Annotated in this window: 399 protein-coding genes, 8 tRNA genes, 3 rRNA genes, 7 pseudogenes and 1 riboswitch (2 of these 418 running past the window's edge); of the genes and pseudogenes, 135 read left to right on the top strand and 282 right to left on the bottom strand. The window is 73.3% G+C overall.

The window, feature by feature from the left end:
* Positions 1-255 (bottom strand): 16S ribosomal RNA (locus ABD954_RS28985); it reaches 1271 nt to the left of the window's first position.
* A gap of 654 nt (positions 256-909) precedes the next feature.
* On the opposite strand from ABD954_RS28985, the gene ABD954_RS28980 reads away from it, so the two are divergent.
* Both ABD954_RS28980 and ptsP read left to right on the top strand, forming a co-directional pair.
* Entirely contained in the window at positions 910-1359 is a 450-nt protein-coding gene (locus ABD954_RS28980; protein ID WP_345490403.1) for a PTS sugar transporter subunit IIA, read from the top strand.
* A 99-nt stretch (positions 1360-1458) separates the two neighbouring features.
* On the top strand, positions 1459-3129 hold the full coding sequence (gene ptsP, locus ABD954_RS28975; protein WP_345490401.1) for a phosphoenolpyruvate--protein phosphotransferase: 1671 nt from the start codon (positions 1459-1461) through the stop codon (positions 3127-3129).
* A gap of 91 nt (positions 3130-3220) precedes the next feature.
* Here ptsP and ABD954_RS28970 read toward each other — a convergent pair whose 3' ends face one another.
* Together ABD954_RS28970 and ABD954_RS28965 are read right to left on the bottom strand one after the other, a co-directional pair.
* A complete protein-coding gene (locus tag ABD954_RS28970; protein WP_345490399.1) occupies positions 3221-4114 on the bottom strand; it encodes a hypothetical protein in 894 nt (297 codons plus the stop codon).
* Between the two features lie 22 nt (positions 4115-4136).
* Complete coding sequence (locus tag ABD954_RS28965; RefSeq protein WP_345490397.1) at positions 4137-5420, bottom strand: MFS transporter; 1284 nt, start codon at positions 5418-5420, stop codon at positions 4137-4139.
* Between the two features lie 47 nt (positions 5421-5467).
* Here ABD954_RS28965 and ABD954_RS28960 point away from each other — a divergent pair, with 47 nt between their 5' ends.
* Complete coding sequence (locus tag ABD954_RS28960) at positions 5468-6787, top strand: aminotransferase class I/II-fold pyridoxal phosphate-dependent enzyme (protein ID WP_345490395.1); 1320 nt, start codon at positions 5468-5470, stop codon at positions 6785-6787.
* 82 nt (positions 6788-6869) lie between these two features.
* Here ABD954_RS28960 and ABD954_RS28955 read toward each other — a convergent pair whose 3' ends face one another.
* Positions 6870-8837, bottom strand: coding sequence for an acetoacetate--CoA ligase (locus ABD954_RS28955; protein ID WP_345490393.1), 1968 nt, complete (start codon positions 8835-8837; stop codon positions 6870-6872).
* Positions 8838-9052: 215 nt separating this feature from the next.
* Between ABD954_RS28955 and ABD954_RS28950 the strand changes: the two genes are divergently transcribed.
* Positions 9053-11533, top strand: coding sequence for a glycoside hydrolase family 31 protein (locus ABD954_RS28950; protein WP_345490391.1), 2481 nt, complete (start codon positions 9053-9055; stop codon positions 11531-11533).
* Positions 11534-11683: 150 nt separating this feature from the next.
* Here ABD954_RS28950 and ABD954_RS28945 read toward each other — a convergent pair whose 3' ends face one another.
* A complete protein-coding gene (locus ABD954_RS28945; protein ID WP_345490389.1) occupies positions 11684-12262 on the bottom strand; it encodes an NUDIX domain-containing protein in 579 nt (192 codons plus the stop codon).
* Here ABD954_RS28945 and ABD954_RS28940 point away from each other — a divergent pair.
* The 3 genes and pseudogenes from ABD954_RS28940 (at position 12261) to ABD954_RS28930 (ending at position 14953) form a co-directional block, all read left to right on the top strand.
* A complete protein-coding gene (locus ABD954_RS28940; RefSeq protein WP_382745594.1) occupies positions 12261-13094 on the top strand; it encodes a M15 family metallopeptidase in 834 nt (277 codons plus the stop codon). The genes ABD954_RS28945 and ABD954_RS28940 overlap by 2 nt on opposite strands.
* A gap of 69 nt (positions 13095-13163) precedes the next feature.
* Positions 13164-13613 (top strand): annotated as a pseudogene (locus tag ABD954_RS28935) (Zn-ribbon domain-containing OB-fold protein); the annotation flags it as partial.
* 152 nt (positions 13614-13765) lie between these two features.
* Positions 13766-14953 carry a lipid-transfer protein gene (locus ABD954_RS28930; RefSeq protein ID WP_345490387.1) on the top strand — a complete coding sequence of 396 codons (1188 nt, stop codon included), beginning with the start codon at positions 13766-13768 and terminating at the stop codon, positions 14951-14953.
* A 336-nt stretch (positions 14954-15289) separates the two neighbouring features.
* Here the strand turns inward: ABD954_RS28930 and ABD954_RS28925 are convergent, their stop codons facing one another.
* The 4 genes from ABD954_RS28925 to ABD954_RS28910 are packed head-to-tail and all read right to left on the bottom strand — an operon-like array spanning position 15290 to position 19524.
* Positions 15290-15895, bottom strand: coding sequence for a GTP-binding protein (locus ABD954_RS28925; RefSeq protein WP_345490385.1), 606 nt, complete (start codon positions 15893-15895; stop codon positions 15290-15292).
* Positions 15876-16304: a DUF742 domain-containing protein gene (locus ABD954_RS28920; RefSeq protein WP_345490383.1), complete on the bottom strand. Its 429-nt coding sequence runs from the start codon at positions 16302-16304 to the stop codon at positions 15876-15878. The genes ABD954_RS28925 and ABD954_RS28920 overlap by 20 nt, the downstream gene beginning before the upstream one ends.
* 20 nt (positions 16305-16324) lie before the next feature.
* Complete coding sequence (locus tag ABD954_RS28915; RefSeq protein WP_345490381.1) at positions 16325-16759, bottom strand: roadblock/LC7 domain-containing protein; 435 nt, start codon at positions 16757-16759, stop codon at positions 16325-16327.
* The gene (locus ABD954_RS28910) at positions 16756-19524 is read right to left on the bottom strand and encodes a sensor histidine kinase (RefSeq protein WP_345490379.1); all 2769 of its coding nucleotides are present in this window, start codon (positions 19522-19524) and stop codon (positions 16756-16758) included. Before ABD954_RS28910 ends, ABD954_RS28915 begins: the two co-directional genes overlap by 4 nt.
* A 457-nt stretch (positions 19525-19981) precedes the next feature.
* On the opposite strand from ABD954_RS28910, the gene ABD954_RS28905 reads away from it, so the two are divergent.
* Positions 19982-20341 (top strand): hypothetical protein, encoded by a 360-nt coding sequence (locus tag ABD954_RS28905; protein WP_382745592.1) that lies wholly within the window; start codon positions 19982-19984, stop codon positions 20339-20341.
* Positions 20342-20443: 102 nt separating this feature from the next.
* Here ABD954_RS28905 and ABD954_RS28900 read toward each other — a convergent pair whose 3' ends face one another.
* The 5 genes from ABD954_RS28900 to ABD954_RS28880 form a co-directional block, all read right to left on the bottom strand.
* Positions 20444-25306, bottom strand: coding sequence for a hypothetical protein (locus tag ABD954_RS28900; RefSeq protein WP_345490377.1), 4863 nt, complete (start codon positions 25304-25306; stop codon positions 20444-20446).
* A 30-nt stretch (positions 25307-25336) separates the two neighbouring features.
* Positions 25337-26233, bottom strand: coding sequence for a hypothetical protein (locus tag ABD954_RS28895; RefSeq protein WP_345490375.1), 897 nt, complete (start codon positions 26231-26233; stop codon positions 25337-25339).
* The gene (locus tag ABD954_RS28890; RefSeq protein WP_345490373.1) at positions 26230-26910 is read right to left on the bottom strand and encodes a hypothetical protein; all 681 of its coding nucleotides are present in this window, start codon (positions 26908-26910) and stop codon (positions 26230-26232) included. The genes ABD954_RS28895 and ABD954_RS28890 overlap by 4 nt, the downstream gene beginning before the upstream one ends.
* Positions 26907-28433: a hypothetical protein gene (locus tag ABD954_RS28885; RefSeq protein WP_345490371.1), complete on the bottom strand. Its 1527-nt coding sequence runs from the start codon at positions 28431-28433 to the stop codon at positions 26907-26909. The genes ABD954_RS28890 and ABD954_RS28885 overlap by 4 nt, the downstream gene beginning before the upstream one ends.
* A 210-nt stretch (positions 28434-28643) precedes the next feature.
* Entirely contained in the window at positions 28644-29339 is a 696-nt protein-coding gene (locus tag ABD954_RS28880; protein ID WP_345490369.1) for a GntR family transcriptional regulator, read from the bottom strand.
* 156 nt (positions 29340-29495) lie between these two features.
* Between ABD954_RS28880 and ABD954_RS28875 the strand changes: the two genes are divergently transcribed.
* Genes ABD954_RS28875 through ABD954_RS28855 form a run of 5 tightly spaced genes read left to right on the top strand, consistent with a single transcriptional unit; the run spans position 29496 to position 33354 of the window.
* Positions 29496-30776, top strand: coding sequence for an MFS transporter (locus tag ABD954_RS28875; RefSeq protein ID WP_345490367.1), 1281 nt, complete (start codon positions 29496-29498; stop codon positions 30774-30776).
* Entirely contained in the window at positions 30773-30949 is a 177-nt protein-coding gene (locus tag ABD954_RS28870; protein WP_345490365.1) for a hypothetical protein, read from the top strand. Before ABD954_RS28875 ends, ABD954_RS28870 begins: the two co-directional genes overlap by 4 nt.
* 37 nt (positions 30950-30986) lie before the next feature.
* Positions 30987-31871, top strand: coding sequence for a LamB/YcsF family protein (locus tag ABD954_RS28865; protein WP_345490363.1), 885 nt, complete (start codon positions 30987-30989; stop codon positions 31869-31871).
* Positions 31868-32494: a 5-oxoprolinase subunit B family protein gene (locus ABD954_RS28860; protein ID WP_345490361.1), complete on the top strand. Its 627-nt coding sequence runs from the start codon at positions 31868-31870 to the stop codon at positions 32492-32494. Before ABD954_RS28865 ends, ABD954_RS28860 begins: the two co-directional genes overlap by 4 nt.
* A complete protein-coding gene (locus ABD954_RS28855; RefSeq protein WP_345490359.1) occupies positions 32491-33354 on the top strand; it encodes a 5-oxoprolinase subunit C family protein in 864 nt (287 codons plus the stop codon). Before ABD954_RS28860 ends, ABD954_RS28855 begins: the two co-directional genes overlap by 4 nt.
* Positions 33355-33692: 338 nt before the next feature.
* Here ABD954_RS28855 and ABD954_RS28850 read toward each other — a convergent pair whose 3' ends face one another.
* Both ABD954_RS28850 and ABD954_RS28845 read right to left on the bottom strand, forming a co-directional pair.
* On the bottom strand, positions 33693-35114 hold the full coding sequence (locus tag ABD954_RS28850; protein ID WP_345490357.1) for a HEAT repeat domain-containing protein: 1422 nt from the start codon (positions 35112-35114) through the stop codon (positions 33693-33695).
* 244 nt (positions 35115-35358) lie between these two features.
* On the bottom strand, positions 35359-35757 hold the full coding sequence (locus ABD954_RS28845; RefSeq protein ID WP_345490355.1) for an ankyrin repeat domain-containing protein: 399 nt from the start codon (positions 35755-35757) through the stop codon (positions 35359-35361).
* A 302-nt stretch (positions 35758-36059) separates the two neighbouring features.
* On the opposite strand from ABD954_RS28845, the gene ABD954_RS28840 reads away from it, so the two are divergent.
* Positions 36060-36254: a hypothetical protein gene (locus ABD954_RS28840; RefSeq protein ID WP_128976945.1), complete on the top strand. Its 195-nt coding sequence runs from the start codon at positions 36060-36062 to the stop codon at positions 36252-36254.
* Between the two features lie 37 nt (positions 36255-36291).
* Positions 36292-37953 carry a hypothetical protein gene (locus ABD954_RS28835; RefSeq protein ID WP_345490352.1) on the top strand — a complete coding sequence of 554 codons (1662 nt, stop codon included), beginning with the start codon at positions 36292-36294 and terminating at the stop codon, positions 37951-37953.
* A 79-nt stretch (positions 37954-38032) separates the two neighbouring features.
* Here the strand turns inward: ABD954_RS28835 and ABD954_RS28830 are convergent, their stop codons facing one another.
* Positions 38033-39532, bottom strand: coding sequence for an SCO1417 family PLP biosynthesis transcription factor (locus tag ABD954_RS28830; protein WP_345490350.1), 1500 nt, complete (start codon positions 39530-39532; stop codon positions 38033-38035).
* Positions 39533-39664: 132 nt separating this feature from the next.
* Here ABD954_RS28830 and yczE point away from each other — a divergent pair.
* From yczE to ABD954_RS28810, 4 genes and pseudogenes are all read left to right on the top strand, one after another.
* Positions 39665-40434, top strand: a pseudogene (gene yczE / locus ABD954_RS28825) (membrane protein YczE).
* Positions 40431-41200: pseudogene (locus tag ABD954_RS28820) on the top strand (glycerophosphodiester phosphodiesterase family protein). Before yczE ends, ABD954_RS28820 begins: the two co-directional pseudogenes overlap by 4 nt.
* A 54-nt stretch (positions 41201-41254) precedes the next feature.
* Positions 41255-42658, top strand: coding sequence for an MFS transporter (locus ABD954_RS28815; protein WP_345490348.1), 1404 nt, complete (start codon positions 41255-41257; stop codon positions 42656-42658).
* A gap of 255 nt (positions 42659-42913) precedes the next feature.
* A complete protein-coding gene (locus ABD954_RS28810; RefSeq protein ID WP_345490346.1) occupies positions 42914-43288 on the top strand; it encodes an RNA polymerase-binding protein RbpA in 375 nt (124 codons plus the stop codon).
* A 147-nt stretch (positions 43289-43435) separates the two neighbouring features.
* Here ABD954_RS28810 and fxsA read toward each other — a convergent pair whose 3' ends face one another.
* The 4 genes from fxsA to ABD954_RS28790 all read right to left on the bottom strand — a co-directional run bounded on the left by fxsA (position 43436) and on the right by ABD954_RS28790 (position 47545).
* Positions 43436-44029 (bottom strand): FxsA family membrane protein, encoded by a 594-nt coding sequence (gene fxsA / locus ABD954_RS28805; protein WP_345490344.1) that lies wholly within the window; start codon positions 44027-44029, stop codon positions 43436-43438.
* A 202-nt stretch (positions 44030-44231) separates the two neighbouring features.
* Positions 44232-45011 carry a polyprenol monophosphomannose synthase gene (locus tag ABD954_RS28800; protein WP_345490342.1) on the bottom strand — a complete coding sequence of 260 codons (780 nt, stop codon included), beginning with the start codon at positions 45009-45011 and terminating at the stop codon, positions 44232-44234.
* Positions 45012-45414: 403 nt separating this feature from the next.
* The gene (locus tag ABD954_RS28795) at positions 45415-47025 is read right to left on the bottom strand and encodes an amidohydrolase (RefSeq protein WP_345490340.1); all 1611 of its coding nucleotides are present in this window, start codon (positions 47023-47025) and stop codon (positions 45415-45417) included.
* Positions 47026-47104: 79 nt separating this feature from the next.
* On the bottom strand, positions 47105-47545 hold the full coding sequence (locus ABD954_RS28790) for an Lrp/AsnC family transcriptional regulator (protein WP_189976755.1): 441 nt from the start codon (positions 47543-47545) through the stop codon (positions 47105-47107).
* 225 nt (positions 47546-47770) lie between these two features.
* On the opposite strand from ABD954_RS28790, the gene ABD954_RS28785 reads away from it, so the two are divergent.
* Both ABD954_RS28785 and ABD954_RS28780 read left to right on the top strand, forming a co-directional pair.
* Positions 47771-48139: a hypothetical protein gene (locus ABD954_RS28785; protein WP_345490336.1), complete on the top strand. Its 369-nt coding sequence runs from the start codon at positions 47771-47773 to the stop codon at positions 48137-48139.
* Between the two features lie 363 nt (positions 48140-48502).
* Positions 48503-48778, top strand: coding sequence for a hypothetical protein (locus ABD954_RS28780; RefSeq protein WP_345490334.1), 276 nt, complete (start codon positions 48503-48505; stop codon positions 48776-48778).
* Here the strand turns inward: ABD954_RS28780 and ABD954_RS28775 are convergent.
* The 3 genes from ABD954_RS28775 to ABD954_RS28765 form a co-directional block, all read right to left on the bottom strand.
* Positions 48741-49913, bottom strand: a complete 1173-nt coding sequence (locus tag ABD954_RS28775; RefSeq protein ID WP_345490332.1) for an acyl-CoA dehydrogenase family protein — start codon at positions 49911-49913, stop codon at positions 48741-48743. The genes ABD954_RS28780 and ABD954_RS28775 overlap by 38 nt on opposite strands.
* 244 nt (positions 49914-50157) lie before the next feature.
* The gene (locus tag ABD954_RS28770; protein WP_345490329.1) at positions 50158-50304 is read right to left on the bottom strand and encodes an SCO1431 family membrane protein; all 147 of its coding nucleotides are present in this window, start codon (positions 50302-50304) and stop codon (positions 50158-50160) included.
* 85 nt (positions 50305-50389) lie between these two features.
* Entirely contained in the window at positions 50390-51796 is a 1407-nt protein-coding gene (locus tag ABD954_RS28765; protein ID WP_345490327.1) for a peptidase C39 family protein, read from the bottom strand.
* Positions 51797-51982: 186 nt separating this feature from the next.
* Here ABD954_RS28765 and ABD954_RS28760 point away from each other — a divergent pair, with 186 nt between their 5' ends.
* Both ABD954_RS28760 and ABD954_RS28755 read left to right on the top strand, forming a co-directional pair.
* Positions 51983-52612, top strand: coding sequence for a uridine kinase family protein (locus ABD954_RS28760; protein ID WP_345490325.1), 630 nt, complete (start codon positions 51983-51985; stop codon positions 52610-52612).
* A 307-nt stretch (positions 52613-52919) separates the two neighbouring features.
* Complete coding sequence (locus tag ABD954_RS28755) at positions 52920-54815, top strand: AAA family ATPase (protein ID WP_345490324.1); 1896 nt, start codon at positions 52920-52922, stop codon at positions 54813-54815.
* Positions 54816-55037: 222 nt separating this feature from the next.
* Here the strand turns inward: ABD954_RS28755 and ABD954_RS28750 are convergent, their stop codons facing one another.
* The 10 genes from ABD954_RS28750 to ribD all read right to left on the bottom strand — a co-directional run bounded on the left by ABD954_RS28750 (position 55038) and on the right by ribD (position 63714).
* Positions 55038-56156 carry a hemolysin family protein gene (locus ABD954_RS28750; RefSeq protein ID WP_345490322.1) on the bottom strand — a complete coding sequence of 373 codons (1119 nt, stop codon included), beginning with the start codon at positions 56154-56156 and terminating at the stop codon, positions 55038-55040.
* The gene (locus ABD954_RS28745) at positions 56153-57493 is read right to left on the bottom strand and encodes a hemolysin family protein (protein WP_345490320.1); all 1341 of its coding nucleotides are present in this window, start codon (positions 57491-57493) and stop codon (positions 56153-56155) included. Before ABD954_RS28745 ends, ABD954_RS28750 begins: the two co-directional genes overlap by 4 nt.
* Before the next feature lie 244 nt (positions 57494-57737).
* Positions 57738-58199, bottom strand: coding sequence for a PH domain-containing protein (locus ABD954_RS28740; RefSeq protein WP_345490318.1), 462 nt, complete (start codon positions 58197-58199; stop codon positions 57738-57740).
* 90 nt (positions 58200-58289) lie between these two features.
* Positions 58290-59138, bottom strand: a complete 849-nt coding sequence (gene hisG, locus ABD954_RS28735) for an ATP phosphoribosyltransferase (protein ID WP_345490316.1) — start codon at positions 59136-59138, stop codon at positions 58290-58292.
* Positions 59139-59187: 49 nt separating this feature from the next.
* Complete coding sequence (locus ABD954_RS28730) at positions 59188-59460, bottom strand: phosphoribosyl-ATP diphosphatase (RefSeq protein WP_116162050.1); 273 nt, start codon at positions 59458-59460, stop codon at positions 59188-59190.
* Between the two features lie 81 nt (positions 59461-59541).
* Entirely contained in the window at positions 59542-60027 is a 486-nt protein-coding gene (ribH, locus tag ABD954_RS28725) for a 6,7-dimethyl-8-ribityllumazine synthase (protein ID WP_024760819.1), read from the bottom strand.
* A gap of 42 nt (positions 60028-60069) precedes the next feature.
* Positions 60070-61350, bottom strand: a complete 1281-nt coding sequence (locus ABD954_RS28720) for a bifunctional 3,4-dihydroxy-2-butanone-4-phosphate synthase/GTP cyclohydrolase II (RefSeq protein ID WP_345490312.1) — start codon at positions 61348-61350, stop codon at positions 60070-60072.
* Positions 61347-61937, bottom strand: a complete 591-nt coding sequence (locus tag ABD954_RS28715) for a nicotinamide mononucleotide transporter family protein (protein ID WP_345492527.1) — start codon at positions 61935-61937, stop codon at positions 61347-61349. The genes ABD954_RS28720 and ABD954_RS28715 overlap by 4 nt, the downstream gene beginning before the upstream one ends.
* Before the next feature lie 44 nt (positions 61938-61981).
* On the bottom strand, positions 61982-62590 hold the full coding sequence (locus ABD954_RS28710; protein ID WP_345490310.1) for a riboflavin synthase: 609 nt from the start codon (positions 62588-62590) through the stop codon (positions 61982-61984).
* Positions 62591-62592: 2 nt separating this feature from the next.
* On the bottom strand, positions 62593-63714 hold the full coding sequence (gene ribD / locus ABD954_RS28705; protein ID WP_345490308.1) for a bifunctional diaminohydroxyphosphoribosylaminopyrimidine deaminase/5-amino-6-(5-phosphoribosylamino)uracil reductase RibD: 1122 nt from the start codon (positions 63712-63714) through the stop codon (positions 62593-62595).
* A 178-nt stretch (positions 63715-63892) separates the two neighbouring features.
* A riboswitch (FMN riboswitch) is annotated at positions 63893-64022 on the bottom strand.
* Positions 64023-64300: 278 nt separating this feature from the next.
* Here ribD and ABD954_RS28700 point away from each other — a divergent pair.
* The gene (locus ABD954_RS28700) at positions 64301-66658 is read left to right on the top strand and encodes a chitinase C-terminal domain-containing protein (RefSeq protein ID WP_345490306.1); all 2358 of its coding nucleotides are present in this window, start codon (positions 64301-64303) and stop codon (positions 66656-66658) included.
* A 121-nt stretch (positions 66659-66779) separates the two neighbouring features.
* Here the strand turns inward: ABD954_RS28700 and ABD954_RS28695 are convergent, their stop codons facing one another.
* The gene (locus ABD954_RS28695) at positions 66780-67907 is read right to left on the bottom strand and encodes an ROK family transcriptional regulator (protein ID WP_345490304.1); all 1128 of its coding nucleotides are present in this window, start codon (positions 67905-67907) and stop codon (positions 66780-66782) included.
* A gap of 106 nt (positions 67908-68013) precedes the next feature.
* On the opposite strand from ABD954_RS28695, the gene ABD954_RS28690 reads away from it, so the two are divergent.
* The 3 genes from ABD954_RS28690 (at position 68014) to ABD954_RS28680 (ending at position 71589) form a co-directional block, all read left to right on the top strand.
* Positions 68014-69234, top strand: coding sequence for an MFS transporter (locus ABD954_RS28690; protein WP_345490302.1), 1221 nt, complete (start codon positions 68014-68016; stop codon positions 69232-69234).
* A gap of 104 nt (positions 69235-69338) precedes the next feature.
* The gene (locus tag ABD954_RS28685; protein WP_345490300.1) at positions 69339-70787 is read left to right on the top strand and encodes a uracil-xanthine permease family protein; all 1449 of its coding nucleotides are present in this window, start codon (positions 69339-69341) and stop codon (positions 70785-70787) included.
* Positions 70788-70887: 100 nt separating this feature from the next.
* A complete protein-coding gene (locus tag ABD954_RS28680) occupies positions 70888-71589 on the top strand; it encodes a DUF5995 family protein (RefSeq protein ID WP_345492525.1) in 702 nt (233 codons plus the stop codon).
* Between the two features lie 6 nt (positions 71590-71595).
* Here ABD954_RS28680 and ABD954_RS28675 read toward each other — a convergent pair whose 3' ends face one another.
* A complete protein-coding gene (locus tag ABD954_RS28675; protein WP_345490298.1) occupies positions 71596-73308 on the bottom strand; it encodes a flavin monoamine oxidase family protein in 1713 nt (570 codons plus the stop codon).
* Positions 73309-73368: 60 nt separating this feature from the next.
* Positions 73369-74175 carry a carbon-nitrogen hydrolase family protein gene (locus ABD954_RS28670; RefSeq protein ID WP_345490296.1) on the bottom strand — a complete coding sequence of 269 codons (807 nt, stop codon included), beginning with the start codon at positions 74173-74175 and terminating at the stop codon, positions 73369-73371.
* A 291-nt stretch (positions 74176-74466) separates the two neighbouring features.
* Here ABD954_RS28670 and ABD954_RS28665 point away from each other — a divergent pair, with 291 nt between their 5' ends.
* Positions 74467-75009, top strand: a complete 543-nt coding sequence (locus ABD954_RS28665) for a Repetin (RefSeq protein ID WP_345490294.1) — start codon at positions 74467-74469, stop codon at positions 75007-75009.
* 59 nt (positions 75010-75068) lie between these two features.
* Here ABD954_RS28665 and ABD954_RS28660 read toward each other — a convergent pair whose 3' ends face one another.
* Positions 75069-75524, bottom strand: a complete 456-nt coding sequence (locus tag ABD954_RS28660) for an Lrp/AsnC family transcriptional regulator (protein WP_015032260.1) — start codon at positions 75522-75524, stop codon at positions 75069-75071.
* Between the two features lie 10 nt (positions 75525-75534).
* The gene (locus ABD954_RS28655) at positions 75535-77031 is read right to left on the bottom strand and encodes an amino acid permease (protein ID WP_345490291.1); all 1497 of its coding nucleotides are present in this window, start codon (positions 77029-77031) and stop codon (positions 75535-75537) included.
* 351 nt (positions 77032-77382) lie between these two features.
* Here ABD954_RS28655 and ABD954_RS28650 point away from each other — a divergent pair, with 351 nt between their 5' ends.
* Positions 77383-78423 carry a GDSL-type esterase/lipase family protein gene (locus tag ABD954_RS28650; protein ID WP_345490289.1) on the top strand — a complete coding sequence of 347 codons (1041 nt, stop codon included), beginning with the start codon at positions 77383-77385 and terminating at the stop codon, positions 78421-78423.
* A 4-nt stretch (positions 78424-78427) separates the two neighbouring features.
* On the opposite strand, the gene ABD954_RS28645 is transcribed toward ABD954_RS28650, so the two are convergent.
* The 9 genes from ABD954_RS28645 to fmt form a co-directional block, all read right to left on the bottom strand.
* Positions 78428-78931: a GNAT family N-acetyltransferase gene (locus ABD954_RS28645; protein WP_345490287.1), complete on the bottom strand. Its 504-nt coding sequence runs from the start codon at positions 78929-78931 to the stop codon at positions 78428-78430.
* Between the two features lie 95 nt (positions 78932-79026).
* Entirely contained in the window at positions 79027-80469 is a 1443-nt protein-coding gene (locus ABD954_RS28640) for a GuaB1 family IMP dehydrogenase-related protein (protein WP_345490285.1), read from the bottom strand.
* 65 nt (positions 80470-80534) lie between these two features.
* Positions 80535-80915, bottom strand: coding sequence for a barstar family protein (locus ABD954_RS28635; protein ID WP_345490283.1), 381 nt, complete (start codon positions 80913-80915; stop codon positions 80535-80537).
* Complete coding sequence (locus ABD954_RS28630) at positions 80902-81423, bottom strand: guanyl-specific ribonuclease (protein ID WP_345490281.1); 522 nt, start codon at positions 81421-81423, stop codon at positions 80902-80904. Before ABD954_RS28630 ends, ABD954_RS28635 begins: the two co-directional genes overlap by 14 nt.
* A gap of 61 nt (positions 81424-81484) precedes the next feature.
* Positions 81485-82534 carry a sugar-binding transcriptional regulator gene (locus ABD954_RS28625; RefSeq protein ID WP_345490279.1) on the bottom strand — a complete coding sequence of 350 codons (1050 nt, stop codon included), beginning with the start codon at positions 82532-82534 and terminating at the stop codon, positions 81485-81487.
* Positions 82535-82692: 158 nt separating this feature from the next.
* Positions 82693-83376 carry a ribulose-phosphate 3-epimerase gene (rpe, locus tag ABD954_RS28620; protein WP_345490277.1) on the bottom strand — a complete coding sequence of 228 codons (684 nt, stop codon included), beginning with the start codon at positions 83374-83376 and terminating at the stop codon, positions 82693-82695.
* A 96-nt stretch (positions 83377-83472) separates the two neighbouring features.
* Positions 83473-84906 carry an RsmB/NOP family class I SAM-dependent RNA methyltransferase gene (locus ABD954_RS28615; RefSeq protein ID WP_345490275.1) on the bottom strand — a complete coding sequence of 478 codons (1434 nt, stop codon included), beginning with the start codon at positions 84904-84906 and terminating at the stop codon, positions 83473-83475.
* A gap of 40 nt (positions 84907-84946) precedes the next feature.
* Positions 84947-85303 (bottom strand): hypothetical protein, encoded by a 357-nt coding sequence (locus tag ABD954_RS28610; protein ID WP_345490273.1) that lies wholly within the window; start codon positions 85301-85303, stop codon positions 84947-84949.
* 12 nt (positions 85304-85315) lie between these two features.
* A complete protein-coding gene (fmt, locus tag ABD954_RS28605) occupies positions 85316-86248 on the bottom strand; it encodes a methionyl-tRNA formyltransferase (protein ID WP_345490271.1) in 933 nt (310 codons plus the stop codon).
* 272 nt (positions 86249-86520) lie between these two features.
* On the opposite strand from fmt, the gene ABD954_RS28600 reads away from it, so the two are divergent.
* Positions 86521-87039: a hypothetical protein gene (locus ABD954_RS28600; protein ID WP_345490269.1), complete on the top strand. Its 519-nt coding sequence runs from the start codon at positions 86521-86523 to the stop codon at positions 87037-87039.
* Between the two features lie 213 nt (positions 87040-87252).
* Here the strand turns inward: ABD954_RS28600 and ABD954_RS28595 are convergent, their stop codons facing one another.
* From ABD954_RS28595 to pyrR, 14 genes are all read right to left on the bottom strand, one after another.
* Positions 87253-89418: a primosomal protein N' gene (locus ABD954_RS28595; protein WP_345490267.1), complete on the bottom strand. Its 2166-nt coding sequence runs from the start codon at positions 89416-89418 to the stop codon at positions 87253-87255.
* Between the two features lie 114 nt (positions 89419-89532).
* Entirely contained in the window at positions 89533-90741 is a 1209-nt protein-coding gene (gene metK / locus ABD954_RS28590; RefSeq protein WP_345490265.1) for a methionine adenosyltransferase, read from the bottom strand.
* 277 nt (positions 90742-91018) lie between these two features.
* Positions 91019-92233 (bottom strand): bifunctional phosphopantothenoylcysteine decarboxylase/phosphopantothenate--cysteine ligase CoaBC, encoded by a 1215-nt coding sequence (gene coaBC / locus ABD954_RS28585; protein WP_345490263.1) that lies wholly within the window; start codon positions 92231-92233, stop codon positions 91019-91021.
* 125 nt (positions 92234-92358) lie between these two features.
* Complete coding sequence (gene rpoZ / locus ABD954_RS28580; protein ID WP_005319902.1) at positions 92359-92631, bottom strand: DNA-directed RNA polymerase subunit omega; 273 nt, start codon at positions 92629-92631, stop codon at positions 92359-92361.
* Positions 92632-92659: 28 nt separating this feature from the next.
* Positions 92660-93223: a guanylate kinase gene (gmk, locus tag ABD954_RS28575; RefSeq protein ID WP_345490261.1), complete on the bottom strand. Its 564-nt coding sequence runs from the start codon at positions 93221-93223 to the stop codon at positions 92660-92662.
* Positions 93224-93284: 61 nt separating this feature from the next.
* Positions 93285-93608: an integration host factor gene (locus ABD954_RS28570; RefSeq protein ID WP_026246651.1), complete on the bottom strand. Its 324-nt coding sequence runs from the start codon at positions 93606-93608 to the stop codon at positions 93285-93287.
* 323 nt (positions 93609-93931) lie between these two features.
* Positions 93932-94768, bottom strand: coding sequence for an orotidine-5'-phosphate decarboxylase (gene pyrF / locus ABD954_RS28565; protein ID WP_345490260.1), 837 nt, complete (start codon positions 94766-94768; stop codon positions 93932-93934).
* Positions 94765-95877 (bottom strand): quinone-dependent dihydroorotate dehydrogenase, encoded by a 1113-nt coding sequence (locus ABD954_RS28560; protein WP_345490259.1) that lies wholly within the window; start codon positions 95875-95877, stop codon positions 94765-94767. The genes pyrF and ABD954_RS28560 overlap by 4 nt, the downstream gene beginning before the upstream one ends.
* Positions 95878-95933: 56 nt before the next feature.
* Positions 95934-99242 (bottom strand): carbamoyl-phosphate synthase large subunit, encoded by a 3309-nt coding sequence (carB, locus tag ABD954_RS28555; RefSeq protein ID WP_345490258.1) that lies wholly within the window; start codon positions 99240-99242, stop codon positions 95934-95936.
* Complete coding sequence (gene carA / locus ABD954_RS28550) at positions 99235-100377, bottom strand: glutamine-hydrolyzing carbamoyl-phosphate synthase small subunit (RefSeq protein WP_345490257.1); 1143 nt, start codon at positions 100375-100377, stop codon at positions 99235-99237. Before carA ends, carB begins: the two co-directional genes overlap by 8 nt.
* Complete coding sequence (locus tag ABD954_RS28545) at positions 100374-100958, bottom strand: PH-like domain-containing protein (RefSeq protein ID WP_345490256.1); 585 nt, start codon at positions 100956-100958, stop codon at positions 100374-100376. The genes carA and ABD954_RS28545 overlap by 4 nt, the downstream gene beginning before the upstream one ends.
* A complete protein-coding gene (locus ABD954_RS28540) occupies positions 100955-102241 on the bottom strand; it encodes a dihydroorotase (protein WP_345490255.1) in 1287 nt (428 codons plus the stop codon). The genes ABD954_RS28545 and ABD954_RS28540 overlap by 4 nt, the downstream gene beginning before the upstream one ends.
* A 5-nt stretch (positions 102242-102246) precedes the next feature.
* On the bottom strand, positions 102247-103224 hold the full coding sequence (locus ABD954_RS28535) for an aspartate carbamoyltransferase catalytic subunit (protein WP_345490254.1): 978 nt from the start codon (positions 103222-103224) through the stop codon (positions 102247-102249).
* Between the two features lie 83 nt (positions 103225-103307).
* Positions 103308-103871, bottom strand: coding sequence for a bifunctional pyr operon transcriptional regulator/uracil phosphoribosyltransferase PyrR (pyrR, locus tag ABD954_RS28530; RefSeq protein ID WP_345490253.1), 564 nt, complete (start codon positions 103869-103871; stop codon positions 103308-103310).
* 246 nt (positions 103872-104117) lie between these two features.
* Here pyrR and bldD point away from each other — a divergent pair, with 246 nt between their 5' ends.
* The gene (gene bldD / locus ABD954_RS28525) at positions 104118-104618 is read left to right on the top strand and encodes a transcriptional regulator BldD (RefSeq protein ID WP_030607052.1); all 501 of its coding nucleotides are present in this window, start codon (positions 104118-104120) and stop codon (positions 104616-104618) included.
* Positions 104619-104856: 238 nt separating this feature from the next.
* Here the strand turns inward: bldD and nusB are convergent, their stop codons facing one another.
* The 15 genes from nusB to ABD954_RS28450 all read right to left on the bottom strand — a co-directional run bounded on the left by nusB (position 104857) and on the right by ABD954_RS28450 (position 119092).
* Positions 104857-105294 (bottom strand): transcription antitermination factor NusB, encoded by a 438-nt coding sequence (nusB, locus tag ABD954_RS28520; protein WP_345490252.1) that lies wholly within the window; start codon positions 105292-105294, stop codon positions 104857-104859.
* A gap of 2 nt (positions 105295-105296) precedes the next feature.
* A complete protein-coding gene (efp, locus tag ABD954_RS28515; protein WP_345490251.1) occupies positions 105297-105863 on the bottom strand; it encodes an elongation factor P in 567 nt (188 codons plus the stop codon).
* Positions 105864-105911: 48 nt separating this feature from the next.
* Entirely contained in the window at positions 105912-107018 is a 1107-nt protein-coding gene (locus ABD954_RS28510; protein ID WP_345490250.1) for an aminopeptidase P family protein, read from the bottom strand.
* 858 nt (positions 107019-107876) lie between these two features.
* On the bottom strand, positions 107877-108707 hold the full coding sequence (locus ABD954_RS28505; RefSeq protein WP_345490249.1) for an AAA family ATPase: 831 nt from the start codon (positions 108705-108707) through the stop codon (positions 107877-107879).
* 105 nt (positions 108708-108812) lie between these two features.
* Positions 108813-109259, bottom strand: a complete 447-nt coding sequence (gene aroQ, locus ABD954_RS28500) for a type II 3-dehydroquinate dehydratase (protein ID WP_345490248.1) — start codon at positions 109257-109259, stop codon at positions 108813-108815.
* Entirely contained in the window at positions 109256-110350 is a 1095-nt protein-coding gene (gene aroB, locus ABD954_RS28495) for a 3-dehydroquinate synthase (RefSeq protein WP_345490247.1), read from the bottom strand. Before aroB ends, aroQ begins: the two co-directional genes overlap by 4 nt.
* On the bottom strand, positions 110347-110865 hold the full coding sequence (locus tag ABD954_RS28490) for a shikimate kinase (protein WP_345490246.1): 519 nt from the start codon (positions 110863-110865) through the stop codon (positions 110347-110349). The genes aroB and ABD954_RS28490 overlap by 4 nt, the downstream gene beginning before the upstream one ends.
* Positions 110862-112046 carry a chorismate synthase gene (gene aroC, locus ABD954_RS28485; RefSeq protein WP_345490245.1) on the bottom strand — a complete coding sequence of 395 codons (1185 nt, stop codon included), beginning with the start codon at positions 112044-112046 and terminating at the stop codon, positions 110862-110864. Before aroC ends, ABD954_RS28490 begins: the two co-directional genes overlap by 4 nt.
* Positions 112047-112199: 153 nt before the next feature.
* Positions 112200-112421 (bottom strand): hypothetical protein, encoded by a 222-nt coding sequence (locus ABD954_RS28480; protein ID WP_345490244.1) that lies wholly within the window; start codon positions 112419-112421, stop codon positions 112200-112202.
* Positions 112422-112451: 30 nt separating this feature from the next.
* Positions 112452-113279, bottom strand: coding sequence for a shikimate dehydrogenase (locus ABD954_RS28475; RefSeq protein WP_345490243.1), 828 nt, complete (start codon positions 113277-113279; stop codon positions 112452-112454).
* Between the two features lie 3 nt (positions 113280-113282).
* On the bottom strand, positions 113283-115067 hold the full coding sequence (gene mltG / locus ABD954_RS28470) for an endolytic transglycosylase MltG (protein WP_345490242.1): 1785 nt from the start codon (positions 115065-115067) through the stop codon (positions 113283-113285).
* 101 nt (positions 115068-115168) lie between these two features.
* Complete coding sequence (gene ruvX, locus ABD954_RS28465) at positions 115169-115633, bottom strand: Holliday junction resolvase RuvX (RefSeq protein WP_345492523.1); 465 nt, start codon at positions 115631-115633, stop codon at positions 115169-115171.
* Between the two features lie 2 nt (positions 115634-115635).
* The gene (alaS, locus tag ABD954_RS28460; RefSeq protein WP_345490241.1) at positions 115636-118305 is read right to left on the bottom strand and encodes an alanine--tRNA ligase; all 2670 of its coding nucleotides are present in this window, start codon (positions 118303-118305) and stop codon (positions 115636-115638) included.
* Positions 118305-118652 (bottom strand): hypothetical protein, encoded by a 348-nt coding sequence (locus ABD954_RS28455; protein ID WP_345490239.1) that lies wholly within the window; start codon positions 118650-118652, stop codon positions 118305-118307. The genes alaS and ABD954_RS28455 overlap by 1 nt, the downstream gene beginning before the upstream one ends.
* Before the next feature lie 5 nt (positions 118653-118657).
* On the bottom strand, positions 118658-119092 hold the full coding sequence (locus ABD954_RS28450; protein WP_345490237.1) for a DUF948 domain-containing protein: 435 nt from the start codon (positions 119090-119092) through the stop codon (positions 118658-118660).
* 175 nt (positions 119093-119267) lie between these two features.
* Between ABD954_RS28450 and ABD954_RS28445 the strand changes: the two genes are divergently transcribed.
* Positions 119268-121439 (top strand): ATP-binding protein, encoded by a 2172-nt coding sequence (locus ABD954_RS28445; protein ID WP_345490236.1) that lies wholly within the window; start codon positions 119268-119270, stop codon positions 121437-121439.
* Positions 121440-121470: 31 nt separating this feature from the next.
* Here the strand turns inward: ABD954_RS28445 and rpsD are convergent, their stop codons facing one another.
* From rpsD to ABD954_RS28420, 5 genes are all read right to left on the bottom strand, one after another.
* Positions 121471-122085 (bottom strand): 30S ribosomal protein S4, encoded by a 615-nt coding sequence (gene rpsD, locus ABD954_RS28440; protein WP_345490235.1) that lies wholly within the window; start codon positions 122083-122085, stop codon positions 121471-121473.
* A gap of 384 nt (positions 122086-122469) precedes the next feature.
* On the bottom strand, positions 122470-123825 hold the full coding sequence (locus tag ABD954_RS28435; RefSeq protein ID WP_345490234.1) for a replication-associated recombination protein A: 1356 nt from the start codon (positions 123823-123825) through the stop codon (positions 122470-122472).
* Between the two features lie 87 nt (positions 123826-123912).
* Complete coding sequence (locus ABD954_RS28430; protein ID WP_345490233.1) at positions 123913-124539, bottom strand: vitamin K epoxide reductase family protein; 627 nt, start codon at positions 124537-124539, stop codon at positions 123913-123915.
* 353 nt (positions 124540-124892) lie between these two features.
* Complete coding sequence (gene hisS, locus ABD954_RS28425) at positions 124893-126155, bottom strand: histidine--tRNA ligase (protein ID WP_345490232.1); 1263 nt, start codon at positions 126153-126155, stop codon at positions 124893-124895.
* Between the two features lie 10 nt (positions 126156-126165).
* Positions 126166-126873 carry an MBL fold metallo-hydrolase gene (locus ABD954_RS28420; protein ID WP_345490231.1) on the bottom strand — a complete coding sequence of 236 codons (708 nt, stop codon included), beginning with the start codon at positions 126871-126873 and terminating at the stop codon, positions 126166-126168.
* Between the two features lie 162 nt (positions 126874-127035).
* Here ABD954_RS28420 and ABD954_RS28415 point away from each other — a divergent pair, with 162 nt between their 5' ends.
* Positions 127036-127821 (top strand): peptidylprolyl isomerase, encoded by a 786-nt coding sequence (locus ABD954_RS28415; RefSeq protein ID WP_345490230.1) that lies wholly within the window; start codon positions 127036-127038, stop codon positions 127819-127821.
* Between the two features lie 207 nt (positions 127822-128028).
* On the top strand, positions 128029-129258 hold the full coding sequence (locus tag ABD954_RS28410) for a DUF349 domain-containing protein (RefSeq protein WP_345490229.1): 1230 nt from the start codon (positions 128029-128031) through the stop codon (positions 129256-129258).
* Between the two features lie 67 nt (positions 129259-129325).
* On the opposite strand, the gene ABD954_RS28405 is transcribed toward ABD954_RS28410, so the two are convergent.
* From ABD954_RS28405 to pgsA, 16 genes are all read right to left on the bottom strand, one after another.
* Positions 129326-131788 carry a RelA/SpoT family protein gene (locus ABD954_RS28405; RefSeq protein WP_345490228.1) on the bottom strand — a complete coding sequence of 821 codons (2463 nt, stop codon included), beginning with the start codon at positions 131786-131788 and terminating at the stop codon, positions 129326-129328.
* A 235-nt stretch (positions 131789-132023) separates the two neighbouring features.
* Entirely contained in the window at positions 132024-132575 is a 552-nt protein-coding gene (locus tag ABD954_RS28400) for an adenine phosphoribosyltransferase (RefSeq protein ID WP_345490227.1), read from the bottom strand.
* Positions 132572-133645, bottom strand: a complete 1074-nt coding sequence (gene secF, locus ABD954_RS28395) for a protein translocase subunit SecF (protein WP_345490226.1) — start codon at positions 133643-133645, stop codon at positions 132572-132574. The genes ABD954_RS28400 and secF overlap by 4 nt, the downstream gene beginning before the upstream one ends.
* A gap of 1 nt (position 133646) precedes the next feature.
* Positions 133647-135431 carry a protein translocase subunit SecD gene (gene secD / locus ABD954_RS28390; RefSeq protein WP_345490225.1) on the bottom strand — a complete coding sequence of 595 codons (1785 nt, stop codon included), beginning with the start codon at positions 135429-135431 and terminating at the stop codon, positions 133647-133649.
* Between the two features lie 147 nt (positions 135432-135578).
* On the bottom strand, positions 135579-136034 hold the full coding sequence (gene yajC, locus ABD954_RS28385) for a preprotein translocase subunit YajC (RefSeq protein ID WP_345492522.1): 456 nt from the start codon (positions 136032-136034) through the stop codon (positions 135579-135581).
* Positions 136035-136214: 180 nt separating this feature from the next.
* The gene (gene ruvB / locus ABD954_RS28380; RefSeq protein WP_345490224.1) at positions 136215-137294 is read right to left on the bottom strand and encodes a Holliday junction branch migration DNA helicase RuvB; all 1080 of its coding nucleotides are present in this window, start codon (positions 137292-137294) and stop codon (positions 136215-136217) included.
* Between the two features lie 130 nt (positions 137295-137424).
* A complete protein-coding gene (ruvA, locus tag ABD954_RS28375; RefSeq protein WP_345490223.1) occupies positions 137425-138054 on the bottom strand; it encodes a Holliday junction branch migration protein RuvA in 630 nt (209 codons plus the stop codon).
* Positions 138051-138608, bottom strand: coding sequence for a crossover junction endodeoxyribonuclease RuvC (gene ruvC, locus ABD954_RS28370; RefSeq protein WP_345490222.1), 558 nt, complete (start codon positions 138606-138608; stop codon positions 138051-138053). The genes ruvA and ruvC overlap by 4 nt, the downstream gene beginning before the upstream one ends.
* Before the next feature lie 133 nt (positions 138609-138741).
* Entirely contained in the window at positions 138742-139494 is a 753-nt protein-coding gene (locus ABD954_RS28365; RefSeq protein WP_345490221.1) for a YebC/PmpR family DNA-binding transcriptional regulator, read from the bottom strand.
* Positions 139495-139556: 62 nt separating this feature from the next.
* A complete protein-coding gene (pdxT, locus tag ABD954_RS28360) occupies positions 139557-140147 on the bottom strand; it encodes a pyridoxal 5'-phosphate synthase glutaminase subunit PdxT (RefSeq protein ID WP_345490220.1) in 591 nt (196 codons plus the stop codon).
* A 6-nt stretch (positions 140148-140153) separates the two neighbouring features.
* The gene (pdxS, locus tag ABD954_RS28355; protein ID WP_345490219.1) at positions 140154-141074 is read right to left on the bottom strand and encodes a pyridoxal 5'-phosphate synthase lyase subunit PdxS; all 921 of its coding nucleotides are present in this window, start codon (positions 141072-141074) and stop codon (positions 140154-140156) included.
* 125 nt (positions 141075-141199) lie between these two features.
* The gene (locus ABD954_RS28350) at positions 141200-141742 is read right to left on the bottom strand and encodes a LemA family protein (protein ID WP_345490218.1); all 543 of its coding nucleotides are present in this window, start codon (positions 141740-141742) and stop codon (positions 141200-141202) included.
* A gap of 11 nt (positions 141743-141753) precedes the next feature.
* On the bottom strand, positions 141754-142389 hold the full coding sequence (locus tag ABD954_RS28345) for an MBL fold metallo-hydrolase (RefSeq protein WP_345490217.1): 636 nt from the start codon (positions 142387-142389) through the stop codon (positions 141754-141756).
* Between the two features lie 129 nt (positions 142390-142518).
* A complete protein-coding gene (locus ABD954_RS28340) occupies positions 142519-143676 on the bottom strand; it encodes a glycosyltransferase family 4 protein (protein WP_345490215.1) in 1158 nt (385 codons plus the stop codon).
* Positions 143673-144671 carry a phosphatidylinositol mannoside acyltransferase gene (locus tag ABD954_RS28335; protein ID WP_345490214.1) on the bottom strand — a complete coding sequence of 333 codons (999 nt, stop codon included), beginning with the start codon at positions 144669-144671 and terminating at the stop codon, positions 143673-143675. The genes ABD954_RS28340 and ABD954_RS28335 overlap by 4 nt, the downstream gene beginning before the upstream one ends.
* A complete protein-coding gene (pgsA, locus tag ABD954_RS28330; RefSeq protein ID WP_345490213.1) occupies positions 144668-145327 on the bottom strand; it encodes a phosphatidylinositol phosphate synthase in 660 nt (219 codons plus the stop codon). The genes ABD954_RS28335 and pgsA overlap by 4 nt, the downstream gene beginning before the upstream one ends.
* A 275-nt stretch (positions 145328-145602) precedes the next feature.
* Between pgsA and ABD954_RS28325 the strand changes: the two genes are divergently transcribed.
* From ABD954_RS28325 to ABD954_RS28315, 3 genes are all read left to right on the top strand, one after another.
* The gene (locus ABD954_RS28325) at positions 145603-147810 is read left to right on the top strand and encodes an elongation factor G-like protein EF-G2 (RefSeq protein WP_345490212.1); all 2208 of its coding nucleotides are present in this window, start codon (positions 145603-145605) and stop codon (positions 147808-147810) included.
* A 230-nt stretch (positions 147811-148040) separates the two neighbouring features.
* Positions 148041-149699: a hypothetical protein gene (locus ABD954_RS28320; RefSeq protein WP_345490211.1), complete on the top strand. Its 1659-nt coding sequence runs from the start codon at positions 148041-148043 to the stop codon at positions 149697-149699.
* A 243-nt stretch (positions 149700-149942) separates the two neighbouring features.
* On the top strand, positions 149943-151343 hold the full coding sequence (locus tag ABD954_RS28315) for a signaling protein (RefSeq protein WP_345490210.1): 1401 nt from the start codon (positions 149943-149945) through the stop codon (positions 151341-151343).
* A gap of 17 nt (positions 151344-151360) precedes the next feature.
* Here the strand turns inward: ABD954_RS28315 and ABD954_RS28310 are convergent, their stop codons facing one another.
* The gene (locus tag ABD954_RS28310) at positions 151361-151924 is read right to left on the bottom strand and encodes an HIT family protein (RefSeq protein WP_345490209.1); all 564 of its coding nucleotides are present in this window, start codon (positions 151922-151924) and stop codon (positions 151361-151363) included.
* Between the two features lie 65 nt (positions 151925-151989).
* Here ABD954_RS28310 and ABD954_RS28305 point away from each other — a divergent pair, with 65 nt between their 5' ends.
* Positions 151990-152667: a potassium channel family protein gene (locus ABD954_RS28305; protein WP_382745586.1), complete on the top strand. Its 678-nt coding sequence runs from the start codon at positions 151990-151992 to the stop codon at positions 152665-152667.
* A 44-nt stretch (positions 152668-152711) separates the two neighbouring features.
* Here the strand turns inward: ABD954_RS28305 and thrS are convergent, their stop codons facing one another.
* From thrS to ABD954_RS28290, 3 genes are all read right to left on the bottom strand, one after another.
* Entirely contained in the window at positions 152712-154688 is a 1977-nt protein-coding gene (gene thrS / locus ABD954_RS28300) for a threonine--tRNA ligase (protein WP_345490208.1), read from the bottom strand.
* Positions 154689-154777: 89 nt separating this feature from the next.
* Positions 154778-156133 carry a hypothetical protein gene (locus tag ABD954_RS28295; RefSeq protein ID WP_345490207.1) on the bottom strand — a complete coding sequence of 452 codons (1356 nt, stop codon included), beginning with the start codon at positions 156131-156133 and terminating at the stop codon, positions 154778-154780.
* A complete protein-coding gene (locus tag ABD954_RS28290) occupies positions 156133-156750 on the bottom strand; it encodes a DUF4365 domain-containing protein (RefSeq protein ID WP_345490206.1) in 618 nt (205 codons plus the stop codon). Before ABD954_RS28290 ends, ABD954_RS28295 begins: the two co-directional genes overlap by 1 nt.
* A gap of 120 nt (positions 156751-156870) precedes the next feature.
* Here ABD954_RS28290 and ABD954_RS28285 point away from each other — a divergent pair, with 120 nt between their 5' ends.
* A complete protein-coding gene (locus ABD954_RS28285; protein ID WP_345490205.1) occupies positions 156871-157599 on the top strand; it encodes a 3'-5' exonuclease in 729 nt (242 codons plus the stop codon).
* Between the two features lie 95 nt (positions 157600-157694).
* Here the strand turns inward: ABD954_RS28285 and ABD954_RS28280 are convergent.
* Positions 157695-157766: transfer RNA gene (locus tag ABD954_RS28280), tRNA-Val, on the bottom strand.
* Positions 157767-157805: 39 nt separating this feature from the next.
* Positions 157806-158282, bottom strand: coding sequence for an SRPBCC family protein (locus tag ABD954_RS28275; RefSeq protein ID WP_345490204.1), 477 nt, complete (start codon positions 158280-158282; stop codon positions 157806-157808).
* 82 nt (positions 158283-158364) lie between these two features.
* Here ABD954_RS28275 and ABD954_RS28270 point away from each other — a divergent pair, with 82 nt between their 5' ends.
* On the top strand, positions 158365-160884 hold the full coding sequence (locus ABD954_RS28270) for an SCO7613 C-terminal domain-containing membrane protein (protein WP_345490203.1): 2520 nt from the start codon (positions 158365-158367) through the stop codon (positions 160882-160884).
* A gap of 64 nt (positions 160885-160948) precedes the next feature.
* Here the strand turns inward: ABD954_RS28270 and ABD954_RS28265 are convergent.
* Both ABD954_RS28265 and ABD954_RS28260 read right to left on the bottom strand, forming a co-directional pair.
* Positions 160949-161023, bottom strand: a tRNA-Val gene (locus ABD954_RS28265).
* Between the two features lie 54 nt (positions 161024-161077).
* Positions 161078-161524: a TIGR02611 family protein gene (locus ABD954_RS28260; protein ID WP_345490202.1), complete on the bottom strand. Its 447-nt coding sequence runs from the start codon at positions 161522-161524 to the stop codon at positions 161078-161080.
* Between the two features lie 190 nt (positions 161525-161714).
* Between ABD954_RS28260 and ABD954_RS28255 the strand changes: the two genes are divergently transcribed.
* On the top strand, positions 161715-162128 hold the full coding sequence (locus ABD954_RS28255) for an SsgA family sporulation/cell division regulator (RefSeq protein WP_015032345.1): 414 nt from the start codon (positions 161715-161717) through the stop codon (positions 162126-162128).
* Between the two features lie 194 nt (positions 162129-162322).
* A complete protein-coding gene (locus tag ABD954_RS28250) occupies positions 162323-162880 on the top strand; it encodes a CGNR zinc finger domain-containing protein (protein ID WP_345490201.1) in 558 nt (185 codons plus the stop codon).
* A gap of 13 nt (positions 162881-162893) precedes the next feature.
* On the opposite strand, the gene ABD954_RS28245 is transcribed toward ABD954_RS28250, so the two are convergent.
* Together ABD954_RS28245 and ABD954_RS28240 are read right to left on the bottom strand one after the other, a co-directional pair.
* On the bottom strand, positions 162894-163082 hold the full coding sequence (locus ABD954_RS28245) for a hypothetical protein (protein WP_345490200.1): 189 nt from the start codon (positions 163080-163082) through the stop codon (positions 162894-162896).
* A gap of 110 nt (positions 163083-163192) precedes the next feature.
* Entirely contained in the window at positions 163193-163621 is a 429-nt protein-coding gene (locus ABD954_RS28240) for a hypothetical protein (RefSeq protein ID WP_345490199.1), read from the bottom strand.
* 149 nt (positions 163622-163770) lie between these two features.
* Here ABD954_RS28240 and ABD954_RS28235 point away from each other — a divergent pair, with 149 nt between their 5' ends.
* A complete protein-coding gene (locus ABD954_RS28235; RefSeq protein WP_345490198.1) occupies positions 163771-164286 on the top strand; it encodes a DsbA family protein in 516 nt (171 codons plus the stop codon).
* Between the two features lie 102 nt (positions 164287-164388).
* Here the strand turns inward: ABD954_RS28235 and ABD954_RS28230 are convergent, their stop codons facing one another.
* From ABD954_RS28230 to ABD954_RS28220, 3 genes are all read right to left on the bottom strand, one after another.
* The gene (locus tag ABD954_RS28230; RefSeq protein ID WP_345490197.1) at positions 164389-165225 is read right to left on the bottom strand and encodes a GNAT family N-acetyltransferase; all 837 of its coding nucleotides are present in this window, start codon (positions 165223-165225) and stop codon (positions 164389-164391) included.
* Between the two features lie 81 nt (positions 165226-165306).
* Positions 165307-166137 carry an aminotransferase class IV gene (locus ABD954_RS28225; protein ID WP_345490196.1) on the bottom strand — a complete coding sequence of 277 codons (831 nt, stop codon included), beginning with the start codon at positions 166135-166137 and terminating at the stop codon, positions 165307-165309.
* A complete protein-coding gene (locus ABD954_RS28220) occupies positions 166134-167204 on the bottom strand; it encodes a chorismate-binding protein (protein WP_345490195.1) in 1071 nt (356 codons plus the stop codon). The genes ABD954_RS28225 and ABD954_RS28220 overlap by 4 nt, the downstream gene beginning before the upstream one ends.
* A gap of 277 nt (positions 167205-167481) precedes the next feature.
* Between ABD954_RS28220 and ABD954_RS28215 the strand changes: the two genes are divergently transcribed.
* The 5 genes from ABD954_RS28215 to ABD954_RS28195 all read left to right on the top strand — a co-directional run bounded on the left by ABD954_RS28215 (position 167482) and on the right by ABD954_RS28195 (position 167950).
* Positions 167482-167554 (top strand) — tRNA-Gly (locus ABD954_RS28215).
* Positions 167555-167593: 39 nt separating this feature from the next.
* Positions 167594-167667, top strand: a tRNA-Cys gene (locus tag ABD954_RS28210).
* A 1-nt stretch (position 167668) separates the two neighbouring features.
* Positions 167669-167740 (top strand) — tRNA-Val (locus ABD954_RS28205).
* A 35-nt stretch (positions 167741-167775) separates the two neighbouring features.
* Positions 167776-167847: transfer RNA gene (locus ABD954_RS28200), tRNA-Val, on the top strand.
* Positions 167848-167875: 28 nt separating this feature from the next.
* A tRNA-Val gene (locus ABD954_RS28195) sits at positions 167876-167950 on the top strand.
* Between the two features lie 49 nt (positions 167951-167999).
* Here ABD954_RS28195 and ABD954_RS28190 read toward each other — a convergent pair.
* The 3 genes from ABD954_RS28190 to ABD954_RS28180 all read right to left on the bottom strand — a co-directional run bounded on the left by ABD954_RS28190 (position 168000) and on the right by ABD954_RS28180 (position 169727).
* Positions 168000-168269 carry a TFIIB-type zinc ribbon-containing protein gene (locus ABD954_RS28190; protein WP_345490194.1) on the bottom strand — a complete coding sequence of 90 codons (270 nt, stop codon included), beginning with the start codon at positions 168267-168269 and terminating at the stop codon, positions 168000-168002.
* 39 nt (positions 168270-168308) lie between these two features.
* Positions 168309-169340 (bottom strand): phosphotransferase family protein, encoded by a 1032-nt coding sequence (locus ABD954_RS28185; protein ID WP_382745584.1) that lies wholly within the window; start codon positions 169338-169340, stop codon positions 168309-168311.
* Positions 169341-169559: 219 nt separating this feature from the next.
* Entirely contained in the window at positions 169560-169727 is a 168-nt protein-coding gene (locus ABD954_RS28180; protein WP_345490193.1) for a hypothetical protein, read from the bottom strand.
* A 448-nt stretch (positions 169728-170175) separates the two neighbouring features.
* Between ABD954_RS28180 and ABD954_RS28175 the strand changes: the two genes are divergently transcribed.
* Positions 170176-171399, top strand: a complete 1224-nt coding sequence (locus ABD954_RS28175; protein ID WP_345490192.1) for a serine/threonine-protein kinase — start codon at positions 170176-170178, stop codon at positions 171397-171399.
* An 82-nt stretch (positions 171400-171481) separates the two neighbouring features.
* On the opposite strand, the gene ABD954_RS28170 is transcribed toward ABD954_RS28175, so the two are convergent.
* From ABD954_RS28170 to ABD954_RS28135, 8 genes and pseudogenes are all read right to left on the bottom strand, one after another.
* Positions 171482-172300 (bottom strand): TrmH family RNA methyltransferase, encoded by an 819-nt coding sequence (locus ABD954_RS28170; protein ID WP_345490191.1) that lies wholly within the window; start codon positions 172298-172300, stop codon positions 171482-171484.
* A gap of 75 nt (positions 172301-172375) precedes the next feature.
* Positions 172376-173617, bottom strand: a complete 1242-nt coding sequence (cobA, locus tag ABD954_RS28165; protein ID WP_345490190.1) for a uroporphyrinogen-III C-methyltransferase — start codon at positions 173615-173617, stop codon at positions 172376-172378.
* Positions 173618-173789: 172 nt separating this feature from the next.
* Positions 173790-177288, bottom strand: a pseudogene (gene cobT / locus ABD954_RS28160) (nicotinate-nucleotide--dimethylbenzimidazole phosphoribosyltransferase).
* Positions 177289-177606: 318 nt separating this feature from the next.
* Positions 177607-178788, bottom strand: coding sequence for a precorrin-6y C5,15-methyltransferase (decarboxylating) subunit CbiE (gene cbiE / locus ABD954_RS28155; protein ID WP_345490189.1), 1182 nt, complete (start codon positions 178786-178788; stop codon positions 177607-177609).
* Between the two features lie 59 nt (positions 178789-178847).
* Positions 178848-179495 (bottom strand): GNAT family N-acetyltransferase, encoded by a 648-nt coding sequence (locus ABD954_RS28150; protein WP_345490188.1) that lies wholly within the window; start codon positions 179493-179495, stop codon positions 178848-178850.
* Between the two features lie 126 nt (positions 179496-179621).
* The gene (locus tag ABD954_RS28145) at positions 179622-180479 is read right to left on the bottom strand and encodes a MetQ/NlpA family ABC transporter substrate-binding protein (RefSeq protein WP_345490187.1); all 858 of its coding nucleotides are present in this window, start codon (positions 180477-180479) and stop codon (positions 179622-179624) included.
* Between the two features lie 84 nt (positions 180480-180563).
* On the bottom strand, positions 180564-181232 hold the full coding sequence (locus ABD954_RS28140) for a methionine ABC transporter permease (protein ID WP_345490186.1): 669 nt from the start codon (positions 181230-181232) through the stop codon (positions 180564-180566).
* Positions 181229-182287 (bottom strand): methionine ABC transporter ATP-binding protein, encoded by a 1059-nt coding sequence (locus tag ABD954_RS28135; protein WP_345490185.1) that lies wholly within the window; start codon positions 182285-182287, stop codon positions 181229-181231. The genes ABD954_RS28140 and ABD954_RS28135 overlap by 4 nt, the downstream gene beginning before the upstream one ends.
* Before the next feature lie 564 nt (positions 182288-182851).
* Here ABD954_RS28135 and ABD954_RS28130 point away from each other — a divergent pair.
* Positions 182852-183214 carry a hypothetical protein gene (locus tag ABD954_RS28130; RefSeq protein WP_345490183.1) on the top strand — a complete coding sequence of 121 codons (363 nt, stop codon included), beginning with the start codon at positions 182852-182854 and terminating at the stop codon, positions 183212-183214.
* Positions 183215-183216: 2 nt separating this feature from the next.
* Entirely contained in the window at positions 183217-183624 is a 408-nt protein-coding gene (locus ABD954_RS28125) for a hypothetical protein (protein WP_345490181.1), read from the top strand.
* 8 nt (positions 183625-183632) lie between these two features.
* Here the strand turns inward: ABD954_RS28125 and ABD954_RS28120 are convergent, their stop codons facing one another.
* Positions 183633-184052 carry a hypothetical protein gene (locus ABD954_RS28120; RefSeq protein WP_345490179.1) on the bottom strand — a complete coding sequence of 140 codons (420 nt, stop codon included), beginning with the start codon at positions 184050-184052 and terminating at the stop codon, positions 183633-183635.
* A gap of 161 nt (positions 184053-184213) precedes the next feature.
* Here ABD954_RS28120 and ABD954_RS28115 point away from each other — a divergent pair.
* Positions 184214-185196, top strand: a pseudogene (locus ABD954_RS28115) (GlxA family transcriptional regulator); the annotation flags it as partial.
* 30 nt (positions 185197-185226) lie between these two features.
* Here the strand turns inward: ABD954_RS28115 and ABD954_RS28110 are convergent.
* The 3 genes from ABD954_RS28110 to ABD954_RS28100 all read right to left on the bottom strand — a co-directional run bounded on the left by ABD954_RS28110 (position 185227) and on the right by ABD954_RS28100 (position 187634).
* Positions 185227-185709, bottom strand: coding sequence for a GNAT family N-acetyltransferase (locus ABD954_RS28110; RefSeq protein ID WP_345490175.1), 483 nt, complete (start codon positions 185707-185709; stop codon positions 185227-185229).
* Between the two features lie 37 nt (positions 185710-185746).
* On the bottom strand, positions 185747-186286 hold the full coding sequence (locus ABD954_RS28105; protein ID WP_345490173.1) for a sigma-70 family RNA polymerase sigma factor: 540 nt from the start codon (positions 186284-186286) through the stop codon (positions 185747-185749).
* A 154-nt stretch (positions 186287-186440) separates the two neighbouring features.
* Positions 186441-187634 (bottom strand): glycerophosphodiester phosphodiesterase, encoded by a 1194-nt coding sequence (locus tag ABD954_RS28100; RefSeq protein WP_345490171.1) that lies wholly within the window; start codon positions 187632-187634, stop codon positions 186441-186443.
* Positions 187635-187864: 230 nt separating this feature from the next.
* On the opposite strand from ABD954_RS28100, the gene ABD954_RS28095 reads away from it, so the two are divergent.
* Positions 187865-188539: a lysophospholipid acyltransferase family protein gene (locus ABD954_RS28095; RefSeq protein WP_345490169.1), complete on the top strand. Its 675-nt coding sequence runs from the start codon at positions 187865-187867 to the stop codon at positions 188537-188539.
* Positions 188540-188621: 82 nt separating this feature from the next.
* On the opposite strand, the gene ABD954_RS28090 is transcribed toward ABD954_RS28095, so the two are convergent.
* Together ABD954_RS28090 and ABD954_RS28085 are read right to left on the bottom strand one after the other, a co-directional pair.
* Complete coding sequence (locus ABD954_RS28090; protein ID WP_382745580.1) at positions 188622-190166, bottom strand: MFS transporter; 1545 nt, start codon at positions 190164-190166, stop codon at positions 188622-188624.
* Positions 190163-190714, bottom strand: coding sequence for a TetR/AcrR family transcriptional regulator (locus tag ABD954_RS28085; RefSeq protein ID WP_345490167.1), 552 nt, complete (start codon positions 190712-190714; stop codon positions 190163-190165). The genes ABD954_RS28090 and ABD954_RS28085 overlap by 4 nt, the downstream gene beginning before the upstream one ends.
* A gap of 84 nt (positions 190715-190798) precedes the next feature.
* Between ABD954_RS28085 and ABD954_RS28080 the strand changes: the two genes are divergently transcribed.
* On the top strand, positions 190799-191308 hold the full coding sequence (locus ABD954_RS28080) for an HAD domain-containing protein (RefSeq protein ID WP_345490165.1): 510 nt from the start codon (positions 190799-190801) through the stop codon (positions 191306-191308).
* 16 nt (positions 191309-191324) lie between these two features.
* On the opposite strand, the gene argH is transcribed toward ABD954_RS28080, so the two are convergent.
* Both argH and ABD954_RS28070 read right to left on the bottom strand, forming a co-directional pair.
* A complete protein-coding gene (gene argH / locus ABD954_RS28075; RefSeq protein ID WP_345490163.1) occupies positions 191325-192752 on the bottom strand; it encodes an argininosuccinate lyase in 1428 nt (475 codons plus the stop codon).
* Positions 192753-192835: 83 nt separating this feature from the next.
* Entirely contained in the window at positions 192836-194029 is a 1194-nt protein-coding gene (locus ABD954_RS28070; RefSeq protein ID WP_345490161.1) for an argininosuccinate synthase, read from the bottom strand.
* A gap of 140 nt (positions 194030-194169) precedes the next feature.
* On the opposite strand from ABD954_RS28070, the gene ABD954_RS28065 reads away from it, so the two are divergent.
* A complete protein-coding gene (locus ABD954_RS28065) occupies positions 194170-195540 on the top strand; it encodes a hypothetical protein (protein WP_345490159.1) in 1371 nt (456 codons plus the stop codon).
* 183 nt (positions 195541-195723) lie between these two features.
* On the top strand, positions 195724-196431 hold the full coding sequence (locus ABD954_RS28060; RefSeq protein ID WP_345490157.1) for a L,D-transpeptidase family protein: 708 nt from the start codon (positions 195724-195726) through the stop codon (positions 196429-196431).
* A 7-nt stretch (positions 196432-196438) separates the two neighbouring features.
* Here the strand turns inward: ABD954_RS28060 and ABD954_RS28055 are convergent, their stop codons facing one another.
* From ABD954_RS28055 to argC, 5 genes are read right to left on the bottom strand one after another with little or no spacing between them, the layout of a single operon-like run.
* Positions 196439-196975 carry an arginine repressor gene (locus ABD954_RS28055; protein ID WP_345490155.1) on the bottom strand — a complete coding sequence of 179 codons (537 nt, stop codon included), beginning with the start codon at positions 196973-196975 and terminating at the stop codon, positions 196439-196441.
* A gap of 7 nt (positions 196976-196982) precedes the next feature.
* Complete coding sequence (locus tag ABD954_RS28050; RefSeq protein WP_345490153.1) at positions 196983-198179, bottom strand: acetylornithine transaminase; 1197 nt, start codon at positions 198177-198179, stop codon at positions 196983-196985.
* Positions 198176-199099 carry an acetylglutamate kinase gene (argB, locus tag ABD954_RS28045; protein ID WP_345490151.1) on the bottom strand — a complete coding sequence of 308 codons (924 nt, stop codon included), beginning with the start codon at positions 199097-199099 and terminating at the stop codon, positions 198176-198178. The genes ABD954_RS28050 and argB overlap by 4 nt, the downstream gene beginning before the upstream one ends.
* Entirely contained in the window at positions 199096-200262 is a 1167-nt protein-coding gene (gene argJ / locus ABD954_RS28040; RefSeq protein ID WP_345490149.1) for a bifunctional glutamate N-acetyltransferase/amino-acid acetyltransferase ArgJ, read from the bottom strand. The genes argB and argJ overlap by 4 nt, the downstream gene beginning before the upstream one ends.
* A complete protein-coding gene (gene argC, locus ABD954_RS28035) occupies positions 200259-201287 on the bottom strand; it encodes an N-acetyl-gamma-glutamyl-phosphate reductase (RefSeq protein ID WP_345490147.1) in 1029 nt (342 codons plus the stop codon). The genes argJ and argC overlap by 4 nt, the downstream gene beginning before the upstream one ends.
* Before the next feature lie 267 nt (positions 201288-201554).
* On the opposite strand from argC, the gene ABD954_RS28030 reads away from it, so the two are divergent.
* A complete protein-coding gene (locus ABD954_RS28030; protein WP_345490145.1) occupies positions 201555-203156 on the top strand; it encodes an ABC-F family ATP-binding cassette domain-containing protein in 1602 nt (533 codons plus the stop codon).
* Between the two features lie 65 nt (positions 203157-203221).
* Here the strand turns inward: ABD954_RS28030 and ABD954_RS28025 are convergent, their stop codons facing one another.
* The 4 genes from ABD954_RS28025 to ABD954_RS28010 form a co-directional block, all read right to left on the bottom strand.
* Positions 203222-204427, bottom strand: coding sequence for a methyltransferase (locus ABD954_RS28025; protein ID WP_345490143.1), 1206 nt, complete (start codon positions 204425-204427; stop codon positions 203222-203224).
* Between the two features lie 75 nt (positions 204428-204502).
* The gene (locus ABD954_RS28020; protein ID WP_345490141.1) at positions 204503-205078 is read right to left on the bottom strand and encodes a histidine phosphatase family protein; all 576 of its coding nucleotides are present in this window, start codon (positions 205076-205078) and stop codon (positions 204503-204505) included.
* Between the two features lie 69 nt (positions 205079-205147).
* Complete coding sequence (locus tag ABD954_RS28015) at positions 205148-205600, bottom strand: GNAT family N-acetyltransferase (protein ID WP_345490139.1); 453 nt, start codon at positions 205598-205600, stop codon at positions 205148-205150.
* Positions 205601-205682: 82 nt separating this feature from the next.
* A complete protein-coding gene (locus ABD954_RS28010) occupies positions 205683-207116 on the bottom strand; it encodes an aminotransferase-like domain-containing protein (protein WP_345490137.1) in 1434 nt (477 codons plus the stop codon).
* Between ABD954_RS28010 and ABD954_RS28005 the strand changes: the two genes are divergently transcribed.
* A complete protein-coding gene (locus ABD954_RS28005; protein ID WP_345490135.1) occupies positions 207115-208107 on the top strand; it encodes a DMT family transporter in 993 nt (330 codons plus the stop codon). The two genes, ABD954_RS28010 and ABD954_RS28005, sit on opposite strands and share 2 nt — an antisense overlap.
* 70 nt (positions 208108-208177) lie before the next feature.
* A complete protein-coding gene (locus ABD954_RS28000; RefSeq protein ID WP_345490133.1) occupies positions 208178-208381 on the top strand; it encodes a DUF1918 domain-containing protein in 204 nt (67 codons plus the stop codon).
* Between the two features lie 39 nt (positions 208382-208420).
* Here the strand turns inward: ABD954_RS28000 and ABD954_RS27995 are convergent, their stop codons facing one another.
* Entirely contained in the window at positions 208421-209704 is a 1284-nt protein-coding gene (locus ABD954_RS27995; RefSeq protein ID WP_345490131.1) for a glycoside hydrolase family 10-like protein, read from the bottom strand.
* 179 nt (positions 209705-209883) lie between these two features.
* Between ABD954_RS27995 and ABD954_RS27990 the strand changes: the two genes are divergently transcribed.
* Positions 209884-210744 carry a 3-hydroxybutyryl-CoA dehydrogenase gene (locus ABD954_RS27990; protein WP_345490129.1) on the top strand — a complete coding sequence of 287 codons (861 nt, stop codon included), beginning with the start codon at positions 209884-209886 and terminating at the stop codon, positions 210742-210744.
* 69 nt (positions 210745-210813) lie between these two features.
* On the opposite strand, the gene ABD954_RS27985 is transcribed toward ABD954_RS27990, so the two are convergent.
* The 10 genes and pseudogenes from ABD954_RS27985 to infC form a co-directional block, all read right to left on the bottom strand.
* On the bottom strand, positions 210814-211344 hold the full coding sequence (locus ABD954_RS27985) for an NUDIX domain-containing protein (protein ID WP_345490127.1): 531 nt from the start codon (positions 211342-211344) through the stop codon (positions 210814-210816).
* A gap of 100 nt (positions 211345-211444) precedes the next feature.
* Positions 211445-212854: an NsdA family TPR-like regulatory protein gene (locus tag ABD954_RS27980; protein ID WP_345490126.1), complete on the bottom strand. Its 1410-nt coding sequence runs from the start codon at positions 212852-212854 to the stop codon at positions 211445-211447.
* 270 nt (positions 212855-213124) lie between these two features.
* Positions 213125-214188: pseudogene (locus ABD954_RS27975) on the bottom strand (PP2C family protein-serine/threonine phosphatase).
* A 276-nt stretch (positions 214189-214464) separates the two neighbouring features.
* Entirely contained in the window at positions 214465-216996 is a 2532-nt protein-coding gene (gene pheT / locus ABD954_RS27970) for a phenylalanine--tRNA ligase subunit beta (protein ID WP_345490125.1), read from the bottom strand.
* Positions 216996-218123, bottom strand: a complete 1128-nt coding sequence (pheS, locus tag ABD954_RS27965) for a phenylalanine--tRNA ligase subunit alpha (RefSeq protein ID WP_345490123.1) — start codon at positions 218121-218123, stop codon at positions 216996-216998. The genes pheT and pheS overlap by 1 nt, the downstream gene beginning before the upstream one ends.
* Before the next feature lie 189 nt (positions 218124-218312).
* Positions 218313-219662: a sensor histidine kinase gene (locus ABD954_RS27960; protein ID WP_345490121.1), complete on the bottom strand. Its 1350-nt coding sequence runs from the start codon at positions 219660-219662 to the stop codon at positions 218313-218315.
* 81 nt (positions 219663-219743) lie between these two features.
* Positions 219744-220583 (bottom strand): TrmH family RNA methyltransferase, encoded by an 840-nt coding sequence (locus ABD954_RS27955; RefSeq protein ID WP_345490119.1) that lies wholly within the window; start codon positions 220581-220583, stop codon positions 219744-219746.
* Between the two features lie 147 nt (positions 220584-220730).
* On the bottom strand, positions 220731-221117 hold the full coding sequence (gene rplT, locus ABD954_RS27950) for a 50S ribosomal protein L20 (RefSeq protein WP_345282361.1): 387 nt from the start codon (positions 221115-221117) through the stop codon (positions 220731-220733).
* A gap of 106 nt (positions 221118-221223) precedes the next feature.
* The gene (rpmI, locus tag ABD954_RS27945) at positions 221224-221418 is read right to left on the bottom strand and encodes a 50S ribosomal protein L35 (RefSeq protein WP_041128339.1); all 195 of its coding nucleotides are present in this window, start codon (positions 221416-221418) and stop codon (positions 221224-221226) included.
* Between the two features lie 123 nt (positions 221419-221541).
* On the bottom strand, positions 221542-222240 hold the full coding sequence (infC, locus tag ABD954_RS27940; RefSeq protein WP_345492518.1) for a translation initiation factor IF-3: 699 nt from the start codon (positions 222238-222240) through the stop codon (positions 221542-221544).
* 311 nt (positions 222241-222551) lie between these two features.
* On the opposite strand from infC, the gene ABD954_RS27935 reads away from it, so the two are divergent.
* A complete protein-coding gene (locus tag ABD954_RS27935; RefSeq protein ID WP_345490117.1) occupies positions 222552-222938 on the top strand; it encodes a DUF1844 domain-containing protein in 387 nt (128 codons plus the stop codon).
* Positions 222939-222983: 45 nt separating this feature from the next.
* Here ABD954_RS27935 and ABD954_RS27930 read toward each other — a convergent pair whose 3' ends face one another.
* Genes ABD954_RS27930 through ABD954_RS27920 form a run of 3 tightly spaced genes read right to left on the bottom strand, consistent with a single transcriptional unit; the run spans position 222984 to position 225934 of the window.
* Complete coding sequence (locus ABD954_RS27930) at positions 222984-223718, bottom strand: SseB family protein (protein WP_345490115.1); 735 nt, start codon at positions 223716-223718, stop codon at positions 222984-222986.
* 42 nt (positions 223719-223760) lie between these two features.
* Complete coding sequence (gene mycP, locus ABD954_RS27925; RefSeq protein WP_345490113.1) at positions 223761-224939, bottom strand: type VII secretion-associated serine protease mycosin; 1179 nt, start codon at positions 224937-224939, stop codon at positions 223761-223763.
* A complete protein-coding gene (locus ABD954_RS27920; protein WP_345490111.1) occupies positions 224936-225934 on the bottom strand; it encodes a hypothetical protein in 999 nt (332 codons plus the stop codon). Before ABD954_RS27920 ends, mycP begins: the two co-directional genes overlap by 4 nt.
* 692 nt (positions 225935-226626) lie before the next feature.
* Here ABD954_RS27920 and ABD954_RS27915 point away from each other — a divergent pair.
* Positions 226627-227829 (top strand): amino acid deaminase/aldolase, encoded by a 1203-nt coding sequence (locus tag ABD954_RS27915; RefSeq protein ID WP_345490109.1) that lies wholly within the window; start codon positions 226627-226629, stop codon positions 227827-227829.
* A 46-nt stretch (positions 227830-227875) separates the two neighbouring features.
* Here the strand turns inward: ABD954_RS27915 and ABD954_RS27910 are convergent, their stop codons facing one another.
* The 4 genes from ABD954_RS27910 to ABD954_RS27895 form a co-directional block, all read right to left on the bottom strand.
* Positions 227876-229144: a haloacid dehalogenase-like hydrolase gene (locus ABD954_RS27910; protein WP_345490107.1), complete on the bottom strand. Its 1269-nt coding sequence runs from the start codon at positions 229142-229144 to the stop codon at positions 227876-227878.
* A 103-nt stretch (positions 229145-229247) separates the two neighbouring features.
* Positions 229248-230045 carry a 3-oxoacyl-ACP reductase gene (locus ABD954_RS27905; protein WP_345490105.1) on the bottom strand — a complete coding sequence of 266 codons (798 nt, stop codon included), beginning with the start codon at positions 230043-230045 and terminating at the stop codon, positions 229248-229250.
* 5 nt (positions 230046-230050) lie between these two features.
* A complete protein-coding gene (locus ABD954_RS27900; protein WP_345490103.1) occupies positions 230051-231433 on the bottom strand; it encodes an aldehyde dehydrogenase family protein in 1383 nt (460 codons plus the stop codon).
* Between the two features lie 10 nt (positions 231434-231443).
* The gene (locus tag ABD954_RS27895; RefSeq protein WP_345490101.1) at positions 231444-232808 is read right to left on the bottom strand and encodes a glutamine synthetase family protein; all 1365 of its coding nucleotides are present in this window, start codon (positions 232806-232808) and stop codon (positions 231444-231446) included.
* Between the two features lie 78 nt (positions 232809-232886).
* Between ABD954_RS27895 and ABD954_RS27890 the strand changes: the two genes are divergently transcribed.
* The 3 genes from ABD954_RS27890 (at position 232887) to ABD954_RS27880 (ending at position 235906) form a co-directional block, all read left to right on the top strand.
* Positions 232887-233615 (top strand): FadR/GntR family transcriptional regulator, encoded by a 729-nt coding sequence (locus ABD954_RS27890; RefSeq protein ID WP_345490099.1) that lies wholly within the window; start codon positions 232887-232889, stop codon positions 233613-233615.
* A 116-nt stretch (positions 233616-233731) separates the two neighbouring features.
* The gene (gene eat / locus ABD954_RS27885) at positions 233732-235180 is read left to right on the top strand and encodes an ethanolamine permease (RefSeq protein WP_345492516.1); all 1449 of its coding nucleotides are present in this window, start codon (positions 233732-233734) and stop codon (positions 235178-235180) included.
* 30 nt (positions 235181-235210) lie between these two features.
* The gene (locus tag ABD954_RS27880; RefSeq protein ID WP_345490097.1) at positions 235211-235906 is read left to right on the top strand and encodes a gamma-glutamyl-gamma-aminobutyrate hydrolase family protein; all 696 of its coding nucleotides are present in this window, start codon (positions 235211-235213) and stop codon (positions 235904-235906) included.
* Here ABD954_RS27880 and ABD954_RS27875 read toward each other — a convergent pair.
* A complete protein-coding gene (locus ABD954_RS27875) occupies positions 235881-237302 on the bottom strand; it encodes a purine-cytosine permease family protein (protein ID WP_345490095.1) in 1422 nt (473 codons plus the stop codon). The genes ABD954_RS27880 and ABD954_RS27875 overlap by 26 nt on opposite strands.
* A gap of 70 nt (positions 237303-237372) precedes the next feature.
* Between ABD954_RS27875 and ABD954_RS27870 the strand changes: the two genes are divergently transcribed.
* Both ABD954_RS27870 and ABD954_RS27865 read left to right on the top strand, forming a co-directional pair.
* Positions 237373-238032, top strand: a complete 660-nt coding sequence (locus tag ABD954_RS27870; protein WP_345490093.1) for a TetR/AcrR family transcriptional regulator — start codon at positions 237373-237375, stop codon at positions 238030-238032.
* A gap of 37 nt (positions 238033-238069) precedes the next feature.
* Positions 238070-239701 carry an amidohydrolase gene (locus tag ABD954_RS27865; RefSeq protein WP_345490091.1) on the top strand — a complete coding sequence of 544 codons (1632 nt, stop codon included), beginning with the start codon at positions 238070-238072 and terminating at the stop codon, positions 239699-239701.
* Positions 239702-239770: 69 nt separating this feature from the next.
* Here ABD954_RS27865 and ABD954_RS27860 read toward each other — a convergent pair whose 3' ends face one another.
* On the bottom strand, positions 239771-240715 hold the full coding sequence (locus ABD954_RS27860) for a LysR family transcriptional regulator (RefSeq protein ID WP_345490089.1): 945 nt from the start codon (positions 240713-240715) through the stop codon (positions 239771-239773).
* Between the two features lie 70 nt (positions 240716-240785).
* Between ABD954_RS27860 and ABD954_RS27855 the strand changes: the two genes are divergently transcribed.
* Positions 240786-241922: a TDT family transporter gene (locus tag ABD954_RS27855; RefSeq protein ID WP_345490087.1), complete on the top strand. Its 1137-nt coding sequence runs from the start codon at positions 240786-240788 to the stop codon at positions 241920-241922.
* Here the strand turns inward: ABD954_RS27855 and ABD954_RS27850 are convergent.
* The 4 genes from ABD954_RS27850 to ABD954_RS27835 all read right to left on the bottom strand — a co-directional run bounded on the left by ABD954_RS27850 (position 241873) and on the right by ABD954_RS27835 (position 246547).
* Positions 241873-242601: a helical backbone metal receptor gene (locus tag ABD954_RS27850; RefSeq protein WP_345490085.1), complete on the bottom strand. Its 729-nt coding sequence runs from the start codon at positions 242599-242601 to the stop codon at positions 241873-241875. The genes ABD954_RS27855 and ABD954_RS27850 overlap by 50 nt on opposite strands.
* Positions 242602-242729: 128 nt before the next feature.
* Positions 242730-243281, bottom strand: a complete 552-nt coding sequence (locus ABD954_RS27845; protein WP_345490083.1) for a helix-turn-helix domain-containing protein — start codon at positions 243279-243281, stop codon at positions 242730-242732.
* Between the two features lie 142 nt (positions 243282-243423).
* Complete coding sequence (locus ABD954_RS27840) at positions 243424-245226, bottom strand: ABC transporter permease/substrate binding protein (RefSeq protein WP_345490081.1); 1803 nt, start codon at positions 245224-245226, stop codon at positions 243424-243426.
* The gene (locus tag ABD954_RS27835) at positions 245219-246547 is read right to left on the bottom strand and encodes a quaternary amine ABC transporter ATP-binding protein (RefSeq protein ID WP_382745578.1); all 1329 of its coding nucleotides are present in this window, start codon (positions 246545-246547) and stop codon (positions 245219-245221) included. Before ABD954_RS27835 ends, ABD954_RS27840 begins: the two co-directional genes overlap by 8 nt.
* A gap of 544 nt (positions 246548-247091) precedes the next feature.
* Between ABD954_RS27835 and ABD954_RS27830 the strand changes: the two genes are divergently transcribed.
* Together ABD954_RS27830 and ABD954_RS27825 are read left to right on the top strand one after the other, a co-directional pair.
* Positions 247092-247997, top strand: coding sequence for a 5'-3' exonuclease (locus tag ABD954_RS27830; protein ID WP_345492514.1), 906 nt, complete (start codon positions 247092-247094; stop codon positions 247995-247997).
* 58 nt (positions 247998-248055) lie between these two features.
* Entirely contained in the window at positions 248056-248892 is an 837-nt protein-coding gene (locus tag ABD954_RS27825; RefSeq protein ID WP_345490080.1) for a siderophore-interacting protein, read from the top strand.
* A 746-nt stretch (positions 248893-249638) separates the two neighbouring features.
* Here ABD954_RS27825 and ABD954_RS27820 read toward each other — a convergent pair.
* Complete coding sequence (locus ABD954_RS27820) at positions 249639-250301, bottom strand: MerR family transcriptional regulator (protein ID WP_345490078.1); 663 nt, start codon at positions 250299-250301, stop codon at positions 249639-249641.
* A 131-nt stretch (positions 250302-250432) separates the two neighbouring features.
* Between ABD954_RS27820 and ABD954_RS27815 the strand changes: the two genes are divergently transcribed.
* From ABD954_RS27815 to ABD954_RS27805, 3 genes are read left to right on the top strand one after another with little or no spacing between them, the layout of a single operon-like run.
* Complete coding sequence (locus ABD954_RS27815) at positions 250433-251491, top strand: hypothetical protein (protein WP_345490076.1); 1059 nt, start codon at positions 250433-250435, stop codon at positions 251489-251491.
* Positions 251488-251943: an ABA4-like family protein gene (locus ABD954_RS27810; protein ID WP_345490074.1), complete on the top strand. Its 456-nt coding sequence runs from the start codon at positions 251488-251490 to the stop codon at positions 251941-251943. Before ABD954_RS27815 ends, ABD954_RS27810 begins: the two co-directional genes overlap by 4 nt.
* 4 nt (positions 251944-251947) lie before the next feature.
* Complete coding sequence (locus ABD954_RS27805) at positions 251948-252868, top strand: ADP-ribosylglycohydrolase family protein (protein ID WP_345490072.1); 921 nt, start codon at positions 251948-251950, stop codon at positions 252866-252868.
* A gap of 185 nt (positions 252869-253053) precedes the next feature.
* On the opposite strand, the gene ABD954_RS27800 is transcribed toward ABD954_RS27805, so the two are convergent.
* The 13 genes from ABD954_RS27800 to ABD954_RS27740 form a co-directional block, all read right to left on the bottom strand.
* Entirely contained in the window at positions 253054-254445 is a 1392-nt protein-coding gene (locus ABD954_RS27800) for a cytochrome P450 (RefSeq protein ID WP_345490070.1), read from the bottom strand.
* 113 nt (positions 254446-254558) lie between these two features.
* Entirely contained in the window at positions 254559-257387 is a 2829-nt protein-coding gene (locus tag ABD954_RS27795) for a DEAD/DEAH box helicase (protein WP_345490068.1), read from the bottom strand.
* A gap of 44 nt (positions 257388-257431) precedes the next feature.
* Positions 257432-258418, bottom strand: coding sequence for a diacylglycerol kinase (locus tag ABD954_RS27790; RefSeq protein WP_345490067.1), 987 nt, complete (start codon positions 258416-258418; stop codon positions 257432-257434).
* Positions 258419-258456: 38 nt separating this feature from the next.
* A complete protein-coding gene (gene tatC, locus ABD954_RS27785; protein WP_486389280.1) occupies positions 258457-259407 on the bottom strand; it encodes a twin-arginine translocase subunit TatC in 951 nt (316 codons plus the stop codon).
* Between the two features lie 59 nt (positions 259408-259466).
* Complete coding sequence (gene tatA, locus ABD954_RS27780; protein WP_345490066.1) at positions 259467-259751, bottom strand: Sec-independent protein translocase subunit TatA; 285 nt, start codon at positions 259749-259751, stop codon at positions 259467-259469.
* Positions 259752-259938: 187 nt separating this feature from the next.
* Positions 259939-260136, bottom strand: a complete 198-nt coding sequence (locus ABD954_RS27775) for a hypothetical protein (RefSeq protein WP_345490064.1) — start codon at positions 260134-260136, stop codon at positions 259939-259941.
* Positions 260137-260170: 34 nt separating this feature from the next.
* The gene (locus ABD954_RS27770) at positions 260171-260425 is read right to left on the bottom strand and encodes a CpXC domain-containing protein (RefSeq protein ID WP_345490062.1); all 255 of its coding nucleotides are present in this window, start codon (positions 260423-260425) and stop codon (positions 260171-260173) included.
* A 117-nt stretch (positions 260426-260542) separates the two neighbouring features.
* Positions 260543-261493 (bottom strand): helix-turn-helix transcriptional regulator, encoded by a 951-nt coding sequence (locus ABD954_RS27765; protein WP_345490060.1) that lies wholly within the window; start codon positions 261491-261493, stop codon positions 260543-260545.
* Between the two features lie 15 nt (positions 261494-261508).
* Positions 261509-262465, bottom strand: a complete 957-nt coding sequence (locus tag ABD954_RS27760) for a helix-turn-helix transcriptional regulator (RefSeq protein ID WP_345490058.1) — start codon at positions 262463-262465, stop codon at positions 261509-261511.
* A 155-nt stretch (positions 262466-262620) separates the two neighbouring features.
* Entirely contained in the window at positions 262621-263001 is a 381-nt protein-coding gene (locus ABD954_RS27755; RefSeq protein ID WP_345490056.1) for an FKBP-type peptidyl-prolyl cis-trans isomerase, read from the bottom strand.
* A gap of 64 nt (positions 263002-263065) precedes the next feature.
* Positions 263066-264004 (bottom strand): FKBP-type peptidyl-prolyl cis-trans isomerase, encoded by a 939-nt coding sequence (locus tag ABD954_RS27750; RefSeq protein ID WP_345490054.1) that lies wholly within the window; start codon positions 264002-264004, stop codon positions 263066-263068.
* A gap of 137 nt (positions 264005-264141) precedes the next feature.
* A complete protein-coding gene (gene pafA, locus ABD954_RS27745) occupies positions 264142-265503 on the bottom strand; it encodes a Pup--protein ligase (protein ID WP_345490052.1) in 1362 nt (453 codons plus the stop codon).
* 9 nt (positions 265504-265512) lie between these two features.
* Entirely contained in the window at positions 265513-266844 is a 1332-nt protein-coding gene (locus ABD954_RS27740; RefSeq protein ID WP_345490050.1) for an MFS transporter, read from the bottom strand.
* Positions 266845-266976: 132 nt separating this feature from the next.
* Here ABD954_RS27740 and ABD954_RS27735 point away from each other — a divergent pair, with 132 nt between their 5' ends.
* On the top strand, positions 266977-267999 hold the full coding sequence (locus tag ABD954_RS27735) for a LacI family DNA-binding transcriptional regulator (protein ID WP_345490048.1): 1023 nt from the start codon (positions 266977-266979) through the stop codon (positions 267997-267999).
* 119 nt (positions 268000-268118) lie between these two features.
* Here the strand turns inward: ABD954_RS27735 and prcA are convergent, their stop codons facing one another.
* The 5 genes from prcA to arc form a co-directional block, all read right to left on the bottom strand.
* Complete coding sequence (gene prcA, locus ABD954_RS27730; protein ID WP_345490046.1) at positions 268119-268871, bottom strand: proteasome subunit alpha; 753 nt, start codon at positions 268869-268871, stop codon at positions 268119-268121.
* Positions 268872-268924: 53 nt separating this feature from the next.
* Complete coding sequence (gene prcB / locus ABD954_RS27725; RefSeq protein ID WP_345490043.1) at positions 268925-269764, bottom strand: proteasome subunit beta; 840 nt, start codon at positions 269762-269764, stop codon at positions 268925-268927.
* A gap of 160 nt (positions 269765-269924) precedes the next feature.
* The gene (locus ABD954_RS27720; RefSeq protein WP_015032443.1) at positions 269925-270137 is read right to left on the bottom strand and encodes a ubiquitin-like protein Pup; all 213 of its coding nucleotides are present in this window, start codon (positions 270135-270137) and stop codon (positions 269925-269927) included.
* A gap of 161 nt (positions 270138-270298) precedes the next feature.
* Positions 270299-271819 carry a depupylase/deamidase Dop gene (gene dop, locus ABD954_RS27715; RefSeq protein WP_345490040.1) on the bottom strand — a complete coding sequence of 507 codons (1521 nt, stop codon included), beginning with the start codon at positions 271817-271819 and terminating at the stop codon, positions 270299-270301.
* Between the two features lie 166 nt (positions 271820-271985).
* Entirely contained in the window at positions 271986-273752 is a 1767-nt protein-coding gene (arc, locus tag ABD954_RS27710; protein WP_345490038.1) for a proteasome ATPase, read from the bottom strand.
* Positions 273753-273994: 242 nt separating this feature from the next.
* On the opposite strand from arc, the gene ABD954_RS27705 reads away from it, so the two are divergent.
* Entirely contained in the window at positions 273995-274306 is a 312-nt protein-coding gene (locus ABD954_RS27705; RefSeq protein WP_345490036.1) for a ferredoxin, read from the top strand.
* Between the two features lie 33 nt (positions 274307-274339).
* Here ABD954_RS27705 and ABD954_RS27700 read toward each other — a convergent pair whose 3' ends face one another.
* The 3 genes from ABD954_RS27700 to ABD954_RS27690 form a co-directional block, all read right to left on the bottom strand.
* Positions 274340-274900: a hypothetical protein gene (locus tag ABD954_RS27700; protein ID WP_345490034.1), complete on the bottom strand. Its 561-nt coding sequence runs from the start codon at positions 274898-274900 to the stop codon at positions 274340-274342.
* A gap of 196 nt (positions 274901-275096) precedes the next feature.
* Positions 275097-275984 carry a tRNA (adenine-N1)-methyltransferase gene (locus ABD954_RS27695; RefSeq protein WP_345490032.1) on the bottom strand — a complete coding sequence of 296 codons (888 nt, stop codon included), beginning with the start codon at positions 275982-275984 and terminating at the stop codon, positions 275097-275099.
* 56 nt (positions 275985-276040) lie between these two features.
* On the bottom strand, positions 276041-277231 hold the full coding sequence (locus ABD954_RS27690; RefSeq protein WP_382745576.1) for a site-2 protease family protein: 1191 nt from the start codon (positions 277229-277231) through the stop codon (positions 276041-276043).
* A 125-nt stretch (positions 277232-277356) separates the two neighbouring features.
* Between ABD954_RS27690 and ABD954_RS27685 the strand changes: the two genes are divergently transcribed.
* Both ABD954_RS27685 and ABD954_RS27680 read left to right on the top strand, forming a co-directional pair.
* On the top strand, positions 277357-278304 hold the full coding sequence (locus tag ABD954_RS27685; RefSeq protein ID WP_382745574.1) for a RecB family exonuclease: 948 nt from the start codon (positions 277357-277359) through the stop codon (positions 278302-278304).
* A 109-nt stretch (positions 278305-278413) separates the two neighbouring features.
* Positions 278414-279085: a response regulator gene (locus ABD954_RS27680; RefSeq protein ID WP_345490029.1), complete on the top strand. Its 672-nt coding sequence runs from the start codon at positions 278414-278416 to the stop codon at positions 279083-279085.
* A gap of 116 nt (positions 279086-279201) precedes the next feature.
* On the opposite strand, the gene ABD954_RS27675 is transcribed toward ABD954_RS27680, so the two are convergent.
* The 4 genes from ABD954_RS27675 to metH form a co-directional block, all read right to left on the bottom strand.
* A complete protein-coding gene (locus ABD954_RS27675) occupies positions 279202-280785 on the bottom strand; it encodes an ABC transporter substrate-binding protein (protein ID WP_345490027.1) in 1584 nt (527 codons plus the stop codon).
* Positions 280786-280854: 69 nt separating this feature from the next.
* The gene (locus tag ABD954_RS27670; protein WP_345490025.1) at positions 280855-282444 is read right to left on the bottom strand and encodes an ABC transporter substrate-binding protein; all 1590 of its coding nucleotides are present in this window, start codon (positions 282442-282444) and stop codon (positions 280855-280857) included.
* A gap of 458 nt (positions 282445-282902) precedes the next feature.
* The gene (locus tag ABD954_RS27665) at positions 282903-283610 is read right to left on the bottom strand and encodes an HAD family hydrolase (protein ID WP_345490023.1); all 708 of its coding nucleotides are present in this window, start codon (positions 283608-283610) and stop codon (positions 282903-282905) included.
* Positions 283611-283742: 132 nt separating this feature from the next.
* A complete protein-coding gene (gene metH / locus ABD954_RS27660; protein WP_345490021.1) occupies positions 283743-287261 on the bottom strand; it encodes a methionine synthase in 3519 nt (1172 codons plus the stop codon).
* A 243-nt stretch (positions 287262-287504) separates the two neighbouring features.
* On the opposite strand from metH, the gene ABD954_RS27655 reads away from it, so the two are divergent.
* From ABD954_RS27655 to ABD954_RS27630, 6 genes are all read left to right on the top strand, one after another.
* Positions 287505-288269 carry an IclR family transcriptional regulator gene (locus ABD954_RS27655; protein ID WP_345490019.1) on the top strand — a complete coding sequence of 255 codons (765 nt, stop codon included), beginning with the start codon at positions 287505-287507 and terminating at the stop codon, positions 288267-288269.
* A 266-nt stretch (positions 288270-288535) separates the two neighbouring features.
* Positions 288536-289321, top strand: coding sequence for an MIP/aquaporin family protein (locus ABD954_RS27650; protein ID WP_345490017.1), 786 nt, complete (start codon positions 288536-288538; stop codon positions 289319-289321).
* 35 nt (positions 289322-289356) lie between these two features.
* Positions 289357-290907 (top strand): glycerol kinase GlpK, encoded by a 1551-nt coding sequence (gene glpK / locus ABD954_RS27645; RefSeq protein WP_345490015.1) that lies wholly within the window; start codon positions 289357-289359, stop codon positions 290905-290907.
* 16 nt (positions 290908-290923) lie between these two features.
* A complete protein-coding gene (locus ABD954_RS27640; RefSeq protein ID WP_345490013.1) occupies positions 290924-292528 on the top strand; it encodes a glycerol-3-phosphate dehydrogenase/oxidase in 1605 nt (534 codons plus the stop codon).
* A 133-nt stretch (positions 292529-292661) separates the two neighbouring features.
* Positions 292662-293723: an LLM class flavin-dependent oxidoreductase gene (locus ABD954_RS27635; RefSeq protein ID WP_345490011.1), complete on the top strand. Its 1062-nt coding sequence runs from the start codon at positions 292662-292664 to the stop codon at positions 293721-293723.
* A gap of 144 nt (positions 293724-293867) precedes the next feature.
* The gene (locus ABD954_RS27630) at positions 293868-295073 is read left to right on the top strand and encodes a PAC2 family protein (protein WP_345490009.1); all 1206 of its coding nucleotides are present in this window, start codon (positions 293868-293870) and stop codon (positions 295071-295073) included.
* Positions 295074-295195: 122 nt separating this feature from the next.
* Here ABD954_RS27630 and mshC read toward each other — a convergent pair whose 3' ends face one another.
* The 4 genes from mshC to ABD954_RS27610 all read right to left on the bottom strand — a co-directional run bounded on the left by mshC (position 295196) and on the right by ABD954_RS27610 (position 298774).
* The gene (gene mshC / locus ABD954_RS27625) at positions 295196-296425 is read right to left on the bottom strand and encodes a cysteine--1-D-myo-inosityl 2-amino-2-deoxy-alpha-D-glucopyranoside ligase (RefSeq protein WP_345490007.1); all 1230 of its coding nucleotides are present in this window, start codon (positions 296423-296425) and stop codon (positions 295196-295198) included.
* 178 nt (positions 296426-296603) lie between these two features.
* The gene (locus ABD954_RS27620; RefSeq protein ID WP_382745598.1) at positions 296604-297440 is read right to left on the bottom strand and encodes an SCO1664 family protein; all 837 of its coding nucleotides are present in this window, start codon (positions 297438-297440) and stop codon (positions 296604-296606) included.
* The gene (locus tag ABD954_RS27615; protein WP_345490003.1) at positions 297404-297994 is read right to left on the bottom strand and encodes a DUF3090 domain-containing protein; all 591 of its coding nucleotides are present in this window, start codon (positions 297992-297994) and stop codon (positions 297404-297406) included. The genes ABD954_RS27620 and ABD954_RS27615 overlap by 37 nt, the downstream gene beginning before the upstream one ends.
* Positions 297995-298084: 90 nt before the next feature.
* Positions 298085-298774, bottom strand: coding sequence for a histidine phosphatase family protein (locus tag ABD954_RS27610; RefSeq protein WP_345490001.1), 690 nt, complete (start codon positions 298772-298774; stop codon positions 298085-298087).
* A 63-nt stretch (positions 298775-298837) separates the two neighbouring features.
* Between ABD954_RS27610 and ABD954_RS27605 the strand changes: the two genes are divergently transcribed.
* Complete coding sequence (locus tag ABD954_RS27605; RefSeq protein WP_345492508.1) at positions 298838-299836, top strand: magnesium and cobalt transport protein CorA; 999 nt, start codon at positions 298838-298840, stop codon at positions 299834-299836.
* 39 nt (positions 299837-299875) lie between these two features.
* Here ABD954_RS27605 and ABD954_RS27600 read toward each other — a convergent pair whose 3' ends face one another.
* Together ABD954_RS27600 and ABD954_RS27595 are read right to left on the bottom strand one after the other, a co-directional pair.
* Complete coding sequence (locus ABD954_RS27600; protein ID WP_345489999.1) at positions 299876-300661, bottom strand: ferritin-like domain-containing protein; 786 nt, start codon at positions 300659-300661, stop codon at positions 299876-299878.
* A 292-nt stretch (positions 300662-300953) separates the two neighbouring features.
* A complete protein-coding gene (locus tag ABD954_RS27595; RefSeq protein ID WP_345489997.1) occupies positions 300954-302003 on the bottom strand; it encodes an LLM class F420-dependent oxidoreductase in 1050 nt (349 codons plus the stop codon).
* A gap of 145 nt (positions 302004-302148) precedes the next feature.
* Here ABD954_RS27595 and ABD954_RS27590 point away from each other — a divergent pair, with 145 nt between their 5' ends.
* Both ABD954_RS27590 and ABD954_RS27585 read left to right on the top strand, forming a co-directional pair.
* On the top strand, positions 302149-303135 hold the full coding sequence (locus ABD954_RS27590) for an aldo/keto reductase (protein ID WP_345489995.1): 987 nt from the start codon (positions 302149-302151) through the stop codon (positions 303133-303135).
* Positions 303132-305585, top strand: a complete 2454-nt coding sequence (locus ABD954_RS27585) for a helix-hairpin-helix domain-containing protein (protein ID WP_382745571.1) — start codon at positions 303132-303134, stop codon at positions 305583-305585. Before ABD954_RS27590 ends, ABD954_RS27585 begins: the two co-directional genes overlap by 4 nt.
* Positions 305586-305705: 120 nt before the next feature.
* Here ABD954_RS27585 and ABD954_RS27580 read toward each other — a convergent pair whose 3' ends face one another.
* Positions 305706-306335: a hypothetical protein gene (locus tag ABD954_RS27580; protein ID WP_345489993.1), complete on the bottom strand. Its 630-nt coding sequence runs from the start codon at positions 306333-306335 to the stop codon at positions 305706-305708.
* Between the two features lie 47 nt (positions 306336-306382).
* On the opposite strand from ABD954_RS27580, the gene ABD954_RS27575 reads away from it, so the two are divergent.
* The gene (locus ABD954_RS27575) at positions 306383-306571 is read left to right on the top strand and encodes a DUF5703 family protein (RefSeq protein WP_125749393.1); all 189 of its coding nucleotides are present in this window, start codon (positions 306383-306385) and stop codon (positions 306569-306571) included.
* 58 nt (positions 306572-306629) lie between these two features.
* Here ABD954_RS27575 and ABD954_RS27570 read toward each other — a convergent pair whose 3' ends face one another.
* The 3 genes from ABD954_RS27570 to ABD954_RS27560 form a co-directional block, all read right to left on the bottom strand.
* Complete coding sequence (locus tag ABD954_RS27570; RefSeq protein ID WP_345489989.1) at positions 306630-307373, bottom strand: chaplin; 744 nt, start codon at positions 307371-307373, stop codon at positions 306630-306632.
* A gap of 110 nt (positions 307374-307483) precedes the next feature.
* Entirely contained in the window at positions 307484-307717 is a 234-nt protein-coding gene (gene chpH / locus ABD954_RS27565) for a chaplin ChpH (protein WP_345489987.1), read from the bottom strand.
* A 148-nt stretch (positions 307718-307865) separates the two neighbouring features.
* On the bottom strand, positions 307866-309191 hold the full coding sequence (locus ABD954_RS27560) for a M20/M25/M40 family metallo-hydrolase (protein ID WP_345489985.1): 1326 nt from the start codon (positions 309189-309191) through the stop codon (positions 307866-307868).
* A 210-nt stretch (positions 309192-309401) separates the two neighbouring features.
* Between ABD954_RS27560 and ABD954_RS27555 the strand changes: the two genes are divergently transcribed.
* Together ABD954_RS27555 and ABD954_RS27550 are read left to right on the top strand one after the other, a co-directional pair.
* Positions 309402-309489: transfer RNA gene (locus ABD954_RS27555), tRNA-Leu, on the top strand.
* A gap of 109 nt (positions 309490-309598) precedes the next feature.
* Positions 309599-310528 carry an RluA family pseudouridine synthase gene (locus tag ABD954_RS27550; protein WP_345489983.1) on the top strand — a complete coding sequence of 310 codons (930 nt, stop codon included), beginning with the start codon at positions 309599-309601 and terminating at the stop codon, positions 310526-310528.
* On the opposite strand, the gene ABD954_RS27545 is transcribed toward ABD954_RS27550, so the two are convergent.
* The 4 genes from ABD954_RS27545 to ABD954_RS27530 form a co-directional block, all read right to left on the bottom strand.
* Positions 310512-311141, bottom strand: a complete 630-nt coding sequence (locus tag ABD954_RS27545; protein WP_345489981.1) for an MBL fold metallo-hydrolase — start codon at positions 311139-311141, stop codon at positions 310512-310514. The genes ABD954_RS27550 and ABD954_RS27545 overlap by 17 nt on opposite strands.
* Complete coding sequence (locus tag ABD954_RS27540) at positions 311141-312241, bottom strand: S-(hydroxymethyl)mycothiol dehydrogenase (protein WP_345489980.1); 1101 nt, start codon at positions 312239-312241, stop codon at positions 311141-311143. The genes ABD954_RS27545 and ABD954_RS27540 overlap by 1 nt, the downstream gene beginning before the upstream one ends.
* 143 nt (positions 312242-312384) lie before the next feature.
* Positions 312385-313854: an amino acid permease gene (locus ABD954_RS27535; protein WP_345489978.1), complete on the bottom strand. Its 1470-nt coding sequence runs from the start codon at positions 313852-313854 to the stop codon at positions 312385-312387.
* Between the two features lie 208 nt (positions 313855-314062).
* Positions 314063-314764 (bottom strand): FadR/GntR family transcriptional regulator, encoded by a 702-nt coding sequence (locus ABD954_RS27530; RefSeq protein ID WP_345489976.1) that lies wholly within the window; start codon positions 314762-314764, stop codon positions 314063-314065.
* A 154-nt stretch (positions 314765-314918) separates the two neighbouring features.
* On the opposite strand from ABD954_RS27530, the gene ABD954_RS27525 reads away from it, so the two are divergent.
* Positions 314919-315455 (top strand): gluconokinase, encoded by a 537-nt coding sequence (locus ABD954_RS27525; protein WP_345489974.1) that lies wholly within the window; start codon positions 314919-314921, stop codon positions 315453-315455.
* 47 nt (positions 315456-315502) lie between these two features.
* Positions 315503-316900: a GntP family permease gene (locus tag ABD954_RS27520; RefSeq protein WP_345489972.1), complete on the top strand. Its 1398-nt coding sequence runs from the start codon at positions 315503-315505 to the stop codon at positions 316898-316900.
* A gap of 21 nt (positions 316901-316921) precedes the next feature.
* Here the strand turns inward: ABD954_RS27520 and ABD954_RS27515 are convergent, their stop codons facing one another.
* From ABD954_RS27515 to ABD954_RS27505, 3 genes are all read right to left on the bottom strand, one after another.
* Positions 316922-320281 (bottom strand): HEAT repeat domain-containing protein, encoded by a 3360-nt coding sequence (locus ABD954_RS27515; RefSeq protein WP_345489970.1) that lies wholly within the window; start codon positions 320279-320281, stop codon positions 316922-316924.
* The gene (locus ABD954_RS27510) at positions 320278-320697 is read right to left on the bottom strand and encodes a hypothetical protein (RefSeq protein WP_345489968.1); all 420 of its coding nucleotides are present in this window, start codon (positions 320695-320697) and stop codon (positions 320278-320280) included. Before ABD954_RS27510 ends, ABD954_RS27515 begins: the two co-directional genes overlap by 4 nt.
* Positions 320698-320769: 72 nt before the next feature.
* On the bottom strand, positions 320770-322434 hold the full coding sequence (locus tag ABD954_RS27505) for an FAD-binding dehydrogenase (protein ID WP_345489966.1): 1665 nt from the start codon (positions 322432-322434) through the stop codon (positions 320770-320772).
* 503 nt (positions 322435-322937) lie between these two features.
* Here ABD954_RS27505 and ABD954_RS27500 point away from each other — a divergent pair.
* The 6 genes from ABD954_RS27500 to ABD954_RS27475 all read left to right on the top strand — a co-directional run bounded on the left by ABD954_RS27500 (position 322938) and on the right by ABD954_RS27475 (position 326409).
* The gene (locus ABD954_RS27500) at positions 322938-323702 is read left to right on the top strand and encodes a glucose 1-dehydrogenase (RefSeq protein ID WP_345492504.1); all 765 of its coding nucleotides are present in this window, start codon (positions 322938-322940) and stop codon (positions 323700-323702) included.
* Positions 323703-323734: 32 nt separating this feature from the next.
* Entirely contained in the window at positions 323735-324250 is a 516-nt protein-coding gene (locus ABD954_RS27495; RefSeq protein ID WP_345489964.1) for an NUDIX domain-containing protein, read from the top strand.
* Positions 324251-324280: 30 nt separating this feature from the next.
* A complete protein-coding gene (locus ABD954_RS27490) occupies positions 324281-324676 on the top strand; it encodes a YidH family protein (RefSeq protein WP_345489961.1) in 396 nt (131 codons plus the stop codon).
* Positions 324673-324999, top strand: a complete 327-nt coding sequence (locus tag ABD954_RS27485; RefSeq protein ID WP_345489959.1) for a DUF202 domain-containing protein — start codon at positions 324673-324675, stop codon at positions 324997-324999. The genes ABD954_RS27490 and ABD954_RS27485 overlap by 4 nt, the downstream gene beginning before the upstream one ends.
* Positions 325000-325116: 117 nt before the next feature.
* Positions 325117-325416 (top strand): hypothetical protein, encoded by a 300-nt coding sequence (locus ABD954_RS27480; protein WP_345489957.1) that lies wholly within the window; start codon positions 325117-325119, stop codon positions 325414-325416.
* Positions 325417-325497: 81 nt separating this feature from the next.
* A complete protein-coding gene (locus tag ABD954_RS27475; RefSeq protein WP_345489955.1) occupies positions 325498-326409 on the top strand; it encodes an MBL fold metallo-hydrolase in 912 nt (303 codons plus the stop codon).
* Positions 326410-326507: 98 nt separating this feature from the next.
* On the opposite strand, the gene ABD954_RS27470 is transcribed toward ABD954_RS27475, so the two are convergent.
* The gene (locus tag ABD954_RS27470; RefSeq protein ID WP_345489953.1) at positions 326508-327791 is read right to left on the bottom strand and encodes an enolase C-terminal domain-like protein; all 1284 of its coding nucleotides are present in this window, start codon (positions 327789-327791) and stop codon (positions 326508-326510) included.
* A 129-nt stretch (positions 327792-327920) separates the two neighbouring features.
* On the opposite strand from ABD954_RS27470, the gene ABD954_RS27465 reads away from it, so the two are divergent.
* Both ABD954_RS27465 and ABD954_RS27460 read left to right on the top strand, forming a co-directional pair.
* Positions 327921-328973: a phosphotransferase family protein gene (locus tag ABD954_RS27465; protein WP_345489951.1), complete on the top strand. Its 1053-nt coding sequence runs from the start codon at positions 327921-327923 to the stop codon at positions 328971-328973.
* A gap of 6 nt (positions 328974-328979) precedes the next feature.
* Positions 328980-330194 carry an acyl-CoA dehydrogenase family protein gene (locus ABD954_RS27460; protein WP_345489949.1) on the top strand — a complete coding sequence of 405 codons (1215 nt, stop codon included), beginning with the start codon at positions 328980-328982 and terminating at the stop codon, positions 330192-330194.
* Positions 330195-330264: 70 nt separating this feature from the next.
* Here ABD954_RS27460 and ABD954_RS27455 read toward each other — a convergent pair whose 3' ends face one another.
* From ABD954_RS27455 to ABD954_RS27445, 3 genes are read right to left on the bottom strand one after another with little or no spacing between them, the layout of a single operon-like run.
* On the bottom strand, positions 330265-330858 hold the full coding sequence (locus ABD954_RS27455; RefSeq protein WP_345489947.1) for a TetR/AcrR family transcriptional regulator: 594 nt from the start codon (positions 330856-330858) through the stop codon (positions 330265-330267).
* A 29-nt stretch (positions 330859-330887) separates the two neighbouring features.
* The gene (locus ABD954_RS27450; RefSeq protein ID WP_382745596.1) at positions 330888-332570 is read right to left on the bottom strand and encodes an AMP-binding protein; all 1683 of its coding nucleotides are present in this window, start codon (positions 332568-332570) and stop codon (positions 330888-330890) included.
* Between the two features lie 14 nt (positions 332571-332584).
* Positions 332585-333349: an SDR family oxidoreductase gene (locus ABD954_RS27445; protein WP_345489943.1), complete on the bottom strand. Its 765-nt coding sequence runs from the start codon at positions 333347-333349 to the stop codon at positions 332585-332587.
* 150 nt (positions 333350-333499) lie between these two features.
* On the opposite strand from ABD954_RS27445, the gene ABD954_RS27440 reads away from it, so the two are divergent.
* The 6 genes from ABD954_RS27440 (at position 333500) to ABD954_RS27415 (ending at position 340289) form a co-directional block, all read left to right on the top strand.
* Positions 333500-334750: an exo-beta-N-acetylmuramidase NamZ family protein gene (locus ABD954_RS27440; RefSeq protein WP_345489941.1), complete on the top strand. Its 1251-nt coding sequence runs from the start codon at positions 333500-333502 to the stop codon at positions 334748-334750.
* An 86-nt stretch (positions 334751-334836) separates the two neighbouring features.
* Positions 334837-336195 carry an erythromycin esterase family protein gene (locus ABD954_RS27435; RefSeq protein WP_345489939.1) on the top strand — a complete coding sequence of 453 codons (1359 nt, stop codon included), beginning with the start codon at positions 334837-334839 and terminating at the stop codon, positions 336193-336195.
* Positions 336196-336276: 81 nt separating this feature from the next.
* Positions 336277-337518: an alpha/beta hydrolase family protein gene (locus ABD954_RS27430; protein ID WP_345489937.1), complete on the top strand. Its 1242-nt coding sequence runs from the start codon at positions 336277-336279 to the stop codon at positions 337516-337518.
* Positions 337519-337658: 140 nt separating this feature from the next.
* Positions 337659-338267 carry a hypothetical protein gene (locus ABD954_RS27425; RefSeq protein ID WP_345489935.1) on the top strand — a complete coding sequence of 203 codons (609 nt, stop codon included), beginning with the start codon at positions 337659-337661 and terminating at the stop codon, positions 338265-338267.
* Positions 338267-338980 (top strand): 3-keto-5-aminohexanoate cleavage protein, encoded by a 714-nt coding sequence (locus ABD954_RS27420; protein WP_345489933.1) that lies wholly within the window; start codon positions 338267-338269, stop codon positions 338978-338980. Before ABD954_RS27425 ends, ABD954_RS27420 begins: the two co-directional genes overlap by 1 nt.
* A gap of 235 nt (positions 338981-339215) precedes the next feature.
* The gene (locus tag ABD954_RS27415; protein WP_345489931.1) at positions 339216-340289 is read left to right on the top strand and encodes an RNA ligase (ATP); all 1074 of its coding nucleotides are present in this window, start codon (positions 339216-339218) and stop codon (positions 340287-340289) included.
* Positions 340290-340381: 92 nt separating this feature from the next.
* On the opposite strand, the gene soxR is transcribed toward ABD954_RS27415, so the two are convergent.
* Positions 340382-340846, bottom strand: coding sequence for a redox-sensitive transcriptional activator SoxR (gene soxR / locus ABD954_RS27410; RefSeq protein WP_345489930.1), 465 nt, complete (start codon positions 340844-340846; stop codon positions 340382-340384).
* Positions 340847-340950: 104 nt separating this feature from the next.
* Between soxR and ABD954_RS27405 the strand changes: the two genes are divergently transcribed.
* Positions 340951-341412: a MaoC family dehydratase gene (locus ABD954_RS27405; protein ID WP_345489928.1), complete on the top strand. Its 462-nt coding sequence runs from the start codon at positions 340951-340953 to the stop codon at positions 341410-341412.
* Here the strand turns inward: ABD954_RS27405 and ABD954_RS27400 are convergent.
* The 3 genes from ABD954_RS27400 to ABD954_RS27390 all read right to left on the bottom strand — a co-directional run bounded on the left by ABD954_RS27400 (position 341400) and on the right by ABD954_RS27390 (position 343669).
* On the bottom strand, positions 341400-342029 hold the full coding sequence (locus ABD954_RS27400) for a TetR/AcrR family transcriptional regulator (protein WP_345489926.1): 630 nt from the start codon (positions 342027-342029) through the stop codon (positions 341400-341402). The two genes, ABD954_RS27405 and ABD954_RS27400, sit on opposite strands and share 13 nt — an antisense overlap.
* 127 nt (positions 342030-342156) lie before the next feature.
* Positions 342157-342444: a YiaA/YiaB family inner membrane protein gene (locus ABD954_RS27395; RefSeq protein ID WP_345489924.1), complete on the bottom strand. Its 288-nt coding sequence runs from the start codon at positions 342442-342444 to the stop codon at positions 342157-342159.
* Between the two features lie 73 nt (positions 342445-342517).
* Positions 342518-343669 (bottom strand): acyl-CoA dehydrogenase family protein, encoded by a 1152-nt coding sequence (locus ABD954_RS27390; protein WP_345489922.1) that lies wholly within the window; start codon positions 343667-343669, stop codon positions 342518-342520.
* Positions 343670-343732: 63 nt separating this feature from the next.
* Here ABD954_RS27390 and ABD954_RS27385 point away from each other — a divergent pair, with 63 nt between their 5' ends.
* The 3 genes from ABD954_RS27385 (at position 343733) to ABD954_RS27375 (ending at position 346398) form a co-directional block, all read left to right on the top strand.
* Positions 343733-344410: a TetR/AcrR family transcriptional regulator gene (locus ABD954_RS27385; protein ID WP_345489920.1), complete on the top strand. Its 678-nt coding sequence runs from the start codon at positions 343733-343735 to the stop codon at positions 344408-344410.
* An 88-nt stretch (positions 344411-344498) separates the two neighbouring features.
* A complete protein-coding gene (locus ABD954_RS27380; RefSeq protein WP_345489918.1) occupies positions 344499-345194 on the top strand; it encodes an ArsR/SmtB family transcription factor in 696 nt (231 codons plus the stop codon).
* Positions 345195-345477: 283 nt separating this feature from the next.
* Positions 345478-346398 (top strand): DMT family transporter, encoded by a 921-nt coding sequence (locus tag ABD954_RS27375; protein ID WP_345489916.1) that lies wholly within the window; start codon positions 345478-345480, stop codon positions 346396-346398.
* Between the two features lie 36 nt (positions 346399-346434).
* Here ABD954_RS27375 and ABD954_RS27370 read toward each other — a convergent pair whose 3' ends face one another.
* The 7 genes from ABD954_RS27370 to ABD954_RS27340 all read right to left on the bottom strand — a co-directional run bounded on the left by ABD954_RS27370 (position 346435) and on the right by ABD954_RS27340 (position 355493).
* On the bottom strand, positions 346435-347514 hold the full coding sequence (locus tag ABD954_RS27370; RefSeq protein WP_345489914.1) for a Zn-dependent alcohol dehydrogenase: 1080 nt from the start codon (positions 347512-347514) through the stop codon (positions 346435-346437).
* 34 nt (positions 347515-347548) lie between these two features.
* The gene (locus ABD954_RS27365; RefSeq protein WP_345489913.1) at positions 347549-348940 is read right to left on the bottom strand and encodes an aldehyde dehydrogenase family protein; all 1392 of its coding nucleotides are present in this window, start codon (positions 348938-348940) and stop codon (positions 347549-347551) included.
* A 298-nt stretch (positions 348941-349238) separates the two neighbouring features.
* Positions 349239-349913, bottom strand: a complete 675-nt coding sequence (locus ABD954_RS27360; RefSeq protein ID WP_345489911.1) for a class F sortase — start codon at positions 349911-349913, stop codon at positions 349239-349241.
* A 175-nt stretch (positions 349914-350088) separates the two neighbouring features.
* Positions 350089-350733, bottom strand: coding sequence for a hypothetical protein (locus tag ABD954_RS27355; protein ID WP_345489909.1), 645 nt, complete (start codon positions 350731-350733; stop codon positions 350089-350091).
* 143 nt (positions 350734-350876) lie between these two features.
* Positions 350877-352382, bottom strand: a complete 1506-nt coding sequence (locus ABD954_RS27350; protein WP_345489907.1) for a CitMHS family transporter — start codon at positions 352380-352382, stop codon at positions 350877-350879.
* 121 nt (positions 352383-352503) lie between these two features.
* Positions 352504-354729: a molybdopterin oxidoreductase family protein gene (locus tag ABD954_RS27345; RefSeq protein WP_345489905.1), complete on the bottom strand. Its 2226-nt coding sequence runs from the start codon at positions 354727-354729 to the stop codon at positions 352504-352506.
* A gap of 101 nt (positions 354730-354830) precedes the next feature.
* Positions 354831-355493, bottom strand: coding sequence for a TetR/AcrR family transcriptional regulator (locus tag ABD954_RS27340; protein ID WP_345492502.1), 663 nt, complete (start codon positions 355491-355493; stop codon positions 354831-354833).
* 234 nt (positions 355494-355727) lie between these two features.
* On the opposite strand from ABD954_RS27340, the gene hmgA reads away from it, so the two are divergent.
* The 3 genes from hmgA (at position 355728) to ABD954_RS27325 (ending at position 359232) form a co-directional block, all read left to right on the top strand.
* Complete coding sequence (gene hmgA, locus ABD954_RS27335; RefSeq protein WP_345489903.1) at positions 355728-357041, top strand: homogentisate 1,2-dioxygenase; 1314 nt, start codon at positions 355728-355730, stop codon at positions 357039-357041.
* A gap of 49 nt (positions 357042-357090) precedes the next feature.
* Positions 357091-357840 carry a GntR family transcriptional regulator gene (locus ABD954_RS27330; RefSeq protein WP_345489901.1) on the top strand — a complete coding sequence of 250 codons (750 nt, stop codon included), beginning with the start codon at positions 357091-357093 and terminating at the stop codon, positions 357838-357840.
* 159 nt (positions 357841-357999) lie between these two features.
* Positions 358000-359232, top strand: a complete 1233-nt coding sequence (locus ABD954_RS27325; RefSeq protein ID WP_345489899.1) for a type ISP restriction/modification enzyme — start codon at positions 358000-358002, stop codon at positions 359230-359232.
* 12 nt (positions 359233-359244) lie between these two features.
* On the opposite strand, the gene ABD954_RS27320 is transcribed toward ABD954_RS27325, so the two are convergent.
* Together ABD954_RS27320 and ABD954_RS27315 are read right to left on the bottom strand one after the other, a co-directional pair.
* Positions 359245-359778, bottom strand: coding sequence for a TetR/AcrR family transcriptional regulator C-terminal domain-containing protein (locus ABD954_RS27320; protein WP_345492500.1), 534 nt, complete (start codon positions 359776-359778; stop codon positions 359245-359247).
* Between the two features lie 76 nt (positions 359779-359854).
* Entirely contained in the window at positions 359855-360127 is a 273-nt protein-coding gene (locus ABD954_RS27315; protein WP_345489897.1) for a hypothetical protein, read from the bottom strand.
* 275 nt (positions 360128-360402) lie between these two features.
* Between ABD954_RS27315 and ABD954_RS27310 the strand changes: the two genes are divergently transcribed.
* On the top strand, positions 360403-362010 hold the full coding sequence (locus tag ABD954_RS27310) for a serine/threonine-protein kinase (protein ID WP_345489895.1): 1608 nt from the start codon (positions 360403-360405) through the stop codon (positions 362008-362010).
* Here ABD954_RS27310 and ABD954_RS27305 read toward each other — a convergent pair.
* On the bottom strand, positions 361988-362800 hold the full coding sequence (locus ABD954_RS27305; RefSeq protein ID WP_345489893.1) for an SGNH/GDSL hydrolase family protein: 813 nt from the start codon (positions 362798-362800) through the stop codon (positions 361988-361990). The two genes, ABD954_RS27310 and ABD954_RS27305, sit on opposite strands and share 23 nt — an antisense overlap.
* Positions 362801-362992: 192 nt before the next feature.
* Here ABD954_RS27305 and ABD954_RS27300 point away from each other — a divergent pair, with 192 nt between their 5' ends.
* Entirely contained in the window at positions 362993-364111 is a 1119-nt protein-coding gene (locus tag ABD954_RS27300; RefSeq protein WP_345489891.1) for a DUF5925 domain-containing protein, read from the top strand.
* A gap of 93 nt (positions 364112-364204) precedes the next feature.
* Here ABD954_RS27300 and ABD954_RS27295 read toward each other — a convergent pair whose 3' ends face one another.
* Positions 364205-364579: a GntR family transcriptional regulator gene (locus ABD954_RS27295; protein ID WP_345489889.1), complete on the bottom strand. Its 375-nt coding sequence runs from the start codon at positions 364577-364579 to the stop codon at positions 364205-364207.
* 73 nt (positions 364580-364652) lie between these two features.
* Between ABD954_RS27295 and ABD954_RS27290 the strand changes: the two genes are divergently transcribed.
* Together ABD954_RS27290 and ABD954_RS27285 are read left to right on the top strand one after the other, a co-directional pair.
* Positions 364653-365582 (top strand): GNAT family N-acetyltransferase, encoded by a 930-nt coding sequence (locus ABD954_RS27290; RefSeq protein WP_345489887.1) that lies wholly within the window; start codon positions 364653-364655, stop codon positions 365580-365582.
* Positions 365563-366060, top strand: coding sequence for a ribonuclease FAU-1 family protein (locus tag ABD954_RS27285; RefSeq protein ID WP_345489885.1), 498 nt, complete (start codon positions 365563-365565; stop codon positions 366058-366060). The genes ABD954_RS27290 and ABD954_RS27285 overlap by 20 nt, the downstream gene beginning before the upstream one ends.
* Here the strand turns inward: ABD954_RS27285 and ABD954_RS27280 are convergent.
* From ABD954_RS27280 to ABD954_RS27260, 5 genes are all read right to left on the bottom strand, one after another.
* Positions 366047-366463 (bottom strand): DUF6299 family protein, encoded by a 417-nt coding sequence (locus tag ABD954_RS27280; protein WP_345489883.1) that lies wholly within the window; start codon positions 366461-366463, stop codon positions 366047-366049. The genes ABD954_RS27285 and ABD954_RS27280 overlap by 14 nt on opposite strands.
* Positions 366464-366540: 77 nt before the next feature.
* Entirely contained in the window at positions 366541-367002 is a 462-nt protein-coding gene (locus ABD954_RS27275) for a GNAT family N-acetyltransferase (RefSeq protein ID WP_345489880.1), read from the bottom strand.
* On the bottom strand, positions 366999-368495 hold the full coding sequence (locus ABD954_RS27270) for a tripartite tricarboxylate transporter permease (protein ID WP_345489878.1): 1497 nt from the start codon (positions 368493-368495) through the stop codon (positions 366999-367001). Before ABD954_RS27270 ends, ABD954_RS27275 begins: the two co-directional genes overlap by 4 nt.
* Before the next feature lie 3 nt (positions 368496-368498).
* Entirely contained in the window at positions 368499-369014 is a 516-nt protein-coding gene (locus ABD954_RS27265) for a tripartite tricarboxylate transporter TctB family protein (protein ID WP_345489876.1), read from the bottom strand.
* A complete protein-coding gene (locus ABD954_RS27260) occupies positions 369011-369994 on the bottom strand; it encodes a Bug family tripartite tricarboxylate transporter substrate binding protein (RefSeq protein ID WP_345489874.1) in 984 nt (327 codons plus the stop codon). Before ABD954_RS27260 ends, ABD954_RS27265 begins: the two co-directional genes overlap by 4 nt.
* A gap of 134 nt (positions 369995-370128) precedes the next feature.
* Here ABD954_RS27260 and ABD954_RS27255 point away from each other — a divergent pair, with 134 nt between their 5' ends.
* The gene (locus ABD954_RS27255) at positions 370129-370803 is read left to right on the top strand and encodes a response regulator (RefSeq protein WP_345489872.1); all 675 of its coding nucleotides are present in this window, start codon (positions 370129-370131) and stop codon (positions 370801-370803) included.
* A 187-nt stretch (positions 370804-370990) separates the two neighbouring features.
* Positions 370991-371971: a lytic polysaccharide monooxygenase gene (locus tag ABD954_RS27250; RefSeq protein ID WP_345489870.1), complete on the top strand. Its 981-nt coding sequence runs from the start codon at positions 370991-370993 to the stop codon at positions 371969-371971.
* Here the strand turns inward: ABD954_RS27250 and ABD954_RS27245 are convergent.
* From ABD954_RS27245 to ABD954_RS27235, 3 genes are all read right to left on the bottom strand, one after another.
* Positions 371968-372846 carry an esterase/lipase family protein gene (locus tag ABD954_RS27245; protein ID WP_345489868.1) on the bottom strand — a complete coding sequence of 293 codons (879 nt, stop codon included), beginning with the start codon at positions 372844-372846 and terminating at the stop codon, positions 371968-371970. The two genes, ABD954_RS27250 and ABD954_RS27245, sit on opposite strands and share 4 nt — an antisense overlap.
* Positions 372847-373021: 175 nt before the next feature.
* The gene (locus ABD954_RS27240) at positions 373022-373981 is read right to left on the bottom strand and encodes a DNA polymerase Y family protein (protein WP_345489867.1); all 960 of its coding nucleotides are present in this window, start codon (positions 373979-373981) and stop codon (positions 373022-373024) included.
* The gene (locus ABD954_RS27235) at positions 373978-377430 is read right to left on the bottom strand and encodes a DNA polymerase III subunit alpha (protein ID WP_345489865.1); all 3453 of its coding nucleotides are present in this window, start codon (positions 377428-377430) and stop codon (positions 373978-373980) included. The genes ABD954_RS27240 and ABD954_RS27235 overlap by 4 nt, the downstream gene beginning before the upstream one ends.
* 156 nt (positions 377431-377586) lie before the next feature.
* Between ABD954_RS27235 and ABD954_RS27230 the strand changes: the two genes are divergently transcribed.
* Entirely contained in the window at positions 377587-378612 is a 1026-nt protein-coding gene (locus ABD954_RS27230; RefSeq protein ID WP_345489863.1) for an ABC-2 transporter permease, read from the top strand.
* A 98-nt stretch (positions 378613-378710) separates the two neighbouring features.
* Here the strand turns inward: ABD954_RS27230 and ABD954_RS27225 are convergent, their stop codons facing one another.
* The 6 genes and pseudogenes from ABD954_RS27225 to ABD954_RS27200 form a co-directional block, all read right to left on the bottom strand.
* Entirely contained in the window at positions 378711-379601 is an 891-nt protein-coding gene (locus ABD954_RS27225; RefSeq protein WP_345489861.1) for a S1 family peptidase, read from the bottom strand.
* Positions 379602-379852: 251 nt separating this feature from the next.
* The gene (locus tag ABD954_RS27220; protein ID WP_345489859.1) at positions 379853-380707 is read right to left on the bottom strand and encodes a S1 family peptidase; all 855 of its coding nucleotides are present in this window, start codon (positions 380705-380707) and stop codon (positions 379853-379855) included.
* A gap of 313 nt (positions 380708-381020) precedes the next feature.
* Positions 381021-381839, bottom strand: a complete 819-nt coding sequence (locus ABD954_RS27215; protein WP_345489857.1) for a DUF1684 domain-containing protein — start codon at positions 381837-381839, stop codon at positions 381021-381023.
* Between the two features lie 62 nt (positions 381840-381901).
* The gene (locus ABD954_RS27210; RefSeq protein ID WP_345489855.1) at positions 381902-382714 is read right to left on the bottom strand and encodes an amino acid ABC transporter ATP-binding protein; all 813 of its coding nucleotides are present in this window, start codon (positions 382712-382714) and stop codon (positions 381902-381904) included.
* A gap of 83 nt (positions 382715-382797) precedes the next feature.
* Positions 382798-384610 (bottom strand): annotated as a pseudogene (locus ABD954_RS27205) (FAD/NAD(P)-binding protein).
* On the bottom strand, positions 384607-385470 hold the full coding sequence (locus ABD954_RS27200) for an amino acid ABC transporter permease (RefSeq protein WP_345489853.1): 864 nt from the start codon (positions 385468-385470) through the stop codon (positions 384607-384609). The pseudogene ABD954_RS27205 and the gene ABD954_RS27200 overlap by 4 nt, the downstream one beginning before the upstream one ends.
* A 512-nt stretch (positions 385471-385982) precedes the next feature.
* Between ABD954_RS27200 and ABD954_RS27195 the strand changes: the two genes are divergently transcribed.
* Entirely contained in the window at positions 385983-386978 is a 996-nt protein-coding gene (locus ABD954_RS27195; RefSeq protein WP_345489851.1) for an ABC transporter substrate-binding protein, read from the top strand.
* A gap of 49 nt (positions 386979-387027) precedes the next feature.
* On the opposite strand, the gene ABD954_RS27190 is transcribed toward ABD954_RS27195, so the two are convergent.
* Positions 387028-388308 carry a DUF5685 family protein gene (locus tag ABD954_RS27190; protein WP_345489849.1) on the bottom strand — a complete coding sequence of 427 codons (1281 nt, stop codon included), beginning with the start codon at positions 388306-388308 and terminating at the stop codon, positions 387028-387030.
* A gap of 344 nt (positions 388309-388652) precedes the next feature.
* Here ABD954_RS27190 and ABD954_RS27185 point away from each other — a divergent pair, with 344 nt between their 5' ends.
* On the top strand, positions 388653-389087 hold the full coding sequence (locus tag ABD954_RS27185; RefSeq protein ID WP_345489847.1) for a cell division protein SepF: 435 nt from the start codon (positions 388653-388655) through the stop codon (positions 389085-389087).
* Between the two features lie 63 nt (positions 389088-389150).
* Here the strand turns inward: ABD954_RS27185 and ABD954_RS27180 are convergent, their stop codons facing one another.
* Positions 389151-390929: an MFS transporter gene (locus ABD954_RS27180; RefSeq protein WP_345489845.1), complete on the bottom strand. Its 1779-nt coding sequence runs from the start codon at positions 390927-390929 to the stop codon at positions 389151-389153.
* A gap of 403 nt (positions 390930-391332) precedes the next feature.
* Between ABD954_RS27180 and ABD954_RS27175 the strand changes: the two genes are divergently transcribed.
* Positions 391333-392364: a phosphatase PAP2 family protein gene (locus tag ABD954_RS27175; RefSeq protein ID WP_345489843.1), complete on the top strand. Its 1032-nt coding sequence runs from the start codon at positions 391333-391335 to the stop codon at positions 392362-392364.
* A gap of 134 nt (positions 392365-392498) precedes the next feature.
* Here the strand turns inward: ABD954_RS27175 and ABD954_RS27170 are convergent, their stop codons facing one another.
* The 5 genes from ABD954_RS27170 to ABD954_RS27150 all read right to left on the bottom strand — a co-directional run bounded on the left by ABD954_RS27170 (position 392499) and on the right by ABD954_RS27150 (position 397207).
* Positions 392499-392690, bottom strand: coding sequence for an I78 family peptidase inhibitor (locus ABD954_RS27170; RefSeq protein WP_345489841.1), 192 nt, complete (start codon positions 392688-392690; stop codon positions 392499-392501).
* Between the two features lie 320 nt (positions 392691-393010).
* Positions 393011-394003, bottom strand: a complete 993-nt coding sequence (locus ABD954_RS27165; RefSeq protein WP_345489839.1) for a helix-turn-helix transcriptional regulator — start codon at positions 394001-394003, stop codon at positions 393011-393013.
* A 73-nt stretch (positions 394004-394076) separates the two neighbouring features.
* Positions 394077-395354 (bottom strand): glycosyltransferase, encoded by a 1278-nt coding sequence (locus ABD954_RS27160; protein ID WP_345489837.1) that lies wholly within the window; start codon positions 395352-395354, stop codon positions 394077-394079.
* Positions 395355-395424: 70 nt separating this feature from the next.
* Positions 395425-396726, bottom strand: coding sequence for an ABC transporter substrate-binding protein (locus ABD954_RS27155; protein ID WP_345489835.1), 1302 nt, complete (start codon positions 396724-396726; stop codon positions 395425-395427).
* A complete protein-coding gene (locus ABD954_RS27150; RefSeq protein ID WP_345489833.1) occupies positions 396701-397207 on the bottom strand; it encodes an MTB12 C-terminal domain-containing protein in 507 nt (168 codons plus the stop codon). The genes ABD954_RS27155 and ABD954_RS27150 overlap by 26 nt, the downstream gene beginning before the upstream one ends.
* Positions 397208-397342: 135 nt before the next feature.
* Between ABD954_RS27150 and ABD954_RS27145 the strand changes: the two genes are divergently transcribed.
* From ABD954_RS27145 to ABD954_RS27135, 3 genes are read left to right on the top strand one after another with little or no spacing between them, the layout of a single operon-like run.
* Complete coding sequence (locus tag ABD954_RS27145) at positions 397343-397756, top strand: hypothetical protein (protein WP_345489831.1); 414 nt, start codon at positions 397343-397345, stop codon at positions 397754-397756.
* Entirely contained in the window at positions 397744-400755 is a 3012-nt protein-coding gene (locus ABD954_RS27140; protein WP_345489829.1) for an ABC transporter permease subunit, read from the top strand. Before ABD954_RS27145 ends, ABD954_RS27140 begins: the two co-directional genes overlap by 13 nt.
* Positions 400752-401426: an ATP-binding cassette domain-containing protein gene (locus tag ABD954_RS27135; protein WP_345489823.1), complete on the top strand. Its 675-nt coding sequence runs from the start codon at positions 400752-400754 to the stop codon at positions 401424-401426. Before ABD954_RS27140 ends, ABD954_RS27135 begins: the two co-directional genes overlap by 4 nt.
* On the opposite strand, the gene ABD954_RS27130 is transcribed toward ABD954_RS27135, so the two are convergent.
* A complete protein-coding gene (locus tag ABD954_RS27130; RefSeq protein WP_345489821.1) occupies positions 401407-401946 on the bottom strand; it encodes a transglycosylase family protein in 540 nt (179 codons plus the stop codon). The two genes, ABD954_RS27135 and ABD954_RS27130, sit on opposite strands and share 20 nt — an antisense overlap.
* Positions 401947-402161: 215 nt before the next feature.
* Between ABD954_RS27130 and ABD954_RS27125 the strand changes: the two genes are divergently transcribed.
* Positions 402162-402944 carry a hypothetical protein gene (locus ABD954_RS27125; RefSeq protein WP_345489820.1) on the top strand — a complete coding sequence of 261 codons (783 nt, stop codon included), beginning with the start codon at positions 402162-402164 and terminating at the stop codon, positions 402942-402944.
* A gap of 179 nt (positions 402945-403123) precedes the next feature.
* Positions 403124-403345 (top strand): hypothetical protein, encoded by a 222-nt coding sequence (locus tag ABD954_RS33695; RefSeq protein ID WP_382745567.1) that lies wholly within the window; start codon positions 403124-403126, stop codon positions 403343-403345.
* Between the two features lie 135 nt (positions 403346-403480).
* Here ABD954_RS33695 and der read toward each other — a convergent pair whose 3' ends face one another.
* The 5 genes from der to aroH form a co-directional block, all read right to left on the bottom strand.
* A complete protein-coding gene (gene der / locus ABD954_RS27115) occupies positions 403481-404929 on the bottom strand; it encodes a ribosome biogenesis GTPase Der (protein ID WP_345489818.1) in 1449 nt (482 codons plus the stop codon).
* Between the two features lie 67 nt (positions 404930-404996).
* Positions 404997-405584, bottom strand: coding sequence for a lysophospholipid acyltransferase family protein (locus ABD954_RS27110; RefSeq protein ID WP_345492498.1), 588 nt, complete (start codon positions 405582-405584; stop codon positions 404997-404999).
* 53 nt (positions 405585-405637) lie between these two features.
* Entirely contained in the window at positions 405638-406315 is a 678-nt protein-coding gene (gene cmk, locus ABD954_RS27105; protein WP_345492496.1) for a (d)CMP kinase, read from the bottom strand.
* Positions 406316-406974: 659 nt separating this feature from the next.
* Complete coding sequence (locus ABD954_RS27100) at positions 406975-408063, bottom strand: prephenate dehydrogenase (RefSeq protein WP_345489816.1); 1089 nt, start codon at positions 408061-408063, stop codon at positions 406975-406977.
* Entirely contained in the window at positions 408060-408422 is a 363-nt protein-coding gene (gene aroH / locus ABD954_RS27095; RefSeq protein WP_345489814.1) for a chorismate mutase, read from the bottom strand. Before aroH ends, ABD954_RS27100 begins: the two co-directional genes overlap by 4 nt.
* 125 nt (positions 408423-408547) lie before the next feature.
* Here aroH and ABD954_RS27090 point away from each other — a divergent pair, with 125 nt between their 5' ends.
* Genes ABD954_RS27090 through ABD954_RS27080 form a run of 3 tightly spaced genes read left to right on the top strand, consistent with a single transcriptional unit; the run spans position 408548 to position 410165 of the window.
* The gene (locus tag ABD954_RS27090; RefSeq protein WP_345489812.1) at positions 408548-408883 is read left to right on the top strand and encodes a DUF952 domain-containing protein; all 336 of its coding nucleotides are present in this window, start codon (positions 408548-408550) and stop codon (positions 408881-408883) included.
* A 45-nt stretch (positions 408884-408928) separates the two neighbouring features.
* On the top strand, positions 408929-409402 hold the full coding sequence (locus ABD954_RS27085; protein ID WP_345489810.1) for a Rieske (2Fe-2S) protein: 474 nt from the start codon (positions 408929-408931) through the stop codon (positions 409400-409402).
* A 10-nt stretch (positions 409403-409412) separates the two neighbouring features.
* Complete coding sequence (locus tag ABD954_RS27080) at positions 409413-410165, top strand: nucleotidyltransferase domain-containing protein (RefSeq protein WP_345489808.1); 753 nt, start codon at positions 409413-409415, stop codon at positions 410163-410165.
* Here ABD954_RS27080 and ABD954_RS27075 read toward each other — a convergent pair.
* The 14 genes from ABD954_RS27075 to pyrG form a co-directional block, all read right to left on the bottom strand.
* Complete coding sequence (locus ABD954_RS27075) at positions 410082-410888, bottom strand: nucleotidyltransferase domain-containing protein (protein ID WP_345489806.1); 807 nt, start codon at positions 410886-410888, stop codon at positions 410082-410084. The two genes, ABD954_RS27080 and ABD954_RS27075, sit on opposite strands and share 84 nt — an antisense overlap.
* Before the next feature lie 4 nt (positions 410889-410892).
* Positions 410893-411909, bottom strand: coding sequence for an ADP-ribosylglycohydrolase family protein (locus ABD954_RS27070; protein ID WP_345489805.1), 1017 nt, complete (start codon positions 411907-411909; stop codon positions 410893-410895).
* Entirely contained in the window at positions 411906-412655 is a 750-nt protein-coding gene (locus ABD954_RS27065; RefSeq protein ID WP_345489803.1) for an NUDIX hydrolase, read from the bottom strand. The genes ABD954_RS27070 and ABD954_RS27065 overlap by 4 nt, the downstream gene beginning before the upstream one ends.
* A complete protein-coding gene (locus tag ABD954_RS27060) occupies positions 412652-413731 on the bottom strand; it encodes an AAA family ATPase (RefSeq protein ID WP_345489801.1) in 1080 nt (359 codons plus the stop codon). The genes ABD954_RS27065 and ABD954_RS27060 overlap by 4 nt, the downstream gene beginning before the upstream one ends.
* Positions 413728-414387 carry a nicotinamide riboside transporter PnuC gene (pnuC, locus tag ABD954_RS27055; protein WP_345489799.1) on the bottom strand — a complete coding sequence of 220 codons (660 nt, stop codon included), beginning with the start codon at positions 414385-414387 and terminating at the stop codon, positions 413728-413730. Before pnuC ends, ABD954_RS27060 begins: the two co-directional genes overlap by 4 nt.
* A gap of 131 nt (positions 414388-414518) precedes the next feature.
* Complete coding sequence (locus tag ABD954_RS27050) at positions 414519-415631, bottom strand: pseudouridine synthase (RefSeq protein ID WP_345489797.1); 1113 nt, start codon at positions 415629-415631, stop codon at positions 414519-414521.
* Between the two features lie 14 nt (positions 415632-415645).
* Positions 415646-416206 carry an SMC-Scp complex subunit ScpB gene (gene scpB, locus ABD954_RS27045; RefSeq protein ID WP_345492494.1) on the bottom strand — a complete coding sequence of 187 codons (561 nt, stop codon included), beginning with the start codon at positions 416204-416206 and terminating at the stop codon, positions 415646-415648.
* 32 nt (positions 416207-416238) lie between these two features.
* Positions 416239-417168: a segregation and condensation protein A gene (locus ABD954_RS27040; RefSeq protein WP_382745565.1), complete on the bottom strand. Its 930-nt coding sequence runs from the start codon at positions 417166-417168 to the stop codon at positions 416239-416241.
* 885 nt (positions 417169-418053) lie between these two features.
* Positions 418054-418548 (bottom strand): hypothetical protein, encoded by a 495-nt coding sequence (locus ABD954_RS27035; protein WP_345489795.1) that lies wholly within the window; start codon positions 418546-418548, stop codon positions 418054-418056.
* Positions 418533-419558 carry a ParA family protein gene (locus ABD954_RS27030; protein WP_345492490.1) on the bottom strand — a complete coding sequence of 342 codons (1026 nt, stop codon included), beginning with the start codon at positions 419556-419558 and terminating at the stop codon, positions 418533-418535. Before ABD954_RS27030 ends, ABD954_RS27035 begins: the two co-directional genes overlap by 16 nt.
* Before the next feature lie 470 nt (positions 419559-420028).
* Complete coding sequence (gene ald / locus ABD954_RS27025; RefSeq protein WP_345489794.1) at positions 420029-421144, bottom strand: alanine dehydrogenase; 1116 nt, start codon at positions 421142-421144, stop codon at positions 420029-420031.
* Positions 421145-421323: 179 nt separating this feature from the next.
* Entirely contained in the window at positions 421324-423315 is a 1992-nt protein-coding gene (locus ABD954_RS27020; RefSeq protein WP_345489792.1) for a tetratricopeptide repeat protein, read from the bottom strand.
* A gap of 371 nt (positions 423316-423686) precedes the next feature.
* Positions 423687-424313 (bottom strand): NUDIX domain-containing protein, encoded by a 627-nt coding sequence (locus ABD954_RS27015; protein ID WP_345489791.1) that lies wholly within the window; start codon positions 424311-424313, stop codon positions 423687-423689.
* A 77-nt stretch (positions 424314-424390) separates the two neighbouring features.
* Positions 424391-426040 carry a CTP synthase gene (gene pyrG, locus ABD954_RS27010; protein WP_345489789.1) on the bottom strand — a complete coding sequence of 550 codons (1650 nt, stop codon included), beginning with the start codon at positions 426038-426040 and terminating at the stop codon, positions 424391-424393.
* Between the two features lie 526 nt (positions 426041-426566).
* On the opposite strand from pyrG, the gene ABD954_RS27005 reads away from it, so the two are divergent.
* Positions 426567-428369 carry a glycoside hydrolase family 15 protein gene (locus ABD954_RS27005; protein ID WP_345489787.1) on the top strand — a complete coding sequence of 601 codons (1803 nt, stop codon included), beginning with the start codon at positions 426567-426569 and terminating at the stop codon, positions 428367-428369.
* A gap of 78 nt (positions 428370-428447) precedes the next feature.
* A complete protein-coding gene (locus tag ABD954_RS27000) occupies positions 428448-429839 on the top strand; it encodes an FAD-binding oxidoreductase (protein WP_345489785.1) in 1392 nt (463 codons plus the stop codon).
* Between the two features lie 57 nt (positions 429840-429896).
* Here ABD954_RS27000 and ABD954_RS26995 read toward each other — a convergent pair whose 3' ends face one another.
* Together ABD954_RS26995 and ABD954_RS26990 are read right to left on the bottom strand one after the other, a co-directional pair.
* Complete coding sequence (locus ABD954_RS26995; protein ID WP_345489784.1) at positions 429897-431522, bottom strand: flavin monoamine oxidase family protein; 1626 nt, start codon at positions 431520-431522, stop codon at positions 429897-429899.
* Positions 431523-431547: 25 nt separating this feature from the next.
* On the bottom strand, positions 431548-433119 hold the full coding sequence (locus tag ABD954_RS26990) for an APC family permease (RefSeq protein ID WP_345489782.1): 1572 nt from the start codon (positions 433117-433119) through the stop codon (positions 431548-431550).
* A gap of 173 nt (positions 433120-433292) precedes the next feature.
* Here ABD954_RS26990 and ABD954_RS26985 point away from each other — a divergent pair, with 173 nt between their 5' ends.
* The gene (locus ABD954_RS26985; RefSeq protein WP_345489780.1) at positions 433293-434915 is read left to right on the top strand and encodes a PucR family transcriptional regulator; all 1623 of its coding nucleotides are present in this window, start codon (positions 433293-433295) and stop codon (positions 434913-434915) included.
* A gap of 276 nt (positions 434916-435191) precedes the next feature.
* Here the strand turns inward: ABD954_RS26985 and ABD954_RS26980 are convergent, their stop codons facing one another.
* From ABD954_RS26980 to ABD954_RS33690, 6 genes are all read right to left on the bottom strand, one after another.
* Entirely contained in the window at positions 435192-436283 is a 1092-nt protein-coding gene (locus ABD954_RS26980) for a glycosyltransferase family 4 protein (RefSeq protein ID WP_345489778.1), read from the bottom strand.
* A 380-nt stretch (positions 436284-436663) separates the two neighbouring features.
* Positions 436664-437041, bottom strand: a complete 378-nt coding sequence (locus tag ABD954_RS26975; protein WP_345489776.1) for a hypothetical protein — start codon at positions 437039-437041, stop codon at positions 436664-436666.
* Positions 437042-437181: 140 nt separating this feature from the next.
* A complete protein-coding gene (gene recN / locus ABD954_RS26970; RefSeq protein ID WP_345489775.1) occupies positions 437182-438924 on the bottom strand; it encodes a DNA repair protein RecN in 1743 nt (580 codons plus the stop codon).
* A gap of 534 nt (positions 438925-439458) precedes the next feature.
* Entirely contained in the window at positions 439459-440418 is a 960-nt protein-coding gene (locus ABD954_RS26965) for an NAD kinase (protein WP_345489773.1), read from the bottom strand.
* The gene (locus tag ABD954_RS26960; protein WP_345489771.1) at positions 440415-441230 is read right to left on the bottom strand and encodes a TlyA family RNA methyltransferase; all 816 of its coding nucleotides are present in this window, start codon (positions 441228-441230) and stop codon (positions 440415-440417) included. The genes ABD954_RS26965 and ABD954_RS26960 overlap by 4 nt, the downstream gene beginning before the upstream one ends.
* A gap of 7 nt (positions 441231-441237) precedes the next feature.
* Positions 441238-441711: a hypothetical protein gene (locus ABD954_RS33690; protein WP_382745561.1), complete on the bottom strand. Its 474-nt coding sequence runs from the start codon at positions 441709-441711 to the stop codon at positions 441238-441240.
* 41 nt (positions 441712-441752) lie between these two features.
* On the opposite strand from ABD954_RS33690, the gene ABD954_RS26950 reads away from it, so the two are divergent.
* Positions 441753-442100 carry a sterol-binding protein gene (locus tag ABD954_RS26950; protein WP_345489770.1) on the top strand — a complete coding sequence of 116 codons (348 nt, stop codon included), beginning with the start codon at positions 441753-441755 and terminating at the stop codon, positions 442098-442100.
* A 514-nt stretch (positions 442101-442614) separates the two neighbouring features.
* Here ABD954_RS26950 and ABD954_RS26945 read toward each other — a convergent pair.
* The 4 genes from ABD954_RS26945 to ABD954_RS26930 form a co-directional block, all read right to left on the bottom strand.
* Complete coding sequence (locus ABD954_RS26945) at positions 442615-443547, bottom strand: ABC transporter ATP-binding protein (RefSeq protein ID WP_345489768.1); 933 nt, start codon at positions 443545-443547, stop codon at positions 442615-442617.
* Between the two features lie 38 nt (positions 443548-443585).
* Complete coding sequence (locus ABD954_RS26940) at positions 443586-444620, bottom strand: FecCD family ABC transporter permease (RefSeq protein ID WP_345489767.1); 1035 nt, start codon at positions 444618-444620, stop codon at positions 443586-443588.
* Complete coding sequence (locus ABD954_RS26935) at positions 444617-445672, bottom strand: FecCD family ABC transporter permease (protein WP_382745559.1); 1056 nt, start codon at positions 445670-445672, stop codon at positions 444617-444619. The genes ABD954_RS26940 and ABD954_RS26935 overlap by 4 nt, the downstream gene beginning before the upstream one ends.
* Before the next feature lie 250 nt (positions 445673-445922).
* Complete coding sequence (locus ABD954_RS26930) at positions 445923-447008, bottom strand: HAD hydrolase-like protein (protein WP_345489765.1); 1086 nt, start codon at positions 447006-447008, stop codon at positions 445923-445925.
* Between the two features lie 84 nt (positions 447009-447092).
* On the opposite strand from ABD954_RS26930, the gene ABD954_RS26925 reads away from it, so the two are divergent.
* Positions 447093-448388, top strand: coding sequence for a DUF1015 domain-containing protein (locus ABD954_RS26925; RefSeq protein ID WP_345489764.1), 1296 nt, complete (start codon positions 447093-447095; stop codon positions 448386-448388).
* Positions 448389-448521: 133 nt separating this feature from the next.
* On the opposite strand, the gene ABD954_RS26920 is transcribed toward ABD954_RS26925, so the two are convergent.
* The 4 genes from ABD954_RS26920 to ABD954_RS26905 all read right to left on the bottom strand — a co-directional run.
* On the bottom strand, positions 448522-449295 hold the full coding sequence (locus tag ABD954_RS26920) for a tetratricopeptide repeat protein (RefSeq protein ID WP_345492484.1): 774 nt from the start codon (positions 449293-449295) through the stop codon (positions 448522-448524).
* On the bottom strand, positions 449235-450422 hold the full coding sequence (locus ABD954_RS26915) for a hypothetical protein (protein WP_345492482.1): 1188 nt from the start codon (positions 450420-450422) through the stop codon (positions 449235-449237). The genes ABD954_RS26920 and ABD954_RS26915 overlap by 61 nt, the downstream gene beginning before the upstream one ends.
* Before the next feature lie 226 nt (positions 450423-450648).
* Positions 450649-450765, bottom strand: a 5S ribosomal RNA gene (gene rrf / locus ABD954_RS26910).
* 102 nt (positions 450766-450867) lie between these two features.
* Positions 450868-452908 (bottom strand): 23S ribosomal RNA (locus tag ABD954_RS26905); it runs 1082 nt beyond the window's last position.

Below are 452908 nucleotides of genomic sequence, written 5' to 3'. Positions count from 1 at the left end.
TTACCTCACCAACAAGCTGATAGGCCGCGGGCTCATCCTTCACCGCCGGAGCTTTCCAGTCTCGGAGATGCCTCCGCGACTCGTATCCGGTATTAGACCCCGTTTCCAGGGCTTGTCCCAGAGTGAAGGGCAGATTGCCCACGTGTTACTCACCCGTTCGCCACTAATCCACCCCGAAGGGCTTCATCGTTCGACTTGCATGTGTTAAGCACGCCGCCAGCGTTCGTCCTGAGCCAGGATCAAACTCTCCGTGAATGTTTACCGGTAATCCGGTGGAACACCACGAGAGCGGAACGGTCCGGAGGAATAGTCCGTACCGTTCACAGCATCCTCGCTGTGTGCCACCCCGTGGGGTGGACTTTTTCAAAGGAACCTCGACCATCCGAAGATGGACGGGGTATCAACTAATCTGGCGTTGATTTTTGGCACGCTGTTGAGTTCTCAAGGTGCGGACGCTTCCTTTGTACTCACCCTCGCGGGCTTCCCTCCGGGCGCTTCCTTCGTTTCCGACTCTATCAGATCTTTCCGATCCGATTTCCTCGGTGCTTTCCGGGTCCAATTTCGACTTTCGTCGTTTCGGGCCCTTCCGGCGGGGTCAAACACTACCAGGCTTTTTCGCTCCCCCTGACCACCCTCCGCAGGCACGCAGAGGTGTAGACCACTGGGGTTAGGATCTGGCTTGATAGGTGCTGCCGACCCACGACTCGACGTCGCGTTGGGGCCAGGCAGGAGTACGACAGTACATCCCACCGTCACTAGAGGCAAACCGTTTCCGGGTGGTCCCTAGGTCCGCCAACTGGTACGTCTCGTGCGGAACCGGGACTTTCCATGACATACGCTTCTGAACAGTACGCCGTCCAGGACAGGCAGTGACGGCGCCACACCATCTCCGCCCCTGGGAGGCTTCCCATGACAACCGTGACGTCGCCGCTCGCTGGACGCGCCATCGGTCTCGCCGCTGTACCCGACCCCGTCTTCTCCGGCGCGATGGTCGGTCCCGGCACCGCCATCGACCCCGTGCGTGAGGCCTCCGAGGCCGTCTCGCCCGTCGACGGTGTCGTCGTCTCTCTCCACCCGCACGCGTTCGTCGTCGTGGACGGCGAGGGCCACGGTGTGCTGACCCACCTCGGGATCGACACCGTGCAGCTCAACGGGCAGGGCTTCGAGCTCCTCGTGAACAAGGGGGACACCGTGACGCGCGGACAGGCCGTCGTGCGCTGGAACCCTGCCGAGGTCGAGGCCGCCGGCAAGTCGCCGATCTGCCCGATCGTGGCCCTCGAGGCCACCGCGGACTCCCTCTCCGATGTCATCGACGACCAGGACGTGAAGGCCGGCGACCAGCTCTTCGGCTGGAACTGACCGCCGGCCCGTCCTCATGTGACGGGCGCGCGCGTACGAGAGCGCGCACACGACATTCAACGCGGCGGCCCGGCCGCCGCTCTATCGGAGACGGGTGAGATGGAGACAACGCTGCGAGGCGTCGGTGTCAGCCACGGGGTGGCGATCGGCGAGGTCCGGCACATGGGCACGGCGGTTCTCGAGCCGCCGGCCAAGCAGATTCCGGCCGACGAGGCGGAGCGCGAACAGGGGCGCGCCCGTCAGGCCGTGGAGGCTGTGGCGGCCGACCTGATCGCTCGGGGCAACCTGGCCGGCGGCGAGGCGCAGGCGGTGCTGGAGGCCCAGGCGATGATCGCCCAGGACCCGGAGCTCATCGCGGACGTCGACCGCCGGATCGCGGTCGGCAGCACGGCCGAGCGGGGCATCTACGACGCGTTCTCGCACTACCGGGAGCTGCTGGCCGGTGCGGGCGAGTACATGGCCGGCCGGGTGGCCGACCTGGACGACGTGCGGAACCGGATCGTGGCGCGCCTTCTGGGTGTGCCGATGCCGGGTGTGCCGGACAGCGACGAGCCGTACGTGCTGATCGCGCGGGACCTCGCGCCGGCGGACACGGCGCTGCTCGACCCGGCGCTGGTGCTCGGGTTCGTGACCGAGGAGGGCGGGCCGACCAGCCACAGCGCGATCCTCGCGCGTGCGCTGGGTGTGCCGGCCGTGGTCGCGCTGCCGGGTGCGGGCGAGCTGGCGGAGGGCACGGTCATCGCGGTGGACGGTTCCACCGGTGAGGTCTTCGTGGACCCGAGCGAGGAGAAGAAGGCGGCGCTGACGAAGGCCGCCGAGGAGCGCAGGGCCGCGCTGGCGGCGTCCAGCGGTCCTGGTGCGACCTCGGACGGGCACAAGGTGCCGCTGCTCGCGAACGTGGGCGGTCCCGCCGACGTTCCGGCGGCGGTGGAGGCCGGTGCCGAGGGCGTGGGTCTGTTCCGTACGGAGTTCCTGTTCCTCGACGACAGCGAGAGGGCGCCGTCGGAGGAGAAGCAGATCGACGCGTACCGCAAGGTGCTGGAGGCGTTCCCCGAGGGGCGCGTCGTGGTGCGGGTGCTGGACGCGGGCGCGGACAAGCCGCTGGACTTCCTGACGCCGGCTGACGAGCCCAACCCGGCTTTGGGCGTGCGGGGCCTGCGGACGCTGCTCGACCACCCGGAGGTGCTGCGGACTCAGCTGACGGCGCTGGCGAAGGCCGCCGAGGGTCTGCCGGTGTACCTCGAGGTCATGGCGCCGATGGTGGCCGACCGTACGGACGCGAAGGCGTTCGCCGACGCGTGCCGTGAGGCGGGGCTGCGGGCGAAGTTCGGTGCGATGGTGGAGATCCCGTCCGCCGCGCTGCGGGCGCGTTCGATCCTGCAGGAGGTCGAGTTCCTGTCGCTGGGGACGAACGACCTCGCGCAGTACACCTTCGCCGCCGACCGTCAGGTGGGTGCGGTGTCGCGTCTGCAGGATCCGTGGCAGCCGGCGCTGCTCGACCTGGTGGCGATGTCCGCGGAGGCGGCCAAGGCCGAGGGCAAGAGCTGCGGTGTGTGTGGCGAGGCGGCGTCGGATCCGCTGCTGGCGTGTGTGCTGACGGGTCTGGGAGTGACCTCCCTGTCGATGGGTGCGGCGTCGATCCCGTACGTGCGGGCGACGCTGGCCAAGTACACGCTGGCGCAGTGCGAGCGGGCGGCCGCGGCGGCGCGTGCGGCGGACACGGCGCACGATGCGCGGATGGCCGCGCAGGCGGTGCTGTCCGGGGAGTGATCCCGTAGCGGAGTGATCCAGTTGGAGGTCCCGAGGGGCTTTCCCTGCCGTGAGTGGCGGGGAAAGCCCCTTTCGGCGTCAGTGGGTGTGGTCAGTGGGCGTGGGGGTCGTCGGGGGGTGCGAGGGGGAAGCCGGCGCGGTATTCGACGTGGGGTTCGGGGGCGATGGGCTCTCCGGTGCGGGCGTCGGTGCAGTAGGCGTCGAAGACCTCGGCCTCGGTGAGGGGCCGGAGGCGTCCGTCGTGCAGGCGCCAGCCGTGGAGCCGGTCGGGGGCGCCGGGGGTGGTGGTGCGCAGGACGACGCCGCCGGGGGTGCCGAGGGCGATGCCGGCGGCGAGGACGGTGACGAACTCGGCGCCCTGGGAGCTGTCGAGGCGGGCGGGTCCGGTGGTGGCGCGGGTGGTGTGGAGGGTGGCGATGAGGTGCTCGTCGGCTGCGGGGACGCTGCAGACGAGGTGGTGGGTGCCGGGTCCCGCCGCGTCGAGGAGGCGCACCAGGAGGTGGGAGGCGCGGTCGAACGAGGCGCTGCCGATGTCCTGGCCGCAGTCGGCGCAGGAGCCGGCGTCGGTGAGGAGCATGGTGGCGTACTCCCAGGTGGCGCGGCGGACGGCGGTGTCGACGAGGGTGGGGACGAGGGTGCTGAGGGGTTGTCCGGTGTAGGTGACGCGGGCGCCGGTGGCGGCGCGCTCGGCGGTGTACCGGCTGCGGCTGGTGGGGCGGTCGGGGTCGAGGCCGGTGTCGGCGCAGTAGTCGGCGTAGTCCTCGGGGTCGAAGAGGGCGACGGTGGTGTGGCCGCCCTGGGCCGCGAGGTTCTTGAGGAGGCGCTCGACCTCGTGGAGGTAGCGGGCGTGGTCGTCGAAGGCGAAGGTCTCGTACTGCCGCATGGCGGTGAAGTCCTCCTCGTCGGCGAGGAGGGCGATGGTGCCGGCCACTTCGCGGCGGAGGGCTCGGCGCTGTGCGGCGGTGGTGTGGTGGTGCTCGTTCATGTCTCCCCCTGGGCTCTGTCGATCAGTGCTCACTCACCGTAACCGTCGGCACTGACAGTGACGACTGGGCGGGCTTGGCCAGGCGGTCGCGGATCAGCCGGTGCTGGGCGGCGCCGGCGGCGACGAGGGCGAGTCCGAGCAGGGGCCAGGCCAGGGGGCCGGCGGTCATGACGCCGGTGATGAGGAGGGGTCCGGCGAAGCGCTGGGTGGAGTGGGCGATGCCGTGGACGCCGAGGTAGGCGCCTTGGGCGTCCGCGGGGGCGAGGGCGACGGAGAGTTCCCACGAGGCGGTGGCGTGGATGATCTCGGCGAAGGTGAGGGCGATGACGGCGGCGGCGAGGGCGGTGACGGCGAGGGTGCGTCCGCCGGTGGCGGAGACGGCGAGGGCCGCGGTGCCGACGACGAAGAGTCCGCTGAGGGGGATGAGGAGGCGGCGGGCGGCCTGGGTGGTGGCGGCGAAGCGGGCGAGGGGCACCTGGAAGAGGACGACCAGGACGGTGTTGAGGACCAGCAGCAGCGGGGCGAGGCCGACGGGGGCGGCGGTGGCGTGGACGATCCAGAGGGGGATGGCGACCTGGAGGATCGTGTCGTCGAGGAAGAGGGCGGCCTCGGTCGCGGTGTAGGCGAGGAAGGTGCGGTCGCGCCAGGGGTTGGCGGGCTTGGTCCGGGGGGCGTCCGTGGCGGTGGCCGCGACGCGGGAGGGGGCGGGGGGTTCGGCGCAGCGCAGGGTGAGGAGGGCGATGACGAGGTAGGTGAGGACGTTGCCGACGAGGAGGACGGTGTAGGCGCGGGTGCTGCCGGTGGTGAGGGCGGCGGCGGCGCCGAGACCGCCGATGGACCAGCCGATGTTGACGGTGGTGCGCTGGATGGCCTGGTAGCGGACGCGGTCGGGTCCGGCGATGCGGGCGGCGTAGAGCTTGATGAGGACGCTGCCGGCGCGGTCGGGGAGGGCGCCGAGGGCGGAGTAGACGGTGAGGAGGAGGAAGTCGTCGGTGGTGAGGAGGGCGAGGAGGGCGAGTCCGCGCATGAGCTGGGCGGCGACGATGACGCGGACGAGGGGGAAGCGGTCGGCGAGGCGTCCGGCGAGCGGGGCGCCGGCGATGCCGACGCCGCCGGCGACGGTCATGAGGAGGCCGACCTGGCCGAGGCCGAGGCCCGAGACGTAGGTGAAGTAGAGGGCGGTGCAGCCGGCCCACAGGCCGGTGCCCGTCTTGTCGATGATGCTGATGAGGAGCATGCGGCGGCCGTCGCGGCCTCCGGGTATGCGGTCCAGTGCGGTGCGGTGCCATGAGGCGGGGCGGCTCACTCGGTTCCCCCTTGACTCGAGTTTTGTATTGATACATAGTTATGTACGTGGCAACACAATATGGGATCCAGGGGACGACGGCCAAGGGAATCGCCGCGTCCGTCGAACGCGGCGTGACCGACGGCGACCTCGCGCCGGGCACCGCGCTGCCTCCGGTACGGCGCCTCGCCGACGAGCTCGGCGTCAGTCCCGGCACGGTCGCGACGGCGTACAAGGAACTGCGGCGGCGGGGCCTGGTGGTCACCCGGGGGCGCGGCGGCACCGTGGTGGCCGAGGCGCCCTCGGTCGCCTCACGGCGACCGCCGCGCGTGCCCGAGGGGCTGGTGGACCTGGCGGGCGGTCACCCCGACCCCGCGTTCCTGCCGACGCTGAGGCCGCCGGCCGAGGTGCGCCCGGTGTACGGCTCGCACCGCGCGGCCCCCCGCCTCGCGGCCCTCGAGGAGCTGACCCGCGTCTGGTTCGGCCGGGACGGCGTCCCGGCGGAGCGGGTCACCTTCGCCCACGGTGCCCTCGACTGCGTCGCGCGACTGCTGTCGGTCGAGCTGCGGCCCGGCGACGCGGTCGCGGTGGAGGACCCCGGTTTCCACCATCTCCTCGACCTCGTACCGGCCCTCGGGCTGCGGACGGTGCCGGTGACCGTGGACCGCGAGGGCATCGTGCCCGAGGCCCTGCGGACGGCGCTGCGCGCCGGGGTGCGGGCGCTGGTGTGCACACCGCGCGCGCAGAACCCCACCGGGGCGGCCTTCTCCCCCGCCCGGCGCGACGAACTCGTCGCGCTCCTGCGGCAGTTCCCGGAGGTGCTGGTGGTCGAGGACGACTACACCGTGGAGATCGAGGGTCCCGTCGCGCCCACGCTGGCCGCGGCGGGGCTGGAGCGGTGGGCGCAGGTGCGCACCGTCTCCAAGCGCCTGGGGGTCGACCTGCGGTGGGCGGCGGTGGCCGGTGACCCGGTGACCATCGCCCGCCACGACGGCCGGATGCTCATGACGTCCGGCTGGGTCAGCCATGTCCTCCAGGAGACGGTCGTCGGGCTGTTCTCCGACCCCGGGGTGGCCCGGCTCGTGGCCGCCGGCGAGGCCGCGTACGCGGAGCGGCGGCGGGCCCTGCGGGACGCGCTCGCCTCGTACGGCATCCGGTCGGCGGAGGGGACCGGCTTCAATCTGTGGGTGCCGGTGCGCGACGAGTCGGCCGTGGTGAACGGACTGCGGACACACGGCTGGTGGGTGGCGGCCGGGGCCCGGTTCCGCATCGCCGCGCCCACCGGCGTGCGGATCACGACGGCGGCGCTCGTGCCGGCCGAGGCCGAGCGGCTCGCGGCGGACTTCGCCGCCGTGCTCGGTGACGCCCAGGCCACCTACGGAGGCTGAGGGCGGATGCGCGAGGGCCCCGCGCGGATGCGCGGGGCCCTCGACGTGCCGTCGGCGGGGAGGCGGGGCGCCGGCTCCCCGGTCAGCGGCGGGTGCGGGCCAGCTCCTCGTAGAAGCGCAGGAGGTCGAGGTTGTCCACCGAACCCGGGTTGACCGCCTTGGCCATCGGAGTGCCCTGGAGGAGGCGCTTGACCGGGACCTCGATCCGCTTGCCCGTGAGGGTGTGCGGGATGCCGGGGACCTCGATGATCTCGTCCGGCACGTGCCGCGGGGAGAGCTCGGCGCGGATGGTCGCCTTGATGCGGCCGATGAGCTCCTCGTCCAGGGCGGCGCCCTCGGCCAGGTGGACGAACAGGGGCATCCAGTATCCGCCGTCCGGCTCCTCCAGCCCGATGACGAGCGACTCGCGGATCTCCGGGAGGCGTTCGACGGCCTCGTAGATGTCGGCGCTCCCCATCCGCACGCCCTGACGGTTCAGGGTGGAGTCCGAACGGCCGTGGATGACGACCGAGCCGCGGTCGGTGAGGGTGATCCAGTCGCCGTGGCGCCACACCCCGGGGAACATCTCGAAGTAGCTGTCGCGGTAGCGGCTGCCGTCCGGGTCGTTCCAGAAGCGGATCGGCATGGACGGCATGGGGTTGGTGACGACGAGTTCGCCGACCTCGCCGATGAGCGGCTTGCCGGAGGGGTCCCAGGACTGCAGGTCGGTGCCCAGGCCGGCCGCCTGGAGCTCGCCGATGTGGACCGGGAGGGTCGGGACGGCGCCGGCGAAGCAGGAGCAGACGTCGGTGCCGCCGCTGACGGACGCGATCCACAGGTCCTCGCGGACCTCGTCGTGCAGCCAGCGGAACCCGTCCGGCGGCAGGGGGGAGCCGGTGGTGGCCACGCACTTCACCCGGGAGAGGTCGAAGTCCCGGCCCGGGTGCACGTCCGCCTTGGCGCAGGCCATGACGTAGGCGGCCGAGGTGCCGTACAGGGTGGCGCCGGTGCGCTCGGCGACGCGCCACTGGGCGGCGGTGTCCGGGTAGCCGGGGCTGCCGTCGTAGAGGACGACGGTGGTGCCGGTGAGCAGGCCGGAGACGAGGAAGTTCCACATCATCCAGCCCGTCGAGGTGTACCAGAAGAACACGTCGTCGGGGCCGAGGTCGCAGTGCAGGCCCAGCTGCTTGACGTGCTCGACGAGGATGCCGCCCTGGGACTGCACGATCGCCTTCGGCAGACCCGTGGTGCCGGAGGAGTAGAGCACCCACAGGGGGTGGGAGAAGGGGACCTGCTCGAAGACCGGCGCGGTGTCGGCGGCGGTGAGCTCGGCCCAGGGCAGGGCGCCCTCGGGGGCCGGGGTGCCGAGGAGCGGGATGTGGACGACGGCGCGCAGCGAGGGCAGTTCGGCGCGCAGCTCGGCGACGGTGTCGCGGCGGTCGTGCTCCTTGCCGCCGTAACGGTATCCGTCGACGGTGAAGAGGACGACGGGCTCCACCTGCTGGAAGCGGTCCAGGACGCTGCGGGCGCCGAAGTCGGGGGCGCAGGAGGTCCACACGGCGCCGACGGCGGCGGTCGCGAGGAGGGCGACCACGGCCTCGGGGATGTTGGGCAGGTAGCCGGAGACGCGGTCGCCGGGCTCGACGCCGAGACGGCGGAGTTCGGCGGCCAGCGAGCCGACCTGGCGGCGGAGCTCGGCCCAGGTGATCGGCGTCGGCTCATGTGTCTCGTCCACATGAAGCAGTGCCGTGGCGTGGGGCCGCTCCTCGGCGGCGCGCAGGGCGTGCTCGGCGTAGTTGAGGGTGGCGCCCGGGAACCAGTCGGCGCCGGGCATGGAGCGGTCCCCGAGGACCCGCTCGTACGGGGTGGAGAAGCGGAGGTCGAACCACTCCGCGACGGCCGCCCAGAAGGCTTCGAGGTCCTCGACCGACCAGCGGTGCAGCGCCTCGTAACCGCCGTCGGCGGGGGCTCCGTGGCGCTCCGCCGCCCAGGCCTGGAAGCGGGTGACGGCGGCCGCGGCGACGCGGTCCTCGTCAGGCTGCCAAAGCGGCTCGGTCTGCGCTGATGTCATGGGTCGGCTCCCTGGCTGTACGCGGGGTCGGCGTGTGTCTCGCGCACGTGCGGGGGTGTGCGCGTGACGCGGCTGACAGGGACGATGCCATGTGATCCTCTTTCGCACCAGGGTTCCCCGCCCATGGTCGAGTAGCTGAATATGTGCTCCCACCACGGGTGAACGGCAGTTGAACGAACCGCGTGCGTCCCTTCCCGGATGGCAGGGTGAGCCGCATGAACGGTCGTGAGCTGGTGCGTTCCATGAAGGTGCTGGGTTCGGTGGAGGGGTTGCGGCTGGTGCGGTCGGCGTGGCGGCGCCATCGCATCGATGCGCGGGCGCTGCCGCCGAGGGGTGCGGAGCGGGCCCGGGTGCCTGGTCCCGTGGTGGAGGCGGAGCCGTTGCCGGGCGGGGGGATCATCCGTTTCGCCCGCTCCGAGCTGCGGGTCTCGGTGTCGGCGGGCGGCACCGTGTTCTGGGGATGGGACGGGGCGGGGCCGCTGCCCTCGTACGCGCTGGCCGGCGATCCGCCCGAGCCCGATCCGCGGGCCGTCCTGGAACCGGACACCGACGGCGGCTGGCGGGTGGTGTCGGAGCGGGTGACCGTCGCGGTCTCCCGGCACGGTGCGGTGGAGGTCCGCACGCCGGGTGGGGTGGTGCTGCGCCGGGATCTGCCGCCGCGCTGGTGGGAGCCGGTGCGGAACGGGGAGAGCCGGGGCGGGGAGAGCCGAGGCGGGGAGAGCCGAGGCCGGACGAGTCGGGGCACGGAGACGGCGGCGGGTCAGGGGGGCTCGGGCGAGGGCTCGCCGTGGACGGCCCGCCGGGCGGCGCGCTGGGTGCAGCGCAGTGAGGTGCCGGCCGACGCCCGGTTCTTCGGGCTCGGCGGGCGGGCCTCGGGGCCGCGGCTGCGGGACGGCTCGTACCGCCTGTGGAACACCGACCCGTCCGCGGCCTTCTCCCCGGGCGACGACCCGCTGTACATCACCATGCCGGTGCAGCTCGTGGTGGCGGACGCGGGGACGCACCTCGCCTTCCACGACAACTCCTGGGACGGCCGGGTGCTCCTCTCCGAGGGCGAGGAGGGCGCGGGGTCGGGGCACGACCGGCCCGGCACGAGCGAGCTCCGGATGGAGGGCGGTCCGCTGCGCTGCTGGGTGATCGTCGGTACCCCCGCGCGCGTGCTGCACGGCTGGGCAGCGCTGACCGGCGCGCCCGCGCTGCCGCCGTCCTGGGCGCTGGGCCCGCAGCACGCCCGCTGGGGCTTCGGCAGCGAGCGCGAGGTGCGGCGGGTGGTGGACGGCTACCGGGACCGGGGCCTGCCGCTGTCCGTCCTGCACCTGGACATCGACCACTACGACGGGCACCGGGTGTTCACCGTGGACCGGGAGCGGTTCCCCGATCTGTCCGGGCTCGCGGACGAGCTGCGCGAACGCGGGGTGCGGCTGGTGTCGATCGTCGATCCTGCGGTGAAGGCGGAGCCCGGGAACGCAGTCTACGAGGGCGGGCGGGCCGCCGGGGCGTTCGTGCGGGACGACCGGGGCGAGGAGGTGCGCGGGGTGGTGTGGCCCGGCGAGTGCGCCTACCCGGACTTCACCGATCCGAAGGCACGGAAGTGGTGGGGCGGGCTCTACGAGGAGCGGCTGAAGCAGGGCTTCTCGGGGGTGTGGCACGACATGAACGAGCCGGTCTCCTTCGCCCCGTTCGGCGACCGCACGCTGCCCCGCTCGGCCCGTCACTGTCTGGAGGGCCGCGGCGGGGACCACCGTGAGGCCCACAACGTGTACGGCCTCGCGATGGCGCAGGCGGGCTACGAGGGGCTGCGCGCGCTGCGGCCGGAGGAGCGGCCGTTCCTGTTCTCGCGTTCGGGCTGGGCGGGGATGCAGCGGTACGGCGGGACCTGGTCCGGTGACGTGTCGACGGGGTGGCCGGGGCTGCGGGCGTCGCTGGCGCTCGTCCTGGGGCTCGGGCTGTGCGGGGTGCCGTACTCGGGGCCGGACGTCGGGGGTTTTGACGGGGCCCCGTCTCCGGAGCTGTTCCTGCGGTGGTACCAGCTGGGGGCGTGGCTGCCGCTGTTCCGCACGCACGCGGCTTTCGACGCCGGGCGCCGCGAGCCCTGGGAGTTCGGGCCCGAGGTCCTGGAGCACGCGCGGGCGGCGCTGTTGGAGCGCGAGCGGCTGCGACCGTACTTCGTCACCCTGTCCCGGCTCGCGCGGATGACGGGGGCGCCCTATGTGCGGCCGGTGTGGTGGGGAACGCCGGAGGACCGGGCGCTGCGGGACTGCGAGGACGCGTTCCTGCTCGGCGACTCGCTGCTGGTGGCGCCGGTGCTCTCCCAGGGCACGGACCGGCGGGCGGTGCGGCTGCCGCGCGGCTGGTGGTACGACACGGCGACGGGGCGGGCCTACGAGGGGCCCGGGCAGGTGCTGCTGGACGCGCCGCTGTCCCGGGTGCCGGTGCTCGCGCGGGCGGGCGCGGTGATCCCGGTGCGGGGCGAGGACGGCGAGCCAGCCCTGGAGGTGTGGGCGCCGGTCGCGGGGCGTACGGGCGGCGGGCTGGTCGTCCGGGACGCCGGGGACGGCTGGGAGCAGGCGGAGATCGAGCGGTACCAGTCGCGGCTGGTCGACGGGCGGGTCGTGGTGGAGCGGGTGACGGACGAGGGGGTGGAGGAGGCGGGACTGCCGGTGAGGGTACGGGGGCGTGCGGGGTCTGACGGGTGAGGGGTGAGGGGTGACGGGATCCCGGATCCGGCACAGGGGATCCGGGATCCGGGACGTCGGATCACCAGGCCCGACCATGGTCGTCGGATCCAATGTCCCGAATATCGAATCCCGGATATTGGATCCCGGATATTGGATCCAACCGTCCGCTCACCCGTACGCCCCCGCGAAGAAGCGCCGCACCGCCTCCGTGTGCAGCGGGAAAGCCAGCTCCTCGGGGCCGTGCAGCACGTGGTGCCCGCTGGTCTCGTCGGTCGGGGCGGACGGCGGGAGGGCGCTCACCGGGCGGGGCGGGAGGAGACCGAAGAGGAGGAGGTGCCCGGCCGGGGAGCTGAGGGCGTCGGCGAGCCGTACGTCCTCGGCGGCGGCCTCGATCCCGGTCTCCTCGCGCAGTTCGCGCACCACGGCCTCCTGCCAGAGCTCGCCGAAGTCGATGAAGCCGCCCGGCAGGGCGGCCCGGCCGGACTGTGGCGGGATGGTGCGCGTGATGGCGACGAGCGCGGTGCCCCCGGCGCCGGTGACGGGAAGCAGCGCGACGGCGACGGGAAGCGGGTTGCGGTAGGCGGTGGTGCCGCAGGCGGCGCAGGTGCGGGGCCAGGCGGCGGCGGATCCCGCCGGGTAGCGGGTGCCGCAGGAGGAGCAGTGGGAGTGCGGTGAGGAGTCGGTCACGGGCCGACCGTATGCGATGCGCCTTCCCCGCCGCTGCCGTAGCTGATAGATGGTGCACATGACAGCACTGAAGCGACTGACGGGACGTGCCTCCGCCCTGCGCGCCCTCGGCGCGCTGGCCCTCGCCGGCCTGCTCGCCGCGTCCGCCACCGCCACCGCGCCCCCGGCCGGAGCGGCCCCGGAGTCCCGTGCACCGCGTGAGTTCGTGGCCCTGGACCGGGTGGACCCGACGATCCTCCAGGAGATGCGCTACACCACGGAGCACAACTTCGTGGGCGAGCGCGTCGACGGCTACCGCCAGCCGGTGTGCATCCTCACCCGGCCCGCCGCCGAGGCGCTGCACCGCGCCCAGGTGAAGCTCCTGGCCAGGGGCTACACGCTCAAGGTGTACGACTGCTATCGGCCCCAGCGGGCGGTGGACCACTTCGTGCGCTGGGCGAAGGACCTGGACGACGAGCGGATGAAGCGGGAGTTCTATCCGCTGGTCGACAAGTCGCGGCTGTTCGCGGACGGTTACATCGCGGAGAAGTCGGGCCACAGCAGGGGCTCGACGGTGGACGTCACGGTCGTGCGGCTGCCGGCCGCGCCGACCCGCCCGTACGTGCCGGGCGAGCCCCTGGTGGAGTGCTTCCGGCCCCAGGGCGAGCGCTTCCCGGACAACTCCCTCGACATGGGCACGGGTTTCGACTGCTTCGACACCCTCTCCCACACCGACGACCCCCGCGTCCAGGGCGCCCAGCGGGCCAACCGGGACCTGCTGCGGAACGCGCTGGCGGAGCAGGGGTTCGTCAACCTGCCCGAGGAGTGGTGGCACTTCACCTTCAAGCCGGAGCCGTTCCCCTCGGCCTTCTTCGACTTCCCGGTGGCACGCAGGTCGGTGGCGGGGCACTGACGTCTTCCGGCGCCGGGCCCGCCCGTGCCAGACTTCTGACGCTTCGTCAGATCAGAGGAGGCCGGAGAAATGGCACGGACGCGCAGGCCGGTGGTGGCCGGCTGGTTCACCCACGACGCCGACGGCCCCGTCCCGGACGGGGAGTTCCGGCTCCTCGGGACCCGCTGCACCGCCTGCGCCTCGGTCTTCTTCCCCCGTGAGGACGACTGGTGCCGCAATCCGCACTGCCCCGGCGGTGGTGAGCTCACCGAGACGCCGCTCTCCCGGCGCGGTCGGATCTGGTCGTACACCGACGGCCGGTACCGCCCCCCGGCTCCGTACGTCTCCGATCCGGGCGCTCCCTGGGAGCCGTACACGCTCGTCGCGGTGGAGCTCGCGGCCGAGGCCATGGTGGTCCTCGGACAGGCCGCGCCGGGCGTGCGGACGGACGACCTGGCCGTGGGGGCGGAGGTGGAGCTCGTGCCGGGCGTGCTCCACGAGGACGACGAGCACGTCTGGACCACGTGGCACTGGCGGCCGGTGGCGCGGCATCAGCCTGCCGGCGACCCCGGTGATGCTGCCCCTGGTGTTGGGACGGCTGACTCCGAGGACTCCCGGCACCCCGCCGAGCCCGGGGAACCCGGGGAACCCGGCCGGCCCGGGGGCTCCGCGGACTCCGGGAAGGCGCGGGGATGAACGACATCGCCGTGCTCGGGGCCGGGATGCACCCGTGGGGAAAGTGGGGCCGCGGCTTCGTCACGTACGGGACGGCCGCCGCCCGGGCCGCGCTCGCCGACGCGGGGCTCGGCTGGCAGGACGTCACGTCGGTCGTCGGCGCCGACACCGTGCGCTGCGGCTACCCCGGTTACGTGGCCGGGGCCACCTTCGCCCAGGCGCTCGGCTGGCAGGGCACACGGGTGACCAGCGTCTACGCCGCCTGCGCCTCCGGGGCCCAGGCCATCGGCACCGCCCGGGCGCAGATCCTGGCCGGGCTCGCGGACGTGGTGCTCGTGGTCGGCGCCGACTCCGCGCCGAAGGGTTTCTTCGCCCCGGCGGGCGGCGACCGCCCCGACGACCCCGACTGGCTGCGCTTCCGGGTGCTGGGGGCGACCAACCCCGCGTACTTCGGGCTCTACGCCCGGCGCAGGATGGCCCTGTACGGGGACACGCCCGAGGACTTCGCCCTGGTGAAGGTGAAGAACGCGGCGGCGGGCGCGCTCAATCCGCTCGCCCGCTACCGCACACCGGTAAGCGCGGCGGAGGTGGCCGTCTCGCCGGTGGTCGCCGATCCGCTGCGCCTGCTCGACATCTGCGCGACCTCCGACGGGGGCGCGGCGCTCGTCCTGTCCGGCATGGAGTTCGCCCGGCGGCACGGGCACCCGGATCCGGTCCGTATCCGGGCCGTGTCCACGGTCACCCCGGCCTATCCGAGGACGGTCCTCGACCTGCCCGACATCGCGACCGACTCCGCCGCGGCGGTCTCCCCCGCGCCGCACACCTTCCGTTCCTCAGTCGCCCGCGCCGCGTACGAGGAGGCGGGGCTCGGCCCGGAGGACCTGTCCCTGGCGGAGGTGTACGACCTGTCCACGGCCCTGGAGCTGGAGTGGTACGAGGACATCGGCCTGTGCGGGGCGGGCGAGGGCGCGAAGCTGCTGCGGGACGGGGCGACCGCGCTGGGCGGGCGCGTCCCGGTGAACCCGAGCGGCGGGCTCGCCTCCTTCGGAGAGGCGGTGCCCGCGCAGGCCATCGCCCAGGTCTGCGAGCTGACCTGGCAGCTGCGCGGGACGGCGGGCGACCGGCAGGTGCCGGGGGCGCGGGCCGGGATCACCGCGAACCAGGGCCTGTTCGGCCACGGTTCGGCGGTGGTCGCGGTGCGCTGAGGCCCGGCGGCCGGGCCCGTGGTGCGTGACCTGCGGCACCAGCGGCACCAGCGGCGGGCGACCGGGCCGTGGCACGCGGGGCAACAGCCGGGCCCGTGGTGCGTGACCTGCGGCACCAGCGGCACCAGCGGCGGGCGACCGGGCCGTGGCACGCGGGGCAACGGCCCGGCCCGTGGTGCGCGAGGCCGACGGCCGGCGGCGTCCGACGGCGGCCGGCCTGCGGGCCGGGTTCCGTGCGGGCCGTGCCCCGGTGTCCTCAGGGCCTCGGGCCTCGGGCCTCAGGTCACCGGGCCTGAGGCCCTCGACGTCAGGTCCCCGACCTCAGATCCTCGGGCCTCAGGTCGTCAGCACCTTGGGGCCTTCCGCCAGGGCCAGGGCGTTCTCGACGACCGCGACGAGGACGTTCTTGACCGACTCGCGGTCCCGGGCGTCGCACAGCAGCAGCTCCACCTCGGGGTCGAGGTCGAGCGCGCCCCGGACCGTCTCCGGCGCGTAACGGCGGGCGCCCTCGAAGCAGTTGACGGCGACCGTGAACGGGATGCCGCGCCGCTCGAAGTAGTCGATGGCGGCGAAGCTGTCCTCCAGGCGCCGAGTGTCGGCGAGCACGACCGCGCCGAGCGCGCCCTGGGCGAGCTCGTCCCACAGGAACCAGAAGCGGTCCTGTCCCGGGGTGCCGAAGAGGTAGAGGACCAGGTCCTCGCGCAGCGTGATCCGCCCGAAGTCCATGGCGACGGTGGTGGTCGCCTTGGTCTCGACGCCGTGCAGGTCGTCGACCGGCCGGCCGGCTTCGCTGAGGATCTCCTCGGTGCGCAGCGGCCGGATCTCGCTGACCGCGCCCACCAGGGTGGTCTTGCCGACTCCGAAGCCGCCCGCGACGAGGATCTTCAGCGTCACCGGTTCGACCGGCGGCTGCTGCTTGCGGCTAGAGCGCCCGAAGGCCATTGATCACCTCGCGAAGGATGCTCACGTCCGGCAGCTCGGCCGGCGGAACGGGGCGGGTCACGTGGACGAGCTCGTCCTCGACGAGGTCCCCGACGAGGACCCGTACCACCCCGACGGGGAGGTCGAGTCCCGCGGCGAGCTCGGCGATCGACTGCGGCTGCTCGGAGCAGCGTTCGACGATCTCCACGTGTTCGGGGGACAGCGTCTGGTCGCGGCCGGGGTCGTCGGCGGCCGGTTCGGGCACCACCACCGCGATGAGGTCGAGCCGGTGGCGGGTGGCGGCACTGGTGCGGCCACGGGTCATCGCGTACGGGCGGACCACCGGGCCCGCCTCGTCGTCGAACCAGTGGCCGGGCGCATCCTCGTGGGTGGCTCTGGACCGGCGGCCGGCCCGGTCGGTGTCCCTCATCCCGTCCCCCTCATCCATCCTCAGGCCGGCAGCCCGGTCCTGGGCGCCGTGGCGAGGTGCGCGCCGACCCGCTTGACCATGAGGGTCATCTCGTACGCGACCTGGCCGACGTCGGAGTCGGCGTCGGCGAGGACGGCCAGGCAGCTGCCGTCGCCGGCGGCGGTGACGAAGAGGAAGGCGTCCTCCAGCTCGACCACGGTCTGGCGCACCCTGCCCGCCTCGAAGTGGCGGCCCACGCCCTTGGCGAGGCTGTGGAAGCCGGAGGCGACGGCGGCGAGGTGCTCGCCGTCCTCGCGGGAGAGGTCCTGCGAGGCGCCGGTGGCCAGGCCGTCGCTGGAGAGCACCAGGGCCTTGCGGATGGAGCCGACGCGCTGGACGAGTTCGTCGAGGAGCCAGTTCAGCTCCCCGTTGCCGTGGGTGGAGCTGTGGGCTGCTGCGGCGTTCGGTGCGGTCATCGACCGTCCCCCTCGGGTGTCGTTCCTGGTGCTGTCGTTTCGGCGTTCTGCCGGCGTCCGCGCTGCCAGCCCCGCTGCATCGAGGCCATGCGGCTGCGCACCTCCTCGGCGTCGCGCTCGAAGGAGTCGGTCTCGGTGGCGGCGCCGGAGCCGGCCGTGGCGCCCTTCCGGTCCCCGTCCCGCCCGTCCCGGTTCCGCCCGTCCCCGGCGCGGTCGTCGGTGGCGCGCAGCTGGGGCGCGAGGCTGGCCTGGCGGACGCGGCGGGGCAGCCCGCCGAACGGGGCCGCCTCCTCCTGCGGTACGGGGACGAGGGTGGGCGCGGGGCGGACCCGGGCCAACTCCATCGTGTCGTCGGCGCGGGAGCCGGGGCCGGAGCCGTCCGGGTCGCCGGCCGGTCCCGCGCCGGGGTGGGCGCGGCCCGGTTCGTCCAGGCGCCGGCCGTGGTCGACGACGAGCGTCGGCGGGCGGCGGCGGGGCAGCGGGACCGGCCCGGCGGGGGTGTCGTCGGCCGTGCGGCCGCCGGGGCGCTCGGAGCTCTGCTGGTGCCGGCCCTGCTTCTGGCCCTGCTTCTGCTTCTGGCCCTGGCTCTGGTGCTGGTCGCCGCGGCGGCGGTGCTCGCGGGCCCGGAACAGGCCACCGCGCTCGCTCTCGGTGTCGAGGAGGTCGGCCGCGCCGCCGAGGAGGTCCTCCAGGCCGTCGGCGTCCAGCGGGGCCTCCAGCTCGACGGGGCCGCCCAGGGCGGCGTCGCGGACCTGGGTGAGCGCGGGCCGGCCGCCAGTCAGCCCTTCGGGCCCGGCGGCGTCGCGGGCCGTGGCCGTGCGGGGGTCCATGCTCTTGCGGTCGAGCCGGAAGCCGGCGCCCTGGGTCTCGGGGGCGTCGGTGAGCAGCGCGGCCGGGATGAAGACGACCGCGGTGGTGCCTCCGTACGGGGAGGGCTGGAGGGAGACGCGGACGTTCTGGCGCTGGGCGAGGCGGCTGACCACGAAGAGGCCGAGGCGGTCGGTGTCGGAGAGTTCGAACTCGGGTGTCTCGGCGAGGCGCAGATTGGCGTCGAGCAGGGCGTCGGGGTTCATGCCAAGGCCGCGGTCGTGGATCTCCAGGGTGAAGCCGTTGGCGACGCGCTCGCCGAGCACCTGGACGGCGGTGTGCGGCGGGGAGAAGACGGTGGCGTTCTCGAGGAGTTCGGCGATCAGATGGGTGAGGTCGGCGACGGCGGGGCCGCCGACGCCGAGCCGGGGCAGCCGGCGGACCTCGATGCGCTCGTAGTCCTCGACCTCGGCGACGGCGGCGCGGACGACGTCCATGAGCTGGACGGGCTTGCGCCACTGGCGGGAGGGGGCGGCGCCGGAGAGGATCACCAGGCCCTCGGCGTGCCGGCGCATGCGGGTGGTGAGGTGGTCGAGCCGGAAGAGGTCGGCGAGCTCCTCGGTGTCCTCGGTGCGGCGCTCCATGGTGTCGAGGAGGGTCAGCTGGCGGTGCAGCAGGACCTGGTTGCGGCGGGCGAGGTTGACGAAGACCTCGGCGACGCCGCGGCGCATGTCGGCCTGCTTGACGGCGGCCTCGACGGCGGCGCGCTGGAGGGTGTTGAGGGCCTGGCCGACCTGGCCGACCTCGTCCTCGGCGTACCGCAGGTGGGGCACCTCGGTCTCGACGTCGACGTGCTCGCCGGCGGCGAGCCGGCGCATGACGCTGGGCAGGCGGACGCCGGAGACCTCCTGGGCCTCCTTGCGGAGCAGGCGCAGGTCGCGGACGAGGTCGCGGCCGATGCGGACGGAGACGACGACGGAGACGAGGAGGGCGACGAAGCCGAGGACGCCGGCGACGCCGGCCTTGAGCAGCACGCTGTACGCGGCGGGCTGGACCCGATCCTGGTAGCGGTCGCCGGCGGCGGTGTTCTCGCGGGCGAGGTCGTCGAGGACGGGGGTGGCGTGCTCCTGCCAGCGTTCGGCGGTGACGGTCCGGGGGCTGTCGGTGGGGCCCGCCGTGATGAGGGACTCCTCCGCCTTGCGCAGCGGCGCGGTCTCGGGGCCGGTCCAGTACTTCTCGAAGCGCTGGCGTTCGGAGCCGGGCAGGATCTCCAGGTTGGCCTCGTAGAACACCTTGCGGGCGGCGACCAGGTCGGTGATCGCGCGGATCTCCTGGGTGGTGACGCGTTCGGCGAGGAGCGCGGAGACGACGAGGGCGTCCTCGCGGGAGAGGAGTTCGCGGGCGCGGGTGACTCCGACGAGGGCGCGGCCCTGCTTGTCCATCTCGACGTTCTCCAGGGCGTGGAGGGTCAGGAGGAAGCGGTAGCAGGGGTCGACGAGCCGGCTGTAGAAGTCGAGGGCCTGCATGCGGCCGATGCTGCGGTTCTCCACCGAGCGGCGCAGCGAGGAGAGGTCGTCGAGGGCGTCGAGGACGGAGGTCAGCCGCTGCGCGGTGACGGGGCTCATCTCGCCCCGTACGCCGGGGTCGGCGGCGTTGCGGCGGATGAGGGCGATCTGGCGGTCGGTGGCCTCGCGCTGGACGCGGAGCTCGGTGAGGGCGTCCGCGGCCCGGGGGTCGGCGAGGTAGACGAGGGACTGGCGGCGTTCCTTCTGGATGACGCGGACGGTGTCCTCGATGGGGTAGCCGACCTTGTCGACGATGTAGGCGACGTCGAGGAGCTGGCGTGCCTCGCGGCCGGTGAGGACCGTCGCGAAGCCCCAGAGGCCCGTGAGGGAGACGAGCGGCACGAGGAGCAACGCCACGATCTTCCGGCGGATGGACTTCCCGCGAAAGCGCATGGCCTCCCCCAGCTCGGCCCCCGCGGCCACGGAGGTCCCTCACATCGTCACGTCGTCACGCTCGGCGTCAACACGCGGCGTCAACCTTCGGATTCAACAAACGGCGGCGCGAGCCTACTACTGCATCACAGCCATCTCGAAGATGCGTCCGGGCGATTTTCAGCCGGTCGAGTGAGTGTTGATCATGAGATGTCCCGGTATTCGGGGAGTTGGCTTCCGCCACTGTGGCGCAGGACACCTTGCGGGGCGCCGTACGGCCCGTCAGGTCCGATGTCCTTGACGATGGCTGGAATTGAGTGTTCCGCTCCGCCCGGGAGGTGATCGAACCGGGGACCCGGCGAAACCTTTTCCCTCCCTCGTACGTCATTCTGTACCGGGGAGGGTGTGTCCGCGTAAAGCGGCTCAAGACGGGCAGCAGCTTCCCTGGAGACATCGTTGGTGGGGAGTGACGAGCGCGATGGAACACGAGGCGCGGCCGGTGCGGCAGTTGTGGGTGGAGGACGAGAAGGGCCGTCGCCGGTTGCCCGATCCGGTGCGGGCGGCCGCCGTGCGGGCCGTTCTCATCACCTCCGTGACACTGATTCAGGCGATGGTCGCCTTCTTCTGCTCGCTCGCCGGGTCGTGGCTGGCGTTCCCGGTGACGATCACTGCGGTGGCCAGCACCGTGGTGGCGACCTGGAGCGTGCTCGACGTGTGGATCACCCGTCAGGTGTGGCAGCAGCGCAACGGCGTCGTGTCGGAGCCGAGCAGCACGGCGGGGCTGCTGCGGCGCGAACGGCGACGGGAGGAAGGACCGGCGCTCTCCGAGGCCGCCTGAGGGCGGGCGAGCGGACACACGGAGACATGACGGTCAGGGCGTTCGGCCCGGCCCCCGTCGCGCGGGGGCCGGGCCGAACGCCTTCTTCATGACCGCTCGCCGCTACTCCGCCGCGGAGGCCGAAGCCTCGGCGGAGGCGGGGACCGCGGCGGTGGCGGGGACCGCGGCGCCGGCAGCGGGTGCCCCGGCGGTGGCGGAGGCGGTTTCGGGAGTACGGCGGAACATCCGGGTCGCCGTGATCTCGCCGTGGATCGTCTCGCCCTCCGCGCTCGGCTGCGGCAGGCCCGGCCTCAGGTGCTCCTCCACGCTGATGTACTTCAGGCCCGCCCTCAGGTCGGCGTCGTTGCGCAGCCGGATGACCAGCGGGAACTCGGCGAGCGCGGTCGTGTCGAACAGGCCCGTCGTGTACAGCAGCTGCACACCGAGCGCGTCCGAGACGGCCCGCTGGAGTTCCAGCAGATACGTGGCGTTCGCGCGGCCGATCGGGTTGTCGAGGAACAGCGTGCCCGCGTGGCGGTGCTTGTCGCGGCCCCGGTCGTTGGAGCGGAGCGCGGCCATCGTGCAGTAGAGGGCGATGGCGGCGGTGAGCAGCTGGCCGCCGGAGAAGACGTCGCCCATCTGTCCGACCGGCACGCGCTCGGCGCGCAGCACCGCGTCGGGCTTGAGGATCTCCACGGCGACGCCCTTCGGTTCGAGGGCTGCCTGCACTCCGCGCAGCAGCAGGGACATGCCGTCCCTGCGCAGGTCGGAGTTCTTCTTGACGGCGGCGCGGGTCGCCTCGTCGATCACCTCGCCGAGGCGCTCGGTGAGGGTGGCCTGGTCGGGCTCCTCGAAGCGGATGCGCAGGAACTCCTGCCCCGACCACTCCCCCAGTCCCTCCGGCAGGCGGGACAGCCGCTGGGCGGAGCGCAGGGTGGCGAGCGCGGACTCCACCAGGCCGCGCAGCCGGTCCACGATGGAGTCGCGGTTGCGCTCCAGCTGCGCGAGCTCGTCGGTGAGCACGCGCAGCCGGGGCGCGAAGGCCTCGGCCCACTTCGCGGCGTGCTCCGGCAGGGCGGCGGCGGGCAGTTCGCGGATCTGCTGGCGGGCCGGGGTGCGGACCTGCTCGAAGCGGGTGGAGTTGGCGTGCCGTACGAGGATGTCGCCGGCCTCGCGGACGGCGGCGTCGGCGGCCGACAGTTCGGCCGCGCAGCCGCGCAGGGAACGGCGGGCCTCCGCCGCCGAGTTCCGGCCCTCGGCCAGCGGGCCGGGGTAGGGCTCGGGGACGTCCGGCTCCTCCTCCGCGTGGTCGCGCAGGAGGTCGCGAAGGAGCGCGGCGGTCTCGTCGAAGCCGCCGGCGGCGTCCTCGGCGGCCCGGTGGGCCTGGAGCAGACCGGCGTGGGCGGCGCGCGCCGCCTCCAGGGCGTCGGTGCGGGCGGCCAGTTCGGCGGTGGCGGTCCGCAGCAGGGCCTGGGCGTGCTCGGCGTCGGCCGGCACGAGCTCCTCGGGCAGCTCGGTGTGCGCCTCGCCGTCCTCGGGAGCGAGCCGCTCGGCCTCGCCGCGCAGCCGGCCGAGCTTCTCGCTCGCCTCGGAGGCGCGCGTCTCCAGTTTCTGCACGAGGGCCTCGGCGCGGGCGGCGGCGGCCTGACGGGACGGGCCGTCGGCGCCGTCCGTGGACTCCAGGAGCTGCTCGGCGCGGGTCCGGACCTTGTTGGTGAGGCGGTCGAGCTCGGCGCGGGCGGCGGACTCGTCGCTCTCGGCGCGCGCCTGTTCGGCGCGCAGGTCGGCGCCGACGCCGACCTTCTCGTACAGCTGGGAGGCGGCGCGGTAGGCCTCGCGCAGGGTGGGGAGGGCGGCGCGCGGAGCGTCGGCGGCCTGCTCCGGAAGGTTCTCCGGGGCCCCGGCGATCTCGGCGCGTTCGGCGCGCAGCGCGCGGGCGGTGCGGTGGGCGTCGTCGGCGGCGCGCTGGGCGGCCCGGCGGTCCTCGTCGGCGGCGCGGGCGCGCTCCAGGCAGGTCTGGGCCCGGGCCTCGCACTCGGCGGCCTCGTCGGCGAGTTCGCGCAGCCTGGCCTGCCAGGCGGAGCGCTCGCGCAGCCGGAAGGCGAGGCCGGCGAGGGCGTCGGCGGCGCGGCGGGCCCGCTGGGCGGCCTCCTGGCGCTCGTCGCGGACCCGGGCGGCGTCGGCGGCGGCCTCCTCGGCCTCGGCCCGTACCGTACGGGCCTCGGCGAGCGCGGCGACCGCGGCCTCGGCGGCGGTGCGGGCTGAGGCCGCGGCGGCGGCCAGCTCGCCGAGCATGCCGGGCGGGCAGTCGGCGCGCCAGGCGCCGATCCGGGCGGCGAGGGAGCGGTCGCCGGCGAGGCGGGTGGCGAGGGAGCGGATCTCCTCGTCCCGGGCGGCGGCGCGGGCGCGCAGCGCCTGGCGCTCCTCGTCGGCGGCGTGCTCGTCGTGCATCGCCGGGTTCGGCGGTACGAGGAAGACCTCGCCGTCCTGGCCGGAACCGGGCGCGGGCACGGGCGCGAGGAGGGCGGCGGCGGTGCCGACGGCGACGGTGGAGCGGGGCAGCAGGGCGGCGCCGCTCAGCACCTCGCGGGCGCGGCCGTACGAGACGGGGTCGGTGATGACGACGCCGTCGACCAGCTCGGGGCGGGCGGCGAGGACGGCGGCGTGGTCGGCGGGGTCGACGGCCTGCGCGAGGTAGCGCCAGCCGGGCAGGGCGGGGATGCCGTGCTCGCCGAGGTACTCGACGGTGGCGAGGACGTCGGGGCCGGGCGGCAGCAGACCGCCGTCACCGAGGGCGCCGAGGATGCGGTTGTCGTCGGCGGCGGCGGTGCGCAGGTCGAAGAGCTGCCGCTCGGCGGAGGCGATGGACTGGTCGAGCAGGGCGCGCAGGTCGTCGGCGTACCGGTCGAAGTCGGTGACGTCGAGGGGGCCTCGGTCGGCCGGCCGCAGGCCGGAGGCGGCACCGGAGGCCGGAGCGGCGGCGCCGGGAGTGTCGCCGGTGGCGGGGCCCGTCCGGCCGTCGGCCGGGGCGGCGGGGTCGCCGTCGCGCCGGCTCGCGGCGGTCGCGGGGCCGCCCTGGCCGGGGACGACACCGGTGGCCGGGGTGCCGGCCCGCTGGCCCGGCACCGGGGCGGCGGGAGCGCTCGGCAGGCTGAGCAGTTCGGCCAGGCGCTCCTCGGCGGCCAGCGACTCGGCGGCGCGGCGCTCCGCCTCGTAGGCGTGCTCGGCGGCGTCGGCCGCGTCGGAGGCGCGGGCTGCGGCGAGTTCGGCGCGGGATTCGGCGGCCGCGGCCTCACGGGCGCGTTCGGCGGCCGTGCGGGCGGCCTCGCGGGCCGCGTCCCACGCGGCGACCGTGGTCTTCTCGGCGTCGCTCGCGGCGAGGGCGGCGCGGGCGGGGTCGGCGTCGGGGGCTGTGTCGTCGAGCCAGCCGGCCCGGACGGCCTCGGCCGTCTCCTGCTCGACCTCGGCGAGGCGCTGGCGCAGGTGGCCGGCCTCGCTGCGGGCGCGCTGGGCCTCGGTGGCGGCGGCGGTGGCGTCGCGGTGGGCGGTCTCGCCGGCCTCCTGGAGCGCGGCGGACCGCTCCTCCTCCTCGGCGGCCTGCCGTTCGCCCTCCTCGGCGGCGGCGGAAAGGGCCCGTACGAGATCGGCGGCGGCCTCGGCGCGGGCGGCGAGGGCCGGGGCGGCGTCCCGCTCGGCCTCGCGGATGGCGGCGGCCACGCGCGCGGAGCGGTCGCTCGCTGCCCGGTGGCGGAGCACGGACTCGGCGGCCTGCCAGGCCGCGTGGAGGGTGCGGGCGTCGCTGAGCTCGCGCCGCTGGGCGGCGGCGCCCTTCTCGGCGGCGGTCAGGGCCAGGGAGGCGTGGCGGTAGGCGAGTTCGGCGGCGACCAGGGCGCTGCGGCCGCGTGCGGTCTCGGCCTCGGAGACGGCGTGGGCGGCGGAGGTGACCTGCTGGGCCAGTTCGGCGGCCCGGCCGCGCTCCTGGGCGGCGCGGGCGGAGAGCCGGCGGGCGAGGGTGCGGGTGCGGCGCTCGGCGCCGGCGTGCACGTCGCGGGCGCGGGCGCGGGTGTCGGCGGCCTCGACGATGCGGGTCAGCAGGTCGACGGAGCCGGCGGTGAAGTCCCGTTCGGCGGTGAGTTCGGCGCGGCGGCCGAGCTTGTTGCCGAAGCCGCTGACCAGGTCGGCGAGGCCGTCGGTGTCACGGGTGTCGGTGACGGCGCGCAGCAGGAGGTCGGTGAAGTCGGAGTCCTTCTTGACCGCGAAGAGGCCGGCGGCCTCGCCCTCGTCGGCGTTCATCTCCCGCTGGTAGCGGAAGAGTTCGGGGTCGAGCCCGAGGTCGCCGAGGTGCTCGTTCCAGCGGTCGTGGATCTCCTCCCAGTAGACCTCCAGGTGGGGATAGGCCTTGCCCGCCTCGGTGAGGGCGTCGCGGAAGCCCTTCATGGTGCGGCGGCGGCCGGTGGCGCCGGAGGTGCCCTCGGCGGGCGGGCGAACGGAAGTGGCCTCGGCGACCGGCAGGTTGTCGAGGCTGAGGCCGGGGCCGGGGCGGAAGGAGTACCAGGCCTCGGCGAACTTGCGGGGGTCGTTGGAGACCTGGCGGCCGCGCCACTCGCTGGCCTTGCCGACGACGACGAGCTCACCGGTGAGGGTGTGCTGCCACTCCAGGGCGACGTGGCCGCAGTCGTCGGCGAGGAGGAACTTGCGGAGCACGCCGGAGCTGGCGCCGCCGAGGGTGTTGCGGTGGCCGGGCAGCATGACCGAGAAGATCAGCTTGAGGAGGACGGACTTGCCGCCGCCGTTCTCCAGGAAGAGCACGCCGGCGGGGGCGGGGCGGCGCGGCGGGCCGACCGGCTCCTCCTCGAAGAACTCCGCCTGGGTGGGGGCGGGGTGGGGCACGGGCGCGCCGACTCCGCGCAGGTCCAGGACGGTGTCGGCGTAGCGGGCACCGGCCGGGCCGATGGAGTAGAGGCGGACCCGGGACAGCTCGTACATGCGGCGGACTCTCGTCGTGTCGTTCGTGGATCAGGCGTGGAAGGGCAGGCCCGCGTCGGCGGCGATCTCCAGGTCGTCGCCGTCCGGCGGCGGCAGGAGCGTGGCGGTGCCGTCGCTGACGGGGACGATGCCGAGGTCCAGGAGCTCGGCGAGGGCGGCGCTGCCGGCCATGTCGCGGACCTGGAGCTGGTAGCGGGCGGTGGTGCGGTAGGAGCCGCCGGACTCGTCGCCGGTGCGCTGGAGGAAGCCGGAGTCGGTGAGGAAGGCGACGGCCTTGCCGACGATGCCGGTGGTGGAGCCCGCGAGCCGGCGGGCGTCCTTGGTGGCGCCGGTGGCGCTGCGGCGGGCGTAGATCCGCCAGGCGGCCTCCAGGCCGGGCGCGTCGGTCTCGGGATCGGTGTTCTCGCCCTGCTGCTCGGCGCGCTCCTCCAGTCGGCGGCACGCCTGGCGCACGAAGGCGTCGACGCCGTTGACGGTGAGCCGGCCGATGTAGCCGTCGTCGGCGAGGTCCTCGGGGCGGGGGAAGGCCATGGCGGCGACGGCGAGGTGGGCGAGGCCGTGCAGGAACCGGTCGGCGGAGTCGGTGGAGGCACGGCGGGCGTAGTCGCCCATGCGGACGGCGAAGACGGAGTCCTCGCCGGCGGTGACGGCCATGCCGGCGCGCGGGGAGACCTCCAGGACGACGAGGCCGAGGCCGGTGGCGACGGCGTCGGCGAGGCGCGCGAAGGCGGGGTCCTCGCGGTAGCGGCGGAGCAGCTCGGCGTACTCGGCGTCACGGGCGGGCAGCAGTTTGGGCTGCAGCCCGAAGGAGACGAGCCGGGCGGCGTCGGCCGCGTCGGCGGGCGTCACCGCGGCGGTCGCGGTGGGGGTCTGGGGGGCCTCCGGCTCGCTCCACGCGTCGGTGTGCTCGACGTGGTGTTCGCTCACGGCTGGGGCTCCTCGGGACGGTGGGTGGGTTCGGGCAGGGGAAGGCGTACGGGCGTGACGGCGACGGGCGGGGGCGCGGCCACCGGCTCCGCGGGGGCCTCCTCCCCGCGCGGCAGCGGCACCGCCCGCACGAACGGCCGCGCCACCGGCGCGCTCGCGTCCCCCACGACGACGGCCGCGACCCGCGGTCCGTCCCCGCCCGGCTCCGACCGCTTCTCCACGGGCCGCTCCACGGCGACGCGCGTCACCCGGAGGGCCGGCACGGGGACCTCGGGGCCGGACGCCCCGGGCGGGGTGCGCTCCCCGTACGGCGGTGCGTCGGGCCGCGGAGAGTGCTCGGGGAGCATGCCGGGGGGCCCGGCCTGCGGGGCGACGGGGGTGGCGGCGGACGCCGGTGCGACGGGGGAGGTCGCCGGGGCGCCGGAGTCCGCCGGCGCGGCAGCGGCTGCCGCAACGGTCGAGGCGGCGGCGGGGGAGGCCGCCGGGTCGGCAGCAGCCTCCGCAGCGGTCGAGGCGGGCTCCGGCGTGGCGGCCGGAGGCGCGGCCTCCGGTGCGGTCGAGGGCACCCGCTCGGTCGCGGCCACGCGCGCGGCGGGCGAATGGCGCACCCCGACCGCGGGCGGCGTGGGCGTCGCGGGCGTGCCGGCGGTGGGGTCGGTCGGGTCCGGGGTGGTCACGTGGCCTCCGTGCGGTCGGCCGCCATGCCCGCGGCGTCGAGGAGGGCCGTCCCCACGATGAGGTCGGCGCCGCCGAATTCGGGGTCGTCGAGGGGGGTGCCGTCGTCGACGGCGAAGAGGAGGCGTTCCTCGCCCTGGCGGTAGGCCGTGCCGACCGGGGGGCTGGCGGCGTGGACGGCGAGGAGGGCGACCAGGTACGGGAGGTCGGGGTCGAGGCGGCGGGCGTCGGCGAGGAGGCCGGAGAGGCGGCGCGGGGCGTCGTGCTCCAGGTCGAGGAGCTCCATGGCGTTCGCCAGCTGCTCCTCGCTGAAGCGGCTGTCGTCGGGAGTGGCGATCAGGTCCGGCTCGGGCATCTCGGCGCCCAGGTGCTGGCGCTCCACCGGCGGGGTGAGGAGGAGGTCGACGAGGTCGCCGACGCGGACGGAGGCGGGCGTGCGCAGCCCGGTGCCGTGGGCGAAGAAGGCGTCGGTGACCTTGATGGCCTGCTCCACGGGCAGTGGCAGGACCGGGGCGATCAGCTGCCCGTACAGGTCGAGGCCCGTGTACGCGGTGGGCGCGGCGAAGGCCTGGCGGTCCTGTTCGGCGCGGAAGAGGGGGCCGGCCTCCAGGAGGCGGGACTGGAGCTGGGTGTGCCGCCGGATGCAGTCCTTGACGATGTCGACGAGCTCGGCGGCGCGGCGCTTGTGCTCCTGGTCCTCCGCCTCGTCGCGGGCCTTGCGGATGTTGGTGAGGATCGCGTTCTCGTGGCGGTAGCGGTCGGCGACGTGGTCGAGCGCCTCGGCGATCATGTCGGGGACGGCGTTGAGCCAGTCGACGGCGCGGACGTTGCGCCGGGTGGCCTCCAGGGTCTTGCGGAGGGTCTCCGCGTACTGCACGGTCCGGTAACGGGCCTGCTCCGCGGCGAGCTGGGCGTCGGCGAGGCGGCCCCGGTTGATGAGGACCTCCAGCTTCACCTCGGCGGCGATCTGGGCGCTGGTGACGTCCGTGTCGAGGGCGCCGACGAGGACGTTGACCGCTTCGTCCGTCGTACGCAGGTACACGCCGCCGCCGTAGCCGGGGACCTCTTCGATGAGTTTGAAGTCGTAGTCGCGACGGACGTAGACGCCGTCCGCGCCGAACGTCCCGTACACGGCGCGGAAGCCGCGGTCGACGCTGCCGACGTTGATCAGGTTCTCCAGGACCCAGCGGGCGACCCGCTCGTGCTCGGCGGCGGGGCGCTCGGGGGCCTGGGCGGCGACGCGGGGCAGCAGCCGGGCGATTATCTGCTCGCTGTCGGCTCCGGTGTCGAAGTCCATGTTGAGCGTGACGAGGTCGATCGCGGCGAGGGCGATCTCGGCCATCGCGTAGACCGAGTACTCACCGGCCAGGTTCGCCTTGCGCGCGTCCAGGTCGTGCAGGGGCGCGGTGCACGCGAGCGCGCGGAGCCGCCGCGCGAGCCCTTCGTCGGCGGCCGGGCCCTGCGCGGGGCGCGGCCCCGCGCTGAGCTGGGGCGGAGCGAGGTCCGTCGAGGCAGGCGAAGTCACGGTGCACAGAGTAGGTCCTCGAACTGACAACGGTCGAAACGGCGCTTATGCGACCGCGACCACGGCCACAGCCGCAGCCACAGCCACAGCCACGGCTACGGCCACAGGCGGGACCCGCCGGGGCGAGCGCGCCCCGTCACCCGTCGCCCGGTGCGCGGGACCCGTCCCGGCGCGGGCTCCCCGCTCCGCGGGGCCCGTGCCCGCGTGGGCTCAACCCTCCGGCTCGTCGACGGCCTTCGCGTACGCGTCGGCGACACGGGTGCGGGAGTCGTCCAGGTAGCGGGTGAGGAGCTGCTCGGCACGGTCCCGGTCTCCGGACCGCAGGGCGTCCAGGATCTCCCGGTTTCGTATGAGATAGGGCTCGTGGAGTCCGCGCGGGTCGTCCACCATGTGGAAGGCCAGACGGAGTTCGGCGAGCACACCGCGCATGAGTTCGTCGGTGCGGGCGCTGCCCGCCAGGGCGACGAGCTCGCGGTGGAAGTGGATGTTGGCGGTGGAGACGCCCTTCCAGTCCTCGGCCCGTGCCGCCCGCTCGCCCTCCGCGACCGCGGCGGCGAGGCCGTCGACGGGGAACGGCGGCTCTGCGAGCCCGCGCACGACGGCGCACTCGACGAGCCGGCGGGTGCGGTAGATGTCGGCGACGTCCTCGACGGCGAGGACCCGGACGAAGACGCCCCGGTTGAGCCGGTGGACGAGCAGCCGTTCGTGGGTGAGCAGCCGGAAGGCTTCGCGCAGGGTGTTGCGGGACACCCCGAGGGCGCCGCCGATGCTCTCCTCGGACAGGCGGGTGCCGGGCGGGAAGAAGCCCTCGGCGATCCGGGTGCGCAGGATGTCGGCGACTCGCTCCGCCGTGCTCGTGCGTCCCAGCAGGGCGCGGTCGTCGGCCAGTTCGCCGAATCCGTCCATGGTGCTGCGTTCCCTCCGTCGTCCGCGGCGAGTCAATCGCAGGAACCGTCGCGGAGACAAGAACGAGCCGACACGTCCCTTGTCGGATCGTTCAACAATCCCTACATTGAACGACACCGCACCGCTCCTCACTCCTCCTCCCTCTGCGAGGTGCAGATGAGCACGACCAGGACCCGGCAGCAGGCCCGCGACGAACGGCCCGACGACACCGGCGCGTTCGCATGGCTGCGCGCTCTCGGACCGCGCGGCAGGCGCGCGTTCGGCGGCGCCTTCGGCGGTTACGCCCTCGATTCGTACGACTTCTTCACCCTGCCGCTGTCGATGGTGGCGATCGCCGCCTACTTCAACCTCGACAAGGGACAGACCGGCCTGCTCACCACCGTCACCCTGGTGGTCTCGGCCGTCGGCGGCGCGCTCGCCGGCATCCTCGCCGACCGGATCGGACGGGTGCGGGCGCTGATGATCACGGTCGCCACCTACGCCCTCTTCACCGTCCTGTGCGGCTTCGCGCCGAACTACGAGACGCTGATGGTCTTCCGCGCCCTGCAGGGCCTCGGTTTCGGCGGCGAGTGGGCGGTCGGCGCGATCCTGGTCGCCGAGTACGCCTCCGCGCGGCACCGGGGCCGTACGCTCGGCGGCATCCAGAGCGCGTGGGCGGCCGGCTGGGCCCTCGCCGTGATCGTCTACACGCTGGTCTTCCAGTTCGTCGACGCCGACACCGCCTGGCGGGTCATGTTCTGGACCGGCGCCCTGCCCGCCCTGCTCATCGTCTACGTGCGCCGCAACGTCGAGGACGCCCCGCACGCGGCCGAGGTGCGCCGCGCGAGCGCCGACCGCGGCTCGTTCACCGCCGTCTTCAAGAGGCCGCTGCTCGGCACCACCCTCTTCGCGGTGCTGCTCTCGACCGGTGTGCAGGGCGGCTACTACACGCTCGCCACCTGGGTGCCCACCTTCCTGAAGACCGAGCGCGGACTGACGGTCGTCGGCACCGGCGGCTACCTGACCTTCCTGATCTCCGGGGCCTTCATCGGCTACCTCACGGGCGGCTACCTCACCGACCGGCTCGGCCGGAAGAACAACATCGCGCTCTTCGCCGTCCTCTCCGCGCTCGCCGTTCTCGCCTACACCCACATCCCGGCGGGGGCGAACGACCTGCTCCTGGTCCTCGGCTTCCCGCTCGGCTTCTGCATGTCGGCCATCTTCAGCGGCTTCGGCTCCTTCCTGGCCGAGCTCTACCCGACGGCCGTCCGCGGCACCGGTCAGGGCCTCACCTACAACACCGGCCGCGCGGTCGGTGCGCTCTTCCCCACCCTGGTCGGCTTCCTCGCCGACAGCTGGGGCGTCGGAGGCGCCCTGGTGTTCGGCGCCGTCGGCTACGGAATCGCCGTCCTCGCCCTGCTCGGCCTGCCGGAGACCCGCGGGAGGGAACTCGTATGAGCCGCCCCGCGGCCCACCCCGCCCGCGTCAGCGTCCCACGTGCCGCACGCGCGCGTGCCCGCGCGGGAGCGACGGGCCCCACCGCCGACCGGGCCTCCCCGGACCCCGATCCGCGCACCGGCATCCCGGACGCCGATCCGCGCACCGACCTCCCGGGCGGCATCGTGCGCTGAATCGTGCTCTTCTGCACGGAAGGAAAGGAAACCTCTCATGACCCCGGTCTCGATCGACCTCAACGCCGATCTCGGCGAGGGCTTCGGCCGCTGGACGCTGACCGACGACGAGCAGCTGCTCTCGGTGGTCACGAGCGCCAACGTGGCCTGCGGCTTCCACGCCGGGGACGCGGTGACCATGCGGCGCGTCTGCGAGCTGGCGGCGGAGCGCGGGGTACGGATCGGGGCCCAGGTCTCCTACCGCGACCTGGCCGGGTTCGGCCGGCGTGCCATGGACGTGCCGCCGGCCGAGCTGGCGGCGGAGGTCGCGTACCAGATCGGCGCACTGGAGGTGTTCGCCCGTGCGGCCGGTTCCCGGGTGGCGTACGTCAAGCCGCACGGCGCGCTCTACAACCGGGTGGTGCGTGACGAGGAACAGGCGGCCGCCGTCGTCGAAGGGGTGCTCCTCGCCTCGGGCCGTTCGTCCGAGGACGGATCAGCCGATCGCGGACCGGCCGGTCGTCGGCCGTCCGCTCACGAGCCGGCGGCTCACGAGCCGGCCGGTCACAAGCCGTCTGCTCACGAGCCGTCCGGTCAGGGGCTGCCCGTCCTCGGGCTGCCCGGGTCACGGCTGCACGAGGCCGCCGTGCGGGCCGGGCTGCCCGTCGTCGGCGAGGCGTTCGGCGACCGCGCCTACCGGGCCGACGGCACCCTGCTGCCACGGGGGCAGGAGGGCGCCGTGGTGACCGATCCGGCGGAGGTGGTGGAGAGGTCGCTGTCCATCGCCCGGTTCGGCGCGGTCACCGCGCACGACGGGCGCTCGGTCGCCGTGCGGGCCCGCTCGTTGTGCCTGCACGGCGACACGCCGGGGGCCGTGGAGCTGGCCCGGCGGGTGCGGGCGCGGCTGGAGTCGGAGGGAGTCCGGGTGGAGGCCTTCGCATGAGGGCCCGCGAGGTGTTCCGGGTCGGCGAGCGGGGGCTGCTGGTCGAGCTGGTGAGCGGCGAGGCGACGGAGGCGTTCCACGCCGAGCTGCTGCGCCGGCGGGAGGCGGGCACGCTGCCCGCCGTGCGGGAGATCGTTCCGGCGGCGCGGACGGTGCTCCTGGAGGGGGTGGCGGCTCCCGACCGGCTCGCGGCCGAGCTGCGCTCCTGGGACGTTCCCGTGCTGCACGCGCGCGTGGCGGCGTCCGTGGAGGTCCCGGTGCGCTACGACGGGCCCGACCTCGCCGACGTGGCCGAGCTGTGGGGGGTGTCGGTGGAGGCGGCGGTGCGGATCCACTCGGAGACCCGGTTCCGGGTCGCCTTCTGCGGGTTCGCGCCGGGCTTCGGCTACCTCACGGGGCTCGGCAGCCGTTACGAGGTGCCGCGGCGCGCCACCCCGCGCACCGCCGTCCCGGCCGGCTCGGTCGCGCTCGCGGGGCCGTACACGGGGGTGTACCCGCGTTCATCGCCCGGCGGGTGGCAGTTGATCGGCACGACGGACGCGGTGCTGTGGGACCCGGCCCGCGAGCCGGCCGCGCTGCTCTCCCCCGGCACCCTGGTGCGTTTCACGGTGGCGGGCCGATGACCGACCGTGCCCTGACGGTCGTACGGGCCGGGGCGCTGACCACCGTGCAGGACCTGGGGCGCCCCGGGTACGCGCACCTGGGCGTGCCGTGCTCCGGCGCGCTCGATCCGGAGGCGGTGCGGCTCGTCAACCGGCTGCTCGGCAACGAGGAGGGCGCGGCCGTCCTGGAGACCACGCTCACCGGGTGCGCGGTGCGGACGCGCTGCGCGGTGACCGCCGTCGTGGGCGGGGCACCCTGCCCGGTGACCGTGGACGGGCGGCCCGCCGCCTGGGGCACGCCCGTACGGCTCGCGCCCGGACAGGTCCTGGAGGTGGGCGCGGCGGTGCGCGGGCTGCGCTCGTACGTGGGGTTCGACGGCGGGGTGGCCGTCGCCCCGGTGCTCGGCAGCCGCTCCACCGACCTGCTGTCCGGGCTCGGCCCGGCGCCGCTGGCGGACGGGACGGCGCTGCCGCTGGGGGCGGCCACGGCCGTACGGGGGCCGGTCGACGCCGCCCCGTGGCCGGGCCCGCCGGACGAGCTCGTCCTGCGGGTCCGGCTCGGGCCCCGTGACGGCTGGTTCACGCCCGCCGCGCTGAGAACGCTCGCCACGCGCGCGTGGCGGGTGTCGTCGGCGAGCAACCGCATCGGGCTGCGCACGCGGGGCCCGGCCCTGGAGCGGGCCGTCGAGGGTGAACTGCCCAGCGAGGGCATGCCGCTGGGCGCGGTGCAGGTGCCGCCGGACGGCCGTCCGGTGGTGTTCCTCGCCGATCACCCGACGACGGGCGGCTATCCGGTGGTGGCGGTGGTACGGGAGGCCGATCTGGCGCGGGCGGCGCAGGCGGTGCCGGGGACGGTGGTGCGCTTCGTGCCCTACCGCTGACCCCGGCACCCGGCCGACACCCCCAGGAGGCGTACCCCGGGAGGCGTACCGTCGGGCCGGGCTTCTCCGGTGCGGGCCGCGAACAGCCGGGCGGCGGCGGTGGTACGGGAGGCCGATCTGGCGCGGGCGGCACAGGCGGTGCCGGGGACCGTGGTGCGCTTCGTGCCCTACCGCTGACCCCGGCACCCCGGTCGACGCCCCCAGGAGGCGTACCCCGGGCGGGGCTTCTCCGGTGCGGGCCACGAGCAGCCGGGCGGTGGCGGTGGCGGAGTGGACCCGGGGGGCCGGGGGCGCCGTCGGCGGCCGCCCCCGGCCCGGCTCCCCGCGGGAGCGGGGCGTCAGACCTGCAGATCGAGGTCCGGCCCTATCCGGTTCCGTACGGCCGTCTGGACCTCCGCCTCCTCGGCGGGGTCGGCGGCGAGGCGGCGCAGGCGCTCGGCGACGCGGACGTCTCCGGTCTCGGCGTGGAGGGCGGCGAGCTCGCGGGTGGTCTCCTCGCAGTCCCACAGGCACTCGACGGCGAAGCCGGTCGCGAAGCCGGCGTCGGTGGCGGCGAGCGCCCGGGCGGTGCGGCCGCGGAGCTGGGAGGAGGCGGTCTCGCGGTAGATGTGGCGCAGCACGGGGGCGGCGCAGGCGATGCCGAGGCGGCCGGCGCCGTCGACGAGGGGGTAGAGGGCGGGGGCGTCGGGGCCCTGGGAACGGACCGTCTCGCGGAGGGCGCCGAGGACGAGGGGGGAGTCCTGGGTGCCGCCGCGGTGGGCGAGCGTTCCGGCGGCGGCCGAGCCGAGCGCGTCGGGGCGGTGGATCCAGCCGCGGGCGCGGTCCACGGCGGCTTCGCCGCTCATCCGCTGGTACGCGGCGACCGCGGCGTCCGCGACGGTGCGGGGGCCGTCGGCGACGGCCCGTTCGACGAGGTCGAGGACGGCGGGGTCCTGTGACTCGGCGAGGTAGTGCAGGGCGGCGCAGCGGGCGCCGTCCGGTCCGCTGCCGGCGGCGGCGAGGATCGTCTCGCGGTCCTCGGGTCCGGCGACGGCGACCAGGCAGCGGGCGGCGGGGCCGTACAGTTCGGCGCCGCGCTCGTGGCCCTCCTGGGCCCAGTCGAGGACGGCCTGGACGCTCCAGCCGGGCCGGGGTCCGGTCGGGCGGAGCTGCCGCTGCCAGCGGTCGAAGGAGCCCTGCTCGCGGGCGGCCCTGATCCGCGCGCCGACGGACTCCCTGGCGTCCTCGGCCCACAGGCGCCAGGGACGGGGCTCGAAGGCGTCGCGGACGGTGGCGGCGAGCTCGGCCTCGCCCTCGGCCGTGGCGGGGAAGCGGGCGAGGACCGGCAGGGCGAGGGCGCGCAGGCCGGCGTCGTCGTCGCGCAGCGCGAGCTCGTCCAGGGCCCAGGCCCAGTTGGTCCCCGCGGCGGCGTACCGCCGCAGGAGCACCAGGGCGTCCTGGCGGCCGTAGGAGGCCAGGTGGCCGAGGACGGAGAGCGCGAGCCCCGTCCTGGACTCCTCGGTGTCGAGGTGGTCCTCGGCACCGAAGAGGTGCGCCTCGATCTCCTCCAGACCTCCGTGGAGGTCGAGGTAGAGCCGGGCGTAGTAGAGGGAGCGGTTCTCGACCTGCCAGTCGTGGCGGGGGTCGTCGAGAACGCAGTGGTTGAGGGCCGCGAGGGCCTCGGGGCGTGGCGCGGCGAGCGCGTGGAGGGTGCCGTCGCCGCGGCCCCTCTGCAGCAGGCCGAGCAGGGTGCCGCTCGGCGCTATGACTGGATCGAACATGGAAGACGCCTCACATCAAGCTGTCGACACGACCGGGTGGAAACCGGGGTGAACCGGGTCAGGCTGTTCGCCTAGGCCGTGCGGCAACATGTCGGGCCGCCCGTTGTCGTCCTGCGCTTGCCAGTGACCATCTTCCTCTGCCTCTCGTCGGTGGCCCCCTGCGGGCCCGACGTCATGATGACCCACCCATTTCGCCACCGCGACCACATTTACGGCGCCGTCTCACCTGGGGTTCAGCCGTTGTTCACCGAGCTCCGAAGAGTTCGAGCAGTTCCGTCTTCCCGAACATGCGTGCGGTGTCCACCGCGGACGGAGTCCCCGCTTCCGGATCCGCGCCGCCGGAGAGGAGGGCCCGGACGACGGCGTCCTCGCCCTTGAAGACGGCACCGGCGAGCGGCGTCTGGCCGCGGTCGTTGGCGCGGTCGGCGTCGGCGCCCCGGGTCAGCAGGGCGGTGACCGCCTCGGCGTGGCCGTGGTAGGCGGCGAGCATGACGAGGGAGTCGCCCTTCTCGTTGGTGAGGTTCGCCGGTACGCCGGCGTCGAGATAGGCGGCCAGGGCCACCGCGTCCCCCGCCCGGGCCAGACCGAAGACCTTGGAGGCCAGTTCGACGACCTCGGGGTCCGGGGTCTCGTGCTCGCTCATCGTGTGTCCTGCCTCTCCTTGCCGTCCCGCGCACGGCGGGCGCGGCCGTACGAGTGAATCGACAGGGTACTGCCCGTCGGGCGACATGAGGCGGCGCGTCCGCGGCAAGGATCACCGCAGCTCGTGACCGGGCCGGCGCTCTACCGCAACCCGCGCGTTCCGTCACCCGGAGATGCCCCGGGCGTCCGCCGGTCAAGTGAAATCGCCAGCCATTCACCCATATGCACCTTTAATCACATAGATACTTGCTGTGAACTTGGAAGGACTCATGGTGACTGTCCCCTCAACCAGGAGAACACCTCATGATCCTGTCCATCTCAGGCGTCGTCCTGCTCGGCATCATCTGCTTCCTGTTCTTCAAGAAGGACGGACTCAAGGCCTCGCACGCGCTCGTCTGCGCGCTCTTCGGCTTCTACCTCGCGGGTACCGCGATCGCCCCCAGCATCACCGCGGGCGGCCAGAGCCTCGCCAGCCTCTTGGGCGGGATCAAGTTCTGACGCCCCTCACCTCCCCCCACCACTCCAGGAGTACGACGTGGCCCGGCGACCACTCCCCCGCATTCTGAGCAGCGGCAGCGCACAGATCGCTCGCAGCCGAGAGATCGCGCGCACGGCCGCCGACAGCGCCACCGACGTGCTCCATCCGCTGATCACCGTCTCGCGTGGTCTGCGGAAGCTGGCCGCGACCGCGCGCGCCAAGTGGGCCGCGACCCCCAAGGAACGGCGCGGTCCCACGCTGTTCCTGGTCGCGGCCTGCGTCCTGGTCGTCGCCCTCGTGCCGTACGGTCCGCTGCTCGCCCTCGTCACGGTGATGGGCGCGGCCGCCTGGCAGGGACGTGAGCGCCCGGTCGTCAAGACCGGGCCCGACGACGCCGAGATCGCCCGGCTCAAGGGCCTCTACGAGGCCCTGGTGCCCTACCTGTCGCTGCCCGAGGACCCCGAGCCGCTCTTCGCCCACGGCGGCGACTGGAGCGCCGCCTTCGGGGACTACGCCTTCGACGAGGACGGCCGCCTCACCCGGCTGCGGATCTCCTACCCCCCGTACTTCACCGACGGCGAGCCGGCCGCCCGGGCCCGCATCGAGCACCTGCTGCACGCCAAGTCCGGGCGCGGCCGCGAGTACCTGTTCGACTGGGACGAGGAGGGCAACCGGCTGACCATGCACGTGCTGCCCGCGCTGCCCACCACCATCGCCGCCCAGCGCTTCGTGACGGTGCCCGGCGAGACCGTGCTCGGCTTCACCGACGCCGACGCGGTGCAGCGCACCGTGCCCGTACGGGCCCCCGACGGCACCGAGGACGCCCCGGCCGTCGTGTGGCGCACCGGCCCCCGCTCCACCGAGCCGCACCTGCTCGCCGTCGGCCAGCCCGGCAGCGGCACCACGTCGCTGCTGCGCTCGATCGCCCTCCAGGCCCTGCCCCACGGCGACGTGCTGATCGTCGAGGGCAGCGGCACCGGCGAGTACGCCTGCCTGGTCGGCCGGGACGGCGTCCTCGCCGTGGAGTGCGGCCTCTCCGGCGCGCTCACCAGCCTCGAATGGGCCGCGCACGAGACCGAGCGGCGGCTGATCGCCGCCAACCGCGCCCGCCAGGCGGGCCGCCCCGCGCCCGAGGACACCCGGCGCCCGCTGTGGATCCTGCTCGACCGGCCGAGCGTCCTCGGCCACCTCGCCGCCGCCGACGGCCGCCCCGACCCGCAGGACCTGCTCCAGGTGCCGCTGCGGCACGGCCGGGCGGCCCAGGTCACGGTCGTCGTGGCCGAGCAGTTCGACAGCGTCGACACGCTGGGCGAGACCGTACGCGGCCACACGCGCGCGCGTGTCGTGCTCGGCCCGGCATCGCGCGAGCAGATCGCGGCGGTGCTCGGCGCCGAACCGCACACCACCCCGGTCCCCGACGTGCCGCCGGGCCGCGGCTACGCCCGCCTCGGCACCGGCCCGGTGCTGCGCCTCCAGGTGCCGGCCACCCCCGACCCGTACGACGACGCGACCAGCGAGGCGCACCGCCGGGCGGTCCTGGAGCTCCTGCCGGAGCGCGGGACGGCGGTCGTCCCCGCGGCCGGGACGGCCCCGGAGCCGGCATCCGAACCGGACCTGGACGCCGACACGGCCCCGACCCACCGCAGGGAACCGGCTCCCGCCCACCGCACGGAGCCGGCCGCGACGCCGCTGCCCTCCCCCGTCGCCGCGGAGGGCTGAACACCGGTACGACGAGAGGGCGGCCGCACCCCCGGGGGTGCGGCCGCCCTCTCGTCGTACCCGCGTCGGCGCGCGGTCGCTACGCCACGAAGGACCGCGGTCCTTCGACGCCCCCGCCCGCGCCGGACTCCACCAGGCGGGCCGCGGCGGCGAGGCGGACGGCGGCCTCCTCGGCGACCGGGCCGCCGACCGTGAAGGGCAGCCGGACGTAGCCCTCGAAGGCGCCGTCCACCCCGAAGCGCGGGCCCGAGGGGACCCGGACGCCGACCCGCTCGCCGACCTCGGCGATGCGGGAGCCGGAGAGGCCGCCGGTGCGCACCCACAGGGTCAGACCGCCGCGCGGAACCTCGAACTCCCAGTCGGGCAGCTCCCTGCGGACCGCGGTGACCAGGGCGTCGCGGTTCTCCCGGGCCTGGGCGCGGCGCAGCGCGACGGCCTCCTCCCAGCCGCCGGTGCGCATCAGCCAGTTGACGCCGAGCTGCTCCAGGACGGGGGTGCCGAGGTCGGCGTAGGCGCGGGCGGCGACCAGGGAGCGGATGACGTCGGGCGAGGCGCGCACCCAGCCGATCCGCATGCCCGCCCAGAACGCCTTGCTGGCCGAGCCGACGGTGATGACCGTGGCGCCGGCCGGGTCGAAGGCGCAGACCCGCCGGGGCATCTCCAGGTCCTCGTCGAGGAACAGCTCGGTCATCGTCTCGTCGACCACCAGGACCGTCCCGGCCGACCGGGCCGCCTCCACCAGCTGCCGGCGCTGGTCCTCGTCGGCGAGGGCACCGGTGGGGTTGTGGAAGTCGGCGACGACGTACGCGAGGCGGGGGGCCGCGTCGCGCAGCACCTGGCGCCAGCGGGCCACGTCCCAGCCCCGCAGGCCCTCGGCCATGGCGACGGGCACGAGCCGGGCACCGGCCTCGCGCATGAGCTGGAGGATGTTGGCGTACGAGGGGGACTCGACGGCGATCCGCTCGCCGCGGCCCGCGAAGAGGTGGCAGATGGCGTCGATGGCGCCCATGGCACCGGTGGTGACCATGATCTGCTCGGGCATGGTGGGGATGCCACGCTCGGTGTAGCGGTCGGCGAGCATCTGCCGCAGCGCGGGCAGTCCGGCCGGGTAGTCGCCGTGCGTGTGGGCGTACGGCGGCAGCTCCTCCAGGGCCCCCTGGATGCCGCGGGTGAGCCAGGGCTCGGGCGCCGGCAGCGCCGCGCAGCCGAGGTCGATCATGGAGCCGAGCGACTCCGGGGGCAGCGGTTCGAGGCCGCGGGCGGGCAGCGGGTTGCCGGCCGGGACGGCGGTCCAGCTGCCGGCGCCGCGCCGCGACTCCAGGAAGCCCTCCGCGCGCAGCGCCTCGTAGGCCGCGGCGACGGTGGTCCGGCTGACCGTGAGGGCGAGGGCCAGTTCGCGTTCGGCGGGCAGCCGTGCGGCGACCGGGACGCGGCCCTCCAGGACCAGCAGGCGGATGCCGTCGGCGAGGGCGCGGTAGGCGGGCGGCTTGCGGGCGCCGGGCACGGCGGGGCGCGGCTGCTGCGCCTTGAGCTGACGGGCGAGCTGGGCCGGCCCCACGGCCGAAGTCCACTGGGCCATGGAAATCAGTCCACCTTCCGCGAATTGGCCATGGTTGGCATGTCGTCCCCCGCCACAGAGTGGCATGAACCAGTCCACCGACACCAGCCAAGGCCGGTCCACCCGACCGGCCGTCCCCAGGGAGGCACTCCTTTGTCCATCGCCTCCGGCCTCCGCGGCCGGCACCTGACGCGCCGGCTCGTCCAGCTCTACGCCGGCTCGCGCTGTACGGCATCAGCTCGGCGCTCCTGGTGCGCGGCGGGCTCGGTCTCGAGCCCTGGGGCGTGCTGCACCAGGGCCTCGCCGAGCGGACGGGGCTGAGCATCGGCGTCGTCTCGATCGTCGTCGGGGCGGTCGTGCTCCTGCTGTGGATCCCGATCCGGCAGAAGCCGGGCCTGGGCACCGTCTCCAACGTCTTCGTCATCGGTCTCGCGATGGACGGCACCCTGGCCCTGGTGCCGGACACCACCGGACTGCCGGCCGGGATCGCGCTGATGGCGGCCGGCATCGTGCTCAACGGCATGGCCACGGGCCTCTACATCGCGGCCCGCTTCGGCCCCGGTCCGCGCGACGGCCTGATGACGGGCCTGCACCGGCTGACGGGCCGGTCGATCCGGCTGGTCCGCACGGCGATCGAGGTGGCGGTCGTGGCCACGGGCTTCGTGCTCGGCGGCTCGGTGGGGGCGGGAACCGTCCTGTACGCGCTGTCGATCGGTCCGCTGGCGCAGTTCTTCCTGCGGTGGTTCGCCGTCCCGGACGCCCCGGCCGGCTCCGGCACAGCGGCAGGCTCCGGCACCGCGGCAGGCTCTGGCCGCCGGGCCGTCACGGACGGCCCGGAGCAGGATCGTGGATCCAATATCCAGGATCCTGGATCCGATCCGGTCGCTCCCGCGTCACCCCGGCAGGCCATACTGCGGCGGTGACTCGCGTACCCCACCGCCACCCCTACCTCGACCACCCGGCCCCCATCCCCTTCGCCCACCGCGGCGGCACGGCGGACGGCCTGGAGAACACGGCGGCCGCCTTCCGGCGGGCCGCCGCCGCCGGTTACCGCTATTTCGAGACGGACGTGCACACGACCGCGGACGGGGTCCTCGTCGCCTTCCACGACGCGACCCTGGACCGGGTCACCGACACCGGGGGCCGGATCCGGACCTGCCGTGGGCGGCCGTCCGGGAGGCGCGGGTGGCCGGCAAGGAGCCGCTGCCGCTGTTCGCGGACCTCCTGGCGGAGTTTCCGGACGCCCGCTGGAACGTGGACCTGAAGACCGAGTCGGCCCTCGTCCCGCTGCTCGACACGATCCGCCGGGCCGGCGCCTGGGACCGCGTGTGCGTGAGCTCCTTCACCGAGGCCCGGGTGGCGCGGGCACAGAAGCTGGCCGGCGAGCGCCTCGCCACCTCGTACGGCGTGAAGGGCGTGGTGGGGCTGCGGCTGCGCTCGCTGGGCGTCCCGGCGCCGCTGCGCGCGGGCGCGGTCGCCGCCCAGGTCCCGGAGCGCCAGGCCGGCGTCCCCGTCGTCGACCGGCGCTTCGTGCGCGAGGCGCACGCGCGCGGACTCCAGGTGCACGTGTGGACCGTGAACGATCCGGCGCGGATGAACGCCCTCCTCGACCTCGGCGTGGATGGCATCATGACCGATCATCTGGAGACGCTGCGCGAGGTGCTCACCGACCGGGGGCTGTGGGTCTGAGGTCCCGGGCCCAGCGCGCGTCCCGTCGACGGGGACGAACGAGGGGGCGCGGACGTGACGGCCGACACCACCGACCCGGAGGGGCGGACCGCCGACCCCGCCGGGCGCAGACGCGAGCAGCGCGGCTGGTACTTCTACGACTTCGCGTGCTCGGTGTACTCCACGAGCGTCCTGACCGTGTTCCTGGGGCCGTATCTGACCTCGGTGGCCAAGGCGGCGGCCGACCCCGAGGGGTTCGTGCACCCGCTGGGCATTCCGGTCCGGGCGGGGTCGCTCTTCGCCTACTCCGTCTCGGCCTCGCTGGTGGTGGCGGTGCTCGCCATGCCGCTGGCCGGGGCGGCGGCCGACCGGACGGGCCGCAAGAAGCCGCTGCTCGGGGTGGCGGCGTATCTGGGCGCGGCCGCGACGACGGGGATGTTCTTCCTGGAGGGCCAGCGCTACCTCCTCGGGGCGTTCCTGCTGATCGTGGCGAACGCCTCCTTCGCGGTGGCGATGGCGCTGTACAACGCCTACCTGCCGCAGATCGCGGAGCCGGACGAGCGGGACGCGGTCTCGTCGCGCGGCTGGGCGTTCGGCTACTCCTCGGGGGCGCTGGTCCTGGTCCTGAACCTGGTGCTGTACTCCGGGCACGAGTCCTTCGGGCTCGCGGAGGGCACGGCGGTGCGGATCTGCCTGGCGTCGGCGGGGCTGTGGTGGGGCGTGTTCGCGCTCGTGCCGTTGCGGCGGCTGCGGGACCGCCCGGCCGTGACGGCCGCCGGGGAGGGCCGGACCGGCGACGGGGAGAACGGCGACGCGGAGGCCGGCGGGGAGGGTGCCGTCGGCGGCTGGCGGCAGCTGGTGGCGACGCTCAAGGACATGCGCCGGCATCCGCTGACGCTGTCGTTCCTGCTCGCGTACCTGGTCTACAACGACGGCGTGCAGACGGTGATCTCGCAGGCGTCGATCTACGGGTCCGAGGAGCTGGGCCTGGACCAGACGACCCTGATCACGGCGGTGCTGCTGGTGCAGGTCCTCGCGGTCGCGGGGGCGCTCGGCATGGGCCGGCTGGCCCGGTCGTACGGGGCGAAGCGGACGATCCTCGGGTCGCTCGCGGTGTGGACGGCGATCCTGGCCGCGGGCTATTTCCTGCCGGCCGGCGCCCCGGTGTTCTTCTACTGCCTGGCGGCGGCGATCGGTCTGGTGCTGGGCGGCAGCCAGGCGCTGTCGCGGTCGCTGTTCTCGCATCTGGTGCCGCGCGGCAAGGAGGCGGAGTACTTCTCCGCGTACGAGATGAGCGACCGGGGGCTGAGCTGGCTGGGGCCGTTGGTGTTCGGTCTCGCGTATCAGCTGACCGGAAGCTACCGGGATGCCATCATCTCCCTGGTGATCTTCTTCGCCGCCGGTTTCGTCCTGCTCGCGAGGGTCCCGGTGCGGCGCGCGGTGGCGGCGGCGGGGAACCCCGTTCCCGACCGGATTTAGACGCGGGAGTGAAAGGGCGGTAGTGTACGCGTTTGGCCTGCCAGGCGGACCGTTACTGCGCGCTGTCTTGGTGATGGCGTTGAGTGACATCTGCTGCCAGATGTGACAAAACGGGCACTGGTGGGTACAACAAGGGGCGGCACGACGGGCGACGCATGACCCGGAACGGGAATCTTTACCGCCGACCGGACGTTGACCGGATGACGACGACAGCGACACCTGTCCTGTGGGCGACAAGCCCGGGAGGCACGATTCATGAGTGAGCGAGCTCTTCGCGGCACGCGCCTCGTGGTGACCAGCTACGAGACCGACCGCGGCATCGATCTGGCCCCGCGCCAGGCGGTGGAGTACGCATGCGAGAAGGGACATCGCTTTGAGATGCCCTTCTCGGTCGAGGCGGAGATTCCGCCGGAGTGGGAGTGCAAGATCTGCGGAAGCCAGGCGCTCCTGGTGGACGGGGACGGCCCCGAGGAGAAGAAGGGCAAGCCTGCGCGTACGCACTGGGACATGCTCATGGAGCGGCGTACCCGCGAGGAGCTGGAGGAGGTCCTGGCCGAGAGGCTGGCGGTCCTTCGGTCCGGCGCCATGAACATCGCCGTGCATCCGCGCGACAGCCGCAAGTCCGCCTGACGCGACCGTCCGCCCGCCGGACGGCAGCACGGCCCGACAGCACGAAGAGAACGAACAGACGCCGCGGGGCCCGGTACACGATCCGTGTACCGGGCCCCGCGGCGTCTGCGTACGGTACGGGGGCGGGCCCGTCGCGCCCGCCACGCGCTACGGCGTGAGGGGCGGGCGCGAGCCCCGCGGCCGCTCGGGCCCCTGCGGAGTGTCCTCACGGACGACCTCACCCTGCACGACCTTCCCGTCCGGCCGGTGAATGCGGGCCTGCTGGAAGGCGTCCTGGAGGCTTCCGTGCGGTGCGGCGCCCATCCGGCGCTCCACCGCCTTCTCCGCGTACCGCCCGACGGCCGTGCGCACCGGCGGTACGAGCAGCAGCAACCCGGCCGCGTCCGAGATCAGGCCGGGGAGCATCAGCAGCAGTCCGCCGAGCATCAGGAAGCCGTTGCGGTCCTCCGCGCCGGTCCGGTCGGCGGCGGTGGGCGCCTCGCCGCGCAGCGCCGCCTCCTGGGCGCGCTGGAAGGTGCCGGTGAGGTTGGCGAAGGCACGCCGTCCGGCCCGCTTGATGACGGTGGCACCGAGCACGGCGCCGGCGACGAGCAGCAGCAGGACGGTCAGGCCGCCCGCCGCGTCCGCCACGACGGTGAGCAGCCAGATCTCCAGGACCAGCCATGCGGCGAGGGCCAGCGGAAGGAACGTACGCGCGCGGGAGCGCTTCGGGGCGAGGGGAGGCGGTGCGCCGGTCGTCATGTCCCCCAGTGTGCCTGGCGGCCCGCAGGAACGTCATAAAGGCGGGACCAGGCACGAGGGGCGGGCGCGACCGGCGCGGAAGAGCCGGCCCGCTCGGCCCGAAAGAGCCGGCTCGGCCCGAAAGGGCCCGCTCCCCCGGCGCGGGCAGAGCCGGCGCGGCGGTGCGAGGCGACCGGCTCCCACCTCCGAGGACCCGGCCCCCTCAGTGCGAGGGCTTGCGGCCGAGCAGCTTGCCGACCTTCTGCGCGCGGGCCGTCAGACCCCAGCCGGTGACCCGCCACAGCGCCTCGACGAGGATGTCGCGGCTCATCTTGGAGTCGCCGACCTCGCGCTCCACGAAGGTGATGGGCACCTCGACCACGTGGAAGCCGGCCGCGACCGCGCGGCGGGCCAGGTCGACCTGGAAGCAGTAGCCGGCCGAGGCGACGTCGTCGAGGCCGAGGCCCTGCAGCGTCTCCTTGCGGAAGGCCCGGTAGCCGCCGGTGACGTCGCGGATCGGGACGTCGAGCATGAGGCGCGAGTAGAGGCTGCCGCCACGGGAGATGAACTCCCGGGACTTCGGCCAGTTCACGATCCGGCCGCCGGGCACCCAGCGGGAGCCGAGCACCAGGTCGGCGCCCTTGAGGGCGGTGAGCAGCCGCGGCAGTTCCTCCGGCTGGTGGGAGCCGTCGGCGTCCATCTCGACCAGGACGTCGTAGCCGTGTTCCATGCCCCAGCGGAAGCCCGCGAGGTAGGCGGCGCCGAGGCCCTCCTTGCCCTTGCGGTGCAGCACGTGGACGTGATCGTCCTCGGCGGCGAGCTCGTCGGCGAACTTCCCCGTGCCGTCGGGGCTGTTGTCGTCGGCGACGAGGACGTGCGCCTCCGGCACGGACTCCCGTACGCGCGAGACGATCGGCTTGATGTTCTCCGCCTCGTTGTACGTGGGGATGATCACCAAGGCCTTGCCGAGCGGGCCGTAACGCCTCTGGCCACCGTCGTTCACTACTGCCCCTTCGGATACATACGCGAGCCCCCACCATAGCGAGCCCCGCGCACGGGGTGCGGGATCGGGGCCCGGCGTCCTTCGGGCCGACCCGGGACCCGCTGGCTGCGGATCGACTCCAGGCCGTTGTCTACTGAACACCGGGGCCCCACCCGGGTCGCACCCTCCGCCGGCAGAACCTTCCCTCGCCCCCGAGGCGCGGGCGGCGTTCGGTGCCTGCGTGGAGGTTCGAGACCGGTCGGACGTCCGTGGTGGACGCGCCGAACCTACCGGCCGGTGGCGGCCCGCTGTCAACAGCCGTTTGACCTGCGGTGATGAACCGTCTCTGCACAGCGGCCGCAAAGATCCGCAGGTCGCGGGCGAGCCCGGCGGGAGCCGGACGGCGGTGGGGAATGCCCTTACGTCACTCGTTCGGCCGGACGAACACCGTCTGCCCGAAGACGACGGTCCGCAGGCAGACGGGCAGCTCGCCACCGGGGGACAGATCGGGCAGACCGGGCGTCCCGGAGCGGGGGTCGGTCGACCATCGGGCCACCCGGTCGTCCGGCGCCTGGACCACCAGCTCGCCGGTGCGCCAGATCGCGTAGTCGGCCGGCGCGCCGGGCACGAGCGTGCCCGCGTCGTCGCGGCCGACCGCGCGCCAGCCGCCCCGGGTGTGCGCGGTGAAGGCGGCGCGGACGGAGATCCGGTGCTCGGGCGTGCGGTGGAAGGCGGCGGCGCGCACGGTCCCCCACGGGTCGAGCGGGGTGACCGGGCTGTCGGATCCGAAGGCGAGCGGCACACCGGCCCGCAGCAGGGCGGCGTACGGGTTGAGGGTGCGGGCCCGCTCGGCGCCGAGACGGTCGGCGTACATGCCGTCCGCGCCGCCCCAGTACGCGTCGAAGGCCGGCTGCACGGAGGCGGTCAGGCCCAGCTCGGCGAAGGCGGCGATCGACTCGGGGCTGAGCATCTCCGCGTGCTCGACGCGGTGGCGGGCGGCCCTGATCCGGGCGAGGCCCAGCTTCTCGGCGGCGGTCCTGACGCCGTCGACCACCGCGTCGACGGCGGCGTCGCCGATGGCGTGGAAACCGGCCTGGAGACCCGCCTCGGTGCAGGCGACGACATGGGCGGCGACGGCGTCCGCGTCGAGGTGGGCGACGCCGGCGCCGGCACTGTCGGCGTACGGCTCGTGCAGGCAGGCGGTGTGGGAGCCGAGGGAGCCGTCGGCGAAGAGGTCGCCGGCCGCGCCGAGGGCGCCGAGGGCGCGGGCCCGCTCGACGTCGAGGTCGGCCCAGTAGCCGACGACCCGGGGTCCGGGCTCGCTGCGGGCGAGGTCGAGCAGTCCGGTGAAGTCGTCCTCCGAGGAGATCTCCGGGCCGCCGCACTCGTGCAGGGTGCCGATGCCGAGGGAGGCGGCGTGCTGCCGGGCGGCGCGCTGGGCCTCGGTGCGCTGGCTCGGGGAGAGCGCGGCGTAGGCGGCGGCGCGGACGGCGTGGTGGGCGTCACCGGTGAGGGGCTGCCCGTCGTGGAAGCCGGTGAGCGCGCGGACGCCGGGCACGAGGTCGAGCAGGGCGGTGGTGACGACGGCGGAGTGGACGTCGATGCGGGTGAGGTAGAGCGGTCGGCCGCCGGTGAGGTCGTCCAGCTCGGCACGGGTGAGCGGGCGACGCTCCGGCCAGCGGGCGGCGTCCCAGCCGTGGCCGATGAGGATGCGGTCGGCCGGGCGGGCGGCGGCGTGGGCGCGGATCGCGTCCGCCGCCTCGGTGAGCGAGGCGGCGGCGGACAGGTCGAGCCCGGTGAGCGCGAGGCCGGTGGCGGTCGTGTGCACGTGGGCGTCGACGAAGGCGGGGGTGACGAGCGCGCCGTCGAGGTCGACCACCTCGTCCACGCCGGAGGCGAAGGCGTCGGCCGCGCCCTCCGAGCCCACCCAGGCGACGTGTCCGCGCTCCACGACCATGGCGGTGGCGAAGGGGTCGGCGGGGCTGTGGACTTCTCCACCGCGCAGCAGCACGGTGCGGTGTTCGTACGCGCTCATGCGACCAGGCTAGGACCTGAGGGGACGCGGTTCGTCCGCCGGGGCCCCGGCCCGGCCCGGGACGGGTGCCGGGCGGGTGCTAGATGCGGGGCGGCCTGGCCTCGTACGGGGTCGACAGGACGACCGTGGTGCGGCTGGAGACGTGGGCCTGGGAGCGGATGCGGCTGAGCAGGTGCTCGAGTTCCAGCGGCGTGGCGACGCGCACCTTGAGGATGTAGTTCTCCTCCCCCGCGACGCTGTGGCACGCCTCGATCTCGGGGATGTCGGCGAGCCGGTCGGGGGTGTCGTCGGGGGCGCTGGGGTCGAAGGGTTTCACCGAGATGAAGGCCGTGAGCGGCAGGCCGACGGCCTCCGGATCGACGACGGCGGCGTAACCGCGGATGACTCCGCGCTGCTCCAGGCGGCGGACGCGCTGATGTACGGCCGAGGTGGACAGGCCGGTGGCCTTGCCCAGGTCGGTGTAGCTCATGCGCCCGTCCTTGACGAGCAACTCGACGATCTGACGATCCAGCTCCTCCATGCGGTGACCCTATTGCCACGGAGGGTCGGGGGCACAGTCGGGAGGGCGCCGTATCCCAGAGTTTGGGCATCCATGGGGCACCTGCGAGCGGCATGTGACGAACGCCACAGGATTTGCGGCGGCTGGAGCGTGACCTCACGGTTATGCGGTGGGCCGTATGGGAATTGCTTGCTGTGGTCGAGGCCACCCAGATCCGGCCGACCCGTTCCGAGGGGGAGATTCTCCATGCAGGAGCCTGTTGATTCCGTCGACACGTCCGACGAGTTCGACGCGTACGACACCTTTGAGATGTACCGGGTGATCTGCCCGGACTGCGAGCAGCCGATCGCGCTGCTGGCGGACGAGGACGTCCTGCCGGAGCACGCGCTCTGCCCGACGCCGTGGAACCCCTTCGTCCTGACGGTCTGCACCGGCACCGGCCGGTCCGCCGCCGACACGCGCCCTGCGGACGAGACCCTGGAGGTCCAGGAGCAGGACACCGCCCTGCTCCTGACGCTCCCCCAGGGCCTGGACTGGCGGACGCAGCCGTTCTCGCACGTCGGCGGTCCCGGCTCGCGGCCGATCAAGCGCACCCAGCTGCGCCGCGCGGCCTGACCCCGGCCCCCACCGGCAGCACCCCTGCACCATCGCCGCGAGGCCGGCGTGGTGCAGGACCGGGCCGCCGTGGCGCTCCGAGGCCCCTGCGGGGGCGTAGCGCGGACCTGACGGCGCGTCACGCCGGACGGGCGGGACGGAGGGGGCGGGCGGCCCTGACCGGCCCGGAGGATGGCCGGGGACGCCTCGAACTTCCGCTCTACGGTCCCGGGCGGTGACCGCGGGGCGGGCCGAAGCGTTGGTCCCGGCATGACCACGCTGTATACGACACCCAGCGGATACGGCCGGCATCGACAGTCCGGGCCGCACTTTGAAGAATCGGTTCAGCGCGAGGTTTCCGCGCCGCTGCCGCCCCCTGTACCGGTGCCGGTGCCCACCCCCGTGCCCGGCCCCGCCGCCGCACCGGACTCCCCCGCCGCCAGGCAGACGAGCGCTCCCGCGGCACACCAGGCGCCCTCGGCCGGACACCTCGGCGACCCCCCGATCTACACCGCGATGCTCCACCTGTGGGCCAGCCACGGCAGGACCCTGCCGGGCCACCGCGACCAGGAATGGAGCCGCCTCGCCGCCGGCCCCGTCTGGGCCGACCGCACCGTACGCGTCAACGGGACTCTGGTCCGGCAAGGTGACGTGCGATGACGACCCGCTGGATCTGATTCGTGCCCTCGACGATCTGGAGCATCTTCGCCTCGCGCAGAAACCGTTCGGCCGGGAAGTCCGCGGTGTAGCCGTAGCCGCCGAGCACCTGCACCGCGTCCGTCGTCACCCGCATCGCCGCGTCCGAGCAGAACAGCTTCGCCATCGCCGCCTGCCGGCCGAACGGCCGGCCCTCGTCGCGCAGCCGCGCCGCCTCCAGGTACAGGGCCCGGCCCGCCTCGACCTGGGTGGCCATGTCGGCGAGCAGGAAGCGCAGGCCCTGGAAGTCGGCGATCGGCCGGCCGAACTGCCGCCGCTCGCGCGCGTACCCGACGGCCGTGTCCAGCGCTGCCTGGGCGAGGCCGACCGCACAGGCCGCGATGCCGAGCCGCCCCGAGTCCAGGGCGGCGAGCGCGATCGGGAAGCCCTGCCCCTCCGCCCCGATCCGCCGCGCGTCGGGGACGCGGACGCCGTCGAGGTGCACCTGGGCGGTCGGCGAGCCCTTCATGCCCATCTTCCGCTCCGGCGCGGCGGCGCTCAGACCCGGCGCGTCGCCGGGCACGAGGAACGCCGTGATGCCCTTCGGCCCCTCCTCGCCGGTCCGGGCCATCACGGTGTAGAAATCGGCGACCCCGCCGTGGGTGATCCACGCCTTGGTGCCGTCGAGCACCCAGTCGTCGCCGTCCCTGACCGCCCGGGTGCGCAAGCCGGCCGCGTCGGAGCCCGAGGACGGCTCGGAGAGGCAGTACGCGCCGAGGAGACCGCCGCCGAGCATCGCCGGCAGGTGCGCGGCCCGCTGCTCCTCGGTACCGAAGGCGGCCAGGGCGTGGCAGGACAGGCTGTGCACGCTGACCCCGAGCGCCACCGTGAGCCGGGCGGCGGCCAGCTCCTCCAGCACCTGGAGGTAGACGGTGTACGGCTGGTCGCCGCCGCCGTAGGCGGAGTCGTACGGGAGCCCGAGCAGGCCCGAGGCGGAGAGCAGCGCGAAGAGCTCGCGGGGGAAGCGGCCGGCGGCCTCCTCCTCGGCGGCGTGCGGCGCGACCTCCCGGGCGGCGATCTCCCGGACCAGGGCGAACAGCTCCCGGGCCTCCTCGGTGGGCAGCCGGCGTTCCACGGGCTGCGGGGCGCGGTCGGACATGGCGGCGCACTCCTCCCTCTCGCGGCCCCTCGGGCCGGGGCACTGCGCCGATGCTGCCCCGGAGACGGCCGGGCGCGGGGTCGGCAGGCGGCGGTGGCGGGTGGAGTATGCCCGTTCGGCGGCGCCCGCTCACGGCCCGAGGGCGGGCCCGGCCGGTGCGGGCGACCGGCCCGGACCGCGCCGCCCGTGCGGGGCGGCGGCGGGCCCCCCTGACCGGGGGCACGTCCGGCCGGGGCTCAGCTCGTCACATCAGGCCGGCCTGGGTGACGAACATGGCCAGGACGATCACCAGGGTCCAGCCGAGGAGGTGCTCCAGGACCTTCGGTCCGTCGGTCTTCGGGCCGCCGGTGCGGACGCGGGCACGGGCGGCGGCGTGAGAGGTCGCGGTCATGGCGCTCAGCGTGCCAGGCCGCCCGGGCCCGGGGCAGCGACGCAGATCACGCCGCCGTCGCTCGCCCCGGGGAGGCGCGGACGCGTCAGCGGACGCCGACGGCGGCAAGCGCCTTGCGCTGGGCGGGAGTCGGCCGGTCGGGGAAGAAGAGGTAGCAGACCCCGCCTGTGCCGGACACCACTTTGCCGGCGGCGTTGTAGCGCTTGGTGCGCAGCCAGATGCTCTCCCACTCGCGCCGCCGGTAGACCCGGCGGACCGCCTCGTTGCTGGGCGAGGCCGGGTCGTTGGCGATCACGTCGCCGTCCGCGGTGAAGCCGATCACGGTCATGAGGTGGCCGGAGGTGCCGTATCCCGCCCCGGTCAGTTCCTCCTTGCGGAAGGACTGGGAGGTGATGGCCGGAATTCCGGCCCCGATCAGGGTCTCCAGGTCGGTGAGGGAGCGCAGGCGGGTCACGACCGCGTTCATGTCGGGGTAGGTGGCGGCGTAGGCGGCGTTGAAGGTCCAGTTGCCGCAGCCCGCGTACTGGTGGTCGTAGGTGAAGCGGGCCGCGTGGCAGACCTGGGGGTCGGCGAAGGCCGGGTCCACCCACGCCAGGTCGGCGGGCGAGGGCCGCCGGCCCCAGTACTCGACGATCATCTGCGAGGAGGTGGGGCTGCACCACGCCTCGCCGCCGTTGTCGTACTCCGGGTACTGGCCGATGTGGGTGTTCTGCGAGTAGCGCGGCACGATCAGCTCGTGGTCGAGGCCGGGCTCGGAGGGGGGCACGGTGAACCGGTCCGGGACGTCCGAGGCCATCGCGCCGAGCCGCCACACCACGGGGGTCAGGGTCGTGCCGGGCCTGCGGTACAGGGTGACGCGCAGCCGGTACGAGACGAGCCTCAGGCCGCTCGCCGGGTCGTCGACGGAGAGGGTGTCGGTCCAGACGGAGGCCCTGCCGTCGCTCTGGTCGTCGACCGAGGTGCGGCGGATGTCGGTGTCGCCGGCGGCCCAGCGGCCCATCACGAACCACGGCGTCCCGGTGCCGTCGCCGTAGGTGCCGGCCAGTTCGGCCTGGAGCCAGGTGCCGGGCGGGGTGTGGGCGTTCCAGGAGGTGACGACCTCGGTGGCGGGGACGGCGGAGGTGTGGACGGGCGAGGTCCACACCGCGTACTCCCAGGCGGCCGTGCGGCCGGTGTGCGGGTCGGTGTAGTCGGTGCGGCCGGCCGGGGTGTCGATGACCAGGGCGGGGCGGTGGCCGGCGACGGCCCGGGTGCCGGCGGCGGTGCCGCAGCGCCAGTCGGTGTACGTGTGCCAGAAGCGGTTGTCGACCGGGCCGCCGGGCGCCGGGGCGTGGTCGCCCCCGGCCTCGTCGGGGCAGGTCGCGGGGTCGGAGCAGGCACCGGTCAGCGCGGCGGCGGGTGCCGCGGTGGCCGCGGTCGCGGCGGTGCCAGCGGCGGCCGCGAGCGCGGCGAGGACGGTTCTGCGGGGGGCCGAGGCGGGGGAAGGGGGCATGGGCGGTGACCCTCCAGTCGGTGGTGGCGAACGGACGGGCTGCGCGCCCACTATCGCGGCTCGCGGACGCGTTCTGCCAGCGATTCGCCGCGTGCCGCCCGAGCAATATTGGTCTCGACCGATGACGCCGCGGGCGGCGCTGACCTGCGGCGTCCCGCTCCCGTCGGCTCGCCTACCCTGGGGGCCATGAACGACCTGGACCGCGTGGCCGCCCGCCTGCGCCGGCTGCCGCCCTCCTGCGGTCCGGTGCGGCTCGTCGCGGTCGACGGCCACGCGGGCTCCGGCAAGTCCACGCTCGCCGCCCGGCTCGCCGCGGCTCTCGGCGGGGCCCCGGTCCTGCACCTCGACGACCTCGCCACCCACGCCGAGCTCTTCGCGTGGACGGGCCGGATGCTCGACCAGGTGATCGGGCCGCTCTCCCGGGGCGAGACGGCGCTGTATCACCCGTACGACTGGAATCTGCGCGCCTTCGGACCGCCCAGGGAGCTTCCCCCGGCACCGGTGGTGCTGGTGGAGGGCGTGGGGGCCGGGCGGCGGGAGCTGCGGCCGTTCCTGGCGGGGCTGCTGTGGATGGAGCGCGGTCCCGAGGCGTCCTGGGTGCGCGGCCGGCGTCGTGACGGCCCCGCCCTCTCCTCTTTCTGGGACGGCTGGACGGTGGCGGAGACTCGCCATTTCGCGGCGAACCCCTCGCGGCCGTTCGCCGATACGTTGGTACGGGAGCGAGCCGAGGGGTACGAGTGCCTTCCGGGACCTTCTGTGGCAGCAGGTCCGCACCAGATCATCACCCACCGTGAGGACTCCTCGGCCGCAAACTGAGCCGGCGGAACTCCACTTCCGCAAGTGCCCCAACTCGGCTTGACCCAAGGGGCGTAGAGGTCTTACGTTCTCAATGTGCGGCTCTTCGGGGCCGCCGCGGACGCGAAGCCCCCGGTTGTTCCCCCGTGATCGGGGGCTTCGTTCTGCCCTCACGCTCACCGAGGGTCACGGCGCGCGAGCCGTCGGCGGATCGCGTCGGTCACGGCCGATCGGCTCCTTCTCCCTCTTCACGCACCCCCTGCGCAGGTACGATGCCCCTCGGTGCGGTCAATTCCCGTCCACGTGTAGACGGTTGTGGGGGACCCGAATGGACTTCGGCACACAGGGCACGCATGCCCCCGCCGAGCTCGCCTGGCTGCGCGGAGTCGACGCCTACACGATGGGCGCCTATCCGCAGGCCGAGGAGGAGTTCCGTACGGCGGTGCGCATCGATCCCGGCATGGCCGACGGCTGGCTCGGTCTGCACGCGCTGCGGGTCGACACCACGACCGCGCTGTTGCGGATGTACCGCAACCGCGAGCGGTTCGGCGAGCAGCGGGCCCGGCACCGAAGGAACCTGAACTCCTGGTACTGGCTGGGCTGGTGGGTGCAGCCGGTGCTGGAGAGCCCGCGCGATCTGCTGCTCGCGCACGCCTCGCACTGGCTCGACGGACGTCACGTCCCCGAGCTCGACCGGGCGCTCGCCGGCCTGCCGCCCGTCGACACCGACCCCCAGGTCCGCTTCCTGCACGCCTGCCGCTCGTATCTGGTCAAGGACTGGGAGCAGCTGGTGCGGCACACCGAGCCGCTGGTCGACGACCCGATGCTCGGCATCGAGGCGGGGCTTTTCGGCGGCATGGCCCGGGTGCGTCTGGAGATGTACGGGCAGGCGGAGCCGCTCCTCTCCACGGCACTCATGCGCTGCCGCAGCGAGCAGCCGCAGCGCAAGGAACTGCGCTACTGGCTGGCCCGGGCGCACGAGGGCACCGGCCGGACCGCCGCCGCGCTGCCCCTGTACCGGGCGGTGCACCGGATCGACCCGTCCTTCATGGACACGGCGGCCCGGCTCGCGGCCATCGCCGAGTACGACGGCTTCGAGGGGCCGGACGACCCGATGGGGCTCGCGCCCGCGATGTACGGAGGGCTCGGCCAGGACACGGTGGACGGCGAGCGCGCCGACCCGGACGTCCCGGCCGGTGACGGCCTGCTCCTGAAGCCGGAGGCCGCCCCGCCGCCCGCGCCCGCTCCTCCGGAGCCGCCGGACGTGGTGCGCCAGAAGGCGGCGGTCCCACGGCAGCCGGTGCCGTCGCGCTTCCCGGCAAGCCCCACGGACCCGGCGCTGCTGGCGGAGGCGCTCGCGGAGCTGGAGCGGATGGTCGGCATGGAGCCGGTCAAGCGACAGGTGAAGGCGCTGTCGGCGCAGCTGGAGATGGCCCGGCTGCGAGCGGGGCAGGGCCTTCCGGTCCAGCCGCCGAAACGGCACTTCGTCTTCTCCGGCCCCTCCGGCACCGGGAAGACCACGGTGGCCCGCATCCTCGGCCGGGTCTTCTACGCACTCGGGCTGCTCGGCGGCGACCATCTGGTGGAGGCGCAGCGGGCCGACCTGGTCGGCGAGTTCCTGGGCCAGACCGCGGTCAAGGCCAACGAGCTGATCGACTCGGCGGTCGGCGGGGTGCTCTTCGTCGACGAGGCGTACTCGCTCTCCAACACCGGCTACAGCAAGGGCGACGCCTACGGCGACGAGGCCCTCCAGGTCCTCCTGAAGCGCGCCGAGGACAACCGCGACCACCTGGTCGTGATCCTGGCCGGCTATCCCGAGGGGATGGACCGGCTCCTCGCGACCAATCCCGGGCTGTCCTCCCGCTTCACGACCCGGGTGGACTTCCCCTCGTACCGCCCCCGCGAGCTCACGGCGATCGGCGAGGTGCTGGCCGCCGCCAACGGCGACGGCTGGGACGAGGAGGCCCTCGACGAGCTGCGCTCGATCAGCGCGCACGTCGTCGAGCAGGGCTGGATCGACGAACTCGGCAACGGCCGCTTCCTGCGCACCCTGTACGAGAAGTCCTGCGCCTACCGCGATCTGCGGCTGTCCGGTTACCCGGGCACCCCGAACCGCGAGGACCTCGCCACGCTGCGGCTGCCGGATCTGATGCAGGCGTACGGGGAGGTGCTGTCGGGCCGCGGTCCGGCGAACCGCGGCCCGCAGGAACCGCCGGGGATCTGACGGGGGGATCCGACGCGGGGGCCGGTCCACGGATCGGATCCAGGATCCGGGACCTTGGATCCTGGATCCGGGACCTTGGATTGAGGATCCAGGATCCGGGATCCACGTCCGCGGACCGATGCGGATCGGATCGGATCCAAGATCCGATATCCAGGATCCGATATCCAGGATCCGATATCCAGGATGGCGCATCGGATCGTGGATATCGGATCCCGCGCCCGCTCAGCGCGTCAGCGCCTCCGCCGGCCTCGACGGCTGCGACGGCGACTGGGCCTGGGGCGACTGCCCCTGCGCAGACGGACGCGGTGGCGACGCCACCCGGTGGGCCGGGTCGCGGACCTCGCCCACCAGCGTCTCCAGGACGTCCTCCAGGGCGACGAGGCCGAGCACCCGCCCCGAGGCGTCCGCCACCTGGGCCAGATGGGTCGCGGCCCGGCGCATCACCGTGAGCGCGTCGTCCAGCGGCAGCTCGGCCCGGAGGGTGGCCATCGGCCGCCAGACCTGCTGGGGCACCGCCCGTTCCTCCTCCTCCAGGTCGAGGACGTCCTTCACGTGCACGAAGCCCATGAAGGCGCCGCCCCGACCCTCGCCACGTACGGGGAAGCGGGAGTAGCCGGTCCTGACCGTCAGCTCCTCGATCTCGCGCGGGGTGACGGACGGGGGGACCGTCACCAGCGAGGCCGAGGGGATGAGGACGTCCGTCACCGGGCGGGTGCCCAGCTCCAGGGCGTCCTCCAGGCGCTCCTGTTCGGCCGGGTCGAGGAGCCCGGCCTGGCCGGCGTCCTCGACGAGCCGGCCCAGCTGGGTACTGGTGAAGACCGCCTCCACCTCGTCCTTCGGCTCGACCCCGAAGGCGCGCAGGACGACCCGGGCGCAGGCGCCCAGCGCGCGGGTCACCGGCCGGCAGAGCCGGGCGAAGCCGACGAGGGCGGGGGCGAGCCACAGCGCGGTCCGCTCGGGGTCGGCCATGGCGAGGTTCTTCGGGACCATCTCGCCGATCACCAGGTGGAGGAAGACCACCGCGGCGAGCGCGAGCACGTACCCGAGCGGATGGATCAGGCCCTCCGGCACGCCCACGGCGTGGAAGACGGGTTCGAGCAGCCGTGCCACGGTCGGCTCGGCGACGGCGCCGAGCGTCAGCGAGCAGACGGTGATGCCGAACTGTGCGGCGGCCATCATCTGCGGCAGGTTCTCCAGGCCGTGGAGGACCTGGCGGGCCCGCTTGCCGCCCAGCGGCTCGATCTGGCTGCGCCGCACGGAGACCAGCGCGAACTCCGCGCCGACGAAGAACCCGTTGGCCAGGACCAGCAGGACGGCGAAGAGCAGGGGAAGCAGACTCATCGGACCGCCTCCGCCGAGGCCGGCACCTGGGCGGTGCGCGTGATCCGCACCCGTTCGGCGCGGTAGCGGTCCACCTGGCGCACGGAGAGCCGCCAGCCGGGAAGTTCGGCCCGGTCACCCGGGGCGGGGATGCGCCCGAGCAGATCGGCGACGAGCCCGGCGACCGTCTCGTACGGCCCCTCGGGCACGTCGAGACCTATCCGGTGCAGGGTGTGCACCCGGCAGGAGCCGTCGGCCTCCCAGATCTGCGAGCCGTCCTCGGAGGGCACGGCGGCCAGTTCGGGCCGTTCGTCGGCGGCGGTGTCGTGCTCGTCGCGCACCTCGCCGACGAGCTCCTCGACGATGTCCTCCAGGGTGACGACCCCGGCGGTTCCCCCGTACTCGTCCACGACGACGGCGATCGGCTGCTCCCGGCGCAGCCGCTCCAGGAGCGTGCGGGCCGGCAGGGACTCGGGGACGAGCAGCGGCGGGACGGCGATCCGGCCCACGGGGACGCGGTGCCGCTCGTGCGGGACGACGGCGAGGGCGTCCTTGAGGTGGACCATGCCGACGATCTCGTCGATCCGCTCGCGGTAGACGGGGAACCGGGACAGGCCGGTGGCGCGGGTGAGGTTGACGACGTCGGCCGCGGTGGCGTCCGACTGCAGGGCGCTCACCTTCACCCGCGGGGTCATCAGCTGCTCCGCGGTGAGCCCGCCGAAGGACAGCGTCCGTACGAAGAGGTCGGCGGTGTCCTGTTCGAGGGCGCCGGCCCGGGCCGAGTGGCGGGCGAGGGCGACGAGCTCGCCCGGCGTGCGGACGGAGTCGAGCTCGTCCGCCGGCTCGACGCCGAACAGCCGGACGAGCCGGTTGGCGACCGTGTTGAGCAGGGTGATCACGGGCCGGAAGAGGGTGGCGAAGACGTGCTGCGGTCCGGCGACGAACCGGGCCACCTGGAGCGGCCGGGAAACCGCCCAGTTCTTGGGCACGAGTTCGCCGACCACCATCTGCACGCCGGACGCCAGGAGCATGCCCACGACCACGGCGATGCCGGAGACGGCCCCGGCGGGCAGCCCGGTCGCGGTGAGCGGTCCGTCGAGCAGCCCGGCGAGCGCGGGCTCGGCGAGCATGCCGGTGACGAGCGAGGTGAGGGTGATGCCGAGCTGGGTGCCGGAGAGCTGGAAGGACAGCTCGCGCAGCGCCCTGACGACGCCGCGGGCCCGGCGGTCGCCTTCGGCGGCGGCGCGCTCGGCGTCGGCGCGTTCCACGGTCACGAGGCCGAACTCGGCGGCCACGAAGAAGCCGTTGGCGAGGATCAGGAGGAATGCCGCGGCGAGCAGCGAGAGGGAGACGATCATGCCGCCGCCTCGGGGAAGAGGGCGGCGCGGGTACTACCGGACGATCCGTCCATTGCCGGAGGGAGTCACTCCTCGGGTCGAAGGGCGGCCTCGCGGGCCGCCGGCGGCGGCCCTGCACAACATGCGAGGCGGTGGTGCCCCTGGCACCACCGCCTCAAAGAGTAGTCACGCCCGTGCCGTCGCGGGCAGGGGGTCGGCCCCGTATGGGGGACGGACCGGGGCCGGTCCGGGACGGGCCGGGGTCTCAGGCCGTCCCGGCCGACTCCGCTCCGGTGCCCTTGCTCTCGGCGAGGGCGCGCAGCGCGCGGGCGTCCCGGATGGCCTGCTGCTTGGCGATTCCGGGCTGGATGCCGAGCGCGGGCAGGCTGGTGCCGTCGCTCAGGTCGAGGAAGACCCAGGGGTCGCCGGGGCGCAGGTTGACCCGGAGGATCTCCGCCCACGCGAGTCGGCGTGTCCGGGTGATGTTGACGACCGTGACGCCCTCGTCGTCGGCGACGACCTTGGGGCGGCTGAGCAGCACCAGGACGCCGAGGAAGAGCGCGGCGGTGAACACGAAGCTGACCCGCTCCCCCGGGTTGAGCCGCTCCAGCATCATCGCGACCGCGGTGATGACCACGAACATCACGGTCCCGATGGTCAGCAGCACCGCCCGGGTGCGGCCGGGCCGGAAGGTGACCGGGAGGGCGGGGGCGGTGGCGTCGGACATGCGCTTCCTAGCAGTGCGGGTGCGTGCGGGCAGCGGGTGCCCGCGGACGGCGGGTGCGCGCCTCGCCGGCGGCGGCGCGCGGGCGGCGGGTCAGAGGCGGCAGGCGTGGATGGCCGTGGTGAGGATGGCCCGGGCACCCAGTTCGTACAGGTCGTCCATGACCTTCTGCGCCTCCTTGGCGGGGACCATGGCGCGGACGGCGACCCAGCCCTCGTTGTGGAGGGGCGAGACGGTGGGCGACTCCAGGCCGGGGGTGAGGGCGACGGCCTGCTCCAGGTGCTCGGCGCGGCAGTCGTAGTCCATCATCACGTAGCTGCGGGCGACCAGGACGCCCTGGAGGCGGCGCAGGAACTGCTGGACCTTGGGGTCGTCGGTGGGGGCGCCGGTGCGCCGGACGACGACGGCCTCGGAGGTGAGGATCGGCTCGCCGATGACCTCGAGTCCGGCGTTGCGCAGGCTGGTGCCGGTCTCGACGACGTCGGCGATGATCTCGGCGACGCCGAGCTGGATCGCGGTCTCGACGGCGCCGTCGAGGTGGACGACGGAGGCGTCGACGCCCTGCTCGGCGAGGTGCTTGGCGACGATGCCCTCGTAGGAGGTGGCGATCGTCATCCCGTGGAAGTCGGCGGGGCCGCTCGCGGTGCCGGGCCGGGTGGCGTAGCGGAAGGTGGAGCGGCCGAAGTTCAGCGGCAGGATCTCCTCGGCGTTGGCGCCGGAGTCCAGGAGCAGGTCGCGGCCGGTGATGCCGATGTCGAGCCGGCCGGACGCCACGTAGATCGCGATGTCCTTCGGGCGGAGGTAGAAGAACTCCACGTCGTTGTCCGGGTCGACGGTGACGAGCTCCTTGGACTCCTTGCGCTGCCGGTAGCCCGCCTCATGGAGCATCTCCATCGCAGGTCCGGAGAGAGAACCCTTGTTGGGGACGGCGATGCGCAGCATGGGGTGGGCTTCCTTTGCCTCAGGAGTTCGGGGGGTGTGCGGGTGGTGCTCAGAGGTGGGCGTAGACGTCGTCGAGGGAGATCCCGCGGGCGACCATCATCACCTGGACGTGGTACAGCAGCTGCGAGATCTCCTCGGCGGCGGCTTCCTTGCCCTCGTACTCGGCGGCCATCCAGACCTCGGCGGCCTCCTCGACGACCTTCTTGCCGATGGCATGGACGCCCTTGCCGACCAGTTCCGCGGTGCGGGAGGTCGCCGGGTCGCCGGTCTCGGCCTTGAGCTTGAGCTCGGCGAAGAGCTCTTCGAAGGTTTTGTTCGCCATGATGTCCTAAGAGTACGGGGTGTGAGAAGGCGGGCGCTCAGCGCCTCCGTCAGGGGTGGTGGCGGGTGACGGGTGGGGCACTCAGCGCCAGGGTTCGCTGACCGTGCGCAGCGTGGTCGCGGTGGCGACGGCGGCGGTGACGGCCTCGTGGCCCTTGTCCTCGGAGGAGCCCTCGAGGCCGGCCCGGTCGAGGGCCTGCTCCTCGTTATCGACGGTCAGGACGCCGAATCCGACGGGTACGCCGGTGTCGATCGAGACCTGGGTGAGGCCGTGGGTGACGCCCTGGCACACGTACTCGAAGTGCGGCGTTCCGCCGCGGATGACGACGCCGAGCGCCACGATGGCATCGTAGCCGCGGCCGGCGAGGACCTTGGCCACGACGGGGAGCTCGAAGCTGCCCGGGACGCGCAGCAGGGTGGGCTCGTCGATGCCGAGTTCGCTCAGGGCGCGCAGGGCGCCGTCGACGAGGCCGTCCATGATCTTCTCGTGCCACTGGGCCGCGATGACCGCGACGCGGAGGTCGCCGCAGTTCTTCACGCTGAGGACGGGTGCGCCCTTGCCGCTCATGTTGCTCCTTGCCGGTCGTTCGTAGGTACGGATTACGCGGATTTACTGGTTGCCGCAGGTGGCGGCCGGGGAGCCGTCCAGCCAGGGCAGGTCGTGGCCCATCCGGTCGCGCTTGGTGCGCAGGTAGCGGAGATTGTGCTCGCCCGCCGTGACGGGCATGGGCTCGCGGGCCTCGACCTTCAGGCCGTGGCGGGTGAGGGCGTCGATCTTGTCGGGGTTGTTGGTCATGAGCCGCAGGCTGCGGACCCCGAGGTCGGCGAGGATCTGGGCGCCGGCGGCGTAGTCGCGGGCGTCGGCCGGGAGGCCGAGCTCCAGGTTGGCGTCGAGGGTGTCGCGGCCGCGCTCCTGGAGTTCGTAGGCGCGCAGCTTGGACAGCAGGCCGATGCCGCGGCCCTCGTGGCCGCGCAGATAGACGACGACGCCGCGGCCGGCCTCGGTGATGCGGTCCATGGACGCCTGGAGCTGGGGGCCGCAGTCGCAGCGCAGCGAGTGGAAGACGTCTCCGGTCAGGCACTCGGAGTGGACCCGCACCAGGACGTCCTCGCCGTCGCCGATGTCACCGTGGACGAGGGCGACGTGCTCGACGCCGTCGACGGTGGAGCGGTAGCCGTACGCGGTGAACTCGCCGTGCGCGGTGGGCAGGTGGACCTCGGCCTCGCGGCGGACGGTCGGCTCGGCCGAGCGGCGGTAGGCGATCAGGTCCTCGATGGAGATGATCGTCAGGCCGTGCTTGCGGGCGAAGGGGATGAGCTCCGGCAGCCGCAGCATGACGCCGTCCTCGCCGGCGATCTCGACGATCGCGCCGGCCGGGCGCAGTCCCGCGAGCCGGGCGAGGTCGACGGCGGCCTCGGTGTGGCCGTTGCGGACCAGGACGCCGCCTTCCTTGGCGCGCAGCGGGAAGATGTGGCCGGGGCGGACGAAGTCGGACGGCTCGTACGCGCCGCTGGCGAGCATGCGCAGGGTGGTGGCGCGGTCGGCGGCGGAGATGCCGGTGGTGACGCCGTGGGCGGGGGCCGCGTCGACGGAGACGGTGAAGGCGGTCTTCATCGACTCGGTGTTGTGGTCGACCATCTGGGGCAGCTGGAGGCGCTCCAGCTCCTCGTGCTCCATGGGGGCGCAGATCAGGCCGCGGCACTCGCTCATCATGAAGGCGACGACCTCGGGGGTGGCCATCTCGGCGGCGATGACGAGGTCGCCCTCGTTCTCGCGGTCCTCGTCGTCGACCACGACGACGGGGCGGCCCGCCGCGATGTCGCGGATGGCCTGCTCGACGGGGTCGAGGGCGAGGTCGGTGGCGTCGAACAGGAGGGGTGCCGTGCTCATGCCGCTGCTCCTTCCAGGACGGGAGCCGTACGCGTCCGGAGCCACCAGTCGCGCATGCCCCAGATGACGAGGGCGAAGTAGATGACGTAGACCAGGCCGGAGAAGGCGAGGCCGCTGCTGAAGGCGAGGGGGACGCCGACGAGGTCGACCAGCAGCCAGGCGAACCAGAACTCGACCAGACCGCGGGCCTGGGCGACCATCGCGACGAGGGTGCCGACGAAGATGTACGCGTCGGCCCACGGGCTCCAGGAGAGCGACGGGTAGAGGGTGAACAGGCCGCCGACGGCGAGGGTGCCGAGGACGGCGCCGGCGAGGAGCAGCCCGCGCTCCTTCCAGCTGGCGAAGCGGACGGCGATGGAGCCGTCCTGTGCCTGCTGCCGGCCGCGGTTCCACTGCCACCAGCCCCAGGCGGCGACGCCGATGACGAGGAGCTGCTTGCCGACGCCGCCGGAGAGGTGGGCGGAGGCGTAGGCGCCGACGAGGACGACGCCGGAGAGCAGCTGGGCGGGCCAGGTGAGGATGGAGCGGCGCCAGCCGAGGGCCAGGGCGATCAGACCGATCGTGTTGCCGATCATGTCGGACCACATGATGTGCTGGTGCCAGACGGTGAACGCCTCGGAGTTGAGCCAGTTCACTTGACGTTCTCCTGTGCGTTCGGGCCGAGCAGCCGCTCGACGTACTTGGCGATGACGTCCACTTCGAGGTTGACCGGGTCGCCGGGCTGCTTGATGCCGAGCGTGGTCAGGGCGAGGGTGGTGGGGATGAGGCTGATGGTGAACCAGTCGTCGCCGACCTCGACGACGGTGAGGCTGACGCCGTCGACCGTGATGGAGCCCTTCTCGACGACGTAGCGGGCGAGGGCGGCGGGCAGGCCGACCTTGACGATCTCCCAGTGCTCGGAGGGCGTGCGCGCGAGGATGGTGCCGGTGCCGTCCACGTGGCCCTGGACGATGTGGCCGCCGAGGCGGCCTCCGACGGCCATGGGCCGCTCCAGGTTGACCCGGGAGCCGGTCGCCAGGGCGCCGAGGGAGGACCGCTTGAGGGTCTCGGCCATCACGTCGGCGGTGAATTCTCCGTCGCCGGACTCGACCACGGTGAGGCAGACGCCGTTGACGGCGATCGAGTCGCCGTGCCGGGCGCCCTCCGTGACGAGGGGGCCGCGCAGACGGAAGCGGGAGGCGTCCGCCAGCTGCTCGACGGCGACGACCTCGCCCAGCTCTTCGACGATTCCGGTGAACACGGTCAGGCTCCCTTGGACGTGGCGGAGGTGGCGGTGGGGGTGGCCGTGGGGACGGCGGTGACGCGGAGGTCGGGTCCGATGCGCACGGTCTCGGTGATGTCGAGCCGCAACGCGTCGGCGATCGTGGTGATTCCGGCGTCGGCGAGGGCGGTGGGGCCGGCGCCGAGGAGGACGGGGGCGAGGTAGCCGACGACCTGGTCGACGGCGCCCGCGGCGAGGAAGGCGCCCGCGAGGGTGGGGCCGCCTTCGAGGAGGACGGAGCGGACGCCCTGCTGGTGGAGCGCGGCGAGGAGCTCGCCGATGTCGAGGCCGCCGCCGGGTGCGCGGGAGAGGCGCCAGGTCTCGGGGAAGTGCACCGTCTCCTCCGGGATCAGGTCCTCGGCCACGGCGATCACGGTGCGGGCGGCGTCGTCGAGGACCCGGGCGCCCGGCTTCACCGCGCTCGCCTCGGTGTCGACGACGACCCGCATCGGCTGGACGGCCCCTTCGATGCCGCGTACCGCGAGGTGGGGGTCGTCGGCGCGGGCCGTGCCCGAGCCGACGACGACGGCGTCGGACTCGGCGCGCAGCCGGTGGACGTCGGCGCGGGACTCGGCGGAGCTGATCCAGCGGGAGGTGCCGTCGGCGGCGGCGATCCGGCCGTCGAGGGTGGCGGCGTACTTCCAGCGGACGAAGGGCCGGCCGCGGCGGACGGAGGTGAGCCAGGCGATGTTGCCGGCCTCGGCCTCCTCGGCCAGGAGGCCGTGACCGACCTCCACGCCGGCCGCGCGCAGGGTGTCGGCGCCGCCGGTGGCCTGCGGGTTCGGGTCGCCGACGGCGTAGACGACGCGGGCGATCCCGGCCTCGATCAGGGCCTGGGCGCAGGGGCCGGTGCGGCCGGTGTGGTTGCAGGGTTCGAGGGTGACGTAGGCGGTGCCGCCGCGGGCCAGGACGCCGGCCTCGCGCAGGGCGTGGACCTCGGCGTGCGGGCCGCCGGCGCGCTGGTGCCAGCCCTCGCCGACCTGGTGGCCGGAGGCGTCGGTGATGACGCAGCCGACGACGGGGTTGGGGCTGGTGGAGCCGAGGCCGCGGGCGGCGAGCGCGATCGCGCGTCGCATGGCGGTGATGTCGGCCTGCTGGGCCACCGGGTCCTCCTGCCTCTTCGGGCACGGACTCCGGGGCCTGTCGATGACGACAGAGAGCGGATACGACGGCTCACACGGGGTGCGCGAGGCCGGGTCCCCCGGGACGCCGGTGCGGCACGCGTGCCGATGCGGCGACCAGCGGACGTACGGCCGGCACACCCCTGGTGGGGGTCGCCCGCCGCGCACTGCCTCCCATCCGGACTTTCACCGTCGGTCCAGGAATCTCACCTGGTCAACCGGCCGCTGGCTGCGGACGGGTCGCGGACTATACCGCCGGTTCGGAATTACACCGACCCCGGAGTGCGCTGCTGCTGATACAGGGCCAGTGTGCCACGGGCGGGGAGCGGCCATGCGGGTGAGGCCCTGTGGGCTGGCTCACAAAGCGCCATGTTCCTGTCAGGGGATCGTCAGGGACCACAGAGGAATTCCTCGTTGGTCCAGACCTATTGACGCACTGGTCTAGTCCTCTTAATCTCCGTGTCACCTCCGAGGTACGGCCCGCCGGCGTGCGCACTCCACGGGCTCGACACGATCCACCCCCTTGTTCGTTGTTGTGCTCTGCCGACCTCCCCTGGAGGAACCGATCGTGCTGTCCCCCACCAAGAAGAGGGCCTCGCTGCTCGCTTCCGGCGCCGCCGTCGCCGGACTGCTGATCAGCTCGCTCTCCGGCGGCGTCTCGCACGCCGCCGACAACGAGAGCTGTCGCCCCGACGGCCTCCACAAGACGCCCGGCGTCGACGTCCCGTACTGCTCGGTCTACGACACCGAGGGCCGCGAGAAGATGGGCGCGGACCACCAGCGCCGGGTCATCGGCTACTTCACCGGCTGGCGCACCGGCAAGAACGGCGAGCCCGCGTACCTCGCCAAGGACATCCCGTGGGACAAGATCACCCACATCAACTACGCCTTCGGCCACATCGGCAGCGACAACAAGCTCTCCGTGGGCGCGGACGGTCCCGGCAACGCGGCCACCGGGATGACCTGGCCCGGTGTCGCGGGCGCCGAGATGGACCCGGCGTACGCCTACAAGGGCCACTTCAACCTGCTCAACAAGTTCAAGAAGCAGCACCCGGACGTCAAGACGCTGATCTCGGTCGGCGGCTGGGCGGAGACCGGCGGCTACTTCGACGACAACGGCACCCGGGTGAACTCCGGCGGCTTCTACTCGATGGCCACCAACGCCGACGGGTCGGTCAACCAGGCCGGGATCGACACGTTCGCGAACTCCGCCGTCGACTTCATCCGGAAGTACGGCTTCAACGGCGTCGACATCGACTACGAGTACCCGACGACGATGAAGGACGCCGGCAACCCGCTCGACTGGCAGCTCGCCAACGCGCGCCGCGCCGGCCTCGTCCAGGGCTACGCCGCTTTGATGAAGTCCCTGCGCGAGAAGCTCGACCGGGCCGGCGCCACCGACGGGAAGCACTACCTGCTGACCGTCGCCGCGCCCTCCTCCGGCTACCTGCTGCGCGGCATGGAGACCTTCCAGGTGCAGAAGTACCTGGACTACGTCAACATCATGTCCTACGACCTGCACGGCGCCTGGAACGAGTACGTCGGCCCCAACGCCTCGCTCTTCGACGACGGCAAGGACGCCGAGCTGGCCGCCGCGAACGTCTACGGCTCCGCGCAGTACGGCGGCATCGGCTACCTCAACACCGACTGGGCGTACCACTACTTCCGCGGCTCCATGCCGGCCGGCCGGATCAACATCGGCCTGCCCTACTACACCCGCGGCCACAAGAACGTGCAGGGCGGCACCGACGGTCTGTGGGGCAAGGCCGCCGCGACCAGCTGCCCGGCCGGCTCCGGCCTGACCAAGTGCGGTGACGGCGCCGTCGGCATCGACAACCTGTGGCACGACAAGGACACCAACGGGCAGGAGTCGCCCGCCGGCTCCAACCCGATGTGGCACGCCAAGAACCTGGAGAAGGGGATCGTCGGCGACTACGTCACGAAGTACGGCTTCCCCGCGAACACCACGCTGACCGGCACCTACGCCCGCAAGTACGACTCCACGCTGGTCGCGCCGTGGCTGTGGAACGCCCAGAAGAAGGTCTTCCTGTCCACCGAGGACGAGCAGTCCGTGGCCGCCAAGGCCGACTACGTCGTCAGCCGGGGCATCGGCGGCACCATGGTGTGGGAGATGGCCGGCGACTACGACTGGAACGCCGCCAAGGGTCAGTACGAGATGGGCGACACCCTCACCTCGCTGATGTACGACAAGTTCAAGGCGGCCACCCCGTACGGCGCGAAGAAGTCCAACAAGGCGCTGCCGACGCAGGCCGTGAACGTGGGCGTGGAGTTCACCGACTTCAAGCTCGGCGACTCCAACTACCCGATCACCCCGAAGATCAGGATCACCAACCACACGAAGACGGCGCTGCCGGGCGGCACCGAGTTCCAGTTCGACTACGCGACGGCGGCCCCGGGCAACGCCTCCGACCAGTCCGGCTTCGGTACGAAGGTGATCAGCAGCGACCACACGGGCGGCAACGTGGGCGGCCTGAAGGGCGACTTCCACCGGGTCTCGCTGAAGCTCCCGGCCTGGCAGTCGCTCGCCCCGGGCGCGACCGTCGACCTGTCGTTCAACTACTACCTGCCGGTCTCGACCCCGTCGAACTGGACGGTGACCGTCAACGGCACGACGTACGCCCTCGCCGGCGACCTGGCGCGCGGCACGACCCTCGTGGAGCCGGGCGGCTCGACCCCGACGCCCACGCCGACCGGTCCGACGCCCACCCCGACCGGCCCGACCCCCACGCCCACTCCCACGGGTGGCACCTGCACCGCGCCGGCGTACGTGGCGGGCACGGTCTACAACGCGGGGAACCTGGTCTCCCACAAGGGCCGCACCTGGAAGGCCCAGTGGTGGACCCAGAACGAGGAGCCGGGCACGACCGGCGAGTGGGGCGTCTGGAGGGACCAGGGCGCCTGCTGATCGTCACGACCCGATGACCCCCGGCGGTGGTCTCACGGCCCTTGGCCGCCGCCGGGCCCCCGCCCCGCGCCGCGCTCCCCCGTCCGGAGCGCGGCGCGGGTGCGTTCGCCGTGCCCGCCCCTTACGGGAACAGGTCGTCCTGCGCCGCGTCGCGGGCGGTCAGCAGGGCGCCGCGCAGGATGGCGGCGTCGCCGAGGGTGGTGGCGCGGACCTCGGTGCGCAGCGGGGACAGCTCGGCCAGACGGGCCTCGACGCGGGCGGCGAGCCGCCGGCCGCCCCGGTGGCCGGTCTCGCCGGCGAGCACCACGCACCCGGGGTCGAGGACGGCCGCGACGGCGGCCGCGCCGATGGCGAGCCGGCCGGCGAGGGCGTCGAGGAAGGGGCCGTCTTCGGATTCCAGGGCGTCGGCCGGGTCGAGGCCGTGGGCGCGGGCGAGGGCGTCGACCGCGGCGGCGCAGGCCAGCTCGTCGAAGCCGCCGTCGCAGCCGTGGGCGGAGGGCAGCCCGGAGGTGCCCGGCACCGGCAGGAAGCCGATCTCGCCCGCTCCTCCGGAGGCGCCGCGGCGCAGCCGTCCGTCGAGGACGACGGCCGCGCCGACGCCCTGGCCGAGCCAGAGCAGCACGAAGGTGTCGCGGTCCGCGCGGGCGGCTCCCTCGCGCAGTTCGGCGACCGCGGCGAGGTTGACCTCGTTCTCCGCCAGGACGGTGGCGGGCAGCCGCTGCCGCAGGGCGGCGATCAGGCGCCGGTGCCAGGCGGGGAGCTTGGCGGTGTCCCGCAGCTGCCGGGTGGCCGGGTCGACGAGGCCGGGGGCGCCGACGGCCACGCTGTGCAGCCGGACCGCGCCGGCCTCGGCCGCGGTGCGTTCGAGGAGGGCGACGGCCTGGTCGGCGGCGGGCCCGGGGGCGGCGCCGTCGGCGATCGGCAGGGACGCCTCGGCGAGGGTGGTGCCGAGGAGGTCGGCGACCACGACGGTGACGGAGCGGGTGCGCACGTCGAGGGCGGCGAGGTGGGCGCGGTCGGCGACGATCCCGTAGAGCTTGGCGTTGGGGCCGCGGCGCTCGGCGCCGGACTCGCCGACCACATGGACCAGCCCGGAGCTGCGGAGCCGCTCGACGAGGTCGGCGACGGTGGGGCGGGAGAGCCCGGTGAGGGTCTTGAGCTGGGTCGCCGTCAACGGGCCCTCGTCCTGGAGCAGTCGCAGGGCGAGCCGGTCGTTGATGACCCGGGCGGTGCTCGGGGATGCGGCCATGCGGGGATCCTCTCAGAGGAACTCGGACTTCCGTTCCCGTCGGTCCACTATTTATCAGGCAGGGTCCCTGATAGTTTACGGCGAGACCACGACCCCGGGAGGGACCATGGCGGCCCAGACCGTCTTCAGCACCGAACGGCTGCGCCGGGCGAGGTTCGCCGTCGCCGCCGTCTTCTGCGTCCACGGCGCGGTCACGGGCAGTTTCGCCACCCGCATCCCCTGGATCCAGGAGCACGCGGGCGTCAGCCCCGGTCAGCTCGGCCTCGCCCTCGCGTTCCCGGCGATCGGCGCCTCGCTCGCGATGCCGGTGGCCGGCGCGATCAGCCACCGCTTCGGTGCCCGCACGGCGCTGCGCGGGCTGCTCACGCTGTGGACCCTGTCGCTGATCCTGCCGTCGCTCGCGCCGAACGTGTACGGCCTGTGCGCGGCCCTCTTCGTCTACGGCGCCACCGCCGGCATGTCCGACGTGGCGATGAACGCGCTCGGCGTCGAGACCGAGAACCGGCTCGGGCGCTCGATCATGTCCAGCCTGCACGGCATGTGGAGCGCCGGCGCCCTGATCGGCTCGGCGGCCGGCACCGTCGCCGCCCACCTCGGCGGCGACGCCCGGCTGCACCACCTGATCGCCGCCCTCGTCCTGACCGCGGTCGGCCTCGCCTGCTGCCAGGGCGTGCTCGACCTGCAGAGCGCACCCGAGGAGGAGGCGCCGCCGCGCTTCTCGCTGCCCCCGAAGTCCGCGCTGGTCATCGGCGCCATCGGCTTCTGCGGCGTGTTCGCGGAGGGCGCGAGCCTGGACTGGTCGGCGGTCTACCTCAAGGAGGAGCTGGGCACCTCGGCCGGTCTGGCCGCCGCGTCCACCACGGCCTTCGCCCTGACCATGGCCGTGGCGCGCCTGGTCGGCGACCGGGTGGTGGACCGCTTCGGCGCGGTGCGCACCGTACGCGTCGGAGGTCTGGCCGCCACCCTCGGCGGGCTCCTCGTGGTCTTCGCCCCGCACGCGGCCCTCGCCCTGACCGGTTTCGGCCTCATCGGGCTCGGCGTCGCGGTCGTCGTCCCGCTGGCCTTCGCCGCCGCCGGGCGCAGCGGCCCGAACCCCAGTCAGGCCATCGCGGGCGTCGCGACCATCACGTACACCTCGGGCCTCATCGCCCCGTCCGCGATCGGCGGCATCGCGGACGCGACCTCGCTGGCCTTCTCCTTCGGCCTGGTCACCCTGCTCGCGTTCGGCCTGGTCGTGGGCGCGGGCGTGCTGCGGCCGGGCGGCCGGACCGCGGCCGGGACCGGGACCGGGACGGCGAGGGCGGGCTCCTCGGAAGGGGTCCGCTGACCTGCGGCGCACTACCATGTGGCTGGTCTTTTTCGGTTCCGGCACGACGGGGCCGCAAGGCCACCGGAATCCCGAGAACGACCCCCGAGAACTGGAGCGACCACATGAGCCTCGGCGTGCGCTGGACCCTGCACGGCGACGGGAGGACACCCGCTCCGGGAGCCGTCGTCCGGCCGGACGAACGGCTCTCCTGGCCGCGGACGGCCGGTCTCGGCGCCCAGCACGTGGTGGCGATGTTCGGCGCCTCGTTCGTGGCCCCGGTCCTCATGGGCCTCGACCCGAACCTCGCGATCATGATGTCCGGTGTCGCCACCGTGATCTTCCTGCTCGCGACCCGCGGCACGGTCCCCTCGTACCTCGGCTGCTCGCTGTCCTTCGTGGGCGTGGCCGCCGCGATCCGGGCCTCGGGCGGCGACAGCGCCACGGTGACCGGCGCGGTCCTCGTGGTCGGCGCGGTGCTCTTCCTCGCCGGTCTCGCGGTCGCGCGGTTCGGCGCGCGGATCATCCACGCGGCCATGCCGCCGGTCGTCACCGGGGCCGTGGTCATGCTCATCGGCTTCAACCTGGCGCCGGTCACCGCCGCCACCTACTGGCCGCAGGACCAGTGGACGGCGCTGCTGGTGATGCTGTTCACCGGTCTGGCCGTGGTCGGCCTGCGCGGCTTCTGGTCGCGGATCGCGATCTTCCTCGGCCTGATCTTCGGCTACGGCATCTCGTGGATCTTCGACCTGGTCTTCGGGAAGATCCACTCGATGTCCCCGAGCGGCCAGGTCACCGACCACTGGCGGCTCGACCTCTCCGGCGTCGCCCGGGCCGACTGGATCGGCCTGCCCTCCTTCCACGGCCCGAGCTTCGAGTGGTCCGCGATCCTGGTGGCGCTGCCCGTGGTCATCGCGCTGATCGCCGAGAACGCCGGACACGTCAAGGCCGTCGGCGAGATGACCGGCGACCCGCTGGACGACAGGCTGGGCACGGCCATCGCCGCCGACGGCGCCGCCTCGATGCTGTCCACCGCCGTGGGCGGCCCGCCGAACACCACGTACTCCGAGAACATCGGCGTCATGGCCGCGACCCGCGTCTACTCCACCGCCGCCTACTGGGCCGCGGCCGGCTTCGCCCTCCTCTTCGGCCTGTGCCCCAAGTTCGGCGCGGTCGTCGCGGCCATCCCCGGCGGCGTGCTCGGCGGCATCACCGTGATCCTCTACGGCATGATCGGCCTGCTCGGCGCCCAGATCTGGATCAACGCCGGGGTCGACCTGCGCAACCCGCTCAACCTGGTGCCCGCCGCGGCCGGCATCATCATCGGCGTCGGCGGCGTGAAGCTGACCTTCACCGACACCTTCGAGCTCGGCGGCATCGCGCTCGGCACCCTGGTCGTCATCACCGGCTACCACGTGCTGCGCGCCTTCGCGCCGGCCCACATGAAGCGGCAGGAACCCCTGCTCGACGCCGGCACCAGCTCGTACGAGGGCAAGGGCGCGGCCGAGGGCAAGGGCGCGGCCGAGGGCACGACCGACAGCACCTCCGGCGACGCGCCCGCCGCCAAGCCGTAGGCGATTCGCCCGATCTGGGGAAGCCGGGCGGCGGAATCCTTCCGTCCGGCTTCGCGGCTGCCACGCTGCACCCATGGCATCCACGGCGCAGACGCAGGACATGGCGCAGACGCAGGACATCGAGATCGGGCCGTTCACGGCCGTCGACCCCGTGGTGGACCGGATGCGGGCCATCCGGTCCGCCTGGCATCCGGCGGACGGCGTCGCGGTCTTCAACCGGGTCTATCTGACGGTCACCGAGGAGATCGGGCGGGCCATCGAGGCGGGCACCTTCACCGACCCGCGGGCCGCCGCCACCCTCGACGTACGGTTCGCCCGCCGCTATCTCGCGGTCGTCGACGCCGTCGCCGCCGGCGCCCCGGCACCCGCCTGCTGGCGGCCGCTCTTCCACTACCGGCGGCACCCGGGCGTACGGCCGCTCCAGTTCGCGCTGGCCGGGATCAACGCGCACATCGGCCACGACCTGGCCCTCGCGGTGGTCGACACCTGCCACAGCCTGGACTGCGGCCCCGCGGACCTGGAGGACGAGTTCCACCGGGTCGGCGACGTCCTCGTGCTCCTGGAGGAGCGCATCCGGGAGGAACTGATGCCGGGCCCGGACCTCCTGGAGGTCGCGGACCCGCTGACGCATCTGCTCGGCTGCTGGAGCCTGGACCGGGCCCGCGAGGGGGCCTGGCTCGCCGCCCGCTCGCTGTGGCAGCTGCGGGAGCTGCCCGACCTGGCCGAGGAGTTCACCGAACGCCTCGACCGGTCGGTGGGCCTGGTGGGGCGGATGATGCTCACACCCCTCGCCAGGCCCTGACCGGGATCAGTCCTCCGGCAGCTCGACCGGGGCGATCTCGTCGTACACGTCGCCCGGGCCCGGGTTGGTGGCGTCGGTCTCGCCGCCGAAGTGGTGCATCACGCCCCACACCGCGTTGAGCGCCGTCTGCACCGCGCCCTCGGCCCAGCCGGCCGTCCAGGATATGTCGTCGCCGGCGAGGAAGATGCCCCGCTTGTCCTCGGGCAGCCGGTCCTGCATGAAGTGCGTGAACAGGCGGCGCTGGTAGCGGTAGTGGCCCGGGAGGTTGGCCTTGAAGGCGCCCATGAAGTAGGGCTCGTTCTCCCACGAGACCGTCACCGGGTTGCCGATGATGTGCTTGCGGATGTCGACCTTCGGGTAGATCTCGCCGAGCGACTTCAGCATGACCTCCATCCGCTCCTGCGCGGACAGCGGCAGCCACTTCAGGCTGTCGTCGCACCAGGTGTACGACAGGCAGATGACGGCCGGCTTGTCCGGACCGTCGTCCAGGAGGTACGTGCCGCGGGTCATCCGGTCGGTCAGCGTCATCGACATGACGTCGCGGCCGGTCGGATTTCCCCTGTCGTCGACGGCCTTGTCCAGCCAGAACGGCCGGTCGACGGGCACGAAGAGCTTGGAGCTCTCCATGTAGTGGGTGCGCTCGATCGCCGTCCAGTGGTCGATCGGGAAGAGCGAGTCGTCACACGCGATCTTGGAGAGCAGCATCCAGGACTGCGCGGTGAAGATCGCCGCCTGGTACGTGCGGATGTCGCCGGACGCGTCGGTGACGGTGATCCGGTTGCCGGCGGTGCGGTTCAGGCGCGTGACGGCCGGCTTGGGCTGACCGCCCTCGTGCAGGGAGCTCAGCGAGGTGCCCTGCGCCCAGTGGACGATCTTCTCCGGCTCGCGCTCCCACAGGCGCAGCGGCAGCTGCTGGGAGCCGCCGACGATGCCGCGGTGGTGGTCGTCGGCCTCGGTGTAGACGACCCGCAGGATCTCCAGGATGGAGTTCGGGAAGTCGGTGTCCCAGCCACCGGTGCCGAAGCCGACCTGGCCGAAGATCTCGCGGTGCCGGAAGGACTTGAAGGCCTCCGACTCGCACAGGAAGCCGTAGAAGGTCTGGTTGTCGAGCTTCTCGACGAGCTTGGCCCAGATCTCGCGGATGCGCGGCACGTCGCGCTCGCGCATGGCGCGGTTCATGTCGGAGAAGTCGGCGCCCTCGTCGAGGCACTTGTTCCAGGCCGCGGCGACGTCACGGTAGACCTGCGGCAGGTCGTCGATGGTCTCCGCGTAGTGCGTCTCGCCCTTGAGGTCGACGACGGTCGAGGGGGTGGCCTCGGCAAGCGGGTTCGGGAACGGCCGGGTCTCCAGGCCCACCAGGTCGATGTAGTGCTGGAGCGCCGTCGAGGAGGGCGGGAAGCGCATGGCACCCATCTCGGCGGTCAGGCCCTCGGCGCCGGTGCCCTCGAAGCCGACGGTGCGCAGCCGGCCGCCGATCTGGTCGGCCTCGTAGACGACCGGCTTGAGGCCCATCTTCATCAGCTCGTAGGCGGCGATGATGCCGGAGAGCCCGCCGCCGATGACGGCGACCTCGGTGCCGTGCTCCGTCGCGGGTATCTGGCCGAGACCGGCCGGGTGGGCCAGGAAGTCGTCGTAGGCGTAGGGGAAGTCCGGACCGAACATGGTGATCGGCGGCTGCGCGTCGGTGTGCTGGACGGCGGTGGGCACCGTGGACGTCATGGGGTACGGACTCCTTGCACGAAACAGGTGAGGCAGAGGGGAGGTCGGGGCGGGCGCGGCTCAGACGAGGGAGCCGTACAGCCCGGGGCGGCGGTCGCGGAGGTAGGGGTTGTCCTTCCGGGAGGCCGCCAGGAAGTCGGGGTCGACGTCGCCGAACACGAGGTCCTCGCCGCGCCCGGCGCGGGCCCGGGCGGTGCCGTCGGGGCCGGCCAGCGTGGACAGGCCGACGAACTCGAAGTCCCCCTCGGGACCGGTCCGGTTGGCGTACGCGAGGTAGATCTGGTTCTCGAAGGCGCGCACGGGGACCACCGACTCGGGGACGATCTCGGCGGGGTGCATGAGGGCGGTCGGCACGAGGAGGAGGTCCGTGCCGGCCAGCGCCTGCGCCCGCACGTTCTCGGGGAACTCGACGTCGTAGCAGATCATCAGGCCGACGGTGAGGCCGCCGAGCTCGGTCTGGACGACGCCGTCCTCCCCGGGCGTGAACCACTTCGCCTCGAAGTCGCCGAAGAGGTGGGTCTTGCGGTAGTGCGCGAGGACCGTGCCGTCGGCGCCGAGGAGCTGCGCGGAGTTGTACAGCACGCCGTGCCGCTCGGTGTCGCGCTCCGGGTAGCCGTAGCCGACGGCGAGGCCGTGACGCGCGGCGATGTCCGCCACCGCGCGGGCGGAGGGGCCGTCGGAGGGCTCGGCGAGCCGCGCGAGGTCGGGGCCGATGGCGTAGCCGGTCAGGAAGAGCTCGGGGGCGAGCAGCAGGCCCGCTCCGGCCGCCGCGGCGCGGCCCGCGGCCTCGTCGAGGATCTTCAGGTTGGCGGCCACGTCACCGAGCTGTCCGGAGCTCTGGAGCAGGGCGATGCGCAGCGCGGGCATGAGCGATCCTCGGGGGGCGGAGTTGAGGGGGAAGACGTCAAAAACGGTACGGTTTCGCGCTCGTCCGGGACAAGGCGGGACCGTTGCGGACCGACCGTCGAACCGTTGCGCGATCCTCGCCGACCGCGGCGATTCGTTGCACGGGGGCTCCGACCGAGGGCGTACGGCCTCCCCGCCGCGCGGCGGAGGCGGGGACCGTCCTCCGGCGCGACGCCGTGGCGCGGGCGGCGCGGAAGAGTGGTGGGCGTCCGGGAGAACACCGGACGACCTGCGACGAAGGACCGGGATCACATGAACCGTCGTACGAAGACCGCCGCCGTGGCCGCCGCCCTGCTGATCACCGCGGGCGCCGCCGGCTCCGCCACCGCCTCCGGGGACGGAGCGGGCGGCGGCCGCGAGGCGGCGGCGCTGACCGGCACCGCCAAGCTGTACCGGCCGGCCGGCGACGACATCACCTTCTCCTTCGACGCCCATCTGGCGGCGAAGGACACCATGGACCCGCAGGCGGCGACCGGCACCTTCCGCTACAGCCACTACAAGAACGGCAAGGGCGGCTACGCCGTGGCGACGGTGGACTGCCTGACCACGGGCGGCACGGTGGCCGTGGTGACGGGCGTGGTCACCGAAACGGATCTGGACGACCTGAAGGGCAAGCGGGTCGGGATCTCGGTGCACGACGACGGGAGGCGCGACCGGCTTGGCTACAGCTGGGTCGGGCGGGACGCGCACCTGGAGGTGCCGCCCTGCCTGAGCGCGGCCCCCTTCGAGAAGGTGCGGGCGGGCACCGGTGACTTCCGGGTCCTGCCCTGGCACCCCGTCTACCCGGCCGAATGAGCTGAGGGACCGTCCCACGGGGGTGGGCGGTCCCTCTTCGGCGTCGTCGGCCTCGGCGGCTACGCGGGCGAGCCCGACGAGAAGCGCCGCAGCAGCGGCGAGAGCACCAGGACGGACTTGGTGCGCTCCACGAAGGGCTCCCCCGCGATCCGCTCCAGGACGCGCTCGAAGTGGCGCATGTCGGAGGCGAAGACCTGGACGACGGCGTCCGCGTCGCCGGTGACGGTCGACGCGGACACCACCTCGGGATACCGCTCCAGGCCGCGCCGGATGTCGTCCGGCGAGGTGTTGTGGCGGCAGTAGATCTCGACGAACCCCTCCGTCTCCCAGCCGAGCGCCGCCGGATCCACCCGTACGGTGAAGCCGGTGATGGCGCCCTCGGCCCGGAGCCGGTCCACGCGCCGTTTGACGGCGGGGGCGGAGAGGCCGACCAGCGAGCCGATGTCGGCATAGCTGCGGCGGGCGTCTTCCGCGAGGGCGTGGACGATGCGTTCGTCGAGGTCGTTGAGTCGCACTACGGGTGGATCACTTCTCTGCGGGGGCCTCTGCCAGGGCCGGAGCCGTGGCCAGTCGGGAGCGGCGCATGCCGTACAGGAAGTAGAACACGAGACCGGCCGCCATCCAGGCACCGAAGTACGCCCAGGTGATCAGGTCGAGGCTGTACATGCTGTAGCCGCAGCACAGGAACCCGAGGACGGGGAAGACCGGGCCGAACGGCACCTTGAAGGAGCGCTCCATGTCCTTGCGGGTGTAGCGGAGCACGACGACGGCGATGTTGACCAGGGCGAAGGCGAAGAGCGTGCCGATGCTGGTGGCGTTGACCAGCTCGCCGAGCGGGACGACGGCGGCGAGGACGCCGCACAGCAGCGAGACGATCAGGGTGTTGACGCGCGGGGTGCCGGTGCGGGCGTCGACCTTGCCGAACACCTTGGGCACCAGGCCGTCGCGGGACATCGCGAACAGGATGCGGGTCTGGCCGTAGAGCACGGTGAGGACGACGCTGGCGATGGAGATGACGGCGCCGGCGGCGAGCAGGGTGCCCCAGAAGCTCTGCCCGGTGACGTCGTTCATGATCGCGGCCAGCGATGCCTCGGAGCCGGCGAACTTCTTCCAGTCCCAGGCGCCCACGGCGACGGCGGCGACGAGCACGTACAGCGCGGTCACGATGACCAGCGAGAGCATGATCGCCCGCGGCAGGTCACGCTTGGGGTCCTTGGCCTCCTCACCGGCGGTGGAGGCGGCGTCGAAGCCGATGTAGGAGAAGAAGAGGATGGCTCCGGCGGCGCCGACGCTGCCGATGCCGAGCGGCATGAAGTCGGAGTAGTTGCCGGACTTGAAGCCCATGAAGCCGACGGCGCAGAAGAGCACCAGGGCGGCGATCTTCACGCCCACCATGATCGTGTTCGCGCGGGCCGACTCACGGGCGCCGCCGAGCAGGAAGAGCATGGCGAGGACGACGACGATCAGGGCGGGCAGGTTGAACACGCCGCCGTCGCCGGGAGGCGCGCTGAGCGTCTCGGGGAGGGTGACGCCGATCGTGCCGTCGAGCAGCTCGTTGAGGTAGTCGCCCCAGCCGACCGCGACGGCGGCGACCGAGACGCCGTACTCCAGCATCAGGCACCAGCCGCACACCCAGGCGACGAGTTCACCCATCGTTGCGTACGCGTACGAGTACGAGGAACCCGCGACCGGTATGGTCCCGGCCAGCTCGGCGTACGAGAGCGCCGAGAAGAGGGCGGTCAGGCCGGCGAAGACGAACGCCAGCGTGACGGCCGGGCCGGCCTCGGGAACGGCCTCGCCGAGCACGACGAAGATGCCGGTGCCGAGCGTCGCACCGATGCTGATCATGGTCAGCTGCCACATCGAGAGCGAGCGGCGAAGGCTGCCGCCCTCACCCTGGCCACCCTCAGCGACCAGGTCTTCGACCGGCTTGCGGCGGGTGAGGGCAGAGAGCCCGGAGGTCTTGCGGGCGGTCGGGACGGTCGTGTCCTCGGCCGGTGGGGCTGCGCCGTGGTCCAGCACTGCAAAGGCTCCTTATCGCTGCCTGTGACGAGGCGAGGACCGCGGCGGTACGCGGGCATGTCGAGACAGCCCACGGGGGAAGGGGGAACCGCCGAGCAGGCGGTCGCCGCCACTCCTGGTACGAGGCATGAGCCTAAGCGCTGAGGCTTCGCACTCGTAATGCAGGGTTGTTGCGCACTGTCGAATGATCATTGCGCGCTTCCGGCACGGACGGGGAAACATTGCGCTCCCCCGCATGAATCGACACATCGGGGGCGTAGAGAGGCCCTCTGGTGTGCAGGGACTCCGTGGAGGGACTTCCTGTGCGGCGCGACCCGCGCCGCACCGCCGTCCACCCGATCGGAGGTCGTCGTGAGCTGGCTGGAACCCGGGCCCTTTCTTCGCGGTGTCGCGTGGCGGGACGGCGAGCGGCCCGTCCGGGCGGATCCCGCCGACCTGGCCCGGCTGCCCTGGGACATCGCCGAGCGGGCCGCACTGCCCATCGGCGTGCGGGTGGAGTTCACGGCGGCGCCGGGCACCCGGGCGGTGGAGCTGCGCTACCGGGCGGCCGTTCCGGAGGCGGGCGACACCCTGCGGTCGCTGCGGCACGGTTTCGCGCTCTGGCGGGGCCGGCGCTGCCTGGCGGAGGTGTTCGCCGAGCCGGCCGAGGAGGCGGTCGTGCGCATCGAACTCCCTCCCAGCGGCGGGGAGTTCACCGTGCACCTGCCGGAGGCGCAGGCGCCGGTGGTGCGGGCCCTCAGGCCGGTCGGCGGCGCCCTGGCCCCCGCGCCGCGCCGCCCCCGCTGGCTGGTCCACGGCGACTCGATCACGGAGGGCTGGTGGGCCACCCGGCCCGCGCACTCCTGGCCCGCGACGGCCGGCCGGGCGCTCGGCCTCGACCCGGTCAACCTCGGTTACGCGGGCGGGGCGCGCGGCGAGCTGCCGCTGGCCGAACACCTCGCCCGCCTCCCGGGCGAGCTGATCACCCTGGCCTTCGGCACCAACTGCTGGGGGACCGTGCCCAGTTCGGCGCCCCTGCTCTACGAGACGACCCGCGCCTTCGTCGCCCTGGTCCGCCGCGGCCATCCCGGCACCCCGCTGCTGCTGGTCTCCCCCGTGCTGCGCCCCGCGGCCGAGCGGACCGGGAACGCCCTGGGCGCCACGCTCGCGGAGCTGCGGACGGCCATGGAGGCGGCCGTGCGGGACCTGGTGGCGGCCGGCGACACCCGCCTTGCGCTGCTGCCCGGCCGGGAGCTGCTCGGCCCGCGGGACCTGGCCGACGGGCTCCACCCCAACGACCGGGGCCACGCGCGGATCGCCGCGGCGGTGGCGGCGGCGCTGCGCGGGGCGGGCTTCACCGGGCGGCCGGGGCCGGTCCGGCGGCCCCGGGCGGACGTCGGTCCGGGCGTCTGAGGCGTCAGCCCAGGCGTCTGACGAGGAAGCCGCAGGAGTCGGCGTGGTGGTGCGTCCGCCCCTCGGCGTCCGTACGGGACCAGCGGTCCGTGTACGGGGTCACGGGCTCGTAGCCGAGGCGCGCGTACAGGGCGGCGGCCCGGGGGTTGTCGTCGGCCACGCCGAGGCCGAGGAGCGTGCGGCCCCGCTCGCGCACCAGCTCCTCGGCCGCCCGCACCAGCGCGGTGCCGATCCCCCGCCCGCGCAGGTCCGCTCGGACGTCCAGGCCGTTGAGCTCCGGACAGTCGGCGAGCAGGGCCCGCACCTCCGGGGCCGCGCAGCCGTCCCAGCGGACCAGCCCGTGCCCGGCCGGGAGGCCGTCGTGCCAGGCGACCAGATAGGTGGCGAGTCCGGCCTCCTGGCGGGCGAACCGGCCGGAGTGCCGGGTCGGGGCGCCCGGCGCGGGCAGGTGGCGGTCGAGCAGGGTGACGTCCTCGGCCCGGCAGGGTCTGATCTCCGTACGCTCCATGCGCCGACCGTACGGGAACGCCGCGGGCCCCCGGGAGGGATTTCCCGGGGGCCCGCGGCGCTGCCGATTCGTTTCGGCGGGGTTCGTCGCGGCGGTCAGCTCCAGCTGGCGTGCAGCGGCTTGCCCTCCGCGTAACCGGCGGCGGACTGGATGCCGACGACGGCCTTCTCCTCGAACTCGGCGAGCGAGCCCGCACCGGCGTAGGTGCAGGAGGAGCGGACGCCGGCGATGATCGAGTCGATCAGGTCCTCGACGCCCGGGCGCTGCGGGTCGAGGAACATCCGCGAGGTGGAGATGCCCTCCTCGAACAGCGCCTTGCGGGCGCGGTCGTAGGCGGACTCGTCGGAGGTCCGGTTCTTGACGGCGCGGGCCGAGGCCATGCCGAAGGACTCCTTGTACGCGCGGCCCTTGGCGTCGTGCTGGAGGTCGCCGGGGGACTCGTAGGTGCCGGCGAACCAGGAGCCGATCATGACGTTGGACGCACCGGCGGCGAGCGCCATGGCGACGTCGCGCGGGTGACGGACACCGCCGTCGGCCCAGACGTGCTTGCCGTACTTCTTGGCCTCGGCGGCGCACTCCAGGACGGCGGAGAACTGCGGGCGGCCGACACCGGTCATCATGCGGGTGGTGCACATGGCGCCGGGGCCCACGCCGACCTTGATGATGTCGGCGCCGGCGTCGATGAGGTCCTTGACGCCCTCGGCGGCGACGATGTTGCCCGCGACGATCGGGACCTGCGGGTCGAGCGCCCGGACGGTCCTGATGGCGCTGATCATCGACTCCTGGTGGCCGTGCGCGGTGTCGATGACGAGCGTGTCCACGCCCGCGTCGAGCAGCTGCTTGGCCTTGCCCGCCACGTCGCCGTTGATGCCGACGGCCGCGGCGATGCGCAGCCGGCCCTTGGCGTCGACGGCCGGCGTGTACAGGGTCGCGCGCAGGGCGCCCTTGCGGGTGAGGATGCCGACCAGCTTGCCGTCCTTGTCGACGGCCGGGGCGTAGCGCCGGTTGGCGTGGTCCAGGGTGTTGAACGCCTCGCGCGGGTCGATGTCCGCGTCGAGCAGCAGCAGGTCCCGGGACATGACCTCGGACAGCTGCGTGAAGCGGTCCACGCCGGACAGGTCGGCGTCGGTGACGACACCGACCGGGCGGTTGTCCTCGTCCACGACCACGCCGGCGTCGTGCGCCCGCTTCGGCAGCAGCGAGAGCGCGTCGGCGACGGTCTGGTGCGGGGCCAGGACGATGGGGGTGTCGAGGACGTGGTGGCGGGACTTGACCCAGCCGATGACGTCGGTGACGACCTCGATCGGGATGTCCTGCGGGATGACGACCAGGCCGCCGCGGCGGGCGACGGTCTCGGCCATGCGGCGGCCGGCGATGGCGGTCATGTTGGCGACGACCAGCGGGATCGTCGTACCGGTCCCGTCCGGGGAGGAGAGGTCCACGGCCTGGCGGGAACCGACGGCCGAGCGGCTCGGCACCATGAACACATCGTCGTACGTGAGGTCGTACGGCGGCTTGACGTCATTGAGGAAACGCACGTGCTGACATCCCAGTCGTTCGGATCGGCCCCTAGGCATTTCAGCCAGGGGAAAAAGCACGTAGTTCATTGTCCCACGCCGGGGGCGCGGGGCGGTGCGGGCGGATCGTCCGAGCCTTGCGAGGGGCCGCTCGTCCGATCCTCCAAATGGGCGAGGTCGCCGCCGAGGGACAGCAGGACCGCGAGGCCGGCCGAACTGGCCCGGGCCGCCGCCGAGAACACCTCCTGGGCGATGGACCAGTCGTCCGGTTCGGCCTCGGCATAAGCCTGCCAGCCGGTCACCACGATCGCCATGGGTTCGCGCATGTCGGCGAGGCAGTCGGCGAGGGCGTCCCAGTTGCGGCCGAACCAGACGGGCAGCGGCAGGGTGCGCACGCAGCGGTTGATGAAGGCGTTCTTGTCGGTGACCCCGTGCAGGTCGAGGACGACGGCGTCATCGATTCTCATCCGCGACCACCTCCCGGAAGCTCTGGTAGTGGTCGTCCGTGTAGTACGTCTCCCCGCCCCGGCCGGTGACGATGCGCCGGGCTCCGCGGTCGCGTTCGCCGGGGGTTCGGACGGTGTACTCGCGGTAGTAGCCGCGCTCGCGCCGCGGCAGGATCCGCTCGAAGTTCGAGAACACCGCCCCGTCCTTGGCGTACGGGAAGGGCCCGCCGCCGCGGATGAGGGCGAGGGTCTTCCGGGCCTCGGGTGGTAGGTCGGCCTCGCGGACGGCGGGGAGGTCCGCGGCGGTACGGGAAGGAGCGGCGGTGGCCGTACGGGAGGGGGTGGCGGTGGCCGTACGGGAGGGGGTGGCGGTGGCCGTACGGCTCGGGGACGCCGTGCCGGTGGGGGTGCCGGGAGCCGCGCCGCCCTCGACGGAGCACCCCGTGAGGAGGCCGGCGAGCAGCCCGACGAGGAGCAGGCAGAGCCCGGCGAGCAGGGCGGGCCGCGGCCGGGCGGGGCGCTGGATCATGCCCCGATGCTGCCATCGCCCCGCCGGGCGCGCGGGCGGGGCGCGCCCGTGGGCGGGGCGGTCAGATGCCGTCCGGGTCGGCCCGGTCGAGGGCCGGGCGCGGGCCGGGGCTGAACTCGGTGAGCAGGTAGTCGGCCGCCGACCGGTCGGTCACCAGGCTGGTGACGAGACCGGAGCGGAGCACCGCCCCGATCGCCGCCGCCTTGCGCTGGCCGCCGGCGATGGCGACGACCTCGGGGATCCGGCGCAGCCGGTCCGCCTCGACGGTGATGCAGCGCTCGCCGAGGTCCCGGCCGACCCGGCGGCCCTCCGCGTCGAAGAGGTGGGCCGACATCTCGGCCGCGACGCCGAGCGAGGCGTAGTGGGCCCGCTCCTCGTCGGAGAGCATGTCGTGCACGGTCGAGATGCCCGGCTCCCAGGAGCCGATGGAGACGCAGGCCACTGTCACCTTGTCGAAGTACTCGAAGGCCCGGGCGATGCCGGTCTGGCTGCGCAGGGCGTTGGCGGTCGCCGCGTCCGGCAGCAGCATCGGCGCGTAGATGGGGTGCGCCTCGCCGCCGGAGACCTGGGCGGCACGCCGTACCGCCTCGACCGAGCCGCGCTCGGCCGTGCCCGCGTCGTACACGCCGGTGAGCTGGACGACGGTGCAGGGCGGCAGCCGGTCGAGGGCGGCCGCCATGTGGATGGTGGAGCGGCCCCAGGCCAGGCCCAGGACGTCGCCCTCGGCGACCAGCTCGCCGAGCAGGTCGGCCGCGACCTCGCCGAGGTTCTCCGGGTCGGGCGACTCCTCGTCGCCCTCCGCCGGGGACTCGACGACGACGGCGTGGCGCAGCCCGTAGCGGGCGCGGAGCGCGTCGGAGCGCTCGGCGTCCAGCTCGGCCGGTACGCGGATCTCGATGCGCACGAGGTCGCGCTCCAGGGCGGTCTCCAGGACCCGGGCCACCTTGAAGCGGCTCACGCCGAACTCCTCGGCGATCTGGATCTTGGACTTGCCCTCGAGGTAGAAGCGGCGGGCCATCGCCGCCGCCTGCACGAGCTCCGCGGGTCCCATCCGCAGGGCTGACCGTCCCGCCGACATACCCGCCACCGCGATCTCCTCACTGCTGTTCACGTACCGCTGCTCATGTGCCGTGTTCCGGCTGCGCTTGCGCTTCGGTGCTGCTGTTCACACTCTGGACTCACCGTTCATCCTGTCAGATCCGGCGGTCCTGATCGGCCGTGTCGGCGGCCCGACGGACCGCGTTCACGTACCGGTGGGTCGTTGGAGGCTCAGTGGCCACATGCCCACGGTGCCGAGGCCGTCACGGCCTCCGCCTTGGCCCGCAGGGAGCGGACGGCGGCGGCCGGGTCGGCGGCCCCGTAGACGGCGGAACCGGCCACGAAGACGTCGGCGCCGGCCTCGGCGCACCGCTCGATGGTGGACTCGGCGACACCGCCGTCCACCTGGAGCCAGAGCTCCAGACCGTGCTTGGAGATCAGCTCCCGGGTGCGGCGGATCTTCGGCAGCATGATGTCCAGGAAGGCCTGACCGCCGAAGCCGGGCTCGACCGTCATGATCAGGAGCATGTCGAGCTCGGGGAGCAGGTCCTCGTACGGCTCGATGGGCGTGGCCGGCTTGAGCGCCATCGACGCCCGCGCCCCCTTGGCCCTGATCTCCCGCGCCAGGCGCACCGGGGCGGCGGCCGCCTCCACGTGGAAGGTGACCGAACCGGCCCCGGCCTCCACGTACTGCGGCGCCCAGCGGTCCGGGTCCTCGATCATGAGGTGGCAGTCGAGGGGGGTGTCCGTCGCCCGGCTCAGCGACTCGACCACCGGCACGCCCAGCGTCAGGTTGGGCACGAAGTGGTTGTCCATCACGTCGACGTGCAGCCAGTCGGCGCCGTCGACCGCCTTCGCCTCCTCGGCGAGCCGGGCGAAGTCCGCGGACAGGATGCTGGGATTGATCTGCGCCATGTGCCAAGCCTGCCACGTTCTTGAGGACTTCTTTGCCGCGATGGGGCACGGATCCGAAGAGCCGGGTCCCGTACTGGTACAGACCAGGTGAAACCGTCAGGCGGTGCGGCGGATCAGCGCCAGGTACATCGCGTCCGTACCGTGCACATGCGGCCACAGCTGGACGTCCGGCCCGTCGCCGAGCTCCGGCACGCCCGGCAGCAGCGGGCGGGCGTCGATCAGCTCGGCGCCGCCGGTCTTCTTCAGGACGTCGTCGACCACCACCCGGGTCTCCGCCAGGTGCGGGGAGCAGGTCGCGTAGCCGACCACTCCGCCGACCCTTACGGCCCGCAGCGCCTCCGTGAGCAGCCCGCGCTGGAGCGGGGCGAAGCCGTCGAGGTCGGAGGGGCGGCGGCGCCAGCGGGCCTCGGGACGGCGCCGCAGGGCGCCGAGCCCCGAGCAGGGCACGTCCATCAGGACCCGGTCGAAGGAGCCCTCGCGCCACGGCGGGCGGGTGCCGTCGGCGGCGATGACCTGGTACGGGCCGGGGTTGCCGGCCAGGGCGCGCTCGACCAGGCGGGCGCGGTGCGGCTGCTTCTCGGAGGCGAGCAGGGCGGCGCCGCGCTCGGCGGCCAGCGCGCCCAGCAGGGCCGCCTTGCCGCCGGGACCCGCGCAGCCGTCGAGCCAGCGGGTGTCGGGGCCGTCGACGGGCGCGTTGGCGAGGGCGATGGCGACGAGCTGGCTGCCCTCGTCCTGGACGCCGGCCCGGCCCTCGCGGACCGCCTCGATGGCGCCGGGCTCGCCGCCCTCGGCGAGCCGCCGCGCGTACGGCGACCAGCGGCCGGGCTCGGTCTCGGCCGCGGCGGCCAGTTCCTCGGTGGTGGCCCGGCCGGGCCGCGCGACCAGCGTCACCTCGGGCCGCTCGTTGTCGGCCGCCAGGAGCGCCTCGATCCCGGCCCGGCCGCCGCCGAGGGCGTCCCAGAGCGCGGAGACCACCCAGCGGGGGTGGGAGTGGACGACGGCGAGGTGGTCCTCTGCGTCCTCCTCGTACGGCGGCGCGACCCGCGCCACCCAGGTGTCGAAGTCGTCCTGGGCGATCTTGCGCAGCACGGCGTTCACGAACTTGGCCCGCCCGTCGCCGAGCACCACCCGGGCCAGCTCGACGGTGGCCGACACCGCGGCGTGACTCGGGGTCCGCATGCCGAGCAGCTGGTGCGCGCCGAGCGCCAGGACGTCGAGCACCGGCGGGTCGACCTCGCGCAGCGGGCGGTCGACACAGGCGGAGATGATCGCGTCGTACGTCCCCTGCCGGCGCAGCGTCCCGTACACCAGCTCGGTCGCGAGGGCCGCGTCGCGCCCGTCGAAGCCCTCGTGCTTCTCCCGGGCCTTCTTCAGCAGCGGCGGCAGCACCAGGTTCGCGTAGGCGTCCCGCTCGTCCACGGCCCGCAGCGCCTCGAAGGCGAGGATCCGGACGGGGTCCTTCTTGGGCCTGCGGTGGGGCCGGGGGGACTTCGGGGAGTTCGGGGTGCGGCGACGTGCCTGCTCGCTCAAAGGTGCTCCGCGTGACGAAAAGACGAGGGGTCGAACACTCTCAGCGTACGTCCGCGCTCCCCCGCCGGGAAAAACGCCCCTGCCGGACCGCCCAGTCCTCGGCGGCGATCAGGCAGGAGGAGGGCGCCGTGCGGCCGGCGTCCGCCTCGAAGGCGACGAGGACGGGCGGCTCGTCCCCGACGAGCCGGGTGACCTCCGCGCGCTCCTCGGGGGTGGGCTCCCGGAAGGCGGGGTCGGCGAAGTCCATCGGGCACCGGACGTAGAGGGTGTCCGTGAAGACGACCTCGAGCCCGTGGTGGTACGTGACGTCGTGGCCGGCGGCGAGCGTCAGGCGGCTGCCGTCGTAGCCGAGGACCGTCCAGTCCCACCAGGACCCTTCGGGGAGCGGAAGCAGCACCGCGGGCGCCCCCTACGCGCCGACGCGCTCGCCGGGCGCGATCCGGACGCCGCGCGCCCAGTCCGCCGCCTTCATGGGCTTCTTGCCCTGGGGCTGGACCCACAGGAGCTCCACGGCGTGCGAGCCGGTGCCGACGTACACGTTGTTCTTGCCGACGGCGAGTTCGCCCGGGGCCAGGTCGATGCGGTCCGGCAGCAGGGCGACCTGGATCAGCTTGAGGCGCTCGCCGCGGAAGAGGGTCCACGCGCCGGGCGCGGGGGTGCAGCCGCGGACGACCCGGTCGACGCGCAGCGCGGGGGCGGTGAAGTCGACGTGGGCGTCCTCGACCTGGATCTTCGGGGCGAGGGTGACGCCCTCGGCCGGCTGGGGCACGGCCTTGAGGGTGCCGTCCTCGATGCCGTCCATGGTCGCCGCGAGCAGCCCCGCGCCCGCGAAGGCGAGCCGGGTGAGCAGGTCGCCGCTGGTGTCGGTGGGGCGGACCTCCTCGGTGACGACCCCGTACACCGGGCCCGAGTCGAGCCCCTCCTCGATCTGGAAGGTCGACGCCCCGGTCATCTGGTCCCCGGCCATCAGCGCGTGCTGCACGGGCGCCGCGCCGCGCCAGGCCGGCAGCAGCGAGAAGTGCAGGTTGACCCAGCCGTGGACGGGGATGTCGAGGGCCACGCGCGGCAGCAGCGCGCCGTACGCCACCACGGGGCAGCAGTCGGGCGCGATCTCCCGCAGTCGCGCGAGGAACGCCTCGTCGCGCGGCCGCTCCGGCTTGAGCACCTCGATCCCGGCCTCCTCCGCGCGCGCGGCGACGGGGCTCGCGACGAGCCGCCGCCCGCGCCCCGCGGGCGCGTCGGGCCGGGTGACGACGGCGGCCACCTCGTGCCGCCCGGAGGCGAGCAGGGCGTCCAGGGCGGGTACGGCGACCTCGGGGGTACCTGCGAAGACGAGCTTCACGCGGAGAAACCTCGCATCTCGGGGCGACGGGGGTGCCTCCCCGATCGAGCGGAGCGGAGAGCTCGGGGGAGGGCAGCGCACCAGTCTAGGCGCCCCGGGGGCCGGGGGCAGGCGGGGGCGTACGTGGGGACGAGCGCCCCGCGCATATGCGGATACGCCCCCGCAGCGTGACCCAAGTCCGGGTGGCGCGTTGGTCAAGAGAGATTGACCGAATCGGGTCGCCCTCCCCCGCGCGACCCGCCCCTTTTCACGCCGGTTCGAGAGGCTTATCCATGGCCGACCACGCAACCCACGACGCCCAGGCCCGGGCGAGTCTGCACCTGCTGGTGCGGGACATCGAGCGGGTCCGGCGGCAGGTTGACGCACTGCGCACCCTGACGGCCCAGCTGGGCAATGTCTACCGCCCTCGCCGCTCCGCCCCTTCGACGGGCTTCGTCGTCTACGGACGCGCCCCCGCCCCGACCGTCCGCCTCGCGCAGGAGCTGCGGGACAGCGTCGAGACCCTGGTGACGGCCGCGGTGGACTTCGACCGCTCCCTCGGCTTCTCGTGGGACGCGGTGGGCTCCGCGCTCGGAGTCACCAAGCAGGCGGTCCACCGCCGTTACGGCTCCCGCCGCGCACCCCAGCCGGGCGCCGCCCTGGACCAGGACCGCGCGGCGGAGCCGGGCGCGACCCGCACGATCCCGGTGGTCCCGCCGGCCCGCAGCATGCCGCCGCAGCCGACCTCGGGCAGCCATGCCCTCCGCGAGGAGACCCGCCCGCCGGCCTTCCCGGCACCGCGCAACGGCTGACCGTCCGCCGACCGTTCCCGGGCCGTCCGTGCGCTAGGGCACGGGCGGCCCGGTGCGCGCGGCGGGTCCGTGGGCGCCGCCGGCCTCGGGGCGGTCCGCACAAGGGGACGGCGTCGCCGTCCGGGCGGTTCGGTGCTCGCCGCGCCCCGCCGCCGAGGAGCGGCCGGCTGTCCCCCGCCCTCGGGTGCCGGGCCCCCTCCCCCACCGGGCCCGTCAGCCGATGTCCGGCGGGTCGACCCGGAGCCGGAGCGGCTCGCCGCCGCCCCGGGCCAGGCGGGATGCCTGGGCCTTCTTCAGGGCCGTGGCCAGGGCGGCACCGCTGCCCGGGGGGACCCGGATCAGGGCGCGGTCCCACTGTTCGCCCGGTGGGGTGTCGCCGGGGCGGCGGGGGCCGCCGGGGCGGGTGACCGGCAGGGGGACGGGGCCGAGGACCTCGGCGTCGGGGGGCAGCTCGGCGGCGGCGAGGAAGGCGCCGAGGGCCTCCGGGGGGCCGGCCACCGCCGCCATGCGGGAGACGGGCGGGAAACCCAGCTCGGCCCGCTCGGCCAGCTCGCGCTGGGCGTGGCCGACGGGGTCCCAGCGGACGAGGGCCTGGACGGGGCGCAGGGTGGGTTCGGCGACGACCACCACGGTGCCGCCCTCGCCCTGGCCCCGTACCAGTGAGGCCGCGTCGATCCAGCGGCGCAGCGCCTCCTCGCCGGCCCGCAGGTCGGGGCGGCCGAGCATGGCCCAGCCGTCGAGGAGCAGGGCGGCCGCGTAGCCGCCCTCGGCGACGGGTTCGGCGCCGGGGGTGCTCACGACGAGCGCCGGCCGGCCCGGCACCCGGTCGAGGACGTGATCGCGTCCTGAGGTGCGTACGGGGACGGCGGGGAAGGCCCGGCCCAGTTCCTCGGCGGTGCGCCGGGCGCCGACCACCTGGGCCCGCAACCGGGTGGAGCCGCACGCCCCGCAGTGCCAGTCGGCCGCCGCCTTCCCGCACCAGCCGCAGTGCAGCTCCTGCTGCTCGGGAGCCTCCAGCGGCCCGGAGCAGTGGCGGCAGCGGGCGGGGGTGCGGCAGCGCTCGCAGGCGAGCCGGGGGACGTAGCCGCGGCGGGGCACCTGGACGAGGACCGGGCCGGTCTTCAGGCCCTCCCGTACGACCTGCCAGGCCAGGGTGGGCAGCCGGGCGGCGCGGGCGGCCTCGTCGCGGGCGAGGTCGGTGTCGCCGACGGTCCGTACGAGCGGGGCGGCGATCCGCACCTGGTCGCGGCCGGCCACGAGGGGCCGGGCCCAGCCGGACTCGACGAGCTGGGCGGCCTCGACGGTGCAGCTGGTGGAGCCGAGCAGGAAGGCGCACCGGTCGTGGGCGGCCCGCAGCAGCAGCACGTCGCGGGCGTGCGGCTGCGGGGCGTGGGGCTCGCTGTGGCTGGAGTCGCCGTCGTCCCAGATGACGGCGAGCCCGAGGTCGCGTACGGGCGCGAACATGGCGGCGCGGGTGCCGACGACGGCGCGGACGGCTCCGCGCCGGACGGCGAGCCACTGCGCGTAGCGCTTCTCGGGGCCGGCCTCGGCGGTGAGCAGGGCGTGCCGGCCCTCGCCGAGGAGGTCGGTGAGGGCCTGGTCGACGCGGGCGGCGGCGCGTCCGTCGGGGACGACCACGAGGGCGCCGCGTCCGGAGGCGAGGGTGGCGGTGACGGCGCGGGCGATCTCGTCGGCCCAGTGCGGTCCCGGCAGCGCGTTCCACACGGCGCGGGGCGCGCCGCCCCGGGCCAGTGCCTCCAGGAACGCCGCCCCCCGCTCGTAACGGCCCCAGGTGCCCGGCTCGGGCGCGGGCGGCGGGGGCAGCGGCTCAGGAGAGGGCCGGCTCTCGGCGCGGGCGTTGCGCGGGGGGACGGCGAGCTGGAGGACGTCGGCGAGGCTGCCCGCGTAGCGGTCGGCGACGGCCCGGGCGAGGCCGAGGAGCTCGGCTCCGAGGACGGGCTCGGGCGAGACGACGTCGGCGAGCGCGGCGAGCGGACCGGAGTAGTCGGACTCGGCGCGCCGCTCGACGAGGTACCCGTCGATGAGCCGCCCGCCCTCGCGCCGTCCGCCCCGCACGTGGTGCGCCCCGGCTCCGAACCGCACCCGCACCCGCACGCCGGGCTGTGCGACGGCGTCCAGCTCCTCGGGCACGGCGTAGTCGAAGAACTGGTCGAGGTGCAGCACGCCCTTGTTGACCACGACGCGTGCCACCGGCAGCTCCGGCGCCAGCGCGGCCCCCCGCCAGGTCCGGGGCTTCGCCCGCGGCACCTTCGCCTTCCGCACGGTCTCCCGGATGAGCGCGAGCTGCTCGGGCTCCTCGTGCCCGCCGTCGCCGTCGTGCCCGTCGTGCCCCCGGGGCTTGTCGTTCTCGCTGCTCACAGCCTCATACCTACCAGACGCCACCGACAGTCAGGCGGGGACGGCGAAGGCCCGGCACCACCGGGTGCCGGGCCTTTCGACGGACTGCGGTCGCTCGCGGTCGCCTGCGGTCCCTCAGAGACCGGCGGCCGCCTTGAGGGCGTCCACGCGGTCGGTGCGCTCCCAGGTGAAGTCCGGCAGCTCGCGGCCGAAGTGGCCGTAGGCGGCGGTCTGGGAGTAGATCGGGCGGAGCAGGTCGAGGTCGCGGATGATCGCGGCCGGGCGGAGGTCGAAGACCTCGGCGATGGCGTTCTCGATCTTCTCGGTCTCGACGGTGTTGGTGCCGAAGGTCTCGACGAAGAGGCCGACGGGCTCGGCCTTGCCGATCGCGTACGCGACCTGGACCTCGCAGCGGGAGGCGAGGCCCGCGGCGACGACGTTCTTGGCGACCCAGCGCATGGCGTAGGCGGCCGAGCGGTCGACCTTCGACGGGTCCTTGCCGGAGAAGGCGCCGCCGCCGTGGCGGGCCATGCCGCCGTAGGTGTCGATGATGATCTTGCGGCCGGTGAGGCCGGCGTCGCCCATCGGGCCGCCGATCTCGAAGCGGCCGGTCGGGTTGACCAGGAGGCGGTAGCCGTCGGTGTCGAGCTTGATGCCCTCCTCGACGAGCTCCTTCAGGACGTGCTCGACGACGAACTCGCGGATGTCGGGCGCGAGCAGCGACTCGAGGTCGATGTCCGAGGCGTGCTGGGAGGAGACGACCACCGTGTCGAGGCGGACGGCCTTGTCGCCGTCGTACTCGATGGTGACCTGGGTCTTGCCGTCGGGGCGCAGGTACGGGATGGTCCCGTTCTTGCGGACCTCGGTCAGGCGGCGCGAGAGGCGGTGCGCCAGGTGGATCGGGAGCGGCATGAGCTCCGGGGTCTCGTCCGACGCGTAGCCGAACATCAGGCCCTGGTCGCCGGCGCCCTGCTTGTCGAGCTCGTCCTCGTCGCCCTCGACGCGCTTCTCGTAGGCGGTGTCGACGCCCTGCGCGATGTCCGGGGACTGCGACCCGATGGAGACCGAGACGCCGCAGGAGGCGCCGTCGAAGCCCTTCTTCGAGGAGTCGTACCCGATGTCGAGGATCTTGTTGCGGACGAGGGTGGGGATGTCCGCCCAGGCCTTGGTGGTGACCTCACCGGCGACGTGCACGAGGCCGGTGGTGATCAGCGTCTCGACGGCGACGCGGGAGGTGGGGTCCTCCTTGAGCAGCGCGTCGAGGATGGTGTCGCTGATCTGGTCAGCGATCTTGTCGGGGTGACCCTCGGTCACGGACTCCGAGGTGAACAGACGACGGGACACAACGCTCCCTGGGGTTGCAGCGGCTGCTGGCTAGTCGATTGCGGACCGGCAGGGGGCTGCGCCCCTCGACGTTCCGAGGACAGTCTATCGGGCAGGATCGGGCATCTGGCCAGGTCCCCCGGCCGGGAGAGGCGTGAACTGTGTGCCGTCCGACGCCCCGGGCTTGACGTTTGTCCCGTTTCGCGAGGTTTCCCGCCGTCGCGGGAGGGGCGCCCCGGCGTCCCGTCGCGTTCGCGAGGAGTTCATCGCGGCACCCGCCGGGACCTTCGCCGCTGCGTCACACGGCGGGGGTGCGCAGGCGCGGCAGCACCAGGTCCCACACCGTCTCGGCGAGGGCTTCCTTCGGTCCGTACGGTACGGGCGTCTCGGTGCCGTCGGCCGAGAGGACCACCGCCTCGTTCTCCTCCGACCCGAAGGTCTTGCGCTCCCCCACCTCGTTGACGACGAGCAGGTCGCAGCCCTTGCGGCGCAGCTTCTGCCGGCCGTGGGCGAGCACGTCGTCCGTCTCGGCGGCGAAACCGACGACGACCTGGCCGGGCACCGCGCGGTCGGCGGAGATCTCGGCGAGGATGTCCGGATTGCGGACGAGCTCGATGGTGGGGGCGCCGCCGTCGTCGGTCTTCTTGATCTTGCCGGTGGCGTAGGCGGCGGGGCGGAAGTCGGCGACCGCCGCGGCCATGACGACCGCGTCGGCGTCGGCGGCGGCCTTGAGGACCGCCTCGCGCAGCTGGACGGCGGTGCCGACGCGCACGACGTCGACGCCCGCCGGGTCGGGCAGCCCGGTGTTGGCCTCGACGAGGGTGACCCTTGCGCCCCGGGCGGCGGCGGCCTTCGCGAGGGCGTAGCCCTGCTTGCCGGAGGAGCGGTTGCCCAGGTAGCGGACCGGGTCGAGGGGCTCGCGGGTGCCGCCGGCGCTGACCACGACGTGGCGGCCGGCGAGGTCGGGGGCGGTGACGCCGCGGGCCAGGATCCGCTTGCAGATCTCGAAGATCTCGCCCGGGTCCGGGAGCCGGCCCTTGCCGGTGTCCACGCCGGTGAGGCGGCCGACGGCGGGCTCGATGACCACGGCGCCGCGGCGGCGCAGGGTGGCCACGTTCTCCTGGGTGGCCGGGTGCTCCCACATCTCGGTGTGCATGGCGGGGGCGAAGACCACCGGACAGCGGGCGGTGAGCAACGTGTTCGTCAGCAGGTCGTCGGCGAGGCCGTGGGCGGCCTTGGCCAGCATGTCGGCGGTGGCGGGGGCGACGACGACGAGGTCGGCGGCCTGGCCGATCCGCACGTGCGGCACCTCGTGGACGGTCTCCCAGACCTCGGTGGCCACGGGGTTGCCCGAGAGCGCGGACCAGGTGGCGGCGCCGACGAAGTGCAGGGCCGAGTCGGTCGGCACGACGCGGACGTCATGGCCCGACTCGGTCAGCCGCCGCAGCAGCTCGCACGCCTTGTACGCGGCGATGCCGCCGCTCACACCCAGGACGACCTTCGGCTTCGCCACCGCGCTCAACTCTGCTCCCCGCACTCGGATGCGTACGACCGCACGACTACACGTCTCCATGAGACACCACAGGCCCGGCGGATGTTCCGCCGGGCCTGTGGTGACAAGCGTTACAGGGTGCGCTGCTACTGCGCCGGACCCTCGATGGCCTCGGAGGTCAGCAGGCCCGCGTTGATCTCGCGCAGGGCGATCGAGAGCGGCTTCTCGTGGACGTGGGTGTCCACGAGCGGACCGACGTACTCGAGCAGACCCTCGCCGAGCTGCGAGTAGTACGCGTTGATCTGGCGCGCGCGCTTGGCCGCGTAGATCACGAGGCTGTACTTCGAGTCAGTGGCCTCGAGGAGCTCGTCGATCGGCGGGTTGATGATGCCCTCGGGCGCGGTGATGGAAGAGGACACGCTCTACCTTCCGAAGATGGAAAAAAGATCAGACAACGTTCATCAACGTTAGCAGCTCGCGGGCGACGTCCTCGACGGAGGTGTTGACGAGCGTGGTGTCGAACTCCGACTCGGCGGCCAGTTCGACCTTCGCCGCCTGCAGCCGGCGCTCGATGACCTCGGGGGACTCGGTGCCGCGGCCGGTGAGCCGGCGGACCAGTTCGTCCCAGCTCGGCGGGGCCAGGAAGACCAGCTGGGCCTCGGCCATGGAGTCCTTGACCTGGCGCGCGCCCTGGAGGTCGATCTCCAGGAGCACAGGCTCGCCCGCCTCCAGGCGGTCGAGGACCGCGCGGCGCGGGGTGCCGTAGCGGTTGCCCGCGAACTCGGCCCATTCGAGCAGCTCGCCGTTGGCGATCAGCTTGTCGAACTCGTCGTCCGTGACGAAGAAGTACTGGACGCCGTGCTGCTCGCCGGGTCGCGGCTTTCGTGTCGTGGCCGACACCGAGAGCCAGACCTCGGGGTGGACCTTGCGCATATGAGCGACGACCGTGCTCTTGCCCACCCCTGAGGGGCCGGAGAGCACGGTCAGCCGCGGACGTACCTCTGCTGCCATGCAGCGATTATTCCAGCTTTACGGGTGTGCCCGGGACGCGTGCGCCCGGGCGGGGGCGCCCTCAGGCGCCGGTGCTGCCGAACTCGCGCTCCAGGGAGGCGATCTGGTTGGACCCGAGGCCGCGGACCCGGCGGCTCTCGGAGATGCCCAGTCGCTCCATGATCTGCTTGGCACGGACCTTGCCGACGCCGGGCAGGGACTCAAGCAGCGCGGAGACCTTCATCTTACCGATGACGTCGTTCTCCTGGCCCTGCTTGATGACCTCGTGGAGGGAGGCGCCGGAGTGCTTGAGTCGATTCTTGACCTCGGCCCGCTCCCGGCGAGCCGCGGCGGCCTTTTCGAGCGCGGCTGCGCGCTGTTCAGGGGTAAGGGGCGGAAGAGCCACGCCTACGTCACCTCGGATGTCGAACTGTCGGATACGGACCGGTGGGATACAGCACGCCCCGCGTGAGCGGAGCACCCCACACCAGTGGAGCAACGTCCGACGTGGAGTACGCCGAACGCCGACTCTGTCCCGGAGACTAGCGGCCGAGGCCGCTCCAGTCAGCGAGAACAGACGAAAAGTCCTGGTCAGCATCGACCGACCAGGACTTTTCCGACATTACGACCCGGTTTTGGGTCAACTTTTGTCAAGGAGTGAGACGGCGGGGACACGCCGCCCGACCTGCGGATTGGCGAGAACCCGGCGAAAACGGCTCCCGGGGTGCCTCAGGCGCCCACGGCCGCCCTGATCTCGTTCGCATAACGTTCCGCGGCCGCCCGCAGAGCGGTGGCGTCCGGACCCGCCTTCAGGACGCCGCGGCTGACGTTCGGGACCACGTTGCGGACCGCCGCGCCGAAGACGGCGGGCAGGTCGGCCGGGGTGGCGCCCTGGGCGCCGATGCCGGGCGCGAGCAGCGGGCCGTTGATGTCCAGGTCGAAGGCGGACAGGTCGCCGAGGGTGGCACCGACCACGGCGCCGAAGGAGCCCATCGGGCCCTCCCCCGCGTTCTCCTCCGCAAGGTGCGCCAGCATCGTCGCGCCGACGGTCCTCCCGTCCTCCCGCACCGCGCGCTGGACCTCCGAGCCCTCCGGGTTCGAGGTCAGCGCCAGGACGAAGAGCCCGGCGCCGGACTCCCTCGCCAGGTCCACGGCGGGCTTCAGCGAGCCGTAGCCGAGGTACGGGGAGACGGTGAGAGCGTCGGAGAAGAGCGGGGAGTCCTTGCGCAGGAACGCCTCCGCGTAGGCGGCCATGGTGGAGCCGATGTCGCCGCGCTTGGCGTCCATGACGACCAGGCCGCCCGCCTCCCGCAGGTCGACGACGGCGCGCTCCAGGACGGCCACGCCGCGCGAGCCGAAGCGCTCGAAGAAGGCGGCCTGCGGCTTGAAGACGGCGACCGTGCCGGCCAGCGCCTCGACCACGGTGTACGTGAAGCGCTCCAGGCCCGCGATGTCGTCGGCCAGGCCCCAGGAGTCCAGGAGGGAGGCGTGCGGGTCGATGCCGACGCACAGGGGACCGCGCTCGTCCATGGCGGAACGCAGACGGGTGCCGAAGGAAAGGGTCATGACGTGGCGGCCTTTCGGTGGTCGGCGCCGACGGCCTCGGCGAGGGTGGCGTACGGGGAGGCCGCGAGGCGCGCCGCGAGGCCCTTGTGGATCGCGCGGGCGTAGAACGGGCCCTCGTAGATGAAGGCGCTGTAGCCCTGGACCAGGGTGGCGCCGGCCAGGATCCGCTGCCAGGCGTCCTCGGCGTTCTCGATGCCTCCGACGCCCACGAGGACGATCCGGTCGCCCACGCGCGCGTAGAGGCGGCGCAGGACCTCCAGGGAGCGCTGCTTGACGGGGGCGCCGGACAGGCCGCCGGTCTCCTCGACCAGCGCCGGGTCGGACGTCAGGCCGAGGCCCTCGCGGGCGATGGTGGTGTTGGTGGCGATGATGCCGTCCAGGCCCAGCTCCAGGGCGAGGTCGGCGACGGCGTCGACGTCCTCGTCGGCGAGATCGGGGGCGATCTTCACCAGGAGCGGGACACGGCGGCCCGTCACGGAGCGGTCGGCGGCCTCGCGGACGGCGGTGAGCAGCGGGCGCAGCGACTCGGTGGCCTGGAGGTTGCGCAGGCCGGGGGTGTTCGGGGAGGAGACGTTGACGACCAGGTAGTCGGCGTGCCGGGCGAGGCGCTCGGTGGACTTCACGTAGTCCGCGGCGGCCTCGGCCTCGGGCACGACCTTGGTCTTGCCGATGTTGACGCCCACGACGGTCCGGAAGACGGCGTTGCGGGCGGCCAGGCGGGCGGCGACGGCGGCCGAGCCCTCGTTGTTGAAGCCCATCCGGTTGATCAGGGCGCGGTCCGGGACGAGGCGGAAGAGCCGCTTCTTGGGGTTGCCGGGCTGGGCCTCGCCGGTGACGGTGCCGATCTCGACGTGGTCGAAGCCGAGCATGGCCATGCCGTCGATGGCGACGGCGTTCTTGTCGAAGCCGGCCGCGAGGCCGAAGGGGCCGTGCATGCGCAGGCCGAGGGCCTCGGTGCGCAGCTCCTCGTACCGGGGCGCGAGGACGGCGGCGACGAAGGTGCGCAGGACCGGGACGCGGGCCGCGAGCCGGATCCAGCGGAAGGCCAGGTGGTGGGCCTCCTCCGGGTCCATCCGCTTGAAGACGAGGTGGAAGAAGAACTTGTACATGAAGGGTGTCCTCAGCAAGAGGGGGACACCGTTTTCGGTGTCCCCCTTGTGGGCTGCTAGTCGCGGGCCGCGATCAGATGCGCCGCGTGTTCCTGGAGCGAGCGCACGCCCACGTCGCCGTGGTTGAGCGCGTCGATGCCCTGGACCGCGGCGGCGAGCGCCTGGACCGTGGTGAGGCACGGGACGCCGCGCGAGACCGCCGCCGTACGGATCTCGTAGCCGTCGAGGCGGCCGCCGGTGCCGTACGGGGTGTTGACGATGAGGTCGACCTGACCGTCGTGGATCAGCTGGACGATGGTCTTCTCGCCGCCGGGGCCCTCGCCCTCGCTGAGCTTGCGCACGATGGTGGCGTTGATGCCGTTGCGCTTGAGGACCTCGGCGGTGCCGGAGGTGGCGAGCAGTTCGAAGCCGTGGGCGACGAGCTCACGGGCCGGGAAGATCATCGAGCGCTTGTCGCGGTTGGCGACGGAGATGAACGCGCGGCCCTTGGTGGGCAGCGGGCCGTAGGCGCCGGCCTGCGACTTGGCGTACGCCGTTCCGAAGACCGAGTCGATGCCCATGACCTCGCCGGTGGAGCGCATCTCCGGGCCGAGGACGGTGTCCACGCCGCGGCCGTGGATGTCGCGGAAGCGCGACCACGGCATCACGGCCTCCTTGACGGAGATCGGCGCGTCCAGCGGCAGGGTGCCGCCGTCGCCGTTCTTCGGCAGCAGGCCCTCGGCGCGCAGCTCGGCGATGGTGGCGCCGAGCGAGATGCGGGCGGCGGCCTTCGCGAGCGGCACCGCGGTCGCCTTCGAGGTGAAGGGGACGGTGCGCGAGGCGCGCGGGTTGGCCTCGAGGACGTAGAGGATGTCGCCGGCCATCGCGAACTGGATGTTGATCAGGCCGCGCACGCCGACGCCCTTGGCGATGGCCTCGGTGGAGGCGCGCAGCCGCTTGACGTCGAAGCCGCCGAGGGTGATCGGGGGCAGGGCGCAGGCGGAGTCGCCGGAGTGGATGCCGGCCTCCTCGATGTGCTCCATGACGCCGCCGAGGTAGAGCTCCTGGCCGTCGTAGAGCGCGTCGACGTCGATCTCGATGGCGTCGTCGAGGAAGCGGTCGACGAGGACCGGGCGGGTCGGGGAGATCTCGGTGGACTCGGCGATGTACGCCTCGAGGCGCGTCTCGTCGTAGACGATCTCCATGCCGCGGCCGCCGAGCACGTACGAGGGGCGTACGAGGACGGGGTAGCCGATCTCGTCGGCGATCTTCTTGGCGCCCTCGAAGGTGGTGGCGGTGCCGTGCTTGGGGGCGGGCAGGCCCGCCTCCTCCAGGACGCGGCCGAAGGCGCCGCGGTCCTCGGCGGCGTGGATGGCCTCCGGGGAGGTGCCGACGACCGGCACGCCGTTGTCCTTGAGCGCCTGGGCGAGGCCGAGCGGGGTCTGGCCGCCGAGCTGGACGACGACGCCCGCGATGGGGCCGGCGAGCGACTCGGCGTGGACGATCTCCAGGACGTCCTCGAGGGTCAGCGGCTCGAAGTACAGGCGGTCGGAGGTGTCGTAGTCCGTGGAGACGGTCTCCGGGTTGCAGTTGACCATCACGGTCTCGTAGCCCGCGTCGCTCAGCGCGAAGGAGGCGTGGACGCAGGAGTAGTCGAACTCGATGCCCTGGCCGATGCGGTTCGGGCCGGAGCCCAGGATGATCACCGCGGGCTTCTCGCGCGGCGCGACCTCGGTCTCCTCGTCGTAGGACGAGTAGAAGTACGGGGTCTTCGCGGCGAACTCGGCGGCGCAGGTGTCGACCGTCTTGTAGACCGGGCGGACGCCGAGGGCGTGCCGCACCTCGCGGACGACGTCCTCGCGCAGGCCGCGGATCTCGGCGATCTGGGCGTCGGAGAAGCCGTGGCGCTTGGCCTCGGCGAGCAGCTCGGGGTCGAGCTTCTCGGCCAGCGCGAGCTCGTCGGCGATCTCCTTGATGAGGAAGAGCTGGTCGACGAACCAGGGGTCGATCTTGGTGGCCTCGAAGACCTCCTCGGGGGTGGCGCCCGCGCGGATGGCCTGCATGACCGTGTTGATCCGGCCGTCGGTGGGACGGACCGCCTCGCGCAGCAGCTCCGCCTTGTCGCCCGGCTCGCCGGTGAAGGCGAACTGCGAGCCCTTCTTCTCCAGGGAGCGCAGGGCCTTCTGCAGCGCCTCGGTGAAGTTGCGGCCGATGGCCATGGCCTCGCCGACCGACTTCATGGTCGTGGTGAGGGTGGAGTCGGCGGAGGGGAACTTCTCGAAGGCGAAGCGGGGCGCCTTGACGACGACGTAGTCGAGGGTCGGCTCGAAGGAGGCCGGGGTCTTCTCGGTGATGTCGTTGGGGATCTCGTCCAGCGTGTAGCCGACGGCCAGCTTGGCGGCGATCTTGGCGATCGGGAAGCCGGTGGCCTTGGAGGCGAGCGCGGAGGAACGGGAGACGCGCGGGTTCATCTCGATGACGATGATCCGGCCGTCGACCGGGTTGACCGCGAACTGGATGTTGCAGCCGCCGGTGTCGACGCCGACCTCGCGGATGATCGCGATGCCGATGTCGCGCAGCCGCTGGTACTCGCGGTCGGTGAGGGTCATCGCCGGGGCGACGGTGATGGAGTCACCGGTGTGGACGCCCATCGGGTCGAAGTTCTCGATGGAGCAGACGACCACGACGTTGTCGGCCTTGTCGCGCATCAGCTCCAGCTCGTACTCCTTCCAGCCGAGGATGGACTCCTCCAGGAGCACCTCGGTGGTCGGGGAGAGCGTGAGGCCCTGGCCGGCGATGCGGCGCAGCTCCTCCTCGTCGTGGGCGAAGCCGGAGCCGGCGCCGCCCATGGTGAAGGAGGGGCGGACGACGACGGGGTAGCCGCCGAGGGTCTCGACGCCCTTGAGGACGTCGTCCATGGAGTGGCAGATGACCGAGCGGGCGGACTCGCCGTAACCGATCTTGGCCTTGACGGCCTCGACGACGCCCTTGAAGAGGTCGCGGTCCTCGCCCTTGTGGATGGCCTCGACGTTGGCGCCGATGAGCTCGACGCCGTACTTCTCGAGGACGCCCTGCTCGTGCATGGAGATCGCGGTGTTGAGCGCGGTCTGGCCGCCGAGGGTGGGCAGCAGGGCGTCGGGGCGCTCCTTGGCGATGATCTTCTCGACGAACTCGGGGGTGATCGGCTCGACGTAGGTGGCGTCGGCGATCTCCGGGTCGGTCATGATCGTGGCCGGGTTGGAGTTGACCAGGATGACGCGCAGGCCCTCGGACTTGAGGACCCGGCAGGCCTGGGTGCCGGAGTAGTCGAACTCGGCGGCCTGGCCGATGACGATCGGGCCGGAGCCGATGACCAGGACGGACTGGATATCGGTGCGCTTAGGCACGCTCGGCCTCCATCAGAGAAACGAAGCGGTCGAAGAGGTACGCGGCGTCGTGCGGGCCGGCGGCCGCCTCGGGGTGGTACTGGACGGAGAAGGCGGGCTGGTCGAGCAGTTGGAGACCTTCCACCACGTTGTCGTTCAGGCACACGTGGGAGACCTCGGCACGCCCGTAGGGGGTGTCGGAGACCTTGTCGAGGGGCGCGTCGACGGCGAAGCCGTGGTTGTGCGCGGTGACCTCGACCTTGCCGGTGGTGCGGTCCTGGACGGGCTGGTTGATGCCGCGGTGGCCGTACTTCAGCTTGTAGGTGCCGAAGCCGAGGGCGCGGCCGAGGATCTGGTTGCCGAAGCAGATGCCGAAGAGGGGCGTCCTGCGCTCCAGGACGGCCCGCATGACGGCGACGGGGCCGTCGGCGGTGGCGGGGTCGCCGGGGCCGTTGGAGAAGAACACGCCGTCGGGGTCGACCGCGAAGACGTCCTCGGCGGTGGCGGTGGCGGGCAGCACGTGGACCTCGATGCCGCGCTCGGCCATCCGGTGCGGGGTCATGCCCTTGATGCCGAGGTCGACGGCGGCGACGGTGAACTTCTTCTCGCCGATCGCGGGGACGACGTACGCCTCCTTGGTGGCGACCTCGGCGGAGAGGTCCGCGCCCGTCATCTCGGGCTGCTGCCGGACCTCGGCGAGCATGGTGCCCTCGTCGGGGAGCGCGGTGCCGGAGAAGATGCCGACGCGCATGGCGCCGCTCTCGCGCAGGTGGCGGGTGAGGGCGCGGGTGTCGACGCCCTGGATGCCGACGACGCCCTGGGCGCGCAGCTCCTCGTCGAGGGAGCGGCGGGCGCGCCAGTTGGAGGAGACGCGGGCGGGGTCGCGGACGACGTAGCCGGACACCCAGATGCGGGCGGACTCGGGGTCCTCGTCGTTGACGCCGGTGTTGCCGACGTGCGGGGCGGTCATCACGACCACCTGGCGGTGGTACGACGGGTCGGTGAGGGTCTCCTGGTATCCGGTCATGCCGGTGGAGAACACGGCCTCACCGAAGGTCTCCCCCACGGCCCCGTAGGCGCGGCCGCGGAAGATGCGGCCGTCCTCCAGGACGAGTACGGCGGGAACCTTGGCGGTTCCCCGGGTGGAGGTCGTCATCGTGCGGTGCCTTCCGTCGTGCGTGCGGGGATGTTCGGGCTCGGGGAGTTGATGGCCTCGACCCAGGCGGCGTGCTCGGCCGCGCGGTCGGCGCGGAAGCCGGAGTCGATCAGCTGGTCGCCGTGGGCCCAGGTGATGACCAGCAGGCCGCCCTCGGTGAGGACCTTGCCGGCGATGCCCTTGTCGAGGCGGGCCTCGCGCAGCCGGTCGGCCGGGATGTGGAAGTCGTCCGCCCCGGGGCGTACGACGCTGATCCCGGCGTCCGTGAGGGTGAGCTCGGCGCGGGAGCGGACGCCGAGGCCGTGGGCGACGATCCGGTCGAGCCACTGGCCGGCGGTGGTGGAGCCGTGGTAGCGGCCGTGCAGCGTCAGCCGCGGTGCGCCGGGCTCCTCGGGTGCGGTGGGCAGCGGCGGCAGGTCGGACTGGAGGCTGCCGCGCCACTTCCATCCCTGGCGCATCAGCCAGTAGACGAAGGCGATGAAGAGCAGCAGTCCGGCGACCCAGCCGAGCCGTCCGGCCCAGTCGGTGACCTCGGCCGATTTCTGTTCGGCTTCGGCGGCCAGGTGGATGAGAGGTGTCACGCCAGCTTCCCGTCGACGAGCGTTGCCCGGCCCCGCAGGAACGTGTGGGTGACGCGTCCCGGCAGCTCGCGGCCCTCGTAGGGGGTGTTGCGGCTGCGGGAGGCGAAGTCGGCCGGGTTCACGACACCACGGTATGCCGGATCGACCAGCGTCAGGTTGGCGGGCTCACCAGCCGAGACGGGGCGTCCGTGGCCCTTGGCCCCGCCGATCCGGGCCGGCGTGACGGACATCCGGTCGGCGACGCCGGCCCAGTCGAGCAGGCCGGTCTCCACCATCGTCTGCTGGACGACGGACAGGGCGGTCTCCAGGCCCACCATGCCCATGGCGGCGGCGGCCCACTCGCAGTCCTTGTCCTCGTGGGGGTGCGGGGCGTGGTCGGTGGCCACGATGTCGATGGTGCCGTCGGCCAGGGCCTCGCGCAGCGCCATCACGTCGCGCTCGGTGCGCAGCGGCGGGTTGACCTTGTAGACCGGGTTGTAGCTGCGGACCAGCTCGTCGGTGAGGAGGAGGTGGTGCGGGGTGACCTCGGCGGTGACGTCGATGCCGCGGGACTTGGCCCAGCGGACGATCTCGACGGAGCCGGCCGTGGAGAGGTGGCAGATGTGGACGCGGGAGCCGACGTGCTCGGCGAGGAGGACGTCGCGGGCGATGATCGACTCCTCGGCGACGGCGGGCCAGCCGCCGAGGCCGAGTTCGGCGGAGACGACGCCCTCGTTCATCTGGGCGCCCTCGGTGAGGCGGGGCTCCTGGGCGTGCTGGGCGATGACGCCGCCGAACGCCTTCACGTACTCCAGGGCACGGCGCATGATCACCGCGTCGTCGACGCACTTGCCGTCGTCGGAGAAGACGGTGACGCCGGCGGCGGAGTCGTGCATGGCGCCGAGCTCGGCGAGCTTCTTGCCCTCCAGGCCGACGGTGACGGCGCCGATGGGCTGCACGTCGCAGTAGCCGGCCTCCTTGCCGAGCCGGTAGACCTGCTCGACGACGCCGGCGGTGTCGGCGACGGGGAAGGTGTTGGCCATGGCGAAGACGGCCGTGTAGCCGCCGGAGGCGGCGGCGCGGGTGCCGGTGAGGACGGTCTCGGAGTCCTCGCGGCCGGGCTCGCGCAGGTGGGTGTGCAGGTCGACCAGGCCGGGCAGGAGGACCTGTCCCCCGGCCTCGATCACCTGGGCGCCCTCGGCCGACAGGCCCGTACCCGTCTCGGCGATGATCTCGCCGTCGATCAGGACGTCCTGGGCCTCGCCGCCGAGCACCTTCGCACCACGGATCAGGATCTTGCTCATGCGGTTCAGTTCTCCTCGGTACGGGCGTTGGTGGCGGCGGGCTCGGAGCCGCCGAGCAGCAGGTAGAGGACGGCCATGCGGATGGAGACGCCGTTGGCGACCTGCTCGACGACCGTGCAGCGGTCGGAGTCGGCGACCTCGGCGGTGATCTCCATGCCGCGGACCATGGGCCCGGGGTGCATGACGATGGCGTGGTCGGGCATCTTCGCCATCCGCAGGCCGTCCAGCCCGTAGCGGCGCGAGTACTCGCGCTCGGTCGGGAAGAAGGCCGCGTTCATCCGTTCGCGCTGCACACGCAGCATCATCACCGCGTCGGACTTCGGCAGCACGCCGTCCAGGTCGTAGGAGACCTCGCAGGGCCAGTGCTCGACGCCGACGGGGACGAGGGTGGGCGGGGCCACCAGGGTGACCTCGGCGCCGAGGGTGTGCAGCAGGTCGACGTTGGAGCGGGCCACCCGGCTGTGCAGGACGTCACCGACGAGGGTGATGCGCTTGCCGGACAGGTCCTGGCCGAGGCCGGCGTCGCGGCCGACCAGGCGGCGCCGCATGGTGAAGGCGTCCAGGAGGGCCTGGGTGGGGTGCTGGTGGGTGCCGTCGCCGGCGTTGATGACGGGGGCGTCGATCCAGCCGGAGGTGGCGAGCCGGTACGGGGCGCCGGAGGCGCTGTGGCGGATGACGACGGCGTCGACGCCCATCGCCTCCAGGGTCTGGGCGGTGTCCTTGAGCGACTCGCCCTTGGAGACGCTGGAGCCCTTGGCGGCGAAGTTGATGACGTCGGCGGACAGGCGCTTCTCGGCCGCCTCGAAGGAGATCCGGGTGCGGGTGGAGTCCTCGAAGAAGAGGTTGCAGATCGTGCGCCCGCGCAGGGTCGGGAGCTTCTTGATGGGCCGGTCGGCCACCCGGGCCATCTCCTCGGCGGTGTCGAGGATGAGGACGGCGTCGTCGCGGGTGAGGTCGGCGGCCGAGATGAGGTGACGCATCATCGGGGGTTCTCTCCGTGGTGGGGAGGATGGGGGCATGCGGGTGCGCAGGGCTGTGCCCCGGACCCGTCGTGGGCCGGTCCGGATCAGGAGGCGGGCTTGCTGCCGAGCAGGACGGTGTCGCGACCGTCCTCTTCGGCGAGCTGGACCTTGACCGTCTCCCGCAGCGACGTGGGGAGGTTCTTGCCGACGTAGTCGGCGCGGATCGGGAGTTCGCGGTGGCCGCGGTCGACGAGGACCGCGAGCTGGACGGCACGGGGGCGGCCGATGTCGCCGAGGGCGTCGAGGGCGGCGCGGATGGTGCGGCCGGAGAAGAGGACGTCGTCGACGAGGACGACGAGACGGCCGTCGATGCCGTCCCCGGGGATGTCGGTGCGGCCGATGGCGCGCGCCGGCTTCATCCGCAGGTCGTCCCGGTACATGGTGATGTCGAGGGAGCCGACCGGGATCCTGGCGCCGGTGATCGACTCGAGCTTCTCGGCCAGCCGGCGGGCGAGGTAGACGCCGCGGGTGGGAATGCCGAGGAGGACCACGTCGTCGGCGCCCTTGGCGCGCTCGACGATCTCGTGGGCGATGCGGGTCAGGACCCGCGCGATGTCCGGGGCCTCAAGAACGGGCCGGGCGGCATCGGTCTGCTGCTCTGTGTCCATGTGGAAACGGACCTCCTTCTCCGCCTCACGGGACGGCTCTTAAAGGACGTCGGAATTGCGCCGTCCACCTTACCAGGGGCGGAGGGGTGCCCCGCTCACCACCCGTGCGCCACTCCGGGCGCCGTCCCTCGCGAGGGGGCGGTATGGACCATTCGGCTTGACGGGAGAGTGTCACGCTGCGTAACCTCACAGTGAGTTACCAGCCGCGCGGCGCAGCCGCATGTCGTCACAGCGTCCGGGAGCGTTATGTCCAGCGAATACGCAAAGCAGCTCGGGGCCAAACTCCGTGCGATCCGCACCCAGCAGGGCCTGTCCCTCCACGGTGTGGAGGAGAAGTCCCAGGGCCGCTGGAAGGCGGTCGTGGTCGGTTCGTACGAGCGTGGCGACCGCGCGGTGACCGTGCAGCGCCTGGCCGAGCTGGCGGACTTCTACGGGGTGCCGGTGCAGGAGCTGCTGCCGGGCACCACGCCGGGCGGGGCCGCCGAGCCGCCGCCGAAGCTGGTCCTGGACCTGGAGCGCCTGGCCCACGTCCCCGCCGAGAAGGCCGGCCCGCTCCAGCGCTACGCGGCGACGATCCAGTCGCAGCGTGGTGACTACAACGGCAAGGTGCTGTCGATCCGCCAGGACGACCTGCGCACCCTCGCCGTCATCTACGACCAGTCCCCCTCGGTCCTCACCGAGCAGCTGATCAGCTGGGGCGTGCTGGACGCGGACGCGCGCCGCGCCGTCGCCCACGAGGAGAGCTGACCCTCCTCCCGACCCGGTGACGGGTCACAGCAGAAACGTGCCGCCGGGGCCGTGGGAGTCGATCGCCGACTCCCACGGCCCCGGCGTTCGGCGTTCTGCGGCGTTCGGCGTTCTGCCCCCTGCCCGTCCGCCGCTCGTCACCCGTTCGGCGGTACGAGGATCGGGCCGTACGCCGGTACGCCGAAGGGGCCCGCAGCACGGCGTGTGCTGCGGGCCCCTTCGACTGCCGGGGAGGGACTCAGGCGTCCGCGTCCCGGCGCAGGCGCGGCTTCAGGTCCTTGAAGCGGGCGAGCAGACCGTTGACGAAGGTCGGCGACTCGTCCGTGGAGAACTCCTTGGCGAGCTGCACGGCCTCGTCGATCGCCACCGCGTCCGGGGTGCCGTCGTCCCAGATCAGCTCGTACGCGGCGAGGCGCACGATGTTCCGGTCGGCGACGGGCATCCGGTCGAGGTCCCAGTCCACCGCGTAGGTCGCGATGAGCTCGTCGATCCGGGCGATGTGCTGGGCGTAGCCCTCGACCAGCTGCATGGTGAACTCGTTCACCGGCGGCTGGCGGTCGTCGGCCCGGTGGTGCCGGACCTGGTCCGCGAGGACTTCCTGCACCGAGGCACCACGCTGGTCGGCCTCGAACAGGATCTGGAAGGCCCGCCTGCGGGCCTTGCTCCGGGCGGCCACGGTTAGCTGTTCACCCGGCCGAGGTAGTCGCTGGTGCGGGTGTCGACCTTGATCTTCTCACCGGTGGTGATGAAGAGCGGGACCTGGATCTCGTGGCCGGTCTCCAGGGTGGCGGGCTTGGTGCCACCGGTGGAGCGGTCGCCCTGCACGCCCGGGTCGGTGTGCTGGACGGTCAGCTCGACGGCGGCCGGGAGCTCGACGTAGAGCACCTCGCCCTCGTGCTGCGCGACCTGGGCGGTGAAGCCCTCGATGAGGAAGTTGGCGGCGTCGCCGACGGCCTTGCGGTCGACCATCAGCTGGTCGTAGGTCTCCATGTCCATGAAGACGAAGTACTCGCCGTCCATGTAGGAGAACTGCATCTCGCGGCGGTCGATGGTGGCCGTGTCGACCTTCACGCCCGCGTTGAAGGTCTTGTCGACGACCTTGCCGGACAGGACGTTCTTGAGCTTGGTGCGCACGAAGGCCGGGCCCTTGCCGGGCTTGACGTGCTGGAACTCGACGACGGACCAGAGCTGGCCGCCTTCGAGCTTGAGCACCATGCCGTTCTTGAGGTCGTTCGTGGAAGCCACGGTTGCGGAATCTCCTGGACTGACGTGGACCCCGGAGACGTACGCGCCCTACAGCGCGAGCAGCTCCTTGGTCGTGATGGTGAGTAGCTCGGGTCCGCCGTCCGCCTCCTGGCGCACGACGAGCGTGTCATCGATCCGGACCCCGCCCCGGCCCGGGAGGTGGACCCCCGGTTCGACGGTGACCGGCACACAAGCGTCCAGTTTACCCATGGACGCGGGTGCGAGCTGCGGGTCCTCGTCGATTTCCAGGCCCACACCGTGCCCCGTGAGGGCGGTGGCGGTGTCGCCGTGGCCCGCCGCGGCGAGAATCTGCCGGGCCGCGCGGTCCACGTCCCGGTACGCCGCGCCCGGGGCCAGGGCCTCGCGTCCGGCGCGCTGAGCGGCGAAGACGAGGTCGTAGAGCTCGATCTGCCAGTCCGCGGGGGTGGTGCCGATGACGAAGGTGCGGCCGATCTCGCAGCGGTAGCCGCGGTAGTTGGCGCCGAGGCAGACGGAGAGGAAGTCGCCCTCCTCGACCCGCCGGTCGGTCGGCCTGTGCCCGACCCGGCCCGAATGCGGTCCGGTGGCCACCGAGGTGGGGAAGGCGGGCCCGTCGGCGCCGTGGTCGACCAGCCGCCGCTCCAGCTCCAGCGCGAGGTGCCGCTCGGTCCGGCCGACCAGGATCGACTCCAGGAGCTCTCCGAGGGCCTGGTCGGCGATCTCGGCCGCGATCCGCAGGCAGGCGATCTCGTCCTCGTCCTTGACGATCCTCAGCTGCTCGACGGCCGAGGACAGGTCGGCCAGGCGCAGGCTGGGCGCGACGGAACCCATGGCCCGGTGACGGGCGACGGTCAGATGGTGCTCCTCCACGGACAGGGCGTCGGCTCCCGCCTCGCGGGCGAAGCCGACCGCGGCGACGGCCGGGTCGCCGCCGTCCGTGGGCAGGACGACCTGGCGAAGGAGCTCGTCGAGCCGCCCGTCGGCCGGATCTCCGCCCGGGGCGGTCGGGCAGAGCAGCACGTCCTCGTCGGGGCCGAGCAGCAGCACGGCACCGGCGGGCGAACCGCCCGTGAGATAGCGGACATTCGCGGGGCGGGAGACCAGGGCCGCCGCGCTGCCGGCGGCCGCGCACCGGTCGCGCAGCCGCATCCGGCGGTCCGCATACAGCTCTGACATGCTCCGAGCCTACGAGCGCCCGGCCGGCCCGGCCTGTTGTGCGCGGCCGACCGGGCAGCGGGGTGGCGTGGACGGCGGCCGGGCGGCAGCCGGGGCCCTGGGCCGGTGGTCCGCCGTGCGCCGAGGGCCGGGGGCCATGGACGGCGGCCAGGCGGAAGTCGGGGGCTCAGGTCTGCGGCCGCGGCGCGAGCCGTGGGCTGGGACCGGCGGCCGCGGCGGGAGCCGACGGCCTGGACAGGCGGGCCGCCGGGAGCCAGGGCCCCGGGCCGGTGGTCCGCCCCGCGCCGAGGGCTGGGGGCCATGGACGGCGGCCAGGCGGAAGTCGGGGGCTCAGGTCTGCGGCCGCGGCGCGAGCCGTGGGCTGGGACCGGCGGCCGCGGCGGGAGCCGACGGCCTGGACAGGCGGGCCGCCGGGAGCCAGGGCCCCGGGCCGGTGGTCCGCCCCGCGCCGAGGGCTGGGGGCTCAGGTCTGCGGCCGCGGCGCGAGCCGTGGGCTGGGACCGGCGGCCGCTGCGGGAGCCGACGGCCTGGACAGGCGGGCCGCCGGGAGCCAGGGCCCCGGGCCGGTGGTCCGCCCCGCGCCGAGGGCCGGGGGCTCAGGTCTGCGGCCGCGCCGCGGGCCGAGAGCCGACCGCCAGTGGCTGCGGTCGGCCGGCCGGCTGGCCGGAAGCTTGTGTACGGGACGGGCGGCCTGCCTGCGCACCGAGGGCTCAGGACGGCGACCGCCCGCGAGCCCGGCGCCCGCCGGAAGCCGAAGCTCATGACTACGGCCGACCGTGAGCCGGGGCCCCGGGCCGGTAATCCGCCGCCCGCCGAGGGCCGGGGGCCATGGACGGCGGCCAGGCGGAAGTCGGGGGCTCAGGTCTGCGGCTGGCCGGATATCGCGCGGGCGAGGACCTCGTCGAGGACACGGGCCGTGGTCTCGACGTCGTACGTCGAGTTGTCGATGATCGGCAGGCCGGAGCCGTACCAGCCGGCCATCCGGCCGTGGATCGAGGCGACCTCCTCGTCGGAGAGGCGGCGGTTGCCGCTGCGTTCGGCGTTGCGCTCCAGGACGACGTCCAGGCCGGGGAGCAGGACGACGGGGAGCAGTCCGGGGCCCACGTGACGCTTCCAGCCGCCGAGGCCGACGACGGGCCAGTCGGGGAAGACGGCGTCGTCGAGGATGCAGGAGATGCCGTTGGCGAGGAAGTTGCGGGCGGCGAAGCCACAGGTGCGCCGGGCCAGCCGGTACTGGGCCTCGGAGTGCTCGTTCCAGCCGGACTGGGGGTCGGCGAAGCCGGAGCAGACCCACTCGCGGACGTCGTCCAGGCTGATGTGGGCCGTCGGGACGCTCCGGCGGCCGGCCCAGTGGCGGGCGACCGTGGTCTTGCCCGCGCCGGCCGGGCCGATGAGCAGCACGGCGATGGTGGCGGTGCCGGTGCCCGTCGCCGCGGGCGGCATCGCGATGTGCGAGGTGACCTGGGGCCCGGCCGGGGCGACCGGGGCGACCGGCGGGGCGTTCCAGCCGGCGGGCGGGCCGGGCGGTGCGCCCTGGGGCCCGGGCGGGACCGGGTAGGGGTGGTGCGGAGGCGCCGGCGGGACGGGCGGAGGCCCGCCCTGGGCCCGGGCGCCGACGGCGCCGGACGCCCACTGTGTGTGGCCGGCGGGTTCGTGCGGTGGCAACGGAGCCCCCATCCCGTGCTGCATCCGGTGCCCACTCCGTCCCTGCGCCGATGATTCCGTCGTTGCCGGAACGTTACCGCCCCCGGCTTCCCCAGGGGAAACGGCCGGGGGCGGATCGACGTGCCCGGATCAGGAACCGAGCTCCTCGGCGAGCGCGCGCAGCGCGAGCCGGTAGGAGCCGATGCCGAATCCGGCGACGGTCCCGGTGGCCACGGCGGCGACCACCGACGTGTGCCGGAACTCCTCGCGGGCGTACGGGTTCGAGATGTGCACCTCGATCAGCGGCGCGGTGCGCTGGGCCGCCGCGTCGCGCATCCCGTACGAGTAGTGCGTGAAGGCGCCGGGGTTGAGGACGACCGGGAGGGATCCGTCGGCGGCCTCGTGCAGCCAGCGGATCATCTCGCCCTCGTCGTTGGTCTCCCGCACCTCGACGTCGAAGCCGAGCTCCTCGCCGAGGGCGCGGCAGGACTCCACCAGTCCCTTGTACGAGGTGGCCCCGTAGATGTCGGGCTCGCGCGAGCCGAGGCGGCCGAGATTCGGGCCGTTCAGCACGAGGACGCGGCGCGGCTCGTTCACGCCGACACCTCGCCGTACGCGGCGACCAGGACGGCCGGGTCCGGGCCCTCCAGGACGGTCGGCTTGGCGAGCCCGTCGAGGACGATGAAGCGCAGCAGGTCGCCGCGGGACTTCTTGTCGACCTTCATCGTCTCCAGCAGCTTGGGCCACTGGTCGCCGCGGTAGGTCAGCGGCAGGCCGACCGACTCCAGGACCGCGCGGTGACGGTCGGCGGTGGCGTCGTCGAGGCGGCCGGCGAGCCGGCCCAGCTCGGCGGCGAAGACCATGCCGACGGAGACGGCGGCGCCGTGGCGCCACTTGTACCGCTCGTTCTTCTCGATGGCGTGCGCGAGGGTGTGGCCGTAGTTGAGGATCTCGCGGCGGCCGGCCTCCTTGAGGTCGCCGGAGACGACCTCGGCCTTGACCCGGATCGACCGCTCGATGAGCTCGGCGGTGTGCGGTCCTGCCGGGGTGCGGGCGGCCTGCGGGTCGGCCTCGATCAGGTCGAGGATGACCGGGTCGGCGATGAAGCCCGCCTTGATGATCTCGGCGAGGCCGCTGACGTAGTCGTTGACCGGCAGCGAGTCGAGCGCGGCGAGGTCGCACAGCACCCCGGCGGGCGGGTGGAAGGCGCCGACGAGGTTCTTGCCCTCGGCGGTGTTGATGCCGGTCTTGCCGCCGACGGCGGCGTCGACCATCGCGAGGACGGTGGTGGGCACCGCGATCCAGCGCACGCCCCGCAGCCAGGTCGCGGCGACGAAGCCGGCCAGGTCGGTGGTGGCGCCGCCGCCGACACCGACGACGAGGTCGCTGCGGGTGAAGCCGGTCTGGCCGAGCGCCTTCCAGCAGTAGGCGGCGACCTCGGCGGTCTTGGCCTCCTCGGCGTTGGGCACCTGGATGGCGACGGCCTCGTAGCCCTGCTCGGCGAGGTCGGCGCGCAGCGCCTCGCCCGTCTCGGCCAGCGCCTCGGGGTGGATCACCGCGATCCGCTTGACCGAGGGGCCGATCAGTCCGGGGAGCTCGCCGAGCAGCTGCCGGCCGACCAGCACCTCGTACGGGTCGGTGCCCGCGGAGCCGCCGACCTGGATGCGGGTCACTGCCTGGTCCGTCATACGTCCTTCAACTCCAGTGCGTCGAGGATCGCGTCGGCGACCTCTTCGGGGGTGCGCTCGTCCGTGGCGACGACGGCGCGGGCGACTTCTTCGTACAGGTGGCGGCGCGCGTCCATCAGCTCGCGCCACTGGCGGCGCGGGTTGACGGCGAGCAGCGGCCGGGCGGCGCCGAGGCCGACCCGGCGCACGGCGGCCTCGACGTCCATGGAGAGGTACGCGACGGGCAGCCCGCGCAGCAGCGCGCGGGTGCCCTCGTCGAGCACGGCGCCGCCGCCGAGCGCGAGGACGCCCTCGTGCTCGGTGACGGCCGTGCGCACGGCCTCGCGTTCGAGCGCGCGGAAGTGGTCCTCGCCGTCCTCGACGAAGATGTCGGCGATCTCGCGTCCCTCGGCGGCGACGATGTCGGCGTCGGTGTCCCGGTAGGCGGCTCCGAGCCGTTCGGCGAGGAGCGCGCCCACGGTGGACTTGCCGGAGCCCATCGGACCGACGAGGACGACCAGCGGGCCGCCGGTCACCGGATGTGGAGGTGGTCGAGGTAGGAACGGACGTTGCGGCGGGTCTCGGGGACCGAGTCGCCGCCGAACTTCTCCAGGACGGCGTCGGCGAGGACCAGGGCGACCATCGCCTCGGCGACGATGCCGGCGGCCGGGACGGCGCAGACGTCGGAGCGCTGGTGGTGGGCGGCCGCGGCCTCTCCGGTGGCCACGTCGACGGTCGCGAGGGCGCGCGGGACGGTGGCGATGGGCTTCATGGCGGCGCGGACGCGCAGCAGCTCGCCGGTGGTCAGGCCGCCCTCGGTGCCGCCGGAGCGGCCGGAGGTGCGCCGGATGCCGTCCTCGGTGGCCACGATCTCGTCGTGGGCCTTGGAGCCGGGCACCCGGGCGAGCTCGAAGCCGTCGCCGACCTCGACGCCCTTGATGGCCTGGATGCCCATGAGGGCGGCGGCGAGCCGGGCGTCGAGACGCCGGTCCCAGTGGACGTGGGAGCCGAGGCCGACCGGCACGCCGTAGGCGAGGACCTCGACGACGCCGCCGAGGGTGTCGCCGTCCTTGTGGGCCTGGTCGATCTCCGCGACCATCGCCTTCGACGCGTCGGCGTCGAGGCAGCGCACCGGGTCGGCGTCGAGCTTCTCGACGTCGGCGGGGGTCGGGTAGACGCCGTAGGGGGCCTTGGCGGCGGCGAGCTCGACCACGTGGGAGACGATCTCGATGCCTGCCGCCTCCTTGAGGAAGGAGCGGGCCACGGCGCCGAGGGCGACGCGGGCGGCGGTCTCGCGGGCGCTGGCGCGCTCCAGGATCGGCCGGGCCTCGTCGAAGCCGTACTTCTGCATGCCGGCCAGGTCGGCATGACCGGGCCGGGGGCGGGTCAGCGGCGCGTTGCGCGCGGAGCCGGCCAGCTCGTCGGGGTCGACCGGGTCGGCCGACATGACCTTCTCCCACTTGGGCCACTCGGTGTTGCCGACCATGACGGCGATCGGCGAGCCGAGGGAGAGGCCGTGGCGGACGCCGCCGAGGAAGGTGATCTCGTCCTGCTCGAACTTCATGCGGGCACCGCGTCCATAGCCGAGGCGCCGCCGCGCGAGATGGTCCGCCACCAGCTCCGTGGTGACCGGAACGCCGGCCGGAAGTCCCTCAAGGGTTGCAACCAGCGCGGGTCCGTGGGACTCCCCCGCCGTCAGCCAACGCAACCTGCTCAACGATGCTCCTCATGCTCGCGCCTGGGCACTGCGACGGCGCGACCTGGGTGCGCGGCCCTGGTCCGCCACCCCCGATCCTCCCACGTCCCGGCGGTCGATCGACCGCCGGTCCACGGGTCGGGACACATGTCTCACGTCGCGGGGACGCGAGTCTCAGGTGTCGGGCGTGGTTTCCGCCGTGCCGGGCGGGGTGGCGCCGCGTTCCCGCCACCAGTCGCGCACCCGCGTCCCGATGACGTAGAGGACGAAGGCACCCCCCAGAACGAGTACCGGATATCGGATCCAGTCCGGCAGCGCCATGAAGGCGATCCGGATCAGTCCCCACACCAGATACGCGAGATCGAATCCAATATCCCATTTCGACGCGAGCAGCACGTCGCCCCCTGACTTGCGGTCTCTTCCTGATCAGCGCTCGGCGAGCGCCTTCTCCCCCGCCGCCCGCATGGCCGCGAGCGGCCCGGGAGTGCGGCCGGTCATCTGCTCGACCTGGAGCACCGCCTGGTGGACCAGGAGGTCGAGCCCCCCGACGACCTTTCCTCCGCGCGCCGACCAGGCGGCGGCGAGCCGGGTGGGCCACGGGTCGTAGAGGACGTCGAACAGAGTGCCGGGCCCGTCGGGGACGGCCCCTGCGAGCACGTCGGTGGTCCCCGCCGGGGTGGTCGCGATCACCAGGGGCGCGGCGAACGCCTCGGCGGCCGCGTCCCAGGCCGCGGTGCGCACGTCGACGCCGAGCCGCTCGCCCCAGCCCCGCATCTCCTGCGCGCGCGCCTCGCTGCGGACGTACGCGGTGACGGGCCCCGAGCAGATCCGGGCCAGCGCGGCGAGCGCCGAGGAGGCGGTGGCCCCGGCGCCGAGGACGGCCGCGCTGTCCACCTTCTCGACGCCCCGCTCGCGCAGCGCGGCGACCATGCCGGGGATGTCGGTGTTGTCGCCGACCCGGCGTCCGTCCTCGGTGAGGACGACCGTGTTGACCGCCTCGACCGAGGCCGCGGTGTCGGTGACCTCGTCGAGCAGCGGGATGATCGCCCGCTTGAGCGGCATGGTCAGCGACAGCCCGGCCCAGGACGCGTCCAGCTCGCCCACGAAGCCGGGCAGCGCGGCCTCGTCGACCTCGAAGCGCTCGTACGACCAGTCGTCGAGGCCGAGCTCCCGGTAGGCGGCGCGGTGCAGGACCGGCGACAGGGAGTGGGCGATGGGCGAACCGAGGACGGCCGCCCGCCGGGTGGGACTCATCGTTCAGTTCCCCGCATTGAACTTCTCGACGAGCCTGTCGTGCTCGGCGAGGGTCTTGGCGAATTCGGTCTTGCTCATGCCGTCGGTGGCGACGAAGTACATCCAGCCGTCGTTCGTCGGGTGCAGGGCGGCGTTCACCGCCTCCACACCGGGGTTGCCGATCGGCCCGGGCGTCAGGCCCTTGTGCTTGTAGGTGTTGTACGGGTCCGGGTTGCTCAGGATCTCCTTGCGGGTGATCTTGATCTTGCTCTGGCCCGTCAGATAGTTGTACGTCGAGTCGAACTGCAGGAGCTGGAACGTCTCCTTGTTGTCCGGCCCGAGGCGGTTGTAGATGACCTCGGCCATCTTCGTGAAGTCGTCGTGCGTCTTGCCCTCGGCCTGCACGAGGCTCGCGACCGTGACGAGCTCCCACGGGCCCTTGAGCCCGAGCTGCGTCGCCTTCGACTCCAGGTCGAGCTTGCCGTACTCCTGGTTGGCGCGCGCGACCATCTTGCGCAGGGCGTCCTCGGGCTCGGCGCCCTTGGCGACGGGGTAGCTCGCCGGGAAGAGGAAGCCCTCCAGCGGGTCCTTGACCTCGGGGTGGTTCTTGGCCCAGTCGGGCAGGCCCAGGTCGTCCGCCCGCTTGAAGGCGACCTCCTTGGTGGTGCCCGGCTTGAGCCCGAGACGCTTGTCGAGCTGGTCGTACACCCAGGCGTTGCGCTTGCCCTCGGGGATGACGAAGTTCGCCTTGCTCGCCGGGCTGAGCATGAGCGCGACGGCGCTCTCGGCCGACATCTCCTTCTTCAGCGTGTAGACGCCGGCCTGGATCGTCAGGCCCTTGGGGTTCTTCTGCTGGGCGGAGACGAAGGCGTCGACGCTCTTCACGACGCCGGCCTTCTTCAGGATGTTGCCGATGACGTAACCGCCGGCGTCCTGGGGGATCTCGACCTGGACCTCGCCGGCGCCGGTGCCCGCGTAGTCCGGCGCGGCACCGAACTGGCCCTGCCAGAACTGGTAGCCGAAGTAGCCGACGCCGCCGACACCGCCCACGAGGACGAGCGCCACGACCAGGCAGGCCACGCCGTTCTTGGCCTTCTTGCCCTTGTTGCGGTTCTTGCCGCCACGGCGGTCGCGCCCCGCGCGGCGGCCGGCCGGCTCCTCCTCGTACTCGTCGTACTCGTCGTCGTCCCGTCCGGAGCGGTCGTCCCGGCCCCCGCCCGGGGCGTCCTCACCGGTGAAGAAGGGGTGCCGCTCCTCTTCCTGCGCCTCCGCCTCCCAGTCGTTCACCGGCTGCGGGGGCACCTGCCGGCGGCCCGGGGGCTCCGGCGGCGGATACGCCTCGGGGGTGCCGTAGAGGTCGGGGTTCTGACCGCCGTACGGGTCGGCCGGAGGGGCGGTGTACGACATGGCCGCCTGGCTCGTCTCCCAGGTGCCGTCGTACTGCTGTGCGGGATATCCGGGCGTGTCGTGACCGCCCGGATTCCCGTACTGCTGCTCGCCGTACCGCTGCTCGTCGTACTGCTGTGCGCCGTACTCCTGCTGCTGGTACATGCCCTCGGCATATCCCTGCTGCTGCCCGTACGGGTCCTGATGACCGTACTGCTGGGCCTGCTGCGGGTCCTGATGACCGTACTGCTGCGCCTGCTGCGGCTCCTGGTGGCCGTACTGCTGGGTCTGCTGCGGCTCCTGGTGCCCGTACTGCTGCGCCTGCTGCGGGTACTGCTGCTGGCCCTCCCACCCCTGATCCCCGTACAGAGGATCCGTGGGGTGCCACGGTTCGGAGCCGGGGCTCCGGCCATACTCAGTCATCGATCCCCAAACAGCCGCGAGGCTTCCGGACCATCAGCCTCTACGTTGTGCGGCAGCTGTTCGAACACCGCCACATCGCGGGGAACGTTACCGTATCGCGATCAGTTGACCACTTCGACGCCCTCACCGGGCGGATTACCTGATACCCGTTCGGACTCAAGAGCGTTCTGAAGGATGATCACCGCGGCGGCCTGATCGACGACGGACCGCCCCTTCTTCGCCTTCACTCCCGAGGCCCGCAGCCCCTGGGTCGCCGTGACCGTCGTCATGCGCTCGTCCACCAGCCGGACCGGGACGGGGGCGATGCCCTTGGCCATCTCCCGGGCGAAGGCACGGACCTTGGTCGCGGCCGGGCCCTCCCGTCCGCTGAGCGAGCGGGGCAGGCCCACGACGACCTCGATCGGCTCGTACTCCTCGACGAGTCGGCGCAGCCGCCGGTGGGCGGCCGGGACGTCGCGTCCCGGCACGGTCTCCACCGGCGTGGCCAGGACCCCGTCGGGGTCGCACGAGGCGACCCCGATCCGGGCGTCCCCGACGTCGACGGCGAGTCGTCGTCCTCGGCGCATCGTCACGCGGTTTCCACGACCAGGCGCTCGACGGCGTCGATGGCCTCGCCGACGGCCTGCGGGTTCTGGCCGCCGCCCTGGGCGACGTCCGGCTTGCCGCCACCGCCGCCGCCGAGGGTCTTGGCGGCCGTGCGGACCAGCTCGCCGGCCTTGAAGCCGCGCTCACGGGCGGCCTCGTTGGTGGCGATGACCGTGAGGGGCTTGCCGCCCACCGTGCTGAACAGGGCCACCACGGCCGGGCGGTCGGACGGGATGCGGCCGCGGACGTCCAGGACCAGCCTGCGCAGGTCGTCGGCGCCGGTGCCGTCCGGCACCTGGCCGGTCACCAGGGCGACGCCCCGGACGTCCTTGGCGGACTCGACCAGACCGGCGGCGGCCTGGAGGACCTTCTCCGCGCGGAACTTCTCGATCTCCTTCTCGGCGTCCTTCAGCTTGCCGAGCATCGAGGAGATCTTCTCCGGCAGCTCCTCGGGGCGGCCCTTGACCAGCTCCTGGAGCTGGGCGACGACCGTGTGCTCCTTGGCGAGGAAGTTGTACGCGTCGACACCGACGAGGGCCTCGATGCGGCGCACGCCGGAGCCGATGGAGGACTCGCCGAGCAGCTTCACCAGACCCAGCTGGGCGGTGTTGTGCACGTGCGTGCCGCCGCACAGCTCCTTGGAGAAGTCGCCGATGGTGACGACGCGGACCTTCTCGCCGTACTTCTCGCCGAACTCGGCGATGGCGCCCTGCCGCTTGGCCTCGTCGATCGGCATGACCTCGGCGTGCACGTCGAGCTCGCGGGCGAGGACCTCGTTGATCTTCTGCTCGACGTCCATGAGGACCGTGCCGGGCACGGCGTTCGGCGAGCCGAAGTCGAAGCGGAAGCGGCCGGGCTGGTTCTCGGAACCGGCCTGGGCGGCCGTGGGGCCCAGGGCGTCGCGCAGTGCCTGGTGGGTCAGGTGCGTGGCCGAGTGGGCGCGGGCGATGGCGCGGCGGCGGCGCACGTCGATGGCGGCGTAGGCGGTGGCGCCCACGGTCACCTCGCCGACCTGCACCGAGCCCTTGTGCACGGAGACGCCGGGCACCGGCTGCTGCACGTCGCGGACCTCGATGACGGCACCGGAGTGCAGCCTGATGCGGCCCTGGTCGGCGATCTGGCCGCCGCCCTCGGCGTAGAACGGGGTGCGGTCGAGGACGACCTCGACCTCGTCGCCCTCGGAGGCGGCGGGGGACGGGACGCCGTTGACCAGCAGGCCGACGACGGTGGTCTCGCCCTCGGTGTTGGTGTAGCCGGTGAACTCGGTGGCGCCGGCCGCGTCGGCGATCTCGCGGTACGAGGTCAGGTCGGCGTGGCCGCTCTTCTTGGCCTGGGCGTCGGCCTTGGCGCGCTCCCGCTGCTCCTGCATCAGGCGGCGGAAGCCGTCCTCGTCCACGGACAGGCCCTGCTCGGCGGCCATCTCCAGGGTCAGGTCGATCGGGAAGCCCCAGGTGTCGTGGAGCAGGAACGCCTTGTCGCCGGAGAGGACCGTGCCGCCGGCGGCCTTGGTCTCGGTGACGGCGGTGTCGAGGATATTGGTGCCGCCCTTGAGGGCCTTGAGGAAGGCGGCCTCCTCGGCGAGGGCGACGGCCTCGATGCGCTTGCGGTCGGTGACCAGCTCCGGGTACTGCTCGCCCATCGTGTTGATCACCGTGTCGACGAGCTCGCCGACGACGGGGCCGGTGGCGCCGAGCAGGCGCATGTTGCGGACGGCGCGGCGCATGATGCGGCGCAGCACGTAGCCGCGGCCCTCGTTGCCGGGGGTGACGCCGTCGCCGATGAGCATCACGGAGGTGCGCATGTGGTCGGCGACCACGCGCAGCGAGACGTCGCTGTCCTGGGACGCGCCGTAGGTGACGCCGGTCAGCTCGGTGGCCTTGTCGATGACGACCTTGAGGGTGTCGGTCTCGTACATGTTCTGCACGCCCTGGAGGATCATCGCCAGGCGCTCCATGCCGAGGCCGGTGTCGATGTTCTTCGACGGCAGGTCGCCGAGGATCTCGAAGTCCTCCTTGCCGATGCCCCGGCCCCGCTCGTACTGCATGAAGACGAGGTTCCAGATCTCGACGTACCGCTCGTCGTTGACGGCGGGGCCGCCCTCGACGCCGAACTCGGGGCCGCGGTCGTAGTTGATCTCGGAGCACGGGCCGCAGGGGCCGGGAACGCCCATGGACCAGAAGTTGTCCTTCTTGCCCAGGCGCTGGATGCGCTCGGCGGGGACGCCGACGACGTCGCGCCAGATCTGCTCGGCCTCGTCGTCGTCCTGGTAGACGGTGATCCAGAGCTTCTCCGGCTCGAGCCCGTAGCCGCCGTGCTCGACCGAGGAGGTCAGCAGCTCCCAGGCGAGCTTGATGGCGCCTTCCTTGAAGTAGTCGCCGAAGGAGAAGTTGCCGCACATCTGGAAGAACGTGCCGTGGCGGGTGGTCTTGCCGACCTCTTCGATGTCGGGGGTGCGCACGCACTTCTGCACGCTGGCCGCGCGCGGGAAGGGCGGCTTGACCTCACCCAGGAAGTAGGGCTTGAAGGGCACCATGCCGGCGGGGACGAGCAGCAGAGTCGGGTCGTCCGCGATGAGCGACGCCGAAGGGACGACGGTGTGCCCGCGCTCCTCGAAGAAGCTCAGCCAGCGGCGGCGGATTTCAGCCGACTCCATCAGTGGTCCTCATTCCGGTTGTACGTGAGCGAATAGGTGGTCGTGTCTGGGGTGGTGCGGGGTGCGAGCGCCGCCCTGCGGCGTGCTGCGCCGAGCGCGCGGTCGTCGTCCGGGTCGGCGGGGGCGTCGAGGCCGAGTGCCTCGCCGAGCTCGGCCTCGCGCCGGCGCATGTTCGCCTGCACGTCGAGGGCGAAGTCCTTCAGCCGGTGGCCTGCCTCGACGGCCTTGTCGGCCGCCTGTGCGGCGAGGCTCTCGGGGGTCAGCTGCCTGAGCTTGCGGTTGACCTTGGTGGTGGCCCACACGCCGGCGGCGGCGCCCGCGGTGAACCAGAACGTACGGCGGAACATCGTGCTCAGCCCTTCTGCTTCCGGCGCCTCACGGACGGCACGGTGCGACCGACGATCACCGTACGCCGCTCGCGTCGCGCGGGCGGCGCCTCCTGCCGGTCCCGGCCGAGCGCCTTGCGCACCCCGTAGCCGAAGGCGGCGACCTTGACGAGCGGGCCGCCGAAGGTGGAGGCGACGGTGGTGGACAGCGCGGAGGCGTTGGAGGTGACTTCCTGGACGTCCGAGGCGATGGCGTCGACCCGGTCGAGCTGGGTCCGTGCGGAGCGGACGGTGGCGGAGGCGTCGGCGAGCAGCGGGACGGCCTGCTCGGTCACGTCCGCCACGAGCTTGGTGGTCGCCTTGAGCGTCTGCGCCAGTCTCACCAGCACCACGGCGAGGAAGGAGACGAGGATCGCCCAGAACACGGCCACCAGGATCCCGGCTACCTCACCACCGGTCACGCTGCACCGCTCTCTGCTGTCGTCGGGCCCCGGACGGTCGTCGGACCCCTGCTGATAAACCTCCTCCGACCCTATCGCGCCGACGCTCTTGCGCCGTACCGCATTACCGCTCGCGGGAGGGGGCCGCCGGGGACGATTGTACGGAGCGCGCGCGGGTGAGTACGCTCCGTGTGCCATGCGACGGAGCAATCTCCCTGCGGAGCTGAATCGGTTCGTGGGACGGGCCGCCGAACAGGACGAAGTGGCTCGGCTGCTCGGCGAGTTCCGGCTGGTCACGGTCGTCGGGGTGGGCGGCGTCGGCAAGACGCGGCTGGCCCTCAGGGTCGCCGGAGCACTGCAGAAACGCTACGTCGACGGCGTCCGGCTCGCGGAGCTGGCCTCGCTGCGTGACCCGGAGCTGGTGGCGCACGCCCTGGTGGAGGCGCTCGGCCTGACCGATCACACGGTGCGCACACCGCGCGAGGTGCTGCGCGAGCACCTGGCGGAGCTGCGGCTGCTGCTGGTCGTGGACGGTTTCGAGCACCTGGTGGAGGAGTGCGCGGGGCTGCTGCGGGAGCTCCTGCGGGGCTGTCCGGGGCTCACGGTGCTGGCGGCGGGCCGCCGGCCGCTGCGGGTGGACGGAGAGGCGGTGTTCGGGCTCACGCCGATGGACGAGCCGGACGCGATGGCGCTGCTGACCGACCGCGCGCTGGAGGCGGGGGCCGCCGTGCCGGGCGACCGGGAGACGCTGCGGGAGCTGGTCCGGCGGCTGGACGGGATTCCGCTGGCGCTCGAACTGGCGGCGGCCCGGCTGCCGCTGCTCGACCCGGTGCAGGTGCTGCGGCGGCTCGACGACCGTTTCCGGCTGCTCGACGGCGGCCGGCGGGGCGCGCTCTGGCGGCACCGGACGCTGCGCACGGCGATCGGCTGGAGCCACGAGCTGTGCACGCCGGAGGAACGGCTGCTGTGGGCGCGGCTCTCGGTGTTCGCGGGGCCGTTCGACCTGGAGGCGGTGGAGTACGTCTGCGGGGGGCCGGAGCTGCCGGCGGACCGGGTGCTCGACGTGCTGGGCGAACTGCTCGCCCAGTCCCTGGTGGCGCGGGAGGAGACGGCGGCGGGGGTGCGCTACCGGATGCTGGACACGGTGCGGGCGTACGGCGCCGAGTGGCTGGCGGCGCTCGGCGACACCGAGCGGATGCGGCGCCGGCACCGGGACTGGTACACGGGTCTGGCCACCTGGTGGGAGCTCGAGTGGTTCAGTGCGCGGCAGGCGGAGGTGGCGGCCGGTACGGACGTGGCGCTGCCGAATCTGCGGGCGGCCCTGGAGCTGTGTCTGGAGTCGCCGGAGGAGGCCGCGCTCGCCCAGCACCTGGCGGGGACGCTGTGGTTCTACTGGGCCGGGTGCGGGCGGCTGTCGGAGGGACGGCACTGGCTGGACCGGTCGCTGGCCATGCCCGGTGCCGAGGAGGTGACGCTGCACGAGGACGCCCGGCTCAAGGCGCTGTGGGTGCTCGGCTACGTGGCCGTCCTGCAGGGGGATCCGACGGCGGCGGTGGCGGCGCTGCACGAGTGCGGGGAACGGGCCCGGATCACGGGGAACGAGGTGGCCCAGGCGTACGCGACGCACCGGATGGGCTGTCTGGCGCTGCTGTCGGACGACATGCCGCGGGCCGAGGAGCTGATCGGCGGGGCGCTCGCGACCTACGCGGAGCTCGGCGAGCTGAACAGCAACGTGCTGATGGGGCAGGTCGAGCTGGCGATGGCGCGGGTGTTCCAGGGGGACCTGGAGGGTGCGGTGGCGCTGTGCGCGCAGGTGCGGGAGGCCTGTGAGGAGCGGGGCGAGCGCTGGACGCGGGCGTACGCGCTCTATGTGCTCGCGTACGCGGCGCTGACCGGTGGTGATCACGGGACGGCGCGGGAGCTGCTGGTCGAGTGCGTCTCGATCAACCACGCCTTCCACGATCTGGTGGGCCTCGTCCTGGCCCTGGAGCTGCTGGCACTGGTGACGGCGGCCGAGGGGGACGCGGCGGAGGCGGCGGTGTTGCAGGGTGCGGCGCGGCCCGTGTGGGACTCGGTGGGCGTGCCGGTGTTCGGTTCGTCGTACTTCAACGGGCCGAGGGAGCTGTGCGGGCGGCAGCTGGGCGAGGCGCTGGGCGAGGACGGGTACGCGCTGCGCTACCGGGAGGGGCTGGCGCTGTCGCTGGACGAGGCGGTGGCGCGGGCGCTCGCCGACCGCGGGGGTCCGGCCGGACGGGGGCGTACGGGGCAGGAGGCGGCGCGCCCGTTCCGTAGGGGGTCGTCACCGGTCCCGGACACGCGGAAGCCCGCCGGCTCCCCCACCGTGAAGGGCGGGGAAGCGGCGGGCTGAACACCGCGGAGGTGGTACTGCGCCGGCTGGATCAGCGGGCGTAGTACTCGACGACCAGCTGCTCGTCGCAGATGACCGGGATCTCCTTGCGGTTCGGGTCGCGGTCGAGGCGGAAGGCCAGGGCCTTCAGGTTGACCTGCAGGTAGCGCGGGGTCTCACCCTCGGGGGCGAAGCCACCCTCGCGAGCGACCTGGAAGAGGGTCTTGGAGCGGGACTTCTCGCGGACCATCACGACGTCGTCGGGACGGACGCGGAAGGACGGCTTGTCGACCTTCTGGCCGTTGACCTGGATGTGGCCGTGGACGACCATCTGACGGGCCTGGTAGATGGTGCGGGCGATGCCCGAACGCAGGACCAGGGCGTCGAGACGGCGCTCGAGCTCGACGACCAGGGCCTCGCCCGTCTTGCCCTCGGCCTTCTTGGCGCGGTCGTAGGCGCGGGCCATCTGGCGCTCGCTGATGTCGTACTGGGCGCGCAGACGCTGCTTCTCGAGCAGACGGACCTTGTAGTCCGAGTTCTGCTTGCGGCCACGGCCGTGCTCGCCCGGCGGGTAGGGGCGGGCCTCGAAGTACTTGACGGCCTTCGGCGTCAGGGCGATGCCGAGGGCACGCGACTTCTTGACCTTGGGACGGGACTGGTTCGGCATGAACCAACCTCTCTACTGTTTCGAATACGGCTTCACCAGGGTTTCGGGAGGTCGCAATCCGCAGCCGGGGAAACCCGCCGGGTCCACTGGGGACCTGCCGGGCAGCCGCTCCCTGGTCTGGGCACGTACGTGCAGCACGCGAACGACCCACCGCCGCTCCGGGGACTCCCGGTGGTGGTGGGTTGCCCGCGACACCTTCGAAGGTGCGCGACGCTCCTGGAGAATCCGCCCTGGGGCGGGTCTCCGGCTGACTGTCCCGCTCTGGTGATGTCGGCCGAGGCCGGACACGGAACGCAGCACTTCGCACCAGCATACCGGGTCCGCCGGCCCCTCCCGCACCGCGGTCGCCCGGCCCGGACCCCAAGCCCCCGGCCGTCGCCGCCGTCAGCCGCCCTCGCCCTTCAGGCGCTCCCTGACCTTCTCCACCACGTCCGCGTACCGCGCCTCCGCGCCGTATCGCGTCGGCTCGTAGTAGCGCCTGCCGTGGACGGTGTCCGGGGCGTACTGCTGGGGGGCGATGGCACCCGGGACGTCGTGGGGATACACATAGCCCTGGGCGTGGCCGAGCTTGGCCGCGCCCTTGTAGTGGCCGTCGCGCAGATGGGCCGGCACCGGGCCGGCGAGCCCGTTGCGGACGTCGGCGCGGGCGGCGGAGATCGCGTTCGTCGCCGCGTTCGACTTGGGGGCGAGGGCCAGGGCGATCGTGGCGTGGCTCAGGGTCAGCGCCGCCTCGGGGAAGCCGATCATCGCCACGGCCTGGGCGGCGGCGACGGCCAGCGGAAGCGCGTTCGGATCGGCCAGGCCGATGTCCTCGCTGGCCGAGATCATCAGCCGCCGGGCGATGAACCGGGGGTCCTCCCCCGCCTCGATCATCCGGGCCAGATAGTGCAGCGCCGCGTCCACGTCCGAGCCGCGGATCGACTTGATGAGGGCGCTCGCCACGTCGTAGTGCTGGTCGCCGTCCCGGTCGTAGGTCACCGCCGCGCGGTCGACGGTCTCCTCGACCGTCGCCAGGGTGATCTCCGGCTCCCCCTTGTCGAGGGCCGCGCCCGCCGCCGCCTCCAGGGCCGTCAGGGCGCGCCGGGCGTCGCCGCCGGCGATCCGCAGCAGGTGGGCCTCGGCGTCCTCGGGCAGGGTCACCGCCCCGCCGAGTCCCCGCTCCTCCTCCAGGGCGCGGCGCATCAGCCCCCGGAGGTCGTCGTCGGTCAGCGGCTCCAGGGTGAGCAGCAGCGAGCGGGAGAGCAGCGGGGAGATCACCGAGAAGTACGGGTTCTCGGTGGTGGCGGCGATCAGCGTCACCCAGCGGTTCTCGACGGCCGGCAGGAGGGAGTCCTGCTGGGCCTTGGAGAAGCGGTGGATCTCGTCGAGGAAGAGGACGGTCTCCTTGCCGTAGCCGCCCGAGGCGCGCCGGGCGCCGTCGATGACGGCGCGGACCTCCTTGACGCCGGCGGTGATCGCGGAGAGCTCGACGAAGCGCTTGTCGGTGGCCTTCGACACCACGTACGCGAGGGTGGTCTTGCCGATGCCGGGCGGGCCCCACAGGATGACCGAGGAGGCGCCGGCCGGGCCGCCGTTCCCCTCCCCCACGAGCCGGCGCAGCGGCGAGCCGGGCTTGAGCAGGTGCTTCTGGCCCACGACCTCGTCGAGGGTGCGCGGACGCATCCGGACGGCCAGGGGACTGCTGGAGGGGTCCTTCTCCTGGCGTTCTTCGGCGGCGGCGGTAAACAGGTCGGGCTCCACGTCATGAAGCCTAAGTCAGAGCACTGACAACCCCGCCCGGGCGGCGGCCCGTCCCCGCCGAGGCCGTCGCCCCGGCGGCCCGTCCCGTCAGCTCGTCCAGAAGTCCCACCAGCGGGTCAGGACCAGCATGCCGATGATGCCGGTGTGCAGGACCGGCAGGACCCAGGTGAACTCGTCGAAGAAGGTGCGCAGGGCCGCGGGCGCCGGGATCACGCCGTGCCGGACGTTGTGCGAGGTGGTGTACCAGAACATGACGAGGGTGGCGATCCAGGCGAGGCAGCACCACAGGCACAGCGCGTTGATCTCGTACAGCGACTGGATCATGAGCCAGGTGCAGAAGCCGACGCCGAAGAGGGTGCCGGCGTTGAGGCCGAGCCAGTACCAGCGCCGGTAGCGGGCGCCCGCGAGCAGGCCGGCGCCGAGGGCGACGACGACGGCGTACGTGCCGAGCCCCAGCATCGGGTTGGGGAAGCCGAAGGCCGCGGCCTGCTCGCTCTTCATCACGTTGCCGCAGGAGACGATCGGGTTCAGGCTGCACGCGGGCGTGAAGTTCGGGTCCTCGAGGAGCTTGAACTTGTCGAGCGTGATCACCCAGGAGGCGAGCAGTCCGGCTGCGCCGGTGATCACCAGGAGCCAGGCGAGGCCACGGCCGGCGCCGATGGCGCGGGAGTCCGCGCGCTCCGCGGTCCGGTTCGCTGCCGCTGCGTTCGTCATGTCGCTGTGCTCGCTCTTCTCGCTCTTCGCGTCCGCCGGCCGGGCACCGACCGGCCACGGTCATTGTGCCGCACAGGGTGGCACGCCCGGCGTGAGCGGACGGTAAGGGCCTCGACCGGCCGGACCCCCGTGCGGGAGCGTCCGACGCCCGCGGATCTTCCTACCGCGCCGGTGCCCGGCGGGCTCGCGCGGGCAGGGTCGCGGGCGCGGCCGTGCCGCCGGTCGCGCTGCTCGCGCCGGCCTTCGGCGACCTTCGGCGGCCTTCGGCGGCTGGGCGCCCCTCGGGTGCGCCGAAGGGGCCCGGTCCGCGTCACCACGGGCCGGGCCCCTTCCCGTACGCGTACGGGGCCGGCTCAGGCGAGCTTCGCCTTGACCGCCTCGACCAGGGCGTCCAGGGCGACCGCCTGCTGCTCGCCGGACTCCATGTCCTTGAGCTGGACGACGCCCTCGGCGAGGTCGCGCTCGCCGGCGACGAGGGTGAGGCGGGCGCCGGAGCGGTTGGCGTCCTTCATCGAGCCCTTGAGGCCCTTGCCGCCGAAGGAGAAGTCGGCGGCGACGCCCGCCTTGCGGAGCTCGGTGACCTTGCCGAACAGCACGCGGCGTGCCTCCTGGCCGATGGCGACGGCGAAGACGCTGGTGGTCGCGGGCAGGTCCAGCTGCACGCCCTCGGCCTCCAGGGCGAGGACGGTGCGGTCCACGCCGAGCGCCCAGCCGACGGACGGCAGCGCGGGGCCGCCGATCATCTCGGACAGGCCGTCGTAGCGGCCGCCGCCGCCGACCGCGGACTGCGAGCCGAGGCCGTCGTGGACGAACTCGAAGGTGGTCCGGGTGTAGTAGTCGAGGCCGCGCACCAGCTTGGGGTCGTCCTCGAAGACCACGCCCGCCGCGGTGATCAGCGCGCGCACCTCCTCGTGGTACGCCTTGCACGCGTCGCACAGGTAGTCGCGCAGCAGCGGGGCGTCGGCCAGCTGCTTCTGCACGGACTCGCGCTTGTCGTCGAGGACCCGCAGCGGGTTGATCTCGGCGCGGCGCAGGGTGTCCTCGTCGAGGTCGAGGCCGCGCAGGAAGGTCTGCAGGGTCTCGCGGTAGACGGGGCGGCACTCCTTGTCGCCGAGCGAGTTCAGCAGGATGCGGTAGTTCCGCAGGCCGAGGGCGCGGTAGGCCTGGTCGGCCAGGATGATCAGCTCGGCGTCGAGGGCGGGGTCCTCTGCGCCGATCGCCTCGGCGCCGACCTGGGAGAAGTGGCGGTAGCGGCCCGCCTGGGCCCGCTCGTAGCGGTAGTAGGAGCCCGAGTACCAGAGCTTGACCGGCAGGTTGCCCTGCTTGTGCAGGTTGGCCTGGAGGGCGGCGCGCAGGACGGAGGCGGTGCCCTCGGGACGCAGGGCGAGCTGGTCGCCGCCCTTCGTGGTGAGGGTGTACATCTCCTTGGTGACGATGTCGGTGGACTCGCCGACGCCGCGGGCGAAGAGGTTCACGTCCTCGAAGCCGGGGGTCTCGACGTAGCCGTAGCCGGCGTTCCTCACCTGGGTGGCGATCGTGTCGCGGACCGCGAGGAACACGGCGGAACGCGGGGGGATCAGGTCGTACGTGCCCTTGGGGGCCTGAAAGGTGCTCACGTGGGTCTCGTCACATTCCTCGTCGGGGAGCGTCCGCGCTCCCGAGGCCGGAGGCCACCTGCCGCAGGTAGGGGTTGGTGGCGCGCTCCTGGCCGATGGTCGTCTGGGGACCGTGCCCCGACAGCACCACGGTCGAGTTGTCGAGCGGCAGGCACACGCGGGCCAGCGACTGCAGCATCTCGTCCATGTCACCGCCGGGCAGGTCGGTGCGTCCGATGGAGCCGGCGAACAGCAGGTCACCGGAGAAGAAGACGGAGGGGACCTCCGTGGTCTCCGGTGTCCGGAAGGTCACCGACCCCTTGGTATGACCGGGCGCGTGTGCGACGGAGAACTCCAGTCCGGCGAGCTTCAGCGCGGCGCCGTCGGTGAGCTCGTGCACGTCGTCCGGCTCGCCCACGGTCAGCTCGCCCATGAGGGGCATCCCGATGGAGCGGCCGAGGGCCTTCTCCGGGTCGCTCATCATGTACCGGTCGGCGGGGTGGATCCACGCGGGGACGTCATGGGCGCCGCAGACCGGGACGACGGAGGCGACGTGGTCGATGTGGCCATGGGTGAGGACCACGGCGACGGGCTTGAGCCGATGCTTCTTCAGCGTCTCCTCGACACCCTGGGCGGCCTGGTGGCCCGGGTCGATGATGACGCACTCCTCGCCTGCGGCGGGGGCGACCACGTAACAGTTGGTGCCCCAGGCCCCGGCGGGGAACCCGGCAATCAGCACGATCGTCCTTATTTGTCGTCCGGCAGAAGGCCGCTGCGGTGTGCCGTGCAGCGGAATGCAGCAGATCAGAGCCTACCGGCGCTGCGTATTCCACAGCCAACCCGTATACGGTACGGGCCATCCGGCCAGGACTGAACAGACGATCGACAAGGAGCGGACCCGGTGGTCACCAGCGATCAGCGGCGGCGGCAGCTCGCCAGAGAGAAGTACCTGCGGCAGCAGCAGCGGCGCGAGGAGGCGCGGCGCAGGTCGCGCCGGAACATCGTCATCGCCTCCACGCTGGCGGTGGTGCTCGCCGCGGGTGGTGCGGTGTGGGCGTCGGTGGCGCTGACCGGCGACGACGCGAAGGGCTCGGACGTGGCGTCGAGCCCGTCGAACACCCCGAGCCCGGAGCAGAGCACCCCCTCGCAGCCCGAGCCGAAGATGGCGATCGACAAGAAGGGCTCGTACACGATGGCCCTGACGACCAACCTCGGGGACATCACGATCACGATGGACGCGGCGAAGGCCCCGCGCACCGTCAACTCCTTCAAGCACCTCGCCGACAAGAAGTACTTCGACGGCACCAAGTGCCACCGCCTCACCACCTCGGGCATCTTCGTGCTCCAGTGCGGCGACCCGAAGGGCGACGGCACCGGCGGCCCGGGCTACTCCATCCCGGACGAGAACCTCGGCGGCCTCGGCAAGGCCGGGGCGGACGGCTCCGTGACGTACCCGAAGGGCACCGTGGCGATGGCCAACGCCGGCCCGAACACCGGCGGCAGCCAGTTCTTCCTCGTCTACAAGGACACCAAGCTCCCGCCGAGCTACACCCCCTTCGGCACCTTCGACGCCGAGGGCGTGAAGCTGGTCGAGGAGGTCGCGAAGGCGGGTGTCGCGGGCGGCTCGGGCGACGGGGCGCCGCAGAAGGCGGTCACGATCCAGAAGGCCGCCGTCACCAAGAAGTGAGGCACGGCGGCCCGGGGGCCGCACACGGGCGCGACCGCCGAATTCGGTCGCGCTGAGTGCGGACAGCCGGGCCGCCGTTCGCCTAGATTGGCGTTGTGCAGCGCAGGCCGTCGGCCGCGCTGTGGAGGGCGGGCGAGGCCCGCCGGGAAACCGTGGACGATGCCAGGGGGCGGGGCCCCCGAGTCGGCATCATGTTGAGGAGGCGCTGTGAGCAGCGACCCGTGGGGCCGCGTCGACGAGACGGGCACCGTGTACGTGCGTACGGCCGAGGGCGAGAAGGTCGTCGGTTCGTGGCAGGCCGGCAGCCCCGAGGAGGCGCTGGCCTACTTCGAGCGCAAGTACGAGGGCCTGGTGGTCGAGATCGGCCTCCTCGAGAAGCGGGTGAGGACCACCGACCTCTCGGCGAAGGACGCGCAGGCGGCCATCGAGCACATCCGGCAGCAGGTCGAGGAGCACCACGCGGTGGGCGACCTGGCCGCGCTGTCGGCCCGGCTCGACAAGCTGACGGAGACGGTGGAGTCGCGCCGCGAGGAGCGCAAGGCGCAGAAGGCGAAGCAGGCCGACGAGGCCCGCGCCGCCAAGGAGGCGCTGGTCACCGAGGCCGAGGAGCTGGCGCAGAGCGAGCAGTGGCGTGCCGCGGGCGAGCGGCTCCGGGCGCTCGTGGACACCTGGAAGGGCCTGCCGCGGCTCGACCGGAAGTCCGACGACGAGCTGTGGCACCGCTTCTCGCACGCCCGTTCGGCCTTCTCCAAGCGGCGCAAGGCCCACTTCGCGGCGCTGGACGCGCAGCGCGAGGAGGCCCGCAAGACGAAGGAGAAGCTGGTCGCCGAGGCCGAGGCGCTGTCGAACTCCACCGACTGGGGTGCGACGGCCGCCCGCTACCGCGAGCTGATGGCGGACTGGAAGGCGGCGGGCCGGGCCCAGCGCGAGCACGAGGACGAGCTGTGGAACCGCTTCCGCGGTGCCCAGGACGTGTTCTTCGCGGCGCGCGGCGAGGTCTTCGCCGAGCGCGACGCCGAGCAGACCGAGAACCTCAAGCTGAAGGAGGAGCTCGCGGCCGAGGCGGAGAAGCTGGTGCCGGTGTCGGACCTGAAGGCGGCCCGTGCCGCGTTCCGCTCGCTGAACGAGCGCTGGGAGGCCATCGGCCACGTGCCGCGCGACGCCCGCCCGAAGGTCGAGGGCCGGATGCACGCGGTGGAGCGGGCCATCCAGGAGGCCGAGGAGGCCGAGTGGCGCCGCACCAACCCGGAGGCGCGGGCGCGTGCCGCGGGTCTGACGGGCCAGCTCCAGGACGCGGTCGACAAGCTGCAGAAGCAGATCGACGCGGCCCGCGCGGCGGGCAACGACGCCAAGGCCGACAAGCTCGCCAAGGAGCTCGAGGGCCGTCAGGCGCTGCTCGACCAGGCCCTGAAGGGTCTGCAGGAGTTCGGCGGCTGATCCGCTCCCGCTGATACGAGGAGGGCCCCCGGCGCGTGTGCGCCGGGGGCCCTTCCCGTGCGTACGGCTACGGGCGCCGCGCGCTGGTGACGCGGTACACGTCGTAGACGCCCTCCACGCCCCGCACGGCCTTCAGGACGTGCCCGAGGTGCTTGGGGTCGCCCATCTCGAAGGTGAAGCGGGAGGTGGCCACCCGGTCGCGGGAGGTCTGCACGGCCGCCGACAGGATGTTGACGTGCTGGTCCGACAGCACCCGGGTGACGTCCGAGAGCAGCCGGGAGCGGTCCAGCGCCTCGACCTGGATGGCGACGAGGAACACCGAGGACTGGGTGGGCGCCCATTCGACGTCGAGGATGCGCTCGGGCTCCCGGGACAGCGACTCGACGTTGACGCAGTCGCTGCGGTGCACCGAGACGCCGCTGCCGCGGGTGACGAAGCCGATGATGGGGTCGCCGGGCACGGGGGTGCAGCAGCGGGCCAGCTTCACCCAGACGTCCTCGACGCCCTTGACGACGACGCCCGGGTCGGCGCTGGACCGGCGCTTGGAGCGGCCGCGGGACGGCGGGGAGGTCTCGGCGATGTCCTCGTTCGCGGCCTCCTCGCCGCCGAGGGCCTGCACCAGTTTCTGGACGATGGACTGGGCGGTGACGTGGCCCTCGCCGATCGCCGCGTACAGCGAGGAGATGTCGCTGTAGCGCATCTCGTGGGCGAGGGTGACCAGCGAGTCGCCCGTGAGGATCCGCTGGATCGGCAGGTTCTGCTTGCGCATGGCCCGCGCGATGGCGTCCTTGCCCTGCTCGATGGCCTCGTCGCGGCGCTCCTTGGAGAACCAGGCGCGGATCTTGTTGCGGGCGCGCGGGGACTTGACGAAGCCCAGCCAGTCGCGGGAGGGTCCGGCGCCGGCGGCCTTGGAGGTGAAGACCTCGACCAGGTCGCCGTTGTCGAGGGTGGACTCCAGCGGGACGAGCCGGCCGTTGACGCGGGCGCCTATGGTGCGGTGGCCGACCTCGGTGTGGACGGCGTAGGCGAAGTCCACCGGGGTGGCGCCGGCGGGCAACGCTATGACGTCGCCCTTGGGGGTGAAGACGAAGACCTCGTTGCGGGAGAGGTCGAAGCGCAGCGACTCCAGGAACTCCGAGGGGTCCTCGGTCTCCTTCTGCCAGTCCAGCAGCTGGCGCAGCCACGCCATGTCGTTGAGGTGGTCGTCCTTGCCGCCGACCTTCCTCGGCACGTCGGCGCGGACCTTGGAGGCGCCGGCGACGGCCTCCTGCTTGTACTTCCAGTGCGCGGCGATGCCGTACTCGGCGCGCCGGTGCATGTCGAAGGTGCGGATCTGGAGCTCGACCGGCTTGCCGTTGGGTCCGATGACCGTCGTGTGCAGCGACTGGTACATGTTGAACTTCGGCATCGCGATGTAGTCCTTGAACCGGCCGGGGACCGGGTTCCATCGCGCGTGGACGGTGCCGAGGGCCGCGTAGCAGTCGCGGACGGTGTCCACGAGGACGCGGATGCCGACCAGGTCGTAGATCTCCGCGAAGTCACGGCCGCGGACGATCATCTTCTGGTAGACGCTGTAGTAGTGCTTCGGGCGGCCGGTGACGGTGGCCTTGATGCGGGCGGCCCGCAGGTCGGCCTGGACCTCGTCGGTCACTATGGCGAGGTACTCGTCGCGCTTGGGGGCGCGCTCGGCGACGAGGCGGACGATCTCGTCGTACATCTTGGGGTAGAGGATCGCGAAGGCGAGGTCCTCCAGCTCCCACTTGATGGTGTTCATGCCCAGCCGGTGGGCCAGCGGGGCGTAGATCTCCAGGGTCTCGCGGGCCTTCTTCTCCTGCTTCTCCCGCTTGAGGTAGCGCATCGTGCGCATGTTGTGCAGGCGGTCGGCGAGCTTGATGACGAGGACCCGGGGGTCCTTGGCCATGGCGACGACCATCTTGCGGACGGTCTCGGCCTGCGCGGCCTCGCCGAATCTCACCTTGTCGAGCTTGGTGACGCCGTCGACGAGGAGCGTGACCTGGTCGCCGAAGTCGCGGCGCAGGTCCTCCAGACCGTACTCGGTGTCCTCGACGGTGTCGTGGAGCAGCCCGGCCATGAGGGTCGCCGGGTCCATGCCGAGCTCGGCGAGGATGGTGGTGACCGCGAGCGGGTGGGTGATGTACGGGTCGCCGCTCTTGCGCTTCTGGCCGCGGTGCCAGCGCTCGGCGACCTGGTAGGCCCGCTCGATCTGGCGGAGCGTCGCGGTCTCGATCTTCGGGTCGTTGGAGCGGACGATCCGCAGCAGCGGTTCGAGGACCGGGTTGTACGGGGAGGAGCGCTGGACGCCGAGGCGGGCGAGGCGGGCGCGGACCCGGCTGGAGGAGCCTCCGGAGCGGGCGGGCGGGGCCGGCGCGGGCCGGGCGGACGGGGCCGGCGCGGGTGCCGCGGGCCTGCTCTCCGCAGGCTGGTTCTGGGACGCGGCGGGGCCCGGCGCGGCCTTCTCGGCCTTCGGGTCGGGCTGCGCGGCGGAGAGTGGCTGGGCCTCGTCTGGCAAGAGCGCTCCTTGAGGGGTCCCCCCGGACGGGGTCTGGGGGAGGTCCGGGTCCCCCGGTCAGGCCCGGAAAGGCCATCGTATCGACCTGGAAGCGCCTGTGCTCAAACGGCCTGGAGGCTGAGACGTGCCCGGCGCGGCCGAGGTGCTTCCCCCGGGGCCCGTTGCGGGGCCTGTCCGGAAAACGACGGGGGCGGCCCGGGGATTCCCGGGCCGCCCCCGTACGGGACCGACGGCGTCAGACGGTGATGAGCGCGGTGAGCGGAGCGTCGCCGAGGGCGGGCTCGAGCCGGGCCCTGCCCGGCAGGAAGCCGAGCTCCATGAGCACCGCGACACCGGCGACCTCGGCACCGGCGCGCCGGATGAGCTCGATGGACGCCTCGGCGGTGCCGCCGGTGGCGAGGACGTCGTCGATGACCATGACGCGGTCGCCCGCGGCCAGGTCCTCGGCGTGCACCTCGATCTCGGCGGTGCCGTACTCCAGCTCGTAGGCCTGCCGCAGGGTGGCCCCGGGCAGCTTGCCGGCCTTGCGGACCGGGATGAAGCCCAGTCCGGCGCGGACGGCGACCGGCGCGGCCAGGATGAAGCCGCGGGCCTCCAGGCCGACGATCTTCGTGGCGCCCTGCTCGCGGCAGAGCGCCGCGAGGGCGTCGGTGAGCGCGGTGAACGCCTCCGGGTCCGCGAGCAGCGGGGTGATGTCCTTGAACAGCACGCCCGGCTTCGGATAGTCGGGGACGTCCCGGATGCGGCTCAGCAGCAGCTCGGTGGTGCTCTGCGTGACGGCCGTCATCCGCGGTGCTCCGAGGAGCGGCCGCGCCGGGCCTGGCCGACGACGGCGGCCTCGCCCGCGAGGGCGTCCTCCTGGAAGTCGCCGTCGGACTCGCCCCGGGCCGCCCCGTCGGCCCGCCGGGCCAGGACCTTCTTGCGCAGGGACCTCATGGCCGGCTCGCGCTCCTTGAGGTCGGCGACGAGCGGGGTGGCGATGAAGATCGAGGAGTACGCACCGGCGGCGAGACCCACGAACAGCGACAGCGAGATGTCGTTCAGCATGCCGGCGCCGAGGACGCCGCCGCCGATGAAGAGCAGGCCGGCGACCGGCAGCAGGGCCACGACCGTGGTGTTGATCGAACGGACCAGGGTGCTGTTGATCGAGCGGTTGGCGATGTCGCTGTAGGTCCAGCGGTTCTGCTTGCGGATGTCCTTCGTCTGCTCCTTGAGGGAGTCGAAGACGACGACGGTGTCGTACAGCGAGTAACCGAGAATGGTCAGCAGACCGATCACCGTACCGACCGTGACCTCGAAGCCGACCAGCGAGTAGATGCCGACGGTGATGGTGAGGTCGTGGATGAGCGCGATGAGTGCCGCGACCGCCATGCGCCACTCGAAGGCGATCGCCAGATAGATCACCACGAGGATCATGAAGACCCCCAGACCCGTCCAGGCCTTGGTGGCGATCTGCTCGCCCCAGCTCGGGCCGACGAGCTCGGCCGCGATCTTGGTCTCGGGGACGTCGAGGTCCTTGGCGAGCTCCGCGCGGACCTGGTCGGACTTCTCGGTGTCGAGACCGCCGACCTGGATGCGCAGGGTGCCGTTGCCGAGCTGCTGGACGATGGCGTCGTGGCCGGAGGCCTCTTCCGCGTACTCGGTGGCCTGGCTGACCGTGACGTCCGTCTTCGGGGTGGTGAAGACGGCGCCGCCCTGGAACTCGATGCCCATGTTGAGTCCGCGGACCGCGAGGGCGACGATCGCCGTGATGGTGATCAGGATCGAGATGCCGTACCAGATCTTGCGGTTGCCGATGAAGTCGTAGCCGACCTCACCGCGGTGGAGTCGGGCGCCGAGATCGCCGAGCTTCGACATCTCACGCCTCCTTCGGGTCGATGGGGCCGGCGGCCGGGGCGGACGTACGGCGGGAGCGGCGCAGCGGGGGCTTGGCGCCGAGGCGCTTGGGGTCCAGACCGGACCACTTGTGGCCGTTGCCGAAGAACTTGGTGCGCGCCAGGAGCGTCATCACCGGCTTGGTGAAGAGGAACACCACGACGATGTCGAGCAGCGTGGTCAGACCGAGGGTGAACGCGAAGCCCTGGACCTTGCCGACGGTGACGATGAACAGCACCGCGGCGGCGAGGAACGACACGAAGTCGGAGACCAGGATGGTGCGTCGGGCCCGCGGCCAGGCGCGCTCGACGGCCGGGCGCAGGGTGCGGCCCTCGCGGACCTCGTCGCGGATGCGCTCGAAGTACACGATGAACGAGTCCGCGGTGATGCCGATGGCGACGATGGCGCCGCAGACGGCCGGCAGGTTGAGCGCGAAGCCGATGGCCGGGCCGAGCAGGGCCATGATCACGTAGGTGAGCAGGGCCGAGGCGCCGAGGCTGAGGATGGCGATCAGCGACAGGCCGCGGTAGTAGACCACCAGGTAGATGACGACCAGGGCGAGGCCGATGGCGCCGGCGATCAGGCCCGCTTCGAGCTGCTCGCCGCCGAGGGCGGCGGTGACGGTGTCGACGCTCTGGGTGTCGAAGGAGAGCGGCAGCGCGCCGTAGGACAGGATGTTGCCGAGGTCCTGGGCCGACTGCTGGTTGAAGCTGCCGGAGATCTCGGCGCTGGCGCTCAGGGTCTGGCGCACGGACGGGGCCGAGACGACCTCGCCGTCCAGGACGATCGCGAACTGGTTCTGCGGCTCGGTCTGCTGCGACAGCTTGCTGGTGATCTTCTGGAACTTCTTCGAGCCCTCGCCCGTGAAGTCCATGGTGACGATCCACATGCCGCGCTGCTGGTCGAAGACGCCCTTGGCGTCGTCGACGTCCCTGCCCTCGACCTCGGCCGGGCCGAGCAGGTACTTCTCCCACTGGCCGATGGAGTTCTTGCCGCAGGCGACGGTCGGCTCGGCCGGCTTGACGCCCTGGCCGGCGGCGGAGCGCTGCTTGGGGTCGAGGCAGTTGAGCGCCGTGAACTTCTGCTGCAGGGCGTTGGTGGCGGCGTCGCCGGTCCCGGTGGGCTTGGGCGTCGTGGACGCCTTCGGCGACGCGGAGGAGCTCGCGGTCGGCGTCGGGCTCGGGGCCTTCAGCGCCTCGGTGAGGGCGCGGCCCTGGGTGGAGGCGCTCGACGACGGGGTGGCGGTGGTGTCGCCCTTGCCCTTGCCCTTGTCCACGGTGGCGCCGGAAGCGGTGGGCTTCGGCGAGGCGGAGGCGGAGCCGCTCGGCGAGGAGCTGGGGTTCGGCGCGGGCTGCTCGGCCGCGGCGACGGCCAGCACCGGCCGGAAGTACAGCTGGGCGGTCGTACCGACCTGCTCGCGGGCCTGCTTCTCGTTCGTCCCCTTGGGGATGTTCACGATGATGTTCTCGCGGCCCTGCGTCTGGACCTCGGCCTCGGAGACACCCAGACCGTTGACGCGGCGCTCGATGATGCCGACCGCCGTGTTCATGTTGGTCTCGTTGACGGCGGACTCCTGTCCGGGCTCCGCCTTCGCCTTGAGCGTGATCGACGTGCCGCCGGCGAGGTCGATGCCCAGGCGCGGGGTGGTGTGCCCCGACCAGAACATGCCGCCGGTGAGCGCCACCATGGCGATCAGAATGAGTGCCAGGGCGCGGCCCGGCCGGCCCTGGCCCCCCGCCGGCCTTCGGCCCTTCTTCGGTGCTGCCACCTGTCGTTTCTCCCTGTCCAAACCGTCTCGGCGCCGGTGGGCGCGAGACGGCCACGAAGTGTGTGTGGGGACCTGCCCCCGCGGTCGAAACCGTCGCCGGAGCCGCGCGCCCGCCGGGTGGGCGTGACGCGCGGCTCCGGCAGCGAACTACTTCGCTTCGGTCTCGCCCTCGGCCTTGCCGCCCTTGTCGCCCTCGCCCGCGTCCGTCTTCTTGGTGAGATCGGCCTTGCCGTCCGTGGCGGTCTCGACACCGTCGCCGGCCTCGTCGGCCTGCTCGGCGGTCTCCGCGGTCTCGGTCAGCGAGGAGGCGTCGTCCGGGACGACGGTGTCGTCGTCGCCGTGGACGATGCGGTTGTACTCGGCGTCCTCGAGGACGGCGCCGATGGCGTTCTTCGCGTAGACCGCGTGGACGCCGGGCGCGACCTCCAGGAGGACGGTCTCGTCGCCGACCTCCTTGACGGTGGCGTACATCCCCCCGATGGTGCGTACGCCGGAGCCGGGCTGCATCTGGTTGCGCATCTCCACCGCCTGCTGCTGCTTCTTCTTGGCAGAGCGGGTCATGAGGAACATGGCCCCGATGAGCACGATGAACGGGAGGAGCATGCCGATGTTATTCACGGGACGGAATTTCCTTCGCAAGGCCGGGGAAGACTCCGCGGCCTGATTCGGGGGTGGGTGCGCCGACCACAAGGAGCGGCATCGGCGGAGTCTAGGCGAGTCCGCATCGTTGGAACAACGCCCAGCATCGCACCCCGGTTCCCGAACGGGCGAGTCTCCGCGCCGTCACGCCCCGAAGAGCCCCTGTTGTCCGGTTCCCGCGCCGTTCCCCGCCGCTGCCTGCGGCGGAACCAGTCCGAGGTGGGTCCAGGCCGCCGGGGTCGCGACCCGGCCGCGGGGCGTGCGGGCGAGCAGTCCTTCCCGTACGAGGAAGGGCTCGGCGACCTCCTCGACGGTCTCCCGCTCCTCCCCCACCGCGACCGCGAGGGTGGACAGGCCGACGGGGCCGCCGCCGAAGAGCTTCAGCAGGGCCTCCAGGACCGCCCGGTCGAGGCGGTCGAGGCCGCGGCTGTCGACCTCGTAGACGGCGAGGGCGGCGGCGGCGATCTCGCGGTCGATCACGCCGTCGGCCCGCACCTGGGCGTAGTCGCGGACGCGGCGGAGCAGCCGGTTGGCGATGCGCGGGGTGCCCCGGGAGCGGCCGGCGATCTCGGCGGCGCCGTCCGTGTCGATCTCGACGTCCAGGAGTCCGGCGGAGCGGCGCACGACCCGCTCCAGCTCGTGGGGCTCGTAGAACTCCATGTGGGCGGTGAAGCCGAAGCGGTCGCGCAGCGGGGGCGGCAGCAGGCCGGCCCGCGTGGTGGCGCCGACCAGGGTGAACGGCGGCAGTTCCAGGGGGATGGCGGTGGCGCCGGGGCCCTTGCCGACGATCACGTCGACGCGGAAGTCCTCCATCGCCATGTAGAGCATCTCCTCGGCGGGCCGGGACATCCGGTGGATCTCGTCGAGGAAGAGGATCTCGCCCTCCTGGAGGGAGGACAGGATGGCGGCGAGGTCGCCCGCGTGCTGGATGGCGGGGCCGCTGGTGATCCTGATCGGGGCGTTCATCTCCGCCGCGATGATCATCGACAGGGTGGTCTTGCCGAGCCCGGGGGCACCGGAGAGCAGCACGTGGTCGGCGGTGGCGCCGCGCTGGCGGGCGGCCTTGAGGACCAGGTCGAGCTGCTGGCGGACCTTTTCCTGGCCGACGAACTCACTGAGGTCCTTGGGGCGCAGCGCGGCCTCGACGGCCTGGTCGTCGCCCTCGGCGGCGGCGCCGACGATCCGCGCGTCCGGCTCGGCGGTGCTGTCGTCGTCCCAGTTCACGGTGGAGTCTGCCTTCTGGTGGGTGCGGTGCGGGCGGGTGGTGATGCGCGGGCGGGGTCCCGTGGTCTGCGGCCGTGTCCTCAGGCGCCGGACGGGCCGGTTCTCCGGGCGGCGGGGCGCGGCGGTCGGGTCAGCGGGCGCGGTTCAGGGTCTGCAGGGCCGCTCGCAGGAGCTGGGGGACGGGCGCCGTGCCGGTCTCGGCGAGGGCGGCCTCGGCCTGCGGGGTGACGGCGGCGACGGCCTCCTCCGCCTCCCGGCTCGCGTAGCCGAGGCCGATGAGGGCGGCGGAGAGCTGCTCGGTCCAGGGGGCGGGGCCGGTGGCTCCGCGCTGCTGGCCGACGAGGCCGCTGCTGCCGAGCGGCTGGCCCAGCTTGTCCTTCAGTTCGAGCAGGAGCTTCTGGGCGCCCTTCTTGCCGATGCCGGGCACGGCGGTGAGGGCCTTCTCGTCGCCGGTGGCGACGGCGAGCCGCAGCGCGTCGGGGCTGTGCACGCCGAGCATGGCCTGGGCGAGCCGGGGGCCGACGCCGCTGGCGGTCTGGAGCAGTTCGAAGACCTGCCGTTCGTCGTCGTCCGCGAAGCCGTACAGGGTCAGCGAGTCCTCGCGGACGACCAGGGAGGTGGCCAGGCGGGCGTGCTCGCCGACGCGGAGTCCGGCGATGGTGTCCGGGGTGCACTGGACGGCCATGCCGACGCCGCCGACCTCGACGACGGCGGTCGTGGGGGCGAGTGCGGCCACCGGGCCGCTGACGAAGGCGATCATGACGGGCGGCCTTTCGAGGCGTGCAGGGCGATGGCCTGCTGGAGGCGGTTCTGTGCGACGGCCTGCTGGAGGCGGTTCTGCGCGGGGGCGCGCCAGATGTGGCAGATGGCGAGGGCGAGGGCGTCGGCGGCGTCGGCCGGCTTCGGCGGGGCGGAGAGCCGCAGGAGGCGGGTGACCATGGCGCCCACCTGTGCCTTGTCGGCGCGTCCGCTTCCGGTGACGGCGGCCTTGACCTCGCTGGGGGTGTGCAGGGCGACGGGCAGTCCGCGGCGGGCGGCACAGAGCATGGCGACGGCGCTGGCCTGGGCGGTGCCCATCACCGTCCGGACGTTGTGCTGGCTGAAGACCCGCTCCACGGCGACGAGTTCGGGCTCGTAGCGGTCGAGCCACTCCTCTATGCCGCGCTCGATGCCGACCAGGCGCGGACCGGTGTCCGCGTCCGCGGGGGTCCGCACGACGCCGACGCCCAGCATCGTCAGCGGCCGGCCGGCCACGCCCTCGACGACGCCGACGCCGCACCGGGTGAGCCCCGGGTCCACCCCGAGTACGCGCACGTCGCCCCTCCCTGATCCCGCACCGATCGCAAGTCTGTTTGTGCAGGCTATCGGCTGCCGCTGACAACGCAGCGGGCCGACGGGGTGTGTCCCGTCGGCCCGCTGGCACGGATGACCGTCTCGTAGCCCGAGATCAGGCGTCGACCTTCGCCATGACCTCGTCGCTGACGTCGAAGTTGGCGAAGACGTTCTGCACGTCGTCGCTGTCCTCGAGCGCGTCGATCAGCTTGAACATCTTGCGCGCGCCCTCTTCGTCGAGCTCGACCTGCATGGTCGGGACGAAGCTGGACTCGGCCGAGTCGTAGTCGATGCCGGCTTCCTGGAGCGCGGTGCGGACCGCGACCAGGTCGGTGGCCTCGCTGATGATCTCGAAGTTGTCGCCGAGGTCGTTGACCTCCTCGGCGCCGGCCTCCAGGACGACCTCGAGGACGTCGTCCTCGGTGAGCTCGCCCTTGGGCAGCACGACGACGCCCTTGCGGTTGAACAGGTACGAGACCGAGCCCGGGTCGGCCATGGAGCCGCCGTTGCGGGTCATCGCGACGCGCACGTCGGAGGCCGCGCGGTTGCGGTTGTCGGTGAGGCACTCGATGAGCACCGCGACGCCGTTGGGGCCGTAGCCCTCGTACATGATCGTCGCGTAGTCGACGCCGCCGGCCTCCAGGCCGCCGCCGCGCTTGACCGCGGAGTCGATGTTCTTGTTCGGGACGGAGCTCTTCTTGGCCTTCTGGATGGCGTCGAAGAGGGTCGGGTTGCCGTCCGGGTCGGCACCGCCGGTGCGGGCGGCGACCTCGATGTTCTTGATCAGCTTCGCGAAGAGCTTGCCGCGCTTGGCGTCGATCACGGCCTTCTTGTGCTTCGTCGTAGCCCATTTAGAGTGGCCGGACATCTGCCTGTCTCCTTCGCGTAACCAATTTCCCTACGAACCCCAGAGATCCTACCGGGATCCGTTCACCGCTCCGCGCGCACCATGTCCACGAACAACTCGTGGATGCGGTGGTCGCCGGTGAGCTCGGGGTGGAACGAGGTCGCGAGGGCCTTGCCCTGCCGAACGGCGACGATGTGGCCGTCGTGCTCGGCGAGCACCTCGACCTCGGCGCCGACCGACTCGACCCACGGGGCGCGGATGAAGACGCCCTCGACGGGAGAGTCGATGCCGGTCACGGTGACACCGGCCTCGAAGGACTCGTTCTGCCGGCCGAAGGCGTTGCGGCGGACGATCATGTCGATGCCGCCGAAGGTCTCCTGGCCGGAGCGGGGGTCGAGGATCTTGTCGGCGAGCATGATCAGACCGGCGCAGGTGCCGTACACGGGCATGCCGCCCGCGATCCGCTCGCGCAGGGGCTCCATCAGGCCGAAGAGGACGGCCAGCTTGGAGATGGTGGTGGACTCGCCACCGGGGACGACGAGGCCGTCGACCTCGGCGAGCTCTTCGGGGCGCCGGACCGGCCTGGCCACGGCATCGGCCGCGGCCAGGGCGATCAGGTGCTCCCGTACGTCGCCCTGGAGCGCCAGGACACCGATCACGGGAGTGCTGTTCATCGGTGTTTACCAGCCCCGGTTGGCGTAGCGCTCGGACTCGGGCAGGGTGTCGCAGTTGATGCCGACCATGGCCTCGCCCAGGTTGCGGGAGGCGTCCGCGATGATCTTCGGGTCGTCGTAGAAGGTGGTGGCCTTCACGATGGCGGCGGCGCGCTTGGCCGGGTCGCCGGACTTGAAGATGCCGGAGCCGACGAAGACGCCCTCGGCACCGAGCTGGCGCATCAGCGCGGCGTCGGCCGGGGTGGCCACGCCACCGGCGGAGAACAGCACCACCGGCAGCTTGCCGAGCTCGGCGACCTCCTTGACGAGCTCGTAGGGGGCGCGCAGCTCCTTGGCGGCGGCGTACAGCTCGTTGTTGTCGAAGCCGCGCAGCTTGGCGATCTCGTTCTTGATCTGGCGCAGGTGGCGGACGGCCTCGACGACGTTGCCCGTGCCGGCCTCGCCCTTGGAGCGGATCATGGCCGCGCCCTCGGCGATGCGGCGCAGGGCCTCGCCCAGGTTGGTGGCGCCACAGACGAAGGGGGTGGTGAAGGCCCACTTGTCGGAGTGGTTGACCTCGTCGGCCGGGGTGAGGACCTCGGACTCGTCGATGTAGTCGACGCCGAGGGACTGCAGGACCTGGGCCTCGACGAAGTGGCCGATGCGGGACTTGGCCATCACCGGGATGGACACGGCGTTGATGATGCCCTCGATCATGTCCGGGTCGGACATGCGGGCGACGCCGCCGTCCTTGCGGATGTCGGCGGGGACCCGCTCCAGGGCCATGACGGCGACCGCGCCCGCGTCCTCGGCGATCTTCGCCTGCTCCGGGGTGACGACGTCCATGATCACGCCGCCCTTGAGCTGCTCGGCCATGCCGCGCTTGACGCGGGACGTGCCGATCGCCGAGGTCTCGGACTGGGGGGTGGTGGAAGGCGTGGTGGACACGGGGTACCTCACTCGTGACAACGGGGTTGACGACTAGAGCGAGGAAACAGGCCACGTGCGGTCCACATCAAGGGCCAATGTGCAGCCGGTGGATCCTTTTCGCAGGTAACGAAGGCCACAGCCGCTCAGGTCGGACGATCCGCAAGGGCTACGGGCGGTTCGTCGTCCATTTCGAAGGCGAGCGGGAACGGGGCGTGGCCGGCGAGCCGGAACCAGCGCACCGTGCGGTGCCGGCGCAGGGCACGGGCCGCCCGTACGGCGTCGTTGTGGAACCGGCGCGCCATCGGCACCCGTCGGACCGCGGCGGCCAGTTCCCCGGCGGCCTCCTCGCCCCCGGGCGCCTGCCGCAGGATCTCGACCTGCTCGGGCTCCCCGAACACGGCCCGCAGCGCCTGGCTGAGCTCGCTCTCGGCGACCTCCCGGTGGTCCTCCTCGGCCTGCCGGGCCGCGTGCGCGGCCTCGTACAGGACGATGGACGCGGCCGGGTCGAGGACGCCCGAGGTGGCCAGCTCCTGTGCGACCGAGGCCCGCCGCAGCAGCTGTGCGTCGAGCGCGGCCCGCGCGGCGTCGATCCGCGTGTGCAGCCGGTCCAGGCGGCCGGCGGTCCAGCTGAGGTAGACGCCGACGAGGATCAGCGCGACGACGGTCCAGATCAGGGTTTCGGTCACGGGCGCACAGGCTACCGGGGCGCCGGCAGCGTCCCCTCCCACACCGCGTGGTCATGGGCGAACAGCACCCGCACCGGGCGCCCCGCCGCGAGCTCCCCGAGCCGGCCGAGCCAGGGCCGGTACGGGGTCCCGAACTCGTGCGCGAAGTCGTACGCCTGCCCGGCGAGGACGGTGACGCGGTCGCCGTGGTCGAGCACGAGCGACTGGTGCCCGTCGGTGTGGCCGGGGGTGGGGACGATCCGTACGCCGGGCGCGATCTCGTGCTCGCCGTCGATCTCCTCGTAGTGGACGCCCGGGAGCAGCGAGTCGATGGTGTGGTCACCGGCGAGGGCGGTGGCGAGCTCGGTGCGCTGGACGAGGACGGGGATGCCGGTGAACCGCTGGTTGCCGCCGATGTGGTCGAAGTGCAGATGGCAGTTCACGACCAGGTCGACGTCGTCCGGGCCGACGGTCAGGGGCCTGCGCACGGGCCGGTAGTGCGCGTCCGCCTCAGGCGAGCCCTCCCCCATGCCCGTGTCGAACACCAGCGCGCCGCCCTCGTACCGCACGAGATAGCCGAGCGCCGGCTCCCGCCGGTCGTGGGGCCCGCCCCACTCCTCGGCGGGGCGGGTGAAGTAGCCGAGGTCGAGCGTCTCGATCACCGTCATGGGGACACCCTGCCCGGTGGAACGGCCCGGCACGACCGGCTCAGCCGAGAGCGGACGGGGCGGGCCGCCCGTGCCGCGCGCGGGGGCGCGGCCCACCCGCGGTCCCGTTCCCCTCGTGCCGCCGCCCGGCTACAGGCCCAGCCTCGCCCGCAGACCGCCCGTCGCCCGTTCGTCCGTCGCCACCGACGCCGCCCCGTCCGTCACCGTCTCGTAGACGGCGAGGACGTCGGCGCCGACCGTGGACCAGTCGAAGCGGCGGACGTGGGCGGAGCCGCGCTCGCGGAGTTCCTCGCGGCGGGGCTCGTCGGCGAGCAGGCTGATCGCGCGGGCGGCGAGGTCGTCGGCGTCCTCGTTGGCGAAGAGTTCGCCGGCGGCGCCCTGGTCGAGGACCTGGGCGAAGGCGTCGAGGTCGGCGGCGAGGACGGGGGCGCCGGCGGACAGGGCCTCGACGAGGATGATGCCGAAGCTCTCGCCGCCGGTGTTGGGCGCGACGTACACGTCGACGCTGCGCAGCAGCCGCGCCTTGTCCTCGTCGCTGACCATGCCGAGGAACTCGACCTTCGACCGCATCTCGCGCGGCAGGCAGGCGACGGCCTCCTCCTCGTCGCCGCGCCCGGCGACCAGGAGCCGGGTGTCGGGCCGTTCGGCGAGGATCTTCGGCAGGGCCCTCATGAGGACGGGCAGGCCCTTGCGGGGCTCGTCGATGCGCCCGATGAAGCCGAGCGTGCCTCCCTGCCACTCCTTCTTCGGCTCGGCGCGGGCGAAGAAGTCGACGTCGACGCCGTTCGGGATGACGACGGCGTCGCCGCCGAGGTGCTCGACGAGCGTGCGCCGGGCGTACTCGCTGACCGCGATCCGCGCGCTGATCTTCTCCAGGGCGGGCTGGAGGATCGGGTACGCGGCGATCATCGCCCGCGAGCGCGGGTTGGAGGTGTGGAAGGTGGCGACGAGCGGTCCCGTCGCCGCCCAGCAGGTGAGCAGCCCGAGCGACGGCGAGGTCGGCTCGTGGATGTGGACGACGTCGAAGGTGCCGTCGTGCAGCCAGCGCCGGACCCGCGCCGCCGAGAGGAAGCCGAAGTTGAGCCGGGCGACGGAGCCGTTGTACGGCACGGGCACCGCGCGACCGGCGGAGACCACGTACGGCGGCAGGGGGGTCTCGTCGTCCGCGGGGGCGAGGACGGACACGTGGTGGCCGAGCCGGATGAGGTGCTCGGCGAGGTCACGGATGTGGAACTGGACGCCGCCCGGAACGTCCCAGGAGTACGGGCAGACGATGCCGATCCTCAAGAGCGCCGCTCCCCCTCGCGCGCCCCGCGCGCCTCCGTCGTCCCGCGGGCTTCCGTCGTCCCCTGGACTCGTGTCGTCCCGCGCGCCCCGCCGGTGCCCCGGTCCTCCAGGTCCGCCAGCCACAGCCGTTGCAGCATGTGCCAGTCCTCCGGGTGGTCGGCGATGCCTCCGGCGAAGACGTCGGCGAGGGCCTGTGTCATCGACGCCGTCTTCTCGGCGCGGGTACCCGACTTCGGTACGCCGACGGGGGCGTGGACCTGGCCCCGCATGACGTCGGTGTCGTCGTACCAGAGCGTCACGGGCAGCAGCAGCGCCCCGGTCTGCTGGGCGAGCATCGCGGGACCGGCGGGCATCCGCGCCGGCTCGCCGAAGAAGGACACCTCGACGCCGGAGGCGGACAGGTCCCGGTCGGCGACCAGGCACACCAGGCCGCCGGCCCGCAGCCGCCGCGCGAGGGTGCCGAAGGCGGCGCCGCCGGTGTGCGGCAGCACCTCCATGCCCAGCGACTCGCGGTAGGCGACGAAGCGGTCGTACAGCGACTCGGGCTTGAGCCGCTCGGCGACCGTGGTGAACGGCACGCCGAGGGCGCGGGTGACCCAGACGCCGGCGAGGTCCCAGTTGGCCATGTGGGGCAGGGCGAGGACGACGCCGCGGCCGGAGGCCAGCCCGTCCTTGAGGTAGTGGATGTCCTTCGCCTCGAAGCTGCCGGCGGCCCGCTCCGCGCTCCAGGTGGGGAGCCGGAAGGACTCCATCCAGTAGCGCATGTACGAGCGCATGCCGGCCTTCGACAGCTCGGCGAGGCGCTCGGGGGACGCGTCGGGCACGACCCGCGCGAGGTTGGACTCCAGGCGCAGGACGCTCGTGCCGCGCCGCTTCCACACCGTGTCCGCGATCCGCCGGCCGAGGCCGCGGGCCACCGGCTCGGGCAGCTTCTTGACCGTCGCCCAGCCGAGGCCGTACAGCCCGTCGCTCAGCCTGTCCTTGAGCCCGCTCATGACGTCGCCTCGCTCCCCCTGGCGGCGGCGTCCGCCTCCGCCGACTCCCTGCGTACGGTCACCACGCGCTGCCCGAGGGTCACGGCCGAGCCGACCGCCACGATCCACAGGGCGACGGGCAGCAGCACCTGGATGCCGGGCACCCCGAAGCCGTGCAGTCCGGCGAGGCCCGCCGCGACCAGCGAGATCACCAGCCGTTCGGCCCGTTCGACGAGACCGTTGACGGCGACCGGCAGGCCGATCGACTCGCCGCGCGCCTTGGTGTACGAGACGACCTGGCCGCTCGCCAGGCAGAAGATCGCGACCGCGCACAGCACGTTGTCGTCGCCCTTGCCCGCGTACCAGAGGGCGAAGCCGCCGAAGATCGCCCCGTCGGCGACCCGGTCGAGGGTCGAGTCGAGGAAGGCGCCCCAGCGGCTGGAGATGCCCGCCTGCCGGGCCATGTTGCCGTCGACGAGGTCCGAGAAGACGAAGAGCGTGATGACGATGGTGCCCCAGAAGAACTCCCCGCGGGGGAAGAAGACCAGGGCGCCGGCGACCACGCCGGCGGTGCCGACGAGCGTGACCGCGTCGGGGCTGACGCCCCGGCGGAGCAGAAACGCTGCGAACGGTGTGAGGACACGCGTGAAAAACGCACGCGCGTACTTGTTCAGCATGGCCTTCCCGAGGTTCGGTGGGCCGCGCGGCCCCTACGACCACCGGCTCACCCATCGTAGCCACGCGGGCCCCCGCCGGAGCGGCGGCACCCGCGGGAGGCGGCGGCCCACGCGCGCGCGTACGACGGATGGACGCACCGTGAGGTCGGTGCAAAGCTCGAAGGACAACCGCGGACGTCGCCGGAGCCGCACGCGACAGCGGCCGTGCGCCGCCAGGTGCTGCCTCTCCCCCGCGCCCGCGCCCCCTCACCGTACGAGCAGTCGGGAGGAACATCATGGGCGACAAGGCGAACACCCACTCCGGAGCCGCCGGCAGGGCTCCAACGGCCGACCAGCCCTCGGCGATACGGAACGTGGTGCTGGTCGGCCACAGCGGATCGGGCAAGACGACCCTCGTCGAGGCCCTGGCGCAGACCGCGGGCGCGGTGAACCGCGCCGGGCGCGTCGAGGACGGCGGGACGATCTCGGACCACGACGAGATCGAGCACCGCCAGCAGCGCTCCGTACAGCTCTCCCTCGTCCCGGTGGAGTGGGACGGCTGCAAGATCAATCTGCTGGACACCCCCGGGTACGCCGACTTCGTCGGGGAGCTGAGGGCCGGTCTGCGCGCGGCGGACGCGGCCCTCTTCGTCGTCTCGGCGGCGCAGGAGGCCGACGCGGTCGTCGGCTCGACGCGCGCGGTGTGGGAGGAGTGCGCCGCCGTCGGCATGCCGCGGGCGATCGTCGTCACCCACCTCGACACGGCCCGCACCGACTACACCCGCCTGACCGAGGTCCTCGGCGAGCTCTTCGGCGGTGACGACCCCGACGCCGTCCTGCCCCTGTACCTGCCCGTGCGCGGCACCGAGGGCGCCGACGGGCACGCCCCCGTCACCGGCCTGGTGGGCCTGCTCACGGAGCGGATCTTCGACTACTCCACGGGAGCGCGGCGGGAGGATCCGCCCGACGAGGCGCAGAAGCCGCTGATCGCCGAGGCCCGCGCCCGGCTGATCGAGGGGATCATCGCCGAGAGCGAGGACGAGACCCTCATGGACCGCTATCTCGGCGGTGAGGACGTCGACCTGAAGACGCTGATCGACGACCTGGAGAAGGCCGTCGCGCGCGGCACCTTCCACCCGGTGCTCGCCGCCGCCCCCGCCGCCGACGGCGGCAGGCAGGGACTGGGCACGGTCGAGCTCCTGGAGCTGATCACCCGTGGCTTCCCCACCCCGCTGGAGCGGGAGGCCCCGGCCGTGACCACCCCGGACGGCCGGCCGCGGCCGGCGCTGACCTGCGATCCGGACGGGCCGCTGGTCGCCGAGGTCGTCAAGACCTCCTCGGACCCCTATGTGGGCCGGATCTCTCTCGTACGGGTGTTCTCCGGCACCCTGCGGCCCGACGAGACGGTGCACGTGTCGGGGCACGGCCTCGCCGACCGGGGACACGAGGACCACGACGTCGACGAGCGGGTCGGGGCGCTGACCTCGCCGTTCGGCCGACAGCAGCGCGGCCTCGCGCACTGCGTGGCCGGTGACCTCGCCTGCGTCGGCAAGCTGACGCGGGCCGAGACCGGCGACACGCTGTCGGCGAAGGACGACCCGCTCCTGATGGAGCCGTGGTCGATGCCCGAGCCGCTGCTGCCGCTCGCCATCGAGGCGCACAGCAAGGCCGACGAGGACCGGCTCTCGCAGGGCCTGGCCCGGCTGGTCGCCGAGGACCCGACGATGCGCCTGGAACAGAACCAGGACACCCACCAGATCGTCCTGTGGTGCCTCGGCGAGGCGCACGCCGACGTGGCCCTGGAGCGGCTGCGCGGGCGGTACGGCGTCCAGGTCGACACCGTGCCGCACAAGGTGGCGCTGCGCGAGACCTTCGGGGCTCCCTCGTCCGGGCGCGGCCGGCACGTGAAGCAGTCGGGCGGGCACGGCCAGTACGCGATCTGCGAGATCGCCGTGGAGCCGCTGCCGCCGGGAAGCGGCATCGAGTTCGTCGACAAGGTGGTCGGCGGCGCCGTCCCGCGCCAGTTCGTCCCCTCCGTGGAGAAGGGCGTCCGGGCCCAGGCCGCCAAGGGCGTGGCGGCCGGTCATCCGCTGGTCGACATCCGGGTGACCCTGCGCGACGGCAAGGCCCACTCGGTGGACTCCTCCGACGCGGCGTTCCAGACGGCGGGCGCCCTCGCCCTGCGCGAGGCCGCCGCCGAGGTCCCCGTCCACCTGCTGGAGCCGGTGGCCGAGGTGCAGGTGGTGGTCCCGGACGACTACGTGGGGCCCGTGATGAGCGACCTGTCGGGCCGGCGGGGCCGCGTGGTGGGGACCGAGCAGGCGGGCCCGGGACGCACGCTGGTGCGCGCCGAGGTGCCGGAGATCGAGATCGGCCGTTACGCGGTGGACCTGCGCTCCGTCGCCCACGGCACCGGCAGCTTCGACCGCACGTACCTGCGGCACGAGGCGATGCCGTCGCACCTGGCGGAGAAGATCCGCGGGGAGGCGCGGAAGGGGTCGTGAGCCGGACCGCCGCCGGCCGGCCGGGGACCGGCAAGGGCCGGTCGGCGGCGTGGTCCTGACGGGACGACAGGGGGAGGCCGCCCGCCGGCTGCCGAGGGGCGGGCGGCTTCCGGTCGTGCTTCCGTGCTCCGGTGACGCATCCGTCGCCACCCGGTTACGCTGTGGTGCCCAGCTCAGAAGGTGTGCGGGGCGCGGCAGTTGGGAACAGCCCGCACAGGGAAACCGTGGCGATGGGGGCGGCAGTGACGATCGGCAGTTTCGGACCCGGGGCGCAGGTTCCCCTGCAGGGCTCGGACGCGCAGACGGCGGCGACCGCCGCCCTCGCCTCCGTCGCGTACCGCGACAGCCCGGTCGAGGAGATCCTCAAGGCCAACAACGACCTGCACAAGTCGACGGTGAAGCCGGGCAAGTGGCAGAAGCTCTTCCGGCCCGATCTCGGTGAGGCGTTCTCCCGCGCGGTGCAGGTCCGCATGCTCGGCGGCGCCCGCAAGCCGCTCATCCAGTCCTTCGGCGCCGACCCCCAGCCGGTGGTCGAGCACTGCCTGGCGGCCACCGGCATCCGCAAGCAGCGCGATGTGAAGCTCACGCTGGTGACCCTGGTCTTCGGCGTGCTGTTCCTGCCGGGGCTGCTGCTCTGGCTCGGCGTGATCCAGCTGCGCCGGCTGGCCGCCGGCTCCGAGAACAAGCGCACCAGTGCCATCGGCACGGCCCTGATGATCGCGGCCGGGTTCATCGCCCTGCTGTTCCTGCTGAAGCTGCCCTTCGACGGCGTGCTGCCGAACTACCTGCGCGCCATGCTCGTGGCCCCGGTGGCCGGCTGGTTCCTGGCCCGCCGGATCTGCGAGAACACCGCCCAGGTGCTGCGCGAGCGCTGGACGGCGCTGCTCAGCGGCGGTGGGATCGGTGCGGCGGTCCCCCAGGCCGTGCCGAAGGACCCCACCGAGAAGACCGCCGAGGAGCTGCGTCTCAACCTGCAGAAGCTGACCGCGGAGCAGCAGTCCAACATCGTCTTCTACGCCGGGCCCAAGGGAATACTGGGCATGGGGACGCGCTGGGGCAGCTGGGCCCTCGCCGAGGAGCTGGTCCCGCGCGAGGGCAAGGAGATCCACGACTTCCGTGCCTGGGACGTCGTCCGCCAGATCCACACCGAGCTGACGCTGCTCGAACGCGGTTCGCTGAAGACCGGCTTCCCCAAGCCGACCGTCAGGCACTGGATCGTCTCGCCGGTCGGCGAGGGCGCCGACGAGGTCGCGCGGCCCGAGGGCGAGAACATCGTCGCCTTCCAGGTGAAGCCGCACGAGATACAGCGCATCTGCAACGACCAGCAGTTCGGCGCGGGCAACCGGCACTATCTGGGCGTCCAGTTCACGCTGTGGGACGGGCAGTTGGTCCTGACGATGATGGTGACGGTCACCTCGCTCCACCGCACGCTGCGCGTCGAGGTCACCGGCCACGCCCTCGGCCCGGTCCACGGCCTGTTCACCACCAAGCCGGCGGCGAAGACGAAGGAGGTCTCCAAGACCGTCAGGTTCTGGGAGACCAAGGAGATCAAGCTGCCCCTGACGGACACGGACGACGTGGTGCGCCAGGCCGTGCGGGCGCCGCTCACCTGGTTCCCGCCGGTCCTGGACTTCCTCGGCGGGAAGCTCGTGCTGCCCGAGCCGTTCGGACTGCGCCACCCCTGGGCGAGCCCGCCGTGGAAGAACCGCTTCATGGCCGACGACGCGATCCGCGCGGCGACCCCGGTGCTGCGCGCGGTCCACGCCGCCACCATCCGGGTCCTCGACGATCACAACGTGGACACCGAGCGCTTCACCAACCGCTCGCTGGTCCTCAGCGGCGGCGTCCAGGAGGCGGGTCCGAGGAAGGCAGACGTGTACGACGCCTAGGACCTGCTCTCCGGTCCCCGGATCACCGGCGCGCCACGCCCCCCTCACCGTGCGAGGATGACGGCGCCCAGAAGATGATCGTGAAGAGGGGGGCCCGCACCTGATGAATCTCCGTCACGCCCGCATACCGTGCCGCTCGTCGAGAGCGGCCCGCGACGCCGGCGCCGGGGCCGTCCGCCTCGGTTCCGCGGGGCGGTCCGTGCGCGTCGCGCCGTCGCGGCCTGACGGCGAGGGCCCCGCGTCATGTCGCTGAGCCGCCGCACCGTCCTGACCGCCATGGCCGCGACCCCGGTCCTGGCTTCCGCCGGAGCACCGGCCGCGGCGGCCCCGCCGGCTCCGCTCGCGGCCGCCGCCCCGGTCGCCGACAGCGCACCGGCCGGCGGCCTGCCCTGGAACGCGCGGCACCGGTTCGACCTGCGGGCCGCGCCCGTCGATCTGTTCGGCGGCGAGGTACGACTCAAGCAGGGCAGGGTGCACCAGCAGGTCGCCTTCGATCCGGTGACCGGCCTCGCCTACGTGACCCAGCTCATCAGCGACGGTCGCCGGCTGGCCGACGAGCCCGCCGCCGTGCCCGGCGTCGACCGCGAGCGCCGGGGAGACCTGTGCGTCAACGAGGTCACTCCCGAAGGCACGGTCCGGGCCGTCATGTACCTGAGGGGGGTCGGTCACGGCGGCGGTCTCGGCGTCGAGCACGTCGACGGCCGTCCCTGGCTCTGGCTGGAGACCGACGCGGACCCCGTCGCGAGCGGCTTCGCCTACGGCAAGCGCGTGGGCCGGGTCCCGTTCACCGCGGACGCCGTCGTCGACGCGGGCAGCGACCGGATCGACGTCTTCGACCCGGTCCCGGGCTCCTCCCGCGTCACCCCGTCCCTGGACGTCGCACACGGCCGCATCGGGGTGCGGCACGGGCCGCCCGGAGCGGAGGAGTACCGCGTCTACGAACTCGACGCCTTCAAGCGCCGCGCCTTCACCGCGCTGTACGACTTCCCGGCCTGCTACCGCACCCAGGCGTGGTGCCTGTACGGGGACCTCGTCTATCAGAACGAGGGCAGCGCCTACAGCGCCACGAACCCGCGACCGGGCAATGCGTGGTGGAACGTCTACGACGTCACCACCGGGCGGATGATCGAGCGAACCTTCAACGCCACCGCCCTCGACCTCTCCCACCGCGAGACCGAAGCCATCGCCGTGCGTCCGACGCCCGCCGGACCGCAGCTCGTCTTCGGCTTCGCCACACAGGAACCAGGACCACGCCAGATGGCTCTCTACGGCATCACCAGCACCACCGACGGCACCGGCGACCACGTGCCGTGGACCGCCCTGGACTACAACACCGCGGTCTACGCCCCCAACTCCGACAACTACGTCCCGCAGTACCGCCAGCTCGGCAATCGCATCGACCTCCACCTCCGGCTGGCCCGCACCGACGGCGCCCCGTGGACCAACGGCGAGACCGTCCTCGTCCTCCCGCCGCACATCCGCCCGAACCGGACGCAGGGCATGGTCGGCCAGACCACCGGCTCCGGGGTCTCCGGCTCCTTCACCGTCCGCTGGGAGGTCCTCACCGACGGCTCGCTGCGCGTGTACGACCAGCGCTCGTTCACCGGCTGGATCGGACTCGACGCCGGTTACTTCACCAGCTGAGAGCCCGCGTCACCGGATCAGATGCCGGCCGGCCAGGCGTCGGCCAGCATCCTGCGGGTGTCGGCGAGGAGTTGCGGCAGCACCTTGGTGTGGCCGACCACCGGCATGAAGTTGGTGTCGCCGCCCCAGCGCGGCACGATGTGCTGGTGCAGATGGGCCGCGATCCCGGCACCCGCCACCGTGCCCTGGTTCATCCCGATGTTGAAGCCGTGCGCACCGGAGGCGGACCGCAGCGCGACCATGGCGCGCTTGGTGAACTCCGCGAGCTCCTCGGTCTCGGCCGCGTCGAGGTCCGTGTAGTCGGCGACATGGCGGTACGGGACCACCATCAGGTGCCCGCCGTTGTACGGGTAGAGGTTGAGCACCGCGTACACGTGCGTGCCGCGCGCGATCACCAGACCGTCCTCGTCCGACTTCGACGGGATCGTGCAGAAGGGACAGCCGTCCTCGGCACCCGGCCCGGTCGGCTTGTTCTCGCCCTGGATGTACGCCATCCGGTGAGGCGTCCACAGGCGCTGGAACGCGTCCTGCGTCCCCACTCCGATCTGCTGCTCCGGCTCAGTCGTCATGCTGAGCAGCATATGGCTTCGCCCGTTCGGATCGTGTCGCCGGGGCGGAAGATCCGTGCGGGGGCCATCCTGATCCGGTGAGTGAGCGAGCGCCGGAGCGGCAGCGCTGGGAACAGCGGATGGAGACACCGCTCGCGGTGGCGTCCCTGGCGTACCTCGGCGGCTATGCGGTCCGGGTGCTGGCCCGCGGCCTGTCCCCGGACGGGCAGGACCTGTGTCTCGCGATCACCTGCGCCGCCTGGGCGCTCTTCGCGGTGGACTACGCGGTGCGGATGCGGCTGAGCGGTCTCGGCCCGCTGCGGTTCGTGCGCCGGCATCCGCTGGACACCGTCGTCCTCGTCCTGCCGCTGCTGCGGCCCCTGCGGATCGTCACGGCGTACGACCGGGTGCAGCGCCGTCGCGACGGGGCGCGGCTGAGCCTGTACGCCCGGGTGATGGCCTACGCCGGTCTGTCGGTGGCGCTCCTCGGGTTCGCGGGGGCGCTGACCGTCTACCACCACGAGCACGGGGCGCCGGGCGCGACGATCCGCACCTTCGGCGACTCGGTGTGGTGGACCTGCGCGACGCTGGCGACGGTCGGTTACGGGGACGTGGCCCCGGTGACGCCCGTGGGGCGGGTGGTCGCCGTGGGCCTCATGGGCGGCGGGCTCGCCCTGCTCGGCGCCGTGACCGGCTCGTTCTCGTCGTGGCTGATCCAGCGCTTCGACCACGGGGACGGGGGGAGGCCCCCGGGGGGTTCCCCGGGGGCCTCCTGAGTCCGTCCGTCAGGTCACCGGCGGCGGAGCCGGAGGGCGGGCGGTCAGACCTGGACGCGGTCCTCGACGATCTTGGCGATCTTGGCGATGGCCTCGTCGACCGGGACGCCGTTCTCCTGCGAGCCGTCGCGGTAGCGGAAGGAGACGGCGCCGTTGGCCATGTCCTCGTCACCGGCGATGATCATGAACGGGACCTTCTGCTTCTGCGCGTTGCGGATCTTCTTCTGCATCCGGTCCGAGGAGGCGTCGACCTCCACGCGCAGCCCCTGCCTCTTCGCCTTGGCGGCGAACTCCTGGAGGTAGTCGACGTGCGCGTCGCCGATCGGGATGCCGGTCGCCTGCACCGGGGCCAGCCAGGCCGGGAACGCGCCCGCGTAGTGCTCGAGGAGCACCGCGAAGAAGCGCTCGATCGAGCCGAACAGCGCGCGGTGGATCATGACCGGGCGCTGCTTGGTGCCGTCCGGCGCGGTGTACTCCAGGTCGAAGCGCTCCGGCAGGTTGAAGTCGAGCTGCACGGTCGACATCTGCCAGGTGCGGCCGATGGCGTCGCGCGCCTGCACGGAGATCTTCGGGCCGTAGAACGCGGCGCCGCCCGGGTCGGGGGTCAGCGGCAGGCCCTGCTTCTCGGCGACCTGCTGGAGGACGGCGGTGGCCTCCTCCCACACCTCGTCGGAGCCGACGTACTTCTCCGGGTCCTTGGTGGACAGCTCCAGGTAGAAGTCGGTCAGGCCGTAGTCGCGCAGCAGGTTCAGGACGAAGGTGAGCGTCTTGTCGAGCTCGTCCGCCATCTGCTCGCGGGTGCAGTAGATGTGCGCGTCGTCCTGGGTGAAGCCGCGGGCCCGGGTCAGGCCGTGGACGACGCCGGACTTCTCGTACCGGTACACGGTGCCGAACTCGAACAGGCGCAGCGGCAGCTCACGGTAGGAGCGCCCGCGGGCGTCGAAGATCAGGTTGTGCATCGGGCAGTTCATGGGCTTGAGGTAGTAGTCCACGCCCTCGTCGAGCTGCATGGGCGGGTACATGCCCTCGGCGTACCAGTCGAGGTGGCCGGACTTCTCGAAGAGCTTGCCCTTGGTGGCGTGCGGCGTGTAGACGAACTCGTAGCCCTCCTCCTCGTGCCGGCGGCGCGAGTAGTCCTCCATCACCCGGCGGACGATGCCGCCCTTGGGGTGGAAGACGGCGAGGCCGGAGCCGATCTCGTCCGGGACGGAGAACAGGTCGAGCTCGTTGCCCAGCTTGCGGTGGTCGCGCTTCTCGGCCTCGGCGAGGAAGTCGAGGTGGGCCTTCAGCTCGTCCTTCGACGGCCACGCGGTGCCGTAGATGCGCTGGAGCATCGGGTTCTTCTCGCTGCCGCGCCAGTACGCGGCGGCGTTGCGCATCAGCTTGAAGGCCGGGATGTTGCGGGTGGTGGGCAGGTGGGGACCGCGGCAGAGGTCCTTCCAGCACAGCTCGCCGGTCTTGGCGTCCAGGTTGTCGTAGATGGTCAGCTCGCCGCCGCCCACCTCGACGTTCGCGCCGTCGTCGGTCGACGCGGCGCCCTTGATGCCGATGAGCTCCAGCTTGTACGGCTCGGAGCTGAGCTCCTCGCGGGCCTCCTCGTCCGTGACGACACGGCGGGCGAAGCGCTGGCCGCGCTTCTGGATCTCCTGCATCTTCTTCTCGATGGCCTTGAGATCCTCGGGCGTGAACGGCTTCTCGACGTCGAAGTCGTAGTAGAAGCCGTCCCGGACCGGCGGGCCGATGCCCAGCTTGGCCTCGGGGAACAGCTCCTGCACGGCCTGGGCCATCACGTGCGCGGTGGAGTGGCGCAGGATGTTCAGGCCGTCCTCGGAGGAGATCTCGACGCCCTCGACGACGTCGCCCTCGGCGAGCTCGTACGACAGGTCCTTCAGCTCACCCGCGACACGGGCGGCGATGACGGTGCGGTCGTCGGCGAACAGGGCGCCGGCCGTGGTGCCCGCGCTCACCGTCCTCTCCTCTGGTCCCGAGGCGGACTGGACGGTCACACGGACTTCAGACACGGGTGCTCCATACATAGGGGCGCAGGCAGACACGAGGTGCCGGCGCCGGCGGTGCGCGACAGAGACGAGGTGCCGCGCAGACCTTGATCCTACCCGGGGGCCGCGTCCGGCCCGCGGTCCTCGCCCGGGCCGCACGCCTCCTCGAACAGCTCCAGGTCCTCCTGGAGCGACTTCATCAGCCGGTCCCGCACCGCCTCGTCCACCTGTACCGGTACGACGTCGACGGCGTCGGTCAGGCGGCGGAAGCCGCCCCGGCTCTCCAGGCGGCCGACGACCCGGATCGGCAGGCCGACGAGGTGGGCGTGGCCCGCGGTGCGGTACGCCTCCTCGTCGAGGCCGACCCGGACGTGCCCCACCTCGGCACCGGCCAGCACCCGCAGCCGTACCGTGCCCCCGCCGCGCGGGCCGGAGCGGCGCATGCGGACGACGGCGCCGGTGATCCGGACCGGTACCGAGGGCTCGCCGGTCAGATAGCGGGCGCCCGCGGCGCGCAGGGCCGGCAGGTCGCCGGGCGAGAACTCGACGGGCTCGGGCCGGGCGGCGCAGCCCTCGGGCGGGCCGGCGGCCGGGGACCACTCCAGGGCGATGCCGGCGCCCTCCGTGCCGCGGACGAGGGCGACCAGGGCCTCGGTGAGCTCGCGGCTCACCCCGGCCTCGACGGCGGTGTCGAAGGCGTCCATGCCGCCGGTCGCCCGCTGGTAGTCGACGGCCTCCCGGGCCGCGTACAGCGCGTGGTAGAGCCGGACGGCGACGGGCCGGCCCGGGCCGACGGGCAGGAAGGCGGTCAGGCCGCGTCCGCCGGGGGCGGCTCCGACGACGACGCTGTCCAGGGACGCCTGGGCGCGTCTGCGGTTGCGGGCCCCGTGGTAGCCGGCCCGGCCGCGCACGGCGAGGGCGCCGGCGAGCAGCACGCCGCGGGCGGCGGTCCTGAGCTGTTCCTGGACGGGCCAGGGCACGGCGCCGGCCGGGCCGGGGGGCACGTCGCGCCACCAGCGGATCTCGTCACTGGGGACGGTGAGCCCGGTGAGGACCTCGCGGGCGGACGGCGCCGGGCAGCGGGCGAGGGCGGTGAGCGCCTCGCCGAGCAGGTCCTCGCTGTCGGGGAAGGCGCGGCTCTCCGGTACGAGGAGGCTGGTGTGGCGGCTGCCCGCCTCGGGGCCGGGCGGCGACCAGCGGCTGTAGCGGCCGGTCGCGCCGCCGCGGCGCCGCCAGCCGTGCCGGGCGAGGAGCGCGCCGAGGACGCGCGGGTCGACGCGGCCGGGGTCGGGGGTCTCCCCGGCGTCGGCCCACGGCCCGGCGGGGGCGGCGGGCACGCCGGTCCAGTGGCCGGGGAACTCGCCGGGGGCCGGGTGGGGTTGCGGGCGTGGCCGCGGGTGGCTGAGCGGATGCATGGGGGCGGAGCCGTGGCCCGCCCCGTTCTCGGGTTCGTCGGTCGGCCGGTGCATCAGGGTCTCCCTCCCTCGCCGACCCGGGCCATGATCTCGCACAGCGCCCGGTCGTCGAAGATCCGTGTCGTCGGGATGCGCACGGTGGTCCTGCGCCGTCCCGTGACCGGGTGGCCCGCCAGGTTGATCCAGTAGCAGCAGTGCCGCAGGTCGAGGCGGTCGTGCCCGGCCCGCAGCCAGTCCTCCCGGTCGCGCGGCACGAGCATCACGACCAGGATCTTGTGGACCGCCACCGGGGTCCGCGCGAGCTTGACCAGGTGCTCGTTGTCGAGCGTGAAGGAGAACGCTCCCGAGCCCGGCCCGGCGCGGGAGCCGGGGCGGGAACCGGGCCCGGAATCGGCTTCCGGCGAGCGCGGCGGTATCTGGTAGGTGCACTTCAGCTGCACCTTGATGGTCACTTCGTCGTCGATGGTGTGGCCGGGAGCGCTGTGGCTCACGTGCCAGTCGATGCCGTTGTCCGGAAACGGCTGCGACAGCGAGCAGCCCGCCGCCGCCGCGACCGCGTGGAGGTAGCCGACCTGAAGGGTCTCCATGCAGGCGGTGGTGGCGAGTGAACCGCGAAGCGGTGCTGCGCGCTGAGGCGGCAGCCCTCCCGATTCGGGCTGGGCGAGCGCCATGTCAATTTCCTTCCCCGTCCCTTGTGTTGTCACCGGTCCGCGTACGGGGCAAACAGCCCGGGTATCAACGATTCGGGCAGGGGGTTGGCCATCTGCCGCGCACGTGCGAGGAGTTCGGGGATGACGACGCACTGGTACGAGGGGCCCCTGGCCGCTTTCGACACGGAGACCACGGGAGTCGACGTCGAGGAGGACCGGATCGTGTCCGCCGCCCTCGTCGTCCAGGACGCGGCGGGCATGCGCCCGCGCGTGACGCGCTGGCTGGTGAACCCGGGCGTGCCGGTGCCGCCGGAGGCCACCGCCGTCCACGGACTGACGGACGATCACCTCCAGCGCAACGGGCGATGGCCGTCGCCGGTGATGGAGGAGCTCGGCCGCGCGATAGCCGAACAGAGCGCCATGGGACGGCCGTTGGTGGTGATGAACGCGCCCTTCGACCTGACGATCCTGGACCGCGAGCTGCGCCGCCACCGCGCCTCCTCGCTGAGCCGCTATCTGGAGCACGTCGCGCTGTGCGTGCTCGACCCGCGGGTCCTGGACAAGCACCTGGACCGCTACCGCAAGGGCCGGCGGACGCTGACGGACCTGTGCGAGGAGTACGAGGTGGTGCTGGACGGCGCCCACGACGCGGCGGCGGACGCCCAGGCGGCGATGGACGTCGTGCGGGCGGTGGGGCGACGGTACGCCTCGCGGCTCGACCGGCTGTCACCGGCCGAACTGCACACGCTCCAGGCGGTGTGGCACGCGGCGCAGGCGCGCGGCCTGCAGGCGTGGTTCGCCCGCCAGGGCACCCCGGAGGCGGTGGACCCGGCGTGGCCGCTGCGTCCGGAGTGGCGTACGGCGGCCTGACCCGCCCCTGCGGCCGGCGGGGCCGTCGGGCCGGCGCGAGCCTGCCCGGAAACGGCTGAGGCCGGTCCGTCGTGTGACAGACCGGCCTCTCCCGGTGGGCGATACTGGGATCGAACCAGTGACCCCTTCGGTGTGAACGAAGTGCTCTCCCGCTGAGCTAATCGCCCGGGAACGGGTTGAACCATACAGGGCTCACGGGGCTTCGTTCAAACCGGCCGCGACCCGCGGGACGTCCCGCCGCCCAGGCGGGCGGCGAGGCCGCGACGGCCGCCGCGCATCATCAGGGCGTGGTTGACCCGGAAGAACGGGCGGCCCGGGACGGCGAGCGCGCGCATCAGGGGGTTCTGGACCTCGACCTCCTGCTCGTACAGGGCGCGGGTGCCGCTGCCGCCGGGCAGGGCGGTGAGCGTCCAGCGGGCCCAGCCCTCCAGGTCGCCGCCGAGCGCGATCTCCAGGATCCCGGCCGCGGGGTCGCGGCGGCGGGCGCCGACGGTGACGACGAGGTCGTACGGGAGGAGGGAGCGGAAACGGGCGGTGCCGGTGGTGTCGTCGAGGGGCCGGACCTCGCGGACCTGGGGCCACCAGCGCGGGTAGTCCTCGGCGCGCTCCAGGACCGCGTAGACGGCGTCGGGCGGGGCGGCGAGACGCCAAATGCTGCGGAAGCGGTAGCGGCACCAGTCCATGGCCCCAGTCTGCGCTACTCAGAGACGGATCTGAGTACGCGTGCGCATCCCCTCCCGGTGTGCCCGGCGCCACACTCCGCCTATGGACTCCTCCCTGCCTCCCGCGGAAGAGCTGGTGCTCGTCGACCGTGAACTGGCCCGACTCGACGCCCGGCGGGCCCAGTTGCTGGTCCGCCGGGACTGGCTGCTGCGGGTGCTGTACCCGCAGGCGGGCCCGCCGCAGGCCGCGCCGGCGCCGTTCCCCGTGCCGCCGCGGGTGCCGCCCCGGCCCGAGGCGACGCCGCGCAGCACCCAGAACGTGCTGCTGACCCTGGGCGGGGTGCTGCTGACCGTCGCCGCGCTCGTCTTCACGCTGGTGAGCTGGGGCACGATGGGCATCGGCGGCCGGGCGGCCGTGCTGGCCGCGGTGACCTCGGCCGCGCTGCTCGCCCCCGTCGCGCTGCTGCGCCGCGGTCTGGTGTCCACGGCGGAGTCGGTGGCCGCGCTCGGTCTGGTCCTGACGCTCCTCGACGCCTACGCGCTGCACCGCGTGGCGCTGCCGGACACGGACGGTACGGCGTACGCGGCGGTGGCCTCGGCCGTCCTCGCGGCGGCGTGGGCCTCGTACGGCTCGGCGCTCCCCCGGCTGCGGGTCCCGCTGCCGGCGGCCGTGGTCGCCGCCCAGCTGCCGCTGCCCCTGGCGGTACCGGCGGCCGGCGGCGGTGTGCTCGCCTTCGCGTGGGCGGCCCTGGTCACCGCGGTGCTCGACCTGGTGCTGGTCCTGCGGACCGGGGGGCTGCCCGTGCGGGTGACCGCCGGCACGGGCGCGGCGGCCCTCGGCGGCTGGGCCCTGCTGACCGGTCTGGCCCTCTCCGTCACCGGCCCGGTCCGGGCCGTCCCGCTGCTCCTCGCGACCGCGGCGGTCCTGCTCCTGCTCGCGGCCCGCCACGTTCCGTCCGCCGTCGCGTCGGCCGCCGTCGCCGGTGTGGCGGTCATCGCCGCCGCGGGCGGTGTGCTGCGGCCGCTGTCGGCCGACGCCTGGACGGTGCCGGGCTACGCCCTGTGCGCGGTGGCCGTGGCGGCGGTGGCGCTGTGGGGCCGGGGCGCGGCCGGGGCGGCTCCTTCCGGCGGCCGGTTCGTACCGTCGCGGGGCATGCGGCACGGCCTCGCCGCGGCGGGTGGCGGGGTGCTGGCGCTCGGGGTGGCGTGGGCGCTGCCGCCGGTGGTGGCGGGGCTCCTCGGGCCGCTGGCGCGGACGACGGCCGTCTGGTCGGGGGCGCACGGCGAGCCGGTCCTGACCGGGTATCCGGCGACCGCCCCGCTGGTGCCGCTGCTCACGGCCTTCGTCCTGGCGGTGGTGCCGCGCCTGTGGGCCCGCTGCGGTGCCCTGGGGCTCGTCTGGGCGGTGCTCACCGCCCTGCCGGTGTCGCTGGGCCTGCCGTACGCGGTGACGCCCGTGCTCCAGCTGGTGACGGTGGCGGCGGGCCTGGCGCTCGCCGTGCGCCCGGCGCTGCTGACCCGGGGTCTGCCGGCCGGGAAGGCGGCGCCCGACGGGACCGGTGAGGCGGCGCGGGCCGAGACGGCGACCGTGAGGGGTGGGGCCCGGCCGGGGTGGGCACCTCGCCCGCGGGCGACCGCGATCCGGCGCGTGGCGCCGGAGGGGGCCGTGGGGTGGCTGGCGTACGGGCTGGCGCTGGGGTCCGCGGCCGGGGCGGTGGCGCTCGGCCTGGACACCCGGGCGGCGACGTTCGGGGTGCTGGGTGTGCTGGCCGTCCTGTTCGGCGCGGTCGCGGTGCTCGGCACCGGAGGGCGGCGGCTCACCGGTGCCGTGGGCGCGGTGCTCGCGGCGGCCGGCCTGGTGGCGGCCGGGGCGGCGGCCGCACCTCTGGGTGCGGCGGTGGGCGGCCTGGTGCTGCTCGCCGTGCCCGCGGCGACCGCCCTGGCCGGTGCGCGGCTGCGACGGCATCCGGTGGCCGTGGCGGTCGAGGGCACGGGCGCGGCCGTGGGGCTGTGCGCCCTGGGCCTGACGGCGGGGCGGCCCGCGCTGCTCGCTCTGGCGCTGGCGCTCGGCGGTGTGGTCGCGGCGGCGACCGCCATGCGGCCGGAGCGGCGGGCGGTGGCCTCGTGGGTGGCGGCGGCGCTGTTCCTGCTGGCCACGTGGGTGCGGCTCGCGGTGTGGGAGGTGACGACGCCGGAGGCGTACACGCTGCCGGTGACCGTCCCCGCGCTGGTGGTGGGTGTGCTGCGGCGGCGCCGCGACCCGGGGGCCTCGTCCTGGGCGGCGTACGGGCCGGGTCTGGCGGCGACGCTGGTGCCGAGCCTGCTCGCGGCGTGGGTCGACCCGTCCTGGGTGCGGCCGTTGCTGCTGGGGCTCGCGGCGCTCGGGGTGACGCTGCTGGGCGCGCGGTTCCGGCTGCAGGCGCTGCTGCTGCTCGGCGGGGCGGTGCTGGCGCTGGACGGACTGCACGAGCTGGCGCCGTACGTGGTGCAGGTGGTGGGTGCGCTGCCGCGCTGGCTGCCGCCGGCCCTGGCGGGTCTGCTGCTGCTCGCGGTGGGGGCCACGTACGAGCAGCGGCTGCGCGACGCGCGGCGGCTGCGGGAACGTCTCGGACGGATGCGCTGAGGCGGCCGGGCGGTGGGACGCCGAGGGCCCGGAGACGGTGTCGTCTCCGGGCCCTCGGTCCGGGTGGTGGGCGATACTGGGTTCGAACCAGTGACCTCTTCGGTGTGAACGAAGCGCTCTCCCACTGAGCTAATCGCCCGGGCGCACCGCAAACATTACCCCATGTCAGCGGGGGGCCAGAACCGCGTTCGGTTCAGCGGTCGATCTTCCACGGCATGACGAAGCCGAACTTCCACAGGTAGACGCCCAGGAGCACGGCGGTGATCACCAGGCCGATCGTGGTGAGGACGAGGTTCCGGCGCCGGACCTTGGGGTCGAGGGCGCGCTGGGCGGCTTCGGTGACCTTCCGCTTGGTCCAGCGCAGCACCAGCTGGGCCCAGACGAACTCGGTGGCCCAGATCGCCATGCCGGCGAAGATCACCAGCCAGCCGGGGCCGGGCAGGGGCAGCATCACGATGCCGGCGCCGACCACGGCCAGTCCGACGATGAAGACGCCGACCTGCCAGCTCAGGTGCAGGGTCCGGCGGGCCTTGATGAACTCCGGGGCCCGTGAACCCAGCGGGGTCTCCTCGGGCTGCTCGGCGCCGCTTCCCCCGCCGGCCGCGGACTGTCCGGCGCGCTCGTCACTCTCCGCATGCATGGGCCCAACTTACCGGACCTGGCGCCGACCGCCGGAATGGAGGTATTACCCAAAGTCACACGCGTCCATACGAGCTACCTGAACGATCACAAAACAGACAGAGGGGTTTACAACGGCACCGTAGGTGGCATGTCGATTTCGCCGACGTGCGAATCCCCGAGCGCACACTGAGCGAAAGGCCCTGGCGCTTATGAACACCACGGTCAGCTGCGAGCTGCACCTGCGCCTCGTTGTGTCGAGCGAGTCCTCACTGCCTGTACCCGCGGGCCTGCGGTATGACACGGCCGATCCGTATGCCGTGCACGCCACCTTCCACACCGGAGCCGAGGAGACGGTCGAATGGGTTTTCGCCCGCGACCTTCTCGCCGAGGGGCTGCACCGGCCCACCGGCACCGGCGACGTCCGAGTCTGGCCGTCGCGCAGCCACGGTCAGGGCGTCGTCTGCATCGCACTGAGCTCTCCCGAGGGCGAAGCCCTGCTCGAGGCCCCGGCGAGGGCCCTGGAGTCGTTCCTCAAGCGGACCGACGCCGCCGTGCCACCGGGCACCGAGCACCGGCACTTCGACCTCGACACGGAGCTCTCCCACATCCTGGCCGACAGCTGAGCCAGACCGAGAGCCGCCGCACGGCGCCGTCCGACTCGGGGAGACGGCGCCGCGCGGGGAGCCCCATACGCCTTCCTTCGGCGCCTCACACCGCGCAGCCGGCGCGGTGTGAGGCGCCGATGCCCGTTTCCGGGTCGCGCTAGAGTCAGCGCAATTGCGCGGGCGCCCGCCCGCAGCCGGCCAGGGAGCGAATCGTGCTGATCCCTCACGACACCCGGATCGCCCTCGACACCGTCGTCGATCTGGTGAACACCGCCCCCCAGGGCGACCGCGACGACGAGCTCGGGGACCTCCAGGCTCTGCAGTCCTTCGTCCACGCGCACAAGATCAGCGACGTGGGCGAGCTCGGCGCCGAGGACCTGCGGGCGGTGCGGGACGTACGGGACCGGTTCACGGCCGTCTTCTCCGCCCCCGACGCCCGGATCGCCGCCACGCTGATCAACCAGCTGGTCGCCGCGGCGGGCACCACGCCCCAGCTCACCGACCACGACGGCTACGACTGGCACGTGCACTACTTCGCGCCGGGCGCCTCGGTCGCCGACCACCTGGCCGCCGACTGCGGCATGGCGCTCGCCTTCATCGTCGTCGCCGGCGAGCAGGAGCGGCTGCGGCGCTGCGAGGCCCCGGACTGCGGCCGCGCCTTCGTCGACCTCTCGCGCAACCGCTCGCGGCGCTACTGCGACAGCCGCACCTGCGGCAACCGTCTGCACGTGGCCGCGTACCGGGCGCGCCGCAAGGAGGCCGCCGGCTGACCGGCCCGGCGGCTCACAGCAGGAACAGGTCGTGGACGGCGGCCATGAGCAGCAGCCCGCCGATCACCGCCAGGAAGATCATGAGCGGCGGCTGGGAGAGCGCGAACAGGCAGCCGCGCGGCTCGTCGGCCCCGGAAGGGGCGGGGGCGGGAGCGGCGCCCGGGGCGGGGGCGGGAACGGGGTCTCGCGAGGTATCCAGCATCTCGGGGGGATGATGGCGCACCCGGGGCGCCACGGATCCGCAACACGCCCCGCCTCAGAGGTCGTTCATCCCATCCCGTGGCGGCACGGAACGAGAAGGAACAGAAGCGGTCATATTCCGTGCTTCTTCAGAATGGCCTCGATGTCGCTGAAGTCGTCGGCGGCGGCCGCGCCGGCCCGCGGCTTCGCGCTCGGCCCCTGCCGCCCGGCCCCGGAGGGCAGCGTCGGCGCGGCCGGCGCCACGGCCTGCCGGCCCTCGGTCACGGCCGTCTCCTTCCGCCCCGCGCGGCGCCGCTCGACCGCCCGCGTCGACGCGAACAGCAGCCAGGCGGCGCCGAGGACACCGAAGCCGGCCCAGGCGACCGGGCTGAAGGCCGTACGGGCCAGCCACTCGACCGCACCCGTCAGCACCAGGCCCAGCGGCACCAGCGCGTAGGCGGCGATCCTGGCCGCGGTCATGAACCGCCTGCGCCAGGCCGTGATGGCGGCGATGCCCAGGCCCGCCGCGGACACCGCGGAGCAAATGGTCTCGGCGAGCATGCGGTCCTCCTGGTCCGTGTGGCACGTCCCTTCCATCGTGCACCGCGCCGCCCGCGCGCGGCCATGCCCCGCGGAGCGGATCAGGGAGATCTCCGGGTCGCCCCCGAGGACCGCGAGAGGGTGCGGGACCCGGATGGGAGACTCTTCCCATGAGTGAGTCCACCACCCCCGCCTCCCCCGTCGTCCTGGAGGCCTGGTTCGACCTGCAGTGCCCCGACTGCTTCAAGGCCCTCGACGACGTCCGCGCGCTGCGCGAGAAGTACGGCGAGCGCGTCGACGTCCAGCTGCGCCACTTCCCGCTGGCCAAGCACAAGCACGCCTACGCCGCCGCCCAGGCCGCCGAGGAGGCCTTCGCGCAGGGCAGGGGCTGGGCGTACGCGGAGGCGCTGCTCGCCAGGACCGAGGAGCTCGGCGAGCGCGGCGAGCCGGTGCTCCTGGAGGTGGCCCGCGAACTGGGCCTGGACGCCGAGGAGTTCGACACCGCCCTGATCGACGGCCGGCACCTGCTGACCGTCGACGCGGACGAGGCCGAGGGCAAGGCCGTCAAGGTCACCGGAACTCCCACCTACGTCATCGGCGGCGAGCGGCTCGACGGCGGCCAGAGCCAGGACGGCCTGCGCGCCCGCATCGAGGAGATCGCCGACCGGCTGCTCGCCGGCGCCTAGGACCCGCGGCCGGGGCCGCCGGCCGGGGCCGCAGGGGGCCTTGAGGCGCGTGCCCCGGCGAACACCGCCCGCGGCCGGCGCGCACCGGCCCGCGACCCGGGCCTACAGCGGCTTGAAGCTGTTGATGTGCGTGGTGCGGTATCCCAGGGACTCGTAGAGCCGGATCGCCGGGGTGTTGCCCGCGAAGACGTGCAGTCCGAGCAGGCGCTCCCCGGCTCCGAGCACGACGCCCTCGGCAAGGAGCATCAGGGCCCGCCCGTAGCCCTTGCCCCGGTGCTCCTCGACGACCTCGACGTCGTACACATAGCCGCCGCCGACCCCCGGCTCCAGCTCGCGGACGCCCGTCCACACCCGGCCGACCACCCGGCCGTCCACGACCGCCACGCTGACCGCCGTGCCCGGGGTGGCGAGCCCCTGCGGCAGCAGCTCCCGGTGGCTCGCGTCCGCCTTGGCGCGGGCCTGGTCCTCCGGGACGCCCCGGCTGATCCAGCTCTGGGCGAACGCCTCCCTCGCCTCCGCCTCCCACCCGGCGAACTCCGCCTCGGTCATCGGGCGGACCTCCAGACCGGACGGCAGGGCGGGGGGCCGCTCCGGCAGCTCCTTGACCATGTTCCGGCTGCGCTCGGTGTAGCCGAGCGAGCGCACCAGCCGCAGCGCCGCCTCCGCGTCCGCGGGCACGGAGACCTGCACCTGCCGGCAGCCCCAGTCCCGCAGCACCTCCTCGGCGGCGAGCGCCGCCACCGTGCCCCGGCCCCGGCCGCGGTCCGGCTCGTCGACCCGTAGCCCCTCGATGACCGCCGACCGGGGGCCGAAGGACGGATCGGTGGCGAGGCGGACGGAGCCGACCCGGCGGCTGTTCACGCAGATGTCGTACGTGCGCGAACGGCCGCCGTCGGCGGACTGCTGAAGCGGCTCGGACGGCCGCAGGGTGGTGGTCATCACCCGTGTTCTACCCGCCGCCGCCCGGGTCCGTCATCCGGATTCCGCGAGGATCCTGGCGGAGGGCGGGGCCGGGTGCGGTCAGGCGAGCCGCGGGTCGCGGTCCCGGGCCGCCCGCTCGTCGAAGACCCGCATGGCCTTGGCCGTGACCGGGCCCGGCGCCGCGGCGAGCTCCCGGCCGTCCACCCGGTGCACCGCCTGGACGTCACGCAGGGTGGAGGTCAGGAAGATCTCGTCGGCGCTCTCCAGGACGTCCAGCGGAAGGTCGGCCTCCTCCGCGCCGGTCCACTCCACGGCGAGGGCGCGGGTGATGCCCGCGAGGCAGCCGGAGGAGACGGGCGGGGTGAGGATCCGGCCGTCGACCACCACGAAGACGTTGGAGCCGGTGCCCTCGCAGAGCCGGCCGGCCGTGTTGCCGAACAGGGCCTCCGAGGCGCCGTGCTCGCGGGCCCTGGCGAGGGCGACGACGTTCTCCGCGTACGAGGTGGTCTTCAGTCCGGTGAGCGCGCCGCGTTCGTTGCGGGTCCACGGGACGGTGATCACGGCCGTGGAATCGGGGCGCCGGCCGGTCTCGCCGAGCGCCACGACCAGGCTGGGGCCCGCGTCGCCGCGCTCGGAGCCGAGCGGCGACAGACCGCCGGTGTACGTGATGCGCAGGCGGCCGAGCTCCATCGGGTTGGCCGCGAGCACGGCGGCGCAGGCGCGGCGGACCTCGTCGAGGTCGGGGTCGGGCAGGCCCAGGCCCCGGGCGGAGCGGGTGAGCCGCTCCAGGTGGAGAGTGAGAGCAAACGTTTCGCCGCGCTCGGCCTTGACCGTCTCGAAGACGCCGTCGCCGACCGTCAGACCGTGGTCCAGGACGGAGACCAGAGCCGTCCCGGCCTCGTGCAGTCCGCCGTTGACCCAGAGTTTCATCGAGATATGGCCTTTCCGCTCGCCTCGTACGCGCCGCTCGCCTCGTACCCGCCCGACGCTATCGCGACCAGGCGGGCGGCCTTCAGTTCGGTCTCCGCCCACTCGCGCTCCGGATCGGAGCCCCAGGTGATCCCCGCGCCGGTGCCGAAGCGCAGCACGCCCTCCGGGCGGTCGATCCAGAAGGTGCGTATGCCGACGGCCAGCTCGGCGGTGCGCCGGTCGGCGTCGACCCAGCCGATGCCGCCGCAGTAGGGACCGCGCGGGGCGGTCTCCAGGGCGTCGATGATCCGCAGGGCGCTGGACTTCGGGGCGCCGGTCACGGAGCCGGGCGGGAAGGTCGCGGCGAGCAGCTCGCCCCAGCCGGCGTCCTCGCGGAGCTCGCCGCGGACGGTGGAGACCAGGTGCACGAGCCCCGGGTGCGGTTCGACGGCGCAGAGCTCGGGCACGGTGACCGACCCGGTGGCGCAGACCCGGCCCAGGTCGTTGCGCACGAGGTCCACGATCATCACGTTCTCGGCGTGGTCCTTCTCCAGCAGGTCCTCGGCGGTCCGGCCGGTGCCCTTGATCGGGCCGGACTCGACCGTGCCGCCCGTGCGCCGCAGATAGAGCTCGGGCGAGGCGGTGGCGATCTCCACGCCGTGCGCGGGCAGGCGGATCGTTCCGGCGTACGGGGCGGGGTTGCCCCGGGCCAGGAGGGCGGTCAGCGCGTCGACGTCGGCGCGGGCCGGGTCGGGCAGCGGCGCGGACAGCACGCGGCAGAGGTTGGCCTGGTAGACCTCCCCGCGCGCGATGTGCTCGCGCACGCGGCGCACGCCGGCGGTGTACGCGGCGCGGTCGAGGGAGGACGTCCAGTCGCCGGCCGCGGGGCCGTGCCAGGCGCCGGGGACGGGCGCGGGAACGGGGTCGGGCCGTACGTCGCCGAAGCGGGCGCAGGTGAGACGGCCCTCGAAGTCCGCGCAGACGGCCCAGAAGCCGGCGGAGTCCAGCGCCTCGGGATCATGGGTGACGTCCCTGAGGTCGGTGGCGAGGAGGCCGCCGAAGCGGGCCAGAGGAGCGAGGGTGTGCACCCTTGCGAGTCTAGGGGCGCCGGGCCGGGCGGGGCGGGGGCCGTGATCCGCCCGTGGCCGCGACCGTGACGCCGGCCGGCGCGGCCCGGGCCGTGGGTCAGGAGGGGCCGCTGGGTGCCACCCGGGGAACACACGGAGTGAACGCCACGCGGACGCTCCCGGACCCCCTGGAGGGGGCGCAGGTCAGCACGCTGCGGAAACGCGTTTTTGTACTGGCCCAGGAATCCGCTAGAGTTCAACACGTCGCCGGGACGCGCAAGCGAAACGGAAACGACAAGCGGACGTGGCTCAGTTGGTAGAGCATCACCTTGCCAAGGTGAGGGTCGCGAGTTCGAATCTCGTCGTCCGCTCGATGTGGGGGATCTTCCCGAACCCCCGTAATCACTCCGGGTGGAGTGGCCGAGAGGCGAGGCAACGGCCTGCAAAGCCGTCTACACGGGTTCAAATCCCGTCTCCACCTCCAAGGACGATTAGCTCAGCGGGAGAGCGCTTCCCTGACACGGAAGAGGTCACTGGTTCAATCCCAGTATCGTCCACTGGACCCTCGGGTCCCCGGATCCTCGGATCCCCCGCGCGATTAGCTCAGCGGGAGAGCGCTTCCCTGACACGGAAGAGGTCACTGGTTCAATCCCAGTATCGCGCACGCAGTACCCGCACCCCTCGGGTGTCCCGCGCGATTAGCTCAGCGGGAGAGCGCTTCCCTGACACGGAAGAGGTCACTGGTTCAATCCCAGTATCGCGCACCACACACGAAGCCCCCGGCCGCTCCTCGCGGCCGGGGGCTTCGTCGTGCGCTCAGGAGGAGAAGAGCATGCGTCCGAAGCCACGGGGACGGTGGCCGTGGTGGCCGCCGTGGTGCGGGGCGCCCCAGGCCGGAGCGGCGGGCTGCGCCGGGTAGGCCGGCGGAGCGGGCGGGGCCGGCTGAGCCCACTGCGCCTCCAGGCGGGTCAGGGCCTCCAGCTCGCCGTAGTCCAGGAAGATGCCGCGGCAACCGCTGCACTGCTCGATCTGGACACCGTTGCGGTTGTAGGTGTGCATGGGCGCATGGCACTTGGGACACTGCATGCTGGAATCAACTCCCTGCCTTCGAATGGGACTCTCACCCTACGGGGACGCCGGCGGAGCCAACTCGGTTCGGACCGAGGCTATGCGGGCGCACGTGTCGATCATCACGTCCTCCACCTCGTCCAGCGGCCGCCCCTCCGCGGTCGACTTCGCCACGGCGAGAGCGGCGGTCTGCACCGTCAGGGCGCGGGCGGGCACGTCGAGCCGCGCCCAGGGACCGTCCGGCCGGGCGGCGGTGCCCGCCGGACCGGTGACCGCCGGGCCCGTCCTCGTCGCCGGGCCGCCGGCCGCCTCGTACGCGCCGAGGAAACGCGACCAGACCTCCGGCGGCAGCAGCCCGGCCGCGAACCACGCCGCGGGACGGGCCAGGTCCCAGGCCGGGTCGCCGATGCCCAGGTCGTCCACGTCGATCAGCCGCCAGTACGGGCCACCGCCCGGCCGCACGAGCTGGCCGAGGTGGAAGTCGCCGTGGCACAGCTCCCGGCGGTCCTCGTCCGGGTCCCGGGCCGGAAGGGTCGCCCAGGCGCGCAGCACCGTGGCCGCGGCCGGATGGTCCGGAGCCGTACGGCGCATCCGCGCAACCGCCAGCCCCACCTTCACCCGCGCCCGCATCGGCGGCAGGCCGGGCGGCGCCGGAGTCCGGTGCAGCAGGGCCAGCAGCCGGCCCGCCTCCTCCCAGGGCGCCGCGTCCGGAACCTCCGGGTCGACCGGCACCCCGAAGGGCCAGACCGTCAGCGGGCGCCCGTCCGCAAGGGCCTCGCGCCCGTCCGGCAGGGCCCGGGGCCCGGGTACGGGCGGCAGCAGGACACCCTCCAGGGCCGGCAGGCCCGCCAGCGCGACGCGCGCCCGCAGCTCCGCCGCGTCGCTGTCCGGCGCGTGCGCCTTCAGGACCACTCCCCCGTGCCGGACCACGGTGCCGTCGTCCCGGTCCGCGAGGAGGGAGACGGGGCAGGCACACGGCCGGCCGGCCGTCCCGGCCCCCTCGGTCGCGTCGGTCACGGCGGCCGTGCCGAGCGGGTGCGCGGCGGCGCGGGCGAGGGCGTGCAGCTCCCGGAGCGCGGTGTCGTCCACGCCGGGAGCCTACGCGGCGGCCCGGAACCGTTTGGGGCCCGGTGGCCTCGCACCGCTTCGGGCCCGGTGGCGCGGCCGCACCCGTTCCGGAAAAGCGCGAGGGCCGGTCAGCTCCCCAGCTGACCGGCCGCACGCTGCCGTCCGCCGCACCCCCGTCCCCACGGGGCTGAAGGCCGGATGTCCCCGACCCGGGCCGCTCTCCCGGGTCCGGGGCGCCGCTCAGCGCCCCAGCATCACGCCCACGGACGACGCCTGTGTGACCACCGCTTCCCAGCCGCCGAAGACGACCACGAGCAGGGTCGCGAGAGGGAGGACCATGGCGGTCGCCACCAGCGGGTGGCGGCGGCCGGAAGGGCGGGGGTTCATCCGCGGGGCCGGGTACGCCATGGTTCCTCTCCTGTCGTGTCTGGACGCGGCGGGTGCGGTGACCTCGGGGGACGAGTGCTGCACCCGCCGCTCGACCTCAAATCTAGGCAGCGACGGCCGCCCGGACGTCATGCCCGCGTACCGACTTCCGGGCCTCCCGGAGGATGACGGCCGTCCGCCCGGCGTACTCCCCTGGGTGGAGACGGCTCCGTCGGAATGAGGGTCTTCCCGGAGGGGTCCGCCGACGTCGCGTGACGTCGCTCACGTTTGCCGCCCGGCCACGGGGTGTCACGGGGGCCACAGGCCAACCACCCTGGTACGAAGGGGTGTTGACGACCGCACGGGCTGACCGGGCCTCAAGTGTGCCCCTCAGCACTGACAATCGAAGCGGCCGCGAGGGCGCGGCCTGTGAGCACGCCGGGGCGGCGGTACGTAAGCTGTGCCACGTCGAACGGACGAGGGGACGGACATGGCGATGATGCGGCTCCGGCGCGAGGACCCGCGGATCGTCGGGTCGTTCCGGCTCCACCGCAGGCTGGGAGCCGGCGGCATGGGAGTCGTGTATCTCGGCTCCGACCGGCGCGGACAGCGCGTGGCGCTCAAGGTGATCCGGCCCGACCTCGCCGAGGACCAGGAGTTCCGCTCCCGGTTCGCCCGCGAGGTCTCCGCCGCCCGGCGGATCCGCGGCGGCTGCACCGCCCGGCTCGTCGCCGCCGACCTCGAGGCCGAGCGTCCCTGGTTCGCCACCCAGTACGTGCCCGGCCCCTCCCTGCACGACCGCGTCGCCGAGGAGGGCCCCCTGCGGGCCGCCGACGTCGCCGCCATCGGCGCCGCCCTCTCCGAGGGGCTGGTGGCCGTGCACGAGGCCGGCGTCGTGCACCGGGACCTCAAGCCGTCCAACATCCTGCTCTCCCCCAAGGGCCCCCGGATCATCGACTTCGGGATCGCCTGGGCCACCGGCGCCAGCACCCTCACCCACGTCGGCACCGCCGTGGGCTCCCCGGGCTTCCTCGCGCCCGAGCAGGTCCGGGGCGCGGCCGTCACCCCCGCCACCGACGTCTTCTCGCTGGGGGCCACCCTGGCGTACGCGGCCATGGGCGACTCCCCGTTCGGCCACGGCAGCTCGGAGGTCATGCTCTACCGCGTCGTCCACGAGGAGCCGCAGCTCCACGGCGTACCCGACGCGCTCGCCCCGCTCGTCCGGGCCTGCCTGGCCAAGGACCCCGAGGAACGCCCCAGCACCCTCCAGCTGTCGATGCGGCTCAAGGAGATCGCCGCACGCGAGGCCCAGGGGCTCCCCGCCGCCACCCGGCCGCCCGGCCAGCGGGAACGCGTCGAGGAACGCAGCACCCTGCGGCCCACCGAGCGCTACACCGAACGTTCCACGGAGCGGTCCGGCGGGCGGCCCGGTGAGCGGGGTGCGGGCGAGGGCGGTGCCGGTGACCGGCCCACCGGGGGGCACGGGCGTCCCTCCGGTGCCCGGCCGTCCGCGTCCCGGCCGTCGGGGCCCCGTACGGGCGGGGGCTCCCGTGCTCCCAAGTCGCGGCCCGGCACCCGGCCGGGGGCGCGGACCACGTCCACGGGGCTCCGGCCGGCCAATCCGCGGCTGCTGCGTCAGCGGCTGTTCGTCTTCGTCGTCGTGACGCTCGTCGTCGCGCTGGGCATCGCCGCGGCGCAGGCGATCCAGGGATGACGGCGGAGCCGGTCGGCGCCGGCTCTCCGGTCCGAGCCGGTGCTCCGGCCGGGGCCGTCGCGGGCCGGAGCTACGGCCGGAACTACGGCTGCGGGCGGCCGCTCGTGACCGCGTAGAACGCCACGGCCGCCGCCGCGCCCACGTTCAGCGAGTCGACCCCGTGCGCCATCGGAATGCGCACCCACTCGTCCGCCGCGCGCAGCGCCTGCGTCGACAGGCCCTCGCCCTCCGCGCCCAGCATCAGCGCGACCCGGTCGAGCCGGTGCGGAGCGGCCTCGTCGATGGAGGTGGCCCGCTCCGCAGGGGTCAGCGCGAGGACCTTGAAGCCCGCCTCCCGTACGGCCTCCAGACCGCGCGGCCAGGTCTCCAGACGGGAGTACGGGACCGAGAACACCGCACCCATCGACACCTTCACCGACCGGCGGTAGAGCGGATCGGCGCAGTCCGGGGAGAGCAGCACGGCGTCCATGCCGAGAGCGGCCGCACTGCGGAAGATCGCGCCGATGTTGGTGTGGTCGTTCACCGACTCCATCACCGCGACCCGGCGGGCCGAGCCGAGCAGTTCCGTGGCGTCCGGCAGCGGTTTGCGCTGCATCGACGCCAGGGCGCCGCGGTGCACGTGATAGCCCGTGACCCGCTCGGCGAGGTCGGGCTGCACCGCGTACACCGGGGCCGGGACCTCGTCGATCACGTCCCGCATCGCGTCGACCCACTTGGCCGACAGCAGCATCGACCGCATCTCGTACCCCGCCTGCCTCGCGCGGCGGATCACCTTCTCGCCCTCGGCGATGAACAGTCCCTCGGCGGGCTCGCGTCTGCGGCGCAGCTCGACATCGGTCAGACCGGTGTAGTCGCGCAGACGCGGGTCGTCGGGGTCGTCGATCGTGATGAGTTCGGCCACGGGGTGATACTGCCTTGTCCGGGGGGTGATGCCCATGCTCGGGCGGGGGTGAGGTGGCGGGGCGGGGCCGGTGGGTTACTTCACCAGCTTGTCGGGGCCCTCGTGCACCACGTCGCCGATGACGATGACCGCCGGCGGGCGGACCTCCTCGGCCTTCACGGTCTCGGCGACCGTCGCCAGCGTCGCGTCGACGCGGCGCTGGGTGGCCGTGGTGCCCTCCTGGACCAGGGCCAGGGGCGTGTCCGGCGACTTGCCGTGGGCGATCAGCGCCTCCGCGATCTTTCCGATCTTGTCGACGCCCATCAGGACGACCAGGGTCCCGGTGAGCTTCGCCAGGGAAGCCCAGTCCACCAGGGAACGCGGGTCGTCCGGGGCCACGTGGCCGCTGACCACCGTGAACTCGTGCGCCACACCGCGGTGCGTGACGGGGATCCCGGCGGCACCCGGCACCGAGATCGAGCTGGAGATGCCCGGCACCACGGTGCAGGCGATGCCCTCGGCGGCCAACGCCTGGGCCTCCTCCATGCCGCGGCCGAAGACGAACGGGTCGCCACCCTTGAGGCGGACGACGGACCTGCCCCGCTTGGCGTGCTCGATCAGCGCGTTGTTGATGGCCTCCTGGGCCATGAAACGGCCGTACGGGATCTTCGCCGCGTCGATCACCTCCACGTGCGGAGGGAGCTCCGAGAGCAGGTCGCGCGGGCCCAGGCGGTCCGCGATGACGACGTCCGCCTCGGCGAGGAGCCGGCGGCCCCGGACGGTGATGAGGTCCGGGTCCCCCGGGCCGCCGCCGACCAGGGCGACGAACGGGGTGCGGGAGCGGTGGGAGGGAGCCGTGATCGAGCCGTCGCGGAGGCCCTCGACGACGACGTCCCGGACGGCCGCCGAGCGGCGCGGGTCGTGGCCCGTGAGGACCGCGACGGTCACGCCCTCGCTGTGGCCGGTGGCCGGCGTCCAGGCCGTGGCCGCCTCGGCGTCGTCGGAGCGCACGCACCAGGTGCGGGTCCGCTCGGCCTCGGCGGAGATGGCGGCGTTCGCCACCGGGTCGGTGGTCGCGACGAGGGCGTACCAGGCGTCGGCCAGGTCCCCTTCCTCGTAACGGCGCTTGATCCAGGTGATCTCCCCGGCCTCGGCCATCGCGTCCACGGACGGCGTGGCGGAGGGGGAGATCAGGGTGACCGACGCTCCCGCCGCGATGAGGGCCGGGAGCCGGCGCTGGGCGACCTGGCCGCCGCCGAACACGACGACGCGGCGGCCGGCGAGGCGCAGTCCGACGGGGTAGGCGGGGTGCTCGGCGGGGACGGCGTGCTCGGCCATGGTGCGGGCGGCTCCTCTGAAGGGGCGGTGTGTGCCCCAAACGATAGCGGTGACCTGCGGGTTCATCGCTGTGACGGATCTCCCCCGGGCCGAGCGCCGTCGGTCGGTGCGCGGAGGACGTGCGGGGCCCCCACTCCCCGGTGGGCGGGAGTGGGGGCGCGTGCGGCCGGTGCTACTTCTCCGTGACGCCCGCGGAGTCGAACGTGGCGACCTCGTGCATCGCACGGGCGGCGCTCTGGACCACCGGGAGCGCCAGGAGGGCTCCGGTGCCCTCGCCGAGGCGCAGGTCCAGGTCGACCAGGGGGCGCAGGCCCAGCTTGTTGAGCGCGGCGACGTGGCCCGGCTCGGCGCTGCGGTGGCCCGCGATGCAGGCGGCCAGCGACTCGGGGGCGATGGCGCGGGCCACGAGGGCGGCCGCGCCGGTGGAGACGCCGTCGAGGATGACCGGGGTGCGGAGCGAGGCCGCGCCCAGGATCAGGCCGACCAGTGCCGCGTGCTCCAGGCCGCCGAGCGCCGCGAGGACGCCGATCGGGTCCGCCGGGTCCGGCTTGTGGAGGTCGAGGGCGCGCCGGACCACGTCCACCTTGCGGGCGTGCATCTCGTCGTTGATGCCGGTGCCGCGGCCGGTGACCTCGGTCGGGTCCACTCCCGTGTAGACGGAGATGAGGGCCGCGGAGGCGGTGGTGTTGGCGATGCCCATCTCGCCGGTGAGGAGGGCCTTGTTGCCGGCGGCGACGAGGTCGCGGGCGGTCTCGATGCCCACCTCGATCGCCGCGACCGCCTCCTCGCGGGTCATGGCCTGGGTGAGCGTGAAGTCGGCGGTGCCCGCGCGGACCTTGCGCGGCAGCAGGCCCGGCGTCGCGGGGAGGTCGCCGGCGACGCCCACGTCGATGACGCAGACCTCGGCGCCCACCTGGTTCGCGAAGGCGTTGCAGACCGCGCCGCCGCCGAGGAAGTTCGCGACCATCTGGCCGGTCACCTCCTGAGGCCAGGCGGTGACGCCCTGGGCGTGCACCCCGTGGTCACCGGCGAAGATCGCCACGGCGGCCGGCTCGGGGACCGGCGGCGGGCAGACCCGGGAGAGGCCCGAGAGCTGGGCGGAGATGATCTCCAGCATGCCCAGGGCGCCCGCGGGCTTGGTCATCCGCTTCTGGCGCTCCCACGCCTCGCCGAGCGCCTTGGCGTCCAGCGGGCGGATGTTGGCGACGGTCTCCTGGAGCAGGTCGTGCGGCTCCTCGCCGGGCAGGGCGCGGCGGCCGTACGTCTCCTCGTGGACGACCCAGGACAGCGGGCGGCGCTTGGACCAGCCCGCCTGCATCAGCTCGGGCTCCTCGGGGAACTCGTCGACGTAGCCGACGCACAGGTACGCGACCACTTCGAGGTGCTCGGGCAGGCCAAGGGCGCGGACCATCTCGCGCTCGTCGAAGAAGCTGACCCAGCCGACGCCCAGGCCCTCGGCGCGGGCGGCGAGCCACAGGTTCTCGACGGCGAGCGCCGAGGAGTACGGGGCCATCTGCGGCTGCGTGTAGCGGCCGAGGGTGTGGCGGCCGCCCCGGGTCGGGTCGGCGGTCACGACGATGTTGACCGGGGTGTCGAGGATGGCCTCGATCTTCAGTTCCTTGAACTGCTTCGCCCGGCCCTTGGGGAGGGACTTGGCGTACGCCTCGCGCTGGCGCATGGCGAGCTCGTGCATCGTCCGGCGGGTCTCGGCGGAGCGGATGACGACGAAGTCCCACGGCTGCGAGTGGCCGACGGAGGGCGCCGTGTGGGCCGCCTCCAGGACGCGCAGGAGCACCTCGTGCGGGATGGGGTCGGAGCGGAAGCCGTTGCGGATGTCGCGGCGCTCGCGCATCACGCGCAGCACGGCCTCCCGCTCGGCCTCGTCGTAGCCGGGGGCGCGGTCGGGCGACGCGCCGTCGGGCTGCTCGCCGTCCGGCTGCTCACCGACGACCGGCTCCTCGGCGCTCTGCTCGGGGGCGGCCGGGGCCTGAAGGCTCTGTTCCTGGAGGCTCTGCTCCGGGGCGGCCGGGGCCTCGGCGGGGACCGTCCCGGCCGACGGCTCCTCGGTGGGCGGCTCGGCGGCGGGAGCCGCCTCGGCCGGGTGCGCGGCGGCGGGGGGCGCCTCGGCCGACGGCTCCTCGGCCGGCAGGGCTTCGGCCGGGAGGGCTTCGGCCGACGGCTCCTCGGCCGGGAGGGGCTCGGTCGGGGCGGCCTCGGCGGGCAGCTCTTCGACCGGGGGCGCCTGGGCGACGGGCGCCTCGGGCGCGGGGGCGTCCGGCACCGGCTGCTGGACGGGCGGTGCCTCGGCCACCGCTGCCTCGGCGGCCGGGGCCTCGGGCGTGGGCTGCGCGGCCACCGCCGCCTCGGGCGCGGGCTGCTCGACCGCCGCCGCCTCGGGCGCGGGCTGCTCGGCGGACGGGGCCGCTTCGGAGGGCGCCTGCGCCGTCGGCTCGGCGGGCGCGGGGGCCTCGGCCGCCGCTTCCTCGACGATCACGACGGCGGCGGGGGCGGGGGCCTCCGCCTCGGCCGGGAGCTCCTCCGCCGGCGCCGGTGCCTCCGCCTCGGGGGCGGCCTCCACCGGGGCCTCGGCCACAGGCTCGGGGGCCTCCACCACGGCCACCACCACGGGCTCCGCCTCCGGCGCGCGCGGGGCGGGGACCTCGGCGACGGGCTCGGCGGCCTGCTCGGCCACCGGCGCCTCGGCGTGGGCCTGGACCGCCGGCGTCTCCGCGGCGACCGGGGCCGGCTCCTCGACGGGCGCGGGGGCCGGGGCGGGCTCCTCCGCGACCTGGGCGGCCTCCGGCTCGGGCTGCGGGGTCGGGGCGAGGTGCGGGGTCGTCGGGACGGAGCCCTCGACCGGGACGAACTGGGCGACGGGGGGGGACGACCGTTTCTGCGGGGGCGGCCTCCCCGGGAGCGGCGACGGGCTCCTGCGGCTGCGCCGGCCACGGCATCGCGCCCTGGGGGGCGGTCTGCTGGTCCTGCGGTGCGGGCTGCTGGTCCTGCGGCGGCACGTCGAAGTACTGCGGGCCCTCGGTCGGCGGTCCCGGGGTGCGGACCGGCATCGGGGCGGGTGCCGTCGCGGCGACCGGGGCGGGCTGCGGGGCCGGGGCGGGCTGCGGGGCCGGGGCGGCGGCGGGTCCGCGGTCGGCCAGCGAGCGCACCACGCCGGCACCGGCCTCGGGGACGGGCGGGCCCATGTGCAGGGGGCGGCGGGCGGGCGGGGGGGTCGGCGCACCGGCCTCCGGCACGCGGACCGCGCCCAGGTCCACCGAGCCGGAGTCACGGCCCGCGGCCTCGTGGGCACCGGTGTCGAGGACGCCCGGCTCGTAGCCGTGGTCGAACACCGGCTCCGTCGGCACGCCGTGCGCCGGGGTGCCCTGCTGCGGGACCTGCACGCCGTGCGGCGGGGTGGCGGTCACCTGCTCGATCGGGGCGGTCAGCGGGTCCACCGGTGCGGGCACCGCCACGGGCGGCGCGGGCTGGACGCCCGGCTGGTGCTCGCTCCAGGCGCCCTGTGAGCCGGGCATCAGGAGCAGGTCGTCGTCCTCGGCTGCGTTCTCGGAGGGGTCCAGGAAGGTGTACGCGTCCGGAGCGGGGATGCCCGGCTGCTCGACCATGCCTGCGTTCTCCGGCAGCCCCTCGCCCGGGATCTGGCCGGTGTCCGTCATGCTGCGTACCCCTCGCCCATCGGTTGTGCTCCTTCAGACCGTGCCCGTCAACAAGAACGAGCGTGCGCGCCGCGCGGCACGAGGCGCGCGGACACCCTTGCATTGTCGCGGCCTCGGGCCATCGTGGCAGGCGGATCCGCCACGGTGCGCTGTGGACTGCGCCACGTCGCGCCGTCCCCCACTGCTCCGTACCACATCAGCGGCCCAATGGGGCCACTACTTCCGGACATTGGCGGCCAAAACGCCGCACGTCTGGGTGCGGTACAACAATCGGCCAGCCTACCCCGCCCCGCCGACAGCGCGATCACGGGTGGGGCGTCAGGCCCTGTGCCCGGACAGGAGGAAGACGACGGAGCGGGCGCGCTCGGTCCAGTCGCGCGGGTCGAGGCCGACGGTCTGGAGCAGGGAGCATTCGACCGCGTAGCCGCCGTCGGCGAGGGCGGCGCCGACGGCCTCGGCCTCGTCGCGGGTGGCGGCGTGCGCGACGATCCGCTCGGGCCTGCGGTCGGTGCAGGCGGTGACGACGGGCACTCCCCCGCCGCCGATGCGGACGACGTCGGGCTCGGGCAGGCTCTCCAGGACGTGCGGGGCGCGGCCGGGAACGGTCTGGAGCTGGACGCCGGCGTGCCGGGCCGCGGCCGAGGTGCGGGCGCACGCCCCGGGCTCGCTGTCGACGGCGATGACGGCGGCGCCGAAGCGGGCGGCCTCGACGGCGAAGGCGCCGCCGGCGCAGCCGATGTCCCAGACGAGGTCGCCGAGCCGCGGGCCGAGGCGGGCGAGTTGGGCGGCGCGCAGGGTGGCGTCCTGGCCGGTGTGGCCGCCGGTCTCCTCGGTAGGCAGGGCCCAGCCGCGTACGGCGGGCGTGTCGTGGCCCATCAGCCAGCCCGCGGCGGAGTTGCCGCCGCCGATGACGAGGACGACGTTGGGGTCGCGCCAGGCGTGGTCGGCGGCCTTGTCGGAGGTGAGGACGCTGACCTGTTCGCGTTCGGTGCCGAGGGCCTCGCAGATGACGAAGGTGCGGTGGACGCCGTCGAGGAGGAGGGCGAGTTCGGCGGGTCCCGCGCCGGGCGAGGTGAGGACGGCGACCTTGGGATGGGCGCGGCAGACGTTGACGGCGCGGCGCAGGGTGCGCTGGTGGGCGACGACGATCCGGGCGTCGTCCCAGGGCATGCCGGCGCGGGCGAAGGCGGCGGCGACGGAGGACACGGCGGGGACGACCTCGACCTCCAGGCCGTGTTCGGGGGCGCGCAGGGTGCGGACGACGCCGAAGAAGCCGGGGTCGCCGTCGGCGAGGACGACGGCGGTGCCGCGGTGGGCGGCGATGCGGCGGGCGGCGAGGTCGACGCTGCCGAGGCGGACGCGTTCGGCGGCGGGCGGCACTTCGGGCAGCGCCAGGTGGTGCGCGGCGCCGGCCACGAGGGTGGCGGCGGCGAGGGCGGACCGGGCCGCCGCGGTGAGGGGTGAGCCGTCCCAGCCGATCACCGTGACCCGGTCGGCCATCTGTGTCTGTCTCCCTCAGTGTGTGCAGGTCAGGGGCTGGTCCGAGCCTACCGGGGCGGTCAGCTCCAGTCGGCGTAGGTGGAGTAGCCGGCCTCGGCCATCTGGTCGGCGACGCCGTCGAGGTCCTCGGGGAGGAGGCTCCAGACGATGAGGTCGGTGCGGATGTCGGCCCATTCGCCGGACTCGGTCTGGCTGCGCGCTATCCAGGCGTTGCGCAGGACGCCCTCGCTGATGCAGCCGATCTTCTGGGCGACCTGCTGGGAGGCGGTGTTGTCGGCGGCGGTACGCAGTTCGAGCCGTTCGAAGCCGCGGTCGCCGAAGAGCCACTGGGCGACGGCGAGGACGGACTCGGTGGCGTACCCCTCGCCGCGGGCCCAGGGGGCGGTCACATAGGCGACCTCGGTGGCGCGCGTGCGCCAGTTGGTGTTGTGGAGGTGGACGGTGCCGACGAGGCGCTGGGTGAGGAACTCGGTGACGGCGAAGACGATCCCGCGGCCTTCGGTGCGTTCAGCAGGAGCGATCCTGCGGACCCATGTCTCGGCGTCCGCACGGGTGTACGGGTGCGGTACCGCGGTCCAGGCCACGACGAGTTCGTCGTTCATCATCTCCACGAAGGCGGGGATGTCGGCCTCTTCGTACGCGCGCAGCACCAACCGGTCCGTGCTGATGGAGATGGACGGGAAGGTCGTAGTCATGCGCAGCTCCATACGTGAAGACCGTGAACGCACAGCATGCAGCATCGGGATGCCGCGGCGCATGCGCGGGTGAGCCGAAGGCCCCGCGTGCCGGACGGGGCGCGCGGGGCCTTCGGTGCGAGGGCGGTACCGCCGCGACTACTTCGCGGGGGTGCCGAAGGCCGGGACGACCGAGCCCTTGTAGGTGTCCTCGATGTACTTCTTCACCTCGGGCGAGTTGAGGAGCTCGACGAGCTTCCGGACGCGGGCGTCCTTCTCGTTGCCCTCCTTGACCGCGAGGAAGTTGGCGTAGGGGTTGCCCTGCGCCTTCTCCAGGACCAGGGCGTCCTTCGCGGGCTGGAGCTTGGCCTCGATGGCGTAGTTGCCGTTGATGACGGCGGCGTCGACGTCGTTCAGGGCGCGGGGCACGGTGGCGGCCTCCAGCTCCTTGAACTCCAGGCCCTTCTTGTCGGTGATGTCGGAGAGCTTGGCGTCGGTGCCGACGCCCGCCTTGAGGGTGATGAGCCCGTTGTCGGCGAGCAGGTGCAGGGCGCGGCCCTCGTTGGTGGTGTCGTTGGGGACGGCGACGGTCTGGCCGGCCTTGATGTCCTTCACCGACTTCAGGCTCTTGGAGTAGAGGCCGAGCGGCTCCAGGTGGACGTTCACCACCGGGACGATGTGGGTGTTGTTCTTCTTGTTGAAGTCGTCGAGGTACGGCTTGTGCTGGAAGAAGTTGGCGTCGACCTGGCCGGTCTCGGTGGCGGTGTTCGGCAGGACGTAGTCCGTGAACTCGCGCACCTGCAGCTTCAGGCCCGCCTTCTCGGCGAGGTTCTTCTCGACGAACTCGAGGATGTCGGCGTGCGGCGTCGGGGACGCGGCGACGACGAGGGGCTTGTCGGCGGAGCCGGCGCCGTCCTTGGTGGAGGACGGGTCGGAGGAGGTGCCGCAGGCGGTGAGGCCGAGGGCGAGGGCGGCGGTGGCGGCGATGCCCGCGGTGAGCTTGGTGTTCTTGCGCACGAAGAGTGCCTCTTTCCGGTGGAGCGGTGGTCGCCTGGACAACAAGTCCGGGCTTTTCTTCGGGGTACGAAGTCGGGGGTGCCGTTACGCGGTGCGGCCGCGGCGGGCGAGGAGGCGGACGATCCCGTCACCGATGAGCTGGACGACGGTGACGATCACGACCAGGACGACGACGGTGACCAGCATGAAGGTGGTGTCGAAGCGCTGGTATCCGTAGGTGACGGCCTTGGAGCCGAGTCCTTCGCCGCCGACCGCGCCGGCCATCGCGGAGTAGCCGATGAGCACGATCACGGTGGTGGTGACGGCGGAGACGAGGGAGGGCAGGGCCTGCGGGAGCAGGACCTTGCGGACGATGGTGGGGATGCCGCCGCCCATGGCCTGGACGGCCTCGACGAGTCCGTGGTCGACCTCGCGGATCGCGGTCTCGACGAGCCGGGCGAAGAAGGGGATGGCGCCGATGGCGAGCGGCACGATCATCGCGGTGGGGCCGATGAAGGTGCCGACGACGAGGGTGGTGAAGGGGATCAGCGCGATCAGCAGGATGATGAAGGGCAGCGAGCGGCCCACGTTCACGATCGCGCCGACGACCTTGTTCACCGGCAGGTTCTGCAGCAGTCCGCCCTTGTCGGTGAGGACGAGCAGGATGCCGAGGGGCAGGCCGCCGATGACGGTGACGACGGTGGCCCACAGGACCATGTAGAGGGTGTCGACGGTGCCCTGCTCGAGCAGCGGCTGCATCTCGGACCAGGTCACTTGGCACCTTCCTTCGCCAGGACCGGGGCCTCGGCGGGCGCCGGGCGGTCCTGCGGTTCGACGATCTCGATCTGGAGGCCCTGCTCGCGCAGGAAGCCGACCGGGACGACGTTGTCCTCGTAGCGGCCGGGGAGTTCGATCCGCATGCGGCCGATCTGGCGGTCGCCGACGGTGTCCATGGCGGCGCCGAGGATCGAGATGTCGATGTTGTACGTACGGGAGAGCTGGGAGATCACCGGCTGGGTGGCGGTCTCGCCGTGGAAGGTGACGTCCACGACGGTCCGGTCGGGGCCAGTGGCGGCGCCGCTGACGGGGAAGAGCTCGGCGGCCAGCTGGGAGCCGGGGGTGGCGAGCAGTTCGCCGACGGTGCCGGACTCGACGATGCGGCCCTTCTGCATGAGGGCGGCGGAGTCGCAGATGGTCTTGACGACGTCCATCTCGTGGGTGATGAGCAGGACGGTGAGGCCGAGCTGCTGGTTGAGGTCGCGCAGCAGCTGGAGGATGGAGCGGGTGGTCTCCGGGTCGAGGGCGCTGGTGGCCTCGTCGGAGAGGAGGACCTTGGGCTTGCCGGCGAGGGCGCGGGCGATGCCGACGCGCTGCTTCTGGCCGCCGGAGAGCTGGCCGGGGTAGGCCCTGGCCTTGTCGGCGAGGCCGACGAGGTCGAGGAGTTCCAGGGCGCGGCGGCCGCGTTCGGCGCCGGAGACGCCGAGGATCTCCAGGGGGAGCTCGATGTTGTCCTTGACGGTGCGCGAGGACAGCAGGTTGAAGTGCTGGAAGACCATGCCGATGCTGCTGCGGGCGCGGCGCAGGTCCTTGCCGGCGCGGCGGCTCCTGCCGGCGAGGGCGGTGAGGTCGACGCCGTCGACGGTCACGGTGCCGGAGGTGGGGCGCTCCAGGAGGTTGACGCAGCGGATGAGCGAGGACTTTCCGGCGCCGCTCTGGCCGATCACGCCGAAGACCTCGCCCTCGCGGACATGGAGGTCGACGCCGTCCAGAGCGGTGACCTGGCGGCCTCGCGACTCGTAGACCTTGGTCAGGCCCGAAGTGGTGATCACAGGATTTCCGTCACTGTCGAGTGCGCGGCGCGGGGTCCGCCGTGCACGGGGCATTCGTCGTTGGACAGTCAGGCGCAGGCGGTCGCTGTCGCGGCTGGTGGCCGGGAGGCAGCGCGTGCGCGGGGCGGGGCTCGGTCCGGGACCCGGGGGTGCGGACCGGCTCGGCCGTCGGGGGCTCGCTTCGGGGCGCGAGTCTCTGGCGGGGGCCCTCAGATGGCGCACATTCGACACGTACAACGAGCACCGGGCGGCGTGATCGCCTCGGTCGCAAGGGTGCGGCTGCTCGTCGTGGTCATGGCTGCAAGTAAAGCATGCACATGTGCGAACGAAAGCGGAGTGTCCGTATAGCGGACAGAAGTGAGACGCCATGCGGACAGTCCGGTGCGGCCGGGCGGTGCGGGCCGGCCTCGGCTCCCCGCAGGTGGCCGGGCCCGGCACCGGTCCCCGCGAGACGCGCGCCGGGGCCGTTCGCACGCGCGGTTGTGGCGAAGACCACGGTGTCCGGGTCCCGGCGGCCGGGGGCCGCGCGCATCGGGCCATTCGGCCCGTAATACCCTCGGGCGCATGCTTGACGCCCTGACGGTCGCGGTCTCGGTGGCCGCGCTCGCCCTCGCCGCCTGGTGCGGCTTCGCCTTCACCCGCGACCAGCCGACCAAGGACTGGCACTTCATCGGCATGGCCGTGGTGACCTTCCTCGCCCTGGTGCAGCTGGTGGTCGGCATCGTGCAGCTGGCGCGCGGCGAGAAGGCCGAGGAGGGCGCGACGATCTTCGTCGCCTATCTGCTGGGCTCGCTGTGCGCGGTGCCCGCGGCCGGTCTGCTGTCGCTGACCGAGCGCAGCAAGTGGGGTTCGGCGACGGTGGCGGCCGGTGCGGTGGTCCTCGCCGTGCTCGAAGTGCGTCTCCACGACATCTGGACGGTGGGCTGACCATGACCGCGACCGAGGGGACCAGCCGCCTGGTCAAGGGGCCGGGCCTGCTGCTGGTGTGGCTGTACGGCGTGATGTCGGTGGGCGCGGTCTCCCGCTCGGTCTACCAGATCGCCACCGAGTTCGACCGGGCACCGCTCGCGTACGGCCTGTCGGCGGTGGCGGCCGTGGTGTACGCCTTCATCACCTACACGCTGGTACGGGGCGGGGAGACGGCCCGCAAGGCGGCGCTGGTGTGCTGCGCCGCCGAGCTCGCGGGGGTGCTGACCGTCGGGACGTGGACGCTGGTCGAGCCGTCGGCGTTCCCGGACGCGACGGTGTGGTCGGACTACGGCTACGGCTACGTCTTCATCCCGGTGCTGCTGCCGCTGACCGGCCTCTGGTGGCTGCGCCGCGCGCGTACCGCCTGAGCCGTCCGCTAGAACGCGGCGACGACCAGGGCGAGGGCGCCGCAGGCGTCGAAGACGCCGCACCACTCCGACCACTGCCGGGGCGCGACCCGTGCCGTCACGAAGTGCACGGCGTCCCACACGGCGTGGCCCAGCCAGCCGGCGGCCAGGACGAGCAGGGCGAGGGTGCCGTCCACGGCCACGGCGAGCAGGGCGACGGCGGCGAAGCCGACGAGGGCGGCGAGCTGTACGGCGAGGACGCGCGGGGGCCGCAGTTCGCCGCGCAAGGCGCCGAAGAGCAGGTAGAACAGCGGCATCGCGGCGAGGACCGCCGCGAGGAACGCGGGTGACGGCCCGCCGTCGAGGAACGTGAGGGCCGCCAGGGCCAGGGCGACCAGCGTGGGCCAGCGGTGCGTGAACGCGGGCAGGCGGTGGGCGAGTGCGTGCATCGGGTGCCTCCGGGGCGGACGGACCAGCGGGCGAGTGCGGCGCGTGCGGGCACGTGCGCGTCGAGGACCACTGTCCCGGCGGCCGGGGCCGCCGGGAAGCGGTGCGCGGTCCGGTGTCCGTCCCCTTGGGGTAGCGGTCCTTCCGGCATAGGGTCGGGCGCATGGCGGAGCGGCTCATGGTGGTGGTCGGTTACGAGGCGGCCGAGCTGTTGGACATCGCATGCGTGACCACGACCCTGGCCATGGCCAACGGTATCGGCGCGCCCGCGGTCCCGTACCGGGTGCTCCTGGCGGGTCCGGGCGGTGGCCCGATGGTCTGCGGCTCGGGCCTCGTCCTCGGCGGCGAGCAGTCCCTCGAACGGCTGACCGGCCCTCTCGACACACTGATCGTCTCGGGCGGTACGGGCTTCGAGCGGGCGGCCGCGGACACCCGGCTCGTCGGGCACGTGCGGCGGCTCGCGCGGGAGAGCCGGAGGGTGGCGTCGGTCTGCACGGGTGCAGGGGTGCTGGCCGCCGCCGGGCTGCTGGACGGCCGGCGGGCGACCACGCACTGGCGGTTCGCGCGGCAGCTCGCCGAGCGGCATCCGGAGGTGACCGTGGACCCCGCCCCCATCTACGTCCGCGACGGACACGTCTACACGGCGGCGGGCGTCACCAGCGCCCTCGACCTCACGCTCGCCTTCGTCGAGGAGGACCACGGTCCCGAACTGGCCCGGCAGGTGGCCCGGGACCTCGTGGTCTACCTGCAACGCCCGGGCAACCAGGCGCAGATGAGCCTGTTCACCGCCACGCCGCCGGCCCGTGACGACGTGGTCCGGGGGCTCGTGGAGCACATCGCGGCCCATCCGGACGCCGATCTGAGCACAGCGGCGCTCGCCGCCCGGGCGGGGGTGACGCCCCGCCACCTCACCCGTCTCTTCACGGAGCAGCTGGGCCGGGCGCCGGGCCGCTATGTGCGGCAGGCCCGCACGGAGGCGGCGGCGCAGCTGCTCGCCTCGACGACGCTGCCGATGGCCGGGGTGGCGGCGCGCTGCGGGTTCGGCAGCGCGGAGGCGCTGCGACAGGCGTTCACCGAGCGGTTCGGGATCGCCCCGTCCCGCTACCGGGCGGCGATGCGGCCCGCCTAGGGGGCGGGCCGCGGGGAGCGGGCGGGGCGGGGGCGGGGCGTGCTCGGCTAGGCGGCCTTCTCCAGGGTGACGAGGGTGAGGCGGGGGCCGATCTCGCGGGTGGCGACCTGCTCGTATCCCTTGCTGCGGTAGAGCCGCAGATTGGCCTCGCTGCGGTGGCCGGTGAAGAGCTGGAAGCGCTTGGCGGCGGGGGCGGGCTCGCCGGCGAAGTGGCTCTCGACGACGTCGAGGAGCCGGCCGCCGAGGCCGTGGCGCTGGAGGCGGGGGTGGACGATGAGCTTGGAGATCCGGACGGTGCCGTCCTCGTCGAGCCGGCCGCGTACGGAGGCGACGATCTCGGAGCCGAGGCGGGCGACGAAGCCCCGGCCCTCGACGAGTTCGGCCCGCAGGGCGTCGAGCGACTGGGTGAGCGGCTCGATGGACCAGTCCTGGTAGATCTCGGCCTCGCGCTGGTAGCAGAGGTACTGCAGCTTGAGGATGTGCTCCGCGTCCTGCGCGTCTGCCGCTGAGATGGTCACGCTCATGCCCATGTGCGCATGCCTCCCGCTCACCTGGTCCGCCGTCGGTCTACGGCACCCTTCCCCGTGCGACCGGGGCGGGAACCTCCGCAGCGAGCATTCTGCGCAGGCATCCCAGGCAACGGGAACGCATCGGCCCCAGACTGCCCTGTGAGATACCCAACGCTCCTGCGATTTCGCGGTAGGTGGGGTCGTCCGGGTGCAGCATCGCGGCGAGCAGCCGGGGGCAGCGGCCGGGGGTGCGGCGGACGGCGGCGCGCAGGGTGCGGCGGCGCTCGGCGACGAGGGCGGAGTGCTCGGGGGAGCGCTGTGCCTCCTGGGCCGGTTCGCCGCGGTAGGGCCGTTCGCGGGCGGAGGCCCGGCGGGCGCGGCGGGCCTCGGCGCGCACGGCCCGGCGCAGCCAGTCGGCGGGGTGTTCGGGGGGTCCGTCCTCCTGGAGCCGTTCCAGGAGCCGCAGCCAGACGGCCTGTTCGAGGTCTCCGGCCTCCATGCCGGCGGCCGGTGCCTCCGCCCGGGACTCGGCGGCGAGCAGGGGCGTGAGGGCGGTGAGCAGCCTCTCGTGGGAGGTGCGGTGCGCGGGGCTAGTCATGCCCGCCACGATGCGGTGTGGGCCGGGCCCGGTTGCGGGCCCGGCCCGGAACCACCCGGTCGGGCGTACGGCCGGATGTTGGATCCGATATCCGATGTCCAGTATCCGATGTCCAGTATCCGATGCCGGGCTAGCGGATCCAATCCGGCGGCCCTCAGCGCGCCGCGAAGTCCGCCGCCGCCAGCAGGGCCGTGTCGGGGTTGTCGGAGAAGATGCCGTCGATCCCGGTGGCGAAGTACCGCTGGAGGGCGCCGAAGGAGTCCCCGTACGCGGCCGGGTCGGTGCCCCGGCGGTGTTCGGCGGGCAGGAAGGTGTTCTCGTTGCGGTGGGTGTACGGGTGGAGGATCAGGCCCCGCGCGTGGGCGTCGCGGACCAGGGTGGTCGGGCTGCCGAGCCTGCCGTCCTTGTCCTTGGGGATGACGAGGTCGAGCAGCGGGCCGATGCCCTGGGCGTAGGAGGCGATCCAGGCGAGGCCCTCGGGGGTGATCAGGTCGGCGACGGTGCGCGGGTCACCGGCCTCGCGGAAGTCCCAGGGCCGGTCGTCGGGGGTCCACAGGAGCACGACCCGGGGCGTGTCGACGAGCTTCGCCATCCGCTGCATGCTGGTCGGCTCGAACGACTGGAGGAAGGTCGGCGAGTCGGCGCGGTGGCGGCCGTGGCGGCGCAGCAGCCGGGCGAGCCGCTCCTCCAGGCCGAGGCCGAGGGAGCGGAAGTAGGTGGGGTGCTTGGTCTCGACGTGCAGCCACACCTCGCGGCCCCTGCGGCGGCCCTCCTGCTCGGCCCAGCGGAGCACCTCCTCGAAGGTGGGGATCGTCCAGCGGCGGTCGTAGAGGGTGTTCTCCTGGCGGGTGGCGGGGATGCGCTCCTTGGCCCGCAGGGTCTTGAGCTCGGCGAGGGTGAAGTCCTCGGTGAACCAGCCGGTGAGGGTGGTGCCGTCGACGGTCTTGGTGGTCTTCCGGGAGGCGAACTCGGGGTGGTCGGCGACATCGGTGGTGCCGGTGATGTCGTTCTCGTGACGGCACACCAGATGGCCGTCCCGGGTGGGGACGAGGTCCTGCTCAATGACGTGGGCGCCCAGGTCCAGGGCGAGCTGGTAGGCGCCGATGGTGTGTTCGGGGCGGTAACCGCTGGCGCCCCGGTGGGCGATGACCGTGGGGACGGGCAGGGAGCGGTGACCCCGGCCGGGGCCCGTGCGGCGGGCGGCGCCCGGGGCGGTGTCGGCGGCGACCGCCTGCTGCACGGCCTGCGCGGTGCCGCCGGCGAGGACGGTGGAGCCGCCCAGGACGGCGGCTCCGGCCGCTCCGAGGACCGCTCGTCGGGCCGGGGTCCGGCGCTCGGGCTGTGTCATGAAGACTCCTTGGTCTGTCGGTGTGATGTCCCGCACCTGTCAAAGCTGTCCACGACGCTAGGCACTGATGCCCTACGGACGGCAGACCTGGGCGGAACACGGCGGAAACACACGTCAACACGGTGTATCCAGTCGGTGAACCCGATGTGCGACCGGACGTGACCCGCGAGTATCGTCGCCACCTGCACCGTCGGCTCCGCCGAGCCGCCCACCCGACACCGGAGGAACCGTTGTCCCGTCTCGCGATCATGAAGGCCGTCCTGGGCCCGGTCCTGCGCCTCATGTTCCGCCCGCGCGTCGAGGGCGCCGAGAACGTCCCGGGCACGGGACCCGTCATCCTCGCGGGCAACCACCTGACCTTCATCGACTCGATGATCATGCCGATCTGCCTGGACCGCCCGGTGTTCTTCATCGGCAAGGACGAGTACGTCAAGGGCAAGGGCATCAAGGGCCGGCTGATGGCCTGGTTCTTCACCAGCGTCGGCATGATCCCGGTGGACCGCGACGGCGGCCGCGGCGGTGTCGCCGCGCTGATGACGGGCCGTCGGGTCCTGGAGGAGGGCCGGATCTTCTCGATCTACCCCGAGGGCACCCGCTCCCCCGACGGCCGCCTCTACCGCGGCCGCACCGGCATCGCCCGGCTCACCCTGATGACGGGCGCCCCGGTGGTTCCCTTCGCGATGATCGGCACCGACAAGATCCAGCCGGGCGGCGCGGGCATCCCGCGGCCCGGCCGGGTGACGGTCCGGTTCGGGGAGCCGATGGAGTTCTCGCGCTACGACGGCATGGACCGCGACCGGTACGTGCTGCGGGCGGTGACGGACTCGGTGATGGCGGAGGTCATGCGGCTCTCGGGCCAGGAGTACGTCGACATGTACGCCACCAAGGCGAAGGAAGCCGCGTAACGCGGCACGAAGGCGCCCCCGTACGGATCCCTTCCGTACGGGGGCGCCTTCGTGTGCCGTACGCGTCGGCCGGGCGTGCGCGTCAGTGCTCGACCCCGTCGGCGAGCTTCTGGCCCTTCAGCAGGAACCAGGCCGCGACCGCCGTCGCCAGGAGGACCGCCGCGCCGGCACCGGCCGCGATGCGCAGGCCGTCGACGAAGGCCGCCTGGGCGGCGGAGACGAGGGCCTCGGCCTGGGCCGGGGCGAGGCCCGCGGATGCCTCGACGGCACCGCCGAGGGAGTCGTGGGCCGCGGCGGCCGTGCCCGCGGGCACGCCGGCCGGGGTGGCGAAGCCCCGGTAGACACCGGTCACGATGGAGCCGAGCAGCGCGATGCCGAGGGCCGCGCCCAGCTCGTACGCCGTCTCGGAGACCGCGGACGCGGCACCGGCCTGCTCCTTGGGGACGCTGGAGAGGATCACGTCGGCGGTGACGGTGAAGGCGAAGCCCGCGCCCACGCCGACGACGAGCAGGCTCGCGCCGAGCAGCGGGTAGCCGGTGTGCTGTCCGATGAGGGTCAGGGTGGCGAGCGCGAGGCCGATCGCGGCGAGTCCGCCCGCGACGACGGACCGCACGGTGAACCGCCGGGCGACGTGGCCCGCGATCAGACCGGCCGTCACCGCGCCGATGGCGGCGGGCAGTTCGGCGAGTCCGGCCTCCAGCGGCTGGCGGCCCTGCACCAGCTGGAAGAACTGGGACAGGAAGAACACCAGTCCGGACAGGCCCAGAATGGTCAGCAGGTCGGCGAGGACGGCGGCGGAGAAGCCGCGGTTGCGGAACAGCCGCATGTCCAGGAGCGGGGTCGGCAGGGTGAGCTGGCGGCGGACGAACCAGGTCAGGCCGCCGATGCCGATGAGCGCGGAGACGGCCACGTCCGGGGTGAGGCCGTGCGAGGCCACTTCCTTGATCGCGTAGACGACGCCGATCATGCCGACGAGGGAGAAGCCGACGCTGGGCAGGTCCCAGGGGCCGGGGCTGGGGTTCTTCGACTCGGGGATCAGCTTCGCGCCGACGAGGACCAGGACGGCCATCACGGGCAGGTTGATGAGGAAGACCGAGCCCCACCAGAAGTGTTCGAGGAGGAATCCGCCGACGACGGGGCCGACGGCGGCACCGGCCGAGGCCATGGCGCCCCAGATGCCGATCGCGAGGCTGCGCTCGCGCGGGTCGTGGAAGAGGTTGCGGATCAGGGCGAGCGTGGACGGCATCAGGGTGGCGCCGGCGACACCGAGCAGGGCGCGGGCCACGATCATCATCTCGGGGCTGGTGGCGTAGGCGTTGAGCACCGAGACGGCACCGAAGGCCACGGCTCCGGTGAGCAGCAGCTTCTTGCGGCCGATGCGGTCGCCGAGGCTGCCCATGGAGACGAGCAGACCGGCGATGACGAAGGAGTAGACGTCGCCGATCCACAGCAGCTGGCTGCCGGACGGCTTGAGGTCCTCGGAGAGGAACGGGGTCGCCAGGCCGAGCACGGTGGCGTCCACGGCCACGAGCAGCACGGCCAGGACGAGCACGGCGAGGGCGAGCCACCGGCCGGGACGGCGCACGCCCTCGGTATGGCTCTCCTGCTGTACGGTTTCGGTGATCACTGCTCCACGCTCCTGCGCGCTCCGCCGAGCAGCAGCTCGGCGATCATGTACTGGAAGTCCTTGGCGGCGACCCGCCCGTCGGCGACCGCCCAGGCGCCCGCGCCGACCAGCCCGTAGAAGGCCTCGCTGAGCCAGACGGGCGTCAGGTCGATCCGGAAGACGCCCTGCTCCTGGCCGCGCCGGAAGAGTCCGGCGATCCGGGCGTCGAGGCGGGCCCAGCCCTCGTGCTGCTGGTCGCCCTCGAAGAGCTGGTTCTCGGTGACGAGGAAGGCCAGCAGCGGCGCGACCGGCTCCGTGGCACCGACCAGCCTGCGGACCGCCTCGTCGGCGGGCCCCTCGTGGATCCTGGCCGCGTCGAGCGCGGCCTCGGTCTCCTCGATGCACATCTGCTCCAGCGCCCGGATGAGTGCGTCCCGCCCCGCGAACTGGCGGTGCAGGGTGGCGCGGCCGATGCCGGCGGCCCTGGCGACCTCGTCCATGGTGGCGGTCGCCTTGCGGGAGAGCAGGGCGGCGGCGGCGTGGAGCACCTGGGTGCGGTCGACTGACATGAGACAACTGTACCCCGAATGAGACATCAATGTCTCATTCTAAAGTCGGATGCCTCACGAAGGCGGGGGAGGAATGCTGTGGACATGACGAAGCCGCTGCTGCTGATCGACGTGGACGGGCCGCTGAACCCGTACGCCGCGAAGGCCTGGCGCCGGCCGGAGGGGTACGCCACCCACCGGATGAGCCCGACGGGCTGGACGGGTGCCAAGCCGCTGCGGGTGTGGCTGAACCCGGACCACGGCGACGAGCTGCTGGCGCTCGCCGACGCGTACGACCTCGTCTGGGCGACGACCTGGAAGGGCGAGGCCAACGACTGGATCGGGCCGCCGCTGGGACTGCCGGAGCTGCCGTACGTCGACTGGCCCCGGATGCACGGGAAGGCCCCTCGCGGGACCTTCTGGAAGACGCAGTACGTCCTGGAGTACGCGGCGGGGCGGCCGTTCGCCTGGGTCGACGACGACATCACGTCGTACGACCACGAGTACGTGGAGCGGCACCACCTCGCCGCCGCCCTGCTGCTGCGCGTCGACGAACGGATCGGGCTGACCCGGCCGGACTTCGACGCGCTCGCGGACTGGGCGGCGGCGCTGTAGGGAGTGCCTCGTCGACTCAGTTCTTGGCGGTGGCCCAGGCGTGCTGGATCACCAGGTCCGCCTTCACCTCGACCAGCTGGGTCGCGACCGCCGAGGGGGCCGTGCCGCCCCGGCCGCTGCGGGAGGCGAGGGCGCCGGGCACGTCGAGGACGGTGCGGACCTCGGGGGTGAGGTGCTCGGAGATCTTCGCGAACTGCTCGTCGCTGAGCTCGTCCAGCTCCTTGCCCTCCGCCTCGGCGACCTTGACGCACTCGCCGGCCACCTCGTGCGCGACCCGGAACGGCACGCCCTGCCGGACCAGCCATTCGGCGATGTCGGTGGCGAGGGAGAAGCCCGCCGGGGCGAGCTCCTCCATGCGCTCCCGGTGCACGGTGAGGGTGGCCATCATGCCGGTGAAGGCCGGGAGCAGGATCTCCAGCTGGTCGATGGAGTCGAAGACCGGCTCCTTGTCCTCCTGGAGGTCCCGGTTGTAGGCGAGCGGCAGGGCCTTCAGCGTCGCCATGAGACCGGACAGGTTGCCGATGAGGCGGCCGGACTTGCCCCGGGCCAGCTCGGCGATGTCCGGGTTCTTCTTCTGCGGCATGATCGACGAGCCGGTGGAGAAGGCGTCGTGCAGGGTCACGAAGGAGAACTCCTTCGTGTTCCAGATGATGATCTCCTCCGCGATCCGGGAGACGTTCACGCCGATCATCGCCGTGATGAAGGCGAACTCGGCGACGAAGTCCCGCGAGGCGGTGCCGTCGATGGAGTTGCCCGCCGAGCCCCGCTCGAAGCCGAGGTCCTTGGCGACCGCCTCCGGGTCCAGCCCGAGCGAGGAGCCGGCCAGCGCGCCGGAGCCGTACGGGGAGACGGCAGTACGGGTGTCCCACTGGCGCAGCCGCTCGGCGTCCCGGGACAGCGCCTGGACGTGGGCGAGCACGTGGTGGGCGAAGAGCACCGGCTGGGCGTGCTGGAGGTGGGTCCGGCCCGGCATGGCGACGTGCGGGTGGGCCTCCGCCAGCCCGACCAGGGCGTCCTGGAGGTCGGCGATCAGACCGCCGATGATCCGGGCGTGGTCGCGCAGGTACATGCGGAAGAGGGTGGCGACCTGGTCGTTGCGGGACCGGCCGGCCCGCAGCTTGCCGCCGAGCTCGGCGCCGAGGCGCTCCAGGAGGCCCCGCTCCAGGGCGGTGTGGACGTCCTCGTCGGCGAGGGTCCCCGTGAAGGAGCCGTCGGCGACGTCCGCCTCCAGCCGGTCCAGGCCGGCCAGCATGCGGGTCAGCTCGTCCTCGTCGAGCAGCCCGGCCTTGTGCAGCACGCGCGCGTGGGCACGGGAACCGGCGATGTCGTACGGCGCGAGGCGCCAGTCGAAGTGGACGGACGCGGACAGCTTCGCCAGGGCCTCGGCGGGCCCGTCGGCGAACCGGCCGCCCCAGAGCCGGACGTCACCGTTGTTGCTGCTCACAGCTGTTGCTCCTCAGGACTGTGGATGTACCGCCGCCTCCCCGCGTACGGGTGACGGGGAGGCGGCTGTCGAACGACGTGGGGTCAGCCGAGGTCACGCTTCGCGGCGATCTTCGCCGAGAGGGCGAAGATGTCGATGAAGCCCTGGGCCTTCGACTGGTCGAAGGTGTCGCCGGTGTCGTAGGTGGCGAGGTTGAAGTCGTAGAGCGACTCGGCGGACTTCCGGCCGGTGACGACGGCGCGGCCGCCGTGCAGGGTCATCCGGATGTCGCCGGTGACGTGCTGGTTGGCCTCCTGGATGAAGCCGTCCAGGGCCCGCTTGAGCGGGGAGAACCACAGGCCGTCGTAGACCAGCTCGCCCCAGCGCTGCTCGACCTGCCGCTTGTAGCGGGCGAGCTCGCGCTCGACGGTGACGTTCTCAAGCTCCTGGTGGGCGGTGATCAGGGCGATCGCGCCGGGAGCCTCGTACACCTCGCGGGACTTGATGCCGACGAGCCGGTCCTCGACCATGTCGATCCGGCCGATGCCCTGGGCGCCGGCGCGCTCGTTGAGCTGCTGGATGGCCTGGAGGACGGTGACGGGCTTGCCGTCGATGGCGACAGGCACGCCCTCCTTGAAGGAGATGACGACCTCGTCGGCCTCGCGGGCGACCGCCGGGTTCTGGGTGTACTCGTAGATGTCCTCGATCGGGGCGTTCCAGATGTCCTCGAGGAAGCCGGTCTCGATGGCGCGGCCGAAGACGTTCTGGTCGATGGAGTACGGGGACTTCTTCGTAGTCGCGATCGGCAGGTTCGCCTTCTCGGCGAAGGCGATGGCCTTGTCCCGGGTCATCGCGTAGTCGCGGACCGGGGCAATGCACTTGAGGTCCGGGCCGAGCGCCTGGATGCCGGCCTCGAAGCGCACCTGGTCGTTGCCCTTGCCGGTGCAGCCGTGGGCGACGACGGAGGCGTTGTGCTTGTGGGCGGCGGCGACCAGGTGCTTGACGATGGCCGGCCGGGAGAGGGCGGAGACCAGCGGGTAGCGGTCCATGTAGAGGGCGTTGGCCTTGATCGCCGGGAGGCAGTACTCCTCGGCGAACTCGTCCTTGGCGTCCGCGACCTCGGCCTCGACCGCACCGCAGGCGAGCGCGCGCTTGCGGATGACGTCCAGGTCCTCGCCGCCCTGGCCGACGTCCACGGCGACGGCGATGACCTCGGCACCCGTCTCCTCGGCGATCCAGCCGATGGCGACGGAGGTGTCCAGGCCGCCCGAATAGGCGAGTACGACGCGCTCGGTCACGGGGTTCTCCTTACCTTGCAACCACTGATGGGTATAACTATGCAGTCCTCCGTATGTTTTGTCAACGCGGTCCGGGGAAGCCCGCCTGCCCGGCGGAAAACCCCAGGCGGGAGCGTGCGCGAGAGCTCTAGGCTCCGTGCATGACGAGCGAGGAGAGGCCGCTCGACGCGGCGATACGGGCACTCGCGCGCGGGCGCGGGCTTCCGGGGACACTGGAGCTGTGGCGCCCGGCCACCTGGACCGAGCTGGACGCGCGCATCCGTGAAGGCCACCCCTGGTGGTCCTCCGCCGACCGCCCCGACCACGGCTGGCTGACCGGGAACGGCCGCGCCGCCGCCCCGCGGTCCCCGTTCGGCGGCCCCCGGCCCACCACGGGACAGCTGGCCCTCGCCCTCTGCGACGCCGACGGACGCGTCCGCGAGGCGGCGCTCGCCCACGCCGCCGGGCGGCCCGCCGTGCTCCCGCTCGTCGCCGTGCGCACGGCCGACTGGGCCGAGCCGGTGCGGCGGCGGGCCCGCCAGGTCCTGGCGGCGGCCCTGCCCGGAGCCGACGAGCCCACCCTCGCGGTCACCGTCCCCGTGATGATCCGGGTCGGACGCCGGCTGCGCGGCACCGAGAGCACCGCCCTGCTGCGGGAGTTCCTGGACACCGCCCCGGGCACCGCCGTCCGCGCCCTGATGCTCCACCGCGACCGGCCCACCCGGCGGCTCGCCCTGGACCTCGCGGTCGAGCGGGGGCTGCTGCCCGCGGGCGAGCTGGCCCGGCTGGCCGCGTACGACGAGGACACGGCCGTACGGGGCAGGGCCGCCACCGCCGCGCTCGCCGCGGGCGTGCCCGACGAGACGCTGCCCCTGCTGCTCGGCGCCCGCTCCGGCGACGTGCGCTCGGCCGGGGTGACCGCCCTGCGCAGGGCCGGGCGGGCCGTCGAGGCCGAGCCGTTCCTGTACGACCGCTCCGGCCTCGTGCGGGCCTGCGCCCGCTGGGTGCTGCGCCAGGACGGCCGGGACCCCCTCCCCCTCTACCGGACCGCCTGCGCGGACCCGAAGACGGTGCCCGACCGGGCGCCGCTCGGGCTCGCGGAGTGCGGCGAGCGGGCGGCCGACCTGCCCCTCCTCTGGGAGCTGACCGCACACGAGCGGGCCCAGGTCCGGGCCTTGGCCGTCGCCGGTCTGCGCGTCTTCGAGGTCGCCGACCACGCCCGCCTGCTGCCCCTGCTCGACGACCCCGCGCCCGGTGTCGTACGGGAGGCGGCGCGGGCCCTGCTGCCGTGGGCGGACCGGCTGCCGGAGCAGGAGCTCCTGCGCCGCACCGGTCCCGGCCGTCCGCTGCACGTCCGCGTCCGCGCCCTGCGACTGCTGCGCGAGAGCGGCTCGGGGGCGTACGAGGCGACGGCCCGGAGGCTGTGCGAGGACCCCGATCCGGTGGCGCGGCTGCGGTTCCGGCGCGCCCTCGGGATCGAGGAGGCCGGCCCCCGGCGGCAGAGCCGTCGGTTCTGGTCCTGGCTCTCCTGACCGGCCGTCCCCGCCCGGTCGGCCGCACGCCCGCAGGACGAGTCCCCCGGGCGGGGCGGTGACCGGCCCCGGCGGGCTCCCGGGCCGCCGCTCCCGCCGGCGCCGCTCCCCCGTACGGCGCGCCGCTCCCCCGTACGGCCCCGTGACCTGGCGGCCTCCCGGCGGCCCGCCTAGCGTCGCGCCATGCGCACCCTCCTCGCACTCGGCGCCCTGGCCGCGACGCTGGCCGCGCCCGGCCCCGTGCCGCCGCCCGCGCCCGGACCCGCGCCCCTGCCCGCGCGCATGGCGGACACCGGCGGCGGCACGCAGCTGATCACCGCCGTGGCCGGGGACACCGCCGCCACGACCGGCACCCTCACCTGGTGGGACCGGCGCGGCGGGCGGTGGGTGAGGACGGGCTCGGCGCCCGCCCGGTTCGGCGCGAAGGGGCTCGCCGAGGGCGAGCGGCGGCGGCAGGGCACGAACACCACGCCGACGGGCCTGTACGACCTGCCGTACGCCTTCGGCATCGAACCGGCGCCGGCCGGGACGGCGTACCGCTACGCGCGCGTGACCGACCGGTCCTGGTGGTGCCAGGACAACGACGCCCGCGCCTACAACCGGTGGGTGGAGGGCCTCCCCCGGGACTGCCGGGCCGCCGAGGCCGAACACCTCGTCACGTACGAGACGCAGTACGCGCACGCGCTGGTCGTCGGCTTCAACTACGACCGGCCGGTGCGCGGCCGGGGCGCGGGCATCTTCCTGCACGTGAACGGGCCGGGGGCGACGGCCGGGTGCGTGTCCGTGCCCAAGGACGCGATGCGGCGGATCCTCGCCTGGGCCGACCCGGCCCGCCGACCGCACATCGCCGTCGGCACGCGGGGCGGACCGACGGCGATCACGCGCTACTGAGCGCCGCTCAGCGCTCCTTCTGCGCGAGGCGCAGGAGGTGGTCGGCGAGGGCCTGTCCGCCGACCGGGTCGCGGGAGATGAGCAGGAGGGTGTCGTCACCCGCGATCGTGCCGAGGATGGCGTGGAGTTCGGCCTGGTCGATGGCCGACGCGAGGAACTGGGCGGCGCCCGGCGGGGTGCGGAGCACCACCAGGTTGGCCGATGCCTCGGCGGAGATCAGCAGTTCGCCGGAGAGGCGGCGCATGCGCTCCTCCTTGGCGGACTCCCCCAACGGGGCCTGCGGGGTGCGGAAACCGCCCTCGCTGGGCACGGCGTAGATGAGTTCGCCGCCCGTGTTGCGGATCTTCACCGCGCCGAGCTCGTCGAGGTCGCGGGAGAGCGTCGCCTGGGTGACGCTCAGCCCGTCGTCGGCGAGGAGCTTGGCGAGCTGGCTCTGCGAGCGCACCGGCTGCCGGTTGAGGATGTCGACGATCCTGCGGTGGCGCGCGGTGCGGGTCTGCGGAACCGACGGCCCTCCGTGCTCGATTTCCTGCGCGTCGGTCATCGTCGTCTCATTCTCCGGTTCGTCCTTGCCCGTTCGCCACGTCGAGGACACCGGGCAGGGCCTGGAGGAAGGCGTCCGCCTCCGCGTCGCCGATGACGAGCGGCGGCATGAGCCGTACGACATCGGGGGCGGGCGCGTTCACCAGGAGACCGGCGTCCTGAGCCGCCTGCTGCACCTGCGGCGCGAGGGACTCGGTGAGCACGATACCCAGCAGGAGGCCCGAGCCACGGACGTGGGAGACCAGCGGGTGGCCCGAAGCCTCGATTCCGTCGCGCAGCTTCTCGCCGAGGCGCTTGACCTCGTCGAGGCGGCCGTCGGCGGCGAGGGTGTCGAGGACGGCGAGTCCGGCGGCGCAGGCGACCGGGTTGCCCCCGAAGGTGGTGCCGTGGTGGCCTGGAGTGAACAGGTCGGCCGCCGGGCCGAAGGCGACGGTCGCGCCGATGGGGAGGCCGCCGCCGAGACCCTTGGCGAGGGTGACGACGTCGGGGTCGACGCCTTCGTGCGCCTGGTGCTCGAACCAGTGTCCGGTCCGACCGATGCCGGTCTGCACCTCGTCGAGGACGAGCAGGGTGCCGGTGGCGCGGGTGATCTGCCGGGCCGCCTTCAGGTAGCCCGCGGGCGGGACGACGACGCCGTTCTCGCCCTGGACGGGCTCGACGACCACGAGGGCGGTGTCCTCGGTGACGGCGGCGCGCAGCGCCTCGACGTCGCCGTAGGGCACGTGGGTGACGTCGCCGGGCAGCGGCAGGAACGGGGCCTGCTTGCCGGGCTGGCCGGTCAGGGCGAGGGCGCCCATGGTGCGGCCGTGGAATCCGCCGGTGGTGGCGACCATGTGGGGGCGGCCGGTGAGCCGGCCGATCTTGAAGGCGGCTTCGTTGGCCTCGGCGCCCGAGTTGCAGAAGAAGACCCTGCCGGGGCGGCCGAAGAGCTGGAGCAGCCGTTCGGCGAGGGCGACGGGGGGCTCGGCGACGAACAGGTTGGAGACGTGGCCGAGGGAGGCGATCTGCCGGGAGACGGCCTCGACGACGGCCGGGTGGGCGTGGCCGAGGGCGTTGACGGCGATGCCGCCGACGAAGTCCAGGTACTCCTTGCCGTCGGCGTCCCACACCGTGGCGCCCTCGCCGCGGACCAGCGGCAGCCGGGGCGTGCCGTAGTTGTCCATCAGCGAGCCCTGCCAGCGCCGGGTCAGCTCCTGGTTGCTCATTTCTCCCCCTCGGCGTCCCGGGCGTCCTGGGCGTCGGGCACGACCATCGTGCCGATGCCTTCGTCGGTGAAGATCTCCAGCAGGATGGAGTGCTGGACGCGGCCGTCGATGACGCGGGCCGTGGTGACGCCGTTGCGGACGGCGTGCAGACAGCCCTCCATCTTGGGCACCATGCCGCTGGACAGCTCGGGCAGCAGTTTCTCCAGCTGGCTCGCGGTGAGCCGGCTGATGACCTCGTCGCTGTTCGGCCAGTCCTCGTAGAGGCCCTCGACGTCGGTCAGGACCATCAGCGTTTCGGCGCCCAGCGCCGCAGCGAGTGCCGCAGCCGCCGTATCAGCATTGACGTTGTAGACATGGTCGTCGTCCTGGGAGCGGGCGATGGAGGAGACGACGGGGATGCGTCCGTCGTCGAGGAGTGCCTGGATGGCGCCGGTGTCGATGGCGGTGATCTCGCCGACCCGGCCGATGTCGACCTGCTCGCCGGCGATCACCGGCTGGTGCCGGGTGGCGGTGATGGTGTGGGCGTCCTCGCCGGTGAGGCCGACGGCGAACGCGCCGTGCCGGTTGAGCAGTCCGACGAGCTCGCGCTGGACCTGGCCGGCGAGGACCATCCGTACGACGTCCATGGCCTCGGGGGTGGTGACCCGCAGGCCGGCCTTGAACTCGCTGACCAGGCCCGCCCGGTCGAGGGCGGCGCTGATCTGCGGGCCGCCGCCGTGCACGACGACCGGCTTGAGGCCGGCGTGGCGCAGGAAGACGACGTCCTGGGCGAAGGCGGCCTTGAGGTCGTCGTCGACCATGGCGTTGCCGCCGAACTTGATGACGACGGTCTTGCCGTGGTGGCGGGTGAGCCAGGGCAGCGCCTCGATGAGGATCTGCGCCTTGGGCAGGGCCTTGTGCTTCCGGGTGGTGTGGGTCATGACGAGTACGCGCTGTTCTCGTGGACGTAGTCGGCGGTGAGGTCGTTGGCCCAGATGACGGCGGACTCGGACCCGGCGGCGAGGTCGGCGGTGATGACGACCTCCCGGTAGCGCATGTCGACGAGTTCGCGGTCCTCGCCGACGGAGCCGTTCTTGCAGACCCAGACGCCGTTGATGGCGACGTTGAGCGCGTCCGGCTCGAAGGCGGCGGAGGTGGTGCCGATGGCGGACAGCACCCGGCCCCAGTTGGGGTCCTCGCCGTGGATGGCGCACTTGAGGAGGTTGTTGCGGGCGATGGACCGGCCCACCTCCACGGCGTCGTCCTCGGTGGCCGCGTTGATCACCTCGATGCGGATGTCCTTGCTGGCGCCCTCGGCGTCGCCGATGAGCTGGCGGGCGAGGTCGGCGCAGACCTCCCGTACGGCCTCGGCGAACTCGTCCCGGGCGGGGGTGACGCCGGCGGCGCCGGAGGCGAGCAGGAGGACGGTGTCGTTGGTGGACATGCAGCCGTCGGAGTCCACCCGGTCGAAGGTGAGCCGGGTGGCCTGCCGCAGCGCGGAGTCCAGGTCCTCGGCGCCGAGGTCGGCGTCGGTGGTGAGGACGACGAGCATGGTGGCGAGGCCGGGGGCGAGCATGCCGGCGCCCTTGGCCATGCCGCCGACGGTCCAGCCGTCCTTCGTGACCACGGCGGTCTTGTGGACGGTGTCGGTCGTCTTGATGGCGATGGCGGCCTTCTCGCCGCCGTGTGCGGACAGCTCGCCGGCGGCCTTCTCGACGCCGGGCAGCAGCTTGTCCATGGGGAGCAGGACGCCGATGAGGCCGGTGGAGGCGACGGCGACCTCGCCGGCGCCGACGGGCGCGCCCCGGTCGCTGAGGACCTCGGCCACCTTCTCGGCGGTGGCGTGGGTGTCCTGGAAGCCCTTCGGGCCGGTGCAGGCGTTGGCGCCGCCGGAGTTGAGGACGACGGCGGTCAGCTCGCCGTCGGCGAGGACCTGCTGGGACCACAGGACGGGGGCGGCCTTGACGCGGTTGGAGGTGAAGACTCCCGCGGCGGCGCGGCGCGGCCCGGTGTTGACCACGAGGGCCAGGTCCGGGTTGCCGTTCTCCTTGATTCCGGCCGCGATGCCCGCGGCCGTGAATCCCTTCGCTGCGGTGACGCTCATGGAGCGACTCCAATCGTGGAAAGTCCGGTCTCCTCGGGGAGTCCGAGGGCGATGTTCATGCTCTGCACCGCGCCGCCGGCGGTGCCCTTGGTGAGGTTGTCGATGGCGCTGATCGCGATGATCCGGTTCACGGCCTCGTCGTGGGCGACCTGGAGCTGTACGGCGTTGGAACCCTGGACGGACGCCGTGGACGGCCACTGCCCCTCGGGCAGCAGGTGGACGAAGGGCTCGTCGGCGTAGGCCTTCTCGTACGCGGCGCGCAGGGTCTCGGCGGTGACGCCGGGCCTGGCGGGGGCCGAGCAGGTGGCGAGGATGCCGCGGGGCATGGGCACGAGGGTCGGCGTGAAGGACACGGAAACCCGCTCGCCGGCCACGGCGCTGAGGTTCTGGATCATCTCGGGGGTGTGGCGGTGGCCGCCGCCGACGCCGTACGGGGTGACGTTGCCCATGACCTCGCTGCCGAGCAGGTGCGGCTTGAGGGCCTTGCCGGCGCCGGAGGTGCCGGTGGCGGCGACGATCACCGCTTCCGGCTCGGCGAGCCCGTCCGCGTAGGCGGGGAAGAGGGCGAGCGAGACGGAGGTGGGGAAGCAGCCGGGCACCGCGACGCGCTTGGACCCCTCCAGCGCGGCGCGGGCGCCCGGCAGTTCGGGCAGGCCGTAGGGCCAGGTGCCGGCGTGCGGGGAGCCGTAGAACCGCTCCCAGTCGGCGGAGTCCTTCAGCCGGAAGTCGGCGCCCATGTCGATGACGAGCGTGTCGGGGCCGAGCTGTTCGGCGACGGCGGCGGACTGCCCGTGCGGGAGGGCGAGGAAGACGACGTCGTGGCCGGCGAGGACGCCGGCCGTGGTGTCCTCGAGGACGCGGTCGGCGAGCGGCAGCAGGTGCGGCTGCAGGGCGCCGAGGCGCTGCCCTGCGTTGGAGTGGGCGGTCAGGGCGCCGATCTCGACGCCCGGGTGGGCGAGGAGGAGACGCAGGAGCTCTCCGCCCGCGTATCCGCTCGCGCCCGCGACTGCTGCTCGTACCGTCATGGAAACCCTCCTCATGGATGGCATGACTATACGTGCAGCCGCAGTTTTATGCAAAGAGCGGATGGAGAGCGGAAGCCCACGGGGGTAGCCGGGGCGGCGACGGGAAGCCCCGTGAGACGCCCCGGGGAGGCCGTGCACGGAAAAGCGGATGCGTCCGCGCGGGCCCCTCGCCTACCCTCGGGCGCATGTCGACGCCCCGAATTTCCTAGCCGAGGACCCACCACCACGCCACCCGTGTGTCCTTCAGCCTGTTCGGAGCGTCATCCCATGATCACCGTCCGCGGTGTCGACGTGCGCGTCGGCGCCCGTCTCCTGCTGTCCGATCTCTCCTTCCACATCGCGCCCGGCGACCGGGTCGGCCTCGTCGGCCGCAACGGCGCCGGGAAGACCACCCTCCTGCACACCCTGGCCGGGCTTCGCCCGCCGGCTGCCGGCCGCGTGACCCGTACCGGTCCCGTGGCGCTGCTGGCGCAGGACTCGCGCGCCGCGGATCCGGCGGTGTCCGTGACCGACCGCATCCTGTCGGCCCGGGGCATGGACGTCGCCGTCCGCCGGCTGCGGGAGGCCGCCGACCGGCTCGCCGAGCGCGCGGACGACCGCGCGATGGACGCGTACGCGCGGGCCGAGGCCGCGTTCGACGCCCGTGGCGGGTACGCGGCCGAGGCCGAGGCCGCCCGGGTCGCCGCCGGTCTCGGGCTGCCCGCCGAGGCGATGGCCCGGCCCGTCGGCACGCTGTCGGGCGGGCAGAAGCGGCGGGTGGAACTGGCCAGGATCCTGTTCGCCGGGCACGGCCGTGAGGGCACGCTGCTCCTGGACGAGCCGACCAACCACCTCGACGCCGACTCGGTCGGCTGGCTGCGCGGCTTCCTCTCCGCCCACCAGGGCGGCCTCGTCGTCATCAGCCACGACCTCGACCTGATCGCCGCCACCGTCAACCGGGTCTTCCACCTCGACCCGCTGCGTACGACCGTCGACGTCCACAACACCGGGTGGGCCGCCTACCTCGCCCAGCGGGACGCCGACGAACGCCGCCGGACCCGTGAGCGCGCCAACGCCGAACGGAAGGCGGCGGCGCTGCACGCGCGGGCCGAGCGCATGAAGGCCCGCGCGTCGACCTCGGTCACCGCGCGCAGCATGGCCCGCCGGGCCGACCGGCTGCTCGACGGCCTGGAAGAGGTCCGCCGCACCGACAAGGTGGCCCGGATCCGGCTGCCGGAGCCCGCGCCCTGCGGTCGTACGCCGCTGGGCGCGGTCTCCCTCACCAAGGCGTACGGCCCCGGCCGGCCGGTCCTCGACGGGGTCGACCTGGCGGTCGACCGGGGCGCGCGGCTCGTCGTGCTCGGGCTCAACGGCGCCGGGAAGACGACCCTGCTGCGGCTGCTCGCCGGCCGGGAGGCGCCGGACTCGGGCCGCGTGGTGCACGGGCACGGGCTGCGGCTCGGCTACTTCGCCCAGGAGCACGACACGCTCGACCCGCAGCGCACGGTCCGGGAGAACCTGGCCGCGGCGGCGCCGGACCTGACGGACGGGGAGGTGAGGAGCGTGCTCGGCGCCTTCCTGTTCCGGGGCGACGACGCCGACAAGCCGGCCGGGGTCCTCTCGGGCGGCGAGAAGACCCGGCTCGCCCTGGCGGGCCTGGTGCACTCGGGTGCGAACGTGCTGCTGCTCGACGAGCCGACGAACAACCTGGACCCGGCCTCGCGCGAGGAGGTCCTCGCGGCCGTGGGCACGTACCCGGGGGCGATCGTCATGGTGACCCACGACGAGGGCGCGATCGACGCGCTGCGGCCCGACCGGGTGCTGCTGCTCCCGGACGCGGAGGAGGACCTGTGGAACGAGGGCTACCGGGAGCTGGTCGGCCTCTCCTGACCTCCTCGGGCGCCCTGCCCGCCCGGCGGCCCCGGCCGCCGGGCCTCCCGGGCCGGCCAGGCCCCCTAGGCCCCCTTGCCCTCCCGGGCCCCCTCGGCGGGCTTGGCCCCCTTGGCGGCCTTGACCGCCTTCAGGACCACGAACTTCGGGTCACCGGCGACCAGTTCGGCGTTGCCGAAGATCCGCCGCAGGGTGATGTGGTAGCCGAGGTGCCGGTTGCCGACCACCCACAGCTCCCCGCCGGGCCGCAGGGCCCGGCGGGCGTCGGCGAACATCCGGCGGGCGGTGCGGTCGGTGGTGGCGTGGTGGCTGTGGAACGGCGGGTTGTTGAGCACCAGGTCGACCGACCCGGGCTCGACCCCGGCCAGCCCGTCCGCCACCAGGAACCGGGCCTCGCGCCCCTCCCCCGCGTGGGCCCGGAAGTTCTCCTCGGCGGAGGCGACGGCCTGGTACGACTCGTCGGTGAAGAGCAGGTCGGCCTCGGGCTCGGCGAGCGCGACGGCGAGTCCGACGACACCGTTGCCGCAGCCGAGGTCGACGACCGTGGAGCGGCCGAGGCCCGTGGGCAGGTTCCGCAGCAGGAAGCGGGTGCCGATGTCCAGGCGGTCGGCGCAGAAGACACCGGCGTGGTTGACGACCGTGCGGCCGGCGAGCCCGGCGGGCGCGTCGGCGGGCAGCGCGTAGCGGTACGGCCACGGGTTCGCGCCGCGGTCCGCGCCGGGAGCGGGCGTGGTGTGGACGAGGCGGGCCTTCTTCACGGCGAGGGAGGTCCGGGTCGGCCCGAGGATCGTCTCGAAGAGCTTCAGGGTCGAGGTGTGGATCTCCTTGACCATCCCCGTGCCGACGATCACCGTCCCCTCGTGGACGGCGGGCGCGAGCCGGTGCAGCTGGTCCTCCAGGAGCGCGAGGCTCTTCGGTACGCGGACCAGCAGCACGTCGACCCGCTCGGGCGGCGGGTCCTGGGTGGTGAGCAGCCGTACCGCGTCCGGGGCGGCCCCCGAGCGGGCCAGGTTCTCGCCGGTGGCGCTCCGCCCGAGGTACGAGTCGGAGATCTGCACCAGCTCGCCGGGGCCCGCGGCGGCGAGCGCGGTCACCAGGGCGCCCCAGCGGTCGCCGACGACGGCGACGGTGCCGGACAGGTCGGTGCCGCTCTCGGCGAGGTGGTGGAGCAGATACTCGTCGGCTGCGTCCCAGGCGCGCAGCTGGTCGCGCGGGTCGGCGGGAAAGCGGGTGAGTGGGAAAGCGCCCCATGACGTGGTCAGACGGTTCATCGTGTCCCCAGGCTAGCCGGTCGCCGGGGCCCGCCCCGGACCGCGCGGGCCGCGCCCGGGGCGCTCCTGTGCGGGCTACGCCGCGGCCGCCTCCAGCTGGAGGTGCCACAGGCCCGGCCGTCCGGTGAGGGTGACGGTGGACAGGGGGCGGACGTCGACGTTCCAGTACGTGGCGGGCGGTGCCTTCAGGGCGTAGACGAGGGCGGCCCGTACGACGGCGGGTTCGGCGACGGCGACGATGGCGCCGTCGTCGGCGGGGCGGGTGTCGAGCCAGCCCCCTATGCGCAGGATGAAGGAGAGCAGGGCCTCGCCGCCGTGCGGGGCGGTGCGCGGGTCGGTGAGCCAGGCGTCGACGGCGGCCGGTTCGAGGGCGGCGACCTCGGCGAGGGTCAGGCCGCGCCAGCGGCCCATGTCGCAGTCGCGCAGGGCCGGCTGGACGAGCGGGGCGTAGCCGAGGGCGGTGCCGGTGGCGCGGCTGCGGGGCGTCGGGGAGCAGTAGCGCAGTTCGGCCGCTCCGAGCGGAATCAGCCGTGGCGCGGCGAGCTGCACCTCGTACCAGCCGGCCTCGTCGAGCGGCCGGTCGTCGTCGAAGCGTTCGGCGAGCAGGGAGGAGCTGCGCGCCGCCGCGACGAGCGTGACCCGAAGACCCATGGCCGCGATCGTGAGGCCGGTGGCCCCGCAGGTCAAGGGGTGGATTCGCGGGTCCTGGGAGGCGGTCGCTCAGTGCTGTCCGAGAGCCATCCAGTTGTCCGGATTCTGGAGTGGCGCGAATCCGACCTTCTCGTACACGCCGTGGGCGTCGGCGGTGGCGAGCGCGATGCGGCGCAGCCCGTACGGCTCCAGGTGGTCGCGGACGGCGGTGACCAGCGCGGTGCCGAGGCCGCCGCCGCGGGCCGGCCGGTCGACGTAGACGTCGCAGAGCCAGGCGAAGGTGGCGTAGTCGGTGACGACCCGGGCGTAGGCGGCCATCTCGCCGGTGGTGCGGTCGTAGGCGCCGAAGTTGAGCGAGCCGGCGATGGCGCGGTCCTGCGTCTTCCGAGGTCGGCCCGCCGCCCAGTAGGAGTCGGTGCTGAGCCAGTGGTGGACGCGGGCGGCGTCGATCCGGGCGGGGTCGGCTGAGATCTCGTACGTCCCGTGCATGACGGTTCCGTCTGCGGAGGTGAGGTCGCTCATGGCCGAAGGCTGCCAGGGCCGCCGCGGCCGTGTCAGGCGAATATCCCCGGGGGGCGTGCCCGCCCCGGGGACGTCCCCCGCTTCACGCCGTGAGCTCGTCGATCGCCGCCCGCAGCCGGCGCACGCCCTCGACGATCTCCGCGGGCCCGGCGACACCCGCGAAACTCAGCCGGATGTGGCCGGCGGGCGGCTCGGCGGCGAAATAGGGGCGGCCGGGAGCGACGGCGACCCCGGCGCGCAGCGCGGTGGGCAGGAGGGCGGCCTCGGGGAGGGTGTCGGGCAGGCGCAGCCAGAGGTGGTAGCCGCCGGAGGGGATGTGGGGCAGGGCGAGTTCGGGGAGGTGGAGGGCGACGGCGCCGGTCATGGTGTCGCGCCGGTTCTTCAGCTCCTGGGTGACGGCGCGCAGGTGGCGGCTCCAGGCCGGGGAGCCGACGAGTTCGAGGGCGGCTTCCTGGAGGGGGCGGGGAACGAAGAAGCTGTCGACGACCTGGATGGCGCGGAGTCGTTCGAGGACGGGGCCGCGGGCGGCGAGCGCGCCGACCCGGAGGCTGGCCGAGGTGATCTTGGTGAGGGAGCAGACGTGGACGACGACGCCGTCGGGGTCGTCCGCGGCGAGCGTCGGGGGCAGCGGGGCGGCGTCCTCGTGGACGAGGCGGCGGGCGAAGTCGTCCTCGATGACGAAGGCGCCGGCGGCGCGCGCGATGCGGACGACGGCGGCGCGGCGTTCGACGGGGAGCGCAGCGCCGGTCGGGTTCTGGAAGAGGGGCTGGCAGACGACGACGCGGGCGCCGGTGGCGCGGAAGGCGGCTTCGAGGAGTTCGGGACGGATGCCGTCGGCGTCGGTGGGGACGGGCACGGGCCGCAGTCCGGCGGAGCGGGCGACGGCGAGCATGCCGGGATAGGTGGGCGATTCGACGAGAACGGGCGTGCCGGGCGGGGCGAGCGCGCGCAGGGCGGTGGTGAGGGCGGACTGGCCGCCGGCGGTGATGAGGATCTCGGCGGCGGTGACGCTGCCGCCGATCTCGCGGGCGAACCAGGCGCGCAGGTCGGTGAGGCCGTCGGCGGGCGGGCGGCCCCAGGCGCCGGGGCGGCGGCCGGCCCGGGCGAGGGCGGCGGCGAGGGCGCGTTCGGGCTGGAGGCTCGGGTGGAGGTAGCCGCCGTTGAACTCGACGACGCCGGGCGGGGGCGCGGCGAGGGTGACGAGGACGCCGGAGGCGTCGACGGACCGGGGGACGAGTTCGGTGGCGGTGTCGGCGCTGAGCGCGAGCTCCTGCCAGGAGGTGTCGCCGGCAGCGGGGGCGGTGCGGGTCTCGGCGCGGTAGGCGCCGGCGCCGGGGCGGGTGACGACGAGACCTTCGGCGGCGAGCTGGGCGAGGGCGCGGGTGACGGTGACCGGGGAGACGCGGTAGCGCTCGACGAGCGTCCGGCTGGAGGGCAGCTTCTCTCCAGGGGAGTAGCGGTTGAGCTCCGCCTTCAAGGATTTCGCCAGGTCCGCGACACTGCTACGCTCGTGCATGAGAGCACAGAATAGCGCTACTACTCCGAGCACGATAGCGGTCACGACTTCCCGAGGCGCCGCGTCCGCCGACGGCGGCGCCGCCGCCACCGACCCGACGGGTCCCACCTCCACCGGCACCGCCGCCCCCGTGGCCGGTCGCCGGGGCACCCTGCTCGCCGCGCTCGGCGTGGTCTCCTTCTCGCTGACCTTCCCCTCCACGGCGTGGGGCCTGGAGAGCTTCGGCCCCTGGTCCCTGGTCGCGGTCCGCTCGGTGCTCGCCGCCCTCATCGCGGGCGCCTTCCTGCTGGCCGGCCGGGTTCCGCTGCCCGAGCGGCGCCACTGGGCCGGGCTCGCGGTCGTCGCGGGCGGGGTGGTGGTCGGCTTCCCGCTGCTCACGACGCTGGCGCTGCAGACCTCGACCACCTCGCACGCCGCCGTCGTGGTGGGACTGCTGCCGCTCACCACGGCGGCCTTCGCCGCGGTCCGCACCGGCCGGCGCCCGTCCCGCACGTTCTGGATCGCGGCCGTCTCCGGGGCCCTCGTCGTGCTCGCCTTCACCGTCCAGCAGAGCGGCGGGGCCCTGTCGACCGGCGACCTCTACCTCTTCGGCGCGCTGGTGGTGTGCGCCGCCGGATACACCGAGGGCGGCCGGCTCGCGCGGCTGATGCCGGGCTGGCACGTGATCGGCTGGGCGCTGGTGTTCTGTCTGCCGCTGATGACGGCCGGCGCGGCGGTGGCCCTCACGCAGGAGCCGGTGCGCCTGACGGCTCACGGCATCGCGGGGCTCGTCTGGGTGGCGGCCGGCTCCACCTTCTTCGGGCTGTACGTGTGGTACCGGGGCATGGCCGCCATCGGCATCCCGCGCGCGAGCCAGCTCCAGCTCGCCCAACCGCTGCTCACCCTGTTCTGGTCGGTGACCGTGCTCGGCGAGGAGCTCGCCCCCGCGGCCCCGCTCGCGGCCGTGGCGGTGCTCGTCTGCATCGCGGTGACCCAGCGGGCGAAGAGCTGAGACGCGGGCCACAATGGCAGGAGAAACGGCAGTCCGGAGCAGGGCGAGCCCGGCCGCGAGGAGGTCACCGATGCGTGCGTCCGAGGGCGACAAGCTGGTGGTGCACGGCCGTACGGTCGGTCAGCACGACCGCACGGCCGAGGTCCTGAAGGTACTGGGCGAGGACGGCGGCCCCCCGTACCGCGTCAAGTTCGACGACGACGGCCACGAGGCCCTGATGTCGCCGGGCCCCGACACCGTCGTACGGCACAATCCCGAGGCCGCCGGCGGTTGAGCCCCCGGGTCCCCGCGGCCCGCGCCCGACGGCCGGCCCTCACGCCTCGACGGCGGCGGTGAGCGCGCCCAGCGGGTCCTTCGCGACCTCGCGGGCCGCGAAATAGCAGTGCCCCGCGACGTTCGGGTACCGCCGGGCGAGTTCGACGTGCCGCGCCAGCTCCCGCGGGTCCTGCCAGGCGGCGGGCTGCGCGGGATCACCGACCTTGTAGAGGGCCTCCCCCAGGTACAGGCGCACGCCGGTGCCCCGGACGACCGCGTCCCACCAGGGCACGAGCCTGGCGTAGTCGGCGGTGCGGAAGCCGATGTGCCAGTAGAGCTGCGGGGCCACGTAGTCGATCCAGTGCTCCCGGACCCAGCGGCGGGTGTCGGCGTACAGGTCGTCGTAGGTCTGCACGGTCGGACCGGTGTCGGAGCCGGCCGGGTCGGTGGAGGCGTTGCGCCAGACGCCGAAGGGGCTGATGCCGAAGGCGACGTGCGGCTTGACCTCCTTGATCCGCGCCGCCATCTGGGAGACGAGCAGGTCGACGTTGTGCCGCCGCCACGCCGCCCGGTCGGTGAAGCCCTCCCCGTGTCTGCGGAAGGTCTCGTCGTCGTCGAGCCGCTGCCCGGCCACGGGATACGGGTAGAAGTAGTCGTCCCAGTGGAGGGCGTCGATGTCGTAGCGGCGTACGGCGTCCAGCATGGCGTCCTGGACGTGGCGCCGGACCTCGGGCAGGCCCGGGTCGTAGAGGAGCTTGCCGTGGTAGGTGAGGGCCCACTCGGGGTTTCGCCGTACGGGGTGGCCGACGGCCAGCCGGCCCGGGTCGGCGTGGGAGGCGACGCGGTACGGGTTGCACCAGGCGTGCAGCTCCAGGCCGCGCGCGTGCGCCTCGGCGACGGCCGTGCCGAGCGGGTCCCAGCCGGGGTCCTTGCCCTGGACGCCGGTGAGGCACTGCGCCCACGGCTCGTACGGAGAGGGCCACAGGGCGTCGGCCGAGGGGCGCACCTGGAGGATGACGGCGGTCATCCGGCGCCGTACCGCGAGATCGAGCAGGGAGATCAGCTCGGCACGCTGCTCGGCGGCGGTCAGGCCGGACCGGGAGGGGAAGTCGCGGTTCGCGATCGTGGCCACCCACATGCCCCGGAAGCCGTCGGGGGCCCGGTCGTCCTCGTCGTCGTGCTCGCGGGCCTCCACGTCGCGCCCGTCGTCCTCGCCGCCGTGCCGCTCGCGGGCCGGACGACCCGGCTCTCGGTGCGGCGCGGCGTCCGCTCTTCCCGTTCCGACCGCGAGTGCCGTCAGCGCGACTCCGGCGACGAACCCTCTTCTCCCGATTGGCGTCATATGTCGCCCCTGACCCTTCCTCGCTATCGGATACGTCACAGCCCATCGGACAGCATGCCCACCTCAGACGATCGATCATTTGCTCCGTCGGGAGTAACGTCGTGGGGTCGAGGCGGTCGCACCGGAATCACACGGGCCCGCCGCCAGCAATGAGCGAAAGGCACGAGGTGACGGACTCCATGGCCGACATTGAGCGCGTCGGAGTGGTGGGCTGCGGCCAGATGGGCGCGGGCATCGCGGAGGTGTGTGCCCGCAGCGGTCTCGAGGTGAAGGTCGCCGAGACCACCGGCGAGGCGCTGGAGATCGGCCGCACGCGGCTCTACAACTCGCTGGCCAAGGCCGCCGAACGCGGCAAGATCAGCGAGGCGGAGCGCGACGAGACGCTCGCGCGGCTCAGCTTCACCACCGACCTGGGCGAGTTCGCCGACCGCGACCTCGTGATCGAGGCGGTCGTGGAGAACGAGCAGGTCAAGACCGAGATCTTCCAGGTCCTCGACCAGGTGGTGACCCGGCCGGACGCCATCCTGGCCTCCAACACCTCCTCGATCCCGCTGGTGAAGCTGGCGGTGGCGACCTCGCGCCCCGACCACGTCATCGGCATCCACTTCTTCAACCCGGCACCGGTGCAGAAGCTGGTCGAGCTGATCCCCGCCCTCACCACCTCCGAGGGCACGATCAGCCGGGCGCAGCTGTTCGCCGAGAAGACCCTCGGCAAGCACGCCATCCGCGCCCAGGACCGCTCGGGCTTCGTGGTGAACGCGCTGCTCGTGCCGTATCTGCTGTCGGCGATCCGGATGTTCGAGTCGGGCATCGCGAGCCGCGAGGACATCGACAACGGCATGGAGTTCGGCTGCGCCCACCCGATGGGGCCGCTGAAGCTCTCCGACCTGATCGGCCTGGACACGATCGCCTCGATCGCCGACTCCATGTACGCCGAGTACAAGGAGCCCCTGTACGCCGCTCCCCCGCTGCTCCAGCGGATGGTGGACGCGGGCCGGCTCGGCCGCAAGACGGGGTCGGGCTTCTACCCGTACTCCTGACCGCGATCGTCGTCCGGACGGCCCGTACACCGCACAGGTACGGGCCGTCCGGCGCGTTCGGGGCCCTGCTCAGCCGAGCCGCAGGTGGTGGAGCAGCAGCAGCCCGGCGGCCATGCCCGCGGCCGGGACCTCGCCGCGGGCGATCAGTTCGGGGACGGCCTTGAGCGGGACCCATGCGAGGCGCGAGGACTCGAAGGCGTCCCGGGGCGGGCCGGTGAGGGTGGCCTGCTCGGTCCAGAAGAGGTGGTGGCGGGCGTCGGTGAGGCCGTTGGAGGGCTCCACGGTGAGCAGGGGGCGCAGGGGTCCGGGGCGCCAGCCGGTCTCCTCCTCCATCTCGCGGGCGGCGGCGGCCTCGATGTCCTCGCCGTCCTCGACGACGCCGGCGGCCAGCTCCCAGCCCCAGCTGTCGGTGATGAAGCGGTGGCGCCAGAGCAGCAGGACCTCGTCGGCGTCGTTGACGGCGGTCGCGGCGGCGACGGGGCGGAGCCGGATCAGATAGTGGTCGAGGCGGCGGCCGTCGGGGAGTTCGACGTCCGCGAGACTGACCCGGAACCACCGGTTCGCATAGACAGGCTGTTCGCTTAATTTCGTCCACTGCACGGTTTTGCCACCTTCCGACTGGTCGGTGATTACTTGGTGGCACTATCGCAGCAGGGTCAAGGGCGCGGGAAAACGCTCGCCCGGGCACCCCCCGGGACGCTCACCGAGCTGCCCGCATCGGTACGCGCAGCGCACCGTCGATGAGCCGCGCCGCCTCCCGGGCGTCCCCCGCCCCGCTGGCCAGCAGGTGTTCCCGCACCAGCCGGAGCCGGTCGCGCAGCCGCTGGGACTCCATCCCGCGGGCCCGTTCGGTCATCTCCACCGCCGTGCGCGCGGCCCGTTCCGGCTCCCCCCGCCGCAGCTCGATCTGGCAGAGCACGGCGAGCCGGTGCACCCGGCCCCGGTCGTGGGCGGGCGTCCCGACGGCCGCCGCCGCGTGCTCGTGAGCCGCCGCGAGTTCCCCCAGACGAAGGAGGGCCTCGGCGACCTGCACATTGACGAGGCCCGGCTGCACATAGCCCGTCTCGGCGGGCTCGTGGCCCGGGCTGATCCGCTCGGCCTCGGTCTCCGCCCGCCGGACACAGGCGAGCGCCGCCGCCCGGTCGCCGAGACGCGCGTACGCCTTCGCCTGCATCGCCGTCAGATCGGCGGAGAGGGCCGGGGTGATCCGCTGCCCCGCGGAGCGCAGCGCCGCCTCGGCGAAGGCCACCGCCTGCCGGAACTCCCCCAGGAACAGAGACTGGTTGACCAGCAGCGCGACCACATAGGCGCCGAGGCCGCGGTCACCGCTCGCCTTCGCCAGGCGCAGCGCCTGGTGGAAGTAGCGCTGGGCGAGCCCCTGGGCGTCGGAGTCGTACGCGCAGATCCCGGCCACCGCCACCAGACCGCCGGTGGCCCGGTGCAGCCGGCGCCCGAGGGCGTCGCCGTACGCGCCGCGCAGCAGCGGGGCCGTCTCGGCGTCGAGGAAGCCGACGATCCTGGCGCGCGTCGCCAGGCCGCCCGCCCTGCGGTACATCTGCTCGTAGTGGGCCCGGGCGGCGCTCAGCACGGCGACGTCGGCGGCCGAGACGCGGGTGCGGCCGTCACGGGAGACGTCCGTGTCCTCCGGCGGGTTCTCCCACTCCCACACCGGCATCACCGCGGGCGTCCCGGTCACCGCCTGCGCGACGCCGAGGTGTGGGCGCCGCTGCTCGTCGAAGCGCCACAGGGCGGTGGCCCGGTCGACGAAGCCGGCCAGTGGCGTGCCGGGGGCGGGTAGGCCCGCGCCCGTGCCGTCGGGCACGCCGAGGCCGATGTCGTCGAGGGTGACGGGCCGCCGCAGCCGGGCGGCGAGCACCTCGCAGATCAGGTCGGGCACCTGGCCGCGCGGCCGCTGTCCCTTCAGCCAGCGCGCCACGGCGGTGTGTTCGTAACGCAGGGCGAGACCGCGGGCCCGGCCCGCCTGGTTCACGCGGGAGGCGAGACCGGCGTGCGAGATGCCCGCCTCGTCGAGCAGCGCGTCGAGCAGGGCGTTGGGGGCGGATCGGGGTGAGGGGCGGGGTGCTGGGCGGGGTGAGGAGGGGGATGGCATGGGACCGCTCCGGTGCTTCGGTGCGCTCAGAGTAGTGAAGGACGCTTTCGCACGGGGTGTGAACGAAGTGCTCTTTCCTCCCTTCCGCGTGCGGTGCCGAAGTCGCCCCGGTGCGAGTTGACTTGGCTCCCTCGCCGAAAGGCGAGGGCCGGGCCGCCGGCTCCCCCTCTGACAGTGCGGCCGCCCGGTCCGCGCGCCGCCCGCGCTGTTGATCTGCCCGACACTCCGTGGCAGCGCGGGCGGCGCCGGTCCCCCGCCGTCCCCGTCCCGCTAGTACGGGGAGGGCGCGGGCCGGGTGCGGCGCAGCCCGGGTTCGGCGGGCTGCGCTGGCACCCGCACCCGGTCGTTGCGGACGACGAGCAGGGCCACGTCGTCGGCGAGCCGGCCGCCGGTGTGGCGCAGCAGTGCGGTGTGGACGCGGTGGACGAGGGCGGCCGGTGACTCGCGTTCCGCGGCGGCGAGGACCGTCTCCAGCGGGAAGAAGCGGCCCCGGTGGTCCCGGGCCTCCTCGGCACCGTCGGTGTGCAGGACCAGCGTCTCGCCGGGCAGCAGCCGGGTGGCGCGGTGCGGCGCGAGGTCGGCGGGGAGCGGGAAGGCGCCGAGCGGCGGCAGCGGGTCGCCGACGGGGACGGCTTCGACGCGACGGCCGAGGCGGTACGGGCCGGGGTGGCCGCAGGCGAGGACGTGGACCTCCCCGTCGGGACGGTCTCCAGGAGCAGCAGGGTCACGAACTCCTCGGCCACCGGGTGCTCGGGCGGCTGCCCGGTCCTGGCCGGGTGCTCCTCACGGGCCCGCTCGCGCAGGTGCCGGCCGAGCGCCCGGTCCAGGCGCCGCAGGACGCCCGCGAGTTCCGGCTCGTCGTGGACCGCCTCGCGGAAGCTGCCGAGGACGGCGACGACGGCGCCGAGGGCGGCGAGCCCGTGGCCCCGCACGTCCCCGATGACGATCCGCACGCCGTACGGCGTGGCCGCCGCCTCGTACAGGTCTCCGCCGACCACGGCCCCGCGCGACGCGGACAGTTGGCCCGCGGCGACGGCCAGCCCGTCGAGCCGCGCGGGCGGCGGCCGCAGCAGCACCTGCTGCGCGGCCTCGGCCACGGCCCGCACCCGCACCAGCTCGCGGACGAGCCCGCGCCGCACGCCCAGGACGAGGACCGCCCCGACGGTCAGGAACACGGCGCTGGTGGCGATCCGCACGGGCAGCCCGGGCTCCCTGGCCAGCGGGCACCACCACCGCCACGCGACGGCCCCGGCTCCCCACACCGCGGGAGCCACCAGCGGCGCCATCCGCCGCAACCGGGAGCCTTCGGCAACCACCGACCTGTCACGGAACATCCACGGCGCCCTTCCCGAGGCCCGCCAGCGCCCGAAGACCCTGCGGCACACAGGCCCGCCCCTGCGGCCGCGTCGATTCTTGCGGGGCGGGAGGCCCCGGGGGGACGTCGCCCGGGGGTTCCACCCGAAGGAGTGAGCGAACTCGTACGGGAGTGCGCGAGGCGCGGCTCCGACCCGGAGCCCCGCTCACGCAGCAGACGCCGACGCCGCGCGACGCAAGGGGCCCCGGCCCGGGTGATCCACCCGGGCCGGGGCCCCTTGTGTGCGGACGGGCCGTCAGGCGCCGCGGAGCACCGCGCCCGTGTGTTCCGCGGCCAGGGCGACCGCGGCGTCGCGGGCCGCGGTGGCCTCGTCGACGGTCAGGGTGCGGTCGGGGGCGCGGAAGCGGAGGGCGTAGGCCAGGGACTTCTTGCCCTCGCCGATCTGGTCGCCGGTGTAGACGTCGAACAGACGGATGGACTCCAGGAGTTCACCCGCGCCGCCGGCCAGGTAGTACTCCACCGCCGCCGACGGCACGTCCTGGTCGACGACCAGGGCGACGTCCTGGGTGGCGACCGGGAAGGCGGAGATGCGCGGGGCCTTGACGGGGCCCTCGCTCGCGCGCTCCAGGACGTCCAGGTCGAGCTCCATGGCGCAGGTGCGGGCCGGCAGGCCGAGGGCCTTGACGACGCGCGGGTGGAGCTCGCCGCCGTGGCCGGCGAGGGTCAGCTCCCCGTCGATCACGACCTGGAAGGAGGCGCAGCGGCCCGGGTGCCACGGGGCGTGCTGGTCGGCGTCGACCACCAGCTCCGCACCGAACTCGGCGGCCACGATCCGCGCCGCCTGGATCGCGTCGGCCCAGTCGGACGGGCGGCCCTTGCCCCACCAGCCGGCCTGCTCGCGGGCACCGGCGAGGACGACGGCCGCGCGGCGCGGCTGCGCGGGCAGCGCGGCGTTGACGCGGGCGATCTCCTCGTCGCCGGGGCGGCGGTCGACGGGCAGACGGACGGCGACGCCCGGCTGTCCTTCGGTCGGCCGGAAGACCAGACCGGTCTCGAAGAGCGCCAGGTCGTGGCTGCCGCGACCGTCGTTGCGGCGCAGCGCGCCGAGCAGCCCCGGCAGCAGCGTCGTGCGAAGGGCGGGCTCCTCGTCGGAGAGCGGGTTGACCAGCTTCACGACTCGGCGGCGGGCGTCGTCGGCGTCCAGGCCGAGCTGGTCGAAGACCTGCTCGCCGATGAAGGGGTAGTTCAGCGCCTCGACGTAACCGGCGCCGGCCAGGGCCCGGCCCACCCGGCGGTGGGTGCGCTGGCGCTCGGTGAGGCCGCGGCCCGCGGGGGGCTTGGGCAGCGTGGAGGGCAGGTTCTCGTAGCCCTCGAGACGGATGACCTCCTCGGCGAGGTCGTTCGGCTCGTTCAGGTCGGGGCGCCACGAGGGCACGGTGACGACGAGCTCGTCCTGGCCGTAGACGTCGCAGCCGACCTCCTGGAGGCGGCGGACGACGGTCTCGCGGCCGTAGTCCACACCGGCCACCTTGTCCGGGTGGTTCGCCGGCATGGCGATGGTGCGCGGCGCGGACGGGGCGATGACCTCGGTGACGCCGGCCTCGGCGGTGCCGCCCGCGAGGAGCACGAGCAGGTCGACCGTGCGCTGCGCGGCCGCGGCCGCGGCCTGCGGGTCGACGCCGCGCTCGAAGCGCTTGGACGCCTCGGAGGACAGCTTGTGCCGGCGCGCGGTGCGCGCGATCGAGATCGCGTCGAAGTGCGCGGCCTCGACGACGACCTCGGTGGTGCCGGAGACGATGCCGGTCTCGGGGTCGGTCGTCGGGTCGGCGATCTCGGTGTTGGCGCCGCCCATGACGCCCGCGATGCCGATGGGCCCGCGGTTGTCGGTGATGACCAGGTCCTCGGCGTCCAGGACGCGCACCGTGCCGTCGAGGGTGGTGATCTTCTCGCCGGCCTCGGCGCGGCGGACCCCGATGGGGCCGTCGAGCCGGGTGCGGTCGTAGGCGTGCAGCGGCTGGCCGAGCTCGAGCATCACGTAGTTGGTGACGTCGACGGCGAGCGAGATCGGGCGCATGCCGGCCTTCTGCAGGCGGCGCTGGAGCCAGATCGGGCTGCGGGCCTCGGGGTCGAGGCCGACGACGGTGCGCGCGGTGAAGCGGTCGCAGCCGATCGGGTCGGCGACCCGGACCGGGTAGCCGTACGCGTTCGGGGCGGGCACGTCGAGGAGCGCCGGGTCGCGCAGCGGCAGGCCGTAGGCGATGGCGGTCTCGCGGGCGACGCCGCGCATGGACAGGCAGTAGCCGCGGTCCGGGGTGACGGCGATGTCGAGGACCTCGTCGTACAGCTCCAGGAGGACCGTGGCGTCGGTGCCGACCTCGTGCTCCGGCGGCAGCACGATGATGCCGTGCGAGCCGTCGTCGCCCATGCCGAGCTCGTCGCCCGAGCAGATCATGCCGCGGGAGACCCGGCCGTACGTCTTGCGCTCGGCGATCCGGAAGTCGCCGGGCAGCACGGCGCCGGGCAGGGCCACGACGACCTTGTCGCCCTCGGCGAAGTTCCGGGCGCCGCAGATGATCTCCTGCGGCTCGCCGGTGCCGTTGGCCTGTCCGACGTCGACGGTGCAGAAGCGGATCGGCTTCTTGAACTCGGTCAGCTCCTCGATGGTGAGGACCTTGCCGACCACCAGCGGGCCGGTGAGGCCCGCGCCGAGCTGCTCGACGGTCTCGACCTCGAGCCCCGCCGAGACGAGCTTGGCCTGTACGTCACGGCCGGTCTCCGTCGCCGGCAGGTCGACGTACTCCCGCAGCCAGGAAAGCGGGACCCGCATCAGATCTCCATCCCGAACGGCCGGGTGAACCGGACGTCACCCTCGACCATGTCTCGCATGTCTTCCACGTTGTGGCGGAACATCAGCATCCGCTCGATGCCGAACCCGAAGGCGAATCCGCTGTACTTCTCGGGGTCCACACCGCAGGCGACGAGCACCTTCGGGTTGACCATGCCGCAGCCGCCGAGCTCGATCCAGCCCTCGCTGCCGCAGGTGCGGCAGGGACGCTCCGGGTTGCCGACGGACTCGCCGCGGCAGACGTAGCAGAGCATGTCCATCTCGGCGGACGGCTCGGTGAAGGGGAAGAAGTTCGGGCGCAGCCGGGTCTTCATGTCCGGACCGAAGAGCGCCTGGACCATGTGGTCCAGGGTGCCCTTGAGGTCGGCCATGGTGAGGCCCTCGTCGACGGCCAGCAGCTCGATCTGGTGGAAGACCGGGGTGTGCGTGGCGTCGAGCTCGTCGGTGCGGTAGACGCGGCCGGGGCACACCACGTAGACCGGGGGCTCCCGGTCGATGAGGGTGCGGGCCTGCACCGGCGAGGTGTGGGTGCGGAGCACGACGCCGGACTCGTCGCCGCTGGTGCCCTCGGGGCCCTGGACGAAGAAGGTGTCCTGCATCTGCCGTGCCGGGTGGTCCGGTACGAAGTTGAGGGCGTCGAAGTTGAACCACTCGGCCTCGACCTCGGGGCCCTCGGCGACCTCGTAGCCCATGGAGACGAAGACGTCGGAGACGCGCTCCATGAGGGTGGTCAGCGGGTGGCGGGCACCGGCCGGGACGCGGTCGTACGGCAGGGTGACGTCGACGGCCTCCTCGACGAGGACACGGGCGTCGCGCTCGGCCTCCAGTTCGGCCTGACGGGCGGCCAGTGCCTTGGAGACGACGCCGCGGGCCTGGCCCACGAGCTTGCCGGCCGCGGCCTTGGCCTGCGGGGGCAGGGCGCCGATCTCGCGGTTGGCGAGCGCCAGCGGCGAGGTGCCGCCGGTGTGCGCGGTCTTCGCGTGGGCGAGCGCGTCGAGGTCGCCTGCGGCGGCGAAGGCGGCGAGCGCCTCGTCCCGCATGCGCTCGATCTCTTCCGGTTTCAAGGCCTCGACCTCGACCGGGTCGTACGACTTATTGGGTGCCGACATCTCTTCCCGTGCTTCCGTTGGCTGGCTGGGCGGCCCCGCTCGACGTCAAGGGCGCAAACGTGCCAAAGGACGAGTCTAACGGGGTGAGGGGACGCGATTGAGCCCGTGGGCGGCCCGGGCGGCTCCTGAGCTCGTATGTTCTCGCCTGGTGAGACGTCCGCGGGGACGCGGCGGGGTCTCGGCGAAGGCTCAGAGGAGGTGGGCCGGGGTGCCGACGGGCAGGATAAATCGGAACTCGGCGCCGCCACGGGGGCCGCGTCCGACGGTGATCGTGCCGCCGTGGGCCTCGACGACGCCCTTGACGATGTAGAGGCCGAGTCCGGTGCCGCCGCGCTTGCTGCCCCGCCAGAAGCGGGTGAACACGCGGCCCATCGACTCCTCGGGGATGCCGGGGCCTTCGTCGCTCACGGTGACCTCCGTCCCCTTCTCTCCGTCGGTGGTGGCCGTGGTGGGTGCCACCTCGATGGTGACGGTTCCCTCGCCGTGGCGCACCGCATTTTCGAGCAGGTTGCCGAGGATCTGGTCGATCTTGTCGGGATCGGCCCACAGGTCCGGCAGGTCGGGGTGGACGCGCACGAAGAAGCGGTCCGGGGACTGGCCGCCGGTGGTGTGGGCGTGCACGTGGCGGCCGACGGCGGCGGCGATGTCGACGGGCTGGCGGCGGACCTCCAGACGGCCGGAGTCGATCCGGGAGATGTCGAGGAGCTCGGCGATGAGCCGCTTGATGCGCCCCGCGTCGGCGTCGACGGTCTCCAGCATCAGCCGCTTCTGGTCGTCGGTGAACCGCTCCCACTTGTCGAGCAGGGTGGCCGTGAAGCCCTTGACGGAGGTGAGCGGCGAGCGGAGCTCGTGCGCGACGGTGGCGATGAGCTCGGCGTGGCTGCGTTCGGTGCGGCGGCGGGCCTCGGTGCCGCGCAGGGAGACGACGACCCGCCGGACGGGGCCGGTGGGGTGGGCGCGGACGTAGCGGACGGAGACGAGGACCTCGCGCCCGCCGGGCAGCAGCAGGTTCCGCTCGGGCTGGCCGCGCCGGGTGGCGAGCCCGCCGTACGGGTCGGTGAGCGCCCACCAGCGGTGCCCCTTGAGGTCTTCGAGCGGCAGCGCCTGGTCGAGGGGCCGGCCGAGTGCCGCGTCGCGGGGTACGGCGGTGATGCGGCTGGCGGCGGCGTTGAAGCAGACGACCAGGCCGTGCTCGTCGGCGACGACGAGCCCGTCGGGCAGGTCGTCGGGGTCGATGCCGAGGCCCGTGGAGGGTGCTGCGGCCGGGCCGTCGGAGGGGACCGCGGCGGCGCCTTCGGCGGCGGCAGCGCCCGGGGTCCGGGAGGCGACGGCGGCCGCGCCTTCGGCAGGGGCGGTGCCCCGGTCCTCGGAGGGGGCCCCGGTCCGGGCCGGCGGCGTCGGCGTCGGCGTCGGCGTCGGCGTCGGCGTCGGCGGGACGGTCTCAGGGGCGCGGGGCGGCGCGGGAGGCGGCTCCGGTGCGTGCGCCGGGGCGCGTCGTGCCTGTGCGGGACTGCCCGTTCCGGCCGTCGTTCCCGTCATCCCACCCCTCCGTGTACCGCAGTGGGCCCCAGTCCGTCACCCTACTAGGCGAGGGGCCCCGGTGGGGCCCGAGGGAGCCCCTCAGGAGGTGGTGCGGGGGCGCTGGGCGCGCGCGGAGGCGTACAGGCAGACGGCGGCCGCGGTCGCGAGGTTGAGGCTCTCGGCCTTGCCGTGGATGGGGACGCGGACGACGGCGTCGGCGAGGGCGCGGGTCTCCTCGGGCAGCCCCCACGCCTCGTTGCCGAAGACCCAGGCGGTGGGTCCGCCCATGGTGCCGGCGTCCAGCTCGTCGTCGAGGTCGTCCTCGCCCGCGCCGTCCGCGGCGAGGATCCGTACGCCGACGCTCTTGAGCCCGGCGACGGCCTGCTCGACCGGGACGCCGACGGCCACCGGGAGGTGGAAGAGGGAGCCGACGGAGGCGCGTACCGACTTGGGGTTGTACAGGTCCACGGAGGCGTCGGTGAGGATCACGGCGTCGGCACCGGCCGCGTCGGCGCAGCGGAGCACGGTGCCGGCGTTCCCGGGGTCGCGGACGTGGGCGAGGACGGCGACCAGCTTGGGCCGGGCGGCGAGGACGTCCTCGAAGGGCGAGTCCAGGAAGCGGCAGACGCCGACGAGTCCCTGCGGGGTGACGGTCTGGGAGACCTCGGCGAGGACGGCGTCGGAGGCGAGGTGGACGCGGGCCCCGGAGGCGCGGGCGGCGTCGACGATCCCGGCGTACCGCTCGGCGGCCTCGACGGTGGTGAACAGCTCGACGAGGGTCGGCTCACCGGTGCTTCCGCGGTGCTCGACGGCCTCGCGGACGGCCTGCGGGCCCTCGGCGATGAAGAGGCGGTCCTTGCCCCGGAAGTTGCGCTTGGCGAGCCGTCGGGCGGCGACGACGCGCGGCGAACGCGGGGAGATCAGCTCGGGGGTGGACATGTGCCTGCGGCTCTCTGACTCTGCTCGGCCCGACGGGGGTACGGCGGTGAAACGGCGGCGGAAGCGGAAGCGGAAACGGCGGTCAACGCGCCGGACCCGCAGGCGCGGGGCCTGCGGGTCCGGGCAGAAGTGCTGCGGCCTGGAAGATCAGGCGGCGGCCTTCGGGGCGTTGACGTCGGCCGGGAGGGCCTTCTGCGCGACCTCGACCAGCGCGGCGAACGCACCCGCGTCGTTGACGGCCAGCTCGGCGAGGATCTTGCGGTCCACCTCGATGTTGGCGGCCTTCAGACCCTGGATGAGGCGGTTGTACGTCATGCCGTTCAGGCGGGCAGCGGCGTTGATGCGCTGGATCCACAGCTGACGGAAGTCGCCCTTGCGCTTCTTGCGGTCGTTGTAGTTGTAGACCAGCGAGTGGGTGACCTGCTCCTTGGCCTTGCGGTACAGGCGCGAACGCTGACCGCGGTAGCCGGAGGCCTGCTCGAGGATCGCCCGGCGCTTCTTGTGGGCGTTGACTGCCCGCTTGACGCGTGCCACTTCTTAACTCCTTGTAGCGGGGTCGTGGTGGTCCTCACACGACCCGGAAATCGGATGGGTCCCGGTCTGTGCCGGATGCCCTCGTCGCCGAGGGCGGGAGATCAGGTCAGATGCCCAGCATCTTCTTGATCTTGGCGGAGTCACCCGGGGCCATCTCGGCGTTGCCGGTGAGGCGACGCGTGAGCTTGGACGACTTGTGCTCGAGCAGGTGGCGCTTGCCGGCGCGCTCGCGCAGGATCTTGCCGGAGCCGGTGACCTTGAAGCGCTTCTTGGCACCGGAGTGCGTCTTGTTCTTCGGCATAGCGCCGTTATCTCCTCGTCAGTGGCGCTCCCCCGGTGCGGGCACCGGACGACTGGGAGCGTCAGATCTTGTGTGGTGTTCCGGGGCGGAACCCTGGGGCTGCCCTGGGGCAGCCCCGCGGGATCACGCCTCGGGGTTCTCGGCCGACGCGTCGGCCGGAGCCTGCTCGGCCGGGGCCTGTTCGGCGGGCGCCTCGGACGAACCGCCCTGGCGCTCGGCCTTGCGCGCGGCCTGGGCCTCGCGGGCCTCGGCCATGGCCTCGGTCTTCTTCTTGTGCGGACCGAGAACCATGATCATGTTCCGGCCGTCCTGCTTCGGGTTGGACTCGATGAAGCCAAGCTCCTGAACGTCCTCCGCGAGGCGCTGCAGCAGTCGGTAGCCGAGCTCCGGCCGGGACTGCTCACGACCACGGAACATGATCGTGATCTTGACCTTGTCACCCTGCTTGAGGAACCGGACGACGTGACCCTTCTTGGTGTCATAGTCGTGCGGGTCGATCTTCGGCCGGAGCTTCATCTCCTTGATGACCGTGTGCGCCTGGTTCTTGCGCGCCTCACGGGCCTTCATGGCCGACTCGTACTTGAACTTCCCGTAGTCCATGAGCTTGCACACGGGCGGACGGGCGTTCGCCGCGACCTCAACCAGATCGAGGTCGTACTCCTGCGCGAGCTCCAGGGCCTTGGCAAGCGGGACGATGCCCACCTGCTCGCCGCTGGGGCCGACAAGACGCACCTCGGGAACGCGAATCCGCTCGTTGATGCGGGGCTCGGCGCTGATGGATCCTCCTCGGTAGCACCACGCGACCGCCTGGCGGACGGACACGTACACGGTAGAACTGTCGAGACCAACCGAGCGGCGCACGAAAAAATGCCCCGACGGGACACAGGCGGGGCTCCACGGAAAACCGGAGCACCGCCGCGGTCAACCGCGGGGCGCAACATCGGGCGGCTCCATCGTCCGTACGGAACGATGGTGACCACCTGACCGGTGACCCGCCGCCCGCGAGGGCGGCAAGGTGGGAAGTCGGAGCCTCCACTTGTGGGCCGGGCACATAGGTGTCCGGCCGGTCGTTACACAAGGTTAGCAGGACCCGCCGGTCGGCGCGAACCGTAGGTCCGCATATCGTGTGGGGCATGAGCGAGACGCCCCAGCACGAGTCCACGGACTCCTCCGCTTCCCAGGAAGCTCCCGACTTCGCCGCCATGACCCGCGACATCGCCGAGGTCCCGGCGGTCGAGGTGATCGTGACGGTCGCCGTCAACCTGATGAGCGCCGCCGCGGTGAAGCTCGGACTCACCGAGGAGGGCGACGAGCACAAGGACCTCGACGAGGCCCGCAAGCTGATCCACGCCCTGGCGGGCCTGCTCGACGGCGGCGCGACGGAGATCTCCTCCTTCCACGCGGCGCCGCTGCGGGACGGCCTGAAGTCCCTGCAGCTGGCCTTCCGCGAGGCCTCCGTCGTCCCGGACGAGCCGGGCCAGGGCCCGGGCGAGAAGTACACCGGCCCGGTGTACGGCTAGCCGGCCGCGGTACGGGGGGCGCCCACAGGACCGCCCCCCGTACCACTAGTTCTTGACGTAGAAGGGCTCGCCGGGAGGCGTGGCCGAGGCCGGCAGCAGTGCCAGGTCGAGGCCGCGCACCAGGCGGGCCCTCAGTGTTTCGTCGGCCGCGAGCCGCCGGGCCACCCGCTGGGCGGCCTCGGCGGGAGCGGCGTCCTCGGCGAGCACCAGGGCGAGGGTGCCGTCGGCGGCGCCGGGGCCCAGGTGGGCGCGCAGGACGGCCGGCTCGGCGGCGACCGCGCCGCGCACCGCGTCCCGTACCGCCGGGTCGTCCAGGGGGTCCGCACTGCTGCGGCCCTCGGCGAGCGCGAGCAGCGCGGAACCGGTGATCTGGTACGGCACCGGGCCGGCCAGGTCGAGGACGAGGGTGTCGGCCTTCTCGTGGACGAGGGCGGCGAGCGCCTGCCGCAGCGGGACGGCGACGGGCCGGGCGGCGGGGTCCCACAGGGCGAGCGACGCGATCGAGGTGAAGGCGGGCAGCGCGCGCCGGTCCCCGGCGGTCAGCGTGGGCACGGCCATGTCGCTGGTCTTCTCCTGGCGCAGGCCCGTGACGGGATCGACCTCGACCTCGCCGAGGACCGCGACGACGGGCACGAGCAGCCGGGCCTCCCGGAGGGCTTCGAGCACGGGCCCGTGCGCGGTGCGGTCCTCGGCCCACGCGGCGAGCGCCGCCGCGAGCCGCGGGTCGGCGGTGCCGTCGTCGTCGGAGAAACCGGGGTCGGGGATGTTCTTGAGCGCCACGCACCGAGCCTAACCGCCGGGCCTGGGGTCCTCGGACCTGGGTCAGCGCGGGTGGCCGCCGCGCCACAGAGCGACGGCGGCGGCGAGGAAGAGGACGCCGACGCCGCCCGCGAGGGGGGCGAGCAGGCCGATGGGGTGGGTCTCCTCGGGGGCGGGCCGGGGGCCGGGGCCGAAGTAGCGGGCGGTGTGGCCGGCGGCGACGGTCTTGAGGTCGGTGCCCTTCAGGCGGGCGCCCTCCTCGATGGCGGCGGCCGGGTCGACCGTCCCGTACCCCTTCTCGTCGCTGCGGCCGCCCTGGGGGCGGCTGCGGGCGGTGTCGATGAGGAGCCGTTTGATCTGGGCCGGCGTCAGGTCGGGGTGGGCGGCGCGGACCAGGGCGACGGCGCCGGAGACGAACGCGGCGGCGGCGCTCGTGCCCCAGCCCTCGTAGTAGCGGCGGTCCGGGTCGGCGATGACGATGTCGACGCCGGGGGCGCTGACCGTGGCGTACCAGCGGCTGGTGGAGAAGGACGCGCGGGTGCCCCAGCGGTCGACGGCCGTGACGGCGATGACACCGGGGTAGGCGGCCGGGAAGGAGATGTGGTCGCCCTTCTCGCCGCCGTTGCCGGCGGAGGCGACGACGGAGACGCCCTTGGCCAGGGCGTACTGCACGGCGGCGTCCTCGCCGGCGTCGGGGTGGGCGGACTCGGAGTCGTCGCCGAGGGAGAGGTTGATGACGTCGGCGCCGTGGTCGGTGGCCCACCGGATGCCCTCGGCGAGGGCGGTGCCGCGGGTCTTGCGGGCCTTGTCGCGGGCCTTGTCGGTGCCTTCGAGGATGACCCGCACGGGCAGGATCCGCACCTTCGGGGCGACGCCGAGGACGCCGTCCTGGCCGCCGGGTCCGTGGCCGTGTCCGGCGATGATGCCGGCCATCGCGGTGCCGTGGCGGGCCCAGGCGCGGTCGCCGCGGCCGGCACCGAAGCCGACGAGGTCGGTCCCGGGCAGCACGGAGCCGGCGAGGTCGGGGTGGGTGGCGTCGACGCCGGTGTCGAGGACGGCGACCGTGATGCCCTCGCCGCGGGTCGTCTGCCAGGCCCGGCTGGTGTGCAGGGCGTCGAGGCCCCACTGGCGGGCGCGGATGGTGTCGGCGTACGCGGGCGCGGTGGTCGCGGGCAGGACGGTGAAGGCGGCGGCGAGCAGCGCGGCGGCCGCGGCGCGGCGCCGCGGGCGGCGGGGCGTCACTCCTGGTCCTCCTTCAGGGTGGCGGCGACGGTCTTGCGCAGGGCGCGTTCGACGGCGCCGCCGACGCCCTTGGCCTCGTGGCCGAGGCCGGCCTGGGCGACGGGGGTGGTCCGCCTGGGGGTCATGGCGCGGTCGGCGGGTTCGGGCTCGGCGACGGCGCGGCCGTCGGCGAAGCCGGAGACGGCGGTGACGACGACGGGCAGGTCGGGCAGGACGTGCCGCCACCAGCTGGCCCGCTGCCGGTCGCCGAAGCCGGCGGCGACGGTGCCGGGGCCGGAGAGGGCGGGCGGGGGTTCGTCGGCGGCGCGGGAGCCGAGGGTGCCCATGGTGTCGGGGTCGGCGTGGGTGAAGACCAGGGCGACGGTGGTGACGTGGGAGGAGGTGGCGTCGGTGTAGGTGGCCCGCAGGACGCGCTCGCAGCCGATGCTCTTCAGGGCGGTGTGGAGGCCCTTGGGCAGGGTGGCCGCGGTGCAGGGCGCGTCGGGCGCGACGACGATCCGCGTCCACGTACGGGCGGAGCCGCCGGGCCCGGCGGCCGGGCCGGGGAGGGTGCGCGGGAAGAGGGTGTCGACGGGTGCGTTGTGCCAGAGCGCGCGGGCCGGGGTGTAGCCGGCCGGTTCGTCCGGCTCCCCGGCCCCGCTGCCGGCGAGGACCGCCCCGGTCACGGCGAAACCGACGAGCCCCAGGGCGAGCACCCCGCACACCGCGGCGGCCACGACCCGGGCGGGCTTGCGGTCGCGTACGGGGCGCAGCCGGGTGGTCGTCTCGGCGGGCGTCTCGGCGCCGAGCGCCCACGCGTCGTAGGGGTACCCGTGTGCGGGCCCGGCGGCCGGGGGCGGCACGGGCCGGGACAGGGGACCGCCGTCCCGTACGGGCCGGAGCCGGGTGGTGGTCTCGGCGGCCGTCTGGACGTGCCCCACGGCGCCCCTGGGCGGCTGCTCGGGCGGCAGCGGCTGCGCGGGACGGGAGGGCGGGGCGGCGGGAGTCGCCGGCACGGGGGCCGTAGGTGCGGCGGGCGCGGGGCGCGCGGGGGCCACGGGGGCGGCGGGAGTCGCCGGCACGGGGGCGGCGGGAGTCGCCGGCACGGGGGCCGTAGGTGCGGCGGGCGCGCGGCGCGTGGGGGCCACGGGGGCGGCGGGAGTCGCCGGCGCGGCGGGCGGCGACGCGGGGGCGGCGGGCGCGGGGCGCGCGGGGGCCGTCGGCGCGGAGGGGGCTGGGGCGGCGGACGCCGTCGGCGCGGGGCGCTCCTGGGGCAGGAGGGCCTCCGTGATGCGGGAGGCGCGGTGCTCCGCCCGGGGCGCGGGTGCGACCGGCTCGGGGGCGGGGACGCGGGGGGCGGTGCGGCCGGGCGGGACCGGGGATCCGGGGCGCGGGGCGGGAGTCGCCGGCGCCGAAGGAGCGGGCTGTGCCTGGCGCGGACCGGGAGGCGTGGCCGACGGGGAATCCGTCGGGGCCGGCCGGGTCCGGCGGGGGCCGGAGGCCGACGGGGGTCTGGGGTCGGACGGCAGCAGGGCCTCGGTGATGCGGGACGTGGGGTGTTGCGGCTCGGTGCTCATCCCCGTCCCCCTGGTCGATCTGCGAAAGCAATGGCCGCCACTCTACGGGCTGTTCCCGGTGGGGCGGGAACCCAGGGGCCGGGCCGATCAAGGGGCTACCCACGCGTAAACCTGTCTGGCAAGCTCGGGCCATGACTCCCCGTGCCGCCGACCGCGCCCGGTACGACCGGGCCACCGCCCAACTCGACGCGCCCGTCGCCGTCGTCGATCTGGAGGCCTTCGACGCCAACGCCGAGGATCTGGTGCGCAGGGCCGGTGGCAAGCCGGTCCGGGTCGCGAGCAAGTCGGTGCGGTGCCGGGCGCTGCTGGAACGCGTGCTGGCCCGGGACGGGTTCGCGGGTGTGATGTCGTTCACGCTGGCCGAGTCGCTGTGGCTGGCCAGGGCCGGGTTCGAGGACGTGCTGCTGGCCTACCCGTCCGCCGACCGGGCGGCCTTCGCGGAGCTCGCCGGGGACGCGAAGCTGGCCGCGGCGGTGACCGTGATGGTCGACGACGTGGCGCAGCTCGATCTGATCGAGGCGTCGCGGGCGGGCGGTGCGGAGGAGGTCCGGGTCTGTCTGGAGCTGGACACCTCGCTGCACCTGCTGGGCGGACGGGTGCGGATCGGGGCCCGGCGCTCGCCGCTGCGGGAGCCCGCGCAGCTGGCGGAGCTGGCCCGGTCGGTCGCGCGCCGGCCCGGTTTCCGGCTGGTGGGGCTGATGGCGTACGAGGGGCACGTGGCGGGTGTCGGGGACGCGGTCGCGGGCCGGCCGCTGCGCTCGCGGGCGGTCCGCCTGATGCAGGCGGCGGCCCGCAGGGAGCTGGCGGCGCGCCGGGCGGCGGTGGTCCGTGCGGTGCGGGCGGTGGCGCCGGACCTGGAGTTCGTCAACGGCGGCGGGACCGGCAGCGTGCAGCACACGGCGGCCGAGGACGCGGTGACGGAGATCGCGGCGGGGTCGGGGCTGTTCGTGCCGCGGCTGTTCGACAACTACACGTCCTTCACGGGCCGCCCGGCGGCGCTGTTCGCGCAGCCGGTGGTGCGCCGCCCGGGCGTGGGGGTGGTGACGGTCCTTGGCGGCGGCTACCCCGCCTCGGGCGTCGCCGGCCGGGACCGGCTCCCGGTGCCGTATCTGCCGGAGGGTCTGCGCTACGACCCGCAGGAGGGTCCGGGCGAGGTCCAGACGCCCCTGCTCGGCTCTCCCGCGGACGACCTGCGCATCGGCGACAAGGTGTGGTTCCGGCACGCGAAGGCCGGGGAGCTGTGCGAGCGCTTCGACACGCTGCACCTGGTGGAGGGCGACCGGGTCACGGCCGCCGTCCCGACGTACCGGGGCGAGGGCCGGACGTTCCTGTAGGGCTCGGGGAGGGGGCTCCTCGGGGGGCGCGGCGCTCCTCCGGGGCTCAGGGGGCTCCGTACACCGTGTCCCTCTGGTCCGGTACGACGCTGCCGTCGGCGCGCCGGACGGGCGCGGGGGTGCCGTCGGCGGCGGTGTAGCCGGTGGTGGCGCAGGGGTACGGGTCCGGCTTGCGCTGCTTCGGCTCGATGAACATGGGGTTGACGATCCAGCGGCCGTCGGCGTCGTCGTAGGCCCGGCACATGAGCTCGTTCTTGTTGCGGTTGACGACGAGCCGCAGGCCGGTGGCGTCGCGCAGGAAGGAGACGTCGGTGTCGGAGTCGCCGGCGGCGAGGACCTGGCGGCGGTGCGCGGGCTGGACGCGTTCGGCGGCGGGGCCGTGGACGCCGAGGATCTCCTGGTTGATCCAGCAGCGTTTGCCGTCGATGTAGGTGATCATCCGGTCCTCTCCGTCCGCCACCGTGCCGCAGCCCCGGAGGTGGGAGGTGAGGCGGCCGTGCTCGGTGGTGTTGCGGATGCCGATGGCGCGGGAGGCGGGGATGCCGATGCCCTCCGCCCAGACGTCGACGACGGGCTCGGGTGAGGCGGAGACGATCCACACGGCGAATCCGGCGTCCTCGAGGGCGCGGAGCAGGTCGCGCTGCTGGTCGTAGTGGCGGATCCAGCCGGTGACCCGGGAGCTGCCGACCCGCTGGGTGGCGCCCTGCGGGGCGGCGAGGTTCTCCGCGCGGGCGGCGGTGGCGAAGGACCGGACCTGGCCGGGGGTCCAGCCGTGCAGGAGCTGGGCGAGCCAGGCGTACTGGGGGTCCATGCGGCGGTGGTCGTGGCCGGCGAAGGCGGTCGCGCCGGCGGTGGTGGCGCCGGTCGCGTACACGGCGAGGAGTTCGTCGGCGCAGCGCGTGTCGGTGGCGGTGGGCAGCGTGCGGGTGCCGGTGGGGCAGGCGTTTCGCAGCGCGGTGGCGGCATCGGGGGTGAGGTGGCGGCTGGTGGTGGTCCAGTCGCCGTTCCTCGGCGGCCGGACGCGGTCGTGGCGCAGGAGCCAGAAGAAGGTGGCGTCGCCGACGTCGTTCTTGATGACGGTGTTGTCCCAGTCGAAGATGGCGAGGGGTTTGTCGCCCCGGGGGGTCTTCTTTCGGCAGTGGTCGGCGATGAGGCGTTCGAGGCGGGCCTTGTTGTCGCCGTGCCAGCCGTCGGCGGTGGTGAGGGCGGGGCAGTCGGCGGGCCGGTCGGGCGCGGCCTGGGCACCGGTGGTGGGCAGGAGTGCGGTCGCGGCGAGGGCGAGGGCGGCGGCCCCGGCCCTGAGGGTCTGGTGCACGGGCGTTCTCCTGTCAGTACGCACGGCAGCCGGGCGCCTTGCGACGCCCGGCTGCGCGGGGTGGGGGTGTGGGGGTGGGGAGGGGTGGCGGCGGTGGGGAGGTCTAGAGGGGGGTCACGTACGCGCCGGAGATGCCGCCGTCGACGAGGAAGTCGGTGGCGTTGACGAACGAGGAGTCGTCGCTGGCGAGGAAGGCGACCGCGGCGGCGATCTCCTCGGCCTCGGCGAACCGGCCGACCGGAATGTGCACCAGGCGGCGCGCGGCGCGCTCGGGGTCCTTGGCGAAGAGCTCCTGGAGCAGGGGGGTGTTGACGGGGCCGGGGCAGAGGGCGTTGACGCGGATGCCCTCGCGGGCGAACTGGACGCCGAGTTCGCGGGACATGGCGAGCACGCCGCCCTTGGAGGCGGTGTACGAGATCTGGCTGGTGGCGGCGCCCATGATCGCGACGAAGGAGGCGGTGTTGATGATGGAGCCCCGGCCCTGGCGGCGCATGTACGGCAGGGCGGCCTTGCAGCACAGGTAGACGGAGGTCAGGTTGACGTCCTGGACGCGCTTCCACGCCTCCAGTCCGGTCTCCAGGATGGAGTCGTCGTCGGGGGGCGAGATGCCGGCGTTGTTGAAGGCGATGTCGACGGAGCCGTAGGTGTCGAAGGCGACCTTGAAGAGGTTCTCCACCTCCTCGGGGTCGGTGACGTCGACCTTGACGAAGGTGCCGCCGACCTCTTCGGCGGCGGCCTTGCCGGCCTGCTCGTCGATGTCGCCGCAGACGACGTGCGCGCCCTCGGAGGCGAGGCGGCGGGCGGCGGCGAGGCCGATGCCGCTGCCGGCGCCGGTGATGACGGCGGTGCGGCCGACGAGCCGGCGGCAGATGGTCTCTTCGGTGCTCTCGGTGTCGGTCATGGTGCTCAGGCCTCCGTGCTGATGAAGACGTTCTTGGTTTCGGTGAAGGCGGTCAGGGCGTCGGGGCCCAGTTCCCGGCCGAGGCCGGACTGGCCGAAGCCGCCGAAGGGGGTCCAGTAGCGGACGCTGGAGTGGGAGTTGACGGAGAGGTTGCCGGCCCGGACGGCGCGGGAGGCGCGCAGGGCGCGGCCGACGTCCCGGGTCCAGATGGAGCCGGACAGGCCGTACGGGGTGGCGTTGGCGAGCCGGATCGCGTCGGCCTCGTCCTCGAAGGGCAGGACGACGGCGACGGGGCCGAAGACCTCCTCGACGGCGCAGGGGGCGTCCTCGGGGAGGCCGGTGAGGAGGGTGGGCGGGAACCAGAAGCCGGGGCCTTCGGGGGCCTTGCCGCGGACGGCTTCGGCGCCGGGGGCGTTCTCGGTGGCGCCGGTGACGTAGGAGCGGACGCGGTCGAGCTGGGCGCGGGAGATGAGGGGGCCCATCTGGGTGCGCTCGTCGAGCGGGTCGCCGACGACGATCTCCTCGACGGCGGGGGTGAGGAGTGCCAGGAAGCGGTCGTAGACCTCGCGCTGGACGAGGATCCGGGTGCGGGCGCAGCAGTCCTGGCCGCTGTTGTCGAGGAAGGCCATGGGGGCGGCGGCGGCCGCGGCCGCGAGGTCGGCGTCGGCGAAGACGATGTTGGGGCTCTTGCCGCCGAGTTCGAGGGTGACGCGCTTCACCTGGTCGGCGGCCTTCGCCATGATCTGCTTGCCGACCCGGGTGGAGCCGGTGAAGACGATCTTGGCGATGCCGGGGTGTTCGACGAGGGCGTTGCCGGCGACCGGGCCCTCGCCGGGGAGGACCTGGAAGAGGTGCTCGGGCAGGCCGGACTCCAGGGCGAGTTCGGCGAGGCGGAGCGCGGTGAGCGGGGTGGTCTCGGCGGGCTTGAGGAGGACGGCGTTGCCGGCGGCGAGGGCGGGGGCGGTGGCCCATGCGGCGATCGGCATGGGGAAGTTCCAGGGGGCGATGACGCCGATGACGCCGAGGGGTTCGAGGAGGGTGACGTCGAGGCCGCCGGGGACGGGGATCTGGCGGCCGTTGAGGCGTTCCGCTCCCCCGGCCGCGTAGTCGAGCAGGTCGCGGACGTTGCCGGCTTCCCAGCGGGCGTTGCCGAGGGTGTGGCCGGCCTCGCGGACTTCGAGGAGGGCGAGTTCCTCGATGTGGGCGTCGACGGTGGCGGCGAAGCGGCGCAGGACGCGGGCGCGGTCGGCCGGCGCGGCGGCGGCCCAGGCGCGCTGCGCCTCGGTCGCCCGCAGGACGGCGGCGTCGACGTCGGCCGGGGTGGCGGCGGGGACGGTGGCGACGAGCTCCTCGGTCGCCGGGTTCAGGACGTGCAGTTCGTGCGGCAAGGGTCGTTCCTCACATGCGTTCGAAGGAGCGGCGCAGTTCCCAGTCGGTGACGGCGGCGTCGTAGGCGTCGAGTTCGACGCGGGCCATGTTGCGGTAGTGGGCGACGACCTCGGGGCCGAAGGCGGCCTTGGCGATCTCGCTGTTCTCCCAGAGCTCGGCGGCTTCGCGCAGATTGGTGGGCACGTGCTCGTATCCGCCGGTGTAGGCGTTGCCGGTGCAGGCGGGCGGGAGTTCGAGGCCCTGTTCGAGGCCGTGGAGGCCGGCGGCGACGAGGGCGGCGACGGCGAGGTAGGGGTTGACGTCGCCGCCGGGGAGGCGGTTCTCGAAGCGGGTGGAGCGGCCGTGGCCGACGATCCGCAGGGCGCAGGTGCGGTTGTCGTGGCCCCAGGCGACGGCGGTGGGGGCGAAGGAGCCCGGCTGGAACCGCTTGTAGGAGTTGACGTTCGGGGCGTAGAGGAGGGAGAAGTCGCGCAGGGCGGCGAGCTGTCCGGCCAGGAAGTGCCGCATGACGTCGGACATGCCGTCGGGTCCGTCCCCCGCCATGACGTTACGGCCGTCGGCGTCCTGGAGGGAGAGGTGGATGTGGCAGGAGTTGCCCTCGCGCTCGTTGTACTTGGCCATGAAGGTGAGCGAGCAGCCCTCCTGGGCGGCGATCTCCTTGGCTCCGGTCTTGTAGACGGCGTGCTGGTCGCAGGTGACGAGGGCTTCGTCGTACTTGAAGGCGATCTCGTGCTGGCCGGGGTTGCACTCGCCCTTGGCGGACTCGACGGTGAGTCCTGCGGCGGTCATCTCGTTGCGGATGCGGCGCAGCAGGGGCTCGATCCGCCCGGTGCCCAGGATGGAGTAGTCGATGTTGTACTGGTTGGCGGGGGTCAGACCGCGGTAGTTCGCGTCCCACGCCTGCTCGTAGGTGTCCTTGAAGACGATGAACTCGAGCTCGGTGCCGACGTGGGCGGTGAAGCCGTGGGCGGCGAGCCGGTCGAGCTGGCGGCGGAGGATCTGGCGCGGGGCGGCGACGACGGGGCTGCCGTCGCTCCAGGCGAGGTCGGCCATCACCATGGCGGTGGCCTCGTTCCAGGGGACGCGGCGCAGGGTGGAGAGGTCGGGGCGCATGGCGAAGTCGCCGTAGCCGCGGTCCCAGGAGGACATCTCGTAGCCGTCGACGGTGTTCATCTCGGCGTCGACGGCCAGAAGATAGTTGCAGCCCTCGGTGCCGTGGTCGAGGACGTCGCTCAGGAAGAACGGTGCGGCGAACCGCTTGCCCTGGAGCCGTCCCTGCATGTCGGGGAAGGCCAGGACGACGGTGTCGATCTCGCCGTTCGCGACGAGCGAGCGGAGCTCGTCGACGGCGAGCGGGGGTGTGCGGTCTGCCACGGGATGACTCCTCCTTCGGGCTGCCGGGAGCCATAAGGTATTGCTCAGAACCATTGCTTGGGAAGGGGAAACGGCGAGGTGGCCAGTACGGGTGGATCGGCGGACCGGCTGACGTCCGTGCTGCGGCCGGTGCGCGCGGGCAACGGTTTCGAGGAGGCCCTGGAGCAGATCCTGCAGGTCGTGCGCCTGGGGCTGGTGCCGGGCGGGGAGCGGCTGCCGGCCGAGCGGGAGCTCGCGGACCGGATGGGGATCAGCCGGGTCACGCTGCGCGAGGTCCTGAAGGTGCTCCAGGAGCAGGGCCTGGTGGAGAGCCGGCGGGGCCGGTACGGCGGAACGTTCGTGCTGCGGCGCGCGCAGACGGCCGACGAGGCGGAGCTGCGCCGCCGGATCGCCGCCGTCGACATGGAGGACACGCTGCGCTTCCGCGAGGTCCTGGAGGTGGGCGCGGCCGGGCTGTGCGCGGCGCACGGCCTGACCGAGGGGGGTGCCGAGCGGCTGCGCGCGGCCCTCGCGGCGACCCATGACGCACCGCTCGGCGACTACCGGCGGCAGGACACGCTGCTGCACCTCACCCTCGCCGAGCTGTCCGGTTCGCCGACGCTGACGGCGCAGTACGCGGCGGTCCGGGCGACCGTCAACGACCTGCTGGACTGCATCCCCCTGCTGGTGCGCAACCTGGAGCACTCGCAGCACCAGCACACGGCCCTGGTGGAGGCGGTGCTCGACGGGGACGCGGACGCGGCGCGCGAGGTGATGCGGGAGCACTGCGCGGGGACGGCGGCGCTGCTGCGCGGCTTTCTGACCTGAGCGGCGCCCCGGCCGCGTAACCGGAACGTAACGCAGGGGTCTTGCGCCGTCCGCCCCGACGGCGCAAAGGTATGGCACCAATCCATTGGGCCCGTTCCGGGGAGCTGACCGCCGCCATGACGCTGGAAGACACCTCAGGCACCACAGCAAGCAAGGCCGCGCCCGACGACTACCTTCAGCGCCGCACCCTGCGCCGCGGCAGCGCGGGCTGGCTGCTGCTGACCGGTCTCGGGGTGGCGTACGTCGTCTCGGGCGACTTCTCCGGCTGGAACATCGGACTGTCCAAGGGCGGCTTCGGCGGTCTCGCCGTCGCGACCGTGCTCATGGGCGCCATGTACGCCTGTCTGGTGTTCGCGCTCGCCGAGCTGTCCGCGATCCTGCCCACGGCCGGCGGCGGCTACGGCTTCGCCCGGCGGGCGCTCGGCACCTGGGGCGGCTTCCTGACCGGGACGGCGATCCTCATCGAGTACGTCCTCGCGCCCGCCGCCATCTCCATCTTCATCGGCGACTACGTGGAGTCCCTCGGGCTGTTCGGCCTGGAGTCGGGCTGGCCCGTCTACCTGGTCTGCTTCGCCCTGTTCATCGGCATCCACCTGTGGGGCGTGGGCGAGGCGCTGCGCTTCAGCCTGATCGTCACCGCCGTCGCGGTGGCCGCGCTGCTGGTCTTCGCCCTCGGCGCGCTGAGCGACTTCCACGTGTCCGGCCTCGACGACATCCCCGCCGACCCGGAGGCGACCGGCTCCAGCTCCTGGCTGCCGTTCGGCCTGCTCGGCATCTGGGCCGCGTTCCCCTTCGGCATGTGGTTCTTCCTGGGTGTCGAGGGCGTGCCGCTCGCCGCCGAGGAGGCCAAGGACCCGGTGCGCTCGATGCCGAGGGCGCTCGCCCTGTCGATGGGCGTCCTCGTGGTCCTCGCGCTGATCACCTTCCTCGCGGCGACCGGGGCCCGCGGCTCGGCCGCCATCCAGGAGGCCGGCAATCCGCTGGTGGTGGCGCTCCAGGGCGACGGGGAGCCGACCGCGCTCAGCCGCTTCGTGAACTACGCGGGGCTCGCGGGCCTGGTCGCGTCCTTCTTCTCCCTCATCTACGCGGGCTCCCGCCAGCTCTTCGCGCTGTCCCGGGCCGGCTACCTGCCCCGCTTCCTCTCCCTGACCAGCCGCCGCAAGTCGCCCTACCTGGGGCTGCTCATTCCCGGCGCGCTCGGTTTCGCGCTCGCCGCGGGGACCGGGGACGGGGCGCGGATGCTGAACATCGCGGTGTTCGGCGCGACCATCTCGTACGCCCTGATGGCGCTCTCGCACATCGTGCTGCGCCGCCGCGAGCCCGGCCTGCACCGCCCGTACCGCACCCCGGGCGGTGTGCTGACCTCATCGGTCGCCTTCGTGCTGGCCCTCGCCGCCCTGGTGGCGACCTTCCTGGTCGACAAGGACGCGGCGTTCATCGCGCTCGCCGTGTACGTGATCGCCCTCGCCTACTTCGCGTTCTACAGTCGCCACCACCTGGTGGCGAAGGCACCCGAGGAGGAGTTCGCGGCGCTCGCCGCGGCCGAGGCCGAACTCGAACGCTGACCGACGCACGATCCCTTGAAGGAGTCTTCCGTGTCCAAGCCGCTCATCGGCGTCACGACCTATCTCGACCAGGCCCGCTGGGGCGTGTGGGACCTGCCGGCGGCGCTGCTCCCGGCCGCGTACCCCCGCCTGATCCAGCGCGGCGGCGGGCTCGCGGCGATGCTGCCGCCGGACGATCCGTCCGCGGCGGCGCAGACGGTGGACCGCCTGGACGCCCTGGTGGTGGCGGGCGGCGCGGACGTGGAACCGGTGCGGTACGGGGCCGAGCCCGACCCCCGTACGGGGCCGCCCGCCCGGGAGCGGGACGGCTGGGAACTGGCCCTGATCGACGCGGCCCTGGCCGCCGGCATCCCGCTGCTCGGCATCTGCCGGGGCATGCAGCTGCTCAACGTGGCGCTCGGCGGCACCCTCGTGCAGCACCTGGACGGCCACACGGAGGCGGTCGGCGTGATCGGCCGCCATCCGGTGTCACCGGTCCCGGGAACCCGCTACGCCGCGCTGGTCCCGGAGCCGGCTTCCGTCCCCACCTACCACCACCAGTGCGTGGACATCCTCGGCAAGAACCTGATCGCCTCGGCCCATGCCGGGGACGGCACGGTCGAGGCGATCGAGCTGCCCTCCCCCGCCTGGGTGCTGGGCGTCCAGTGGCACCCGGAGATGGGCGAGGACCTGCGGGTGGTGCGGGGGCTCGTGGCGGCGGCTAGCGGGCGAGCCGCCCGCGCATGAGGACGGCGTAGAGCACCCCGGCGACGGCCATCCCCACCGGCAGGGCGAGGTCGATGCCGCCGAGGGCGCGGGCGACGGGCCCGGTGTACGCGGTGTTCACGCACAGCGCCGCGACGCCGGCCCCGCCGAGCACCCCGGCCGCGCCGGCCGGGTTGACCCCGCCCGCGTACCAGAAGGAGCCGGCCCGGGTCTCGTCCATCAGGGCGGGCCCGTCGTAGCGGTTGCGGCGCAGCAGGATGTCGACCGCGTACACGGTCATGGCCGGGCCCAGCAGGACGACGGTCAGCTGCAGCACGTTGCTGACGGTGTCCAGGAAGTTGGAGACGAGCAGCGCGTACAGGGTCAGGGCGACCGCCACCGCGCCGTCGACCAGGACGCTGCGGGAGCGCCGGATGCGCAGGCCCACGGCCTGGAGGGCGAGCCCGGCGCTGTAGGCGGTCATGGCGTTGATGGCGATGGTGCCGAGCACGAGGGCGAGCAGGAAGACGGGCGCGAACCAGCCCGGCAGCAGCGACTCCAGGGCGGCCTGGGGGTCGGTCATGTCGACGACGGTCGCGGCGAGGGCGCCGAGCGTGCACACCGCGACGCTCGGCAGGAAGCCTCCGAGGGCGGTCCACCCCATGACCGCCTTCGCCGAGGAGGTCCGCGGCAGATAGCGGGAGAAGTCCGCGCTGGTGGTGTACGAGAGCGGGCCGGCCGCGATCAGCGTCACCCCGGCGATCAGCGTGGCCCACAGGTCGGCGCCGCGCAGTGGGGCGTCCGGCGCGTAGCCGAAGTCGGCGTGCAGCAGCACCGCGTAGGCCACGGCGCCGAAGACGGCCGTCAGGGCGATGGTGAGGGGCAGGTAGAGCCGGACGATGAGCCCGTGCCCGTAGACGCCGATGGTCAGGGTGACCCCGGCGATCACGAGGACCACCACGATCTTGACGCCCGTGGAGGCGTCGATCCCGGCCTTCCCCGCCAGGGCGAACGCGGCCCCGGCGGCCGCGGCCAGGTTGAGCGCGAAGTAGCAGACGGAGATGGCCCAGCCGGTGACGGCGTTGTTCACGCGGTTGCCGCGCACGCCGTAGACGGCCCGGGTGATCACCTCGCTGGGCGCTCCCGCGGCGGGTCCCGAGATCGCGAGCACACCGGTGAGCAGCCAGAACAGGTTGCCGACGACGATCACCGCGAACGCCTGGACGAGGCTCAGGCCCATGAGGACAAGGGCGCCGCCGATGACGAGGCTCAGGTAGTTGACGTTGGCGGCGGCCCAGACGGAGAAGAGCTCGCCGGGCCGTCCGTGCCGCTCGCCGTCCGGGATGTGGTCGATGCCGTGGGACTCGATCCGCGTGGCGCGACCGGTGACGGCAGCCTCCGTGGACCGGGGGCTCGGATCGGGAAACGTGGCAGCCATACGGCCCTCCGGAGAGCGTGTCGTGCACACCTGGTTGCTTATTGGTCGCACACTCAATAGCATCCCCGGTATGTCGTCAAGCGTCCCGCGCAAACGCGTTCGAAAGTCCCCCGAGGCCCGGCGCGCGGAGATCGTCGACGCGGCCGCGTCCGTCGCCCTCACCGAGGGCCTGGAGTGCGTGACCCTGCGCCGGATCGCCGAGGAGCTCGATGTGCGCCCCGGTCTGATCAGCCACTACTTCCCCTCCGCGGAGGAGCTGGTGGCCGAGGCATTCGCCGTCGCCGCCACGGGTGAGCTCGACTCGCTGCTCCCCGCCGACCGGCCCGACGGCACGCCCACCCAGTACCTCGCCCGCTACTTCGCGCTCTCCTCCGGAGACGCCTACGACGACATCAGCCGCCTCTGGATCAACGCCCGCCACCTCAGCCGCTACCGGCCGGTCCTGCGCGACCGGGTCCGCGCGATGGAGCTCGCCTCCGACGACCGCCTCGAAGGTGTCATCCGCGACGGCGTCGCCCGCGGGGAGTTCCGCACGGAGGACCCCCATGCGACGGCGATCATGATCCTGGTCGTCCTGGACGGCCTCGCCGCCCACGCCAACACCGACCGGAGCTACCGCCCGGAGGCGGTGCTGCGGATGGCCGTCACCACCACGGAACGCGAACTCGGCCTGGCGCCGGGCACCCTGACCCGCGAGGCGGACGCGCTCCCCGCCACCCTGCCCCACTGACCTCCGTCACCCGCCTCCTCCTCGCCCTGGAGCCCCTGTGCGCACCCGCCTCGTCCTGTCCTCCGCCCGGCTGCTCGACCCCGGCACCGGCTCCTTCCTGCCGGAGACCGCGCTCGCCGTCGCCGAGAGCGGACGGATCGCCGCGCTCGGCGACGACCGGGAGATGCGCGCCCTCGCCGGCCCGGCGACCGAGGTCGTCGACCTGAAGGGGGCGGTGGTCACCGCGGGCCTGGTCGACGGTCACCTCCACCCCGTCACGGGCGCCGACCTCACCCACGGGCTCGACCTGTCGCAGTGCGCCGACCTGGCGGACGTACGGGACGCGCTCTCCCGCGAGGTCGGCCGCCTCGGCCGCGGGGACTGGCTCTTCGCCTGGGGTCTCGACCCGAACGTCTTCGGCGACGAACCCGTCGGCATCGCCCCCTTCGACACCGTCCTCGCCGGCGTGCCCGCCTTCCTGCTGCTCTTCGACGCCCACTCCGCCCTCGCCAGCCGCCGCGCCCTGGAGATCGCCGGTGTCGACGGGCCGCGCCGCTTCGACCAGGCGTCCGCGGAGGTGGTGTGCGACGAGCACGGCCGGCCGACCGGTCTCCTCCAGGAGGACGCGGCCTGCGAACTGGTCGAACGGGTCGCCCCGCGGCCGACCCACGCCGAGCGCCGCGACCGCCTCGCGGCCGCCCTGCGCTCGATGGCTGCGGCGGGCCTGACCGGCGGCCACGTCATGGACGCGAACGGCGCGAGCCTCGCCCTCCTCGCCGAACTCGACGCGGCCGGCGAGCTCCCCCTCCGCCTGCGCGTCGCCCCCTGGTGCCAGCCCGGCACGGACGCCGACGGCGTACGCGAACTGATCGCCGTGCAGGGCACGGGCGGCGGGCTCTGGCGCGTGGACGGCGTGAAGCTCTTCATGGACGGCACGATCGACAACGGCACCGCGTGGCTGGAACGCCCCGACTGCCACGGCGAGTCGACGCACGCGTTCTGGCCCGATCCGGCCGCCTACACCGCCGTCATCGGCGAACTGCACCGCGCCGGGACCCCCACCGCCACCCACGCCATCGGCGACGCCGCCGTACGCCACGCCCTCGACGCCGTACAGAAGGCGCAGGCCCACGCGGGCCGCCCGGTCCGCCACCGCGTCGAGCACATCGAGACCGTCCCGGACGACACCCTGCACCGCTTCGCCGAACTGGGCGTCGTCGCCTCGATGCAGCCCACCCACTGCTGCGACTTCACCCGGGCCGACCACACCGACAACTGGTCCCGCCGGCTGGGCGAGGAGCGCGCCTCCCGGGCGTGGCGCTGCCGCGACCTGTGGGACTCGGGGGCGACCGTCGTCCTGGGCTCCGACTGGCCGATCGCCCCCTTCCCGCCCCTCACCGTCATGGCGGGCGCCCGCCACCGCCGCCCGACCCGCGACCTCAGCCGCCCTCCGCACGCCCCGGAGCAGGCGCTGACGGCGCTGGAGGCGCTGCGCGGCATGACGGTCAACGCGGCCTTTGCCGCCCGCGAGGAGCACGAGGCGGGCCGCATCGCCCTCGGCCACCGCGCCGACCTCACGGTCCTGGCGGACGACCCGCTGACCACCCCGGCAGCCGACCTCCCGCAGCTCCCGGTCCTCCTGACCGCCGTCGACGGCAAGGTGACCTTCCGCGACGTGACGACGGCCTGAGCGGACGCCCACCGGGCGGGAACGGGCGCCGGGCAGTCACCGGGCCGCGCCCGCCCGGCCGACGCGCCGTCACCCCCGCGTCAGCGACAGCAGATCCCGCGCCGGCCCCGTCGGCCGGTGACCCGCCGGCCACACGGCCCGCAGGTCCCGCCGCAGCAGCACCCCCGCCACCGGCACGGCCACCAGCCGCCGCGACGCCAGCTCCTCGGCGACGGCGAGCTCGCTCAGCACCGCGGGCCCCGCTCCGCTGACGGCGGCGGCCTTGACGGCCGTGGTGGAGGCGAGTTCCAGCAGCGGCTGCGCGAGTCCCCCGTGCGCGGCGAGGGCGGCGTCGAGCACCTGCCGGGTCCCGGAGCCGCGCTCGCGCAGCACCAGCGGGGTGGCGGCCAGCTCCGCCGGGTCGAGCGCGGCCCGGCGCCGGGCCCACGAGTGGGAGGGCGCCACGACGACGGCGAGCCGGTCGTGGGCGACGACGGTCCCGTCGAGGCCGTCGGGCACGGCGAGTCCCTCGACGAAGCCGAGGTCGGCCTCGCCGCCGAGCAGCCGCTCGGCGACGGCCGCCGAGTTCCCGGCCATGAGGGAGACGGCGGTGTCGGGCCGCTCGTTGCGCAGCGCGATGAGCCAGCCGGGCAGCAGGTACTCGGCGATGGTCATGGAGGCGGCGACCCGCAGCCGGGAGTCGCGCCGCCCGCGCAGCGCCTGCACCCCGGCGTCGAAGGCCTCGGCGGCTTCCACGATCCGCCGTGCCCAGTCGGTGACGAGCGCGCCCGCGTCGGTGAGCCGGGAGCCGCGCGGTGAACGGTCGACGAGGGCGACGCCGAGCTGACGCTCCATGGAACGGATGCGGCTGCTGGCGGCGGGCTGGGTGATGCCGACCTCGCGGGCGGCGCGGCCGAGGCTGCCGTGCCGGGCGACGGCGAGGAGCAGTTCGAGCGCGCCGAGGTCGGGGACGCGGTGGGACAGAAGGCGGACGACGTCCCTCGGCTCACTGCGCTCACTACGCTCACTGCTCATAAGATCAGCTTATGTCCTCATAGCCGGGACGTCCCTGGTCGGGGGCGTGGACCGGCGAAAAGATCGAGCCATGGCAACCCTCGCTCCCTCTCGCCGTCCGGCCCCCGTCGCCACCACCCCCGGCGCACGGTGGGCCGCGGTCCGTCACCTCGGCCCGAACTGGTACGCCTCGGTGATGGGCACCGCCGCCGTCGCCAACGCGGGGGCGGCCCTGCCGGTCGGCGTCCCCGGCCTGCGGACCGCCTGCACGGCGGTCTGGGCGCTCTCGCTGGCGATGCTGCTGACCCTGCTCGCCGCCCGCGCCCTGCACTGGACGCACCACCGCGACCAGGCCCGCGCCCATCTGCTGGACCCGGCGACCGCTCCGTTCTACGGGTGCCTGGCCATGGCGCTGCTCGCGGTGGGCGGCGGCGCGCTGATCTTCGGCCGGGACTGGATCGGCCTGCCCGCGGCCGTCGCCGTCGGCGCCGTCCTCTTCACGGCGGGCACGGTGACCGGCCTGGCGGCGGCGGTGGCCGTCCCGTACCTGATGGTGGCGCGCCACCGGATCGAGGGTGCCTCTCCGGTGTGGCTGCTGCCCGTGGTGGCCCCGATGGTGTCGGCGGCCCTCGGCCCGCTGCTGCTGCCCCATCTCCCCGCCGGCCAGGTGCAGCAGAGCTTCCTGATCGCCTGTCACGCGATGTTCGGCATCAGCCTGCTGGCGACCCTGGTGATGCTGCCCCTGGTGTTCGGGCGGCTGGTGACCGCGGGTCCGCTGCCGCTCGCCCTCACCCCCACCCTGTTCCTGGTCCTGGGGCCGCTCGGGCAGTCGACGACCGCGGCGAACGCGTTCGCCGACGCCGCGGCCGGGGTGCTCCCGGCCCCGTACGCGCACGCCTTCTCCGCCTTCGCCGTGCTCTACGGAGTCCCGGTGACCGGCTTCGCGCTGCTGTGGCTGGTTCTGGCCGGGGCGCTGGTGCTGCGGGCCCGCCGCCGGGGCATGGGGTTCGCGATGACGTTCTGGGCGTTCACCTTCCCGGTGGGCACCTGCGTGACGGGCGCCGAGGGCCTGGCCCGGCACACCGGGCTCGCCGCCTTCCGGTGGCTGGCGGTCGGCCTGTACGTGCTTCTCCTCGCGGCCTGGCTGGTGGCGGGCACCCACACCGTGCGCGGGCTGCTCAGCGGCGCGCTGCTCGCAGGGCCGCGGCCAGTGACCGCGGGGCGGTGACGAGCGAGGGCCCGTACCAGGTCAGGTGGCGTCCGTCGACGAGCGCGGCGGCGGCACCGGGGAATGCCTCGGGGCCGTCGTCGGCGGTGAAGCAGTAGGGCTCGTCGGGCAGCACCACCAGATCCGGCGCGGCGGCGTGGAGTTCTTCCAGCGGTACGCGCGGATAGCGTTCGGGGTGCTCGCCGTACAGGTTGCGCACGCCGAGCCGGGCGAGCAGGTCCCCGGCGAAGGTGTCGCGCCCGAGCACCATCCAGGGCCGCCGCCAGATCGGCACGACGGCGGTCAGGGGCGGGTCGTACGCCGCCGTGGAGGGCCCCACCGAGGCCCAGGCGGCCTCGGCCTCGTCGAGCCAGCGCGGCCGGCCCCGGACCCCGCAGGCGTCGAGGACGCGGGCGAGTTCGGCGAGGGCCTGGTCGAGGGTGCGGACCTCGGTGACGAGGACGTCCAGCCCGGCGGCCCGCAGGGCGTCGAGGTCCGGCCGCCGGTTCTCCTCCTCGTTGGCGATCACCAGGTCGGGCCGGAGGGCGGTGACGGCGGCGACGTCGGGGTTCTTGGTGCCGCCGACGCGTGCGGCGCCGCCCAGGTCCGCGGGGTGGGTGCACCAGTCGGTGACGCCGACGAGGGCGCCGGGCGCGGAGACGGCGACGGCCTCGGTGAGCGACGGCACGAGGGACACCACTCGGGGGCCGCCCCGCCGTCCCGCAGGGCTCGGGCGGCTTGGTGGGGTCGCAGGGCTCGGTGGGGTCGGTGGGGCCGGACGGCTCGGGCGGCTGGGTGGGGTCGGGCGGCCGGGAAGGTTCGGGTGGCTCACGCCTCCGCTGCCTCGATGTGGTCGGCGACGGACACGAAGACGAGCCGGGTGCCGGGCGCGGTGGCCCGCCAGCGGTGGCGCACCCCGCCGGAGAGGTAGAGGGTGTCGCCGCGTTCCAGGCGGTAGGCGCGGCCCTCGGCCTCGACCTCGGCGGCGCCGTCGGCGACGTACAGCAACTCGTCGTTGCGGTGGAGGAATTCCCGCCCCGCGTCCTGTTCGCCGGTGCACTCCAGGGCCTGGAGCTGGTGCCGGCCGCGGACCAGGGGCCGTACGCCGGGCGGCATGTCCCACAGCTCCTCGTCCGACCGTACGACGTCGACGGTGCGGGCGGCCTCGGCGGCGGCGAGCAGTTCGGCGGCGGTCGTCTCCAGGGCCGCGGCGACGAGCTGGAGGGAGCGGTCGCTGGGGCGGGCCCGCTCGTTCTCGACCTGGCTGAGGAAGGGCACGGACAGGCCGCTGCGCTGGGCGACGACGGCCAGGGTGAGCTGGAGCGCCCGGCGGCGCCTCTTGACGGCCGCGCCCACGCGCAGCGACTCCTTGTCGTCCATGTCGGCCCCCTCCCTCGTGCGTCGGTGTACCGGTCGGTTACCTGCACCTTACGCAGCTTTGGGGCGGGGTTTCGCGTCGTGGCGAAAAGGGGTGGTCGCCGAACACGTTCGGCGACCACCCCTTTTCGCAGCGCATCCGGATCTACTGCGGGACGAGCCGCTCCGCGACGCCCGGATTCCGGTCGAGCCAGGTGCGGACGGCTTCCTGCTCCTTGCCCTTTCCGGTCTCCTGGATGACCGCTTCGAGTCCGGTCAGTTCCTTCTCGCTGAGCTCGAAGTCCTTCAGCCAGGCGCCGACCTCGGGGTTGTCCCGGGTGAAGCCCTTGCGGGCGAGGGTGTGGACCCCGTCGCCCTTGCCCCAGCTGCCCTTGGGGTCCTTGAGCTTCTTGAGGTCGTAGGTGGAGTAGGCCCAGTGCGGCGACCAGAGGGTGGTGACGATCGGCTGCTTCTTGTCGTACGCGCGCTTGAGCTCGGCCAGCATGCCGGGGGTGGAGCCGTCGACGACCTCGTACTCGCCCGCGAGGCCGTAGTCCTTCAGGACCTTCTCCTTGAGGATGCCCATCATTCCGGCGCTCGGCTCGATGCCGACGATGCGGCCCTTGAACGTCCCGGCCCTGCCCTTGAGGTCGGCGAGGGTGTTCACGTCCTTCATGTACGAGGGGACGGTGAGCTCCAGGGAGGTGGGACCGTACCAGGAGCCGAGGTCCTCGAGCTCGTCGCGGTACTTCTCCCAGTACTGGGCGTGGGTGACGGGCAGCCAGGCGTCGGTCTGGAAGTCGATCTGGCCGCCGGCGAGACCGGTGTAGAGGGCGCCGGCCTCCAGCTGCCTGGTGTCGACCTCGTAGCCGCGGCGTTCGAGGAGTTCCTTCCAGAGGAAGGTGGAGGCGATGCCCTCGTCCCAGGGGATGTAGCCGAGGCTGATCTTCTTGCCCTGGCCGGTGCCGCCGCCGGACGCGGTGGAGGCGGTGCCGCCGCCGAGGAAGCCCATGCCGCCGGCGACGAGCGCCAGGACGACGACGCCGACGAGGGCGGTGACGGGCTGCGGGCGGTGGCTCCAGATCTTCGCGCCGGCGCGGGCGGCGGTCGCGGCGCGGGCCTTGGCGGCCGCGCGGCGGCCGAGCGGGGAGACCTGGCGGCCGAGGGCCGCGGTCATCCGGTCGAGGTACATGGCGAGGATGACGATGGAGATGCCGGCCTCGAAGCCGAGGCCGATGTCGACGTTGCCGATGGCGCGGTAGACGGCGCCGCCGAGTCCGCCGCCGCCGACCATGCCGGCGATGACGACCATGGACAGGCCGAGCATGATCACCTGGTTGACGCCGGCCATGAGGGTGGGCAGGGCGAGCGGCAGCTGCACGCGCAGCAGGGTGTTGCGCGGGGTGGTGCCGAACGCCTCGGCGGCCTCGACGAGTTCGCCGTCGACCTGGCGGATGCCGAGTTCGGTCATGCGCACGCCCGGCGGCAGGGCGAAGACGATGGTGGCGATGATGCCGGGCACCACGCCGACGCCGAAGAAGATGATGCCGGGGATGAGGTAGACCATCGCCGGCATGGTCTGCATGAAGTCCAGGACGGGGCGCAGTACGGCGCTGACGGCCTTGGAGCGGGCCGCCCAGATGCCGAGCGGTACGGCGATCACCAGGGTGACGAGGGTGGCGACGAGGACGAGCGAGAGGGTCGACATGGCGTCGTCCCACAGCTCGATGGAGTCCACGAGGGCGAAGCCCGCGAAGGCGAGGACACCGGCGGCGAGGCCGCGCAGCCACCAGGCGACGATCGCGAGGATGCCGGCGAAGAGCAGCGGGTGGGGTGCGGACAGGACGGCGTCGATGCCGTCGTAGAGGCCGGTGACGACGGTGGTGACGGCGTCGAAGAGCCAGGACAGCTGGGCCTGGAGCCAGTCGACGGTGCTGTCGACCCACTGGCCGAGGGGGAGCCTAGGCATCGGTGGTCACCTCCTTCGCGCCGGGGCCGGTATGCGTCCCGTCGGTGTCGCCTTCGGCCCGGGCGGTGGCATTGGCGGTCGGGGCGGTGGCGCGGGCGGCCTGCGCGGGCGGGGCGGTGACGCGGGCGGTGGCCTGGGCGGTCGGGGCGGTGGCCCGGGCGGTGGCGCGGCCGGCCTGCGCGGTCGGAGCGGCGGCCCGGGCGGTGGCCTGGGCGGGGATGTGCGGGTCGTCGGCGCGGCCGCCGGCGGCCTCGGCCACCGGGCCGGGGCGCACGTCGACGTCGAGGCCGCCCATGACGCCGAGGAGGCGGTCCTGGGCGACGACGCCGAGCCGCTCGCCGTCGGCGTTCTCCACGGGCACGGGGTGCAGGGAGCGCGCGGAGACCGTGCACAGCTCGGCGAGGGGCGTCTCGGGGGCGACCGGCCGGCAACCGCAGCCGGGCGGGCAGTCCTCGGGGGCGACGCTGCCGTCGGTCATCACCGCGGCCGCGGTGAGCACCCGGGTGCGGTCGACGTCCTGGGTGAAGGAGGCGACGTAGTCGTCGGCGGGCCGGACCAGGATGTCCTCGGCGGTGCCGAGCTGGACGATCCGGCCGTCGCGCATGACGGCGATGCGGTCGCCGAGGCGCATGGCCTCGTTGAGGTCGTGGGTGATGAAGACGATGGTCTTCTTCAGCTTCCGCTGCAGCACGAGCAGCTGGTCCTGCATGTCACGGCGGATCAGCGGGTCGAGGGCGCTGAAGGACTCGTCCATCAGGAGCAGGTCGGCGTCGGTGGCGAGGGCGCGCGCGAGGCCCACGCGCTGCTGCATGCCGCCGGACAGCTCGTCGGGCCAGGACTCCTCCCAGCCGGCGAGTCCGCACAGCTCCAGGGCCTCGGCGGCGCGCCGCCGGCGCTCGGCGCGCGGGACGCCCTGCACTTCCAGGCCGTAGGCGGCGTTCTCGAGGACGCTGCGGTGCGGGAAGAGCGCGAAGTGCTGGAAGACCATGCTGATCTTCCTGGACCGGACCTCGCGCAGCTCGCGCGGGGACAGGGCGGTGAGGTCGCGGCCGTCGTGGAGGACGCGGCCCGCGGTGGGGGTGAGCAGGCCGTTGAGCATGCGCAGCAGGGTGGACTTGCCCGAGCCGGACAGACCCATGACGACGAAGATCTGGCCGGGTTCGACGACGAAGGAGGCGTCGATCACGGCCGCCGTGGTGCCGTCGGCGCGCAGGGCGTCGCGGTCGGCCCCGGTCCCGTCGCCGGCGGCGAGTTCACGGACGGCTTCGTCGGGTCGTCTGCCGAACACCTTGTACAGGTGGTCGGCCTGGAGCCTGGACACATACACCTCACGAGTAGCAACGAGAACGGCCCTCCCCGCCGAGGACTTCGTCCTGGCGGGACCCCACCCCACAGCCGGGCCGTGGAGCGGGGCGGGATCGGCCCGCGTCACCCGTCGCGTACGGCGATTCTCATTCGGCTCGAATCGTTGAATCCCGTACCGGGTCCACTCCGGGCTCGCCCCTGCCCCGGCTCCGGAGAGGGAAACCAGAAGGTGACCGGGGTCACGCGCGGCGCCCGAGGGCACGGGGACGGGGGTGCCGGTGACCCGGGACGGCCGGGGGGTGGGGTTGCCGGGAGGGGTGGGGTTGCCGGGGGGTGAGGTTGCCGGGGGGTGGCGGGTGGCGGACCGGGGTTGGGGCGGGTGGGGAGGTGGGCCGGGTAGTGGCGGGTGGTGGGCCGGGTAGTGGCGGGTGGTGGGCCGGGGGGTGGCTGGTGGAGGGGCCGGGACGGCCCGGGGGGCGGAGTTGCCGGTGGGCCGGGGCTGCCGAGAGGCCGGAGTGTCGGCGGGGTGCGGCATGATCGGGGGTGTGACGCGACGCCTGATGCTCCTCGACACCGCCAGCCTCTACTTCCGCGCGTACTTCGGCGTGCCGGACTCGGTCCGGGCGCCGGACGGGACACCGGTGAACGCCGTACGCGGTCTGATCGACTTCATCGCGCGGCTGGTCCAGGACCACCGTCCGGACGACCTGGTGGCGTGCTGGGACGACGACTGGCGCCCGCAGTGGCGGGTGGACCTGATCCCCTCGTACAAGGCGCACCGCGTGGCCGAGGAGACGCCGGCCGGCCCGGACATGGAGGAGGTGCCGGACACGCTGGCGCCGCAGGTGCCGGTGATCGTGGAGGTGCTCGACGCGCTCGGGATCGCCCGGGTCGGCGCACCCGGTTTTGAAGCGGACGATGTGATCGGCACGCTGACGGAGCGGGCGGAGGGCCCGGTGGACATCGTCACGGGCGACCGGGACCTGTTCCAGCTGGTGGACGACGCGCGTGGGGTGCGGGTGCTGTATCCGCGCAAGGGCGTGGGCGACTGCGACCTGGTGGACGACGCGCTGATCCGTACGAAGTACGGGGTGCGGCCGGACCAGTACGCGGACATGGCGGCGCTGCGCGGCGACACCAGCGACGGCCTGCCGGGGGTCAAGGGCATCGGCGAGAAGACGGCGGCGCAGCTCATCACGGAGTACGGGGACCTGGCGGGGGTACGGGCGGCGGCGCTCGACCGGACGTCGCGGCTGACCCCGGCGAAGCGGCGGGGCATCGTGGAGGCGGCGGCCTATCTGGACGTGGCACCGACGGTGGTCCGGGTGGCGCGGGACGTTCCGCTGCCGGAGTTCTCGGCCGCACTGCCGAAGACGCCCCGGGACCCGGCCGCGCTGGCCGCGCTGGTCGAGCGGTGGGGGCTCGGCGGCGCGGTGGGCCGACTGCTGCCGGTGCTGGAGCGCTGACGGACCCCGGGATGCTAACTTAGGCTCACCTAAGTAATCACCGGAACGGGAGACCCTCGTGGCTGAAGCCCCCGCACGCAAGGCACCCACGGCCCATGAGGCCCAGGTGGTGCGCACGGAGCGGATCACCCCGCACATGGTGCGCCTCGTGCTCGGCGGCCCGGGGCTGCACGCCTTCGAAGTCGGCGAGTTCACCGACCACTACGTGAAGCTGCTCTTCGCCCCGGAGGGCGTGAGCTATCCGGAACCGTTCGACATGGAGCGGATCCGCGCCGAGTTCCCGCGCGAGCAGTGGCCGACGACCCGGACGTACACGGTACGGGCCTGGGACCCGGTCCACCGCGAGCTGACGGTCGACTTCGTGGTCCACGGCGACGAGGGCCTGGCCGGCCCGTGGGCGGCGCGGGCACAGCCGGGCGACACGGTGCGCCTCCTCGGCCCGGGTGGCGGCTACGCCCCGGACGAGGCCGCCGACTGGCACCTCCTGGTCGGCGACGAGAGCGCGCTTCCGGCCATCGCGGTCGCCCTGGAGCGGCTGCCGGAGGGCACGGCCGTGCACGCCTTCGTGGAGGTCGCGGACGCGTCCGAGGAGCAGAAGTTCGCGACCGCGGCGGGCGTGGAGGTCACCTGGCTGCACCGCGGCTCGCGCCCGACGGGCGAGGCCCTGATCGCGGCCGTCCGCTCCCTGGACTTCCCCGCCGGTGACGTCCACGCCTTCGTCCACGGCGAGGCCGGCTTCGTCAAGGACCTCCGCCGCCACCTCCGCCTGGAGCGCCAGATCCCGCGCGAACGGCTCTCCATCTCGGGCTACTGGCGCCTCGGCAAGACCGACGAGGCCTGGCGCGCGATCAAGCGCGAGTGGAACGAACAGGTGGAACGCGAGCAGGAGCGCTGACCCGCACCACGGACCGCACAGCGCGCGCACCCCAGGCACGCACACCGCACGCACGCCGCCCGAGGGGGCGGGAGCCGAAAACTCCCGCCCCCTCGGGCGTTGCCACGCCCGGCTTGGCCGGGGCGCCCAGACGGTCCGGGGGCCAAGGGGGCCGAAGGGGCCCAGGTGGCCCCGGGCGGCCAGGTGACCGAAGTGGCGCAGGTGCCCCCGGACGACCTGAGGGACCGAAGTGGCTCAGATGGCCGCGGGCAGCCAAGGGGGCCGAAGCGGCCCAGGTGGCCCCGGGCGGCCAGGTGACCGAAGTGGCGCAAGTGCCCCCGGACGACCTGAAGGACCGAAGCGACTCATATGGCCGCGGGCGACCAAGGGGGCCGAGGGGTTCAGGTGGCCGCGGGCGGCCGAGGGGACCGAAGTGGCACAGGTGAGCCCAAGCGGCCGAGGACGCCGAGGACGCCGAGGAGGCCCACGAGGCCCCGGGCGGCCAGGCGATCGAAGTGGTGCAGGTGACCCCGGACGACCTGAGGGACCGAAGCGGCACAGGTGAGCCCAAGCGGCCAGAGAGGCCGAGGACGCCGAGGAGGATCACGACGCCCCGGGCGACCAGGTGACTGAAGTGACTCAGGTGGCCGCGGGCGACCAAGGGGGCCGAGGGGTTCAGGCGGCCCCAAGCGACCGAGGGGACCGATGAGGCTCAGGTGGTCCCGGGCTGCCGAGGGGGCCCAGGTACCCCGGGCGGCCGAGGAGGCTCAGGAGGCGGGGGCGGCCCGGTCGGCTTCCGCTCCGAAGACCCGGCCCGAGGCGTCGATGTGGGCGATCCGGCGGAGGGCGGCGAACATGGCGTCGCCCAGGACCGTACCGATGACCACACTCTCCACGAGCTCCCCGCGGTCGACGTTGCGGGCCACGTAGTCGAGGTCCGTACGGGCCACCCGCTCGGCGGCGTCGGCGTAGTCGTCCAGCACCTCGGCGAAGCCCCCGTGGCCGACGTCGTCGAGGGCGGCGAGGGCGACCGCGAGGGCCTCGGCCGCCGGGGCCCCGGGGTAGGCGCGCCAGCCGCGGCGGGTGATCAGATCGGCGACCGCCGCGCGAGCGGCGGCGAGGGCGCCCTCCGGATCGTCCGCGCGCTCCTCGACGCGCGGCGTCACGAGGTTCGCCGCCGTACCCAGCATCTTGTGCACCGGGCGTTCCGGATCGTCGACCGCCGCGATGACCTCGCGGACACCGGCGACCGACAGGCCGCCCACGTCGAGCAGGGCGCGGATCAGACGCAGCCGCCGGACGTGCGACTCCTCGTACGAGGCCTGGTTCGGGCTCGTCAGCCGGCCGGCCGGCAGCAGCCCTTCCCGTACGTAGTACTTGATCGTCGGCACGGACACCCCGGTCCTGCGACTCAATTCTCCGATGCGCACCGCGCGTTCACCTTCCCGGTCGTACTCCGGCCTTGCCGACCGGCGTCCCCATCATAGATAGTGGCGCTATCAGATAGCGGGAAGCGCCGCTATCCATTCTGCGCTCATGCGCCTTCCACGGGGGGATCGCCATGTCCTCGGCACCACAGCTCCGCACGCTTCACCAGCCCCTGGTCTGGTTCGCCGCCTCGATGGCCGTGCTCGCGGTCTTCTCCGCCGGCGGGCTCGTCCTCGACGACCGCGTCCTGGTCGGCGCTCCGATCTGGGCGAAGCCCTTCAAGTTCGCGGTCTCCTTCATCGCCTACGCACTCACCCTCGCCTGGATGCTCTCCCTCCTCCCCGGCACCCGTGCCCGGCGGGTCGGCTGGTGGGCGGGCACGGTCGTCGCCGTCACCAGCCTCGGGGAGATGGTGCTCATCACCACGCAGGTCGTCCGCGGCAAGCAGAGCCACTTCAACAACGCGACGCCCTTCGACGCCGCCGTCTTCCAGGCCATGGGCATCACCGTCGTCGCCCTGTGGCTGGCCGCCCTCGTCATCGCGGTCCTGCTGCTACGCGCCCGCATCCTGGACCGTGCCACCGCCTGGGCCGTGCGGCTCTCCTCGCTCATCGCCCTCGCCGGCGCCGCCGTCGGCTTCCTGATGGTCCAGCCGACCCCGCAGCAACTCGCCGAGGACGACCCGGCGATCGTCGGCGCACACGGCGTCGGCGTGGTGGACGGCGGGCCTGGCATGCCCCTCACCGGCTGGTCCACCACCGGCGGCGACCTGCGCATCGCCCACTTCTTCGGCATGCACGCGCTCCAGCTGGTTCCGCTGGTCCTGCTCCTGCTGTCCGCGCTCGCCCCGCGCTTCGTCCGGCTCGCCGACGACCGGATCCGGCTGCGCATGGCCCTGATCGCGTCCGCCGCGTACGCCGCCACCTTCGTGCTGCTCACCTGGCAGGCGCTGCGCGGCCAGCCGCTCCTGTCCCCCGACGGCCTCACCGCCGCCGCGGCCGGCGCCATCGCCCTCCTCACCGCCGCCGCCACCGCCCTGGCGCTCCGCCGGGGGGCCTCCCCCTCCCCCTCCCCCACCCCTCCCTCCCCCAGCTCCCCCGCCCCAGCCCCCGCCTCTCCCTCCGTCCCCTCTGTCCCCTCCCCCTCCGTCCCCTCCGCCTCCGCCGTCGCTCGTCAGGAGTCCGAGGCATGACCGGCTTCCTCTTCGAGCTCTCCTTCCTCCTCGCGGCGCCCGTCTGGCTGCTGATGATCTTCGCGCCGGGTCGCCGGCTCACCGACCGGATCGCGGCCTCACCGCTCACCGTCCTGCCGGTCCTGGCCGTCTACCTGGTCCTCGCCGTGCCCGTGCTGCCCGAGCTCTGGGCAGCGGTCAGCAGCCCGGACATCGACACCTTCCGCGACCTCACCACCCTCGCGAACGGCGCGGGCGCCCTCTGGGCGCAGGTCATCGCCTGGGACCTCCTCCTCGGGCAGTGGATGTACCGCGAGGGCCGCCGTCTCGGCCTCTCCCCCTGGCTGATGGGGCCACTGCTCGTCCTGACCGTCCTGCTCTCCCCGTTCGCGCTCCTCCTCTTCCTCCCGATCAGGGCCCTGCGCGGCACCCGAGAACTCGCTGCCGCCCGGCCGGCCCGGCGCCTACCCTGACGCCATGCGCTACGAGGACCGGGCCGTGGGTGCCGTGCTGGGCTCCGCCGTGGGGGACGCCCTGGGCGCTCCTTTCGAGTTCGGGCTCCCCGGGGTGTTCCGGGAGCGGTTCGCGGGCGGGACCGGTGAGATGTGCGGGGGCGGCGGGTGGGAGCCCGGGGAGGCCACCGACGACACGCAGATGGCCGTGCTCGTCGGGGAGTCGCTCCTGGAACGGGGCGGGCTGGATCCGGCGGACGTCTTCGACCGGTTCCGCCGCTGGGCCGGGTCCGAGCCGAAGGACATCGGGCTCCAGACCGAGGCCGTGCTGCTCGGCGGTGACCCCTGGGACACCGCCGCCGCCCTGCACTTCCAGGTCAACGGCCGCGGCGCGGGCAACGGTTCACTCATGCGGGCCGCGACCTCCGCCGTGTACTTCGCCTCCGCCGGCCGTGTCGCCACCATGGCCGCGGCCCGGCGGATCGCCGCCCTCACCCACGGGGACGGCGCTGCCTGGGAGGGCACCGCCGTGCTCCACGAGCTGGTGCGCGTGGCCCTGCTTGGAGAGGACCCTCTCGCGGTGGTGTCCGACGTCCTCGACGAGGTGGACGAACGCCATCGAGAACGGTGGGCGATCGTCCTGGCACCCGGCTGGCGGCCCGAGGACGCCACGGAGTTCAACGGAGCCGTCTGGCCCTGCCTCGGCTCGGCCCTCTGGGCGCTGCGCACCACGGATTCGTACGAGTCCGCCGTCTCCGCGGCGATCGACCTGGGCGGCGACACCGACACCGTCGCCGCCGTGACCGGCATGCTCGCCGGCGCCGTCCACGGGCCGGCAGGCATCCCGGCCCGCTGGACGGCCGCTCTGCACGTCCCGCTGCCGGGATTCGGGGAGCGGGTCCTGCGCGCCGGTGACCTCCGCGACCTCGCGCTCGCGCTGGCCTGACCGGGCCGCCGCGCCGGAAGGCCCAGCGCTCGCCCCGGCCTGACGACCGCCACGCCGGAAGGCCCCGTCCCCCCGGAGTGGCGCCCTGGCCTGACGACCGCCACGCCGGAAGGCCCCGTCGCCCCGGAGTGTGCCGTCGGCTCGGCCCAGGTCAGCGCCCCGCGCCCGGGAAGGGCCTCGCGCGGCTACCGCGCCCGCACCGTCGCCAGCACGTCCCGGTCCGGTTGCAGCGTCAGCGACGGCACCGGGCGTATCTCCTCGCTGTCGACGTCGAGGCGGTAGCGGCGGGCCAGGACGGCGAGCACCAGGACGGCCTCGACCATGGCGAAGCGGGTGCCGAGGCAGACGCGGGGTCCGCCGCCGAACGGGAACCAGGCGTACTCCGGTATCTCCTCGGCCTGCCCGTCCTCGCCGTCGTCGGCGCCCGTCCAGCGCTCGGGCCGGAACTCCAGCGGATCCCGGTACCACCGCCCGTCCCGGTGGGTGGCCCACTGGCTGCTCCACACCCGGGTGCCGGGCGGGACCGGGGTGCCGCCCAGGGTGGCGCCCTCCTTGGCGAGGCCGGTGATCAGCCAGACGGTGGGATAGAGCCGCAGGGTCTCCTTCACCACGGCCTGGGTGTAGGTGAGCCGGGCGTAGTCGTCGAATCCGGGCTCGCGGTCGCCGAGCACCCGGTCGAGCTCGGCGCCGAGCGCTTCCTGGACGCGCGGGTTGCGGGAGAGGAGGTACCAGGCCCAGACGAGGGTGGAGCTGGTGGTCTCGTGCCCGCCGATGTAGAGGGTGACGGTCTCGTCGCGGATCTCCCGGTCGGAGAGGTGGGCGCCGGTCTCGTCCTGGGCGGCGAGGAGCCGGCTGAGCAGGTCGGGCCGTTCGCCGTCGCCGTCGCGGTGGCGGGCGACGACCCGGGACACCTCGGCGTCGATGACGGCCGTGGCCCGTCTGACCCGGGCCCGGCCGGGGGTGGGGACCCAGTCGGGCAGGATCGCGCCGATGCCGCTGAACTCGGCGCCGATCTCCCGCTGGGCGACGTCCATGGCGCGGCCGATGGATGCGGCGTCGGCGGCGGTGTCGACGCCGAAGATGGTGCGGACGGCGATGAGTTGGGTGAGGGCGGCCATCTCCCGTCTGATGTCGACGCGCTGTCCGTCGGCCCACCGTTCGGCCAGGTCGACGGCGCATTCGGCCATGGTGGCGGCGTAGGACTTGACCTGTCGGGGTCGGACGGAGGGCTGGACGAGGGAGCGCTTGCGCCGCCAGTCGGGGCCCTTGGCGACGACGACGCCGTTGCCGAGCAGGGTGCGGAAGGCGATGCCGAGGTCGGGCTGGTCGAAGGTCCGCTCGACCTCGGTGAGGAGTTCGCCGATGGTCTCGGGGTGGGCGATGAACAGTGCGGGGGTGCGGCCGAAGCGCCAGCGGACGAAGTCCCCGCGCTCACGCAGCCGTTCGAAGAAGGCGAGCGGGTCCTTGCCGAATTCGGGAAGGTTTCCCAGCACGGGGACGCCTCGGGGGCCCCGTACGGTCTTCCGTCCGTCCGCCGTCGTGGTGACGACGGCGGACGGACCGGCTTGCGTGGTCACGTGCGTTTCCTTCCGGAGATGCTGCCCCAACTCTCGTGCGTGCGTACGAGTTCATGGAAGCGGAAGGAAGCGGCACCGCGCCACCCTTGTGGATAACTCCTGTCAGTTCACCGTCAGCCGACGGAGCTGTAGGCGACGACGCCCCGGAGCAGGCTGTCCACGGCCTTGCGCGCGTTCTTCGCCACCGTGCTGTTCTCGCGGGGCGCGGCGGCGGCGATCTGGCCGAGGACGTCGATGACCTGCTTGCACCAGCGGACGAAGTCGCCGGCGGGCATCTCGGCCTCGCGGAGCACCTCGTCGAGCCCCTTGTCGGAGGCCCACTGGTAGGCGGCCCAGGCGAAGCCGAGGTCGGGTTCGCGCTGTCCGACGCCTTCGGCCTGGTGGAGCTTGAACTCCTCCTCCAGGGCGTCGAGGCGGCCCCAGATGCGCACCATCTCGCCGAGTGCCGCCTTGGCCTTGCCGGTCGGCAGCTTGGGCGCGACGGCGTCGTCGGCCTGCCGGGCCTCGAAGACGAGGGCGGAGACGCAGGCGGCCAGCTCGGCCGGGTTGAGGCCCTCCCAGACGCCCTCGCGCAGGCATTCGCTGGCGAGCAGGTCCAGTTCGCCGTAGAGCCGGGCGAGCCGCTTTCCGTCGTCGGTGACCTGGTCGTCGCGCAGGTAGTCGAGCTCGGTGAGGAGCGCGACGATGCGGTCGAAGGTGCGGGCGATGGTGTTGGTGCGGCCCTCGATGCGCCGCTCCAGCTGCCGGGTGTCGCGCTGCAGACGGTGGTAGCGCTCGGCCCAGCGGGCGTGGTCCTCGCGCTCGTCGCAGCCGTGGCAGGGGTGCGCGCGGATCTCGGTGCGCAGGCGGGCGATCTCGCGGTCGTCGGCGGCGGCCGCGCGCTGCTTGCGGTGCCGCTCGGGGTTGATGTGTCCGGCCTTGCTGCGCAGCGCGGAGGCGAGGTCGCGGCGGGACTGGGGCGACCTGGGGTTGAAGGACCGGGGGATCCGCATGCGCTCCAGCGGTTCGACCGGGACCGGGAAGTCGATCGAGGCGAGCCGCTTGACCTGCCGCTCCGCGGTGAGGACGAGGGGGCGGGGGCCGTCGTGGTGCTCGAAGCCGCGGTGCCCGTTGGTGCGGCCGGCCGGGACGCCGGGGTCGAGGACCAGGGCGAGGCCGGCGAACTTTCCGGTGGGCACGTGGATGACGTCGCCGGGCTTGAGCCGCTCCAGGGAGGCGGCTGCCTGGGCGCGGCGCTGGGCGGCGCCCTGCTTGGCCAGTTCGGTCTCGCGGTCCTTGAGCTCGCGGCGGAGCCGGGCGTACTCCTCGAAGTCGCCGAGGTGGCAGGTCATGCCCTCCCGGTAGCCGTGGAGGCCCTCCTCGTTCTTCTGGACCTGGCGGGAGATCCCGACGACCGAGCGGTCGGCCTGGAACTGGGCGAAGGAGGTCTCGAGGAGCTCGCGGGAGCGGTGCCGGCCGAACTGGTCGACCAGGTTGACGGCCATGTTGTAGGACGGCTTGAAGCTGGAGCGCAGCGGATAGGTGCGGGTGCCGGCGAGGCCGGCGAGGTGGCCGGGGTCCATGCCGCGCTGCCACAGGACCACGGCGTGGCCCTCGACGTCGATGCCGCGGCGGCCGGCCCGGCCGGTGAGCTGGGTGTATTCGCCGGGGGTGATGTCGGCGTGCTGTTCCCCGTTCCACTTCACGAGCTTTTCGAGGATGACCGTGCGGGCCGGCATGTTGATGCCGAGCGCCAGGGTCTCGGTGGCGAAGACGGCCTTGACGAGGCCGCGGACGAAGAGCTCCTCGACGACTTCCTTGAAGGTGGGGAGCATGCCGGCGTGGTGGGCGGCGATGCCGCGCTCCAGTCCTTCGAGCCACTCGTAGTAGCCGAGGACGTGGAGGTCCTCGCGGGGGATGGAGGCGGTGCGCTCCTCGACGATCTCGCGGACGCGGCGGCGTGCGTCGTCGTCGTTGAGCCGGAGGCCCGCGTAGAGGCACTGCTGGACGGCGGACTCGCAGCCGGCCCGGCTGAAGATGAAGGTGATGGCGGGCAGCAGGCCCTCGGCGTCGAGGCGCTCGATGACCTCGGGGCGTCCGGGGGTCCAGATGCGGGAGCGGGCGCGCCGCTCGCGCTCGCGGTCGGCCTCGCGGACCATCTTGCCGCGGCGCCGGTCGCGCGGGTTGTACGTGCGGGAGTTCTCGGTGCGGGCCAGGCGGAGCAGGTCGGGGTTGACCTCGCGGCGGGAGGCGCCGCGGCCGCCGTGGTCGGTCTCCTCCTCGAAGAGGTCGTACATCCGGCGGCCGGCCAGGACGTGCTGCCACAGGGGCACGGGGCGGCTCTCGGAGACGATGACCTCGGTGTCGCCGCGGACGGTGTCGAGCCAGTCGCCGAACTCCTCGGCGTTCGACACGGTCGCGGAGAGCGACACGAGGGTCACGGATTCGGGGAGGTGGATGATCACTTCCTCCCAGACGGCGCCGCGGAAGCGGTCGGAGAGGTAGTGCACCTCGTCCATGACGACGTAGCCGAGGCCGGAGAGCGCCTGGGACCCCGCGTAGAGCATGTTGCGGAGGACCTCGGTGGTCATCACGATGATCGGGGCGTCGCCGTTGACGCTGTTGTCGCCGGTGAGCAGGCCGACCTTGGCGTGGCCGTACCGCTTGACGAGGTCGGCGTACTTCTGGTTGGAGAGCGCCTTGATGGGCGTGGTGTAGAAGCACTTGCGGCCCTGGAGCAGGGCGAGGTGGACGGCGAACTCGCCGACGATGGTCTTGCCGGATCCGGTGGGGGCGGCGACGAGCACGCCCTTGCCGGCCTCGAGGGCCTGGCATGCCTCGATCTGGAAGGGGTCCAGACCGAAGTCGTACATCTCGCGGAAGGGGGCCAGCGCGGTGGCCTGCTCCGCGTTGCGGGCGCGGGCAGCCGCGTACGCCTCGGCTGGTGTGAGGTCCTCTGTCATCTTGTTGTCGAGCCTACCCGCCCCCTCTGACAGTGACGCGATCTTTATCGTGCGGCTTCGGCCGGGGTGGCCGGCGGGGCCAGGACACGCAGGGCGCCGGGTACGCAGCGGGCGGTGAGGGGCAGCGGGCCGGCGGGCTCGCCGTCGGCGTAGCCGGTGGTGCCGGGGGCGTCGAGGGTGAGGGAGCGGACCCGGTGGACGGTGACCTGGGGGTGGTCGAGGTGGGTGCCCCTGTAGACGCGCGGGAAGACCTTGATCAGTTCGGCGCGTCCGCAGTTCCCGACGACGGTGACGTCGAGCAGTCCGTCGTCCAGGGCGGCGCCGGCGCAGATGCGCATACCGCCTCCGTAGGAGGTGCCGTTGCCGACGGCGACGAGGGTGGCCTCGATGTGGAGCTCGGTGGTGTCGTCGAGGACGAGCCGGTACGGGACGGGGCGGAAGGCGGCGAGCTCGGCGAGGATCGCGAGGTCGTACTTGAAGCGTCCGGCGGGCAGTCTCATGCGGTTGCCGCGGTCGTTGACCCGGGAGTCGAAGCCGGAGGCGAGGACGGTGCCGAACCAGCGCCCGCCGTCGTTTCCGGGGCCGGCCGTTCGGGCGCTGCCCGTCCCGTGGGCGTCCGTGCCGCCGGTGCCGTGCTGGATCCGGCCGAGGTCGACGGTGCGTCCCCCGCCGCCCTTGAGGGCCTCGGCGGCGGCGCGGCCGGCCGCGGCGGGGTCGCGTACGGGCAGTCCGAGGCAGCGGGCGAAGTCGTTGCCGGTGCCGACGGCGATCACGCCGAGGGGGGTGTTCGTGCCGGCGACGGCCTGGAGGGCGAGCGAGACCATGCCGTCGCCGCCGACCGCGACGAGGGCTCCGGTGCCGCCCCGGACGGCGTCGTGGGCGCGCCGGAGAGCGTCGTCGGCGTCGTGGCCGAGGACGGTGCGGACCGGGAATCCGGCGTCCCGGAGCGCGCGGGCGGCCGGCTGCGCGGCGTGCGCGCCCCGGCCGCGTCCGGCGGTGGGATTGACGAAGAGGGTGATCTCGCTGGTCATTGGGGTCCCCCATGGAGTCTGCGGGGGACCCTACAAGATCAGGTGATGTCGTCGTAACCGTTGATCCGGTGCTGCCGGCCGACGTCCGGTTCGCCGGTGGCCTGCTCGGGCAGGGCCGTCCGGGCGGCGGACACGGGCTCGATCGCGCCGACCGCCTCGGGGGTCAGGTCGAGCACGGACGCCTCGTCGTCGTCGAGCTCGGCGTCGGGGTTCTTGCGGCGGCGGCGCCTGTCGTTGAGCAGCGAGAAGCCGACGGCGGCCCCGTACAGGACCGTGATCGGGCCGGCCAGGGCGAGCATGCCGACGGGGTCGGTGGTGGGGGTGATGAGGGCGCCGAAGACGAAGACGCCCATGATCACGCCGCGCCACCAGCCGGCCATGCGCCTGCCGGTGAGGACGCCGGTGAGGTTCAGCATCACCAGGACGAGCGGGAGCTCGAAGGCGAGGCCGAAGACGAGCACCATGCGCAGGGTGAAGTCGAGGACGTCGCCGAGGGACAGGATGTTCGCGGAGCCGCCGGGCGTGAGGCTGATGAGCACCTTCACGCTGATGGGGAGGATGAGGTACGCGAGGTAGGCGCCGGCGGTGAAGAGCGGGACCGCGGCGCCGACGAAGGCGTACGTGTACTTCTTCTCGTGCTTGTGCAGTCCGGGCGCGACGAAGGCCCAGAGCTGGTACAGCCAGACGGGGCTCGCGACGACGAGGCCCGTCGTCAGGGACAGCTGGATCGTCGTGCTGAAGGGGGCCATCAGCGTGTTGAAGGAGACGATCGCGCAGTTGCCGCCGTCGCTGGTGACGCCGGGTCCGCACTTGGGCACCGACTTCGTCAGGAACTGCATCAGGTCCTCGCTGTACACGAGGGCCACGACGGTCACCGCGGCGATGGCCAGCAGGCCCTTCGCGAGGCGGTTGCGAAGTTCACGCAGGTGTTCCACGAGGGGCATGCGGCCCTCGGGGTCCTTCTCCTGCTTGCGGGCAGACTTGAGCAACCCACGTCCTCATCTCGTGCGGCAGCCGCCGCTCCGGGCGGCGGCCGCGGCGGACCGGGTCAGCGCTTGGTGGTGTCGGTGGGCTCGCTCACGGGACGCGAGCTGGTCACGTCTCCGGGGGCGGCCTGGATGGTGCGCGGAGCGGGCTGGTCCTGAGGGCCGGCGTGGGGCGGGTCGGCGGGGGCGCTCTGCTGGTCGTCGGACTTCATCGCCTTGGCCTCGCTCTTGAGGATGCGGGCGGACTTGCCCAGGGAACGGGCCATGTCCGGGAGCTTCTTGGCGCCGAACAGCAGGATGATCACGACGAGGATCAGGATGATCTCGGTGGGGCCGAGCCTACCCATAGCTGTTTACCTTCTTCACCGAGGCGACATTGGAGTGCGTGCCCGGCCGGTCGGACGTGCGTCCGGCCACCCGCGCTGCTAGCGATCGTAACCCGCAGGAGTAAACGGGCGGCAATGCCTGTGCGTACGGGCGATTGCGCGGCACGCGCGCGCGGCGGGCGCGGTCCGCGCGGCGCGGGGCGTGAATTCAGCGCAGTGTCTCGCCCGTTCGCGCCAGGTCGACGGCGGCCTGTTCGAGGTCTTCGGCGGCCTGGTTGATGCGCTGTGTGGTGCGGGCCACTTGACGGCCGAGGCGCTGGGCCTCCAGGAAGACCTTGATGCCGAGGATGCCGAGGACGGCGATGCCGAGGAAGCCGAGGGCGATGGCGAGCATGGGCCAGAACATGGGGCGAGCCTAGACGTTCCGGGCGGGGGCGGGCTCAGGCGGTGGTGTGCAGGCGCAGGGTGCGGACCCCGCCGCCGGTGAGCAGTTCCACGATCCGCTCCCCCGCGGGCTTGCGTACGGCGCTGCCGCACTCGGGGCAGGTGAAGGAGTAGAAGGTGGTGCGGCGGCTGGCGCCGATGGCGAGGCGCAGGGCGCCGGCGGAGAGTTCGAAGCGGGAACGGCAGTCGGGGCAGGCGGCCTTGAAGTGGACCGGGGCGACCGACGTCGCCAGGCCGGACATTGCGGACATTTCCCTCAACTCTCCCCACTGCGCTACGGCTACGCGTCTCACTGGGAACAGCGTCCGGTCCCCCCGGAACGTCACATTCCCCCTGCTGGCCCGGCGCTCGTCGCCCCGGGCGGACCCTCAGCCCTCGTAGGCGGCCAGCGCCGCCGTGGCGGCCTCGCGCGCGCTGTCCGCGAGCTCCTGCGGCGCGACGATCCGGCCGTCGCTGCCGAGCCGCAGCGCGAGCCTCCGCAGCGAGGCGGGCGCCGGGGTCCGCAGGGTGATCCGGAGCCCTCCGTCGGGCAGCTCCTCGGCCCGGTCGTGCGGGTAGTACTCGGCGACCCAGCGGCCTCCGGGTCCGACCTCGACCACGACCTCCGGGTCCTCGGCGGACGGCTGCACGAGGCCCTCCGACAGGTCCCTCAGTTCGATCTCCGGCGGCGCGGCCGGCGCGTCGAGGATCCGGATCTCGGCGACCCGGTCGAGGCGGAAGGTGCGGCGGGCCTCCGACAGCCGGCACCACGCCTCCATGTACGTGTGCCCCACGGCGAAGAGCCGGATCGGGTCCACCTCGCGCTCGGTGAGCTCGTCGCGGGCCGGCGAGTAGTAGCGCAGCCACAGCCGCCGTCGCTCGGAGATCGCCCGGTCCACCTCGGCGAAGACCCCGCCCTCGGACTCGAAGGTGACCGAGAGCCGGGAGCTGGCGCCGGCCGCCTCTCCGGCCGCCGCCTCCAGCTTGGCGGTGGCGCGCAGCAGCGCCTCGCGGTCGCCCTCGCGCAGGCCCGGCAGGGTCGCGACCGCCCGTGCCGCCACCAGCAGGGCGGTCGCCTCGTCGGCGGCCAGCCGCAGCGGGGCCGCGACGTCGTCGGGGTTGTGCCACCAGATCCGGTCGCCGTCGGTGTCGATGTCGAGGAGGTCGCCGCCGCGGAAGCTGGTGCCGCACATCGGCAGCACGTCGAGGTCCGAGATCAGCTCGTCCTCGGTGATCCCGAAGGCCCGGGCGACGTCCGCGACGTGCGCCCCGGGGCGCTCGCGGAGGTAGGTGACGAGGGACAGCATCCGCCTCGTCTGGTCGATGGCGTTCGTGGCCATGGTCGTTCCTCTCCCTCAGCCCTTGGCCACGGCGCGCAGCCGGTCCACGACGTCGGCCCGCAGGTCCGCGGGCTCCAGCACGACCACGTCCGGGCCGAACTCCACGAGCCAGGCGTCGAGGCCGTGCCCGTACGGGATCTCCAGCTCGTCCCAGCCGTCGGCGCCCTCGGTCACGGACTGGGCGCGGGCGCGCAGCGGATAGCCGCAGCCGGCGCGGAGCCGGATCCGGGCCGAGCGGGTGGCGGTCTCGCCCGCCCAGCTCTCGACGGTCTCGCGGACGGTGACGACGTCGGGCACCGGGGCGGTGAAGGCACCGGCCCGGGAGCGCACCTTGCCGGTGATGCGGGACAGCCGGAAGACCCGCTCGGCGCCGCGGTCCCGGTCCCAGCCCGCCAGGTACCAGTGGCCGCGCCAGCACTCCAGGGTCCACGGCTCGACGTGCCGGGGCTCGGGGCGGGCGGCGTTGGCCTTGCGGTAGTCGAAGACGACCGGGCGTCGGTCGCGGCAGGCCAGCATCAGCGGCTCGAAGGCGGCCTCGTGGACCGGGATGCGCGGCTCCAGGGCGCTGGCCTGGGAGTCGTACGCGTCCTCCGCCTCCGGCATGCCGGCGGCCCGCAGCTTCTGCAGGGCGCCGCTCGCGGCGCCGGCCAGCCGGGCCTGCTGCCAGACCTTGGCGGCCAGGCCCAGGGCGGCGGCCTCCTCGGCGTCCAGGGTGATGGGCGGCAGGCGGTTGGAGTCGCGGCGGGCCAGGTAGCCGGTCTCGCCGTCCAGGTTCTCGACGGTCTCGATCACCAGGCCGAGCTCGCGCAGGTCGTCCTTGTCCCGTTCGAACATCCGGTTGAAGGCGTCCTCGCCGGTCGCCTCCAGGTAGGCCTCGATGGAGGCGCGGAGCTCCCGCTTGCTCAGCGGACGTCGGGTCCCGAGCAGGCACAGCGCAAGATTCATCAGCCGCTCGGCCTTGGCAATCGCCATCGACGCCCCGCACCCTCTTCTGCCGGATTGACTTGGTGAGACGTCCGACGGTACCGCCCCGGGGTGTCCCGGCAAAAGCCGGGACGGAAGCGCGGGAGAAAGCCGAGGGCCCCCGCCGTGGAGGCGGGGGCCCTCGGGGGGACGAGGCCCGTCGATCAGCGCTTGACGACGTCCACGAGGTCGCAGACGAAGATCAGCGTCTCGCCGGGGCCGATCTTGCCGCCGGCGCCGCGGTCGCCGTACGCCAGGTGCGGCGGGATGACCAGCTGGCGGCGGCCGCCGACCTTCATGCCCTGGACGCCCTGGTCCCAGCCCGCGATGACCATGCCGGCACCGAGCGGGAAGTCCAGCGGGGTGCCGCGGTTCCAGGAGGCGTCGAACTCCTCGCCGGAGTCGAAGGACACACCCACGTAGTGGACCTTGACGAGGTCGCCGGCCTCGGCGACCTCTCCGTCGCCCTCCCAGATGTCCTTGATCTCCAGATCGGCCGGCGGCTCGCCGCCCGGGAAGTCGACCTCGGGCTTGTCGATGCTCACTGCAGTGTGCTCCTTCAAAAACCAGTCAACCGCGCAGACGATGATCTGCGCGACCGGGACAGTCTTACATCTTCGCCAGGATGTCGACGGCGAACACCAGCGTGGAGTTCTTCGGGATGCCCTGCTTCTCCTGGTCGCCGAACGCCTCGGACGGCGGGGCGACGATGAGGACCCGGCTGCCGACCTTCTTGCCGGCGAGGCCGTCCTTCAGGCCCTTCAGGGTCAGCTGGTCCAGCGGGAAGTTGGCCGGCTTGCCGGTGGTGTAGGTCGAGTCGAAGACCTGGCCGTCCTTCCACAGGGCGGCGACGTAGTTCACCACGACGGTGTCGGTGGCCTTGACGACCTCGCCCTTGGACTCGATCACGTAGTTGGAGACCAGTTTGGCCGGCGCGTCCGACTTCGGGACGGTCAGCGAGGGCTGCTTGCCGTCGGTGTTGGTGCCGACCTTCGGCAGGTCCTTGTTCTCCTGGGCGACCTCGGTGCCGGAGGCGGCCTTCGGGATGGTCACCGCCTTGAGGATGTCGACCACGAAGACGAGGGTCGCGTTGGGCTTGATGTCGCCCTGGCCGCTGGCGCCGTAACCGAGCTCCGGCGGGATGCCGATCTCGACGCGGCTGCCGACCTTCTGGCCTTCGAGGCCCTGGTCCCAGCCCTTGATGACCTGGCCGGCGCCCAGGGTCAGCTCGAAGGGCTGCTTCCGGTCGAAGCTGTTGTCGAAGGGGGTGGTGGAGTCCCAGGCCTGCCCCAGGTAGTTCACCTGGAGCGCGTCGCCCTTCTTGGTGACCGCGCCCTTGCCCTCGCTGATGACGTTGACCTTGAGGGATTTCACGGGGTCGCCCGCGCCCTTGGCGAGGGTGGGCTTCTCCCCGAACTTCTCGCCCGCGGTGATGGCGGGAAGCCCGTTCTTCATCGAACCGGAATCGGAGCCCTTGTCGTCGCTGCCGCAGGCCGCTGTGGTGAGCAGCAGCAGGGGGACGACGAGCAGGCCGGCAAGTCGGCGCACTAGTTCCTCAGATCTCAGACGGCACAGTAGTTGTCCGGACACTCTAGGGGACCGCTCCGTGATGCCGTCGGCCCCGCACGTGAGACGTGCGGGGCCGAGGGTCCTGCCGCTGGACCTGAACCGTTCCCTTGCCGCGCCTACATTCCGGCGATCAGCTTTTCCACCCGGTCGTCGACCGAACGGAACGGGTCCTTGCACAGGACGGTGCGCTGCGCCTGGTCGTTGAGCTTCAGGTGCACCCAGTCGACGGTGAAGTCCCGGCGCTGTTCCTGGGCGCGGCGGATGAAGTCGCCGCGCAGCCGGGCCCGGGTGGTCTGCGGGGGCACCGACTTCCCCTCGAAGATCTTCACGTCGTTGCACACCCGCGCCGCCTGGCCGTTCTTCTGGAGCAGGTAGTACAGACCGCGGCGGCGGTGGATGTCGTGGTACGCGAGGTCTATCTGGGCGACCCGGGGGTGCGACATGGTCATGTTGTGCTTGGCGCGGTACCGCTCGAGGAGCTTGTACTTCATGACCCAGTCGATCTCGGTCTGGATGCGGTCGAGCTGCTCCTGCTCGATGGCGTCGAGCGTACGGCCCCACAGCTCCAGGACCTGGGCGACGGTGCCGCTGCGGATGCCACGGCGGTCGACGAAGTCCGCCGCCTTCTCGTAGTACTCCCGCTGGACCTCCAGGGCGGAGGCCTCGCGGCCGCTGGCGAGCCGCACCTTGCGCTGGCCGGTGATGTCGTGGCTGACCTCGCGGATGGCCCGGATCGGGTTCTCCAGGGTCAGGTCGCGCATCACGGTGCCGGCCTCGATCATGCGCAGCACGAGGTCGGTGGCGCCGACCTTGAGGAGCATGGTCGTCTCGGACATGTTCGAGTCGCCGACGATGACGTGGAGGCGGCGGTAGCGCTCGGCGTCGGCGTGCGGCTCGTCGCGGGTGTTGATGATGGGGCGCGAGCGGGTGGTGGCGGAGCTGACGCCCTCCCAGATGTGCTCGGCGCGCTGGGAGACGCAGTAGACGGCGCCGCGCGGGGTCTGCAGCACCTTTCCCGCCCCGCAGATCAGCTGGCGGGTGACGAGGAACGGAATGAGGATGTCCGCGAGCCGGGAGAACTCCCCATGCCGGGCCACCAGATAGTTCTCGTGGCAGCCGTAGGAGTTTCCGGCGGAGTCGGTGTTGTTCTTGAAGAGATAGACGTCGCCCGCGATTCCCTCCTCGTGCAGGCGGCGTTCCGCGTCGACGAGCAGCCCTTCGAGAATGCGCTCGCCCGCCTTGTCGTGGGTGACCAGTTCGACCACGTTGTCGCATTCGGGAGTTGCGTATTCCGGATGCGAACCCACGTCCAGGTACAGGCGGGCGCCGTTCCGCAGGAAGACATTGCTGCTGCGGCCCCATGACACGACACGGCGGAAGAGGTAGCGCGCCACTTCGTCAGGAGACAGTCGGCGCTGTCCCCTGAACGTGCACGTGACGCCGTACTCGTTCTCCAGCCCGAAAATGCGGCGGTCCATGTCTGAACATTACGCCTGAGAGCCTGTGCTGAAACCGGGTTCGACGGCCCCGTTTCGATCATTTTCCGATGAGCGCGTGTTCTTTTCGGTCCGCCCGGCGGCGGCGCCGTCGCTCGCCGCGCCCCCGCCGACGGCGTGTCGCGGGGTCACGGGCGGCCCGAGGACGCGGCCGGTGGCGAGGAGCACGAGGAAGGCGACGAAGCCTCCGGCGCCGGCCACGGCGAAACCGGCGGGGGTCCCGGCCAGTTCGACGGCGGGTCCGGAGACGGCCGAGCCGAGGGCCGCGCCGACGCCGAAGGTGGTGACGAGCCAGGAGAAGGCCTCGGTCACGGTGCCGCTGGGGGCGTGGCGGTCGACGACGATGAAGGCGCAGGCGATGGCGGGGGCCAGGAAGACGCCGGCGAGGGCCGCGAGCGCGGTCATGGCGACCGGGCCGGGGACGAGCGTCAGCGGCAGGTAGCAGACCGCGAGCAGCAGCACCAGGACCCGCAGGCGCCGCTCGGGCGGCCCGGCCCACCGGCGGGCTCCGTAGGCGACGCCGCCGACGAGGGCGCCGAGCCCGAGGGCGGCCATCAGCCAGCCGTAGACGGCCTCGTCGCCGCGGTCGTCGGCGTAGGCGACTCCGGCGACCGTGATGGAGCCGAGGGCGAGCCCGACGAAGAAGAAGCAGGCCAGCAGGGCGAGCAGGCCGGGCGAGCGCAGGGCGCCGAGCCAGTGGGCCTCGCGGGGCGCCGAGCGCCAGGTGCGGGAGGGCTCGGAGAGCACCACGGACAGGGCGCCGAGGACGCCGAGGAGGTTGATGACCACCAGCGCGGAGGCGGGCGACCAGAGGGCCACCAGGAGCGTCAGGAGCAGCGGTCCGACGGTGAACATGACCTCCTGGGCGACGGCGTCCATGGCGTACGCGCGGTGGACCCGGTCCTCGCGGCCCAGGACGCTCGGCCAGAGCGCCCGCAGGCCGCCTTCGAGGGGCGGGGTGAAGAGGCCGGCGACCAGGACGGCGGCGTAGGCGAGGAGCAGGTTGCCGATGCCGGTGAGGGCCAGTGCGGCCATGCCGAGGGCCGAGACGACGGCGGCGGGCAGCTGGATGCGGGGCTGGCCCTTGAGGTCGACGGCGCGGCCGAGGAGCGGCTGGCCGATGGCGGTGGCGACTCCGTAGGCGGCGATGAGGCCGCCGGCGAGGCTGTAGCTGCCGCCTTCGGCGCGGGTGAAGACGGTGATGGCGATGGGGCCGGTGCCGTTGGGGAGGCGGCCGACGAGGGTTCCGGTGAGCAGGCGTGCCGCGTGGGGCGCGCGCAGGATGTCGAGATAGCCGCCGTTCGCCGTGGCCTCGGTGGCCATGTCGTCTCCCTCCCGGGGCGTCCGCCCGAGGTTTTACGTATAACGTGTGGAGGTCATACGTACCATGACGTCCAGGCGCCGGTCCACCCGGCGCGAGACCGGACCAGCAGACAGCCGCCGCGGAGGTTACGAGTGCACACCCCGGAAGCCGCCGGCGCGGGCCGCCCCACCAGCCGCGACGTCGCCCGCGTCGCCGGCGTCTCGCAGGCCACGGTCTCCCTGGTGTTCGGCGGCAAGTGGCGCGGCCGCGTGTCCGAGCGCACCGCCGCGGCCGTGCGCGCCGCCGCGGGCGAGCTCGGCTACCGGCCCAACCTCGCCGCCCGCAATCTGCGGCTCGGCCGCACGCGCACGGCCCTGCTGGTCGTCCCGGCCCTGACCAACGAGTTCTTCGCCCACGTCTACACCGGCGCCGCCGCCGTGGCCGCGCGGCACGGTTTCGGCGTGGTCCTCTATCCCTCGCCCGATGGCATCGGCCCGGCCAGGGACCCCTTCGCCTCCGCCCAGGCGGCCCTCGACGGCGTCCTGGCCTCCTCCATGGCCACGGACGCCCTGAAGGCCTTCCAGGGCAGCGACCTGCCGCTCGTCATGCTCGACAGCGACCCGGACGGCCCCGGCGCCGCCGCGCACGTCAACCTGGACGTCGCCGACGGCATGCGGCACGTCACCGGCCACCTGCTCGGCCTCGGCCACCGCCGCTTCCTGCACCTGGCCTCCGCGGTCCCCTCCTGGACCTTCGACGTCCGCGCCGCCGCACTGGCCGACGCCCTCCACGGCTCCGGCGCCGCTCTGCGCACCGAACGGGCCCCGCTGAACGTCGCCGGCGCCACGGAGGCCGCCGGTCGGGCGCTGGCCGCACCCGGCCCCCGGCCCACGGCCGTGATCTGCGACGACGACATCATCGCGGCCGGCGTGTGCAAGGCCGCACGGCGCCTCGGGCTGCGCGTCCCGGAGGACCTGTCCGTCACCGGTTTCGACGACATGGGCCTCGCCACCGCCGTCGAACCGGAACTCACCACCGTCCGGCTGCCCGCCGAGGACTTCGGCCGGCGCGGCATGGAAGCGCTCCTGGCCGTCCTCGCCGGCGAACGGCCCGCACCGGCCGAGCTCCCCGTCGAGCTGGTGGTCCGGGGCTCCTCCGGCCCCGCCCCGGCCTGACCCGGTCGCGCCTCCGGGCACGCGGAAGGGCCCCGGAACCGCGCCTGCGGCTCCGGGGCCCTCCTCGTACGGTGTGACGGACCGCGTCCCGTACGGACGCGGTACCGATGCGGTCCGGACTACTCGTCCGCGACCTCGTCGGACGGGTCGTCCGTCTTCGCGACCGCCGCGTCGTCCGCCTCGAGGAGCCGCTTCAGCTGCCGGCCCACGATCCGCTTGAACTTGCGCTGCTGCGGGCGGGTCCGGTCCAGGACCGCGACCTCCAGGCGCTCCGCGGGGATCTCCCGCTCACTGCCGTTGGTGTCCCGCGACAGCGCCTGCACCGCCAGCTTCAGCGCCTCCGCCAGCGACATCCCGTCACGGTGCCGCTGGTCCAGGAAGGAGCTGATCTGCTCCGCGTTGCCGCCGACCGCGACCGAGCCGTGCTCGTCCACGATCGAGCCGTCGTGCGGCAGCCGGTAGATCTGGTCGCCCGCCGGCTCCGTGCCGACCTCGGCGACGACCAGCTCCACCTCGTAGGGCTTCTCGCCCGCGCTGGAGAAGATCGTGCCGAGGGTCTGCGCGTACACGTTGGCCAGACCGCGGGCGGTGACGTCGTCACGGTCGTAGGTGTAGCCGCGCAGGTCGGCGTAGCGCACACCGCCGATCCGCAGGTTCTCGTACTCGTTGTACTTGCCGGCGGCGGCGAAGCCGATCCGGTCGTAGATCTCGCTGAACTTGTGCAGCGCGCGGGACGGGTTCTCGCCGACGAAGACGATGCCGTCGGCGTACTGGAGGACCACCAGGCTGCGGCCGCGGGCGATGCCCTTGCGGGCGTACTCCGCCCGGTCGGCCATGGCCTGCTGGGGTGAGACATAGAACGGCGTAGACACCGGCTATCCGTCCCTTTCTTCCGGTCTGAAGGGCTTCTACGGGCGACGAGCGGTCAGAGCAGCGCGGCGCGCGGGCCGTCGGGCTGCTCGAGCCGCCGCTCGGTGACGGACCTGGCCAGCTCGGAGGACTCCGCCTCGCTGAGCCGGCGGAAGCCCTCGTCCGTGATGACGGTGACGATCGGGAAGATCCTGCGGGCCATGTCGGGTCCGCCGGTCGCCGAGTCGTCGTCCGCCGCGTCGTACAGCGCCTGGACGACCAGCGTGGTGGCCTGCTGCTCGGTCAGGTCCTCCCGGTAGAGCTTCTTCATCGCCCCGCGCGCGAAGATCGAGCCCGAGCCGGTGGCCGCGTAGCCGTGCTCCTCGGAGCGGCCGCCAGTCACGTCGTAGGAGAAGATCCGGCCCTTCTCCTTGCCCTCGTCCCAGCCCGCGAAGAGCGGGACGACGGCCAGGCCCTGCATGGCCATGCCGAGGTTGCTGCGGATCATCGTGGACAGGCGGTTGGCCTTGCCCTCCAGGGAGAGCGTCGCGCCCTCCACCTTCTCGAAGTGCTCCAGCTCCAGCTGGAACAGCTTGACCATCTCCACGGCGAGACCGGCCGTGCCGGCGATGCCCACCGCGGAGTACTCGTCGGCCGGGAACACCTTCTCGATGTCCCGCTGCGCGATCATGTTCCCCATGGTCGCCCGCCGGTCGCCGGCGAGCACGACGCCGCCGGGGAAGGTCGCGGCGACGATGGTCGTCCCGTGCGGTGCCTCCACGATCCCCTCGGGGAGCTTCCGGTTCCCCGGGAGCAGGCCGGGCGAGTGGTCGGCAAGGAAGTCCATGAACGAGGACGAGCCCGGCGTCAGGAAGGCCGCCGGCAGACGCCCGATGCTACGAGGGTTCGCTTCCACGCGATTCCTTCCGATGGGAACGACGGCCCGCCGTGGGACGCACGGGCCGATCTTGCGTACTGTGCACGGACCTTACCCGTGCCACCGCCTGTCATCCGTCCCCGGGCCCACGGCTTTTCCGGGGCTCCGGGGACGGAGGGCGACAGGCTCGCCGGGGCGGCTACTCGCCGCCCTTCTGCACGAAGGACCGCACGAAGTCCTCGGCGTTCTCCTCCAGGACGTCGTCGATCTCGTCCAGGACGGAGTCGACGTCGTCGCTCAGCTTCTCCTGGCGTTCCTTGAGGTCGGAGCTCGCCTCCGTGGTGGTCTCCTCGACCTCCTCCGTGGAACGCGTCGCCTTCTGCTGTCCGCCGCCGGTGTCCTTGGTCGCCATATCCTCACCCCGCTCGAATCGGCCCGCTCGGTTGGGTCTGTACCGGACGTCCTACGAGATGTCCGTACAAGATCAGACCCTACAAGCCGGGACTGACATCGGCCCCGTAGTTTCGACAAACGTCCGGGCACTGCTTGCATGATTCCCAGTGCCCGGCCATTTCAGCCGCCTCCGCCGCCGGAAAGGACGCGGACCAGTTCTTCCGCCGTCCTGCAGCGGTCGAGGAGTTCCTTGACGTGGTTCCGGGTACCCCGCAGGGGTTCGAGGGTCGGCACCCGCTGGAGCGAGTCGCGGCCCGGCAGGTCGAAGATGACCGAGTCCCAGGAGGCGGCGGCCACGTCGTCGGCGTACTGCTCCAGGCAGCGGCCGCGGAAATAGGCCCTGGTGTCCTCAGGCGGGCTCGTCTCGGCCCGTTCCACCGCGCTCTCGTCCAGGAGGCGCTTCATGCGCCCGCGGGCCGCCAGACGGTTGTACAGGCCCTTGTCGGGGCGCACGTCCGCGTACTGGAGGTCCACCAGGTGCAGCCGGGCGGCGTCCCAGTCCAGGCCGTCGCGGCGGCGGTAGCCCTCCATGAGCTCCCGCTTGGCGATCCAGTCGAGCTCGCCGGCCAGGCTCATCGGATCGTTCTCCAGCCGGTTCAGGGTGTCCTCCCAGCGGCTGAGGACGTCCCTGGTCTGTTCGTCGGCGTCCGTGCCGTAGCGCTCGTCCACGTACTTCCTGGCCAGCTCGAAGTACTCCATCTGGAGCTGCACCGCGGTGAGTGTCCGGCCGCTGCGGAGCGTGATCAGGTACTGGAGGTCCGGGTCGTGGGAGACGTGGTGGAGGGTGCGCACGGGCTGGTCGACAGCGAGGTCGACGGTGATGAAGGCGTCCTCGATCATCGACAGGACGAGCGCGGTGGTGCCCAGCTTGAGGTAGGTGGAGATCTCGGAGAGGTTGGCGTCCCCGATGATCACGTGCAGCCGGCGGTACTTCTCGGCGTCGGCGTGCGGCTCGTCGCGGGTGTTGATGATGGGGCGCTTGAGGGTGGTCTCCAGGCCGACCTCGACCTCGAAGTAGTCGGCGCGCTGGCTGATCTGGAAGCCGTGCTCCCGGCCGTCCTGGCCGATGCCGACGCGCCCGGCGCCGGTGACGACCTGGCGGGAGACGAAGAAGGGCGTGAGGTGGCGCACGATGTCCGAGAAGGGGGTCTCCCGCTTCATCAGGTAGTTCTCGTGGGTGCCGTAGGACGCGCCCTTGTTGTCGGTGTTGTTCTTGTACAGGTGGATGGGCTGGGCGCCGGGGAGCTGGGCGGCCCGCTCGGCGGCCTCGGCCATGATCCGCTCGCCGGCCTTGTCCCACAGGACGGCGTCGCGGGGGTTGGTGACCTCGGGGGCGCTGTATTCGGGGTGGGCGTGGTCCACGTAGAGCCGCGCGCCGTTGGTGAGGATGACGTTGGCGAGGCCGATGTCCTCGTCGGTGAGCTGGCTGGAGTCGGCGGCCTCGCGGGCGAGGTCGAAGCCGCGGGCGTCCCGCAGCGGGTTCTCCTCCTCGAAGTCCCAGCGGGCGCGGCGCGCCCGGTGCATCGCCGCCGCGTAGGCGTTGACGATCTGGGACGAGGTGAGCATGGCATTGGCGTTGGGGTGCCCCGGGACGGAGATCCCGTACTCCGTCTCGATGCCCATTACTCGCCGTACGGTCATGCGGCCCTCCTTGCCCGGCGCCGCTCCCCGCACAGTGCGTGGTGCGGCGGTACCCACGAGCCTAGATCGGTCGCGGGACGTACGGGGAGATCAAAAACGGATCTTTGAGTGGAAAGCGACGGCTGCGGATGCCCGTTTTCCGGACATCCGCAGCCGGTCCGCGTCCCTACAGGTACTGACCGGTATTGGCCACCGTGTCGATGGAGCGACCGGTGTCCGCGCCCTGCTTTCCGGTGACGAGGGTGCGGATGAAGACGATCCGCTCGCCCTTCTTTCCGGAGATGCGGGCCCAGTCGTCGGGGTTGGTGGTGTTGGGAAGGTCCTCGTTCTCCTTGAACTCGTCCACGCAGGCCTGGAGGAGGTGGGAGACGCGAATGCCCTTCTGGTCGTGGTCGAGGAATGCCTTGATGGCCATTTTCTTCGCCCGGTCCACGATGTTCTGGATCATGGCGCCGGAGTTGAAGTCCTTGAAGTAGAGGACTTCCTTGTCGCCGTTGGCGTACGTCACCTCGAGGAAGCGGTTCTCCTCGGATTCGGCGTACATCTGCTCGACCACGGACTGGATCATCGCGTGGGCGGCGGCTTCCTTCGATCCGCTGTGCTCGGCGAGGTCGTCGGCGTGCAGCGGGAGCGAGGAGGTCAGGTACTTGGCGAAGATGTCCTTGGCCGCCTCGGCGTCCGGACGCTCGATCTTGATCTTGACGTCGAGCCGGCCGGGCCTCAGGATCGCGGGGTCGATCATGTCCTCGCGGTTGGAGGCGCCGATGACGATGACGTTCTCCAGGCCCTCCACGCCGTCGATCTCGGCGAGCAGCTGCGGGACGATGGTGTTCTCCACGTCCGAGCTGACACCGGATCCGCGGGTGCGGAAGAGGGATTCCATCTCGTCGAAGAAGACGATGACGGGAGTGCCCTCGCTCGCCTTCTCCCGGGCTCGCTGGAAGACCAGGCGGATGTGCCGCTCGGTCTCGCCGACGTACTTGTTGAGGAGCTCGGGGCCCTTGATGTTGAGGAAGTAGGACTTCCCCGCGGGCTGGCCGGTCACCTCGGCGACCTTCTTGGCAAGGGAGTTGGCGACGGCCTTCGCGATCAGCGTCTTGCCGCAGCCGGGCGGGCCGTAGAGCAGGATGCCCTTCGGCGGCCGCAGTTCGTGCTCCTTAAAGAGGTCCGGGTAGAGGTAGGGCAGCTCAACCGCGTCGCGGATCAGCTCGATCTGGTTGCCCAGACCGCCGATCTTGTCGTAGTCGACGTCCGGGACCTCTTCGAGGACGAGTTCTTCGACCTCGCTCTTGGGGACCACTTCGTAGACGTAGCCGGACCTGGGCTCGAGGAGCAGGGCGTCGCCGGGACGGATGGTGATGTCCAGCAGGGGCTCGGCGAGCCGCACCACCCGTTCCTCGTCGGTGTGCCCGATCACCAGGGCGCGCTCGCCGTCCTCCAGGATCTCCTTGAGGGTGACGATGTCCCCGGCGCGCTCGAACTCCATGGCCTCGACCACGTTGAGCGCCTCGTTGAGCATGACTTCCTGGCCCCGCTTGAGCTCGTCGAGCTCGACGCTGGGGCTGACGTTCACCCGGAGCTTGCGGCCCCCGGTGAAGATGTCGCATGTGCCGTCCTCGTTTGCCTGCAGAAAGACACCGAAGCCGGCCGGCGGCTGGGCGAGCCGGTCGACCTCCTCCTTGAGGGCCACGATCTGGTCGCGGGCCTCACGGAGGGTATTGGCGAGCCGCTCGTTCTGTGCGGACACACCGGCCAGGTTCGTCTGCAGCTCGACGATCCGCTCCTCGAGAATCCTCGTGTGACGCGGAGAGTCGGCGAGCTTGCGGCGCAGGACGGCGATTTCCTGCTCGAGATAGGCAACCTGGCCGGCGGGGTCCTCAGACCCCCGCCCCGGCCGGATGCCGCGGTTGATGTCGTCGTCGTGGGCTGCCACGGTCCTCACCTCCTCCAAGGGGAGCTGGACGCTTCCTGACCCTACCTGGGTGGGTGGTGATTGAAACCCCTAGATCAAAAAGACTCCGAGGTGTGTCCGATCTTCACCCTTGCGCTTCCCCTCACGCCAGGGAAATACCCACCGGCGGTCATTGCAAAAGCGGTCGGTTGTATCGTCATGAGTGGTCAACACCCGTCAGGCTTGGCCCGACTTGTCCGCGCGACGCAGAAACGGCAGGAGATATGACCGTGCAGAACGAGGCCCCGGCCGTGGGCGCCGACGAGGCGCTGGAGGTCTGGATCGACCAGGACCTGTGCACCGGGGACGGGATCTGCGTGCAGTACGCGCCGGAGGTCTTCGAGCTCGACATCGACGGGCTCGCTTATGTGAAGAGCGCGGACGACGAGCTGCTCCAGGAGCCGGGGGCGACGACGCCGGTGCCGCTGCCGCTGCTGCGCGACGTGGTGGATTCCGCGAAGGAGTGCCCGGGCGACTGCATCCATGTGCGCCGGGTCGGTGACGGCGTGGAGGTGTACGGCCCCGACGCCGAGTGACGGCCCGACGGCGGCGGCGCGGGGCCCGGCGGGTCAGACCGCGCGGGCCTCTGCCTGGGCGCTGCGGACGAAGGCTCCGCCCTTCCAGTGCCACATGACCTGCTCTTTCTGGTCGGGGCAGCAGCTGGGGACGTCCGGGGAGGAGTAGCCGAGCAGCGTGGCCCGCACGGCTCCGTCGCGTACGGCGAAGCCGCTGACGGTCTTCAGCTGGGAGGGCTCCACGAGGGTGGCCACGACCCGTGCGGCGGGCGAGCCGCCGCCCTTGCCGTGGGTGAGGACGTAGATGCCGCTGGGCGGCGTTCCGGAGCCGGCTTCGCAGTGTACGACTGCGACGGTCTCGGGGTTTCCGTCGCCGTCCAGGTCCCCGGTCGCGCGCTGGGCGATCTTGCTGGGGGCTCCGCCGCACTCCAGCGGAAAGCGGACGGCGGCGGCGTCGGGGGCGGGCAGCGGGGCGGGGGCGGCGGTGGCGCCGGCCGGGCCCGGCTGCAGCAGGCCCGCGAGGGCGACGACTCCGGCCATCGCGGTGGCGGTGGCCAGCCAGTGCACCGGCCGGGCGTGGGTGTGCGCCAGGTCCGTGACGGCGGAGGTCTGCACGCGAGAAGTCTCCTGTGGGGCGGTGCGGAAGGAGTTGCGGGCATCGTGCCACACGTCACAGGGCGGCGGAACAGGTGGGGGTGGGGTTCCCCCGGGGTCGTGAACATGAGGGTGCCGCCGTCGACTTCCGCGCCCGGGGGCGGGAACTCGGCGGCGGCACGCGTGCGTTGTCGGGGCGTCAGCCCCGCCGGGGCGGTCAGCCCTTGTTGGGGCCCTCGTAGTCCTCGCCGTAGGCGCCCTTGGCGGGGCGGCGGCGGCGCATCGGGGGCTCCACGCCGTCGGCGAGGCGACGGGCGGTGACGAGGAAGCCGGTGTGGCCGATCATCCGGTGGTCCGGGCGCACGGCCAGGCCCTCGACGTGCCAGTTGCGGATCATGGACTCCCAGGGCTGCGGCTCGGCGTAGCAGCCGAACTCGCGGATGGACTCCACGGTCCGCGCGAGCTGCGTGGTGGTGGCCACGTAGCAGCACAGGATGCCGCCCGGGACGAGCGCCTTGGAGACGGCCTCCAGGCACTCCCAGGGGGCGAGCATGTCGAGGATGACGCGGTCGACGTCGGTGTCGGACAGGTTGTCCTGGAGGTCGCCGACGGTCAGCTGCCACGCGGGGTGCGGGCCGCCGAAGTAGCGCTCGACGTTGCCCTTGGCGATCTCGGCGAAGTCCTCGCGGCGCTCGTAGGAGTGCAGCATGCCGTTGTCGCCGATGGCGCGCAGCAGGAAGGAGCTGAGCGAGCCGGAGCCGACGCCGGCCTCCACGACGCGGGCGCCGGGGAAGATGTCGGCGAAGGCCAGGATCTGTCCCGCGTCCTTCGGGTAGACCACGGCGGCACCGCGGGGCATGGACAGGACGTAGTCGGGGAGCAGGGGGCGCAGCGCGAGGTAGGCGACGTTTCCCGTGGTACGGACAACACTGCCCTCGGGAGCACCGATCAGCTCGTCGTGGGGGAAGGAACCCTTGTGGGTGTGGAAATTCTTCCCGGCCTCGAGCGTGAACGTGTAGTGGCGTCCCTTGGGGTCGGTGAGCTGGACCTGGTCCCCGACCTTGAAGGGCCCGCGACGGCGGGCGGCACCGGTCGGTTCGGACATGTGAGCACCCTATCAAGCGCTTCCCGGCCCTCCGGCCGACGAGGCGTGCGCCGGTGTCAGGAGGAGGGGCGCGCCATGGCCTTCACGAAGGCCCGTTCCACGTCGGCGGTGGACAGGACGCCGTAGATCTCGCCGGTGTCCTCGACGACCAGGTACTCGGTGGCGGGGCTGGCCCGCAGGTGGTCCAGGAGGGGCTGGCCGGTGAGGTCGGCGGGGACCCTCATGCCGTCGACGAGGTCCTGGCTGAGGGCGCTGACGGCGACCCAGGGGCGGCGGTGCTGGGGGACGTGGGCGATGGCCGTCTCGCGGACGATGCCCGTGGGCACGCCGTGGCCGTCGACGACGACGAGGGCGCGGGCGCCCGCCTCGTTGGCGCGGCGCAGGGCCTCGGACAGCGGGGTGACGGACTCGACCGGGATGGCGCGGCGGGTGAGGGTGCGGGCGCGGAGCTCGGGGAGGTGCTCGCGCAGCCGGGCCATGCGGAGGCTGTTGCCGGCGCCGGTCCAGATGATGGCGGCGAGGATGGCGGCGAGCAGGGCGTCGGTGACGGTGGTGAAGCCGTCGATGTCGTCGGTGGAGTTGCCGAGGAGTCCGGTGCGGGTGAGCAGCGGGAGTCCGATGAGGACGGCGACGGCGAGCGCGCGGCCGACCCAGGCGGCGGCGACGGTGCCGGTCATGGGGTTGCCGGTGATCTTCCAGACGACGGCGCGGAGCATGCGTCCGCCGTCGAGGGGCAGGCCGGGCAGCAGGTTGAAGATCGCCACGATGAGGTTGGAGATCATCAGGCCGCCGAGGAGGACGCCGGGGACGGTGCCGGGCTCGACGGCGTACAGGGTGAGGTAGAAGATCCCGGCGAGGACCAGGGACAGCAGGGGGCCGACGAAGGCGAGGACGAACTCGCGGCCGGGGGTCTCGGTCTCCTTGTCGATCTCGGAGACGCCGCCGAAGAACTGGAGCTGGATGCGGCGCACGGGGAGCTCGAAGCGGAGCGCGGCGAGGGTGTGGGCCAGCTCGTGGACGAGCACGGAGGCGTAGAAGGCGATCGCGAAGAAGAGCGAGACGAGGTAGCGGGCGGCGCCGAGCTCGGGCAGGACGCGTTCGATCTGGTCGCCGAAGACCCAGGTGATGAGGGCGGCGACGAGGAACCAGCTGGGTGCGACGTAGACGGGCACGCCGAAGGGCCGTCCCATGAGGATGCCGCCGCCCGGCTCCTCGGTCCGCTGCGGCTTGGACTCGTCCTGGTTCACGGGTTCCTTTCGTCGCCGAGCTGCTCGGTCCGCGCACTCGGTCACGGTTCGATCATGCAGTGCGACGGGGTCCTGCGTCGATGGTATTCCGCTCGCTGTCGGTGGCGGGCCGTAGGGTCTGTGTCATGAGTACGAGTGAGCAGCCGCCGGCGGAGCCCGGGTCGCCCTTGCCGCAGGCGCCGGCCGCCGACGCGTCCGTGCCGCGGACGCCCACGTCGTTGTCGCCGTCGCGGGCGAGCGACTTCATGCAGTGTCCGCTGCTGTACCGGTTCCGGGTGATCGACCGGCTGCCGGAGAAGCCGAGCGCGGCGGCGACGCGGGGCACGCTGGTGCACGCGGTGCTGGAGCGGCTGTTCGACGCGCCGGCGGTGGAGCGTACGCCGCCGCGGGCGAAGGCGCTGATCCCGGGCCAGTGGGACCGGCTGCTCGAATCCCGTCCGGAGCTGGGCGAGCTCTTCCCCGAGGAGGCCGAGGGCGAGCGCGGCGAGCGGCTCGCGCAGTGGCTGGCGGAGGCGGAGGCGCTGGTCGAGCGGTGGTTCACGCTGGAGGATCCGACGCGCCTCGAGCCGGCGGAGCGGGAGCTGTTCGTGGAGACGGAGCTGCCGTCGGGGCTGCGGCTGCGGGGGGTGATCGACCGGGTCGACGTGGCGCCGACGGGTGAGGTGCGGATCGTCGACTACAAGACGGGCAAGGCGCCCCGGCCCGAGTACAGCGAGGGCGCGCTGTTCCAGATGAAGTTCTACGCCCTGGTGGTGTGGCGGCTGAAGAACGTGGTGCCGCGCCGGCTGCAGCTGGTGTACCTGGGCAGCGGGGACGTGCTGACGTACGACCCGGTGGAGGCCGATCTACTGCGGGTGGAGCGCAAGCTGCACGCCCTGTGGGAGGCGATCCGGCAGGCGACGGAGACGGGTGACTGGCGGCCGCGGCCGACGAAGCTGTGCGGCTGGTGCGACCACCGGGTGGTGTGCCCGGAGTTCGGGGGCACTCCCCCGGTGTATCCGCTGCCGGTGGTGCCGGTGCGTCCGCCCGCGCCGGGCGGTGAGGGCCTGGCGGTGGGGCCGGGTCCGGCCTGATCGGGACGGCGCGGGGCGGCAGGGCAGAATGGATCCGGTCCCGCCGCCGCCCGACCCCGGCAGCGCCCGTGGTCCCGTAGCCCCCGTAGTCCCGTAGAAGGAGTCATCCGTGGCCATCCGCGTCCTCCTGGTCGACGACCAGCCCCTGCTGCGCACCGGTTTCCGGATGATCCTGGAGGCCGAGCAGGACATCGCGGTGGTGGGCGAGGCCGGGGACGGCCTCCAGGCGCTCGACCAGGTGCGGGCGCTGCAGCCCGACGTGGTGCTGATGGACATCCGGATGCCGCGGATGGACGGGGTGGAGGCCACCCGGCAGATCACCGGGCCGGGCCGGGACGGCCCGGCGAAGGTGCTGGTGCTGACCACGTTCGACCTCGACGAGTACGTGGTGGAGGCGCTGCGGGCGGGGGCGAGCGGTTTCCTGCTGAAGGACGCCCCGGCGCACGAGCTGGTGCAGGCGATCCGTGTGGTGGCGGCGGGCGAGGCGATGCTGGCGCCGTCGATCACGCGCCGGCTGCTCGACAAGTACTCGGCGCACCTGCCCTCGGGCGAGGAGCAGGTGCCGGACACCCTGAACACGCTGACGGACCGCGAGGTCGAGGTGCTGAAGCTGGTGGCGCGGGGCCTGTCGAACGCGGAGATCGCGGCGGACCTGTTCGTGAGCGAGACGACGGTGAAGACCCATGTCGGCCATGTGCTGACGAAGCTGGGGCTGCGCGACCGGGTGCAGGCGGCGGTGTACGCGTACGAGAGCGGTCTGGTGCGCCCCGGCGCCCAGTGATCCGGGGAGCACCGGCGCCGGACGGGCCCGGTCGTGGGCGGTGAGCCCGAGGCAGGACGCGGGAAGGGCCCGGCACGCTGTGCGTGTGCCGGGCCCTTGCCGTACCGGGGCCGGTGTCAGCCCTTCTTGATCTCCCAGAAGCGGAAGACGGTGGAGGCGTCGAGGGTCCACTCCAGGCCGGTGACCGTGTCGCGGGCGACGGCGTACTGCTTGCCCTGCCACAGCGGCAGCAGCGGGAGCTCCTCGGCGACGAGGTCCTGGACCTTGTTGTACGTGGAGCCGGTCGAGGACCGGTCGGGGGACGCGGCGACGGCCGGCAGCAGCTCGCCGGTGATCAGGGCGTTCTCGTAGCGGTTGCCGAGGACGTTGTCGTCCCCGAAGAACGGGGTGGTGAAGTTGTCGGCGTCCGGGTAGTCGGGGACCCAGCCCTTGACGTAGACGCCGTACTTGCCGGCGGCGATGTCCTTCTCGTACTGCTCGTACTCGACGGACTTGACGTCGGCGTCGAACAGGCCGCTGGCGTTGAGCTGCTCGGCTATCGCCTTGACCTCCTGGTCGGTGGAGGGGCCGTAGCGGCTGGGGGTGGACCAGAGGGTGAGCTTGACCTTGCTCGTGATGCCGGCGGAGCGCAGGGCCTTCTTGGCCTTCTCCTTGTCCGGGCTGCCGTAGGTGTCGAAGAAGGCCGTGTTGTGGCCCGCGATGCCGGCCGGGACGATCGAGTACAGCGGGGTGGCGGTCGACTTGTGGACGTTCTCGACGAGCGCCTCGCGGTCGACGAGGTGGGCGATGGCCTTGCGGACGCCGAGCTTGCCGACGACCGGGTCCTTGACGTTGAAGACGAGGTGCTGGACCTCGGCGCTGCTGCCCTGGACGACCTCGATGCCCTTGTCGTCGGTGTTCGTGGAGGCTTCGAGGGCGGCGATGTCCTCGGCGGAGAGGCCACGGTAGGCGACGTCGATCTCGTCGGCGGAGAGCGCCTTGGCGAGGGCCTCGCGGTCACCGCGGTAGAGCTTGAGGGTGACGCGGTCGTTCTTGCGCTTGGCCGAGCCCTGGTAGTCGGGGTTGGCGGAGAAGACGGCCTCGGTGTCGCTGATCGAGTCGAGCTTGTACGGGCCCGAGCCGATGGCCTTGCCGTCGGTGCGCAGCGCGCCGGCGTCGTACTCGCGGTGGTCGACGATGGAGCCGGCGCCGGAGGCGATCTTGCTGGGGAAGGTGGCGTCGGGGACCTTGAGCTTGAAGACGACGGTCTTCTCGTCGGGGGTCTCGATGGCGGCGATGTCCGACAGCAGCGGGCTCGGGCCGGAGGGGTCGGCGATCTTCAGGGCGCGCTCGAAGGAGAACTTGACGTCCTCGGACGTGAGCGGGTTGCCGTTGGAGAACTTCAGGCCCTCGCGGAGGGTGCAGGTGTAGACCCGGCTGCCGGAGGAGAAGCCGCACTTGTCGGCGGCCTCGGGCTCGGGCTCGGAGCCGCCCTTCGGGAACGCGAGCAGGGACTGGAAGACGTTGTTGAACAGCAGCCAGGAGCCGGGGTCGTAACCGGCGGCCGGGTCGGTCGCCATGATCTCGTCCGACATGCCGACGCGGACGGTCGCGCCGGCGTCGCCGGAGTCGCCGCCCTGCTCGGTGCCGCAGCCGCTGAGCATGGCGGCCGCCAGGCCCGCTGCGAGCGGGGCCGTCAGCCACTTGTTGTGTGCCTTCACAGAACTTGCCTCGTGATCTCGTGCCAGGCCGGCCGCGCAACGGCTGCGCGGCCGGTACGAACGAAGGGGTCAGGCGGTGCCGCGTCCGAGCTCCCACAGGAGCAGGTCGGACGAGGTGTTCAGCGCCCACTCGACGCCGGTGACGTCGTCGCGCGCGGCGACGTACTGCTTGCCCTGCCACAGCGGCAGGACGGGCACGTCCTTGGCGACGATCTTCTGGATCCGCTCGAAGACGGGAGCCACGGCGGTGCGGTCGGCCTGGCGGCGCGACTGCGGGATCAGCTCGTCCCGGACGGACTGGTTGACGTAGGGGGTGTTGAGGAAGTTGTCCGCGTCGAGGAACGGGGCGACGTAGTTGTCCGGGTCCGGGTAGTCGGGGAACCAGCCGAGGCCGTAGACGGCGTAGTCGCCGCGCTTCTGCGCGGGGCGGAACTTGGACCACTCGGTGCCCTGGACCTGGACGTCGAAGAGCTCGGTGGCGTTGAGCTGGCCGCGCAGGGCCTGGAACTCCTTCGCCGTCTCGGCGCCGTAGTGGTCGGTGGTGTAGTGCAGGGTGACCTTGACGGGGGTCTTCACGCCGGCGTCGCGCAGGATCTTGGCGGCCTTGGGCGTGTTCGGCTCGCCGTAGGTGTCGATGAACGAGGTGGCGTGGCCGGTGACGCTGGCGGGGATCAGCGAGTACAGCGGCTGGGCGGTGGGGCCGTAGACCTCGTCGACGAGCGCGCCGCGGTCGACGACGGTGGCCATGGCCTGCCGGACGGCCTTGTCCTGGACGGCGGGGGCCTTGGTGTTGAAGCCCAGGTAGCGGATCTCGAGGCCGGGGACCTCGGTGAGCTCGATGCCCTGCTCGGGCTTCTCGGTGAGCTCGCGGATCTGCTTCTGCGACATGGCCCGCGCCGCCATGTCGATGTCGTCGCCGCGCAGCGCGTCGTCCATGCCGTCGGCGTCGTCGAAGGTGCGCAGTTCGACCCGGTCGTTGCGCAGGGTGATGTCACCCTTGTACCGGGGGTTCTTGGTGAAGACGAACGACGTCACCTTGTCGCCGGCGGTCTCGGCCTTCATGGTGTACGGGCCCGAGCCGTCGACCTCGAAGCCCTCGCGCAGCGCCTTGGCCTCGTACTTGTCCTTGCTGAGGATGCCGGCGACGGGGGTGGAGAGCTTGTACGGGAAGGTGGCGTCGGGCGTCTTCAGGTGGAAGACGATCTCGCGCTCGCCCTTGGTCTCGACGGTGTCGATGTTGGACAGCAGGGCGGCGGTGCCGTTGTCCGACTTGATGGCGAGGACGCGCTCGACGGAGAACCTGACGTCCTCCGCGGTGACCGGCGTGCCGTCGGCGAAGGTGAGGCCCGCGCGGAGGGTGCAGCGGTAGCTCTCGCTCTCCTTGTCGGAGAAGGCGCAGCTCTCGGCGGCCTCGGGGACGGGCCGGCCGCCGCCGCGGGGGACGTGCATGAGGGTCTGGACGGTCTGCCGCAGGATGTTCCAGGCGCCGGTGTCGTAGGCGAAGGCCGGGTCGAGCGGGGCGGGGGCGTCCTCGGTGGCGACGAACTGGTCCGTGGTGCCGACGACGATCGCTCTGCCCTCGTCCCCTCCACCGCAGGCGGCGAGCAGGGGGGTGAGCAGTGCGGCCACGGCCGGCAGCACCAGGGTCTTGCGGTTCATCAGGGACGTTCTCCTCATCCGGCGCGGGGTGACGGCCGGCAGTGGTACAGCGGCTTCGGTCACTCCGCCGGCCGCCCGGTCGGGGCGGCGGGCGATCGGGCCGGGCAGGGGTTCGATCGGTCCTGTGTACACGGCGACTTGGGTGGGCGCCGGGGCACGCGGGGGTGCGGCGGAGTACTCGGATGAGATTAGTGGGCTACACCAGTGCCGCCGTACGGCAAAGGCCGCCACGCCGGCCCCGGGGCGATCATGAATACGGTGCGTCCGATAGTCATGCGCGGGAATGATTCGTACGGGCGGGAGCGAATCGGGACACATGGGCGGGCCGTAAACGTCATGTTCCGGACACCCCACGCAGACAGGCCACCCGTCGGCCGGTACTCTGCGTGAGGAAGCTCACTCAGGGTTCTTTCGCGACGGACGGCCCGATCGTTTCCGGCTGCGAAGCCGCGGCGGCCTCAGCCGTGGTGCGGGGTGGAGATCAGGGTGCGCAGGAAGGGGACGTCGACCTCTTCGAGGGAGCGCACGACGACCCGCCCGGCGGAGGGCGCGATGGGGGCGACGGAGGGGACGGCGACCACGCGGCAGCCGGCGGCCTCGGCGGCCGCGACCCCGGTCGCCGTGTCCTCGATGACGGCGCACAGGGCCGGGTCGGCGCCCACCCCGCGGGCGGCGGTCAGGTACGGCTCGGGGTGGGGCTTGGTCCGGGCGACCTCGTCGCCGGCCACGGTCAGGGTGAAGCGGTCGCGGCCGAGCGAGGCCAGCACCCGGTCGATGATCCTGCGGTGCGAGGCGGAGACCAGGGCGGTCGGGATGTCGTACCGGGCCAGCTCGGCGAGCAGCCGCTCGGCGCCCGGCATCATGGGCACCCCGCGGTCGATGCGCTGCTCGAACTTGTCGTTGAGCAGCACGGTGAGTTCGTCGAGGGTGATGTCGGCGCCGGTCGCCTCGATGAGGTAGCCGGCGCTGCGGGTCATCGGGCCGCCCACGACGACGTCCCGCCACGCCTCGTCGAGCCGGTGGCCCAGGTCGGCGAAGACCTCCACCTCCGCGTCCCACCAGAAGCCCTCGGTGTCGACCAGGGTGCCGTCCATGTCGAGGAAGACCGCCTGCAGGGCGGAGCTCCCGTTGGCACGGAACAGGGACGCGGGGACCGTACTGGTCATCCGGCACACCTCCATCGAGGGACGAGAAGGCCGGTCGCCCTCCCCGGTACGGGGTGGGGGCGACCGGCCTGCACTGGACCGACCAGTGTACGTCCCGATCACTCGATGCGCAGGTATTGAGCCCTGAAGTGATTACCGAGCGTTGAAGTACTTCGCCTCGGGGTGGTGGATGACGATGGCGTCGGTGGACTGCTCGGGGTGGAGCTGGAACTCCTCCGAGAGGTGGACGCCGATCCGCTCGGGCTGGAGCAGCTCGGCGATCTTCGCCCGGTCCTCCAGGTCGGGGCAGGCGCCGTAGCCGAGGGAGAAGCGCGCGCCGCGGTACTTGAGCGCGAACATGTCCTCGACGTCCTCCGGGTCCTCGCCGCCGAAGCCGAGCTCGGCGCGCACCCGGGCGTGCCAGTACTCGGCGAGCGCCTCGGCGAGCTGCACGGACAGGCCGTGGAGCTCCAGGTAGTCGCGGTAGGAGTCGGACTCGAACAGCTTGGCGGTGGCCTCGCCGATCCGGGAGCCGACGGTGACGACCTGGAGGCCGACGACGTCGGTCTCGCCGGACTCCTCCGGGCGGAAGAAGTCGGCGAGGCACAGGCGCCGGCCGCGCCGCTGGCGCGGGAAGGTGAAGCGGGTGCGCTCGTTGCCGGCGTCGTCGAGGATGATCAGGTCGTCGCCCTTGGAGACGCAGGGGAAGTAGCCGTGGACGACGGCCGCCTCCAGGAGGTTCTCCGTGTGCAGGCGCTCCAGCCAGCCGCGCAGCCGCGGCCGGCCCTCGCTCTCCACGAGCTCCTCGTACGACGGTCCGTCGCCGGCCCGGTTCTGCTTGAGGCCCCACTGGCCCTTGAAGAGGGCGCCCTCGTCGAGCCAGGAGGCGTACTCCTTGAGCTGGATGCCCTTGACGACCCGGGTGCCCCAGAACGGCGGGGTGGGGACCGGGTTGTCGGTGGCGACGTCCGAGCGGCCGCCGGGCTCGGGCTCGTCGATCTGGAGGGTGGCGGCGCCCTTGGCGACCCGGCGCTGCTTGAGCTCGGGCAGGGCGGCGCCGGGGACGCCGCGCTTGACGGCGATGAGGGCGTCCATCAGGCGCAGGCCCTCGAAGGCGTCGCGGGCGTAGCGGACCTCGCCCTGGTAGATCTCGTGGAGGTCCTGCTCGACGTAGGCGCGGGTGAGGGCGGCGCCGCCGAGGATGACGGGGTACTTGGCGGCCAGCTCGCGCTGGTTCAGTTCCTCCAGGTTCTCCTTCATGATCACGGTCGACTTCACGAGGAGGCCGGACATGCCGATGACGTCGGCGCGGTGTTCCTCGGCCGCGTCGAGGATCGCGGAGACGGGCTGCTTGATCCCGAGGTTGACGACGTTGTAGCCGTTGTTGGACAGGATGATGTCGACCAGGTTCTTGCCGATGTCGTGCACGTCGCCCCGGACGGTCGCCAGGACGATGGTTCCCTTGCCCTCGTCGTCGGACTTCTCCATGTGGGGTTCGAGGTAGGCCACGGCCGTCTTCATGACCTCCGCGGACTGGAGCACGAACGGCAGCTGCATCTGGCCCGAGCCGAACAGCTCACCGACGACCTTCATCCCGTCGAGGAGGGTGTTGTTGACGATGTCGAGGGCGGGCGTGGTGGTCAGGGCCTCGTCGAGGTCGGCCTCCAGGCCGTTCTTCTCGCCGTCGATGATCCGCCGCTTCAGCCGCTCCTCCAGCGGCAGCGCCGCCAGCTCCTCGGCCTTGCCGGCCTTCAGCGACTTCGTCGTCGCGCCCTCGAACAGGGCCATCAGCTTCTGCAGCGGGTCATATCCCTCCCGCCGCCGGTCGTAGATCAGATCCAGCGCGGTCTGCACCTGCTCCTCGTCGAACCGCGCGATCGGCAGGATCTTCGACGCGTGCACGATCGCCGAATCGAGCCCCGCCTTCACGCACTCGTCCAGGAAGACCGAGTTCAGCAGGATCCGGGCGGCCGGGTTCAGGCCGAAGGAGATGTTCGACAGACCGAGCGTGGTCTGCACGTCGGGGTGGCGCCGCTTCAGCTCGCGGATCGCCTCGATCGTCGCGATGCCGTCCTTGCGGGACTCCTCCTGACCCGTACAGATGGTGAAGGTGAGGGTGTCGATGAGGATGTCGGACTCGTTGATGCCCCAGTTGCCGGTCAGGTCGGCGATCAGCCGCTCCGCGATGGCGACCTTCGTCTCGACCGTGCGGGCCTGGCCCTCCTCGTCGATCGTCAGGGCGATCAGCGCGGCGCCGTGCTCCTTGGCCAGCGCGGTGACCTTCGCGAACCGCGACTCCGGCCCGTCACCGTCCTCGTAGTTGACCGAGTTGATCACCGCCCGGCCGCCCAGCTTCTCCAGACCGGCCTGGATGACATCGACCTCGGTGGAGTCCAGCACGATCGGCAGCGTCGAGGCGGTCGCGAACCGGCCCGCCAGCTCCGCCATGTCCGCCACACCGTCACGGCCCACGTAGTCGACGCACAGGTCCAGCATGTGCGCGCCCTCGCGGATCTGGTCCCGCGCCATCTCCACGCAGTCGTCCCAGCGGCCCTCCAGCATCGCCTCACGGAACTTCTTCGACCCGTTCGCGTTCGTCCGCTCACCGATCGCCATGTAGGAGGTGTCCTGCCGGAACGGCACCGTCTGGTACAACGACGCAGCACCCGGCTCCGGACGCGGCTCCCGCACCGGCGGCACCAGGCCCCGCACCCGCTCCACCACCTGCCGCAGGTGCTCCGGCGTCGTACCGCAGCACCCACCCACCAACGACAGCCCGTAGTCGGCGACGAAGTTCTGGTGGGCGTCGGCGAGCTCCTCGGCCGACAGCGGGTAGTGGGCGCCGTCCTTGGTGAGGATGGGGAGGCCGGCGTTGGGCATGCAGGAGAGGGCGACGCCGGCGTGGCGGGCGAGGTAGCGCAGGTGCTCGCTCATCTCGGCCGGGCCCGTGGCGCAGTTCATGCCGATCATGTCGATGCCCAGCGGCTCCAGGGCCGTGAGCGCCGCACCGATCTCGGACCCGAGGAGCATGGTGCCGGTGGTCTCGACCGTCACCGAGGTGATCAGCGGGACGGTGTAGCCGGCGACCTCCATGGCGCGGTGGGCGGCGATGATCGCGGCCTTCGTCTGGAGGAGGTCCTGGGTGGTCTCGACGAGCAGGGCGTCGGCGCCGCCGGCGAGGAGACCCTCGGCGTTCTGCTGGTAGGCGTCGCGCAGGGTGACGTAGTCGACGTGACCGAGGGTGGGGAGCTTGGTGCCGGGGCCCATCGAGCCGAGGACCCACCGCTGCTGCCCGGTCTTCCGCGTGAACTCGTCGGCGGCCTCACGGGCGATCCGGGCGCCGGCCTCGGAGAGCTCGTGGATGCGGTGGGCGATGTCGTACTCGCCGAGCGCGGAGAAGTTGCAGTTGAAGGTGTTGGTGCCGACGCAGTCGGTGCCGACCGAGAGATAGGCGTCGTGCACCGAGCGGACGATGTCCGGGCGGGAGACGTTCAGGATCTCGTTGCAGCCCTCGAGCTGCTGGAAGTCGTCCAGGGAGGGGTCCTGGGCCTGGAGCATGGTGCCCATGGCGCCGTCGGAGACGACGACCCGGGAGGCGAAGGCCTCGCGGAGGGCGTCGGCCCGCTGGGCGGGGGTCGCGGGGGCGGCGGAAGGGGTCGGCGACGAGGCCATGGATTGAGCTCCCTGGGATGCGACGGCTGTCGGCTTTGCACGCTCGGAGGAGGGTGCACGGGCCCAGACTAGCCGTGCGGGTGCCGGGCTGGACATGGGGTTCCAGCTGGTGGACGGCATCCTGTGTGCGGGGACTCCCGGTCCGGCCCTTTCGTGGACGACACTGTCAGGTGTGACACAAGGTCGGCATCGACCGATAGTGTTCAGCATTGTCGAACAGCATGTGAGGAGAAGGGCCGGGCGATGGCGAAGAACATCCAGTCGCTTGAACGAGCGGCGGCGATGCTGCGACTGCTCGCGGGCGGCGAGCGCCGGCTCGGCCTGTCCGACATCGCCTCCTCCCTGGGCCTCGCCAAGGGCACCGCGCACGGCATCCTGCGCACGCTCCAGGCCGAGGGCTTCGTCGAGCAGGACGCCGCGTCCGGCCGCTACCAGCTGGGCGCGGAGCTGCTGCGGCTCGGCAACAGCTATCTGGACGTGCACGAGCTGCGCGCGCGGGCCCTGGTGTGGACGGACGACCTGGCCCGCTCCAGCGGGGAGAGCGTCCACCTCGGGGTGCTGCACCAGCAGGGCGTGCTGATCGTCCACCACGTCTTCCGGCCCGACGACAGCCGGCAGGTCCTGGAGGTCGGGGCCATGCAGCCGCTGCACTCCACGGCCCTGGGCAAGGTGCTCTCGGCGTACGACCCGGTGGCGCACAGCGAGGCGGTGGAGGTCGAGCGGGAGCCGTTCACGCCCCGTACGGTCACCGCGCTCGGGGACTTCGAGGCCCTGCTCGACATGACCCGGGCGCGCGGCTGGGCGGCGGACGTGGAGGAGACCTGGGAGGGCGTGGCCTCGGTGGCGGCGCCCATCCACGACCGGCGCAGGATGCCGGTGGGAGCGGTGGCCATCACGGGCGCGGTGGAGCGGGTGTGCTCCGGGGGCGAGCTGCGCTCGGAGCTCGTGGCGGCGGTGCGGGACTGCGCCCGCGCGGTCTCGCGGGACCTGGGGGCCGGCCGCTTCTGAACGGGCGCTCACCTGCGCCCGAGCACCATCCGACCCGTCGGTAACGATCGCGTTATCGGCGGGTTTTTCACGCCCGCGACCCTTGACGCGCTGTTAACCCTGGCGCAAAACTTCCGTTCATCGGTCGGCATTGTCGAACAGGTACCGGCAATACGCGCTAAGGTGTGACGGTGCCAAGGGCCGAAACCGCCCTCACCCCGAGGGCGCGGACCACCGGAGGGACCCGGGGTTCGCCTTCCCCTGGACGAAGGACAAAGGAGTCGCGGGTGTCCAGCTCCGACATCTTCCTCGGCGAGACCATCGGTACCGCCGTACTCATCCTGCTCGGCGGTGGCGTGTGCGCCGCCGTCACGCTCAAGAGCTCCAAGGCCCGTGGCGCGGGCTGGCTCGCGATCACCTTCGGGTGGGGCTTCGCCGTCATGACGGCGGTCTACATGACCGCTTCCCTCTCCGGCGCCCATCTGAACCCCGCCGTGACGATCGGCATAGCGATCAAGGACGGGGAGTGGGGCGACGTACCGGTCTACGTCGCCGGTCAGATGCTGGGCGCGATGATCGGCGCGGCGCTGGTCTGGGTGGCCTACTACGGACAGTTCCGGGCCCACCTCACGGACGAGTCGATCATCTCGACGCCGCACGAGGAGGGCATGGTCGACCAGAAGGCCGCCCCCGCGGCCGGTCCGGTGCTCGGCGTCTTCTCCACCGGCCCCGAGATCCGCAACACCTGGCAGAACCTGGCCACCGAGATCATCGGCACCGTGGTGCTGGTGCTCGCCGTGCTCACCCAGGGCCTCAACGACAGCGGCAAGGGCCTCGGCGTCATCGGCGCCCTGATCACCGCCTTCGTCGTCGTCTCCATCGGCCTCTCGCTCGGCGGCCCGACCGGCTACGCGATCAACCCCGCCCGCGACCTGGGCCCGCGCATCGTGCACGCCCTCCTCCCGCTGCCGAACAAGGGCGGCTCCGACTGGAGCTACGCCTGGATCCCGGTCGCCGGTCCGCTGATCGGCGGAGCCATCGCCGCGGGTATCTACAACATCGCGTTCGCCTGAGCCGTCCTTCTTCCAGACCTCCCTTGGAGCACACCGTGACCGACGCACACACCACCGGCACCGCCTCCCACGGCGCTGGCCCCTTCATCGCGGCCATCGACCAGGGCACCACCTCGTCCCGCTGCATCGTCTTCGACAAGGACGGCCGGATCGTCTCCGTCGACCAGAAGGAGCACGAGCAGATCTTCCCGAAGCCGGGCTGGGTCGAGCACGACGCCGCCGAGATCTGGACCAACGTCCAGGAGGTCGTCGCCGGCGCCATCCACAAGGCGGGCATCACCTCCGCCGACGTCAAGGCGATCGGCATCACCAACCAGCGCGAGACCACGCTGCTGTGGGACAAGAACACCGGTGAGCCCGTCCACAACGCCCTCGTGTGGCAGGACACCCGCACCGACGCCCTGTGCAAGGAGCTCGGCCGCAACGTCGGCCAGGACCGCTTCCGGCGCGAGACCGGTCTCCCCCTCGCCTCCTACTTCGCCGGCCCCAAGGTCCGCTGGCTGCTCGACAACGTCGAGGGCCTGCGCGAGCGCGCCGAGCGCGGCGAGATCCTCTTCGGCACCATGGACTCCTGGGTCATCTGGAACCTGACGGGCGGTGTGGACGGCGGTCACCACGTCACCGACGTCACCAACGCCTCCCGCACCATGCTGATGAACCTCCACACCATGCAGTGGGACGAGCGGATCCTCGACTCCATGGAGGTCCCGGCGGCCGTGCTGCCGGAGATCCGTTCCTCCGCCGAGGTGTACGGCACGGTCAAGGGCGGCGTCCTCGACGGCGTCCCGGTCGCCTCCGCGCTCGGCGACCAGCAGGCCGCCCTGTTCGGCCAGACCTGTTTCGCCGAGGGCGAGGCCAAGTCCACGTACGGCACCGGCACGTTCATGCTGATGAACACCGGCGACAAGATCATCAACTCCTACAGCGGCCTGCTGACCACGGTCGGCTACCAGATCGGCGACGAGAAGCCGGTCTACGCCCTGGAGGGCTCCATCGCCGTCACCGGCTCGCTCGTCCAGTGGATGCGCGACCAGATGGGCCTGATCAAGTCCGCCGCCGAGATCGAGACCCTCGCCTCCTCCGTCGAGGACAACGGCGGCGCCTACTTCGTGCCGGCCTTCTCCGGTCTGTTCGCCCCGTACTGGCGCTCCGACGCCCGCGGCGTGATCGCCGGCCTCACCCGCTACGTCACCAAGGCGCACATCGCCCGTGCCGTGCTCGAGGCCACCGCCTGGCAGACCCGCGAGATCACCGACGCCATGACCAAGGACTCGGGCGTCGAGCTGACCGCCCTCAAGGTCGACGGCGGCATGACCTCCAACAACCTGCTGATGCAGACCCTCTCGGACTTCCTGGACGCCCCCGTCGTGCGCCCGATGGTCGCCGAGACCACCTGCCTCGGCGCGGCCTACGCCGCCGGCCTGGCCGTCGGCTTCTGGCCCGACACCGACGCCCTGCGCGCCAACTGGCGCCGGGCCGCCGAATGGACCCCTCGCATGGACGCCGGCAAGCGCGACAGCGAGTACAAGAACTGGCTCAAGGCCGTAGAGCGCTCCATGGGCTGGCTCGAAGCAGAAGAGAACTGACGAGGAGTAATTCGCGATGACCACCCTGCAGAGCCTCCCCTCCCTGGGGATGCACCCGGCTGCCGGTTCCCTGCCGACCCGCGCCGAGACCAGAGAGCAGCTGTCCAAGGCGACGTACGACCTCCTGGTGATCGGCGGCGGCATCCTGGGCATCTCCACCGCCTGGCACGCCGCGCAGTCCGGACTGCGGGTGGCCCTGGTGGACGCCGGCGACTTCGCCGGCGCCACCTCCTCCGCCTCCTCCAAGCTGCTCCACGGCGGCCTGCGCTACCTGCAGACCGGCGCGGTCAAGCTGGTCGCGGAGAACCACTTCGAGCGGCGCGCGGTCTCCCGTCAGGTGGCGCCCCACCTGTCCAACCCGCTCACCTTCTACCTGCCCGTCTACAAGGGCGGCCCGCACGGCGCGGCCAAGCTCGGCGCCGGGGTCTTCGCCTACAGCGCGCTGTCCGCCTTCGGCGACGGCGTCGGACACCTGCTGAGCCCCGCCAAGGCCGCCCAGGACGTGCCGGAGCTGCGCACGGACAACCTGAAGGCCGTCGCCGTCTACGGCGACGACCAGATGAACGACGCCCGCATGGCGCTGATGACGGTCCGCGCCGCCGTCGACGCCGGGGCGGTCGTCCTCAACCACGCCGAGGTCACGGGCCTGCGCTTCACCAACGGCCGGGTCACCGGCGCCGAGCTCAGGGACCGCCTCGACGGCACGGAGTTCGGCGTCGGCGCCCGTCTGGTCCTCAACGCCACCGGACCGTGGGTCGACCACCTGCGCAAGATGGAGGACCCGAACGCGGCCCCCTCCATCCGCCTCTCCAAGGGCGCGCACCTGGTCCTCAAGCGCACCGCCCCCTGGAAGGCCGCGCTGGCCACCCCGATCGACAAGTACCGAATCACCTTCGCCCTCCCCTGGGAGGACATGCTGCTGCTCGGCACCACCGACGAGGAGTACGAGGGCGACCCGGGCGAGGTCGCGGTCAACGACAAGGACATCGCCCAGATCCTGGACGAGGCCGCCTTCTCCATCCGCGACCAGCAGCTCGACCGCTCCCTGATCACCTACGCCTTCGCGGGTCTGCGGGTGCTGCCGGGCGGTCCCGGCGACACCTCCAAGGCCAAGCGCGAGACGGTGGTCACCGAGGGCCGCGGCGGCATGCTGTCGGTCGCCGGCGGCAAGTGGACCACCTTCCGCCACATCGGCCGCACCATCATGAGGAAGCTGGAGTCCCTGCCGGGCCACCCCCTCGGCGAGGACTACGAGCCGGTCGCCACGCTGCCGAAGCGGCTGCCGCTGCCCGGCATCGCCAACCCGAACGCGGTCGCCCACCGGCTGCTCGTGGACGGGCCGGCGCCCGGCCCGCGGATGGCCGCCGACACCGCCAAGCACCTGGCGACGCACTACGGTTCGCTCTCCTTCGACATCGCCCGCATGGCGAACGAGAACCCCGAGCTCGCCGAGCGCATCCACCCCGACGCGCCGGAGATCTGGGCCCAGGTCGCCTACGCCCGCGACCACGAGTGGGCCGAGACGGCGGACGACGTGCTGCGCCGCCGCACCACGCTGACCATCCGCGGTCTGGCCACGGACGAGATCCGCGGCAAGGTCGAGGACATGCTGCGCAAGTAGGCGGCGTCCGTTGTGAGGGGCGGTCTCGAACGAGACCGCCCCTCACGCGCGCGGAGGCCGCCCCTCACACGCGCCGAGACCGCTGCCATACGGCGGCCACACCGCCGCAACACCCGGCGCGCAGAGTGGGGACATGAGGTTTCAGGTGCTCTCTCTCATCGGCCATGCCCCGCATCCCCTCACCGGCGAACTGCCGTCGCCCGCCGACCGCCTGGAGCAGGTCCTGGCGGTCGGCGAGGCCGCCGAGCGGCTCGGATTCGACGCGTACGCGATCGGCGAGCGGCACGCGGGCCCCTTCCTCTCCTCCAGCCCCTCGGTGGTGCTCGGCGCCCTCGCGGCCCGCACCTCCCGCATCCGGCTCCTGACCGGTGTGACGGTGGTCGCGATCCTCGACCCGGTCCGGGTCGCCGAGGACTACGCCACGCTCGACCAGCTCTCCCGGGGCCGGGTCGAACTCGTCGTCGGCAAGGGAGCGGAGGCCGGTCACTTCGACCTCTTCGGCCTCGACGAGAAGCGGCAGTGGGACCTCCAGCGGGAGAAGTACGAACTGCTGCGCCGGCTGTGGACCGAGGAAGGCGTCGACTGGGAGGGCGAGTTCCGTCCCGCGCTGCGGAACGTGACCACCCTGCCCCGCCCGTACGGCGGTCCCCCGCGGATCTGGCACGGATCCGCCACCAGCCTCGACTCCCCCGAACTCGCGGCCCGGCACGGCGATCCCCTGTTCACCGCCAACGCCGTCCAGCCCCGCGAGGCGTACGCGCGGCTCGTCGCCCACTACCGGGAGAAGTTCGAGGAGTACGGGCACGACCCGCGCCACGCGCGCGTGGCGGCGGGTTCCGGCGGGCTGCTCATCGCCGACACCGCCGAGCAGGCCGTCAGCCGCTACAAGGACCTCTACGAGGCGAGGGTCCGCCAGTCCTTCCGGCCCGAACTCCAAGGCAGGGCCGGCTACAACACCCCGTACCGCACCATCGAGGAGGCGATCGCGGGCGGCCCCCAGCTGATCGGCTCGCCGCAGCAGATCGTCGACAAGATCCTGGGCTACCACGAGGTGTACCGCCACGACCTCCAGTCGGTCACCGTGGACGCCTTCGGGCAGTCCACGGCGGAGCAGATCGAGACGCTGGAACGGTTCGCCGAGGAGATCGCCCCGGTGGTGCGCGAGGAGGCCCCCACCACCCTGTGGCGGGAGTGACGTCACCACGCGTGCGGACGGGAGTTCCTGGGTAGTCGATCAAGGCCGTGACGGCTCTCGGGCGGGTCCGAGGGCGGCGGGCGGGCCGCCGGAAAGGCATAAGGTTGGTCCGTACGACAGGAACTTCGACGAAGGAGGCGCTGGGTGATCGAGCTCGAGGGGGTGCCCGAGCTGATCGACCCGGTCATGGTGGCCGCGTTCGAGGGGTGGAACGACGCCGGTGACGCCGCCTCCGCGGCGGTCGCCCATCTGGACCGGGAGTGGAAGGGCGAGGTGTTCGCGGCGCTCGACGCCGAGGACTACTACGACTTCCAGGTCAACCGGCCCACCGTGTGGCTGGACGGCGGCGTCCGGAAGATCACCTGGCCGACGACCCGGCTCTCGGTGGTGCGCATCGGCGGCGACAAGCCCCGGGACCTGGTCCTGGTGCGCGGGATCGAACCGTCGATGCGCTGGCGTTCGTTCTGCAACGAACTCCTCGGCTTCGCGCACGAGCTGGGTGTGGAGATGGTGGTGATCCTGGGCGCGCTGCTCGGTGACACCCCGCACACCCGTCCGGTGCCGGTCAGCGGGGTCACCTCCGACCCGGATCTGGCCCGGACCATGGAGCTGGAGGAGACGCGCTACGAGGGCCCGACCGGCATCGTCGGCATCCTCCAGGAGGCGTGCACGCACGCCGGGGTGCCCGCGGTCAGCCTGTGGGCGGCCGTTCCCCACTACGTGTCGCAGCCGCCGAACCCCAAGGCGACGCTGGCGCTGCTCAACCGGCTCGAGGACCTGATCGGCCTGCGCATCCCGCTGGGCGAGCTGCCCGAGGACGCGCGGGCGTGGCAGCTGGGCGTGGACCAGCTGGCCGCCGAGGACAGCGAGGTGGCCGAGTACGTGCAGACGCTGGAGGAGGCGCGGGACACCGCGGAGCTTCCGGAGGCGTCCGGCGAGGCCATCGCCCGCGAGTTCGAGCGCTATCTGCGGCGGCGTGAGCCGGGCTCGGGTCCGGGGCCGGGTCCCGGCGCCGGGCCGGGGATGGCGACGGAGGGCGGCGACACCTCGTATCTGCGGGACGGCACGAGCGAGCGCACCCGCCCGCCGAAGCCCCAGCAGCCCGGCCCCGAGGCGGTGCCGGGCGCGGAGCCGGAGCAGCGGGCCGCGGACGACGGTCCGGCGGAGCGGCGGGCCGCGGAGGAGAGCCGTGAGCACGGCCCGGACGAGGGTCCGGGGCGGCGGGCCGCGGACGAGAACCGCGAGCAGGGCGCGGGCGAGCCGGGGCCGGGCCAGGGGCGTGAGCCGGGCCCGGAGCGGCGTACGGCCGACGGCGAGCAGCGGCAGGACGGCGAGGACGCCGGGGAGTGAGCGGTACGGGAGGGGTGGCACGGCCGCCCCTCCCGTAGCCGTTTCCGCCGGCCCCGGCAGCACGCGGGCCGCTCCTGGACCCCGGGTCCGAAAGCGGCCCGCCGGCGCGCGGGCCGGATGCGTTACAGGGCGACGCCGAGCAGCGCGTCGACCGCGCGGGAGACGAGGCCGGGGGCGGACTCGTCGGTGCCGCCCTCGGCGGTCTGGAGGGCCACCCAGCGGTCGACCGCGGCCAGCGCGGCCGGGGCGTCCAGGTCGTCGGCGAGCGCCTCGCGGACCTCCTCGACGAGGGCGTCGGCCGAGGGGCCGTCGGGGCGGGAGACGGCGGCGCGCCAGCGGCCGAGGCGGTCGAGGGCGTCGCGCAGGACCTGGTCGGTCCACTCCCAGTCGTCCCGGTAGTGGTGCGAGAGCAGGGCGAGCCGGATGGCGGCCGGGTCGACGCCGTCGCGGCGCAGCGCCGAGACGAAGACCAGGTTGCCCTTGGACTTGGACATCTTCTCGCCGTTCAGGGCGACCATGCCGGCGTGGACGTACGCCTTGGCCATGGGGAACTCGCCGGTGAGGGCCTGGGCGTGGGAGGCGCCCATCTCGTGGTGCGGGAAGATCAGGTCGGAGCCGCCGCCCTGGACGTCGAAGCCCATGCCGAGGTGGTCGAGGGCGATGGCGACGCACTCGATGTGCCAGCCGGGGCGGCCGGGGCCGAGGCTGCCGCCGTCCCAGCGGGGCTCGCCCTCGCGGGCGGCCATCCACAGCATCGGGTCGAGGGGGTTCTTCTTGCCCGGTCGGTCCGGGTCGCCGCCGCGCTCGGCGGACAGGTGGCGCATCAGCTCGGTGTCGTAGTGCGAGACCTTGCCGAAGTGCGGGTCGGCCTCGACGGAGAAGTAGATGTCGCCGTCGAGCTCGTAGGCGGCGCCGGAGTCCCGCAGCCGCTCCACGAGGGGGACGATGCCCGGTATGGCCTCGACCGCGCCGATGTACTGCTGCGGGGGCAGCATGCGCAGGGCGGTCATGTCCTCGCGGAAGAGCGCGGTCTCGCGCTCGGCGAGGCCGACCCAGTCGATGCCGTCGCGGACGGCCCGCTCCAGGAGCGGGTCGTCCACGTCGGTGACGTTCTGGACGTAGTGAACCTGCCGCTTGGTGTCGAGCCACACGCGCTGAACGAGGTCGAACGCGTTGTAGGTCGCCGCGTGTCCCATGTGGGTGGCGTCGTACGGCGTGATGCCGCAGACGTAGATGCGGGCGACGGGGCCGGGGGCGAGGGTCACTCGTCCACCGGTCGCGGTGTCGTGAATCCGGAGGTCGCGGCCCTTGCCGGGCAGGGCGGGGACCTCAGAAGCGGGCCAGGCATGCATGTCCTGAGCGTAACCGGACAGCTGTTCCGGATACGAACCGCATGCGGGATCTTGTCCGATCTCACGGTCTTGCGGGACGGCGCCGCCCATGCATACCCCCAGGGGGTCTCACGGGTCCGCCATGAATTGGCCGAAAAGCATCGGTCGCCGAGGCGGGCCGCAGCTCAGGCGCCGGTGCTCACACCGGTGGCCAGGGGATCGCGGGCCACTGACCCGACGGTACGGGGTGGCGGCCGGTCCCGCGCAGCACGGCGACCCGCCCCCGCAGGGCGTCCACCTCGGCGGGCGTCAGGAGTCCGGCGAGCCGTTCGGCCAGTGGAGTGCCCGGCGCGAGCCGCGCGTCCAGCGTCTCCAGGACGGCGGCGGCCTCCTCGGTGAGCTCCTCCCCCGCCCAGCCCCACAGCAGCGTGCGCAGCTTGTCGTCCACGTGGAAGGAGACCCCGTGGTCGATCCCGTAGAGGCGCCCGCCGGGCGCCGGCAGCAGGTGGCCGCCCTTGCGGTCGCCGTTGTTGATCACGGCGTCCAGGACGGCGAGCCGGCGCAGCTCCGGGGTGTCGGCGTGCACGAGCAGTGCCGTGCGGCCCTCGGCGACCTGGGCGGGCCCGACGGCCTTCCAGCCCTCGCCCGGCTCCTCGTCCTCGACGAGGGCGAGCAGGGTCGCCTCCGGGTCGGCCTCGATCCACAGCTGGACCATGCCCTCGCCGTACGGTCCGTCGCGCAGCACCGTCGGCGGGACCAGGCCCCAGCCGGTCGCCTCGGACAGCTCGTAGGCGGCGACCTCCCGCTGGGCGAGGGTGCCGTCGGGGAAGTCCCACAGCGGCCGCTCCCCCGCGACCGGCTTGTACACGCAGGCCGCTTCCTCGCCCCCGTACGCGACGGAGCAGAACAGCACGGCGTTGGATGCCTCGCGGACCTGGCCGCGCACGGTCAGCTCCCCCCGGGCGAGCAGGTCGACCGCCGCGAGGGCCTGGTGACTGCTCATGCGCCGCGACGGTATCCGTTCTGGCGCGGGCAGACGTGGCCCTCCGGGTCGAGCGGCAGGCTGCACAGGGGGCACGGCGGGCGGCCGGCGTTGACCACGTCGAGGGCCCGCTTGGCGAAGGCCCTGGCCTGGGCGCCGGTGAGCCGGACCCGCAGCATCGGCGGGCCGTTCTCCTCGTCCTGGAGCAGCCGCTCCTCGGCCTCGGCGAGGTCCTCCTCGGAGTCCGCGTCGAGCTCGACGAGCGCCTGCGCCTCGACGATCATGCGCTGCTCCTCGCCGTCCCAGGCGAGGGCCATGGTGCCGACCCGGAACTCCTCCTCGACGGGGGTGTCCAGGGGGGCGGTGTCGGTGGTGTCCGGCGGGGCGACCGCGGGCACGGGGGCGTTGCCGCCGGTGCGGCGCACGACCTCGTCGAGGAGTTCGTCGATCCGCTCGGCGAGGGCGGCGACCTGCGTCTTCTCCAGGGCGACGCTGGTGACCCGGCCGCCCGCGGACGCCTGCAGGAAGAACGTACGGCGGCCAGGCAGCCCGACCGTGCCGGCCACGAAACGCTCCGGTGGGTCGTAGAGGAACACCTGACGGGACACGTTCCCGACTCCCTTGGGTCTCGACTGTGGTGCTGCGGACTGGTCTTGCGGCGCCTTACAGCGGCGCGTCCACCCTACTGCGCGGATGGATCACGGTGCGCCCGCACCGCCTCCGACCTCCGCCGCACCGCCGTCGCCGGGAGTCTCGCGGGGGGCGAGGCCGGCGAGGTCGCCGGTGTCGCCGAGGCGGACGAGGAAGGGGCGCAGGCGGGTGTAGCGGATGACGGTGAGCGAGCAGGGGTCGACGTGGATGCGCTGGAAGAGGTCCAGGTGGAGGCCGAGGGCGTCGGCGACGAGGGCCTTGATGATGTCGCCGTGCGAGCACATCGCGTAGACGGCGTCCTCGCCGTGCTCGGCCTCGATCCGCTCGTTCCAGTCGCGGACCGCGTCCACGGCCCGGGCCTGCATGGCGCGCATGGACTCGCCGCCGGGGAAGGCGGCTGCCGAGGCGTGGCCCTGGACGACCTGCATGAGCGGTTCGTCCATGAGCTCGGCGAGCTTGCGGCCCGACCAGTCGCCGTAGTCGCACTCGTTGATCCGCTCCTCGGTGTGCAGCGGAAGTCCGGGGCGGGCGTCGAGCAGCGGCCGCATGGTCTCGCGGCAGCGCTGGAGCGGACTGGAGACGACCGCGGCGAGCGGCACCCCGGCGAGCCGCCCGGGCAGCGCGGCGGCCTGCGCGGCACCGCGTTCGTCGAGCGCCACGCCGGGCGTGCGCCCGGCGAGCACTCCGGAGGTGTTGGCGGTGGAGCGTCCGTGCCGGACGAGGAGGAGCGTGGCCATGTCGGCCAGCCTAGGGGGTAGGGGGGTGGCGTGCGGGTGCGTGACGGGAGTGGGAAGGGGAGAATACGGGCCGTGATCGTGGACTCAGCCCTGTACCGGGACGGGCGCAGGACGGACGACCCCGGAGATCTGTCGGACGCGCTGGCGGCGGCGCGGGCGTCCGGGGACGCGTTCTTGTGGGTGGGCCTGCACGAGCCCACGGCGGACGAGTTCGACCACGTCACGGCGGAGTTCTCGCTGCACCCGCTGGCCGTCGAGGACGCCCTCAAGGCGCACCAGCGGCCGAAGCTGGAGGTGTACGACGACTCGCTGTTCGCGGTGCTCAAGCCGGTGGTGTACGAGCCGGAGAGCGACCGGGTGTCGTCGGGCGAGCTGATGGTCTTCATCGGCGACTCGTTCGTGGTGACGGTGCGGCACGGCGAGGGTGCTCCGCTCGCGGCGGTGCGCAGGCGTCTGGAGGCCGATCCGGAGGTGCTGAAGCACGGCCCGACGTCGGTGCTGTACGCGATCAGCGACGCGGTGGTGGACCACTACCTGGAGGTGGCGGCCGAGCTCCAGGTCGACCTGGAGGAGCTGGAGGCGGACGTCTTCGCGCCGTCGTCGTCCGGCACCGGGCCCGGGCGGACGGCGGAGCGGATCTACACGGCGAAGCGGCAGGTCCTGGAGTTCCGGCGGGCGAGCAGTCCGCTGGCCGGGCCGATGGCCCGGCTGGCGTCGGGGGCGGTGCCCTTCGTGCGCGAGCGGTCGAAGCCGTTCTTCCGGGACGTCCAGGACCACCTGCTGCGGGCGACGGAGCAGGTCGAGGGCCTGGACCGGCTGCTGTCGGACGTGCTGTCGGCGCATCTGGCGCAGATGGGCGTGCGGCAGAACGACGACATGCGGAAGATCTCGGCGTGGGCGGCGATGGCCGCGGTGCCCACGATGGTCGCCGGGATCTACGGCATGAACTTCGACCACATGCCGGAACTGCGCTGGACCTGGTCGTATCCGGCGGTGGTGCTGCTGATGGCCGGGGCGGTGGCGGGCCTGTACCGGCTGTTCAAGCGGCGCGGCTGGATGTGAGCGATCCGCGCCGCGCCGTCGGTGTGCGCGGAGGCGGGCTCAGAAGGCCGGGGCGGGCGTCACGGGCCCTCCGAGGGCGTCGCGGCGCTCCGGCATGCGCAGGTCCACCATCCGGTGCCAGCCGGCGGCCCGCTCGTACGCGTACACGGCGTGGATGCCGGCCACGAGCGCGGCGGACTTCGCGCGGGGCCAGCGCAGGATGCGGCCCATGTGGCGCATCACGGCGAGGCTGACGTCGCGGTAGACCTGGATCTCGGCGAGCGCGGACGCGCGCAGGGTGTGCTGGATCAGCCGGCCGTGCCCCTCGTAGTTGAGGCGAAGCAGTTCCTCGTGGCAGTAGGCGAGGTGGTTGGCCTCGTCGTTGTCGATCATGTTGATGGCCTTGCCGAGCTCGGGGTGCCGGCCGAAGTCCCTGACGAGCATGTCCATCTGGTCGGCGGCGCGCTGCTCGGTGACCCGGCTGTGGCTGAGGTAGACGACGATGTCCCGCTCGGTGAGGGGCTCGTCCCGGCGGAGCTTGTCGTGGGCCAGGCCGATCCCGCGCCGTTCGAGGAGCATCGTGTAGTCCGTCTCGGGCGGGACGGGGACGGGTTCCAGGCCCCGCTTCCTCAGCAGCGCGTTGAAGATCCGGCCGTGCTTGTCCTCGTCGGCGCCGTGCCGGGCGATCTTCGGGGCCATGTCCCGCATGCCGGACGGGACGAGGGCGGCGATCCGGCCGTTCTCCCAGCCTCCCTGGGCCTCGCCGCTGGCGGCGATGGAGCAGAAGAGCTGGAAGGACACGTCGTCGTCGATGATTTCCTGGAACAGGCTCTTGGCCGAAAGCATGGGTGCCACCTCCATGCGGACGTCCGTACGCCGCACGCCCGCGGAGTACGAGTCAAGTGCGGCCCGGCCGGGCGGGCAACAGGAGCACCCCGGGGGCTGGGCCGAACGGGGTACGGGCGCGGGCGGGTAAGAGGCGGCCGCAGGGCCGGGGAGGAAGCGAGGAGCACGTGCCGCGGGGCGCGTAACCCCGGGCCCGCTCGCGCGTTGAGCTGCGTGACGGCCGTGGCGGGGAAGACCCCCGAGCCCCCACCACGGCCGCGGACCTCTTCTCCGGGCCCCGGCGCTCCGTCCGTTACGCGAGCCCGGCCCGCTCCAGGGCCTCCACACCCGCGCGGAGGGCGGCGATCCGCTCGTCCAGGGTGAAGCCGGCCGGGGCGAGGGTCAGGGTGGTGACCCCGGCCGCCGCGTAGGCCGTCATGCGGTCGGCGATGCGGTCGACGGAGCCGAGCAGGGTGGTCTGGTCGATCAGCTGCCGGGGAACGGCCGCGGCGGCGCCGTCCTTGTCCCCGGCCAGGTACTTGTCCTGGATCTCGGCGGCGGCCTTCTCGTAGCCCATGCGCCGGGCGAGCTGGTTGTAGAAGTTCTGCTTGCGGCTTCCCATGCCGCCGACGTAGAGCGCGGTGTACGGGCGGAAGACGTCGGCCAGGGCGTCGATGTCGTCGCCCAGGGCCAGCGGCAGCGTGGGGTGGACGTCGAAGCCCTCCATCGTCAGCCCGGCCTTCTCGCGGCCCGCGCGGAGGTGACGCAGGGCGGTCTCCTCCAGGTGCTCGGCGGAGGGAAAGATGAGCAGGGCGCCGTCGGCGATCTCGCCGGTCTGCTCCAGGTTCCGGGGGCCGATGGCGGCGATGTAGAGCGGGATGTGCGGGCGGGTCGGGTGGACCGTCAGCTTGATCGGCTTGCCCGGCCCGTCGGGCAGCGGCAGCGTCCAGTGCTCCCCCTGGTGGGTGAGGCGCTCGCGGGACATGGCCTTGCGGACGATCTCGACGTACTCGCGGGTGCGGGCCAGCGGCTTGTCGAACTTGACGCCGTACCAGCCCTCGGAGACCTGGGGGCCCGAGACGCCGAGGCCGAGGCGGAAGCGGCCTCCGGAGAGGGAGTCGAGGGTGGCGGCGGTCATCGCCGTCATCGCGGGCTGGCGGGCCGGGATCTGCATGATCGCCGAACCGACGTCGATCCGCTCGGTCTTGGCGGCGACCCAGGACAGCACGGTGGGGGCGTCGGAGCCGTACGCCTCCGCCGCCCAGCACACGTCGTAGCCGAGGCGGTCGGCCTCCTGCGCCACGGCGAGGTTGTCGCCGTCCATGCCCGCGCCCCAGTAGCCGAGGTTGATGCCGAGCCGCATGCCACGTACCCCTTACCCATCGGTAACGACCTGTGTGCGGGACTCTAGCGTGCGGGCCGCGCCCCGGACAGGAGCCCGACGAGCCTGTGGACAGGTTGTCCACAGGCTCTCTCCGCGTCGTGCCGTGGCCAGTAATCTCGCGGCCATGGAGCAGAGGCATCTCGGACGTACCGGCCTGCGCGTGTCCCGGCTCGGGCTCGGCACCCTCACGTGGGGCCGGGACACCGACGAGCACGACGCCGCCGAGCAGTTGAAGGCGTTCTGGGACGCGGGCGGCACGCTGGTCGACACCGCGGACGTGTACGGCGGCGGCGAGGCGGAGTATCTGCTCGGGCGGCTCATGGACGACCGGTCGGGTGTCGTGCCGCGCCGGGACCTGGTCATCTCGACCAAGGCGGGCAGCGTCCCCGACCCCGACCGGCGCACCGACGGCTCGCGCGGTCACCTGCTGGGCGCGCTCGACGCCTCGCTCGCCCGGCTCGGCACGGACCACGTCGACCTGTGGCTGCTGCACGCCTACGACCCGCACACCCCGCTGGAGGAGTCGCTGCAGGCCCTCGACATCGCCGTGCGCAGCGGACGGGCCCGCTATGCGGGCGTGTCGAACTTCTGCGGCTGGCAGCTGGCGAAGGCCGCGACCTGGCAGCTCGGCGGCGACCGCACCCGTCTCGCCGGGACGCAGATGGAGTACTCGCTGCTCCAGCGCGGTGTCGAGCGGGAGGTGCTGCCGGCCGCGCTGGACCTCGGCATAGGGCTGCTGCCCTCCTCTCCGCTCGGACGCGGGGTGCTCACGGGGAAGTACCGGCACGGCACACCGACGGACTCGCGCGGCGGCTCGGAGGCCCTGGCCCCCTTCGTCGAGCCGTACTTGGACGAGGCGGCCGGCCGGATCGTCGACGCGGTCAGCACGGCGGCCGACGGTCTCGCCGCCACCCCGCTGCAGGTCGCCCTCGCCTGGGTCCGCGACCGCCCCGGCGTGACCGCCCCGATCATCGGCGCGCGCAACGCGCAGCAGCTCAGAGCCGCGCTGTCAGTGGAGAGCCTTAGTCTTCCTGACGAGATCTGCCGGGCCCTCGACGACGTGTCGGCGCCCGTGCACCGCTATCCGGATCACGACTGGAGCACCTTGTGACCGAGCCTTCCGGGGAGAACACGCCCGAGGCCGCCGACGCCCTCACGCCCCGGCCCGAGGCCGGGCCGGCCGACGACGCCGCCCCCGGCGCGGACACCACGGCCCCAGCCGACCCGGCCCGCACGGCCGCCGGGGACGGCCCGGCGTCCGCGGACGGTGCCGCGCGCTCGGCGGACGGCACGGAGGCCACCGCCGGTGCGCCGGAGGCCCAGGCCGCCGCTCAGGAGACCCGCGAGGTGACCGGACGGGACGAGGGCGCCCGTGGGGAGGCGCCCGGGGACGACGACGCGGAGGCGCGGGGACCGGCGGCCGAGGAGCCGGAGGAGGCGGGTGACGCCGAGTCCGGTGCGGGCCGGGATGACGACACGACCGCAGAAGCCACCGGGCAGGAGGCCCCCGCCGGGAGCGACGCGGAGGGCGAAGCCGAGACCGGGGACGGGACTCCCGCCGGGAACGACGCGGAGGGCGAAGCCGAGACCGGGAACGGGACTCCCGCCGGGAACGACGCCGCCGCACGTGAGGTGTCCGCGGCGGAGGCCGAGCTCGCCGCCCAGCGGGAGTTGCGGGCCAGGATCGAGCAGCGGAAGGCCGAGCGGGGCGGGCCCGTGGAGGCGGGCGCGAAGCTGAGCGGGACGGCCGCCGATCTCCTCGCGGCCGTACGGGCCGTGGAGAGCGGCGCCAGGCCGGTCGCGGTCCCGCGCGTCGAGACGCCCGCGCCGCCGCGTCCCGTGGCGGCAGCGGCACCGGAGACGACCGTCCGTCCGCCCGTGCCCCCGGCACCGGTGGTGACCGAGGAGACGACGGCGTCCGTGCGGCAGGTCCTCGGGCGCGGCGGGGCACCCGAGACGCTCGCCGGGCCGGTGGCCACCGTGCTCGGTGAAGGCGCGGCGCGGGCCCTTCAGGAGGATCCGTGGCAGTTGCTCGCCGTGCCGGGGGTGCGGCCGGAGCAGGCGGACGGCTTCGCGCGGGCGCTCCTCGGCCCGCAGTGCGGTCCCGCCGATCCGCGCCGGGTCGTGGCCCTCACCGCCTGGCTCCTGGAGCAGGCCGCGCTGAAGGGCCACACGGCCCTGGAGATCGGAGCCGTGCGGGAGGGACTCGGCCGGCTGGCAGTGCCCGAGCCCGACCAGGCCGTCGACCTCGCGGTGTCCGAAGCCGCCGTCCTCGTCTTCCAGGAGGAGGACGAGGAGGAGCAGGACGGGCAGGAGGAGCCGGCCGAGGGCGGAGCGGGCGGGTCGCGCCCCGAGGTGCCGGTGCTGCTCGGGCTCGAGCGGTACGCGCTCGCGGAGGAGAGCCTCGCCGACGGCGTCGCCCGCCTGATCCGTACGGTCCGGCCCGAGCAGTGGGACGGCCCCGAGCTGGCCCGCGCCGCGGGAGGCCACGGTCTCGTGCTGCACACGGGTGGCGAGGCCGCCCGCGCCGAGCCGGTCGCGCTGGCCCGGCAGGCCCGTGCCCGGGGACTGCGGGCGGCGGTGGCGGCACACACCACGCGCGAGGGCGCCGTGACCGTGGCCGGGCTTCTGTCCGGTGCGGCGGGGCCCGGCCGCGACGCGGAGGGCGCCCTCGCGCTCGACCTGCTGGTGGTGCTCGACGCGCCGCAGCTCGACGTGGAGAGCGCCGCCGCGCTGGTCGAGGCGCTGCCCGACGGCTGCCGCCTGGTGCTCAGCGGCGACCCGCACGTGCTGGGGTCGGCCGGACCGGGCCGGGTGTTCGCCGACCTGCTCGCGGCCCGCGTCGTGCCGCAGATCGCCTCGCGCACCCCCGATCCGGGCCCGATCGGCGAGCTGGTGTCGGGCGTCGGCGTCGGCGAGCTGACGCAGGTCGACGCCCCCGGCAAGGAGGTCGTGATCGTCCCGGTCCGGGACGCCGGAGAGGCGGTGCACCGCACGGTGCAGCTCGTCGCCGACTCGATCCCGCGGGCGCTCGGGGTGCCCGCCGGGCAGACCCAGGTGATCACCGTCGGACACGGCGGCTCCGCCGGCACCCGCGCGCTCAACGCCGCCCTCAAGCAGCGGCTCAACCCCGGCCCCGGCCGCTTCGGCGGGTACGACCCGGGCGACCGGGTGGCCCACTCCCCCGCCCCGGGCCGCACGGTCACCGGCACGGTCGTCTCGGCCGACGCCGAGGGCCTGCACCTGGACTGCGCCGGGGAGCGGGTCGTCGTACCGAAGGAGCGGGTCGAGTCGTCGTTGCGGCACGGCTGGGCGCTGACCGCGCACCAGGCGGTCGGGTCATGCTGGCCGGCGGCGGTCGTGGTGCTGCCCGGGGACGCGGCCGCGGGCCTGAGCAGGGCCTGGGTGTACACGGCGTTCGGTCGGGCCGAGCGGCACCTCTCGGTCGTGCACGGCGTCGACCAGGCGCTGCCGCGCGCGGTGGCCGAGGGCCGGACCCCCGAGCGCACGACCCGGCTGCGCCCGCTCCTGGAGACGCTGCTCCACGAGGACGAGGCGTAGCACCGCGCGGACGCGCGAAGCGCCACGCGCCACGGGCGCCCTCCCCGCTCTCGCGGAGGGGCGCCCGTGGCGCGTGGTCCCGTGGTCTCTTGATCCTCTGGTCCCGTGGCCGGGGATCGATCAGGCCGGGCGGGCCCGGTGCTCCAGGTCCTCGTCCGGCTCGTCGTCGAAGACGGCGCTGATGTCGAAGCGGCAGACGATCCGCTCGGGGTCGGCCTGCTCGAAGGGGGCGTGCAGCCACTCCCCCGGTTCGGGCAGTTCCTCGGCGGCCTCGACCCAGAGCGTGGAGTCGCCCTCCTCCAGGCCGAATTCCTTGTGACGGGACGCGATTTCGTCAGGTTCGTACTCGCCGAAGAGGACTCCGAGCGCCGCGTGGGTCGTCCCCGCGACCTCGTCCCGGTCGGGGTCGGTCACCCGGCGGGCCTGGGCGATGAGCCGCTGGGGCTCCACCACGGCGTAGTCGCGGCGGATCAGCACGCTGAGGGCGTGCGGCTCCTCCGGTCCCGCGTAGGGCGGCAGGGAGTCGTCGGCGCCGGGGATCTCGAAGGGGGTGACCTCGTCGTACCGGTCGTAGAGGGCCTCGTCGTACGCCTCCGCCGCCGCCGCGAGCGCGTTGAAGGCCTCGTAGACGGCCGGGTCGTCGTCCCCGGTGCGTCCCTCGACCGCCGCGAGGTGGCGGTCCAGTGCGGCTTTGACCGCCTCGGCGGCGGCGCGTACCTCGGCAGCGGTGGGCTGCGCAGCATCAGACATAGGACAGACGCTATCCGTACCGGACCCTTGGCCGCACAATAGATGCGATGCCGGAATACGAATTTGTCGATGTGTACGTGCCGCGCGGCGTCTCCCGCAAGGAGGCGACGCGGCTTTTGACCGACCATGCCGAGTACGGACACTGGGAGTTGGACCGACTGAGCCTGCACCGCGACGGCAGCCGCAGGGTGCGGCTGCGGCGGCGCATCATCCGTCAGATCCGCGCCACCTGGTGAGACGAAGGGCCCCGCGAGATCGCGGGGCCCTCTCCTTTCGCCGTGCCGCCCGGCGGGACTACGCGCTGCGGCGGGCCCGGCGGTAGATCACGGAGCCGGCGAGCAGCAGACCCGCGCCGACCGGTACGGCGATACCGAGCGTGCTCGCGCCGGTGTGCGCGAGCTCCTCGGTGGGCCGGTCCTGCGCGTGGGGGCCGGGCTGGTTCGGCCCCTCGCCCGGGGTGCCGGGGGTACCGGGGTTCTCCGGGTGCTCGCCCCCGGAGTCGCCGGGCCCGCCCGGGTTCTCGGGCTTGCCCGGGTTCTCCGGGTTCCCGGGGTTGCCCGGCTCCCCCGGCTCTCCCGGGTGCCCGGGAGGCGTCGGCTCGACGCCGTAGCCGCAGTCGTTGGGGCCGGCGGCGTTGCCGAGGCCGATGCCCGTGACGCCGTTGCCGCAGACGTTCACCGGGGCCTCGACCGGCACCTGGACGTTGTTGCCGGAGCCGACGCCCGGCGAGTCGGAGGTGTGGCCGCCGGCGGAGGAACCGCCGTCGTCCCCGTAGCCGCCCGGCGCGCTCTGGTTGGCGCAGGAGTTGCCGAACGCCGGGTTCAGCAGTCCGACGACGTTGACGGTGTTGCCGCAGACGTTGACCGGGGCGTGGACCGGGGCCTGGACGCTGTTGCCGGACGCGACGCCCGGTGAGTCGGACGCCGTACCGCTCGCGCCGGAGCCGGCCTGCGCGTGGCCGCCGCCGAGGGCGATCATGCCGCCCGCCGCCGCGACGACCAGGATGCTCTTGCGGGTGATGCGTGTGACCTGTCGCATTGCTGTTACCTGCTTCTCTGCTCGTGACGGAACAACCACCGGCCCCGGAGTGCATGGCACGCACTCCGGGGCCGGCCTTGGCTCAGACCCTCAGGGGTCGAGGCACAACGTCAGGCGTTGATGCAGGTGTTGCCGAAGGTGGGGTTCAGCAGCCCGATGATGGTGACCGTGTTCCCGCACACGTTCACGGGAACGTGGACCGGCACCTGGACGACGTTGCCCGAGAGGACACCGGGGGAACCGATGGCCGCACCCTGGGCACCCGCGTCGGCAACGGCCATGCCCGCACCCGCGAGAACGAGACCGCCGGTGGCAGCCGCAGCAGCGACGACCTTCTTGATCATTATTCCTCCTTGTAGGCAATGCGGTCCCAGCCGCGGACCGCAACACCTGTAACGAGGGGGAACCGGGGTGGCTACGAGGCTCCTCGGGCATTCACCCGTTCCGGGCAGGACTGCACGCGCGAGCGATTTCCCGCACGCACGGTGACCGTCAGGAGGCGTCGATGAACCGGTCGAGGACCCGCACACCGAACTTCAGGCCGTCCACCGGCACCCGCTCGTCGACCCCGTGGAACATGCCGGCGAAGTCGAGCTCCGGCGGCAGCTGGAGCGGGGCGAAGCCGAAGCAGCGGATGCCGAGGTCGTCGAAGGACTTCGCGTCGGTGCCGCCGGAGAGCATGTACGGCACGGCCCGGGCGATCGGGTCCTCGGCACGCAGGGCCAGCTGCATGGCGTCGACCAGGTCGCCGTCGAAGCTGGTCTCCAGGGCCTTGTCGCCGTGCACGTCCTCGCGCTTGACGCGGGGGCCGAGGATGCGGTCGAGGTCGGCCAGGAACTCCTCCTCGTAACCGGGCAGGAAGCGGCCGTCGACGTGCGCGGTGGCCTGGCCGGGGATGACGTTCACCTTGTAGCCGGCGCCGAGCATGGTGGGGGCGGCGGAGTTGCGCAGGGTGGCGCCGATCATCTTGGCGATGCCGCCGAGCTTGGCGAGCGTGGCGTCCATGTCCTCGGGGTCGAGGGGGGTGCCGAGGGCGTCGGAGAGCTCGTCGAGGAAGGACCGCACGGTCTTGGTGACGCGCACCGGCCAGGTGTGGCGGCCGAGCCGGCCGACCGCCTCGCACAGTTCGGTGATGGCGTTGTCGTCGTTGGTCATGGAGCCGTGGCCGGCGGTGCCCTCGACGGTCAGCCGCATCCAGTGCATGCCCTTCTGGGCGGTCTCGACCAGGTAGAGGCGGAGGTTCTCGTTCACGGTGAAGGAGAAGCCGCCGACCTCGCCGATCGCCTCCGTGACCCCGTCGAAGAGGTCGCGGTGCTTGTCGACGAGGTGGCGGGCGCCGTAGGTACCGCCGGCCTCCTCGTCGGCGAGGAAGGCGAGCACGATGTCACGCGGCGGCTTGCGGCCGCTGCGCAGCCGGTCGCGGACGACCGCCAGGGTCATCGCGTCCATGTCCTTCATGTCGACGGCGCCGCGGCCCCAGACGCAGCCGTCGGCGATCTCGCCGGAGAAGGGGTGGTGGGTCCAGTCCTCGGCGTTGGCCGGGACGACGTCGGTGTGGCCGTGGATGAGGAGGGCCGGCCGCGAGGGGTCCTCGCCCTCGATCCGGGCGACGGTGGAGGCCCGCCCCTTGTGCGACTCGATGATCTTCGGCTCGAGTCCGACCTCGGCGAGCTTCTCCGCGACGTACTCGGCCGCCGCCCGCTCTCCCGGCCCCGAGTGGTCGCCGTAGTTGCTGGTGTCGATGCGGATCAGGTCACGGCACAGGTCGACGACCTCGTCCTCGCCCGTGACGCCCCTGCCGGTGTTCGACTCGCTCACGCTGCTTCCTCCCACTACGTGCCCCACGTGATGACTGGTGGTCGCCCCCATCCTCCCGTGCGGGCCCCTCGGCACCCAAGGCCGTCCACCCGGCGACATGCGGCCGTCACATGCCGAGACCGCCGAGGGGGTGGTGATCGGCCACCTCGAATGTTTGCTATGGTTTTCCTCGTCGGAACGGCCCAGCGGGGCCGGGAGGACAAGACACCTGTCCGGGTGGCGGAATGGCAGACGCGCTAGCTTGAGGTGCTAGTGCCCTTTATCGGGCGTGGGGGTTCAAGTCCCCCCTCGGACACCAGCGAAGGACCCCACACCACGTGGGGTCCTTCTTGTCGTTGCCCGAAGACGATGACTTGATCATGGCCTGATCATGGCCTGATCACGGCCTTGTGGAGGCGGGAGGACCGGTGCGACGCAGGACGAAGGCCCCCGCCTCTCCGCTGCCCCAGCGGGACGGGGTCGACGCGGTGCGGGTGCGGCTGCCCGAGGATCCCGGTGGGGTGTGGGCGACCGTCGGGGACCACCTGCGGGACCGGTACGCGGCGGCGGTCGGGGCCGGCCGGGTCGAGCGGATGCTGCGGGACGGCTGCTTCGTGGGGGCCGACGGGCGGCCGGCCGGGGGTGACGAGCCGTACGCGGCGGGGCGCTTTCTGTGGTTCCACCGGGAGTTCCCGGTGGAGGAGCGGGTGCCGTTCGAGGTCGGGGTGGTGTACCGGGACGAGCGGATCGTGATCGCGGACAAGCCGCACTTCCTGGCGACGATGCCGCGCGGCCGGCACGTGACCGAGACGGCGCTCGCGCGCCTGCGCCGGGAGCTGGGCCTGCCCGCGTTGCAGCCGGCGCACCGGCTCGACCGGCTGACGGCGGGGCTCGTGCTGTTCGTCGTACGGCCCGAGGACCGGGGCGCGTACCAGACGCTGTTCCGGGATCGGAGGGTGTCCAAGGCGTACGAGGCGGTGGCGCCGTACGACCCCCGGGTGGCGCTGCCGGTGACGGTGCGCAGCCGGATCGAGAAGGAGCGGGGTGTGCAGGCGGCACGGGAGGTGCCGGGCGAGCCGAACGCCGAGAGCCGGGTGGAGCTCCTCGCGCGGGCGGGCGGTCTGGCCCGGTACCGGCTGGTGCCGGTGACCGGGCGGACCCATCAGCTGCGGGTGCACATGAACGCGCTGGGCCTGCCGATCCTGGACGATCCGCTGTACCCGGTGGTGCGGGAGGACGGGCCGGAGGACTTCGGGCGGCCGCTGCGGTTGCTGGCGCGGTGGCTGGAGTTCACCGACCCGTTCTCGGGCGTGGAGAGGCGTTTCGAGAGCCGGCTGCGGCTCAGTGGCCCCGGTTGATCCATTCCTCGAGGTGCGGCGCCTCGGCGCCGACGGTGGTGGGGTCGCCGTGGCCGGTGCGGACCACGGTCCGCGGCGGCAGGGTGAGGAGCCTGTCCCTGATCGAGTCGATGATGGTCGGGAAGTCGGAGAAGGACCGGCCGGTGGCGCCGGGGCCGCCCTGGAAGAGGGTGTCGCCGGTGAAGACGGTGCCGAGGTCGGGGGCGTGGAGGCAGACGGCGCCGGGGGCGTGGCCGGGGGTGTGCAGGACGTGGAGGTCGGTCCCGGCGATGGTGAGGACCTGGCCGTCGGCGAGGTCGCCGTCGGGGGTGTGGTCGGGGTGGGTCAGCTTCCACAGCGGCTGGTCGGCGGGGTGGAGCAGGATCCGGGCGCCGGTGGCGGCGGCGAGGGCGGGGGCCGCGCCGATGTGGTCGTCGTGGGCGTGGGTGCAGACGATGGCGCGCAGGGTGCGGCCGTCGAGGGCGGCGAGGATCGCGTCGGCGTCGTGGGCGGCGTCGATGACGATCGCCTCGGTGTCGTCGCCGACGATCCAGACGTTGTTGTCGACCTCCCAGGTGCCGCCGTCGAGGCTGAAGGTGCCGGAGGTGACGAGGTGGTCGATGCGGGCGGCCATCAGAGGACCACCACCGAGCGCAGGACGTCGCCTTCGCGCATGCGGGCGAATGCCTTCTCGACATCGCCGAGCCCGATGGTCTCGGTGACGAAGGCGCCGAGGTCGATGCGGCCCTGCTGGTGCAGGTCGATGAGCATGGGGAAGTCGCGGGAGGGCAGGCAGTCGCCGTACCAGGAGGACTTGAGCGCGCCGCCGCGGCCGAAGACGTCGAGGAGCGGGAGTTCGAGCCTCATCTCGGGGGTGGGGACGCCCACGAGGACGACGGTGCCGGCGAGGTCGCGGGCGTAGAAGGCCTGCTCGTAGGTCTCGGGGCGGCCGACGGCCTCGATGACGACGTCGGCGCCGAAGCCGCCGGTGAGTTCTCTGATGGCTTCGACGGGGTCGTCGGTGCGGGAGTTCACGGTGTGGGTGGCGCCCATCCGGCGGGCGGTGTCGAGCTTGCGGTCGTCGATGTCGACGGCGATGATCCGGGCGGCTCCGGCGAGGCGGGAGCCGACGATCGCGGCGTCGCCGACGCCGCCGCAGCCGATGACGGCGACGCTGTCGCCGCGGCCGACGCCGCCGGTGTTGATCGCGGCGCCGATGCCGGCCATCACGCCGCAGCCGAGGAGTCCGGCGATCTCCGGGGCGACGGCGGGGTCGACCTTGGTGCACTGGCCGGCGGCGACCAGGGTCTTCTCCGCGAAGGCGCCGATGCCGAGGGCCGGGGAGAGCTCCGTCCCGCCGGCACCGGAGGTCCCGGCCAGCGTCATCCTCTGCTTGGCGTTGTGGGTGTCGAAGCAGTACCAGGGGCGGCCGCGCAGGCAGGCGCGGCACTGGCCGCAGACGGCGCGCCAGTTGAGGACGACGAAGTCGCCGGGGGCGACGTCGGTGACGCCGGCGCCGACGGACTCGACGACCCCGGCGGCCTCGTGGCCGAGGAGGAAGGGGAAGTCGTCGTTGATTCCGCCCTGCTTGTAGTGGAGGTCGGTGTGGCAGACTCCGCACGCCTGGATCCTCACCACCGCCTCGCCCGGGCCCGGGTCGGGGATGAGGATCGTCTCGACCCGTACGGGTTCGTTCCTGCCGGGGGCGACGACCCCCTGGACCTGCTGCGGCATGGCGAGCTTCCCTTCTCCGACGGTGTCTGGGCGGTCAGGCTCTGTAAGGATCTTGCGTACCACTGTCTCCTGACCAAACGCGAGACCCCCGCGGTTCGTGCCTGCGGGGGTCTCGCTCTTCCCGTGGGGGGAAGCGGAGGGGGTCAGTCCTGGCGGCTGTCCTCGGTGGCGCGGACCCGCTTGCGGACCAGGAACCAGCCGCCGACCAGGGCCGCGGCGATCAGCGGCAGGCAGTTGACGGTGGTGCGGCCGATGCCGCCGTCCATCCACATGAGGACGAGGACGGAGCCGAGGAAGAGCAGGGTCACGATCTGGGTGTACGGGGCCCAGGGCAGCTGGTAGGAGGGCCGGGCGAGCTTGCCCTCCTTGGAGCGGCGCACGAAGAGCAGCGAGCAGACCATGATCATGGCCCAGGTGCCGATGATGCCGATGGAGGCGAAGTTCAGCACGAGCTCGAAGGCTTCCTCGGGCATCCGGGCGTTGAGGATGACGCCGGCGACGCCGAAGCCCGCGGTGAGCAGGATGCCGCCGTAGGGGACGCCGCCCTTGTTCATGACGCCGGTGAACTTGGGCGCGGAGCCGGCCAGCGACATGGAGCGCAGGATGCGGCCGGTGGAGTAGAGGCCCGAGTTGAGGCTGGAGAGGGCGGCGGTGAGCACGACGAGGTTCATCACGCCGGCGGCGCCGGGGACGCCGAGCTTGTCGAAGACGGTGACGAAGGGGCTCTGGTCGCCGGAGTAGGCGGTGTACGGGAGGATCAGCGCGAGCAGGACGACGGAGCCGACGTAGAAGAGGCCGACGCGCCACATGATCGAGTTGATCGCCTTGGGCATGATCTTCTCGGGGTTCTCGGTCTCGCCGGCGGCGACGCCGCACAGCTCGACGGAGGCGTAGGCGAAGACGACGCCCTGGATCAGCAGCAGCATCGGCATCATGCCGTTGGGGAAGATGCCGCCGTTGTCGGTGATGTTGGCGAGGCCCGGGGTGTGGCCGCCCACGTCGTGGGAGGTGACGACGAGGAAGATGCCGACGACCATGAAGGCGACGAGCGCGGCGACCTTGATGATCGCGAACCAGAACTCCATCTCGCCGAAGTACTTCACGGAGATGAGGTTGGCGGCGAGCACGATCGCGAGGGCGATCAGGGCGAGGATCCACTGCGGGATGTCGCTGAACATCGCCCAGAAGTGGGCGTAGGTGGCGGCGGCGGTGATGTCCGCGACGGCGGTGGTCGACCAGTTGAGGAAGTACAGCCAGCCGGCCGTGTAGGCGCCCTTCTCGCCCATGAACTCACGGGCGTAGGAGACGAAGGCGCCGGAGGAGGGGCGGTAGAGCACGAGCTCGCCGAGGGCCCGGACGACGAAGAAGGCGAAGACGCCGCAGACCGCGTACGCGATGAAGAGCGAGGGTCCGGCGTTGGCCATGCGGCCGCCGGCCCCGAGGAAGAGGCCGGTGCCGATGGCGCCGCCGATGGCGATCATGTTGATGTGCCGGGACTTGAGGTCCTTGCGGTACCCGGCGTCACCGGCGTCGACGTGGGCGGAAGCCTGCGACGCCGCGGGCGCCGCCTGCGTGGCGGACAGCGGGTCGGCCGCAGTGATGCGGTCACTCATGGAGTTGTTCGCCTTCGTGAGGGGGGAGGGTCTGTGCGGTACCCGGCCGTGCCCTTGTGGGGCTCCCGGCACGGCCAGCGCACATCCTCACGGCAAGACCCGGTTGCTGACTGTGGCCGATGTCACTGAACGCCCGTATTTGAGCTACTTCAGAGGTTACGGAGCGGTATCCAGCGCGTGTACGGGTGTGCTACGGGGCGAGCGGCGGTCAGGGCGCCAGGACGTCGAGCTCCTTGAGGGCGCCGACGGCGATCTCGCGGGTCAGCGCCTCGGCGCGGGCCGCGTCCTTCTCCCGTACGGCCTCGGCGACCTGGACGTGGAGGGTGACGGCGGCGGGGTCGGGGTCCTCGAACATCACCTGGTGGCGGGTGCGGCCGGTGAGGACCTCGGCGACCACGTCCCCGAGGCGGGCGAACATCTCGTTGCCGGAGGCATTGAGGACGACCCGGTGGAAGGCGACGTCGTGCACCAGGTACTCCTCCAGGCGCCGGCCGCGCGAGGTGGCGACCATGCCGAGGGCCTGCTCGGTGAGCTCGCGGCACTGCTCGGGGGTGGCGTGGAGGGCGGCGAGACCGGCGGCGACCGGTTCGATCGCGGAGCGCAGCACGGTGAGCGAGCGGAGCTGGCGGGGGCGGTCGCTGCCGGCCAGGCGCCAGCGGATGACCTGGGGGTCGTAGACGTTCCAGCGCTCGGCCGGAAGCACGATCACGCCGACCCGGCGGCGGGACTCGACGAGGTGCATGGACTCCAGGACGCGGACGACCTCGCGCACCACGGTGCGGGAGACGTCGAAGCGCTCGGCGAGCTGGTCGGTGCGCAGCACGCTGCCGGGCGGGTACTCCCCGGCGGTGATCGCGAGGCCCAGGGTGGTCAGGACGTGCGGATGGAGCCCCTGGGCCGGTGTCGTCATGGTGGCCAGCCTATGCGTGCTCACTCGGGTGATCACATCGGGAAGAAAAAGTACGACTTATTTGTCACAGGCTCTTGAATACGTCGTACCCAATAGGTTTCATGAGCGCGACGGATCGATGTCGGAGATGTCGATGAAGACAGCGAGGCACCCCATGAGCACCACCCGCACCCCCGGCACGGCCGACCGCCCCCAGGTCGTCGTCGTGATGGGCGTCGCCGGCACCGGCAAGACCACGATCGGCCCGCTCGTGGCCGAGGCGCTCGGCGTCCCCTACGCGGAGGGCGATGACTTCCACCCGCCGGCCAACGTGGCCAAGATGTCCGCCGGCGTCCCGCTCGACGACGCGGACCGCGCTCCCTGGCTCGACGCCATCGGGCGCTGGGCGCACGACCGGGCGGGCCTCGGCGGCGTGGTGAGCAGCTCCGCGCTGAAGCGCGGCTACCGGGACCGGCTGCGCGCGGCCGCCCCCGGCGTGGTCTTCCTCCATCTGACCGGCGACCGCGAGCTCATCGAGCGGCGGATGGCCGCGCGCACGGGCCACTTCATGCCGACCGCGCTCCTCGACTCCCAGTTCGCCACCCTGCAGCCCTTGCAGGAGGACGAGGCCGGCGTCGCCGTCGACGTCTCCGGCACCCCCGAGGAGATCACCGCCCGGGCCGTCGCCGCGCTGCGCCGGCTCGCCGTCTGACCCCACACCCCCTCCCCCCTGCCCCCCTCACCTCCAAGGGACCCACCGTGACCAGTCTCAGCGTCGAGACCCTGGCAGCGGACGCCGCCGAACCGATCACCTCGGCGGGCAACGCCCAACTCGCCATAGCCGTCCTCGCCGGCATCGCCGTCATCGTCCTGCTCATCACCCGGTTCAAGCTGCACGCGTTCCTCGCGCTGACCATCGGCTCGCTGGCGCTCGGCGCCTTCGCCGGGGCGCCGCTCGCGGACGCCGTCAAGTCCTTCACCACCGGCCTCGGCAGCACCGTGGCGGGCGTCGGCGTGCTCATCGCGCTCGGCGCGATCCTCGGCAAGCTGCTCGCCGACTCGGGCGGTGCCGACCAGATCGTCGACACGATCCTCGCGAAGGCGAGCGGCCGGGCCATGCCGTGGGCGATGGTCCTGATCGCCTCCGTGATCGGCCTGCCGCTGTTCTTCGAGGTCGGCATCGTGCTGCTGATCCCGGTGGTGCTGATGGTGGCCAAGCGCGGCAACTACTCCCTGATGCGGATCGGCATCCCGGCCCTCGCCGGACTGTCCGTGATGCACGGCCTGATCCCGCCGCACCCCGGACCGCTCGTGGCGATCGACGCGCTCGGCGCCAACCTGGGCGTCACCCTCGCCCTCGGGCTCCTCGTCGCGGTCCCGACCGTGATCATCGCCGGTCCGCTCTTCTCCCGCTGGGCCGCCCGTTGGGTCGACGTCCCGGCCCCCGAGCACATGATCCCGACCCGCCCCTCGGAGGACCTGGAGAAGCGGCCGGGGTTCGGCGTCACCGTCGCCACCGTGCTGCTGCCGGTCGTCCTGATGCTGGTGAAGGCGCTCGTCGACATCGTCGTGGACGACCCGGACAACGGTCTGCAGAAGGTCACCGACGTCATCGGGTCGCCGCTGATCGCCCTGCTCGCCGCCGTCCTCGTCGGCCTGTTCACCCTGGGCCGGGCGGCCGGGTTCACCAAGGAGCGGCTGTCCTCGACGGTCGAGAAGTCGCTGGCCCCGATCGCGGGCGTGCTGCTGATCGTCGGCGCCGGCGGCGGCTTCAAGCAGACGCTGATCGACATCGGCGTCGGGCAGATGATCCTCGACTTCTCCGAGAACTGGTCGATCCCGGCCCTGCTGCTCGCCTGGCTGATCGCGGTCGCCATCCGCCTCGCGACCGGCTCGGCCACGGTGGCCACCATCTCGGCCGCGGGCCTGGTGGCCCCGCTCGCCGAGGGCATGTCGACCGGCGAGGTCTCGCTGCTGGTCCTGGCGATCGGCGCCGGTTCGCTCTTCTTCAGCCACGTCAACGACGCAGGCTTCTGGCTGGTGAAGGAGTACTTCGGGCTGAACGTCGGCCAGACGATCAAGACCTGGTCGGTGATGGAGACGATCATCTCGGTGGTGGGGATCGTGTTCGTGCTGCTGCTGTCGCTGGTGCTGTAGCAGGGGCGCGAACCACCCGCTCTAACGGCTCCCCCGCTCCAGGATCCCGAGGAGCCGCGCGGCCTGGCCCCGGACGTCGGCCGAGACGTCCCGGGCCGCCGCGGTACGGAGCAGAGCCGGCGTCCGCGGATCGTCGCGGCCCAGATCGGCGAGGACCCGGAGTGCGGAGATCCGTACGCCCGGGTCCTCGTCGTTCTCGGCGCGGTCGCGGGCCAGGTCCGTCGTCTCCGGGTCGCGGCACCGGTCACGGAGCAGCTCCAGGGCGGCGGCGCGGACGACGGGGCCGGGGTCGGCGGCGGCCCGGTCGCGGACGCGGCGGACGCCCCGGGCGGCGTCGGCCCGGCCGAGGAACCGGGCGAGCAGGGCCGCCCGCACCTCGGGACTCTCGTCGGCCGTGGCGAGCCGCTCGACGAGGTCGGTCACCTCCGGGTCCGTGAAGCGGAGCAGCAGGTCGACGGCGGCCGTGCGGATGCGCGGTGTCTCGCCCACGCGGGTCCACGCGACGACGGCGGTGAGCGCGTCGGCTCCTTCGAGGGGGGCGCGACGCCACGCGCGCAGGGCATCGGCACGGACGTCGTGATCCGGATCGCCGAGTGCCAGATCGAGGAAGAGGTCCGGCGCTTCGTGCCAGCCCGGCAGCCGGCCGACGAACTGGGCGATCCCGCTCCTGACCCGCGGGTCGGGGTCGTGGCGTGCCCGTTCGAGGACGATCCGGCGGGCCTGCGGGTGACGGTCCGAAAGACGTGCCAGCGTCTCCAGGGCCGCCAGATGTACGTGCGGCTCCGTGGCCTGCCCGGCCAGGGAGCCGGCTAGATCGAGCAGGACCTGTTCGCCCGCCGCGCGGGGCAGGAGCGAGACCGCGCCGAGGGCGCTCGCCCGCACGTCCGGTGTCCCGTCCCGCGCGGCGTCGAGCAGGGCCTCCTGGATCTCCGGGTCGCTCATCTGGTCCACGGTGATCCCGCCGACGGCGGCCAGGTGGGTCTCGGCGTCGCCCGCCCGCAGGGTGCGGAGCAGCCACGCGTGCGCCTCCGGTGACTTCAGTGCCGTTCTCACCAGCCCCGTGACCAGCGCCACTCGTACTCGGGGGTCGGCTTCCTCGCGGAGCCGGCCGAGCAGGAAGGGCACCGTCCGCTCCCCCGGGTCCGGGTCGTAGCCCAGCTGTTCGCCGGCCATGATCTCCCGCACGCCGGCATGCGGATCGCGGGCCACGATCTCACGCAGGAGCTCCCACCGTCCCGGCAGACCGGCGTCGACCGCCTTGAAGGCCGCGACCGCCCGGGTGCACGGATCGGGGTGGCCCAGCGCCTCGCGCCGTACGGCGGCGGGCCAGGGTTCGGGTCCGGCCCGCAGCAGGTGGAGGCGGATCTCGGCGGCCTCCCAGCCCACGCCATGGAAGACGGCGCTCCGCCCCCTTGCCTCGTTGCCCCGGCTCCACGCGTCGTGCCACTCCAGATAGCGCCGGCGCGCCTGGACCTGCTCGTCGAGTCCGGCGAGGGCCCGGGCGATGTCCTGCAGACCGGGACTGTCCAGATCAAAACCCACGTCGTACTCCCGGCAGAGCTCCAGGAGTCGGATCAGCCGGTCCACGAGCAGCAGGGCCTGGCGAGCCAGAAGCGCGGGCCGGCGGACCTCGGCGAGGCAGCGGGCCGCGAAGGGCAGTCCCGCCGCCGCCCGTTCGTCCTCGTCGGTCAGCAAAGGGGCCGGCACCCGCGGGGCGAGCAGCCGATCGATGACGCCCCCCACGATGCGCTCGTCGAGCATCCCCGCGAGGAGCAGCAGGGTCTCGTGCCAGGCGGGGTCCTCGGCCTTGGCGGCGAAGAGCTCCTGGAGCTCGTCCTCGGACAGCGCGCGCTCCTGGTCGAAGCGGTGGGCGAGGTCCTCCGCCGCCAGGTGTTCCAGGAAGGCGCGGTGGACGAAGCCGTAGATCTCGCCGCCGAAGCGGCTGAGGACGAAGTTCCGGTGGCGGAACTGGTCCAGCATGATGCGGGCGGCGGTCGCCGCGCGGTCGGGCGGCAGGGCGTAGCGGTCCTTGAGGTAGTCCTCGAAGCACGTGATGAGGTCGGGGCCCGCGATGTGGTTGCCGGCGACGCCGCCCTGACCGGTCTGCATGCCACGGGCAATGAGGCGCAGGAGTTCCAGCTTGTCGTCCGCGCTCAGATACGGCAGGTGTTCCTCGACCCGGCGGTCCTTGAGGTACTTGCTGGGGTCCCACTGCTCGACCAGGACGTCCACGGCGTGCTCGTAGACTCGGCGCCGGTCACGCGGCAGTTCGCGGCGACGCCCGATGATGGCGAGAATCGTGAGGACGAGCGGGTTGCCCGCGAGTTCCCGTACGGACCTGGAGCCGTCGACGGCGGAGGTGACCCGCTCGATCAGCCTGCGGGCGCCCTCGGGGTCCTCGGGGCGGGCCACGGCGAACCACTGTCCGACGAAGGCGCCGATCTGCTCGCGGTCGAGGTCCTGGAGCATGAAGTCGGCGAAGCCCGCGCCGTCGAGGACCGCGCGCTGGTAGCCGTGGCCGCGCGAGGTGACGAGGACGCGGGCCGAGGGGTGGCGGGCGGCGAAACCAGCGATGCGGCGGGTGACCGCGTCCCGGAGGTCCGTCTCGAAGAGTTCGTCGAGTCCTTCGAAGATCACGAGAGCCGTGCGGGGCGCTTCCCCCGCGAGCACGGCGGACAGCAGCGCGGCCGGGAGGCCGAGGGCCTCCGTCTCGTACTGGTGGGCGAGGTAGTCCTCGAAGCTCCGCTCGCGCCAGGCGGCCTGTGCGTAGCCGCGGAGTTCGAGGATCAGCGGCAGCCGGCCGTGCAGCGGCTCCAGGCCCGGCACGGGGTCCGGGGCGGTCAGGGCCAGCGCCAGGTAACGGGACAGGGTGGACTTGCCCGCGCCGGGGTCGCCGAGCAGGACGACGTGGTCGTTCTCCGGAGCGCTCAGGACGTCGAGGACCGGTTGCGGGGGCCGCCGCCGGTACGCCTCACGGACCCGTTCGACCGTCTCCCGGTCGACGCCCGGCGGCAGTTCGTGGACCTCGGCCTCGGTGGGGTCCTCGAGCCGACGCAGCAGTTCCCGCGGCAGCTCGACGGGCGGCGGGTCGGCCCGTACGGACTGGGGGACGAAGACGTCGCGGAGCGGCACGACGGGGTGTTCGCCCTGTTCCCGGAGGGGGGTGAGGACCTCCAGGTCGAGGCGGCCGTAGCGCTGGCGCACGCGGGCGGCGTAGCGGGTGACGGCGTCGTCGAACTCCGGCGGGGGCGACGGGGGTTCGATCCCCACGTACACGGGTCCCGCGACGTTGCTGAACATGTTGATGTCGCGGCCCGCCGTGGCGCCCTCGGCGGTCTGGCTGCCCGCGCCCCGGCCCCAGCGCTTGAACAGTCCCCTCATGGCGTCGGCGACTCCGGCTGGATCCGCACGGAGCCATCGACGCCGTCGATCTGTGTCAGGTCGCCTCCGGTACGGGCGCCCTGGGCCGACTGGGTGCCGCCGCCCTGTGCGGGCGCGGGAACCGACGCGGAAGAAGGGGCGGTGCCGGACGAGCCTCCGCCCGTGAGAGTCACGTCACCCTTCACCCCGCGGATCTGGCGCAGCGCTCCGCCGGCGACGGCCCCGTCCGCCGACTGCGCGGGGCCGCGGCCGACCATGCCGGCCAGCGCCAGCGCGAAGCCGGCCACCGTGAAGAAGAGGCTGAGCACGCTGCTCCACTTGTCGGCCGCGTCGAGGCCGCGCAGGGTGAGGAAGACCGCGAGTCCGCCCAGTGCGAGGACGGTGCCAACGGCAAGGAACCAAAGGCGTTTTGTCACGGGCCCATCATGCCCGAGGGGCCTGACAGTCCCGGTCCCACGAGCGCCTCCGCCGCCGCCCCCGCCGCCGCCTCAGCCCACCGCCTCAGCCGCCGTCCGTCCCGCCGCTCGCCCCGAGAAGAGGCAGCCGCCGAGGAAGGTGCCTTCGAGGGAGCGGTAGCCGTGGACGCCGCCGCCGCCGAAGCCGGCCGCCTCGCCCGCCGCGTACAGGCCCGGCAGCGGCTGTCCGGACGGGTCGAGGACCCGGGAGGAGAGGTCGGTCTCCAGGCCGCCGAGGGACTTGCGGGTGAGGATGTGGAGGCGGACGGCGATCAGCGGGCCGGCCTTGGGGTCGAGGACGCGGTGCGGGGCGGCCGTGCGGATCAGCTTGTCCCCCAGGTAGCGGCGGGCGCCGCGGATCGCCATGACCTGGAGGTCCTTGGTGAAGGGGTTGGCGATCTCGCGGTCGCGGGCGGTGATCTCCCGGCGCAGCGCGGCCTCGTCGATCAGGTCCTCGCCGGTGAGCCGGTTCATGCCGCGCACCAGGGCGGCGAGGTCCCGCTCGACGACGAAGTCGGCGCCCTTGTCCATGAAGGCCCTCACCGGGCCGGGGACGTCGGCGCGGGCGCGGACGAGGACGTCGCGGACGGACTTGCCCGTGAGGTCGGGGTTCTGCTCGGAGCCGGAGAGCGCGAACTCCTTGCCGATGATCTTCTGGTCGAGCACGAACCAGGTGTGGTCGTGGCCGGTCCGCATGATGTGTTCGAGGGTGCCGAGGGTGTCGAAGCCGGGGAAGAGCGGTACGGGCAGCCGCCTGCCGGTCGCGTCGAGCCAGAGGGAGGACGGGCCGGGCAGGATGCGGATGCCGTGGCGGGCCCAGATCGGGTTCCAGTTCTCGATGCCCTCGGTGTAGTGCCACATCCGGTCGCGGTTGATGTGGTGGGCGCCGGCGTCCTCGGCGATGCCGAGCATCAGGCCGTCGACGTGGGCGGGGACGCCGGAGAGCATGCGGGCGGGCGGGGTGCCGAGGCGTTCGGGCCACTGCTCGCGCACCAGGTCGTGGTTGCCGCCGATGCCGCCGGAGGTGACGATCACCGCCTGTGCCCGGTAGGAGAAGTCGCCGGTGACCTCCCGGCCGCTGGCCGTGCCGCGCGGGACGTCGGAGGGGGCCAGGACCTCGCCGGTGACGGTGTCGACCGCGCCCGCGGTGCGGGCCAGGCCGGTCACCCGGTGGCGGAAGCGGAAGCGGACCAGGCCGCGGGCGACGCCCTCGCGCACCCGCCGCTCGAAGGGCGCGACGAGGCCGGGGCCGGTGCCCCAGGTGATGTGGAAGCGGGGGACGGAGTTGCCGTGCCCGTTGGCGTCGTAGCCGCCGCGCTCGGCCCAGCCGACGACCGGGAAGAAGCGGACGCCCATGCCGCGCAGCCAGGCGCGCTTCTCGCCGGCCGCGAAGTCGACGTACGCCTCGGCCCATCGCCTCGGCCAGGCGTCCTCGGGCCGGTCGAAGCCGGCGGTGCCGAGCCAGTCCTGGAGGGCGAGGGCGTGGCTGTCGCGGATGCGCATGCGGCGCTGTTCGGGCGAGTCGACGAGGAACAGGCCGCCGAAGGACCAGTGGGCCTGGCCGCCGATCGACTGCTCGGGTTCCTGGTCGAGCAGGATCACCGAGCGGCCCGCGTCGACCAGTTCGGCGGTGGCGACGAGACCGGCGAGGCCGGCCCCGATCACGATGGCATCGGCGTCGTACGCATCATGAGACATGGTCCGCATCTTGGATACACCGATGTATCGAGTCAATGGCCGGGCCCTGCCCGGGGCCGTTCGTGCCCGTTCCGTTTCCTCAGGCGGGACATTAGGGTGACCGCCATGGCGAGGCCCCAGGGACCCGGGATCCGGGAGAAGCCGATCCGCGCGGCCGGGGACGCCTTCGCCGCCCGGGGTGACGACGGCGCCCGGCCGCCGGACGTCGTGGCCCCCGCCGGCCGGGCCGGCGCCGGACCTCGCACCCGATGCTCGCCGGCACCCGCTGCCGGCGCCTGACCCCGCACCCGATGCTCGCCGGCACCCGCTGCCGGCGCCTGACCGAGCGCGTCGAGGGCTGTCCCGCCGTCGGCGGACTGCCGGAGCTCCCGCGCCCGGAACGGCTCGTCCCGGCCGCCGGCCGTCAGGGGCGCGGCGCTGACAGCCGTGGGGGCGCGGCGCCGCGTCGGCCGGCCCGGTCGCATCCCCTCGCCCGCCCCGAGAAGGCCCCCGAAAGGACCTCCATGAACGACCTCACCGGCAAGACCGTCCTGATCACCGGCGGCGCCCGCGGCCTCGGCGCCGAGGCCGCCCGCCAGGCCGTGGCCGCCGGCGCGAACGTCGTCCTCACCGACGTCCTCGACGAGGAGGGCGGGGCGACCGCGGCCGGGCTCGGCGAGCGGGCCCGCTTCCTCCACCACGACGTGACCTCCGAGGAGGAGTGGGCCGCGGCCGTCGCGTACGCGACGGCGGAGTTCGGCGCGCTGCACGGCCTGGTGAACAACGCCGGCATCGCGACCGGCGCCTTCCTGGAAGCCGAGTCCGTCGAGCACTTCCGCAGGGTCGTCGACATCAACCTCACCGGTGTCTTCATCGGGATGAAGACCGTCATCCCCGCGATGAGGGAGGCCGGCGGCGGGTCGATCGTCAACATCTCCTCCGCCGCGGGTCTGATGGGCCTGGCGCTGACCGCCGGTTACGGCGCCTCCAAGTGGGGCGTGCGCGGTCTGACGAAGACCGGCGCTGTGGAGCTCGGCACCTCCCGGATCCGCGTCAACTCCGTGCACCCCGGCATGACGTACACCCCGATGACCGCCTCCGTGGGCATCGAACAGGGCGAGGGCCGGTACCCCAACACCCCGATGGGACGGGTCGGCGAGGCCCACGAGATCGCGGGCGCGGTCGTCTTCCTGCTCTCGGACGCCGCCTCGTACGTGACGGGGGCGGAGTTGGCCGTGGACGGCGGCTGGAGCGCCGGCCCGACGGTGAAGTACGTCATGGGGCAGTGAGCCCCCGCGGCCGCACCTGGTTGGATGGCGGGATGAGCGCCGCTGACGAACTGATCGACGTCGTCGACGAGGACGACCGGGTGACCGGACGGCTCCCGCGCGGTGAGGTGTACGCGCGGGGCCTGATCCACCGCTGCGCCTTCATCCAGGTGCGGGACGCCCGGGGGAGGATCTTCGTCCACCGCAGGACCCCCACGAAGCTCGTCTACCCCTCCCTCTACGACATGTTCGTCGGCGGGGTGGTCGGCGCGGGCGAGTCCTACGACGAGGCCGCGCTGCGCGAGGCCGAGGAGGAACTGGGCGTGTCCGGGCTGCCCCGGCCGGTGCCGCTGCTGAAGTTCCTGTACGACTCCGGGGGCGTGGCCGGGAAGTGGTGGTCGGCCGTGTACGAGGTGCGCTGCGACCTGCCCGTGAGCCCGCAGGTGGAGGAGGTGGCCTGGCACGCCTTCCTGCCGGAGGAGGAGCTGGCGGCCCGGCTCGCCGAGTGGGAGTGGGTGCCCGACGGCCTCGCCGCGTACGAGCGGCTGCGCGCGCGCCGGGGCCGCTGAGGTGCCCGCCGGGGCCGTTAAGGTGCCCGGGTGAGCGACTTCGTACAGAGTCTGCGGCTGTGGTTCGCGCCGCAGCGCCTCCGGGAGGAGGGCGAGACCCCCGACTACCGTTTCTCCCTGGCCAACGAGCGGACCTTCCTCGCGTGGATCCGGACCGCGCTCGCGCTGATCGGCGGCGGTTTCGCCGTGGACCAGTTCCTGCCGGACCTGCGCTGGGGCGTCCGGGTGGGGCTCGCGCTGGCGCTGCTCGCGGCCGGTGTGCTGTGCGCGCTGCGCGCGGTGAACCACTGGGTGCGGTGCGAGCGGGCCATGCGGCGCGGGGAGGACCTGCCCGTCTCCCGCTTCCCGACGGTGCTGAGCCTGGCGGTGGCGGTGGTCGCGCTCGCGATGGTGGTGGTCGTGGTCTTCGGCTGGACCGGACGGTGAGCGAGGCCGGAGCGGCGGCGGGCCGGGATCCCGGGCTCCAGCCCGAGCGGACCCGGCTCGCGTGGCGGCGGACGACCCTGTCGTGCACGGTGGTGGCGGTCCTCGCCGGCAAGCAGGCCATCCACGACGGGGTCACGGCGACCGGGCTCGTGGCCGCGGGCCTGTCGGCCCTGGCGTGGCTGGGGTTCCTGGCCGTCGCGCACCGGCGGATCCAGACGCTCGGCGCCGCCGTGCGGCCGCTGCCGCTCTCGCACCGGGGCGCCCTGCTCGCGGCGGTGTGCACGGTGGCGTTCGCGGGCTTCGCGGTCGCGGTGGTGCTCTGAGGTCCGGGCCCGCCGGGCGCTCTCCGGGCCTCCTCACCGGCCGCGGCCGAACCCCTGAAGAAACGGGCATTCCGGACTAGCCTGGAAGGGTCACCCTCCTTTCTCAGAGGCGATGTCATGACCGTTCTGCACCACGAGCACCCGAGCTCCCACGCGCACTCCCACGGCCCGTCGTGCGGCCACACCGCCGTTCCGCACCGGGACCACGTCGACTACGCCCACGACGGCCACCTGCACCGCGAGCACGCCGGCCACTGGGACGAGTGCGAGCCCACCTCGCACGTCGCGCACACCCACCCCGACCACACGCACGGGCCGGGCTGCGGGCATCCCGGCGTCCCGCACGGCGACCACATCGACTACGCGCACGACGGGCACCGGCACGCGCCGCACGACAACCACTGGGACGACCACTGACGGCACGGCGAACTTCCCCCGGCCGGCGGCCGGCTGGCACTCTTCCCCTGTCACGTCGGCCTTCCGTCCGGGGGATCACCTGTGCCCGTCACCGAGCCCTATGTCGAGGCGCTCGCGCCGAACGTCCACGCCTTCGTCCAGCCGGACGGCGGCTGGTGCCTGAACAACGCCGGCTTCGTCGGCGACGGCGACGAGAGCCTGCTCGTCGACACCGCCGCCACCGAGCGCCGGGCCCGGCTGCTGCGCGGGGCGGTGCTCGACGCCGGGTTCGCCCCGCCCCGGACGATCGTCTCCACGCACCACCACGGCGACCACACGTACGGCAACGGGGTGTTCCTGCCGGAGGCCCGGATCGTCGGGCACGAGAACTGCCGGACCGAGCAGCTGGCCGCCGGCCACCAGCTGCACCTGCTGTGGCCGCGGACCGACTTCGGCCGGGTCGAGATCACCCCGCCGCACCTGACCTACCGGGACCGGCTGACGCTGTACGTCGGGGAGACCGAGGTGCGGGTGATCCACCCCGGGCCCGCGCACACCACGGGCGACTCGATCGTCCATCTCCCCCGGCAGGGCGTGGTGTTCACCGGCGACCTGGTCTTCCACGGCGGCACGCCGTTCCTGCCGATGGGTTCGCTGGCCGGTTCCCTGCGGGCGCTCGACCTGCTGCGCGCGCTCGACGCGCCCGTGGTGGTGCCCGGCCACGGCCCGGTGACCGACCCCTCCGCGTACGACGCGACCGAACGCTATCTGCGCTGGGTGCGGGAGCTCGCCGCCGAGGGCCGCGCCGAGGGGGCGACGCCGCTGGAGACCGCCCGCCGGGCGGACCTGGGCGAGTTCGCCGCGTGGCGGGAGAGCGAGCGGCTGGTCGCCAACCTGCACCGGGCGTACGCGGAGCTGGACGGCCTGCCGGAGGGGCATCCGCTGGACGCGGCGGCGGTGTTCGGGGACATGGCCGCGATGAACGGCGGGGTGCCGGTGGCCTGCCACGCGTAGCGCCGCCCGCCGTGCCGGGGGACCGCCCGCCCCCCGCAGCGCCCGCAGCCCGCGCCGTCGCAGCGTCCGCGCCAGGGCCCGCCGCCGTCCCGCCCCGGCTACCAGCGCCCCGGTGTCCACTCCGGGTGCGCCGCCCGCATCGCCGCCGCGTCGTCGCGGTCGCGCATCCGGCCGTCGTCCTCGGCCCACCGGCGGTGGAGGTCGGCGAGCCGGTCGCGGTCGAGGGTGATCCCGAGGCCGGGCGCGTCGGAGACGGCGAGGCGGCCGGAGCGAAAGCGCGGGGCGGTGGTGACGACGTCCTCGGTCTGCCACGGGTAGTGGGTGTCGCAGGCGTGGTCGAGCCGGGGCAGGGTCGCGGCGACCTGGGTCATGGCGGCGAGGCTGATGCCCAGGTGGGTGTTGGAGTGCATGGAGAGCCCGATGCCGTACGTGCGGCACAGGGCGGCCAGTTCGCGGGTGCGGTGCAGCCCGCCCCAGTAGTGGTGGTCGCAGAGCACGATCCGTACCGCACCCCGGGCGAGGGCCTCCGGCACCTCCTCGAAGGCGGTCACGCACATGTTGGTGGCGAGCGGCACCTCCGTGCCGGCGGCGACCTCGGCCATCGCGGCCGTCCCGGTCGCGGGGTCCTCCAGGTACTCGAGCACGTCGCCGAGTTCACGGGCCACGGCGAGGGAGGTCGCCACCGACCAGGCGCCGTTGGGGTCGAGGCGCAGCGGGCGGCCGGGGAACTCCCCGGCGAGGGCGCGGATCGCGGCGGTCTCCTCCTCGGGCGGGAAGACGCCGCCCTTGAGCTTGAAGGAGCCGAAGCCGTGGAGGCGGTCGAAGCGGCGGGCCTGTTCGACGACGCCGGCCGGGTCGACGGCCTCGCCCCACGCGTCGGGAGCACCGCCGGGGTGAGCGCCCCACTTGTAGAAGAGGTAGGCGCTGTACTCGACTTCGGCGCGGACCTTGCCGCCGAGCAGGGCGTGGACGGGCAGTCCGAGGGTCTTGCCGAGGGCGTCCAGACAGGCGGTCTCGAAGGCGGAGACGACGGAGAGGCGGAGCTTGGCGGCGGTCTGGGCCCCGCGGAGGCCACCGGCGTCGGCCCGCTCGTCCACCCCCGCGGTCATGGCCGGGTCACCGACTTCCTCGGCCAGTGCGAACAGTCCGTTCACGTGGGTGACCGGATGGCCGGGCAGTGCTGCCGCCAGCGCCCGGGCCGGGCCGAGGTAGCGGGCGTCGCCGTAGGTCTCGCCGAGGCCGGTCACGCCGCCCCGGGTGACGATCTCCACCACGAGCCGGGGAGTGAAGGGCTGGTGGACGCCCTGGGTGTTGAGGAGCGGTGGGTCGGCGATGAGGATCGGGGTCAGCCGGACGTCGTCGATGCACAGCGCTGAATCCATATGTGAACTCTATTCACGAGGACAGACGGCCCACCAGAGGCGCGCACGGGGTTTCCGGCCTCCCCCTGGACGACATACCGACTGGTCGGTCATCATGAACGCCGACGCCGACCCCGGAGGTACGCCCGCATGAGTTCCGCCCCTCCCCCGCAGTCCCCGACACGGGAGGTGCCCCCTCCCGGTCTCGACCCCGAGCGGCTGCGCCGTTTCCTCGACCGCGAGCGGCCCGGCCTCGTCTCCGGTCCGCTCACCGCCCGGCTGATCGAGGGCGGCCGCTCCAACCTGACCTATGTCGTCACCGACGGGACCGGCCGCTGGGTCGTGCGCCGTCCGCCGCTCGGCCATGTGCTGGCCACCGCGCACGACATGAAGCGCGAGCACCGGGTCATCAGCGCCCTGCACCCCACCGCCGTGCCGGTGCCGAAGACCGTCGTGCTGTGCGAGGACGAGTCGGTGCTCGGCGCGCCGTTCTACGTCATGGAGTTCGTCGAGGGCACCCCGTACCGCTCCGCCGGCGAACTCGCCCCGCTGGGCCCCGAGCGCACCCGTCAGGCGGTCCTGCGCCTGGTCGACACCCTCGTCGACCTCCACGCCGTCGACCCTGCCGGCGTCGGCCTGGAGGACTTCGGGCGGCCCGAGGGCTTCCTCGACCGGCAGCTGCGCCGCTGGGGCAAGCAGCTCGCCGCCTCCCGGGGGCGTGACCTGGCCGGCATCGACGAGCTGCACGCGGCCCTCGGCCGCGGCCTGCCGGTCTCCCCCGCGCCCTCCGTCGTCCACGGCGACTACCGCCTGGACAACGTCCTCGTCGGCGCGGACGACCGGATCAGGGCCGTCCTCGACTGGGAGATGTCCACCCTCGGCGACCCGCTCACCGACCTCGGCCTGCTGATCATGTACAGCACGCCGCTCGACCTGCCGGGCTCGCCGATCTCCACCACCGCCTCCGCCGCCGGCCATCCCACCGCCGCCGAGCTGACCGAGCGGTACGCCGCCCGCTCCGGCCGCGACACCGGCGCCCTGTCCTGGTACACGGCCTTCGCCTGGTTCAAGCTCGCCGTGATCCTGGAGGGCATCCACTACCGCTACACCCTCGGGCAGACCGTCGGCGCCGGCTTCGACCGCATCGGCGAACTCGTCCCCGTCTTCATCGAGCACGGCCTCACCACCCTCCAGGAAGGCTGATCCGCCATGGACTTCGCGTTCGACGCCCGCACCGAGGAACTCCGGGGGAAGCTCCTCGCCTTCATGGACGAGCACGTCTACCCCGCCGAGGCCGTCGCCCACGAGCAGCGGGCCCGGCTCGCCTCGCCCTGGGACACCCCGGCGGTGGTCGGGGAGCTGAAGGCCGAGGCGCGCCGTCAGGGGCTGTGGAACCTGTTCCTTCCGGACGGGGAGTACGGGGCCGGACTCACCAACCTCCAGTACGCGCCGCTCGCCGAGATCACCGGCCGCAGCCCCGAGCTCGCCCCCACGGCCCTCAACTGCGCCGCCCCCGACACCGGGAACATGGAGGTGCTCGCCCAGTTCGGTGACGAGCGGCAGAAGAAGCAGTGGCTGGAGCCGCTGCTCGCGGGCGAGATCCGCTCGGCCTTCGCCATGACCGAGCCCGAGGTGGCCTCCTCGGACGCGACCAACATCGAGACCCGGATCCGGCGGGACGGCGACTCGTACGTGATCGACGGGCGCAAGTGGTACATCTCCGGGGCGATGAACCCGGACTGCCGGATCTTCATCGTCATGGGCAAGACGGACCCCGACGGCACCGACCCGCGCCGCCAGCAGTCGATGATCCTCGTCCCCCGCGACACCCCCGGCGTCGAGGTGCGGCGGGCGATGCGGGTGTACGGCTACGAGGACCACTCCCACGGCGGTCACGCCGAGGTGGTCTTCGACGGCGTGCGCGTCCCCGCCTCGAACCTGATCGGCGAGGAGGGCGGCGGCTTCGCCATCGCCCAGGCCCGCCTCGGGCCGGGCCGCATCCACCACTGCATGCGGCTGATCGGCATGGCCGAGCGGGCCGTGGAGCTGATGTGCCGCCGCGCGGTGTCCCGCACCGCCTTCGGCAAGGCCCTCGCCCAGCAGGGCGTCGTCCAGAACTGGATCGCGGACGCCCGGGTGACCATCGAACAGCTGCGGCTGCTCGTCCTGAAGACGGCCTGGCTGATGGACACCGTCGGCAACCGGGGCGCCCACACCGAGATCCAGGCCATCAAGATCGCCACCCCGAGGGCCGTGGTCGACATCATCGACAAGGCGGTCCAGGTGCACGGCGCGGGCGGCGTCTCGCAGGACTTCCCGCTCGCCGAGCTGTGGGCCTCCGCCCGCACCCTGAAGCTCGCCGACGGGCCCGACGAGGTGCACCAGCGCTCGCTGGCCCGCCGGGAGCTGAAGAAGTACCTGTAGGCGAACGCGGCGGGGCCCGGGGCGGGTGGCGCCCCGGGCCCCGCCGTCCGTCCGGCAGCGGTGGGCCGCGCTACGGGCGCAGGGCCCGCAGCAGCAGGCCGGCCAGGTGGTCGGCGACCTGCTGCGGGGTGAGCGGGCCGTCGGGGCGGTACCAGGTCGACAGGTGGTGGACGGAGCCGAAGTGGTAGTCGACGACCAGGTCGGCGGGGGTCGCGGCGGAGAACACCCCGGACCGCTGGCCCTCCTCGATCAGGGCGCGGAACCGCTCGTGGTAGCGCCGCCGCTCGGCCCGCACCTGCTTGTTCTTCTCCGGGCTCAGGTGGTGCATCGAGCGGAAGAAGATCGCCGCGTCGTCCAGGTTCTCGATGGTGGTGACGACCACGTCGGCGGCGGCGTCCCGCAGCCGCTCCTCCACCGGCGCGTCGGCGTCGGCGAATCCGTCGAGCCGCTCCTGCTGGAGCCTGAGGACCCGGGAGTAGACCTCCTGGAGGAGGTCCTCCTTGGAACCGAAGTAGTGGTAGAGGGCACCCTTGGTGACGCCCGCCGCCTCGACGATCTCCTGGACGGAGGTCCGGTCGTAACCCCGCTCGGCGAAGAGCCGGGTGGCGGCGGCGAGGAGCCTCTGGGGGACGGGCGTGCCGTTCCCGTCCGTCGTCCTGGCCATGCTGCGCCGCCTTTCGTTCGTGCTGGTGCTCACTTCCGGGACCGCAGGTCCCGCCTGAGGATCTTCCCACTAGTCGTCTTGGGCAGCTCCGGCAGGATCTCGACCTCGCGCGGATACTTGTACGCGGCCAGCCGCCGCGCGCAGTGGGCCGACAGCTCGGCGGGCTCCACCTCGGCGCCCGGGCGCAGGCTCACGTACGCCTTGACGCTCTCGCCGCGGTAGGCGTCGGGGACGCCGACGACGGCGGCCTCCCGGACGGCCGGGTGGGTGTGGAGGACGTCCTCGACCTCGCGCGGCCAGACCTTGAACCCGGAGGCGTTGATCATGTCCTTCTTGCGGTCGACGACGTAGAGCCAGCCGTCCTCGTCCATGAAGCCGATGTCGCCGGTGCGCAGTTCGCCGTCGGGGAAGGCGGCGGCGGTGGCCTCGGGCAGCCGCCAGTAGCCGGGGACGACCTGGGGGCCGCGGACGGCGATCTCGCCCAGCGCGCCGAAGGGCACCTCGGCGCCGTCCTCGTCGAGGATCCGGACCACGGTGTCGGGGCCGGGCAGCCCGACGGACAGGGTGCCGGAGACGGGGTCGACGGGGGCCTCGTGCTGCGGGGGCACGGCGGCGCAGGGGGCGGTGCACTCGGTGAGGCCGTAGCCGTTGCGGAGGTACGGGCCGAAGCCGGCGCGGAACCGCTCGACCAGGGCGGGCGGGACGGGCGCGCCGCCGGAGGAGACGACCAGGAAGGAGGAGAAGTGGTCGGGGGTGGCGGCCGGGTGGGCGGCGAGCGCCATGAAGGCGGTGGAGGGGCCGACGGTGTAGGCGGGGCGGTGTTCGAGGAAGGCGTCGAGGACGACGCCGGGTTCGAAGCGGTGGGCGAGGGCGAGGGTGCCGCCGTTCACGAAGCAGGCCGCCAACTCGCAGACGAGGCCGGTGATGTGGAAGAGCGGCGCGAGGACGAAGTAGACGGCTCCCGGCGGCACGGGGTGGCCGGTGCGCTGCCGTTCGGCGTTGTGGACGATGCCCCGGTGGAGGTTGAGGGCGCCCTTGGGGGTGCCGCTGGTGCCGGAGGTGTAGCTGATGAGGGCGATGTCGTCGGTGGTGGGTTCGCGGCCATCGGGGGCCGGGTGGCCGGCGCGGGCGACGGCCAGGAGGTCGTCGGCCTCGGTGGGGACGGGGTCGAAGGCGAGGACGCGGGGGTCGTCGCGGGTCTGCAGCCCCCGCTCGTCGGCGGTGAGGGCGACGGGGACGCCGGCCTCGGCGGCGGTGGCGCGGACGTGGCCGTCCCAGGCCCGGTCGGAGCAGATGACGGCGCGCGCGCCGGAGTCGCGCAGGGCGTGGCCGACCTCGCCGGCCTTGTACATGGGGTTGAGCGGGACGACGACGGCGCCCGCCTTCCACGCGCCGAGCAGGGCGAGGACGAAGTGCGGGCTGTTCTGGAGCATGATCGCGACCCGGTCGCCGCGCGCGACGCCCCGGGCGGCGAGGTGTCCGGCGACGGAATCGGACAGGACGTCGGTGTCGCGGTAGGTGAGGCGCTGGTCGAAGTAGGCGAGGGCGGGGTGGCCGGGGGTGCGGGCGGCCGCGGCCCGGAAGGCGTGCAGCACGGTGGGCGGCGGGTCGATCGGCGCCCGCTGGGCCTCGGAGAGCAGGCGGAGCCAGGGCCGTGCGGCGTAGATCGAGGACGTACCGCCGTCGACGCCGCCGGTGTCCGCCGCGTGCAGGGCGTCTCCCGCGGTCACGCGCCCGCTCCTTCCCACTTCCGCTGGATGTGGTTCATGTTGCCGAGCCACCGCTCGGGGTCGGTGGCCCGGGCCCGGTAGTAGCCGGCGACCTCGGGGTGGGGCAGGACGAGGAAGCGGTCGGCGTCGATCGCGTCGAAGAGGGCGTCGGCGACGTCCTCGGGCTCGATGGCGGTGGGGGCGAGCACGAGTTCCCCGGCGGATCCGGCGGCGGTCAGCATGTCCGTGCGCACGCCCTGCGGGCAGATGGCGTGCACCTTGACGCCGCGGTGGCGATAGGTGAGCGAGAGCCATTCGGCGAAGGCGTACGCGCCGTGCTTGGAGACGCTGTACGGGGCGGCGCCCACCATCGTGAGCAGGCCGGCGGCGGAGACGGTGGACACGAAGCGCCCGGTGCCGCGTTCCAGCCAGTCGGGCAGCAGGGCGCGGGCCGCCCGTACGTGGGCCATCACGTTGACGTCCCAGGCGGCGGCCCAGACCTCCTCGTCGGCGAAGGCGTCGCCGGGCGAGGCCAGTCCGGCGTTGGCGCACCAGACGTCCACGGCGCCGCCGAGCGCGTCCCGGGCCTCCTCGACCACGGCGGCGGCGTCCCCGGACACGGCGATGCCGCCGATCTCGTCGGCGACGGCCTTGGTGCGGCCGGGGTCGAGGTCGTTGACGACGACCCGTGCCCCTTCCGCGGCGAACCGGCGGGCGAGCGCGGCCCCGATGCCGCCTCCCGCGCCCGTGACGACCACTCCAGCGCCCTGCACCGTACTCATCGGCCCACCTTCCCGTCGCGGCTGTGCGGGCAGACTAACCGGTCGGTATGCGGTCCGGGAAGAGTCCGGCGGTACGCCTCGTTCCGTGCGGGCCCGCCGGGCGCTAGCGTGCGTGGCCATGTCAGGGAAGGCGATCAGGGAGGTTTCCGCATGAGCCTGTCCAGACGAGGTCTGCTGGCGGCGGGCGGCGCCATGGCGGCCGCGACCGCCACCGCGGCACCGGCCGCAGCCGACGCCCCGCCCGGCCGTGGCCGCCGGGTGCGCACCGGCTTCGAGCGGCTCGCCGCCGACGGGTACGCCGTGCTCGCCGGGCAGCGGGTCGGCGTGGTCACCAACCCCACCGGCATCACCGCCGAGTCCCGGCACATCGTCGATGTCATGCACGCCGACGAACGCGTCGACCTGACCGCCGTCTTCGGGCCCGAGCACGGCTTCCGGGGCACCGCCCAGGCGGGCGGCTCCGAGGGCCGCCACGACGACCCGGCGACCGGACTGCCCGTCTACGACACGTATCTGAAGAGCGGCCGGGCCCTCGCGGACGTCTTCACGGCCTCGGGCGTCGACACGGTGGTCTTCGACATCCAGGACGTGGGCGCCCGCTTCTACACGTACATCTGGACGCTCTACGACTGCATGGCGGCGGCCGCGCTGGCGGGCAAGCGCTTCGTCGTCCTCGACCGGCCCAACCCGGTGACCGGGCGGGCCGCGCTCGGGCCGGTCCTGGACCGGGCGTACGCGACCTTCGTCGGCCGGGAACCGATCGCGCAGGCGCACGGGATGACGGTGGCGGAGCTGGCCCGGCTGTTCAACGGGGAGTTCCTCGCCACGCCGGTGCCGCTGGAGACGGTGGCGGTGTCCGGCTGGCGGCGGGCCGACTTCTTCGACACCACCGGGCTGCCGTGGGTGCCGCCGAGCCCGAACATGCCGACGCCCGACACCGCGCTGGTCTACTCCGGCACCTGTCTCTTCGAGGGCACCAACCTCTCCGAGGGCCGCGGCACCACCCGCCCGTTCGAGCTGCTCGGCGCGGAGGGCGTCGACGGTCGGTGGGCACAGGCGGCGAACGACCTCGGCCTGCCGGGCGTGCGGTTCCGCGAGGCGTACTTCGCGCCGACCTTCTCCAAGTTCCAGGGGAAGACGGTCGGCGGGGTGCAGCTGATGGTGCACGACCGGGCGGCCTTCGACCCGGTACGGACCGGGATCGCGCTCCTCGTCACCGCGCGGCGCAGCTGGAGCGGTTTCGCGTGGCGGGCGGACCGCTGGATCGACAAGCTGACCGGTTCGAGCCGGGTGCGCACGCTGATCGACGCGGGGGCGTCGGCGGACGAGGTCGTCGGCGCGTGGGAGGAGGACCTGGCGGCGTTCCGCGCGGTGCGGAAGGGGTACCTGATGTACCACTAGCGGCCGTGGCGGGTGGGGTTTTCCCCCGTGCCGCTCGGGGGCGCGCGGGCTGTCGTCGCGCCCCCTTCGGCAAGGAGGCTGACGTCATGAACACTTTCCTGCGGCGTCGCCGCCGCCCCCTCGCCGCCCTCGTCGCCGCCCTGTCCGTGGCACTGCTCGCGCCCGCAGCCGTCGCGTCGGAGCGCACGCCCACCGGCCCCGCCCGTGACGCGGCCCGCGAACTCGCCGTCACCGCGCGGCCCCTGACGGACGGACGCGCCCTGGAGCGGATCGTCGGCTCGGCGAAGGTGGTCGGTCTCGGCGAGGCCACGCACAGTTCCGCCGAGTTCTTCGAGACGAAGCACCACGTCTTCGAACGCCTGGTGGAGGAGCAGGGGTTCACGACCTTCGCCCTGGAGGCCAACTGGAGCACCGGCCTGCTGATCGACGACTACGTGCGCTACGGCAAGGGCGACATCCGGAAGATCATGCGGGAGGAGTTCCAGAACGCCTACGGCTTCTGGAACACCGAGGAATACCTGGACCTGTTCACCTGGATGCGGCAGCACAACCTGCGCCATCCCGGCCACCCGGTGCGGTTCATGGGCAACGACCTCGGCTACGCGGGCCCCGGCCTCTTCGACGAGGTCACCCGCCACGTGGCCCGGGCCCACCCGGACCTGCTGCCCCGGGTCCGGGACCTCTACCGGTCCTCGCGGCCGGCCGACGGCGTATCGGTCGACGCCTGGATGAACGCCCATCTGGCCAAGCCGCTCGCCGAACGGCGGTCGATGGCAGCGGACGTGAACCGCGCCCTCGCGCTCCTGGAGGGCCGGAAACCGGCCGGGAAGGACCGCGCGGCCCGCGAGGCGCACGCGTGGGCGGTGCAGCACGCGCGGGCCATCGCCCAGGTCGGCACCGAGTACGCCCATGACCTCACCACACCGGACGGCACGGCGGCGGCGATGCTGTACCGCGACCGGGTCATGGCCGAGAACACGGTGTGGTGGCAGCGCAGGACCGGCGACCGGATGCTCCTGTCGGCGCACAACGGCCACATCGGCTACGAGACGACGATGCCCGCGCAGTATCCGCGCCTCCAGGGCGCCTTCCTGCGGGACGCGCTCGGCCGGGACTACGTGAGCATCGGCACCACCTTCGGGCGGGGCTCGTTCAACGCGCACGACACCGGGGCGCCCGGCGAACCGGTGCGGGTCTTCACCGTCGGGCCGCTGGGGCCGGACAGCAACGACCACGTGCTCGACCGGGTCGCGCCGCGCCCCTACCTGCTGGACCTGCGCACGGCGACGCCGGCCGCGCGCGCGTGGCTGTCCGAGGCCAGGCCGAGCCGCTCGATCGGCACCGCCTACCCCTGGCCGGGCGAGGTGACGTCGACGCGGCTCGCGTCCTCGTACGACGCGCTGGTGCACTTCCCCGAGATCTCGGCGGCACGGCTGCGCGACTGACGACTGGCCGTCCCTCCGCGCGGGCAGAATCCGAAAGCCGCCCGCGCGGCGGCGCGCACCTCGACGCGGAGGGACGGGGCCATGACGGTGACGAGTGTCGATCCGTACCGCGAGATCGTCTTCGACAAGGACGGTGACGGCCCGCGCGGCCAGGCGGCGACGCTCGCCGGCCTGGCCCGCCGCGGCTGCACGGACCTGGTGCTCTTCTCGCACGGCTGGAACAACTCGCCGTCGGTCGCGTCGGGGCTCTTCTCCCGCTTCTTCGCGCCCTTCCCGCGCGTGGCCGCCCCGGGCGCGCGGCTCGGCTACGCCGGGCTCGTCTGGCCGTCGATGATGTTCTCCGACGAGCCGGTCCCCGACTACGCGGCGCTCGCCGCGACCGTGCCCGGCCGGACGGCCGTGGTGGCCCGGCTCGCGGAGCTGATCGAGCGGGAACCGGCCGAGGAGGTCGCGTTCGCGGAGTTCGCGGCGCTGCTGCGGCACCTGGCGGGCATCGGGCCCGACGTGCCGGCCGAGGGACCCGCGGCGGACCACGCGCGGGGGCCCGCCGTCGCCGCGGCGCCCGCCTTCCTGCTGGGGGATCCGCTGACGGTGTTCGGGATGTTCGCCGACGCGGCCGACGGCGGCGCGGGCGTGCCGCCGGGCGGGCCGGAGGCGGAGTCGCTGCTCGGCGGGGACCGGGTGAGGCGCCTGTGGAAGGGCGCGAAGGAGGCGCTGCGGCAGGCCACGTACTACACGATGAAGCGCCGCGCCGGGGTGGTCGGCGAGCGCGGCCTGGGGCCGCTGCTCGGCGAGCTGGCCCGTACGGCACCGGCCTTGCGCGTCCATCTCGTCGGGCACAGCTTCGGCGCCCGGCTCGTCGCCCACGCGCTGCGCGGACTGCCCGCCGGTGCCCGCACGGTGAAGTCGGTGACCCTGCTCCAGGGCGCCTTCTCGCACTACGCCTTCGCCGCCCGCCTGCCGCACGAGCCGGGTCGCGGGGGCGCCCTGCGGGACCTCCAGAGGCGGGTCGACGGACCGCTGGTGGCCTGCCATTCGCACCGTGACACGGCACTGGGGGTGTTCTACCCGCTGGCGTCCCGGCTCGCCCGCGACGACGAGTCGGTCCTGGGCAGGGAGGACCCGCGCTGGTGGGCGATCGGCTACGACGGTGTTCAGGCCGTACCGGGCACGGCCGTCCTGACGCTGGGCGCGGCGCTGCGGGAGGGGCTGCCCGCGTCCGGGTGCGCGAGCGTGGACGCGGCGCGGGTGGTGTCCGAGCACAGTGACATCTGCCACGAGGAACTGGCCCGGCTCGTGGCGCGGGCGGGCCGCTTCGGCTGAGGAGCGGGCCGCGTCCACCGGCCGTCGCGGGGTCCGGATCCGGCCATCCGGCTTCCGCGGGGGTGCCGGCGATGGAACAGGATCGGTCTCTCGTTCGTCCCTCTCATATCGCCGGTGTGCTAGCGACGGAGGTGGCAGAGATGGCCGGGTTCCGGAGTCTCGCGAGACAGGTACGCGATCCGGGGAGCGACAGGGCGCTGCGGAGGTACTCGCTGCGCAAGTGCCTGGAGCGGTTCGCTCCTTACGGTCACCGGGCGACCTGGGACCACTTGTGCCGCAGGCACGGGTTCGGTCCCGAGGACCGGGAGGCCGATCCGCGGCGGCTGATGGCCGCCCTGGACGAGCTGGAGGCGGCGCGGGCGGTGTGGCTCGCGTACGAGAGGGAGTTCGCCGAGCGGCGGCGGCGCGAGAAACACGGGGGGCTGCGCCGGCCGGGCGGGCTCGACGAGTGGCACCGCAGGATCTGGGGAGGCAACGGGGTCGCCCGCTGCGACGACCCGGCGCACCATCCGAGCGAGCCGCTGCCGGAGGTGGTGGGCCGGCTGGTGGAAGCGCTGCGGCGCGGGCCGGGCGAGCACTGCCCGGTGTGCGCGGGGCCGCGGATCGAGTGGCGCGTGGGGCGCAGGGACGACCCCTGGTTCGGTCCGGTGTGCGGGGACTGCGGGGTGCTGATACCGCGCGCGGTGCTGACGCCGCGTGCGCTGGCCAGGACCCGTGGTGAGTCGCCCCGGCTGGCCTCGGTGGCGTGATGCTCCAGGTCTGTCTCAACGGGGGCCGCGGGCCCGGGGACGCGGCGGCGGTGCCGATGACCCCGGTGGCGATGGCCGAGGCAGCGGCGGCGGCCGTCGCCGCCGGCGCGGGGGACGTGCACGTCCACCCCAAGACGCCCTGCGGGAGCGACACGCTGTCGCCCCGGGTGCTCGCGGACACGCTGAGCGCGATCCGCGCCGCTGTGGACGTGCCGGTCGGGGTGTCGACGGGTGCGTGGGCGGAGCCGGACCCGGTCCGGCGGCTGGCCCGGGTGCGGTCCTGGACGGTGCTGCCGGACCGCGCGACGGTCAACTGGCACGAGCCGGGCGCGGAGGCCCTCGCGGCGGCCCTGCTGGACCTGGGCGTCGCCGTCGAGGCGGTGCTGCGCGCGGACACCGACGGTCCGGCCCGCTTCCTCCGCTCCTCCCTGGCTCCGCGGGTGCTGCGGGCCGTCGCCGAGGTCGCGTCGGAATCCGCGGCGCTCCCCCTCCTGGCGGCCCTCGCCCGCTCCCCGCACGCCCGCCCGGTGCTGCTGCACGGCCGGGACGCCGCCGCCTGGCCGCTCCTGCGCCTCGCCCGCCGGCAGGGCCTCGCCGCCCGCATCGGCCTGGAGGACACCCTCCTGCTCCCGGACGGCTCGCCGGCCCGCTCCAACGCTCGACTGGTCTCGGCGGCGCTCGCGGAGCCGGCCGCGGCGACGGTCCCGGCATAGGCGACCCCGGCGCCGCCCGCACCTCGACGTCCGGCACCGTGAGCAGCGGCAACGCGTCGGCGGCACAGCGGTGTCCGCACCCGCCCGGCTGCGCGGCGCGCCCGGCGAAGGACCGACGCTAGCAGTCGACAAATCGGTGGGCCAGGGGATTTCGGCCCGGCACAGTGTGCGTCGATGAGAACGCGAACGAGACCGCGACCACGACCGCACCACACCGAGCGACCGGAGTTCTGACATGTCGACGCTGCGCGTCACCGCCGAGGCCCTGACCGTCCACGACCACCCGAACGCCGACGCGCTGGAGCTGGCGCAGGTCGGCCTCTATCGCGCGGTGGTCGCCAAGGGGATCTACCGCACCGGTGACGTGGCGCTCTACATTCCGGAGCAGGCGGTGCTGCCGCCCGAGCTGGTCGAGGAGCTGGGACTCACCGGACGGCTGGCCGGGAAGGCGTCGGACCGGGTGAAGGCGGTGCGGCTGCGGGGGGAGTTGTCGCAGGGGCTCGTGTGCCGGCCGAAGGCGCTGGACGGCGTGGATCTGAAGCAGGCGGCCGCGGACGGCACGGACTTCGCGGAGCTGCTCGGGATCACCAAGTGGGCGCCGCCGGTCCCGCCGACCATGAGCGGGGACGTGGAGGCCGCGCCGGACCTGCTGCCGTGGGTCGACATCGAGAACCTCCACCGTTTCCCGGACGTCTTCGAGCCGGGCGAGCCGGTCGTCCTCACCGAGAAGCTGCACGGGACGGCCTGTCTGGTCACCTGTCTCGCCGGGGAGGGCCGGGTCCTCGTCTCCTCCAAGGGCTTCGGCGCCAAGGGCCTAGCCCTCAAGGAGGATCCGCGCAACCTGTACTGGCGCGCGGTCCTCGGGCACGGCCTGCCCGCCGTCGCGGCCCGGCTCGCCGAGCGGCTGGGCGCGACCCGGGTCGGCCTGTTCGGCGAGGTGTACGGGGCGGGGGTGCAGGACCTGGCGTACGGGGCGAACGCCCGTGCCGAGGACGGCCTCGGCTACGCGCTGTTCGACGTGTCCGCCGAGATCGACGGCCAGGTCCGCTGGCTGGACCCGGCCGACGTCCTGGAGCCGGGCGAGCTGCCGCTCGTGCCGCGGCTGTACACCGGCCCGTTCGACCTGGACACGGTCCTCGCGCTGGCGAGCGGCCGCGAGACGGTCTCCGGCCGTGACCTGCACCTGCGCGAGGGGGTCGTGATCCGTCCGGTGACCGAGCGCCACAGCCCGGTCCTGGGCGGCCGCGCGATCGCGAAGGCGGTCAGTCCGGCGTATCTGACCCGCAAGGGCGGCACCGAGTACGAGTGACGTCCTCGCCGTGAGCCGAGCAGGGGCCCTCCCACGGGGGTGGCGGGCCCCTGCTCCTCTTCGTGCGGCCGGCCCCCGGCCCGGACGGCCGCCTACGCCTCCTTGCGCTCCGGCATCAGGCGGGAACCGGTGAGGCGTTCGCCGAACACGTCGTCCGGGTTGGACAGCACGCAGTTCTCCAGCGACAGACAGCCGCAGCCGATGCAGTCCGTCAGATGGTCGCGCAGCCGGCCGAGCTGCTTGATCCGCTCGTCGAGCTCGGTGCGCCAGGCGGCCGAGAGGCGTGCCCAGTCCTCGTTGGTCGGGGTGCGTTCCTCGGGGAGTTCGGCGAGGGCGTCGCGGATGGTGGCGAGCGGGATGCCGACCCGCTGGGCGGCGCGGATGAAGGCGACCCGGCGCAGCGTGTCACGGCTGTAGCGGCGCTGGTTGCCGCTGGTGCGGCGGCTGTGGATCAGGCCCTTGGTCTCGTAGAAGTGCAGGGCCGAGACGGCCGCCCCGCTGCGCGCGGAGAGCTGGCCGACGGTGAGCTCGTGGATCTTCTCGGGAATCTGCGGCACTCGCCCGAGCCTACGTCAGGACCGTTCGGGTCCGTTGACAGGAGACCCCTCTCCCCACATGCTGAGCAAGCGCTTAGAAACTTCAGACGAGAGGGAGCGGGAACATGGCCGAGCCGAGGATCTTCACCTCCGCCGAGGAGCTCCGCGCCGGGGTCGGCGAGCAGTTGGGGCACAGCGACTGGCTGGAGATCGAGCAGAAGCGGATCGACCAGTTCGCCGACGCCACCGGCGACCACCAGTGGATCCACGTCGACCCGGAGCGCGCGGCGGCCGGCCCGTTCGGGAGGACGATCGCGCACGGCTACCTGACGCTGTCCCTGCTGCCCGTCCTGGTCCCGCAGATCATGCGGGTCGAGGGCATGAAGATGGGCCTCAACTACGGCACCAACAAGGTCCGTTTCCCCTCCCCCGTGCCGGTCGGCTCGCGGCTGCGCGCGACGGCGGTGCTGACCGAGGTCACGGAGGCCGGCGGCGGGGTGCAGGTGACGGCGACGGTGACCGTGGAGCGCGAGGGCGGCGACAAGCCGGTCTGCGTCGCCGAGTCGGTCTCCCGCTACTTCTTCTGAGCGCCGACCATCCTGAGCACGAGGTCGGCGTAGAGCGCGCCGACCTCGTCGGGCGTGCGGCGGCCCTGGGCGTTGAACCACCGCGAGACGTCGATGCAGAGGGAGAGCACGGCGACCGTGGTGCCGGCCACGTCGGGGACGTCGAACTCCCCGGCGGCCACTCCTTCGTTGATGATCCGCCGCACGGTGGCGTCCGACTCGCGGCGCAGCGCCACGATCTCGGTGCGGTGCTCGGGTCCGAGGGCGTCGAGCTCGTACTGCACGACCCGGGCGGTGGTGTGCCGCTCGGCGTGCCAGCGGACGAAGGACCGTACGGCCTCGCCCAGCCGCTCGGCGGCCGTGCCGTCGCCGTCGGCGGCGGCCCGCAGGATCTCCAGGGCCCTGTCGTGCCCGATCCGGCTGATCCGGTGGAGCAGCTCTTCCTTGGTCTTGTAGTGGATGTAGAGCGCGGCCGGGCTCATGCCGGCCCGGCCCGCGATGTCCCGGGTGGTGGTGGCGTGGTAGCCGCGCTCGGCGAACGCCTCGACGGCCGCGACCAGCAGGCGCCGGGCGGCCTCGGGCGTGACCTCGCCCCACGGCATGTCCTCGCCGCCGGGCGTCTCCTCCGCCGCGCTCATCGCACACTCCTTCTCGGGCCGCCGTCAGGACGAACACCATACAACGAAGGTGAGCAAGCGCTTAGGGTCTGCGGCGCGGGGCCGGGGCCCGGGGCGCGGAGTCCGGGCGCCCGTGCCGCGCCCGGCGTCAGAGCTTCTGGAAGGGGTCGTGCTCCGCGAGCAGCTTCTCCAGGCGGGCCTGGTCGACGCGGCTGACGATCTGTCCCGCCTCCTGCCGGTCGCGGACGACCTTGGCGAGGGTGAAGGCGGAGGTCGTGAGGTAGAGCACGGAGATGGCGAGGAAGGCACGCACCCACGCGCTCGCGTCCAGCTGGAAGACGCCGATGCCGACGGCGAGGAGCGCGATGCCGAAGGAGATGACGGCCTGCGCGTAGTAGGCGGCGGTGTTCTGCTGCTTGACCGGTGTGTCGCTCATGCCGGACAGCATCGGGCGGATGTGGCCCGCGCCACATCCGCCCGCGTACTCACCCGCGTACGGGGGCGGGTACTCAGAACGCCGAGACTCCGGTCAGCGCCCGCCCGATGATCAGTTTCTGGATCTGGCTGGTGCCCTCGTAGAGGGTCATCACCCGGGCGTCCCTCAGCAGCTTGCCGACCGGGTACTCGTCGATGTAGCCGTAGCCGCCGAAGACCTGGAGGGCGTTGTTCGCCGCGCGGACGGCGGCCTCGGAGGCGTACAGCTTCGCCTTGGACGCGGCCGTCGCGAACTCCTGCCCGCGGTCGATCAGATCGGCGACCCGCCAGGTGAGCAGCCGGGCGGCGTCGACGTCGACGGCGATGTCGCTGATGAGCTCCTGGACCAGCTGGTAGGAGGCGATGGGCTTGCCGAACTGCTCGCGCTCGCCCGCGTAGCGCACGGCCGCGTCGAGCGCGGCCTGGGCGATGCCGACACAGCCGGCGGCGACCGACATCCGGCCCTTGGCGAGGGCGGACATGGCGAGGGAGAAGCCCTTGCCCTCGGGGCCGATCATGGCGTCCGCGGGGACCCGGACGTCCTCCAGGACCAGTTCGGCGGTGGCCTGGCCGCGCAGCCCGAGCTTGCCGTGGATGGCGCGGCGGGTGAGGCCGGGGGTGTCCGCGGGGACGAGGAAGGCGGAGACGCCCCGGTGGCCGGGGGCGTCCGTGGTGCGGGCGAAGAGCAGCACGACATCGGCCCAGGTGCCGTTGGTGATGAACATCTTGCTGCCGTTGATCACGAACGCGTCGCCGTCGCGGACCGCGCGGGTGGCGAGGTTCCCGGCGTCGGAGCCGGTGCCGGGCTCGGTGAGGCCGAAGCAGCCGACGGCGTCGCCGGAGGCGAGCCGGGGCAGCCAGGTCCGCTTCTGCTCCTCGCTCCCGAAGGACGCGACGGTCTTGGCGACCAGGCCCAGGGAGACGGAGACGATGCCGCGGACCGAGGAGTCGCCGCGGCCCAGCTCCTCGGTGACGAGGCAGTAGGAGAGGTGGTCGCCGCCGGAGCCGCCGTACTCCTCGGGGATCGTCAGGCCGAGGAAGCCGACGGCGCCGAGCTTCCTCACGATCGCCCTGTCGACGTTCTCGGCCCGGTCCCACTCGACGGCGTACGGGGTGACCTCGCGGGCCACGAAGTCCTCCGCGAGCCGCCGTACGGCCTCCTGCTCCTCGCTCAGCCCCAGATCCACCGTGCCACCTCACCGGTTTAATTACCACTGCTAGTTTTTGGGTGCACGCCTACTATGTGCGCCATGGCCCGACCGCGCAAGCCCCTCCTCAGCCGAGAACGCATCGTCGAGACGGCGGGAGCGCTCGTGGACGCCGAGGGCCTCGCCGCCCTCTCGACCCGGCGGCTCGCCGCCGAGCTCGGGGTCAGCGGCCCCTCCCTCTACAACCACTTCCGCACCAAGGACGAGATCCTCGACGCGGTCGCGGACGCGGTCAGCGCGAAGGTCGACCTGTCGATGTTCGCCCCCGACGACCCCCGGGACTGGCGCACGGCCCTGCACGACTGGGCGGTCTCCTACCGCGCCGCCCTCGCCGACCACCCGCACGTCGTCCCCGTCCTCGCCCAGGGCCCCGGCCGCCGTCCGGCCGGCCTGAAGGTCGCCGACGCCGTCTTCGGCGCGATGGTCCGGGCGGGTTGGCCGCCCGCCCAGGCCACCTCCATCGGCGCGCTCATGCGGTACTTCGTCACGGGCTCGGCGCTGGGCTCCTTCGCCCGCGGCTTCGTCGACGACGAGACCGCCTACGACCCCGCGGACTACCCGCACCTCGGGCAGGCGCACCTGCTCGCCGAACGGCGCGAGAAGGTCGACCGGGTGGCGTTCGAGACGGGACTGCGGGCGCTGCTCGACGGGTTGGCGCTGCAGTACGAGGCGGGGGCGCACAAGACCGGGCCGGAGCACGACGCGGGGGACGGGGCGTAACGACCGCGCGCGACGGGACGGCGGACGCTCCGGACCGGGCGATACGTTTCGGCGGACGCCGAACCGTGACTGCGGCATCCTGGGGCGCATGGCCGCCAAAGACCTCGCCGCACTCGCCGCACTCTTCGCCGACGAGACCCGCGCCGCCTTCCTGCTCGCCCTGCTCGACGGGCGGGCCTGGACAGCCGGAGAACTGGCCCGGCACGCGCGCGTCGCGCCGTCCACCACCAGCGAGCACCTGGGCAAGCTGGTGGCGGGCGGGGTCCTCGCCGAGGAACGGCAGGGCAGGCACCGCTACGTACGGCTCGCCGACGACCGGGTCGCGGACCTCGTCGAGGACCTCGCCGCCCGCTCGGCACCGGCCGTGCCCGAGGCGCCGCGCGGCCTGCGGGAGGCGAGCGCGGGGCAGGCGATGGCGCGCGGGCGGACCTGCTACGACCATCTCGCCGGCCGGCTCGGGATCGCCCTCACGGAGGCGATGACCGTGCGGGGGCTGCTGCGCCAGGACACGGGGTTCGCGCTCACCGAGGACGGGCTCGCCTGGTTCGAGGAACTCGGCATGCCCCTCGCGCCGAAGGGGCGGCGCCCCGTCGCGCGCGGCTGCCTGGACTGGACCGAGCGCCGTCCGCACCTCGCCGGACTCGCGGGCGCGGCCCTGTGCCGGCACGCGCTGGACGCCGGATGGTGCGTACGGATCGGCTCGGAACGCGCGGTGAAGGTGACCGCCGACGGCGAACGGGCGCTGCACGCGGTGCTGGGCATCGAGCCGGCGACGCTGCGCTGATGCGGCGCGGGGAGTCGGGGCGGCCCGCCGGCGGGCCGGGTCCGGGCCGAGCGGGCCCCGGGCGCGGGGACGGCCGCCAGGCCGAGCGGGCCCCGGGCGCGGGGACGGCCGCCAGGCCGAGCGGGCCCCGGGCGCGGGGACGGCCGCCGGGCCGAGCGGGCTCCCGGTTTCCTCGGGTCGCCGGGTCCCCGGGTCTCGGTCACCGGGTCTCCGGGTCTCGGTCTCCGGGTCCCCGGGCGATATTGCGGTGAGCGCCGAACGGTCCACGCCCTAACGTCGTCCCATGCCGATCCGAAGCTCCCGTCTCGCGCTCGCCGCCGCCGGTGTCACCGTCGTCCTGTGGGCCTCCGCCTTCGTCTCCATCCGCAGTGCCGGGGCCGCCTACTCCCCCGGCGCCCTCGCCCTCGGGCGGCTCCTCGCCGGGTCCCTGGTCCTCGGAGCCGTTCTCCTGATACGGCGTGAGGGATTTCCGCCGCGGGCCGCCTGGCCGGGGATCGTGACCTCGGGGCTGCTGTGGTTCGGGGTGTACATGGTGGTGCTGAACTGGGGCGAGCAGGAGGTCGACGCGGGCACGGCCGCGATGGTCGTCAACATCGGCCCCATCCTGATCGCCCTGCTCGGCGCCCGGTTCCTGAAGGAGGCCCTGCCGCCGCGGCTGCTGGCCGGCATGGCCGTGTCCTTCGCGGGGGCGATGGCCGTCGGCCTGTCCATGTCGGGAGGCTCCGGACAGGGGCACGCCTCGGTGCTCGGCGTGGTGCTGTGCCTGCTCGCGGCGGTGGCGTACGCCGGCGGGGTCGTCGCCCAGAAGCCCGCGCTGGCTCACGGCAGCGCGCTGCAGGTGACCACCTTCGGCTGTCTGGTCGGCACGGCGGGCTGTCTGCCGTTCGCCGGGCGGCTCGTCGAGGAGGCGGCACGGGCCCCGTGGCCGGCGACCCTGAACATGGTCTACCTCGGGGTGTTCCCGACCGCGCTCGCCTTCACGACCTGGGCTTACGCCCTGGCCCGTACGACGGCGGGCCGGATGGGCGCGACGACGTACGCGGTGCCGGCCCTGGTGGTGCTGATGGCGTGGCTGGTGCTGGGCGAGCTGCCGGGGCTGCTGACGATGGCGGGCGGCGCGCTGTGCCTGGCGGGCGTGGCCGTGTCCCGGTCCCGGCCGAAGACCCCCGTGGCGTCTTCGGCGGGGACGGCGGACAGGGCCTGACGGACCGGTCGGCGACCCGCCCGAGGGCGGCCGTGGCTAGAACACGACCAGCGCGCGGCCGCCCTTGCCCGCCAGCATGTTGTCGAACGCGCCCGGAATGCCCTCCAGGGTGATGCGTTCGGTGACCAGGGCGTTCAGGTCGAGCCGGCCGGCGCGGACGTGCTCGGCGAGGACCGGCAGGTCACGGGCCGGGTCGGAGTTGCCGTAGACGCAGCCGGACAGGGTGCGGCCCCAGTGGAAGATCTCCAGGGCGTTGAACGCGACCTGCTGGTCCTTGCCGCCGATGCCGACGACCGTGGTGCGGCCGCCGCGCCGGGTGGCGTCCCAGGCGGTACGGATGGTGGCGGCGCGGCCGACGCACTCGACGGACACGTCGGCGCCGTGACCGCCCGTCAGGCCGCGGATCTGCCGGGCGGTGTTCTCGGAGGCGACGACGTACTCGGTGGCGCCGGCGGCCCGGGCCAGCTCCTCCTTCTCGGGCGAGACGTCGACGGCGACGATGGTCGAGGCCCCCGCGATCCGGGCGGCCTGGAGGGTGGCCAGACCCACGCCGCCGACCCCGAAGACGGCGACGGACTCCCCGGCCCGGACCCGGGCGGAGTGGTGGACGGCGCCCCAGCCGGTGAGGACGGCGCAGCCGAGCAGGGCGGCCTCGGTGAGCGGCACGCCGTCGGGCACGGGCAGCACGCAGTTGCCCGCGACGACGGTCTCCTCGGCGAAGGCGGCCACGTTGAGGCCGGGGTGCAGTTCGGTGCCGTCCTCGGTGCGGGCGTGGACGTGCGCGGCGCCGGCCAGGGCGTTCGCGCAGAGCCAGACCTCGCCGAGCCCGCAGTGGTGGCAGGCACCGCAGGACGGGGCCCAGTTGAGGACGACCCCGTCGCCGGGGGCGACATGGGTGACGCCCTCCCCGACGGAGACGACCGTGCCGGCCCCCTCGTGGCCGAGGACGGCGGGCACCGGCAGCCGCATGGTGCCGTTGGACAGCGACAGGTCGGAGTGGCACACGCCGGCGGCGGCGAGGCGGACCCGGACCTGGCCGGGGCCGGGCTCGGGCAGTTCGATGCCGGTTATCTCCAGGGGGGAACCGACGGCGGGCAGGACGGCGGCGCGGATCACGCGGGGGCTCCTTCGGCGAGTACGGCGCTGGCGCTCAGAACTGCAGGGACTTGGTCTGGAGGTACTCGGCGAGGCCGTGCGCGCCGAGCTCGCGGCCCACGCCCGACTGCTTCCAGCCGCCGAACGGCGCCAGCGGGTTGAAGCGGCCGCCGTTGATGTCGACCTGGCCGGTCTCCATCCGCCGGGCGAAGGCCACGGCCTCCTCCGGCTCGCCCCACACGGCACCGGCGAGACCGTAGACGGTGCCGTTGGCGATGGCGAGGGCGTCGGCCTCGTCCTCGTAGCGGATGATCGAGACCACCGGGCCGAAGATCTCCTCCTGGGCGATGGTCATCTCGGGGGTGACGTCGGCGAAGACGGTGGGGGCCACGTAGTAGCCGGTCTCGAGCGGGGCCTCGGGGCCGCCGGCGACGAGCCGGGCGCCCTCCGCGAGGCCCTTCTCGATGTAGCCGCGGACCCGGTCGCGCTGGCGGGCGTTGACGAGGGGGCCGACGCGCTCACCCGGGACGTACTTGGCGACGGCCGTCGCGGCCAGCCGGACCGCCTCGTCGTACTGGTCCCGGTGCACCAGCATCCGGGTCCAGGCGCTGCACGTCTGGCCGGAGTTGGACATGACGTTGGCGACGCCGACGGCGACGGCCTTGCCGAGGTCGGCGCTCGGCAGGATCACGTTGGCGGACTTGCCGCCGAGTTCGAGGGCGACCCGCTTGACGGCGCCGCCGGCGAGGGCGCCGATCTTCCGGCCGACGGCGGTGGATCCGGTGAAGGAGACGAGGTCGACGTCGGGGTGCTCGGCGAGGGCCTGCCCGGCGACCGTGCCGAGCCCGGTGACCAGGTTGAAGACACCGGCCGGGACGCCGGCCTCGTGGACGGCCTCGGCGAAGAGCTGGGCGGTGAGCGGGGTGTCCTCGGCGGGCTTGAGGACGATCGCGCAGCCCGCGGCGAGGGCCGGGGCGACCTTCGCGACGATCTGGTGGAGCGGGTAGTTCCAGGGCGTGATCGCGGCGACCACGCCGACCGGCTCGGAGTAGACGGTGGAGTTGCCGACCTTCTCCTCGAAGGGGTGGGTGGCGGCGAGTTCGGCGTACGAGCCGGCGACGGCGATCGGCAGCCCGGTGTGCACGGCGGCGGCGAGCTGCGGCGGGGCGCCGAGCTCGGTGGTGACCGTGGCGGCGATCTCCTCGGCGCGGGCGGCGAGCGCGTCGCGGAGGGCGGCGAGCCGGGCGGCCCGCTCGGCGGGCGGGGTCGCGGCCCAGCCGGGGAAGGCGGCGCGGGCGACCCGTACGGCGGCGTCGACGTCCTCGGCGGAGCCGGCCGGGACGTGGCCGACGACCTGCTCGGTGGCCGGGTCGGTGACCGCGATCGTCTCCGAGGAGGCGGCGGCCCGCCACTCCCCGCCGATGTATATCGCGTCGTGGGCCTTCATCCGCTGTCTCTCCTCGCATGTCGGGGCACGGGCACACCCAAACTAGCGCTGTTAGTTTTTTGGCGCCAGGCCCCTTCTCCCGGTGCGGACCGATCCTCGCCCTCCACCCCCCGCCGTGTCCACGGCCCTCCCGCACGGGAGCGGCGCCGGTGAACCGGCGGATCCGTCCTCGCCGGGGCCTCGGCCCGCCGTCGGGCGACCCCGGCGGACCGGCCGGACGGACGGCCGGCGGAACGGCCGGCGGAACGGCCGGCGGAACGGCCGGCGGAACGGCCCTTCCCGCGTGGGGCCGCCCGTGTCAGATCTGCCGTTCGACGCCGGTGAGGTGGGCGAACACGACGATGTTGGAGGCGTACCCCTCCTTGGCCTGGAAGCTTCCGCCGCAGGTCAGCAGGCGCAGTTCGGGGCGGTTCGCGGCGCCGTACACCTCCTTGTCGGGGAAGGCGGACTTGGCGTAGGTCCGCACCCGGTCGACCGTGAAGACGGCGACGCGGCCGTCGGCGCGGGCGATCCGGACGGTGTTGCCCGGGGAGAGGGAGTTGAGGTTGATGAAGATCGCGGGCCCGGTGCGGGTGTCGCGGTGGCCGACGACGACGGCGGTGCCGCGCTCTCCGGGCGTGACGCCGTTCTTGTACCAGCCGACGATCCGCGGGTTGTCGACCGGCGGGGTCGCGAGCCGCCCCTCGCTGTCGAGGCCCAGCCCCATGACGGGGGCCTCGATGGTGATCGCGGGGACGGCGAGGGTGGTGGGCCGGGACCGGCCCAGGGGCGCGGGCGGGGCCGTGGGCTCGGCGGTGGCCCGGGCCGCGCGGCGCGGGGTGCCGGCACCGTCGCCCCCGCCCGCCTTTCCTTCCGCCCCGGCCGACCCCGCCGGTGCCGCCGCGCCGTGCGCGGCGGCGGCGGCCGGCGCGGGGCCCGCCGGCTCCTCGCCCTGCGCCCACCAGACGCCGCCGGTGACCAGGGACACGGTCACGACGACGGTTCTGGCGAGCCTGAGGAGCCGGCGCTGCCTGCGGGTGGTGGTGCGGCCGCGCGGGCGGGCGGGCCCGCGCGGGTGGGGCCGGCCCGGGCTCCGCTCGCCCGGCGCTGACGCCGGGAACGAGACGGGGACCCGGCCGGCGGTGGCCGTCCCGCGCGGGGAAGGGGACCTACGCGGCGCCATCGGCACGGCGGCGGCGCGAACGGCGGACGAGGACCAGAGCCGCGGTGCCCGCGAGACCCGCGGCGAGGGCCGATCCGACGCCGAACGCGGAGCCTTCCTCGGCGGCCATGGTCTGCGCCACTCCGCCGCCGCCCGCTCCGACCGGGCCGTGCGGCGGCTTGTGGTGGCCGTTCCCGCCGCCGGGACCGCCGTTGCCGTTGCCGCCGTTGCCGTTCTCGCAGTCGACCCGGAAGACCTTGCTCTTCTTCGCGCCCATCTGGCCGGTCCAGGTCACCTCGACCTTGTACTGGCCGTCGGGCAGCGACATGTCGGGGCTGTAGCCGGTGCCGGCGGTGTTGAGCGCGATGAGCCCGTCGCGCAGCGACTCGGAGTTGGTGGGGGGCTGGTTGTAGATGTCCCAGCGGATCTGCGAGCCCGGGATGTCCCGGAAGTTGAAGGCCGCGAAGTGGAACTCGCAGACCTTGGGGTGGTTGCTCTGGTCGGGCTCGTCGGTGCCCTTGCGGTGCACCTTGATGTCGCCGTCGTCACCCGGGGCCGCGAACGCGGCGGGCGCCCCGGCCAGGGTGACGGCGCCCAGGGCGAGGCCGGCCACGAGGGTCGACAGCAGGGGGCGGACGGACAGAGCGGTCATGGGGGTTCCTCCAGTCGTACAGCGATATCGGATCGATGAGGCCGATAATCTGACTATTGGTCATCAGATGACGACGGGCGGTGACACCGTGCCGTGCCACCGCCCCACTTCCACCCGTCCGGCCCTAGGGACGGCCTCGCCCTCTAGACGATCCCGAAGAGGATCCCCGCCCCGAGGACCACCAGTGAGGTGAGGGCCGCCCACTTCACCACGAAGCGGGTGTGGTCGCCGAACTCCACCTTCGCCATGCCGACGAGCACGTACACCGCCGGAACCAGTGGGCTGGACATGTGCAGCGCCTGGCCGACGAGCGACGCGCGGGCGATCTCGAGCGGCGACACGCCGTGTGCCGCGCCGGCCTCGGCGAGGACCGGCAGCACGCCGAAGTAGAAGCCGTCGTTCGACATGAAGTAGGTGAGCGGCAGGCTCAGCAGACCGGTGACCAGGGCCATGTGCGGGCCCATGCCCTCCGGGATGGCGCCGACGAGCCAGTCGGCCATGTGCTTGACCATGCCGGTGCCGGTGAGGACGCCGGTGAAGACGGCGGCGGCGAAGACCATGCCGGCGACGTTCAGGACGTTGTCGGCGTGGGCCGCGATACGGGCCTTCTGGTCGGCCATCTGCGGGAAGTTGACGGTGAGCGCGAGCGCGGCGCCGAGCAGGAAGAGCACCGGGATCGGCAGCAGTTCGAGGATCATCGCGCCGAGCAGGGCGACGGTGAGACCGGCGTTGAACCAGTACAGCTTCGGCCGCAGGGTCGCGCGGTCCGGGTCGAGCCCCTGGAAGCCGTCCTCCTCGGCCGGCGGCGCACCGCCCTCGGGCAGCCCGGCCCCCAGGCCCCCGTCGGCCCCGTCCGTACCGGCCGCGCCGCCCGAACCCGTACCGGCGGCCGACCCCGTACCGCCGCCCGAACCCGTACCGGCGGCCGACCCCGTACCGCCGCCCGAACCCGTACCGGCGCCCGCGCCGGCGGCGCCGCCCGTCGCGACCAGGACCGTCCCGGTCGTCGGCGCGAGGGCCTCGTCCAGGCTGAGATAGCCGATGCGCCGGCGCTCGCGGCGGCCGAGGACGTAGGAGAGGGCGAGGACGAACAGCAGACCGGTCGCGAGCGCCGGGATCATCGGGACGAAGACGTCCCCCGCGTCCAGCTTGAGCGCCGTGGCGGCGCGCGCGGTGGGGCCACCCCAGGGCAGGGTGTTCATGACGCCGTTGGCCATGGCGGCGACACCGGTCATGACGACCAGGCTCATGCCGAGCCGCTTGTAGAGCGGGTACATCGCCGAGACCGTGATCATGAAGGTGGTCGAGCCGTCGCCGTCGAGCGACACGATCGCGGCGAGCACCGCCGTACCGACCACCACCCGCACCGGGTCGGCCTTGCAGAAGCGCAGGATGCCGCGGACGATCGGGTCGAACAGGCCGACGTCGATCATCACGCCGAAGTAGACGATCGCGAACATCAGCATCGCGGCCGTGGGCGCCAGCTTGCCGACCCCCTCGATGACGTAGTCGCCCAGCTGGGCTCCTTGCCCGACGGCGACGCAGAACAGCGCGGGAATGAGCACGAGCGCCGCGATCGGCGACATCTTCTTCATCATGATCAGGACCAGGAAGGTCGCGATCATGGCGAAGCCGAGGACGGTCAGCATGGGAGGACACCTCACGTTCACCCTTGAACTCCCGCCAGAGCGGCGGTGCGGATGACGTTAGGTGGCCCCTTCCGGCGTCAACAAGATGTTCACGTGTGAGCAATACGAGCAAAACCCCAGGTCACAGCAGCGGTGATACGTGGACGGGGAAGCCGTTGAGGACGGCGGTGCCCGACAGGGGGTCGAGCCGTGAGCCGTCGAGCAGCTGGTTGACGTTGACGCCGGGCCGCCGGGAGGCGACCCCGAGCCGGGTGCCGGGGCGGTCGTGGCCCCAGCCGTGCGGGAGGCTGACGACGCCCGGACGCACCGTGTCGGTGATCTCCACCTCGGCCTCCAGCTCGCCGCCCTCCCCCTTGACCCGGGCGAGGGCACCGGCTTCGAGGCCGAGCCGGGCGGCGTCCTCCGGGTGGATCTGGAGGGTGCAGCGGTTGGAGCCGCCGGTGAGGGCGGGGACGTTGTGCAGCCAGCTGTTGTTGGAGCGCAGGTGGCGCCGGCCGACGAGCTGGAGGGTGCCGGGATCGGGTACGGAGCCGAGCGCGGCGCGCAGTCGGGGCAGGTCGGCGGCGATCGGGGCGGGCAGCAGCTCGATCCGGCCGCTGCGGGTCTTGAGGAGACCGGGCAGCCGCGGCCGCAGCGGACCGAGGTCGATGCCGTGCGGGGCGGCGCGCAGGGAGTCGAGGGTGAGTCCGTGGGAGCGTCCGTACGGGCCGAGGCGCAGCATCAGGTCGAGGCGCCGCTCGGGTCCGGTGGCGCCGGTGAGGCGGGCGGCGACGGCCCGGGGGTCCTCGCCGTACACGGGCGAGTGCTCCTGGGTCACGGCCTTGGCCAGGGTGCTGTCGACGGCGAGTGCGTCGACGGCCTCGGGCGGGGCGCCGTGCATGCCGGAGACGGCGAGGATCAGCCGGGCGTGGATCTCGCACTCGTCCATGCGGCCGTCGCCGAGCGGGACGGCGGGCGGGGTGTGGCGGACCTGGTTGCGGACGGCGAAGCCGTTGAAGGCGAAGTCGAAGTGGGCGCTCTGGGAGGGCGGCGGCGGGGGCAGGACGACGTCGGCGTGCCGGGCGGTCTCGCCCAGGTACGGATCGACGGCGACCATGAAGTCGAGGGAGGCGAGGGCCGCGTCGAGGCGCCGGCCGTCGGGGGCCGACAGGACGGGGTTGGCGGCGATGGTGATGAGGGCCCGGATGCGCCCCTCCCCCGGGGTGTCGATCTCCTCGGCGAGGGCGGCGAGCGGCAGTTCGCCCTTGGCCTCGGGGTGACCGGAGACCCGGCTGGTCCAGCGGCCGAGCGCGAAGCCCTTGCCGGGCCCGGCCGGGCGGGGCGCGGGGGCGGTCGCGGACAGCGGGAAGAGGGCGCCGCCGGGCCGGTCGAGGTTGCCGGTGAGGACGTTGAGGACGTCGACGAGCCAGTTGCCGAGGGTGCCGTAGGCGACGGTGGAGGACCCCATGCGTCCGTAGACGGCGGCGGTGGGTGCGGCGGCCAGTTCGCGGGCGGTGGTCCGGATGGCCTCGGCGTCCAGGTCGCAGGGGGCGGCGACCGCCTCGGGGCTGAAGTCCTCCACCGCCCGGCGGACTTCGTCGACGCCTTCGACGTGGGCGGCGAGGTGGCCCAGGTCGGTCAGGTCCTCGGCGAAGAGGGTGTGGACGAGGGCGGCGAGGAAGAGGGCGTCGGTGCCGGGGCGGAGGGCGAGGTGGCGGTCGGCGAGCCGGGCGGTGCGGGTGCGGCGCGGGTCCACGACGGTGAGGGTGCCGCCGCGCCGGCGCAGCTCCTTGAGGCGCCCGGGGAAGTCGGGGGCGGTGCACAGGCTGCCGTTGGAGTCGAGCGGGTTGGCGCCGAGCATCAGGAGGTGGTCGGTGCGGTCGAGGTCCGGCACGGGGATGGCGAAGGCGTCGCCGAAGAGCAGTCCGCTGGAGACGTGCTTGGGCATCTGGTCGACGGTGGAGGCGGTGAACAGGTTGCGGGTGCCGAGGGCGCCGATCAGCAGCGGCGGGTAGAGGGCGCCGGCGACGGTGTGGACGTTGGGGTTGCCGAGGACGACGCCGACGGCGTTGGGCCCGTGTTCCTCGATCAGCGGCCGCATGCGGGCGGCGATGCGGTCGAACGCCTCGTCCCAGCCGGCCTCGCGCAGGACGCCGTTCTCGCGGACGAGCGGGCTGGTGAGCCGGTCGGGGTCGGCGTCGACCTCGGGGAACGCGGCGCCCTTGGGGCAGATGAAGCCCCGGCTGAAGACGTCGTCGCGGTCGCCTCGGGCGGCCGTGACCCGGCCGCCGTCGACGGTGAGGGTCAGTCCGCAGGTCGCTTCGCACAGGGGGCAGATGCGCAGGGCGGTGGAGGGGGCGGAGGACATGGGGTCTCCCAGGGGCGACGGCGGTGGCGCGCGGGCAGGTGCGAGCATACCGACCGGTAGGGAGGTGGGACAGGGGCCCGCACGGACGAGGGGCCGGGGGCCTACCGGAGGGCGGGCGCGAGGTAGGCGTGCAGGAGCGCGCGGGTCTCGGCGACCAGGGCGGGGTCGCCGGACGGGTCGGTGCGGAAGGCGAGGCGGAGGAGGGCGTCGGTGGCCTCGACGCAGACGAGGACCTTGCGGAGCAGGGTCTCGTCGGCGGGCCGGTCCAGCGAGGCGGCGAGCAGGCGGCAGATGCGTTCGGCGACCCGCCGGTTGGGGTCCTCCTCGGCGGTCTCGCCGGCGGGCGGGACGGGGGCGGGGATGCCGAAGTCGACGAGGCCGAAGCCGGGCACGGTCCGCTTCATGGCGAGGTACGCGTCGAGGACGGCGTCGATGGCGCCCCGGGCGTCGGCGGGCGGCAGCGCGGCGAGCCCGGCGGTGATCCGGGCGGCGTAGCTGTCGAGGTTGCGGTGGGCGAGGGCGGTGACCATGGCGCGCTTGTTGCCGAAGAAGCGGTAGACGGAGCCGATGGGGACGCCGGCGCGGGCGGCGACGGCGCGGGTGCTCAGCTCCTCGTAGCCGGTCTCGTCGAGGAGTTCGGCGCAGGCGTCGAGGATGCGGGCGAGGCGTGCGGCGCTGCGCTGCTGGACGGGCGCGCGGCGGAGCAGCGGGGCCTGACCCGGGGCGGTCGAGTGCTTCGGGGTGGGCTGGGGCACGGGGACCATCATGCCGTGGCCGGTGGGGCGACGGCGGTGGGCCGGAGGACCGCGAGGGGGCGGACCGCGGTTCCCCGACGGGCGCGGGCGTTCCGGCCGGTGGCCGCCGCCGGGAACCCCTCGTCGCCGGGCCCCGTCCAAGGTGCCCGGCGACGCGCCCGTCCCGGCCCCGTTGACGGGAGAGGGAGCGGAATCCTACGGTCATGCATAGGATTGTTGTGAGCGTCAGGACAGGAGCAGGCGATGAACGCGGAACAGGCGAGAAAGACGGCCGAAGCGCTGACCTACAGCACGGGTTTCGGCAACGAGCACAGCTCGGAGGCCGTCCCGGGGGCCCTCCCGGAGGGCCGTAACTCGCCGCAGCGCGCGCCGCTCGGCCTCTACGCGGAGCAGCTCAGCGGCAGTGCCTTCACCGAGCCGCGGGCGCACAACCGGCGCTCCTGGCTCTACCGGATCCGCCCCTCGGCCGCGCACCCGCCGTTCGCGCGGATCGACAACGGCGCCCTGCGCAGCGCGCCCTTCACCGAGGCCGTGCCCGACCCCAACCGGCTGCGCTGGAACCCGCTGCCGCAGCCGGCCCCCGGCACGGACTGGCTGGCCGGCCTGTGGACCCTGGGCGGCAACGGCGACGCGACCCAGCGGGCCGGCATGGCCGTGCACCTCTACCACGCGAACGCCTCCATGGAGCGGATCTTCAGCGACGCCGACGGCGAGCTCCTGATCGTCCCCGAGCACGGCGGCCTGCTGCTGCGCACCGAGCTCGGCGACCTCGCGGCCGGTCCCGGCGAGGTGGCGCTGATCCCGCGCGGGGTCCGCTTCCGCGTCGAGCTCCTGGACGAGACCGCCCGCGGCTACGTCTGCGAGAACTACGGGGCGCCGTTCCAGCTCCCCGACCTCGGCCCGATCGGCGCCAACGGCCTGGCCAACGCCCGTGACTTCCGGGCGCCGGTCGCCGCGTACGAGGACGTCGAGGGCCCGGTCGAGGTGGTCAACAAGTACTGCGGCAACCTCTGGGCCGCGACCTACGACCACTCGCCGCTGGACGTCGTGGCCTGGCACGGCAACCACACGCCGTACGTCTACGACCTGCGCCGTTTCAACGTCATCGGGACGATCTCCTACGACCACCCGGACCCGTCGATCTTCACGGTGCTCACCTCGCCGTCGGACACCCCCGGCCTCGCCGGCGTCGACTTCGTGGTCTTCGCCCCGCGCTGGCTGGTCGGCGAGGACACCTTCCGGCCGCCGTACTTCCACCGGAACGTGATGAGCGAGTACATGGGCCTGATCGAGGGCGCGTACGACGCCAAGGCGGAGGGCTTCGTGCCGGGCGGCGGCTCGCTGCACAACATGATGTCCGCGCACGGCCCGGACCGCGAGACCTTCGACAAGGCGAGCGCCGCCGAGCTGAAGCCGCAGAAGATCGACGACGGCCTGGCCTTCATGTTCGAGACCCGCTGGCCGGTCACCGTCACCGCGCAGGCGGCGGAGGCGGACCACCTGCAGCGCGCCTACGACGACGTGTGGCAGGGTCTGGAGCGCCACTTCCGGCCGTGACAGCCGTACCATCCGGCCGGGTGTCTCGTTGTCGTCGTTGGAGAGAGCCGTGACCGCCTTCGCTCCCGACTCGCTGGTCCTGAACCGGAAGCTGCCGCTCTGGTACCAGGTCTCGCAGTCGCTGCGCGCCTCCATACTGGGCCGCACCCCCGACGCCTCGCTGCGGCTGCCCACCGAGGAGCAGCTCGCCGCGCACTACGGCGTGAGCGTGCTGACCATGCGCCAGGCCCTCAAGGAGCTGGAGGAGGAGGGCCTGATCAGCAGGCACCGGCGGCGCGGCACCTTCATCGAACCGGGCGCCCGGCGCTCCACCCCCCGCCGGCTGCTGGGCTCGATCGACGCGATCGTGGCGCAGCAGTCCGGCGAGCGGACCACCGTGCTCGGCCACGGCACCGAGCCGGTCCCCGGCGAGCTCGCCGAGTACTTCCCGGCCACCGGCGAGGTCGCCGTCTTCCGCCGGCTGCGCGCCGACGGCGAGAGCGGCGAGCCGACCAACTGGGCGGAGAACGCGGTGCTCCCCGACATCGCGGCCGGCATCGACCCGGCCGACCTGGAGCGCTGGCCGATGACGAAGGTGCTGCGGGACGTGGTCGGGGTCCGGATCAGCCGCATCACCGACACCGTCGAGGCCCGCCTCGCCGACCCCGAGACCGCGGCCCTCCTCGACGTGCCGCTGCTGTCGCCGATCCTGCACTACACGGGCGTCACCTACGACGACGCGGGCCGGGTCGTCGACGTGGCCCGCATCCGCTACCGGGGCGACCGCTTCTCGTTCACGGTGACGGTGGAGGCCCACTGAGCCCGCTCCGCGGGGCGGCGGCCCCGTCTTTCGGCGGGAGGGCCACGGGCCCGCCCCCGGCTCGCGGGCTCCCGGGCCCCGGCGGCGGCGCCCGGCGAGGCCGCCGGCGGTCCGCGCGGAGCGGAGGGCGGCGGCACGGGGAGGGCGGAACCTCATAGCATGCGGGGCATGACGGTAGCCCCCAGGCCGGACGCCCCCACGGACGACGTGCCCCTGCTGGACGACCTCATGCCCTGGTCCGTGGCGCCGCTGCGGCTGGGCCGTTCCTGGATCGTCGCGCCGGACCGGCGCACGCTCAGGGCGCGGTGGGAGCGGCTCGTGGCGAGCGAGGGGGCCGAGCGGGAGGCGCTGTTCGAGGCCAGCCGGGCCCGGACGCCGTCGAGTTCGGTGGCCGCGCTGCCCGGACAGCGCACGGGCACCGTGCGGTTCGCCCGTGAGGCCGGGCCCTGCCCCGAGCCGGTGCGGCTCGCGCACGGGCCGTTCGACGAGCAGTGGCTGCTGCCCGACCACCGGCTGATCGACACCGCGCGCCCCGAGCTGTGGCGGGTCGCCGACGACCGCCAGCTGTTCGCCGTGGAGCAGGGGTACGTGCCGGGTGCGGCCGGTCCCGCGCTGCTCGTGACGGCCGCGCTGCCCGACGGGCGCTCCCCCGCGGGCCGCCCCGGCCGCATCCGCCCGCTGTTCCGCCGCCCCGGCGGCCGGGAGCCGAACCTCGCGCCCGGTCTGCTGCCCTTCCTGAGCCGCCGCTACGGGCACGAGGTCGGCGCCGCGGACGTGCTGGCCTGGGCCGTGGCGGCGGCGCTGCCCTCCGCCGGGGGCTGCCGGGTGCCGCTGCCGGAGGATCCGGCGCTGTGGGCGGAGGGAGTGGCGTTCGGCCGGGAGCTCGTGGCGGTGCAGCTGCGCGGGGCCCGGGGCGGCGAGCGGCCCCGGCTGCCGGGCGGCCGCAGGCCGTACGTGCGGGCGGCGATCCCGGCGCGGCCGGCGACGCTCGCGTACGACCCCGAGGGCGAGGTCCTGAGCCTGGGCGAAGGCCGCATCTCGCCGGTCCCGGCCGGGGCCTGGGAGTTCGAGGTCGGCGGGGTGCGGATCGTCGAGCAGTGGTTCGCGCGGCGGACGGCGGTCGCCGAGCCGGGCGGTCTGGAGGCGATCGGCCCGGCCGTCTGGCCGCAGGAGTGGACCTCGGAGCTGCTGGAGCTGGTCACCGTGCTCGCGCTGCTGGCCGAGCGGGGTCCGGAGCGCGCGGCGCTCGCGGAGCGCGTCGGTGCGGGCGGGCCGACGCGTGCCGCGCTGCGGGAGGCCGGAGTGCTGCCGGTGCCCGACGGGGCCCGGCGGCCCGCGTCCGTGCTGGACCATCAGGAGGAGGGCCCGGAGGGGCAGTTCGCGCTGCTGTAACGGGGGCGGCGGTCAGCTCTTCACGAAGGAGTCGAGGACCCGGTCGACCGTGCGGGCGAAGACCTCCTCCGCGTCGGGCGGCGGGGCGGCCTCGGTGAAGACGGCGGTCAGGTGCGGGTAGGCGCCGGTGGCCAGGCGGCTCGCCAGATAGGCCCGGCGCAGGGCCTGTTCGCGCTCCTCGGACCACGGCAGGGAGCGGGCCCGTTCGGCGAGGGCGAGTTCGTTGGCCACGAGGGTCATCACGGTGCCGTTGACCGTGGCGATCAGTTCCGTCGTGGTGCCGCCGGGCAGGTCGAGTCCGTCGAGGCACTCCAGGCAGTGCTCCAGGAAGCGCAGGGCGTCGGGGCCGAAGGCGTGGCCGGTGGTCATCAGGCGGATCACCCACGGGTGGCGGCGCAGGATGCCCCGGGCCTTTGGCGTTGATCGCGCTGTGCGCGCCGGCGGCGGTGCGGCGCCACGCCCGCGCCTGACACCTCGGCGGCGGTCCGGGTGGACCGGGCAGGAAGAAGCGCCGGACGGGCGGGGACACGTCCGGCGAGTGGTCAGGAGCGGGCCGGGGGCCGGTCGGGCGCGGGCGGGGGTGGTGCGTCGGGGTACGCGGGAGCCCGTCCCGGACGGCCCGTCAGCCGTGGTTGCCGAAGAGCGAGCGGCGCAGCCGGCGCAGCGGGGCGAAGAGCGAGACCCGCGAGCTGCGGCTGCGGTGGCCGTGCACCGGCACCTCGCGCGTACGCGTCGTCAGTTCCCGCATGAGCAGCGTCGCCTCGGCCGCCTCGCGCTGCGGCACGGCGGGACCGCCGAGCACCGCGAGATGGCGGTCGAGCCGCGAACTGGTCGCGCTGCTCCCGCAGGTGATGGCAGGCACACGCGGCCTGCTGCGCATCGTTATCTGTTCCATGTCACTCCCCACCCGTACGAGGGCACCCGGCCCGGGCAGGTTAACCCTATCGCTCCGTTACGACACCCGTGCATTCCGGCCGCAGGATTCACCGCTCGCGTACGGGGGTTGACGATCACTGTCCGAATCCGTCTGCTTCCAGGGTGAGTTGGACAACGATCGAACACCTGTCGAACCGTCACGAACCATCCTGCCCGGGCGGCCCCCACCAGCGGTGCTTCGACCGGGTGTGATCTCCGCCACCAAAAATCCGTCGGCTCGGTTACCGTGGAGTGATGACGCTCATCGCGGGTCGTTACCGGCTGCTCGACGTGCTCGGCGAGGGCGGTATGGGCACCGTCTGGCGGGCCAGGGACGAGCTCCTGGGCCGGGAGGTCGCCGTCAAGGAGGTCCGGGCCCCCGCCGGTCTCCCGTCCGAGGACCGCGAGCGGCTGTACGCCCGGCTGGAGCGCGAGGCCAGGTCGGCGGCCCGGATCACCCACCGCAACGTCGTCACCGTCTACGACGTGGCCCTGGACGACGACCGCCCCTGGATCGTGATGGAGCTGGTCCGGGGTCTGACCCTGGCCGAGACGCTGGAGGCGGAGGGCCCGCTGCCGCCGCGGCGGGCGGCGCACGTGGGCGCCGAGGTGGTCGGGGCGCTGCGGGCCGCGCACGCGGCGGGGGTGCTGCACCGGGACGTGAAACCGGCCAACGTCCTGCTGTCCAACGACGGCCGGGCGGTTCTCACCGACTTCGGGATCGCGGCCGTCGCGGGGACCTCGCCGCTGACGATGACCGGCGAGCTCATCGGCTCGCCCGAGTACCTCGCGCCCGAACGCGCGCTGGGGCGCACGCCGGGGCCCGCGGCCGACCTGTGGTCCCTCGGCGTGCTTCTGTACGCCGCCGTGGAGGGTGTCTCGCCGTTCCGCCGGGAGACCGCGCTCGACACCCTGCGCACGGTGGTCGACGAGGAGCCCGCGCCACCGGCGCACGCCGGGCCGCTGGCCCCCGTGATCGAGGGGCTGCTGCGCAAGGATCCGGAGCAGCGGCTGTCGGCGGAGGCCGCGGAGGAACAGCTGCGGCTGGTCGGAGCGGGCGGCACCCCGCGTACGGAGCGGCTGACGGCCCCGGTCCTGGGGCCCCTGCCCGCCGGCTTCCGGGACGAGGACCTGGAGCCCACCGGGCCCGTGGGCCCCGGGACGACCGCTCCCCTGCCCGCGTCCGGACCGGGGCCGCAGCCGCGCCGGTCGCGGCGGGGGCCGGTGCTGTTCGCCGTGCTCGCCGCGCTGCTCCTGCTGGCGGGCGCCCTCACGTACGCGGCCCTGCGGGACACCGGCCCGGACGGCACTCCGGTGGTGCCGCCGGCCACGACGAGCGCGACGCCGACGACGCCGGAGCCCACGACGGCCGCGCCCACGACGGCGCCGACGACCGCCTCGCCGAGCCCGCCGACGACTCCGCCGGTGTCGGTGCTGCTGTTCGTGCGGCCGGTGCGGGACAGCTACGAGGGTCCGTGTCCGCCGCCGGAGGGAGAAGCGCCCGCGTTCACGGCGACGGTCACGGTGGACCGGACGCCGGCCACCGTCTCGTACCGCTGGGTCACGGAGAGCGGTGAGGCGGGGGACCCGCGGTGGCGGACGCTGGAGTTCCCGGAGGGCGGTCCGGCCGAGCGGCAGGTGACGCTCACGCAGTCGGGCCACCCGGCGGGCGCGGAGGTGAGCGACCGGATCCGGATGGAGGTCCGCGACCCGGTCGACCGCCAGTCCAACTGGGTCGCGTTCTCGGTGAGCTGTACGGAGACGGCCCCGCCGCCGTCGGCCCCGCCGTCGTCGGCGACACCGTCGGAGGGGACCGCCTCCCCGGGGGCGGGCGGTGCGGCTACGCGCCGTCCGCCGCGTTGAACGGCGGCAGGTAGCCGCCCGACTGGCCGGCGGCGGTGGGGTGGTAGGACTCGCCGATGTTGAGCCAGTTGACGCTGTGCAGCCATGCCGCGCCCGAGCAGATCTCGTGGCCGGTGAAGGACGGGACGACGCTCGCGAAGGTGTAGCCGTGGTCGGCGGCGCGCTTGGCGGTGGCCGCGTTGAGGTAGTCGGAGGCGTCGTTGATGGCGCGCCGCTCGTTCTCGCTCAGACCGGCGACGCAGCTGCCGTCGAGCTTGTAGAAGCGGGGGTAGCCGAGGACGACGACACGGGCGTTGGGGGCCTTGCCGCGGATGGCGGAGTACACCGAGTCGAGCTTGCCGGGCAGGGTGGAGTCGACGTACGCCTTGGCCTGATTGATACGGCTGATGCAGGCGGATTCGGATTGGGTGACACAGGTGGTCATGACGTCCGCGAAACCGGCGTCGTTGCCGCCGACGGTGAGGGAGACCAGGTCGGTGGCGGTGGAGAGCGGTCCGAGCTGATTGGCCGTGACATCACCCGTTCGGGCGCCCGAGCACGCGGTGAACGCGAAGGAGGAGGGGGCGTTCGCGTTCTTCCAGAGCACGGGGAAGGCCTTGGTGGAGCGCTTGCAGTTGCCGCTCGCGCTGTCGTAGCTGCCGGCGCCGACGCCCGACGAGTACGAGTCACCGAGGGCCACGTAGTCGAGGGCGGCGGTCTCGGCGGCCTGGGCGGCTCCCGCCCCGGTGAGGGCGAGGACGGCACCGAGGAGCAGTGAGGACGAAAGGGCCGTGAACCGGGACAGTCTCATGGAACCTCCCTGTAGCAGGATCTCTGCGTTACCAGGTAGTAGCAGCGGATCCGGGGCTCTGGAAGTGTCCATGCCAATAATCGACGTCGTGTTCCCCTGAATTGCCCTCAGAAACCGTCGGGAACAAGCCACTCGGGTCGTCGCGCGTGCCGTGGTGGAAAAACCGTGCGGCCGATGGCCCCGTGCCGGATCATGGGCGCCATGTCAGCCACCCCAGAGGTACCGGCCGATCCCCGGCACGCGCTGCCGATCCGGCTCAACGTCGACGACAGCGACTCGCCGTCCGACGTCGTGGACGCGCTGTTCCTCGGCCGCTTCGCCACCGGCGAGCAGCCGCACGCCCACAGCACCAGCCTGGACCGGGTGAAGCCGTCCGCGACCCTGCTGCCCTCGGGCGCCAGGGTCGTGCGGGCCGCGAAGGACGACGACCGCAGCGCCGTCCTCGCCGAGGGCGAGGGCTGGACCCTGCTGGTCTCCCGCTGGAGCCGGGGCGCCGACGTCACCGTCACGGCGACCGAGCCCGAACTGGCCGAACGGGTCCTGAAGGAGGCCACGGACGGCGCGAAGGACGAACCGGAACCGCAGCCGGAGAACGTCACGATGGGCTTCTGGTACGTGTCGCCCCGGCGCGGCCCGCACCGCACCACCCGTCAGATCGGCGCCGGCACCTGGGAGGAGATCCGGCCCAACTACACGGCGCCGGTCGCCGACGCGATGGACCGGCTGATGGCCGTCACCCCGGACGACATCACGGGCCGGCTGCTGCTGCTCCACGGGCCGCCCGGCACCGGCAAGACCTCCGCCCTGCGCACCCTGGCCCGCTCCTGGCGCGACTGGTGCCAGGTCGACTGCGTCCTCGACCCGGAGCGCCTCTTCAGCGACGTCGGCTACCTGATGGACATCGCGATCGGCGAGGACGAGGGCACGCCCCGGGGACGCTGGCGCCTGCTGCTCCTGGAGGACTGCGACGAGCTGATCCGGGGCGAGGCCAAGCACGCGGCCGGGCAGGCGCTGTCCCGGCTGCTCAACCTGACGGACGGTCTGCTCGGTCAGGGCCGCAACGTCCTCGTCGCCGTCACCACCAACGAGGACCTGGAGCGCCTCCACCCGGCCGTGGTCCGCCCCGGCCGCTGCCTGGCCCGCGTCGAGGTGGGGCGGCTGACCCGGGCCGAGGCGGTGACGTGGCTGGGCCGCGAGGAGGGGGTGGGCCGGGACGGCGCCACGCTGGCGGAGCTCTTCGCGCTGCGCCGCGGGACGCCGGGCGTCGACATGCCGCACCCCCGGGCGACGGACTCGGGCCTCTATCTGTAGGTGTCCGGAGGGCTCCTGACGGGCGCCTGCCCGCAGGTGTCCGGAGGACTCCTGACGGGACCTGTCCGCAGGACTCCTGAAGGGAAGGGTCCGTCAGGTCTCGTACGTCGCCCGCAGCGCCTCGGCCACCGCGGCCTGTGCCGCCTCGTGGGTCAGGCCGAGCCGGCGCGCCTCCGTGGCGTACGCGGCCGCCGCGGTCGCCGCCAGACGGGAGGCCGCGTCGGAGGCGGCCGCGATGAAGGTGCCGTTGCGGCCACGGGTCTCGATCACGCCGTCCGCCTCCAGCGCCTTGTACGCCTTGGCGACCGTGTTCGCCGCGAGTCCGAGGTCCTCCGCCAGGCCGCGGACCGTCGGGAGCTTGTAGCCGACGGGCAGCTCGCCGGAACGGGCGCTCTGTGAGATCTGGGCACGCAGTTGTTCGTAGGGAGCGGTGGTGGAACGGGAATCCACGCTGATTCGAAGCGTCACCGCCCGATTGTGCACCCGTACCACGGGAAAATGGGAGGCGGTCGCGCCCGCCCGGCGCATAGCGTGCGGGGCCATGACAGTGATCGTCCGTGACGCACGACCCGAGGACCCGGCGGACGCCGAGGGCTACGCCCGGGTCCGGCGCGCCGCACTGCCCTGGATGCTCGCGACCGCCCGGCAGGTCGCCCACGACTGGGCGCACGCCCATCCCGACGCGCACAACCGTCCGCTGGTCGCCGAGGTCGACGGGGAGATCGTCGGCACCGCCGAGGTGTCCCTGGCCCACGAGTCACCCGAGCCGGGCAGCGCCGTCGTCAACGTGTTCGTCCACCCGGACCACACCCGCCTCGGCGCCGGGGCGCTGCTGCTGCGCGCGGCCGAGGAGCACCTCGCGGGGGCCGGGGCGACCACCCTGTACAGCTGGGTCCTGGACGAGCCGGGCTTCCGCGCCTTCGCCGAGCGGCACGGCTACCGGGGCAGCCGTTCGGCCCACTTCCTGCGGCTCGACCTGACGACGGCCGTGCTGCCGCCGCTCCAGGAGCCGCCCGCCGGGGTGGAGCTGCGCACGGCGGCCGACTTCGCCGCCGACCCGCGCCCGCTGTTCGAGCTGGACGCGGTGACCACGGCCGACGAGCCCGGTGACGTGGACGCCGTGCTCGACGACTACGCGCACTGGCTGGCGACGACCTGGAACCATCCGCTGAACGACCTGGCGCTGACGACGGTCGCCGTCGCCGACGGCCGTCCCGTCGCGTTCAGCGCGGCCCGCACCGACGGTCTGGGCCGCTACGGCTCGGGCATGACCGGCACCCACCCGGCCCACCGGGGCCGCGGCCTGGCCAAGCTGGTGAAGAACGACTCCCTGCACCGGGCCCGCGCGGCCGGCTGCACCGAGGCGCTGACCGGCAACGACGCCGGGAACGGGCCGATGCTGGCCGTCAACCGGTGGTTCGGCTACGAGATCCGCGCGACGGAGGTGCGCCATGTCCGTACCCTCGGCTGAGCCGACGGCCCGGGTCACGCTCGTCAAGGCGGGCCGGACGAAGATCCGGTATCCGGCCGTGCTCGTCGCCGACGACGGGGTGCGGCTGACGGTCCGCGCCCCGTGGGCGGCGGAGGGCGTACGGGACTTCGGCTTCGTGCGCTTCGAGCCGGGTGACGTCTTCACCGAGCACTACTGGCGCGACCGGTGGTACGCGGTGAAGGAGGTCCGCTCCGGTGACGGCACGCTCAAGGGCTGGTACTGCGACGTGACCCGGCCGGCCGTCGTCGACGGCACCGAGGTCGTGGTCGAGGACCTCGACCTGGACCTGTGGGTGTCGGCGGACGGGACCGAGGTGCTGCGGCTCGACGAGGACGAGTTCGCGGCGAGCGGGCTCGCGGCCGCCGACCCGGAGGCGGCCGACCGGGCCCGGCTCGCCCTCGACGAGCTGGCGGGCCTCGGCCGGGACGGGATCGTCCGGCTGCTCAGCCGAGCGTGACGTCCGCCTCCTCGACGGCGAGGAAGCCGGGCAGCGGCATGCCCAGCGGCCCGTGGGCGGTGAGCTGCATCAGCGTGGCCTCCACCCGGGCCGCGCCGCTCCGGTAGCCCGGCTCCTTCACGACGGCGCTGTTGGTCCAGCCGTGGACCACCCCGTCGCAGATGGCCCGGGTGCCGCCGATGCCGGTGGAGCGGTCGCCCTGGACCAGCGTGGAGCTGACGAAGACCGGACCGGCGCTGTCGTCCATGCAGCGGTAAGAGCCGGAGAGGGTGACCGTACCGTCCTTCGCGACGGTGCCCTGCGGGTCGACGGACAGGCCGTCGCCCGCTCCGGCGTGGGCGGTCGGGGCGGTGGCGGCGGCGGTGGCCAGCAGGGCGCCGGCGAGGGCGAGACGAACGCGCATGGCGGTGCTTCCCTTCGGGGTGGGGGGTGGGGTGCTGCCGCCAGGGATACCGGATCGAGCCGCTCTTTGTCCGAAACTCACCCCATTGGGGGCGAGTTGAGCACTTTCCGGTAATGAATACGGTCGTACGGGCCGTCCTGCCGGCGCTCGGTGACCTCGTACCCGTACCGCTCGTAGATCTTCTGGTTCTCCCACATCATCGCGTTGGTGAGGAGCCGCACCTCAGGCAGGCCGAGTTCGCGGGCGCGGGACTCCACGAAGGCCAGCAGGCACCGGCCGAGGCCGGTGCCCTGGGCGTCCGGGTGGACGGCGATGTTGTCGAGGTACAGGTGATCGGCCTCGGTCCTGACGACGACGAGGCCGGCCACCGGCTCTCCGGTGACGAACACCCTGCCCGCGGCCACGTCCGCCGCGTGGTCCGCCTCCATCGGGGCCGGCACGAGGCCGATCCGTTCGATGTAGTGGTGATAGGCCGCGTCGGTCACGGCCTTCACCCGCGGTACGTCGGGGGTCGCGGCGAGACGGATGTGCTGTGTCATGTCCCCACGGTACGACGCCCCTTGAGGGCCTTCCGCAGCAGCGGCCAGGCGAGCAGGAGCACCACGACCGCGTACACGGTCACGGAGAACGGGGTGTCGACCAGGCCCGTCGGCGAGCCGTCGCTGATCTGGAGGGCGCGGCGCAGCTGCTGCTCGGCGGCCGGGCCGAGGATGACGCCGATGACGGCGGGCAGGACGGGCAGTCCGTAGCGCCGCATGCCGAGCCCGATGAGGCCGATGACCAGCAGGATCACCAGGTCGAGGGCCTCGCCGCCGACCGCGTACGCGCCCACGGCGGCGAAGAACAGGATGCCGGCGTAGAGGTACGGGCGGGGGATGCGGAGCAGCCTGGCCCAGAGCGGCGCGAGCGGCAGGTTGAGCGCGAGCAGCAGCACCATGCCGACGAAGAGCGAGGCGATCAGGCCCCAGACCAGCTCGGGTTCGCGCTCGAAGAGCAGCGGGCCCGGCTGGATGCCGTACTGCTGGAAGGCGGCCAGCATCACGGCGGCGACCGCGGTCGTCGGCAGGCCGAGGGTGAGCATGGACACGAGGGTGCCGGCGGCCGAGGCGGAGGCGGCGGACTCGGGGCCCGCGACGCCCTCGATGGCGCCCTTGCCGAACTGGTCCTTGTGCTTCGACAGGCGCTTCTCCGTGACGTACGACAGGAAGGTGGGGATCTCCGCGCCGCCGGCCGGGATGGCGCCGAACGGGAAGCCGATGAGCGGGCCGCGCAGCCATGCCTTCCAGGTGCGCCGGACGTCGTCCCGGCCGAGCCAGGGCCGGCCGACCGGGATGGGCCGGACGGCGGTGCGGCGCAGACGGGCGGCGACCCACAGGGCCTCGCCGATCGCGAACAGGCCGACCGCGACGATGACGACGTCGATGCCGTCGGCGAGCTGGAGCGAGCCGAAGGTGAGGCGCTGCTGGCCGGTCATCTGGTCGAGCCCGACCAGGCCGAGGGTGAGGCCGATGAGCAGCGAGGCGAGGCCGCGGATGCGGGAGGAGCCGAGGACCGAGGTCACCGCGATGAACGCGAGGACCATCAGGGCGAGGTAGTCGGGGGCGCCGATGCCGACGGCGAGCGCGGCGACGGTCGGGGCGAGGGCGACGAGCAGGATCGTGCCGGCCAGGCCGCCGGCGAAGTGGCCGATGGCGGCGGCGGCGAGCGCCTGGGCGCCGCGGCCGGCCTTGGCCATGGGATTGCCCTCGATGGCGGCGACGACCGCCGCGCTCTCACCGGGGGTGTTGAGCAGGATCGAGGTGGTGGAGCCGCCGAACATGGCGCCGTAGTAGATGCCGGCGAACATGATGAACGCGCCGGTCGGTTCGAGTCCGTAGGTGACGGGGAGCAGCAGGGCGACGGCCATGGCGGGGCCGATGCCGGGCAGCACGCCGATGGCGGTGCCGAGGAGGACGCCGACGGCGGCCCACAGCAGGTTCATCGGGGTGAGCGCGGTGCCGAAGCCGTCGAGCAGGGAGTTCAGAGAGTCCATGGGTCAGAGCACTCCCATCAGCGGGCCGCCGGGCAGCGGGACCCCGAGGAGGTGGTCGAAGACGACGTAGGTGGCGAGGGAGAGCGCGGCCGCGATCAGCGGGTCGCGGTGGAGGTGGCGGCTGCCGAGGGCGTAGGCCGCGCCCCAGAAGAGCAGGGCGCCGGCGACGGGGAAGCCGACGGGGCCGATGAGGGCGGCGAAGCCGAGGAAGACACCGGCGAGGAGGAGGACGGTGCGCCAGTCGCCCGGTTCGGACAGGTCGACGTCCTCGCCGCCCTCGGCCTCGCCCCGGCCGCCGCGGAGCACGTCGACGGTGAGGAGGGCGGCGACCAGGAGCAGGCCGGCGCCGACGACGAGGGGGACGGTGCGGGGGCCGACGGGGCCGCGCCCGCCGACGTCCACGGCCATCGTCAGGGCGTCGGCGAGGACGAGGACGCCGAGGAGCAGCAGGACGACGCCGACGCCGAGCTCGGAGTGCTCGCGCAGCCAGGACCTTCGTGAGGGGGGCGGTGTGGTCACAGTCCGAGCTCCTTCAGGACGGAGGCGACCTGCTCGTTCTGCGCCGTGAGGAAGGTGCCGAACTCCTCGCCGGGCAGGAAGGCGTCGTTCCAGCCGTTCTTCTTCAGCGACTCGCGCCACTGCGGGGTGCCGTGCAGCTCGGTGAGGAGCCCGACGAGCTTGTCGCGTTCGGCGTCGGTGAGGCCGGGCGGGGCGACGACGCCGCGCCAGTTGATGAACTCGGTGTCGAGACCGGCCTCGCGCAGGGTGGGCGCGTCGAGTCCGGGGACGCGCTCGGCGCCGGTGACGGCGAGGAGCCGCAGCTCCCCGGACCTGATCTGGTCGAGGTACTCGCCGACGCCCGAGACGCCGAAGGCGACCTTGTCGCCGAGGATGGAGGCGAGCAGCTCTCCGCCGCCGTCGAAGGGCACGTAGTTGACGCTCTTCGGTGCGATGCCGGCGGCGCGGGCCATCAGCATGGGGGCCAGGTGGTCGGGCCCGCCGGGCGAGGAGCCGCCGCCCACCGGCACCTTGCCGGGGTTCTTCCGCCAGGCGGCGAGGAGGTCCTGGAGGGTCCGGTACGGGGAGTCCTTGCCGACCACGACGATGCCCTGCTCCATGGTGAGCCGGGCGATCGGGGTGGTGTCGGCGAGGGTCCGCGGGGTCTTGTTGGTGTGGACGGCTCCGACCACGCCGAGGCCCATGGACATCGCCAGCTTGCCGTTGCCGCGCTCGCCGACGAGCCGGGTGAGGCCGACGGTGCCGCCGGCGCCGGGCAGGTTGAAGACCTCGATGCCGGAGGTGAGCCCGGCGTCCTCGGCGTTCTTGGCGGCGGTGCGGGCGGTGATGTCGTAACCGCCGCCGGGAGTGTTGGGGACCATGAAGCGCAGGCCGGGTATCCGCGTGCCGGTGTCGGAGCCGCTGCCGGGGGTGAGCAGCGGTGGCCCCACGAGCACGAGGAGAGCCGCCCCGAGCAGGGCGAGTGGGGTGCGCAGACGCAACGGTGCCGCCTCTCGGAGGGAGGAAGGGATGGAGGTGTGAGGTGGCCCACATGTTGCCCGCGCGTGAACAAGCTGTCTCTCTTCCGCAATCAACGGACGTTGTGGTCGTTGTGGTCACGTCCTACCTTGTCGGCGTGACGAAGGTGCTGGTGGTCGACGACGACTTCATGGTGGCCAGGCTGCACTGCCGCTATGTGGCGGCGGTGCCGGGCTTCGACGTGGTCGGGGTCGCGCACGGCGGCGCCGAGGCGCTGCGGGCCGCGCACCGGCTGCGGCCGGACCTGGTGCTGCTGGACATCTTCCTGCCCGACATGGACGGGATCGCGGTGCTGCGCGAGCTGCGGGCGGCGGGGCTGTCGACGGACGCGCTGTTCATCACGGCGGCGCGGGACGTCGACACGATCCGTTCGGCGCTGCGGGCCGGGGCCCTGCACTATCTGATCAAGCCCTTCAGCCAGGCCGCGTTGCAGGAGCAGCTGCGGCACGTGGCCTCGCTGCAGGGCCGGCTGGACGAGCTGGCGCGGGCGGAGGCGCGCCAGGAGGACGTCGACCAGATCTTCGGCGCCCGTCCGCGTGGTTCCCGCGAGCTCCCGAAGGGCCTGGCCGCGCACACGGCGGAGCTGGTCGACTCGGTCCTGCGGTCCCGTCCGGAGGGCGTGTCGGCCAGTGAGTGCGCCGAGGCCGGTTCGCTGTCCCGGGTCAGCGCGCGCCGCTACCTGGAGTACTTCGCGCAGACGGGCCGCGCGGAGGTGACGCTGCGGTACGGGGGCACGGGGCGGCCGGAGCGGCGCTACCGGCCGGTGGGCTGACGGGCGGTGGGCTGACGGGCGGTCGGGGACGGGGCGGGCGGCACTGTCTGTGGTGCCGCTTAGAGGCTCCTTAACGCGACCATAAGGATCGTCCGTGGCCGCTCTCCGGGCCCGGACGCGCCTTGTGCGAGGGCTAGTTTGCTGGGCGACCCCCACACACCCACCCTCGTGAAGGAGTCGTGCCCCCATGACCGCACGCCGTACGAGCGCCACCGCGGGCGCCGCCGCCCTGTTCCTGTCCGGACTCGCCCTGGCGCCCACCGCCGTCGCGCACGGGTCGATGACCGATCCCGTCAGCCGGGTCGCGGGTTGCTTCGCGGAGGGTCCGGAGAGTCCGGATTCGGCGGCGTGCAAGGCGGCGGTGGCGGCGAGCGGGACCCAGGCGTTCTACGACTGGAACGGGGTGAACATCGGGAACGCGGCCGGCCGGCACCGCGAGCTGATCCCGGACGGCGAGCTGTGCAGCGCCGGCAACGAGAAGTACCGGGGCCTCGACCTGGCCCGCGCCGACTGGCCGGCGAGCCGGATGAACTCCGGCCCGCACACCTTCCGTTACAAGGGGACCGCTCCGCACCGGGGGTCCTTCGCGCTGTACGTGACGAAGGACGGCTACGACCCGTCGAAGCCGCTCGCGTGGTCGGACCTGGAGGAGAAGCCGTTCGCCACGGCAACCGACCCCCGGATGGAGAACGGCGACTACGTGTTCACGGGCACGGTGCCGAAGAGGTCGGGGCGCCACCTGATCTACTCGGTCTGGCAGCGCTCCGACTCGCCCGAGGCGTTCTACACCTGCTCGGACGTGGTCTTCGGGCAGGACACCGCACCGACGGAGGCGCCGGAGCCGAGCGCCCCGTCCGAGGCGCCGTCCGGGACCCCGACCGCGCACTCCACCGCGGGGCACGCCGGGCACGGCGGACACACCGCCCCGAGCGGCGCGCCCGCCGCCCCGACCGCGAACGCCCCGACGGCCGAGGTGCCGACGGCGACCGCGCCCGTCACGACCGCGCCGGCCCCCGGCACGCCGAACGCCCCGAACACGCAGGGCGAGGAGCTCGCGGAGACCGGTGGCGACGCCGCCGTGCCGTATCTGGCGATGGGCGGCGCCGCCGTGCTCGGGATCGGCGCCACCGTGCTCTTCGCCACGGCGCGCCGCAGGTCGTCCCGCTAGCCGAGGACCGACAGGCAGGTGGTCGGGGTCGCGTGGGCCGGGTCGAGGGCGTTGGCCACCTCGTGGAAGGTGACCCGGTCCACGGTGCCGATCGCCACGTGCTCGGACAGGTCGAGCGCGCACTTGTCCTGGATGAGGACGTTGGTGACGCCGGGGCCGGACAGGAACTGCGAGCGGTACGGGGTGACGACCTGGTCGTACTGGGTCGCGATGACGTGGTAGCGGACGCCGGGCACGGTGTCGCCGCCCTCGTTGAGCTTGGTGAGGAACGCCGATCCGGCGATCTGGTCGGCGAGGCCCGGGGTGTTGGCGCTGATGAGGTCCTCGGCGCCGGGGAAGTGCGGCAGCAGCGCGGTGAGTCCGAGCAGAGTGGTGCCGTGGTTGTCGGGGGCGATGCCGACGAGGGTGTTCACCTTCTCGGCACCGCCGAGGAACTTGAGGTAGTAGCGGGGCATCATGCCGCCCTGCGAGTGGCCGACGAGGTCCGCCTCTCGGGCGCCGGTGGCGGCGAGGACCCGGTCCACGTAGGCGTCGAGCTGCCCGGCGGAGTCGGCGATGGGGCCGAGGCCGTGGAAGAACGGCACGTTCGGCAACTGCCCGTAGTCCAGGGAGAAGACGCAGTAGCCCCGGTTGACCAGGTAGGGGGCGAGGACCAGCCAGTTGTCGACGGAGTTGCCAAAGGTGCCGTGGACGAGGACGACGGGGCGGGGGTGCGCGGCGGAGGGCTTGCAGGAGAAGTCGTTCCAGCCACGGCTGGGGGCGGCGGCGGTGGTGTCGGCGTGGGCGGCGGCGGTGGGCGCGAGGGTGGCGGCGGCGGTCAGCAGGAGTACGGACAGCGCTCTGACGACGCGCTTCCAGGGGTTCCGGGGCAGCATCGGGCGATCTCCTTGCGGCTCAAGGGAACTCTCAGGGGAGAGGTGCTGTACGCCCTGCGGTCCGGACCACAAGTGGGGATGCGCTTCCCGTCAAGCTACGCACGGGTAGCGTTCGGTGGGAAGTTACGCGTCGGTAAAAAGTGGCGTGTCGTATCCGTACGCGCCGGCGTGCGGTTCAGGCCGCCAGCGAGCCCGGCAGCACCGCCCTCGGGCCGAACTTCGCCCGGGCCCGGTCGGCGACCTCCTCGATGCGCCGGGCCTTGTCGTCCGCCGGGTCGAAGGTCAGCTGGTGGGCGGCGCCCTCGGCGGGCGCCAGGCCCTCGGCGCGCAGCGCGATGCCGCGCACCCGGGCCCGCTGGAACCCGAAGGAGGCGTGGATCGCGTACGCGAGCGCGGTGAGCTCGGCGGAGTGCGCGGTCGGTTCGCGCAGCGTACGGGTCCGGCTGGACGTGGTGCGGTCCGCGTAGCGCACGGTCACGGTCAGGGAGCGGCAGACCTGCCCCTCGGTCCGCATACGGGCCCCCAGCTCCTCGGTGAGCGAGAGCAGTGCCCTGCGGTGTTCGCCGGTGTCCAGCTCGTCGTGCAGGAAGGAGCGTTCGGCCGCGAGGGAGCGGGAGACCTCGCCGGGGACGACGGGGGTGCGGTCGATGCCCCGCGCCCGCTCCCACAGCTCGCGGCCGGGCCTGGCGCCGACCAGCCGCTGGAGCACGGCGAGCGGCGCGTCCGCGACCCGGCCGACGGAGTCGAGACCGTAGCCGCACAGGGTGCGGGCGGTGGCGCGGCCGACGCCGTCGAGGGCGACGACGGGGCGGTCGCGCAGGAAGGCCGCCGGGTCCTCGACGACCAGGGTGGCGCCGGGCCGGGCCTCGCGGGCCGCCATCCGGGCCAGCATCGGGTTGGGGCCGGCGCCGATCACGCAGTCGACCCCGTAGAGGGCCAGCGCCCTGACCCGGACGACGGAGGCGAGTTCGGCGGGGCCCCAGCCGAAGTAGCGCAGCGCGCCGCGCACGTCGGCGAGTGCCTCGCCGGGCGGGCACGCCTCGACGACGGGGGTGAACTCCCGCAGCAGGTCGAGCAGCTGAGGGAGCATCACTTCTCCCGTGGGTTCCAGCCGGAACCGCACACAGAGGATCATCCCGCGCTCCCCGGACTGCTGTGCCACAGCTTCCGCGGCGGTGTCACGGCGCCTTCCCCGGCCGGCCGGAGGTCGGCCCAGGGGTTCATCGTGTAGCCGGTGGGCAGGGTGATCCGCCGTCCGGAGTCGCCCTCCTTTGGGGTCTCGGTCCCGGGCCGTTCGGCCAGCCGCTCCCCCACCGCCTCCAGGCCGCCCTCCGCCCGCAGTTCGGCGAGCTCGGCGAGGTTCCAGGCGGCGGAGCCGACCACGCTGAGGCTGCGCGGTCCGCGCCGCTGCACCACGCCCCGGACCAGCAGCAGCCAGGAGTGGAAGACGGTGTGGGCGCAGGCCGCGTGGGAGTCGTCGAAGAAGGCGAGGTCGACCAGGCCGGTGCCGTCGTCGAGGGTGGTGAAGATGACCCGCTTGCCGGAGCGGATCGGCGGGGTCTGGGTGGCCGCCTTGGCGCCGGCGACCAGGACGGTCTGGCCGTGCCGGGCCGAGCGCAGCCGCTCGGCGGAGATCACCCCGAGCTCGCGCAGGAAGGCCCCGTGGTCGCCCATGAGGTGGCGGGAGGCGTCCATGCCGAGGATGCCCAGTTCGGCGCTGAGCCGTTCGCTCTCGTCGAGGTCGGGCAGGCCGACGGGGGCGGTCTTCCGTCCCTGGGCGAGGGGGAGCTGGCCGCCGTGGGAGGCGGCGCCGCGCTGGAGGCGGTGGAGTTCGGTCAGGTGGAGCAGCAGGTCGCGCCGGTTGGCGCCGAACGCGTCGAGCGCGCCGACCTGGGCGAGCCGTTCGGCGACGGGTTTGCGGGGGCGGGCCCGCTCCCAGAAGTCGAGCAGGGAGGCGTAGGGCTGTCCGGCCTCGATGCGGGCGCTCTCGGTCTCGCTGATGCCGTGGACGTCGGTGAGGCCGAGCCGGAGCCCCCACTTCTCCTCACCACCTCCGGACACCAGTTCGATGTGATGGGCGACTCCCGACCGGTTCACGTCCAGCGGCAGCACGGGCACCCCGCGCCGCCGGGCGTCCGCGAGCAGCAGCCGCTTCGGGTACATGCCGGGGTCGTGGGTGAGCAGCCCGGCGTAGAAGGCGGCCGGGTGGTGGGCCTTGAGCCAGGCCGACTGGTAGGTCGGCACGGCGAAGGCCACCGCGTGCGCCTTGCAGAAGCCGTACGAGCCGAAGGCCTCGACGATCTCCCAGGTGCGGGCGACGACCTCGTCCTCGTACCCCCTCCGCTTCGCCGTTCCGGCGAACCACGCCTTGATCCGACCCTGCGCCTCGGGGTGGGAGAGCCCGCGGCGGGCCTGGTCGGCCTCGTCGCGGCCGCAGCCCGTCATGATCCGCACGATCTCGATGATCTGCTCGTGGAAGACCACGACGCCGTACGTCTCCTTCAGGACCTCCTCCAGGTCGGGGTGCGGATAGCGGGCCGGGGCGCGCCCGTGCCGGGCGGCGATGAACGGGCGGACCATGTCGGCGGCGACCGGTCCCGGCCGGAAGAGCGAGATGTCGACGACGAGGTCGTGGAAGTTCTCGGGCTGGAGCCGGCCCACCAGGTCGCGCTGGCCGGGCGACTCGATCTGGAAGCAGCCCAGGGTCTCGGTGGAGCGGATGAGCCGGTAGGTGTCGGGGTCGCCGGGCGGGATGGCGTCGATGTCCGGGCGGGTGCCGCCGGCGCGCTCGACCTCGGCGACCGCGTGCGCCATCGCGGACTGCATCCGCACCCCGAGGACGTCGAGCTTGAGCAGCCCGAGGTCCTCCACGTCGTCCTTGTCGAACTGCGACATGGGCAGCCCTTCGCCGCTGGTGGGCACGACGGGGGTACGGGTGAGCAGCGAGGCGTCGGAGAGGAGGACGCCGCAGGGGTGCATGGCGACGCCGCGGGGCAGCGCGTCGAGGGCCTCGACCAGCTCCCAGAACCTCTTGCGGTCCCGGGTCTCCTCCGCGATCGCGCGCAGCTCGGGCAGTTCGGCGAGGGCGACGCGGGCGTCCCGGGCGCGGATGTGCGGGAATGCCTTGGCGATCCGGTCGGTCTCGGCGGGGTCCATGGACAGGGCGGCGCCCACGTCCCGTACGGCGTGGCGGACCCGGTAGGTCTCGGGCATGGCGACGGTGGCGACCCGTTCGGTGCCGAAGCGGTCGATGATCGCCCGGTAGACCTCGAGCCGGCGGGCGGACTCCACGTCGATGTCGATGTCGGGCAGCTCGGTGCGGCGCTTGGACAGGAAGCGTTCCATCAGCAGGCCGTGCTCGACGGGGTCGGCGTGGGCGATGCCGAGGAGGTGGTTGACGAGGGAGCCGGCGCCGGAGCCGCGGGCGGCCACCCGGATGCCCATCTCCCGTACGTCGTCCACGACCTGGGCGACGGTGAGGAAGTAGCTGGCGAAGCCGTGGTGGGCGATGATGTCCAGCTCGTGGTGCATCCGGTCCCAGTAGACGCGCCGGTCGGGACGGCGGTCGTAGCCCTTCAGGACCATGCCGGCGGCGGCGCGGGAGGCCAGCACGCGCTGGGCGGTGCGGTGGGCGGCGCCGACCAGGTACGGCTCGGGGAAGTGCGCGGAACCCATGCCGAGGTCGTCCTCGGGGTCCACCAGGCAGGCGGCGGCGACGTCCTCGGTCCGCTCCAGGAGCCGGTGGGCCGCGTCCCGGCGGAAGCCCGCCGCCTCGACGACCCGCTCGGCGGCGGCCAGCATGTCGGCGGGCCCCTTGAGCCATGCCTCACCGCTGTCGAGCCCCGCACGGGGGTCGACGGGGACGAGGCGGCGGGCGGAGTCGAGCACGTCGGCGACGGGGCCCTGGCCGGGGTCGGCGTACCGGACCTCGTTGCCGAGCACCGGGCGGACGCCCTGCTCGGCGGCGAAACCGACGGTGCGGGCGGCGAGCCGCAGCGAGCCGGGCCCGGTGCCGGTGCGCCCGTGGTGCACGACCTCCAGGCACAGGGCGTCCCCGTAGCGCTCGCGCCAGGGCGCAAGCAGTCGCGCGGCCCGGTCGGGGCGGCCGGCGGCGAGGGCGCGCCCGACGTCGGAGCCGGGCCCGAGCAGCACGAACAGCTCCTCGCCGCGGTGGGCGGCCCAGGGCAGCACGGGCTGCCCCTCGCCGGCGTGGGCGTGGGCGGCGGTGACGAGGGCGCAGAGCTCGGCCCAGCCGGTGCGGGAGCGGGCGAGGAGGACGGCGCGGGGCGCGGACTCGTCGACGAAGGCGCCGCCGCGCACGGGCGAGCGCCGCGCGGAGGTGCGCGGGTCGCCGGAGGGGCCGGCCGCCGGCACGTACGCCAGGTCCACGCCGAACAGCGGACGGACGCCGTGGCCGGCGCACGCCTTGGCGAAGCGGACCGTGCCCGCGAGGGTGTCGCGGTCGGTCAGGGCGAGGGCGTCCATGCCGCGCTCGGCGGCGCGCTCGGCCAGGCGGGCGGGGTGGGAGGCGCCGTGGCGCAGGGAGAAGCCCGACGCGGTGTGCAGATGCGTGAACCCCGCCATGCGCACCTCCCGCGATCCCGCTCGAATTCGTACGTACGTTCCACCCCCTCGGATCCAGCGTAACGCATTTCGAACGCCCGTACGATAACCGTGGCGGGTCAGCCGTTCGGCCCCGTCCCGCCTGCGCCGACGGCGTCGGCCCCGGAGCGTGGGGGCATGAGTCTCGTCGACGAACTGAAGAGCGCCGTCAGCCCCCGAGCCGCCCTCCTCGTCCTGGGCGTCCTCGCCCTCCAACTGCTGTTCATCGCCTCCTACGTCGGGGCCCTGCACGATCCGAAGCCGAAGGACGTGCCGTTCGGCGTGGTCGCCCCCCAGCAGGCAGCGGCCGCCCTCATGGGACGCCTCGAGAAGCTGCCCGGCGAGCCGCTCGACCCCCGGACGGTCGCGGACGAGGCCGAGGCGACGCGGCAGATCAGGAACCGGGACATCGACGGGGCCCTGGTCGTCGACCCGAGGGGCCGCACCGACACCCTGCTCGTCGCCTCCGGCGGCGGCAAGGTGCTCGCCGCGACCCTGGAGACGATGTTCACCCGGCTGGAGGCGGCCGAACGGCGCGAGCTGCGGACCGTCGACGTGGCCCCCGCCTCCGCCCACGACTTCAACGGCCTGTCCGCCTTCTACCTGGTCATCGGCTGGTGCGTGGGCGGTTACATCTGCGCCGCGATCCTCGCGATCAGCGCCGGTTCCCGGCCAGCCAACCGGGAGCGGGCGGTCATCCGGCTCGCGACGCTCGCGCTCTACTCGGCGCTCGGCGGCCTCGGCGGCGCGGTGATCGTCGGACCGGTCCTCGGCGCCCTGCCCGGCAGCGTGGCCGCCCTGTGGGGCCTGGGCACCCTGGTGGTGTTCGCGGTCGGCGCCACCACCCTCGCCCTGCAGTCGCTCTTCGGGATCGTCGGCATCGGCCTGGCGATCCTGCTCGTCGTGGTCGCCGGCAACCCCAGCGCCGGCGGCGCCTTCCCGCTGCCGATGCTGCCGCCGTTCTGGCAGGCGATCGGCCCGGCCCTGCCGCCGGGCGCGGGCACCTGGGCGGCGCGCTCGATCGCGTACTTCAAGGGCAACGACCTGACCGCCTCGCTGCTGGTCCTGTCGGCGTGGGCGGTCGTCGGCACGGCCGTCACCGTGGTGATGTCCTCGCTGCGGCGCGCGCCGGAGTCGGAGCGCATCGCCTCCGAGGTGGCCTGAGGCCGCCTGCGTCGCGCGAGGGTCCCCCCGGCCGGGCGACGGCCGGGGGGACCCTCATGTCACCGGGGGACCCCCGCGTCGGGGGAGTCTCCCGCCCCTCAGTGCACGCTGACGCCGTAGGCGCGCAGCGCCTCCGTCACGGGCTGGAAGAACGTCGTGCCGCCCGAGGAGCAGTTGCCGCTGCCGCCCGAGGTGAGGCCGAGGGCCGTGCTGCCCGAGTAGAGCGCGCCGCCGGAGTCACCGGGCTCGGCGCAGATGTTGGTGCGGATCATGCCGTAGACGATGTCTCCGCCGCCGTAGTTCACGGTCGCGTTGAGGCCGGTGACGCTGCCGCAGTGGGTGCCCGTGGTGGAGCCGCGGCGGCAGGCGGACTGGCCCACGGTCGGGTCGGCGGCGCGGGTGATGTCCAGCGAACCCACGGTGCCGGGCTTGGCGATCGACGTGTTGGTGTACCGGACGATGCCGTAGTCGTTGGTGGGGAAGCTGGAGCCCGTGGTGGAGCCGAGCACGGTGGTGCGGCCGGAGTTGGCGTACCAGGTGCCCGCGCCGTCGGTGCAGTGGCCGGCGGTGAGGAAGTAGTCGGCGCCCGCGCTGTTGCGGACGTTGAAGCCGAGGGAGCAGCGCCAGCTGGAGGCGTAGATGGCGTCGCCACCGGAGATGAGCTTGCTGATCCTGCCGGGCGTGCGCTCGATCTTCAGCGCGCCGGCGTGGGCACCGGCCTGGCGCTTGATCGTGGCGATCTCGGCCGGGGAGACGGTGGAGTCGACGGCGACGACGACCTTCCCGGTGGCGGCGTCGGTGTGCCAGGCGGTGCCCGCCACGTCGGCGGCCAGGACGGCGTCGCTCGCGGCGGCGAGCTGGGAGGCACCGAAGGTCTGGGTGCTCTCGGCGTTCGCGGCGGGGACGGCGAGCCCGACCGCGGCGGCGAGGCCGGCGGCGATCGCGAGCAGACGGACGGTTCTCGTGGGGGTGGTGCGCTTGGTCCTCACTTTTTCGTTCCTCCAGAGGGGAATCGGGGGCCCGCAGTGGGGTGCCGGACCCGTGAGGCGCGGCCGGGGGCCGGCGCTGTGGGGGAGTCTCGGGCCGTACGACTTCGCGCCGCAAGGGCGCCTTTCGGCCGTACGGGCCTTCATCCGAGGGGCAGCACGGGGAAGTTGCGCGGACTGCGGATGCGCCGGAGCAGGACGCTCCAGTGCAGCGGGATGCGTCGGAGCAGGACGCTCCGGAGCAGCGGGGTGGGCTAGAGCAGGGTCGCCCGGTACTTGGCGAGCGCCTCGGGCACCGGCTGGTAGAAGGTGGTGCCGCCGCGGGAGCAGTCGCCGCTTCCGCCGGAGGTGATGCCGAGCGCCTTGTCGCCGTCGTAGAGGGCGCCGCCGGAGTCGCCGGGCTCGGCGCAGACGTTGGTCTGGATCATGCCGCGCACGGTGCCGCCGCCGGAGTAGTGGACGGTGGCGTTCAGGCCGGTCACCGTGCCGCTGCGGGTGCCGGTGGTGGAGCCGGAGCGCTTGACCGGCTCGCCGACGTAGGCGTCGGCGGCGGTGAAGCCCCCGGTGCGGCCGAGCGAGGTGTTGTCGTAGCGGACCAGGGCGTAGTCGTTGCCGGGGAAGCTGGACCCGACGGTGGGGCCGATCAGCGTGGACTGGGCCGAGTTGGCGTACCAGGTCTTCACGACGTTGCCGCAGTGGCCGGCGGTCAGGAAGTGGGGCGTGCCGCCGACGACCACGTTGAAGCCGAGCGAGCAGCGGTAGCCGCTGCCGTAGATGGCGTCGCCGGGGCCGAGCAGGGGCTTGAAGACGCCCGGGGTGCGCTCGACGCGCAGCGCTGCGGCGTCGGCGCCGGCGGACTGGCGGATCTTGGCGAGACCGGCCTCGGAGACGGTGGAGTCGACGGTGACGACGACTCTGCCGGCGGCCTTGTCGACGTACCAGGCGGTGCCGCCGACGTCCGCCTTCAGGACGGCGGCGTCGGCTCGGGCGAGCGCCGCCGCGCTCGCCGGTCCGGGAGCGGGGGCGGCCTGGGCGCCGGGCAGACCGAGGGCGGTGGCTGCCGCGACGGCGGCGGCGACGGCGAGCAGTCGGATGCGCGTGGTCCTCACTGTTCTCCTTCGGGGTACGGCGGAGTAGCCCGTGGGTGGCGGGCCCATGAGGCACCGTCAGGTGACGTGTTCCTGACATGCACCGCGAGCGATACTGGCCCCCGTGACCGAAACGCACAAGACCGCCCGTACGCCCGGACCCCTGCGGGGCGGGCGGTGCGACCCCCCGTCGGCCCGCACCGCCCCCGCCCGCACTTCCGTCCGCGCCCCCGCCCCTGCTTCCGCCCGTACTTCCGTCCGCACTTCCGTCCGCGCCCCCGCCCCTGCTTCCGCCGCGCTTGCGTCCTGAGCGGACGCCGGCCGGACGCCCGGCTCAGCCCTCGGCCGGCCGCCGCTCCCCCGCCGCGACCGCCGTGTCCAGCGTGTTACCCGGTGGCGGGAACGGGCAGATGAAGTGCGGCGCGAACGCGCACGGCGGCAGCAGCGCCCGGTTGAAGTCCACCGTCACCGTGCCGTCCGCCGCCGGCGCGGCCGGCCGCAGGAAACGGAAGCGGTAGCTGTCCCGGCCGCTGGTGGCGTCCGCGAAGACCGCCCACAAGGTGCCGTCGGCCTCCACCGCCACCTGGAGGCTGTGCTCGGCGCCGTGCAGGTCGAAGACCAGCTCCCCGGCCAGACCGAGCCCGCGCTCCTTGCCGTCCGCGTTCTCCACCCGTACGTGACGGTCCTCGGCGTACGGACGGAACACGCCGGGCCGCACCCACTCCTCGTCGTACGGCGTGGCCACGATGCCCCGGAAGGCGCGCCGCGCGGGCGACTCGGGGTCGAAGTCCCGCACCGCCCACTCCCCTTCGCGGCGCAGCACGACGAGCCGCCTCCCGGCCGACTCGACCCGCGACTCGTGGATCGGCGCGTGGTCCGCGGTCAGCCGGACCGTGCCGATCAGCGGCTTGCCGTCGACGGTGATGCCGTCCTCGGCGCCCGCGGTAAGGACGACCTCGTCACCGTCCGCCCGCCACTCCCCCGGAACGGCCGGAATTCGCCCTTCCGGGACGTCCGAGAGCCAGTACGTGCCGGTCAGCGAGAGCGGTCCGTACGACGAGGCCACCGCCGCCGTGCGCTGCTCGTGCCACTGCTGCCACTCCTGCCGGGGATCGTCGCCGCGCGCGCCCCGGTCCACGTCATCCGTGCTCATGCCGGTCACCCTTCCACAGGTCGGTTCTCGGTACGGGGCAGGCCCGTCGGACGGTGCTTCGGTCAGAGCACCTTGGAGAGGAAGGCACGGGTGCGTTCGTGACGCGGGCTGTCGAGGACCTCGGCGGGCGGCCCCTGCTCGACGATCCGCCCTCCGTCCATGAAGACCACCGTGTCGGCGACCTCGCGGGCGAAGCCGATCTCATGGGTGACGACGATCATGGTGGTGCCGGCGGCGGCCAGGTCCCCGATGACGTCGAGGACCTCGCCGACCAGCTCGGGGTCGAGTGCGGAGGTCGGCTCGTCGAAGAGCAGCAGGTCCGGTTCGAGGGCGAGCGCGCGGGCGATGGCGACCCTCTGCTGCTGCCCGCCGGACAGCCGGCGGGGATAGGCCCCGGCCTTGTCGGCGAGCCCCACCCGGTCGAGCAGCTTCAGGGCGGCCGCCTCGGCCTGCTTCCGGGGGCGCTTCAGGGCGGAGACCGGTGCCTCGACGACGTTCTCCAGGACGGTGAGGTGCGGGAAGAGGTGGAAGTTCTGGAAGACGAAGCCGATCCGGGTGCGCTGGCGGAGCACCTCCCGCTCGCGCAGCTCGTACAGCCTGTCGCCGGAGCGGCGGTAGCCGACGAAGGTGCCGTCGACGCTGACGGATCCGCTGTCGGGCTTCTCCAGGTGGTTGACGGTGCGCAGCAGCGTGGACTTGCCGGAGCCCGAGGGCCCGAGGACGACGGTGACCTCGCCCTGCCGGACGTCGAGGTCGACGCCCCGCAGGACCTCCAGCGCGCCGAAGCTCTTGCGCAAGCCGCGGATGCGGACCTTGACGGCGTCCCCGTCGGGGGTGCTCGCGGAGGCGGTGGCGGTGGCGGTGGTGGTGTTCATCGGGTGCTCCCCTGACGTCGTGTCGTGACGTGACGTGCCGCGCCGCGCCGCGTCGTGTCGTGTCGTACGGAAGGTCTGTGGCGTCACGCGCCCGGCAGGCCGCGCAGGAACACCAGCGCGGCCCGCGCCGCCCGGTCGTTCTGGCGGAAGGCGAAGCCGCCGGTGCGCGGCCGGGTGAAGGCGCCGCCGAGACGGGCGGTGGTGTACGGGCCGAGGGCGAAGCGCCGGGGGTGCGGGCGGCCGTCCCGCCCGAGGACCCGGCCGTCGCCGGGGTCGACGGCGAGCAGCCCGGCGTCGGTGGCGCGGGCCCCGTCCTCGTACAGCGCGCGCAGCAGCGCGCTGCCGGTCAGCTCCGGGGCGGGGTCGGGCAGCCGGGCCTCGACGAGGGCGCGGGCCTCGGTCCACTCCCCCGGCAGGCTCGTGGAGGAGGCCCGGAAGACGCCCCGCTCCTCGTCGGTCGTGACGGTCGTCCCGGCCCCGAGGAAGCGCACGAGCCCGGCGTCGGAGAGGGCGAGCAGCTGCCGCAACCGGGAACCGGGCGGACCGGAGGCGAGGAAGCTGAAGAAACCGTGCCACCAGTTGTCCGGGTCGCCGAGGTCGCCGAGCCGCGCCAGCTGTCCGTAGACGGAGAGCAGGGCGTCGAAGACGGCCAGGTCGGGGCTGTGCGCGGGGTCGTGCCGTCGGGCGAGGTCCTCGGCGACGTACCGGCGCAGGCCCTCCTGGAGGGCCTCGGCGGAGGCGTACCGCACCGCGTCCAGCGGGCGGTCGAGGGCGTCGGGGTCCAGCCGGTCGGCCGGGTCGGGCACGGCGGCGGCCACGAGGGCGTCCAGTTCGGGCGAGAGCGGGGCCGCGGCGGCGTACTTCTCCTCGAAGTCGTGCCACGCGACCGCGGTCCGCTCCGGGTGGGCGGTGAAGAGCCGGTGGTAGTGGGCCCAGCCGAGCTCCTTGGTGACGAGCGGCCACACGTCGCGCCGGAAGTCGGGCGGGCCGGGCGTCGCGAGCAGGGCGTCGACCTCGGCGGGCCCGAAGAAGCGCGGCAGCGGCGGCCGTGCGCCGTCGAGCTCGTAGCCGATCTTGGAGTGGTACGGGACGCCCCGCCGCGAGCCGACGTGGAGCACCGGCTCGCGGCCGGACGGCACGTACACCAGCCGCTCGCCCTCGGGCCCCGCCACCGTCTCGTACCGCCCGCCCCGGCCCTCGGTCAGCAGCACCATGAGGTCGACGAAGGCCAGCCCGAAGCCGCGGACCAGCACCGGCTCGCCGGCCGGCAGGGCGGACAGGTCGGCGTCGGCGGTGAAGTCGGGCGGCAGGTGGACGAGGCCGTGGCGGGCGGCGAAGCGGGCGAGCTCCCGCTGCCGCGCGTCGGGGCGTGCGTCGAGGTGGCCGAGGGCGAGGACCACGAGGTCGGCGACGAGCGGTGCGGTCCGTCCGTCCAGCCGGACCCGCTGGAGCCCGTCGCGCGGGCCGTCCACGCGCAGCGCGGTGGCGCGGTGCTCGTGGACGGTGACCGACGGCGGCAGGGCGGCCCGGGCCCGCTCGTGGGCCCAGCGCAGATAGGCGCCCTGCCGGCGGCGGCCGGGGAAGACGGCGCCGTCGAGGCCGGCCCATTCGGCGAGGGTGGGCCCGGGGCGAACCGGCCCGTCGATCTCCACCGTCTCGTCGGTGAACAGGGTGACGTCCCCGGCCCGCGAGTTCATCCACAGCAGCGGCGACTGGTCGGTGCGCCAGATCCGGCCGGGTCCGGCCGGATGCGGGTCGACGAGGTGGACGTCCAGGGGCCGGTCCCCCGTACAGCTCGGGCACGTTGGCGGCGAGCCGTTCCAGGAAGCCGGTGCCGCGGGGCCCGGCGCCGACGACGACGATCGCGCGGCGCCGGGCGGGCAGCCCGGCGCTCATCGGGCGCCGGCCCCGGCCGTGCCGCGCGCGTAGTGCCGCTCGACGTAGTGCTGTCCGACGCTGAGGACCGAGGTGACCAGGACGTACCAGACGGTGGCGACCAGGAGCAGCGGGACGACCTCGTAGGTGCGGTGGTAGACGAGCTGCACCGAGTAGAGCAGGTCCTGCACGGCGATGACGGAGACGATCGAGGTGCCCTTGAGGGTGCCGATCAGCATGTTGCCGGCGGGCGGCACGATGGAGCGCATGGCCTGCGGCAGCACGATCCGGGTCAGCCGGCGCCGGCGGCCGAGCCCGAGGGACTGGGCGGCCTCGATCTGGCCGCGGTCGACCGAGAGGATGCCGCCGCGCACGACCTCGGCGGCGTAGGCGCCCTCGTGGAGGGTGAGGCCGATGACGGCGACGGAGACGGGGCCGAGGAGGTCGACCGTCTCGACGCCGAGGACGGTCGGGTACAGGGCGCCGATGTTGAACCAGAACAGCAGCTGCACCAGGATCGGGGTGGAGCGGAAGAACCACACGTACGCCCAGCTGACCGCCCGCAGCACCGGGTTGGCGGAGAGCCTGAGGACGGCGAGCAGGGTCCCGATGGCGAAGCCGAGGACCATCACGACGGCGGTCAGCCACAGGGTCAGGCCCAGGCCGCGAAGGACGGCGGCGGAGGTGAAGTGGTCGCCGACCACGTCCCATTGGAAGGCCCGGTTGGTGACGACGGAGTACGCCCCGAGGACGGCCAGGACGAGGACGGCACCGGCGGCGGTCCACTGGCCGGTGCGGCGGGCGGGGACGATGCGCAGCTCCGCCGGTTCGGTGGGCGGGGCGGGGGTGGGCGCGGGGGCTTTGGCGATGATCGCGGACATGCGAAGGCTCCGTGGATGCCGGGACGGATCGAACACGGGAGTGCGCCTTCACGCGCCAGGAGACGGACCGGGCCCCTCAGCCCGAACCGCTCGTCGAGGCTAAGCGGTCAACACGCCCCGCTGTCAAGGCTGTCCGCAGTGTGAGCCGTACGTCTCATCACGGTTGACGCGGAAACGGATGCCTGCTCCACTTGGGCCATGCATCCGCAGCAGTGGCTGGTCACGCGCTCCCACATCGACCTCGGTCGTGTGTGGTCCTCCTCCTGTTGAGCCGACCCCCTGCACCTCCCCTGCCCGCGTGCTGTCTTCCGCGGCGCCTTCACGCACCGGCACGCCCGCTGAGCGTCGCCTGATCCCCCTCCCTCCCCTCGCCCTCCCTGCCCCTCCCCGCGCCTTCTCCTCGCCTCCCCTCGCTTCGCCCTGCGCTCGCCTCGTCCTGCCCTCGCTTCGCCCTGCGCTCGCCTCGTCCTGCCCTCGCTTCGCCCTGCCCTGTGTCTGGAGAACCCGGAGCCATGAACAGCAGTCCGCCCACCCCGCCCGCCTCGGGCGCCCCACGCACCCTCACCGCCGCGGCCTTCGCGCTGATCACCGCCGCCGCGCTCACCCTGACCGCCTGCACGGGCGGCGAACCCGTGACGGCCCCCGCGGGCACGGCGGGCACGGCGGGCGCACGACAGGGTGCGCTCCCGACCGAGGACGTCGTGTCGGGGGTGCGGAGGAACGAGGCCGCGGCGAAGCTGCTGCCCGCCGAGGTGCGGCAGCGGGGCACCCTGACCCTCGCCGCCTCGGTCGGCAGTCCGCCCAGCTCGGCCTATCTCCCCGACGGCCGCACCGTCGTCGGCCTCGACGCCGACTTCGCCGACGCGGTGGCGAAGGCGCTCGGCCTGGAGCTGACGCGCGAGGTGGCCGGGTTCGAAGCGATCCTGCCCGCGCTGGGCAGCGGCAAGTACGACGTCGGCACGGGGAACTTCGGGGTGACGGAGGAGCGCCGGAAGACCATCGACTTCGTCACCTACGTCAACGACGGCCAGGGCTTCGCCGCCCGCTCCGACAGCACGCTGCCGGCCGTCACCGACCTCACCCTCCTGTGCGGCCTCAAGGTGGCCACGGGTGCGGGCACCACCTTCGAGCGGACCCTGGAGGAGAACAGGCACCGGTGCGCCCGGACCGGCCGGAAGCCGTACGAGGTGAACGTCTTCAACGAGCCGGCGGCGGTGTGGATGTCGCTCCGGCAGGGCCGCAGCGACGTGGTGATGAGCACCATCAACGGCATCCGCCACGCGGTGGGCCGACAGCCCGGCACGAAGTTCCTGAACGAGTACCGCCGCCTCGACGTCGGCTTCGCCTTCACCAAGGGCACCCCGCTGGCGCCCGCCTTCCAGGCCGCGGTGAACGGCCTGAAGGCGGACGGGACGTACGACCGGATTCTGCGGAAGTGGGGCGTGACGGGCTCGGCGATCCCCCGGTCACGGATCTCCCCGCCGGAGATCCCGGCGCCGGCGGGGTGACGGCGCGGCGACGGCACCCCGGCGGTGACGGCGGTCGACCGACGGAGGGTCAGCCGTCGCAGGGGCAGCAGCAGCTGTCGCAGGGGCAGTCGCAGTTGCCGTCGCAGCCCCGGCAGCAGCCCTCGCGCTTCTTCCGGGACCAGGGGCCCTCGTACTCCTTCGCGCAGCAGATCTGGCAGGTGCAGAACAGCCAGGTGAACATGGCGCATCCCGCGAGGAAGCCGCGCGGCCGGGGCCGCTGCGGACCGCCGGCGCCGAACTGCGGCGGCGGTCCGCCGGGCCCGCCGGGTCCCCCCGCGCCTCCGCCGCCGTGACCGCCCGCCCCTCCGCCGTAGGGGCCGCCGCCGTGCGGACCGTACGGCGCGCCACCGCCGTACGGGTTGCCGCCACCGCCGTACGGGCCGGGCGCCCCGGCCCCGTAGGGGTTGCCCGGCACCGGCCCCTGGCCCGGTCCCGGGGTCCCGTGGGCGCAGGTCGTCGTGCCGAAGGCGCGGTCGACCGAGGTGCGCAGCTCGTGCGCGAGGAGCAGGTGGGCGAGGCGGCCGTCGGCGAAGTCGACGTCCTTCAGGGCCAGACGGATCCCGTGCAGCGCGTCGTCGGCGAGCCGGCGGGCCTCCTGACGGGAGGTGCCGGTCGCGGTGAGCGGGTTCCAGGAGCCGGTCTCCGCGTCGGCGGCCTGGTCCTCGACGGCGTCCAGGAGGTGGGCGAGGCGGCCGAAGAGCCGGCCCGCCTCGGCCAGGGGCGCGGCGTTGCCGGGACGGCCGGCGAGGACCGCGGTGTGGGCGAAGGCGGCCGCGGTCGCCGTCTCCGTCGGTTCGGTGACCACGAGCAGGGGGGTGCCGGGCCCGGCCAGGGACTCGATGCCGGTCTGCCGGTCGACCGCGTCGACGAGCACCGCGGTGTCGAAGCCGAGCGACCGCCCGGTGCGCGCGCCCGCCCGGTCCCAGGAGCGGGCGACCCGGCGGGCCGCGGCGGCGACCGGGCGCCGGGCCAGCAGGCCGTCGCGGTCGGCGACGTGGTCGCGGATCTTCGCGGAGGCGAGGACCAGGGACACGGCGGCGGCGAGCCGGGCGCCCTCGCCGCGGGCGACGGGCGCGGTCCGCATGGCGCGGAGCGGACAGGGCCCCGCGGTGCGGCGCCCGGCCGGGGTCAGGCCCGTCTGAGCCTCCGTCAGGACCGAGACGATCAGGCCGTCGTAGTTGGTGACCACCCTGGCCAGCTGGCCGTGGTCGGCGCGAAGTGCCAGGCAGAGGCCGCAGAGATGGGCCATCCACTCGGTCTTGAGACCTTCGGTGAGCCGGTGCGTGCACGGCCGGACGATTCCGAACAAGACATTCCCCCGTACGTTCCCCCGTGGGCGGGCGCGCCCGCTGCGCGACGCCGTCGGGCATCGTACCGGGGCGGTACGGGAGGAATCGGTTCACCCGTACGCCCTGATCGTCACCCTTCCGGCCCGACGTTCGTATTTTAAGTTGCATGGCCGGATCCGACCCCCCGTCAGGCGCCACAAACCGCAAGTTCTCTGACGAATCGCCAGTTTTCGAGCCTCACGTTCTGCACCAGTACCGTCACGAATCCCCTGCGCGCCGACTATCCACTTGGCGCGCGATCCGCATCATGGACGACGATAGGGATATGCGGAACCACAAGTGACCGCGCTGAAAGGAGGCGTCCATGGGATCGGTGCGCAAGGCCAGTGCCTGGCTGGGACTCGTCGAGGACAACGACGAGCGTTACTACGACGACGAGTACGCCGACGGTGCCGAGAGCGGCGACGCCTGGGTGACGGACCCGCGAGTGCGGGTGGCGTCCGACACGGCGCAGGAGCACGGCCGTCGGATCGCCACCGTCTCCCCGGACGGTTTCCGGGACGCCCGGGGCATCGGCGAGCTGTTCCGGGACGGCGTCCCGGTGATCGTGAACCTCACGGCGATGGAGCCGAACGACGCCAAGCGCGTGGTCGACTTCGCCGCCGGTCTGGCCTTCGGCCTGCGCGGCTCGATCGAGCGGGTGGCGACGCGGGTCTTCCTCCTGACGCCGGCCGACACGGAGATCGTCAGCGGCGAGTCCGCGGGACGCTCGCAGGACGGCTTCTTCAACCAGAGCTGACCGGGGCCCCGCTTCTTCGGGGCCCGGCACTCCCCCTGGCCTCGCCGGGGGGACCCACGGGCGTCAGTGCCCCCCTCGCGCCGAAGCCGCCCGCTCGGCCGGCCCCCGGGTGGCGGGGACACGGGCGGTGTCCTTCCCCCTCCCGGCCGCCGGCAGCTCCCGGCCAGCGGCCCCCGCGCCCGCGATCCGCGGGTCGCCGTCACGGCCCCGCTCGCCGTCGACGCCCGGGCCGCCGTCACCGCCCCGCTCGCCGCGGGGACTGCGCTCGTCGTCGAGGTCCTCGCGCGGCACCGGCGGGCAGTCCATCACGCGCGGCAGGCGCGTGGCCATCAGCGCGCCGAGCAGCAGCAGGCCCGCGCTCACGAACAAGGTCACGTGCAGACCGTTCACGAAGGCGTGCCGGGCCGTGTCGCGCAGCGCCGCACCGGCCGTGCCGCCGAGCTGTTCGGCGACCTTGTACGCCTCGCCGAGGGAGTTCGCGGCGGCCCGGGCCGCGCTGTCCGGCACTCCGGGGACGCCGCTCACACCGGGCCCGTACGCCGCGTTCATCACGCTGCCGAGGAACGCGATGCCCATGCCCGCGCCGAGCTGGTACGAGGTCTCGCCGATCGCCGCCGCCCCGCCCGCGCTCTCCGGCGGCGCCTCGCTCAGCATCGACTCGTACGCCGAGAAGAGCGTGGTCTGCAGCCCGAAGCCGAGCAGGACGAAGCCGACGGTCAGCAGCAGCGGGCGGTCGTGCTGTCCCATGAGGACGAGCAGCAGCACCGCCGATGCGGTCAGGACGAAGCCCCAGCCGACCATGCGGCGCGGGCCGAGCCGGCGCAGGGTGTACGAGCCGGTGGCGCCGGCCGCCATGGCGGCGAAGGTCAGCGGGAGCAGCCGCAGCCCGGTCTCCAGGGGGGTGAGGCCGAGGACGAGCTGGAGGTACTGGACGGCGATCAGCTGGAGGCCGACCAGGGCCAGCATCGCCAGCACGATGCAGCCGACCGAGGTGGTGAAGGCCGGCCGGGCGAACAGGCTCATGTCGATCAGCGGGTGCGCGCGCCGCTTCTGCCGCCGGACGAAGAGGACGAGCAGCGCGGCTCCGGCGAGGAGCGGTCCCGCCGTGGGCAGGGCGAGCAGCGGGTCGCCGGCGCCGAGCCGCTTGACGCCGAGGACGGCGCCGAGCACTCCGGCCGCGGCCATCAGCGCGCCGAGCACGTCCCAGGGGCCGTCGCCGCCGCCCCGGGACTCGGGGAGCAGCCAGCGGCCGAGCGGCAGGATCAGCGCCATCAGCGGGATGTTGATCAGGAAGACGGAGCCCCACCAGTAGTGCTCGACGAGGAAGCCGCCGAGCACGGGTCCGGTGGCGGCGCCGACGGCGGCGACCGCCGTCCAGATGCCGATGGCGGTGGCCCGCTCGCGCCGGTCGGGGAAGACCGCGCGGAGGATGGAGAGCGTGGCGGGCATGATCATGGCGCCGCCGACGCCGAGCAGGGCGCGGGCGCCGATCAGCACTTCGGGGACGGTGGCGAGCGCGGCGACCGCCGAGGCGACGCCGAACAGCACGTAGCCGAGCAGCAGCACCCGTCTGCGGCCGACCCGGTCACCGAGGGTGCCGAAGAGGATGAGGAGCGCGGCGCAGATCAGCGGATAGGCGTCGACGATCCACAGCAGCGCGGTGGAGCTCGGGCGCAGGTCCTCGGTGAGGGAGGGGACGGCGACGTGCAGCACGGTCGCGTCCAGCGCGACCAGCAGCAGGCTGACGCACAGGACGACGAGGACGACCCAGCGGTTGGCACCGGCGTCGGTGCGGCGGCCCAGGGGACGCGGCCGCGTTCCGGCCGTGATCGTCCGCGCCATGTACGTACCTCCCAGTGAAGCCCTCGCGCTCGGCGGGCACCGGCCGGGGAGCGGCCCCGGGGCGGCCCGGCATCGACGGGCGAGTGAGCCGTCAGCGTACGCGAGTTCAAGGCCCGAGCGCGTGGTGCAGCTCTCACCCCGGCGGGCCCGGGGGTGTGGCGTACGCCACTCGGGCCGGGCCGCGGCGCGGCGGGAATTCCGCGCCCGTCGACGTCCGGGGAATTCTCCGGACCGTCAAACACACTTACGGAAAGGACACTGCGGCAATAGGGCGGAAGGTCATCCGATTTTCCGACGGATGACGGGAACAAACGCCCGGCTGAGAGCAACTCCACATCACATCGTCATCACGAAGGGACCGGAACGACCAAGGTCGCTACTCACTCCCTGTAACGTCGATTGGGTGCGTACCGACATCTTTGCCCGGCTGGACCGGGAGCCGGAACCGCCGAAGATAGAGGTCCCGCGGATGACCCGCACGCGTCTCGCCCTCTTCGGCGGGACGTCGGCGTTCTATCTGGCCATCGTCGTCGCCGTCCTGCTGTCGACGTGGCTGGTGACCCTCGACTGGAAGATCATGCTCTTCCGGCCCTATCAGCAGTGGCCGGAGCTGCACGCCTTCCTCGACTACTACGTCGTCCTCGGCCAGCGCGGCCCCACGGCCGTCATGGTGGCGGCCTGGCTGGGCTGGCGCTCCTGGCGCCAGCACACCCTGCGGCCGCTGCTCTCCCTCGGAGCGGCGCTGCTGCTGCTCAACGTCACGGTCGGCTCGGTCAAGCTCGGTCTCGGCCGGCTCGGCCCCCACTACGCGACGCAGGTCGGCTCCGCCGAGCTCTTCGCGGGCGGCGACATATTCCCGTCCGGTCACACCGCGAACGCGGTGGTGACCTGGGGCATCCTGGCCTACCTGGCGACGACGCCGAGGGCCCGCCGCTATCTGTCGGCCCTGTCGGCCGTGGTCGCGCTCGGCGTGGGCCTGACCACCGTCTACCTCGGTACGCACTGGCTGAGCGATGTGCTGCTCGGCTGGGCCGCCGGCCTGCTGATCCTGCTGGCGCTGCCGTGGTGCGAGCCGGTCATCGCGGTCGCGGAGGCCCGGATCCTGGCCCTGCGCGACCGGCTGCGCGAGCAGCTGCGGGCCCGCCGCAGGCTGGTTCCCTCGCTGCCGGTGGCGTCCGGCGGCCCGGTGCCCCTGTTCCCGCCGCGTCCGGCGGGGGCCGAGGAGCCGGTGCGGGAGACCGTGGGTGCCGGTTCCGGCCGGGGTGCCGCGGGCCGTGCCCCGGGGCGCCCGGCCGCCCCGCTGGCGGCGCCGCGCCCGCACCACCCGGCGCACCACGCGCACGCCGGCCATCACGCCGTGCGTTCGGAGCGCGGCCCGGTGGGACCGGCCGGGAGCCGTCGCCCGCCGCACTCGCGCCCGGCGACGGGCGGCTGAAACGGCGCCCGGCACGACGACGCGGGCGCGCGGGAGGGCCCCGGCCGAGTCATCGGCCGGGGCCCTCCCGCGTGTCTCCCCCGTCGCGCGGGGCCGTACGCCGGGTGCCGCTCCGGGCCGTCCGACGTCCTTTGTCAGCCGAGCCAGACGCGGGTGACGACGCCGTCCTCGACCTCGAAGTTGATGCGCCCCTCCAGGTACTCCATGGTGATGATCGAGCCCGGGGGCAGGGAACGGACGACGCTCCAGCCCCGGATCCGGGCGAGCCGTTCGGCGTCGTCGGCGGCGAGCCCCACATACGTTTCGGGTGCGTGTTCGGGTGTCATACAGCTCACGTTAGTACCCCGCCGGTCACGCTTGTGTCACAGGTTCTCGACATATGTTTGCCCTGCGCCCCGTCGCCGACAGTGGCGGTTTTCAGCCGTTCCCCGGGTAATTCCCGGCCGTGTGCGAGGGATGCCCCGGGGCCCCGGCAGAGGGCTTACGGAATTCCGTCGGACCGCCGTCCCGCGAGGAATTCGGGCAGTGGCGGCCCGTCCGCGTCGCATTCACGTTTTCCCCGCATCCCGGCCACATCTTCCGCCGACCGGACGATCCGTCGGCCGTCCCGCCGCACCGCGTCCGCGGCCGGCCGGCACACGACGGCTCACGGTCCCGCCGCCGCCGGGGCGGCGCCGCCCGGCCGGTCGAGGGCCCGGGACAGCAGGTCCCTGAGTGCCCGGACGCGGTCGGTCAGCTCCGGCGGGTCGACCACCTCGAACTCGAGGCCGAGCAGCGACACGTGGATCACCAGCAGGTCGAGGCTGTGGGCCCCGGTCCGCAGCAGACAGCGGGCGTCCCCCTCGGCGGTCAGGACACCGTCGGCGACGCCGACCGTCGCCGCGGCCTCGGCGAGCGGCACGTGCAGCCGGATCGTCGCCTCGGTCGCGTACGCCGACGTGGAGACGCCCTTCGCCACATAGGCGGCCAGGTCCTCGGCGGGCGGCTCACGGGGCGGGAAGCGGGGGCCGTGCGGCGGCGTCGGCACGATCCGGTCGGCCCGGAAGGTCCGCCAGTCGGCCCGTTCGACGTCCCAGGCCACCAGGTACCAGCGGCGCTCGCTGCACACCAGCCGGTGCGGCTCGACGTTCCTGCGGGTGGCGGCCCCCTCGTGGTCGCGGTACTCGAAGCGCAGCCGCTCGCCGTCCCGGCAGGCGTTCGCCAGCTCGGTCAGCACGGCCGGGTCGACGCGGTCCCGCGGGGTGCGCAGCATCGGCACGGTGAAGGCGTTGAGGGCCCCGACCCGGCGCCGCAGCCGCCCGGGCAGCACCTGCTCCAGCTTCGCCAGGGCGCGTACGGAGCTCTCCCCGATGCCCTCGACGCCCTGCCCCGCCGCGGCCCGCAGCCCGACGGCGACCGCGACCGCCTCCTCGTCGTCGAGCAGCAGCGGCGGCAGTTCGGCTCCCGCCCCCAGCTGGTAGCCGCCGCCGGTGCCGGGGGTGGCGTTCACCGGATATCCCAGCTCGCGCAGCCGCTCGACGTCCCGCCGGACGGTCCGTGCCGTCACCCCCAGCCGGTCGGCGAGGGCGGCCCCGGACCATTCCCGGTGGGCCTGGAGCAGGGACAGCAGACGCAGCAGCCGTGCGGAGGTCTCCAACATGGGCCCGAGTCTGCCAGTGGTCGCGGACGGTCACGGTCCTCGATCCCGCCTCTTCCCGCGACGGGCACCGGTCTCAGCGGAAGCGGCGGACCACGGCTCCCGCGCGCGCCTTCGCCGAGTAGACCGCGTCGACGACGGTGCCGACGGCGCGGTGGAGGGCGGCGCGGGCCGGCGGGTGGCTGCGGGAGCGCTCGGTGCCCCGGGCCGCGAGCTCGGTCCAGATCTCCTCGTGGCGGGCGGCGATCCGGACCGGGTCGAAGCGCTCGGAGGCCGCGAGGGCCGCCTTGGACGCGCGGGCCCGGGCCTCGTCGTCGTTGATGAGGCCGAGCAGGGCGGCGGCGACCGCCGCCGTGTCGTCGACCGGGACCAGCCGGCCGTCGACGCCGTCCTCGATGATCTCGGCGGGGCCGTGCGGGCAGTCGGTGGAGACGACCGGCAGTCCGCACCGCATCGCCTCGACGATGGTCATCCCGAAGGACTCGCGGCGGGAGGTGACGGCCGCCAGCGAGCCCTTCGCCCACTCCGGCTCCATGGGGTGGGCGGTCCCCATGAGGAAGACGTGCTCGCCGAGGCCCTGCCGCTCGATCTGCCGGGCCAGCGCCTTCCTCAGGTTGTCGGAGGCGTCGCCGGTGCCGTAGATCCGCAGCTTCCAGTCGGGCCGGGCGGCGGCCACGTCGGCGAAGGCGTCGATCAGCAGGTCGTAGCGCTTGACCGGGGTGAGCCGGCCGGCCGCGACGACGATCTTCGAGGCGGGGTCGGCGGGCGGCACGCCGGGCGCGGGCACGCTGTTGGGCACGGCGTCGATCCGCACCCCGGGCAGGGCGAGTGCCCGGTAGGCGCGGGCGTCGGCCTCGGTGACGGTGGTGACGGCGTCCAGGAGCGCGTACTCGTGGGCGATGTCGCGGCGCAGCCGGTAGCTGTGCCCGTCGAGGATCAGGTGCTCCTGGCCGACGAGGACCGGCCCGCGCGGCGCCTGCCGGGCGAGCTGCACGTTGAGGCCCGGGCGGGTGGCGACCACCACGTCCGCCTCGACCGCCGCGAGATAGGCGCCGATCCGGGCGTCGGTGAGGGCGCTGTACTGCTTCCAGCGGCCGTCGCCGCGCGGGAAGACCCGGGCCGGGCGGTGGAAGTCGGGGTGCTCCCCGTCGTAACCGGGGCTGTTCTTCCGGATGTCGACGAGGTGGCGCAGCGTCACCCCGGCGGGGACGCCGAGGATCGGCTCGTCGCGGTGGCGGAACACCGAGACGGTCTCGACCTGGTGACGTTCCGCCAGCTCGGCGGCGAGCGTGAAGGTCGTCCGGATCGTGCCGCCGATGTGGTAGCCGTTGTGGAGCAGGAAGGAGATGCGCATGGGCCGTTCCGGTCCCCCCGGTGAAATGCGTGGTCGGGGGCGACTGTACTGCCCGGGCGCGCGGGATCGTTCACGGCCGGTATCCCAACTGGGGCACCCTGGCGCAGTTCCGCGTCATCTCGCCCTGCGAGACCCAGCCCCGGCCGTCCTGCCAGCGGGCCACGGACAGGCAGGTGAAGCGGGTCCTCGGCGGCTCGGCCAGCTGCTCGAAGCGTACGGGCAGCAGCAGTCCGCGCGCGGTGTACGGCTCCGGCCGGCCGAGGTACGCCTCGACGCAGGCCCGGGTGAGCCGGTCGCCGCAGGACCGGGCCGCGTCGGTGAACCACATGGCCGCCGCCCAGCCTTCCAGCTGCCACTGGGACAGCGGCCGGTCGCCCATCGCCGCCCGGAACTCCCGTACGGCCGGGAAGGTGGTCTCGTCGTGGTTCCGGCTGCTTCCGGTGGCGAAGAGGACGGCCCGGCAGCCGGGCGAGCGCGCGTGGTCGCGCGGCACCGTCGAGGACCAGCTCTGCGCGTGGGTCACCTTGGCGGCGACCCGTACGCCGGACGCCTCCATCGCCTCGCACAGCCGGGCGTTGCCGTGGGTGTCCATCGCGTCGAAGAGGAGGTCGGCCTTCTGCGCCCGCAGATCGGCGGCCACGGCGCGGAAGTTGGGCAGCGCGAAGTCGACCTGTTCCTCGACGACCCGGTAGCCCTCGGCCCGCAGTCCCCGGGCGACCAGCCGGGCGTACGCGGCGGAGGCGGCCTGGTTGTAGGAGACGACGGCGGCGGTCCGGGCGCCGAGGTGCTCACGGAACCAGCGGTAGACCTCGGTGCCGCCGTACAGGACGCCGTTCCAGCCGGGTGCCCGCCCGGTGCGCGGGGCGGAGCTGCCGTGGATCGCGTACAGATGGGGGTACGTGTCGTAGGCGGGGGTCAGCGGCTGTCCGCCGACGTCGGGGACGCCGGCCCGGGCGACGCGCGGGGCGCCTGCGTAGTCGAGGGCGGTGGTGGCGACGAGGGCGAAGACCTTGCGCTCGTCGATCAGCCGGTGCACGCAGGCGTTGTTGCCGACGCCGCTGCCGCCGTCGTCGCAGGTGACGACCTCGATCCGGCGGCCGTCGAGTCCGCCGCGGGCGTTGAGGGCGTCGAAGTAGGCGCGGGCGCCGTCGCGCGGGCCGGTGAGGGCCGCTCCGCCGACGGGGCTTGTGGCGCTGGTGATGATGCCGACGCGGAGCGGCTCACCGCCGGAGGGGGTGACGGTGGGCCGCGTCTCGAAGGCGCTCTCCGGGAGCCGGCTGCCGCAGCCCGTCGCGAGGAGGGCCAGGACGGCGAGGACGGCGGTCAGGAGCAGTGCCGCCGCCGCGTCAGCAGCCCGGGACCTGGGTCGCACCGCTGAGCTGGACGAGACCGCAGAGGGTCCGCACGGAGACCTTCCAGGTGTCGTCCTGCAGGACGGAGGTGCCCTTGGCGTCGGGCAGGGCCGGCTTGCCGCCGACGAGCAGGTCGTAGGTGACGTCGGCGTCCGACGGCGAGGTGAACTCGACGTCCTTCACCTTCGCGGAGCTCGCGGCGGCGTTCTCGTCACCGGCGAAGGCGGCGAGGACCGGGGCCATCCGCGCGCCGTCCTCCAGGAGCCGGACCCGCTCGGCGTTCGGGGTCCTGGGGTCGAAGAAGGCCGTCCAGTTCTTGGTGATCTCCGCCTCGGCCGCCGACGGGTCCGCCGGCTGGGCCGTCATGGTGGGCAGCGTCGTCGAAGGGCCGTCCGTCCTGCCCCCGTTGCCGCCGTCGTCGTCCCCGCAGCTCGCCAGGGCCGGCGTCAGGACCAGTACCGCGGCCGCCGCGAGCGCGGTGGCACGTCTCTTCAGAACCATCTGGCTCACCACCGGATGTCCGTGCAGGCCGGGCGGCCTGATGATTCCAGGGTGTGCCGGTTCGGGGCATAGTGCAAGGAAACGGATGAAGATGACATAAAGACCGGATGGTGGTCCGAGGCCCAGGGAGGCGCCGTGCCGTCGACATCCCGGATCCTGCTGGGGGGCGGACTCGCCGCGGCCGCCGCCGGCGCGGTGCTGTGCGCGCTCGGCTGGTACGGGATCTCGGGCGAGCGGTTCGCGGAACGGCAGCTGCCGTACCTGGCCTCGTGCACCGTGCCGGGGGCGGCGCTGGTCGTGGCGGGTGCGGTGCTGTGCGCGGCGGCCGTCCTCGGGCCCGTACCGCCGTCGTCGCCGCAGCCGGACGAAGGACGGGACGCGGCCGGGGAACCGGCGGCGCCCTCCTCGGAGGAACCCCCGTTGCGGGTCCCCGGCGGGACGCTCGCGCACCGGCCGGACTGCCCGCTGGTGGCCGGACGACCGGAGGCGGTACCGGCGGGCGACGCCGAACTCGCCCCCTGCCCGGTGTGTGAGCCGTGGCCTCGCTGACCCACGACCTGGTCCTCGCCGGCCTCGCCGTCGGCAGCGCGGCGGCGCTCACCGGCATCGGACTGATCGTCACCTACCGGGCGACCGGCGTGCTCAACCTCGCGCACGGCGCGGTCGCCATGCTCTGCGCGTACGTGCTGCGGCAGCTCGTGGTGGAGTGGGGCTGGCCGCTGCCGCTCGGGGCCGCCGTCACCCTGCTCGTGGTGGCGCCCGGCCTCGGTCTGGTCCTCGACCGCGCGGTGTTCCGCCCCCTCGCGCTCGTCGGCGCGGGCCCCGCGCGGACCCTCGTGGCCTCGATCGGCGTCTTCGTGCTGCTCGTCGGCGCGGCGGCACTGGTCTGGGGCGGCGGGGCCCGCGACGACGCGCCCGTGCTGCTCGGCGACGACCCGTGGACGCAGCTCGTGGCGGTGGTGGCGCTGGCCTGCCTGGTGGGGGCGGTGACCCGGTGGACGCGGTTCGGGCGGGAGCTGCGGGCGGTGGTGGACAACCGTCCGCTGGCCGTGCTTTCCGGCATCCGCGCGGACCGGGTGGCGGCGGCCGGCTGGGCCTTCGGCGCGGTCACGGCGGGCCTGACCGGCGTGCTGCTCGCGCCGTACGTCCGGCTCGACCCGTACGGGATGCCGCTCCTCGTGGTCGAGGTGATCGCGGTCGCGGTGGTGGCCCGGATGCGGAGTCTGCCGGTGGCGGTCCTGACCGCGCTCGCGCTGGGCGTGGCACAGGCCCAGCTGACCCGGTTGCACCCCGAGGGCTGGTCGGGAGAGCTGCTCCAGGCGGTCGCGGCGAACCTGTTCGTGGTGGCGCTGCTCGTGGCGGCCCTGGTGCTGCCGGGGGTGGGCGACGGGGACGCGCTTCCGCCGCCGGGCGCCGCGCCGCGGGTGCCGGCGGGCGTGTGGCCGGTGGTGGCGGTGCTCTTCGCGCTGCCCCTGGGCTTCGCCGGCGAGGACCTGACGACGGCGGTGCAGGTGCCGGCGCTCGCGGTGATCCTGCTGTCGCTGGTGGTGGTCGCGGGCCGGGGCGGCCAGATCGCGCTGGGACAGGCGGCGTACGCGGGGCTCGGCGCGCTGTTCACGGGCCTGCTCGCGGCGGCCGGCCTTCCGGAGCTGGTGGCGCTGGCGGTGGCGGTGCTGTGCGTGGCGCCGCTGGGGCTGCTGACCGGGTGGCCCGCGATCCGCCGGCACGGTCTCGCGCCGGCCCTGGTGACGCTCGCGGTCGGGGTGGCGGTGAGCCGCTTCGTCTTCGCGCAGCCGTACGCGACGGCGGGCGTGACCCTGGAGCGCCCGGCCGGCTTCGAGCCGGACCGCCGCTACTACCTGCTCGAACTGGTCGTGCTGGCCTGCTGCCTGCTCCTGGTCGCCGCCCTGCGCCGGGGCCGCACGGGCCGCGCGCTCGCCGCCCTGCGCGACCACGAGCGGGGCGCGGAGGCCGCGGGCGTGCGCGTGGCGGGCCTGAAGGTCCTCGCCTTCGTGCTGGGCGCGTCCCTGGCGGCCCTGGGCGGCGGCCTCCTCGGCATGGGCGTCCGCGCCTTCGACCCCGACGCCTTCGACCCGGTCCGCGGCCTTCTGTGGTTCGCCGCCGTCCTGGCCCTGGGCGCCGACACCCTCCTGACCCCCCTGCTCGCCGCCACCCTCCTCGTCGCCCTCGACGCCGGCACCCACGCGGGCGTGGCCGCGGCCCTGATCGGCCTCCTGGCGACCTTCACGGGCCGCCTCCCACCCCTGCTCCCGGCCCTGCTCCCGACCGACACCACGCGAACGGGCGGGGCCGGGCCTAAGGGCCGGCGGCACGGGCGGGCGGGAACCGGGGCCCGGGGCGGGCCCGCCGGCCGGGGGTCGTGGCGTGCGGGGACCCGCCTCCCGGCGCGGCGCCCGGGGCCGGGTCCGGAGCCGGAGCCGCGAGGTGGTCCGGGCCTCCCGCCGCACGGCAGCCCGCCCGACGGTCCGGCTCGGGGCGCGCGGCGCACCATCACGCCGCCGGCCCACGGACGGCGGCACGCCGCCCCCGCCCCCGGCACCACGGACGGAGACGGCGGCACCTCTGCGACCCCCGCCCGAGCCGGTGCCGCACCGCCGGAGCGTCTGCCCGGCGAGGGCCCCCCGCCGGGCGAGCGGGCATCGCGCGCCCCCGCGCCGGGCCACGGTCCGGGTCCGCGGCCTCCCGCCGCCGGAGGCGGACGCGCGGACGCCGAAGGCGCCCCGCGCTCCACGGGAGGACCGGTGGTGCGAGCGGAGACGGCCGGCTCCGGCGAAGGCGAGGGGGACGCCCGGCGGCCCGGGGCCGGGTCCTGGGGCGGGTCCTGGGGCGGCCGCCCCAGGACCGGGCCGGTGCCGCCCAGGACCCGGCCGGTCCGGCCCGAGGGCGGGAGGCTCGTCGCGCGGGGGCTTCGGCTCACCCGTCCCGGAGGGCTCACCGCGCTCGACGGGGTCGATCTCGTGCTGCTGCCGGGTGGGGTGACCGCGGTCGTCGGGCCCAACGGGGCCGGGAAGAGCACGCTGTTCGACTGTCTCGCGGGGACGGTGCGGCCCACCGCCGGGCGGGTGCTGCTCGACGGGACGGACATCACCGGGCGGCCCGCCCACGTCCGGCACCGGCTCGGGATCGGCCGGACGTTCCAGCAGCTCGCCGTGTTCCCGTCGCTCAGCGTCGAGGAGAACGTCCGCGTCGGCGCCCGGCCCGGGCCCGGGGAGGACGCGGCGGTCGAGCGGGCCCTGCGCCTGGCCGGTCTCGGCGGCTCCGTGCGGCACCGGGCGGCCGCCGGCCTGCCGACGGGCACGCTCCGCAGGGTCGAGCTGGCCCGCGCCCTGGCGGGCGACCCGCACACCCTGCTGCTCGACGAGCCCGCCGCGGGCCTCGACGCCGGCGAGACCGCCGCCCTGGCCCGGGTCCTCGCCGCCCTCGCCGCCGACGGCCTCGCCGTGCTCGTGGTCGAGCACGACCCGGACCTCGTCGCCGGCATCGCCCGTACCGTCCACACCATGGAAGGCGGCCGGATCGTGTCATGACCGTCGAGATCGCCCTGCGCCGCGCGCGGGTCCGCTACGGCCCCCTGGAGGCCCTCCACGGCCTCGACCTGCTCCTGCCCGCCGCCACCGTCACGGTCCTGCTGGGCCGCAACGGCGCCGGCCGCACCACCGCGCTGCGCGCCCTCGCCGGGACGGTGCCGCTGGCCGCCGGGCGGGTGGAGTGGCGCGGTACGGACGTCACCCGGGTGCCCGCCCACGAACGGGCCCGCCGCGGCCTGTGCTTCGTACCGGACCTGCGGGCCGTGTACGCCACCCTCACCGTCGCCGAGAACCTGGAGCTGTCGGCGCCCGGCCGCCGGGACGCGGCCCTCGCCGCCTTCCCCGAGCTCGCGCCCCTGCTCGGCCACCGCGCCGGGACCCTCTCCGGCGGCGAGCGCCGGATGCTCGCGCTGACCCGCGCCCTGCTCTCCCCCGTCCACCCGGCGGGCGCCCGCGTGGTGCTGGTCGACGAGCCGTCCCTCGGCATGGCGCCCGCCCTGGCCGGCCGTGCGTACGGGCTGCTCGCCGCCCTCGCCCGGCCGCCCCGCTCGGCCGCGGTGGTCCTGGCCGAGCAGCGCGTGCCGCACGGGCTGCCGCCGGGCTCGGTGGTGTACGAGCTGCGCCGGGGCGCCCTCGCGGGTGGCGGTGAGGTCACCGCGTCGCGGACGTGAGCCTCAGCATCGTGCCGACCATCAGCCGGTTCGGGTCCGGGCCGATCACCGCCCGGTTCGCCTCGTACAGCGCCTGCCAGCCGCCCTTGATCCTGAAGCGCCGGGCGATCGCGCTGAGCGTGTCGCCGGCCTGGACGACATGGGCGCGCCCGCTCAGGCCGTACCGCCGCGAGCACACCGGCCACGCCCCCCAGCCCTGGACCCGCAGCACGTCCTCGGCGACCGTGATCTGCTGCGCCCTGGTCGCCAGGTCGGCGCGACGGGCGTGGCGCAGCCCGCCGAACTCCTCCCAGGTGGGCTGCCAGAACTGCAGGCCGCCGTAGAAGCCGTTGCCGGTGTTGGCGTGCCAGTCGCCGCCGCTCTCGCACTCCGCGACGCAGCCCCACGGCCACTGGTCCTTCACGCACGCCTCGACGGGCGTGGGGGCGGTGGCGGGGCCCGACGCCCGGGCGAGCGCCGCCGGGGACAGCAGCGACGCGGCCAGGACGGCGGCGGCCGTCGCACATCGGATCTTCGACATCCGGGCAGGCTAGGCAGCCGCTCCCGCCGCCGGCTCCGTGCCGCGCGGAACACCGTTCACATGCCACCCGGTCGGCGTCACCGGGGTCCGGCGGCGCCCCGGCCCAACTTGCCGCCGCTCCGCGCGTGACCCCGGCGGAGCCTTCCCCGTTGAACTCGGCATGAGACGACCGGGATCCGCCCGTCGTCGCACGCGAAGAGTCCAGGGAGCCCCCCGTGCCGCGCATGCTCGACGTCAGCGAGGACGTACGCGCCGAGATCGGCGACGAAGAAGCCGACCGGCTGCTCGCCGGCGACAACGCCCCGGGCAGCTACGACTGCACCTCCTGCCGCACGCCCGGCGACTCCGAGCAGGAGCGCACCAGCACGGTGCTGTTCGTCGGCGAGGAGACCGCCGTCCTCGCCTTCGCCCACGCCAGCTGCATCCCGTCCCAGGTCGTCCGGGTCGCCGAGGAGCAGCTCCAGGGCGCCGTCGCCTCCATCACCGCCGCGGACGCCGCCGACTCGCTGTCCGCCGCGCACCCCCGGCAGGCGGTCCTGGGCGTCACCAGCGGGCTGGTCCTGATCGAGGGCGAGCTGCACCCGGCGCTCGTGGTGGAGCCGACGGCGCCGGTCGTCCGCCCCGGTTCGGACGGTCTGACCGACGAGTTCCTGCCGCTCCTGGTCGAGCAGGGCTTCCAGCCGGTCGCCGACGTCAACGTCAAGCCGGCTCCGCTGCCCGGCTGGTCGGTCCTGGTCGCCATGGGCCAGCTGCACTCCGTCCTCCAGCCCGGCGCGGGCGGCGTGGGCCAGGCCGCCTGGTGGCAGGCGCACCAGCCGCTCCAGGTGACCGAGGGCTGGCGGGCCGCGGCCAACAAGTCGCACACGGTGCTGGTCTTCGCCGCCCCGGTCGGCTCGATCGGCCAGCAGCCGCGCGAGGACCTGCTGCGCGACGCCCTGGAGAAGGCCGCGGCCAACGGGCGCCTGGTGGCCGCCGCCATGCCGCTGGCCGGTACGTGATGGAGGACACGCGACCCGGCATAGGGCCGGCCCGCGTCCCGGGTGTGCCGACCGTCCCGCGACCCCGGCGGGCTCCTCTTTCCGAGGGCCGCCCGCATCTCACGGACGCCGGGGTCGTTGGCACCTATGTGCACCCATACGACCCCTTCCGCGAGCAGTATCCGAGTCCGATCCCGTCCATGCGCCCGGCGCAGGACCTCCCGGCGGGCCGATCGTCGACGCCGATCTACGACGCCCTGTACTCCGAGTACCGCCGGACCTTCCGTACGCTGCCGGGTGACCGCAGCGGCGAGGAGGAGCTGAGCTTCCGGGCCTTCGGCACGGGGGCGGCGGCCGGACACCGGCAGCATGCGGGCTGGTCGGCGTACGCGCTGCCGCCGGGCGGCAGGGGCGGCGTGTAGCGACGACCGGGAAGCGGCGACGCGGACCGACAAGGACGCGGACGCGCATGACGGACGCGCGTGTCGGACGCGCAGACGGCTGAGGGCCGGGGCTCATCGCCCCGGCCCTCAGCCGTTCGTCATTCCGTCATTCCGTCACTTCTTCTTGCCGCGCTTCTCGCGCACCCGCACCGAGATGTGGATCGGGGTGCCCTCGAAGCCGAACTCCTCACGCAGCCGGCGCTCGACGAAGCGGCGGTAGCCGGCCTCCAGGAAGCCGGAGGCGAAGAGCACGAAGCGCGGCGGCTTGGTGCCCGCCTGCGTGCCGAAGAGGATGCGGGGCTGCTTGCCACCGCGGATCGGGTGCGGGTGGGCGGCCACGAGCTCGCCGAGGAAGGCGTTGAGCCGGCCGGTGGGGACGCGGGTCTCCCAGCCGGCGAGGGCCGTCTCGATGGCCGGGACCAGCTTCTCCATGTGGCGGCCGGTCTTGGCGGAGACGTTGACCCGGGGCGCCCACGAGACCTGCTGCATCTCGGTCTCGATCTCGCGCTCCAGGTAGTAGCGGCGCTCCTCGTCGAGCTCGTCCCACTTGTTGTAGGCGATGACGATGGCGCGGCCGGACTCGACCGCCATCGTGATGATGCGCTGGTCCTGGACCGAGATGTGGTCGGTGGTGTCGATGAGGATGACGGCCACCTCCGCCTTCTCGACGGCGGCGGCGGTCCGCAGGGAGGCGTAGTAGTCCGCGCCCTCCTGGAGGTGGACCTTCTTGCGGATGCCCGCGGTGTCGACGAACTTCCAGGTCTTGCCGCCCAGCTCGATCAGCTCGTCGACCGGGTCGCGGGTGGTGCCGGCCAGCTCGTTGACGACGACCCGCTCCTCACCGGCGACCTTGTTGAGCAGGGAGGACTTGCCGACGTTCGGACGGCCGATGAGCGCGATGCGGCGCGGGCCGCCGACGGCGTTGCCGAAGCGCTGCTCGGGGGCGTCGGGCAGCGCCTTGAGGACCTCGTCGAGGAGGTCGCCGGTGCCGCGGCCGTGCAGGGAGGAGACGGGGAACGGCTCGCCGAGGCCGAGCGACCACAGCGTGGCGGCGTCGGCCTCGCCGGAGGGGCCGTCGACCTTGTTGGCGGCGAGCACGACCGGCTTGCCCGCCCTGCGGAGCAGCTTGACGACGGCCTCGTCGGTGTCGGTGGCGCCGACGGTGGCGTCCACGACGAAGAGGCAGGCGTCGGCGGCTTCGATGGCGTACTCGGCCTGGGCGGCGACGGAGGCGTCGATGCCGAGGACGTCCTGCTCCCAGCCGCCGGTGTCGACGACCTTGAAGCGGCGGCCGGCCCACTCGGCCTCGTAGGTGACGCGGTCGCGGGTGACGCCCGGGCGGTCCTCGACGACGGCCTCGCGGCGTCCGATGATCCGGTTCACCAGGGTCGACTTGCCGACATTGGGACGGCCGACGACGGCGAGGACGGGGAGCGGGCCGTGCCCGGCCTCCTCGATCGCGCCTTCGACGTCCTCGATGTCGAAGCCCTCTTCCGCGGCGAGCTCCATGAACTCCGCGTACTCGGCGTCGCCAAGTGCCCCGTGGTCGTGCTGGTCGTTCATGAAGTCCGTTCCTTGATCATTCGTGGTCGGTGGGTCCCGTCACCGGGCCCACTACTGAGAGTGTCGCTCAGCGCCCGGTGAGGCGCCTGGCGTTTTCGAGGTGTTCGGTGAGCCGTGCCTGGATGCGGAAGGTCGCCTCGTCCAGTGCCTTGCGGGTGCGCCGGCCGCTGCCGTCGCCCGCGTCGAAGGCGTCGCCGAAGACGACGTCGACCCGGCTGCGCAGCGGGGGCAGCGCCTTGATCAACCGTCCGGGCCGCTCGGAACTTCCCAGCACGGCCACGGGCACGATCGGTGCCCCGCTGCGGACGGCGAAGTAGGCGAGACCGGCCCGCAGGGAGGCGAAGTCGCCCTCGCCGCGAGTGCCCTCCGGGAAGATCCCGAGGACGCCGCCGTGCTCCAGGACCGCGAGGGCGTTGGATATCGCCGTGCGGTCGGTGCTGTCGCGGTCGACCTTGAGCTGCCCGATGCCGGTGAGGAAGCTGCCGAGCGGGCCGACGAACGCTTCCTTCTTGACGAGGAAGTGCACGGGCCGCGGGGCGGTGCCCATGAGCATGGGGCCGTCGATGTTGTGCGCGTGGTTGACGGCGAGGATGACGGGGCCGGAGGCCGGCACCCGCCAGGCGCCGAGGACGCGCGGCTTCCACAGGCCGTACATCAGCCCGATGCCGATGCCCCGGCCGACGGCGGCGCCCTTCTCTGAGGGCTGGGTCACAGGGCGGCCGCCCTCTTCTGGCCCCGCTTCTCCTCCACCAGGGTCACCACGCATTCGATGACCTGGTCGAGGGTGAGGTCGGTGGTGTCGACCTCCACGGCGTCGTCGGCCTTGGCGAGCGGGGAGGTCTTACGGCTGGAGTCGGCCGCGTCCCGCTTGATCAGGGCCTGCTTGGTGGCGTGCACGTCGGCGCCCTTGAGCTCGCCGGAGCGGCGGGCGGCGCGGGCCTCGGGCGAGGCGGTGAGGAAGATCTTGAGGTCGGCGTCGGGCAGGACGGTGGTGCCGATGTCCCGGCCCTCGACGACGATGCCGCGCTCGGCGCCCTTGGCGATGGAGCGCTGGAGCTCGGTGATCAGGCTGCGCACCTCGGGGACGGCGCTGACGGCGCTGACCTTGGAGGTGACCTCCTCGGTCCGGATGGGACCGGCGGCGTCCACCCCGTCGACGGTGATGGTGGGCCTGGCCGGGTCGGTGCCGGAGACGATGACGGGCTTACCGGCGGCGTTGGCGACGGCGTCGGCGTCGTGGACGTCGACGCCGTTGCTGATCATCCACCAGGTGATGGCGCGGTACTGGGCGCCGGTGTCGAGATAGCTCAGGCCCAGCTTGGCGGCAACCGCCTTCGAGGTGCTCGACTTGCCCGTGCCGGAGGGGCCGTCGATGGCGACGATCACGGTGTCCACGGTGGGGAACGCCTTCCTGGGTGAGCGGCAGCCCCCGTCGTACGTGCGGGGACCCCCACAAGGTTACCGAGTCCCCCGCACCCATTCGGCCCAGCGGCCTGGGCGGGCCGGTACGGGCGGTGCGGGCCCCCGGGCGGCGCCCCTGCCCTGCGGCCCACGGCTCGGACCCGCGCGTCCGCGCCTCCGCCCGGGTAGCCGTGTGGCGCCCGCCTCGGCTGACGCCCTGCGCCCGTGCGGCGGTGCCTACGTCGTCCACCCCCGTGGGGGCAATCGTCCCGCGGGGCCCCTAGGGCGAGCGGCGGGCGGGCCCGCGCCCCGCTGGGCGGTACCGCCGGCCCCGCCCACCCCCGTGTGGGCAGTCGTCCCGCAGGGCGGGACGGGTGGCCACACGGGACGGCGCCCTCTGCGGGCGCCTCCGCTCCCTGCACCTACCCGCACCACCAGGGCGCTGCGCCCTGGTGGTGACCGTCACCGCAAGGAAACCGAGGCCCGGCAAGGGGCGCCGTCCGTTGTGCCCACCCGTTCCGCCTGGGGGCACCCCCGGACGAAGTCTGGGGGAAACGAATGCCCACAACGAGGGGCGAAGAGCCGCAGCGGCGCAGCCAGCCCCGCGGGGCGCAGGCCCGCGATGAGGCGGCGCCCGCACCAGGTCAGGTCGTGCGCAGGGCCCAGCCGCGTTCCTTCAGGGCCGCGCCGAGGGCCGGCGCCGCCGACGGGGTCACCATCAGCTGGACCAGGCCCGCCTGCTGGCCCGTCGCGTGTTCGATGCGGACGTCCTCGATGTTGACGCCGGCGCGGCCTGCGTCGGCGAAGATGCGGGCGAGTTCGCCGGGCTGGTCGCTGATGAGGACGGCGACGGTCTCGTAGGCGGTGGGCGCGGCGCCGTGCTTGCCGGGGACGCGGGCGCGGCCGGCGTTGCCACGGCGCAGGACGTCCTCCACGCCGGAGGCGCCGGCGCGGCGCTTGGCGTCGTCGCCGGACTCCAGGGCGCGCAGGGCCCGCACCGTCTCGTCGAGGTCCGCCGCGACGCCCGCGAGGACGTCGGCGACGGGCCCGGGGTTCGCGGAGAGGATCTCGACCCACATGCGGGGGTCGGACGCGGCGATCCGGGTGACGTCACGGATGCCCTGCCCGCACAGCCGTACCGCCGTCTCGTCGGCCTCCTCCAGGCGGGCCGCCACCATCGACGACACCAGCTGCGGGGTGTGGGAGACGAGTGCGACGGCCCGGTCGTGGGCGTCGGCGTCCATGACGACGGGGACGGCCCGGCACAGGGCGACCAGTTCGAGGGCGAGGTTGAGGACCTCGGTGTCGGTGTCCCGGGTCGGCGTGAGCACCCACGGCCGGCCCTCGAAGAGGTCGGCGGAGGCGGCCAGCGGCCCGGAGCGCTCCTTGCCGGACATCGGGTGCGATCCGATGTACGCGGTCAGGTCCAGGCCCAGCTCCTCCAGCTCCCGCTTGGGCCCGCCCTTCACGCTGGCCACGTCGAGGTAGCCGCGGCCGAGACCGGCCCGGATCGCCCCGGCGAGGGTGGCGGCGACGTGCGCGGGCGGTACGGCGACCAGGACCAGGTCCACGGGACCCTCGGGCGCCTCGTCGGTGCCCGCGCCGAGCGCGGCGGCCGTACGGGCCCGGTCCGGGTCGTGGTCGCGCAGGTGGACGGTGACGCCCCGGCCGGCGAGGGCCAGTGCGGCCGAGGTGCCGATGAGGCCGGTTCCGATGACGAGGGCGGTTCTCACTGGGCGATGTCCTTGCGCAGGGCGGCCGCGGCGCCGAGGTAGACGTGCGCGATCCGGGACTTGGGCAGATCCGACTCGACGTGCGCGAGGAGCCGCACGACCCTCGGCATCGCGCCCGGGACGTCCAGCTCCTGGGCGCAGATGAGGGGGACGTCCACGATGCCGATGCGGCGGGCGGCCGCGGCCGGGAAGTCGCTGTGCAGATCGGGCGTGGCGGTGAACCAGATGCTGATCAGGTCGTCCGCGGTCAGGCCGTTGCGTTCGAGCACGGCGGTGAGCAGCTCCTCGACCTGCTCGTGCATGTGTCCGGCCTCGTCCCGCTCCAGCTGGACGGCGCCTCGGACGGCTCGTACCGCCACCTCGTACTCCTTCGCCTGCGTCAGTGCTCCGACCAGCCTAGTCAGCCGGGCGGAGGGGCGGTCGCGGCGCCCGCCCTCCGAGACGGCGCCGGGGCGGGCGATGTCCGCAGGGTAGAACTGGGGGCATGCTGCTGCACGTCGTACCGCTGGACGAATGGTCCGCCGATCCCGGTCTCCCGTACGCCCCGGCGTCCCTCGCCGCCGAGGGCTTCGTCCACTGCTCCCCGGACGAGGCGGCCGCCCTCGCGATCGCCGACGCCCGTTTCCGGGACGCGGCGGGCCCGCTCCTGGTGCTGGTGATCGACGAGAGCCGGCTGACGGGCGAGGTCCGCTGGGAGGGCACGGGGGACGCCCTCTTCCCGCACGTGTACGGGGCGATCGAGCGGTCCGCGGTCACGGCGGTCCTGGAGGTGCGGCGGGACGCTGACGGCCGTGCGAGGGAGCTGACGCCCCGGGCGTAGGCGTGTTGCGGCCCGCGCGCGGGGCCCCCGGCCAAGCTGGTCGCCATGACGACTGCTGACGCCCTGCCCCGCCGTACGGCACTCCTCGCCGGTGCGGTCCTGGTCACCGGCTGCGGATCGAACGGATCGGACGGCACGGACCGTACAAACGGTACGAGGGAGGAGACCACGGCCTCGACGCCGGCCGCGCCCACCTCCGGCGCCCCCACCCCCGTCGAGCCGTCCCCTCCCGCCGACGCGCTCGCCCGCACGTCCGACATCCCGGTCGGCGGCGGGAGGGTCTTCAAGGACCGCAAGGTCGTGGTGACCCAGCCGTCGGCAGGCGAGTTCAGGGCCTTCTCCGCGGTCTGCACCCACCAGGGCTGTCTCGTGGGCAAGGTCGCCGACGGCACGATCGACTGCCCCTGCCACGGCTCCCGGTTCCATGTGGCGGACGGCTCGGTCGCGGCCGGTCCGGCCACCCGGCCGCTGCCGGCCGAGACGATCAATGTGTCGGCGGGCACCATCACTCTGGCCTAGCCTGTCGCGCATGACTCCCGAGGAACTGGTGCGCGACCACACGATCTACTCCTGTGTCATGGGGTCGCGCGCGTTCGGTCTGGCGACCGAGGACAGCGACACCGACCGCAGGGGCGTGTACCTCGCCCCGACCCCGCTGTTCTGGCGCTTCGACAAGCCGCCCGCCCACGTGGAGGGCCCGGCCCCCGAGCAGTTCAGCTGGGAGCTGGAACGGTTCTGCGAACTCGCCCTGCGCAACAACCCGAACGTCCTGGAGTGCCTGCACTCCCCCGTCGTCGAGCACGCCGACGCGACCGGCCGCGAACTGCTCTCGCTGCGCGGCGCGTTCCTCTCCCGCCGGTCGCACGCCACCTTCGTCCGGTACGCGGCAGGCCAGCGCCGCAAGCTCGACGCCGACGTCCGCCAGTACGGCGCCCCGCGCTGGAAGCACGCCATGCACCTGCTGCGCCTGCTCATCAGCTGCCGGGACCTGCTGCGCAGCGGCGAACTCCGGATCGACGTCGGCGAGGGCCGTGAGCGCCTGCTGGCCGTGAAGCGCGGCGAGGTGTCCTGGCCGGAGGTGGAGTCCTGGATGAACCGCCTCCAGGACGAGGCGGACCACGCCCACACCATCAGCCCCCTCCCCGAGGCCCCGGACACCGCCCGCGTGCAGGACTTCCTGACCCGCGCCCGCCGCACCTCAGCCCTGCGCGTACTCGACGCGGACCCGCACGACCAGATCGTGCAGCGCGCCGAGGGCGTCCGGCTCGGCGCGCAGCCCTGAGGCCGCCTGCGCCGCGTCGAGGACGGCGTGCAGCCGCTCCACCTCCGCCCGTACGTCCTCCGTCGCGACGACGGCCGCCCCGTGCTCGGCGGCCGCCTTGGCCTCGACGAGCTCGGGCAGCCGTGCGGGTGCCTCGGGAACCTCGGCGGCGAGCGTGGGCAGATGCGCCTGGACCTCGCCCGACCGCATGAGGTGGATGCCGGTCAGCAGCGCCCGATAGGTGTAGAGCAGTGGCTTGAGCTCGCGGCTCTTCTCGAAGAGCCGCCACTGCGTGCCGGCGAATCCCCGGTAGTGGTGGGCGTGGTGGGAGGTGACCACGTCCGGCACGTGCGCGCACAGCTCCGCGTGCGCGGCGGACGTGTGGGCGACCAGCGGTGAGGTCAGCTGCTCCAGGACGTAGCCGTTGCGCCGCAGCATGAGCCGGACGAACTTCCGCAGGTCGTGGGTGACGAGGTCCGTCTCGACCCCGGCCCGGTCCTCCGTGCGGCTCCGGGTCTCCTCCGGCTCGCGCAGACCGATCAGCCCGGCGACCGGCAGCAGGTGCACGCCCCGCAGGTCGACGTCCGAGTCACGGGACGGGAAGCCGTAGAGGTGGGCGCCCGAGACAGTGGCGAAGAGCAGCGGGTCGGGCTGCTCGGCCACGACGGCGGGCAGATCGAGGCCGGGCAGTCCTGCCCCGGCCAGGCGGTCCGCGTCGACTGCGGGGGCATGGGAGTGCGTCATGGGCTCACGCGTCCCAGAGCGCGCCGAAGGCCAGCAGCTCGTCGCGGTACTCCACCCGCTCCGCCCACTCCTCGGGCCACGCGTCCGCGCCCAGGTGCGCCCCGGCGAAGGCGCCCGCGAGGGCGGCGATGGAGTCGGAGTCGCCGCGGGTGCAGGCAGCGCGGCGCAGGGCGGTGAGGGGCTCGTCGGGGAAGAGCAGGAAGCAGAGCAGCCCGGTGGCCAGGGCCTCTTCGGCGATCCAGCCGTCGCCGGTGTACGTGCAGGGGTCCAGCTCCGGGTCGGCGGTGCGCTGCACGGCGTCCAGGCGCTCCAGGACGGCCAGGCACTCGTCCCAGCCGCGCCGGATGAAGTGCGGGGCGCTGGGGTCCTGGGAGCGGGTCCACAGGTCGCCGAGCCACAGCTTGTCGTAGCGGGAGCGGTTGTCCAGCGCGTACGAGCGGAGCTGCCCGACGAGCCCGGTGGGGTCCGCGCCCCGGGCGAGCAGGTGCACGGCCCGTGCCGTCAGGTCGGAGGCGGCCAGGGCGGTGGGGTGGCCGTGGGTGAGGGCGGACTGGAGCTGGGCGGCACCGGCGCGCTGCTCGTCGCTGAGCCCGGGCACGAGTCCGATGGGCGCGACCCGCATGTTGGCGCCGCAGCCCTTGGACGCGACCTGGCTGGCGTCCTGCCAGAGCCGGTCGCTGTCGAGGAGCCGGCAGGCGACCATGCAGGTGCGGCCCGGGGCCCGGTTGTTCTCCGGGGAGTGGTACCAGTCGACGTACTCCTCCCGTACGGGCCCGGCGAGCCGCAGGGGGCTGAGCACGCCCCGGTCCATGGCGGTGCGGATACCTCGCGCGAAGGCGAGGGTCATCTGGGTGTCGTCGGTGACCCGGCCCTTCTCGGGGAGAGCGAGCTCCCGCCAGGGGCCGTACCAGCTGATGATCCTCCCCACGTCGATGAACTCGGTGGGCAGGCCCAGCGCGTCCCCCAGCGCCAGTCCGATCAGCGCCCCCGTCGCCGCCCTCTTGGTGGTGCCCTTCGTCATGCCGTCCGTCCTTCCGGTCGCAGCAGTGGCGGGTGGAGGGCCGTGGCCTCTCCCGCCCGGTAGAGAGCGGCCGGTTTCCCCCGTCCGCCGGTGCGGCGCGGTGGTGCCTCGACGGGCCGGACGAAGCCGGGGGTGGCGAGGACCTTGCGCCGGAAGTTGGGGCGGTCGAGTGCGACGCCCCAGACCGTCTCGTACACCTGCCGCAGCTCGCCGAGGGTGAACTCGGCCGGGCAGAAGGCGGTGGCGAGACAGGTGTACTCGAGCTTGGCGCCGACGCGTTCGCGGGCGTCGGCGAGGATCCGGTCGTGGTCGAAGGCGAGGTCGCGGGCGTCCTCGTACGGCAGCCAGCGGGCCTGGGCCGCGTCGCCGCCGCCGCGTGGTTCGGGCAGGTCGGGGACGAGCGCGGTGAACGCGACGGAGACGACCCGCATGCGGGGGTCGCGGTCGGGCTCGCTGTAGGTGCGCAGCTGTTCCAGGTGGAGCCGGGCGGCGTTGGCCTCGGACAGGCCGGTCTCCTCGGCCAGTTCGCGGCGCGCGGCCTGCTCGGCGGACTCGTGGGGCAGCACGAAGCCGCCGGGCAGCGCCCAGGCGCCGGCGTAGGGCTCCTGGCCGCGCTGGACGAGCAGGACGTGCAGGCGTTGCTCGCGGACGGTGAGGACGGCGAGGTCGGCGGTGAGGGCGAAGGGCTCGAAGGCGTGCTTGTCGTAGCCGTGGGGCGCGGCGGGCGCGCCGGGTGCGGTGCTCATCGGCGTTCCGGGAGGGGGTCGGTGAAGTGCCAGCCCTCGGCGAGCAGCGCGTCGACGGCGGCGACGGCCGTCGCCAGGCGCTCCTCGTGGGGGCCGGTGAGCAGGACGGTGCGGCGTCCGGTGTGGGCGAGCTGGGCGAGGAAGCGGGCGGTCATCCACGGCCGGAGGTGTTCGCCGTCGCGCAGTCCGTCGTCCTCGAAATCGACGCCCCGGTGGTCGGTGAGCAGCCACAGGTGCTGCCGGCCGCGGGCGGCGATCTCGCCGGTGCCGGGGCTGCTCGTGCCCATGTACCGCTCGTGCCAGATGGTGGTGGCGAAGGCGTCGGTGTCGCAGAAGAGGACGGGTGATCCGTCGCGGGCGGCCTCCTCCTCCATCTCGGCCTGGCGCAGGGCGATGACCGGGAAGTCGGAGGAGTGGAAGGTGACCTCGGACCAGCCGGCGCCGGGCCGCTCGGCCCGCAGTTCGGCGAGTTTGAGCTCGCTGTAGGTGCGTCCGTACTCGGGGACGTACCGGGTGCGGGCCCAGACGCCGCCGCGCCGCCGGTAGTGGTCGGCGAGGGCGAGCGCCATGGTGGTGGTGCCGGTGGACTCGGCGCCGAGGACGACGACCCGGCGGGTGAGGGCGGCCCGTACGGGGGCCTCCAGGTGGTCCCAGTGGGCGACCGGGTCGGCGCGCACGGCGGTGCCGGAGACGGGGTGGCGGACCCGGCCGGGGTCGACGCAGACGGAGGCGGCGCCGAAACGGCGGCCGAGCTCCTCGCCGTACGGCTCCGAGGTGAAGACGGCGTCGACGGGCTCGGGCACCGCGGCCCGGAAGACCGCCATGTGGGCGTCCCACACATCGGGGTCGTGGAGGTCGACGGGGTGGTCGTCGACGGCGCCCACGACGAGTGCGTCGGGGTGGATCTCGCGCATCCAGGCGACCCGCTCGGCGAGGGGGACGGATTCGACGGAGGAGGCGCAGACGAGCACGGTGAGGCGCTCGCACCGCTCGCGCGCGGTGCGGACGAGGTGGTGGTGGCCGGCGTGCGGCGGATAGAACTTGCCGAGGACGAGGCCGTGCCCGTAGCGCTTCATGCCGCCGCCTCCACGGGGAGGCCGCGCCGGGCGGTGAGGTCGCGCCGCCAGTCGCGCAGGCCGAGGACGCAGAGGGTCATGAAGCCGACGTACAGCACCGAGGTGAGGTAGAGCTCCTTGTACGCGTACAGGGGCACGTAGACGACGTCGGCGGCGATCCAGAGCCACCAGGACTCCAGGCGCTTTCGGCACTGGCCGTAGGTGGCCATCAGGGACAGCGCGGTCGTCAGGGCGTCCCAGAAGGGCACGGTCGAGTCGGTGGCCCGGTCGAGGAGCAGGGTGAGGGCGAGGGTCCCCACCGCCCCCGCCGCGACGAGCCAGGTCCACTCGGTGCGGCTGGTGCGCCGCACCGGGAGGGGCCGGGTGACGGAGCCTGGTCCACCCCCGTGGGTCCAGGTCCACCAGCCGTACGCGGCGAGGGCGATGAAGACGATCTGGAGGCCGGCGTCGGCGTACAGCCCGCTCTGGGTGAAGAGCAGGAGGAAGAAGACGTTGTTGGCCATGCCGATCGGCCAGTTGGCGACGTGCTGGCGGGCGACGAGCCAGACGCAGAGCGCCCCGCTCCCGAAGCCCAGCACCTCGGTCCAGGAGACCGGGGTGTCGAGGAGCGTGAAGAGCGGCCGCTGGAGCGGGTCCAGGACGTGTCCGAGACTCATGCTCGCCTCCCCTTTGAGCCCTTAAGAGTCAGCCTGACTATAAATGCTGGCGGCAGTCGACCACAAGTACGAAAAGGGCCCGTGACCGCCTGTCCGGCGGTCGCGGGCCCTTCGCTGTCGTCAGCAGGCGGCTACAGGCCGACTTCCTTCATCAGCATGCCGACCTCGGTGTTGCTCAGGCGGCGCAGCCAGCCCGACTTCTGGTCGCCCAGGGTGATCGGGCCGAAGGCGGTGCGGACCAGCTTCTCGACCGGGAAGCCCGCCTCGGCGAGCATGCGGCGCACGATGTGCTTGCGGCCCTCGTGCAGCACGACCTCGACGAGGTAGTTCTTGCCGGTCTGCTCGACGACGCGGAAGTGGTCGGCGCGGGCGTAGCCGTCCTCCAGCTGGATGCCTTCCTTGAGCCGCTTGCCGACCTCGCGGGGCAGCGGGCCGGTGATGGCGGCCAGGTAGGTCTTCTTCACGCCGTACTTGGGGTGGGTGAGACGGTGGGCCAGCTCGCCGTGGTTGGTGAGCAGGATGATGCCCTCGGTCTCGGTGTCGAGACGGCCGACGTGGAAGAGCCGGGTCTCGCGGTTGGTGACGTAGTCACCGAGGCACTGGCGGCCGTCCGGGTCCTCCATGGTGGAGACGACACCGGCCGGCTTGTTCAGCGCGAAGAACTGGTACGACTGGGTGGCGACCGTCAGGCCATCCACCTTGATCTCGTCCTTCTCCGGGTCGACGCGCAGGCCCTGCTCGACCACGATGCTGCCGTTGACCTCGACGCGGGACTGCTCGATGAGCTCCTCACAGGCGCGGCGGGAGCCGTAGCCAGCGCGCGCGAGCACCTTCTGCAGGCGCTCACCCTCCTGCTCGGCACCGGGGAAGGTCTTGGGGGTCTTGATCTCGGGCTTGTTGGCGTACCGCTCCCGGTTGCGCTCCTCCGCGCGGGCGTCGTACTCGCGCGAGCGGGCCGGGGCCGTACGGCCGCCGCCGCGCTTGGGCGACTGCCTGGGGCCGCCCTTGGCGCCGCCGCGGGCCGCGTCGCCGCGACCCCGCTTCGCGCCGTCGGAGGGACGCCCGGCCAGGCCGTCGACGTCGTAGGAGCGCTCCTCGGGACGGGGCCGGCGCGCCGGACGGCCGGCGCTCTGGCCCCGGTCGTCGCGGTTGTTCCCCGCGCCCCGGTAGTTGCCGCGGCCGCCGCTCTTGGCACCACGGCTCCCGCCGTTGTTTCCGCTGTTCCTGCCGCTGCTGCTTCGCATCAAACTTCCGTCGTCTATTCGTTCTCGTCCGCGTCCGGCTCTCTTGCGTCCGGATCGAACGACGGAACGCCCTCCAGGGAGTCCGGCTCCACCGCTTCCGCCTCGGGCAGGAAGGGCGCGAGCTCGGGGAGCTCGTCCAGGCCGCGCAGGCCCATCCGCTCCAGGAAGTAGTTCGTCGTCCTGTACAGGATCGCACCTGTTTCGGGTTCCGCGCCCGCCTCTTCCACCAGACCGCGCTGGAGGAGGGTGCGCATGACCCCGTCGCAGTTCACTCCGCGCACGGCGGAGACCCGGGAGCGGCTGACCGGCTGGCGGTACGCGACGACCGCCAGGGTCTCCAGGGCCGCCTGGGTGAGCCGGGCCTGCTGGCCGTCCAGGACGAAGGCCTCGACGGCGGAGGCGTACGCGGCGCGGGTGTAGAACCGCCAGCCGCCGGCGACCCGGCGCAGCTCGAAGCCGCGGCCCTGGACGGTGTACTCGTCGGCGAGCTGGCGCAGGGCGTCGCCGACCTCGCGCGCGGTGCGGTCGAGGACCTTGGCGAGATGGACCTCGGTGGCGGGCTCGTCCACCACCATGAGGACGGCTTCGAGGGCGGGCTTGAGATCGCTCACGGGGCGTCCTCCTCGGGCGTACGGGGTTCCTGGTCGAACTCGTCGGAGACGGCGTCGGCCGCCGCGTCCGTCTCGCCGCCCGTCCAGGAGACGGTGAGGTCCCCGAGGGGGGTCTCCTGGTCGAGGGCGACGGCCTTCTCGCGGTAGAGCTCCAGGAGGGCGAGGAAGCGGGCCACGACCGTGAGGGTGTCGTCGGCGCCCTCCACGAGCTCCCGGAAGCCGAGGGTGCCGCGCTCGCGGAGCAGGGCGACCACGACGGCGGCCTGTTCGCGCACGCTGACGAGCGGGGCGTGGATGTGGTCGACGTACACCTGCGGCTTGGCGCGGGGCTGCATGGCCTTGACGGCGAGCTTCGCGAAGCCCTCGGCGCCGATGGAGATGACGACCTCGGGCAGCAGCTCCGCGTGGTGCGGTTCGAGGCCGACGGTCCGGGGGTGGCGGCGTCCCTCCGCCTCCCAGCGCTCGCCGAGGATCTCGGCGATCCGCTTGTACGCGCGGTACTGCAGCAGCCGCGCGAACAGCAGGTCCCGAGCCTCGAGGAGGGCCAGGTCGGCCTCGTCCTCCACCTCGGCGGCCGGCAGCAGCCGTGCGGCCTTGAGATCGAGCAGCGTGGCGGCGACCACCAGGAACTCGGTCGTCTGGTCGAGGTCCCCGTCGGGGCCCATGGCCCGGAGGTGGGCCATGAACTCGTCGGTGACCTTGGAGAGGGCGACCTCGGTGACGTCCATCTTGTGCTTCGAGATCAGCTGCAACAGCAGGTCGAACGGCCCCTCGAAGTTCGCCAGCCGCACGGTGAACCGCCCGTCACGGGCATCGGCCGGCCCGTCGGCGGCGGACGCCTCCCCGGCGGCGCGGCCGGCGGGGGCGGGGGCGGGCGCGGCCGCACCGGGGCCCGGCGGGGTGCCGGCGACGTCCAGGGGCGGCACGGTGTCCGAGGGGACGGGGCCCGACTCGGAAGCTCCGCCTCCAGGGCCCGCGGCACCGTCCACGGGCTGCATGGCGTCCGAGGGGACAGGGCCCGACTCGGAAGCTCCGCCTCCAGGGCCCGCGGCACCGTCCAGGGGCGGCACGGCGTCCGAGGGGACAGGGCCCGACTCGGAAGCGCCGTCTCCAGGGCTGGCGGCGCCGTCCAGGGGCGGCGGCACGGGGCGGCCGGGAGCGGTCGGGGGCGGCACGGGGCGGCCGGGAGCGGTCTGGGGCGGCTCGGGAGCCACGAGGCCGTCCACAGGGCCCTCCAGGCCCTCGGGCGTGCCCGGGCCGACAGCCGTGTCCGGGCCCCCGGCCGTCTCCAGGACGTCGCGGACCCGCGTCCCTTCCGTGCCGCCGGCCTGCCCGGCCTCGCCGGAGCCCTGCTCCGGCTCTCTCAGGTCACCGGCGCGCCTCCGCGCAGCCGTGGGAGCCACCGCCTCGACACCCGCCACACCGGGGGCCTCCCCGGTCTCAGGGTCGCCGACGCGCCCCCCGGCAGACTTCCGAGCCACCGCCTCGACACCCGCCACCCCGAGGGCCTCCCCGGTCTCAGGGTCGCCGACGCGCCCCCCGGCAGACTTCGGAGCCACCGTCTCGACGCCCGCCGCACCGGGGGCCTCCTGGTCGCCGCCGCACCCCGCCTCGGTCGCCCGGGGCGCCGATGACGCCCGTACGGGCTCCTCCTGCTGCCGCTCCCCCGTCTCCGCCGCGGGCGGTGCGGGCGACGGGGACGTTCCCGGGCCGCGGCCCAGGGGGCGGCGGCGGGGGGACGTTTCGTCAGGGGGTGGGGGCATGGGGGTGGTCCTGGTGGAGCGGGGGTGGCGGGAGCCCGCAGGGTACCGTCAGCGGCCGCGCAGGCGGCGCACGAGGATGCTCGCGTCGCCGCGGGACTCCAGGTCCGCCAGGACCACGGCGACCGCCTCGCGGACGATCCGGCCGCGGTCGACGGCGAGGCCGTGCTCGCCGCGCAGCACCAGGCGGGCGTGCTCCAGGTCCATCAGTTCCTCGGCGGAGACGTAGACCGTGATCTTCTCGTCGTGGCGCTCGCGCCCGCTGGGGCGCCGGTTGGTGGTGCGGCCGCCCCGCCGCCGGGCGCCGGCCGGGGCCGCGCCCTTGGCGGCGTCCGGCTCCGGCGTCCGGGCGCGCGGCTCCGCCGCCTCCGAGTCCGTCGCGGCGTGCTCGGTCGTGCCGGAGCCCTCCGCCCCCGCTCCCGCGGCCGAGTCGCTCTCGCCCGCGGGTGCCGGAACGGTCCGGCGCGGCGAGGACGCCTGGAGCGCCGTCCCACCGGTCGTACGGAACAGTTCGTCGGCGCCGGGGAGACTCACTCGGCGTGACACCGGGCGAGCACCTCCCTGGCGAGCTGACGGTAGGCGGCGGCGCCCACGGAGTTCGAGGCGTACGTGGTGATGGGCTCGCCGGCGACCGTGGTCTCAGGGAAGCGCACGGTCCGGCCGATCACCGTGTGGTACACGTGGTCGTCGAAGGCCTCGACGACGCGTGCGAGCACCTCGCGCGAGTGCACCGTCCGCGAGTCGTACATCGTGGCGAGGATGCCGTCGAGCTCCAGCTCGGGGTTGAGCCGCTCCTGGACCTTCTCGATGGTCTCCGTCAGCAGGGCCACTCCGCGCAGCGCGAAGAACTCGCATTCCAGCGGCACGATGACCTTGTGAGCGGCCGTCAGGGCGTTCACGGTCAGCAGGCCGAGCGAGGGCTGACAGTCGATCACGATGTAGTCGTAGTCGTTCATCAGCGGCTTCAGCGCCCGCTGCAGCGTGGACTCGCGCGCGACCTCGCTGACCAACTGCACCTCGGCGGCCGAGAGGTCGATGTTGCTCGGCAGCAGGTCCATGTTGGGCACGGCGGTCTTGAGCAGCACCTCGTCGGCCGACATGCCCCGCTCCATGAGCAGGTTGTAGACGGTGAGGTCGAGTTCCATCGGGTTCACGCCGAGGCCGACCGACAGGGCGCCCTGCGGGTCGAAGTCGACGAGCAGCACCCTTCGGCCGTACTCCGCGAGCGCCGCGCCCAGGTTGATGGTCGACGTGGTCTTGCCGACGCCGCCCTTCTGGTTGCACATCGCGATGATCTTCGCGGGACCGTGGTCGGTCAGCGGGCCCGGGATCGGGAAGTACGGCAGGGGCCGTCCGGTGGGGCCGATCCGCTCGCGCCGCTGACGGGCGGCGTCGGGTGCGAGGGTGGCCGCGTACTCGGGGTCGGGCTCGTACTCGGCGTCAGGGTCGTAGAAGTGCCCCTCGGGCACCTCGTCATAGGCGGCGAAGTGGGTGGACTCTCGGCCCATCTCGTTGCCGGCCGTGGCGTTCACGTGTAGGCCGTCCGTCATCTTCATCGTATGGGCTGGCGTCATGGGCTGGTGCGTCGCGAAGGTCCGCACCGCGACGGAGCCGATCGGGGCTCCTGGCTCCCCACCCCCGGGAGTAAATGTCGACTCATTCACAAGTCGTCTTACCTCCTTGGATGTGACCAGGAACATTTATCGATAGGTCAGCGTGGCACCATGCCGACGGTTGGCGACTCTATGGCGTGTCACCGCTCCGCAGCAACACAATCCGCCGTACCCGGCCCGATGTGTCGGCGACCGAAGCCCTCTCTGTCAAGGGTGCACCGGCGGGTAACCGCACGTTTCACGGGGGCGCGAAACGGTTAAAGAGTTACGTTCGAGGCGAGTTGACCAGGCGTCGGAACGTGGCCGGACACACATCGGGCCGGACCTTGCGTGACAAGGTCCGGCCCGGTGCGTGAGGTTGACGGTGCGGGTTGACCGACCGTTTCTGCGGCCGCGCCGCAAGCCCCGACAGGTCAGCCGATGAGGCTGCTCAGCTCGACGTGGTCGTAGCCGTGCGCCTCGGCGACCTCCTTGTAGACGACCTTGCCGTCATGGGTGTTGAGACCCTTGGCGAGCGCGGCGTCGCGGCGCAGCGCCTCGGCCCAGCCGTTGTTCGCCAGCGACACGATGTAGGGCAGCGTGGCGTTGGTGAGGGCGTAGGTGGAGGTGTTCGGGACCGCGCCCGGCATGTTGGCGACGCAGTAGAAGACCGAGTTGTGGACCTGGAAGGTCGGCTCGGCGTGGGTGGTCGCGTGGGAGTCCTCGAAGCAGCCGCCCTGGTCGATGGCAATGTCGACAAGGACACTTCCGGGCTTCATCTTGGCGACGAGCTCGTTGGTGACCAGCTTCGGGGCCTTGGCACCCGGGATGAGGACGGCGCCGATGACGAGGTCGGCCTCGATGACGGCCTTCTCCAGCTCGTAGGCGTTGGAGACGATGGTCTTCACCTTGGTGCCGAAGATCTTGTCGGCCTCGCGGAGCTTGTTGATGTCACGGTCGAGCAGGGTCACGTGGAAGCCCATGCCGACGGCGATCTGGGTGGCGTTCCAGCCGGAGACGCCGCCGCCGATGACGACGCACTCGCCGGCGTGGGTGCCGGGGACACCGCCGGGGAGCACGCCGCGGCCGCCGACCGAGCGCATCAGGTGGTAGGCGCCGACCTGCGGGGCCAGGCGGCCCGCGACCTCGGACATCGGGGCGAGCAGCGGGAGCGCGCGGTTCGCGGTCTCGACCGTCTCGTACGCGATGGCGGTGGTGCCGGACTCCAGGAGGGCGTCCGTGCACTCCCTGGAAGCGGCGAGGTGCAGGTAGGTGAAGAGGGTCTGGTCCTTGCGGAGGCGGTGGTACTCCTCCGCGATCGGCTCCTTGACCTTGAGCAGCAGGTCGGCGGTCGCCCAGACCTCGTCCGCGGTGGCGAGGATCTCGGCACCGGCGGCGACGTACTCCTCGTCGGTGATCGAGGAGCCGACACCGGCGTTCTGCTCGATGAAGACCTGGTGGCCGTTGCGGACGAGCTCGTGGACACCGGCAGGGGTGATGGCCACGCGGAACTCGTTGTTCTTGACCTCGCGGGGGATGCCGACCTTCATCGTCGATCACGGTCCTTGACTCAGGGGGACAAACGGGGGGTGCTGCGCTGTGGCGGTGCCAGAAGCCCTGACATAGCCATACATACCCGGAAGCACCGAGGCACACCGGGACAGACCGCGATCGAACGCGGCGCACCCAGTCTAATGAAGGAGTTCCCCCTGTCTAGCCTTTCAAAGTATTAATCTTCAGCGAAGCCACTACGGATTTCGTAGGCGGAGGGGTCGCTTCCAAGGAGCCTTTCGGCGGCGGACCGGTGCAGTCGCGCGGCCGCCGGATCGCCGAGCCGGTCCAGGGTGTCGGCGAGCCTGAGCTGGAGCGCCGCCTGGAGCCGCACGTCCCCGGCCCTGCGGGCCCACTCCACCGCTTCCTCGCAGGTCCGCAGGCACTCGTCCGGCCGGCCCGCGTACTCCTGGACCCGGGCCGCCTCGCTCAACGCCCGTGCGTATCCCGGGAGATCGGCGAGCCGCCGGTAGCCGGCGGCGGCGGCCCGCCAGTTGCGCAGCGCCTCCCCGTAGCGGCCGGCATAGGTGTGCACCGCTCCGAGCCGGCCGTAGAGCCGGGCCTGGTCGGCGCGCTCGTCCCGGGCCAGCCGCTGGGCCAGAGCGCGCCCGTACCAGTCACCGGCCCGCTGCCAGTCCCCCAGCTCCTGATAGGCCCCTCCTACGGATTCCATCGCGCGACCCATGGCGTACGGATCATTTGCTGCCTTTCCGGCGTCCAAAGCCGACCGATATCGCAGCAACGCGTCCTCGGTGCGTCCGGTCCTCGCGTCGAGGTCGGCCAGGTTGAGCAGGGCCGCGGCCCGCTCGCGGTGCAGCCCGCGCCGCTCGGCGACGTCCAGGACCAGTCGGTGCAGCCCGTACAGGTCGGGGGCGGCGGCCTCGGCGCCCCGGTGTGCGGCGAGCGCCCGCACCAGGGCCGCGATCAGCCGGCGGGCCAGGGTGTCGAGGTCCCCGTCGGCGACGGCGAGCCGCGCCGAGGCGAGCAGCACGGGCCTGCGGCTGTCGAGCCAGGCGCCCGCGGCGGCCGCGTCGGGGAAGCGCAGGGCTCGGGGCTGCCCGGCCAGGCGGCGCCGGGCCGGCGAGCCCTCGGGCTCGGTGACCGCCCGGCCGGACTGCAGCAGCCGTACGGTCCGCTCCAGCATCCGGGCCCGGGCCAGCTGCACCTCGGCGGGGCGGTCGCGCTCCTCCAGCTCGGCCCGCAGCAGCGGCATCAGGTGCGCCGGCACCTCGTACTGGCCCTCGCCGCCGGGGACCTCCCGTACGAGACGGAGCGCGGCGAAGTCGGCGAGGGTGGTCGCCGCGGCGGAGACGGAGCAGCCGGCCAGGGCGGAGGCGGTGTGGGCGTCGGCCCGGCCGAGGGGGGCCAGGGCGAGGTGGCGCAGTATCCGGGCGGCGGGCTGCGGCAGGGACGCGTGGACGAGGGTGAAGGCGCGGGTGAGCGGGTCACCGGACAGGGCGCGCAGCCGCTTGGTGAGGTCGGCCACCGAGACCTTGGGGTGGGCGGCCAGCCAGCCGCCGGCGAGCACGAGGGCGCCGGGCAGTCCGCCGCACTCCTCGGCGAGGCTCTCGGCGGCCTGCGGGTCGACGGTGACGCGGACGGAGCCGGTGAAGCCGGTGAGCAGTTCGATCGCCGACTTGGGGTCGAGGCCGCCGACGGTGCAGGGCCGCACGTCGGGGATGCCGGTGAGCGGGCCCCGGGCGACGCCGACGACCAGGGTCTCGGGGTTGTCGGGCAGCAGCGGGTCGACCTGTTCGGCGTCGACGGCGTCGTCGAGGAGGAGCAGCGCCTTGCGGTGGGCGAAGGCTTCGCGGACCAGGGCGGTGAGCTCGTCCTCCGCGGCGCCGGGCGGCTCGGCGATGCCGAGCGCGGCGAGGAGGTCCTGGGCCGCCCGGGCGGTGGGGACCGGCTCGCCGCCGGGTTCGGTGAGCCGGGCTCGGTACACGCCGCCGCGGTAGCCGTCCGCGAGCGCGGCGATCAGTTCCTCGGCGAGCGCGGTCCGGCCGGAGCCGGGTTTGCCGGCGATGAGCAGGACCCGGGCGCGGGGGGCCTTGCGGCCGGTCAGGGTGTCCAGACCGGTGCGCGCGATGTCCGCCCGCAGGGCCTTCAGTTCCCGCTGGCGGCCGTAGAACTGCGAGGCGCCGACCGCTGCCACCGCCTGATCCGTCACGGGCCACGCTCCCGTCCACCTGAGCACGACGATCCCGCGGGGGGCTCCGCACGGGCGATCACGAGCGTAGTTCAGCGGGGAGCGCGGACCCGGCGGAGCGCGGCGGACAGATCGCCCGATCGGATCAGTGGATTGTCGGACCGGCCCGCCGCGCGAGACCACGGCCCACGAACCTTGGGGCCCACGAACCCCACGGCCAACGAACCCCACCTCCCGCGAACCCCGCCGCCGACGAGCCCCCCAGGCCGCGAACCCCACCGCCGACGAGCCCCACGGCCTGCCCCCCCACCACACACAGCCCGCGACCCCAGAGGAGCAGAGGCCCGCGCCCCCGGGCCCCTGCCGGACCGGCCGGGCGGGCCGGACCGGGCCTATGCCTCGAAGGGCCGTGCCGGCCAGGGCGCCTCCGCCGGGCGCAGCGCGTCGAGGCCGTCGCCGGTGCGCGCGGCCATCAGCGACAGCACGCCCACCACCAGGCAGTTGTTGTGCAGCTCGCCGGCGAGGACCCCGCGGACCAGGTCCGTGAGCGGCACCCGGGCCAGCTCCATGTCGGCCTCCTCCTCGGCGACCTCGAACCGGTCGCCCTCCGCCTCGGACAGGTCGCGGGCCAGGAAGATCCGTACGGCCTCGTCGCAGCCGCCCGGCGTGGTGTACACGTCGGCGAGCACCCGCCAGTCCTCGGCCTTGACGTGCGCCTCCTCGTAGAGCTCGCGCTGCGCGGCGTGCAGCGGGTTCTCGCCGGGCACGTCGAGCAGACCGGCCGGGATCTCCCAGAGCTTCTGCCGCACCGGGTGGCGGTACTGCTTGAGCAGCACGACGCGGTCCTGGTCGTCGAGGGCGACGACCGCGACCGAGCCGGGGTGGACCTGGTAGTCGCGGCGGACCACCGAGCCGTCCGGCATCACCACGTCGTCCGTGCGGACACTGGTCTTGTTGCCCGTGAAGGGGGTGGTGGTGGCGACGACCCGCCACTCCTCCGGGGTGTCCTGCACCTGCATCGTTCGTCCTCCCACACACGAAACCGGGGTACGCGTCCCGGACAGGACGCGTACCCCGGCAACGTTAACAAGGAGCGTTACTTGGCCAGCTTGCGCTCGACGGCGGCCTTCACCAGGCCCGCGAACAGCGGGTGCGGGCGGGTCGGGCGGGACTTGAGCTCCGGGTGCGCCTGGGTGGCGACGAGGTAGGGGTGGACCTCACGCGGGTACTCGACGAACTCGACGAGCTTGTTGTCCGGGGAGGTGCCGGAGAAGACCAGGCCGGCCTTCTTCTCCAGCTCGGCGCGGTAGGCGTTGTTCACCTCGTAGCGGTGGCGGTGGCGCTCCTCGACGTACGGCTCGTCGCCGTAGACCTCGCGCACGACCGAGCCCTCGGCGAGCTTGGCCGGGTAGAGGCCGAGACGCATCGTTCCGCCCAGGTCGCCGGCGCCCTCGACGTACGCCAGCTGCTCCTCCATCGTCGAGACGACGGGGTGCGCGGTGGCCGGGTCGAACTCGGTGGAGTTGGCCTCGGGGATGTCGGCCAGGTTGCGGGCGGCCTCGATCACGATGCACTGCAGGCCGAGGCAGATGCCGAGCAGCGGCACCTTGTTCTCGCGGGCGTAGCGGATCGCGCCGACCTTGCCGGAGACGCCGCGGTCGCCGAAGCCGCCGGGGATCAGGATCGCGTCGCAGTCGCCGAGCTGCTTCTCGGCGCCGGCCGGGGTCTTGCAGTCGTCGGAGGTGACCCACTTGACCTTGACCCGCGCCTTGTTCGCGAAGCCGCCGGCCCGCATGGCCTCGGTCACCGACAGGTAGGCGTCGGGCAGGTCGATGTACTTGCCGACGAGCGCGACGGTGACCTCGTGCTCGGGGTTGTGGACGCGGTCCAGGAGGTCCTCCCAGACGGTCCAGTCCACGTCGCGGAAGGGCAGGTCGAGCTTGCGGACGACATAGGCGTCCAGGCCCTCGGTGTGCAGCACCTTCGGGATGTCGTAGATCGACTTGGCGTCGATGGCGGCGACGACGGCGGCCTCGTCCACGTCGCACATCAGCGAGATCTTGCGCTTGATGGCGGTGGGGACGTCACGGTCGGCGCGCAGCACGATGGCGTCCGGCTGGATGCCGATGTTGCGCAGGGCGGCGACCGAGTGCTGGGTCGGCTTGGTCTTCAGCTCGCCGGAGGGGCCGATGTAGGGCAGCAGCGAGATGTGCACGACGAAGACGTTGTCGCGGCCGACCTCGTGGCGGACCTGGCGGACGGTCTCCAGGAAGGGCAGCGACTCGATGTCGCCGACGGTGCCGCCGACCTCGGTGATGACGACGTCGACGTCGTCGGTGGCCATGCGGCGGATGCGGGACTTGATCTCGTTGGTGATGTGCGGGATGACCTGGACGGTGTCGCCGAGGTACTCGCCGCGCCGCTCCTTGGCGATGACCTGGGAGTAGACCTGGCCGGTGGTGACGTTGGCCGAGCCGTCGAGGTCGACGTCGAGGAAGCGCTCGTAGTGGCCGATGTCCAGGTCGGTCTCGGCGCCGTCGTTGGTGACGAACACCTCGCCGTGCTGGAACGGGTTCATGGTGCCGGGGTCGACGTTCAGGTACGGGTCGAGCTTCTGCATCGTGACCCGCAGGCCCCGGGCCTTGAGGAGCGCACCCAGGCTGGAGGCGGTCAGGCCCTTGCCGAGGGAGGAGGCGACACCCCCGGTGACGAAGATGTGCTTGGTCGTCGTGGTGTTGGGCGGCATCGCCAAGAGGGGGCTCCCGTGGTCGCGTTCTGGAGGTGCGTTCCGGCTGCCCCTCGGCAAGAATCGGGGGGTGCCGTCGCTGCGGTTGCGGGGTCCTCGGCTCTCGCCGTTTCCCACCGGTCCACGGGGTACCAGGGTATCAGCGACATCGGGAGACCGCTTCCGGCCACACGGGGCAGTCGGGTGCACACACACCGCGACACGCCGGGCCGGGAAGGCCTCCTGCGGGGACCGCGACCGGGGCGCCGGTCGGCACCGAGGCCGGTGCCGGCGCCGCGGCCCGGGCTGTGTGGGGCCCGGGTCAAGACCCGTTCACCCGAACGGGTCAGCGTCGTTACAAGATCGGCTCCACCGGTCCCAGGGGCGCGTCGTATCCTGCTCGGACACACGCGCTGCCGAGCCGGACCGGCACGGCACCACCCCCGCCCGTCAACCGGACCAAGAGCTCGTCAACGATCCCTTGACCGCTGACCTGTAGGAAACGCCCCGCGGGGCGGACGTGGCCGTTCGATCTGGAGTGAAGCACGTGGCCGGGCGCATCGAGGATTACGCACTCATCGGAGACATGCAGACCGCTGCCCTGGTCTGCCGGGACGGCAGTGTCGACTGGCTCTGCCTGCCCCGCTTCGATTCGCACGCCGTCTTCGCCGGACTGCTCGGCACCGAGGAGCACGGCTTCTGGAGAGTCGGCCCGGCCGGGCCCGACGGCGCCCCGGCGGCCCCCGCCGACCGGCGGCGCTACCTGGGCGACTCGCTCGTCCTGGAATCCGAGTGGGACACCCCGCGCGGCACGGTCCGGGTGACCGACTTCATGCCGCCGCGCGACGGCGCGCCGCAGCTGATCCGCATCGTGGAAGGTGTCAGCGGCCGGGTGCCGATGCGCTCCGCGCTGCGGATGCGCTTCAGCTACGGGCGGATCGTGCCGTGGGTGCACAAGGTCGGCGACCGCACGGTCGCCGTCGCCGGGCCGGACTCGGTGTGGCTGGACACGGATGCCGAGACGCACGGTGAGCACCTGACCACGTACTCGGAGTTCACCGTCTCCCCCGGGGACCGGATCACCTTCACGCTGTCCTGGCAGCCCTCGCACAAGGAGCCGCCGCCGCTGCCGGACCCGGAGGGCTCGCTGGTGGCGACCACGGACTTCTGGCGCGACTGGGTCGAGCACTGCACGTACCACGGGCCCTACCGCGAGGCGGTGGTCCGCTCCCTGATCACCCTGAAGGCGCTCACCTACGCGCCGACCGGCGGCATCGTGGCCGCGCCCACGACCTCGCTGCCGGAGGAGATCGGCGGCGTGCGCAACTGGGACTACCGCTACACCTGGCTCCGGGACGCGGCGATCACCCTGTCCTCGATGCTGCGCACCGGCTACCGCGAGGAGGCCCGCGCCTGGCGGGACTGGCTGCTGCGGGCGGTCGCCGGCGACCCGGAGAACCTGCAGATCATGTACGGCATCGCCGGCGAGCGGGAGCTCGGCGAGGCGGAGCTCGACTGGCTGCCGGGCTACGAGAACTCCGGCCCGGTCCGGGTCGGCAACGGGGCCGCCAACCAGCTCCAGCTGGACGTGTACGGCGAGGTCACCGAGGCCCTGCACCTGGCCCACATGACGGGCCTGTCCCGCAACGACTACGCCTCGCTGCTCCAGATCAAGCTGATCAACTACCTGGAGACCCACTGGGACCAGCCCGACGAGGGCATCTGGGAGGTCCGCGGGCCGCGCCGGCACTTCGTGCACTCCAAGGTGATGGCCTGGGTGGCGGTCGACCGCACGATCAAGCTGATCGAGTCCGGTGACGCCGACGGCCCGCTGGAGCGCTGGAAGGATCTCCGCGACCAGATCCACCGGGACGTCTGCGAGAAGGGTTACGACAAGGAGCGCAACACCTTCACGCAGTCCTACGGCTCCCAGGAGCTGGACGCCTCGCTGCTGCTGATCCCGCAGATGGGCTTCCTGCCGCCGGACGACAAGCGGGTGATCGGCACGATCGAGGCGATCCAGCGGGAGCTGTCCACGGAGGACGGCTTCGTGCTGCGCTACCCGACGGCCGGCGAGGAGGCGGGCGTGGACGGCCTGGAGGGCGACGAGGGTGCGTTCCTGGCCTGCTCGTTCTGGCTGGCCGACGACCTGGCGATGATCGGCCGGGTCGACGAGGCCCGCCGGCTCTTCGAGAAGCTGCTCTCGCTCCGCAACGACCTGGGGCTGCTCGCGGAGGAGTGGGACCCCAGGCTCCAGCGGCAGGTGGGCAACTTCCCGCAGGCGTTCAGCCACGTCCCGCTGATCGACACGGCGCTGCGGCTGACCGCCTCGGGCGCGTACGGCGGCTGACGCCCGGGGCGGCGGGAGCGGGGGGCCGGACCTACGATGAAGGTGTCCTGTCCCCCGTAGCGAAAGGGGGGCGCTGCCATGGCCTCCCCCACCACCACCGTTCCGGACGGCGCCCTGGCCGGTCTGCGCGAGGATCTGGCCGGCGAGGTGTTCGTGCCGGGTGATCCCGGTTACGAGGAGGCCCGGGCGATCCACAACGGCATGATCGACCGCCGTCCCGCGGTGATCGCCCAGTGCGCGACGCCGGCGGACGTCTCCAACGCGGTCCTGTTCGGCCGTGGAGCGGGACTGCCGATCGCCGTGCGCGGTGGCGGCCACAGCGTCGCCGGCACCTGTGTGGTCGACGGCGCCCTCGTCGTCGACCTGCGCCGGATGCACGCCGTCGTCGCCGATCCGGAGAACATGACCGTACGGGTCGAGGGCGGCGCGACGATGGGGCACCTGGACCACGCCTGTCAGCCGTTCCACGTGGCGACCACGGGCGGGCGGGTCTCCACGACCGGGGTGGGCGGTTTCGTCCTGGGCGGCGGCTCGGGGTGGCTGGAGCGGAAGTTCGGTCTGGCCAGCGACAACCTGCTGGCCGCCGATCTGATCACGGCCGAGGGCAAGCACGTCCGCGCGGACGCCGAGGAGAACCCGGACCTGTTCTGGGCGCTGCACGGCGGCGGCGGCAACTTCGGCGTGGCGACCTCGCTGACGCTGCGCCTGCACCCGCTGCCGCGCATGAGCATGGCGATGCTGTTCTTCCCGCCCGAGAGCGCGCCGGAGGTCGTGCGGGTCTTCCGCGACCTCGCGGCGGACGCGCCGGACGAGGTGGGCGGCGGGGCGATCTACCTGCCGGCGCCGCCGGAGCCGTTCGTCCCGAAGGAGCTGGTCGGGGCCCTGGTGTGCGGCACGCTGCTCACGTACGCGGGCCCGGTCGGGGAGCTGCGTGAGCTCGCGGCGCCGCTGTTCGCACGGGAGCCGGTGGTCGAGGTCGTCACGGACATCGCTTACGCGGACCTCCAGTCGATGCTGGACGACCCGCCGGGGCTGCGGAACTACTGGTCGGCCGAGTACCTGACGGCCTTTCCCGACGAGGCCGTGGACCTCTTCTGCGAGCGCGGCGCGCTGATCCCGGAGGGCACGGCCATCCAGCAGGTGGCGTTCGTGATGGGCGGGGCGGTGGCGGCCGGGCCGGACACCTACCCGCAGCCGTGGCGCACCGCGCCCTGGGTCGTGCACCCGTTCGCGACCTGGGAGGACCCGGCGGACGACGAACGGGCGCGGCAGTGGGTCAGGGACGTGCGGGCCGATGTGCGGCCGTGGGCCCTCGACGCCACGTATCTGAACTTCGTGGGCGACGAGGGCCGTCAGCGGGTGGTGTCCTCCTTCGGCGAGGAGAACTACCGGCGGCTGGCCGCCGTCAAGGCCGCGTACGACCCCGACAACGTCTTCCGCTTCAACCACAACATCGTGCCGGCGGCGTGAGGCTGCTGGTCAGGTGAAGCAGCCGGTCACGGGGGACGGCCCGCGGAGTGGCGGCCGTCACCGGAGGGCGGCGATCACCTCCTTCGCGGCCCGCTCGCCCTCGGTGGCGCCGCCCTCCATGAAGCCCTGGAAGTCGTAGCTGCAGTGTTCGCCGCCGATGTGGACGTTGCCCTGGGCGGTGCCCTCGTAGCCGGCGTAGCGGTGGAGGTAGCCGACCGGCCAGCAGGAGTAGGCGCCCAGCGTGTACGGGTTCTCGTGCCAGGCGGAGAGCTGGGCGCGGCCCGTGTAGGCCCTGGAGGTGCCGGGGAAGAAGGCGTCGATGCCCTTCAGGTAGCGGGTGACCAGGTCCCGGACGTAGGGGTCGGACTCGGTGGAGAAGGGTCCGGCCGGGTTGAGGGACCGGGCGAGGCTGCCGCCGTTGTACTGGATGAGGATGCCGCCGGTGCCACCCTGGATCTTGGTGGTGTCCCAGGTCTGCTGGACCTCGCTGTCGGTGAAGCAGTCGCCGGCGGAGACGCCGGGCCAGGGTCCGGTGCCCCGCCACGGGCGGGTGGCGAACTGCATGTTGAGCTTGGTGCAGTGGCCCATCCGCGCGTCGCGCAGCAGGCTGGTCATGCGCGGGTCGAAGCCGGCCCGGCTGACGTCGAGCCGCTTGAGGATCGGCAGCGGGACGCACAGGATCGTGTGGTCGGCGGTGACGGTCCGGGTCGCGCCGGCCTCGGTGAAGGTGAGCGTCTGGGTGCCGTCGGCGTTGGCGCGTACGGCGTCGAGCGACCAGCCCATGCGCAGGGTCCCGGGTCTGAGGGCTCCGGCGATGGCGTTCGGGAGCCGGTCGTTGCCGCCGACGACGTGGTAGCGCTCGTTGGACAGGCCCCAGACGTTGAAGTTGCCCGGATTGGTCTGATAGCCCATCAGGAGGACCAGGGCGAGGGAGGACTGTTCCGTGGTGTCGGCGCCGTACTCGACGTTGTAGGCGACGTCGATGAAGCGGCCGAGCGGTGAGGAGTGGCCGCCGGGGACACGGCTCTCGATCCACTCGTATATCGACATGTTGTCGAGGGCGGTGCCGGTGGGGGTGGTCTGGTTCCACTTCACCTCGCCCGCCTCGATCAGGTCGCGGTGGAGCGACTGGTAGACGGCGTTGAAGTCCTCGTCGGCCTGGTGGCGGGGGTAGTAGGCGCCGTTGAACCAGAGGACTTCCTCGGCGCCGTTGGGGCCGCCGCCGAGGAAGTCCTCGACGGGCAGGTCGAAGCGGCGGCAGAGCTCCAGGATCTTCTTGTGGCTGGTGTCGATCAGCTCGCCGCCGATCTCGGAGGTCTGGCCGTAGGCCCAGTGGGAGCGCTGGGTCCACATCCGGCCCCCGACGCGGGAGGGGTTGGCCTCGTACAGGACGGGGCTGAGGCCGGCGTCCTGGAGGGTGAGGGCGGCGGTGAGGCCGGCGATGCCGGCCCCGACGACGGCGACCCGGGCGGGGGTCACGGCGCGGGCGGTCGCGGGGGCGGCGGTGGCGGTGCCGGCCGAGACCGCTATCCCGGCCGCGGCGGCGTACTTGAGGAGGGTCCGGCGGCCGAGGGCGTCGGCGCGCAGGTCGCGCAGTTCGGCGACGGGGAGGTTCAGCCGTCGGGCGTCGGCGTGCTCGGCGGCCAGTCGCTTCAGGAGGTGCATCGGGTTGGTGCGTGCCATGGGGCGCTCCTGGGGGAAGGGGGGATCAGCTCTGGGGTACGGCGGCGGGGGCGGGCTCGCTGTGGCCGGTGCCGTCGTCGGCGCCGTCGGCGGTGCCGTCGTCGTCGGCGCGCTCGGTGGCGTCCTCCAGGACGATCCGGCCGATGATCTCGTAGCGCTCGGGGCGGCGGGCCCGCAGGTAGAAGCCGAGGCCGAGACCGCCGAAGAAGACGACGCCGACGATCCACGGGATGGCCTCGAAGAAGAGGGAGTCGGCGGCGAGCCCGGCCGCCGTCTCCATGTTCATGATCAGCAGCACGACCACGGCGGTCATGCCGATGCCGCCGAGGAGGGGCGCGGTCAGCGTCTTGAACCAGTGCCGGTCCTCGGGGTGGTTCTTGGCGAAGTAGCCGATGACGGCGAAGGAGCAGAGGGTCTGCACGATGAGGATCGCCATCGTGCCGAGGATCGCGAGCAGGGTGTAGAGGTGGATGTACGGGTCCTGGCCGGTGAGCCAGAAGGCGCCGACGAGGACGACGGCGATGGTGCTCTGCACGAAGGAGGCGATGTAGGGCGAGCCGTGCTTCGGGTGGGTGCGGCCGAGCGCCGGGTGGAGGAAGCCCTCGCGGCCGATGGCGTAGAGGTAGCGGGCGGCGCACTGGTGGAAGGCCATGCCGCAGGCGAAGGAGCCGGTCAGCAGCAGCCACTGGAAGGCGTCCACGGCCCAGGCGCCGATGTAGGACTCGGTGGGCGCGAAGAACAGGTCGAGGGGGCTGGCCGAGGACGACAGCTTCACCGATCCGGCCAGGCCGTTGCCGGCGATCGTCATCCACGACACGTAGATGTAGAAGAGTCCGACGCCGATGACGGAGACGAGGGTGGCGCGGGGGATGACCCGCTTGGGGTCGCGGGACTCCTCCCCGTACATCGCGGTCGACTCGAAGCCGACCCACGACCAGAAGGCGAAGAAGAGGCCGAGGCCGGCGGAGGTTCCGGTGAAGGCGTTCGCGGGGTTGATCGGCTCGGTCGGGATGCCGTCGGGGCCGCCGCCGGCGATCAGGACGGCGGTGGCGACCGCGAACAGCACCGCGATCTCGGCGATCAGCATCACGCCGAGCGCCTTCGCGGTGAGGTTGATGTCGAAGTAGGAAAGGACGGCGGTGACCGCGAGCATCGCGGCCGCGTAGAGGACCCACGGCAGATCCACACCGAGCTGATCGGCCACGGTCGTCTTGGTGAAGTAGGCGAAGACGCCGACGATCGACGCCTCGAAGACGATGTACGCGAGGACGGCGAGCATTCCGGAGGCCATGCCGGCGATCCGGCCGAGGCCGTGCGAGATGTAGCCGTAGAAGGCGCCGGCGGCGGTGATCCGCTTGGCCATGGCGACATAGCCCACCGAGAAGACGGTCAGGACGACGGTCGCGAAGAGGTAGCCGGCGGGTGCCCCGGTGCCGTTGCCGAAGCCGACGGCGATGGGGAGGTTGCCGGTCATGGCGGTGATCGGCGCGGCCGTGGCGACGGCCATGAAGACGACGCCGACCAGGCCGACCGAGTTCGCCTTGAGGCGCTGGACCTGGGGGGCCTGCCGGCCCGCTGGGGTGGGGTTCTCTGCCATGGCGCCAGAGCATCCTCGCGAGTGACGTAGGCCACAATCGACATGCGGTCGCACAATGCGCGCCACGGGGCGACGAGTTGTCGCCCTGGTGTACGAACTGTCCGACCCGGTGACGTCCCGGTGACACCCCGGTGATGTTCCGGGGGCGCGGGCGGCGGGTAGCGTCCGGCTCCATGGACAGTCAGGGCGGGATCACCGTGCAGCGGGCACTCGAACTTCCGGGACTGCGCGGCGGACTCCCGGAGGTCGTCGCCGGCGCGGACCGGCTGCACCGCACCGTGCGCTGGGTGCACGCGGGCGAGGTGCCGAACATCGCGTCGCTGCTCAAGGGCGGCGAGCTGCTGCTCACCACGGGCCTCGGGCTCGGCACCCGGCCGGCCGAGCAGCGCGCGTTCGTGCGGCGGCTCGCGGACCGGGGCATCGCGGCGCTCGTGGTGGAGCTCGGCCCGCGGTTCGCACGGCTTCCGGCCACGATCGTGGAGACCGCCCGGTCGGCCGGACTGCCGCTGGTCCAGCTCCATCGCGAGGTGCCGTTCGTCGCCGTCACCGAGGAGATCCACACCGAGATCGTCAACGGGCACTACGCGCTGCTGCGGCAGGCGGAGGAGGTGCACCGGCAGTGCACCGAGGCACTGCTCGGCGGCGGCGGGGTGCCGCAGGTGCTGCGGATCCTCGCCGAGTTCTCGCTGAACCCGGTCTTCCTGGAGACCGCCGACGGTCAGCTGCTGTACGCGGCGGGTGCCGAGTCCGCGCCCGCCGACCCGCTCCAGGTGTGGGACGGGCTGCGCGGGCAGCGGGCGGCGCGCGAGTCGGGGCCGCCGACGGGCGCGGTGCTCGTCGACGTCCCCGGCGGCGGCCCCGGCACGTCGTCGGTGCGGGCCCGCCTGGCCCTCCTGGCGGTCTCCTCCCCCCTGTCCCCCGTGCACCGGATGGCGGCGGAACGGGCGGCGGGGCTGCTCGCGGTGGTCCTGATGCAGGCCCGGCAGGAGGAGGAGCTGGCCGCGCGCGGCCGCGGCGACTTCCTGACGGACCTGGCGGAGGGCCGGATCACGGCGGAGGACGCACCGGCGCAGGCCCGCGTGCTGGGCTTCAAGCCGGGCGACGGCCCGCTGCTTCCGGTGGTCATGCGCCTGGCCTCCGAGCTGTCCCCGTCGGGCAACTGGGCGCTGCTCGCCCGCGCCGTCCTGGAGGAGCTCGCCTCCGTCGGCGTCCCGGTCCTGCTGGGCGTCCGCCCGGTGGAGGGCCGGGTGCCGCTGCTGCTCGGCCTGCGCTCGGAGTCCGAGCGCACGGCGGTCGCGGACCGGGTGGCGGCGGCGCTGCGGGCCGGTGTGGAGCGGGCCGGCCTGGAACGCACGGGTGCCCACCCGCCGGTGGTCGTGGTCGGCGTCGCGGGCGGCTGGGCCGCGGCCTCGGCGGGCCTGCGGCACGCGGCGGAGACGGCGACGGCGGCGCAGGGGCTGAGCGAACTGCCCTGGTACGACGCCCGGCGCCTCGACACGGACCTGCTGCTGTGGCGCCTGCGCGACCACCCCGACCTGGCCGCCTTCGTGGACCGCGCGATCGGCCCCCTCCGCGACCACGACCGCACCTCGCGCCCGCCGCTCCTGCCCACCCTGGAGACCTATCTGGCCCACGCGGGCCGCAAGGCGGAAACCGCCCGCGAACTCCACCTCAACCGCCAGACCCTCTACAACCGCCTGGCCCGCATCTCCGAACTCCTCGGCACGGACCTGGACGACCCGCAGACGGTCCTGGCGCTGTCGCTGGCGTTGCGGGCGCGACGGCACACGGGGTAGGTGCCGGGACCGGCGCCTCGGCCGGGGGGCGGGGGCGGTTCCGGGGCCGGGGTGCGGGGGCGGTTCCCGGGCCGGGGTGCGGGGGCGGTTCCCGGGCCGGGGGGGGGCGGAGCGCGTGGGGACGGCGCTGCCGAAGGGCGGCGTCGGCGAGGGTCGCGCGGAGGGCGGCGCGGCCCCGGTCCCGTCGGCGGTTCTCGGGGGCAAGGCGGGGCGCGGCCCCGGTCCCGTCGGGGGTTCGGGGGGCAGGGCGGAGGGGGGACCCATGACCCCACCGGGTCAGCGGCGGCGGTCGGTCAGCTCGTCGTACACGCTCAGCACGTGGGCGACGGTCTCGTCCTCCGTCGGCCAGGTCCCCGCCTGCACCCGGCCCGCCGCCGCCAGGTCCATGCGGCGGTCGGCGTCGGCCAGCAGGCCCCGCACCGCGTCCGCGAGCGCGCCCGCGTCCCCGTACGGGACGAGTTCCGCCGCGTGGCCGACGAGTTCGGGCACGCCGCCCACCGCCGTCGCGACGAGCGGCACGCCGAGCCGCAGGGCCTCCTGGGCGAGCAGGGAGCGGGCCTCCCAGCGCGAGGGGAGGACGGCGACGTCCGCCGCGGCGAGCAGTTCCGCCACGTCGTCCCGGCGCCCGATGAGCCGCACCGCGAGCCCCTCCGCCTCGATGCGCCGCTGGAGCGCGGCCCGTGCGGGCCCCTCCCCCGCGATCACCAGCAGCGGCGGCGGATCGAGGTCCCGCCACACCCGGGCCGCGTCCAGCAGCGTCCGGTAGCCGCGTCCGGGTTCCAGCGCGCCGACCGCCATCAGCAAGGGCCGGTCCACGGCGCCGAGTTCCGCCCGCGCCTTGCCGTCGTGCAGGCAGACCGGCGCCCGCGAGGCCGGCACGGTCACGGGTGCGAGCCGGGCGTCGCGGGCGCCGCGCCGGCGGGCCCGGTCGACCAGTTCGGAGGACGTGGCGAGGACGACGGACGCGGCCCGCACGGTCCTGCGCTCCAGGAGCCGTACGAGCCCGGCGCGCGCCCCCGCGGGCTCGCTGCGGGTGTGCCAGGTCGTGACGAGCGGGGTGCGCGGCGCGGCACCGCCGGACAGCGCGAGCGAGGCCCGTACCGAGGCGTCGAGTCCGTGCGCGTGCACGACGTCCGCGCCGATGCAGGCGTTGCGGAGCGCGGCGACGGCCGCGGGGCCGCCCCGGCGCGGCACGGGCACGACGTGCGCGCCGGCGCCCGCGAAGTCGTAGGCGCGGCCGAGTTCGGGCGGGGCGCACACGGTCACCCGCACGCCCCTTGCCACGAGCCCCGCGGCAAGCGATCTGACGTGCGCGCTGCTTCCCGCGCTGCCGCCGCCCAGCACTTGGACCGTACGGAGCTGTGTCACGGGCCAAGGATGCCAGCCCGTACGGACGTTCCGGCACCGAAGTGACGTCGTTGTCGTGTCGTACGCCCCAACTTACCGACGGGAAACACCCACACGAGTGAGCGCACGGAACGGCGGTGCACGCCTTGGGGGCGACGGGCTCCCACCGCCCTCTCGGCCACGGCGAACGAAGCGGCCCTCCCGTGTCCTGGTCGCGACGGTCGGACCCACGACCCGCCAGCGGCGGCTGCCACGCCGAGGAGGCGACGTCCTGCCGCCGGAGCTGTTGATCGGCTCACCGGACGACGGCGGCGACTACGGCTACGACGCGGCGGGACTCGCCCTGAAGCCGCGCGAGATGGACCCGGCCGAGCGCAGGTCCGAACCGACGCTCAAGGCCGTCACCGCGCACCCGGGGCCGGGGCGAGCCCGCGTGTCTGGTCTGCCGGAGGAAGGACGTCGAGCGCTGTCACGTGGTGCCCGACGAGCTCGGCGGCTTCCACGACGTGCGGATCCGGTGCGCCGCGCCGCGAGCCGCGGTCGTTCTCCTCGGCCGTGCAGCGCGAGCCGAAGGGTCTGTACGGCTGGACGAACGCCGACTTCACGTCGGCGGTCCGGGCGGAGCTCGTGGAGGAGTTCCCCATGGTGCTCGACTCGGCGACGGGCAGGCACTTCTCCGTGGAGAAGAAGGTCTCGACGTGCGCGTGGGCGTAGGACGTGGCCCGCCGCCGGGTCGCCGGGGCGACCGGGCCGGGCCGGGCCACGGCGTGGTGGCCCACCTGCGGCCGCCGGACCCGGACCGGCCCGATACCGGCCCCGAGTGTGCCCCGCGCCGGCCGTGGCCGGCCGTGGTGCTGAGTTGTGCCGGCCGGCCGGGGGCCTTCCACCGTGCGCTCCCGGCCGGCGGCTCCGGCGGACGTCAGCCGTCGGCCCGTGCCGTCGCCAGCAGCTCCTCCGCGTGCGCCCGGGCGGTCTCCGAGTCCTCCTGGCCGGCGAGCATCCGGGAGAGTTCGCGGACCCGGTCCTCGCCCTCCAGGACGGTCACGCCGGAGCGGGTGACCGAGCCGTCGTTGGTCTTCTCGACGAGCAGCTGGCGGTCGGCGAAGGCCGCCACCTGCGGCAGGTGGGTCACGACGACGACCTGCGCGGTCTTGGCGAGCTTGGCGAGCCGCCGGCCGATCTCGACCGCCGCCTTGCCGCCGACACCCGCGTCGACCTCGTCGAAGAGGTACGTCGGCACCGGGTCCGTACCGGCGAAGACGACCTCGACCGCGAGCATCACCCGGGACAGCTCACCGCCGGACGCGCCCTTGGCGATGGGCCTCGGCGGGGCGCCCGGGTGCGGGGCGAGGAGCAGTTCGACCTCGTCCGCGCCGGACGGCCCGTACGCCACCCGGCGGCCGCCGACCTCGACGCCGTCGGGGTCCTCGGTCTGCCGGATCGCGAACGACACCCGCGCGTGCGGCATCGCCAGCGAGGCCAGCTCGGCGGTGACGGCGTCGGCGAAGCGGTCGGCGGCCTCCGTCCGGGCGTCGGTGAGCCGCTGGGCCAGGACCGACAGCTCGTCGCGCAGCCGGTCGCGTTCGGCGGTCAGCTCGCCGATGCGCTCGTCGTCGCCGTCGAGCTCGGTGAGCCGGGTGGCGCTCTGCTCGGCCCAGGCGAGGACGGCGGCGATGTCCTCGCCGTACTTCCGGGTGAGTTGCGTGAGCGCGGCGCGCCGCTCCTCGACGGCGGCGAGCCGCAGCGGGTCGGCGTCGAGGTCGTCGGCGTATCCGGCGAGCTCGCCCGCCACGTCGGCGAGGAGGATGGAGATCTCCCCGATGCGGTCGGCGAGCGCGGCGAGGGCCGGGTCGTGCGCCCGTACGGCTTCCAGCGCGCGGCCCGCGCCCGCGACGAGGGTCGTCGCGTCGACGGCCTCGGGGTCCTCGGGCTGCCCGGCGAGCGCGGCGTGCGCGAGCGCGGCGGCGGAGGCCAGGGACTCGGCGTGGCCGAGCCGCTCCGCCTCGGCGGCGAGTTCGACGTCCTCACCCGGCCTCGGCTCCACGGCCTCGATCTCGCCGAGCCCGAAGCGCAGCAGATCGGCCTCCTGGGCCCGTTCCCTGGCCCGGGTGGTGATCTCCTCCAGCTCGGCGGTGACGGCCCGCAGCCGCTGGTACGCCTCCCCGTAGGCGGCCAGCGGCACGGCGACGGCCTCGCCCGCGTACCGGTCGAGCGCCCCGCGCTGCCGGGCCGGCTTGAGCAGGCCCTGCTGGTCGGTCTGGCCGTGGACGGCGACCAGCTCGTCGGCGAGTTCGGCGAGCAGCCCGACGGGAACCGACCGGCCGCCGAGGTGGGCGCGGGAGCGTCCTTCGGCGGAGACGGTACGGCTGACGAGCAGGGCGCCGTCGTCGAGCTCCGCGCCCGCCTCCTCGGCCCGCGCGGCCACCGGCGCGCCCGGGGGCAGCGCGATGCGGCCCTCGACGACGGCCGAGCCCGCCCCGATCCGTACCAGGGCGGGGTCGGCGCGCCCGCCGAGCAGCAGCCCGAGGCTGGTCACGACCATGGTCTTGCCCGCGCCCGTCTCACCCGTCACCGCGGTGAAGCCGGGCGACAGCTCGACCACCGCGTCGTCGATGACACCGAGCGACCGTATCCGCATCTCCTCAAGCACGGAGAAGACCATACGAGGTCCGGGCACCGCCGTGCGACGGACCCTGCCGACCGGGGGCGAATCCGCAGGTCGGCGCGGTCCCCTGTCACCCGCGCGTGGAGCGCGGTGGGTGGGGGCGGCTCGCGGGGCGCGGCGCGTAGGCGCCCGGTTCGCGGGTCGCGGCGCGTAGGCCCGGCTCGCGGGCCCGGCTGGCAGGGCACGCCTCGCCGGCCCGGCTCGTGGAGCGGCGCGCAGGGCCCCACCCCCGCGGGGCCCGGTCCGTGAGGCCCGGGTCGCGAGGGCCCGGCCGTGAGGCCCGAGGGCCCGGCCCGCGGGGCCCGGGTCGCGGGGGCCCGGTTCGCAGGGCTCGCCTCGCCGGCCCGGTCCGTGGAGCGGCTCGCAGGACCCCACCCGGGCCCGGTCCGTGAGGCCCGAGGGCCCGGCCCGCAGGGCACGCCTCGCCGGCCTGGTCCGTGCGGCCCGGCCGGGCCGGTGGTTCCTGGCTCGTAGGGATCAGGCTCGTCGGCGAGACTCGTGAACCCCGGTCGTCGGGCCCCGGAGCCCCGGCTAGTGGGGCGCCCCGCGCCAGCCCGAGACCGGCAGCGCGAACTTCGCCACCAGACGGTCGGTGAAGGACGCGTGGTGCAGCCGGGCGAGACGGACCGGCACCGCGCCGCGCCGCACCTCCACCCGGGCCCCGGCCGGAAGCTCCACCGTGCGGCGCCCGTCGCACCACAGCACCCCGTGCGGGGTGTGCGGCTCGACCTCGACGGCGAGGACGGAGTCCTTCGTGGTGACCAGCGGCTTGGCGAACAGCGCGTGCGCCCCGATCGGCACCATGAGCAGGGCTTCCACCTCGGGCCAGATGACCGGTCCGCCGGCCGAGAAGGCGTACGCGGTCGACCCGGTCGGTGTCGCGCAGATCACGCCGTCGCAGCCGAAGCCGGTCACCGGACGCCCGTCGATGGCGAGGACGACCTCCAGCATCCGCTCCGGCGACACCTTCTGGACGGCGGCCTCGTTGAGTGCCCAGTCGCGGTGGAGCACGTCGCCGTTCTGGTAGACGGTCACGTCGAGGGTCATCCGCTCCTCGACCTCGTAGGCGCGCGTGACGACCCGGTCGACGACCTTGTCGAGGTCGTCGCGCTCGGCCTCGGCGAGGAAGCCGACCCGGCCCAGGTTGACGCCGAGCATCGGCACGCCGGAGGCCCGGGAGAACTCGGAGCCGCGCAGCAGGGTGCCGTCGCCGCCGAGGACGACGAGCAGTTCGCAGCCGTCGAGGGCGTCGGAGCATGCCTCCGGCACCTTCTCGACGGACGGCGGCAGCGGCAGGTCGGCCGCCTCCGCCTCCAGGACGCGCACCCCGATGCCGCTGCGCAGCAGTCCGAGGACGACGAGTTCGGCGCTGCGCACGGCGGCCGGCCGGCCGGTGTGCGCGAGGAGGAAGACGGTGCGCCCGCCTCCGGTGGTCGTGCCGCCTTCGGTGGGCGTGCTGCTTTCGGTGGTCGTGCTCGGCCCAGTGCTCAACGAGGTCCTTCCGCCACGGCGCGGTCGACTTCCGCGGGATCGAGGGCGGGCGCGCCCGCCCGCAGCCACAGAAAGTACTCGACGTTGCCGGACGGTCCGGGCAGCGGGCTGGCCGTGACGCCGACGACACCGAGCCCGAGCTCGCCCGCCCGCCGGGCCACGTTCTTCACGGCGTCGGCGCGGAGTTCGGCGCTCCGCACCACTCCGCCGGCACCGAGCCGTTCCTTGCCGACCTCGAACTGCGGCTTGACCATGAGGACCAGGTCCGCGTCGGGCGCGGTGCAGGCCACCAGGGCGGGCAGCACGAGCCCGAGCGGGATGAAGGACAGGTCGCCGACGACGAGGTCGACCGGGATGCCGTCGATGGAGTCGAGGGTCATCTCGCGGACGTTCGTACGGTCCTTGACGGTGACGCGTTCGTCGCTCTGCAGCAACCAGGCGAGCTGCCCGTAGCCGACGTCGACGGCGACGACGTGGGCGGCGCCGGCGCGCAGCAGGACGTCGGTGAAGCCGCCGGTGGACGCACCCGCGTCGAGTGCGCGCCGGCCCTCGACGCGCAGGCCCTGCGGCACGAACGCGGCGAGGGCGCCGGCCAGCTTGTGGCCGCCGCGCGAGACGTAGTCGGGGTCGCTGTCGTCCTGGGCGACGACGATGGCCGCGGCGGTCTCGACCTGGGTGGCGGGCTTGGTGGCGACGGTCTTGCCGACCGTCACCCGGCCCGCGGCGATCAACTGGCTGGCGTGCTCGCGCGAGCGCGCGAGCTTGCGCCGTACCAGCTCGGCGTCGAGACGGCGGCGTGCCGGTCCTGCCACGTTCGGTTCAGCTCCTGTTGTCGTACGGACGGGGTCCGGGCCGCTCGTCGAGCGCGGTCAGCTCGGCGCGCAGCCCTTGGTGTACATCCTCGTACACGTCGAGGTGTCCGTCCGCCGTGAGGTGGTCGGCATCGCCGAGACGGTCCAGGAGGGCGTCGACGGCGGGCAGCCCGGTGGGGGTCCGGACGACACCGAGCGGAGCGGGCCCGGGGGCGGACTCGGCAGCGGAGGCGGACACGGGGGCGGACTCGGGATGCGGGCCCTCGTCGCCGTGAGCGGGCCCGGTGACCGGATCCGGGTGCGGGGCCCCGCCGGCGCTCTCGGGGCCTTCCGGGACCGTGGGGGGCTGCGGTGCTGCGGCGCCCGGGGCAGGCCGCGGGCCGGGGCCCGGCGTGCGGTGCGGGGCTTCCACGTCGGAGCCCGGGGCCGTGCCGCCTCCGGCCCGGTCGAGCCCGGAGGCGTTGCGATGCGCGTCGCTCATGCCCCGACGCTACCGCGCGGCCCTGGGGTACGGTCGACCCGATGGCGACGATCACGGAGTGCCGCGAGGCGCTGACACGGCTTTCCGACAACCTGGCCCGCGCGGACGGCGAGGTGCGCGGTGCCGCCGCGCTCGACCGCACCCTCAGCTGCCACCTCACCGACCTCGACGCGACGTTCACGGGCCGCCTGGCCGACGGCCGCATCGGGGACCTCGACCACCGGCCGGGCCCGCCCGCCGACAAGGCCCAGATCCGGCTGCGCATGACCGGCGACGACCTGCTGGCCCTGGTCGACGGCCGGCTGAACTTCGCCAAGTCGTGGGCGTCCGGCCGCGTGGGACTGGAGGCGGGCTTCCGCGACCTCCTGCGCCTGCGGTCGCTGCTGTAGGACGCGGGGGCTGCCCGGTGCGCCCGGGCCGCCGTCCCGGGCTGTTCGTACGTGTGAGGCGCGCCGGGGCACGGCGCAGAAGCCGGAGCCCCCTGTACCGACAGCGGCAGGGCGGAGAGACCGGAGCCCCCCTGGGCGGAGGAGCCGGAGCCCCGTGCATCGAGGCCACGGCCGAGAAGCCGGGGCCCCCTGTACGACGGAGACAGGACGGAGAAGCCAGAAGCTCCGTGCACCGAGGCCACGGCGGAGAAGCCAGAGCCCCCTGTACGACAGGACAGGACAGGACGGAAAAGCCGAGGGCCCCCGTGTGACAGGGACAGGGCGGAGACGTCCGGGTCCCTCACCGCGCCGGGGCCGCGGTCACGGTCCGCAGCACCCTGGCACCGCGCTCACGCGGCCCGGCCGGCCGCACCGGAGCAGCCCGGCCCGGCGCACAGTCCGGCCGGTCGCGAGTCGGCGCGGCACCCCGGCGGGGCCCCACGCCGTCACCTCGCGCGTCGCCCTGCCCCGCCCCTCACGCGCCCAACGCGGCCTCCCGGTCCGCGGCCGACTCCGACCCCGCCGCCGACTCCGGCCCCGCCGCCGACTCCGACCCCGCCGCCGTGGCGGACCCGGCCGTCGCGGACCCCGCCGCCCGGGCGGGCCTGCGGGACTTCCGGCCCGCGGGCACGACCAGGGGCGTGCCGGTCTCCGGGTCGTCGATGACCTGGCAGCGCAGGCCGAAGACCCGCTCGACCAGCTCGGCCGTGACGACCTCGCTCGGCGGTCCCTCGGCGACGACCTCGCCGTCGCGGCAGGCGATGAGGTGGGTGGCGTACCGGGCCGCGTGGTTGAGGTCGTGGAGGACGGCGACGAGGGTGCGGCCCTGCGTCTCGTGGAGTTCGGCGCACAGGTCGAGCACGTCGATCTGGTGCTGGATGTCGAGGAAGGTCGTCGGCTCGTCGAGCAGCAGCAGCGGGGTCTGCTGGGCGAGCGCCATCGCGATCCAGACCCGCTGGCGCTGGCCGCCGGACAGCTCGTCGACGTACCGCTCCGCCAGCTCGGCGACTCCGGTCGCCGTCATGGACTCCTGCACGATCCGCTCGTCCTCGGGCGACCACTGCCGCAGCAGCCCCTGGTGGGGGTAGCGTCCACGCGCGACCAGGTCGGCGACGGTGATCCCGTCGGGCGCGATCGACGACTGCGGCAGCAGGCCCAGCGTCCTGGCGACCTTCTTCGCCGGCATCGAGTGAATGGCCTGCCCGTCGAGCAGCACCCGCCCCTCCGTCGGCTTGAGCATCCGGGAGAGCGCGCGCAGCAGCGTGGACTTGCCGCAGGCGTTGGGGCCGACGATGACGGTGAAGGAGTTGTCGGGGATCGCGACGCTCAGGTCGCGGGCGATGATCCGCTCGTCGTAGGCGAGCGTGACCGACTCGGCGCTCAGCCGCTGGGGCTGCTGCCCGTTCATACCCTTGCTCCTGATCTTGTCGTTCGTGTGCGCGGTCGTCATATCCGGCCCGCCCTGCGCTCGCTGACCAGCAGCCACAGCAGGTAGCAGCCGCCGAGGACGGCGGTGACGACACCCACCGGCAGCTGGCGCTCGCCGAAGGCGTTGGTGGCGGTCCAGTCCGCCACGAGCAGCAGGGCGGTGCCCATGAGCGCGGAGGCGGCGAGGTTCGGGCCCGGCGAGCGGGTGAGCCGGCGGGCCAGCTGGGGCGCGCTGAGGGAGACGAAGACGATGGGGCCCGCGGCGGCGGTGGCGACGGCCACGAGCAGCACGGCCGAGCCCATGAGGACGATCCGGGTCCGCTCGACCTTGACGCCGAGCGCGTAGGCGGCGTCGTCGCCCATCTCCAGCATCCGCAGCGCCCGCCCGTGGCCGAGGACCAGCGGCAGCAGCACGCAGCAGACGGCGAACAGCGGCCAGAACTGGGACCAGTCGCGTCCTTCGAGCGAGCCGGTCATCCAGACCGTCGCCCGGGCCGCGTCGACGAGCTGCGCCTTGGTGAGGAGGTAGTGGATGGCGGCCGTGAGCATGGCGGCGGCGCCGATGCCGATGAGCACGAGGCGGTAGCCGTGCACTCCGCGCTTCCAGGCGAGCAGGTAGATCGCCGCGCCGGTGACGAGGCCGCCGACGACGGCGCCGCCTGCAGCGGCCGTCGCATCGCCCTGGAAGAGGACGATGACCGCGAGCGCGCCGACGGTGGAACCCTGGCCGAAGCCGATGACGTCGGGGCTGCCCAGCGGGTTGCGGGACACCGACTGGAAGACCGCGCCGCCGATGCCGAGCGCGGCGCCGACGAACACGGCCACGGCGACGCGCGGCAGCCGCAGGTCCATGACGGCGAACTCCTGTACGGGGGTGCCGTCGCCGAGCAGGGTGGCGACGACGTCGCCGGGCGCGATGGGGAAGTCGCCGCTGCCGATGAGGACGACGGCCGCGGCGAGCGCGACGACGAGCAGGCCGAGGACGGCGACGACGGCGCGCGGCTCGTAGCGTACGGAGAGGCCGCCGCCGGTCCGCAGGGTCTTGGTGCTCACAGCTTGGCCATCCTCTTGCGGCGGACGAGGCGGATGAAGACCGGTCCGCCGACGAGCGCGGTCACGATGCCGACCTGGAGTTCGGCGGGGCGGGCGACGACCCGGCCGATGACGTCGGAGCCCAGCAGCAGGACCGGCGACAGGACGGCCGCGTACGGCAGGATCCAGCGCATGTCGGGGCCGGTGATCGACCGCACGATGTACGGGACCATCAGGCCGATGAAGACGATCGGCCCGCAGGCGGCGGTCGCCGCACCGCACATCAGCGTCACGGACGCCATCGCGATGATCCGGGTCCGGTTGAGGTGGGCGCCCAGCGCGCGGGCGGTGTCCTCACCCATCTCCATGGCGTTCAGCGGCCGGGCGATGAGCAGCGCGAGCACGGCTCCGACCAGGATGAAGGGGGCGACGCGGCGGACGGCGTCCATGTTCGCGTCGGCGAGGGAGCCGACGGTCCAGAAGCGCAGCCGGTCCAGGGCGGCCGAGTCGAGGAGCTGTACGGCGTTGACGTACCCGTACAGGGCGACGGTGGCGGCGGTCCCGGCGAGCGCGAGCCGCACCGGCGTGGCGCTGCGGCTGCCGCCGAGGACGTACACGACGACGGAGACGACGGCCGCGCCGACGAAGGCGAACCACACGTAGGCGGAGGTGTCGGTGACGCCGAGGAAGGCGATGGCGGACACCACGGCCGCGGCGGCACCGGCGTTGACGCCGAGGAGCCCGGGCTCGGCGAGCGGGTTGCGGGTGAGTCCCTGCATGACGGCGCCGGCGAGGCCGAGGGCCAGGCCGACGAGCAGTCCGAGGAGGGTGCGGGGGACGCGGACGTCGTGGACGATGACGTCGTTGCGGATGCCGCTGTTCTGGAACAGGCCGTGCCACACGTCGCCGAGCGGCACCGGCTTGGCACCGATCATGATGCTCAGGACACAGATCAGCAGCAGGACTCCGAGGGCCGCGACCAGTCCGACGGCGCGCAGGGAGTTGCGGCGCGTCGGCTTCTGGGCAGGGCCGACCGGTTCCGCGCTTGCACGGGAGGGACTCTCGACCAACACGAGGTTAGGTTAGCCTACCCTCCCAACGGTGATCGATCCCGTGTACGAAACGGGAATTCGCCCCTCCACCAGGGGTCACGCCGACCGCGCGCCGTCCGCCGGACCGCCGCCGCCCACCGAGCCGGGCAAGGCTCGGGTCGATCCGGACGGAAGCCGGGGAGCCGACCCCTCAGCGCCCCGGCCGCCAGGGTCAACCCCATCCGACTCGGGTCCTCGGGTCGATCCGGACGGAAGCCGGGGAGCCGACCCCTCAGCGCCCCGGCCGCCCCGGCCGCTCCAGCCGCTCCAGGGCCTTGCCCGCGTCCAGATCGCAGGCCCCCGTCCCCGCCTCCGTCCACGCGGCCGCGCACAACGCCCGTACCCCGTCGAGCGGATCGAGCGCGTCCCCCTCGCCGCCGCCCGCCCCGTCGAGCAGCAGCGCCCCGCCGCTCACCGACGCCGTCCACCCGCCGCACAGGAACGCACCGTCCCCGGCCTCGACGACCTCCGGCTGGGCCGCGAGCAACCCCCGCAGATCCGCCGCCACATACGTGGGCCGGTGCTCGGGCACCGCCGCGAGCAGCCGCGCCACGTCCGTCACCCCGGTCAGCACCAGCAGCGAGTCCACACCGCCGTTGAACGCCCCCTCGATGTCCGTGTCCAGCCGGTCCCCCACCACCAGCGGCCGCTCGGCCCCGGTCCGCAGCACGGTCTCCCGGTGCATCGGCGGCAGCGGCTTGCCCGCGACCTTCGGCTCCGCCCCCGTCGCGATCCGCACGACCTCCACCGCCGCACCGTTGCCCGGCCCGATCCCCCGCGCGCTCGGGATGGTGAGGTCCGTGTTCGACGCGTACCACGGCAGCCCGCGCCCGACCGCGTAACTCGCCTCGGCCAGCCGCCCCCACGGCAGCTCCGGCCCGCCGTAGCCCTGCACCACCGCCACCGGATCGTCGTCCGCCGACTCCACGGGTACGAGCCCTCGCTCGCGCAACGCCACCCGCAGCCCCTCACCCCCGATCACGAGCACCCGCGAACCGGACGGCACCTCGTCGGCGATCAGCCGTGCCACCGCCTGCGCCGAGGTGATCACGTCGTCCGCGGCCGCCGGCACGCCGATCCGCGTCAGGTGACCCGCCACCGCGTCCGGCGTCCGCAGCGCGTTGTTGGTGACGTACGCGAGGTGCATGCCGCCCTGGCGGGCCGCCTCCAGTGCCTCCACGGCATGGGCGATGGCGTCCCCGCCCGCGTAGTACACGACACCGTCCAGGTCGAGGAGGGCCGTGTCGTACGCCTCGCTCAGCGCGCGCGCACTCCCCTCCGGCCGGTTCCTGCCCCGTCCCTGGCCGATTCCCGTCATGCCACGCACTCCTCACGTCATCGGTATGACATTTTCCCGCTCCCCCGATCATCGCTCATGGTCACCCCCACATACGATGACGAGATGAACACCTCTGGTCACGCGGCCGACGACGTCCGCGCCTCCGGTCTCCGCCTGGCCCCCTTCCGGGGCCTCAGGTACGTACCCGAACGCGTCGGCAGCCTGGCCGCCGTGACCTCACCGCCGTACGACGTCGTCGTACGGCCCGACGGACTGCACCACCTCGAATCCGCCGACCCGCACAACATCGTGCGGTTGATCCTCCCGCAGGCCGTCACCGCCGGCACCCGCCACCGCAAGGCCGCCGTCACCCTCGACCGGTGGCTCGCCGACGGCATCCTCGCCCCGGACCCCGAGCCCGCCCTCTACGTGTACGAGCAGCGCGGCGACGGCCTCCTCCAGCGCGGCCTCATCGGCGCCCTGGAACTCTCCGCGCCCGGCGAGGGCATCGTCCTCCCCCACGAGGACGTCATGCCGCACGTCGTCGAGGACCGCGCCGCCCTCATGCGCACCACCGCCGCCAATCTGGAGCCGCTGCTCCTCACCTACCGCGGCGACGGCGACGGCGCGGCCGCCGTCATCGACCGTGTGGTCACCGGCGAACCGCTGCTGTCCACGACGACCGAGGACGGCTTCCACCACCGCCTGTGGTCGGTCACCGATCCCGCCGAGCTCGCCACCGTCGCCGGGGACCTGGCCCGCCACCAGGCCCTCATCGCCGACGGCCACCACCGCTGGGCCACCTACCTGCGGCTGCGCGAGGAACACGCGGCGCCCGGGCCGTGGAACTACGGCCTCGTCCTGCTGATCGACACCGCCCGCTACCCGCTGCGGGTGCGGGCCATCCACCGCCTGCTCAACCGCCTCCCCGTCGCCGACGCGCTCGCCGCCCTGGCCGCCCTCGACGAAGGCTTCCGCGTCACCCGGGTCGACGGCCCGCTCCCGGCCGCCCAGGAGGCCCTCACGGCGGCGTGCGCCGAAGGCAACGCCTTCCTCCTCGCCGGCGACGGCTCCTTCCACCTCGTCGACCGCCCGGACCCGGCCCTCCTGGCCCGCACCGTCCGCGGCGACCGCCCGGAGGCCTGGCGCACCCTCGACGCCACGGTCCTGCACTCCACCCTCCTCGACCACGTCTGGCACATCCCGGACGCTCCGGAGGACATCAGCTACATCCACGACACCGAGGCGGCCGTCGAACAGGCCGAACGCCGCGGCGGCACGGCGGTCCTGATGCACCCGGTCAAGGAAGAGGTCGTACGGGACCTGGCCCGCCAGGGCGTCACGATGCCCCGCAAGTCGACCTCCTTCGGTCCGAAGCCGGCGACGGGACTGGTGCTGCGGAGCCTGGCACTCGACTGACCTGCCCTGGTCCGGACTGACCTGGCCCGGACTGTTCTGGTCTGGCCCGGCCCGGTCCGTCCTGGGAACGCCGAAGGGCGGAACCCCGTGGGGTTCCGCCCTTCGTTTCGTTCGTCGGCTCGTGCCTCAGGCGTCAGCCCTTGTCGCCGTCCTGTTCGTCGCGCTCGTCGAGGTCGTCGTCCTCGTCGAGATCGTCGGCGTCGTCCTGGCCGTTCTCCTCGTCGGAGTCGTCGAACGCGTCGACGAACTCGACCCCGTCCAGCTCGGCGAGCCGGTCGGAGGCGTCCGTGGAGCCGTCCTTGTCGGCCTCCAGTGCCTTCGCGAACCACTCGCGCGCCTCGCGCTCACGGCCGGCGGCCAGCAGCGCGTCGGCGTACGCGTACCGCAGCCGCGCGGTCCACGGGTGGTTGGCGCTGGACGCCAGCTCGGGGCTCTGCAGGGTCACGATGGCGGCGTCGAGCTGCCCCATGTCCCGGCGGGCACCGGCGGCGACGAGCCGCATCTCGACCTGCCCGGCCTTGTCCAGCTTCTGCACCTCGGGCTCACCGGCCATGGCCAGCGCCCGCTCCGGCCGGCCGAGGCCGCGCTCGCAGTCCGCCATGACGGGCCACAGCTCCACGCTGCCGGTCATGCGCCGCGCGGCCCGGAACTCCGCCAGCGCCTCCGAGTACTTCTGCGTGGCGTACGCGGCGAAGCCGGCCGCCTCGCGCACGGCGGCCACACGGGACGCGAGCCGCAGGGCGATCCTCGAGTACTCGTACGCCTTCTCCGGGTCCTCGTCGATGAGCTGGGCGACCATGACGAGGTTGCGCGCGACGTCCTCGGCCAGCCCCTTGGGCAGGCTCATCAGCTCCTGACGCACGTCCGGGTCGATCTCGTCACCGGTGACGTCGTCCGGGATCGGCAGGCGCTTGATGGGCGCCCGGTCCGGGCGGTCCCGGTCACGGTCGTCCCGACGGCCGTAGCCGCCCCGGTCGTCACGGCCCCGGTAGCCGCCGCCGCGGCTGTCGTCCCGGCGGTCGTCCCGGCGGAAGGCCGGGCGGTCGCCGCCGCGGTCGTCACGGCGGTAGCCACCGCCGCGGTTGTCGTCCCGACGGTCGTCCCGCCGGTCGTCCCGACGGAAGGGAGGCCGCTCGCCACCACGGTCGTCACGACGGAAACCGCCACCACGGCTGTCGCGGTCATCGCGGCGGAAGCCACCACCGCGGCTGTCGCCGCCACGGTCGTCGCGGCGGAAACCGCCACCGCGGTTGTCGTCCCGACGGTCGTCACGGCGGTCGTCCCGCCGGTCGTCCCGACGGAAGGGAGGCCGCTCGCCACCACGGTCGTCCCGACGGAACGACGGGCGGTCGTCGCGCTGGTAGCCGCCACCGCGGTTGTCGTCCCGACGGTCGTCACGGCGGTCGTCCCGCCGGTCATCGCGACGGAAGGGAGGCCGCTCGCCACCACGGTCGTCCCGACGGAACGACGTGCGGTCGTCGCGCTGGTAGCCGCCGCCACGGTTGTCGTCACGGCGGTCATCACGGCGGAAACCGCCGCCACGGTTGTCGCCACCGCGGTTGTCGTCACGGCGGAAGCCACCACCGCGGCTGTCACCGCCACGATCGTCACGGCGGAAACCGCTGCCACGGCTGTCGTCGCGGCGGTCATCACGGCGGAAGCCACCACCGCGGTTGTCGTCTCGGCGGTCGTCACGGCGGAAGCCACCGCCACGGTTGTCACCGCCACGGTCATCGCGGCGGAACGCTGGCCGGTCGCCACCGCGGTCATCGCGACGGAAACCGCCGCCACCACCGCGGTTGTCACCGCCACGGTCATCGCGGCGGAACGAGGGGCGGTCGCCTCCACGGTCGTCGCGACGGAAACCGCCGCCGCGGTTGTCGCCACCGCGATCGTCACGGCGGAAACCGCCGCCACGGTTGTCGCCGCCTCGGTTGTCACCGCCACGGTCGTCACGGCGGAACGAGGGGCGGTCGCCACCGCGGTCGTCGCGGCGGAAGCCGCCGCCGCGGTTGTCGCCACGGCTGTCGTCACGACGCGGCCCACGGAAGCCGCCCCGGTCGCCACCGTCCCGTCGGCGCGGGTCGCGCTCCGGACGATCGTCGGGAGAGTTGGTGGACATCGGCGTGACTCCTGTCTTCGGGTACTGCAGTCATTCTCGCGCAGTCGGCACCGCACCGCGCTTTCAGAAAATACAAGGCAAAACAAAAAGGACCCCTGGTCCCAGCATGAACGCTGGGACCAGGGGTCCTGAAATATTGTTCGGCGGTGTCCTACTCTCCCACAGGGTCCCCCCTGCAGTACCATCGGCGCTGAAAGGCTTAGCTTCCGGGTTCGGAATGTAACCGGGCGTTTCCCTAACGCTATGACCACCGAAACCCTATCGGTTTCGAGCGAACAAGCACACTTTGTAGTTGTGTTCTGCTCAAACCAGCAACTGTTCGTTGCTTCAGAACTAACACAGTGGACGCGAGCAACTGAGGACAAGCCCTCGGCCTATTAGTACCGGTCAGCTCCACCCATTACTGGGCTTCCACATCCGGCCTATCAACCCAGTCGTCTACTGGGAGCCTTACCCTCTCAAGGAGGTGGGAATACTCATCTCGAAGCAGGCTTCCCGCTTAGATGCTTTCAGCGGTTATCCCTCCCGAACGTAGCCAACCAGCCATGCCCTTGGCAGGACAACTGGCACACCAGAGGTTCGTCCGTCCCGGTCCTCTCGTACTAGGGACAGCCCTTCTCAATATTCCTACGCGCACAGCGGATAGGGACCGAACTGTCTCACGACGTTCTAAACCCAGCTCGCGTACCGCTTTAATGGGCGAACAGCCCAACCCTTGGGACCGACTCCAGCCCCAGGATGCGACGAGCCGACATCGAGGTGCCAAACCATCCCGTCGATATGGACTCTTGGGGAAGATCAGCCTGTTATCCCCGGGGTACCTTTTATCCGTTGAGCGACGGCGCTTCCACAAGCCACCGCCGGATCACTAGTCCCGACTTTCGTCCCTGCTCGACCCGTCGGTCTCACAGTCAAGCTCCCTTGTGCACTTACACTCAACACCTGATTGCCAACCAGGCTGAGGGAACCTTTGGGCGCCTCCGTTACCCTTTGGGAGGCAACCGCCCCAGTTAAACTACCCATCAGACACTGTCCCTGATCCGGATCACGGACCCAGGTTAGACATCCAGCACGACCAGAGTGGTATTTCAACGGCGACTCCACCATGACTGGCGTCACGGCTTCAAAGTCTCCCACCTATCCTACACAAGCCGAACCGAACACCAATATCAAACTGTAGTAAAGGTCCCGGGGTCTTTCCGTCCTGCTGCGCGAAACGAGCATCTTTACTCGTAGTGCAATTTCACCGGGCCTATGGTTGAGACAGTCGAGAAGTCGTTACGCCATTCGTGCAGGTCGGAACTTACCCGACAAGGAATTTCGCTACCTTAGGATGGTTATAGTTACCACCGCCGTTTACTGGCGCTTAAGTTCTCAGCTTCGCCCACCCGAAAGTGAGCTAACCGGTCCCCTTAACGTTCCAGCACCGGGCAGGCGTCAGTCCGTATACATCGCCTTACGGCTTCGCACGGACCTGTGTTTTTAGTAAACAGTCGCTTCTCGCTGGTCTCTGCGGCCACCCCCAGCTCACGGAGTAAATCCGATCACCAGGCGTGGCCCCCCTTCTCCCGAAGTTACGGGGGCATTTTGCCGAGTTCCTTAACCATAGTTCACCCGAACGCCTCGGTATTCTCTACCTGACCACCTGAGTCGGTTTAGGGTACGGGCCGCCATGAAACTCGCTAGAGGCTTTTCTCGACAGCATAGGATCATCCACTTCACCACAATCGGCTCGGCATCAGGTCTCAGCCTTAATGTGTGACGGATTTGCCTATCACACGGCCTACACCCTTACCCCGGGACAACCACCGCCCGGGCTGGACTACCTTCCTGCGTCACCCCATCGCTTACCTACTACCACCTTGGGTCAGCGGCTCCACCACTCCCCTTTGCCCGAAGGCTCCGGGGCGGCTTCACGGCCTTAGCATTAGAGGATTCGATATTGGGCGTTTCAAAGCGGGTACCGGAATATCAACCGGTTGTCCATCGACTACGCCTGTCGGCCTCGCCTTAGGTCCCGACTTACCCTGGGCAGATCAGCTTGACCCAGGAACCCTTAGTCAATCGGCGCACACGTTTCTCACGTGTGTATCGCTACTCATGCCTGCATTCTCACTCGTGAACCGTCCACAACTCGCTTCCGCGGCTGCTTCACCCGGCACACGACGCTCCCCTACCCATCACAGCCTCCGTTGGGAGTATTGCTGCAATGACACGACTTCGGCGGTACGCTTGAGCCCCGCTACATTGTCGGCGCGGAATCACTTGACCAGTGAGCTATTACGCACTCTTTCAAGGGTGGCTGCTTCTAAGCCAACCTCCTGGTTGTCTCTGCGACTCCACATCCTTTCCCACTTAGCGTACGCTTAGGGGCCTTAGTCGATGCTCTGGGCTGTTT

Source organism: Streptomyces roseoviridis, from assembly GCF_039535235.1.
GTDB classification, from domain to species: Bacteria; Actinomycetota; Actinomycetes; order Streptomycetales; family Streptomycetaceae; genus Streptomyces; species Streptomyces roseoviridis.
The sequence above is the reverse complement of the archived record's forward strand: the minus strand, read 5'-3'. Positions and strand labels throughout refer to the sequence as shown.

Coding starts and splice junctions, on each gene's coding strand:
- ABD954_RS28085 (WP_345490167.1), bottom strand. CDS start 190,714: ATGTCAGTCGACCGCACCCAGGTGCTCCACGCCGCCGCCGCCCTGCTC.
- mltG (WP_345490242.1), bottom strand. CDS start 115,067: ATGACTGAGTATGGCCGGAGCCCCGGCTCCGAACCGTGGCACCCCACG.
- cobA (WP_345490190.1), bottom strand. CDS start 173,617: ATGGCCGAGCACGCCGTCCCCGCCGAGCACCCCGCCTACCCCGTCGGA.
- chpH (WP_345489987.1), bottom strand. CDS start 307,717: ATGATCAAGAAGGTCGTCGCTGCTGCGGCTGCCACCGGCGGTCTCGTT.
- ABD954_RS28685 (WP_345490300.1), top strand. CDS start 69,339: ATGAGCCTCGGCGTGCGCTGGACCCTGCACGGCGACGGGAGGACACCC.
- ABD954_RS28325 (WP_345490212.1), top strand. CDS start 145,603: ATGGGCGACAAGGCGAACACCCACTCCGGAGCCGCCGGCAGGGCTCCA.
- ABD954_RS28925 (WP_345490385.1), bottom strand. CDS start 15,895: ATGGCCTTCGGGCGCTCTAGCCGCAAGCAGCAGCCGCCGGTCGAACCG.
- ABD954_RS28670 (WP_345490296.1), bottom strand. CDS start 74,175: ATGCCCGCGCTGCGCATCGCCCTGCTCCAGAGCTCCGGACAGCTCGGT.
- ABD954_RS27195 (WP_345489851.1), top strand. CDS start 385,983: ATGAACAGCAGTCCGCCCACCCCGCCCGCCTCGGGCGCCCCACGCACC.
- ABD954_RS27000 (WP_345489785.1), top strand. CDS start 428,448: ATGGCCTCCCCCACCACCACCGTTCCGGACGGCGCCCTGGCCGGTCTG.
- ABD954_RS27325 (WP_345489899.1), top strand. CDS start 358,000: ATGCGGGGCATGACGGTAGCCCCCAGGCCGGACGCCCCCACGGACGAC.
- ABD954_RS27600 (WP_345489999.1), bottom strand. CDS start 300,661: ATGCTTTCGGCCAAGAGCCTGTTCCAGGAAATCATCGACGACGACGTG.
- ABD954_RS27695 (WP_345490032.1), bottom strand. CDS start 275,984: ATGTCCGAACCGACCGGTGCCGCCCGCCGTCGCGGGCCCTTCAAGGTC.
- cbiE (WP_345490189.1), bottom strand. CDS start 178,788: ATGGCCGACCGGGTCACGGTGATCGGCTGGGACGGCTCACCCCTCACC.
- ABD954_RS28400 (WP_345490227.1), bottom strand. CDS start 132,575: ATGACGGCCGTCACGCAGAGCACCACCGAGCTGCTGCTGAGCCGCATC.
- ABD954_RS28920 (WP_345490383.1), bottom strand. CDS start 16,304: ATGAGGGACACCGACCGGGCCGGCCGCCGGTCCAGAGCCACCCACGAG.
- ABD954_RS28080 (WP_345490165.1), top strand. CDS start 190,799: ATGACGAAGCCGCTGCTGCTGATCGACGTGGACGGGCCGCTGAACCCG.
- pheS (WP_345490123.1), bottom strand. CDS start 218,123: ATGTCGGCACCCAATAAGTCGTACGACCCGGTCGAGGTCGAGGCCTTG.
- pdxT (WP_345490220.1), bottom strand. CDS start 140,147: ATGAACAGCACTCCCGTGATCGGTGTCCTGGCGCTCCAGGGCGACGTA.
- ABD954_RS27070 (WP_345489805.1), bottom strand. CDS start 411,909: ATGACGAAGGGCACCACCAAGAGGGCGGCGACGGGGGCGCTGATCGGA.
- ABD954_RS27350 (WP_345489907.1), bottom strand. CDS start 352,382: ATGCTGACCGTCCTCGGCTTCGCCATGATCGCGACCTTCCTGGTCCTG.
- ABD954_RS28310 (WP_345490209.1), bottom strand. CDS start 151,924: ATGCTGCTCAGCATGACGACTGAGCCGGAGCAGCAGATCGGAGTGGGG.
- ABD954_RS28455 (WP_345490239.1), bottom strand. CDS start 118,652: ATGTTCCGCCGTACGTTCTGGTTCACCGCGGGCGCCGCCGCCGGCGTG.
- ABD954_RS27670 (WP_345490025.1), bottom strand. CDS start 282,444: ATGAACCGCAAGACCCTGGTGCTGCCGGCCGTGGCCGCACTGCTCACC.
- ABD954_RS27465 (WP_345489951.1), top strand. CDS start 327,921: ATGAGTTCCGCCCCTCCCCCGCAGTCCCCGACACGGGAGGTGCCCCCT.
- ruvA (WP_345490223.1), bottom strand. CDS start 138,054: ATGATCGCCTTCGTCAGCGGCCCGGTGGCCGCACTCGCCCCCACGACC.
- tatA (WP_345490066.1), bottom strand. CDS start 259,751: ATGGGTAGGCTCGGCCCCACCGAGATCATCCTGATCCTCGTCGTGATC.
- ABD954_RS28255 (WP_015032345.1), top strand. CDS start 161,715: ATGAACACCACGGTCAGCTGCGAGCTGCACCTGCGCCTCGTTGTGTCG.
- ABD954_RS27160 (WP_345489837.1), bottom strand. CDS start 395,354: ATGCGCATCTCCTTCCTGCTCCACAACGGCTACCACATCGGCGGCACG.
- ABD954_RS27765 (WP_345490060.1), bottom strand. CDS start 261,493: ATGGCCACGAACGCCATCGACCAGACGAGGCGGATGCTGTCCCTCGTC.
- pheT (WP_345490125.1), bottom strand. CDS start 216,996: ATGCGGGTCCCGCTTTCCTGGCTGCGGGAGTACGTCGACCTGCCGGCG.
- ABD954_RS28505 (WP_345490249.1), bottom strand. CDS start 108,707: ATGCAGCACGGGATGGGGGCTCCGTTGCCACCGCACGAACCCGCCGGC.
- ABD954_RS28900 (WP_345490377.1), bottom strand. CDS start 25,306: ATGTACGAGCTGTCCCGGGTCCGCCTCTACTCCATCGGCCCGGCCGGT.
- ABD954_RS27445 (WP_345489943.1), bottom strand. CDS start 333,349: ATGAGTACGGTGCAGGGCGCTGGAGTGGTCGTCACGGGCGCGGGAGGC.
- ABD954_RS27425 (WP_345489935.1), top strand. CDS start 337,659: ATGGCCGGGTTCCGGAGTCTCGCGAGACAGGTACGCGATCCGGGGAGC.
- eat (WP_345492516.1), top strand. CDS start 233,732: ATGACGCTGGAAGACACCTCAGGCACCACAGCAAGCAAGGCCGCGCCC.
- ABD954_RS28875 (WP_345490367.1), top strand. CDS start 29,496: ATGAGCACGACCAGGACCCGGCAGCAGGCCCGCGACGAACGGCCCGAC.
- ABD954_RS28270 (WP_345490203.1), top strand. CDS start 158,365: ATGGACTCCTCCCTGCCTCCCGCGGAAGAGCTGGTGCTCGTCGACCGT.
- secF (WP_345490226.1), bottom strand. CDS start 133,645: ATGTCGAAGCTCGGCGATCTCGGCGCCCGACTCCACCGCGGTGAGGTC.
- ABD954_RS28130 (WP_345490183.1), top strand. CDS start 182,852: ATGCTTGACGCCCTGACGGTCGCGGTCTCGGTGGCCGCGCTCGCCCTC.
- ABD954_RS28060 (WP_345490157.1), top strand. CDS start 195,724: ATGCGCACCCTCCTCGCACTCGGCGCCCTGGCCGCGACGCTGGCCGCG.
- ABD954_RS28290 (WP_345490206.1), bottom strand. CDS start 156,750: ATGGCGCTCGCCCAGCCCGAATCGGGAGGGCTGCCGCCTCAGCGCGCA.
- ABD954_RS27810 (WP_345490074.1), top strand. CDS start 251,488: ATGACCGGCTTCCTCTTCGAGCTCTCCTTCCTCCTCGCGGCGCCCGTC.
- rpe (WP_345490277.1), bottom strand. CDS start 83,376: ATGGCGCAGATCAATCCCAGCATCCTGTCCGCGGACTTCGCCCGGCTC.
- pnuC (WP_345489799.1), bottom strand. CDS start 414,387: ATGAGTCTCGGACACGTCCTGGACCCGCTCCAGCGGCCGCTCTTCACG.
- ABD954_RS28335 (WP_345490214.1), bottom strand. CDS start 144,671: ATGAGCGGGCTCAAGGACAGGCTGAGCGACGGGCTGTACGGCCTCGGC.
- ABD954_RS27235 (WP_345489865.1), bottom strand. CDS start 377,430: ATGGCGGGGTTCACGCATCTGCACACCGCGTCGGGCTTCTCCCTGCGC.
- ABD954_RS28050 (WP_345490153.1), bottom strand. CDS start 198,179: ATGAGCAACCAGGAGCTGACCCGGCGCTGGCAGGGCTCGCTGATGGAC.
- ABD954_RS28150 (WP_345490188.1), bottom strand. CDS start 179,495: ATGGAGCTGCGCATGACTACGACCTTCCCGTCCATCTCCATCAGCACG.
- ABD954_RS28855 (WP_345490359.1), top strand. CDS start 32,491: ATGACCGACCGTGCCCTGACGGTCGTACGGGCCGGGGCGCTGACCACC.
- ABD954_RS28475 (WP_345490243.1), bottom strand. CDS start 113,279: ATGAGTCCCACCCGGCGGGCGGCCGTCCTCGGTTCGCCCATCGCCCAC.
- ABD954_RS33690 (WP_382745561.1), bottom strand. CDS start 441,711: ATGAGCGACGCGCATCGCAACGCCTCCGGGCTCGACCGGGCCGGAGGC.
- ABD954_RS26950 (WP_345489770.1), top strand. CDS start 441,753: ATGGCGACGATCACGGAGTGCCGCGAGGCGCTGACACGGCTTTCCGAC.
- ABD954_RS27210 (WP_345489855.1), bottom strand. CDS start 382,714: ATGAACACCACCACCGCCACCGCCACCGCCTCCGCGAGCACCCCCGAC.
- ABD954_RS27830 (WP_345492514.1), top strand. CDS start 247,092: ATGCTCCTCGACACCGCCAGCCTCTACTTCCGCGCGTACTTCGGCGTG.
- ABD954_RS28345 (WP_345490217.1), bottom strand. CDS start 142,389: ATGACGGTGATCGAGACGCTCGACCTCGGCTACTTCACCCGCCCCGCC.
- ABD954_RS28690 (WP_345490302.1), top strand. CDS start 68,014: ATGGCGGCCCAGACCGTCTTCAGCACCGAACGGCTGCGCCGGGCGAGG.
- ABD954_RS27050 (WP_345489797.1), bottom strand. CDS start 415,631: ATGCGAAGCAGCAGCGGCAGGAACAGCGGAAACAACGGCGGGAGCCGT.
- ABD954_RS27340 (WP_345492502.1), bottom strand. CDS start 355,493: ATGGTCCCCGTGCCCCAGCCCACCCCGAAGCACTCGACCGCCCCGGGT.
- ABD954_RS28100 (WP_345490171.1), bottom strand. CDS start 187,634: ATGACACAGCCCGAGCGCCGGACCCCGGCCCGACGAGCGGTCCTCGGA.
- ABD954_RS27380 (WP_345489918.1), top strand. CDS start 344,499: ATGGCCGCCAAAGACCTCGCCGCACTCGCCGCACTCTTCGCCGACGAG.
- ABD954_RS28765 (WP_345490327.1), bottom strand. CDS start 51,796: ATGCCCCCTTCCCCCGCCTCGGCCCCCCGCAGAACCGTCCTCGCCGCG.
- ABD954_RS28850 (WP_345490357.1), bottom strand. CDS start 35,114: ATGTTCGATCCAGTCATAGCGCCGAGCGGCACCCTGCTCGGCCTGCTG.
- ABD954_RS28025 (WP_345490143.1), bottom strand. CDS start 204,427: ATGAACCGTCTGACCACGTCATGGGGCGCTTTCCCACTCACCCGCTTT.
- ABD954_RS27535 (WP_345489978.1), bottom strand. CDS start 313,854: ATGAGTGACCGCATCACTGCGGCCGACCCGCTGTCCGCCACGCAGGCG.
- ABD954_RS28980 (WP_345490403.1), top strand. CDS start 910: ATGACAACCGTGACGTCGCCGCTCGCTGGACGCGCCATCGGTCTCGCC.
- ABD954_RS28445 (WP_345490236.1), top strand. CDS start 119,268: ATGCGACGGAGCAATCTCCCTGCGGAGCTGAATCGGTTCGTGGGACGG.
- ABD954_RS27790 (WP_345490067.1), bottom strand. CDS start 258,418: ATGACCAGCGAGATCACCCTCTTCGTCAATCCCACCGCCGGACGCGGC.
- fxsA (WP_345490344.1), bottom strand. CDS start 44,029: ATGACGACCGGCGCACCGCCTCCCCTCGCCCCGAAGCGCTCCCGCGCG.
- ABD954_RS28000 (WP_345490133.1), top strand. CDS start 208,178: ATGCGTGCGTCCGAGGGCGACAAGCTGGTGGTGCACGGCCGTACGGTC.
- ABD954_RS27430 (WP_345489937.1), top strand. CDS start 336,277: ATGACGGTGACGAGTGTCGATCCGTACCGCGAGATCGTCTTCGACAAG.
- ABD954_RS28285 (WP_345490205.1), top strand. CDS start 156,871: ATGACGACGCACTGGTACGAGGGGCCCCTGGCCGCTTTCGACACGGAG.
- ABD954_RS27315 (WP_345489897.1), bottom strand. CDS start 360,127: ATGGAACAGATAACGATGCGCAGCAGGCCGCGTGTGCCTGCCATCACC.
- ABD954_RS27435 (WP_345489939.1), top strand. CDS start 334,837: ATGAACACTTTCCTGCGGCGTCGCCGCCGCCCCCTCGCCGCCCTCGTC.
- ABD954_RS27275 (WP_345489880.1), bottom strand. CDS start 367,002: ATGACACAGCACATCCGTCTCGCCGCGACCCCCGACGTACCGCGGGTG.
- ABD954_RS27995 (WP_345490131.1), bottom strand. CDS start 209,704: ATGACGCCAATCGGGAGAAGAGGGTTCGTCGCCGGAGTCGCGCTGACG.
- ABD954_RS27640 (WP_345490013.1), top strand. CDS start 290,924: ATGACCACCCTGCAGAGCCTCCCCTCCCTGGGGATGCACCCGGCTGCC.
- ABD954_RS28695 (WP_345490304.1), bottom strand. CDS start 67,907: ATGGCCGCATCCCCGAGCACCGCCCGGGTCATCAACGACCGGCTCGCC.
- ABD954_RS28785 (WP_345490336.1), top strand. CDS start 47,771: ATGCAGGAGCCTGTTGATTCCGTCGACACGTCCGACGAGTTCGACGCG.
- ABD954_RS26985 (WP_345489780.1), top strand. CDS start 433,293: ATGGACAGTCAGGGCGGGATCACCGTGCAGCGGGCACTCGAACTTCCG.
- ABD954_RS27240 (WP_345489867.1), bottom strand. CDS start 373,981: ATGATCCTCTGTGTGCGGTTCCGGCTGGAACCCACGGGAGAAGTGATG.
- ABD954_RS28535 (WP_345490254.1), bottom strand. CDS start 103,224: ATGATGCGTCACCTCATCTCGGCCGCCGACCTCACCCGCGACGACGCC.
- ABD954_RS27015 (WP_345489791.1), bottom strand. CDS start 424,313: ATGCAGGTGCAGGACACCCCGGAGGAGTGGCGGGTCGTCGCCACCACC.
- hisG (WP_345490316.1), bottom strand. CDS start 59,138: ATGCTGCGCATCGCCGTCCCCAACAAGGGTTCTCTCTCCGGACCTGCG.
- ABD954_RS27270 (WP_345489878.1), bottom strand. CDS start 368,495: ATGGACTCTCTGAACTCCCTGCTCGACGGCTTCGGCACCGCGCTCACC.
- ABD954_RS27200 (WP_345489853.1), bottom strand. CDS start 385,470: ATGTCCGCGATCATCGCCAAAGCCCCCGCGCCCACCCCCGCCCCGCCC.
- ABD954_RS28540 (WP_345490255.1), bottom strand. CDS start 102,241: ATGAGCAAGATCCTGATCCGTGGTGCGAAGGTGCTCGGCGGCGAGGCC.
- ABD954_RS27395 (WP_345489924.1), bottom strand. CDS start 342,444: ATGAGCGACACACCGGTCAAGCAGCAGAACACCGCCGCCTACTACGCG.
- ABD954_RS28315 (WP_345490210.1), top strand. CDS start 149,943: ATGTCGCTGAGCCGCCGCACCGTCCTGACCGCCATGGCCGCGACCCCG.
- ABD954_RS27760 (WP_345490058.1), bottom strand. CDS start 262,465: ATGGCGATTGCCAAGGCCGAGCGGCTGATGAATCTTGCGCTGTGCCTG.
- ABD954_RS27815 (WP_345490076.1), top strand. CDS start 250,433: ATGTCCTCGGCACCACAGCTCCGCACGCTTCACCAGCCCCTGGTCTGG.
- ABD954_RS28750 (WP_345490322.1), bottom strand. CDS start 56,156: ATGAGTCTGCTTCCCCTGCTCTTCGCCGTCCTGCTGGTCCTGGCCAAC.
- ABD954_RS28225 (WP_345490196.1), bottom strand. CDS start 166,137: ATGAAACTCTGGGTCAACGGCGGACTGCACGAGGCCGGGACGGCTCTG.
- ptsP (WP_345490401.1), top strand. CDS start 1,459: ATGGAGACAACGCTGCGAGGCGTCGGTGTCAGCCACGGGGTGGCGATC.
- ABD954_RS27470 (WP_345489953.1), bottom strand. CDS start 327,791: ATGGATTCAGCGCTGTGCATCGACGACGTCCGGCTGACCCCGATCCTC.
- scpB (WP_345492494.1), bottom strand. CDS start 416,206: ATGGTGGTGGACGAGCCCGCCACCGAGGTCCATCTCGCCAAGGTCCTC.
- ABD954_RS27915 (WP_345490109.1), top strand. CDS start 226,627: ATGACTCCCCGTGCCGCCGACCGCGCCCGGTACGACCGGGCCACCGCC.
- ald (WP_345489794.1), bottom strand. CDS start 421,144: ATGAAGGTCGGCATCCCCCGCGAGGTCAAGAACAACGAGTTCCGCGTG.
- ABD954_RS27150 (WP_345489833.1), bottom strand. CDS start 397,207: ATGGTTCTGAAGAGACGTGCCACCGCGCTCGCGGCGGCCGCGGTACTG.
- ABD954_RS27250 (WP_345489870.1), top strand. CDS start 370,991: ATGACCGCACGCCGTACGAGCGCCACCGCGGGCGCCGCCGCCCTGTTC.
- ABD954_RS27110 (WP_345492498.1), bottom strand. CDS start 405,584: ATGTACGGCCTGTGGAAGCCGCGCGTCCTCGGCGCCTGGCGGGTGCCG.
- ABD954_RS27860 (WP_345490089.1), bottom strand. CDS start 240,715: ATGAGCAGTGAGCGTAGTGAGCGCAGTGAGCCGAGGGACGTCGTCCGC.
- ABD954_RS28790 (WP_189976755.1), bottom strand. CDS start 47,545: ATGGAGGAGCTGGATCGTCAGATCGTCGAGTTGCTCGTCAAGGACGGG.
- ABD954_RS27595 (WP_345489997.1), bottom strand. CDS start 302,003: ATGCGGCTCGGCATCAACCTCGGCTACTGGGGCGCGGGCATGGACGGC.
- ABD954_RS28010 (WP_345490137.1), bottom strand. CDS start 207,116: ATGCACGAGCGTAGCAGTGTCGCGGACCTGGCGAAATCCTTGAAGGCG.
- argC (WP_345490147.1), bottom strand. CDS start 201,287: ATGACGGTACGAGCAGCAGTCGCGGGCGCGAGCGGATACGCGGGCGGA.
- ABD954_RS28945 (WP_345490389.1), bottom strand. CDS start 12,262: ATGTGCACCATCTATCAGCTACGGCAGCGGCGGGGAAGGCGCATCGCA.
- ABD954_RS27030 (WP_345492490.1), bottom strand. CDS start 419,558: ATGAAGATGACGGACGGCCTACACGTGAACGCCACGGCCGGCAACGAG.
- ABD954_RS27415 (WP_345489931.1), top strand. CDS start 339,216: ATGTCGACGCTGCGCGTCACCGCCGAGGCCCTGACCGTCCACGACCAC.
- ABD954_RS28730 (WP_116162050.1), bottom strand. CDS start 59,460: ATGGCGAACAAAACCTTCGAAGAGCTCTTCGCCGAGCTCAAGCTCAAG.
- ABD954_RS27635 (WP_345490011.1), top strand. CDS start 292,662: ATGAGGTTTCAGGTGCTCTCTCTCATCGGCCATGCCCCGCATCCCCTC.
- ABD954_RS28275 (WP_345490204.1), bottom strand. CDS start 158,282: ATGGACTGGTGCCGCTACCGCTTCCGCAGCATTTGGCGTCTCGCCGCC.
- ABD954_RS28030 (WP_345490145.1), top strand. CDS start 201,555: ATGATCACCGTCCGCGGTGTCGACGTGCGCGTCGGCGCCCGTCTCCTG.
- ABD954_RS27980 (WP_345490126.1), bottom strand. CDS start 212,854: ATGCCATCCCCCTCCTCACCCCGCCCAGCACCCCGCCCCTCACCCCGA.
- ABD954_RS27180 (WP_345489845.1), bottom strand. CDS start 390,929: ATGGCGCGGACGATCACGGCCGGAACGCGGCCGCGTCCCCTGGGCCGC.
- dop (WP_345490040.1), bottom strand. CDS start 271,819: ATGACCGTACGGCGAGTAATGGGCATCGAGACGGAGTACGGGATCTCC.
- rpmI (WP_041128339.1), bottom strand. CDS start 221,418: ATGCCGAAGAACAAGACGCACTCCGGTGCCAAGAAGCGCTTCAAGGTC.
- ABD954_RS28120 (WP_345490179.1), bottom strand. CDS start 184,052: ATGCACGCACTCGCCCACCGCCTGCCCGCGTTCACGCACCGCTGGCCC.
- ABD954_RS27460 (WP_345489949.1), top strand. CDS start 328,980: ATGGACTTCGCGTTCGACGCCCGCACCGAGGAACTCCGGGGGAAGCTC.
- ABD954_RS27385 (WP_345489920.1), top strand. CDS start 343,733: ATGGCCCGACCGCGCAAGCCCCTCCTCAGCCGAGAACGCATCGTCGAG.
- ABD954_RS28240 (WP_345490199.1), bottom strand. CDS start 163,621: ATGCTCGCCGAGACCATTTGCTCCGCGGTGTCCGCGGCGGGCCTGGGC.
- ABD954_RS27300 (WP_345489891.1), top strand. CDS start 362,993: ATGGGCGCCATGTCAGCCACCCCAGAGGTACCGGCCGATCCCCGGCAC.
- ABD954_RS26925 (WP_345489764.1), top strand. CDS start 447,093: ATGAACACCTCTGGTCACGCGGCCGACGACGTCCGCGCCTCCGGTCTC.
- ABD954_RS27440 (WP_345489941.1), top strand. CDS start 333,500: ATGAGCCTGTCCAGACGAGGTCTGCTGGCGGCGGGCGGCGCCATGGCG.
- ABD954_RS26995 (WP_345489784.1), bottom strand. CDS start 431,522: ATGGCACGCACCAACCCGATGCACCTCCTGAAGCGACTGGCCGCCGAG.
- ABD954_RS27075 (WP_345489806.1), bottom strand. CDS start 410,888: ATGACGCACTCCCATGCCCCCGCAGTCGACGCGGACCGCCTGGCCGGG.
- ABD954_RS27245 (WP_345489868.1), bottom strand. CDS start 372,846: ATGCTGCCCCGGAACCCCTGGAAGCGCGTCGTCAGAGCGCTGTCCGTA.
- ABD954_RS27310 (WP_345489895.1), top strand. CDS start 360,403: ATGACGCTCATCGCGGGTCGTTACCGGCTGCTCGACGTGCTCGGCGAG.
- ABD954_RS27515 (WP_345489970.1), bottom strand. CDS start 320,281: ATGAGGGGACTGTTCAAGCGCTGGGGCCGGGGCGCGGGCAGCCAGACC.
- ABD954_RS28880 (WP_345490369.1), bottom strand. CDS start 29,339: ATGGACGGATTCGGCGAACTGGCCGACGACCGCGCCCTGCTGGGACGC.
- ABD954_RS27285 (WP_345489885.1), top strand. CDS start 365,563: ATGTCCGTACCCTCGGCTGAGCCGACGGCCCGGGTCACGCTCGTCAAG.
- ABD954_RS27610 (WP_345490001.1), bottom strand. CDS start 298,774: ATGGCCACGCTCCTCCTCGTCCGGCACGGACGCTCCACCGCCAACACC.
- ABD954_RS27685 (WP_382745574.1), top strand. CDS start 277,357: ATGAGTACGAGTGAGCAGCCGCCGGCGGAGCCCGGGTCGCCCTTGCCG.
- ABD954_RS28065 (WP_345490159.1), top strand. CDS start 194,170: ATGACGAGCGAGGAGAGGCCGCTCGACGCGGCGATACGGGCACTCGCG.
- ABD954_RS28510 (WP_345490250.1), bottom strand. CDS start 107,018: ATGTCAGAGCTGTATGCGGACCGCCGGATGCGGCTGCGCGACCGGTGC.
- ABD954_RS28630 (WP_345490281.1), bottom strand. CDS start 81,423: ATGATCCAGCGCCCCGCCCGGCCGCGGCCCGCCCTGCTCGCCGGGCTC.
- metH (WP_345490021.1), bottom strand. CDS start 287,261: ATGGCCTCGTCGCCGACCCCTTCCGCCGCCCCCGCGACCCCCGCCCAG.
- ABD954_RS28560 (WP_345490259.1), bottom strand. CDS start 95,877: ATGTACAAGTTCTTCTTCCACCTCGTCTTCAAGCGGATGGACCCGGAG.
- ABD954_RS27170 (WP_345489841.1), bottom strand. CDS start 392,690: ATGACACCCGAACACGCACCCGAAACGTATGTGGGGCTCGCCGCCGAC.
- argJ (WP_345490149.1), bottom strand. CDS start 200,262: ATGAGCGTCACCGCAGCGAAGGGATTCACGGCCGCGGGCATCGCGGCC.
- aroB (WP_345490247.1), bottom strand. CDS start 110,350: ATGACGGACCAGGCAGTGACCCGCATCCAGGTCGGCGGCTCCGCGGGC.
- ABD954_RS28950 (WP_345490391.1), top strand. CDS start 9,053: ATGAACGGTCGTGAGCTGGTGCGTTCCATGAAGGTGCTGGGTTCGGTG.
- ABD954_RS27905 (WP_345490105.1), bottom strand. CDS start 230,045: ATGACCGACACCGAGAGCACCGAAGAGACCATCTGCCGCCGGCTCGTC.
- ABD954_RS27855 (WP_345490087.1), top strand. CDS start 240,786: ATGGCAACCCTCGCTCCCTCTCGCCGTCCGGCCCCCGTCGCCACCACC.
- alaS (WP_345490241.1), bottom strand. CDS start 118,305: ATGGAGTCGGCTGAAATCCGCCGCCGCTGGCTGAGCTTCTTCGAGGAG.
- ABD954_RS28940 (WP_382745594.1), top strand. CDS start 12,261: ATGACAGCACTGAAGCGACTGACGGGACGTGCCTCCGCCCTGCGCGCC.
- ABD954_RS28720 (WP_345490312.1), bottom strand. CDS start 61,350: ATGAGCACGGCACCCCTCCTGTTCGACGCCACCGACCTCGCCCTCGAC.
- der (WP_345489818.1), bottom strand. CDS start 404,929: ATGAACGACCAGCACGACCACGGGGCACTTGGCGACGCCGAGTACGCG.
- bldD (WP_030607052.1), top strand. CDS start 104,118: ATGTCCAGCGAATACGCAAAGCAGCTCGGGGCCAAACTCCGTGCGATC.
- ABD954_RS27165 (WP_345489839.1), bottom strand. CDS start 394,003: ATGTTGGAGACCTCCGCACGGCTGCTGCGTCTGCTGTCCCTGCTCCAG.
- ABD954_RS26945 (WP_345489768.1), bottom strand. CDS start 443,547: ATGAACGGGCAGCAGCCCCAGCGGCTGAGCGCCGAGTCGGTCACGCTC.
- ABD954_RS28015 (WP_345490139.1), bottom strand. CDS start 205,600: ATGAGCGACCTCACCTCCGCAGACGGAACCGTCATGCACGGGACGTAC.
- ABD954_RS27805 (WP_345490072.1), top strand. CDS start 251,948: ATGCGCTACGAGGACCGGGCCGTGGGTGCCGTGCTGGGCTCCGCCGTG.
- ABD954_RS27845 (WP_345490083.1), bottom strand. CDS start 243,281: ATGGACGACAAGGAGTCGCTGCGCGTGGGCGCGGCCGTCAAGAGGCGC.
- ABD954_RS28840 (WP_128976945.1), top strand. CDS start 36,060: ATGATCCTGTCCATCTCAGGCGTCGTCCTGCTCGGCATCATCTGCTTC.
- ABD954_RS27960 (WP_345490121.1), bottom strand. CDS start 219,662: ATGACGGGAACGACGGCCGGAACGGGCAGTCCCGCACAGGCACGACGC.
- ABD954_RS27085 (WP_345489810.1), top strand. CDS start 408,929: ATGACGACTGCTGACGCCCTGCCCCGCCGTACGGCACTCCTCGCCGGT.
- pyrR (WP_345490253.1), bottom strand. CDS start 103,871: ATGGACACAGAGCAGCAGACCGATGCCGCCCGGCCCGTTCTTGAGGCC.
- ABD954_RS28180 (WP_345490193.1), bottom strand. CDS start 169,727: ATGGCGTACCCGGCCCCGCGGATGAACCCCCGCCCTTCCGGCCGCCGC.
- ABD954_RS27345 (WP_345489905.1), bottom strand. CDS start 354,729: ATGTCCTCCGCCCCCTCCACCGCCCTGCGCATCTGCCCCCTGTGCGAA.
- ABD954_RS28430 (WP_345490233.1), bottom strand. CDS start 124,539: ATGACGAACGCAGCGGCAGCGAACCGGACCGCGGAGCGCGCGGACTCC.
- ABD954_RS27545 (WP_345489981.1), bottom strand. CDS start 311,141: ATGGCCGCCCGCATCGACCACCTCGTCACCTCCGGCACCTTCAGCCTC.
- ABD954_RS27705 (WP_345490036.1), top strand. CDS start 273,995: ATGACCGTGCAGAACGAGGCCCCGGCCGTGGGCGCCGACGAGGCGCTG.
- ABD954_RS27770 (WP_345490062.1), bottom strand. CDS start 260,425: ATGTCCGCAATGTCCGGCCTGGCGACGTCGGTCGCCCCGGTCCACTTC.
- ABD954_RS28915 (WP_345490381.1), bottom strand. CDS start 16,759: ATGACCGCACCGAACGCCGCAGCAGCCCACAGCTCCACCCACGGCAAC.
- ABD954_RS28810 (WP_345490346.1), top strand. CDS start 42,914: ATGAGTGAGCGAGCTCTTCGCGGCACGCGCCTCGTGGTGACCAGCTAC.
- ABD954_RS27720 (WP_015032443.1), bottom strand. CDS start 270,137: ATGGCGACCAAGGACACCGGCGGCGGACAGCAGAAGGCGACGCGTTCC.
- mshC (WP_345490007.1), bottom strand. CDS start 296,425: ATGCATGCCTGGCCCGCTTCTGAGGTCCCCGCCCTGCCCGGCAAGGGC.
- pafA (WP_345490052.1), bottom strand. CDS start 265,503: ATGGACCGCCGCATTTTCGGGCTGGAGAACGAGTACGGCGTCACGTGC.
- ABD954_RS28665 (WP_345490294.1), top strand. CDS start 74,467: ATGAACCGTCGTACGAAGACCGCCGCCGTGGCCGCCGCCCTGCTGATC.
- ABD954_RS26930 (WP_345489765.1), bottom strand. CDS start 447,008: ATGACGGGAATCGGCCAGGGACGGGGCAGGAACCGGCCGGAGGGGAGT.
- ABD954_RS28775 (WP_345490332.1), bottom strand. CDS start 49,913: ATGTCCGACCGCGCCCCGCAGCCCGTGGAACGCCGGCTGCCCACCGAG.
- ABD954_RS27775 (WP_345490064.1), bottom strand. CDS start 260,136: ATGTTCTGGCCCATGCTCGCCATCGCCCTCGGCTTCCTCGGCATCGCC.
- ABD954_RS28005 (WP_345490135.1), top strand. CDS start 207,115: ATGAGAGCACAGAATAGCGCTACTACTCCGAGCACGATAGCGGTCACG.
- ABD954_RS27290 (WP_345489887.1), top strand. CDS start 364,653: ATGACAGTGATCGTCCGTGACGCACGACCCGAGGACCCGGCGGACGCC.
- ABD954_RS27870 (WP_345490093.1), top strand. CDS start 237,373: ATGTCGTCAAGCGTCCCGCGCAAACGCGTTCGAAAGTCCCCCGAGGCC.
- ABD954_RS28930 (WP_345490387.1), top strand. CDS start 13,766: ATGAACGACATCGCCGTGCTCGGGGCCGGGATGCACCCGTGGGGAAAG.
- ABD954_RS28245 (WP_345490200.1), bottom strand. CDS start 163,082: ATGCTGGATACCTCGCGAGACCCCGTTCCCGCCCCCGCCCCGGGCGCC.
- ABD954_RS28175 (WP_345490192.1), top strand. CDS start 170,176: ATGGCGATGATGCGGCTCCGGCGCGAGGACCCGCGGATCGTCGGGTCG.
- ABD954_RS27525 (WP_345489974.1), top strand. CDS start 314,919: ATGAGCACCACCCGCACCCCCGGCACGGCCGACCGCCCCCAGGTCGTC.
- ABD954_RS27575 (WP_125749393.1), top strand. CDS start 306,383: ATGCCGGAATACGAATTTGTCGATGTGTACGTGCCGCGCGGCGTCTCC.
- ABD954_RS28845 (WP_345490355.1), bottom strand. CDS start 35,757: ATGAGCGAGCACGAGACCCCGGACCCCGAGGTCGTCGAACTGGCCTCC.
- rpsD (WP_345490235.1), bottom strand. CDS start 122,085: ATGCCGAACCAGTCCCGTCCCAAGGTCAAGAAGTCGCGTGCCCTCGGC.
- ABD954_RS27305 (WP_345489893.1), bottom strand. CDS start 362,800: ATGAGACTGTCCCGGTTCACGGCCCTTTCGTCCTCACTGCTCCTCGGT.
- ABD954_RS27420 (WP_345489933.1), top strand. CDS start 338,267: ATGCTCCAGGTCTGTCTCAACGGGGGCCGCGGGCCCGGGGACGCGGCG.
- ABD954_RS26990 (WP_345489782.1), bottom strand. CDS start 433,119: ATGGCAGAGAACCCCACCCCAGCGGGCCGGCAGGCCCCCCAGGTCCAG.
- ABD954_RS28910 (WP_345490379.1), bottom strand. CDS start 19,524: ATGCGCTTTCGCGGGAAGTCCATCCGCCGGAAGATCGTGGCGTTGCTC.
- ABD954_RS27130 (WP_345489821.1), bottom strand. CDS start 401,946: ATGTCGAAGATCCGATGTGCGACGGCCGCCGCCGTCCTGGCCGCGTCG.
- ABD954_RS28955 (WP_345490393.1), bottom strand. CDS start 8,837: ATGACATCAGCGCAGACCGAGCCGCTTTGGCAGCCTGACGAGGACCGC.
- ABD954_RS28830 (WP_345490350.1), bottom strand. CDS start 39,532: ATGGCCCAGTGGACTTCGGCCGTGGGGCCGGCCCAGCTCGCCCGTCAG.
- gmk (WP_345490261.1), bottom strand. CDS start 93,223: ATGGCAGCAGAGGTACGTCCGCGGCTGACCGTGCTCTCCGGCCCCTCA.
- ABD954_RS27215 (WP_345489857.1), bottom strand. CDS start 381,839: ATGAGCACGGATGACGTGGACCGGGGCGCGCGCGGCGACGATCCCCGG.
- ABD954_RS28055 (WP_345490155.1), bottom strand. CDS start 196,975: ATGACCGACGCGCAGGAAATCGAGCACGGAGGGCCGTCGGTTCCGCAG.
- ABD954_RS27665 (WP_345490023.1), bottom strand. CDS start 283,610: ATGACCAGTACGGTCCCCGCGTCCCTGTTCCGTGCCAACGGGAGCTCC.
- ABD954_RS28635 (WP_345490283.1), bottom strand. CDS start 80,915: ATGAGAATCGATGACGCCGTCGTCCTCGACCTGCACGGGGTCACCGAC.
- ABD954_RS28235 (WP_345490198.1), top strand. CDS start 163,771: ATGAGTGAGTCCACCACCCCCGCCTCCCCCGTCGTCCTGGAGGCCTGG.
- ABD954_RS33695 (WP_382745567.1), top strand. CDS start 403,124: ATGCGCCCGGCGCAGGACCTCCCGGCGGGCCGATCGTCGACGCCGATC.
- ABD954_RS27230 (WP_345489863.1), top strand. CDS start 377,587: ATGAGTCTCGTCGACGAACTGAAGAGCGCCGTCAGCCCCCGAGCCGCC.
- ruvX (WP_345492523.1), bottom strand. CDS start 115,633: ATGCGCCGAGGACGACGACTCGCCGTCGACGTCGGGGACGCCCGGATC.
- ABD954_RS28295 (WP_345490207.1), bottom strand. CDS start 156,133: ATGCACCGGCCGACCGACGAACCCGAGAACGGGGCGGGCCACGGCTCC.
- ABD954_RS28260 (WP_345490202.1), bottom strand. CDS start 161,524: ATGCATGCGGAGAGTGACGAGCGCGCCGGACAGTCCGCGGCCGGCGGG.
- ABD954_RS28365 (WP_345490221.1), bottom strand. CDS start 139,494: ATGTCCGGCCACTCTAAATGGGCTACGACGAAGCACAAGAAGGCCGTG.
- ABD954_RS28870 (WP_345490365.1), top strand. CDS start 30,773: ATGAGCCGCCCCGCGGCCCACCCCGCCCGCGTCAGCGTCCCACGTGCC.
- ABD954_RS27280 (WP_345489883.1), bottom strand. CDS start 366,463: ATGCGCGTTCGTCTCGCCCTCGCCGGCGCCCTGCTGGCCACCGCCGCC.
- ABD954_RS27455 (WP_345489947.1), bottom strand. CDS start 330,858: ATGGCCAGGACGACGGACGGGAACGGCACGCCCGTCCCCCAGAGGCTC.
- ABD954_RS28320 (WP_345490211.1), top strand. CDS start 148,041: ATGGGGGCGGCAGTGACGATCGGCAGTTTCGGACCCGGGGCGCAGGTT.
- ABD954_RS28645 (WP_345490287.1), bottom strand. CDS start 78,931: ATGGAGCGTACGGAGATCAGACCCTGCCGGGCCGAGGACGTCACCCTG.
- ABD954_RS27740 (WP_345490050.1), bottom strand. CDS start 266,844: ATGGCCACCGAGGCCACGGCGAACGGCGGCTATCTCGACATCCTGCGC.
- pgsA (WP_345490213.1), bottom strand. CDS start 145,327: ATGCTGAACAAGTACGCGCGTGCGTTTTTCACGCGTGTCCTCACACCG.
- ABD954_RS27590 (WP_345489995.1), top strand. CDS start 302,149: ATGGAGCAGAGGCATCTCGGACGTACCGGCCTGCGCGTGTCCCGGCTC.
- ABD954_RS27090 (WP_345489812.1), top strand. CDS start 408,548: ATGCTGCTGCACGTCGTACCGCTGGACGAATGGTCCGCCGATCCCGGT.
- ABD954_RS27655 (WP_345490019.1), top strand. CDS start 287,505: ATGGCGAAGAACATCCAGTCGCTTGAACGAGCGGCGGCGATGCTGCGA.
- recN (WP_345489775.1), bottom strand. CDS start 438,924: ATGGTCTTCTCCGTGCTTGAGGAGATGCGGATACGGTCGCTCGGTGTC.
- ABD954_RS28865 (WP_345490363.1), top strand. CDS start 30,987: ATGACCCCGGTCTCGATCGACCTCAACGCCGATCTCGGCGAGGGCTTC.
- ABD954_RS28795 (WP_345490340.1), bottom strand. CDS start 47,025: ATGAGCGCGTACGAACACCGCACCGTGCTGCTGCGCGGTGGAGAAGTC.
- ABD954_RS28675 (WP_345490298.1), bottom strand. CDS start 73,308: ATGACGTCCACGGTGCCCACCGCCGTCCAGCACACCGACGCGCAGCCG.
- ABD954_RS28970 (WP_345490399.1), bottom strand. CDS start 4,114: ATGAACGAGCACCACCACACCACCGCCGCACAGCGCCGAGCCCTCCGC.
- ABD954_RS27375 (WP_345489916.1), top strand. CDS start 345,478: ATGCCGATCCGAAGCTCCCGTCTCGCGCTCGCCGCCGCCGGTGTCACC.
- yajC (WP_345492522.1), bottom strand. CDS start 136,034: ATGCTCCTCCCGTTCATCGTGCTCATCGGGGCCATGTTCCTCATGACC.
- ABD954_RS27480 (WP_345489957.1), top strand. CDS start 325,117: ATGACCGTTCTGCACCACGAGCACCCGAGCTCCCACGCGCACTCCCAC.
- ABD954_RS27060 (WP_345489801.1), bottom strand. CDS start 413,731: ATGAAGCGCTACGGGCACGGCCTCGTCCTCGGCAAGTTCTATCCGCCG.
- pyrF (WP_345490260.1), bottom strand. CDS start 94,768: ATGACCCTTTCCTTCGGCACCCGTCTGCGTTCCGCCATGGACGAGCGC.
- ABD954_RS27990 (WP_345490129.1), top strand. CDS start 209,884: ATGGCCGACATTGAGCGCGTCGGAGTGGTGGGCTGCGGCCAGATGGGC.
- ABD954_RS28600 (WP_345490269.1), top strand. CDS start 86,521: ATGGCCGACCACGCAACCCACGACGCCCAGGCCCGGGCGAGTCTGCAC.
- ABD954_RS27570 (WP_345489989.1), bottom strand. CDS start 307,373: ATGCGACAGGTCACACGCATCACCCGCAAGAGCATCCTGGTCGTCGCG.
- ABD954_RS28020 (WP_345490141.1), bottom strand. CDS start 205,078: ATGGGTCTTCGGGTCACGCTCGTCGCGGCGGCGCGCAGCTCCTCCCTG.
- ABD954_RS28860 (WP_345490361.1), top strand. CDS start 31,868: ATGAGGGCCCGCGAGGTGTTCCGGGTCGGCGAGCGGGGGCTGCTGGTC.
- ABD954_RS28905 (WP_382745592.1), top strand. CDS start 19,982: ATGGAACACGAGGCGCGGCCGGTGCGGCAGTTGTGGGTGGAGGACGAG.
- ABD954_RS28105 (WP_345490173.1), bottom strand. CDS start 186,286: ATGACTAGCCCCGCGCACCGCACCTCCCACGAGAGGCTGCTCACCGCC.
- ABD954_RS27405 (WP_345489928.1), top strand. CDS start 340,951: ATGGCCGAGCCGAGGATCTTCACCTCCGCCGAGGAGCTCCGCGCCGGG.
- ABD954_RS28125 (WP_345490181.1), top strand. CDS start 183,217: ATGACCGCGACCGAGGGGACCAGCCGCCTGGTCAAGGGGCCGGGCCTG.
- ABD954_RS28755 (WP_345490324.1), top strand. CDS start 52,920: ATGGACTTCGGCACACAGGGCACGCATGCCCCCGCCGAGCTCGCCTGG.
- ABD954_RS27840 (WP_345490081.1), bottom strand. CDS start 245,226: ATGCCTAGGCTCCCCCTCGGCCAGTGGGTCGACAGCACCGTCGACTGG.
- ABD954_RS28760 (WP_345490325.1), top strand. CDS start 51,983: ATGAACGACCTGGACCGCGTGGCCGCCCGCCTGCGCCGGCTGCCGCCC.
- ABD954_RS28110 (WP_345490175.1), bottom strand. CDS start 185,709: ATGGGCATGAGCGTGACCATCTCAGCGGCAGACGCGCAGGACGCGGAG.
- ABD954_RS27795 (WP_345490068.1), bottom strand. CDS start 257,387: ATGACAGAGGACCTCACACCAGCCGAGGCGTACGCGGCTGCCCGCGCC.
- ABD954_RS27540 (WP_345489980.1), bottom strand. CDS start 312,241: ATGCCGCAGCAGGTCCAGGGGGTCGTCGCCCCCGGCAGGAACGAACCC.
- ABD954_RS28745 (WP_345490320.1), bottom strand. CDS start 57,493: ATGATCGTCTCCCTCTCGCTGCTCGCCGCGGCATTCCTCCTGATCCTC.
- ABD954_RS28740 (WP_345490318.1), bottom strand. CDS start 58,199: ATGTCCGACGCCACCGCCCCCGCCCTCCCGGTCACCTTCCGGCCCGGC.
- ribH (WP_024760819.1), bottom strand. CDS start 60,027: ATGAGCGGCAAGGGCGCACCCGTCCTCAGCGTGAAGAACTGCGGCGAC.
- ABD954_RS27955 (WP_345490119.1), bottom strand. CDS start 220,583: ATGTCCACCCCCGAGCTGATCTCCCCGCGTTCGCCGCGCGTCGTCGCC.
- ABD954_RS28770 (WP_345490329.1), bottom strand. CDS start 50,304: ATGACCGCGACCTCTCACGCCGCCGCCCGTGCCCGCGTCCGCACCGGC.
- carA (WP_345490257.1), bottom strand. CDS start 100,377: ATGACGACCTCCACCCGGGGAACCGCCAAGGTTCCCGCCGTACTCGTC.
- ABD954_RS28680 (WP_345492525.1), top strand. CDS start 70,888: ATGGCGCAGACGCAGGACATCGAGATCGGGCCGTTCACGGCCGTCGAC.
- ABD954_RS27580 (WP_345489993.1), bottom strand. CDS start 306,335: ATGTCTGATGCTGCGCAGCCCACCGCTGCCGAGGTACGCGCCGCCGCC.
- pyrG (WP_345489789.1), bottom strand. CDS start 426,040: ATGCCGCCCAACACCACGACGACCAAGCACATCTTCGTCACCGGGGGT.
- ABD954_RS27400 (WP_345489926.1), bottom strand. CDS start 342,029: ATGAGCGCGGCGGAGGAGACGCCCGGCGGCGAGGACATGCCGTGGGGC.
- ABD954_RS28230 (WP_345490197.1), bottom strand. CDS start 165,225: ATGACCACCACCCTGCGGCCGTCCGAGCCGCTTCAGCAGTCCGCCGAC.
- ABD954_RS28190 (WP_345490194.1), bottom strand. CDS start 168,269: ATGCAGTGTCCCAAGTGCCATGCGCCCATGCACACCTACAACCGCAAC.
- ABD954_RS27080 (WP_345489808.1), top strand. CDS start 409,413: ATGACTCCCGAGGAACTGGTGCGCGACCACACGATCTACTCCTGTGTC.
- ABD954_RS27185 (WP_345489847.1), top strand. CDS start 388,653: ATGGGATCGGTGCGCAAGGCCAGTGCCTGGCTGGGACTCGTCGAGGAC.
- ABD954_RS27875 (WP_345490095.1), bottom strand. CDS start 237,302: ATGGCTGCCACGTTTCCCGATCCGAGCCCCCGGTCCACGGAGGCTGCC.
- ABD954_RS27505 (WP_345489966.1), bottom strand. CDS start 322,434: ATGTCTCATGATGCGTACGACGCCGATGCCATCGTGATCGGGGCCGGC.
- hmgA (WP_345489903.1), top strand. CDS start 355,728: ATGAACGCGGAACAGGCGAGAAAGACGGCCGAAGCGCTGACCTACAGC.
- ABD954_RS27355 (WP_345489909.1), bottom strand. CDS start 350,733: ATGACCGCTCTGTCCGTCCGCCCCCTGCTGTCGACCCTCGTGGCCGGC.
- ABD954_RS27065 (WP_345489803.1), bottom strand. CDS start 412,655: ATGAGCACCGCACCCGGCGCGCCCGCCGCGCCCCACGGCTACGACAAG.
- argB (WP_345490151.1), bottom strand. CDS start 199,099: ATGACCCACACCACCCGGAAGCACAAGGCCCTGCCCAAGGCGCAGATC.
- ABD954_RS27530 (WP_345489976.1), bottom strand. CDS start 314,764: ATGACGACACCGGCCCAGGGGCTCCATCCGCACGTCCTGACCACCCTG.
- ABD954_RS27495 (WP_345489964.1), top strand. CDS start 323,735: ATGAGCGCCGCTGACGAACTGATCGACGTCGTCGACGAGGACGACCGG.
- ABD954_RS27935 (WP_345490117.1), top strand. CDS start 222,552: ATGAGCGAGACGCCCCAGCACGAGTCCACGGACTCCTCCGCTTCCCAG.
- ABD954_RS27365 (WP_345489913.1), bottom strand. CDS start 348,940: ATGAAGGCCCACGACGCGATATACATCGGCGGGGAGTGGCGGGCCGCC.
- ABD954_RS28715 (WP_345492527.1), bottom strand. CDS start 61,937: ATGTGGTCCGACATGATCGGCAACACGATCGGTCTGATCGCCCTGGCC.
- ABD954_RS27135 (WP_345489823.1), top strand. CDS start 400,752: ATGACCGTCGAGATCGCCCTGCGCCGCGCGCGGGTCCGCTACGGCCCC.
- ABD954_RS27500 (WP_345492504.1), top strand. CDS start 322,938: ATGAACGACCTCACCGGCAAGACCGTCCTGATCACCGGCGGCGCCCGC.